Origin of the sequence: Chitinophaga fulva, from assembly GCF_012927205.1 — a bacterium.
Lineage (GTDB): Bacteria > Bacteroidota > Bacteroidia > Chitinophagales > Chitinophagaceae > Chitinophaga > Chitinophaga fulva.
On sequence record NZ_JABBGC010000003.1, the window covers coordinates 576,714 to 1,038,086 of the forward strand.

Consider the following 461,373-nt stretch of genomic DNA (forward strand, 5'->3'; position numbering starts at 1 on the left):
AAAGACAGCCTGGAGTGGCAGCAGGACCCATTAAGAAAAAGGTTCCCCAAAGGAGAACCTTCCTATACTATGAATTGGTTTATGTCAGATACTACTATCCGGAGAATTAATATACGATTGGCCAATAATCAGGCACTCACCGATTTTATCACCAGCATGAAATAAATCACAGGCAGATGATTCGGCATCCTATTTCACAGACATTCTGCGATAGCGTCTGTATCCCAGCCAGCCGAGTATTCCCATGATCACCAGCGGCCATATGTGTATAAAAAACAGGAACAGGTCACGCAGCAGGTTAGCGCCATCTACTACGGCTGTACGTACTTCTGTACCAAAGCCGGCGCGGGAAACATAATGTGGATTGATCAACGTTTCCGTGCTGGCAGCCTGCGACTGGAACAGTTCTACTGTAAAGGTGGCATAGGCTACATCATCCAGCAGCTTCAGGTTGGAGATACTTCTGTCTACTTTGGTTTCTTCCTGCTGATCTTCATATTTCGCTATGTCCAGTGTGGTGGTCTTTTTATCGGCCACCACTTTGGCGGTATGCTGACCTGTCTTTTTATTTTTCAATGCATTGGCCAGGTAGTTCAACGTATAGTCCTGGTCTGTTTTTGTCCGGTAATCAATAAACACTGCCATGGAAGTAAGTGTGCTCACCACTGAATCCAGGCTGGCCACAGGCACCCGTAATGTGAGATTGGCCGTAGGTGTGTACAACTGCATTCTTTTCAGTGAGTCCGCAGTATAAGGCAGATCATATTGTCCAGCATACTGATTCTTCATTGTGCTTTCCACTACAATGCCCTGTACGGAAGAGACTACCTGTTCCATACGGGTAGAAGCATGGAACACGTCCGTTACGCGGCAACGTACATCGGCCGTACGCACGCGTTTGCGGGAAGAGGAAGTTAACGCGGACACATCAGCGGGGAAGTCAGTGGAATCTGCCGACGCTACATATTGGCCGGCATTTTTGTCCGCCGCAGGAGCAGCAGCTTCATCGTGATAACCAGGTTTACTACAGGCTGCGAGGACAACAGCGGGAATAACTAAATAACGGATTGGTATACGCATAAGGGGCATTTTTCCGTTTATACCAACAACCGGGAAAAGGTAACCTTGCAGAAATGTTAAAAAAATCACAACCGGAAAAAACAGAGAAATAAAGTTATCTTTCATTAATGAAAAAAATTTTCAACCTTATCGCCACCAGCTTGGGTATACTGATGTTGGGCGCCTGCAGTGAACAAAAAGACTATGGGCCCTTTACAGTCATCACCAGCAAACAACGGTATAACAACTGGGATACGGGAAGTAAAAACACAGCCTACAATTACCGCATCCGTTATAAAGGACGTAATATCTCACCAGCAGACGTCACCAACCGGTCCAACGAATCCGGCTACTACATTGGGGTACAGCCGCTGGACAGCCTGCCCGGCAAGTTACTGGTACACATTGCACAAACATTCAATTTTCCGGTGTACCTGATTGAAGAACAACAAGGAAAACCACGCTACTGGTTTCTCTACAACAACGGCAACCAGGTCCCTTATCAACTGTTGCAGGGCCGGTACCTGGTGTATGAAAAAGAATTCACACCTGAAGAAGGGTATTTTCAAAATATCATTTTTGATCTGGCGGCAGACAAACAACAACCTTACCGCATGCCGGTATCTTCCGCGGCATATGATGTATCTCCCGACCAGCGTGCCATTGCGGCGATCAGTGGTTTCTTCGACAAAGACAGCTGCCGGATCAATACTATCTCACTATCAGATAACAGCATTACCAGTGAGCCGCTGCCTTTCGCACTGCAACAGCTTTTTCGCGAAAAGCTCAATGACCGTATGACTGCCACTGAGCGCAAAGCTTTATTTGACCGCTATTTCCAATGGAAAGAACAAAACGGCCAATACCGTGCTGTACGCAAACCTTAGTCAATCCGCGAAGGACTTACCCCAAAATGTTTGCTGAATTCTTTACTGAAATGCTGTACAGTCGTATATCCCGCTTCATAGGCCACCGCCGTTACCGATAACTCCTTTTTCTTCAGCAGCTGCCATGCCAGCTCCAAACGATGCTCTCTCAGATAACCGAATACACTGTTGTTAAATACTTTCCTGAAGCCTGCTTTCAGTTTAAATTCATTGAGGCCCGTTTGCCGCGCCAGTTGGCCCAGTGAAGGAGGATGATGAATATCGGTCAACAAACATTCCCGTGCTGCATGTATTTTTCGTATATCCGTTTCAGATAGTTTTATATTTGTCTTTGTCATCTGCTGCTTTAATTCCTGTTGTTCGCAACGGAGCAGCAGCAGTTCCAGTGCTTTGGTTTGCAGGTACAGGTCTTTCATCGTGCCCTGAAAGCGGCAGGTATTAATGTCGTGTAAGACGCATTGCATCTGCCGGGTAACAGGCAGATTCTCTTTATGTTCCCATTCTTTTCCGGCCACCATATTATCAGCCACCTGGTATAGTACAGGCCCTGCATGTTCCGCCAGTTGCAGGAAACGTTCAGGTGCGAATCCGATCAGCAGCAACTGCAGGTTCTGTTGTTGATAGAAAACGCTGGTTTGTGGATTATACGGATTCCGGAAGAAGTTATGCTGCCCCTGGGCGAAGCTGTGCGTAACCCGGCTGTCATGGCCTGTAGCCGCGATTTTTCCCTGCTGAACAAACACCATTCCGGGAATAGGCGCGTCCGGTCCGCTGGTGACATACAGATCTTCCCGTACGTTAATATTACAATGCGCCACGTGTATGCCGTCGTAGTAGTGCTGCTGTAAATCGATGTCCCAGAAAGGCAGCCGTAGTTGTCTTTCTGTTGTCTGCATTACTTCCGGCAGCCGCATGCTGTTCTGCTCTACATATAGTATATCTCCGGTGTTGTTCCTGAAAGTATTCGCCATAAAAAATCCGTTTAGCGTAAAAGTCTATCCGTTTGCCGCAACACGATGCTGTGTAATTGTTGTCTTTTTGTGTTGGGCAGCGGTCGTGGTACCGACACTTCAGCGGGCAGTTACCCTGCGCGGTGACGCTGCTTTAACTTTTTTTTAACCAATGAATATGAAATACAGGACATCTCCTGACGGTTTAGCGTGGTTCATTTATTTTCTGTTATACCGGGTGATGCGCTATCGCTATACGGAGGTGATACAGAATCTGTCGCGTTCCTTTCCGGAGAAATCGTATGGGGAGATCAAGCGGATAGCCGTGGATTTTTACCGGCATTTCAGCCGGCTTTTCGCAGAGATACCGGTGTTGATGATGGTGCCGCGGCGCCGTATCCGTCAGCGGTTGGTGCTGCGTAATTCCTGGCTGATCGAGGAGTATGAGGCACAGGGGCGGCCGGTAATTATTATGCTGGGACATTATGGTAATTGGGAATGTATGTCGTTGTTGCCGCCCTTGTTGCGCTGTCCGGTATATGCGGTATTCAAACCGCTGAGCAACCGCTTTTTCGACCGGCTGATGAAGCGGGTACGTTCCCGCTTTGGGCTGCGGATGTTGGCGATGGACGAGGCTCCCCGCCATTTGCTGCATCACAGCGTGCCCGGGGCTTACATCTTTATCGCCGACCAGTCTGCGCCACATAGCAAACATGTAGTGGATTTTCTGCATCAGCCTACACGGGTGATCACCGGTGCAGAGCGGCTGGCCAAAGCGGTGGATGCTGCGGTGGTATATGCCGTCATTCATAGGCGGAAAACCCGCCAGTGGGAGATCTCATTTTCTTTAATCACAGATCAACCCGCTGCCATGGCGCCTTTTGAGATCACCCGGATTTTTAACGCCCGCCTGGAAAAGGACATCCGCCAGTCGCCCGCCTACTGGCTGTGGACCCACCGGCGCTGGAAAACAAACCTACGCTCATGAATACACTATTTTTTATGCTTGCCTGCCTGGTTTTGGCAGGCCTGGCTTTTGTACTGATGCTGGCAGCATTGCTGTACCTTGTTATGATACAACATCAGGATAGCCCACAATAAAAAAGCTGCTGGCTTCCGGCGGGGGATAGTCCTCCGCTGGCAGCCAGCAGCTTTTTAAATATAATATACAGCGTTATTTTACCAGTTTCACCCGTACCGCGTTGGGGCCTTTGTGTCCCATTTCCACTTCAAAAGTGACTTTGGAATTTTCCCGCACCCGGTCCAGCAACCCATTGATATGCACGAAGATGCTTTCCTGTGTTCGCTGGTCTTTGATAAAGCCGTAACCTTTGGATTCATTGAAGAAAGTGACTGTTCCTGTACGGATCAGGCTGACAGGTTCTCCTTCTGCCTGCCGCGCCACGCCAATCTGAATGTCTTCCAGGTTGACTTCTTTCTTTCTGCTGGGGTCAGGAGGCGTAGAGGTGATGTTACCATCCTCATCGATGTAGGCCATCATGTCTTCCAGACTTTTGCCTTTTTTACTGTTCGCCTGTCTTTCCTCTTTTTTCTCCTGTTTTTCCTTCTGTTTTTGCAGTTTTCTTTTTTCTACTTCTTTTTTACTGAGATTTTCCTTTTTACCGGAGTTTTCTGATGACTTATTCATAATTTTTCATTTGCCGGTAAATGGTTTCCCGTTCAGTTTTTTAAAGGTTGCATTTACCTTCCTCGAAGATACAAAAAAATTGCATACTACCACACATCTCAAAGACGCTATCAGCAAAGGTTTCATGATAACCGTAAAATCCGGAAAAACGCATGAAATATAAACATATATATTAACCAGCCCCGGGAGACCCAAAAGCGGGTGTGTTTACATCAGGATACCCCATTCGTCGTCCCGCTCCGGATAGTCTTTGAACTTCTCCTCTCCGCCCCTGTCTTTCCAGTCGGAATCGATGACCAGCTTGGAGCTGATACCGCCGCGGGGGTTGCATACGAGGGTCAGCCGCAGCCTGTCGGGCTGATAAGCTTCCGTCATATGATCATATATAATGTTGATCAGGCGTTCGTAGGACACGATGATATCCCGGAGGTGATAAACATAATGCTTCAGCGATTTCAGTTCGATGATTTTACCTTTTGGATAGAAAGTAATGTACAGTTTAGCGAAATCCGGCTGTTCATGTACCCCGAGAAAAGTGAATTCAGGTACTTTTATTTTCATTTCATATTTCTCTTTCGATGGGTTGGGCAGCCCCTTCAGGATAGTTTTATCTATCTGCTGGTACAGTTTTTTTGTCATAATGGTTGATTAAACAATTTTTTTATAGGTTGATGATTAGATCCCCGCAAGGATGCTTTTAAATACGTCCAATTGCTCACCGCAGTCCGGGCAGCGGGCCGTGCCGAACAGGTAAGGCCAGTGGGTCTTTAGGGTGCGCATGTCCAGCTGCGAGCCGAAATGGTAGCCCCAGGCGTAACTGTTGGCGTCTGTGATGGTAACGCCATCCCAGGCCGGCGTTTGGTCCGGGTGAGGTGTAATCAGCGTACCCTCCTGTTCCTTGTGAAATACGGGGTCTTCCCGGAAAAAAACCAGCTGGTCCCCTTTGGGCCATACAAAAGTATCCGTGCCGCAGGATTCACAATGCGCCATATACTCCTCTCCTCCATAATAGCGGATAAAAACGCGGGCAAAGGCACGTTGTCCGTGAGCCACGGCCATGGCCGCGAAGAAATAGTTCCGGTCGCTTTCTTCCATATGGTCCCGGGCTTCGGGCAACAGGGCTGCACACAACGCAGGCAGCTGCTGCAGGGCCTGCAGGTAGTCATTGTAAATACCGCGTACCTGCTCCGGTGTGAGCTGGGTATTATCCCGGTATTCCGCCGGGATGGTATTCTGCAGGGGCTCATTGGCATCTTCTGCGATCAGCACCGCCAGGCTGCAGAGGATATCTGCCTGCATTTCCGGATCGGCGCCGTTGGCCACCAGCTCCAGCAGATGGGGAATAGCCGCGAAAGTATTTTCGTACAGGGTATCCTGATGGTAGATCCGCTCCCAGATAATTTCATCCAGCAACTCTTTGGAGTAGGCAGACTTTAATTCAGCAATGGCTTCGGGCAGATTTTCATCGATACCGTATGGACCGCCTAGGAACTGCCAGGCCCTGTCATCGAGTGTTAACATGGGGGCAAGATACACATCTCCCTAAAAAAGAAAAACAGGGAGAGCAACATCATTTTGTAAATACCGGCTGTTTGTATTATTTTCATACCACGCTCCTGTTATATCAACAAGACCACTTTTGGACCACGGTAATGAAAAACAATGGTTGCTCGCCGTTGCCAGCGGCGATGAACGCAGCTTCCGGCTGCTGGTACAACAATACTGGCCGCAGGTGTATGGTACCGCATTACGCCTTACCCGCTCACCCGAACAAGCCAAAGACCTCTCGCAGGATATCTTCCTGAAACTGTGGAACAACCGCCAGAAACTTTCCGAGGTAGACAATGCCGGCACCTTTATTTATGTGTGCGCCCGCAACCTGATCATGGACTTCCTGTCCAGGAAAGTGCTGCGTACCGACAACCTGGATATGCTGACCGGCCATTTGCAGGCCGACCCGCTTCCCGACGCACAGGCCCGGCTGGAATACCGGGACCTGGAGAGCATTCTCCACAAGGCGATCGAACACCTGCCCGCCAAAGTGAAGGAGGTGTTTATCCTTCACCGCTTTCAGGGGCTCAGTCATCCGCAGATTGCCCGGCAGCTGAATATCTCGGTGGTCAGCTCCCAAACCTATATCGTCAGGGCCCTGCGCAGCATCCGCGAATACCTTGAGCGCCATCCGGAGCGGATTTTCACGTTATTGGTGCTCCTGATCGCATTTTCTTAAAATATTTTTTCGTTTCACTGTCTTACCCTGTTCCTGTTTTCCGTCCTTTATCATAAGAGGGAAAACAGATGACCTTAAACCAGCATCCGCATGTCTGACACATCATTTGAAGCACTGTTCAAAGGTTATATGAACGGCACGCTCAATGCATCCGAGATACACCGTTTCCGCCAGATGGCCATGGAACGGGAGAATAAGGCCATGCTTTCCCACCTGCTGGAAGAAGCTTTCAGCAACCCTGCCTATGTTGAGGCCGCCGACTACGACCCGGCGGAAATGGCGGATGAAATACTGCTGAAAGCACGGCAGCAGGATGCACAATTGTCGATGCTCCCACCAACACGCAAACCACCTGCCTTCCGGCCCTGGTTCAAATACGCCGCGGCGGCCGCCATCTTCGGCCTCCTGTTGGCCGGTACCTGGAAATTTGCATCCCGGCATAAACACACTGCCGCTGCTTTCGCAGCCGGTAAACCGGTCAAACCCGGCACCGCACAGCCTGTGCTGATACTCGGTGACGGCTCCCGCGTATCACTCGACAGTATCGCCAACGGCACCATCGCACAACAAGGCAACGCCCGCATCGTTAAACTCGCCAACGGACAAGTAGCCTACCAGTTGGCCGAAGGCAACAGCAACAACGTCCTGTACAACACCATGCAAACACCGCATGGCTGCATGTACCAGCTCACCCTGCCCGATGGCTCACGGGTATGGCTCAACGCCGCCTCGTCCATCCGGTACCCCACCACCTTCGCAGCGAACAACCGCCATGTGGAAGTGACAGGTGAGGCCTACTTCGATATCACCAAAGATGACCGCAAACCATTTACCGTTACGGTCAACAAACTGGATATACAAGTGCTGGGCACTGCCTTCAACGTGATGGCCTACCCGGATGAAAATGCCATCCGGACCACCCTCGTACAAGGCGCTGTCAATGTCATCAACGGAACAGAGAAACGGCTGTTGCATCCCGGCGAACAAGCCACCATAGCACCTGCCGGCGGCCCGTTCCACATCAGCCAACCCAACCTGGAAGAAACCCTCAGCTGGAAAAACGGCGAGTTCTATTTCCGGGATACCAATATCCGCAGCATCATGCGGGAAGTAGCCCGCTGGTATAACGTGGAAGTCAGATATGAAGGCGATATGGACAATATCTCTCTTTCCGGGATCGTATCCAGGAATGAAGAGATCACCCAGCTGCTGAAAGCACTGGAGATGACAAAAATGGTGCGGTTTCGTGTAAACGGCAACGTTGTTTTCGTCTGCCCGGGGCCCCAGGGCTGAAGCCCTGGGCTACGATGTTGTTCAGGCTGTTGATTGGCAGGGGTTGGCCAGAAATGGAATATTTTCCCCGATTGATCAGATTGGATATCGGTGACCCAAACAGGATGTTTCTACAGGCTGGTCGGATTGGGGTATAGCCTAACAAAACGCAATATTTATTTGATAAAAAAACAATCGATTTAAATATAAAAGTGTACACCGCTAATCAACATCAAACCACTAACACAAACCAAAATCAAACAATTCGTACAAACTAAAAATCAACATTTAGACAATTAGCAACAACAACTAATAGTAAAGCCAGAACAAACACCACTCTTCTTCCGCTAAACCATTTTTAATCCAGGGCTTCGGCCCTGGTACCAAAGATTACCGGGGCCCCGGTGCGGGACAGTATTGGGTGAAACGTCCACGTTTTATGATTGCTTCATGTATAAAATCCACGAGTAAAAAAATATGAAATTCTTTGCCACGCGCATTCCCACAGCTGTGAAAAAACAGCCGGCCAGGCCGTTGTGGGCCGTACTGACCTTTGCACTACTGCTGGCAGGTACAGCCGGCTTTGCACAGAAAGTAACTGTCTCCCTGAAAAATGTACCGCTGGAGAAAGTGTTTTCGACACTGAAACAGCAAACAGGTTATTCTTTCATCTGGCGCGGTGAATCTGCTGCGTCCTATAAAAGCGTATCGCTGGAATGTAAGGACGCACCACTGGAACAAGTGCTGAAATCATTCCTCGACGGGCTATCCCTTACCTATCAGATCACAGACAAGATTGTGGTGGTGACACGCAAAGAAAGCAGTCCACCACCCGACAACCAGGCCCAGGCCGCCCGGCTGCCTGTATCAGGAAAAATTACGGACGATAAAGGTCAACCGCTGCCGGGTGTCAGTGTCCGGGTCAAGGGCACCGCTACCGGCGTCACCACTGATGCGCAGGGAAACTACACATTGTCTGTACCGGGGCACAATAGCGTACTGCTCTGCACCTCCGTCGGCTTTGAGTCGAAAGAGGTGGCGGTCAACGGCCAGCAGACACTGTACATTGTGCTGCAACAAAAAAGCAATTCCCTGAATGACCTGGTAGTGGTGGGATACGGCACCCAGCAGAAAAAGAACCTGACATCGTCCGTTTCTTCCATTAAAGGCAGCGAACTGACCGGCGTGGCCGTTACCAACCTGGATGCCGCCCTGCAGGGAAAAGCACCCGGTGTACAGGTAGTACAGAATTCAGGCGCTCCCGGCGATGAAACGTATATCCGTATCCGTGGTAACGGCTCCCTCTTCGGAGAAAACCGTCCGCTATACATCATAGACGGTGTGCCCATGAGCAACCTGCCCGCCGCACAATACGGCGTTTCCGGCGACGGGCAACGGATTACGGCCACCAACAACATCAATCCCAACGACATCCAATCGGTGGAAATACTGAAAGATGCGGCCGCCACAGCCATCTATGGCTCCAGAGGCGCTAACGGCGTTATCCTCATCACCACTAAAAGAGGCGCCGAAGGCAAGTCGCGTTTCAACTTCAGCATGTACACCGGCGTTTCTGATGTACCCAAAAGATTACCACTACTAAACGGCGATCAGTTCGTGGACCTGTTCAACGAATCCCGCACCAATGCCGGTCTTCCTTTAGACCCGGCCATCGTAAAAACCGGCCGGAATACTGACTGGCAGAACGCTATTTTCCGTTCAGCCCCGGTATCCAATTATAACCTGTCTATCTCCGGCGGTACGCCCCGTACCTCCCATTACGTGTCTGTCGGTTATCTCGACCAGACCGGCACCATCGTAGGCGTGCAGCATTTCAAACGGGTCAATGGCCGCGTGAACTTCGATTTTATGGCCACCGACAAAATAAAAATCGGTGTGAACCTCACCGGTGTGCATTCCACCAACAACCGTATGGACAACAGTTTCTCCGGACAGTCCGTCCTGGCGCTGGCGCTGATAGAGAATCCCAATGATCCGATCTATAACTCCAACGGCACCTTTTATACAGACCCTAACCGCCGCTGGACCAATCCCGTGATGATTGCCCACTCCCTGCGGTTCCAATCCGGCGTAGACAGCTACATCGGCAACCTGTATGGTGAATACACCATTATCCCCGGACTGAAATTCAGGACCAGCTTCGGTTTCGACAATCAGCAGGTGACCGACGACCGCTATCAGTCCAAACTGGTCAACAATCAATCACCTGCCACCGGCTTCGTATCAGTGTTCTCCCAGTTCCTTTGGGTAAATGAAAACACTCTCTCGTATACGCCTACACTCCGTGGCAAACACAAACTCACCGCCCTGCTTGGACAGAGTGCGCAGGAAGCCAATGTGCGCCGCATCGGTGTTTCCGGCAATACCAATTCCACCGATATCATTGAAGCCGTCACCGGCTTCACCAATCTTTTCTCTCCACTGGACTATCGCTCCAAATGGGGGCTGGTAAGTTATTTCGGCCGTGTGAGCTATAACTATGATGACCGTTACCTGCTGGAAGGCGTACTGCGCACAGACGGGTCTTCCCGGTTTGGCGCCAACAAAAAATATGGCTTCTTCCCCTCCATCTCCGCTGCATGGCGCATCATCAATGAGCAGTTCATGAAAGACCAGCGTTTCTTCAGCGACCTGAAACTGCGCGGCAGTGTAGGCGTTACCGGTAACAACGAAGGACTTGGCAGTGACTTCCCCTCACTGGCCACCTATTCTACCGGCTACAACTACGGCTCCTCCGCAGGCATTGCGCCCACCTCCCTCTCCAACCGCGACCTTAGCTGGGAAGCTACCACCGCCACCAACCTGGCGCTGGACATGAGTTTCCTCGATAGCCGCATTAATGTTACCGTAGAAGCTTACCGGAAAATCACCAACCGGCTGATCTTTAAACTGGAACTTCCCTATACCTCCGGATTTAACCGTACCAACGGCGCCAACATCGGGCAACTGATGAACAAAGGCCTCGAGATAGGCATCAACACAGAAAATATCCGTGGTAAATTCACCTGGAACACCAACTTCAACCTCTATTTCAACCGTAATAAAATTACCAGTCTGCCTGAAACCGTGGCCGGCGATCCTTCCAGCTCCGACTTCACAGAAAGTTTGCCTGGCTCCTTCTATACCAGTCAGCCTACCAGCATTTTCCGTGTAGGCGAGCCCGTTGGCTCTTTCTTCGGCTACCGCAACAAAGGCGTAGATCCCGCCACCGGCAACATGATTTATGACGACATCAATAAAGACGGCAGGATTACCGCTGCCGACCGGGTTATCCTCGGCAACGCGCTCCCGGACTTCACCGGCGGCCTTACCAACACGTTCAGTTATAAAGGCGTAGACCTCAGCTTTTTCTTCTACTGGTCTTACGGCAACAAAGTATATAACCAGACCCGCAGCATGCTGGAGCGCATGAGCAACTACAATAACGGTGACGCCAAAACGCTGAACCGCTGGACACCCACCAACACGCAAACGGATGTGCCCAAGGCCATCTTTAATGATCCTGTAACGCCGGGCAGTCTCACCAACGGCGAGGTGTCGCAGCGTTTCGTGGAAGACGGCTCCTTCATCCGCATGAAGAATATCACCATCGGCTATACGTTCCCCACCGCTTTACTGAAGCGTGTACGTATCAGCAGTGCGCGGGTATATGTGAGCGGCCAGAATCTCTTCCTGATCACCAACTATTCCGGGTATGATCCCGAGTCACAGAACCAGTCCGTCAAAAACTCACAGCTGGGCATCGACTGGGCCGTGCAGCCACAGCCCCGCACTTTTATGGCCGGATTAAACCTGAATTTCTAAAGCAGCAGACATGAAAAAAACAGGACTCATTTTAATCGCTATAGCTTTCGCCGCCTGCACCAAAGTACTGGACCAGGTGCCGGAATACACCATTGCGGAGGACAACTTCTGGCAAACCGCCAACGATGCGGAGAGCGCCGCCGTAGGTATCTATCCCGCTGTGCAGCAACTATCGCAGCAGTTCCCCGTGGCTTTTGACGCAGCTTCCGATGCCACCACGGCGTTGCTGATCAACTATGCACCTTTCAGTCAACATGGCATACCGGTAGACAATCCTATTGTAGCTGCCTACTGGCAGAACAACTATACCGGTATCGGCCGGGCCAACGATCTGCTGAAAAACCTGCCAGGCATGAAAGACAGCCTCTTTACCGGCAACCGTAAACAGGAGCTGCTGGGAGAAGCCCGTCTCCTTCGGGCCTACTTTTATTTTAACCTGGTTAAAGCTTATGGCGCGGTACCGCTGGTAACACAGCCCTACAATTCCTTTAACGCAGATTTTACCATAGAGCGTTCTCCCGTAGACGTTATCTTTCAACAGATCATTGCAGATCTCACTATCGCCGAGTCATCGCTTCCGAGCAGCTTTGCCACTGGCGCCGACACCCGTGGGCGGGCCACACAGGGTACCGCCAAAGCCTTGCTGGCCAAAGCTTATCTCAGCATGAAGAAATATGACTCCGCCGCCACCAAAGCACAGGATGTGATCAACAGCCCGGTGTATGCGCTGGTGAGCGGTAGCACTGCCTACAGTAATATGTTTACCGTTAGTGGTAAAAACAGTACAGAATCTATCTTTGAGATACAGTATGTCAGCTCTTCCGCACAGGCCAATGGGCTGTATAGTTTTTACATGCCCGTTACCGGTATCCCTGCCGGTCAACAGACAGGCAGTTACCAGATATCACCCACCAACAAGATCATCAATGCGTATGCCGCCGGCGATATCCGCAGAAGTGCCTGCCTTGGCGTTTCCACGGGTACCACGCCGGTGAATTATGTCAGCAAGTACGTACGGCTGACCAATGGTACGGAGCCGAACCTCATTGCGTTGCGGCTGGCAGATATTATCCTGGTGAGAGCCGAAGCGCTGGACAAGCTGGGTAAACATGCCGAAGCTGTAGACATGCTCAATATAATCCGTCGCCGTGCCTTCGGCCAGCCTGCCACCGCTCCTTCTGCCTATGATTTCCCTACTGCCGGCGAAACGGATGCCGATCTGACCATCGCTATCGAAAACGAACGGTTCAAGGAGCTGGCCTTTGAAGGCCATCGTTTCTATGACCTGGCACGTACCGGTCGCGCTACCGCCGTACTGGGCATCAGCGCTGACCAAACGTTATGGCCTATCCCACTGCGGGAGCTGGGCCGTAATCCCCGGCTGACACAAAACCATGGTTACTAACATTGTCTCTTTTCACCCTCAAACTCCATAGTATATGAAAAAAACATTTACCGTATTATCAGGCCTGCTGCTCGCCTATGCCAGCAGCCAGGGCCAGTATATCACCACCTGGATGGGCAACAATTTCTCTGATGTCAACAAACATGTGGGCAACTGTGCCCGCTCCATGTGGGTGTCTCCTCAGGGAGTGATATACGCCGCTTCCGGCTGGGACGAAAAAGGCCGTAACATTGGTATCTACCAGAACGGCACCACCCTGGGTTCCATGGGCGGCAATAAAGAATCGCAGGGCTGCGCCATCGGTGGCGATGCCACGTATATCTTCACCACACAGGAAACGCCCAACAACGGCAAGGTGGGACGTTACAATCGCGCCACTAAAACGCGTGACCTGTTGATTACCGTTAATACCGGCACCGGAGACGCAGTAACCGGCATCGTTGTGTCCTATGGGCGTGTATACGTGAGCGATATCGTCAACAACCTGATCAAAGTGTACACCACCGGCGGCGTAGCGATAAGGCAATGGCCGGCCGCTACACCGGGTGCGCTGGCCATCGACAGCAGCGGCCACCTGTGGGTAGCGCAGCTCAACAGTGGCACCGTGGCCAGCTTTGACACCACTGGTGTTACCGGTCCTGTTATCACACTGGGCGCCAGCGCGCGGCCTTCGGCCCTGTATGCCGATAGTGCCCGCGGCCAACTGCTGATTGGCGATCAGGGGCCGGACATGCAGATCAAGATTTATGGCAACCTAACGGGAACGCCTACACAGTCCGGTACCTTCGGCGTACAGGGTGGTTACCTGGACCAGTCCACCGCCATCCGTGGCACCGTGGGCGACAAACGTTTCACCCGCGTGGTAGGCATCGGTCGTGATGCAGCGGACAATCTCTATGTGCTCAACAATCCATGGGGAGGTACCTGGGACCTGGGCCGTAACGGCGCTACCGATATCCACTGTTACAACAGCGCCGGTAGCCTTCAATGGATGTTGCAGGCGCTCAATTTTGAAGGCAATGCCTCCGCCGATGCCGGCAGCGACGGCACCTACTTCTACAGCGGCAACATCCTCTATTCCTATACCGGTACCGATGGTGGCACTTATGTAGCCAATACCGTAGATCCCTACCGCTATCCTCAGGATGCCCGCATACAAATGACAGACCATGGCAGAGGCGAGCACTTTGGGCATTTCGCCAATGTGAACGGCCATAAAATACTCATCGCCAACAACCAGAACGCTGATGTATTTTACCGATATTACTTTAACGAGTCCACTGACGGCTATATCGCCATACCATTAGACACCATCAGCCAGGTGCGCAACGGCTTCTGTCTTGACTCCATAGGCGATGTATGGATATCACAGGATAAAACCAATGCCATTCAACATTATCCGCTGACTGGTTTCGCAGCCAATGGCAAACCCATTTATGGCCCCGTGATATCCACGCCCACACCGGCTTCCATCGCACGGCTGAACCGTATTGAATATGTTCCCGCCAGTGACATGATGGTGCTGGCCGGCGGTAATGCTGACTGGACGCTGATCGGCAACAGGATAGAAGTATACCGCGGGTGGAAAACCGGTAACCGCACGCCCAACCTGGTGATTACGTTAAGCCGTGCACAGGCCAAATCCATGTCGGCCGCCGGCAACTATCTTTTTGTGGGATACTATGCCATTCCTGACATCGATGTATTTGACCTGAGCACCGGTGCTTTGGTGCTGACGATGAACACCAGCAACCCTGCCGTGTACGTGGGCAACGACGTGGATTCACAGTATGGCATCAAAGCGTATCATCGTACCACCGGGGAATATCTTATCACCAAAGATGATTACAACGCCAATAAAATAGTGCTGTACCGCTGGACACCGGCGCCGCCTCCTCCCACGACAGACAGCACCGCCGCCACTTCAGCCATGCTTACCCGTAATGCCAACGCCGCCTTCAGGGTGTTTCCCAACCCGGTGGACAAAACACTGTACATCGACCTGAAACAAACCGCGTCAAAAGGGTTTAAGCTCGACATCTTTGATTTCTCCGGTAAAACTGTAAAAACCATACAGGCCGCCAGCGCTGGCGCCATCACCGCCGACGTGGCCAACCTGATGCCCGGCTCCTATGTGTTACGCATCACCGATGCCAGTAGCAAGGTTATAGGGCAACAGAAATTCATCAAGCTATAAAAAGAAAAAAGGAATGAAATATTTATGGATACTCGGGCTGTTGATCAGCAGCGGGTATAACGGTATGGCACAAATGAAAGCGCCTGCCGACTGGGTCCACTACGAGCAGGTGCTGGGCGTACAAAACAATCAACGGCACTACGACTACGACGTGAGCGTTGTCCGTGCCTCCTGCCCTACTAATGTATTGTGGCCCGGCGAACAACCTTCGTACACCCTGCAGGTGGTGAACCGGCTCAACGAGCCGTTGGTAGCCACCGGCAGCATTGAACTGATTCCTTACGGCACCCGTGGCCTTCCCGGCGACATATGGCTGCCGGAGATGGTCCGCCAGGGAGAAGTGACCACGGTTCCCGTGAAAGTGAATATCTCCGCCGGCGGATACGTGAACATAGAACATTTACCCAGCATACCCGCCCGCTTTGGCGGGTATGCCCTGGTGATGGACCTCGGGCGATATGGGCGTCGTATGATCACCAGCCTGGTGCGCACCTTCGCCGCCAATCCGCAACGGTTGCAATATCCCAAACAATCGCTCGACGATATGGGCGCCGGTTTCCTGCAACGTATAGGCGTGCAGGCTATCCGGATGGGCGTGGACTATACGCCTACTACCGCGCCCGACTATACGCAGAAAATGCAGGAGCTGGACGCCAAAATAAAAGAGTACCAGTCCAAAAACATCACCGTATTGCTGATGTTTGGCGCCGGCACTGCACCGCTGCCGCTTGGCATGCCGCGCTCCTTCCTAGATTCCAACCATGTAATGAAAAAGACCAAGCAGGACTTCGTCTGGGCCCCCGCTACCGACGCAGATTTCCAGTTGTTCGTCAACCGTCTTTGTGTGCAGTATGGCTGGCCGAAAGGGCCGGTTACAGCGGTATCGCTGTGGAACGAGCCCTGGGAGGGCGCTTCCATCTCCGGATGGCAGTCAGACATTCTGCGTTACCGTGAGATATATAGCGTGATGGCACAAGCCGTACTGGACGCGCGGAAGAAAGGCGCCGATATATTAGTAGGCGGCGGCGACTCCAACTCCAACGCGTGGGACAAGCTCTTTGCCGATGGTAAAATGACGTTCCTGCCTATTTTCGATTTCTGCTCTATCCACTATCAGGGTATTGAAACACCGGCCCTTTATCCGGAGTGGGTTAACCGCCAATCGCCCAGAGGCCGCGTTAAAATCTGGGATACCGAAAGCTGGGTAGGCAATACTGATGATCGTATAGGCCTTACCGTAGCCACCAACCGCTCCTCCGGCTATGACCGTTCCATGGGCATTTACGCCGGTTACATGTACACCGGCGGCCGCGGCAGCGAGCACTTCACACAGAAAGTACGCACGCCGGAAGGCATCAAAGAAATCACCCGCATACCTGACACCTGGTCACAGGCGGCCGCGTTAGGCGCAGTACAGCACCTGGTAGGAGAACGCAATTTCAACCGGCTGCTATTCACGAATGGCCTGCCCTGGATCATGGTATTTGACGGACAAGGCAATCCCGATGACGGCACCGCTGTCGTGTCCGGCGATATCGGCGAAGCTTTTGGCCCGGAAAGAGTGTTGTTCCGTGGCGTCAGAGGCTTGCCGGAAATGGCCGGCAAAGAACAAATAAGAGCGGCCCTGGCTGCCGGCAGTCCCAAAGCCGACAGCCTGCAACAGGAGCTGCAGCAATACCATCCGCTTAGCGGCGGCCGTATGTTGCTGCCCGCAGCCTCCTACATACGGCTATACGATTTTTACGGCAATCAACTATTTGCAAAGAACGGCCATCTGACGGTACCGCTTAACAGCCAGGGTTATTACCTGCGCACCGATGGTTCCAAAGGCGCATTCGCCAAACTGCTGGCAGCCTTGAAAACCGCGCGCATAGAAGGTTATGAGCCCGTAGAGATTATTGCCAAAGATATGACCGCCCGCATCTCACAATCACCGGTGATGCGATTGCAACTGACCAACATCCTCAACCGGCCGGTAAAAGGACATCTCTCCGTAGCCTTGCAGGGACTGCGCGTGGCTGCACCGGACACCGTAATGCTTGCACCGCATGAAACACGCACCGTCCCTGTACAGATCACCGGGGGCGCAGCCGCCGCCAACAACACCTATCCCCTCTCCGTGCATTTCGATGCCGGTACAGACGGGATGGCCACACACTATGAAGATATGCATGTGAATGTGATCTCCCGGTTGAACATCCGTGTAGACGGCCGGCTGGATGACTGGCAGCAGGCATTGCCGCAAACCGTCAGCAGCAAAGGCGCTGCCACCGTAAGCGTGACAGAAGCCGCCTGGTATCCGTTCAAAAATTTCGACACTAACGCCAACGGCTATGCCAACGGGTACTTTGCCTACGACGACCAGTATTTTTATTTCGCCGCCAAAGTAGCCGACAGCACACCTCATCCCGGAACATACCGTTTTGCGCAACGGCCGGATGACGAGTTCTTTTATCCCGATACCGCCTATGTGCTGGACATGCAGCAGTCGCTCATCATCAAAGAAAACAGTGTACCAGCCACCGATGCAGGCGCTTTACAACTGCCTGACAGCGATGGCCGTATTATGCATTATTGGGAAAGCAGCGACAATACCAACTCCTTCGGGCTGGACCTCCATCTGCCTAAAGCCACGCAGGTAGCGCTGTACCTGCCATCGCTGCGGGTATCTTCCGCCAGGCTGGAAGTGTATGATAACACCACCGGCAAAAACCTGTTCCGCCGTACCCTCACCAATCTCTGGGGCGGCGCCTGGGAAGTGCTGCGCCTCGAAGGCGATGTGCGCATTGTGCTGCACAGCAACGCGTGGTGGTATACCGCCAAACTGGCCGCGCTGATGTTTGACCAACCATCATCCGACAGTGTTTTTGTGAAAGAGGATTTTGACACCCGCGGCAACTGGAAAGGCGTGTATGGCACATGGGGGCATCACATCGTGGGATCAGCCGCGCGTTTACCCGCCGGCGTTACCATCACACCAGCGTTTAAGGAGATAAAAGAGCCGTTGATATGGCCGGCAGGCGTGCGGCACTACACCTATCAGAAGAATCCTGTAACGCCCGACAACTCAGGGCTTGGGTATTCGTATGACAATGTATTGCTGGCATTCAATGTTCTTCCTGAAGGGAAAGACGGTATGCTGGCCAATCCGCCAGGCACCATGCCGCGTTACACCGGCTACAAATGCACCGACTACGAATATGCGTTCAACCCAGTGGCAGCGCAATATGGCGGTGGCACCGAGATGTGGCGGCTGCTGGTACCGGGGCTTAACCGGAAACATTTCTTCCCGAGGCAGCCCAAATCTGAAAAAGAAGGAGCTGTTACCAACGGTAAACTGGCCATCCGCCGTGAAGGCAATACCGTGATCACCGAATGCGCCATTCCCTGGAGCGAGATACCCGACGTGAAAGCCGCTATGGACAAAGGAGAGCGGATAAAGCTTTCTTTCCGCGTAAATGACAATGGCGCTCCCGGCAGTTGCATGGAGTTGGCCAAAGAACGGAGCGTGTCCAAGCTCAATGCCCGTGCATTTCACCCCGACTGGAAAGTGCACTGGGCCAATGAAGTAGAGTTTGGCGTAGAAAAATAACTCAATCTTTTGCGAACCGTATAATCATATCCGTTACCTGGAAGCTGCTGCGGGCAGGCTTTTTCTCTCCAGGCACCACCAGTCTGAAAGGCCCTTTCCCGGCGGGCAGCGGTTGTCCGCCGGATTCATCCGCCAATATCACTACCCTGTCCGTGAAACTGCTGTCCAGTTCCGCCAACGAGAACAACACCTCATAACCATCAGCACACCGTACCAACAGGTATTTGCTGAGGTTCTCGCCTCTTAACGCTTTACCGGTAGTAACGCCTGCCTGTTCCAGGATTTCCTGAACAGGCACGCCGGTATAGGCGTGATCGTTACCATCGCGGTCTTTCAGGGAAACGGTGGTACGCTTCATCTGGCGCAGGTTTTCAGGATAGAGCGTCAGCGGACGGGTTACTTCTCCGGATACTTTCACCGCCGGTTTTTGTTGGGCCATGGCAGTCATTCCGGTGAGCAACAGCAGTCCTAAAAAACAGTTTCTTATCATCGACTTAATTATTATTAAAAGGATTGGAAAAGCGCGGATCAGTGACAAAGGCTGAATCCGTGAGCATATGCAGAAAAGCCAGCAGGTCATTTTTCTCCTGCTTAGTGAGGAGCAGCGGCTGCTGTAAAAAAGGGCTCAGTGTTTCATTATGGATAACGTGTTCGCTGTAATGATCGATCACACTTTCCAGGTCCGGGAAACGGCCATCATGCATATACGGCGCGGTGAGCGCGATATTACACAGCGCGGCCACCCTGAAACGGCCTTTATCATATGCCTGTCCGGTGATCTGCTGCCGGCCGGCATCAGCAGGAAGGCTGTCCAGCCCATTGTTATGAAACAGGTCACTATACGTTTTAGGACCGCCGTGACAATGCGCACAACCAGCCCCGCGCGTACCGCGCACCGGATCTGTGTTCGCATAGAACAGGGTGATGCCGTTGCTTTCAGATACAGACGGTTGGTATTTTCCCTGTAAATACTGATCATAGCGGGAGTTAGCTGAAATGAGCGTGCGTTCAAACTGTGCCAGCGCTTTCACAATGCGATCACCCGTAATACTGTCGGACCCAAAGGCGCGACGGAACAGTGCCCGGTAGCGCGGCAGCTTTTGCAGTTTAGCGGCGGATACTACCAATGACTGTCCCATTTCATGAAGAGCAGTGAGCGGCGTTACGGCCTGCTCTTCCAGGCTGCCGGCACGGCCGTCCCAGAATAATTGCCGCACCCACAGCAGGTTGGCCAGTGACATCGTATTGCGGGGTTGCAGCACACCATCGGCACCGGCACTGAAACGTTTACCATCGGTAAATGCCTTTGCCTGCTGGTGGCAGGTAGCGCAACTCATCTGATCAGTAGAAGACAGCGCCTTTTCGTAAAACAATCGCCGGCCAAGTGCTATCCCATCTTCCGTAACCGGGTTACCGGCAGGCAAAAACACCCGGTTACCAAAATAGTCCGGCCACGACAGGGTCACCGGCGCAGGTACCCGCCCGGCAGGCATCTGCGCGGTCATGATGACCATCAACAGCAGCAGTCCTGGTAATATCATTTTACGGGACAACACTTTTTTTGACGGTAAATATAACAGAAAGCGGTCAACGTTCCCCTAAAGCGTAACTTCGGGAAAAAATAACATGCTCCCTGTGGAATGTATGTCCAACCAACGTACCTTGCAGGGCATTTTATCCATTATTTCAGAAACCATATTGTTGTTATCATGAAAAAGGCAATTCTGTTACTCAGTATCTGCGCCATAGCAGGCACTACGCAGGCCCAGTTATTTGACCGTATCAAAAATAAAGTACAGCAGAAAGTCAATGAGAAGATCGACAAAACCATTGACGACGCCACTGCTCCCAAAAAGAAAGGTGACCAGGGCACTACCAACTCCGGCAACACCCCCACTACCGGAGAAAGTGATAACACCGCCCCTGCAGCCAATAACAGCGGTCCTGCTAACACGGACATCAAGTCTTATTCCCGGTTTGATTTTGTACCGGGAGAAAAAATCATCATGCACGAGAATTTCGCGCAGGACGCCGTGGGTGAATTCCCCGGGCAGTGGAACACCCGTTCCGGCGCAGAGATCGTGACGGTGAGCAACCGCCCCGGTAAATGGCTGGCCATCAAACAGGATGGTATCTTTTACCCCGAATACCTGACCAGCAATCTGCCGGACAACTTCACCCTGCAGGTGGACGTCATGGCCAGCAATGGCGTTGCGGGCATCGGTCTGCTGACCATCAGCGTGCTTAAAGCCGCCAGCACCGAAGAAAAATTTGACCTGGGCAATGACAATCATATTATGGCGCCTTCCTTTAAGGTGAGCCTGGCGCCCAAGTCATCCGGCGAGGGCCTCCTCCGCTATTCTTCCAATGTGATCGGCAACAATACCATCAATGGGCTGCCGGTATTCAACGTGCCTAAGAAAAATTACGTGCGGGTGTCCCTCTGGCGTCAGAAACAACGGGTACGCGTATACCTCGACAGTACCAAAATACTGGATCTGCCGCGTGCACTGGATGCCGGCGCCATCCTCAATACCCTGGCATTTGCAGCGTATGCCCCCGACTACGAAAAACAGGATGGTACTTTTTACATCAGTAACATCACCCTGGCAGTAGGCGCTCCCGACACCCGTAACAAACTGATAACCGAAGGCAAATTCATCTCCCATGGTATCCTGTTCGACACCAACAGCGATCAGATCAAACCGGAGTCTTATGGCGCGCTGAAAGATATCGCCAATGTGCTCTCCGAAAATGCGGCCGTTAAAGTAAAAATCGTTGGCCATACCGATGCAGACGGCAACGACAAACTGAACCTGGACTTGTCCAAACGCCGTGCTGACGCCGTGAAAGCAGCCCTCGGCAAAGATTTCGGCATCGATGTGGCCCGCCTTGAAACAGATGGTAAAGGTAAAAACCAGCCTATCGATAATAACAACACCGAAATAGGCAAGGCCAACAACCGCAGAGTGGAATTCATCAAATTATAAATAACCGGAATCCTGCACTATTTTTAGTGACATGAGAAAATTCCTGTTATGCATACTGACTTTGAGCAGTCTTGTCGCGACTGCTCAAAGTCCCCTTCCCTGGGACCTTTCCCTCCTTCGTGAGACACCCCCTACCTACCCCGCTGACTCCTGCCAAGTACCAGGTTTCCGTTCCTTCTTCTATGAAGGGCTTACCTACAAATCAAATCCCACAAGGGTTTTCGCTTATTATAAAACACCTGCCGGCACACCGCCGCCGGGAGGATGGCCTGCCGTGATATGTGTTCATGGTGGCGGCGGCACCGCCTTTCCGGCCTGGGTACAGGCATGGGTAGACCATGGTTTCGCTGCCATCGCCATGGACCTTGAAGGGCACCTGCCTTCCGGCAGTCATCCCAACAGGCCGGCGCATGCCTATGGCGGGCCACCCCGTATCACCACTTTCGGTGATATCGAACTGGCCAAAGAGGAACAATGGTTCTATCATGCTGTGGCCGATGTGAGCAAAGCGATGTCACTACTCCGGTCTTTTAAAGAAATCAATCCCCTACAGATAGGCATACACGGTATTTCCTGGGGCGGCGTGATCACCTCCACCGTCATCGGAATAGATGATCGTTTCGCCTTTGCCATTCCGGTGTATGGCTGTGGTTATCTCTACCAAACCACCAATCCCGGTTTTAAAATACATTTCGACGCCATGACGCCCAAACAGCTGGAGACCTATAAACAGCAATGGGACCCGTCGGTGTACCTGATAAAAAGGAAAGCGCCTGTTCTTTGGGTAACTGGCACCAATGACCCCGCCTTCCCACTGGATATCTGGCAGCAGACAACCATAAGAGGTGATGCCCCGCAAATGGAATTATTGACCATCACCAGTAAACACGGTCATAGGTGGGAACAGCCAGAGATATTTGCATTCGCCCAACAAGTAATAAAAGGCACCCCTGCACTGCCGAAATTTTCGATAGTGCATTGGAAAGGTGACCAGGTAACGCTCTCCCTGTCAGAAGGCTATCAGGCCGCTAAAGCCGTATTGTGCTACACCACCGATACCGGAGTTAACTGGCAGCAATACCAATGGCATACCGTGCCAGCCACGGTAGCCGGACAAAAAGTAAAAGCGGCACTACCTGCCGGTACCGCCGCTTTTTTCTTTAACATCACCTGTAAGGACTCACTGCTCTATAGTTCACATGTAAATCCGGTGTTGCATTTATAACATCATTACTATCATTTACTTTTCCATGTGTTGTTGTCCGGCGTAGCGTCCATGAACAGGTTGCCATCCAGCGTAACAGCTGCCACAGCTTTACTCACCGGCACTGTCAATTGCAGCGTACGCGGGTTTTTCTTCCATACCGCCGGTGTTTGATGTACCGTAGATTTGGTGCCATCAGCATAGTTTATCACCACATCGAAAGGGATGGCAAAACCGCCTTCGTTGCTGATGTTCAGCGTAGCGGTCTTCCCTTTATTTACCACACCTGCCAGCTTCAGATCGATGTAATTATTGCTGAAGAACCAGTTCTGCCAGAACCAGTTGAGGTCCTGTCCGGCTGCGGCGTTGAAGCAATAAAAATAATCCCACGGAATGGGGTGTTTGCCGTGCCATTTGTCCATATAGGTATGCAGGCATTTACGGAACAACGCCTCTCCCAGCAGGTCTTTCACCGCCAGGTAGGACAGCGAAGCCTTACCGTAGGAATTGACAGAGTAGCCATCACCGGTCACCTGGTTAGACATGGTAATGATAGGCTGATCTTCTTCTGCGGACGGGTCGCCGATGTAGCGGGCCACCCGGAACTTCCGGTAGAAGTCATCTGCACTGGCTTTTCCTTTTTCGTGTATGCGCACAAAATATTCGAACGTGGTAGCCCATCCTTCATCCATAAAAGCATAGCGGCTTTCATTGATGCCCATATAGAAGGGGAAATAAGTATGCGCCATTTCATGGTCCTGCAACAGCTGCGCGAAGTCGAGGTCCTGTCCCAACGAGCCGTCATTGACCATCATGGGATACTCCATGTCTGCATATCCCTGGAAGGCGGTCATGACCGGATAGGGATAAGGTACGCCCGGCCAGTGGTGCGAGAAGTAAGACAAGGCCGTGTGTGCGAAGGCCACAGATTGGCGGAAGTCATAGGCCGTATCGTTGTAAGCCGCCTGTATGCTGGAGCGGCGGCGGGTGGTACTGTCCACCATTACGCTGGCAGCATCCCATACGTAGTGGTTACTGAGGCCCAGCGTTACATCTACGATATCATTGTAACTGAATTTCCAGGTATTCCAATCCTGCTGGCGGGTTACTTTTCCGGCCAGCATCTCTTCACGGGTGGCGATGTGCATCACCGCATCGCTGCCGTAGGATGTTTTCAACCGGGACGCATAGTCCGGCTGCAATACTTCCGCAGCATTCAGCAGATTACCGGTGCCCCAGACCACGAAGTTCTTCGGCACTTTTACTGCTACTGTATAGTCACTGAAGTCGTTATAGAATTCAGCGCGGCCGAGGTGCTGCAGCATGTTCCAGCCGTTGTAGTCATCGTATACGGCTACACGCGGATAGTAGTAGGCAAGAAAATAAGTGGTGCTATCGATGATGCCTTCCCGACCGCTCTCCACTGACAGTTCATAGTGCCAGCTGATCTGCATTTGCAGGCTATCCTTCGATGCCAATGGTGATGGCAGCGATACCGTACCCACGGTACCGTTATCATTGTTGTAAGCCACCGTTTTACCATTGATCACCAGGGTATCTATTACCATACCGGCAGACAGATAATCTTTGCCCACATATCCAGAGCGGGGTGACTGCGGCTTGTGTTGATTACCAATCAGATCAAGCACAAGCGTTTCCAGTGCATCCGGACTGTTGTTGATATAGGTGATGGATTCCCTGCCATATACTACCGGAGAAGGAGGATTTACGGTAAGATGAATATCGTACCGCCCTTTGTTCTGCCAATAGTTGGGACCAGGGTTACCGCTACGGGAGCGGGTTTTGTTCTCATACGCCTTTTTGATATTACGGGGTTCGTACAATTGCTGTGCCTGTGCAGCCATGGTAGTAACAGCCAGTAATAACAGGACGTTTAAACATCTTTTCATAAGCCTGAATTGTTGCAGGCTTAAAAATAGGAAAAGTTGGCTCAAAAAAATGGTGTTGTTCAGTCTGCTCACCGGCATACAGGCATAATGATTGTGGTTTGTTTCATAAAACGACCTGCCATGAGTACCTTTCATATTGATTACCACGGGCAGCTGATCGCTGTTGCGCAGGAGTCGGCTGACAGTTTCCTGGTATCCCTTCCCAACAAGACGCTGCAGTTAGTGAGGAAACAAGACAGTGATGGCGCTGATTTCTGGTTTGAAAAAGATACTGACAATGAGACGCCTGAAACTGCAGAACTGGGCGCTGCCATAGAAGTGGTACTGGGCAGCTAACCCAACCCTCCTTGTTTTCAGGTATTTTTTTTATTCCGCATCGGCAGTTGATGTTCAACTGCGGGACTTTCTTTATCTTTACGCGTTACTTGACAAAGACCGGCTGTTTAACCCAATTTATTAGTGGATCATTTTAGATAGGAAACCTTACTTGATTACTATTCACCCGATATGAAAAACTGCTATCACCCATGATGACACATTACGATGTCACCAAACTGGAACATCTTGAAAAGAAAACCGACTGGAAAAGAAATTACGCACACTTTACTTCCGATAACAAATCGCTGCTATTGCCTACCCTGCTGATTATTGCAGGCAGTCTTACGCTTTATTTGCTGAACAAAGGCAGGCTGCTGCAAAGTGGCTACGGGCTAATGGCCGGGCTGATCACTATGGCCGGTGTTGCGCTCTTTGTTATCATCTCCGGAAAAGGAAAACAACAAGTGTTGGAAAACATCTCCCAGAAACCCGTATGTCTCGCTAAAATCATCAAATCCAATGAACAGCAACAGCTGTACTATGGTATCTTCAGCACCAGTGACACCCGTTGGGACACAACGCTGCTGCAAAACATCTCTGAGCGGGTGGGCAACATTCCATTTGACACCAACAATCCGGATGACAAAACCGTTGTGCGGCTACTACGCGCCTCGCAGGTGGGGGTTAACATGCAGACCTACTCCCTTCCCGCTTCTTTCACGGGCGGACATCAGATCTACCTGAGGTCTTTTGATTTCAGCACACTCGACAAAGTGACGTGTGACTACATACAGCACCGCAATGGTATTTTTCCGGTACTGTATGTAGACAACAGCTATGTGCCGGTAATACTGAAAGATTATATTATTGCTTAACAGGTGGCACCATCTTGTGGAACAGCGTATCCAGTCCGCCATAGAGACTGCGGTGCAGTATTGTAAGATGGTTTTCCTCCGGCATGGGCACGTAACGCGTGGAGATCAGCTGCGGGTTGGCCGCTTTCAGTATCGCTGCAAAACGGGTAGCATCGTTTTTCATGATGTCGCCTTCTTCTCCCACGGACAGGTATACACTGACCGGCTTCTTCAGGGTACTGTACAGCAGTGCCGGCGCATCTTCGAGCAATGACTCGTTGTTCCACCAGAAACTGGGGCTGATGATCGCATACTGCTCAAAGAGAGAAGGATAATGCAGCAACACTTCTGCTGCCAGCAAACCACCCAGCGACTGTCCTACCAGCGTACGGTTTTGCCGTACACGGTAATGCTGCGCGATATAAGGCTGTAAGTCTTTCTCCAGAAACGCAATAAACTTCGCAGACCCGCCCGTGGTGGGATAGGCTTTTTTGTCTCTCTCAACCGTAGTCGGGAAAGTAAAATCCCGTTTGCGGTCCACATTGGCGATGCCGACCACAATCGCCGGTGGCATAAAACGGATCATAGTCAGGTATTGTACCAGTCCCGACACATGGATAAAGTCCTCATTGGCCGATCCATCCAGCAGATAAATCACCGGATAGGTAGCGGTATCTTTGCTGTAGCCTTCCGGCAGGTAAATATTCAATGTTCTGGATTCTCCCAGCTCACGCGATGTTATTTTCTCTGTTACGCCGAGTACGAAGGGGGTTTGTTGGGCCTTTGCCGCCATGATACTGCCTAGTAACAGGCAGCCGACTAATAATTTCTTCATAAAAACAGGTCAACTTGTTGTTCGCGCCCGAAGATAACGGGTATTTGTTTATCTTTTTGCGATTTTATGTGTAAGTTACCACTGCGTTATATATTCAGTGCCGATACCGGCGCTACCCGGAATTCGCACTATATTAGTAACCAGGTCAGAAAGGGAGCGAATATGTCTATGCAGTCAGACACACTGGAACCAGCCAGTCTTTTTAAAGCCTATTATCCACGGCTGTGTTATTTTGCCTTCCAGTTTACGGGAGACAAAGATCAGGCGCGCGACATTGCACAGGAAGCATTTGTAAGCTACCTGGGACAACGCGCGCAGGTGACGCCACATCCGGTAGCCATCAAAAACTTTTTGTACACCACTGTCCGCAATGCCTGTCTGAACCTGTTGCGCCATGAAAAAGTAGTGGAAAAGTTTGCCGCCTCACAGCCTGCTCCCCCGCCCGATGACGCCACAGTGGTGTTGACCATGATCCGTTCTGAAGTATTGGGAGAAATTAATCGTGTATTACAGACGCTTCCTGAAGCCTGCCAGGAAATCATCCGCCTCGGTTATATAGAAGGCCTGAAAAACCAGGAGATTGCCCATCAGCTGAACATCAGCATCAATACCGTCAAAACACAGAAAAAGAGAGGCCTCCACCTGTTACGGCAACGATTAAACCCTGAAATTTACAGCCTTTTCTTCCTTTAATATTTTCCCCCGAAAAAAAATTCCTCCCGCTTGTCACCCTATTTCTGAGGTTGCGTTTCTTTATTACGGAAACGACCACATGGACCAATATCACGATACTTTTGATCATGCCGCGCTGATTTTGCGTTGTCTGCGCGGAGAAGCCACCAGCGCCGAACAGCAACAGCTGCAAACATGGCTGGCAGCAGATCCTCGTCATGAGGCGTTGTACCACGCCTTGCAGGACCCGGAGCAACTGGCTGCCGGTATCGCCTTCCAGGAAACGATTGATGTGCAGGCCGACTGGGAGACTGTGCTGAATCGGGTATCCGTAACGCCGTCTGCCCGTAAGCCGGTATGGACAAAGCTTGTCGTATGGACCGCCGCAGCCGCAGCCCTGCTCGCCGGCATCATATTATTGTATCCCCGGTCTGACAGGCACGAGGACAACCGTATTGTAGCAGACCAGTCGCACACCTTCCACAACGATGTGCTACCTGGCGGCAACCAGGCCGTTTTACAACTGGGTAACGGCAAAACCGTGACATTAGGCAGTCAGGGCGGCAATACCATCACAGAAGCCGATGGCACCGCCATCCGGCATGGCAACGGCAGTCTCGTATATGCTGATGCCGGCGACAGTACAGCCGCCGGTTTATACAATACGCTCACCACCAACAGGGCCGGCCAATATCAGCTGACACTGGAAGATGGTACCCGGGTATGGCTCAATGCTGCTTCTTCACTTACGTTCCCGGTTCACTTCAACGGTACTGAGCGGAAAGTCACCCTCACCGGCGAAGGATATTTTGAAGTGGCCGCCAATGCCCGGCAGCCTTTTAAGGTGACCGTCAACGGCGTAGACATACTGGTACTGGGCACACAGTTTAACATCGGAGCCTATGACCAAACCGTAAAAACCACGCTGGTCAGCGGCGCCGTTAAAGTGCAGCTGTCCGGCAAACGTTCCTGGCAGCTGGCGCCCGGCCAGCAGGCCCATGTACAGCATGAGCAGGTGTCCATTACCTATACCGACACCGAAAAGGCCATTGCCTGGAAAGAGGGCATCTTTTATTTTAAAGACGATGATTTCCGGGATATCATGGAACAGGTAGCGCGTTGGTATGATCTCGAGTTGGAGTTCGAAGGACCGTTGCCCTCCAAAAAAATCAGCGGCAACATCAGCCGGCAGGCGAGACTGTCACAAGTACTGGAGATGTTGAATTATGTAAGTGGTGCCCACTTTGATATCCGGGGCCGCAAAGTCAGTGTAAGCCTATAACAGAAACGAGCACACGCGAATTAACAATACCTGTAATGAAGAACAACAAATGAAGAACAACACCGGAATGCCAAAATTAACAGGACAGAACCGCTATTAATCTAAAATTCAAACCGATGATGAAAAGATTTATTTCCGCATGCCGGCGGGGCATGCTATTCCCTTTGCCTGTAAAAGTCCGCGCGGCCGCCAACCTGACCGCCATACTGCTGTTGCTGGCCGCACTAAGCGTGTCGGCTACCGGCTATGCGCAGAAAATCACCTTGTCCATGCAACAGGCGCCACTGGAACAGGTGTTCGCAGCCATCCGTCAGCAAACAGGTTACTATTTCCTGTATAACAACGACCTGCTGAAAAAAACCGGTAAAGTCAATGTACAGGTAAAAGATGCAGACATCACCACCGTCATGGACCAATGCCTCGCAGGACAGCCGCTTGCTTACAAGATCATTGACCGTACCATTTCCCTGAAAGAAGCACCTGTGAAGCAGCCAGCCACCCACCTGTCAGCAGACACCCTTATCACCGGTAAAGTGACCGATGAAAAAGATGTACCGCTGCCCGGAGTGACCGTTACCGTAGAAGGTTCCACCAAAGGCACCGTTACCGATGGTACCGGCAGATACAGCATACAGATGCCGGCCGGCGCCAAAGCATTGTTGTTTTCGTTCATTGGTTACGGCAAACAACGCCTCGAATCCGGCGGCAGTACCCAGCTGAACGTGAAGATGAGCGAAGGTTCCAAAGGCTTATCAGAAGTGGTGGTGACTGCGTTGGGCATCAAAAGGGAAAGCAAATCACTCGGTTATACCGTGGCAGAACTGAAAGGCGCCGATCTCTCCGAAGGCAAGGAAGTGAATGTGGCCAACGCCCTCTCCGGTAAAGTAGCCGGCGTACAGGTAAGCCGCCCTGCTTCCGGCGCCGGCGGTTCTTCCAAAATCGTTATCCGAGGCAACAACTCCCTGCAGGGCAACAGCCAGCCGCTGTACGTGGTGGACGGTGTGCCGTTGGACAACCAAAACATCGGCGCAGCCGGCAGCACCGGCGGTGTAGACTATGGCGATGGCATCTCCAACATCAACCAGGATGATATAGAAAGCATCTCTATCCTGAAAGGCCCCAACGCTGCCGCATTGTACGGCCAACGAGGCAGCAACGGCGTAGTGCTCATCACCACCAAATCCGGCAGCTCCCGCAAAGGTATCGGCATCAAATTCAGCAGTGACTATTCCATCGGCAACGCACTGGTGACACCAGACTTCCAGGATGAATATGGCCAGGGCCTCAACGGAGATTTCACCCATTTCCGCGCTACCGACGGTAAGATATATACCATGGAACAAGCCAAAGCACAAGGACTAAAAGGAATGCCCAAAATGAGCGCAGGCCGCGACCGCATCGCCCGCAGCAGCTGGGGACCTAAAATGGAAGGCCAGCAATATGAAGACCAGTGGGGCAATATTCTCCACCTCACCCCACAACCCAATACCTACAAACAATTCTTTAACCAGGAAAAACAACTCGTCAACAACATCAGCGCCGATGGCGGCAATGACAAAGTCAATTACCGTTTTTCGTACTCCAATACACACGTAGATGGTTATGTGCCTTCCAATACGCTGGACCGCCATACTTTTACCCTTCGCGCACAAGCATCCATCACACCTAAACTGCAGCTGGATGCCAAAATGAACTACATCAACCAGAAAGGAAAAAACAGGCCCACCCTCTCCGATGCATCCGACAATCCGGCTTACCTGTTCATCAGCCAGCCACGCAGCATGCCCATGTCTATCCTTGCGGATTACGCCTGGACAGCAGCGGATGTGGCCAAACAGCTCGGCTATAGCGGCGTTACGCCCGGACTGGAGAAAACCTATGCCACCAACAGTTCCACCGCCAATCCCTACTGGACCATCAACAAGACTTACAATGCCGACCAGCGCGACCGTGTATTGGGCATGCTCCGCCTGTCGTACGACTTCACCAAATGGCTGAAACTCACCGCTCGTGGCGGCACCGATTTTTACACCGAACAACGCCTGCGCTACCGCGCCAAAGGCACTTATCAAAGCCAGAACAGAAACGGCGATATCGAAGAAAGAGTGCTGCGGGTAAGGGAAGACAACTACGATGTGTTGCTCAATGCCAACCTGCCTCTCAATAAAGACTTTACGCTCGGCCTCAACGCCGGCAGCAGCCATCAGAAAAAATTCTACCGCATGACCGGCAATACCGGCAAGGAATTCATTGTCCCTGATCTGCACGTGATCAATAATACACTGACCAACTCCTACCTTTTTGATCTGCAGGAATCTGAAATCAATTCCGTGTATGGCTTCGGTCAGCTCACCTTCCGTGACTACTGGTTCCTCGATTTCTCCGCCCGCAACGACTGGTCCTCTACCCTGTCCGCGAAGAATAATTCTTTCTTCTATCCTTCCGCGAGCACCAGTGTGATCATGACGGACATGCTCAACCTGAAAAGCAACGTGCTCACTTACTGGAAAATCCGCGGCTCTGTAGCACAGGCAGGCAGCTCCGGCAATCCTTACCAGTTGACCGGTACCTACAGCCTCGACCAGTTCACCCATGGCGGTCAGCCGCTGGGCTACTTCACCGCCGTGATCCCTGATCCTAACCTGAAAAACGAACTCACCACCTCTATAGAATTCGGTACTGACCTTCGGTTACTGAATAATCGTTTAGGCATCAGCTTTACTTACTATAACGCCGCTACGAAAAATCAAATCCTGGATGTGCCGTTGCCACCGTCCAGCAAGTTTGAAGCACGCCGTATCAATGCCGGTGAAATCCGTAACCGCGGCATCGAAGTGTCCATCAGCGGCACACCAGTGAAACTGTCCAATGGCTTCACCTGGGAAAGCGCGTTTAACTTCTCCCGCAACCGCAACGAAGTGGTGTCCCTCACCACCGGCGTAGAAACCTTTGTACTGGGCAGCGACCGGGGCATCAACGTGATAGCCGCACCGGGCAAGCCTTTTGGCACCATGATCGGCACCGGCTTCGCCTGGCTGAAAGATGAAAGCGGTAACCGCCTGATAGATCCGGCTACTGGTCTGCCACTGCGTACACAAGGCCGCCAGTTGACCGAACTGGGCAACGCACTCCCCGACTGGACCGGCGGTTTCTCCAATACTTTCCGCTATAAAGGCTTTACCCTCGGTACACTGATAGACATTCGCCAGGGTGGCATGGTATATTCCCAAAGCAACCGCGAAGAGCTGATTTACGGTACCACCAAAAAGACCCTCGCCGGCCGCGATGGCAGCTATGTGGCCAGTGGCATGATCGCAGCCAAAGACAACAACGGCAACTGGGTGAGCACCGGCAAAGCTAATACCATGGCCGTAAAAGCACAGGACTACTGGAACGTAGTAGCCAGCGACAAAGAAAATGTAGTATCTGAAGAAATGATGAACGACGCCAGCTACATCGCCATGCGGGAGATCAGTCTCAGTTATCAGTTACCTTCCCGGCTGTTTACCGGTAAAATCATCAAACGTGCCGGCATCGGTATTTATGGCCGCAACCTGTTCTACTTCCAGCGTAAAACAGATGGTTTCTCACCCGAAGCATCCGGTTTCAACGTCAACAACTCCTCACTGGGCCTTGAATCTACCGCGCTGCCCATGATGCGGAACTTTGGCATCAACCTGAGCCTGGATTTATAATCAAAAAAAGAAAAGAGATGAAAACACGTAACCGTTCCATATATGCCGCCCTGTTGCTGGGAAGCCTTTCCCTCGGCAGTTGCACCAAGAACTTCAACGATCTGAACACACCGCCTACTTCTGTTACCAATATAGATGCGGCCATTCTGCTTTCCAAAGTACAGAAAGACGCCGCCTTTGCAGAAGGTACAGAAACCGCCAATATACAAGTCGGCTCCTGGGTACAATATTGGGCTGGCGGCCTTGTAGCGCCCACCTCCCGCTATATTCAGCAGCCTGATAACAATATGTGGGCCGCCCACTATACCCTATTACGTAATCTCGGCCAGATACGCAACCAGGCACTTAAAGGCAAAGAAGATGATCCCGCCGGCCGCACCAAACTGGCCATCGCCCGCATCATGGAGATCTATGTATGGCAGCGCCTCACAGACCTCTTCGGCGATGTACCGTTTTCCCGGACCACCGAAGATGCCGGCAACGTAAACAACAAACCGGTGTACGACAGCCAGGAATCCATCTATAAACAACTCATTGCCGATCTGGATGCAGCGATAGCCAGACTGAATACCGGCGACGCCTCCTATGGCAACGCCGACTTCTATTACAAAGGCAATATCGACAACTGGAAAAAATTCGGCAACTCACTCAAACTGCGTTTAGGCATGCGTCTCAAATATGCATCGCCACAACTGGCAGAAAAAACCGTGCGGGAAGCCATGGGCGGTCCACTGTTCGCTGACAATAAAGATAACGCTGCCGTACCTACGTTCAATGACGCACAGACGACCAACGCACATCCCATACTGGCGCAGTTTATCACCGGCAGCCCCGATCTGCGATACCTCGCCAGCGCTTTCGTCAATACACTGAACAACAAAAAAGATCCGCGGCTGTCTTTCATCGCCGCACCAACGGTGAACTCGAAGAACAGCGGCACCCCTGTCTATCGCGGCATTGGCGTAGCGCTTACCGACGCATTACTGGCAGGCATCATCAAAGATGATTACTCCACCGCCTCTACGACAACCTATTTCAACAGGACACTCGCCACTCCCATTCCCTGTTACGTGTTCACATATGCCGATGTGTGTTTCTTTAAAGCAGAAGCCGCACTGATGGGCTGGGGCGCAGCACCTGCCGATGCAGAAAAATTCTACCAGGATGGCATCAAAGCTGCCATGGCCATGCAGCCCTACAATATCACCACTATTCCGCAGGCTTATATCGATACAGAGTTTTCTTTCGCAGGCCTCACCACCGAACAACAACTGGAGAAAATTATGACCCAGAAATGGATACAGTTGTTCGGCCGCGACTATGAAGCATTTGCAGAATGGCGCCGCACCGGTTACCCGGTACTTACGCCCGGCCCTAACCAGGGCTCCACCAGTGGCACTATTCCCCGCAGGGCTGTATACTCCTCGCTGGAAACATTACTGAATACGGAGAATTATCAGCAGGCAGTAAAAGGGTTATTGAAAGGTGATACCTATCTCTCTAAAGTGTGGTGGGATAAAAAATAATAACATCTTACCCCCTCAAACCCACCAACCCAGGACTAAAGTCCTGGGCTAAGATGTTGGGATTAACACCGTAGCCCAGGACTTTAGTCCTGGGAAAATGGTGGGATGAAAAATAATCATCTCCCTAAAAAAACAAACCGCCGTGCTTTTAACAGGACGGCGGTTTTGTTTATAGGATATTTTATTCGCTACCATACATCTGTTTCCGGATTAAATTGCACCACGCCGGTCAACTGCAACGGCAACGTTTTCCCATTGCGCAACAGGTATACATATCGTTCGTTCTTCCGGCATAACAAGGGGTAAGTCAATACCGCCGTTTCAGCATACGGATTAACAGTCGGTGGCAACATCACTTCTCTAAACCGCTCTGATGTAACAGCGTTGCCCGCAGCGTTCAGTATGGTAAAATATGCTTCTTTCTCCGCGAGGAAACCAGTATTGTTTTTACCAACGAATATTCTGTCATAAAGAGCAGGGATTATTATCTTCCCATCCCGGCCGGCCATTCCTTTTTGGTAGGCACGGGTGTAATTATCCACGGATTTATACAAGGGCAGATAGGTGCTGTCTTCGTAATCATAGATATAGCCGTTCACGTTATAATCGTACTCCAGGGGCACCAGCAGCTTACCCGTCGTATCTGCATAACCGTATTTCCAGACATTGCCATTTTGCCTTGCCAGTAATATAACACCCTGTGGCAGTATCAGCACACCATCATAGATAACCGGCAGTACTTCCTGCCCGTTTGCATTGATGACGCCCATTTTGCCATTTTTCGTCACAGGCGCCACGCCAAAACCAAACTCCCCGATGGCAGGTGAGAGCGTAGTATCACCATAATACTTTTTCACCAACGGGAAAGGTGCTAATAGTGATTTGCCTTTCACCACATCCCAGAGGTAAGAATTACTGCTATCTGATACAACGAGTATATCCGGTATATGAGCGGGGACAACATTTCTATAGGGCAAAACAATGGTTTTACCGGTGGCCATCGAGAAGATGGCTTTCTCTGTCTCTTTCATCAACAGGTACTGATCTTTGTTCACAGGATAGATGACCTCATATATTGGCGGCACCAGTTCCTGACCGCTTAAACTATAAAGACCGTAGGTAACATCACCGGATTCATTTTCTACGGTAACGCTCAACAGCGTACTGTCTGGTGCAATCGGGTTGATGTATTTGAATTTTGCCGGAATGATCTCCTGTTGAGTATTAGCATCAAAAAGTCCGGTACCGGTGCTGGTCCTGACAGACAACAGGTGGTCTGTCAACAGCTCATAGGCATTATACTTTACCGGCAGCATCAGCGTGCCGTCTGATTTATAAAGTCCCGGTTTATTTTGATAAGTGACCTGTATCAATCCCTTGTCTCTGCCGGAAGTGATCATGTCTACCTCGTGAAATGCCGGGGCGATCACCTTTCCGTTTGCCGGATTAAAAAAACCGTACAGCGCTTTTTGTTTCAGGGCAAAAAGTGGGCTACCACCAGAAGACCTCAACGGCTCGATTTCGTTGTAATCTTCCGGCAGCAGCGATTTGCCGGTACTATCGAACACATTGTACAAGCCATTTCTTGCCGCGATAATGTAATCATCCGTGCAGGACACTTCTTCATCCAGAATGGGCGCTATCACAACACGGCCGTCCATATTTACGATACCGGTTTTATCACCTTTTCTTACCGTGAGATAAGGGCCGCTGGCGAAGTCACCATAGGGATCGGCAATATCATCATATATAAAATCAAGTACCTGTTCCCCATTACGGTTGACCAACCCGAAACGGCCGCCTTTACTGAGTATCAGCATACCATTGCCGATCACCTTCATCTGGCTGTATAACGGTTCCCCATATACTTTTTTCCGGGGGATGTTAACCACCACGTTTTTACCGTTCTGTTTGAAGCTGCATACCCATTCATCGCTGCGCATCATGAAGTGGCTATGCTCAAAGGCAAAAGGCACCAGCACTTCATTAGCAGCACTGATGATTCCCCACTTGCCGTTTTTCTTTGCATAGAGATAATCACTTTTACGTCCGCAGCCGCCGCAGTAGTCAAATTCGTCATATACCGCCGGGATGACCAGCTGCTGCCGGCGTACATCGTAAATGCCCCATTTCCCCTGCTGCTTTACATCATATCGATCATCGTCCAGTATGCCCACCTTTTCAAACTGTAGCGGCAACAACAGTTTGCCCCACGTATCCGCATAGGTCATCTTCCCCTGTTTGTATACGGCGAGGTAAACATTGAACTCCACTTCCAGCTTATCATATTCGGGTTTCAACACCCACTGCCCCTTTTCGTTGATCAGCCCTTTCCTGCCGTTGCTGCTCACAATCGCCATGCTGTGGTCTGTATTGGAAAAGATACTTTGTTCGGAAACACTGTCTACCGGATGATAAACCGCTTCTATCTTATCAAAAGCCTTTTGACCAGCCGTATCAATATACCAGCTCTTTTCCTTAGTGACAATACGGGCATATCCATTCATGAAGACGGAGCCTTGTTGGGCCAGCAGCACATGTCCTGCCAGCATCAGGCCAACGAAACCCGTCCATACTTTTTTATTCATCATAACCTTTCTTCTTTTTAGAACGCCAGGGCAAAGGTTTACCCTGTTCATCCAGATACAAATACCATTCACCTTGTTTTACCAGCACCGGGAAGCGGGAATTCGTTCCCCAGTGCTGGTTTTGTTCCAGGTAATCATAAACAGGCGGTACGATGGCGGTGCCGTCTATCGCCACCATGCCTTCTTTACCGTCCTTCGTAACATCAAAAAACTGTGTGTCTTTGTTATAGCGGATTTCATCGTAGGCCGCAGGCAGCAGCACTTTCCCTTCCGCATTCAACACACCTTTTTTCCCGTTGCGGGTTACGATGTACAACGTAGTATCATAAATTCGGTCGATATCTTCATACTCCAACCGCAGGAACACGGTACCGTCTTTGCGCAGCAGTCCCACTTTGCCGCCTTGTTTCATTTGTATCAGCTCATTATCTGCGCCAGCCATGTCATCTAACACCAACGGATATACTTCTTTTTTGTTGATGTTGATGATCCCCACACGTTTCTCCTGGTTGATGGCCACGGCCAAACCATTGCTGAAATCGCCTACATATTCGTACTGATCAAAGGCCACCAGTTTACCCGTGCTGTCCACAAACTGGTTTTCGTGAGAATAGCCTCGTACCTTCAACAGGCCGCTGTTGAACTGTAACGGCCTTGTTTTGTTGGCATCCGGCGCCAGCAGGCGGTTGTAGGTAGAAGCAGAAAATTCCCATGATTTATTTTGATATAATATCTGTCCTTGTTTATTGGTGAGCAGCGTAGTGCCGGCATCATCGGTATAACGTCTTTCCACGATGAGACTTGGGCTTACGGCATCGAAAGCACCGTATTTCGTCAGCGGACGAAGTATTTTACCGGTTTTGTCAGCGAGGCCTGAGCTATCGCCCTGCTCCAGCCGGATGATGTCAGCATTCTGCCAGCGGAGGCTGGAATATATTGCGGGGATCACCAATTGACCGGTAACGATATTGAACAGCCCCGTGCCAAATACCTCGGGTTTTTCTTCCTTCACCACGCTGATGAAATTGTTTTTCTCCGCGCCGGCCGCATCATCGTCGTAGTTGCTGCTTACAACATTATTGGTTGCCAGTCCCTCGAACTGTACCGGCATCAGGAGTTTACCGGAGAAGTCTGCCAGGCCGCATTGCTTGCCTTTTACCGGCACTACATATACTTTATCATTGATAGATAGCACGCTGATATCACTGTATTCAAAAGGCATCAGTTGTTTGCCGGTCACATCATAAAAAGCAGCAGCATCGCCTTTTTTGGCCACCACATAATAAGGTGGTGCATAAGTCAACGGCAAAGGCAATGCACCATAAATGCCGCTGCCTTTACTGTCATACACGCGGATTTCTGTATTGGCAACAGGAATCACTTCTTTGCCAGTCGTATCTGTCAGGCCGCAAAGTTTCCCTTTCCATACCAGGAAGAGAGGCCCCATGCGGGACGTTTTCGTATACTGCATGGGCACTTTCAGCTTACCGGTAGCCACTTCCAGCAGGCCAACCCTGCCCTGCTGCGTTACCGCCACGAGATTATCTGAAGGGCCTTCCGCGATATCGTCATAAACAGCAGGTGTCAGCACCTTCCCCTGACGGTCCATCAAGCCGCATTTCCCACCGGGAACGTAATAACTGAACAGTTGTCCGCTATTGTTCCAGCCCATAAAACGTTCGTACTTCGGCGGTACCAGCACGCTACCATCTTCCAGCGCCAGCCCGGTTTTGCCCTGCAGCCTGATCTGAATAACACGGTCCAGCACATACGCCGGAGATACTTCTTCATACTTTGGCTCCTGCAACACTTTGCCGGTTTTCATATCACACCAGCCATACAAACCGTTTTTCTTTACACTGAAAGTCCTGGGTGTAAGCGCTGCGATCTCGTTGTATACCGGCTGGCACAATACGTTGCCCATACTGTCCACCGCTCCCATCTTACCTTGTTGCTTGATGGTGATCAGGCAATAATTTTCTTCAGGGTTATCTTTTTCGTCTTCATCCAAAACGCGCACGGCATCATAACGGAACGGGGCAATGATATCCCCTTTCCGGTTAACGGCGCCATAGGCGCCATGCTTCACCGCCGATACAATCCGGAAGTAGCTGATCTCCTGTATCTTATCCACGACCACTTTACCGCTGCGGTGCAGCAGCTGCTCGTGTCCGTTGACCTGTATTTTAGCAAATTCCCCTTCGAAGCGGTCGAGGTAGCCGACTGTCTCCGGCGTTTGGGCAAAAGTAGTGGCAGTCAGCAGGAGCAAGCTCCCCGTGAGCCGGGTCACAAATGTTTTATGTATCATATCAACGATGGGTTCTGATCTTATTTAATGGGATTACGCAGTACCTGGAGGATTCCTTCGGCCGTCTTCACCGCCGCATGGCTTTCCGCAAAATCTGATATTACATTGTAAACAGGTGCTATCACCATTTTTCCGGTGGTGTCCACAAAGCCCCATTTGTTTTCAACCTGTACCGCCATCAGGTTTCCGAAGAAAGCGCGATGGGAATCATATATACAGTGGCCTTCGGTATCGCAGAGCAGGGCTTTGCCGGCGGGCTGTCCGGCAGTATTGTAAATCTGCAGATAGCCGTCACGGTTACCTTCCGCTTTGCCATTCACCTGCGTAAAAAACACACCGCAGGAGATAGGGTAAGGCTGGTCAGCAAATGTCGGCGCTATCAGAACATTTCCTTTTTTATCCATCAGCCCCCATTTATCGTCCTGGTAGAAGAGTGCCGCCCCGTCAACAAATTCGTCCAGTCCCTTTGCTGCCGTGGTGAAGAGCAGTTTACCGGTACTGTCGATGACCTGGGTAGTATATTCCGGTTCCCCGGCAGGTAATTTATTGTATAACTGTGCCAGCTCGCCATTGCCGGGCATACTGTCCCGTGGTATTTCTTTTCCGGCCACAACGGCCACGCCATCAGAGAATTCGCGGGCCCATGCATAGGCAGGCGGGACCACCCAATGGCCGGCAGTATCAACAAAGCCATACAGTTTCCCCTTGCGTACCAGCAGGCGGCCATTACGAAATGAAAGCGGGTGGGGTTTTATTTCATTGTACGCACCACCGTAGGTTTTATCGATGATGGTGTCTATGCGGACAAAAGCAGGTCCAAGGGCTGTTTTTCCCTGGCGGTCGATATACTCCCAGACACCTTTTTTGTTGACAGCCGCCCGTCCGTAAGAGAAATCGTGGGCATCTTCATACTGGCAGGGGATGACCAGACTGCCTTGCCGATTGATGTACCCATAATGGATATGGCCACCAAATGACTGGCCTATGATAGCCAATCCTTCGCGGAAGATACCGGCTTCCCGGAACTGCGGCTTGATGACCATGTTGCCAGTGGTATCGATATAACCGTAGTTTCCACCGGGTACCAGGGCCCAGGCGAGACCTTCTGTAAACAAGCCGATAGCACGGATATCTTTATTGGGAACAAAAGCAACAACAGGTTGTTGGGCAACAACAGCATTGACAAACAGACAACATGCAATTAACAAAATGACGTTTTTCATCCTATCAGGGTGTGGTTAAACAGCCACAAAGATGACAAACTTTGGGGATTTCCTGCAATTCTCAGGGGCTACATGACATCTACAAAGGGTTAAAAAATCTATCTACAAAAGATATACAACAACGACCAAACACTCCCTGATGGCGGATTAATCCGTCATCAGGGGCGCCAGGGCTTTTCCTAATATTCTTTGTAAGAGGCTTTTGTCGTCTGTCATAATTTCAGCTATTCCTGTAAGTACCGGTTGCCGGGGGATCTGTTTACCGGAGGTAGACAACATGCCCTGTGTAAGCTTCACTTCCACCAGGAAGCTGCTGTCTGTTTCCGCTACAGCATCGGCAGTGACGGTACCGGGGATCAGGCCATAAGTATCTGACGGGTAGGCCGTGAGGCGCAACATTACCTGTTGACCGGCTTTTACCCGCCATGCATCAGCAGCGGGGATATATCCCTGTACTATAAAGGACTGTTCCTGCGGTGTTACCCTGACCGGCATCGGCAGCACGTCCGGGTAACGGAAGAACCAGGCCCCGGTGAGGGCCAGCACCACCGCTACGGCAATCAGCGTGATACCGCTGCGGACCATCCACGGAGGCATCTTCCCCATAATTTCCTGCACCTCTTCGCTCCTCACCTCGGTGAGGGAGGAATGCAGTGCATGGCCGTTCATACGTTTTATCGGTTTGTTTTCCGGCATAACATTATCCTCCCAGTTCCAGTTGATTTTTTACCAGTTCAAAATAATTACCCTTCCGTGCGGTCAGTGTAGCATGGTTACCGGTTTCCACGATGCGGCCCCGGTCCAGCACAATGATCTGGTCTGCATGCTTTACGGTACTGAGGCGGTGGGCGATCACCACCACCGTTTTGCCACGGAAGAACTGTTCCAGGTTGTCCATGATCACGCGTTCGTTGTTGGCGTCCAGCGCACTGGTAGCCTCATCGAAGAAAAGGTAATGCGGATTTTTGTAGATAGCGCGCGCAATCTGTATCCGTTGTTTCTGGCCGGCGCTGATACCGCTGCCGGCGTTACCGATCTTGGTCTGATAGCCGAGCGGCAGGTCTTCGATAAAATGGCGAATATTCGCCATTTCGGCGGCATGTACCAATTTTTCGTTGTTGACGGTTTCATCGCTGATAGCGATGTTTTTGGCGATGCTGCCGGAGAAGATAAACCCATCCTGCATTACGTTGCCACACTGACGGCGCCACCACTTTGGCGACAGGTCCATCAGATCGTTCTCTCCTACTTTGATCTGTCCGCCGGTAGGCTCATAAAACTGCAGCAACAGTTTCATGAGCGTCGTTTTACCACTGCCGCTGGTGCCCACAATGGCAGTCACCTTACCTTCCGGCACAACGATGTTAATATCCTGCAATACAAAAGGCGACCTTGCGCCGCCGTATTGAAAAGATACATTTTCAAGCACGATATCACCTTTGCCATCAGACGACGATGGCGGAGGTATCACCAGATCGCGCTTCTCCTCTTCCGGGCGGTTGTGTATCTCACCCAATCTGTCCAGGCTCATTTTGGCGTCCTGCGCGGATTGAATAAACGTCAACAGCTGGTCCAGCGGGCTGTTCATCTGCCCGATGATATAGCTCACTGACAACATCATACCGAGGGTGAGATTTCCGTTCATCACCTCACGGGCACTGATAAACGAAATCAGGATGTTTTTCAGCTGATTAAAAAATACGGAACCGATTTGCTGGTATTGCCCCAGCGCAAGGCTTTTTACGTTGATCTTGTACAGACCCGCCTGCACATGTTCCCATTCCCAGCGCCGGGCTGTTTCACAGTTGTTCAGTTTAATTTCCTGCATGCCTGTGATAAGCTCAAAGAGGATGTTCTCGTTGTCGCTCATACGCTGAAAGCGCCGGTAGTCCAGCGCTTTACGGCGGCGCAGGAAAAAGAATATCCAGGTGATGGCCGCTGCACTGAACAGCACAAACACCAGCAATATCTTCATACTGTACACTGCCAGTACCACGGTAAACACCAGCAGGTTCACGAAAGAGAACAAGGTAGATAAGGTGGTACCGGTCAGGAAAGTCTGGATACGGGTATGGTCACCGATGCGCTGGTGGATGTCCCCGATCATCTTACTGTCGAAAAAGCGGATAGGCAGTTTCATCAGCTTAATGAGGAAATCGGAGATGATATTGATGTTGATACGGCTGTTCATATGCAGCAGTATCCAGCTTCTGATCATCTCAATGGCCGTAGAGCCGGCAAAGAGCACCAGTTGGGATACCAGTACCAGGTACACGAAGTGCACATTGTGGCGGTTGATGCCATAGTCCACCAGGCTCTGAGTCAGGAAAGGCATGATGAGTGACAGGAGGCTGGCCAGTATCAATCCGAGGAACAGCTGCACCACGTACTTTCGGTACGGGCGCAGGTAGCTGAACAGAAATCGGAAGCCGGTAGCAGCGCGTTCCGGCGCCTGTTGCCGGTGAAACTGCTCTCCCGGCTCCAGCATCAGTACCACGCCATGGTTTTGTTTGCCCTGCCAGCAGTGGAGGAATGTATCTTTATCCACCTTGACGAGGCCATGACCCGGATCAGCCACCAGTATTTTGTCTTTGGGGTTATGCCGGTTGTAGTCCTGCGGAGGCAGCACCACGAAGTGTTGCTGGTTCCAGTGCAGAATACAGGGCAGCTCCACATTTTCGTCCAGTTGTTCAAAGGTGATCTTCACAGCGTTGGTGCGGAATCCTATTTTCTCTGCGGCTTCACTGATACCGAGGAGGCTTACGCCTTCCCGGGTGATGTTGGCCAGTTCGCGCAGGTAGTCGAGCGGATATTCGCGGCCGTAGTGTTTGGCCACCATCCGCAGGCAGGTAGGCCCGCAGTCCATCGCGTCCAGTTGTCTATAAGTAGTAAAAGCCATTTATTTCAGTGTTGCTTCCATCGCCAGTTGTGATAAATAATATTTCTCCAGAAAATGATAGATCACCATTTCGTGTTTGCGTTGTTTGGCCACAAATATTCTGTTGAGGAACATATGAATATGGCTGGCCAGAATATCGAAATAGCGGTTATCGTTCTGGTAATGCTGCCGTATCTGCTGTGCCAGCGGGGCCGTGATAGCCGACCGTTGACGGAAGAAGTCTACCGCATCTGAGATTTCGTTGGCTTCGTCGTTTTCGGCGCGCAGGAAAGAGGCAATTTCCTGCTGGTGCTTACGGTATTTGTCGTTGAGCGGCTTGTGCTGCGCTTTAGCACCGCCGAATTCGGCCGCAAAACCTTCGCGAAGGCCTGCCAGCAGCTGTTTACGTTCTGTGGGCGTGAGGCCAAAATCTTCCAGCAGCATATCTGTTCCCCGCAGGGCCATCCGCCAGCGATAAGTCTCTCCTTCCGCTCCTTCCAGCATACTAACAACACCCAGCACCGCGAGACTGTCGGCGCTGAACAGCTGTTCGCTGATCTCCATGGTAGCGGCGCCGTAGCGTTCTATTTCGCGGATATAGGTATCACATTGAATTTTAGATACCTGTCCGTTGTCTACCAGCGGCTGTAATCCGTTCTGGATGCGATGCAGGATCTCATCATTATGGCCGGGGTGCTGACTGTTACGGAAGCGGAGGCGGATATGCGGCAAGGGATCGCCGTAGCGGAGGAAAAAGAACTCTTCAAACAGGCCATCTTCCTGCCATTGCGGTAGTTGCTCCGCAAACCAGGTGGCCAGCAGTTCCTCTGCCACACGGAAACCGCAATATACTTTTACGTACAGCCATTCACTGCCGGGAGCAAAACTACGCTCCGGCAGCTGCACCGGCGCTGCAGTGGCAACGACAGGGCGCGGCTTGTCGCCTGGTTTTTCAGCAACAGGCACGCTACGCATAGGAATTAACACTTCATGAGCGTAGGCTCCGTTGTCTGTATCCCGTACAATACCGCTTTCTTCCGCCAGCAGGCATTCCTTCAGTTTTACAGACGTCATCTTTTTCACGTGGTCGATGAGCAGTCCTATGGCGGCTGGTGCGGTTAGGTCTAACAGCAGCTCATTGTCTGCTTCAGCGAGCAATACCTTGTCCGGCATTTTTTGCTGTTCACGGTACTGATCGAAGAAACGCAGGTTCGCATCCGCATCATCGCCCAGATGTTCCACTTCTTTGCTGGTGAGCGTCCAGGTGGCCCTGCTGAGGATGATGTTTTTATACACTACCCGGGGGAGGCGTTTGCGGTTGGCAAACACGCCCCAGTCCCAGTGCAAAAAGGAGATCAGCGACTGATGTTGCAGATCACACAGGAACTTATAGATAGGCAAGCTGTTGTAGCCGTAGTTATGGGCAGAGCTGAGGCGTGGCAGTATGCGTTTGTTGAGCCGCTTGCTTCTGAGGATAACTTCATTCTGTCTCACAGACACCATAATATCCGCCACCGGTATACGGAATTCTTCCGACGTACCGGCCACGCCGATATAAGGTATCTCATAAGGCCGCAGGGTGGGCCGTATCAGCACGTTGGCTGCACGGGCTTCGGGGAAATGCACCACTTCCGCGATGACGAGGTCCGGGTAAGCAGCGGCTTCTTCATCGAGGATGGTTTTCACTTTTTCTGTCAGCACCTCGTCGCCGTTACAGAAGCGTCCGAGCAGGTTGGCGGCAGACGGGCCGCCCATGGAGTTGAGGGCAAAGCGGTAGTCGCCTTTGTCGGCCGTTTCGGCGGAGGATCCCAGCAGGCTGCCGAAGAGGTAGCAACTGCGGGCCATCGGTACTGTTTCAGGATCACCGAGTTTTTGCAGGTCTTCGTCAGTGATGGCCACTTCAGTAAGGTCCTGCTGCAGGAACTGTTCGTATTTATCGAGGCCAAGCTGTTGCAGCGGTGACCAGTTCACGGTTTGATTTTCACTGGCGGAAGCTCCGGCCACATCTTCCACGAAGGGAGTGTGTACTGTATTTTCGATCGCAGCGCCGTAACCGATACCTGTTTCACCGTCCAGGACCAGGTTGAGCGGCACTTCCTGTGACTCATAACGTTCCATGAAACGGGTCATGAAAGACGACATCTCCGTCTGTCCTTTCGTATAGCCGAGGCAGAGAGCCATCAGGCGGTGGATCTGTGACAATATATCGTTGACCAGCGTTTCGCTCAACTGGCATTGTTGCGCGGTTTTAAACAGGTCTATCTGCAACAGGTCTTTGGGGATGCTGACGGGGAAAGCGGTTTCGCACTGTTGATGGATGGCGGCCAGGCGAGACCGTTCAAAGTCCTGCTGCCGGAACAGCTGTTGCAGGGCAAGCAGCGCGTCGCGGAAGGTACTGGCATCGGGGATGGATAAAAGGCGGTCTGTGAGGGATTGCAGGTTGTCTTCACCTGTAATGCGTGGCTCGGTATCTGCGATGAGCAATTGGGAATCTATCAGTTCACGGACGAAGCCGGTGGCTTCTTCTTCCGTAACAGAGGGGTCTTGCTCGTGTATCACCTGTACGATCTGTGCAATCGTCAGGCCGGCGGCAGCTTCACGGATGATAGCGGTCATAAACACCGAATCTTCCACGGCAGTGAGCAGATATTTACGCCGGTTATTGTTGATGGTATATTCCGCGTAGCGGTATTTATCACCGGTTTTATAGAGGCTGTTGTTGGGGTAATAGCGTAGTGCCATGCTGATGTCCGGCTGCTGGCTGATATGATTACAGATACGGGTATAATAGTCCATATCGAGGCGCACGTACTGGTAGGCGTCTTTCATATCATTAAGCAGCAGTTGCGTATCAGCGCCGATGGTGCCGGTGGTACAGCCGGCGAAGAGGCCATAGGGTGTACTGCGGGAGCAGGCGCGCACCCAGTATTTATACAGCGATTTACGCAGCTTGTCGGTCTTCTTTTTGTTGAAGGAGGCCGGATCACTGAGGAACCTCTCCAGCTCTTTGAGCAGGTCGCCGGAGGCGATACACAGGGCATACAGGAACAGCGGGTTCTTGTCTGCCAGCTCCTGGAGGCTGCCCTCCAACACATCACGATACCGGTTCACCGGGTATAGCGGGCTTCTTAATAGGAAAAATCCTGTATGCGATAGGGCCATAGTCGTTCCTTTTGCAGATGATTAAAATAGTTTTCAGGAGAGCAGAAAACACTCGTCCCATGGCAATGGTTCGGGGTGCAGTTGTGATAACATAGACAACCCCACACCGCTACTGCCATCTAACAGGTCCCAAACATATTCCCATTGTTTGTCTTTTCCTAACCACATTTTGATCCCATGTTTACTATGATCTTCCGGGAAAACGATTTTTTCGACCGCTTTTTCCTGCCAGTGGTTGGCGCAATGCAGGAAAGCTTCGTCCTGTGTTTCAAACCAGAATTTGCGGTAGAAAGCGGCGATACCGCCGGAGCCGTGGCACAGGCAGTTGTCCATGATACCGGCGGCTTCATCGGTATCACGGCGCATATTGTAACGCATGATATGCAGTGCTTCATCTTTCCAGTGTTGCTCGTCGAACAGTTTACCACAATGCCACAGCATCATGGCCACGTTCAGGTCACCGTAACACCAGGAGAGGCGGCTTTGGGTGGACTTGCCATCCAGGATAGCCGGGTATAGGGCCTGGAGGGAATCATCGGTAACTGTATTCTTATTTTCCAGGATGAACGGAATACTTTCTGAGATCAGGCGGTGGCACAGTTCCTGTGCAATGCCGGCCTGGTATATTTTTGCTACAATAATCAGCAGGGAGCAGGAGCCATGGGCGAGGCTGAAGGAGTTACAGAAGATACCTTCCGGTTTATCATGTGTATAGAAGAAAGGCAGGCTACGGCCTTGGTCGGTCATCACGCTGTTGTTCCACAGGGTTTGTACAAAATGTTCCAGGTGGGTGGCCACATCTGGGCGGCTGGCAAATCTGACCAGGAAGTTGCACATACCGGAGCTGCCATGCAGGAAGTCATAGTTTTGGTGTTCCAGGTGGAAGTTACTTTGCAGGATAGTAGCTGTAACGAAATCGGAGGCCAGTTCATTGATGTCGAGGTCGAGGAACTCGTGGCGGGTCAGGTGTTCCAGCAGCCAGAAGGGGCCGGTATGGCCGTTACAGAAGGAGTAGTTATCTCCTTTTTCCGGTGCGTATTCAGCATATATTTCCTCCAGCAGTGCGGTGGCGTTGTCCGACTGGTCGTCGGCATACTGCTCGTAATAAAACATGAACAACAAGGCGCCCCATGGACCTTTGAACAGGCTGGTGTTATAATCGGCTCCGTATTTACGTTCCCGTAACAAGGGAATCATGTCATGATAGATGTATCTTAACTGAGTGGCGGTATTATTCATTTGGCAGCATAGATTTAATGGTGTACAACAGGGAAAGACGGGCTTTCCCTGTTGGGAAAAGAACGGAGACAGGGGTGTGCTCATGCAGGAGTGTTTCCCTGGTCATCCGGTGACCGATACCCTTTTACCATCAGGGTATCTGGCAGCAGGGTGAGTTAGGCGCCGGACGCGTAGCTCTGCAGCTGGAGATAGCACGGGTATCTTCAGTGCATACGATATCGCGTGTTACCGCACCTCCCACCAGTTGCTGCTGCTGGGATTCGTTTAATGATGCGACAGTTTCTTTGTTCAACAGCAGTTTTCTGCCGAGATCGATTTTTTTCTTTTTCATATTGGTGGATAGAAAATTTAAAGCCCTCCCCTGTCTGTAGCCATGGGGCGGATGTTCGGCTGTGAGATAATTATCTTGTCCTTACACAACCCGCAGGGCAGGTTACTTCATCAGTTTCCACGCAACAGGCGCTCCACCAGGTGATGGGAGCACCACCGGCGAGTTTCGCCTGGTCTTGCTGATTCAGTGTTACAACGGTGTCTTTTTTGAGGAGCAGTTTTTTGCTCAGTTGAAGTGTTTTCTTTTTCATGATTGTGGAGGTTTTAGATGGACACAGGTCTCCGCCGTCCGCGGATACAGAGGATAGTATGCCCGGTTTTGCAATAAATGCTAAAAGCTATTTTGTTGGTTCAGAAGTCCGGACACAGCCATCGGGGCAGGTAACTTCGCGGGTATTCTGACAGCAGGCGCTCCACCAGGTCAGCGGAACACCACCAGCGATTTTGTTTTGCTGTTGCGGATTCAGCGTCGCAACGGCATCTTTTTTTAGCAGCAGTTTTTTACTGAGTGTCAGTTTCTTTTTCATAATTGTGACGGTTTGCAGATAAGCGTATCGCTATTTTTCAGAAAAACATTAAGCACGTCCACATCCACGGGTGGTGTATACCACACAGTCATCAGGACAGGTGGCTTCATTGGTATCCACGCAACAGGCACTAAACAATGTTCTTGGCATACCACCGGCAATTTTGGCTTGCTGTTGCGGGTTCAGCGTGGCAACAGCATCTTTTTTCAGTGACAGTTTTTTGCTGAGTGTTAATTGTTTCTTTTTCATAAGAGGAAGATTACAGGAGGAACAGATACATCAGTTCCCGGTTAAAGATGAAGGATTAAGCTACCGTGCAATCAGTTACGCAGTAAGTCTCCGGAACGGTGAGGCAGCAAACCGTCCAGCAGGTTACACAGGAGTAGCCTGACTGTGCGGTCATTTGCGGTGCGCCCAACGTTACCAGCACGGCTTTCTTCAACGACAGCTTTTTACGGAGAATCGCTTTTTTCTTTTTCATAAAAACGGGACTTAGCAGAGTTCGCAGAGCGTATCCTGGGAGCAACAGGTGGTTTTCCATGTTTTGGGCATTCCGCCGCCGATACCTGCTTGTTGCAGTACATTCAATTCCACCACTGCATCTTTCTTCAGCAGCAGTTTTTTACTAAGTGTGATTTTTTTCTTTTTCATACATAGTTGATCTGAGGGAGGTTATACCCCTCTGTGCAAGAGGGGTATTTTCCGGGTTAAAAATTAAGCTTCAGGGCAGATGTAACATTGGTCCTGCCCAGGCATGTACGTGATACAGGTTTGGACTACCGTTTCTATGCAACGCGGCATAACGGTAAAAGGACCACCTCCTACAACAGCCTGTTGTTGCATCGTGAGCGTGGAAATAGCAGCCTTGTTCAGGGACAATTTCTTGCCGAGGGCAATTTTCTTTTTTCTCATAACAGGGATTTACGGGTTAAATCGGGTTTACCATCGTTGATGCCGGGTTAACAGCTATCACTACATGCAAACATTGGTAGGACGGGGATGTGACTCGCAGGTCCATTGTGGATCATAGGTATCGCAATTGGTGGAAAGCCTGCCACCGTTTAATACACCCTGTTGTTTTACAGTCAGGGAAGCTACTGTTTCTTTGGCGAGGGTAAGCTTTTTCGCCAGTGCTGCTTTTTTCTTTTTCATAACTGAATAGTTTCATAAGGCCCTCCCCTGTCTTTAACCAAGCAGTAACGCCATGGGGCGGATTTTCAGCGTATAGACCTAAAGACGATGGGAATTGGCAGATTCAGATTTATATAAGTTGAACATAGACATATAGTAACCGGCTATTTTGAGACTTTGATTTTTTGAAGATAAATAATTTATCAAGAAAAACAAATTTTAACGCGGTTTCTTTGGAATTTGGGAGATAACTGATCAATCTGCTTCCGGATAGCGTATCTTTGTGGCTCATAACCCTGTATCCGATGAACCACGCTGACATTCAACGCAAAGTGGCCTGGAAGGACCTCCGGCATCTCTCCGTCCCCGAAATGTTAATTGAAAACAACCTGACCATTCCCTGGTTGCTGGCATCCTGGGCACTGGCCTGGAAAGGATATTACCTTGCCGCCCTGCCGTTTTCCGCTTTCTTTTTCCTGACAGCATTAAGACAGGTACACAATGGCTTCCATCAGTCGCTCGGCACGCATAAACGCCTGACCTGGTTATCACTCTTTCTTAACAGCACACTGATGATGGCTTCCATGCATGCTGTAAAGTACAATCATATCCGTCACCATAAATACTGCCTGTCTGACGAAGACTATGAAGGTAAATCCGCCGGCATGAGCTGGTATGGAGCCATCCTTTACGGTCCGGTACATATGTTCCACATTCATCGCGTCACTTTTCAGACGGCCAATAAAAAATATGTACGCAACACCCTGCTGGAATTAAGCGCCATAGCGGTGTTTGCAGCTACTGTCGTTCTCCTCGATGTCCACTTCCTCCTCTACCATATAATTGTCATGCTGACCGGCGAATGCCTGATGGCCTTCTTTGCCGTATGGACGGTACATCATGATACGACCGAAGCACCGGAACTGGCGCGAACCCAACGGGGTACCTGGAAAAACAAGCTCACCTTCAGCATGTTCTTTCACCTTGAACATCACCTGTTTCCTGCTGTACCGACTATTAAATTACCGGAACTGGCGAGACGCATAGACGCCGTCCTGCCGGAACTGGAGAAGAAACAGACGTTTTAGTTGTTATCATAAACGAAAATACCGGCGCTCCTACAGGTGGTGCCGGTATTTTTTTGTCCGGTACAGGACCGTTTCTCCATAAACCGTGATGATTTCAGCGGTTTTAGTTCCCGGTTTACGAAATAACATAACCCCAAAATAGCTATCATTGCAGCTATAAAGATCCTAGCATCCTATATCTGGCCAACGACGAAGATCAAGCTCCGGACGCAACAGCCCTTTCCATTACCCTCAACATCCATCATCATGAAAAAATCTGTTTTCCTATTGGCAGCAACCATCATAGCCGCCATCGTATCCGCCGCCATGGCTTCCAAAGCGCGACTGTCCAAGGTCGTTTACATCCCCAACACCAATCCTAATGTCTGCGATTTCCCACTACACGGCAACGAAATCCTGACGGTGGCCTCGAATGGGGTTTTGGCTACCACCGTTGCCAATGCTCCCTGTTCAGGACCGTACCACCTTACAATTGTACAGGATTGAAGAAAAAATAAATCCCGATGGTGGCCATCGGGATTTACCTTATGCATAACCAGAGATTGTCATTCCTAACGGTTAGCACCAGTGGCGTATAACCTGCGGACGTGTGTCCCTACCATTAATATAAAGACAAGATAAGAAGCAAACAGGAAGCGGCCTATCAAACCGGTATACACACCCGGACCAAACTTATAATCAGCAGGCATAGACGCCATAAAAGCAATGGTCAGCAGGATGGGAATAGCAGCGGCTACTAACAGTTTCTTGCGAACAGGTCTCCACGCTACTGTTCTCCCCAGGCCAAACGCCAGCAGCAACATCGCTAAAGGGGTATAATCCAGCGATGCCCCCATATAATGCATCTTCCCGCTGAATGTTAGCTTATCCGGGCCGGTGGTAACAGGATCAGTATTAAATATCGCCGCTATGAAAATGCCGGCAGCGCCAATGGCTAAAATAATAAGCCCGATATACCCCACGATAGTTTTTACCTGCGGGAAAACAGATAGGCCACAACTCAGGCTGCTTACCACAAAAGAGAGAAAAACGATGTTCATCAACCACCCGGATTTGCCCAATGCATACTCACTGATAAAACGCCATGATGGGTCAAACCCGGGTTCCAGCAAATGCAGGAGCAGTAACAGTGACACATATAGTATTCCGGTGATTACAGAAATTTTTGACAATACCAGCTGCGTCCTTGAAGTAGGTTTTGTGATTATTAGTTTCTTTGCCATGATGCTAAAACATTGGTGGTTATTGAATTTTCTGCATGGTTGATTGATAACCGCCACCGGGATAAACCCACGCACCACTGTTGTAGTTTCCATCTTCACTGAATGTACCGCTGAAAAAAGCAGGAGAGCCTTTTTCTCCGCCCCAGATCGTGAGCGTATTACCTTCCAGCTCATACACATAGTCCAATGTGTTGCCGGCATTATCATACACCTTCGATCTGATTTGCTCATCAGCTTCCTGGCCAAATGGCTTCATATGCCCGATCACCTCAACACAAACGATATGATTTCCGAACAGCTTCATATCTACATGCTGCAGCATAAAGAAACCACCCTCCAGCCACTCGTATCTTACTGTGCCGGATGCATCTCCGCCTAATTGCCATGTACCGATAAGCAGCTCCAGTGAACGAACACCGGTATTTGAATTCGTTGCCTGGGCAACTGTCTGATCATTACTTTTCTTTTCCATAATTTTTTTGTTTTAAACTGATGGAACAAAAGTAGCGTACAACAGTAGCCCCTTATGGTTTAAATCATGGCAGGAATTGTTGATTTCATGGATGACTGTTTTCCCGGAATTCCAGAGGCGTAAGGCCCATTTGTTTTTTAAAGAAGCTGCCAAAATTCGCCGGGTCTGAAAAATTCAATTGATAGGCTATTTCTGCCATCGTGAATTTGGTATAGAGAATAAGCGATTTGGCTTCCGTTACTACCCGTTCATTGATATGCGAAAGCGCATTTTTCCCGGAAGCGGCTTTAATCACCTGTGAAAGATGATTAGGCGTGATATGCAATAGCTGCGCATATTCATCCACCGTTCTTTTTTCTACATAATTATTGTTAACTAGAGCCGTAAATTTCCTCAGCAGAAGCTGTTGCGGTGTCACCATACGTTCCTGCCATTGTGCAAATGCCATATGGTCTTTAAGCATATACAACAACACCAGCAATTTGAGACTGGCAATCCGCCGGCTGTTGTTATCAGCATGCTCATAGGCTGTAAAAACATCTTCAAAATAGGGGACCAACGTTTTATGTTTTTCGTTAGTGAGCGTTAGTATATCTGTCTGGGTGGGATGAAAGAAAGGAAACTCCTGTTGAAAGGAAGGCTTAAAATAATCAAAGCATGTTTGTTTAAAATAGATAATATACCCATGCGTTCCGGAATCCCGGTAGAAACTATACACCAGGTCTGGAGATTGCACTACCAGCATAGATTTTACATTATCGACCTTTGTATCGACATACTCGATTTTTGTGTTAGCCGCGTTGGTCATTAATGCGATGAAATAGAACCCTCTCCTAAAAGGCGGCTTGTAGACGCTTTCCGCATTTTTGATCAGCCGCAGGCAGTAAAAATCGGGATGCTGCGTTCTGTTGTCTAATGGCAAGGCTGCCAACAAATCGTTTATCTCCCGATAATACGGTATGGAGGAGTTAGTTTTGTTCATGTCATCTGAGGTTTTTCTACGTACAGTGCAGCAATTTAGCAATATTCTTTAAAAACCGTGCACTTTCTTTCGGCGCGCCAAGGCTTATCCATGGCCTGCAACCACATCTCCCGGGAAGAATTGTTTTACGGTTTCGGTTGCCAGTTTACGGAATAAGATGATGACGAAATGACTATCATTGTAACACCTTTCCCTCAAACCTGTTCCAACCCATGAAACAATACCTGGCCATCTTATTATTGCTGCTCACCATCAGCACCTACGCACAAAAGCGCCCGCTCAACGACTCCGACTTCACCACCTGGAACCTGGCCCTTAATCCGAAAATCAGCGACAACGGCCGGTATGCGTCATTTTACATCTACAATCAGCCACCCGGAAAAGCAACACAGGTCATACAGGCTATCGATCATTCGTGGAAAAAGGAACTGCTGGCATTCCAACCTATCAGCTTTACTACAGACAGCAAACTGGCGGTCACGAAACTGGCGGACAACAGCCTCCTGTTAGTGACGCTGGGTACTTCAAAAGAAGAAAGGATACCAGCGGTAAAAAAATTCTCCCTGTTTCAACAAACAGACACCGGATGGCTGGCTATTCAAAAAACAGACAACCACCTGGAAATCCGTAATCTGGCATCCGGCGCGACTTACCAGTACAACCAGGTATCAGACTATGCCACCAGCGGTAACGGGCATTTTCTCTTTCTTAAATGCAGGACGGACACCAGTACTTATACTATCCAGACGGTAGATCTCTCCCATCATGCCACCAAAGAGATTTATAGGGGAAAAGAACCAGTCAATATCATCGCGGATGAAAAAGGAACGCAGTGTATTTTTATGACGGCCAATAATGAGCAGGCGCCCACCTGCTGGTATTATCATCGCGATCAGACAGGCAAAGCTATTGTAGCCACACCACGCATGCAGGTCAACGATCAGATGATATTCAGCAATTTCGACAGGTTCAATAGTGATGGGACTTTCATCTTCTGTACGCTGACCGGCAAAAAGCCGGCGCCAGCTGCCCCCAATCCTGCTAAGCTGCATCTGCGCACCTTCCTCGACACAAAACTTAACGACAATAATGAACCGCTCCGTTGCCAGGCGATATGGTATCTCAACAGTAATACCATCATTCAAACGCAGGACAGGGATGAATCCCCCTTCTATATGGCAGCCTTCTATCCCGGCTCCTATAACCCGCGCAACAACTACCAACTACTGGACAAAACCCTTGCCCACAAAGGAGAGTGGAACTGGAATAAATCTGCCATGTCATCCCGGACACTGGTCAATCTGGCCGACGGGTCTAAAAAAATGATCACATCACCTGGTGACCGTAACAGCGCTTCGTATAGCCTCTCGCCGCAAGGCAAGTGGATTATCTATTTTGATGCCGACCAGCAAAACTATTTCAGTTATAACGTTGCCACCAGTGAACGCAAAAACATCACCGCCGGCATATCCGCCAACTGGACCACCTACGATAATGACGACATCCCTTTTGCACCTTACCTCAATCTTCCTCCCGGCGGCTTCAATAAAGACGAAACGATATTATACCTGTATGATCAATATGATATTTTCCAGATTGACCTCAACGGGAAATCGGCTCCTGTTAACCTGACCGGTGGTTATGGAAAAACAAACAACATCGTGTTCCGCTTTGCCTTTCCGCCCGGTGAACACACCGGTAAATCCATCTTGCTGACAGCCTTCAACCGCACAACGAAAGAAGATGGTTTCTATGAAATCATAAAAGGAAAGCTCCGGAAACTAAGCATGGAGCCCGCTATTATCACAGGTCCGGAGGAAAGCAAATATTTCATGCGCACCTCCCCTGTCAAAGCGAAAAATGCAGACGTATATCTTGTGCAGAAAATGGATGCCTCCAGTGCCCCAAACGTTTACGCTACAAAAGACTTTATTCATTTTGAAGCGATCAGCGATGTCCATCCGGAGCGACAGGTCAACTGGCTAACGACAGAACTGGTGGATTTTAAAACCCGGGATGGGAAACCAGCACAGGGCATTCTATACAAACCGGAGAACTTTGACCCACAAAAGAAATACCCTGTTATCTTTTATTATTACGAGAAGATAAGCGAATGCCTGCATCTCTACATCCGGCCTGAACCCAGCATGGGGCCAATGAACATTCCCTATTTCGTCAGCAACGGCTTCCTCGTTTTCACGCCCGACATCCATTTTGAAATAGGGTATCCTGGCCGCAGCTCCCTGAATACGGTAATGGGCGCTGCCGATAAGCTGATACAGCTGCCTTATGTCGATTCCACCAGGATGGGCCTTCAGGGCCACAGCTTCGGCGGCTTTCAAACCAACTATATCATCACCCATACCGGCCGCTTTGCAGCCGCCTGTTCTGCTGCGGGCTTCACCAATTTCGTCAGTGCATACGGCTCCATCATCGGCTCCGGATATTCCAGGCAGGGACAATACGAACTATACCGCGATCGTATCGGCGCCTCGTTGTGGGACAGACCAGACCTTTACCTGGAGAATTCACCCGTGTTTAACATCGATAAAATACAAACACCCTTACTACTGATGCATAATATGGACGACAATGATGTACCGGTTGGACAGGGAATTGAATTTTTCACAGGGATGAGACGGATGGGCAAAGTGGTTTATTTCCTGCAATATGAAGGACAAGGCCACAGCGTTTTCGGCCCACCGGCGCTGGACTTCAACACGCGCATGCTGGAGTTTTTCAACTACTATCTGAAGGGCGCTCCGCTTCCGGACTGGATGACCAGCAAGCAGGCCAATATCCTGAACGTCACTGGTACCAAAGCACCTCTCCGTTTACTCACGAAATAATGAATACAAAAAGAGCGAAGTCTGTACGACCTCGCTCTCTCATAAAATTTTTGTTCGCGTGCGTTATTTCCATGCATTACGTAGGAACCGTAGCCAGTTCCCATGCATGATATTCTCAATATCTGCTGCTTTATAGCCTCTTTTAGACAACATATCCGGTAGCTTCTGCAAGTCAGCGATGGTTTCCAGGTCATAAGGGCATTGCTCTTTTCCGAAAGCGCCGTCCAGGTCTGTACCGATACCAACATGCAGGGAGTTGCCCGCTATCTGGCAGATATGGTCCATATGATCGATGAGTTTTTCGAGGTTGCAGTGCATGGCCTCAGGGGTGGACTGGGCACGTACCCATCCTGGTACCATCATCCAGGCATCGAGTGCGCCACCGATGACCGCGCCTTTCTGGACAAGTATTTTGATCATGTCGTCGCTGAACTGGCGGTTGTGATCTACCAGTGCGCGGCAGTTGTTATGGCTGGCCCATACTGCTCCGTTGAAGATATCCATGGCATCCCAGAAAGCGTCGTCGCACAGATGGGTGGCGTCGAGTATCATGTTCAGCTTTTCCATCTCCCGGACCAACTGGCGTCCCTGCTCATTCAGATGGCCGGTAGCATCGGTGCCGTTGGCATACCGTCCGGGCCCGTAGTGGGCCGGTCCTACTGCACGGAGGCCATTTTGATACGCCCGGTGCAGGTGGTCCAACGTTACCAGCGAATCGGCTCCCTCAAGGCTAAGGATGTATCCAATGGGTTTGTTGTCATTAGGCGTACCATCGTTCCACAGGGCGATATGCTGTTCCAATGCGGGCAGGTCTTTGATCATCACCATTTCACCGGCATCTTCCATGGCTTTGTACCATGCCAGCTGGCCCTGTGTCTGCGCCCAGGCCTGTTCCGGCGAATGCCAGCCGGGCAAAGGATTGTCGGGCGCAACATAACGTCCTATCTGCGTGGCCACTACGAGGCCGATATTTCCTTTACGAAGCTCAGGGAAAGCTACTACGCCCCTGGCCCTGTCTGGTTTATCCTGTAGCCCCGTCTCCCGGCTGCGGATGGCCATTACCGGCTGCCGCAGGTCCCTGTTCCATTCCAGGGCGTTCATACTGAGGTCGAGGTGTGCATCAATCGTAAACATAATAAAAGTAGTTATCGTACTATCCTTCCCGAAGGGCCGTTGGCCATCAGGTCGGTCACTTCCCGTTCATTCACCAGCGCCCAGTCGCCGTGGATGCTCTGTTTGAGCGTGCCACAGGCCACGGCGAAATCGATGATACGCTGTGGCGGGTACTGGTTCATGACGCCAAACAAAACGCCTGCTGTGAAGGCATCGCCGGCGCCTATCTGGTCGGTAACCTGCGGAACAGTAAATCCTTCTGAAAAATAATACTGGTCGCCCTGTGCGAGCGCCCCGAAATACACGAGCTGGTTGCCCTGTATTTTCCGGAAGCTCATGGCCAGTGTTTTCAGCTTCGGCATATGCCGGCGCAACTGGTCATAGCACTGCTCAAATCTTTTCTCCGGTGAAAGCTGTTTATCTGCTTCAATATTGTAGTATACGTTCACTGCGTCCAGATCTGCCACGGTCATATCGCTGTGTTGCAATAACGCAGGCATCACCGCAGAGGGGTGCTGCCCGTATTTCCAGAGCGTAGCACGGTAGTTAAAATCCGACGAGATGGTAAGGCCCGCTGCCCGTGCTGCTTCCAGCGCTTCCGCACAAACAGCGGCGCTGCTGGCGGATAATGCGGCAGCTACGCCGGACCAGTGAAACACATCGATGTCTGCCAGTGCAGATGACCAGGCGATATCCCCTGGCTGCAAAGTGGCGAAGGACGAACCGGCACGGTCATAGATCACACGCCCGGGGCGTATGCCGTTGCCAGACTCGGTAAAATACAACCCCAGCCTGTCACCGCCATAAACAATCCTTCCGGTGCCTACGCCATGACCTTTCAGCTGTTGCAGTCCTGTTACAGCCAGGTCATTGTCCGGTACCCGGGTAATATACTCCGTGGATATACCCAGGCGGGACAACAGTACGCATACGTTGGCCTCCGCCCCGGCGTAATAGGGAATATATCCGTCTGACTGACCGAAACGTTTGCCGCTGTTGCTGTGAAGCCTCAGCAGAAATTCACCGAAAGCCGCCAACCTGACTGCTGTTGTTCCATCCCGCTTTTGCATGATCCAAATTTTAAGGGAAAGATAATATTTTCCCCGGCATCTGCTGCAGCCATCTTAATACAATTCAAACAAAGCTTCTATCTCCACCGGGATATTGTCTGGCAGGGAACCGAAGCCCACGGCGCTGCGTACGCCGATACCGTTTTCTTCGCCCCAAATGGCGGCAAACAGTTCGCTGCAACCATTGATGATATAAGGATGCCGTTCAAATTCAGGAGTACAGTTGACCATGCCCAACACTTTGATCACCCTTTTCACTTTCTCCAACCCTACATGTGTGTTAATGGTAGACAACATCGTCAGGCCTACCTGCCGTGCTGCCAGTTTGCCCTGCTCCATATCCATCTCACTGCCTATCCTGCCAATGATCAGCGACTTATCTTGTTGCACCGGTCCGTGACCAGACAGATAAAGATACTTGCCATCAATCAGGAAAGGTTTGTACACGCCCAGTGGCGTTGGCGCTGGTGGTAATTCCAGCCCTAGTGCTTTTAATTTTTCTGCTGCTTTGTTTTCCATATATTCTGGTTTAATAAATGCTTAATGAACGATCAGCGCGTTGAGCGCCAGTACCCCCAGCAGGCCCATGATACCCACAATAGTTTCCATCACGGACCACGACAGGAAGGTATCTTTTATGCTGATGTTAAAGTACTCTTTGAACATCCAGAAACCGGCATCGTTGACATGTGAAAACATCAGGCTACCGGCTCCTATTGACAGTACCATGAGGTTAGGGTCCACCTGTCCGGTGGCGATAAACGGCGCCATCATACCTGCGGCGGTGAGGCCGGCCACGGTGGCGGAACCGATGCTGGCGCGGATCACGGCGGCCATCAGCCAGCCCAGCACCAACACGGGGATATGCCAGGAGCTCATCGCCATGGCTATCTGCGCACTGACACCGCTACTAGCCAGTACTTCCTTTAAAGCACCAGATCCGGCTATAATCAGCATCACCATGGCAATGTCTTTCACCGATTCTGCGTATATGTTCATGATGTCTTTCAAAGGCTTGCGCTGCGCAATGCCCAGCGAAAAAGTGGCGATCAGCAAACAGCACAGCATCACCACCGATGCATCGCCGGCAAAAGAGAGCAAACCGTGCAACGGCGAATTCACCGGGGTGGTATGTAATAACCCGGTAGTAATAACGAGCAACAATACGGGCAACAAGGCTGTCAGGAAGCTGTTGAGCGCTCCGGGCAAAGCCTGTGCCTGCGTTTCCTGCGCCTGGAAAAGCGGAGAAGGCGACGCAGGTATCTTTTTCAGATAACGGGCAAACAATGGTCCCGCCACCACGATGGCCGGAACAGCTACTATCAGGCCGTATACCAGCGTCAGCCCCATATTGGCATGAAACTGTGTCACCAGCGCCACCGGCGACGGATGCGGCGGCAAAAAACCGTGGGTGACAGACAAAGCCGCCAGCGTGGGCAACCCGATATATACCGCCGGCAGCTTGTATTGGTAGACCACAGAAAATATCAAGGGAACGAGTAACACAAAGCCTACACCGTAATACAACGGAATGCCGATGATAAAACCAGCCACCAGCAATGCCCATTGGATATAACGTGTACCGAATAAACGAATCAGCGTTTGCGCGATCTGCCGCGCTGCGCCACTTTCCGCTACCAGCTTGCCCAGCATGGCGCCCAGAATGATGATGATCAACAGCCCTCCCATCGTATCACCGATGCCTTTCTGCATGGCGCCGGTAATGGATTGCAATGGCATACCAAGCCACCAGCCCGCCAGTGCAGACACTATCAGGAAAGCCACAAACACGTTGCATTTGGCGAGCGTTACCAATACCATCAGCAACAGGATGCATAAAACAACAATCAAAAATGCCATGCCGTATAAAAATGTAATGCTAACGTGGAATCAATACGCACAGCATCAGTTAACAATAATTTCGTCTGCCAGCAGCATAGCCCTGCCCCCGGCGCCATATTCACCGGCCGGGATCACGCCCTTGCTGACGGCAGTCACTTTAATATATCGCGCCCGTACCGGTTTCACGGTTAACCGCACGGCATTAATGCCATTTACCGGGAAACTATCAGCCACGGCTACACGCCCAAAGTTTTTACCATCGGCAGATACTTCAAACACCAATGAAACAGGCGCCCACATTTTCTGCCAGTGGTAGTTGAGCACATTAGCACCCACCTGCTTTATTTCCTGTACGCTGCCCAGGTCAATGAACGCATGCAGGTCGCGGGCGGAGAAGCCCAGCCACTGCCCGTCATTGAAACGGTGCGTACCAGCAATACCATTCACCAGCAACGAAGCGGCGGAATTGTATTTGGTATTCGACGGTTCCTGTAGTGTCACCTGCGCCCCGGTAGATTTGCACACTTCAAACGGCTGACGGAACAGCCGTCCTGCCGGCTTCCCTTTCACAAACAGTTGTGCCTGCAACACAGTACTGCGGGCAATGCGGATACGACCGTTATACGCCGGACTACCGGCAACGGGCACACTACCATCTGTTGTATACCGGACCACCGCGCCCGGCTGATGTGCATGCAAGGTCACATACAGGCTTCCACGGGCAAGACTGTCCAACCGGTAGTTGATCTCTTTATAGGTGGTATAACGGTCACCCGTCAACGTAGCGAGCCTTTTTGTGAACTGGTTGTAATCCTTCACGGTTGCCGGCGACCAGGCTCTTTCGGCCGTTGCCTGCAACCGGGGATAGATCATATAGTTGGCCTTTGTTTCTGTAGACAGGTATTCGCTCCAAATTCCCCCCTGGATGCCTGCGATATAAGGCAGCAACGCCGTATCACCGGCAGCGACCAGTGGCTCATAACCATATACCACTTCCAGTGGCGTATAACCAGCCGCTGCAGTCTGTTCCTCAGGATATAGTGACTGATAATGGTCAAAATACAATTCATCTTCCGGTGTCATGATCACCTGCTGCTTTTGTTTGGCAGCCATCACCGCGCCTTCTACACCGCGCCAGCTCATCACCGTAGCACCCGGCGCCAGCCCACCTTCCAGGATCTCATCCCAACCGATAATCCGACGGCCTTTGCTGTTTACATAATTGCTGATACGACGGATGAAATAACTCTGCAAGGCATCTTCATCTTCCAGGTGTTCCGCCTTCATCCGCTGCTGACAGGCAGCACATTGTTTCCATCTCACCTTGGGACATTCGTCGCCACCAATATGGATATACGAAGAAGGGAATAAGGCGATCACTTCATCCAGCACATCCTGCAAAAACAGGAAGGTGCTGTCTTTACCGGCACAGAACACATCATCAAAGATGCCCCAGAACTGGGCGGTTTTATAAGGGCCACCAGTGCAGCCCAGTGACGGATACGCCGTCATCGCGGCCAGCGCGTGGCCGGGCATTTCTATCTCCGGGATCACGTTGATATGCCGGGCAGCGGCATAGGCCACCACTTCTTTCACCTGCTCCTGTGTGTAGTAGCCGCCGTACTTTTTACCATCGAAACGATGCGGCAGTTCTTTTTTATGCCCGATCATGGTCTGGTCGCGCCAGGCGGCCACTTCCTGTAAACGGGGATATTTTTTGATCTCGATGCGCCATCCCTGGTCATCGGTAAGATGCCAGTGGAAATTGTTGAACTTGTACAGCGCCAGCTGGTCGATGAAATTTTTGATATAGTCTACCGAAAAGAAATGCCGGCCTACATCCAGGTGCATGCCGCGGTATCCAAAGCGGGGATAATCGGTGATCATCGCTCCCGGCAGTACCAGTCCCCCGCCGGCTGCTGGTTTCCACAGCTGCCGCAACGTAGCGATACCATGACCGATACCGGCTGCATCATGTGCCGTCAGCCTCACTTGCTGCGGTGTTACCTGCAACAGGTAGCCTTCCGGCTGTTTCACCGCCAGCGAGTCTATTGACAAGCTAACGGTAGCGGACATACGGCCATTTACCGGACGGTCACTAACGGCCTGCATATACGATTTCAGCAGGGCTGCGTCCTGCTCCAGGCCGGGCATGGCCTTTATTGCCGCGTGGGCGGTAATAAAAGCGCTGTCGGCTGTCCAGGAAGCCGCTACCGGCAAAGGAATCAGGGCTGCCGGAGCGGCAACCCTTTTCCCTTGTGCGAGGAGGCATGTATGAACCGTTATGAGTACAGAAAACAGGAATACTCTTTTCATGATTATTTATCCCACCACATTCTGGTTGTTAATAAATCAGGTCCTTGTCTCTTTACGGCATCGTTGTAGTTGGCCCCGTTTATACCCTGCTCTGTCTGAGAGTAAGGCAGTCTGCGCGGGATAGTGCCACCAGTCACGTTACCGGTATAGTTCACGGGCACCAGCACCGGGTATCCGGTACGACGCCAGTTAGCGTAAGCTTCCTGTTCATCGAGCAGCAGCGCTACCCAGAACTGCGTATGGATCTGCTCCATCTGCGCGTCGAAAGAACCACCAGGATTCAGGGCATTGTCTGCCACATACTGGCTGATACGTTCCGGCGCGATGGTACCGGCAGCACCAAACAGGCTCCAGTTGCGCAAGGCAGCGGTCACACCATTGGCATACAGCTGTACTTTATCACCGGAGCTCCAGCCACGCAATGCCACTTCACTGAGCAGCAGGTTCATCTCTGCGTTGGTCATCACCAGCAGCGGTGAAGCGTAGTTCAGGATAGTAGCCGGGTTAGGCTCTGAATAGGAAGCCGGGTTAGCGGGTTTCACATCAGTACCGTTGGCCATACCTTTCTGTAAAGCGGCGGTAGTATCCGGGCTGCCGTTGGTCCATACCACGGACACTACACCCAGCCGCGGATCATTATGGTTTTTCAGAAAATCAATAAACGTTTTGCTGAATTTGCCCCATTCCTGGTTGCTGGCGCCTTTGGAGGTAGGTACATAGTCCTGGTTCACCAGTTCAAAAGCAATAGGATTGTTGTTATAAGTCTGCGGACCGTTGGAATATCTTACTACTGCGTTATCTGCCGCGTCGGTGATCACACCGCCGGCTACCGCTTTCTGGGCCCAGTCTTTTGCGATCACTTTAGTGCTGGTGGCGCGGGTAGTACGCATAGCCAGTCGCAGCATCAGGGAGTAACCGAATTTTTTCCATTGGGCGATGTTGCCTTTATAGATCAGGTCTGCATTGCCAAACGTAGCTTTGGAAGCATCGAATGACTTGATCGCATCTTCTGTTTCTTTCAGCAGACCAGCATAAATATCTTCCTGCGGATCGTATTTAGGCTGGAACAGATTGGATTTACCGCGGGTAGCTTCGCTGTAGGGCACATCTCCGTACAGGTCAGTGATACGCTGCATGAGCAGCACTTTCCAGAGGCGGGCTACGGCGAGCTTGTTTACATTTTCCGGCGCCTGCGCTGCTTCGATGATCTCAGCCAGCGTAGTCATGGTATTCGTATAGATGTTCCGGTAGTAGAAGCTCTGATAGAAATCGTTTACAGAATATTTATCACCGGCGCCGGAACCGGCCATTTCTTTTGCGATGGCATAGTGCTGGATATACGTGCCGCTATGCAGGTAAGACGTGAAGAAATAAGCGCGGTCCAATGGCAGGTTACCTTTCAGCAGGCTTTGCGTGAACAGCAAATCAATATTTGGTTTTTCGGAAGCATTCGGGTTGACGTTGAGCGCTTCAAAATCTTTATCACAGGAAGCAAGCCCCAATACCGCTCCTAAGAGCAAAATGAATTTATATCTGGCAATACGTTGCATGAGCTGATCAATTTTAAGAATGAACTAAAGTTTTACCTGAAGGTTTACGCCATAGCTCCGGGTACGGGGCACGCCGAACATTTCAAAACCTTGTGCATTGGAGTTGCTGAAGGTTGATTCCGGATCGATATTGGGCGCATTCTTATACAGGATAAACAGGTTCCTCGCTACGAAAGAAACGGTAGCGCCCTGCAGTTTGGCAAAGGCAAACACTTTCGCGGGAATGTTGTAGCTGAGTACCACCTGACGCAGTTTGATAAAGCTGGCGTCATATACAAATTTCTCAGAGAGATTTTTGTAGTTGTCGTAGTACGCTTGCAGACCGGTAGCGTAGGTAAATGTTTTGGTAAACGGTTTGCCGTCCTGGTCCACGCCGGTAACGGTGAGACCGTCTTCCCTGCCGGGCAGGGTGATCTTGTTCAGACCGAAGCGGGTAGCATACAGGTTGGTAGCGGAATATACGTGGCCACCGAATTTACCGTCGATCAGGAAGCTCAGGTTAAAACGTTTGTAGGTAAAGTTGTTGGTGATACCCGCGGAGAACGGAGATACGCCGGTGCCGAGGTCGGTCAGGCCGGTACGCATTTCATAGCCGGTTGCTTTGTCGTATACCGTATTACCGCTGGCGTCTTTCAGCACTTTAAAGCCTTTGATGGTGCTATAAGATTTTCCGATTTCCGCAAAAATATAGGCGTAGCTGTTAACGCTCACGTCCAGTTGCAGGCTGCTGATGCCTTCCGTCAGTTTCAACACTTCGTTTTTGTTATACGCCATGTTGTAGCTGATGTCCCAGGAGAAGTTCTTCTGTTTGATGGGCACGCCGGTCAGCAATACTTCCACACCTTTGTTGCTCATTTCGCCTACGTTGAGGATAGCGAAGTTATACCCTGATGCCGGGGAGATGGCGGCCTGCATGATATCGTTGGTTGTTTTGCGGCTATACACCGTGATGTCGGCAGACAGGCGGTTGTTGAGCATACGCGCTTCGATACCGGCTTCAAAAGTAGTGGAGAGCAGTGGCTTCAGGTTCGGGTTGGGCGCTTGCAGCAAACCAGAGCCGCTACCCTGAGAGGTAGTCTGGGTAGGTGTTTGCAGCGGTTGACCGAGGTGGCCGCCACCGGAAAGCACGGAGTAGGTCTGACGCAGGATATAAGGCTGTGGCGTAGCACCGCCTACCTGTGCCCATGACGTACGTACTTTGGCGTAGTTGATCCAGGAAGGCATTTTCACTGCTTCAGACAGCAGGAAGCTGGCGCCTACGGAAGGATAAAAGATGTTGTTGTTTTGTGGCGACAAAGTTGAGAACCAGTCATTGCGGCCGGTAGCGGTCAGGAACAACATGTCTTTGAATGACAAATCCACGGAGCCGAACAGGGAGTTAGTGGCCTGCCGTTGGTTCACGTTGGTGGTGTTGAGGCTTACCACGTTGGACGGGTCATAGAAACCGGGTGCGAAGAAATCGGTACCGTTCAGGTTTGTTCCGTCTGAGATGGATTTACGCCTGTTACCACCAGCCATGGCAGTGATGGCGAGATCGCGGCTCAGTTTACCCTGATAGTTGATGGTCAGCTCACCATTAGTTTCAGTGGCGATGGTATTGTACTGCTGATAGAGGCCTTTCGGAGCGAAAAGCGTACCAGTAGGTACAATACCGGTGTAGTTGATGTTCAGATAATCATGGCTTACACGACCACGCACGAAGAGGTTGTCCAGCAGGTTGTATTTGATGCTGGCATTACCGATAAAGCGTTTGCGGTCATCGTTGTTACGAAAGCGGTTAGCTACAAAGTAGGGGTTGGAAGCGAAACCGGAAGGGTTCCATTCCACTTCTTTGTCGTTGGCATCATATCCCGGATCGAGGTTACGGATGTCTACCGTGTTGGCGATCATGTAGGTACCCCAGTTAACGTTGCCGGGCGCGTCGGAGACGCTGCTTCTGTTTTTGGCCTTTTCCACGTTGTACTGTGCGTAAGCTTCAATAGAGAGGCGTTTGCCCAGGTTGGAGAAAATGCTGACAGAGCCGATTTTTTTATTGAGCGTCTGACTGGGTACCAGGCTGCGGTTGTTCATATCGGAGAGGGATACACGATATTTAGTGTTTTCGTTGCCGCCGGAGAACGCCAGGGTGTTGGTGAAGGTGTTACCTGTGTTATAGAAATTTTTGATGTTGTTTTTCTGGGCCACGTAAGGGCGTTCCACCCCATCGAACTGGATCACGTTGCTGCCATCGATTTTCGGTCCCCAGGAGAGGCGGCCTGCCGCGATAGCTTCCGCTTTGGTGGTAGGTTTTTTGCCTTTCTCACCGGCGCCGTACTCATATTGCCAGTCAGGAATAATGGACGGTGTTTCCAGGGTGTAGGTCGTGTTATAGTCTACGCCGATACCTTTCTGTGCCACACCTTTTTTGGTAGTGATGAGGATAACGCCGTTGGAAGCGCGGGCGCCGTAGAGGGCAGCAGCCGGACCGCCTTTGAGCACGGTGATGGATTCGATATCGTCAGGGTTGATGCCTGCGATACCATCGCCGCGGTCATAGTTGAGACCATTGGAAGCCCCGCTGATGACGGTGCTTTGCGTGGTATTGTCGATGGGCATGCCGTTCACCACGTACAGTGGTTGGTTGTCACCGTTGAGGGAGCCGTTGCCACGGATGATCACGCGGCTGGAGCCACCGGGGCCGCTGGCGAGGCTGGAAGCATTCACGCCGGCGATTTTACCGGTGAGTGCGTCTGCCACGTTGATTTCGCGGGCCTGGGTGAATTCACTGCCTTTTACTTCAGTGACGGCGTACGCCAGTGCTTTTTTCTCTTTTTTGATACCCAGTGCGGTGACCACCAGTTCACCTAGTGCTTTGGTATTAGTTGCCAGTTGGATGTTGATGTTAGACTGTCCCCTGGAGACTTTTACCTCTTTACGGTCATAGCCCACGAAGGTGACAGCGAGGGTGATTTCACCGGTAACGGAAGAAGGTATTTTAATAGAGAACTGACCGGCTTCGTTGGTCAGGGCGCCGATGCCTTTAGCGCCGACGAGCGACACGGAGGCGCCGATGATTTTTTGTCCGTCGCCTGCACTGGTGACGGTTCCTGATACCAGATCGGACTGGGCATAGCTACAGACAGAAAATAACAGGCCCAGGAGTGGCAGGAATATCTTCGGAAAGTTGGCCACTGTTATGATATGTTTCATCATGTGGTTTGGTTGATAGTTAGTTCTTCAAATAATGCGGAAATTACAGGGATAAAAATAGGGATTCTTGCGAAAACTGCAAATTATTTGCAATGATTTTGCAGTAAACCTGCAAAAAACAATGGTAACAATAAGCTAATATCAATACAATTGATTAATTATCAACAATATAATCATTTACAAAAAGTGCAGAAAAATTATTTATCTTCCAAAAGTGCAAAATTCTGCTGGTTCTGCTATTTTTGTCTCAGACCCATGTTATGGCCATGCGAAAAAGGAGCGGTGCGTTTTTTGCATATGCCCGTTTTTTTGTCTATCATCACCCTTTGAATTTATCAGATGCTATGGATAGTATGAACACACAGGACCAGATACCCCCGGTTTCCCTCACGAAAAAGTCCAGGAAACAGCTTATCATTCAGCAGGTAAACATCCATACCCGTATTACTTACAGCGAACTGGTAAGCCTGATCAATGTTTCTGAAGACACCATCCGCCGGGATGTGAACGAGCTGGCGGAAGACGGGGAAGTCGTGAAGATCAAGGGAGGCGCCATGTCCATTGCCTATCATTATGGCCACGAGTCGGAGACCTATGCGCAGACCAACAAACTGGTCATTGCCGAAAAAGCGCTGCAACTGCTGCGCGATGACATGATCGTGCTCATCGGCGGCGGCACTACCATCCGCGAGTTCATTAAAAAGATACCACCCACGCTGCGGGCCACGTTTATTACGGTCAATGTATTGTCTGCCGTGGAACTGCTGGACAAGCCCATGATCAAAACCATCGTGATCGGTGGCCAAATCTCTGCCTACAGCCAGATGACCGTCAGCGGTGAAGTGTTTGAATACCTGTCCAATATCAAGGCCGATCTGTGTATCATCGGCACCAATGCCATTGACCCGGTCAATGGCCTCACCGACGCCGACTGGGAAACCATCCAGGTGAAGAAAGCCATGATCAAAGCTGCCGATAAAGTAGCCATCCTGGCCATATCAGAAAAACTCAACAGCTCCATGAAAATGAAGATCGCCGATCTGCAGGACATACATTACCTCATCACCGAACTGCCCGCCGGCAGCGAAGCCCTCCAGGGGTATAAAGCCAAAAATCTGGAGATATTATAAACGGCTGCGCATTTCTGTCCCAGGGCTGAAGCCCTGGGCTACGTTGTTGTTCAATTTCCTTCGAAGGTAAATGCTATCATTTAGGCGGATTACCATCGCAGGTTAAAGTCATGTTGGTTCCTGTTGACGTTGACATTATTCAATTTTAATTCCCTCGTGTTAGTTTTGCACATAACAAATTGCCGCTACAACATGAAGCAACATACCACCAGGCACAAACGAAAGAACCCATTATTTGAAAGGACCTGAATAACATCGTAGCCCAGGGCTTCAGCCCTGGGAACCCCGAACGATTCGCCCATTCCCCAAAGAATTGCCATTTTCCCCGAACGATTCATCCGTCTTTCTCCGAACGAACCGCACATTTCTCCCCGACACATCACCTACTACCCGAACTATTCAACCATTTTCCCCGAACGATTCATCCGTCTTTCTCCGAACGAATCGCACATTTCTCCCCGAGACATTACCTGCTACCCGAACTATTCAACCATCTTTCTCCGAACGAATCACGCATTCCCTCCAACGCGTCGTCCATCTCTCCTCGTTTAACCGGCGCCGTTAGCGTTGCCAATTATTTGCAACCGTGAATGTAGCCTCCACTGCATCACATGACACTTAAATGACAATATAAACATCCCAAAAAGCATTGTCAGGAAGCTTTTGTCATGTATTTTATTTTAATTATTACATTGACAATCAATATTTTAAACCAAACAAAAACCACCCACTCACCAAACAATAATCATCCATTTACACTTCTTTTTAGAAAAAATATGACAATCATAAGAATATCTGGATATTTTTTAAGAATTTAGCACCTACCTTTAAAATTATGAAAATGAGCAAAATACCCGCTACCTTATTTGACAAAGTATGGGATTCGCATGCGGTCAGGAAAATCGAAGACGGTCCTGATGTGTTGTTTATTGACCGTCACTTCATCCATGAAGTAACCAGCCCGGTAGCCTTTCTGGGACTGGAAAACAGGGGGCTGAGCGTAATGTTCCCCGAAAAAACCTTTGCTACAGCAGATCACAATACGCCCACTATCAACCAGCACCTGCCGGTACAGGACCCGCTCTCTGCCAACCAGCTGAAAGCACTGGAATCCAATACCGCTAAATATGGGATCTCCCACTGGGGACTGGGCAACCCCCGCAATGGTATTGTGCACGTGGTAGGACCGGAAAATGGTATCACCTTACCAGGCATGACCATTGTATGTGGCGACTCCCACACCTCCACCCACGGTGCTTTTGGCGCTATCGCCTTCGGTATCGGTACCTCCGAGGTGGAAATGGTGCTCTCCTCCCAGTGCATCATGCAACAGAAACCGAAGAAAATGCGTATAACCGTTACCGGTACCACCGGTAAAGGCATTACCCCTAAAGACGTGACCCTCTATATCATCTCCCAGCTCACCGCTGCCGGCGCCACCGGTTACTTCGTGGAATATGCCGGTGAAGTATTTGAGCAAATGAGCATGGAAGGCCGTATGACCGTCTGCAACATGAGCATCGAAATGGGCGCCCGCGGCGGTATCATTGCCCCGGACGACACCACCTTCGCCTACATCAAAGGCCGCGAAAAAGCCCCGCAGGGAGCTGCCTGGGATAACGCTGTCGCCTATTGGAAAACATTAAAAACAGAAGAAGGTGCCACCTTCGATAAGGAATATACCTTCAACGCTGCCGACATCGAACCGATGATCACCTACGGCACCAACCCCGGCATGGGCATGGGCATCACCCAACGCATCCCGGTGGCACAGGAAGCCGGCGGCAGCGCAGCCAGCTACGAAAAATCATTGCAATACATGGGCTTCCAGGAACAGGAACCCATGCTGGGCAAAAAAGTGGACTATGTGTTCATCGGCAGCTGTACCAACGGCCGCATTGAAGACTTCCGCGCTTTCGCCTCCATCGTAAAAGGACGCCAAAAAGCAGCCGGCGTGACCGCCTGGATCGTTCCCGGCTCACACATCGTAGAACAACAGATCCGTGAAGAAGGCATCCTCGACATCCTCACCGCTGCGGGCTTCGAGCTGCGCCAGCCCGGATGCTCCGCCTGCCTCGCCATGAACGACGACAAGGTCCCGGCCGGCAAATATGCTGTCAGCACCAGCAACCGCAACTTCGAAGGCCGCCAGGGCCCCGGCTCCCGCACGATGCTCGCCAGCCCATTGGTAGCCGCGGCTGCCGCTGTAACCGGCGTGGTAACCGACCCGCGTGAACTGATCTGATCCCTTTCTGTCATCCTTTAACAACACAAACAACAACATGGCTTACGATAAATTTACGGTACTGAAAAGCACGGCGGTGCCGATGCCGATTGAAAATGTGGACACCGACCAGATCATCCCGGCCCGCTTCCTGAAAGCAACCGAACGCAAAGGATTTGGCGACAACCTGTTCCGCGACTGGCGCTATAACGCCGACGGCTCTCCGAAAAATGACTTCGTTTTAAATAACCCGATCTACTCCGGCAAAATATTGGTCGGCGGTAAAAACTTCGGCAGCGGCTCCAGCCGCGAACACGCTGCCTGGGCTATCTACGACTACGGCTTCCGTTGCGTGGTGTCAAGCTTCTTCGCTGACATCTTCAAAAACAATTCCCTCAATATTGGTATCCTGCCGGTACAGGTAAGCCCGGAGTTTTTACATAAAATCTTCACCGCCATCGAAAGCAACCCCACAGCTGAACTGGTGGTAGACCTCCCGGCACAGACCATCACCATCTCCGCTACCGGCGAAAGCGAGACATTCGATATCAACAGCTACAAAAAACACAACATGACCAACGGTTACGACGACATCGACTACCTGCAGGCCATGAAAGAAGATATCAAAACCTTCGCCACCAAGAGTATGTATTAACGATAATTATTCAGCCTTATGCCAGTACAGCAGCGCTACATTGAAATAATGGACACCACCCTCCGCGACGGTGAACAAACCAGCGGCGTTTCCTTTTCGCCATCGGAAAAACTGACCATCGCCCAGGTCCTGCTCACAGAAGTAAAAGTGGACAGGATAGAAATCGCTTCCGCCCGCGTGTCGGAAGGCGAACTGGCAGCCGTGAAAGCCATTACCAAATGGGCGAAGACGAACGGCCTGCTCAACAAGGTGGAAGTACTCACCTTCGTTGACGGCGACGTGTCTGTACAATGGATGTTGCAGGCCGGCGCCAAAGTCATGAACCTCCTCACGAAAGGTTCACTCAACCATCTCACCCACCAACTGAAGAAAAAACCGGCAGAACACTTTGCGGACGTAGCGGAAGTCATCGCCCTCGCACGCAAAAAAGGACTGGACTGCAACGTATACCTCGAAGACTGGAGCAACGGCATGCGCCACTCCCGCGACTACGTATATCAATACCTCGATTTCCTGCAACACCAGCCCGTTAAAAGAGTGATGCTGCCGGATACCCTCGGCGTACTCACGCCCGGCGAAGTACAGGAATATATCAGCGAGATCGTACAACGGTACCCGCAAATGCATGTCGATTTCCACGCCCACAACGACTACGACCTGGGCACCGCCAACGTGCTCGAAGGCGTGAAAGCCGGCGCACATGGCATCCACCTCACCGTCAACGGGATGGGCGAAAGGGCCGGTAACGCGCCCCTCGCCAGCGCCATCGCTGTACTCAACGATTTTCTGCCCGGCGTTAAAACGGCCGTGTCTGAAAAATCGCTCTACAGCGCCAGCAAACTGGTGGAAACCTTCTCCGGTATCCGCATCCCAGCCAACAAACCAGTGGTAGGCGACAACGTGTTCACCCAAACGGCCGGCATCCATGCCGATGGCGACAAAAAGAACAAACTGTATTTCAGCGACCTGATGCCGGAACGCTTCGGACGTCAACGCCTATACGCACTCGGCAAAACCAGCGGCAAGGCTAATATCGAAAACAACCTGCACCAGCTGGGCATACAGTTGTCTGACGCCAACCTGAAAAAGGTGACCCAACGCATCATCGAACTGGGTGATAAAAAGGAAGTCGTTACACAAGCCGACCTCCCCTACATCATCTCGGATATCCTGGACAGCAGCCGGATAGAGGAAAAGGTGAAAATAGAAAACTATGTGCTCACCCATTCCAAAAACCTCCATCCTTCTGTAACGCTCAGAATATCGGTGGAAGGCGAACTTTTTGAAGAACATTCACAAGGCGACGGCCAGTACGATGCCTTTATGAATGCCCTGAAAAAAGTATACAAAAAGAAAAAACGGGAACTGCCGGCACTCACCGACTATTCCGTTCACATCCCTCCCGGTGGTAAGAGTGACGCCTTGTGCGAAACCATCATTACCTGGAGCTTCCAGAACAAAGAGTTCAAAACAAGAGGACTGGACAGTGATCAGACCGTGTCTGCCATCAAGGCCACCCAGAAAATGCTCAACTTAATCTGATATCATTATCATGGCAACCAAACATATTTTAATTGTTCCCGGCGACGGGATCGGACAGGAAGTAACGGCCGTAGGGAAAAAAGTACTCGATAAAATCGCTGCCCGCTTTGGCCATACCTTCACCTATGACGAAGCCCTCGTAGGCCATGCCGCCATAGAAGCCACCGGCAACCCGCTACCGGATGAAACACTGACCAAAATGCGCGCCTCCGACGCCATCCTGTTTGGCGCCGTAGGTCATCCTAAATATGACAACGACCCTTCCGCCAAAGTAAGGCCGGAACAAGGACTGCTGAAGATGCGCAAGGAGCTGGGCCTTTACGCCAACCTGCGCCCCATCAAACTGTTTGACGAACTGCTCGACGCTTCCAGCATCAAACCGGAAATCCTGAAAGGCGCCGACATCCTCTTCTTCCGTGAACTGACCGGCGACATCTACTTCGGCGACAAAGGCCGTAAAAACAATGGCGACACTGCCTTCGATATCGCGGAATACAGCCGCTTTGAAGTGGAGCGTATTGCCCGCAAAGCCTTTGAAGCTGCACGCACCCGCCGCAAAAAACTCTGCTCTGTTGACAAAGCCAACGTGATCGAGACCTCCCGGCTGTGGCGTGAAGTGATCCAGAAAATGGCGCCCGAATATCCTGACGTAGAAGTGGAACATCAGTTCGTAGATGCCACCGCCATGCTGCTGATAAAGGACCCGCGCCGTTTCGATGTGGTGGTGACGGCCAATCTCTTCGGTGACATCCTCACCGACGAAGCCTCCCAGATAGCCGGCTCTATGGGCATGCTGGCTTCCGCTTCCGTTGGCGATGGCACCGGCGTATATGAACCGATCCACGGTTCCGCGCATGACATCACCGGCAAAGGTGTAGCCAACCCGCTGGCATCCATCCTCTCTGCCGCCCTCCTGCTGGACATCTCCTTCGGCATGAAAGCAGAGTCCGAAGCGGTGATCAACGCGGTAGACCAGGTACTGAAAGCCGGTTTCCGCACCCGCGATATCGCCAACGCACAAACGCCCGCCGATATGATCAAAGGTACCGATGCCATCGGAGAAGAAGTACTAAACAGAATATAATCTTCTTTATACACAAAGCCCGCCAGAAGCCGCTATGGCCTTTTGGCGGGCTTTTTATTTTAACGTAACTTCAGCTATTATCATCCAAAAACATATCTTATGGGACCATTGATCATTTCGGCATCCATGCAGATGGCCAAACCGCCACAGGAAGTCTTTGACGCCATCGTTGATCCGCAGAAAATGAGCAACTATTTTATCGCCTCCGGCAGCGGCCGGATGGTAGCGGGAGAAACAGTGGTATGGCGTTTCGCCGAAGAAAATGTCAATTATGACATCCCGGTAAAGAAAATCGTGCAAGACAAAGAAATCCATTTTGAGTGGGAAGGCGCCGCTGGTCACATGACCTGGGTGAAAATAGGGCTGGCACCATCAAAGAATGGCGGCACACTCGTCACCGTCACTGAAGGTGAACTGCCACTGGATGAAAAAGGACTAAAATGGTTCTCCCAAAATACTTTCGGCTGGGCCAACTTCCTCGACTGCCTGAAAGCATACCTGGAATATGGTATCAATCTGCGTAAAGGCGCTTTTGATTTTATGCAGGCATCATAACGATATAAAATCAGACGGCGGTAAATCATCGCCCGACGTACACAAAAAAGACCGGTCCTTGCAGACCGGTCTTCTTCTATAAAATATATTGTCTTTATTCGATATCCAGTTTCCGAAGTACGTTGTTGACAACCCTGTCGCACCGGATAAGGTGGAACGGGAATACCACATCGTTTTTGTAGAAGTTGGAGATATGTTCACGCAGCATCAGTTTGGCCCTGATCTGGCGGACTTTTACATTTACCCGCGAGATATCGAGTACTTTGGCTGTTTCGGCCACATTGAGTTGTTCCAGTTCCCGCAGCACGAAAACGGCCCGGTATTTTTCCGGAATACTCAGCAGTGCTTTCTCCAGCACCTCGCCCAACTCTTTGTTAATGACGGAGTCCACAGGTGTTTTAGTTTTGGCAATATCCTGACCTTGCTCCACAGTTGAAATATCCTCGCTGGCTGCCCGCTTCGCTTTTTTCAGGTGCTGATGGCACTCATTGATCATAATCCTTTTGAGCCAGGTAGCAAAAGTCGCTTCCTGCCGGAATTTGTCCAGGTGCTGATAGGCGTTGATATAGGTCTGCTGCATCATATCCTCCGTATCCATGTCATTGTTCAGGAAAGACATCCCGATCCGGAACAGACTGGCGTTGTAACGACGCATCAGCGTTTCATATAACCGTTTCTCTCCAGCCAGCACCCTGGCGATAATTTCATTGTCAGTAAGTGTCTCAATAGGTTGAATAATACTCATTCAGATAGTTATTAGATGGTTAAAGTGAAAATAAGTTACAAAAAATGGGAACATTTTGTAACCTTTTATGAAATCGGCACTCTAATCCATATCAACAGGCTATAAAAGCCTGGCTATTAACCCGAATAACCGAAAGCGCAAACTAAAACAATGATGACAGGCCAAAAAATTCCGCAGACCGGCGTTACCCTGCCCCCTTTAACGCACCAGCGTATCCAGGAGTTGAAACAAACTCCTATGGGCCAACACATTATGCAGGAAACGTTCCAGGTCTTTCCAGAATTGGTCAAATCCCTTACCGCCGCCTTACAGGAGAAACTAACCCGTTTTGAACAAGCCCGTATAAAAGATACCGGCTCCCCGGAAGGATTGACGCTCAACATGCTGGTAGATGACTACCAGTTTTTAGAATTTGTTCAACACATAATGTTCGTGAAATGGAGAGAAGAAAAAAATAAACGGTATTACCCGGGAGATACACAGGTGAACTGACCTATTCTTTTTCAGGCATTCACTGTTCCTGTTCTTAACAGGTGGACGTCTTCATGCCCAAATTGCAGGGTTTGATATACCTCAAAACCCCTTTTAGTATACCAATTGACATTGTTTACCATAGATGTTTCCAGATAAACCGGGCGTCGTCTTTTTCCGATCGGCGAACATCGTGAGTGCGCACGCCTGCGCCTATGACAAGATAACTACCGCGTAATTTTTTTTGGAGGAAGATAATTTCCTGTTAATTTTGCCGCTATGAGATAACTCTTTCAACCTACTTCGCAGGCATCCTGCCTGTTACCGACCCGGCCCTCCTATTGCCAGGCGTCTTTTCTGTATTTATTTGTTTCAACTTTTACCTCCTGTATTCATATGCAATCTGCATATCATCCTTCCCGTTTACTATTCATCGTGCTGGTAGTAGTGATAGACACTGCCGGTTTTGGTTTGATTTTCCCGGTACTTCCTCAGCTGCTCCGCGAACTGCTTCATGCTGATATCAGTACAGCAGCCCGTTACGGCGGCTGGCTGGCTTTTGCCTATGCCTCCATGCAATTTGTGTTCGCGCCGGTGCTGGGCGGACTGAGCGACCGTTACGGCAGACGTCCGGTGCTGCTGTCTTCCCTCTTGGGGTTTTCCATTGACTGTTTGTTTCTGGCTTTTGCTCCCAATGTGACCTGGCTGTTTGTGGGCCGTGCCATTGCCGGCATCACCGGCGCCAGTTATGCCGTTGCCTCCGCCTGTGTGGCTGATATCAGCACCGACGAAAACCGTACCCGTTATTATGGGCTGATCAATGCCGCCTTCGGCCTTGGTTTCATCATCGGTCCGGTACTGGGTGGATCACTGGCGCGGTGGGGCACCCATATGCCCTTTATCGCCGCAGCGGCGCTCAGCTTCTTCAATTTTCTGCTGGGATATTCCTTTTTCCCTGAGTCTCTGCCAGTGGCACATCGCCGGGCTTTTGACTGGAAGAGGGCCAACCCACTGGGCGCCTTACGGCACCTGACACGGTTCCCGCTGGTCAAGTCACTGATACTGTCCATGTTGCTGATATCGTTCGCCACACATAGTATGGAAAGTGTATGGGCATTCTTCACCATAGAAAAATTCCAGTGGAGCAATCAGCTGGTGGGTTATTCGCTGGCGTTTGTCGGCGTATTGTCCATCCTGTCCCAAACATGGCTGGTAAGCACATTGACCACACGGCTCAGTGACCGGCAGATGGCTGTTATCGGGCTGTTATGTATGACCATTGGGTACCTGTTGTTTGCTTTTGCCGGATGGCAGTGGGTATTGCTACCTGCCCTTGTTATATACATCGCCGGCAGCATACAGGGCACTGCGATGCAAAGCATCATAGCCGGCGCCATGCCGGACAACGAGCAGGGCGAGCTGCAGGGAGCACTGGGCAGCCTCATGGGACTGACCACCTTACTGGCGCCGCCGTTGCTGACCAGCAGTTTTGCCTGGGCTACCGCACGTACTTCGCCGGTGTACTTCCCTGGTATGCCCTATCTCATAGCGGCGGTATTGACCATATGCGGGCTCGTTCTGCTGCTGAAAGGTTTTCGTAAAGCAGCGCTGTAGTTTTTACGTGTAGCCATTTCAGATAGGCACCGTAGCGGCGGTAATGTTACCGGTAACATATCCTCGTAAGGTAGTACAAAGCAAACACAACCTCAACCATTCAATAAAATTCTTGAATAGTTGAATTTTCAGTATTTTTGCAGCTTATGAAAACAGCTGCGAGAAAATTCAAAGACACTGTTTATGCGGAGCTGTCCAAAACCGCGAAAGCATTGGGCAACCCGCACCGCATGGAGATCATTGATCTGCTGGCGCAAGGCCCCTTCACGGTGGAGACTATCGCCCGCTACACGGGCATGACCATCGCCAACACCTCCCAGCACCTGCAGGTACTGAAAAATGCGCAACTGGTAGCCATCAGCCGCAAAGGCAATTACATCTACTATCAGTTGACCGGAGAAAATGTATACGCCGCCTGGACATCCCTGCGGGAGCTGGGCATGGCGCACAATACAGCGGTAAAAAAGGCGATCGACCACTACCGCAAAGGCTACCATAATGGCGATGCAGTCACCGCAGAAGAGTTGCTGGATAAAGTACAGGCCGGCGATGTGATCGTACTGGATGTAAGACCGGAAGATGAATATCACCGGGGGCACATACACCGCGCCATCTCCATTCCGCTGGACCAGTTGCAGGAACGTATCCGCGAACTGTCCAAAAAACAGGAGATCGTGGCCTACTGCCGCGGCTCCCTCTGTATGCTGGTAGAAGAGGCCGTGACCCTGCTCACGCAACAAGGCTATAAAGCCAGGAAATTTGATGACGGATACAAGGACTGGGCCCTGAGAGGGTACCCAACCGCCATGACAATGTAAGAAGATGAGTTATCTGAAAAATACTTTCCGGGAAGTAAACAACCCACACGACTTCAAACAGGAATACCTATCCAGCCCCTCGCACTCTTTCTGCGAGGCCTGCGATAATATTGCACAGCAACAGACCAGCAATTTCCTGGAGATAGCCACGTTGGAACAGCTGAAGCGCCTGCATAAAAACAAAACTTTTTCCGCCACCCGCCGGAAGTTCTACTCCATGGTGTTGCTGACAGGCGGCAGTGTGCAGGAAACCATTGGCTACAATACCTATACCTTCGAACCGGGGGTTTTGTATTTTATTCCGGAGAGCCAGCTGCATGCCATTCACCACTGGAGCGAAGACGTAACAGGTTATCACTGCATCTTCGATGCGGACTATTTCCTGCTTTGCCTGAAGAATCAGGTCAAGCTGCATCAGTACCCTTTCTTCCAGCATGATAAAAAACCTTTTATCCATCTCTCCCCTGCTGAAACAGACATGGTTGCAGGCTTGTTCAACAAGTTAAAGGAAGAACATTGCAACCGGCAGACATTCAACGATGACCTGCTGGTACGGCTATACCTCAATGTGTTACTGATAGAAACAGAACGCATATTCCTGGCGCAGCACAGTGACAGCGATCCGCACATGCCCCGTAAAGAGCAGCTGGTAGCGTCTTTTAAAAACCTGGTATCCAAACATTACCAGGATTACAAACAGGTATCAGATTATGCCAAACTGTTGTTTGTGAATCCGCATCACCTGAATGACACCGTCAAAGAAATCACGGGCCATCCGGCCAGCAGCTTTATCCACCGGCAGCTGATCACGGAAGCCAAAGCGCAGCTGATTCAGAGCAATGAGACCATTGCCGGTATTGCCGGTCATCTCAATTTTGCTGATCAGTCATATTTCTGCCGGTTCTTCAAAAAACATACAGGTATCACCCCCATGCAGTACCGCCACGGGCACCGGCATCATAACAGTTAAAAAACTGCTGTTTGTACCAAAACCCCGGCGGAACGTATCACGATTTCTCCGGCTCCCCTGCCTAATTTTGCTGGTATAAAAATGAGATGATATGAGCCAGCAACACGCAACTTTACTACAGTTCTTTGCCAACTGGTGTTATCCTTGCAAAGTACTGACGCCCATCGTCAACACGGTGGAAACAAAAATGAGCAATCAGCTCCATGTCAGCCGCATTGATATTGATCAGGAAGAAGATCTGGCAAGCCGTTTCCATATTATGGCCGTGCCTACCCTGGTGCTCATGAAAGACAACCAGGAAATATGGCGCCATACCGGCGTATTGTCTGAGAATGATTTAAAAACAGCGCTGGGATCAGCGCTGTCCGGCAAGCTATAAAATATCAATGGTTGGTTTCTGTGAACGCAGAAAGCATAAGAAAAAAAGGTGGTTATATACGGGGGAACCGATCACGGTATCCCCGTTTTTTTACCTGTACCAATGTCCATAGTGATGATGATGATAATACGGGCGGTGGTAATATCCCGGGCGGTCATGGACCACCAGGCAGCTACTTAATCCCCCCACCAACACCAGCGCTATGACGATAAACTTTAACGTCTTCATAATCATAAACTTTTGTTGTGATGCATTGGCGGTTCCCTCAAACCCTGCAGCAGTTCGGGTTCCTGGAGGTAATAATGATAAAAGCGTGCCAGAGTGGGGTGGGGAGTGTTATTTAATGTTAATGTCTGTTATTACCAATCAGTTTCATACTCCTCTACCCATGACAAGCTATCGGGGAAAGGGATAGAAAACTGTTTAAACCTTTTAGTCGTAATTAATATCTGGCAGTTGCCCACATCTGTTGTATCATAAGCAACCGGGAATTGTTTACCCTCGATACTGTCCATTCCGGAGCGATGTATTTCGGGATAGACATCAGTGCTATAATATAATTTGTCCTTTACCTTATAAGAGTACTTGACCGAACCACCGGGACCTCTGGGATTGATGTTATATTCTTGTACCGTTCCAACAGTCAGAACATAATGTTGTTTTAGCCTGTAACGCATCATACTATAACTGATACCCAGACAAATTATTGTCCCAAAAACAAGATAGGGCAGCACTTGATTTATCCTTCCTAGAATTTCCACAATTTTATTTTTCATAGACTGCACCCTACTTTCATTGAACACACTATCTTTTTCCTCCTCCACTTCGATAGATCATCTCATTCAGTACCCCTGTTATCCTTTCCAGACCGCCCTCTTCCCGCGCAACAACCAGCACTGTTTTTTTTCTGTCATAGAGCACCGCTGACAAATACCACACATTGTAAGGCACACGGACCATGGATTTTTTCTTCCTGATTGTTTGAATATCGCGGACATGAAAATGCCATTCAGCACGAAGGAACAATCTTCTCAGCGGATTGCGCTTTCGAACGGTCACCTCTTTGCTTTTCAGGTCGATTGTTACTTCACTCACCGCATCCAGATCAATCCATAACGCCCTTACAAAGAATAACAATAAGGCAGGAAAAACGAACCAAACTATTCCCACCGCTGAAGTCTGACAAATACGCCAGCTACAGAGCAACAGGAATGTTATCATGGCTGCCAACACGATTATTCTTCCGGGAGAAAATGAAGATACGATCGATAGGCGATCGGCCTCTCGAACAAGTACAGGGTTAATTGCCTTGCGTTTTTCCGTAAACGTTGATTTATCTACAGTAGTATTTTTCTTCATATAGCAAGGGGATCGCTAGCTGATTTTTATCTTCTCTAACAATCGGGCATAAAGCGCTTTCAAAACCGGGAACAGTGTTTTAGTATCTATCGTTAATTTCTCCGGTATTTTTTTACCCCAGACTGCATAGTCAGCGATAAAATCGATAAAACGTTCGATGACATTACCTTCGAACAGCATCAACAACTGCTGATCATCTGCCTGAATGGCGTAGTCCTTCAACAGTTGTAAAGTGAGATAAATAGTTGCTAAGAGATCAGTATCCGGATGCAACCCTGGTTTTTCCAGCAAATCCAGGTCCACCATAGCGTATGGTTCATTACTCCCCAATCTTGCCACGGCCCATGTCTGCATCTGTGTTTTGTCAAATGTCTCATCCATACGCAGAATTTCAGCGTACAGATCATCCGGAGAAGAAAACAACAGTATGTTGTCATCTGTATCCGTCAGCCATTTATCATCATATGATGCATCGGACGTGTCTGCACCATGAACAGTATAGTATACCTTTCCGGAGAGGCGTACCTCCAGTAAAAACTTACGGTATTTTTCAGAGATGTCCTGATGATGCATGCGGTTAATGTCTTATTTTCCCAGTTTCTCCACCGCCTGCTCTACCGTTGGCATAAAACTGATGTGCCGGCCTTTGTTGCTTTCATAAATAAAGTCGCGAATGCTCTTACCGGGATACTTTTCAAAAGCGCCGACAATACTCAGTTGCATGTGGTAATTGATAAACTTCTGCAGCACTTCGCCGGCTATACCGGTTTTCAACTCGAAGAAGTCCGGGATGATATTCTTCTCATGTATAATTACTTTGTCGAAATCCTGATAGTGAACATCAACAATTAATTGTAATGCTTCATCGGGGTTATTGATCAGTATCTCATCTGAAATCACTTCAGCAATGCGTACAGTGCCGGTTTCATGAATGGCCAGGGTCATTTCTGTTTAAATTTTAACAGATAGCAAGATAGATTTTTTTTGGAAGATGCCCGAAAATACGCCAATTTGCCCCTGTTAACCAGCGGCATAGCAGTGCCGGAAAGAAAAATAATAATTGTGTCATGTCACACCGTATCTACCTGTACAACCTGAACAACGAAGGAAACCGCCCTGCACCGGAAATTCCGGCTGACGGCTCTCTAGAGAGTATATTGCCTGTTATCGGCGGCCAGGGTGGGCACAGCATCACCCTGATGGAATGGAAATATGAATTTCCCTTCTTTCTTCACCCGTTATTTGCCAGCCAGCCACACCTGGGCACTCCCGCCTATAACGGACAAAACGGAGGCATTTATGCCGACGCGCGCGAAGGCATCGCCGCACTGAAAAGACTATACGATTTTATCGATACGCACGCGGACATATTGATCGATGACCCGGCAGCCTTCCGGACAGACAAACAAAACATCTTTGACTTTCTCGATAAAAAAATCGGGTATGACAGCTTCCACCTTGACGCGTGGGACGTGTTCAACATGAGTGACGAGCCACATGAAGCACAAGCTGCTGAACTGCTGGAACAGATCAACGGCACCAATGTCGCCATTGAAGCAGCTATTGCCGCCAATGACCCGTTGTTGCTCAACGAATGTCCCGATGTACAGCACAATCCCTATCGCTTCAAAACCTTCCGGGAATTTTTCAGTACCAGCGTGTATAGTTATGGCTGGAACGTCATCCAGTCGGGCTATTATGAGCCAAACGAGGAAGACTCCAACCAGGAAGCATTCACCGAAAACGGCCTTACCGGCCTGAAAGTAGATGGTGAAGTAGTGATTCCCGCCGAATACGACGAAGTATTTATTTTCCCGGAGGATGAAGAGTTCGCAGTCGTTAACCGGGGAGGCAAATGGGGCTATGTAAACAAACAGGGAGAACTAGTTTCCGGGCTGGTCTACGACATGGCCGATGATGTAACGGATGGCCGGGCCCTGGTAAAGTCCGGTGAACAGTTTTATCTGCTGCTGCCCGGAGCACCACTTCCCGACACAGGCTATGAAGACGTTTCCGTACTTTACGAAGATCCCTTGCTGTACGCAGCGGGCCGGGAAGGACGCTATGGTATTATCGATGCGGAAGGCAACCAGCTTCTGCCTTTTGCCTTTGCAACGGGCATAGAACCGCTCTATTATGCTGAAATGACCCTGTTCGCAGCCCGCCACCTGGACTCCAATATTAAACATCACTATACATCATCATTTATACGCATCGGCGATGACAGCATCGACGAAGTAATTCCGTTTGGCAGTTTCAACAAAGGCACCTTATTTCAGTTCATCCGCCGGAAACCACAGCAACGCTGCGGCCTCTTCACCATAGAAGGCAAAGAGCTGCTTCCCGTGATGTATGACGAATTAGAGGAGATAACCAGTGACGCTATCATTGTACGCCAGGGTAAAAACAAAGGCATCTGGTCCGTTTCCCAGGGTTGGCTGTTACCGCTCTCCCCCGTTAGCCTCGAGACTATTCTTGGATACGCCTGCATAATTTCCCAGGATGGTAAAGAAGGCATGTATATCCCAAACTACAAGGTCATACCTCCGGCTTACGATACTATTGCCCGCGAATTCACCTGGCATGACAACAGCAACTGGTATACCATCGCGGTGAATGCAGCGGGAGCCTTCTCCATCACCCATCAAGGCGAGATAAAACAGCTGACAACGGCGGATATAGCGGCCATCATCACGGATAACCGTTATCGTTATACGGAAGAACTATTGAGCGTTCTTGTCCAACTGGCCGGCGATGACATTCCCGACGACCTCCTGTATCAAAAAGGTTCCGACGCGCTGGATGCGGAGCAATACGAAGATGCCATCCGCTACTATAAAAAAGCTGCTGACAAGGGTAATAAAGACGCCATGAATGACCTGGGTTTTCTCTATGAAACCATAGACGGTTATATCGATGACATCGCGGCTTTTGACTGGTATGCCCGCGGTGTGGCTGCCGGTTCTCCCCATGCCGCCAACGGACTGGGCAACTGTTATCAACACGGTATCGGTACTTCACCAGACATCCGCAAAGCACAGGAACTTTACCTGCAAGCTGCCTCCCAGCATATACCCCATGCCCATTACAACCTCGGCATGCTGTACTATGAGGGTATCAAAGTACCGAAAGACGATCAACAGGCGCTGAAACATTTCGTATATGCGAGCAGGTTGGGTATCGATTGTTATAACTATGTGGGCACGCTCTCTGAAGTAGCGGAAGACTATAAAAATGCGGTAGATGCCTACCGCAGCGGTATTAAGAACAAAGATGGATACTGCGCCTTCAACATGGCCCGGCTTTACGAGCTGGGATTGGGCGTGAAATCCGATGCCCGCAAAGCGCTCTCCCACTACATGAAAGCGGTGGACTTCGGGATGGATGACGCGCTCCTTGAACTGCGCCGTATGTACCACTACAACGAAGACGTAAAAGACGAAGCACGGGCACGGCAGTATGAACAACAGGCGCGCGACGCCGGACTGGACATCCCCGAATAAAATATACGAAGGGGCCGCCTTATCAAGCGGCCCCTTTCATTATCATCAGATACCCCATCATGGTTTTTTCTTTGGTTCGGATTCCGGAGAATTTTCCTGCGGCTTTTCATCGGTGGTAGTGTCTTGTCCGGGCTGCTCTTCTGTAAAATCCGATTCTCCTTCCGCACCCAATAAATCGTCTTTGGAAAACGGGGGATCTGGTTGTCCGGTAACATCCTTTTCCTTGTCCATAACAACATGCTTTTATGGGTTAAAGAATCCGTATTCACCCATAAAAATCCCAAATCTGTGCCAGCAGTAGCAGGCCGGGGCATTTCTTATTATTTTATCTCCGGATAATCGATCCCTGCCTTTCGTATCAGTCCAAAGCCATACTGTATCAGCATCTCTATTACCGGCAGGGCCTCCTTTCCTTTTTCGGTTATCCGGTATTCCACCTTTGGCGGCGCCACCGGAAAAACAGTCCGCTCAATCATGCCCAGTGTCTCCAGTTCCCTCAACTGAGTGGTCAGCATCTTATGCGTGATATGTGGGATTTCATTCTTCAACTCCCCATAACGCAGCACTTTTTCCCGTAACCTCCACAGTATCGGTATCTTCCAGGTACCACCGATATGATGAAGCGCAAATTCAACAGGATTATAAAAAACTTTGTTATCAACAATAAATTCGGGCATGACAGGCTGTTTAAACAGCGATACTCACCTAAAAGTAAGTATCGCACTTAAAAGTATAACACCAATTATTACCAGCACCTGAGACACCTTTGCGTAAATTTTTTTATGCAGACATACAACAGGCAGGTCAATGCAAATGTACAGGCTTATCTGGAAAACGTACATACCCACCACCCTTCCGCACCCGCTACCATGGAGGCGTTCCGGAAAGGGTTATTGGATGTGATGCCGGGATGGAGCGGAGAAAAAACAGCACTCCCGCTGGTAGTACAACGACTGGTCAACCCGAATTTGAGCGTCACTGTTTACAGCCCGCAGCCCGGCATACAACCAGCACTGCTCTATTTCCACGGCGGCGGATGGGTACGTGGCAGCGTAGCCACGCACGACTGGTTGTGTCGTAATCTGGCCGCGCAATCCGGCGTGGCCATCGTTTCGGTGGAGTATCGGCTATCACCGGAACATGTATTCCCCGCGGCCGTGGATGATGGTTTCGATGCGTTATTATGGCTGAGGGACAATGCCGTTTCGCTGGATATCGACGTGCAACGTATAGCCATTGGCGGTGACAGCTCCGGTGGCAATATTTCCATCGCCACCCTCCTGCGCGCCAGGGAGGCCGGCATTGCCCTCGCAGCGCAATTGCTTATTTACCCTCCCATAGAAGCCCGCTTTGATACCGCCTCCTACAATACTTATGCAGAAGGTTATCACCTCACCCACCAAACGATGCAGCGATGCTGGCAGGCCTATACTGGCCAGGAAGAAAATGCCCGCCATCCACAGGCCGCCGTTATCCATAATGATTTCAGGGGATTACCACCGGCGCTGATCATTGCAGCGGAATGTGACCCACTGCGTGATGATGGCCGGCAGCTGGCAACCCGGTACCGGCAGGCGGGTGTTCCTGTTCAGTATTCTCTGTATCCCGGCACTATCCACGCTTTCTTCCTCATGCCGGCACTGTTGCCGGAAGCGCGGGAAGCACAACAGGAAGCTGCCCGCTTCTTGCGGGATACACTGCAATAAACCTCTGTGGCGGAACAGGCAGTTCCGCCGCTTTTTATTCCGGACGACGTAACACGAAATAAGCTGCTTCCTTTTGGTCACGCACAATATTATGCGGCGCCCTGCTGAAGCCGGCTTTCTCCAATACCTTCTGTGAACCGATATTATCCAGATGCGTAAGCGCCACCACATCTCTGACGGAGGTGTGCGTAAAACAATATTCCACCAACGCCTTGCTCACCGCGGTGGCAATCCCTTTGCCCCAATAGGCCTTCGCCAGCGTATAACCGATTTCCAGCTGACCGGACACTTCTACAAAAGGCCGCGCCAGACAGGTACCGATAAGTTCGTTGGTCACGGCGTCCCAAATACCCCAGCGGCTGAACAATCCTTTGCTGTAATCCTCCAGCGCTATGGCGAATAATTGTTTGTAACGCTCCGGTGTAACGGGAGGCAGGTACTGTGTCACTTCCGGGTCCTCAAACAGGGTAAGGAACAGGTCCAGTTCCTCCGGCAAAAATTCACGGACGAGAATAGTGTCGTTCTTGTATATTGTATGCATGGTCATCCATGTTATTGTTGGCAATAGTAACAATTGTTGCTTTTGGTGGTTTGCGGAAAATTCGTATATTCATCTAAGTAATGACGCAGTCAAATAACCATTAGATTAATACAGCCCTTACAGAACCAACCAATTACTACTAAAGGTACGCCATACTTTATTACCACCTTCCATGTATCAATAGCTATCAGGTCAGCATATCTGTACCGTAAGTCATCCTGATAAACCCGCTGTATGTAGCCAGTGCGGGAAACCGTGTCTATTCTTTATTTGTTCAACCTATAAAAAAACCAACATGAAATCGCGATTAAGTTTCATCCTTGCCCTGAGCATCAGTATTGCAGGATGTACCAAAAAAGCACAGGAACTTCCTGCCGACCAACCCATTGACAATGCGCAACAGGCCATTGGCCTGAAAGGCCAGAACCACCTGCTGCCCGGTGTGGACCAGTACCGGCTGCTCGTAAAGTTCAAGGCCGCCGCTATTGAGGACGTAGAAAAAAACCAACCCGTATTTGCAGCGCGACAGGCGCCGGCAGCCGCTGCAACATGGGGCCGCACCTCCGGCGACGTACAGTCGTATACGTATGAACAGGCCATCCCGCTCAGCCCCGAAGAGAAAACCGCACTGAAGCAGGGACGGCAGGCTGCACCGGCGCCCGGCCAGTTCAACCGCTACGCCTTCAGAGGACTGCTGTATGTAAAAGAAGCCCCTGGCCTGTCTCCCGCAGCAGTGCTGAAACTGGCCAATGCTTTTGAACAACTGGACATCGTAGAGTATGCGGCCATTGAGCCGGTAAACACGCCGCCGCCGCCCACACCGGATTTCACCAGTCAGCAGTACTACAAAAACGATGTTGATGCCAGTAACCCCTCCATACGCGGCATCAACGCCAACTATGCCTGGTCCATCGGCGTTACCGGCTCCGGTATCCGGATTGCTGACATCGAATGGGGTTACAACAAAAACCATGAAGACCTGACCGGAGGCCGCAATGTGGAAGTGCTGCCACCACCGGATGATCAGTTCAAAGACCATGGCACCGCAGTGACCAGCATACTGGTAGCGAAAAATAACGGCTTTGGCGTCACTGGTTTGGTGTATGGCGCAGATAGCCTCTATGTCATCTCAGAACGGGTAGCCGGAAGACCCGCCGGTATCGCTGCTGGCCTGCAACGCTTACGCCGTGGTGACGTGTTCCTCTATGAAATGCAAACCGGTGGCCAGGGTGGACAATATGTCCCTGCTGACTACAATCAGGCCGTATGGGACATTACCAAAACCGCCACTGACTCAGGGATCGTCATCGTAGCAGCGGCCGGCAACGGCAACCAGGACCTCGATGGCGCGTTTTACGCCGGTTACCGCGCCCGGGGCGACAATGGCGCTATCATCGTAGGCGCCGGTACCAAATCTGCGCAGAACAAAGCCAGTTTCTCTACCTATGGCAGCTCCGTACACATACAGGGCTGGGGCGACTGGTCAGTGACCAGCGCAGGATATGGCACGCTGTATAACGGCGGCCCCAATGCTACCTATTCCAACAACTTCTCCGGTACCTCCTCCGCCACACCGATCGCTGCATCAGCAGTGATTGCCGTACAATCGTGGTACAAAGCCCGTACCGGCACCGTACTATCGCCGCGGGCTATACGGAATTTGCTGATCAATACCGGTACACCGCAAGGTACCGGTGGGCATATCGGACCATTGCCGAACATTAAATCAGCGATTGAGTCGCTGCTGGCAACAGGCCTGTCTGCCACCGCCAAACGTTACTGATATCGTCCATAAAATCAACAACCCGCTGCAAGCAGCGGGTTGTTGGTCACTATAAAATCCATCTACATATTTATTCCGTTACATAAAACGATGCATGGTACTGCACCGTGCCCGTTGGCACCATTCCTTCAAAAGCCAATACCTGGAAGTATTCCGCGGGAGCTTCCGGATACAGCAGCCTGGCATCGGTTTTAAAACCAAACCTGCCGTAATAGGCCGGATCACCTAATACCACACAGCCTTTTGCAGGAGACTGTCCTAATGCAGTAAGTGCCGCCTTGATCAGTGCAGAGCCAATACCAGCCCCCTGTTTTTCAGGGAGGACAGATACCGGTCCCAATCCGAACCACCCCTTGTCCCCCGAAGAAATTTCCACCGGAGAAATAGCCACATGACCTATCAATGCCCCGTTTTCTTCCACCACCAGTGATACGGTTAATTGCCCGCTGGCCCGCAGTGCACGGATGATAAATTGTTCGGTACCGCTGGCATGGGCCGCAGAGAGGAACGCTGCTTTGGTAACAGCATCAATTTGTAGGATATCGGATATTGTTTCTTTTCTGATGATATAATTGTTTGTATTCATTGCCGGATAATAGTTGTCCCGATGCGCAGTTAGATCAACCACGCATAACAGGTGTGTATAAATGTTTTTCCTTAAAAAGTTTGTATGCAATTACCGGCGGAGAGCCGGTAACTACGCTATTACAATATCCAGCATTCGACAAAGGTAAGAAAAAATTACGCCCCGTATTTTGCGCCCTGTTCGGTATATTTGAAATATGATGTTCCGCCTCCTGTTTATCCTCCTGTTCCTGCCAACACCACCCGGCAAAAAAGTGATTTCCGGCCACCTCGTGGCTGATAAGCCCTGGGACTACGAGAACACTTTTTCCCAGATCATTCTGAAAAGTAAAGGGAAAATTATCGGTAGGAGCAACATTAGCGGTCAAGGCGGGTTCATCTATACTTTCCCGGACCGCGTTCCTAAACAAGTGGATATTATCTATACCGAACTCGGCATGGGCGCCGACATGTACCTTCAGCATATTGACCTGACTGACACCACAGACACCATACGGCTGACGATTCCCATTCCCGCACACGTCGGGATAGACACTGCCGGCAAAGCCATTTGCCCTAAATGTAACAGAACAGATGAGACCAGGGAGTTGGTTTATGGCATCGCACAGGTAGTCACCAAGACCAGAAAATCGGGGAAAGTCATCTATAGCCCCGCGGTGGGGAACAAATATTACATGGGGTCTTGTATGCAGCCCGCCCAGGGGCCGAAATGGCACTGCAACAGAGATAATATCTTCTTCTAAGCCGATACCTGCAATACAAATATCAACGATACGGGCGCCTGTGTTTCCGGGTGCACCGGTTCCCCCAATTGTTTCACCGCCAGGCCTGCGTCTGCAAACAACCGCGTCCAGTCTTCCAGCGTTCTGAAATACCACGGGTAGGGCTGTACGAATGCACGTTTCATCCCGTTCCAGCTTCCCTCCTTCCATCCTGAGATGTAAGGCTCCTGCCCGGCAATTACCAGCGGATGCAGGGTTTGAATAAACACCAGTCCGTTGTCCGCCACCACCCGGCGAATGTTTTTTAGCAAGGCTTCTGTATCAGCCTGGTCCAGCAACGCGAAATTGATAACCGCCGCATCGAATTTTTTATCTACCGTATAGGTCCCGGTAGCGATGTCCTGAAAGCTGGCCACCGCGTAGCTGCCGCCGCCTTTTTCACGCGCATTGTCTATCAGTGCCGCCACCGTGTCCACACCAGCGGCTTTCAGGCCTTTGTTATGCAATGCGCGCGTCAGCCACCCTTCTCCACAACCGATGTCCAGTACCGATACCAGCGGGTAGCTGGTCACCGTACGGACTATCGCCTCGTTGGTAACGAGCATCCGCGATTCAATTTCACCATGATCGATGGTAGCTATCCACTGGTCTGCATTGGCATGCCAGGAGGCAATGATACGGTTGGCCTGACTCATAACGGGTAAATTTTAGCATCCCTAAGTTAGTCTTTTTTCAAAACTGGACCACCTGCATTTATAGAATCTGGACCAGATACATCCCCCAGCAGGCCAGTACCTTTGGGTCGCAATTATGCAATTAACACAATCCGTAAATCATGGCAAAAGCAGTTTTTTATCATGCAGGTTGTCCTGTATGCGTTAGCGCAGAACAAGATATTTTAAACCTGATCCCGAAGGATACCGTAGAAGTGATTCATTTAGGCACGGACAAAGCAAAAGTTGGGCAGGCAGCAGAAGCAGGTGTAAAATCCGTTCCGGCACTGGTTTTAGCCAACGGAAACGTGCTACACATTAACTTTGGGGCGTCTATTGACGACCTGAAGTAATAAAAACTCCTGATGGTCCCGGCGCCATCAGGAGTATTTCCCAACATAAAAACTGCCTTTCGCCGCCATGAATATTTACGATCTTATTATCACGGACAAAGAAACAACCCGCCTGGATGATGTGTTCCTGCACGAAGAGAAACGGAAAGCCATCGAACAGCTGATCAAAGAACATTATTACGTGGAAGAACTTCAGCAGTTCGGTCTTCCGGTCAATAATAAAATACTGCTGCACGGCGCTTCCGGCTGCGGTAAAACCACCACCGCCAAAGCTATCGCCCATGCGCTGGGGAAACCGCTGTTCATCCTCAATCTCAGCAATATCATCTGCGCCCGCATCGGTGAAACCTCTCAAAACATTAAAGCTGTTTTTGATAAGGCAGCACGCGAAAAAGCAGTGTTGTTTTTAGATGAGTTTGACCAGATCGGCAAAGCACGCGGCAACGACGACCGGGACGTAGGAGAAATGAGACGCCTTGTCAATACGCTCATTCAGCTGATTGATTATTTCCCCGAAAAAGCCCTGCTGCTCTGTGCCACCAACCATGTGGATATTATTGACAAAGCGCTGATCAGAAGGTTCCAGCTCAACATCCCGTTTGAGATGCCTTCCACCGCAGAGTTAAACACCTATTATGACACGCTGTTGACCCGCTTCCCGGAGCACATGCGGCATATACAACGGAAAACAGGCATCTCCTTCGCCGAAGCCAAAGACGATGTTTTCACACAGGTAAAAGCCGCACTGATTGCCCACCTGGAAACAACAGCCAAAAATGTGGACGTATGAGTGAGGAAGTATTAAACAATCTCCAAAAGATAAACAACAGGATACAACAAGCCTGTATCAACAGTCAACGGAGCGCCAACAGCGTTAAACTGCTGCTGGCCACCAAAACCGTACCCGCCGAACGGATCAAAATCGCGCTGAACGCAGGCTATACGCTGATTGCAGAAAACAAGGTACAGGAACTGAAAGAAAAATACGACGCCTTAAAAGCTGTCCCGCATGAAAACCATTTCATCGGACATCTGCAAACCAACAAAATCAAAGATATCCTGAAATATGATGTTACCTGCATCCAGTCGATGGACCGCCTGGAGCTGGCTGAAAAACTGCACCAGCGGCTGCTTGCGGAAAACAAACAGCTGGACGTGCTGATACAGGTAAACACTTCCGGAGAAGAAAGCAAATTCGGTATCGCGCCCGAAGGCGCCATGCAGCTGGTGGAACAGGTATCGCGCCTGAGCACCCTGCATATAAAAGGATTGATGACCATCGGGCTGCTGAGCGCAGAAACAGCAAAAGTGCGCCAGTGTTTCCGCCTGCTGACATCACTACAGCAACAGATCATCGCCTCCGCTATCCCCCGCGTGGCCATGGGCGAGCTTTCTATGGGCATGAGCGGCGATCTGGAAACAGCTATTGAAGAAGGGGCTACCATTGTTCGTGTAGGCACGGCCGTATTCGGCCAGCGGCCTACCCCTGACGGTTACTACTGGAACGAGTCAATGGAGGTAAGATGATACATGACCGATAACTCAAACACTAAATCATAAGAAATGGTACAAATTGTCAAAGCAGGGATGGAGCATCTCGATGAATTCGCGGAGTTATTCAACAATTACCGCATCTTTTACCGCCAGCCATCAGACCTCGAAAAGGGGAAAAACTTCTTACGGGAAAGGATTACCAACGGGGAATCAGATACCTTCCTGGCCCTCGTAGATGGTAAGGCCGTAGGGTTTGCCCAGCTCTACTCCCTCTTTCATTACAAAAAGCTCGAGCGCCAGTGGCTGTTGAGCGACCTGTTTGTTGACCCCAATTACAGAGGCCGCGGTCTTTCCGTGATGATCATTGACCGTTGCAAAGCCTACTGCGATGAAACCAACGCCTGTGGCCTGCTGCTGGAAACAGAAAAAACCAACGTTATCGGCAATCAGCTGTATCCCAGAACAGGATTTGAAGTGGACAATGAACACAATTATTACAACTGGTGGAAAGCATAGTTTGATGAATATTCCGGGGTAGTACATACCCCGGAATTTTACTTTTCCTTAGCAGGTCCTGCGACTGCAAAACAACATGCTGTGTACGGGATCACAGGGATTTTCCGTCAGAGGATCAGAAATTCTGCGGCCTACCACATCCCCTGCTTGCAGCGTACTCAATCGCGCCACAATTTTTTTGCTTAAAACGAGCTTTTGCAAATGCATTTTCTTTTTCATGGCTTTTCAATTTGAGGCATTAGAGAAACAAGTGTACTATTAAAGTACATCATAATTCACAGCTATCGTATCCCGTAAAAAAGGGATTTTTCCGCTGGCCGGGATACCGTTAACTTTGGGCCTCATCTTATCTTCCATACATGCAGGAAAAGCTGAGGCAACATATAGAAAAAATAGTCCCCCTGACTGACGAAGAGTTTGCATTTGTACGCTCCCACTTCACGGTTAAAAATGCCAAAAAGAAGTCGTTCCTCTTCCAGACCGGCGAAAGTGTCCGGTATTCCTATTTTGTTGTTTCAGGGCTTTTAACACTGATATATCATGATGATACCGGGAAACAACACATTGTTTCCTTTGCGATGGAAGACTGGTGGGAAAGCGATTATGAGGCCTATTTCACGCAAACCCGGGCCGGCATGTCGCTGCAATGCTTAGAAGACACAGAAGTGTACTGCCTTACCCTGGAAAACTACCGGAAACTGTGTGCCGGTCTTCAAAAGATGGAACATTTTTTCCTGCAGAAAGCCAATGGTGGCCACATCGGTTCGCAGCGGCGTATATTGTCCTTCCTCACCTCCAACGCCAAACAACGCTACGAGCAACTGTTACAGCGATACCCGGCACTGCTGCAAAGGGTCTCTAAAACCTTGCTGGCCTCTTACCTCGGCGTATCACGCGAAACCCTCAGCAGACTTGGGCATACTTCTTAGCCTGATTTCCAGCCGTTTCAAAATAGTGAGGTTTGTCACACAAAAAGAATGATGCCCTGCCCACCTTTGCAGGGTATATTTTTTTAATCGTGGCGCCATTCAGAGGCCCATATCAAACTATTACAAAATGGAGAAACGAATCATTAATCCGTGGAAATGGCAGGATGAACGCGGCTATGTACAGGCTGTTGAAGTAAAACAGGTAACCAGCACCCTTTATTGCGCCGGGCAGGCAGCCGTGTTGCCCGACGGCACTTCATCGGCAGCAGATATGCAAACACAGCTGCATATTGCGCTGCAAAACCTGGAACAGGTAATTCATCAGGCAGGATACGCATGCAGTGGCATTGTACGCCTCACAGTTTACACAACGTCCTCTGAAACGTTTGTGAATACCTGCTTTGATGCATATAAGGAATGGGTAGCCAAACATGGGGTCCAGACAGCGCTGACGCTAACGGAGGTGAAGGCGCTTTTTGAGACGTTAAGCATAGAATTCGAAGCCACCGTAGTCATGTAGTTATTTTTCATTTAGTTATTTTTTTATTTAAAGTATGCCTGACCTACTTTAAATAAAAAAATAACCAAATGAAAAAATGATATCACCAGGTGAATTTAGTCAGGTTAACAGTCCCGCTCATATTCAGGTTATTCAGCGAGCAAAAATCAGCACTTAACTCTTTCAGTTTCCGCAGCCCATATATTTTCAATACGGTCATTGGTCTGTTTTTGTATACGCTCAACTCCTCCAGGTCTTTTAACGGCGTAGCGTTCAGCTCTTCCAGCAGATTGTTGTCCAGCCGCAGCTTCTTAATGGCGTTGGAGCCTTTGAAGCGGAAGGCGGTCATCATGTTGTCGTTCAACTGACATTCTTCCAGTAACGGGTGGCCTCCCACATCCACCACATTCAGGGTGTTATTGTTCAGTTGGAGTTCTTTGAGCTTAGGCAGGCCACTTAGGTCTATCATGGAGAGTTTATTGTACGGAGCATAGAGGGTCTCCAGGTTCGTACAGCCTTTTACGTTCAGGCTTTGCAGTTGGTTGTTAAAACCATAAACCGCCCGGAGCTTGGTCATTCCGGATAAATCGGCGTCCCTGATCTCGTTGTCATAAAAACCGAATTCCTCCAGGTTAGCGAAGCTCTTAATGCCATACAGGTTGTTTATATGGAACTTATTGACATACAGCTTCGTGACCTTCAGGGCTTCCGACACCTGGATTTCTCCATCATCGTTCAGGTCAACACCCTGTTCGATGAGTGCTTTTTTGAAATTTTCGTCCCGCATTTTGACGTTTTGGGCCGAGGCCGCCTGAGCCGCCAACAACAGGCATATAGAGAGATGGATGAAGATTTTTTTCATGATACTGTTTTATTCATTGGAAATCACGGCCGACATTTTGCCGTCACTGGTTACGTCTACGATACCGGATACTTCCTGTTCTACCGCATATTTGTGGGTGTACCAGGTGTAGGTAGGTACTGAGTATACTACGTCCCCATAACCGTTATAAGCCGTTTCCCTGCCGGTTTGCACTTTATATTCATAACTCTTCTCATAGTCTATCCAGGTCACGATATAGTATTTCCCTGGTTTCAGGTCCCGGAACTCGAAATGGCCGTTTTCGTCTATCACCCTTCCTTCGATGTGATAACTGAACACCGTATTGCTCATGGTAGCGACCTTTTTGCCTTTACGGTACTTTTTCTGCAGTTCCAGGAACTCGGTCAGGTAAGGGGTCACCGGGTACAGCTGGATGCGGTCACCCTGCCAGGGGTAGTAGGTCCGCCCTTTCTTTTTCAGTTTGGCCAATCCCTGAATAGTAGCCTTACCATCTTCCATCTGGCTGGCCACTTCTGCCTCATTAAAAGCAGCCGTAGGGTAAATGTATTCAGGTGTTTTTTGGGCAGATATCTTTGAAGCGCCGGCCACCAGGAGACCCGCCACTATAAATATCCGCCGGATACAGCAATGCATAGCTTCGTTATTTGGATTTATCAATAACCGGCGATATATCCAGAGAATATCACCCGATGATGTCAATTACAAAACTGAGCACAGTTCCGGGCTGTACCAATACCAATAAGATGTGTATTTTTTATACGGGTAAACCAGTAGGTTTTTCTCCGGTCACAGTTCATCGATCACATCTTTATACCCTCTTCCTATCGGGATGGAGACCCCATGCAGGAATATCTCTTCTGCGGTATAAGATTCAATTTTATTTACAGACACAATAAAAGAACGGTGCACCCGCTTGAAAGTACGCACGGGTAACAGTTCTTCGATCTCATTAGTGCCCATTTTGGAAATATACTCCTGTTTGGTGGTCACAATACGGATGTACTCCCGTTGGCTTTCAACATACAATATCTCCGAAAATGGTATACGTACCCTGCGTTTTTGCACGCTGACAAAAATAAAATCCCGCTCCTCTCCCGAATTTTTCTTTTGTTCCGCCCGCACTTTGTTCACCGCCGTCAGGAACCGTTCAAATTCAAAAGGTTTCAGCAGGTAGTCTGTCACGTTCAGGTTAAAACCTTCCACCGCATACTGATGATAGGCTGTAGTAACGATCACTGCGGGCGGGTCCACGAGCGTCTTCAGAAAAGCCATGCCTTTCAGTTTGGGCAGGTGAATATCCAGGAACATCAGGTCTGTTTCCTGCTGCGACAGAAACTCCGCTGCCAGCAAAGCATCTTTAAACACCTTTTGCAGTTCCAGGAAAGGCACCTGCGAAATGTAGTCTGTGAGCACTTTCGCCGCCAGCGGTTCATCTTCTATGACAATACATTTGATCTTAGACATGGCTTGAAAGATTAATTTTCAATGTGGCCGTGAATACATAATCGCCCCTTTGCACATCGAGATGATAATCCGTATAGAGCAGCTCCAGTTGCCGCCGCAGGTTGGAAAGACCGATTTGCGTATTGAAGCTGCCATCCCCTGCCGGCTCTCCCGTGGAATTTTTTACCACAAAAAACAATTGCCTGTTTTTTATGGAGAGATGGATATCTACGAAAGGGCGCTCCCTGGTTTCAGAGGCCCCATGCTTAAAGGCATTCTCCACCAGCGGGATGAGCAACAACGGAGGCAATGCTTGTTTCATATCTTCCAGGTCGTGGTTAAAATTGACCCGCAGGGAATCATCGTAACGCAGCCTTTCCAACGCGATATAATCATCGATAATTTTAAGGTCTTTTTCAACAGCTATATAAGGTTCGCTGGTTTCGTACAGCATATACCGTAACATCTTGGACAACCGTAAAATGGATTCCGGCGCCAGGTCCGACTTATCGCGCGCCAGCGAATAAATATTGTTCAGGGTATTGAATAAAAAATGAGGATTGGTCTGGGATTTCAGGTAGTTCAGTTCTGCCTGCTGGCTGACAATACGCAGCTGCTGGGCATGTTGTTTTAGTTTGATGTAGTTGTAAAGATGCCGGACGATGGCAAAGAACGCTAACGCCCCAATGCTGTAGCCGATAAGTGTGCCCAGCCGGTCCTCCATGGGAATGGGATTGCCCAGTGGGGTGAAAATATGCAGGGTAACCCCGAACGCGCGCCACAGGAAAAGTCCAATAGAATACGCGAAAAGATAGGACAACAACACAAAAAAACCGTAGACCGCCCGTTTCCAGCTCAGTTTGGGCACAGCATACTCCAACAGCCGGTAATTGATCACTGATATGTAGAGGGCCAACCAGATTTCATTGACAACCCTCAACGGAAAATTACCGGCGCCTTCCACCAGGTCCTGCAATATATTCAACAATAAAAAAACCGGTACCAGCCATCGGTACAATTCGTATCGTTGTATGCCTGACAGTCTTTTCATCTTTTTATTTAATAGGATAAATGTCGATAAATATTTCCCTATCTCCTAATTACTCACCGTGCTTGACCAAACCCCGTCGTTCGTTTACCGTAACCTGCTGTTTGTTGACACCGCACAATGGCAACGGGGCCTGGTCCCTAATTTTATATCGCCGGCAACCCAATACCCAAACATTTACCTTCAACCTTAACAAACATGAACAAGTTTATCCAATTCGGCGAAAAAGTAGATGGTTATGATATTCCGGTGTTAAATGAACGGGAGATCAGGGCCGCAGCAGGACTCTTTTTCCTGGCCACTTATACCTCCCTGATGTTTATTGCTTTTGACGGCAACTTTGTGATGCTCAAATATGTGATCTCACTTTTCCTGCTCGACCTGCTGATCAGGGTGTTTATCAACCCGCGGTTCGCCCCTTCCCTGGTCCTGGGACGGTTGATTGTCCGCAACCAGGTACCGGAATATGTAGGCGCGCCACAGAAACGGTTTGCCTGGAGCATCGGCGTAGTACTGTCGGGCACCATGTTTTACCTTTTCCTGATTGTCAACGCCTTCAGCCCTATCACTGCCCTGGTATGCTTTATATGCCTGTGTTTCCTGTTTTTTGAGGCGTCCTTCGGCATCTGCCTGGGATGTTTGGCTTATCCGCTTTTCTTTAAGAAAACCGTGCAGCATTGTCCTGGTGAAGTATGTGAACCACAGCACAGACAGGCCATCCAAAAAGTATCCGCCGGGCAACTGGCCATGCTGGCATTATTCATTGCCTTACCGATTTTGGCTTCGTTTTTCCTGCATGAGCACTTTAGCAAAGCGCCGCATGCCATGTTTAAATTCTCCAACACGGCTAAAACCAAATAGTCATGCCATCATATCCCCTGCCATGTGAAAGCGGACTGGAAGACTATTTCGCTGTTTACCGCAGCCATACTATTGGCCATCAGCAGTTTTTCCACTCCCCTTTTGGCAAAAAAAGGATCATCTATGCCGACTGGACCGCCAGCGGGCGGGCCTATGGGCCTATTGAAAACATGATCAGGCAACAGGTACTGCCCTTTGTGGGCAACACCCATACCCATACCACTATTACCGGCACCTACATGTCTGAAGCATATGAAACCGCTAAACAGATTATCAAAGGGCATGTTAACGCCACGCAGGACGATGTGCTGCTTTTCTGTGGCAGTGGCATGACGAGCGCCGTCAACAAGCTGCAGCGAATACTGGGGCTGCGGGTACCCGGCCGCGCTGCAGATTACCTGCACTGCTCCCTGCGTAATGAAACGCAGCGGCCGGTCGTATTTATCACCCATATGGAGCACCACAGCAATCACGTGAGCTGGCTGGAGACTATTGCCACCGTAGAGATCATCGGGCATGATACCGATGGCAATGTGGACCTGCAACACTTCGGCGCACTGCTGGAGCAGTATAAGGAACGTCCTGTTAAGATAGCCGCCGTAACCGCTGGCTCCAACGTGACCGGTATCCTGACGCCTTATCATGACATCGCGAAATTGGTCCATCGCTATGGTGGCTGGTGTTTTGTGGACTTTGCCTGTGCCGCCCCTTACTGCGATATCAACATGCATCCGGAAGAAGCCGGGGCCGGCCTGGACGCCATCTATTTTTCACCGCATAAGTTCCTGGGCGGGCCAGGAACGCCGGGCGTATTGATTTTCAACAAAAGTCTTTACCATAACGCCGTTCCCGATCATCCCGGTGGCGGTACGGTAGACTATACGAATCCATGGCACGAACATGATTACACTTCCGATATTGAACAACGGGAAGACGGCGGTACGCCACCGTTCCTGCAAGGTATCAAAGCTGCTATGTGTATACGGCTGAAGGAGCAGATGCAGGTAAACTATATCCGGCAGCGGGAGGAGGAACTGCTGGGCATCATCCTTCCGCGGCTGGCCCGGATACCGCAATTGCAGGTACTGGAGCCACAGGCGGCGCACCGGCTCGGCATTGTCTCGTTTATCGTAACAGGGGTGCATTACAACCTGATCGTGCGGCTGCTCAATGACCGGTTCGGCATCCAGTTGCGCGGCGGGTGTTCCTGCGCAGGCACCTATGGCCATATCCTGCTCCATGTGGACAAGGACTGGTCTCACGCTATCCGGCAATCTATCCATTCAGGGGACCTTTCCCATAAACCCGGCTGGGTGAGGTTATCCGTTCATCCTACCATGACCATCCGGGAGGTTCACTATATACTGGATGCCATAGAAGCCACTGTCTTCCATGTAAAGGAATGGAGCAGGGACTATACCTACGATCCTTCATCCAACGAATATCATTTCAAAGGAATAGCTGAAAAAGCGCCACAACAGCAGGTACTGAGCTGGTTTAACACAGAGCACTGGCATCTCCCATAAAAAAAGAAGGGTACAAAATTGTACCCTTCCAATTATAGTCCTTCAATAATGTCTATCTTATAATTCTCTTTTTCTTTTGTCACTTGTAACCTGACAGTAATTTTTGTGTTACTCTCTACTCCTCTAAAAGAAACGATATACCCTTTTTCCTTCCTGGGGTCTTTATTGACAGACAACGTCTTTACCCAGCTGCCGTCCACATCCTGTGCATTCAAAAAAGGATCTGCATCCAACTCTGTGTGTTTTATTTTGTACAACAATTTAGTGGTGCAGTACTTCTTCTTCAGCAAATCCAGCTTCTTAAAGTCCTCCGTCATTTTTGCACCTTCCGTGATATATACGGTGTAGAACTGCTTCAGCATCGTTACAGCGCTATCATTTGCCACCGGAGCCTGCGCATTGGCCCTCAAGCCGAACAGGGTGCAAGCAGCCGCCAACATGAACACACTTCGTACAGTCATTAAGTTTAATTTCATGGTATCCTGATAAATTTTAAGGGTCGAAGATAGAACAGGAAGGTATTCCGGACAAAAACTTTTCCCATCCCCTGCCGACATTATTTTCACGGGCATGTCACCTTTTCCGTTACCCGCAGGTATGTTAAATCTGATTCAATACGGGATGATGGCACAGCTCCTTTTCTCATCAGTACCAATAACCATCCAGCCGAAAATTAGCGCCCTGAACAAATTGTTTGTGGCAGGCAAACGACCGGATGCTTAAAATAGTCCCTCATTTGTTGATTTTAAAGCCTACCTTTAACAAATTACAAGGCTCCTGCCCGCAGCTTCTTCTGATTTAGTCTGGATCATTTCTTTTCTTCCTCAGTCTTCGCTTTTCCAGCTGCCATATTCCTCATATTTTAAATTTTTACACTTATGAACATTTTCGTTGGCAATTTAAGCAGCCAGACAACTGAACAGCAGTTGACTGCCCTGTTCTCCCCATTTGGTATTGTACGGAATACTAAAATAATCATCGACAGTTATAGTGGCCGCTCCAGAGGCTTCGCTTTCCTTGAGATGCCGGATAACGGCGAGGCTGAGCGTGCTATCAGCGACCTGAACGGCGCTTCCCTGGATTCACAGGCTATCGTTGTTAATGAAGCCCGGCCCAAAACTGAAAGAGAACGCTTCCCAAGGTCCAGGTACTAATCATTAGTCCTTTTCCTTTACATAAATAGATTTCGACGACAGGATAGATAAATAACCTGAAGGGGTAACTACGCAATTATGCGATTTAACTAAAACCAGTAAATTATGGGTGATTCTTTTTCCAAAAAAGAAAACAGAAATAAGAAAGCGAAAGCGAAACAAGACAAGGCGCAAAGGATGAAGGAGCGCAAGCTGAATAATGACAAAGGCAAGAGCCTGGAAGACATGCTGGCTTATGTCGATGAAAACGGGAACCTCACCGATACTCCGCCAAGAGAAACCCGAAAAACGGAAATAGATTCAAAAGATATCCTGATCGGCGCCACCCCACGGCCTCCGGAAGATCCCATCAGAACAGGGATTATTAATTTCTTCAACACCTCCAAAGGATTTGGGTTTATTACGGATGACAAGTCCAGGGAAAGTATATTCTTTCACATTAACGACGTGTCTGAACCTATAAAGGAGAGAGACAAAGTGTCTTTTATGCGGGAGAAAAACGCCAAAGGTTTCAACGCCACTGAGGTGAAAAAGGTTGGTCCCGGAACAGGAACAAAAACTACTTTCTAACCATCCGTATTTGTTGAAATAAATCCTGAGATTACCAGAAGCCAGTTAACAACATTATACCGAATTTCAATGTATAAATGTTGTTATCCGGCTTCCGTATTTTCAGGCTATCTTGGGATGATAGGTCAGCCTGATAACCTTTAAATAAGACAATAACCTGATGACATGATATACCGGGTCTACCTCAAACCAACGCTTCCCGAAGTTTACAGAAGACGGATGTTTATGATGGTTATTATGATAGGATTCCCCCAACATCAACACATCCACGAACAACAGGTTCATCGCTGTATTCCGTAATCTGAAATTGATATAACCATATTTGTGAGCAAACCAGTTAACGATTGCCCCGTGAAAAGCGCCCATTGTCACCACAATCGGCAACAACAAATACTGGTACGGACTTGTGGCAAACACAATAAAGAACAACACATAAGCTGCCACCCATAACAACCGGGAAAGCGTACTATTAGCCCAACGGTCAAACCAGCTCCACTCCGGGAGATTTTTGGTATACTTGTCCTCCACTTCCACCCTGTTATGAAGAATCTGCTGATAGGCTGTTCTCGTGCTCCACATCATCGAAAATATATTTGACGAGTATGAAGGTGAATGCGGGTCCAGCTCAGTATCTGTATGTGCATGGTGCAACCTGTGCATCACCCCATAAGCCCGGGGGCTCATATAGGACGAACCTTGTGTGATATACGTAAAGATGAAGAAAAATCGTTCCCAGCCCTTATTCATGGTAAACGCACCATGAGCAGCATATCTATGTTGGAAAAAGGTTTGCGAGAATAATGAAAGATACCAGACGGCACAGAAAAAGATGAATACCACCATATTTGAAATTTTTTAGAGCGGGAAATAAATCTCAAATATGCCGGTAGAATAGATGAAAATATAAAGCGCTATCGATGAGTAAGAGTGTAAATGTAGCCCTTTAGTTGTTAAGAAAACGGTAAATAACTATCTTCAAAAAAAACACGGTATTTACTTTTCTTTGCAGTAAAGATTAAACATATGAAACAACTAACATTGGTAATAGGGCTATGTATAGCCAGTTTGACAGGGTTCTCACAGTCATCAAACGCTATCAACGGACAATGGCTTAACCCGGAAAAAGACGGTAAAGTAGAGATCTATGAGTCTTCCGGAAAATATTATGGCAAACTGGTATGGATGAAAGACCCTTATGAAGCAGATGGGAAAACACCACGGAAAGACATCAAGAACAAGGATGCCAAACTAAGGGAACGCCAGATTATGAACCTGGTGATACTGACCGGCTTCAAATTTGAAAAAGGGAAATGGGTAGACGGCGAAATATACGATCCTAAAAGTGGCAAGACATACAGCAGCATTATGACACTGAAAGGAGATAAACTTGAACTCAGGGGATACATCGGCACGCCATTGTTAGGCAGAACAGCCATATTTACGCGGCCATAATGCACCTTTGCAATTATTAACCTCCTCTGTGCCCATTTTAACCCTTTCATCCATCATCCGTATTTGTTGTTTATTTTTAACACGCTTAAATCATCACCACGTGTTTTCAAAAGAAACTTATACCAACAGAAGAACCCGGCTGCAAGCTGATATGGGCAGCGGTATCATTTTATTGCCCGGCAACGACGACAGCGGCATGAACTACCGGGACAACATTTACCCATTCCGGCAGGACAGCTCCCTCCTGTATTTTACAGGGATTGACCGGCCCGGACTGACATTTGTGCTGGACATTGATAATAACCGGGAGATATTATTTGGTAACGAAGCCACGGTGGAGGAGATCATGTGGACAGGCCCTGTGGACTCGCTGGCATCAGCTGCTGCCCGGGCAGGATTGGCAGAGGTAAGGCCACTGTCGCAGCTGGAAGATTTTCTGGCGCAGGCCGTGCAACAACAACGCCCGGTCCACTTCCTGCCACCCTACCGGCCGGAGCATACCCTGAAGCTCTCTGCCTGGCTGGATATTCCTGCGGCAGCTGTAGCACAGCGTGTATCCGTTAAGTTGATAAAAGCGGTCATCAGCCAGCGTGCCATTAAAACGGCAGAAGAAATAGCGCAGATAGAGATCGCTGTCAATACCACCATAGACATGCAGCTCAAAGCCATGGAGCTGGCCGCTGCGGGGGTGACAGAAACGGAGATTGCCGGTCGGCTGCAGGCCGTGGCCATCGCTGCCGGCGGTAATATATCCTTTCCCGTTATTCTTACAGCCAATGGGCAGTTTCTGCACAACCATCCGCATAAAACCGCCTTCCGCGACGGCCAACTGGTACTCTGCGACTGTGGCGCTGAAAATGCCATGCGATATGCGGGCGACCTTACCCGTACACATCCTGTCAATAAAAAATTCAGCACCGCGCAACGGGAAGTCTACGATATCGTATACAACGCCTATAAAGCCGCTGCTGATGCCGTAAGGCCAGGCATCCGTTTTAAAGACGTCCACCTGCTGGCCTGCGAACAGATTGCAGCCGGACTGATCTCCCTCGGCCTCATGAAAGGCAATGCCAAAGAGGCCGTGGCAGCGGGCGCACATGCCCTCTTCTTCCCCTGTGGCCTGGGTCATATGCTCGGACTGGACATTCATGACATGGAAGGTTTAGGCGAGGAATATGTAGGCTATACAGCAGCATTAAAGAAAAGTACCGACTTCGGATTAAAATCGCTCCGCCTCGGACGTGAGCTGGAAGAAGGTTTTGTGTTCACAATAGAACCGGGTATCTACTTCAATCCCCTGCTCAATGCCGCCTGGGAGGCCGAAGGCAAACACCGGGATTTCATCTGTTATGATAAGCTGGCCGCTTACAACAACTTCGGTGGCGTACGACTGGAAGACAACTTCCTGGTAACAGCCGCCGGCAGCCGCATTCTCGGTCGCCCCTTCGCTAAAACAGCTACCGAAATCGAAGACCTGATCGCTCAATAAATGTCCGGGGGTACCCCCCGGGCTACTTTATAAATACACGCTTCTACATGAAAAACACCTTGTGGCTGCTGCCGCTTTTATTACTGTTCGCCTGTAATGCAGGCAAAGAAAAGGATACCGCCAAACAGCAACTGGACCAGCTCGCACAACAGTATGTGCGCCTCGGACTGAACATCGGTCAGTATGATCCTGATTTTGTGGACGCCTACTACGGGCCGGATTCCCTGAAACCTGCATCCAAAAAAGCAGCTTTTCCGAAAGACAGCTTCCTGGCTGAAGTAGATGCACTCAAAAAATCACTGCATGACATCGCCGGTACTACCGGCAATGATACGTTGCGTGTCCGGGCCAACTGGATCACCCAGCAGCTCACCGCTTTCGGCCGGCGTATCCGTATATTCTCCGGTGAATACAAACCATTCGACGAAGAATCCAAAGAGTTGTTTGGAGCGGTGGCGCCCGTGTATCCCGAAGAACATTACCGTTCACTCATCAATGAGCTGGACAGCCTGTTGCCCGGAAAAGGCCCCGTAGCAGCACGTTTTCAGCAACTGGCCAACCATTTCGTGATCCCGGCGGATAAACTGGACACCGTCTTTAAAACAGCCATTGCCGAAGCGCGCAAACGCACCTTGCAGCATTATGATCTCCCTTCCACAGAAAACTTTACGCTGGAATATGTCAGCGGTAAGCCCTGGATGGGTTACAACTGGTACAAAGGAAAGTACCAGAGCCTTATCCAGGTGAGCGCGGACCTCCGGATTTTTATTGAGAAAGCAATAGACCTCGGTTGCCATGAAGGTTATCCCGGTCATCATGTCTATAATATGTTGCTCGAAAAAAACCTGTATCACGATAAAGGATGGACGGAGATTTCCTTATACCCGCTCTTCAGCCCTCAGTCGCTGATTGCAGAAGGCAGCGCCAACTATGGCATTGAACTGGCTTTCCCTGGTGAAGAGAAAACCACCTACACTAAAAATGTGTTGTTACCGCTGGCAGGCCTTGACACCACCGGCATCACCACCTATTTCAAAGCGCTGGACATCAAAGGCCGCCTCAATTACGCGCGCAATGAAGTAGCCAGAGGCATGCTGAATGGCTCCATGAATGATTCCACTGCTGTACAGTGGTTGCTCAACTACACCTTGCTCAACCAGGAAGCGGCGGAAAAAGGATTACAGTTTATCCGTAAAAACCGTAGTTATGTGATCAACTATAATTACGGACAGGAGCTGATCAAAAATTATATCAATGCTAAAAGCCCTGCCGGGCAACCGGAGAAAAGATGGGATGCTTTCGGTTATTTGCTGAGCAACCAGATCACGCCGGCAGACCTGATCAAAGCAGGAGCCGCTAAATAAATTGTTTGCATTATCATATAAAACCCCTTGCAGTAACCGTCTGCAAGGGGTTTTATATGATAACTTATTTGAGTTGCAGGGTTTGGGCCAGTTGTTTGCATTCTTTCCATAAAGCAGGCTGGTCATCATTTATATACCCTAAATAGTAAACAGCAGATTTATCATTTCCCAATATCAACAAATACACATTTTGGGAAATCCCACCCAGTTCAGCTTTCATGGTGATCTCATAAGCAGGCTTCCCCCGGATGCTTATCACTTTCTCCTCCCCGGTTTTTACGACCATTTTCGCCACTATTTGCTTCGCAAGCCCCCTGGCACAATTTTTCATGTCTTCCACACGTGGCATGGCCGGCAGCTGACCCATCGTTGTCACAAAGTTATTGACTGCATCACCTTTGCCATCTACCGTATAATAAAAAATACCGGCAGCATTTTTATTCATTTTAAAAACAGAATGAGAAAAATCAAGGCTATAATTTTTTAAAGCGTCATAATCAAGCTCAACGGACTTATCAACAATAGCGGTCTTTAACGCGGTGATGATCTCATCCCTGTCAACCGTATTATTTTCAGGGATTTTACATAATGCAACCATGATAAAACTATCATCGCCTGTTACTAAGTTTATTTTCTCTTCTTTTTCTTTCCTGACTTTTCCATATATGATATTTGCCTGATATCCGTTGAGCATAAAGTTTTTCTGAAAAAAGGTCACAGCCGCACGGGATTCTTTTGGAACAGGAACCATATCTTTATTCTTATCCAGTGCCCGTCCCCGTGATTCCATTAACATTATATCCGCCCCATCTGCTTTACTGATGGTGGTCCCGGAAACAGTATAGCCTTTAGGTATCACCATAAAGATCCTTGTTCCCGGTATTTGCTGATGCTCCCTGGTTTTGGATATCCTCACTATATCTGGTATGTCGAGAGGACGGTCTAGGTTGGTACATGCGTTCAACACGAATAAAAATGCTACAAGAGATAATATTTGTTTCATAGATATATTTAGGATAGCTGTAAGATAATAAAATACAGGTTTAGCCTGTTTTTTGGAGAGAAATTTTCCATTCATTCATCTGCAAAATCATCTCTCCCAATAATAAAAGATATTTTTGACTTTTATTATTCCACAACTATCTTTGTGCCGCCGATTTCTCCCAAACACCTATTCCTTTATAAAAATAAAGGACATAAATATCTTTTATTATTTAAAGTTTATATAAGATGACGACAGAACAAAAACAGCTCGTAACCGCTACAGTACCGGTCCTCAGAGAGCATGGCGTATTACTGACCACTCATTTCTACAACCGGATGTTTACCCATAACCCGGAGTTAAAACATGTCTTCAATATGGGCAATCAGCAAAATGGGAAACAACAGACTGCGCTGGCCATGGCAGTACTGGCCTATGCAGAGCATATTGAAAATCCGGCGGTGCTGATGCCGGTGGTAGACAGCATCGGGCACAAACACACCAGCCTGGATATCCGTCCGGAACACTATGCAATTGTAGGGAAACACCTGCTGGCTTCCATCGCGGAAGTACTGGGAGATGCCGCCAAACCCGCCCTGCTGGAAGCCTGGGCCGCTGCTTATCAGCAGCTGGCAGCCATCATGAGCGGCCATGAGCAGGGCCTGTATGCTAAACAGGTCAGTAAAAACGCGGGCTGGACCGGCTGGAAGCCGTTCATCGTAAAACAGAAAGTAAAAGAATCTGTGGAAATCACCTCTTTCTATTTATATCCGGCAGATGGTGGCGCCGTGGCGGATTTTCTGCCCGGTCAATATATCAGCCTGCGTTTGTTCCTGCCGGAACTACAGCTCCTGCAACCGCGGCAGTACAGCATTTCCTGCGCACCCAACGGAAAATATTACCGTATATCCGTCAAAAAAGAAACGGGCGCCAGTCACCCCGATGGCATGATATCGAACCGGCTCCACCAACATATCCGGGAAAACGATGTCGTGGAACTATCAGCGCCGGCGGGCACTTTCACGCTCAAAGAGCATACTTCCCGGCCGCAGGTATTCATCAGTGGCGGCGTAGGCCAGACACCACTGATAGCTATGCTGGAAGCACTTACCGGCAAACAGGCAGACACCCCTATCACCTGGGTACATGGATGCCGTAACGAAGCAGTACACGCTTTCAAAGATCACCTGACACAACTGGCCGGTTCCTATCCCCTTCTTCATCATCATATCTTCTATGATCAACCTGAAGTACAGACACAACATACCGGCTGGGTGGACCTCTCCGAAATCAAGACAGCTGTATTGCAGGCAGATGCAGATTATTACATCTGCGGCCCTGCGCCTTTCATCGCCAAACACTATGGTTTTCTCGTAGAAAACGGTGTGGACACAGCTTCTATCCACTTTGAAGAATTTGGTCCGGCGTCTTTGCAATTAAACAACTAATGACAAAAGGGGCTTTGCCTTCGATAAGGCACAGCCCCTTCTGATAAAATCAGATTATGTCGCAAACAGCCCGCTAAATTGTCTTATGCTGCCTCCCTCCAAATGCAATCTTCTTAGCATCTTTGTTGTGTTGACATCAACAGCAGATAAATGGAGCAGCAACCATTCCAAAAACGGGCGGGACCGAAAAGCCAGATGAGTAGGAAACAAAAACATATCTTATGTCAAACAATACTGTTTCACTACACAGAGTCCTTAAAACAACTCCTGAGAAAGTATACCGCGCATTCACCGAGCCCCTGGCCCTCGCGTCCTGGCTGCCTCCTTACGGATATCTCTGCACGGTCCATGAAATGGATGTAAAAGTAGGTGGTAAACACAAGGCATCATTCCACAACTTCTCCACCGGCAATGGTCATTCCTTCGGTGGCACATACCTGGAACTGAAGCCCGGCGAGCTGGTGAAATACACTGATAAATTTGACGATCCTAACATGCCGGGAGAAATGACGACCACCGTATCGCTTCGGAACACAGTTGCCGGCACGGAGATAAAAATTACGCAGGAAGGAATTCCGGCTGTGATACCGGTAGAGATGTGTTATTTAGGCTGGCAGGAATCACTGGAAAAACTGGCCAGGTTAGTAGAGCCTGTGATACCGGATTGATTTTCATGGAATACTTACAATACCAAAGCCGCATCAATCCTGTGATGATGTGGCTTTCTCATTTACAACTTACCTCCGCTTCGTGTATACCCGCATGGCCCATGCATATGCCACGAACATAATGCCGAGGCACCAGGCAAGCGCCAGCCAGATCTCGCCACCAACAGGCTGTCCGGACAGCAACGCACGGATAGCTTCCACCATCGGCGTCAATGGCTGGTTCTCCGCAAATGCACGGACCGCTGCAGGCATCGTTTTGGTAGGCACAAACGCCGAGCTGACCAGCGGCAGAAAGTGAATGGGATAAGCAATGGCACTCGCGCCATCTATCGACTTGGCGGACAGTCCTGCAATGGCAGCCACCCAGGTGAGCGCCAGCGTAAACATAGCGAGAATACCGCCTACAGCCAGCCATGACAGCACGCCTGCGGGTGAACGAAAACCCATTACCAGCGCTACCAGTACGATGACTGTTACCGAAATCACATTGGATACCAACGAAGTCAGTACGTGTCCCCACAACGCCGCAGAACGCGCAATCGGCATCGAGTTGAAACGTTCGAATATGCCCCGTTGCACATCAGTAAACAACCGGAAAGACACATAGCCGATACTATTGGCAACCGCAATCAGCAGTATGCCAGGCAAGAGGTAATTCACGTAGTTATCTGTGCCAGCATTAATAGCGCCGCCTAATACATACACGAACAGCAGCATCATGGCGATAGGCATGATCGTAACCGTGATGATAGTATCCATGCTGCGGAAAACATGGCGCATGGAGCGTCCCAGCATCACACCCATGTCTGCGAGATAGTAGTTTTTTATTGCTTCCATTATACGGTGGTTTTTTGGTTAATGATGGTTAAAAAGATTTCCTCCAGCGTGGGCTGTTTTTCAATGTATTCCACTTTTGCAGGTGGGAACAGCTTCTTCAGTTCCCCGAGCGTGCCGTCTACAATGATTTTGCCCTTGTGGAGAATGGCGATCCTGTCGGCCAGCTGTTCGGCTTCCTCCAGGTATTGGGTGGTCAGGAATACCGTTGTGCCGTTATCAGCCAGCTCTTCAATGATCTTCCATACTTCGATGCGGCCCTCGGGGTCCAGCCCGGTAGTGGGCTCATCGAGGAAAATAAGCCGTGAATTGCCCACCAGGCTCATGGCAATATCCAGCCGGCGGCGCATGCCACCTGAATAGGTAGACGCCCTGCGGTCGGCCGCGTCGGTGAGGCTGAAGCGTTGCAGCAGATCGTCTACGATCGGCTGTGGATGCGGGAGATGCCGCAGCCGGGCAATCATCGTCAGGTTTTCCCGCCCGGTTAAAATCTCATCTACCGCTGCGAACTGTCCGGTCAGGCTGATCGACTGCCGCACCTCATCGGGTTGCGACACCACATCAAACCCGTTGACAGTAACCTTGCCGCTGTCCTGCCTCAGCAACGTGGCCAGTATCCGGACGATCGTCGTTTTACCGGCACCGTTAGGTCCGAGCAGCGCGAAAATACTGCCTGTCTTTACCTCAAAATCCACTCCTGTCAGCACAGGGAGATTCTTGTAGGATTTTTTTAATCCCTTTACAGAGATGGCGATTCCATTTTGAGACATGTTGATCGTTTATGCTGTTAACAATGTGATACCACTCACGTCCGCTTTCCCGTTTTTCAGGAATTCGTAGGTCATACGGTCTGCCTTACAGTCCACAAAGTGGAGTTGTTTCAGCTTCCTGCATTTAAAGAAAGTATTGATGAGCGTTGAATTTTGAAAGGTTACTTTGGAAAATGCACAGTTGTCAAAAGAGCAGTCTTCTATCGTACCCTCGAAAACCATATCCGTAATAGCGGAACTGATGAAGGCGGTCCCGTACAACACTGCATTTTCCATGGTGTTTTTCTGGAAACTGCTGGATTTGAAAGTCGCCCCGGTCAAATCCGCACCGGAGAAATTGCAGCTTTTAATATGGCTCCCTGAAAATTCCGCCGCTTTCAGTGAACATTCCTTAAATACATTGGTGTCCAGATGGGAGCTCTGGAAATGGCTGTTACCGATATCAGAACCGGAGAAGTCACAGCTGACAATATGATTGCCTCTCAGCAGCAGCCCCGACATCTCTGATCCGATGAATTTGCAACGCTGCATGTTGGAAGAACTGAATTTTTCGTGCAGGTCCTTCAGCCCTGAAAAGTCCGCATCCACCCAGCTGCCCATGGACATATCCCAATTACGCTTATTTTCGGGCTTTGCTGGCTGTTCTGCCGACGGCTCGTCCAAAAACTCCCTGGCAACAGCATCGGCGGTGACGGTGGTCGACTGGAAGCTCTCAGAAAAATAGTTCAGGTCCACCCCCAGTATTTGTGCGAGCCGGTTCATGGTAATAATGTCCGGAACAGATTCTCCCCGCTCCCATTTTCCGACAGCCTGCGGACTGATAAACAGCTGCTGAGCCAGTTGCGCCTGGGATATATTTATTGCTTTACGTGCGTTGGCGATTTTGTTGCCGATGATTTTTGTTTCCATCTGATATATTTTTTCGATACAGCAAAGGTATCTGGGTTCTTTTTCAGAATCGCTAAAACCACCACACCTGTTAGTTGTAATGGTGCTACTTACAGTTGTAATTCAACAACCACTGGTAGTATATGATTGAATTTGAGCACTTTAGAGATACCGGCCATTTCAGCGCGCTGGCCGGAAAATTTCCCGCCAGCCGTTTACCTAAGATAATTGTTACCTTTAGGGTGTGCATTTTTTGTTTCACCATTGGCCACCCACCATACGCCAGAACTTGTAAAAGCTCCCTTGGCGCGTAAGATTTAACTGTCATAGGATAACAATTTAAACCCCTACATTATGCCTAAGTATGTTATCGAACGTGAAATCCCTGGTGCGGGTAAATTATCAGGAGAACAACTGAAAGCAATTTCACAGGCTTCCTGCAATGTCCTAAGCAATATGGGACCACAAATTCAATGGGTACACAGTTATGTGACCGCCGATAAAATTTATTGTGTTTATATCGCGCCCAATGAAGAGATGGTCCGGGAGCACGCCAAGCAAGGAGGCTTTCCTGCCAATACTATCAGTGAAGTAGCGACCATTATTGATCCCACCACCGCTGAGTAACATTTACCAGCGCGCCAGGCGTCAAAAATGAGGTAACCAAATTGGTAACCCGGATAGTTGTGTTTGTTTGTCTCCGTAACCGTTAAAAGATCTCCTGCATTGAAACGGCGATGCAGTAGCTGGTTTTATTTTTACTTAAAACTACCGTGCTATGGAAACCAGGCATCTGTGCTTATAACCCTGCTATATTATCTGTACTCTTTTTATAATCCAAAATCATCATCATGCTACATCCTATCCGACTTTTCCGGACAGCCCTATGTCTGTTTCTTGTCGTATCTGTACTGGCATCCTGCAAAAAGGACAATACCCAGGACGACACCGGTAAAAAGCCCTCTAATGAATTGCTCGAAAAAATTAAAGCTGCCGGATACAGTTCGAACGGCATCGTAAAAGTTGACGGCGGCTATATTGTGGAAGGGGATATTTTCATCAGTGAAAAAGAAATCGACCGCCAGGTAACTTCTCCGCAACTGCGGATTGCCAAAAGTGAGCAATACCGTACCAACAACCTGATCAGCCTGCCCGGAGGCCAGCGTGAGATTACTATTTCCGTTACCAATCTGCCACCCGCCTATGTTGCGGCAGCAGACGAAGCCATCAGGCGCTATAATGACCTGCACCTGCGCCTTACCTTTAGAAGAGTAAGCAGCGGCGGTAATGTGGATATCCAGAACGCGAACCTCGGTGCTGGTATATTTGGCCGCTCTGCCGGTTTTCCGGACGCACAGGGTAACCCGCCCAGCCCTATCCTGCTGAATGCAGGGTATATCGGCAGCAATCCGGACCCCGGTTTCCTGGCAACGCTGTTCGCACATGAAATCGGACATACCATCGGGCTGCGGCATACCGACTATTTCAACAGAAGCTACAGCTGCGGTTTCTCCAATCCCAATAATGAAGGAGATGGTGGCGTAGGAGCCATTAACATCCCTGGTACGCCCACTGCGGAAGATCCCAACAGCTGGATGCTGGCCTGTACCTCCACTACTACCAACAGACCCTTCAATACCAACGACCAGGTTGCCCTGCAGGCGTTATATGGCACGCCTCCTGAAGTGGGCATCGGTGGATATGACCTCCAGTCACAGCGCGACCTCTCCTTTGCCTTTGACTATACCAGCAGTGGCAAGGCCGACCACCTCGTGTTGTACCGTCCTGGCGACGGCGTGTTGTACATCCTCAAAAACAACAACGGCAGCTTCACCCAGGCATTTGCCTCCAATCAGGGTATCGCCGGCTACAACCTGATGTCTGCCGATGACCGCGTCATACCATTTGACTACACCAGCAGCGGCAAAGCCGATCACCTGCTGCTTTACAGGCCTGGTCAGGGTGTCATCTATATATTGAAAAACAACAACGGCTCCTTCACCCAGGTGTATGCTTCCCATCAGGGTATCGCTGGCTATAACCTGGCGTCAGTGAAAGACCAGGTCATTGCTTTCGATTATAACCACAGCGGCAAAGCGGACCACCTCGCCCTATACCGCCCCGGCGACGGCGTATTATATATCCTCAAGAATGATAACGGTAACTTCTCCCAGGTATTTGCTTCCCACTCCGGGGTTGGCGGATACGACCTGCGGTCCAACGATGATAAGATCGTAGCATTTGACTATACCGGTACCGGTAAGGCTGACCACCTGGCGTTGTATCGTCCGGGTCAGGGTGTGTTATATATCCAGAGCAACGTCAACGGTTATTTCAGTGAGGTGTTTTCCTCCCATTCAGGCGTGGCCACTTATGACCTGCAGTCTGTTACCGACAGGCTGTTCCCATATGACTTTACCGGCAGCGGTAAACAGGACCATCTGGCATTGTATCGTCCTGGTCAGGGCGTATTGTACGTGATCAAAAATACCAATGGCGTTTTTCAGACTGTCTACGCTACCCAACAGGGATTAGGCGGTTACAACCTGCAATCCCTAGATGACAAGGTATTTCCGTTTGACTACCAGAGCAACGGTAAAAACGGTCACCTGGTATTATACCGGCCGGGAGCTGGAGTATTGTATATTCTGCAGAACAGCAGTGGAAATTTCACCAGGGTCCGTTGATAACTACCTGAAGCAAAAAATTTATCATAAGCGGTGGCAGGATGTTCCTGCCACCGTTTGTTTATCCAGGTTAACCTGAATACTCAGTTGAGTCAGACTAAAATTTTCCCTTAAATACTTTGAATTATAAAATGGGTAAATTAACTTTGTATCTCAAAGCACTTTCTACCAATCACCCAAATAAAGCCGTGCGATGATTTCAAGAACAAAATTCGTCATTGCCTTTCTCGCTTCGGCGTTTGCCTTTCAATTTATCTCTAATTCAGTATTGGGAACTGAAGTCCGGCTCTTTCCCGGAAACGGCGAGTGGTTCCCTGGAACTGGGTCTCCCATAGGCTGGAAGAGCACCTTAGCCACAATACTATACCCTGTCAAATTTGTTTTGATAGGCCCCTTGTCGTTTTTAGCTCAGGACCCGGACCCGGCGCCCCCCGTTTTGGTCCTTTCGTTTGCTTTTTACTGGACTGCCATCGCATTCGTTCTTCATTATCTCCTTAGTAAAATAATCACGCGTAAAAAAGCATGAATTTTAGCGGGACCAGCATATTCCGATAGGATATTGTAAAAGTTGGGAGTAAATCCACCAAAAAGTTCGGGTTACATCATAAATAAACCCATATGAGCAGCATTGAAGAAATATACTATCAAGCCAAGTCTGACAAATGGTTTAAGGGGTTTGCTGTGTTTTGTCGTATCGCTTTGGCAGCGAGCTTTATTCCAGCTGGCCTGGTAAAAATCATGGGAGAACGTTTCGCCGCCGGACTGCCGCCTAATAACCCTCTGGGACATTACTTCGATGCCTTATATCTAACAGGCTATTATTATACTTTTATTGGATGTGCTCAAATCGTAACAGCTATATTACTACTGATACCGAGGACGTCCCTTCTTGGTGCGCTGATGTACTTTCCGATGATCGTCAATATTTGTGTGCTGACTTATGCTACACGCTTTGCAGGTACCAGGCTCGTCACGATGATGCTATTGGCAAGCTTGTTTTTATTAATTTGGGATTATGACCGTTTAAAATACATTTTGCCGTTTAAGCAGCCCCCAACCAACTATCCTGCGCTTAAGAAAAAACTGCGTATGCGCCTTCGGATCATATTTTTTGGTGGTTCATTTGTATTATTGGCCTTTATCATAGTCGGTACTTCCTATTTATATGAGATAGGACCGGGCAACTCTGAAGCGGAGTGCAGCAATCAATGCTCTACCAGCAAAAATCCCGCAGCCTGCGAATCTTTCTGCGACTGCATTTATAGTCAGGGTCAACCGCTGGATAGTTGTTTGGCACGTTATGAAAAGGTAAAAGATATGCGCAATTCTAACGCGAAGTAGCTGGGATGTGGGTGATCATTGCAGGTAACAGGCCACAGATAATGAATCCAGCGAAAAGTTACCCATCCGCTGGATTCATTATCTGTGATGACTAACTTAGCCCTATCTTCTTTTGCGCATGATCAATATAACAGCTCCGGTTGCCAGTAACATGCCTGGCAACACCCACAACAAAAATATCTTTAGCACTTGCAGGCCATTGGGTGTTAAGGTGATCCTTTTGTCATTGGTTTCGGGGCGTGTGGCATCTATGGGATACTCGCCATAGCACAACCAGCTGAAAAGCGAGGTACTAAAATAGAAGTTGGCCGTTTTCAAATCTCCACGCTTCGCCATTAGCTCGTTGTTGGAGACGAAATCTGCATCACCGGTTACAATGATACGTTGTTCTTTACCATTCACTTTGCGGCTGAGGCTCAGGGCCAGGGGTACAGACTTTCTCTCATCACCGTTGGCAGCAGAAAAAGCGACTTCTCCGGAATCGGTCACCAGCCGGTCCTTTTTAATCCAGCTCCGGGCAGCATCGGAAATTAACAGTGGCTTTACCGTAAAACCGTTGTTGTTATTCCAGGTAAGCCCTGTTGCCCCGGGCATGGATACACGCATACTATCACCAAAGGCGTTGGCCACCGGCTTCGTAAAAGTGGCAGCGGTGCCAGTCAGGTAGGACAGGGCCAGGTCTGGCGCCAGGTCTTTACTCGGCTGTGCAATGACACCGTCCATTAGCTGTACGCCCAGGCTTTGCAGCAACGGATTGAGCACAGCTTGTTTTCCCGGCTCACCGGCTACCAGGAGGTTACCACCTTTATCAATGTATTCCCTGATCCTTGTGAGGGCGGTTTCGCTGAAGCTCGCTTTAGGATCGGCCACCACCAGGGCGGCAATATCGGCCGGGATGTCGGATGTCTGCGCAGAAACAGTATCTACGTCAAATCCCTGATTTATCAGCGCATAACGGAAAGTAGGCTCGTTGTTCAGCTTCCGATACTCCCGTTCTCCGGATTTATGAATGCTACGCTCTAATTCTCCGGTCAGGAAAACGATCCTGGGTGGCCGGGTCTGTTGCAGACGCTTAAAAGCTGCTGCCACTTCCGTTTCGTTCGGGAACAACCCTACATCATCAAAAATACGAAGGAAGGTGGCTTTACCCTTATAACGCAGCTGCAAGACAAAACGATTGAGCTCCGGTTTCAGGTCTATCTTTTTCCGGATCTCCTCCGGCGTTTTAAACATATTAATATCCAGATTCTGCCCTTTGGCTTTCTGTCTGGCTACCTCCTCCAGGTTTTTACCCTTGTAGTATTTAAGATCTTCCTTGCTGGCGTCAAACGTACTGTCATAATAGTTCACAAAGTGGAAGCTAATGTCTGGTTTAAACCTTAAATAGGATTGCCAGCCCCCAATATAGTTGTTTTGGTACTGGGGCAGGCCCAAATAGGAATACCGGTTTAACAGGTTGTTGTAAACGGTTACCTCAAGGGGGCCTTCATTCAATTCTTTAACAATGCGCTGTACATTAGGCGTAAGCGTCCTGGCTTTATAGGCGGTAGTATCGTAGTAGCCGGTAAAACGGGGGCGTGAGCTCACATACCCTATCAGCAGCACCAGCACCACTATGATAGCATACCGTGCACCTTTTACTGTCAGCGGCCTGGATTCCATACCACCCTTCAGTTTAAGATAACTGAAAGCGAGGAACATGCCGGTAACCAGCAGGAAGTAAAGAACATCACTCGTGGAGATCAGCCCTCCCTGCATATTGCGGGCCCGACCTGCCAGCGAAAGAAAATAGGTAAGGTCCCTTACAAAGCTAATATCCTGCCAGAGGGTACCAATATAGCTCAGTGCCGCAATAGTGACAAAGGTGCAGACGGCCGCTACCACCTGGTAAGTGGTAAGACAGGACATGAAAAGACCTATGGCAGCGTACGTGCATAACAACAGGTAAAAGCCCAGGGCAGCGGACAACAGGATGCCGATGTCTATTGACTGGATATTGTAAATGCCTGCCACCATAAAAATGCCGGCTATAGCTACCATGATCAGGCTATACACCATGGTAGCCGCATACTTGCCAAGAACGATCTGCCATACCTTTACCGGTGAAGAATACAGCAACCGCATGGTACCGCTGCTGGTTTCCCGGGCAACAAGCCCCATTGTCAACAATGGTATATAGAGATACAGCTTTTCCATCACCGTATCAAACAGGGCACTCCGATCTAAAAAGACACCGTGGGTGAGATTCGTCAGGAACCCGGCATCCATGCCGCCAGACTCCTGGTAATTGAGGTAGCGCTCCAGCGTGCCCATATAGGTCAGGCCACACTGTACCAGGAACGCAATCATCAGGAACCAGACTATCGGCGAATAGAAAAGCGTACGCAGTTCGGTCTTTGCAATTTTGATAATCGTTTTCATTTATGAATGATAGAAGAATTAAGATTGAGAGGATTTAATGGACAATTGTTTGAAGATGGTATCCAGCGCGGTCTTATCGAAGTTGATCTCACGAAGGCGCCATCCGTTATGGACCGCAGTAGCTGTCAGCCGTTCGGCGATTTCCTGGTCGCCACTGAAATGTACCCGCAACTGTCTTTCCGTGAGAAATTCCACCTTCTCCACACCGGCCATCTGCAGCAGTGCAGCTTCCGTCGGCGGGTTTTCGAGGTGCATGACCACGCTGCGTGGCTCTACATAATTATTGAAGGCGTCCATGGTGTCAGCAAAAACAATCCTGCCGTTCTCAATCATCCGGATCTCTTTGCAGAGCAGTTGTACTTCCGTGAGGATATGTGATGAAAAGATCACCAGGCAATCCTTCGCTATCTCCTTGATCAATGCCCTCACCTCTATGATCTGGTTAGGGTCCAGGCCATTGGTAGGTTCGTCCAGCACCACCAGGCGGGGACGGTGAATAATAGCCTGAGCGATGCCCACGCGCTGCCGGTAACCACCGGAGAGGTTGCGTAACATGCGCTTGCTGAAATGGGCAATGCTGCAACGTTCCTTTACTTCCTGTAATGCCGCCTGTATTTTGTCCTTCGGCATTTGCCGCAGACCGGCACAATAGGTCAGGTACTCGTCAACCGTCAGCTCCAGGTGCAGGGGCGCCTGCTGTGGCAGGAAGCCCACTTCTCTTTTGGCCAGTTGTGGTTGCTCCCTCATGTTGAATCCATTGATATACACCTGCCCTTCAGTTTGATTAAGCGTTCCACAGAGGATATTCATCGTGGTAGACTTCCCCGCGCCGTTAGAACCCAATAACCCTACTATGCCTGTCTGGTTAAACTCCATGTTGATATCACGGATCGCCCAGGCAGCGGAATATTTGTGAGAGAGATGTTCAATTTTTACGATACTGTTCATTATGTTGATGGCTGTTGATGCGATGATTTATGGATTGTTGGACATGCCAGGATTATATTGCATGTAATTGTACGGCAGCTGCATGACCAAACGATTGGGTTGACGTAATGTAAATACCGATGTGCTGCCGTCCTTGTTATACAGTGTATGCGTAAAAGTTATTCCGGCGAACAGCGGGTCTACAGAAAGACGGCGCATATCAAACCAGCGGTAGCCTTCCATGGCAAATTCACGGATGCGTTCTTCGATCATGAATTTGATCAGTGCAACCTGATCGTCTGCTACGGCGGCCGGTACTGCTGCGTCGGCAACCGGCATACGATGCTGACGGAGGGTTTCCACATCCGCTACAGCACCAGGCAGATCGTTGAGCCGGGCCTTGCATTCGGCACGCAACAGATATAATTCCGATAACTCCAGCCCATACCGGGTGTACTTCACACCATACTTTCTCAGGCGTCCACCGGGATTAAGGGACCCATCAGGATTCTTGTTGGTATACAGGCGCAGGCGCAGGTCGGAAGCTCCGAACAGGGCCGCCGTCTGCGGTGTCAGTACCAGCCCGTTATTTCCATACAGATTACCATTGTAGCCTGCATTATAGTAGACCTTGAAGAGCACTGACTCTGTCAGGTCGATATAACTATTCCCCGGCCCTTTGGCTGGACCGATATTGGGGTCCATGGGCAGGAAGGAGCCACCCGTCCCCAGGGTCAGGTTATAATCGTACAAGGTAGCGCCGCCAGCTCCCAGGTCGTTGAAAGCTGCATTCAGCATTGGCAAGGCATCACTATAACGGCCCATAAACAGGTATATTTTACCTAACAAACCTTCTGCTGCCGGTTTGGACATACGGGTACGGATAGCAGGAACTACCGGCAGGTCGGGCAGGGCTTCTGTAAGGTCCCTGATGATAAAATCATACATTTCCTGCACAGTGCCTCTTTTAAATATGGTAGCTGTGATATCCGTCTGCGTAATGATAGGGAAACCCGGGTCAGTGCCTGCCGTAGCAGCCTGGTATGGTTTCGCATAAAGATTGATGAGCTGGAAATTGCTCCAGGCACGGGTTGCCCGGGCTTCCGCGCGGATGCTTCTTTTTTGTTCATCTGTTCCTCCGCCGGAATTCATCACCTCATTAATGATCTTGTTCAACTGATACTGATTGGTCATAAGACCGCTCAGCAACAATGGTGGACGCTGATATGGATCATTCGGAAAGTAGATCACATCCTGCCACTGGAAAAGCCTGGTCATATGTTGGGAAACAGTACTGAACAGTGCATCTTCTGCGGCCAGGTCATCTTCCATTAATACCACTTCCTGCCATCCCCCTGCAAAACGCGACTGATAGAAATCAGGACTGTTCATCAGTTTATCATAATCGGACGTAGAAGATGCTACCTGACTGCCCAGCGGCACCACCTCCAGGAAGCTTTTGTTACAAGCGGTAAAGCCTACAGGGGTTGTGACGCAGATCAGGAGATATAGTAATTTCTTCATCATGCTGTGTAATTTAAAATCAGATTAAAGTGTTACTCTTAACCCCAGGCTATAACTGTGTTTAGACAATGGATTAAACTGAGTTCCGATAAGCGGGTCCGCATTGTATTCCGGATCAATGCCGTAATGATTGGCTTTCCATACCATAAAGTTGCTGGCCTGCGCAAAGACACTGGCACGTTGTAACCGTAAACTTTTCACTAATGCCGGCTGCAGGTCGTACGACAAGGAAATATCCCTGAGTTTTATATAGGAAGCGCTTACCACATTTATGTCTGCATAGTTAAAGTAGTCCATGTTTCTGCGGGTAAAATCAATAACCGGACTGGAAACATAGGAAGGCACGTTGGTAAATGCTTCATCGCCTGATTTTTTCCAACGGTCAAGAAAATCTGTTCTGAGATTACCACCGAAGTAGGCACGGTCAGCAAGACGACCGGAGCTTTTAAAGCTCACATTCCTGCGCATCAAATGACCCAGGTTGTAGATGAGGTTTGCAGACAGGGAAATACCTTTATAACTGAAAGTATTGGTAAGTCCTCCGCTAAATTTGGGCTGTGAAACGCCCATATATACCAGGTCGTTACCAGGTTCGATGTAAGGATTTTTGGTCACCTTATTATTGGCCAGTCTTATTTGCGGGTCACCCAAACTGTCGAGCCCTGCATACTTGTATGCGAATACCGCACTGAGTGGATAACCAGCCACCCTTGGGTAACCTATTTTAGAACTTGCTGTGTTGTACAGCGGCGAATTTACCCCCCAGGATACCAGTTTATTCTCGTTGTAACCGAATACCCATCGGGTAGCCCACCTAAAATTTTTAGTGCGGATGTTTTCTGAACTCAGCGTGATCTCTATCCCTTTGTTGTTTGCCGTTCCGAGATTACCGGTGATTTGCGTGAATCCTGTAAATGGATTTGCCGGGAGAAAACTGAGCAGGTCAACTGTTGTCTTGTTATATCCTTCAATACTACCATTGATGCGATTGTTGAACAAGGCAAAGTCGATCCCTATATTGACAACTTTCACACTTTCCCAGGAGAGTTTTCTATTGGCCGCACTGGCGATACTTAGGGCGTCTCCACCTATGCCACCGCTTGATGCCTGTGCATTGGGATTCAGTACATCATACAACGTAGCTGCCCCTACGTAAGGGGAATTCCCCAGAATTCCGTAAGTACTCCTCAGCGCGAGCGCATCGATCCATTTGACACCTGACATGAATGATTCCTTATCTATCCTCCATTTACCCCCCAGGCTCCATACCGGTTTGTTCTGTGAAGACACGTCACTACCAAAAAGGCTGCTCTGGTCTTGTCTCCAGCTCATGTCAAGACTGTACTTCTGGTTGAAAGAGTAACTTCCCAAAGCAAAGTAGGAATTAAAACGTGTGACGGTCCTGGCAACCTGGTAGAAATTACCGCTCAGATACCCTCCGCCGGTTACAGTCCCTTGTATTCCTTTGGACATGGTAAGGTAGTCCAGCACCGGATAGGTACCCAATGCCAGATCATATCCATATAGGTTGATACTGGAGTTATAGGCGTATTGTTCCTGTGCCTCCTGTCCTGCCTGCAGGGTCAATGCATCTTTTCCCTGCCGTGGCCTGGCCTCATACACCATTTGGTTACGCACGGTCCAGTTATGCTGGTCGTTGGTCATGGTGTTGAAATTGCCACCCGTCAGCGGCAGATAATACACAGGCGTGGAAGCCGCAGTAGGCGCCACGGTAAGGCTCAGCAGCATTTTTCGCATGTTGAGGTACTTGTTGTCGGTGTATATATCATAGGTACCAGGGGTTTTCTGATAGCCGTAAACGCCCTCAAACCGAAGACCTTTCCACAGCTTCACGCTCACTCTGGCATTTACATTCGCGCTCAGATTGGTCCGTTTACTATACTGGTAGTTGAGTTCATCCAGTGGGTAATAGTCCAGGTTAATACGGCTGCGGGCCTGGTAATTCTGCCGAAGCGAATCGCCATAACCTGTCATATAAGGTATGTTGATACTTCTGCCATTTGCATCCTGCCACGGCTGATAAGGCATCACATCATTTGGAATATTGATTATGCCTTTACCGGTACTGACGGTGTTGTTCAGTGCGGTGTTCAAGGTAATGGTGACACGTTTGCCTGCATTAAAATGCTGGGTGAGGTTGAGCCTGTAGCTGTTGCTCTCCTCTCCCTTCCGGATGCCCTGTATATTGACATAACCCAGTGAAAGGTAATAGGAATAAATATTGGTACCACCGGAGGCTGATATGGTATGGCTGCTAGTGACAGAAGGCCGGGTGGTAAGATGTAACACCTGTGATCTTCCATCAATGTTGGCCAGGCTATCAAGGCTTTTGTTGGCCTGCTCTGCGGAAATTAGCCCCCGATACTGGTTGTAAAGGACCATATCGTGAGGAGCTACAAAACCCGAAGAAACACTGGCCCATGGATAGCGCACCGGATCAAATACCTCCCGGGCCGCCTGTATGTATTGCCTGCTGTTAAGCATTGGATCATGCGCCCACTCCGGCCTGCTCTGAACAGTTACGGAGCCATTATAATCAATGTTCATACGCTGGTTCTTTTTACCTTCACGGGTAGTGATGACCACCACGCCATTAGCTGCCCGGGCGCCGTAGATGGCAGCTGCCGCTGCATCTTTGAGCACTGTGATATCTTCTATATCATCCTGGTTCACGGCACTGAAATCAGTGGAGACCACACCATTGATCACATACAACGGCTCCGCATCCAGCATGACGCTGTTAGTTCCCCTGATCAGGCTCTTCCGGGATACAATACCATTAGCATTAGACCTGCTCTTTACATTGTTGAGACCAGCGTTCACCGTGAGACCAGCCACCTGTCCATCCAGCCGGCCAATGATATCTGTTACATCCCGGCTGCCTACACGATTCCGGAAAGTCTCCATGTCGGGCTTAGCAAAAGAGCCGGTAGCCCTTTCCTTGCTCAGCTGCTGATAGCCGGTATTGTATACGGTTACAGCCGATAACTGTGACAACTGCTGTTTCAGCGTCACGCTCATCTGCTCACCGAATCTTACTGGCACCAGGCGTGTTTCATAGCTGATACTCCTGAATATCAGCGTATCTCCTTTCTCCGCAGGGAACATAAAAAAGCCCTTTTCATTTGTCGGAGTAGCGCGTTTGTCGCCCTTTGTCATGACGGTAATACCGGGCAGCGGGTTTCCCTGCTCATCTGTTACAATACCATGAACACGAGGCAATTCCTGCTGCGGTTGTTCCTGTTCCTGGACGGATGAATTTTTTGTGCCGGCTTTTTTCCGGATAAACACGGTCTTGCCCTGGATCACAAATTCCAGTGGCTGTCCTTCCAGGATAATGCTTAATGCTTTTTCCAGCGGCACGTCTTTTAGTTGTACCGAAACAGGTTTCATGCCGGCAAGGCCATCATTGCTATAAAAGAATTTGTAACCTGTTTGCTCCGAGAGCATGGAAAACAGTTGTGCAGGCGACGCTTTCCCTGAATAGCTGACTTTTTGCGCCTGCACCGCTGCACTAAGTTGCAGCAATAACGCCAGCAGCAATAGACTGCCGGCTTTACTGAATGGTTGGTTTTTGATTATTGTACGCTCTCTTCCCCGCATAGGAAGGATGATAGGGACATTGTCACCTTTAATTTGCATACTTTTACATCGTTTGAGTTTAATAAATGAGCAGCGGCCTATGCTGTTTCAAGTTAAACGTAATGACAAGCCGGGGGTAGGACGCCCATCTTGGACACCCGGTTTCTTTCATTTTGTTCACAAAACTTGTTTCAGGACTTTCCCTGCTGTTTGATTTTGGTTTTATTATGATACTATCCTATGGCTGTATGACAAGTTTATTTTCATGCTCAAAAGTATAATGTAGTTCATTGGAACCTAGCCCCTGCAATACCTGCGAGAGCGTGAGCGATCTTTCTATTTCGCCGCTGAAAGTGGCCTTAGGCATTGTTCCCCGGAATTCCACTTCTATATTGTACCAGCGTGCCAGTTGCCGCATCACTGTTTTAATGTCCGCATTCTCAAACCAGAAGAAACCATTTTTCCAGGCTATCACCGCTTTCAGGTTGGCTGTTGATACCGTGGTGCTTCCATCAGGCATTACAGCCGCCGCTTTGCCAGGCTGTAACAAAACACTTTCCTGCCCGGTCTTCACCTTTATGGAGCCCGATACCAGGGTGGTGCTCATATAGTTCTCTTCCGGGTAAGCATTAATATTAAAAGCAGTTCCCAGCACCTGTACGGCTGTATTATTCACTTTGACTATAAATGGCTGATGCGCATTCGCCGCTACCTCGAAATAAACTTCACCGGTTACTTCCACATTTCTTTCTTTCCCGGTAAACGCTGTTGGATAATGGATAGAGCTGGCGGCATTCAGCCAGACTTTTGTGCCGTCTGCCAATACCAGGCGGAACTGCGCCTGCCGTGGAGTACTCAACTGATTATAACCAGTAGCTGTTTCCTGTCCTTTTACTTCATATTGCAGGCTGCCGTTTTGCTGATGCACAGCCGCTGTTCCCTGTTGGATAACCTGGTTGCCGGTACTGTCAAGTGTGATATGAGAGCCGTCCGCCAGCGTTAGTATAGCCTTATTTGCACCCGGCTGAATATCGGATATCTTCGCTACAGCGTTTCCGGAAGATGCGCTGCGATGATTAATAAAATAATAGGCACCTACCGCCAGCAAGCCCGCCAGCATGGCCGCGGCCCATCCCCAGCGATGTATAAAACGGGGCTGTTTAGCAACAGGCGGCATCTCCCGTATGCTTCCTGATGGCGGTCTGTCTGCCGACAATACCATGGCCAGTTCTTCCGCAACAAGCTCCTGGTCCAGCTTTTCCGCCTGGCCAGCTTCTTCGTTCATCCACGGACTTAGCAGTTCCTGCCACTCCTGCTCATTTCCTTCCCCGGAAAAACTAAACAGCTCCTCCTGTTCAGACGCAGAGAGACGGCCAGACTTATATTGTTCCAGTAAATAACTAAAACGGGATGCATCCATAATTCGAGATTCATAGTTAAAGTGGCGTGGGGAAAACAAACGTACTAATCATCTAAAAAAAATATTTCCAAACAGGCAAGTCCATCACATCCGGCTTGAAAAAATCAGGTACAACAGTACCCAGGGCAATGGGTAACCTGCGTTTGCCAAATGCTGACGGATCTGCTTTAATGCCGTTACCAGCGTATTCTTCACGGTGTTTACAGAGAGCGATAAATGGGTGGCAATTTCGGAAGGTTTCAGCCCTTCTTCCCGGCTTAACTGATAGATACGCCGGCGTTGATCGGGCATTTGCTGAACGGCATCCCGCACCAGCTTCATTATTTCAGCCACAGTCGTGGGTTCTGCCGGCGTTATTGACTGTCCTTCGGCAAAAACATCCTCATATACCATGCTTTCACTACGGAGTGTTAGCAGGTTTTTGCGTAAAATCGCCCTGCACTGCCGGGAAGCAATACGCAGCAGCCATCCCCGCATTTGCCGGATTTCAGCGAGCTGGTCACGCTGCAGCCATACCTGCAGAAATGTTTCCTGCAGCGCTTCACGCACATCTTCATCATTAAGTGAAAATCGGCGGACCAGCGAAAATAACTGCGGGTAATAGTAAGAAAAAAAGACTCCAAAGGCTTGCTCATCGCCAGACGCTATCTGCTGAATAAGCGCATTTTCATTATTTAAAAAGTTGCTGGACAAATTTTAATGATTGATGTTCACCGGGGCTAAATTTAATGCAAAAAAATTGTCGTCCAAATAATTATCCATTTTCTATGGTGCGTCCTTCCTGAGGTAGCCCGCACTGGCAGGGGCATAAAAAAGTACAACCTGCGTTCGTCGCAGGTTGTACTTAGCAACACTTATGGTACGAGACCCGGGCCTGCTTAATGGCACATTTGAGGTCAATAAAGCATAAAAGTCATGACAGTACTACCATTTTTGCTGGTGATTTTCCCATACATATTTCCGCTGTCGAAATAATAGTCCAGCGCAAACTCATTATTCTGTAAAAATGTATCCAGTAAACTCACGTTATAGGTGGCATAACCAGGCGCTAATACGATCTTATTGCTCAGCTTGTATAACCCTGTTGTTGGATTGAAATCATAGTCATAACGAAACCTGGTCGCATAAATAGAATTCCCTTTGAACAATAGCCCTTCCATGATTATTTTTTTATTAGGAACATCCCATACCAGGTTGATCTCGCTCTTGTCGTAAGAATTCGGATAAGCTAATACCAGTAAGCTCAATTGCTTCAGGATAGTAGTGCCCGCAGGATTTGTACCCGGCAAATTAGCCAGAAACGGAAGATTCAATCCCATATAACTCAACCCTATCATCTGATTCAATGGAAGAAGGGCTGTCTGCGAACTCCTGACTTCTATCTTCTCTCCACTCTTTGTTTGTACAAAGAGTTTATTATCCTCCAGCAATATCTTTGTGATGAACGTGTTCCCAATCTGTACCCTATCCGATAATTCCATGCCATTGACAGAATAGGAAAAATTCCCGGAGGAAAGCTTGATTTCATTATTAACCACGCTCATTATCCCCACCCGTCTTGCGCCTGTATTAGGTATAATCTGGTAAGTAACGCCGCCATAGTCAAAAACAGAGACCTTGTTACTGGCAAAAACAGCCTTTACAGCCTTAATATTTGCCAGATAACCTCCATTCAAATAAGCCTCCTGTTCCTGTTTGGTTGCTTTTACCAAAATCATTTCGGTCCTGAATTTTCGGCCTGCCAGGAACATCGAATCGGGGGTAACCCTAACAAACTCAAATTCGTTGTCTCCTTTAAATCCTTGCCCTACAACGCCTCCGCTCACACCCGGATTTGGATCACTTAATAAATGGATGTAATTATAGGTCTCAAAAGAAAGAATCGGGGCATTTACCAATTTAACCCTGTATGCAGATACCTGCACCACGGTGCTGCTGGTATCATTGATATCCGACACCATGCAAACCCGGTCCTTCTTTCCGTCAAAATCAAAGTCCATATAAAAACCGAAATTACCTTTCAACAGGGTTGAATTCGTGATTTTCCAACCATATTGTGCCTGTATGAGCATCTGATTGAATTGTTGTTGCTGTTCACTCATACGCTCATCAGGCGTTTGCTTAAAAACCAGATCCACATCTGAGCGGCTACAACCTGTCACCAAAACGGAGATGACAAATAAGAGTTTATATAAATTCTTCATAATCTCATGAATTAATTTGGTTAATCATTATTCAGTTTACTTTCTCACTTTCAACAATTGAAAATTGAGATAACTGGTCCTGTCGCCTGCCTTATAAAAGCCTCCTGAGTTGAAAAAAGTTTCATCACGACGGGAGATATCCGGCTTGCTCACTGACCAGTCCACCTTGAAAGATGAGCCTGTCAGGTAACCGGAGACATTGGTCATGAAGGAAGCCATGAAAAAATTCGCATTGGTATAATTCGCCCCGGTTCCCTGGGCGGCTTTTACAAAACTGATGGAATGATTAACCGGGTCCTGGGTATAAGTGAAATTGTAGTCCGCGTAAATTACCGGGTTCGTCCCGGACCTGAAAGGTACACTAACGACCAAAGTTCCAGCGGTGGCATTAGCAGGTGTAAATATATAAGTCAAATCCTGCACTACATACTTAGCGGAGGCGCTGTACGCGTACACTGCTGCCTTAAAGTTATCTACAGCGGTCTTTACGTCAGCAGAAACAGTTGCTGTATTATAGCTTAGTTTTGTATCAAACAGCCCTTGGTTGAAAAACCAATATTCAAAAGACTGGGAACTTTTATCATTGAATTCATTATACATGGCGAAAGCAACCTCCCTTTGCAGTTTCCTGAAATCAACCCCGAATTGATCTCTGAAATAATTTACAACGGCAGTTTCTTTTTTCTTCAGAATATCATATCCTGATTTAGGTACCTTTCCGGCCTTATTGTCAAACCACAATTGTCCATATGCTAATAAAAAACCGGCCGTTTCCGCGAAATCCTCCATCACATTGGCTCTCGCGTATCGGGAAACAAAGCCCAGTGAATCATTATCCTTGTCCGGATAAAGTGTAGCATTGCGCCAGGATTCCGTATAGTCTGCCCTGGAGATATTCTCAAATTCCAGTGGCAATCGCTGGATCTGAGACAGGGTATGGGTGAATTCATGGTGCAGGGTTTTCAGCCTTGGCCGCACCGCTTCCGGGTCAGCGATATTTACTGCATTCACCTCATAGAGGGTAATATTTCTACCACCACTGGCAGTGGCTAACACGCGTGATCCATCAGATTGGATAGAATATGATCCAAATAAAACCCATTCTTTGGGAACACATTTTTTCACAAAGGTCTTGCCTCCCGCAATTTCATAAGGTTGCACATAACCACTCAAGACCATCCTCATTTGCTCTTTTACCTTGTTTTCCTGAGCAGGCACCAGGTTTTCATCAATCGCTCCTTTATAGCGGTCAAAACGGTAAACTACCTCCAGGTTATAAGGATCTGTAAAGGTTTTAGTTAACCAATTATCCAGTTCGGTGGGTGTATAGTCTAATTCTTTGTTGAACTCGAAATCTACCTTCTCTTTTTTCCTACAGCCGGTTGCAACCAGCACTAACAGGAAGGAAAGCGTGATACAAAATATTTTCATAACCAAATTTTAATGGTGTTCTATCTGGGGTTTTTAGTTAGTCCTGAAAGCGTCGCACTCTGAGGTAATTGAAAAACACGGCGTAAATCATCCTTTTTTAACACGTCATATGTTGTATCCCATTTGTTATCTAATTGCCGGTGTGAAATTTCCAATCCGTAACGATTGATATCCAGCCAACGAATCCCCTCATGCGCAAAAGCTTTTTGTTTAAAGTCCAATACTGTTTTCAACAGACCCGCCCTGATATCTGTAGTGTTATAAAAGCTTAAGACCTTTGACTCCGTAATTCCATGCAACACCACATTGTATCCATCGATCCTCACTTCCGCAAAGTCATTCAGATCTTTTAACGCTGATGCATAATCACCGGTATTGATATAGGCTTCCGCCCTGTTCATCAGTGCCTCATCCGCTGAAAACAGGCATTGAATCGTGTAATAGGTCCAGTCAGTTGCAAATGTGCTTGCTCTATAGGAGAAGGTCGGGTATTTTCCCAGTGAAAGCTTATCGGGAATTCCCCCAATCCGGGTATAATATTGGTAAAATTGTTTCCCGGCAACAGTATTTCCGCTGATCATCTGCTCAGTGGGCAACCCGGCTCCATAACGGCCGCCAGCCGCAATATTATTGAAATTGGAATAGACATTTGCCAGCAAAAGATTAAAATTCTGCTGGCTACCCGTAAATAAAGCAGGTGAATTACTACCAGCCGCTTTCAGTGCCCCGGCTATAGGCCGGAGATTCTGTTTAAAATTATTTTCCGGGAAAATAGCACTGGCATATTGAATGACTTTATCATATTCCCCCTTGAACAGGTAAAACCTTGCAGCAAAAGCATTGGCAGCCTGCTCGTTGAAATGGAATTTGGGTGATTTATAGCTTATTCCCTTAATCAGGCGCATACCTTCGAGTAAATCCTTTTCAATATGCTCATACACTGAAGCCACTGTTCCCCTATCGTAATTTTGGAAAGCATTTTTTTCCGGAACAGTAAGATATGGTACCCCTGGAGATGAGTTATCACCATTGACCTGATAAGCTTTCGAAAACAATGACACCAGCATATGGTGAGCATAAGCCCGTGTCAACAAAGCCTCTCCTTTGTATTGCCGGCCTTTTGTGCCAAAATTATTTTCATCAACGGCTTCAATAGCATGATTGGCTGCTGCGATGGCCCTATACATATCCAACCAGTAGGTATTGGGAGAATAGCTATCGGACACCTGTGAGACTTCTTTCCAAAGATAGCTGTCACGGGCAATATCATTTAGGGAGAAATCACCAGGCCCCTTATCTACGCTATTGTCTGAGGCCAATTCTGCAAACAGGAAGTAGTCAGCAGTTGGGTAGGCGGTCACTAATAACTCTCCTACTTTTTCCGGAGTATCCAACTCGGTACGCATATCCGGATTGACTTCAAAATATTTCTTACAGCTTCCCAGTAATAATGAAAGTAGTAATAAACCGATAATATGGTATATATTTTTCTTCTTCATGTTATTCAATGCTTTTGATTAAAAACCAGCTTTCAGAGAGAAGGTAAATTGTCTGGGTACCGGCAAGGCCACTCCCCCGCTTCCGAAAAATTCCGGGTCCGCTCCATTCAGCTTCTTATCTGCATAGAGTAGCAAAATATTGTTCCCCACCAGGGCCAAATCGAGATTTTTCATTTTTAACCAGGTTGCATAAGACTTTGGCAGACTATAACCCAGGGTAACATTTTTTAAGCGGATAAAATCACCTTTGGCCACCCGCTGGTCTGAAGAATTATAGGCACTATAAGCATACATGGGCGCGCTGGGCATATGTGCCTGGGCCACCAGTGGATCTACAATAGTTGGAATGGTCGTGTATTTTTCATCCCCGGGTACCATCCACCTGTTTAACCACTCTTTAGACATGCCGATATCATCACTCAACTCTGAAGTGAATACAGGCGCAAGACGTACATAGTTGCCCATACTGAAGGTAAACAGGAAGGAAAGGGATAGATTTTTATAAGCCAGTTGGTTATAGAAACCTCCTGTCAGAGTAGGGTCCACAGGTCCATGATATTTCAGGAACTCCACATCAGTACTCTGAAAATCTATCTTCATGGCATTTCTTTCTCCGGACTCGGAAATGAAGGTTGGATACCCATAGTTGGGATTCAGTCCATCAAACTGTACAGAAAACAATCCCCTTTGTGCATAGCCTTCCAACGGGCCGCCCTCAGCCCTCACCAAATTCGCCAGGGTCGGGTTAATCACCAATTTGGTGATCTTATTTTTATTATGAGCAAAATTGAAAGAACTGCGCCACCTGAAATTCTTTGTTTGAACAGGATTTCCGGCGATAGTCAATTCAAACCCTTTACCAGACATCGTTGCGTAATTGGCGATTTTCTGCACCTGGCCACCTATCCCGGATGTGACAACCGGCCCGATCAAATCAAAAATATCCCGCTTATAAAAGTCCAATGTAACATTGACTTTATTATTGAAGAAGGCCAGGTCTGTTCCCACATTTGCTTCATACAGTTTCTCCCAGGTCAGGTCTGCATTCTCCAGCGCTGAAATGTTGACATATTGCTCTTTATCTGTCTCTATAGGTCGATACGTAATACCGTTATTATAAAGCACAGACTTATTCCGGGCGTTGCCTAAGTTTGCCACCAGGCCATAGGTACCTCTTACTCTCGCACCACTGAGGAACCGGCCTTCCTGGTTAAAGAATTTTTCCTGGTCAATATCCCAGGCAGCGGAAACATTCCAGGTTGGCAGCCATCCGAGGCTTTTCCCTTTAGCCTTGGTTTTACCAAGCATATTCGACCGATCGAACCTGGTCGTAAAGTTGAAGCTGTACTTGTCGGCATATGCATATGCGCCACGAGCCATCATAGCAGCGAACCGGTCTTTGGTATACCCCATACCGTAATAAGGCAGGTTTTGATATTGCGCGTCCTGGAAGTACCTGAAGTCGGGATGCACCAAACCAGAATTGGTGTACTGATAGCCGACGCCGTCAAAATTGTCGTACTGCCTGTCAGTAGAGCGGATTTCCATGGACCCGAAAATATTCAACCGGTGTTTTGTCCTGAACTGCGCGTCGTACTCCAGGTTATGACGGAAGTAATAACTCACCAGATTATCGGTATTGACATTATAAAAACCCCCATCAGGCAAAACCACCATTGGCAACGAACCAGGCACATTGGGATCTTTAAACAGGAAGGGGTTATTTTCCATGATATAAGGATCGTTATTATGTGCTTTATAGGCGCCCACCATATTTGAGTTTTCCTTTACATAGTGCTTTCTGAAGGTGGTGGCATAACGATATGATCCATCCATAGAATAAGTAAGGCGGGGGATGATTTTATACTTGAAGCCGGCCTGAACTTTCAGCTCATTCACGCCAAGCTCGATATAATTATTTTCCAGCTCATTTAATATATTGAAGGGTGCAAAATTCCTTCTGAAGTATTCCAGATTACCATCCTTGTCATAGGGGGTCATCAACCGGCTGGTATTCATCGCGTACGAAAACGGATTGATATCAAAATCCCTGGTAAAACCGCCTGTAGACGGGTTACTTCCCCTCGTGAGGGTGCCGGGCGTACGTTGGTCTCTGATGGAGCCGTTAAACAACAACTCCCCGCTAAACCTGTCACTTAGTTTGAAGTTGGTCCTCAAATTCGCCGTATACCTTTTTACCCTATCACCCACGGTTTGCCCGCCATCGTTCATAAAGCTGGTAGATGCATAGGTCTGTGACTTTGCGTTCCCGGACGAGTAGCTTAAAGAGTGTTCCTGGAGCAGGGAGTTCCTGAACAATATATCAAACCAGTCGGTATTGGCATCTGCATAGCGTTTCAAGAACTTTTGCCTTGACGCCGGATCATTTCTTAATGCATACGAATCTGTGTCGGGATCGTAGTCATACATCAGATCATACATCTTATTAAAGATCCCCCCGTCCTTCGAGTTCTTGGAAGCGCTATGACCAAAAGAACCTTTGCGCTCCATCTCCAGCAAAACCGCCATTTGCTCAGCCGAATTCATGATATTGAATTGCTCATACCTTGGCTTCAGGTAGGTACTCAGGGTAGAACTATAATTTATCTGTGGCGCTCCGTTTGTTTGTTTTCCTTTTTTTGTAGTAACGACAATTACGCCATTCATAGCGCGCGCACCATACATGGCTGTAGCGGCCGCATCTTTGAGGATATTGAAAGATTCGATGTCATCAGGATTTAACCCCGCCACGGATGAGCCTATCAATGTATTAGGATCTCCTGTAGACAATGCCTCATTGGAGATATTCACGATATCTTCCAGGATGATCCCATCTATTACCCAAAGCGGTTTATTGTCTCCTGATATCGAGGTAGCGCCCCGCACCCTGATCTTGGGAGCCGCTCCAAATGTGCCGGAAACATTCTGGATAGACACCCCTGCCACCTGACCTTCCAGCATGCGTGATACATCAGGAACACCTGCGCGCGCTACATCTTTTGCGTCAACCTTGGTGGCAGCCCCGGTAAACAACTTGCGGTTTATATTCTGGTAGCCGGTCACCACAACACCATCCAACTTTGTTTCCATTTCCTGCAATACGATATTGAGCACTGTATTGGCAGGACTGATCTTTATTTCCCTGGGCTCAAATCCTATCATGGAACAAACCAGGGTGGTATTAGGGTGTTTGCTTTTCAATACAAAACGTCCGTCTTTGTCAGTGCTGATGCCTGTCGTAGTACCTTTAACAACGATAGACACACCATACAGGGGAGCACCGGCAGCATCAACCACCCGTCCTCTTATCTCTGTCAGCGTATCAATGGGGAGATAATCCCCTTCATAAGATGGCGGTGGATTGGATACTGGTTTAGGAGAAACCAGGATGCTTTGTCCATCTATTGAATACTGAAAAGGCTGATCTTTGAAAACCTCGTCAAGAAAGGATTTCAAGGGCATCGCTGACGCGTAAATCGTCACCGGTTTAGAAGCTTTCAGCACAGGACCGCTATATAAAAACACGAAGCTGGTCTGTCGTTCAACAGAAGCGAAAACAGATTTCAATGAAGCCTTTTCGGCTGAGAAAGAAATACTCTGTGAACTACCAGAAGCATAAATATTAAGAAAACCGACAGTTAAGAAAACAATCGTTAGCCTCATTACTAACAGGATTTTGGTGACATGGCGGTTTCTTGCACGGGCAAACCACCTACAATAAGCAACTTTTTGCATACTTTTGCATTGTTTGGTTGACGAAAAATTGTCCCAGCCGGACTGTTTTTATGGCACCCAGACGCCGGGCCAGGGATGTAGCAGCATCACTGGCCTTTTGTTTAGGCTATATTTTGTTTTTGCTTAAATAAGTGCTGTCCACATCTGTGATGTGCTATAGGCGGGCATCAGCCGTTGTTGTTCTGGTATTTAAAGGATTATTAAAGTTTTGTTTTCCATTCTGAACCGTACCCCGGACTCCCGTAAGAACTCCAACACGCTGGATAGGCTTACGTTGCGGTACATCTTACCATCTATGGTAATGCCGGAATCCTTTCCTTCATAACGCACCTTGATATCATACCATCTTTCCAATTGTCTCATCACCGTTTGGATATCAGCATTATTAAAACTGAACATCCCATTTTTCCAGGCAAGCGTTTGAGAAAGATCGACATCTGACAATACAGCTATTTTATCCGGGCCATCTGTTACCGATGTTTTCGGTTGCCGGTCAGCCGGCAAAGCCACAGCAACGATAGCTTGCTGGCCAGGCTTGAGAACAACCTTGCCTGTTCCCGCAACATCATCCCCCTGTTCGCCTGACAACGAGCTGCCGTTTGCGCCTACACGAACACTTCCCTCGAAAACAGTTGTTTTGATCGTGCCCTCGTTAACGTAAGAATTTATATTGAACCTGGTCCCTAACACTTCAACAAGCGATTTCCCGTCCACATCAACCAAAAATGGCCTGGACTTGTCTTTGCTCACTTCCAAATAAACCTCGCCGGTAATTTTTATCTGCCTTTTTCCGCCATCAAAGGCTGATGGGAAACTGATACTGGAAGCTGCATTCAGCCAGGCTTTTGAGCCATCCGGCAATATTAACTGGTACTGACCGCCGTTCGGCGTAGTGAGCATCAGCCTTTTACCGGCGACTGAAAGTTTCTCACCGTCGGTATAAGTAATCGCTTCCCCCACAGCAATGCCGGTTTTGTCAGACGCCAGATCAATTTGTTGATCATCCAGGGTCAGAACAGCCTTATCGGCTCCCGGTAAAATATCATGGACATTGCCCTCATTAACCGAAACCGTTCCGGGGCCGGTATGCTGCCGGTGGTCCGACACAACAATAGCTGTCGCAATTCCTGCTATTAATATTATAGCAGCTGCATAACGGACCCACCCGCGATGCAGGAAACGCACACGGTGCGCTACAGGCTTAGCTTTGTATCCCTGCATTCCGGCATGCAACAACAACTGCTCCCTGACGCTATTGACGTCTTGATCAGAAAATACTATGGGGGAATCATGCGCTACTTCCGCTGTAAGCGCCATTATATCCTCCTGATCCAGCAATTCTTTGTATTCCTGCGGCGCTCTTTCGATAAAAGCAAACAATTCCTCCACCTCACCGGGTGTGATTTCATTCCTGATAAATCGGGAAAGCAAGTCCTTATAATAAGTTCCTGATTTGTACATAAACTGATATAAGACTATGGGAAAAAGAAAAAAGGCTATGCGAATCCGTCTTTTTTTAAAAAATTTTTTGGAGCAGCCAAATAAGAAGAGGAGTAAGCTTGCTATGTTGCCTCAGGTAATCACGCAAAAAGGAAAGCGTGTTGGTCATATGGTTCTTTACCGTGTTGGGAGAAATATTTAACTCACGGGCCACTTCATCATAACTTTTTTTATCATTCTTGCACATCTCATATATGCGGCGACGTTGCGGTGTGAGGGAGCTTAACGCTTGTTTGAGAAGAAGCATATAAGGGGTGTCCCCCTCCTGGGACAGGGCTTCCGGCTCAATTACCGGCTCATAATAATTAACCAGTTGTTCCCGCAGGATACGGTTTTGGGCTATTTCTTTTTGCATGTCATAGGCCCGGTTATGACAAACACGGAACAGGTAACTGCGAAAACTCTTCTCCACTTCTATTTTCCCCCGCGCCTCCCAGATCTTAATAAAAACATCCTGTACCAGGTCCTTTGCCAGTTCAGGTATCTTGACAAGGGCCATCGCATAATTGAAAATTTCCCGGCAATAGCGCTCATATATCTCGGCAAAGGCTAGCGGATCATTATCCTTCAGTAGCAGGAGCAGTTTTATATCTGGATATGTGGAATACCTGTTAATGGCAAATTGGTTTATCGTAAAATTATAAATTTAAGATTCCATCGCTTAAAAATTTTCACTGTCCGGAACTACCATGACCCAGGAGAAAAATACGATATGGATAAACTTTGATACTTATCAGCGATTTTATTTAACGACCATGTCAGCCAAAGATAATTAAACCATATAAATTAACATAGGATAACCCAACTAACGTGATTACAGGTGATGCCCCATCACGTCCTTTGAACTTTACCTTCGGAATTTCGGGAAATATCGATATGTTTGCCCAATGGAATTAATTATGGTTTTTAAGGCGCTCAGTAATGAAACCAGGATAAACATACTCATTTGGCTCAAGGAGCCTCGCCTCCACTTTCCCGCTGAAGAATTGCAAGACTATGATGCAAATCTTGGTGTTTGTGTAAGCGACATTACCAAAAAGGCCGGTTTATCTCCGTCCACAACATCAGACTACCTGAGTTTACTACAAAAATGCGGGCTTATTGAAGCTACCCGGGTCGGCCAGTGGACGTACTACAAACGTAATGAAGGGGCGATTGAGACGCTAAACAACTTAATCCAAAAAGCGTTCTGATTATCCCGCCCCCCCATACACGCATCGAATTTCTAATAATAGGATTTATAGATAATCTGGTTAAATATTAAATCAGATGTTCGGCGTAATGATCTCCAAAGAGGCTCTGCCACCCTCAGTGATTGCATGGTGGGCGCATAATGCCCGCTCCAATTTTTAATGATCAGGTTACCATCCTTTAACTCCACTGTACCTGCTGACATCACCAGGTCACCCTCCCCTTCTATAGCAGCATGTTTCAATACATCGTCACCGATTTTGAGCGAATAGTCCTTAAATGAAATCGTAAACTTTATGCCTTCCCGGCCGCTACTGATCATCTCAGATATATCTTCATTCGTCTGGGCCCAGTAGCGGAGCCCCAATTGCATGGCTTCCTCACGTTCAGCGATCTCGCCCTCGAGATAGTCTTTCATGCCATTCACAAAAACGGAATTACCATAAGCATCTACCCCACACAAACTCTGATCACCCCGAAACAATGGCAAACGTGGACGTCGCGTGAAGTTCTGCAGCCGGTCGTCCTGGGTCATGCCCATGGCAATATCCCGCCGCGCCTTGTACATGGCTAATGCCTGTTCCTTACTGATGCTTCGCTGGCCAACTGCCTCCAGTAAACCCTGGGAGAATTCCTGTCCCAGTTCACCTTCCGTGGCGGCCCAGGCTTCTGCCATCGTTTCATCAAGACCTTTGTCCATCACCGCCTGCGTAGCAGCTTCCTCACCGAGGGAGAACGCCTCCAATACCGGGTCCGGTAGTTCCGCCACATCTATGATCACATCAAATAACCCCATCAGCAGATCATCTCCCAGCACATGTCCGCTTGGATCATAATTTCTAACCGGGTTATTCAGCGTGTAAGCGTAACGATTATATACATCTGTCTGATAGGGCTTACCACCAAGCCTGTCATCCGCTGTGATAAACCTGCCGGTGAAAGGATCATAATACCGGGCATTAAAATAATACAATCCGCTCTCGTCCAGCTCCATACCGGAAAACAGGTAATCGGTCGTGTCTTGCCCGCTCATCGAATGTAACGTTCCGAAGGGAGCATATTGCATGCTGCTGGTTGTGCTGCCAGTACTGTTTGTAGTTGCCTGTGTAGAGTTGATAAAGTTCCCGTGGAGATACATAGCCCCTTCCGACGATGATACAGCGGCGATCTTCTGCCCGGGAATGGTGATAAATCTTATCCCTTCTGAACCGGCACTGTTGCTGATGGTATTATAGTTTGGCGACACATACAGTTCCGTGCTGTTCGTCCGGAAGTCGCTTTTCAGCATGCGCTGCCCTTTATAATCGTATGCATACGCACTCAATGTATCCTGCCCGGAAAGGATGGCTGTCAGCTGATTAAATGCATTGTAACCATACCGCAACTGTACCCCCTTACCATTTGAATACCGGGTTTGGGCAGACATATTGCCATTGGGACCATAGGTGGCACTATACACCTGCTGACCGTCCCGGGTGCCATTCACCACCTGATAGTTGTTGTAGGTGTAAGTAATACCATCCTTTAACGTCAGGTTACCAGAAGGATTATACTGATAGTTCAGTGAACCTGTTGCTACTGTCGCTTGCTGAAGCCTTCCATTGTCGCTGTACTGAAACGATTCGTTGTTGACCGGGGTCAGGTTGTCCGTAATGGAAGAAATATTGAACAAGTTGCTCCAGTTATAAGTTTTATTGGCCAGGGTGCCACCGGGAGACTGGATCGTGTAGTTTTTCACCAGCCCGAAAGGCGCGAAGCTGGCAGCACGCTGCACCTGGTTGCCATAAAGCACCTGCGTCTGGTCCCCATAGGCATCATATTGTTGAAATGTAACGTAGGGAACCGCCGAAGCGCCTGCCTGTTCAGCAAAAGTAACCTGTTGAAGATATCCATTATTGTAATAGCTGTAATTGGCCACGCTGTTATCGGGATATATCAAGGAGGCCAACGTACCATCCGGATTAAATGCTGACTGTTCGCTGAAACTTTTACCCCCGGCGCCGATGAGCGTATTTGTAACGCGGTGATAAGCATCAAAGCTGTAAGTATGGGATATCCGGGCCTGCGGGTCGACAACCTTACATAGATTGGTCATCCCGTTTTTTACGCTATTAAGATCGTACTGGTAACTGATACTGTTCCGGGCCGTATTAACAGCGATCTTCCTTTGCAGACCATCCATCTGGCAGAAAATAGTATCTCCACCGGCCTGCACCACCGCAAAACTATTACCGGTGAAATTCCGCAGATATTGAGTATTCCCTGCTGCAGGGTTAGTTGTGGCCAACAGATCACCGGTAGAATAATAGCTGTAGGTACTGACCAACCCGCCCGGATCAGTTACCTGCTTAACGCGGGCCAACTGATCATAAGCAAACATCGTTTTAAGGCCCGATCCGTCTATCAGCTGCGTAACCTTTCGTTTCCCTTTATAATAGTCGAAGCTCCTGTGAGTGACAACAGAATCCTGTTCACCGGCTGCAAATATGATGGTAACCGTTTTATTGTTATATCCGATGATATTTCGCACGCCGGCATTCTGAGGGCCGGGCACCACTACCGAAACCGGCCGCTGGTAAGGATCATAACTGATCTTTGTGAGCTGCGGATTATCTGCCTGGAAATAAGGAAGCGAATAATTGATCAACTGGTTATTACTGTTGTACGATTTCGTTTGCACAACTTGCTGCCCGCTGATACCCTGCCACTGGTGCTGAATCGTGCGGGATAATCCATCATACACGACATAGGAAGTATCCCATGCTGTACCGGGCCAGTTGTTGCGTACTACCCGTTGCTCTACATAACCTGCCGGACTCCTCTGCAGATAAGTAAAGGCCGACAGTACCACCATTTTGCCGGTACTGTCAGGACCAGCCATAATACTGTCACGCCCAAACTGATCATATAGCGTCACGAGCGTATTGCCATTTGCATCTGTGGCGGTCGTCACTTTTCCATTCGCAGGGTCCATCTTCATCCGGTTGACCAGCTTTACGCCCCATTGGTTGGGGGGACTTGTCTGACTGACCGGAAATGAGTGAAAGGCGGAGTCCATGCCCATCAGCGTCGTATCTCCTGCAGCGTTGACCGTCAGTATCTGGTTACCGTAAGCATCATAACCGTATTGATGATATAACCAGCTGTTGTTGGAGTTGAGCCACATGCCGGACTGTGTTGGCTGCCAGGTTTGTTGGTTATACTGCCAGCTCTGTTCCTGCATCAGCGAAGCGGCAGTAGTATCCGTTGACATTTTCTGCCCCGTCTTAAACCCGATATGCCATGAATTGGTATTGTTGATGTAGGTCGTGGAAGTCAGCAGACGGTTGTTTTCGGCCGTATCGTTGAGTTGTTCTGTCAGTATGTTATTGCCAAAATCGTCTAATATATAGTTCGTTCCTATGGTATAGCTGAATTTCCCGTAGTCGTAATGATCCAGCCGGGACGCAGCGTTGAATACCTGATAACAGACAGACGGACTTGTATTAAGTGTGTCCGCAACTTTGAAATAATTGTTCCGTGTCCGTTGCAAAAGATTCCCTTTAAAGTCACCCAGGGTTGAATAGCGGGTTTGCCCCGTCAATGGGAATGTCTGCCAGTAATAGGTTGTCCTGATATTTCCGGCGCTGCTGTCTGTCTGTTGAACAGCATTAAATCCGAGCCAGCCATACGCCTGCACATCTGTCAGCGAGCCACTGTATTTGAATTGATAAGGATAAGTATTTCCCAACCCATCGCTCAGTGTATATCCCTGTAACAGGTAAGTGGCGGATTGTGTCGGAACATAAGGGTAAGCAGCAGCCTGCAGGGGCGACAACACCGAAGTGTTGTACCGGTTCTGCAGGTACAGCCCGTCCAGCAGGTTGTTACTGTTGCCTCCCGGCTGATAGACGGCCGCACTGGTCATAGGTGCATACCAAAACTGGTAAACGCCATTGATGCCATTGTTAATGTTGGTCACCAATCCCGGCACCTGGTTATTGGTATGGACGGTGTTATTCACGGCATCGCCTCCAAAAAATATAGCCGATTTGTTGGCCGCAAAAAGGTCAGCGACACCATCACCGTTAAAATCGCCGGACCAGGTATAGGCTGTCGAAAGGCTGGGGGGCGTTGTTGGCTGCGGGTAAAATTTTCCGCCATAGTTATAATACAGCGTTGCCGTGTTGCCTGTCAACGTATAGATATCCATGGTCCCGTCTCCGTTAAAATCACTGATCCAGTTGGTAGCGTTGGCAAGATTCATCCCTGATACCGGGGCTGCCGGAGCAAACCCTTTTCCGTTGGAGAGGTACAGGTTATATGTCATCGCGGTATAAGTCAGGACATCGGTAAGCCCGTCGTTATTGAAATCAGCGATCAGGTTGTTGACCGGATTACTATTAAGGCTCATCCCTGGAAGCGTTATAGGGGCGGCAAAACTCCTGGATTGAGAGAAGGCTGACAGGTACAGTGTTCCGCCTGATTGATTGGCCGTAAACAGATCCGCCTGCGCATCGCCATTAACGTCAAAGACGAAAATTTGTCCGGGTGCGAGCTTGAGGTTTGTCACCGTCTGTAACGGGTTAAAACCATGTCCGTTGGAGAGGTATACATTGGCGGTGGTGCCGGCTACAGACAGGAGGTCTGCCATGGCGTCGCCGTTCAGATCTGCTGTGAATACGCAGGTAGTGCAGGTACTGTTAAATTGTATGCCCGTCACCGTTACCGGCGTAGCATTCAATACGTAGGTCTGGCTGTTGCAGAAATAAATATTGGCGATTCCCGGTTTCAGTACCAGGAGATCAGGAAAACCGTCACCGTTATAGTCTGCTACATAAGTCTGCGCGGAAATATTGATCGAGGTATCCAGTTTGTGTGTGGTGAAGCCGCTGCCATTCGCATAATAGATGGCGGTAATACTGTTATTGGAAACAGGCAGCAGGTCTGTTTTACCATCGCCGTTGAAGTCGCCCTGGAAGCCTGCGTTCTGAACAGGGCCATTGTAAGCCGCCGGCGTGTTGACAAATCCATTCGGTCCGGCTGTCCATTGCATTGTGACGGGTGCAGCCGGAGCACCATAGGCTCCCAGCTCCGTGATGGCCACCAGCTGACTTACCGGCTGTGTGGATACACTGTCATATGCCAACCAGTATGTTTTAACCGGTACGGTATCTTTTCCGGTGGCAAGATAGGTACGGATCGCTTTCAGCCGGACAGACATGACACCATTGGAGCCTCCGGCAAAACGCAACAGCGTATCAGGGCGTGGTTCATAGCAGAACTTTACCAAACGGTTGGCGGTGTTGGAGCTGGTGATACCGTATGCGATAATGTCCGGATAAGAAGTACCATCTTTGGCGCAACCAGTCATCGGCTGGCCTTGTACATTGGATGGCGTGGCGGTATAGAAGAATTCCACTGCATTACCGGTGGGCGTGGTCATCTTCTGTACGAGCCATTTACTCACAGATCCCTGCAGGTTGCCATTATTAAAGGCTGCGCCCTGTGCCATTACCTGGCTGCCGTTTCCCGTGCCATAGGAAGCTACCGCACCGGTTTTCAGATAGACTGTAAATGATGTAGGTCCCTGGCCTGCGTTTCCATTGGCAACAATTTTTTTCCACTGCTGCAGTTCCGTATAATACGTGCTGCCCGGACTGAAGTAGCTGCCACTTTGAGATGCATTGTTCATCAGTCGCAGTCCGTCGAGGGAAAACCGGTCGTTCGCATCATAGTTAACACCGCCACGAAAGCCGTCCTGTGGTACCGAGGCGCCTGTCCGGGAAATAGATGAGAAACCAGAGAAGGCCCAACCGACGCCCAGTAGCCCATTGCCTGACTGGCTGTTATAGGAGATTTGCAGGGAAGGTGTCGCCCCCACGTTGCCGGGCGGGAGTTCCAGCGAAATACTGTAGGTAGCCGCACCGCTGGGGTTGGCCGACATCTTTCCCTGCAATATGCCGTTAAATGCGCTGCCTGTTGTTTGTTGCTGCTTGTTGTTCGTTTTTTTGCCAGGTTTAAACTGCGCCTGTATTTGTATATCAGCAAACAGCAGCAGTACCAGGCAGCAGCATTTGAACGTGATCAGTCTCATAAGAGGATGGAATTATCTGGAGTTATTATTGAGATTGAATATTAATATTGAAGGTGTAATTGAAACCACTGATGGTCGGGTTCGTAGCGCCGGAAACATAATAGCCGGCCCCCGGAACAATAGAAGGCATAGGCCCTCCGTTCAGTGCAGACAAGTTCCAGGTGATCGTCAGCGCCGGACCATTGGGCAGATTGAAGATCGCTGTACCAGAGCAGGGACTTAATGTTCGACTACCACTTACTACCTGCTGTTGAAAATAGGATTGCAGGATAGTGGCGGTGGCGCCATCTGCCAACGTGGGCAAAATGATAGGCGGAAAGCTGCCAGGCATTAATGATCCGCTTTCCAGGAAATTAAAGGTGCTGAAAGTAATATTGCCCTGGCCGGTACTGTTGGTAGCGATGACAGTTATGCTGGCTGTTGATATTCCCATATGTGTAGGTTTTTTGTTTTAAGCATTATAGTAGATGGTAAGATTTGCGGTCACCGTATCCGCATTGGGAGGATTGGTGGGGTTCATCGGATCATTTCCAATTTTCACCGTATAGTCAAGGCTAAATAAGGTGCCAGAGGAAGGTACATTGATCAACCCTGCATAAAAGAAGCAGTTGGAATAACCACCGGTACCATCCTGCTGAAAAGGACAGTTGATGGCGATGTACAGCATCGTGCCATCGTAAAGCCGGTACTGCACATTAGCGGTGGAGCCATGCATAGAGCCGGGCGTTTTATAGAAACTAAACAACTCAATATTTGTGACGTTAGGATCTATGTTCTGTGGATTCGTATGAGCACGTCCGTGCATCAGATGAAGGTCCTGAGGATTATATCCCCAGGTGGTGGTGTTGGTAAGATAGCAGATAGCGTTTCTTGTCATAGTTATTAAATTACAGGTGAATAATAGTCCGGTTGCGGACTTTAGCGCATATATGTGACACATTCAAGGCTGATGTTACGTAGGCTACAACTACTCTTTCAGTCCGGAAAGATTGAATGAAAAGGTTTTGACGGGGTGATTATCGGAATATCTGCTGAATGGCTATTTACCCAGATAGCATCTACGGAAAAAACGTGATTACGGATGTGGGGCTTTGTCAAAAACCGTAAAAACTAATACAAACAGGTGAAAGGAAACCACCGGCCACCATTTTTAGGATAGGGACCTCTAAATCGAACACATGTGTCCGTATCCGCACATTATACTTGTAAAGGCGGGCCATCACAAAGATGGAAACATGGCCACCACAGCAGACTAAGTGATATCCAGACAAATGGTATGGTAGTTGTCACGGACTACAACAATGCCTACAATAACTTTAAAACAGCTGGCGTAGCACTAAACTCAACCGTTTAAAAGTTTTTTTAAATTACCCTTATGTTCTCGAACTACCTGAAGATAGCTTTCCGTGTTCTTTGGCGCAACAAGATTTATGTAGTCCTCAACGTTGTAGGCTTAGGTTTTGCCATCGCCTGTTGTATATTGTCTTACCTCAACTACAGCTATAGAGAGAACTTCGACCGGAATCACCCTCATACTGAACATATTTACCGGCTAAACAGTACCCGCGTGGTAGATGGAAGTAAAGAGCACTGGGCAGTTGTGCCCTTACCTTTAGCGGAAGCAATGAAGAGAGAAACAGCCGGAGCAGACCGGATTGCCCGACTTAGCAGCACTGCCGTTGTGGTGAAAATCGGGCAAAATACTTTCGATGAGCATATGCACTATGCAGACAAGACCCTATTTGATTTTTTCAACTTCCCGCTAAAATACGGTAATCTGTCTGGCTTTAACCAACCGGACCTGGTAGTCATCAGCGAAAATTTTGCGGACAAATATTTTCCCAAACAGATGCCCGTTGGCCAGTCTCTGACGCTCATTGGACCAGAAGGTAAACCCAGGGTTTATACAGTTACTGCTGTAACGCAGCAAATTCCAGCCAATTCAAGTATTCAGTTCGATATTATTACTTCTTTTGAAAACGGATTTACTCATGGACATCCAGCCCCCGATGACTGGGCGAATCCAAGCCTCATTACCACATTTGTTGAATTAAAAAAAGTGGACGCCGCCCATTTTGTGACGACCAATCTGAATCCCTATGTAGCACTTCATAATCGTAATCGTAGTGATTGGCCGATAGCAGGCTTTACCCTCCAACCTTTTTCTGCGTTGGCCGCCAGCTCGGATATTGATATGCCGGGATACGTACATGGCAGCCAGTTGACGCCCAATCCCCGTGGCGTACTCGTTATATTGCCAGCCATTATGTCGCTGTTTATTTTACTGATTACCTGCTTTAATTTTACCAATATTTCAATCGCTTTTGCCAGTAGCCGGTTAAAGGAGATCGGTATCAGAAAAGTAATCGGAGGTTTCAAGCGCCAGTTAATCTGGCAATTCCTGACCGAGAACATGGTGCTTTGTTTGTTAGCAGCGGTATTAGCGCTATTGTTCGTCCACCTGCTATTACCCACTTTCAACCAGGTTACCGGCATTGACCTTTCGCCTGACTATGGCAGGGATTATACTTTTTGGTTATTCCTGCTATGCATTCCTGCTGTAAGTGCTATCTTTTCCGGGTTATATCCCGCTGTATATGTTAGTTCCTTTCAGCCATTGTTGATTCTTAAGGGCAAAACTGTCCTTGGTGCATCTAACCGTTTTACACGTTTCCTGTTGATCTCACAATTTAGTTTGTCGTGCTTCGCAATGGTAGTGGGCATTGTGATGTCCCAGAATGCTTCCTTTCAACAAAAAGTTGATTTTGGTTATTCCATCAATGAGGTAGCGGTGGTAGAAATAAACACCCCTCAGGAGTACCGTGTTTTTAGCCAGGCAGTTCAACAAAACCCAGCGATCAAAAGTGTAGCAGGATGTGTTCAACAAATTGGTGATGGTACTTACACCCAAACTGCCAAAACCGAAAATAGCGAAATACAAACGCAAGTCGCACGTGTTGGGGGCGAAGTTTACCTTAATAGTATGGGGATCCGCTTGGTGCAGGGACGTCATTTTTACAATACTGGTGCCGATGCCGATGCCTCGATTATCGTCAATCAAACTTTTCTGCAACGATTACAGATAAAACAGCCACTTGGCCAGCAAGTGACCCTGGATAGTACACACTACACCATTGTAGGCGTGGTGAACGATTACAAAGAGTATGGCCTGCATGGCCTTGTTCCCCCTTGTGTGCTACGCATCGCTAAACCTGATGAGTATAAGTTTATGGTTGTCCGCACAGATAAAGATAAATTGCCGCAGGTAACCAAATACTTACAGTCCACCTGGCATCAACTGGTACCCAACGTTCCATACCGGGGTTATCTACAATCGGATTTAATTGAAAAGGAAATCCGTATGACACAGGCATTCAAAGCAATTGCGTTTTTTCTGGCCATTATTACCTTGCTTTTATCAGCGTCAGGTTTGTTTGCACAAATTTCTTTGAACATTGATAAGCGAAGTAAAGAAATTGGTATTCGCAAAGTGCTCGGTGCATCGATACTGCAAATCATCGGCCTGGTTAACCGGGAGTTCATACGCATTCTTCTGATTGCTTTTGTGATAGGTTCAACTTTGGGCTACTTATTTACCAGCAAATTTATTTTCCAGGTTATTTATCAATATCATCCTGCTGCCGGGCCAGCGCCATACATCGGTACGTTCCTGATTGTGTTGGTTTGTTGCAGCGCAATTATCGGAACGAGAGTATTCGACGCAGCCAGGGCAAATCCAATTGATAGATTACGTGCGGAATAATATGACCCATCAAAAACCGGTATCCTGAAGGTTTTTATAGTCGAAAGTTCCGTTCTTAAACAGTAGGTATTGTACCACCGTCTATAACGTATTCTGTCCCCGTTAAGTAATTCGCTCTTGGCGAAACTAAAAAGCCAACCAGTTCGGCCACTTCTTCCGGCTGCGCCGGTCTGCCATAGGGTATTCCTCCTAAAGCATCCATGATGCTTTGCGTCGCCTGCGCTGTGTCCGTATTTGAGCTTTCTGCTATACGTTCTACCAAACGAGTAGCAGAAGTGGTCATAATCCAGCCCGGAGATACTGTTAGAACACGAACGCCTTTAGGCGAGACTTCGTTGGATAAACTTTTGCTATAATTGATTAAGCCCGCTTTTGCAGCAGCATACGGCAAAGTGGAATCGTAAAGTGGCAAGCGGCCTTGTATGGATGCAATATGAATAATCACGCCCGTCTTACGTTCTATCATCTGAGGCAAAAATCCTCTGTCCAGCCGAACAGGGGCAAGTAAGTTCGTTCTGATTGTATCTTCCCAATCTTCATCGCTTAAAACGGCAAAGCCACCGCCCGGCGTTTCGGACCCACCAAGATTGTTCACAAGAATGTCCAGCTTTTCATATTTTGTCAAAACCTCTTCCACTACTTTTTGAGTACCTGTGGGTGTGCTCAAATCAGCGGAAATAAAATGTACCTTTTTATTAGACTCTCCGGGTGCATTTCTTGCAATACTGATTACCGTTGCACCTGCTTGCAGCAACCGCTCGGCAATGGCTTTTCCCGCACCTTTTGTACCGCCTGTTACCAAAGCAATTTTACCCGACAACTCGTTGTTCAAATTAAATCCTTGTTCCATTTATAATATTTTGATTCAAAATTGCGAAGTATATTCAGTTCAAACAAGTACGGAAAAACGAATTGCATAGGGATAAATAATTCCCTATTGTATATTTTATTACATCGGAATAATTTTGTTATATGCGTGAAAAAAAGATACCATTGAACCTGAATTGTGGTCTTGACCTGATCGGTGAAGTGCTGTATGGAAAGTGGAAAATAAGATTGTTATGGTTTATCCATGAAGGATACAGGCGGCCTAGTGAACTGCAACGGAAAATTCCGGATGCTTCCAGGAGAGTGTTAAATATTCAGTTGAAAGAACTTGAGCAGCATGAATTAGTTTCCAAAATAATTTACCCGGTTGCACCTCCGAAGGTGGAGTTTAGTCTTACCGATTTCGGAATGACACTAATTCCCATCATTGCTGCTTTGGGAAATTGGGGCGATGAAAACGAAGAACGGTTAAAGAATGTGATTTTGAAAAGGTGAGGGAAACTGCCGGAATGATAGCATCAATAATCGACGGGGATTAACTGTAATAGTTCCGATTTGATCAGATCATCGGGAGATATTTTAGTCAGCTGGCGGCTATGCAACCTCTTTCTCTGCTATATCCATCTGGGCGACCACCCAGACTCAGCGAAAATACTATCAATATTAAACGTCCTGCCAATTCAACTGCTCATCTATTCATTTGATTAACAGCCTCTTACAAGGATATCTATTAGGAATCTCTTTAGTATCCTTTTAGTATCCTTTACCTATCCTCGTGGCAAGGAATATAACAATGCCTGTCAAACCGATATTATTTTATCCGGTCAAAAATTCTCCATTCCTGCATACTTTTTCTCTGACTGCGCACCTTGTGCTGCATAAGAATTTATCATCTTTGTATTGTTAACTGCGGCGTGCTCCCGACCTTCGTATGCCGTTATCACCGTTTCCGCTGGGCTTTTACTAATAGTACAAGGCTCCCCAGGAATGCAATGGCATTTAATATACTGAACCAATCACCCCACTTGTTATACAGTGTAGCATGATGCTGTATATCAATATTGCCTGATAACAACGCGGGCGTGCCTTTGTCGCAATTGGCCTCATACAAAACCCTACCGCAATAGTCGTTGATAGTCAGCCTACCTTTCCTGGCATTTCTTACCATTCCAAAACCGCCTTCCACGCATCTCATCATCGCCATCCGGCTATGTAGCCAGCCATCTCGCTCAAAGTCCCAGGCTGGCACATATAAAACATTACAATCTGCGCTGCCATACCTGCTGATGTATTGCTGAAAATCCATGTCCTTACAAATGGCCACACCTTCTGTTGTACCATTCCTGGGAAACAAACCGGGTTCCTTTCCTGGTTTCAGGCTATCCAGCAATTCTCCTGGAAACAAATGTACTTTCTGATAATCTGCCAGCAGCGCCCCATCCTCCCCGATCACCCAAGCCCTGTTTTCGTAATAGTCTCCTTTTTGCTGCGTCACGCATGCAACGATGCATACGCGATGCGCCATTGCTGTATCTTTAAACTGCTGAATAAAAGCCGAACGGTGTTTATCCCTTACGGTAAACATTTTTTCAGGAAACACCACGATCTTTGCCCCCTGCTTTGCCAATTCCCCTACCTGGTGCAGGTAAAGGTTTGCCAGGTACAAATCCCTGTCTTCTCCATTTGTATTCTCATTGTGATATGCCCGTTTATCAATGGCGACCATACCCACCTGTAATGATTTAGTAGCAGAAGATGTTTGATTCAAACGCACAACACCCCAAACCATTGCAGCCACAAGAACGCCAATGGTTACGAAGGAAAGTGTTCGGATTGATTGTTTTTGCTGATACCGATATTTGATTAATGCTATTGCCGCAGGAAAAAAAGTAACCAGGAAGGTAATCCCCTGTATGCCTGTCAAAGAAGCAACTTGTATAACCGGTAAAAAATCGCATTGCGTATAGGCAATGCTGCCTGTCGTTCCATCCGGGGTGGTGAGGAAGCTGATATACTCCATCGTAGTAACCCAAACAGGGAATACAAATACAGTGGACCAATGGCTATAAGTAAGCATTAGCTTTCTTGCAGCTATCACTTGTAACGCAAAAATCAGGGGGTATAGCAGTGTAAACAAAAACACCAGCGGCAAAGGTAAAATACTTAGTAAATAAGGTACCCAGCTAAGCCTTCCTATTAAGTACCCGGCAAAAGCTATTAAAAATGTCCATTTGCTTGTCAATCGTAAAGAAAAATACAGTATCGGGACTGGCGCCACCCATAATGGCCACCAAATGTGTGCTGATAAGCTAAAGGACAAATACCAGCAAATACCCGCAAAAAGCAGTCCTGCGGCTAAAAGTGCTTTGGAAACCGGTTTTAAATCCGACATGATATAAGTTTAGTATAATTGTCAAAGCTATACGGTTTTTCCGGCGCAGAATTGTATATTTTAGACAGACTGATGTTTTATGAGAAAATCCGCTATTTTATTATCCTCCTTTTTAAACTGACTGGGAGTGGTACCCGTAAACAACCGGAAATCGCGAATAAAATGCGCCTGGTCAAAGTAATTGCATACATGACAGACATCAGTTAGGGTATTGGTGGTCCGCATATACCTGACCGCTTTATTGAAACGAAGTATTTTATGGTAATGCTTGGGGGTATAACCGATATTTTTCAGAAAAATCCGCTCCAGCTTTTTATAGTACCAACCTGTTTGCTGGCAGATGGTGTCAATAGATATATCATCACGGCTGTCACGAAGCATATCAATGGTTTGGTTAACCACTAACAGGTTAGCTGGTGTATTTCTTAATTCGGTTTTAAGTATAGCATCCAGTAATTGTATCTGCCTATCATCATCCGAACAATCTGACAACCGCATCTCCAGGCTTTTTACTGCTTTTCCTAACAGCAGTTCTGCCGGCAATAGCATATTTAATAAATCAGAAATAGGTACGTTGGTAAATGCTGCCAGGCCACCTGGCTTAAAACGTATGCCTAGCAGCCTAATTTTACCAGTACTTTTCACATAAAAAATCTGGTTGCGCTGCCCCATAATCACTGGCTCACTCAGACGGGTGCCATGAGGATTATCAGCTGTTATCAACCAATCCGCCGGGTCGCCAAAATTAAAGATCAGTTCCGCACGGCCGCCAGGTATTAAGCGGTCAGGTACATCCACAAACCTGTCTGGTGCACGTAATACCCAATAGCATTCTATAAAGTCTGCCAGTTGAATGGACGGATAATATTGCCGGTAGTAGAGCATGTATTGATTAAAATCAGATTATCCTGCTTCCCTTTCCTCATTTTGACTCAGTCCGATCCCTGATCCAATATACAATAATCATAAAATTAACTGCGATAGAATATTCTGCGTGAAATGCTAGTTATGCGTGTTGCAGCATCGCGTATAAACTTAGCTATAGGTTATAGGGAAATCTAATGTAAAACAGGACTATAGCCGCTGGAACTTCATGCTTCGTAAATTCTTGAATGTTATGGGTTGAGCGTAGCAATGTAAATATGTGGACTTCAACGATATAATTGTCCACGAATTAATTTAAGTAAACGGAGATAAACATCCCACCCGCTGCTGAAACAACCGGAGGAGAGTTTGCTCCTATCTAAAAGCATTTTTATAAGCAAAATTTGTAATATCATTACCTCCTTTTAAATGCCATAGACATTAATTACAAAAATTACCATTTCATAGCAATTTTTGCAATTAATACCTTATATTTGCATACTCATTCAATTGCCATGCTCATAGAATTTAAATTTAGAAACTTATTATCCTTTAAAGATGAGGTTAGCTTCTTAATGACCCCAATTAAATCATTTAAGGAACTGGTGAGGAACAATATTATTAAGACCAATAAAGAGATTGACCTGTTAAAGGTTGCGGCCATTTACGGTGCCAACGGAAGTGGCAAAAGCAATTTCATTAAAGCATATAGTTTCTTTATCGATGTCATCTACAGCTCGTTCCGGGACTCACTGAATCAAGAAAGCGAACGTAGAATCCGTAACAATCACTTTAGGCTCAATACTGCTTCTGATAAGGAAAATACAATGTTTGAAGTATCTTTCTTGCATAAACAGTATATCTATCGATATGGCTATGAATTGTTTGGAAATACCATAAAAAAAGAATGGCTATACCGAAAACTGGACAGAGAGATACAATTGTTTAATCGTGAAGACCAGATATTTACCATTAACCAAGAATCTTTCAGAGAGGGCTCGAAATATGAAGAAGTAAACGAAAATGTATTGCTGCTGAGCCACCTTGCACAGTATAACCAACCTGTTACAAAAGAAGTCCTTGCGTGGTTTCAGAATACCGCTGCGATAGACGGTATCAACGAAAACCACTATTCCCACTACACAGCAAACCTATTGAGAGAAAATAGCAGTTTTAAAGAATGGGCAACAGTTGCCCTAAAGTATTTAGAGATAGCCAACATAGAAGCTGGAGAAAAGGACGGAGAAATCATTACTTATCATAGAAAATATGACGAAAATAATCTGATCGTTGAGGCTGTTCCTTTCAAAACGCGTATAGAATCTGACGGGACGCGCAAACTGATCCATATTCTAGGCCCATTGTATTACACCCTACGCTATGGTGGGGTATTGTTTATCGATGAATTCGATTGTAAACTGCATCCTAATTTGTCAAAGAAATTACTATCCCTGTTTCAAAAGTACAACAAACGGAACGCGCAGTTTATATTTTCTGCACAAGACACTAACTTATTAGATAGAAAATTACTCAGAAGAGATCAAATATGGTTCACCAACAAAGACCAATTTGGTGCATCTTCCATCTATTCCTTGTCCGATTTTAACGCCAAAACTGTTAGAAACACTTCCGACTTTGCCAAAAAATACCTGGACAACACCTTTGGAGCTGCTGATACTTTAGAGATTACTGACAAGTTAACTGATCTCTTGTATGGCGAGTAAAAAGGAAAAGAAGATCCCTGCTTATCAAAGGGAACAGGGAAATCGAGGACCACAACCACCGAAAAAGCGAAAACTAATTTTTTCTATGGAATATTTGATCGATGTACGAGAAGGTCAACACTTTAAAAAATGGGAAGAACTTGGGCATCTTGCTGACATGAGTGAAATGATGCGTCACTTAAATAAATATACCTGTGAAGAAGCCTTGCAGGACGGAAGCATTAAACAATATGGAAAATTCCCTGCACATTCTAAATTCACAGAGCCGAAACATCTGCCGCATAAAAATTGGGGATCGATGCATATCACAAAAAAGAGCAAAGAAGTTGTCGCAGGTTTCTTCGATGAAAATATTTTCTATGTCGTTTTTCTGGATAAGGATCACGAATTCTACCCAATGGCTGATAAATAATAAACATCAATGGGATCATCAACCATCCAGAAACCTCTAATTGATAGTACACATCAAGTACTGGTAAAATTAGCCGACACCGCCACTAAGGCTGACACCACAACGCACGGTGCCGTGGAGCACATGCTTAAGTACATCAACAAGACTACAGGAGTAGACGCAAATACTACATTTACCATCATTGTCACCTTTATAATCTTTGGCTTTGGGTTATTGGCTACCTGGATTGTCAGCTTTATTGGAGCTGCCAATGCGCGGAAGAGTTATAAGAAATCGGTCAACCTCCTTCTTTTCAATTTTGCTCAGGAATGCAAAAAGAACCATGACCTGATGACAAAATCATTAGAAAATGTTTCAATAGTGCAAAAACATGCAGTCGGTTTCCAATTAAAGGTGATTGCACACTTGTATTTCCTTGAAAAGATAGATTATTCCGTGTTCCTGAAGCATTATGTAAGATGTTGTAACAAATCCCTCAAAACAAAGGCTGTTACTGAAGTCTTTCAAATCATTGGCAGCATTAAGGAAATGGAAGAAGGCGCGTTAAAAAACATGGAAAATTTCACGGACTTACTTAATAAAAGACAGGAGGATTACTTAACAAGTCTTTTTGAAATTGAGCGTTTTTTTGAACGAAACTTCCTGACCTTAAAAGTCGTAGACTATGCCGTAAAGCAAGAGTGCATAACCATTTACAACAATTGGAGAACACTGCGACATGACACGTTTATAGCCAATTCGTTCAATAACTTAATTGTACCACTAAAAGTAGCACTTGATAAATTTCCTAACGAAAAAAATCTAGATTCCTTATATATAATGGTTGACAACTGCTATCGAGCTTACCCCGATCTGCAACATGTAGATAGATTGATAAAGAGTAATTTTCAACCACTAGCGCAGTTGAGCTATCATGCATACCGCAAAACCAAGGTTATCCTCAAGATATTTGGTTACAAAAAGTATAAAGCATAAGTAAAATGAGAACACTTGAAAGTTTTAGAGCCAATGAAATGCACAGGAACTGCTTTGCTCCTTATCGAGGGGTTTACTATAAAGTTGAGCAACTTAGCAATGAATATGTCACAGATGCACTTTACTTAAACTGGAACAACTTAAAGCATCTTGAACAATCTACAGATGTTTTATATCGAGGCAGGAATAATACTTCATCGGTCATCATGTGGTATATTTCCATTTCCCACTTTACCAATGAGTTGTTGGAGTTAGCTTGTATTCATACTAGAAAAAATTTCACAATATATGCATCATCAGGATTAACAGACAAGCTAAAGGAAATTGTTACACTGCTCAAACTAGACACACAGGGTCTTGCAATAACAGATTTGCTTTTAAAGTTAGAAGAATATGAAGCATTATATAACGCGCTGACCCAACAAACGAAAAGTCAGTTGCCCAAAATGCATCATACCTACTTTTCAGAAAACGCTCACTTGCTGAATCAGGCCGACAGCTTACAGGCTATGCTAATTGCCTACGAAGTATTTGAATTGTTCCGTAACTGCATTGGCGGATGGGATATTATGCCAATAATAGATTTAGCTATAAATGGCTTAAGGAAAAGCGAAAATTTGGATGTTTTAATTTTAAATGTAATTCTTCCATCTGCTATAGATTTACTTTCAAAATATCAACTTACTACGAAGTTAAACTTAAGTCCTATTTTTCAAAGTTATGCGCAATCTCCAATACTTCCTGTGGATCTTGTAGCCATGGCACAAAAAATCCGACAAGAGCCTCAATTTATTCTTACTAATGCTGCTGGGGCTACGGATATAATCAACGGGCATTTTATGGAGTATTGTAAGAAGTATCAATAAATAATGAGGCAAAGGCTGAAATGTATATCCAGAGAAAGATAAAGGAAGAGTTATATGAAAATTTGCCCGTTAGTACAATTTGGAAAAAGAAGGTTACCCTGTCCAATGCAATATTGAAAATACAAATTACTTGCTACAAAAAACGTATTTTACAAGTCAACCAGCATAAAACTAAGTAAGCCGAAACGCAAATTCGCACTTTGACAAACTAACAAATAGCCCAAAACAACAAAACCCCGCGACTAGCGCGAGGTTTGTAAGTTGTCTGTGATCCCGCTGGGACTCGAACCCAGGGCCCATACATTAAAAGTGTATTGCTCTACCAACTGAGCTACGGAATCTTAACACCCCGTTTGTTTAACGGAGTGCAAAGATAGGAATAAATGTTTTTCTTCCAAATACTTTTCTAAAATTTTTTTCTATTTGCCTGTAAACACCACCTTGTAGCGGATGAGAGGGTCATCTTTTTCCTGTTGGTCAAACACATGCAGCAGGTAATATTTACCTACTGCCCAGTCGTTCACCGCATTGTCGTAATACGGACTACCGGGGTTACCGCTTTGTCCGCCTGGATAGATACCGTATGCTTCTGTTTTATCTGACAGCTGCACCACCATACGCCAGGAGGGGCCATGGAAGCGCTTAGTAGCATTGACAATATGTTGACCGCCACCGGTATTAAGATGCAAAGCGCTGAATGCAGGGATGCCGCGGGAAAGATGGCGGATATCCGTACCACGGGCTTTACCCAGTTCCAGTTTACCAGCTTTGTTCAACTCCGCCATTTCTTTGATGATGGAAGCAAAAGAGCCTTGTACCAGGCCTGACAGTGTTTCTTTCTGTGGCGTATTGATATTGTCCACAAAATGAACTGCGCTGTCACGCAGCAGCATCAGCAAAGCGGTGGTAGCCTGCGGCATGGCCAGTACGACCGAATCATTCGGTTCCAGTTCATCACGGAAAATAGTATCCGTCAGGTTTCCCCACAGGGCATTAAAGATAGTGGCTGCTTTACTGTCCGGAGAAGCTACGCAGTCCCACTGCGATAACAACTGCCAGTAAGGGCGCTGAGCATCGGTGAGTGCGGTGGTATCTATATGTTTGCGGATGAGCGGCATCGCTGCAGCGGCAAACAGGTTTTTGTTATCATTCTGTAGCGCCATCATGTCCTGCGGCGTGATCTGGCTCATCTCACCCAGACGGCGGTTGATCCGCTCGCCACGGAACAGATCATAATCCGAGCTATATAAATTGTAAGGATACGTATTGTCAGTCGGCCGCTGATTGGCGGAACTAACAAAGTTGCGTTCAGGATTTTTGATATGTGGCAGCTCCTCATGCGGGATATATCCCTGCCAGGCGTAGGTGCTGTCGTTGCCGGGCATGATCCATTTGCCCTGGTCTTTCCAGCGCAAGGGATACTGTCCATTGTGCCAGATAGCGATATCACCGCCTTTATCGGCAAATACGAAGTTCTGTGCGGGGCAGGTATAGGTACGCAATGCCGCTACATAATCATCGTAATTACGAGCTTTATTAAGCTTGTAGAAAGTGCGCAGCTCGTTGGAGGAATCCAGTGCCTTCCAGCGCATGGCGAGGAAAGACTGTCCGGATATTTTTTCGGGGAAAGTGTTGTCGAATGTTACCGGGCCAAAGACGGTGTATGCTACGGTATCATATACGGTAGCGCCACCTCTCACCTTGATGGCTTCTACCCGCAGGTCTGCCGGGCGGTAGTTACCGTTGAACAGGTATTCTTTCTTACCATTGCGGAACTGCATCCGGTAAAAGTCTTTCACATCTTCTTCACCGTTGGTAACGCCCCATGCGATATGATCATTAAAGCCGATGATCACGCCGGGTGCGCCGGGCAGCGAGGCACCGTAAACGTTCATCCCGGGTGTATGGACCTGTATTTCATACCAGAGGGAAGGCAGGCTCAGTCCCAGATGGGGATCGCTGCAGAGGATGGGGGCGCCTGAGCGGGTTTTGCTGCCGCCTACTGCCCAGTTATTACTGCCATTGTCCGGGTCTGGCTTGTCCTGCTTAAACTTCATATACGCCGCATCGATGGCCAGCACGCTGTCCGGTGGTGCCACCGCTTTGGCAGATGCGGCCGCAAATGACGTTCCCCGCGGAATAATGGGATATAAAGTATCCTGGAAATCCGGATATAACAGGTTGAAGTCAGCCATAGAAAACAACCGGCGCGCATTGGTAAATTCCAGGTCATTACAGGACCCCGCCAGGTCGGCTGACATATACTTGAGCAGCAGGGCGGATTTGATCACGTCCCACTTTTCCGGCTTATAATCGAGGATCTTGTACTCCACCGGCAACGTGGCTGGTGTGAGCTGGGCAATGAAGGCATTCACCCCGTCGGCATACGAATGAATGGCTGTTCTGGTGGCAGGATCCGTTTCCATCACGGCTACTGACCGCTCTGCGCCATACACCATGCCATCGCGGCGCTTGCTTCTGTCGTAATTCACCATTCCCGGCCCCAATATCTCCGACAACCGGCCGGCAGCGGCGAAAGTCTGCAGCTCCATCTGCCAGAGACGGTCACGCGCGGTTACATATCCCTGCACATAATAGGCATCGGCTTCATTCTCTGCGAAGATGTGCGGCACGGCACGGTCATCATACCATACTTCTACTTTCCCGGTCAATCCAGGCAATACCATCTTCTCATGTGGCCGCTCTCCTATCACTTCTGCATTCTGCCAGAATCCTGTTTGCGGGCTTAACAATTTTCCCATCGGGGGAAGACTACCTATCTTGGTGCTGAGCGCATAGGTAAGTGATAATGTAACGACGGCGGTGATAACTGCTGGGATGATTCTCATAAATAGTAGCTCGGATGTATATACGTAAAATACGCCATTTTTTCATCAAACGAGCTAATGCAATAAGACTTTTATTAACAGGTCTGTTTCCTCCTGCGTATTAAAGCTATGTAGCACGATCCGCAACCGCTCCTCCCCCTGCGGCACCGTAGGATGCAGTATGGCCCGCACATCCAGCCCTGCCGACTGCAGCATGGCTGCAATGGTACGGGTGTTCTCATTGCCCCGTGTCAGTACCCCCTGAATAGGCGTTTCTCCGGGCAATAACGTCAACGAATGCACGCCGGCGCGGAACTGCCGGATAAGGGCCGACAGCTGTTCACGGGCTTCGTCCATATAAGGGAAAAGACTGTAGCTTGCCTGGATAGCGGCAATGGCCGCCGCCGGCAAGGCGGTGGTATAAATCAGCGACCGGGAAAAATTGATCAGGTAGTCCCGCAACGTGGCGGAACCTAACACTACAGCGCCATGACAGCCCACCGCTTTCCCGAATGTATGCACCCGCGCGAAACAGGCGTCTTCCAGCCCCAATGCCTGCACCAGCCCGGCTCCTTTAGGTCCCACCACACCGGTGGCATGGGCCTCGTCCACGATCAGGTGCGCCCCATATTCATTACACAACGACACAATGGCCTGCAAGGGCGCCATATCGCCATCCATGGAGTAAACCGACTCTACTGCCACAAAACAGTTGCCACCGGCGTTGTTGATCTTTTTACGGAGATCATCCATATCATTATGCCGGAAGGAAAAAGTCTGTGCATTGGACAAACGCATGCCGTCACGGATAGACGCATGTACCAGCTGGTCATAGACCACGGTATCACCCTTCTGCGGCACACTGGAAAACAGGCCCAGGTTGGCATCGTAACCGGAATTGTAAATCAACGCGGCATCTGCCTGATGAAAAGCCGCTAAATCAGCTTCCACATCATTGATCCATTGATAGTTGCCCGCCAGCAACCGCGACCCGGTACTGCCATGCCACACCGGCCGCTCCTGCTGCAACTCCCGTACTTTCTCCTGTAAGGCCGCACTACGCGCCAGTCCCAGGTAATCATTGGAACAGAAATCAACAAGTTGGTCCGGCAAGCGCAACTCCCGGAATGAATGATGTTCGCGCCGTTGTAACAACGGCTGTAACAAAAAGGGCTCTGGACTTCTGTGCATATACAAATGGGCTTTTAGCAAATTAACAGATTCAATACTATCTTCGCACGACAAAAATAACCAATACCAGAAAGCGAAAACATGAGCAAAGTATCCATACTTGGATTAAAATTACCTACCGACCCCCGTTGGGTGAACCTGGCAGCTATTTCCCTGCAGGACATCCTCACGGACCATGCCTACTGTGAACAGAAAGCCGCCTCCTCTGCCATCTCCCTTATCCAGCGCAATCCGGAAAGAGAAAGACTGGTACAGGAACTGGCGCCTATCGTTACGGAAGAATGGGGACATTTCCGGCAGGTACTGGCCGAGATGAAGAAAAGAGGACTCCCCCTGGGGAAACAACGGAAAGACGATTATGTGAACGCCCTCATGGACAACCGCGTCAAAGGCGGCAATGCCGATGATGCCTTCCTCGATGCCCTGCTAATCTTCGCCCTCATTGAAGCCCGCAGCTGTGAACGCTTCCGCCTGCTCAGCGAAGGACTGGAAGATGAATACCTGCGCGAATTCTACCGCCGCTTCATGATCTCCGAAGCCGGCCACTACAGGTTATTTATCGATCTGGCGAATGAATATTTCCCGGAAGAAAAAGTACGTAAAAGATGGGAGGAGTGGCTGAAAATGGAAGCTGAAATCCTGAAGAATATTGAAGTGCGCGGCGACCGCATGCACTAATTTTTTTTCATTTTGATATTTGGATATTTTACCGGCAGATGCTTATAAAATATCCAAATATCAAAATGGAAAAATCAGAAATTAAATCCGAAGTTCACATAAAACTTCAGCTTGCCTGACTGGTCACTGTACATCATGGTAGCTTCTATAGGCCCGAGACGACTGCTATAACCCGCTCCCAGTCCATACCCCGTCAATCCGCTATAAGTGCTTTGGTTCCCCAGCAAACTACTGTTGTACAAAGCAGCACCTACCCGTGGTATCGCATAAATATTACGCACTACTTCATATTGCCACGCTGCCTGTACAGCCGCCACTTTCGGAGAAATCACCTCCCCTTCGAACACCCCTATGAACGGCACCTGATTACGGACCACATCATTCATCCCGCCCACTATATAACTACTCACCACCGATTCATGATAATTAAAATTCCATCCCAGATTACCATCAAATTCCAACGCTGACTTAATACCCAGTGGTACATAATATTTTGCATTGACCACCAGCCGTTGATAATTATTGAACCGGATGCCTGCACTGTCAAGGTCCAGGGGCACCCCACCGTTGTTAACATTAATACCGGAATGCTGATTGTAAATATATCCCCCTTCAATGTTGAACAGTAGCCCGCTGGTAGGATACATCTTCCGGTTGAGCGAATTTACACCCAGAAAGGCATAGGTATTCAGTTGATTGGTGCTGCCCCTTACTTCCACAAACGGGGAATACTGTGGCTTGTATTTGATGTACTCCCAGCGCGTACCCGCACCAAAAGCGACATTACCGCCAAGGGAATATTGCAGGTTGATGTCTACATTCGCGTACTTATTGCGATAGAGCTGCATCTTGGTCAGGTCTTCATCATAAAACGTCAGTGCAGTGTTTTCGTAGTAGGCGCCCAGCCCGAAACCAAAGCTACGGCTGCGCCCCAGGTACTTGAAATACTGTGCCTTCAGCCGCGGATTTTCGCTGATGGCCATACTCACGAAGGAACGGGAGTTAGGCACAACAAAATTCCGCTGCGTAAGGTTGAGAATAGCGCTGGCGCCGGTAAGCGTATTGTAGTTGATCGCAAACTTGACGTATGTCAGCGGGTTTTCTTCCGCGGCGATCTCCATCCTGTATTGACCATATCCTTCCGGGTGCAGTTTATAGAGGATCTGTTTGAAGAAGCGGGTACCATACACCCTTTGGATAGCTTCCCGCAACTGAGCATTGGTATAACAGCCCCCAGGCTTCAGGTGCAGCCTTTGCAGGAAAAATTTCTCATCAGAATGTACCAGCCCCGACACATGAATACTGCTCAGCTCCACATCTGCCGAAAAAGGCAGCCTGTTGACGTTTGCCAGATGCGCATTCAGCGAGTCCGCCAGATGTTTGAACACCGGGTACATCTCCCGTCCTTTCCGTTTACCTATCTCGATGATAGAATCCACACTGTTGAAAGCGGCGGCTGAATAGTTCTCCAGTTCAGTATTGACCGGTATATAGATATCACACAGTTTACGGGCCTTTTCGAAATCGGCGGCATCCTTATAAAAACCCAGCTGGTACAGGATATCAAAAGGGGTCACCAGCTGGTCAGCCTTACGCAGTCCTCCGCTCACATTGGAGCCGATCACGATGTCTGCGCCCATGTCTTTGGCGGTGATCACCGGGAAGTTGCGGACAACACCGCCATCCACCAGTTTGCGGTTCCCTATTTTTACGGCCGTGAAGATAGACGGGATAGCCATACTGGCACGCATACTCGTTACTATCTCCCCCGAGTCCAGCGTGACGATCTCGCCGGTGGCCACATCCGTGGCAATGCATTTGAAGGGAATATCAAACGTTGAAAAGTCCTTTTTATCCTTCACTGGCCAACTGAGCTTCGCCAGCTCCAGCCACAGGGCCTCACCGGAAATAACACCGGAAGCCAGCTTGGGACGGCCGTATTCAAAAGGGATCTCAATAATATATTTATTGTACTCGTTTTTTTCTTCGTAGGAAATATCTGTCAATACCGGCTGATTGGTAAATAAGCTGTTCCAGTCCAGCCGCCGGGCCACGGCTTCGATGGAATCGCCGGAGTAGCCCATGGCATAGAGCGCGCCCACAATACTACCCATACTCGTTCCCGTGAGATAATCGATTTTAAGCCCCGCACTGTCAATCGCTTCCAGAATGCCGATATGCGCGAGGCCGCGGGCGCCACCGCCACTGAGCGTCAGCCCGATTTTAGGCCCGTTATGGGCAGACTGCTGCGCCTGTAAGCTTGTACAGAAAAATAACTGACCTAATAACAATACAAAAATTAGTCTACCGAAATAATATAACTGTCCCTGATTCATCTTGATTAATTGCAGCTTCCATTAAAGATAAAGCTTTATTCCGTTAAGATTCCGGTACCGGCACTTGCACCCATAATAATTATTCCCTATCTTTTCCCCTTCAACCGATAACCCAAAAACCCATCGCTTAAAATTCGCATAATGCAACAAACCGGGACTAAAACTATCTGGCAGGTGATCATGGCCTCTTCTGCTGGTACACTGATAGAATGGTATGACTTCTACATCTTCGGCAGCCTGTCGGCCATTATTTCGGAGAAATTCTTTCCGCCCAGCAATCCGGAACTGGCGTATATCGCCACACTGGCCACTTTTGCTGTTGGCTTCATCGTAAGGCCCTTTGGCGCCATCGTTTTCGGCCGGCTCGGTGACCTGGTAGGCCGTAAATACACCTTCCTCCTTACCCTGTTGATCATGGGCGGCTCTACTTTCGCCATCGGCCTGATACCCAGTTACCATACCATTGGCGTACTGGCCCCTATGCTGGTGTTGCTACTACGCTTGTTACAGGGTCTGGCACTGGGAGGTGAATACGGCGGAGCAGCCACCTATGTAGCAGAACACTCGCCCAACAACCGCCGCGGCTACTACACCAGCTTCATTCAGACCACCGCTACCCTCGGACTGTTCGTGTCACTGGCCGTGATACTGATCACCCGCACCGTGATGACACCGGCCGATTTTAACAACTACGGCTGGCGTATCCCTTTCCTGTTGTCCGTTTTGCTGGTGATCATGTCTTACTATATCCGCATCCGCTTACAGGAATCCCCTTTATTCATCCAGATGAAAAAAGAGGGCAAAACATCGGCTAACCCGATCAAAGAAAGCTTTGGTAATAAAGAAAACCTGAAACTGGTACTGATAGCCCTCTTCGGCGCCGCCATGGGACAGGGCGTGGTGTGGTACACCGGACAGTTCTACGCGCTCTCGTTTCTTCAGAAAACGATGAACATCGAATTTGTACAGTCCAACATCATCATCGCCATCGCGCTGCTGCTGGCCACACCGCTGTTTATTTACTTCGGTTCGCTGTCCGACCGTATCGGCCGGAAAAAGATTATGCTGACAGGCATGCTTATCGCAGCACTGGCCTACTATCCGATCTATAAAACGATGGATACTATCGGTGATGTGAAACAGAAGACAGAACTGACGGAGCTATATAAGATTGAAAGCAACCAGTCAAAAAATGACGCCGGACAATTTGTGCAGCATACCACCAAGGTACATACCTACTCCGATGGCAGTGTGCTCCGTATCAGCGAAGGCAAACCGGAACTAACGGTCAACAATACACGGATGGCCATGCTGGTATTCCTGATTTTCCTACAGGTGGTGTTTGTGACCATGGTATATGCGCCCATCGCAGCTTTCCTGGTGGAGATGTTCCCTACCAGGATACGGTATACCTCTATGTCGCTGCCGTATCATATCGGCAACGGCGTTTTCGGCGGACTGTTACCCACCATTTCCACTATCCTGGTAACCCAAACAGGCAACCATCTGGCCGGGCTGATTTATCCTATAGCCGTGGCCGTTATCTGTTTTCTGATAGGCCTGGTATACATTAAAGACAATAAGAATGTGGAAATTTAGACATTTTGATATTTAATTATTTGATTTACGGATTTTGGGATTTACGAATTTTGAAATTTATAGCGCGAAGATCACATAACAAACAAGTATAGATAAAATCTCGCTTGTTGGTCTTCGGATTACAAATCCCAAAATTCGTAAATCCCAAAATCCGTAAATCAAATAACCAAATAAGAAAATAACTAAATAAAAAAATCGTGGAGGTCGTTGAGGCGCAGGTACGGGTGTGCCTGCATCAGCTGTTTCACTTTCGTGGCATACGTGCGGCGGAACTGCTGGTGCTGGCTGCTCTCCGGGTTAAACGGGCGGTGTTGCGCCGCCCTGTTGATCTCCGCAATGGTATGCAACAAGGGCTGGCTGCCGCTGTGGATGGCTGATTTCACCACATGGTCCCACACATAATTGACAGCCGTTTCATTAGGGTGTACCATGTCTTCCTTATAAAAACGGTAATCGCGCAGGTCATCGATCACCAGTTCATAAGCCGGGAAATACCAGAGGCGGGAAAATTTGTTGACCATATGATGCACAGCCTGCAGCAGTACCGCTTTACTGAGATTGTTTTCCACCACGCCATCGCGGACGTAACGCACCGGACTAACAGTGAAGAGTATATTTACTTTCCGGTTGCGGAAAAACAGCCGGTGCATCATATTATCGAGGGCTGTCACGATCTCTTCCACGGTCAGCAGTCTTTTATAAAAACTGGTTGCCGGCACTTTGTGGCAGTTGCCCACCAGGTGGCTCCCTTCTTTCAGAAAATAAGCGTGGGCAGAACCCAGCGTAAGCACCAGCCAGTCGGCCTGGTCCAGCGCCTGCATAGCCGCCTGCTGTTCAGCATTGATCTTTTCCAGCACCGCTTCCGGCGTAGTACCTGAAAAGCGGCTGTGGTGGTCCCAGCTGTGCCAGGTGTCCTGATGCAGGAAGAGGTCGTCCCGGGTGTACACTTTACCATCCAGGTAGGTGGTGAGTGCCCGTGTGAGGCTCAACGGGTTAAAGAGAATACCGTGTGGATTGAGGAGGGTATTAAAACGATGCTCCTGCAGTTTGGCCCCTATCTCTTCTGCGAAACAGGAGCCCATGAGCATGATCTTGTCAGTATATTGAATGCCCGGTTCTATGGTATCTACCGGGAAACCCAGGTGAAATTGCATGTATTAGTCTTTAAACACCACGTCTGCCAGCTGCTGGGCGGCCTGCAGGGCGGTCATATCGAGAGTCAGCGGCACCTGGCGCTGCTGACAGAACCAGATCATATTTTCTGTAGCCAGGTTGCCCACCAGTTCATCTTTTGCCATCGGGCATCCGCCAATTCCTTTGATAGCGCTGTCGAACCGCCGGCATCCCTGCTCCCAGGCGGCCTGTACTTTCTCTTCCCAGTTGTGCGGGGCCGAATGGAAATGCGCGCCAAATTCTACGCGGGGGTAAGCAGGAATCAGGTGCCGGAACAGGCTGGTGATCACTTCCGGATTGGCTACCCCTACGGTATCTGCCAGTGAGATGGTGGTGATTTCCATTCTTGCCAGTTCATCTACCCAGCGCAGTACAATCTCGGGGCTGTAAGGGTCCTCATAAGGATTACCAAAGCCCATAGAGATGTACACGACCAGCTCTTTGCCATTTTTAATGCAGAGTTCCTGCATGGTCTGTACCTGTTCCAGTGACTCAGCGATGGTTTTGTTGGTATTCCTGAGCTGGAATGTTTCGGAGACGGAGAACGGGAAGCCGAGGTAGTTGATTTCCTCATGGACCACCGCTTCTTCAGCGCCCCGTACATTCGCCACAATGGCCAGCAGTTTGCTGCGGCTGGCTGACAGGTCCAGCCGGGACAACACCTCGCGGGTGTCTGCCATCTGCGGAATAGCTTTGGGAGATACAAAACTGCCAAAGTCGAGGGTATCAAAACCAACTTTGAGCAGTGCCTGCAGGTAGTTTACCTTTTCTTCCGTGCTGATCATCCTGTGCCATCCCTGCATGGCATCACGCGGACATTCGATTAGTTTCATAGTCATTAGCGGTTACCAGCTACAAATTACGAATTTTACGCCAAGCGAAATCCGTCGTTTGTTATGGCTGTACTGTCCGCTGTTTCATGGCCTCATAGAGGATAATTCCCGCTGCCACGGACACATTGAACGATTCGAAATTACCCGCCATCGGTATACGGAACAACACATCGGATGCTTTGACAAGCGCAGGATATACGCCTTTATCTTCAGAACCCATGATCACGGCCACCGGCTCGCGGAGGTCGCAGTCGTAGAGTTTGATTTCTGTTTCCATTTCACTGGAGAGGATCTTGATACCATTGAGATGCAGGGTATCGATCGCTTTCAGGAGACTGTTCACCCGGCAGATCGCTATTTTTTCGAGTGCGCCGGCGGAGGATTTCATGGCTTCCTCATTGAGGGCTGCAATGCCTTTGTCGGGGATAATGATGGCCTGTGCGCCGCAACATACCGCGCTGCGGGCGATGGCGCCGATATTGCGGACATCCGTAATACCATCGAGGATAAGAAAGAGCGGTGTTTCTCCCTGTTCAATCACATGAGAGATCACATCCTGTAAATCGAGATAGCTAACCTGGCCGGTGAGGGCAATAACGCCCTGGTGATTGGCCTGGGTGAGGCCGTTGAGTTTCTCTACCGGCACTACATTGATGGGAATATTACCAGTAAGGGCCTTTTCTTTGATCTGAGGTATAATATCGCCGGTGGCGGAGCGCAGCATGTAGATGCGTTCTATCGGCTTGCCACTGTTGAGGGCTTCCATCACCGGTTGCCGGCCAATGATCAGTGATGACTGCTTCGGACGCGGGCTGGCAGGCCTTTTGGGACCGCCTGATCTTCTTTCACCTTTGAAAGCGTTAAATTTTCTTTCCATTTGCTGCAAAGAAACGCATTTTCTGTCAATCCAGCTCCCCTTCCAGCATCATCAGCTTTATTTTCTGGATAGCGACTACGGAGATGGAATCTGTGATATCGTAGTTTTTAACCATCTGATAGACTTCCTCAAACGGTATTTTTTTTACGAACAGCTCCTCGGTATCTTCCGGTTCTGCCTCCCTTTGCTCCAGCTCCCGCGCAAGGAACACCACGCCGGTTTCATCGGTCACGGAATTGGACACCGCCAGTTCACAGATCACATCCCAGCGATTGGCCACCAGGCCTGTTTCCTCCAGCAGCTCCCGCTTAGCTGTGTCCAGCGGATATTCTCCCAGCGGGCCGCCACCTTCCGGTATCTCCCAGCTGAATTTTTTCAGCGGGAAGCGGTATTGTCCCACGAGGTAAGTGTTCTGCTGGTCATCCAGTGCGATCACGCCGATCGCCAGGTTCTTGAAATGCACTACTCCATAGATACCCGGGCCACCGGCAGGATTTAACCCTTCATGGTGAATCACCTGAATCCATTTGTTGTCATATCTTACCTCGCTGGAATGTATCGTCCAGGGATTCTTTGTAATATCCATGCTGCAAAGAAAAGGAAAATCCCTTATCAGAGCGCCAGGTAAAAATAGAAGGAGTTGGTGTCTTTTTTAAAACCTTTGGATTGATAAAGTTTCTGCGCGCCGGTATTGGCAACATAGGTCTGTAGCATTACCCAGGCGGCATCTGTTTTCCGGCCATGCTCTATGGCAGCATCCACCAGTGCACCGCCGGCGCCTATGCCCCGATGCTCTTCCAGCACATACACATCGTTGAGCAGCCATCCCCGCTTCATGCCCAGAGAAGTAAATAATGGATACAACTGGGCAAAGCCCACGATCTCATCTTTTTCAAAGGCCACAAAAATAACACTGTCTTCCTGTTTGAATCTTTCGCTGATAAAGGCCAGCGCGCCTTTGAAATCAGGCGCCTGATCAAAGTAACTGCGGTATGCATCGAATAATACGGCGACTTCGTTAGTGTGCATGGCAGATGCCTGTACGACTTCCATAAGATCTGATTTATGTTTACGGGATCACGTACATTAAATTTAGCTCATTTCAGACAAAAAAAAGATGCTCATCCGGTAAAAACCGGGGCGAGCATCGGACTTAACTTCTACCTTAAATATTTATTGCAATTGTTTTTGTTTGTTTTTATTAACGGCATTATTTACAAGATACACGCCGCCGATCGTCACCAGGCTGCACACTCCCATGAGCCATGTCAGGCTCTCCCTCAGCAACACCCATCCCAACAGCACAGCCACGATGGGGTTGATATAAGCATACACCGATGCCAGCGATGGCGGCAGGTTGTTCAGCGTGAACACGTAGGCCGAATAACTGAGAATAGACCCTATCAGTATCAGGTACAACAGGCTTTCCCACAACTCTGCGGTGAAGCTCTCTGCGGAGAACTGTTGCCCCATAAACAAAGTAGCGATCAACAGCATCACAATACCGCTGAACAACATCTGAAAACCGGCACCGAAAAGATAGTTCACCCCCAGCGCCCACTTGGCGGTCAATACGGAGCCCAATGCCCAACAGATACAGGCGAATATGGACAACATAATACCGAAGCGGAAATCCGGATTCATGAGGCTTGACAGGTAATTATAAAAGATGCCCGCCACTCCTGCAAAGCCCAGTAGCATCCCGACCAGCAGCTGTATGCTGATACGGGTCTTCTTCACCAGGAAATAGCTGAAGATGGTGATCCAGATAGGCACCGTAGCACTGATTACCGCACCCAATCCGCTGGGAATATACTGCATGGCCCAGGTCATGAGGCCGTTGCTCCCCACCAGCATCAGCAAGCCCATCACAAAGAGTTTGGACAATACCATTTTTTCAGGCAGCTTATACCCCTTCAGGAGGAAAAAACCAGTGAGCAGAAAACCGGCAGTGCCCTGCCTGATACCCGCCAGCATAATTCCGTGAATATGCCTGACGCCGATCCGTGAAGCCAGATAGGTGGTCCCCCAAAAGATACTTACAATAGCCAATGCGATATACGCATTGGTGCTTGGTTTACGCATATTTATGTAGATTCAAAACAGTAGCAACAACTTCTTTCATGGTCTGATAGGCCAGCTGTACATCGTTGGCCGTAGTACGCCAGTTCACCAGTGCGGCGCGGATGCCCGGCTGACCGGCATAAACGGTGCGTGTCATACACACTACGCCGGTAGCATTCAGCGCTTGCAGGAACCGGTTTACCACCTCTTCCTGTTCATCCGCCTGCACATTCAGCGTAAAACATACCACACACATTCTTACCGGTGCCAACAGGCGGAAGGCCGGATGTTTCTCCAACAGATCGCCCAGCTGTTGCGCCAAAGCCACGTTCTCTTCCACGATATGCCGGTAGCCATCCTTACCGTAGGCCATCAGCGAAAACCATGCTGGAAGAGCACGCAGCCGGCGCGAGTTTTCCGGTATATGATTAATGAAATTGAAATTTTCCGCAGGGTCGCCCAGGTAAGCGGCGCCCGCATTCTGAAACACTTCCACCTGTAATCCCGGATGCCGGGAGAAAATCATCGCAGCATCGTAAGGAACGTTCAGCCACTTATGTGCATCGATGGTGATGGAGTCTGCCTGTTCCCAGCCGTTCAGCAGATGCCGGTAATGATCGCTGCAAGCGGCAAATCCGCCGAAGGCAGCATCTACGTGCAACCAGAAAGGATATTGTTTTTTCAGTTCCACGATGGCGGCGATATCGTCAAAATCCACGGTGTTCACCGTCCCTGCGCTGGCCACATAAATAACCGGTTGCCCTTTGCGCGATTCCAGGTAGGTACGTAAAGCATCGATGTCCACACTTTCCCGTCCAGGCAATGCCGGTATTTTTACCACATTATCACGGCCCAGGCCCAGCATGGCCATGGATTTGGTAACACTGGAATGCGGCACACAGGAAACAACCTGTAAATCCTGTAATCCGGCCATGCCCTGTTTGCCGATATCAATACCCCGTTGTTGCCCGAGCCATTGCCGGCCCAGCGCCAGACCTGTGAAATTGGCCATGGTGGCGCCGGTGACAAAACAACCCAGGAATGCGTCCGGCAAACCAAACAGCTGTTTCAGCAAAGCAATGGTTTCTGTTTCTATGGCAAAAGCAGCAGAGCCTTTATCAGATGAATTCAAATCCATGGTAGCCGCCAGCCAGTCGCCCATCAGCGCCGCCGGAGTTACGCCCCCTGTCACAAAGCCCCAGTACCGGGGGCCCGCAGCAGCAGTGATGGCATTGCCATATTGCTGCCGGAACAGTTCCAGCGCGGCCACACCGCCTACGCCTTCTGCCGGCATCGACTGCTTCACCGGTATGTCAACCGTCTTGTCCGCCGCCAGCCGGTCCAGTGAGGATAAAAATTTACTACTGAATTCTTTGGTCAACTGTAACAGGCGGTCCGTATGTTTTAAATCTTCCTGAAGCTTCATTATATAGGCGGTTTAAACGGGAGTGGATAGATTCAACTTTTTCAAGCCTCAAAATTGCGCATAAAAAAGATCTGAAAACAGATTCAGTTTTGTGTTTTTTGAGCATATCAGATTTTGCGGGAAGGAAATGACATATATTCATACAAATAATACCCCAATGAGCCATTGTTTTACCCAATTGCACCTGCAAATTGTATTTGCAGTGAAATATCGCGTCGCACTGATTGATAACAGCATCAAGCCAGACCTGTATAAGTATATGGCAGGCGTTATTAACAACAGATCACATACCTGTCTTATTATCAATGGCATGCCTGATCATGTGCATATACTTATCCGCATAAATCCTGCAGAGTCAATTTCTTCACTCATACAGGCAATTAAAGGCAGTTCCTCACGATGGATCAATGGTCATCATTCTTCCTCCAAATCATTTCGGTGGCAAGAGGGATATGGAGTCTTTTCTTATTCTCTGTCACATATTCCGGCAGTAACCCGATATATCGAAAATCAGGAGAAGCACCATCAACAACTATCATTTCAGGACGAGTACAAAACAATGCTGGATAAATACAAGATATCTCTTGATGCTCCCGATTTATTTAGGCCATTACTTTGATTCCTGATTTGCTGGAGGTCATTCGTGATGGAACGAGGTGTGGGGAGATCCCCATTACAGGTTCCCAGGGCTGAAGCCCTGGGCTAAGATGTTATTCAGTTTCTTTCAAATGACGGGTTCATTCGTTCATATGGATGAATATCTATTTTGCACAAATAACAGCATTCCCAATTTGGATGGAATGGATTTAATCTCATCATTAGCAAGGACTGGCATCCAAAATTTCCAAGGCTAGTGTTGCAACCTACAATGTTATTCTGCATAAATGATGGCACACACCATTCGAAAGAAACTGAATAACATCTTAGCCCAGGGCTTCAGCCCTGGGTTCGGGTTCAGGTTCGATTCCGGAACGAATCATTTACATCAGCCCCGAAAACAAATCCAGCCGCTCATGTTCCAGCAGCCAGCGTTTGCGCCATAATCCGCCGGCATAGCCTACCAGCATACCATTAGCGCCGATCACACGATGACAGGGCACGATGATGGCCAGTTGATTTTTACCATTGGTGGTACCTACTGCCCGGATACTTTTAGGATTACCGATACGGTGCGCCAGTTGCAGATAGGAGATCGTTTGACCAAAAGGGATACGTGTCAGCTGTTCCCATACTGTTTGTTGAAAATCAGTACCGGGTTGCTGAATGGGTAATTCAAATACTTTGCGGTCGCCGGCAAAGTATTCATGCAGCTGCTGTGCACAGTCGAGCAACAGGTGCGGGGGCTGAGGGAAAGCGGTTTCAGGTTCTTCTGTAAAGTTAACGGCTTGTATATATTCATCGGTGCCACTAATCAGCAGCGGCCCAACGGGAGTATCTATACGAAGATGTGCTAATGCTGGTTCCATATCAAACATTTAATGGGGGTAATAAAGAGCGCCACAGATAAAAGATGGCGTATGCCGCATGTTGCTGCCAGGGCCGGGCATATTCCTCCAGCTGCGCCATCGACGGTTTTGCTGGTAACTGTAACCGTTGCCGGATAGCGTTTTGCAGTCCTACATCCTCGAGCAGTACCGCTTGCGGGAAACGGCTGTATTTCATCAGCGTATAGTTGGCTGACCAGTTGCCAATCCCTTTCAGTGCCACCAGGCGGTCACGCGCAGCGGCGTAGTCCAGCGTGGCCATCACTTGCTCCGACAATTGCCCGCTGGCCATGACTTTAGCCGTCTCAACAAGGTACAATGCTTTACTGCGGGAAAACTGCATCGGGGTCAGCGCTTCGGATGATAATGAAGCGATAACAGCAGGATGTGGGTAAAGATAATAATCTGTTCCGTCAACCACTTCATGATAACCAAAATGCTGAATAAAACGTTGCCTTAAGGTATAGGCGAAGGAGAGGTTGATCTGCTGACCGATGATAGGCCAGGTAATGGCTTCAAACAAATCGGGCATACCTACCAGTCGCAGGCCGCGGTATTCAGCCGCCAGCCCGCGCAGCAACGGGTCTGTTTGTGTGTAATCATAGAAATCACGCAGATCAGCGTCCAGATGCAGCCAACGGGTAACAAAATCCTGTATGTCTTTCTCTGGGAAAACAGTATCAACAGGCGCCAGTACAGTCGCTTCAAGATAAGCAATGTCATCACCGGGAGCAATCTCGACCACGACAGGCTCTCCCCCTGCCAGCAACATCCTGCGCAACTTTCCGTCAACGATATAATGTAAGCACTCTTTGTCGGACCTACCCAGGAAATGCAGGCATTCCTGAAAAGAGAAGTTGGCAGGGTCATTCACCGGGATCTTTATCTTTTGCATGGTCATAAACAAAAGTACATAAACAGCCAGAAGCAACAAGCCCGTTTCTTGCGGACTTTGTTAAGACGGTACAGGCGGTGAGTACCTGTACTGCCCTTGCCATTGTTCTTCCGGCCACTCGCCTTATTGTACAGGAGAGCCGGTTAAGGAGGCCAACTCGCGGTCAGCCGCATACAAAGTCATCGAATTGCCATCCAGTGCGTATCGGTCGGCGATATACAACACCTGGACAAACCGCATGTAAAAATCTCCCAGATATATGCGAGGAAAAACAACATTAAATCTGATGTTGTTCTCGCCCATAAGGTCTACAAATCCTCTTAGAGGAATGTTCATTACTGTACCCGTCAGTTCATTGGACGGTGAAATGACGAAATTGGGCATGGGGCCGCCTTCAGGATCAGCTGCCTCCGGCATGCTCTTAAGGGTCCACATAGTGTCGTAGATGACTGCCTGGGCTACTTTTGTTGCCATAAGTAACAAATTTTAAAGGTGAATAATGAAAGATGAAATACACGAGGTAATTAGGGTGTTATCCGGGTTTAGCAGTAGGGTTGTAATAAGTCCGTTCATCGGAGGGTTTAATTCCGGAGAGCTGTGTAGTTGTGCCTGTTCAATTAAGGGTTTTCGGTCGCCGGCATATTTCGGTAACCGGTCATTTCTTTAACAAGAAAAAATGGATTTTGTTGCTATCGTGAAAAAATCCAAAAAAGACGAAAACAGCTACTGCGGCAGTGTCCGGGAGGTAACGACAATACGGTTCCAGGCGTTGATCACCACAATGGCCATGGTTACAACAGCCACCTCTTCTTTTGTGAAGACAGCCGTAGCGGTGGAAAATACCTCATCCGGCACGTGCGTATCGGCTAGCAGCGTTACTGATTCTGTGAGCGCCAGCGCGGCGCGCTCCTTCTCCGTGAAGAAAGGCGCCTCCCGCCATGCATTCAGGCAATAGATGCGTTGCTCTGTTTCTCCGGCGGCACGCGCATCACGCGTATGCATATTGATACAAAATGCACAGCTGTTGATCTGAGACGCCCTTATCTTGATCAGTGCATATAATGTCTTATCGATACCGCTTTTTCTAAGTGCCTCTTCCATTCCCAGCATCGCCTGAAAGCCTGCGGGGAAAAGCTTTGAAATGTCCATTCTGGGCTCCATGCCAAATTTGATTTACGCGTGATAAAAAAACTGCTCGCGGATGACTTTACCGTCTTTCACTTCATACACGATGATCTCGTTACGAGAGCGGCGGCCAATACCTTTTACCGTCAGTTCTGAATGAAACTGTACCGCAAAGTATCCTTCAGCCACCACCGGATCAGAGATCTCCAGCAGGTGAATGATTTCGATGTTGTCAAGAAATGCCTTCTCTTTGGCCATAATGGCCGCCCGCCCCGTGGTAACACGGCCGTCGGCCTCTATGTTAAGACAGTCTTCGTGTAACAGTGTCTCCTGCGCTTCCAGGAACTTCCATTCCCGGCAAAGGGAGACCAACTGTTGAGCTAATGTGTGGATAGTAGTGTTCATAAGCAATGATTAGCACAAAATAATCACAAAAACAGATACCAGAACAGACACAGAATTGCTTACTTTTAACCATAACAGATTTTATTTCGGGAGATGAATAACAGGAAAGATTTTTTATACCAGCAGCTGGCTGACAAGATCGAAACCATGATCATCAACGGCACTTATAGTACCGGCGACAAGCTGCCGTCAGTACGCAGCCTGCATGCAGAACATGGCATCAGTATCAGTACTGCCCTGCAGGTATACGTGCACCTGGAAAGAAAAGGCTGGGTGGAAGCGCGGGAGAAATCGGGCTACTATGTCAGCTACTCCCGGCAGCAGCTGCCGCAACTGCCTGAGATATCCGCCCCATCGCGCACCGCCGCGCTGGTGAAAGTCAGCGAGCGGGTATCACTGGTACGCCATACCGTAGCGATCAAAGGCATCGTGTCCCTGATAGGCGCGTCGCCACATATCAGCCTGCTGCCGGTGGCCAAACTCAACAAAGCGTTACGACAGGCGGCCCGCGAAGAGAAAAATGCGTATATCCCTTACGGTGATATTGACGGTCACCTGCCGCTGCGCCGGCATATTGCACGGTTATCCCTGGCATGGGGCGGCAGCGTGGCAGCGGAAGACATCACCGTCACCAATGGCGCCATCGAAGCGGCCACCATCTGCCTGCGTGCCGTGGCCAAAGCCGGCGATACCATCGCCATTGAATCGCCGACGTTCGTGGGACTGCTGCAGTCCATCGAGAACCTGGGCATGAAAGCGCTCGAAATCCCCACCGACCCGGTCACCGGCATCTGCCTGGAGCAACTGGAAACAACGTTCCGGAAACGGAAAGTAGCAGCCTGCCTCATCATCAGCAACTACAACAATCCGCTGGGCAGTTGTATGCCGGACCATCACAAACAACAACTGGCGCGCCTGATAGAACAATACCAGGTACCCCTTATCGAAGATGATGCCTACGGCGATCTGCACTTCAATGCGGAGCGGCCGCGTACCATCAAAAGTTATGACCGTACCGACCTGGTACTGTACTGTTCCTCTTTCTCCAAAAGCATCGCCGCCGGCCTGCGGATAGGCTGGATCATCAACCGGCGGTACCATGAACAACTGGCACGGCTGAAATTCATGTCTTCCGCCAGTACGGGGCTGTTACCTCAACTGGTGCTGACGCGGTTCCTGGACCAGCAGCGGATGGACCTCCACCTGAAACCGCTGCGGCAGGCACTCCGTACGCAACAGGCACAGATCAGTCGCGCCATACAACAATATTTCCCCGCTGACACCCGGCTCACCCGCCCCGAAGGTGGTCTTAGCCTGTGGGTGGTGCTGCCGCCGAAAGTTGATGGCTGGGAGGTGCACCGCAGAGCCCTTCAGCAGCAAATTGCCTTTACGCCCGGCAGCCTGTTCTCCAGCCAGCAGCAGTACAACAACTGCCTGCGGCTGTCCAATGCCAATCCCTTTGATGATGACCAGCATTGGGCCATACAAACGCTCGGTAAACTGATACGTCAGCAACTGGACGGCCGCCGATAAATATCAGATTACATTTTGTACTTTTGAAGCATATCAGATTTCAGGATTATGATCAAGACTGCCGACCATCTGTATCTGCAGGTAGCAGATAAAATAGAACAGATGATAGAAAAAGACGTCATGAAAATGGGGGAAAAACTACCCTCAGTGCGCATGCTCAGCAAACAACAGGGCATCAGCCTGACGACAGCCTTTCAGGCTTACTATCACCTGGAAGGGAAGGGACTGATAGAATCACGTCCCAAATCGGGTTATTATATCTGCCGCAACGCCCGTCGCATGGCGCCGATGCCCGGCACCTGCGCGCCTGTACGAAAACCTGCCAGCGATGTGACCGTCAGTGACATGGTGATGGAGGTGTTCAGCCATATCACCAACGACAACATCCTGAAATTCTCTGTGGCCACACTGCCGGTCAGTGTGCTACCTTCCGCCAAAATGGCCAAGGCGGTGGTCCATGCGCTGCGCGAACAAGAGGCTGGCGGCATCGGGTATGAACCGTTGCAGGGCAATGAACTGCTCCGTGGCCAGATCGCCCGGCTGTCGCTCGGATGGGGCGAAGTATTCACTGCCGATGATGTGGTGACGACCCACGGCTGCATGGATGCGCTCACGCTCTGTCTCACCGCCACCACACAACCCGGCGATACCATCGCCCTGGAAAGCCCTTCTTATTATGGTGCGCTGCAACTGGCCGAAGGTCTCGGCCTCAAAGTACTGGAAGTGCCTACTAATCCCATCACCGGCGTAGACCTCGATTATCTCGACAAAGCCATTCCGCGGCATAAGATCAAAGCCTGCCTGTTCGTGACCAATTTCAACAACCCGCTCGGCTGCTGCATGCCCGATCAACACAAACAGGAACTGGTAAAAATCGTGGAGAAATACGATATCGCGCTGATTGAAGACGATATTTACGGCGATCTTTATTTTGGCAAACAACGGCCACTTACCTGCAAAACTTTCGACAAACAAGGCAACGTGCTGCTGTGCAATTCCCTGTCAAAGTCAGTGGCGCCGGGCTACCGCGTTGGCTGGACCATGCCCGGCAAATACAAGGATAAAGTGCTGCGCATGAAACATCACCATGCGATTTCCTGCACATCGCTGACACATGCGGCGGCAGGACATTTCCTGGAGATCGGCCGTTATGATTTCCATCTGCGCAACCTGCGTAAGATGTTACATACACAAAGTCTCCGTTATGCGCAGGCCATCTGTGAATATTTCCCGGAAAGCACCCGCGTAACGCGCCCGCAGGGCGGTTGTGTGTTGTGGGTGGAACTGGAAGACCACATCAATACATTTGAACTGTTCCAGCAAACACTCAAACACAAGATCGCCTTCTGCCCCGGCCGCCTCTTTTCATTGCAGAACCGGTACAACAACTGTATGCGCATCAGCTATGGAAATCCGTGGAGCAAACAGGTGGAAGAAGGATTAAAGACGATCGGTAAACTGATCCATAAAATGCAATAGGGCTAAAAAGATGCTGCCGGACACTGGTGTGAAACACTAACACAACCAGCGCCCGGCAAGCAAAATATTTGGGAATTATACATTCAATGGCAACCAAATCATTTTGTTATTTTGTTATTTAGATATTTGGGTATTTATGGACTGCCACGTAAGCAGCTATCCTAAATAACTAAATATCTAAATAACAAAATGATTAATTGATTCCCGGATGGACCATAAGGCCACCATCTATGGTATATTCTCCGCCGGTTATAAACCTTGCTTCGTCAGATACGAGGAAGGACACCAGACTGGCCACTTCTGTTGCCTCTCCCAATCTTCCCAGCGGAATACTGGCCGTCATTTTATCTCTGATAGCGCCGGCCTCTTCATGGCTGACACCAATTTTTTCGATCAGGGGCGTATCAATAGGCCCTGCATTTACTACATTGACTGTTATTTTACGAGGCGCCAGCTCTCTGGCCAGTGTTCTGGCCGTAGCGTTGAGCGCCGCTTTACTGGCTGCCAGCACCGTGGTGCCCGGCATGCCTGCGTAGGCGTTAATGGCGGATAGAAAAACTATACTGCCACCATCATTCAGCAAAGGGAGTAACTGTTGCGCAGTAAAAAAGGCCCCTTTGAAATTGATGTCGATGATTTCGTCAAACATCTCCGGAGTTACCCCTTCAAAAGGAGCAAACTTCGCGATGCCAGCGTTGATAAACAGGATGTCTACCTTGCCATAACGACTACGCGCGTACTCTGCCAGTTTCTTTGAGTCCTCCAGCTTAGACTGGTCTGCTGTTATTCCTTCCGCCGGAAAACCGAGTGCATGTACGGCCCGTTGCACCGCACCCGGATTCCGACCGGTGATCAATACCTTCGCTCCTTTCGCCAAAAATTCAGTTGCTGTTGCATATCCGATGCCACTGTTACCTCCCGTGATAATAGCGGTCTTGTTCCTAAGCTGGTCCATGCTAATGGTTCTTGTAATTGATTTATTTAAAAGTATCAATGTTTCCCGGTAAAAAAATAGAGATGCCCGTCTCTATTCATCTTATCGGATATTTATTTATTTAAAACTATCGATGTTTTAGCCGATAAAAAAAGCTGTTTTGATCAGCTTAATTGTAAAAAGAACAATGATAATTGTTTCATCATCTCCTTGTTGATCGTCAACTCCACAATACGTCCGTTTTTGATGGAGTTCAACACACCACTGTCAACCAATATCTTCACGTGATGCGAAACAGTAGGCTGCGACAAGGAACAAAGACAACAAACATCACCGCATACTATGCTGCCCTTTTGGGCTATTTCCATAATAATTGATAATCTGTGTTTATCGGCTATGGCATTTGCTGCTTTTTCTATAATTCCCACATCCATGACACAAAAGTAATGCTTTTTTTGAAACATCGAAATTTTTCAATGAATTTTTTTTTCGGGAGATGACTACATAGCTGTGCCTGCTTTTTCCGCGAGTTTGTTCCGTCGGTACATCGCCGGACTTATACCATAATATTTCCGGAACAGCCGGCTCAGGTGACTTTCATCGGTAAAACCCAGTTCATCGGCTATCTCCCCGATCGTAAGACCGCTGTTTTCTATCCGCAATTGCACCAGTTTCAGCTTATAACTGATAATAAACTGCTGGATGCTCTCCCCCGTCTGTTTCTTGAAAAACTCGCCTATATAATTTACAGACAGGTTGAACTTCGCGGCCAACGCTTCCAGTTTCAGCTGATCAGGATAATAGATATGCTGACGGATATGCGCGATCATCCGGCCGATCAGCGGCTCCGTTCCTTCTGTCCCCGCCATCTCCACTTCTTCCGACACATTGCGGGCAATGATATTCAGCAACAGCGCCACATACAATTGCAAATTGGCTTCGTAATACGGTGGCCGGTGCTGGTATTCTTGCACCATATTCCGGATCAGCGCCGTGATCATCTTGCAATCATCCGTATGCTTGATCAACACCGGCTCATGCCGGTTATGCTGAAAGAAAACATACTCCAGTTGTTTGAGCCACTCGCAGATGCGCCGGCGCTCTTCGCTGGAATGCTGTTTCTCCAAGAAGTTGCCAGAAAACCGCACCGACGTAAAACGGGTGGGTTTTGTGACTTCAAAGCCTCTGCAATCGCGGGGCGTAAACAGGATCACGCTGCCCGGCTTGTACGGAAAGCGGTTCTGGTTCACCACACGGGTGCCTTCGCCTTCCCATATATGGATGATCTCAAAAAAATAATAAACCAGCGGGCGTGATTCCCACTCGCTCATATCTGCCTCAAACAATTCAAAAGGCATATGCAGGTTTCTCTCTCCCATAGCCTCCAAAATTACAACAGAATCCCCGGATTGTACCGACGGCACCGATAAAGGCGCCGCTACTTTTGCAATAGCAAAGTAAAAAATCATGAAACTACTGGAACCAATAGCCACGCCGGTCCTTTCGCTGGCCAACCGGATTGTGATGGCCCCTATGAGCAGAAGAAGGGTGGAAAACGAAGGCGTGCCCAGCGAGCTGCTGGCCCGCTACTACGCGCAGCGCGCCAGCGCCGGCCTTATCATTGCCGAAAGCACTGTTATCAGTCGCAATGGCATGGGCATCTCCCTGCTTCCCGGCATCTACAGCAAAGAACAGGTCGCCGGCTGGAAAAGAGTCACCGATGCTGTACATCAGCAGGGCGGTAAAATATTCATACAGCTGGTGCACTCCGGCCGCATTGGCCACACGCTGAACATCCCCGGAGGATTGTCGCCGGTAGGCCCTTCCGCCATTGCCGCAGCAGGCACTATCTCCACGCCGGCAGGCACACAAACATTGCCGGTGCCGGAGGCATTGTCCGCCGAAGCGGTGGAAGAGATGTACCATCTTCATATGCAGGCTACCCGTAATGCCCTGGCAGCAGGCTTTGACGGCGTAGAGCTGCACGCAGCCCACGGTTACCTGATGGAGCAGTTTATTCATCCTGCGGCCAATCAACGCACCGACCAATACGGCGGCAGCATTGAAAACCGCTGCCGGCTGCCGTTACGCATCCTGGAAGGCATGGTGGCCATCGCCGGCGCCGACCGTGTGGGAATACGCTTTTCGCCTTTCGCTTCATTGAACGGCCTGTCGCCTTACGAAGAAGAAACCGCTACCTACTGCTACCTGGCCACCAAGCTGGATAAGCTGAAAATCCGCTTCATCCATCTCTCTGATCAGTCCACCAACGGCCACCCGCCTATACCTCCGGCGTTTACTGCTTTACTGCGTGAGCAGTTTCACCAGTGGCTCATTCTTGCCGGTGGGTATAACACTGATACCGCATTGGACGCACTGCAACAGTTCAGCGCCGACCTCATTGCCTTCGGCAGGCCGTTCATCTCCAATCCGGACCTGGTGGCCCGCATCGCGCAACAACAACCCTTTGCACCGGCAGATAAATCCACTTTCTACGAAGGTGGCGCCAAGGGGCTCATCGACTACCCTTTCATGGCTGCCTGCGCTACTACCTAGGCTGACTATAGGCTTGCGTTGCCCTTAACCGGCCACGCAAGCCTATATACCCAACCAATAACCGCTCCTATCAGACCTTAGAACAAGACATAGCCCAGCGTAAACGCCACGTACTGCCGGTGTGCCTTTAACTGGTCCTTCGTTCCCGCATTTTCCCCCAGTGGCGCAAATCCCTGTACATACCTGACTTCTGCGCTGACCCGCTTACGAAACGTATATCCGGCCCCGATAGTAAACCCCAAGTCATTTTTGGTAGCGTAACCTTTGTCCATAGTGCCGTTCCCGTAGTTATCGGAGCGCAGCAAAATGCCCATATACGGCCCCGCAAACACTTCCAGGTTGTACTTCCGGTAAGCGATGCTCACGGGAAACAAGTCCAGCCGCGATTCACTTTTCCGAATAGCCAGGAAGGCATCATGTTTTAAAGCGATAGATTTCCCCAAAGGTGACAGTGCGCTCAATCCCGCCATCCATCCGGATGTGGCGTAACCAGATATACTGTCTTTTGCAGCACCGTATACCCGTGGCAGTTGTACACCGGCTTTCACTTGCAGGGAGAAAGACGGCAGCTCCTGCGCCATTGCGCCCGACATCACCAAAAGCAACAAAAAGATACCTGCTGTTATTTTCATACAATCAGAATTGAATATCCCACACCGCAGCAGCCCTTTCCAGTTCTACCAGCGCGGAAGCGTGACGATAAATGGTTTCATAATATTGTTGTTGCACATCGTTATAGGTCCGCTGTGCATTGAGCACTTCTAGCAAAGAGGTTTCTCCCCGCTGATAGCTGTAGCGGCGGCCTTCCAGCACCTTTTTAGCTTCTTCGAGCAGCCCATTGTCAAACTGTTGCCGCTGCCGGCCGGCGCCGAGGTAGCTGAACCAGGCCGTCGTTACTTCCGTCTGCACCTGCAACAACGTTTGCCGGTACACCATTTCCTGTTGCCGTACGCCGGCATTGGCAGCGAGGAGGTCTCCCCTGTTGCGGTTAGAGAACTTCAGCGGCAGACTGACACCTGCTGATACGGTGTTCATCGATGGCGTAGGTGCGACCACGTTAGTCACTACCGCCGCGTTATTGACACCGAGGGTCAGTCCCAGGTCTATCATCCTGGCCGCCTTCGCCAGCTGCAACGTTTTCACCGATACATCTTTCTGCCGCAGCGCCGCCAGCAAGTCCGCCCTCTCCTCCTGCGCACGGGTGACCAGCTCCGGCAACGAGAAACTCCGTTCAAAGCGGCCCATGTCGCCAACAGGATTTGACAGTGTATCGCCACGGTAGGCGCCCATGAGCTCATGCAATTGCACCAGTGCCGTTTTCATTTCAGCAGCCACGCCAAACGCTTCATTGAGCAGCATCCCCGCTTCCACGCGCGACTGCCGTGCGTCTGCCTCGGGTATCAGGCCTGCTTTGAAACGGATACTGTCCGCCTGCGCCAGCTGCAGCATATACTGATACGCCTCCATCTTAATATCGTATACCCGTTGCTGTTGCATCGCGTTTAAAAACGCCAGCGTAGCATCTGCCCGCAGATTGCGGAAGTAGTCTTCCAGCAGGTAACGGGCCACCTCCTGCTCACTCTTGGCCAGGCCTATCCGTGCATGTCTTTTGCCACCCAGCTCCAGCGTATAGCCAATGCTACTGCTGAAACCATATCCCTGCTGCATCCGGCGCTGACCATTGTCAAACACGCCGGCGCTGATTTCCGGATCAGGAAAGACTTTCGCCATCAGCACATTGGCGGCCGCCACGTCCATATTGAACTTCTCTGCGGCATATCCCAGGTTGTGCTGTCTGACGCCGGACAGATAAGCGGTAAAGTCCAGCTGTTTTTCCTGCGCGGCGGCAATGCCGCTATATAAAAGCCATAAAAACAACAGCCCTCTTGTCTTCATAAAAATCAATTTGTTTCGTTAACACCTTTTCTCTCTGCCAGGTAATAAAGCGCTGGCAGAGCAAACAGCGTGATCAGCGTGGAACACAGCAGTCCATATACAATCACGGTGGCCAGCGGCCTTTGCACATCGGAACCGATGCCAGTAGCCAGTGATGCGGGCAACAGGCCCAGCATGGCCACCGTAGCAGTCATCAATACCGGCCGGAAACGGTCTTTCGCAGCCTGTATCACTGCCGCTTTCAGGGAAGGCAGCTCTCCGCGCAACTGGTTCATCTGCGATACCATCAGTACCCCGTTCTGGATAGCCACGCCAAACAACGCGATGAAACCCACTGCGGATGATACGTTGAGCGTCATGCCCCGCACGTTCAGCGCCAGCATACCACCGAATAACGCTAACGGCACTACGGTAAGGATCAACGCCGCCTGGCGGGCCACACCAAATGCGGCATACAGCCAGATAAACATCAGCCCCAGCGCTACCGGCACAATAATCGCCAGCCGGCTGTAAGCACGGTTCCTGTTCTCAAACTGTCCTCCCCACGCTATGGTGATATTGTCTTTGTTGTATTTCACCTGCTGATCTATCCGCTGTTGAGCGGCACGCAGGAAAGTGGTCAAGTCAGTACCACGTAGGTTCAGCCGCACGGTCAGGTGCCGGCGTCCCATCTCCCGTGTGATGGTACTTTCGCCGGTGGCCAGCTGTACTTTGGCCACTTGCGACAATGGTATCTTCACACCATCGCCATTGGTGAGCATCAGGTTACCAATCTTTTCTGGTGTATTACGGGCGTCTTCCTGGTAACGGCAGCTGATATCGTACACCCTGTCGCCGGAGAATATCTGCCCTACGGCTTTTCCGCCGATAGCCACTTCTATCAGTTCCGCTACATCGCTGATGTTCAATCCATAGCGGGCAATAGCGGCCCTGTCGACCTGTATCTGCAGCTGTGGCAACGGCGGTTCCTGATCAATGGCCAGGTCGGCAGCCCCCGGTACAGTGGCCAGGGCATCCATTACGGCTTCGGCTGTACGCCGTGTTTCCCGGAAATCTTTACCATATACTTTCACCACCAGTTCACTATGTGCACCGGCTATTTTGTCCATCACCCCATCAATCATCGGCTGACTGAAGCCCACTGAATATCCCGGCATGCCTGCATAGTCCGCCGCCAGCTCCTTGATCAGGTCCTGCTTGGTTTTGCCGGAAGGCCAGTCTTTGTACGGCAGCAAGCCGATGGAACATTCATAGTGCGACGGAGTGAAGGGATCGGTGCCATCATCATTGCGTCCGGTCTGCGTCATCATATAAGTCACCTCCGGATGCCGCAATGTCCGTTGCCGCAGAGTGTCGGCCATTTCGCGGGCTTTGGCCAGCGATACGCCTGGCGGCAGCTGTACCTGCAACCAGATAGAACCTTCGTCGAGCGGCGGCAGGAAGTCCTTGCCCACAGTAACACTTAGTACTACGGCGGCGGCCAATATCAGCGCCAGTGGCGCCCATATCTGCCGCGGGCGGTCCATTACTCGCTCCATCTTTTGCTGATAAAGGTTTGTTAGTTTTTCCAGCCAGCGGTTATGATACAACTTCTGCGGCTTACGGTAAAGCATATACGCCATACCCGGGATCAGCAGCAGGGCCACGGCCAGCGCGCCCAGCAACGCGTATCCTACGGTGAAAGCCATCGGGGTGAAAAGTTTCTTCTCCACCCGCTCAAAAGCAAACAAAGGCAGATAAGCGGTGATGATGATCAGCGTGGCGAAAAATACCGGTCGTGCCACCGACCGTGCCTTCTGCGCGAAACTTCTTTCCTCCAGCATCTCCATGGGATGATCTTCCCGTTGCCGTAGCATCGTTTCCGTCATCACAATGGCGCCATCCACGATGATACCAAAGTCCACCGCGCCAAGCGATAACAGGTTGGCCGGTATATGTGTAAAATGCATCAGGATAAAAGCAAACAATAAACTCAGCGGAATGGTCACTGCCACCAGTAGCGCTGCGCGCCAGCTGCCCAGGAAAACAATGAGCACCAGCAACACCAGCCCCATTCCCTCCAGCAGTGTATGCGTGACCGTATTCAGCGTTGTATTCACCAGCGCGGTACGATCAAGGAAGGTGTGGATTTTCACGCCTGGCGGCAGACCACCGTTGTTCAACTCCTCCACTGCTTTATGTACCCCATCCAGCACTTTGGAAGGGTTCTGTCCTTTGAGCAGCAGCACAATCCCTTCAATGCTTTCGCTATAGTGGCGTTGATGATCGGTAAAACCCAATACGCCTTTACGTTCGAGATTGCCATAACGCAGTTTCCCGATGTCCTGCAAAAAGAGGGGCACGCCCGGCTGCGACTGTATCACCGTTTTGCCGATATCATCCAGCGATTTCATGAGGCCGATGCCGCGCACCACATAACCCAGGTCGCCGCGTTCCAGCACACTACCGCCACTATTACTGTTATTATTGTTGATGGCTTCAGTGATGGTATGCAGTGGCAAATGGTACTGTTCCATCTTCTGCGGGTCCAGCTCCACCTGGTATTGTGTGGTGATACCACCGAAGTTGGTCACATCGGCCACACCAGTCACTTGTTTGATACGGGGAATGATGACCCAGTTTTGCAGGTCTGTCAACGTCCGCAGGTCCACCTGGTCACTTTCAATGATGTAGCGGTAAATCTCCCCAATGGGCGATGTCAGCGGGTCCAGCCCCGGCTGGGCGCCATAGGGCAGGGTTACATCGCCCAGCCGTTCTTTGATGCGCTGCCGCGCCCAGTAATCGTCCACCCCATCTTCAAAAACGATGGTGATCATAGAGAGGCCGAAGGTGGAGCGGGAGCGCATCACATGCATGCCCGGCATACCGTTGAGCGCCCGTTCCAGTGGTATCGTGATTTGTTGTTCCACTTCTTCCGCTGCCAGTCCGGGTACCTGCGTCACCACCTGGGAAGTAACATCGGCGATATCCGGATAAGCTTCCACCGACAGTTGTTGCCAGCTGTACCAGCCGCCGGCGGCGAGTAAGGCGAATAGCGTAGCCATCAGCCAACGTTTTTGTATAGCTGTATCGATCAGTTGTTTCATAAAGCCGCTTATTTTACTGCTGAGAGATAGTAGGCACCTTCGCCTATAATTTTATCGCCGGGCTGCAGGCCACTGCGGACGACCACCTGCTGACCGGCAGTTTCACCGGTAATGACTTTGCGGCGCACATAGGTCCCCGGCCGCACTTCTGCCAGTACATAACTGTAGTCGTTGTCCTGCAACACCGCCCGGGCGGGAACAGTCACCACTTTCTCCGGCGCATCTTTAAAGTTGACACTCGCATACATGCCCGGTTTCAGCTGATGCGCAGGGTTATTACATAACATCAGCACATCTGCCGCGCGGGTGTTTTCATCAATAGTACGCCCCACATGAAAGACCGTTCCGGTAAAAGTGGTATCGGGCAAAGCCGCCACCTGCATCTGTACTGCATCGCCTTCATGCATAAACCGCAGGTCTTTTTCCTTTACCTGCCCGGCTATCCATACCTGCGCCAGTTGAGCCACCACGGCCACCGGGCCTTCTTCGTTCTTCAGGAACTGGCCCATGACCAGTTTATTGCTGATCACCTCTCCCGCGATAGGAGCCCTGACAATCAGCGGTTCACCGAGTACCTGCTGTTGCGGGTTGACATTAAACACTTTCAGTGCAGCAGCCGCATTCTCCAGCTCCTGCCGTTGTACCGCCAGGTTGGTGTTAGCTTCTTCCAGATCGCGGGCAGCGCCTACACCGTGCTGGTGGAGGTCCTGCTGCCGGCGCTGTGCCAGCACCGCCTGTTGGCATAATTGATTCGCCTGGAACCAGGCTTTCTGTGCCGCATAAAAATCCGGGGAGGAAATAGCGAACAAAGGTGCGCCCGCATTCACTTTCTCACCCAAACGCACATACGATTTTACCACCCTGCCGGCAAAGGGCGCTGCTATTTCCGCGTAGTTATTAGGAATGGCTTTTACAATACCAGCCGTCAATAGTTGCAGCTGGTAAGGCTTTTCCGTTACCGTCAGCAAGTGTAGTTTGGCCGACAAAGGAGCCGTGGCGGGTACCACCACTGTATCTCCCCTGTTCTCCCATGTTACCGTTTCTTTTTCTTTCTCCGGATGATGACAGGACGCAGCCATCAATACCGCGCCGCAAGCTGCAGTAAACCTTTTCATGACGATCTGTTTTTCGTGTATCTGTTACAGTAAGCGCGGCAAAAGTACATACCGCGGGCAAAGACGGCCGTTAGAGATGGTTTAGAATGTTATTAGAAATTCATTAGATGTGGAAATGTAATGGGGGGATTTATATCCTTTAAACACGATTTTCCGCGAACCCGTGCCCCGGAACCCATGAAACCCATGGAACCCATGGAACCCAGGGCTGAAGCCCTGGGCTAAGTTGTTTGTCAGGTATCTCAATGAATAAGGTGCTAAAGTGAAGCAATAACCCTAAAGTCTTATGACCCGGGGATAATCCTGATTCACGGGACTATAGCTCCAGGCTATACTTGGGTGAATATCCCGGTTAATGAAAAGCTATGACAAAGAAATAGCCTGAATAACAACTTAGCCCAGGGCTTCAGCCCTGGGATCCTAAAATGCGTATTCCATGGAAATCCAAATGCGCAATCCCGGGACAATCCCAATATGCGTTAATTCATCATGCTAAATATGCGGCAGCTCCACCGTAAAAGTGGTGCCATGCCCAGGTTTGGACACCACGCTGATATTGCCTTTGTGCAGGCGCACAATTTTAAGGGCGAGAGACAGCCCGATACCATTGCCATCAGCATAAGGACGGTTGTCTCCCCGGTAGAAGGGAGTAAATATATGAGGCAGGTCTTCCTTCGACATACCAATACCTTCATCAGTAAAACGCAGGATAGTATGGGCTTTGAACCAGGTGACCGTGACCGTGGTCTCCGGCGGGGTGGAAAATTTACAGCCATTTTCCAGCAGGTTGATAAACGCCACTTTCAACAGGTATTCGTTGCCGTTGACAGATACCATATCATCGTCATCCGCCTCTTCGAACACGACATTGATTTTATATTCCGGATGCGCCTGTAAGATGGCGCTGCGCGCATCCATCAATACCTCGTCCAGCCGTATTTCCCGGAAATTGATCTCTGAAGGGTCGTAGCTGGCTTTGGCCAGATCGAGCAGACTGTTGGAAAGTTTTACCAGTCGCTGCGCATCAGCGATGGCATGGCGCATAGACTGCCGGTATTCTTCCGCTGGTCTGTCGCGGGAGGCGGTGATCTCCAGTTCCGCCATCATGGCGGTTAACGGCGTGCGCAGTTCATGGGAGATATTGGAAACGAATTGTTTCTGTGCGTCAAAAGATTGCTCCAGCCGGTCCAGCATGCGGTTGAATGTTTGCGCCAGCTCGGCGATCTCGTCTTTGCCTGCTGCGCCTGCGAGACGCAGGTCCAGGTTGGTGGCGGTGATTTCCTCTACCTTGTCTACCATATCAGACACGGGTTTCAGGGCCTGCCGGGAAAAAAACTGCGCTACCAGGAACACAAATACCACCGCTACCAGGAAGGTGATGGCCAGTGTACGGAAAAGATGCTGGAGTTGCCGCAGCCCGTATTCATCTTCCGCAGCGGCCGTTACAATATAGTCGGTACCGTTATGAGGATACAGGAAACCCACTACCTGTAAGCGTCCTGCATGGAAAGTGATCTCCCGGCTTTTGATGATCTCTTCGATCATCTGTTTGGTTTCTTTTACTTTATCGATGTTAACAGCATCGTGGTACAGGAGGTTAAAAGCGGTGTCATACACCGCTACTTCCTCCTGGGAGCGGGAGCCAGCGGTGTTTTTATAGATCAGTTGCAACACTTCAGGACTGACTTTCGCGTCCAGCAGGAGGTTGGCTTTCGTAACGGCTTGCTGTTGCAGGGTTTTGTAGTACTCGTCCTCCCGGTCATGGGAGTACGAAACATATACCACCCAGGCAAACAGCAGCAGCAGGGCTGCTATCATACCGGTGAACAATAAGGTGAGCCTGTTACGGATCTTCATGGTCAGCCTGCTTTAAAAATGAATCCCATACCGGGTTTGGTATGGATCAGTTTTACGTCGAACGCTTTGTCTACCTTTTTGCGGAGGTAGTTGATATATACATCGATGAAATTGGTGCCGGTATCGAAATGTGTTTCCCATACCTTCTCCGCTATTTCTGCGCGGGAGAGCACTCTTTCTTTGTTTTGCAGCATAAATTCCAGGAGGTGGAATTCTTTAGGTGTCAGGCTGATCTCCTGACCATTGCGGGTAACATTTTTCGTTTGCAGGTCCATTTCCAGGTCTGCATACCTCAGCATCGTGGATTGAGGCGTAACTGGTGCGGGAGTGCGTTTGAGCAGTGCGCGGATACGAACCAGCAGCTCCCGCAGATCGAAGGGTTTCACGAGGTAGTCGTCAGCGCCGGCATCGAAGCCTTCCACCTTATCATCGGTGGTGCCTAACGCCGTGAGCATGAGGATGGGAATGGAGGGCAGCGCCGCCCGTATAGCGCGACTCAGTTCAAGTCCGTTGATACGGGGCAACACGATATCGGTAATGACCAGATCAAAACCGCCGCCCAGCGCCAGTTTCAGTCCTGCCTCCCCGTCCCATGCCAGTGTAACGGTATAGCCTTGCTCTTCCAGACCGCGCCGGATAAGTGCTCCCACGCGTTCTTCATCTTCTATGACTAAAATCTTCATGATGCAGAAAAGCCAAAGCTATTTATTTTTTCTTTCTTAATGTACAAAATGGTCCCACGCTGCTTTCGCAATATCCGCGATGACCTTCTCCCGGGTTTCCTGGTCAGCGTAGGAGTCTTTGACGAATACGGAGATGACCATGTGCTGACCGTTGGGCAGTGTAATGATACCGGCATCATTGGTAGCGCGGGTAAGGCCGTTGTCCGTGCCGGAGGTGCCGGTCTTATGTGCCACCACGGTGCCTTTCGGCAGTTGCGCTTTCAATCTCCTTGCTCCCGGCCCGGAATTCACCAGCAGATCGAGCAGGAAATTGTAGCTGCTATCAGATAATACATGGCCCGTGTAGAATTTTTTAAACAGGGCAGTCATGGCATCGGGCGTACTCCAGTTCTGGTACTGCATCGGTTCATTGGGCACCTGTACCTGTTCCGTCAATGCGATGGCCATATCTTTAATGCCCAGGCTATGCACGTACCGATCGGCTACCTTTGTGCCACCAATAAGGCGCAGCAGCACATCACAGGCCGAGCCATCGCTTTCGGCCACGTTGTAGCGCAGCAGCTCCGCTACCGATACGTCCACATTGCCGGCAGGGTATTTATCGCGCAGCGGGCTATGGCCGGATGGGGGAATGTAGTCCGATGGTAATACTTTGACGGGTTGTTGCAGCTGAAGCTTTCCCTGGTCCACCTGCTGCAATACCGCCATGGCAATGGGGAACTTGTAGACGCTTTGCATCGGGAACTGCCGGTTATTATTCAACCCTGCCTTTTCACCATTTTCCAGCACCAGGACCGAGACGCCTACTGTGCCTTTGGATGCTTTGGCAATGGCGGCAAATTGTTGAGGAAGGGAGGGCTTTTGTTGAGCTATGGACACAAGCGGACAAATCAGCATAAAAGCCAAACGGGCAAACGGGCGCACTAACATAAAATGAGATTAAAATATAAGAAGTTATAAAGATATAGAAATACCGCTACCGTATTGCACTGATTTGACCGTTATTTATCCAGCTGTTCACATTTTTTAGCTATTAGGCTGTGTGTTTTATTTTACATTTAGAATTTCCGGGATCAGGTATTAATTTTAGCCTTTAAAACGAAAGGCTTTGAGCAAACCAATACTAGTCATAAAATTCGGCACAGCGTCTATCACGCATGCCAACGGTGATCTGGACGAAACTGTCATAGCCGGCATCGCCCGGCAGGTGGCGGAACTGCATCAGCAATATCATATTGTACTGGTGTCTTCCGGCGCGGTGGCCGCAGGCAAACAATACATGAAGGAGTACGAAGGCACCATCAGTCAGCGAAAAGCGGCTGCCGCCATCGGCAACCCGCTGCTGTTGAGTAAATACAGCCGTTATTTTGCCCCGTACAATATCGCCGTGGCGCAGAGCCTCTGCGAGCGGCAGCATTTCTCCAACAGGGACCAGTTCCTGCAGCTGAAGCGTACTTACGAAGAACTGTGGGCCAGCAATATCATCCCCATCGCCAATGAAAACGATGTGGTGAGCAGCCTGGAGCTGAAATTCTCCGACAACGATGAACTGGCCACCCTGATAGCCGTCGGTTTCGGCGCCTCCCTCCTGCTGTTCAGCACCAGCGTAGCCGGTGTACTGGACCGCGAAGGCAAGGTAGTACCGCAGATAGACGTGATCGACAAAACGGCCCTGTCGCTGGCCGACAAGGAAAAGTCAGCGCTGGGACTGGGAGGCATGGTATCCAAGCTCACCTTTGCCCGCCTGGCTACCCGCATGGGCATCCGGGTGGTGATCTTCGGTATCCGTACCGATGACGGTATCCTCAACGCCATCGCCGGTAAAACCGGCACCCTCTGTTTGCCACAGCCTTGCAGCATGCCGGCCCGCAGAAAGTGGCTCGCCAGCGGCAGCCTCGTCACCGGCAGGATATTGATCGACGCCGGCGCGCAACAGGCGCTGGAGAAGCGTCATAGCCTGCTCGCTGTGGGTGTAAAGGAAGTAATAGAAAAATTTGAATGCGGCGAAGTGATAGAAATCGTCAATGAAGAAAATATAGCCATCGCCGTAGGCAGGGCTAAAATATCATCCGATATACTGGAAACAAATCACAAAGCACAAAACACAGAAGTAGCACATGCCGATGATATTGTGCTATTATAAATAAATGTATCATGACGATCCAACCCCTTCTAGAGAGGGCCCGGCAGGCCACCATGTCTATCCGCACACTGCCCGATGCGCAGAAGCAGGCGCTCCTGCAACAGCTGTCCCGTACCCTGAATGAAAATATCCCCACTATCATGGCGGAAAACAAAAAGGACCTGGAGCTGATGCCGGATGAAGACCCCAAGAAAGACCGGCTGCTGCTCAATGCCCCGCGCATCCGCAGCCTCGCTGCCAGTCTGCTGGACATCGCAAGGCTTCCGGACCCGGCCAATCAGCTGCTGCTGGAAAACCATCTCGAAAACGGGCTCCTGATACAGAAAAAAACAGTGCCCCTCGGCGTAGTAGGCGTCATTTATGAGTCCCGCCCCAACGTTACCGTAGACGTAGCAGCCCTCTGCATCCGCTCCGGTAACGTATGTGTGCTGCGCGGCGGCTCCGACGCCATCCATACCAACACCATCCTCGTATCCCTGATACAGGAAACCCTGCGCGCATTCGATACAGATGAAAACGCCGTACAACTGCTGCCCACCGATCGCGCGCTGGTCACAGAAATGCTGACAGCCTCCCAATATATCGATATCATCATCCCGCGTGGTTCACAGCAGCTGATCGACTTTGTACGCCAGCACTCCCGCGTACCGGTGATTGAGACCGGCGCCGGCGTATGCCACACGTATGTGGAACGCTCCGCCAACCTGGAACAGGCGGCCATCATCGTTACCAACGCCAAAGTATCACGCCCTTCCGTGTGCAACGCACTCGACACCGTACTGGTAGACGAGCCCGTAGCCGCCGACTTCATCGCCCTGCTGGCGCCGCAACTGGCTGCGCACGACGTAGACATCTACGCCGAACCCGCCGCCTACGCGCTGCTGGAAGCACAACAATACCCGCATCTGCACAAGGCACAGCCGGAAGATTTCGGCCGCGAGTTCCTGTCGCTCAAATGTTCCATCAAAATTGTGCCTGATACAACAGCCGCCCTGGCTCATATACAGGAATTCTCTTCCCGTCACTCAGAAGCCATCATCTCCCGCGACCCTATTGTAAGTGAACAGTTTCTGAACACCGTAGATGCCGCAGCGGTATACGTCAACGCCTCCACCCGCTTCACCGATGGTGGCGTATTCGGACTTGGCGCTGAAATCGGCATTTCCACGCAGAAGCTGCATGCACGCGGACCTTTTGCCTTGGAGAAACTGGTAACGGAGAAATGGTTTGTGTATGGAAGTGGACAGGTGAGGTAACAGTTTAAGTGGCCCGATAATGGTTTGTGTTACCATCTTTAACGCAAAAGGCGGGATGGGTTTTCGTAGTTTCAATTTAAAGATTGGTTGTGTTTTAAGCCAGGGAATTAAACATCCTGAACTTTTTAAAATCAATAACTATGAAAAAAATTCACATCCTATTGTTCTCCACTGTGGTGGTGGCCATCACTGCTGGTACACTCGCTTCCGAAGCACGGATTTCCAGCAGAATTTACCTTGAAAATCCTCTTTTCCTGGGCACCTGTGATGTTGTGATCACAGGAAAAACGATTACAGCATCAGGTACCGATATTACCTATGCAACCTCTATCCCAGGCCCATGCGACCTGGTTTATATTACAGATGCGTGGATTAACTGAAACGCTAATACCTAACAGACTGTCCTAAAAGCATCATAGCTTCCAGGGCAGCCTGTTTGATGATATCTCAGACGACTTTTATTTTCCTACAGCTTCCGTCTCATAGGAGCATCAAGCAATCGTCACTTCTTGATTCAGGTACACATCCTGAATAGCATTCAACAAAGCGGCGCCATCTCTCATCGGCCGCTGGAAAGCTTTACGGCCGGAGATCAATCCTACGCCGCCGGCTCTTTTATTGATCACTGCCGTCCTTACAGCATCGGCGAGATCAGCATCACCTTGTGAGGCTCCGCCGGAGTTGATGAGGCCCATACGGCCCATGTAGCAGTTGGCTACCTGGTAGCGGCAAAGATCGATCGGATTATTGGAGGTCAGTTCTGTATAGATGCGTTCATCCAGTTTACCATAAGAAGATGTGCCGGTATTAAGTGCTTTGTAGCCTCCATTCACTTCCGGCAGTTTTTGTTTAATGATATCTGCCTGGATGGTCACCCCGAGATGGTTGGCCTGACCAGTGAGGTCTGCTGCCAGGTGATAGTCCACATCTTTTTTGAACGCGTCGTTGCGGAGATAACACCACAGAATGGTGGCCATTCCCAACTCATGGGCCAGTTCAAAGGCCTGTGCTACTTCCACCAGTTGCCGGTCGGCATTATCGGACCCGAAATAGATGGTAGCGCCCACTGCCGCGGCGCCGAGGTTCCACGCTTCCTGCACGGTGCCATACATTACCTGGTCAGCTTTATTCGGATAAGTGAGCAGTTCGTTATGATTGATTTTAACGATGAACGGAATACGATGCGCATAGCGGCGTGATACGGACGCCAGTACGCCAAAGGTAGAAGCGACGGCATTGCAACCGCCTTCTATAGCCAGTTTCACAATATTCTCCGGATCAAAATATGCGGGATTTTTGGCGAAGGAAGCGCCGGCGCTGTGTTCTACGCCCTGATCTACCGGCAGGATGGACATATAACCAGTGCCCGCCAAGCGGCCGGAGTTAAATAGCTGTCCGAGGCTCCGCAATACCTGCGGATTGCGGCTGGACGGCTGATAGATACGATTGATCGTGTCTGGTCCGGGCAAATGCAGCAGGTCTTTGGAGATGGTCTTGCTTTCGTGTTGTAAAAGTATATCGCTATCTTTACCTAGCAACTCACTGATATTTTCCAAGGATAACATAACAGCATCTTTTTTGGTTAGATTAAATGTAAGGATTAAATCCTGCACAAAAACATCGCCAGGAAAATTCTGTCGGACACTCGCTTCTATCATATTTTATCATCCATCTTTTAAAGTGACAACAGATGAAAACAGTATTCATGACGGGTGTCACCGGTTATATCGGCGGCGCTGTGGCAGCCCGGCTGTTGAAAGCAGGTTACCGGGTCAATGGACTGGCAAGAAATGAAAAAGATTTTCCGGCACTGACAGCCGTGGGCATTCAACCAGTGGCCGGTTCACTCGATGATGAAGCGATCATCGCGCGGGAAGCGGTAATAGCGGATGCGGTGATCAACACTGCTTCAGCAGACAATCCTTATGTGGTGGCCACTATTCTCGAAGCATTAGCCGGTACCGGCAAAAAGTTCATCCATACTTCCGGCTCCAGCATTGCCGGCGATAAAGCAAAGGGCGCCTACGCCAACATCGAACCACTTACTTTTATCCCCAAAAAACCGCGACTGGAAAAAGCTGCACGGGTAGCGATAGACAGGGCTGTATTGGCGGGTGAAGGCCACTATAGCGTAATATGCCCGACCATGATCTATGGTACCGGTACCGGCATCAAAAAAGATTCGGCACAGGTGCCTATGCTAACAGAAGCCGCGCGGGAAGCAGGTCACGGCGTATATATCGGCGCCGGTGAAAACCGCTGGTCCAACGTGCATATTGAAGACCTGGCCAATCTATACCTCCTGACGCTGGAACATGCGCCCTCCGGTAGTTTTTATTACGCAGAAAATGGTATGCTCTCCCTGAAGGAAATAGCCACAGCTATCAGCAAGTCACTGGGCTTCGGCGGGAAAACGGCATCCATCACAATAGAAGAAGCCGTACGCCGCTGGGGTATAGAGGGCGCGCAATTCGGGCTGGGGTCCAACAGTATCGTGTCAGCTGTGGCAGCACGCAGCCTGGGCTGGTTACCGGTACACAACAACCTGTTGTCAACGATCGTACAAAGCGAACGCGACTAATATCAATAAGGCCGGGGCTTCTCCCGCTCCGGTCCATCCTCCCGCTCTTCTGATACGGTTTCCGTGCCTTCAAAAGCGCCACCAGAGCCATCGTGTATAATGACCGGCTCGGCCGGCAGTGTTTCAGTATTTTCGGGCCTTGGACTATTCTCAGCGGGTATGATCATTGTTTCCATATGTCAAAAATATAAAATATCCCTGCGCTTTCCGCCTCATAAGGCTGAATTTACGGCGCTGTTATTTATCTTTGCTACCCTAAAAAAACGAGCAGACATTTATGGTGACCCGTATTGCAATTATTCGTCATGGTAGTACATCCTGGAACAAAGCCGGCCGCCTGCAGGGATATTCCGATATCCCGCTGGATGAGGAAGGCCTGGAACAGGCCCGCAAACTGGGATCACGCCTCGCCGGCGAGCCATGGGACATCGTCTGCTCCAGCCATTTGATCCGTGCACGGCAAACAGCAGCGATCCTGGCTGAACAACTGGGCATCGACACCATCTGGCAGGACACCCGCATCGGAGAAGCCGGCGGCGGACTGATAGAAGGCACCACCGAAGCAGAGCGACTGGAAAAGTGGGGGCCCGATTGGAAAATGCAGGACCTCGGCATGGAACCCAATGCCTCCGTACTGGAAAGAGGGATGTCCTTTCTGGATGAACTCATCACGACTGAAAAAGGAAAACAGATTATACTCGTCACCCATGGCAGCTTTATCCGGCAAATGCTGGCACATCTCCTGCCCCACCTGCCACCACCGCCACCCATGAAAAACACTTCCATTACCCACCTGGAATTAGTAGATGGTAAATGGGAATGCCCACTCTTCAACTGCGTGATACACCTGGAATCCGCGTCATAAAAAAGGCGCCTCATCTATTGATGAGACGCCCGGTATTGGTTGGCTAGTCAGGAACTACTTCACCACTTTCACGCTGATGCGCTCAAAACCACGGGAGATATCTATCAGATAAACACCGGATGGTAAGGAGGAAAGACTGTTCACCTGTAATCTGTTCATGCCTTTGATCACCTGCTCTCTTTGCTCTTTCACGATATGGCCATCAAGACCATATAACCTGATGATCACCGGACCATCCCAGATAGACTGGAAATACAGTTGTATGCGGTCATCAAACGGACTGGTAGCCGTGAGGACTGGTTTATCGACCATTTCTTTCATCATCATCAGGGAAGAACCGCCTGTCACTTTTACTTTGTAATCCTCTACTTCTCCCTGATAAGCGTCCACGCCACAGGGCTTCACATTGCTGCCGTAGCCCATGCGCACACGCATCAGGGTTTCGCCGGTCTTCGCATTGGCAGGCACGGTGATCGTCTGGCTAAACGGACCACTGCCGCGTTTTACATAGACTTTTTCTGTTGTGTCGTTCAGTTGTTTGTCACCGTTCCAATCTATCCATACTGCTACAGAAATGTCGGGCCAGTATTCCACGCCCAGGTTGACCTGCAACTGGTAAGATTGTCCGGTAGCCACGGTAGCGGATAACGCAGTGAAATCCTTGTAGCCGTCCCACTGCGAGCTGTTGTCCAGGTTGGCGAAGCGTACGCGTGTGATGGTATTGTAATTCAACGCCGTGCTGGCGGTGCAATAATCCGTTACATGGAAGCCGGTATCCTGCGAAGGCGCAGATGACGTTTGTCCTGCTTTGATACTACCGTGAGGCATGGTATTGTACGCATAGTCCATCAGCGTATAGGTGTTACCGCTAGCATTCACTTTGAAACGGAACCAGCCATAGAAGGTTTCCCCGCCGGCAGAGAAGGTGAATCCGGCATAGGCTGTCTGCCCCTTCCAGGTAGTGTACGATGCGCTGGTCAGGTCGTGCTCCAATGGATAAGCACCTCCCTCTACAAAGTTGGACGAATCACCTATCACCGTACCCGCCGCCAGCTTAGCAATATTTCGGGTATTACCTACTGTCACCATCGGTTTCTTATAGGTTTCGAACCGCAGCCTGCCACTATCCGCCCACAGGCCATAAGGCAAGTCGGCATTATTGTCCAGGTAGAATTTGTACCAGTTGTTGGTGAAATTGATAGTGTAGGTAGCATCATCTACGTCAACATACTTAATCTGGTAAGGATCACGGAAACTGATGTTCAGATTTTTCTGGCTGCTGTCCGGTGGTTGTTGGTTGCTGAACGCAGCCGGCAGGAAGGTGATGGTGGTGATACCACTATTCGCCACAGCGTGACTGGTAGCTTTACCGATAAAGGCAAAACGCGCCGTTGTATTAGTCAGTGCCGCGAGTTTTACGGTCATGCCAGCGGGAACATTGCTAACGGTGTAGTGTGTATTAGCGACGAAGTTACCGGAACTGATGGCAAAGGTATTGCCTAACAGACTTACCTCTGCGGTATCGGGGAGCGCACCATCGTTAGGCAGTGATTCCCGGAAAGCTGTCCTCGACCAGGCAACAGTGGGCTTACCGGCGTCACCGGCCCTGATGCTGCCATTAGGCGCATCGTTCCAGGCATAGTCCTTCATCGTAAATCTCTTGCCATCAGCATCTACTGTGACACGCATCCAGCCGTAGCGTGTTTTAGTGTTCCAGGTAAATTTCAGGCCGATATAAGCCGTTTTGCCGGCCCATTTGGTATAGGCAGCGCTGTAAACATCATGTTCATTCGGGAAAGCACCGCCTGCTACGAAGTTGGAAGTGTCACCGATGATAGTATTTTCCGCCAGCGGCGAGATATTGCGGGTAGCGCCTTCGCAGACGGCCGCTTTCTCGTAGGTCTCAAAACGGAGTTTATTGTTATCGAACCAACCGCCGAACTGAGCATCACCAAAGCCCCAATCGATGTACTGCCATGGGTAGCTGCTGGTGATGGTAGCATCGGTCATGTCTATATAATGAATTTTATACGGATCGATGAAGTGGATGCCGAAAACAAGGTAGTTACGGAGCAGTGGGCCTGCACCGCCCTGTATCGCCGCATTGAGGAAAGTAATTTTTACACTGTCCGCATTATTGGCCGCTGCGTGTTGGCTCGCTGTACCACTAAATGTAAGGACCGCTGTTTTGTTGTTGATTACCTGGATCTGCGCTGTCAGGCCGGCGGGTACGTTCTGTATGTTAAAATGTGTGCCTGCCACCAGATTGCCACTGCTAACGGCAAACTGTGCTCCACCGAGCAGTTTCAGTGTATCCGCAGTCGTGATGGTACCGGTATTGACATCATTTTCATTGAAGAGGGTAAAGTTGGCTACCAGTCTTTTTGCAGTATCAGGCAAAAGGGTAGCAGCCAGATTAGCTGCGCTCCACAGGTTGTTGCGCTGCGCGATATTACCGGTCAAAGCTGCCAGCATACGATCGCTCTGCCCTGCAGTGAACATCTTGGGGCAGGAGGAATAGTCCATATAGTTCTCTGTGTTAGCAACCACGCCACACCAGTTGGCATTGAGGTTGCAACCACCAAAGTTGGACTTGGTAGGTGGCGTATCGTCTACCTCATCACCGGGGGCAGTACATTCGTTTTCAAAAGTATGTTGCAGATTGAGGAAGTGCCCTATTTCGTGGGTCAATACCCTTTTCATATTAGGTTGAAAATTTTCTGAACTGCCCACACCGGGAGCTCCCAGATAACGCCAGTTGTACACCACACCATCGAGATGATTGGAAGCTACCCAGTTATCCGGCAGGTAAGTCCATCCGGAATTGTTATACACGCCTTTCTCTTCTACCTCGCCCACAATCCAGATATTGAGGTATTTTTCGCCAGGCCAGTAAGAGATGCTTTTTACAGCAGAACCGGTACCATCCGGCGAACGGCCATCCAGATCATTAAAATGATAGGTGACACCGTTGGTAGGATTTCCCTGCGGATCAATATCCGCTAAGCGGAAAGTGATATGCAGGTTGGCCGCCAGTCCGATAAAACGCGGATCGATAGACGAGTAATCCGCATTCAGCAGGTTATAGTCCTGGTTGAGGATATCGATGGCAGAGCGGACCTGCTCCATCGTTACCTTGTAAGGATTCACCGGATCATTAACGTGGAACACCACCGGAATGGTATACTGCACAGACCCTGCCAGCGCTGCTCTCTGTTGGCGCATACCGGCTATTATTTTCTTAATCTGTACTTCCTGGTTGATAGCAGCCTGCCGGGAAGCGGGATGTTTTTTGTACAGTTCCTGCATGGCTTTTGAGGAGGTACAATGATCCGGAAGTGGTGGCAGTCCAGGCTTTTGCTGGGCACTAGCCCCATAGCCGACTACCAGACATAACAAGAGCGTTATTATCTTTCGTGATAAAGTTGACATATAATTGGTTTAAAATGTGGACACAGAAGTACTATCCACGGCAGCACGCCGCAGCAGTATGTGTAATAGCAGTAATAGCTGCACATGGCAGCAGGAAATGGGTAGACATAGACACTGGGTGTCTTTGACAGAGGGAAAAATTCTATTTCATAAAGTGGTTTTTATGGGTTGAAAATGGCAATCAGGATAACGTGACCCGGCAATACCGGTGAGGGCCGGGCATTGGCAAACAAGAGCAGATTGATTCTATTTGGTTGATATCACAGGCGTCAGTTCTTCGATTTATGCTCTCTATATACAACGACTCTACGAATTTAACGGAGTATGGATTAACAAGGTGCCATGAAATTGATGAGTTATAGGCGGATATTAACCGGGTTAAAAAACGGGTAGTGATGTTCGTTAGGTTAATATAAATAACATGTTGGCGATGATGGTGATATTTCATATTCACAAAACGCATAAAACGCATAAAACGTATAAATCCATAAAACCCAGGGCTGAAGCCCTGGGCTACGATGTTTTTCAAGTTCTTTTGATGATAAGTCCTATCGTTTACGCGAATCCCGGGCTATGCCCGAATCCAGGTTATAGTTCCACGTGGACTAAAAAGCTGATAATATGAAAGAAACTGAACAACATCTTAGCCCAGGGCTTCAGCCCTGGGTTTTATGGATTATATGCATTCAATGCGTTTTATGGATTATACGCATTCAATCCGTTTTATGGATTATATGCATTCAATGCGTTTTACGGATTATATGCATTCAATGTGTTTTATGTGTTTTATGCGTTTTATGCGTTTTATTCATTCAATGCGTTTCATAGATTTTATGAATTTTATAGATCACTATATCATTGTGCAGTTCCGGTAAACGTAATCACGCTCGCAGGCGGCACTATCACCACAAAGCTGCCATCAGCCTGTGCTGACACCGGCGCGCTTTGTTGCCAGTGAGCAGCAGTATTATCAGCAGTCAGGTAAGAAGTGATCTGGCTGCTGGCAAATCCCGACAACTTAATGCGGGTACGGGTTTCAGCACCACCCGGATTCACCACTACCACGCTGAACTTGCCGGTAGCAGGGTCTTTCCAGGCAGAAACTTTCAGCGTGGAATTGTTGGCCAGTGCGGAGTTAAAACGATAGTAACCAGCATGTACGAACCTGGAATATTGTCCCATGACGTCGTAGGTTTTAGGATAGTCCAGTGAACCATCACCATTGGTACAGATCAATGATTCGTTGTTACGGATAGCCAGCATACCTAACCAATACACATAGGCGTTCACGTTACATTCCGCCAGGAATTTGTGCATGTTAATAGCGAGCTTCAAACCGCCGGTCATGGTAGCATCGTATACGCCACTGTCGTCGCAGGCTTCTGTTACCCAGGTAGGGCGATTGCCGGTGGCATAGTTCCATGTTTGCGGATTTGCGTTCAGCCCGCGTTTGCCGAGGATCAGGTCCCCGATCTCTACGTAGCCGTGGCCTGCGAGGATGTCCACATTGCTTTTGTCCATGCCGGACAGGAAGCTGTTGGCGGTGCCCCAGGCAGCATTTTCAGAAGAGATGATTTTCACGGAATTCAGTCCTTTGGCATTTAAAGCAGGACGGAGATTGTTGGAGATAAACTGTCCCAGGTGGGAAGCAGTCCAGTAGGAAGCGGCCCAGTCAGAGAACACATTCTCCGGTTCATTGCTAGGTGATACCGCATAAAAGTTGATCCCTTCGTTTTGATAGGCTTTGGTAAAGCCGGCCACGTAGTTGGCGAAGTCAGTAGAGCAGCAGCTGTAATTAAGGCCGTTGAAGTTTTTGGCGCTCTCCTGGGATGTGTTGTTTTTCATCGACAGCGGCGGTGTCCAGGTACTGGCAATCATAATGGGTACCTGGTAACGCTCTTTCAGTTTCTTCAGTATCCAGAGTTGCGCCAGTTGTGCTTTCTGGTTACCGTTGAGTGCCTGATAGGCGGCGCTGGAAGCATCCATATCGATGGTAGTGCCTGCCGGCTGGATCGTCACCGTGCCGGTGGTTTTGTCGAACGGATAGTGATACATCACTTCGCCACGCACGATGTTCAGCTGCAGGCCGTCGGTGCCCCAGAGCTGTTTCATGATGGTATCACGCTTGGGTGATTCAAAGAAAGGCGTAGCGCGGCCGGCAAAAGCGCCGAAGCCTTCCATGCGCTGATAGGTAGTGCCCCAGTTCAATGTAATGTTAGCAGTGTCGGTGCTGACTGCTGCAGCTACCACCTGGTTAGAGAGTTTACCGTCGGCAGCGGTTTTCAGATCGTCACGCATATTTTTGGAACATGCGGAGGCCAATACCATGGCCAATAGGGACAAGGAAATTCCTGGCAGATTTTTTTTCATTGTTATGAGGGTTTGGGTTTTATGGAAATAGGGTAAAGTGACTACAGGTTTAAAATATCTATACTTTTCCAAAAAATGTCCACTGGCGCCAACAGTCAAAACACAGGTATCTATCTGGCTCTTTCTTAAAAATACAGATTATTTAGTTAACAAAAACTATACTTTTACACAACAGGAACTCATAACAAAAATTTAATAGCCCTGATAAATGTGAACGATGAAATACATGCTTTTATTCTCGGCATTGCTGGCTGGTTTGTCGGCATGCAAAACCACCCGGCCCGCAACAGCAGTACAGCAACGCCTGTACATACAGCCTGAAGGCCGTTCCCAACAGCCATGGAAACTGGTATGGGAGGATAACTTCAACGGCTCTACGCTGGACACCACCAAATGGACGCGTATTCCGCCCAACCATGCCGACTGGGGCAAACATATGACCAGCGATGATCGTTGCTACGCCCTGGAAGACGGGAAACTATATCTCCGCGGTATCAACAATCCCGATACCACCAAAGACCCACGGCCTTTCCTTACCGGCGGCATCTGGAGCAAAGGAAAATTCGCTTTCCAGTATGGGAAAGTGGAAATCCGTGCTAAACTGGAATGCGCACAGGGCGCCTGGCCCGCCATCTGGATGCTGGCAGAAAACAATAAGTATGGTGCCTATCCCCGCAACGGAGAGATCGACATCATGGAACATCTTAACTATGACAGCATCATCTATCAAACCACCCACTCCTATTATACACTGGACCTGAAACAAACAGAAAAGCCGCCTCATGGTGGAAAGGCAACGCTGCATAATGGTGAATTCAATGTCTTCGGTATCTCCTGGACACCGGATAAAATCGTGTTCCTCGTCAATGGAAAGGAAACTTTCACCTATCCGCGTGTGGAAGGCGTAGATCCGTCACAGTGGCCGTACGATCAACCCTTTTATTTGTTGATAGACCAACAGCTGGGTGGCAACTGGGTTGGTAAAGTAAATCCGAAAGATTTGCCCGTGCAGATGATTGTGGATTGGGTGAAGGTGTATCAGTAACGCCATCAAAATGGATAATACAGGAAGGTCAGGGTAGCTCACCCTGACCTTTTTTATTTTTTAGCCTTCGGCAGATGAATAACTGTGTTTTTTATTTTTTTGGTCAATAAAAATCCCTGACTTAATTTTGTAAGGTAAACTTATTAGTTTTACTACATAAATAGCAAAACAGCATAATATGGATAATTACGCCACCGCTTCTTCTCTGCGTCTTACCATCTCTAACCTCTACAAACGGCTGCGAAAGCAGGTATACTCTACGGAAGGCCTATCTCTAAGCGAGTTATCGACACTCTCCTATCTGTTTCAAAAGGAAGCTATGTTTCCATCAGAACTGGCAGAGCTGGTAAAGGTGAAAAACCAATCTATGTCCCAGATACTCAATAACCTGGAAACAGGAGGGCTCATCACCCGCACACAATCACCGGAAGACAAACGAAAGATGAGCGTGAGCATCACCCCCAAAGCGAAAAAGATGATAGACAAAACCCGCCATGAACGGGACGAATGGCTGGCAGAAGCTATCGATCAGACATTATCCAGAGAAGAGAAAAAAATGCTGACAGCGGTATTGCCGCTGCTCAACAAAATTGCAGACTATAAATAAAAAGAAAACATGATCACCAGTATCGACAAAAACACCGCCCTTGTACTCATCGATCTTCAGAAGGGCGTTTTCAATTATCAGACTGTCCATCCGGCTAAAGACATTATTCATAACGCCGGGCAACTGGCCGCCGCATTCCGCAAAGCGGGACTGCCGGTAGTAGTCGTAAATGTAAACCCCATAGGCTCGCCCTCCATGTTAGTACGCGCCGACGTAAACAACGGCCTTCCCAGAGATACCGCGGTCCAGCAACAACAACTCGAAGCGATGAAAGCCGGTGGTTTCTTCGACATTGTGCCGGAAATCAACGTGCAACCGGAAGACATCCACATTACCAAAGGCACATGGAGTGCCTTCCCGAATACGCCACTACTGGGCATCCTGCGCGAAAAGAACATTACCAACATTGTGTTGGCCGGCGTTTCCACCAGTATCGGTGTGGAAGGCACCGCGAGGAGCGCTAATGAAAACGGATTCAACATCACCTTTGCCACCGACGCGATGACAGACCTCCAACTGGCCTGCCACGAATACAGCTTGCAATACATCCTTCCCCGTATCGGTGAAACAGGTACCACCGCAGATATCCTGCATCATCTGAGCTTACGTGAAAAATAAAGAACGTATACCCGTTGGGTTTATCACGCCACTGGTGCTGGGCACCATGATGAACCCGCTCAACTCCACCATGCTGGCTACGGCGCTGACGACCATCTGCCAGTCGTTTGGTCGCAATATCAGCGACGGCGCCTTGTTAATTACGCCACTGTACCTCACTTCCACTATCGGGCAACCACTCATGGGAAGACTGGCCGATCTATACAGCCCTAAAAAAGTAAACCAGCTGGGATTCCTGCTGGTGCTGCTAGCCGGTATTACCGGCACCGTAGCGCCTACTTTTGATTGGCTCATCGTATCCCGCGTTTTATTGGGCCTTGGCACCTCTGCCGCCTACCCTTCTGCGATTGCGCTGGTCAACAGAAAATATGCGGAAGCCGGCGAAACCGTACCAGGCGGTGTACTGGGCATCATTGCCGTATCCGGCCTGGGCAGCATGGTACTGGGCCCCGTACTGGGCGGCCTGTTGTCGCAGACGTTTGGGTGGAAAGGCATTTTCTTCATCAACATTCCATGGGTACTGGTATCACTATGGTTGGCGAGAGCACTACCAGATATGCCACCGTCAGCACCGGTCAGTTTCCGCGAACTGCCGCAGAAACTGGACATGATAGGCATTCTCCTGTTCAGCGGTATGTTGCTCAACCTGCTGTTGTTGCTGCTGCACCACGCCTTTTCGCCCGGAGGCACGTTGTTATTAGGTGTATTGTTGTTACTGCTTATCCTTTGGGAACGAAGACAAAGCAGCCCATTCATCGATGTACGTTTATTTGTGCAACAACCTTCGCTGCTGCTGGTATACTTAAGTGCAATGGCCACCAGTTACGTGATGTACCTGATGTTGTATTCCCTGCCACAGTGGATGGAGAGTGTGAAACAAATTTCGCCCGCCCGTACCGGCCTTTTGTTATTACCGATGTCATTGGTGTCTGCCGCCACCGGCTTACTCATCTCCCGGCATAACAGCCTGCTGGTAAAAAACATGGCAGGCATAGGCAGTATGATCATAGCGTGTATAGCATTGTTCTTCGTAAATGCCAGCCTTCCCATGTACCTGTTGATCGGCATCACCGTGTTAGTGGGATTGTCCACTGGCATCAACCCAATTGCCAACCAGGCATGGCTACACGAAGAGGCGCCACCGGGACGTACCGGTGTTTCGTTTGGGCTTTACCGTACTTTCAGCTATGTAGGCGCCATTGTTTCCGGTTCACAAATGAAAACGTTGTATCATCAGGGTGTTACAGACAGCAGTTTCCATACCGTAGTATGGTATACCACTGCCAGCTGCGCATTGATGGTACTGCTCCTGCTACCGTCCATTAACCGGAAAAAGGAGCTGTCTTTGCGGTAATCATTTATTTTTGTTAGTTTGGCGGCAATCAATCATTATCCTGATAAGATGAAACGAAACATTGCCCTGGTTGTTTGGTTACCCGCCATATACCTGATGATATCCACCGGTTGTCACAGTCGCCCGCAAAGCACTGTCGCTAACGATACCGCACAAACGACGACTGCCGGACCTGTTGACACCGCTAGTGTGGAACCAGCTGCGGTCATTCCTGACGGACCAACACTTTACAACGTATTTATCTGCGCCGCCACCGGCGATCTCAACAAAGATAATATCAGCGATTCCGTAGTGGTGATGCACGACACCACCTCTACGGAACAGCCCTATCGCCTCCAGGTGTTATTTGGCCGGCCCGATGGCCAATATCAACTGGTGGCGACTTCTGAAAAGGCGATACTACCTGATGGTGGCGAAGGTGCTCATGACGCCATCAACCTGGATTCTGTCCTCGTTAGCAAAGGCGTGCTTACCGTGCGGATATCATTGTTGCGCGGTACGGCGGAGTATCTTTATCGCTACCAAAATCAACGCTTTGAACTAATCGGCTACAGCCGTGATGAATCCGATGGCCAGGGCATGATCGTCAGCGAACAGTACAATCTTTCTACCGGCCGCTACATCCGCACCACTGAGGCTTACGACGGAGAAGACAGGCCCACTGAACATACGGACACTGTTATTCCCATCCGGCCGCTGCCGGTCATGGACACGCTGGTACCGTTTGAAACCTACCACGCAAAATATATCCTGTTTTAAGGTTTGACGGATTCACACCCGGTCAAAGAGGGTATTTACCTGTAAGTTTGTATCAGCATCCTCAAAAACATCACCATGAGAAAGCTGATACTTCAGATGCAGGTGAGTATAGACGGCTTTGTGGCCGATGCACACGGCGATACCAGCTGGCTGGTCAGTGACTGGGACCAGCCCCTGAAAGATTATGTACTGGCCCTTACCGCACCGGTAGACCTTATTTTGATCGGCCGCAAACTGGCCAACCAGTTCATTCCTGCGTGGACAGCCCGCGCCGGCGATCCCGATATCGCCGACGTATATACGCATCGCATAAATAATCTCGACAAAATGGTCTTCTCCCGTACACAAACAGAACACGGCTGGAAGAACACAGCGCTCGTCAACGAGGACCTGACCGAAGAAGTAGCCCGGCTAAAAAAATCCCCCGGAGGGGATATGATCACCTACGGGGGTAGTAGTTTCGCTGCCAGCCTGATACAGGAACATCTCATCGACGAATTTCATCTTTTCATTAATCCGGTGGCTATCGGCAAAGGCCTCCCTATCTTTCATCAGCTGGACCAGCAGTTGCCCGTAAAGCTGGTCAGCGCTACTTCATTTTCTTGTGGTATCGTTGCCCTGTTTTATCAGGCCCAGTACCACAGGTAGATCCTCTTCTCTGTTGGCTGTTACCATATCAGGCTGTACACCTGTCAGCTCCCAGCTGTGGTCTGTGCCCGGGAATACCGGTGCAGCAACAGACACCGACAACAGGAAGCGGTCGTTCGTTGGATAGATGTCATTCATATGCGCACCACCTGCTGAACGCTGCCCTACTATTACCGCCCGTTTCAGGTGTTGTAATTCAAAAGCAATGGCTTCCGCCGCAGACGCAGTCTGATTGTTGACCAGGATGTACAACGGCTTCTCATAAGGCTTGGTACCGCTCAGGGCTGCTGCTTTCATCAACTCATTTTTCCCATCCCTGCTTTTGACTTCCAGCAACGGCGTACCGTCTTTTACAAAATACCCTTCCACCACCATGCCGATAGCGCTGCCGCCGCCACCGTTGTCGCGCAGGTCCAGTATCAGCGCCTGTGTGTGTTGTACCAGTGTCATCGCGGCTTTCAGCATGTCCACGCTTTTAGGAGACAGATTGATTTCCGCTAAACGGATATAACCAACAGCGCCCTCCAGTATTTTCACCTCCGCGAAACCGTAGTTCGTTTTGGCGGCCCTTTCATCATCGAAAAAAGGGTCTTTTGCACTATCAGTCTTTTCCCGTTGAGTTTTCAGCTCCTTTACGAATTCCGGGTTGTAACGCAGAAATATATGCCCATCCTTCACCGTTTGGCGCAGCAGACTAGTGACGGCCTTTGCGAAGACTTTCACACTGTCCGTTCCCCGGGTCAGTTGTTTTTCCTGTTGCAGCAAAGCGGCTGCCAGTACTTTGCCCTTGTCGGGATATACATAATGTTGTTCCAGTAATTGTGCCGACTGGCGGATCACCGCTTGTTTTTCAGCGGGAGTTACCGTTTGTCCATAGGCTGTTGACAGGCACAGGCCAAAAGCCATCAGGCCATACCATTTTTTCATGTTGACATCGATTAATACCACAAAGCTACTGTTCGGCTGACAGCCAAAATTGCACAGAATTAGCGTGAGATAGAAAATTACAGCTTGCGGAAAGCACCGGGCAGATAGCCGGTGTATTGTTTGAAATTGCGGATAAAATGGCTCTGGTCGAAGAACCCGCATTGCAGGGCTATAGCGGTGAGGGATTGTTTTTTATCGCGGACCAGTGCCAGTGATTTGCCCACTTTTATTTTCCGGAGATACTCAGCCATAGTACCATGGAAGTACACCGGGAAATATTTAGAGAGTGTTACCGGATGGATACCGATTTCTTCTGCCAGGAGATGGAGCGAGAGTGGAGCATCCCACCGGTCGTGCAGTAGCTGTTGCAGTTGGGCCACCCATGCGGGCGTTCCTTTACCAGCCTTGACCGGAGCACCCCAGTGTTGCAGCAATATAGCATGTGCCAGTGTATCGTGGCCCGGCAGCAGTGTACATTCTTTATACAGGTTCAGTATGGCCAGCTGCAGCGCATGTTCCGGCAGGCTGTCCCAGCTGGATTCCGGCAGGCCGTAAGCCCTCCAGAAAGCAGGTTCCACTTCGAGATTGAGGTTACGGGAGGGGTGTAGTGTCAGCAGGTTGCGATGCTCTTCTCCTGCGGCATAGCGGACCAGTTTACCGGGCAGCACTTCCTGCTGGCTGAACCGGCGATGTTCGAGGTTGCCGCCTTCCAGTACTAAAGAACAATGAGGATTGGCGTGGTGGTGCCAGTCCTCCGACACCGCCGCATGGTATACCGTTTCCGATAATATGATACCGGAAAGGTGGTAATTGATTTTGTTTTTACCCAGAAAGGTGCCGCTGCTCAGTTGTTCCATCATACAGTTAGACCATTAACGCCTGCTGACTTCTACCGCGGCTTCTTTATTGTATTTCGTGCGGTAATCTGCCGGCAACATGCCCGTTAATTTCTTAAAGATAGCACGAAAAGCTTTACTGTCAGCATATCCTACTTCGTACATCACCTCGTTGATGTTCATCCTGCTGGATTCCAGTTTCTTTTTAGCTGCTTCCATGCGTACCCGCTGAATATATTCCAGTGGTGTATTGTCCGTTGCCTTTTTAAAGCGGCGTACAAAGTGGCGGCGGCCGATGGCGAAGCGGTCGGACAGCTCCTCTACTGAGATACGCTGGTGGATATTGGCTTCAATATATTCCTGTGCCTGGCGGATAGGGGCATCTTCGTGTCTTTTTTGTCCGCTGAACATGGTGAAGGGTGACTGGCTGGTACGGTCTATATCGAGCGCGTATACTTTCGAAGCCATGATAGCTGTTTCGCGGTCAGTGTATTTCTCTACCAGGTGCAACAGCAGGTTCCAGTAGGAGTTGGCGCCACCGCTGGAGAAGAGGCCGTCTTGTTCCGTTACGATGCGGCCATTGACCAGCTCCACTTCCGGGAACAGTTGCCTGAACAGGTTGGCCGAAGCCCAATGGCTGGAACATTCGCGGCCGTTGAGCAGGCCTGTGGCTGCCAGCATGAAAGCGCCGGAACAGAGGCTGGCCACATCTGCGCCATTTTCTTTATATTGGTGGATAATCCAGGGAATGAATTCCCTGTTTTTGTACAAAGTAGCTTCAAAATCCCCGGCGATAGCCGGGATAATAACCAGGTCTGTACGTTTTACCTCTTTCAGCATTTTATCAGTATGTACGCTGAACAGGCCATTGTACTGTTTCACCATGGGCGTAAGGCCCAGCAGTTGCAGTTTAAAGGCCGGCGACTTACCTGCATCTTCGAGAAAGCCATTTACGCCGTTGAGCATCATGTGAGGATCTACAATACTGGCCATCACGGCGTCATTGAGCACAAGGATGGAAACATGTTTCATATGACCGGGGGTGTTTATATTTAAAGTTACGGATATAAAAAGTCGCAAAGTACCCTACGAATGTCTCTATACCACCCCATCATGTAGCGGGCAGCGGGGTACCTTTGATTCAGAAGTTCACACAAAATGCAACAATTATGAAAAACGAGCAAAAAATTACACCTTTTCTCTGGTTCAATGACAATGCGGAAGATGCCATCAATTTCTACAAAGGTATTTTCAACAATGCGGAAGTTGGGGGTATCAACCGTTATCCTGCCGGCTCACCGTTGCCCGAAGGCACCCTGATGACGGCTACCTTCCGGCTGGAGGACCTGTCCTTTGTAGCGTTGAACGGAGGTCCTCATTTCACCTTTAATGAATCTATTTCCTTTGTGATTTCCACCGAAACGCAGGAAGAGACCGATCATTACTGGAACAGCCTGATCGCCGGTGGTGGCCAGGAGAGCCAGTGTGGCTGGCTGAAGGACAAATACGGCGTATCCTGGCAGGTAGTCCCTACCCTATTGGAACGTTTACTCGGAGCCCCTGAGCGGCAGAAAGCAGGCCGTGCCATGCAGGCCATGATGGGGATGAAGAAACTGGACATGCAGGGCTTACAGGATGCTTTTGACGGAAAATAACCCTTTTTCAAGTTAAATACAGCTTATATGAAACGCCTTATTCTAGCCATTATTACTGGTATGGTGGTGATCACGTTGCTGTCAGTCGGCACCGACCATATTTTCCACGTCACCCATGTGTATCCTCCTTACGGCGTGCCGATGTTCGACGCCGGTCTGTTATTACTCGCCACCGCGTACCGGTTCATTTTTCAAATACTTGGCTCCTGGCTGGCCGCCGCCATTGCGCGGTCGCGGGCATCCGCTGCCACCTGGACCATGGGTATTATTGGAGTAGTGATGTGGATAGCCGGCATGATAGCCATGAAGGGCTTCGGTCCTGCCTGGTACCCATTGCTGGGTGCAGCGTTGTCTATTCCCAGTTCATTGCTGGGCCGGCAGATCTATTATGCCCGTCATCGCCGGCAAAATAACCATCTCAATATAGTATGAGGAAAGTAATTGTATCCATGAACATTTCGCTGGACGGGTTTATGTCCGGCCGGCATCGGGATCTGGACTGGCATCTGGGCAGTTGGGGCTCCGATATGAGTGAGCGGCTTACCAGGGATTTGACCGGCGCAGACACGTTATTGCTGGGGAGGAACACCTATGAAGCCATGGCAGCTTATTGGCAGCGGATGGAGATAGATTCGTTTTTCCCGCGGGAAGACATTGCTTATGCCGTGATGCTGAATACCACGCAGAAGGTAGTGTATTCGAGGACACTGAGCGTGTTGCCGTGGAGCAACAGCCGGCAGGCGAAGGGTGACCTGCGGCGGGTAGTGGCGACGTTGAAGGAGCCGAGGCCTGGTCCGGAGAAGAACATTCTCGTATATGGGAGTGGCCAGCTCGTGGGGGCTTTAGGTGATATGGGGCTGGTGGACGAGTATCATCTGTGGGTACATCCGGTGGTGTTAGGTCAGGGTATGCCGATGTTTTCCAGTGGGCCTGACAAGGTATCGATGACGCTGGAGCAGCTGCAAACGTTCAAGTCGGGCGTAGTCTGGTTCAGGTATATTGTTAATCAAAAAGCGTCTCCTTCCACCATAGCATAACATTTATTTCTTCGAAAACCAGCCATGATGGCTGGTTTTCTCTTTCGTATCCCCCTGTACGATATAGTAAACCATTACCCCATTTTAATGAATTAACAAACGATTTACAACCACCTCATTTTTGTACACGTTCCTTGGTTATAAGTGGCACCATTTAGTTTATTCAGCCACCCCAATCATTTATTTGGATTATGACCTACCATGAATTAAGTGATAATGATCTGGTTGCCGGTTACAACAAGGGCATCGTTGAATGTTTCACAGAAATTTACAACCGTTATTGGGTGATCCTGTACCGTCATGCGTTACGGATGCTTCGTGACGAGTGTTCGTCACAGGATGTGGTACAGGAGACTTTCCATTCATTAATTCGTCATGGCAGTATCCAGGAAACGATACCGTTGCGGTTATTCCTGTATACGACGTTGCGTAATCGTATTATCAATAATTTCCGCCGGGAGAAGGTGCGGGAGAAATACCTGGCGACGTTGAAGCATCATGTGTGTGCATCGGAGTGTACAGAGATACAGGTACGGGAGCGTGAGTTGCAACGGCAGATAGAGATGGAGATTTCCCGTTTGCCGGAGCGTATGCGGCTGACATTTGAGCTGAGCCGCAAGCAGCATTTTGACTACAAGACTATTGCGGAATGTACCAGCACCTCTACCGAGACGGTGCGTAAACAGATCCACAATGCTATCAGGATATTGCGGACGAAGTTGAGTTACTTCTAAGCGATTTCTTAACGCCGTGTAAAAACAAAATGCATTAATCACAAAAAGTTAAAGATTTCATAATCTCACTCCAACTGACACGTTAGCTCTGCGTATTATATATATGAAAGGTTAACAGATTGTCCGGATCCCTTTCTTTTGAAAAGTCAATGTGAATGTATTCAAATAACTAAACCTTTGTATGAGCGACCAGGAAACCAAAGATTTATTGGACCGTGTGGAGCGAGGTGATTGCACACCGGAGGAGAAGGCGCTGGTAGAAGACTGGTACCTTGCTCTCTGCCGGCAGCAGGAACCGGTGGCGTATGATGTAGATTACGCCAGGATCAAACGGGAGATCTGGGCCAGGTTGAAGATAGGGAGGAATGGATCACCCAGTGCATGGTATCTGATGGCGGCAGCGGTAGCTTTTATGTCTGTATTGTCTTACACCGTATATATGCAGACGAACAATAGTAACCGGGTGCAGGACAAGATGATGGCTGCTATCCGTCCGGGCAGCAATAAAGCGATGCTGACCTTATCAGACGGCACACAGGTGCCACTGGGCAATACGCCGGACAGTATCCAGGCGGCGCCCGGAGTAGTGGCACAACAAAACAACCCAGGAATTTTGAACTATTTCAATACCACCAGGCAACCATTAAAACTATCGGGAGACCGGCCTGTGTACAATACCATCACTACCCCCCGAGGTGGTCAGTACCAGGTGGTCCTTCCTGATGGAAGCAGGGTTTACCTGAATGCGGAAAGTAGTATTACGTACCCTGTACCTTTTACAGGCGCTACGCGCCGGGTCCAATTAATTGGCGAAGCTTATTTTGAAGTAGCAAAGAATCAACAGCATCCTTTTATTGTCTCCAGCCTGCAACAAAGCATCAAGGTGACCGGCACGCATTTCAATGTATGCTGTTATCTCCACCAACCCGACATTACTACACTAGCAGAGGGCAGTGTGGAAATCACGCCCCTCTCCTCATCCACGACCCACCCACTAAAGCCTGGTCAGCAAGCTACCCTGATTGGTAACGACATGGAAGTAAAGGCAGTCAAAGCCGAAGACGTCACAGCATGGAAAGACGGTTTGTTTGTTTTTAACGGTACCCCTTTAAAAGAAGTTCTACAACAAATTGGAAGATGGTACGACGTTGAGTTCACCTACAACAACACCCTTACGAACAGCAGACGATTTGACGCTGAAATCCCGAGGAGCTTAAATCTCCTGCAAGTCATCAAAATCATTGAAACGGGAAGTAAACTAACATTCAGAATAGACGGTAGAAAAATCAACGTTCAGTAACAGTAACATCAACCAAACGTATTAACAACAGTCAAAAACGCTTACTAAAACGAAACCGGAAGTGCGACCAACACTCCCGGCAGGATTGAATTTCGTAAAACACTTGCGCTAACAATTTTTTCACAATTTTCAACCACACAAAGATATGGAATATAAAGTACCCACCAAGGTGGGAATGGATATTTCTTTTCGAAAAATCCCATCCCGACAGAGCCGGCACGCTCTCAAAATTATAGTGGCCATGAAACTAATCGCATTACTATTTTTATTCAACCTGCAGGTAACTGCCAGCGTTTATTCACAACGGATATCCCTTACCGCAACCAACACTCCGCTGCGGGAAGTACTCCAGACCGTCAGGAAACAAAGTGGCTACTCCTTCTTCGTGGAGTCCGATAACCTCCGCGACTCCAAGCCCGTCAACCTCTCCCTCATGGAGAACTCCGTCCCGGAAGCCCTGGACAAGATCTTCGAAAATCAGCCGTTCACCTATACTATCGAGAACAACGTTATTGTTGTTACGCGGAAACTGCGTACCAACTTGTCCGCCGCTGATTTTCTCACGTTTGATAACGGAGGTCCTGACTCTACTAAAGTGGTGTATGTACAAGGTAGTGTGCGCGATGATAAAGGTCAGCCGCTGGTGGGGGTGAGTATACGTATAAAGGGCGGTGGCACCGGGACTGTTACCAAAGCTGATGGTACCTATTCATTAAAGACAAATGCCGCCGCTACGCTGGTGTTTAGCTACATTGGATATTTGTCTCGTGAGATAAAAGCTTCGCAGGGGGAGGTAGATGTAGTGTTGAAGCAGTTGAATACGGCACTGGACCAGGTGCAGGTGATAGCGTATGGAACGACGACGAAGAGGTTTAGTACAGGGAATATTGCTACGGTGAGTGCGGAGGTTATTGAGAGGCAGCCGGTGTCGAATCCGTTATTAGCGCTGCAGGGAAGAGTGCCAGGGATGTTTATACAACAAATGACAGGTAACTCTGCAGGAAATGTAATCATAAACATCCAAGGTATTAACAGCTTAGCGCAAGGAACTTCACCTTTCTTTGTAATAGATGGCGTGCCATTTCCTCCGGTAAATTCCGATCCAACTATGATGTCAGGAGCAATCTCCGGGAATGGTGGTAGTACGCTAACATATATAAACCCTAGTGACATTGAAAGCATCACTGTTTTAAAGGACGCAGATGCAACTTCCATATACGGATCACGCGCGGCCAATGGAGCTATTTTAATTACTACCAAAAAAGGGAAACCTGGAAATACTCGTGTAGACGTAGACCTGCAAACATCATGGGGTAAAATACCCAGGCAAATTAAAATGTTAAACTCGCAAGAGTATATTGCCCTAAGAAAGGAAGCGAAGAAAAATGACAATGCGGCAATAACAGTGGCTGACTTCGACATCAATGGAGACTGGGATACCACGAGATATACCAACTGGCAAAAGGAACTTGTCGGCGGAACTTCCCATCTGACTAATATGCAAGCAGGCCTATCAGGTGGCACTGACAGAACTCAATTCCTTATAAAAGGCGGCTATTTAAAGGAAACTACCGTTTATCCGGGGGATCAATCGGCCACCAAAGAAAATGTTCATATAAGCCTAAATCATCGCTCGAGCAATCAAAAATTCTCCTTCAATTTCTCTGGCACCTATCTTCAAGATGACAATAAAATGATAAACACTGACTTGATGATCAATGCATTACTACTTGTCCCTCCTCTCTCGCCACCATTATACAACAACGACGGATCATTAAACTGGGGTTACAGCAACCGCCTCAACACATATACTTTTTCTAATCCATTAGGCCCTGTTCTCTTAAGCTATCAGGGAAATACAAATAATACGATAGCTAACGCCGACATAAGTTACCGCTTATTAGAGGGCTTAGAATTAAACACTTCGCTTGGCTACAACAAAATCCAAAACACGGAAATACTCCTTACACCTCAAAGCGCCTTTACCCCAAGAATAGTAGCAAATTTACGAAGCAGCAGTATCGCAAATAAAACAACTGCATCTTGGATAATAGAGCCAAAAATCAAATATAAAAAAGACTTTAACTCAAATCGTCTTGAAATTTTGATAGGCAGCACATTCCAACAAAATAAAAATGATGGTACCCTGGTTCGTGGGCGAGGGTTTACCAATGATGCACAGATTGTGAATATCGCCAATGCTCCAATAATCAGCGCTATTCCATACCAAATTCTCTACAGATATGAAGGGGTCTTCGGCAGAATCAATATGAACACCAAAGATAAATATATTATCACTCTTGCAGGAAGAAGGGATGGGAGCAGTCGATTTGGCTCCGCCAATAGATACATGAACTTCTATTCCGCAGCAGGATCTTGGATATTTAGTGAAGAGCCGCTCATTAAAAATTCATTCCCCGCACTCAGTATAGGAAAAATAAGGTTATCATATGGTACCGCAGGAAACGACCAAATTCCCGACTATGCCTATCTCTCGCTTTATCAAAACATACAGACAGACATTCAGTATCAATCAAGCATTGGAATGTCTCCGACAGGACATTCCAATCCCTATTTGCAATGGGAACTTACTAAGAAACTAAATCTGGGAATGGATATTGGGTTTCTAAACAATCAAATTCTATTTACTGGGAATATATATATAAATCGCTCGTCTAATCAGCTTCTCAACTATCCCCTTTCAATCATCACAGGATTCCAAGGAGTTAACAAAAACCTGGATGCAACTATCGAAAACAAAGGAATTGAGCTGCAGCTTGAAACGACACCCATAAGGCGCAAAAACTTTAGTTGGAACTTATCAACAAACATTTCCTTCAATAAAAACAAGCTTATAAAATTCACCGATCTCGACAAAAGTACGTTCTCCCAAACCTACGTAATTGGCCAGCCAACCAATATATCAAAAGTATATCCTTATATCGATGTAAGCCCGCAAACGGGACTCTATGAATATAGATCAGCTGATGGAAAACTGACATCATCCCCAAACTACCTTAAAGATCGAACAATGTTGATTGATATAAATCCGAAATACTTTGGCAGTATATCAAGTACCATAACATTTAAAGGCTTCACAATAGACCTGCTCTTCCAATTTGTGAAAAAGATGGCATTAACTAATAGGTTGCAACTTGGACTTCTCGGCTCTATGAGAGCTTATCCAGCAGTCGTTGAAGACAGATGGCACAAACCGGGTGACATTGCCACGTACCAAAAAGCGAGCATTTTAGATCCAAATGCATATACCGCTTATAACTCTATGTACTATAGCTCAGGTGCATATGAAGATGCATCGTATATAAGTCTCAGAAACCTGAGTATTTCTTATGCAATACCTCAGTCGGCACTTAAAAAATTAAAGTTGAATTCAGTGAGATTATTCGTACAGGGTCAAAACATCTTTACAATTAGTAGCTATTTCGGAATATCTCCAGAATCATCCTCGATATATGTACTTCCACCATTACGCATGATAAGTACAGGTATTCATCTGAATCTCTAGTCCCTAAAACAAAAAGTCATGAATATAATACAAAAAGCGACTATAGCAACAATAACAGTCTTTATGATTGGAGCTTATATGAGCTGCAAAAAATTTCTAGACGTTGGAACACCAATTACAAACACCAGTCAGGAAAACGTCTATGAAAATGACGCAACCGCTGCCGCAGTAATTACAGGTATATATACAAAGATGATGAACGATTTCACACAGATCGGAATCACCTCAATATCTTATGTACAAGAACTAGCAAGTGACAACCTAATCTTGAATACGCAAAATGATCAAGGTTATTTAAGCTGGTGGAGAAATCAGGTCACCTCCGACTATGCCAACACTGAAGGCATTGGAGATTTTTTTTCCAGCCTCTATCCCACTATATATATCACTAATGCTGCCATTGAAGGAATAGAAAACAGCAAACATCTAACCCCCGCCATCAAACAACGGCTGCTCGGAGAAGCCTATTTCTTAAGAGCGTTCCACTACTTCTACCTTGTAAATCTGTATGGTGACATTCCGCTAATTACTAGCACGGACTATACACAAACCAGCTTAAAAGAAAGATCACCAGTTTCACTGATCTATGAGCAGATGATCAGCGATCTACAAAAATCATCAAATTTACTGGATGACACCTATGTTGATGGGAGTATTATCAAGAAAAGTATTGAAAGAGTCAGACCCAACCGATCAGCATCCTTAGCGTTACTTGCAAGAGTTCAACTATACCAAAAAAAATATCAGGATGCTGAAAAAACAGCCAGTTTGGTTATAAACCAAACATCCCTTTATAGATTAATAGGAGTTGACTCCGTTTTCAAAAAAAATAGCTTAGAAACTATTTGGGCCCTACAACCTGTAAAGCAAGGTTTCAACACCGATGAAGGAGCTACCTTTATTCTTGACAAGGTCCCCGGCATACTTGCTCCCAAACTGTCATATATTTCTAACTCTCTACTTTCCAGCTTTGAGAATAACGACAATAGATACACTAGTTGGATCGAAAAATTTATCAGCGGAAACATCACATATCCATATGCCGCAAAGTACAAGATCGATGCTAACAATGACGTAGTATCAGAATACTGCATTGTACTTCGTTTGGCAGAACTATATCTAATACGAGCAGAAGCCCGACTGGAGAGCAATAACATAACTGGTGCGCTCGATGACATCAATTTCATTCGTAAACGAGCGGGATTACTTCCGACGCCCGCAAGCACTGTACCGGATATAAGAAAGGCCATCATAAAGGAGCGCAGAGTAGAGCTTTTTTGTGAATGGGGCCATAGATGGTTTGACATCAAACGAAGCGACTCAATGAATGAGATCATGCAAGCAGCTATGACTTTTAAAGGTGGCACATGGGCCTCATACAAAGCAATCTATCCAATCCCCAATTTTGAAATTCTGCGAGACCCCAATCTCGTACAGAATCCAGGATATTAAAATTAAAATAGAACTATTCACAATAAAACCAAAACGATAATGAGGAAAAACGCTCTTGCTCTATTTATGATCCTGAACTCCCCAACTTTATTTAGTCAGGATAAAGGAGTACACTTCCGAGATGACATTAGTTGGGAAGAAGTAAAAAAAATAGCTAAGGAAGAAAACAAAAACATTTTCGTCGACCTATACGCAACATGGTGTATTCCCTGTAAACAGATGGATAAAAAAACATACGTCAATGATACACTTGGGAGTTATATGAATTCAAGATTCATTTCAATTAAACTACAAATAGACACAGGAAAGAACGACAATAAGAATACCCAAAAGATGTACTCAACCGCAGCAGATATGGTTGCAAAATATCGAATTCAAATAGTCCCCTCATACCTTTTCTTTGACTCCAATGGAACGTTAATACATCGGGCATTGGGATTTATGACGACTGACTCTCTAATATCTATTTGTAAAGTATCCGAGAACCCCAATCAAAACTATGCCGGTCTACTCGATAGATTTCACACAGGTCGTCTAAGGGGCACAGAGCTCTTAAACTTCGCAATTCAACTAAAACTTTATAGACAAGATTCAATGTCCAAAGAGGTCGCCCTTGTGTACAAACAATTATACATAGACAAAGTACCTCCAGAGGAAATAATCAATGTAGAGTTGCTACCCATGATCGACAACTTCAAAATTCTCTTTGAAACTCGAGATCCTTTGGTAAAATACATTTACAACCACGAATCTTCTGTTGACAAAACATTAAATCGAGAAAGCTACTCTACACACCTCTTAGATTACATTATAACTAAAGACATTATCACTCCTTCAATCATCGAAGTAAAACGAAAAAACAAAGATCCATTATGGAAATTCCTACAGAAGGAAATAGCAACACAATGGGATCAAAAAATCGCCCAAAGGGTAATTCTCGACAGCAAAATAAAGTGGTATACTGATAAGCAAGACTGGAACAACGTGATAAAATACCAAATCGAGAAGTATGACAATGACACTTCAAAACCAAGTCAAATGGAGGCGCTGGTAAGAAACAACTTTGTTTGGTACGTGGTACTCAAATACAGTAGTGATAAAAAAACACTTGAAAAGGCCCGGGCTTACATGGAATCCATCACCAATTCCTATCCTAACATCCATGAACTCAGTGATACATACGCAAATGTTATATATAAACTTGGAGATACGGCATCCGCTATAGATATTGAGAAAAAGGCACTCTTAATTGCCGAATCCATAAAAAACAAAGAAGCAATTGATCTATACAGAGAGAATATACAGAAAATGAAAAAGAATATCCCTACGTGGGAGTGAAATATTTAGAAAAATTATTGTTCATTAGTAATAAGAAGACGATGTATCAGTAATGATCTGATTTATACAGCATTTTAATTGAGCTAAAACAGCGATCTGTGAATGCAGAAATGCCAAGCTTCTGTAGGCTTCCCCGAAGTTCGGCCATAAGAATTAGAGTTATGAATTGATTCATTAACTTTAATCTTGATCATGAAAAGAAAGAATTTCACAGAAAGTCAAATTGTATCCGCCCTGAAGCAACGGGAAGGCGGTATTACCGTCAAAGATATTGCCCGAGACCTTGGCATCAGTGAAGCAACCTTCTACAACTGGAAGGCAAAGTATGGAGGTATGGAAGCAAGTGACGTAAAGCGCCTTAAAGACCTTGAAGCCGAACATGCGGAGCTGAAGAAGATGTACGCAGAGTTATGCATTGAGAACCGGGCCATGAGGAACCTTATCGAAAAAAAGCTGTAACGCCCCAGGAAAAACGGGATGCAGTTGAGTACCTGGTAAAGGAAGAACAACTGAGTATCCGCAAGGCGTGTAAAATTGTAGCTATCCCACGTAGTACATATGATTACAGAGCCGCCCGCAGGAATGATGCTGCGGTTCAGGACGCATTATCGGCTTTGGTTGAAAAACATGTAGATATTGGTTTCTGGCAGTCATACTATCGGTTAAGAAACAAGGGATATACCTGGAACCATAAGAAAGTTTATCGTGTGTATACCGACCTAAAACTGAATATTCGTCGCCGGGTTAAGCGCCGTCTTCCTTCACGGATCAAAGAGGCATTGTTGATACCTGAAGCTCCCAATGAGGTCTGGAGTATCGATTTTATGTGTGATGCATTGGTGGATGGCAGGAAGTTCCGGCTGTTAAATGTAATAGACGACTTTAATCGGGAATCATTAGCTATTGAAGTAGATACATCATTGCCCTCCTTACGCGTAATCCGGTTATTGGAAAGGATTATGGAAGGCCGTAGACAGCCTCGCTGCATCAGAACAGACAATGGCCCCGAATTTATAAGCCATGTAAGTATCCCATCTAGGCAACAGTAATTAGTTGGAGTTTCTGGATTTTTGCAACTCCGTTTTCCATTCGCAAGGCGTCATGTTCATCAAGGATTCGTGCGGTCTTCTTTGGTTATATTCTTCCATCCAGGCATAGGTTAATTCCCTTACCTGATGTAAATCCTCAAAGATATAGGCATCGAGGACAGCTTCTCTGTAAAGACGATTAAATCGTTCGATATAACCATTCTGCATTGGTCGTCCTGGTTGAATGTATTGTAGCCGGATATCGTGCTGGATACACCACTGTTCAAAATACCCTGAGGTGAACTCAGGACCGTTGTCAGTCCTTATCGCGACTGGTTTACCTTTGGATCCAATAATTCTTTCCAATACCCGTACAATTCGGTATGACGATAGTGAAGTATCGACTTCTATACCCAAGACCTCCCGGGAGCCATCATCTATCACGTTAAATGTTCTGAAGCGTTTGTTTCCAATCAGACTATCACTCATGAAATCCATACTCCAGATGATATTAACATTGGTTTGCTGCTGTAATGGTTGTTTAATGCGGGCTGGCACTCTGCGTTTCAGCCTCTTTCTTTTATTCAGCTTAAGCAGCCTGTATACCCGGTATACTCTCTTATGATTCCAGTGATGACCTGCACGCCTCAAATAGGCGAAAAGCTTGCGGAAACCATAGGAAGTATGCTTAAAAGCAAGCTCCTGAAGGGCATCAATCAGTACCTGGTCATTTTTACGACTACGATAATAAAACTTTGAACGGGGAAAGGAAACTATTCGACAGGCCCTGCTCACAGAAATACCCTGATCTGCGACCAGTTCTTCTGCTACTTGTCTTTTTGTGGAAGGGCCCAGCCTTTTTTTGTGAATAGATCCTTCAGTATCTGATTGTCAAGGGATAGGTCCGCATACATTCTTTTGAGCCTGGAATTTTCTTCCTCCAGGTCTTTGAGACGCTTCACATCTGAAGCCTCCATGCCTCCATATTTGCTTTTCCAGTTGTAGAAAGTAGCTTCAGAAATGCCATGTTCGCGGCAAATGTCCTTTGTGGCAAGCCCATTTTCCTGCTGCTTCAAAATAGACACAATCTGGGTTTCTGTGAATCTGGTCTTTTTCATGATAGTAGTTCAGTTTAAATTTAGCCTTTTTTATCTAAGTTTAAACTGTTACCAGAATCGGGGTACTTACAAGTATAATCGCAATAGAGTAAGTATTGCTTTGGAATGACACCATTACAGACTTTTGATGAAACACTATCTTTGCTCAAAGAATAACAGCTGGACAACCTGTTAGATCAAATCGGAGCTATTACATATAAATATTCATTTTATTTAAAATATATATTGAAAATAAAAATAGTATACTCAATTCAAAGCTAACTGTTGAACAGCCGAAATACCGCAACCTCCAAAATCAGCCCTATCTTGAAACTGTGTGATTCAATTTTAAACTTTTTGATACCTCATCAGTCATCCAGTCAGGCAACATGCCATCTCTTAAGTAGTAGTTGAAAAAATCGAGGACACGACGACTATAATCCTTTGCCGAATCCCCAATTACGCTGTGGTCTTGACCGTCATATTGCAGCAAATAGGCAACTTTCCCCATTCTCCTTAGTCCTGTAAAAAATTCGAGCCCTTGCGCCACCGGTACATCATGGTCATCCATGTTGTGCATTAGTAAAATTGGTGTACAAATCTTATCAATTTTTAATACTGGGGAATTCTCCTGATAAAGATCCGGTCTCTCCCATAAAGTCGCACCAATTCTGTCTCGATACAACTCATACTGTCCTTGCCTAGAATATCCAGTACCAATTATGGAGCCATATGCACTAACGAAATTTGTAAATCCTGCTGCGGAACAAGCAGCAGCAAAACGACAACTATGTGTCACTATGTAGTTAGTTTGAAAACCGCCAAAACTATGTCCTTGAAGTCCCATTTTCGTAGAATCAATAAATGGAAGCTTTGTAAGTTCATTTACAGCCCCCATAACAGTATTAAATGAACTTCTACCGGGATATCCAATCTTGAAATGGATATCAGGAGTGAAAACCAAGTAGCCATTACTCACAAAATATGGTATATTGATTGAGCCATCGCCTGCCACTGGTCTTTGGAAAAAATTTAGACACTCAGTAATTTTCTCGTAGTAATAGAAAATTACGGGGTATTTCCTTTTGGGATCAAAGTTTTCCGGCTTATATAGAACTCCCTGACTTGGAGTACCATCCAGGGCTCTAAAATTAATAAGCTCAGTGGTCATCCAATTAAACCTACTTTCAGGATGAACATCACTTATTTGTTTAAATTTAATAAAATCAGTTGTGACATAAAAGTTAGGAGCGGAGGAAGCGCTCATTTTCTGAACCAAAAAAACATTTGCGTTCTTTGCTTTAATTGGCAAAATACGTGGTACATACTTACTTTCCTCCGGCCCGGTATATATTGCATCCTCCATAGTTAATTTAGTAATACTATGGGGCTTTCCAAGCTGTAACATAAAAAACCCATCTTGCTTCGTTTCTCGATCAAAAGCAGTTAACCAAATGGTGTCGCTTTTCCACCCCTCCGGAGGAAAAGCAAAGCGAAAAACTAGGCCATTTTTCTTCCCATATCCATCGGTAATATTGATTGGAGGTACTTTTCCCGAAATATCCACAGCGTATATATCGTTTTGATCATAGAGATAAATTTTCTTACCATCCAGACTGAATCCGCCGGTCCCAAGCGGCATATATTTAGCAAAAGGGATATCATCATTGTCATACGTGGTCCACTTAGTACTGATACCGGATGTCAAATTAATCCGCTTTCCCGACTTAACATCATACCGATAATAAGATTGCTCATCCGAATCGAAATATACAATAAAATCTCCATTCGGAGATAAAAAATAAGACATACTATTACGATCAGATGAGTCAGTCACCACCTTCTTCGTCCCATCTGAATAGTTAAATAACACTCGTGACGGTATGGCATTCTCATTCCAGTTCCATTCTCCCTTATTGCCAGCAACCCGATATAACAGTTGTCCGGCGTTACTGCGCGTTGAATATACCGATACTGGGTATACAGAGGTCTCATTTTCGTTTTGTATTTGAACAACCTTTTTGCTATCTAAATACAAAATGGCCCGTAGTCTTGATCCTCTACTGTTATCGTGCAAAGTTTGACTTGCCAATTTCACATCGTTATATCTCCAAATATGCAAGCCTGAGGCTTCTCTATTGAGTTTTAAGTTATCTCCTATTGATCCAACCAAAGTTAAAAAAACAGATTCACCATCTTTGTTAAATGACTCAAGTTCTTCAATTTCACTGCTGTTATCTCCAATAAGAATAGGATCAATTTTTACAGCTTCTCTACCCTTTTGTCTGTTTAGAACCCAGATAACCTTTTTTCCTCTGTCAACCGAAGAGTCACTTATAGTAATAAAGGCCACTTTCCCCCCTGAGGACTCAAGCAAGAGATTAACCGGCTCCTCCTTACCTTTATATATAATATTCTCTGTTGAATCCCCTAGTTCTATTCCTTTTAAAAAATACACACCGGATTTATTCTCTCCGCTTCCCACCATATAAAGGCTATTATCACACATCAAAAAATCCGTAATATCTGAATATTTAAATACCTTTCTCCTGTCTAATCTCTCTGTGACGAGTTCATTTCTCAGCCCGTTTTTAACATATACTAACCATTCCGATTTCCCTAGCTTTAAAACGGAAAATTTAGCTACGCCAGATTCAATTTTCCTCGGCGCAGCATTCAATTCCAATTTATACAAAGTATCATGGCTTAAATAGATAAGGGCTTTGCTATCAGAAGTAAACCGCGCGTTATAGATTGATACATTTAGTGCTTCGAAAAGCCAGGTAGTCCTAAGTGACCTAACAAATAAAGTTTGTCTCCTCTCAGCTAATTCATATTGACTAAACATAGCAAACTCCCCATCATCGCTTAGTCGAGGGGAGGTCAGATAAGTCCACTGATTGAAGTCTGAAGTGTCAACTACCTTCTTCTGCGCAAACAAACTGTTAGTATACAATACACTACAGATAAAGAACAAATACTTCATCATATGTTTCATATTCATTTAAAAGCTCAAAATGACAAACAAAATTAAGGTCTATGTTAGAAGAACAACAAAGGAGAAGATCAAAAGTGGTACTATGAAACTGAAAAATACTTCAGAAATATGTTTAAATTCGATATAGTAAAAAAAAAGGAGGGAGCTTCCGCCCCCCCCTTTCTTCAAACTAAATAATCAGTTGCTATCAGTGGTAATTAAACCATTTACGCAAGGGGCTGGTATCGGAGAAGTAGCCTTTTGATTGCCCTGGTCAGGGAGGAAAGTGCTCAATGGTTTAGCAGTACCGCAAAAACCAGCAGGATCTAACGGTCCATGAGTATATACTTTAACGCCTTGACGAGCATTAACTGCCACAGCACCAGCAATAAGAGCAACAACAGCAACTGTTGACAACAAAATTTTTACCTTTTTCATGTTTGAAAATTTTGAAGGATTTAATAAAATACCTACTATTTTATTAGGGTGTTCGGCTTATCCCTTGTCTGAATGTAAAATCGGCAAAAGGTACCATCCTCCTATTTTCCATTCAGTACGTTGCGCAACATATATAAACTTAAAATCATTTAATTGAAAATTCAGGGCATAGCTGTTAATCAATAACATCAATCAGTTTTTCCGCATCAACTCGGGCATAAAAAATCTTCTTCGCTTTCCTATTTTTCAGAAAAATACTCGTATGTGGTACACCTTCTACCGCAAAATACCTTGCATAGGTGCCTGCTGTATCGATACCAATGTGTATATTGGGGTATTTGCTAAGTTGATATTTGATCGAAAAACGATTCATGTCACTTATTGGCGCAACACCCAAAAAACAAATTTGGGTATTACCAAACTTCTGTATTTTACTTAAAATACTCTCTGTCTCTGACCTACAATACTGACAATATGGATCAAAAAAGATAAGAATAACAGGTTCTGATTTCGATAACGAATTAGTATTCAATACAGAAACACTATCCAACAACAACATATTAACGGAAGGCATAGGTCTACCTTCATTTATATCACGTTGGATAGTCATCTGCCCACAATGTACCCATGAAAGTACACATAAGAAAACAACACCTAACCGCTTCATAAGATTTATTGTTTTATGTGCTAAGAATTTATAGGAACCGGCTGTTTTGCTTGACTGAGTATAAAGTCAAGTAAAACAACATTAATTATTACACAAACTAAAAGTGGAAACATCTGGAATCTTAATGCAACAGGCGAGGCAAATACGCTAAAAAGCAAGTTACATATCCACACAAAAGTGGCAATCAACCAAAGATTACAAAGACGCCGGTCTAGTCGCCAACCGGCAAGAATAATAAAAGAGATACTCAGCATAACATAAACTGCATTCATTACTCCGCACACTACTGGATAGTAGTCCAGCATTGATACCCTGTTATCCTTAAACCTGGAATACAATTTATCCTCTTTAAATCCAAACCAAGACTTAGTTATAGGAGGTATAGTATCCATCAAAAAACCATAGTTCTCTAAAAACTCTACAGGAGGCACATAATACTTAACAAGGTTAGGCCACAAGTAATTTCTTGCAAAATCCGTGGGATAAGTCTTAATGAGAGTAGAGCCATATTCCTTGTAAAACGGAGCAATTGACGCCCATTTTTTGAAATCAGTCATGGTAGTATCTCCATTATACTTCCTCATCATATATATTCTTAGGGGAGATTCCCGTCGCCACATGTAAGCTGTGCTAATATCAAGCATTACATTAGGGTATTGTATAATCAACTTACTAGTTGTATCAAAATACCTCCTTACATCCTGATCCAGCTCTTTGAATTTTAAAGGGAGATTCTTCCGGTCTGCAGAATCAATAAATCGATAGGCATACATGCCATTATTAGCAAGTTGCCAACCTGAAAACGGAGAAAATTCAAATTTCCCCACAGCGCTTTCATACCGAAGTGAAGTCCATCCAACAAACGAAAAAACAAGAACCAGCATAATAAAGGCGGCGAATATTTTCCGCTTCAATGTATCACTACTTATCAGAAGGGTAAGTGCAGAAATTAATGGATAATACATAGCATTGTATCTAACCATAAAAGCATATGTTACAATCAATGCTTGAAAAATCATCCATCCCCAAGTGGGTCTATTTGCTATCCAAATCAAACTGATAAACCAACACACACTGACTGAAAAGAAAATACTATCGCTTGAGACATAATTTGCCATATACAAGGCAACTGGGTTAATCAAAAGCAATAGCACCAACAATACCTGCAAAACTTTTCTAACCCTGTAAAAGTAGAACACGGTATAAAACAATCCCAAAGAGCTAAGCTGAAAAAAAATATACTGAAAGAAAACCAAACTAATACTTCCGGTAAGGAAAACACTAAAGAAACGTAAAAATTTAGAATACCCAATTGGATATGTACTAATCGAAGAATTATAAAAGGCACTTTGTACGTATGAATAAGAGTCTCCACTAATGAAGGCGGGAAAGGGATAATAATATTTAAATACAAAAAACTGCAACACTGATATAAGTACAAACAAAAGAAGTATACCCCTATTTAATCTATCTTCCATAATAAACTTTAAAACCCCCCCAATAGTATCGCCACCCATCACTTCCTTATTCCAGCTGAAATAGTTGCGTTTCATACTTACCAATAGGTTTAACATTTTAAAATAGTATTTTCAATTAAAGGAATACACTTATACTTAAAATTAAATCCATATACACCTGGAGGCAGGAAAGCAAAACTCCGGAAGAGTATCTAACACAACCCATTTCTACTAAAAATCATACAAACATGTGGCTAAAGAGTCTGAGTTATCGCCTAACAAATGGGGTAAGGGCTTCACAATTCAATTCTACGGACATTAATCAACAAAAGTATCTACGATCAAGTTACACTCCTCTGATGGCAAATAACTAAGTTGTTTACTCAATGATTATTTTGTTAATGCAATTTAGGAAATATCAATAAATCACAGAACGTAAAAACAGCAACAAAAACCGTAACACACGAACGAAAAACGACACTAATAGATAGACTATAGTATACAAGAACTTACTCCATTAATCAGGATCCTCAAAGGTCGTAACACTTATGCAAGGCAAATCAAATCCTGCTGCTGCTGTAAAAGTACCTCCGGGCACCGGAGTCAGACCTTTACTATAAACAGGTATTCTGCATCTGTTGGGGGTTAAGGGATCCGGAGTAAAAATCACGTGAGCTATACGCGCCCTAGAGACTGTCTTCGCCATAAAAAATGAGCCAATAAAAACAACCATCACCAAGGACAACAATAATGACACCTTTTTCATATTACATTTTTTAACGATTAAAATACCTCAAAATCTAAAATCGTCTCTATTCTTCTTCACAACTACGACATTTAGAGAACCCATCAATATAAACCCATACAACATCATATGAACTATTGCACCTTATTCGATTTTTGCCATCACCAATTTCTAATTAAAATTCGATTCTATTTCACAAAAACTATCTCTATTTCTTATTACGACATCCTTCTCATTTTTAGTTAAGAATAGTGCGATTATTATACAACCTTAAAAAAATTTCCCTTCTTTTATTTAGATCGGAGTTATAAGATTGTTAATCGTATACTCATTTTGTATTACCATTGTAACTGATAGCAAATGTAGCTCTTGTAATCTTTCAATCTATCACATTCGTCGTAACAACCAGATCACAAGGACCAGGAACGTTGGTCGCCAGCACTCCAGACATAGTAGTATTTAATATTGCTTTCGCTGGCACTAGCACATCACACTTTCCATTAACAAAATTCCGGGTATAAATAACATGATTATTACGTGCCTTCAAAGCCAACGATGCAGAGGCAACAACAAGTACAATAAGCGATACAAAAAATACAATTAACTTTTTCATACTATAATGTTTTTTAAATTTTAAGTAAAAAGACAGGTTATATGCGCATGACAATAAACCACCGGCGTATCCATGCGACAAATTCATAAAAGTTATAAAAAAGGATTCCTCACTGCCACTTCACCTCTCCCGGCGTCTCCTGGAACACACGATGAAACGCCCGTGCGAAGCTACCAGAGGTACTATACCCTAAAGTAATAGCCACTTCTTTCACCTGATGATCTTCCTGAAGTAGTTTCTTGGCATAGTTCATAGCACGTTCAAGCTGATACTGATAAATCGTTACGTCGTAGAGCATTTTAAATCCTTTTGTTAGTTTGCTTTCACTAAGACCGGAGAAGTGGACCAGGTGCTGTATATCTATTCTTTTTGGGGGTTGTTCGTCGATGAATGCTTTGGTCTTAATAATAGCTTTCTCTTGGAACTTTGTCAGTTTCATCAATTGATGGTTATGAGGGTATTGGCAATACATCATGCGATATACGTTTTACTCTAAAGTTGCAATCGCAATTAAAAGTTAGGACTTTTTTCGCGGATTTTCAATAGGTAAGACAAGTTTTTTAAGCAACCAAAACCGGCTGCATAATAGTCGCAGCAAGGGTTACAAGAGAGAAAAAGCAGGGAGAGAGCTCCCCGCCTGCTGCTTGTTGAGTCGATAATAAGTTACTGGACTGTCCATGGTTTGTCGAAGCTCAGATACTGATCGTAGGAGATCGTTTGCCAGTTGAACAGTACGATACCGCTGTCTTCTAGCAACCGTAGCGCGCTGACGGTGGAGAGTGGATGTTGAGAGGTGACGTCTTCTATGAAATGACCGTCGCTACGCTGGTAGGTAAACCAGTAATAGTGTGTCGCGGTGTGGTCTGGGCACAACTCCGCCAGTGGCATGGGCCGGTGGATACCGTTGATCCGTAGGGGTTGTTCCAGCAGCAACGAATAGTAATGTTGCAGCTCATGTAACGACTCCATCACCAGTGGTTCGGATTGCTCATCATACACGTCTTCGACGTAGTACCCGTTACCCAAGCGCTGCAATCGCAGACCGTTACCGGATCCATACAACCCTTTCTTACCGGCGATAGGCTTAAATCCGGCCAACTGTAGCACCCTCGGTGTGAGCGGCACACCTGCAACGTCTTTGAAATGCATCCAAATGGTGTTACCACCTTCCGGCGCGTCAGCCAACAACAGTTCGTCTTTTTCCGCATTGATACTACGGACGAACATCACGCTGGCGTCTTCATGTAATGGACAATCCACTACATCTCCAATGCTAAATTGCTCTTTGTTCATAAGTTTATTTTATATCTATGAACGCAAATATAGTGGTTGGATTCATATCTCCAAACACAATATAGAAAAGCAACACAAGTGATGACACTCAAAAATGATCGAAATAAAATCATTATGATTTTGATAGAATCAATTTGTTAGGATGTCTTACAAAACAACAGCCACTAGAGTAAAAATTAAACCAGATTATCTTAGTGATCTAAAAATTATCTTTCGGATTTCTAAAAAATTTTTGAGCAAGGGGCATGCAAAGGCATAAAACAACAAAAGCCGATGAAAAAAGGGAGCAACAATGAAAACACATTCTTATCATGACAAAGTCCACTGACAGAGCACCAAAATCAACTTCCAATAAAAAAGGCGACCCCGTTATGGGATCGCCTCTAAATATCTCTTGATAACGCTTAATACGCATTATTCACCGTCAACTCATACGCCTCCCTCGCTCCGGCTATCCCTCCCAGCACTTCCAGCTTCTTCGTCAGCGTCGTAGTCGGCAGGCTCACATGAAACTTCCCGTCTTTGTCTTTGGTCACGGTAGCAGTGGCAGCGGTGCCGCCATAGGTGTACATCACTGCGCCGGTGCTGACGGCAGTGCCTACGGTGCAATTAATAACGATCGTCCTGTTGGAGGCATCAGCTGCCAGCATTTCCTCTGAACCGAGGCTATACTGCCCTTCGCCGAGGAAGCCGTGAAAAACAATGGTAAGCGCGCTACCGGAGAAGGCGCCATAGTTGCCACCGGTACCGACCGTGCTGACGGCGATGGAGGTGATTTTGCCATCGGCGGAAGATGTCTGGGCGGAAGTACCTTTTACGTAGGCGTAGGTTCCCAGTTTCCAGGTGGCATCACCCTCGGGGGAAACTTTATCGTCATTCTTTTTGCCGCAGGAAAACAGCATCGCTGAAATGATGACCAGCAGGAGAGGTAAAATGTTCTTCATGATATGATTTGGGTTAAAAAAGAAAAAAGCCCCGCTGTTTTGCAACAACAGAGCTTAAAGCTTGCGGAGAGTCAGGGATTCGAACCCCGGGACCTGTTACAGTCAACAGTTTTCAAGACTGCCGCAATCGACCGCTCTGCCAACTCTCCGTGAGACCGCAAATGTATAAAAGGGAATGATTTAAAAAAAATTTTCAGCCCGCTTTTTTTAAAAAATTTATATCCTGAAGCAACCGCCCCTGCTGCCGAACAGCGGCCAAAATGCCATCAAAACAGCCATGGCAGACACTTTCAGCACCGGTACATTTTTATCATTATATAGCACCCTGAGTGACAAGTAATTAGCCCTGCTGGCAAACATATTCATTTTCCGTAATTTTAAAGATGGACAATATATTCTTTGAAGGACCTGTCATGTGGTCTCAAATAGACGCCAACATGCACTTGCGGCACTCCGCCTATGCTGATTTTGCTGCCCAGGCCAGGCTGGCCATGCTCGATAAAGTCGGAATGAACGCCCGTCAGTTCCAGGAACTGCACATCGGCCCCATCCTCTTCCGGGAGGAAACGATCTATCTCCGGGAGGCTGGCGCCAACGATACGCTCCGTGTCACCTGCGAGCTGACCAAATGCCGCCCCGACGGCTCCCGCTGGTCGGTACGCCATGAGATATACCGGAAAGACGGCATTAAATCAGCCGTGGTGAATGTGGACGGCGCCTGGATAGACACGAAAGCACGGAAACTGACGGCCCTATCAGACGAAATGATGGAAAAATTCACGTCCCTCCCACGCAGTGAGGACTTTACTGACGCCGCTTCATAAGTTAGCCAGGATGAAAGCTACCCTACCGGCGATGCTGTCAAACGGTACTACCGCCAGCTCATACCCATTAGCGGTATAAGCCGCCTGCATGGCCTCATAAGTGGCCACAGCTGTGGCATAGTCCTGCTTGCGCTCCGTGTCGCCCTGGTAAATTTCCTCCCAGGGCGGAAAAATAAAAACACGCGGATGGTACCGCAGGGTGGCGGCATATTCCTGTAGTACCGCCGGTACCGGAAGGTTTTCCAATGCCGAATAGCCAATCAGGTCGGGAATCCCCCGGTCAAAGAATACCGGCTGCCCGTCAAGAGGCTGCTGTTCAAAATCCTGCAGGGCTGCTGCCAGCATCCTGTCGCGGAACAATACCTTGTTGGCCCAGGGCAACGCTGCTCCCCCGCTGGCTACCTGCTCCTGGATAATCTGTCTGCCGGATTCCGGCACGACCGTAAATCCTTTTGCTGCTAAGGCTGTAATCACCGATGTTTTGCCCGCACCCGGACCACCGGTAAATACATACCCGTTCTGTCTGATCATAACAATAAATAAAATGGAAAATAAAAAGATGGCAAAATGATGATGTGGCTATTCATCTTCAGAGAAAGAAGCACATAATGATACCTGATCAACAACGTAGCCCAGGGCTTCAGCCCTGGGACGAAGATAAAGGTAACAAACAACGGACGAAAGCCTAATCATCCATCAGATGACGTCTTTGGGGAACAATAATGGAAAGGGTGGGGAACAAATAACGGTGAGTTAAAAACAACAGATCACGAGTCCTTCTGCACTACATTCAGCGGTAAATATCCATCTTACCAACGTGTTACCGGCTTTGCACTGGAAAACACCTGACGATCTGATTCCAAGGCCTTGATAAAAGGCAGATCGTTTTGTAGATACGCTCTGGAAGACTGTTCCAGGTAATTGTCCATCTGGAAAAATTTAGCAGCCCTGGTGGCACCTAGTATTCTGTTCATGCGCCTGAAATAACGCATTTGCAAACGACCAAATTCAAGATCATTGTTAATGAGTTGTTTGGTCAGGCTGTTCATCTTCATTTCATCCAGACAGGAAAACTCTTGATTATACATCCGTAGTAAAGCGATTCGTTCCGCCAGCCATGGGCGTTTTTCATCTTCATACTCCAGGAATGCATCTGTAAAAGCCTTCTGTTCTACAGGGGAGATCTGTAGAAACTCGTCGTATAAGGCTCCTTTATCCTTGCCAAAAATTTTCGTTACCAGATCCGGCTCATTGTACAAATTGGCGTCGGCAGATATGGTCGTGGCTTGGGAGAAAACTTCCAGTCCCGCTGATAGCAGGACCATCAACAAACAAAGTGTTTTTTTCATGTTACCTGGGTTTTTAAAGTGTTATCGGCAGTCACTGCCCGCTCGCCGCGAAACTTTCATTTCTCAGGTTCCTTTGTTGTAACAAAATGCACATCATCTTGACAAATATCCCTGTCCTCGTTTTGAGGCTGGCTTACTCCTTTCGCTGCGACAGCAGTAGTATTTTTTTATGCTAAAGTTTTTCTTGAAGATGTTCCGACTGGCCTGTCAGTACATCTGCCCTTGAGGATGGCAATCAGTTATGAAGTAGTGAGGCGTTGGTTATGAAGTAACAAATAAAATATCTCAGGTTTACGAAGGTAAGTAGAATAACAATACAAAAACAAATTTATTTTTTAGAAAAAATGAAAAGGCGATAAGCCCGGTAATGCTGGACTTATCGCCTCTCTCCTACGGAGAAATACCTAGTTAAGTGAATGGCCGTGAGCCTTTAAAAACGAGCTGTGAGCCTCCTTTGTCCAAAGTTGGTAGTCATCCAAACTAATTCCCAATTTCTCATCTCTTACTACCTCTTTATTATCCCGACAATCCCAATATCCTTTTGCCAGCTCCTGCACACTGATCAGTGTATCCGGCGCGGTGGACTCATACTGCTCTGAATAACTCTTATAATTGCCGGTTGCCAGTTCCTGGATCTCATTCTTTACTGCTTGTACGGTTTGTTTAGCCATGGTTAAAATTTTTAGTTCGATGGCTAAAAACAAAAATGAAGCCTTTCCCGGCCAGCAACGTCGTTTTTAAGATTTCATTATCATAATATTTTGTTAAGGACTCCTACGCAACAGCCTGCTAAAAGAGGGCTGTTTTCATATAAACCTTACCCCAATTCCCCCAGTCACTCAGTGCCTTGGACATATTCTCCATCAATTCCTTCCTTGTCACCTTCTTCCCTTTCGCAGGCGGTTTCAGGCTTTCAGGCTTCACCTCGTCTACCAGCACCTTGGTGGCAAACCAGGTGATATGCTCATGAGGCAACGCCAGTCCCAATATCATCCCCGGAAGCCCGGAGAAAGACTCAGGGCCACCGGCAGTAACAATGGCATCGGTATAAAAAGCGACCACATAAATAGAGTCCATAATAATGGCATTAGCCCTCCGGCAATCAAAACCGGCTATCTTCCTGGTTTCATCTGTGATCTTCCAGCGTATGGTACGGGTGGAATCATCCTGTAGAAAAAGCCGGTCAAATACCTGCTTCTGGGCAACGCTATGTTGTGCGGCAAGATCGGTATAAACAACATTCTTTTCCGCCGGCCATTCACGTAACTGGTTATTATCCGCCAGCTGGCGCCCGGGCTTGTAGTAGGTGACATTACCATTAAACACCAGGTCAAAATAAGACGTCTTGAATTGAGGCTGCGACCTCTTCTCCAGCTCTTTCCAGCTTTGCCCTTCTCCATCTCCCCACATTTCATCGAGCAAAGCGTGTATGTTCTGTTTCTTCTCAAACTCTATACGCCCCTTGTCCAGGAAGGTAGTATGCTGCGCCTGCACACCATGGCACAGCAACAATAAAACGATATACAAAAAGATTTTTCTCATGAGATTAATTTTTAGCCACACTACCACCACCTACTTTGTTGAAATTCCATATTACACTGAGCATACCATAACGACCGATCGTGGAATACGTGTTCTGGGTAATGTAGTTACTGTTGACAGACCGGTTGAAGCCAATGTTCTGGTTCAGGATATCTTTCACAGCTGCTTTCACTTCCAGCGCGTCCTTCTTGCCGAACTTCCTCACAACAGCTGCATTCCACTGTATCACGTTATTATTGCTGGTAAACACTTCTGTCTTCTGCCGGAAATTACACACCACATCTGATTCAACCGAGAATTTCCAGGGCAGAAAATATCTTTCCGCTGCAGTAACATTGTATGTCCAGTAGTTCGTGCGGGTGGACTGTTGCACGGAGGAGCTACTGGTATTGTAAGTGGCTTCTAATGACAGGTAATGCTCATATTTCTTTTCTTTGGAGCCCATCAGATCAATACCCGCCGTGCCATTGAAGGTTTTTGTCGTATTCAGTTGATCGTTGATGTAGTTGGCATTACGGTAATAACCCCCTCTCAGGGTATACCCCAGGTTAAGATTGAGCGGCTTTATTTTCCAGCCCATATTGAGATTTAAATTAGCATTCTCGTTGCCATTGATATTGATGAACTGCGTAGTACGTTTTCCTTTGGCGTCAATAGAAGAGGCCTCTCCGAAATCATTGCTGGTAGAGGAATAACTCACACTCAGCCAGAGAGAGCGCTCCGAAAGCACTTTAAAGTCGAAATAGCTGGCATGGAAGTTATTTCTGAATGAAGGCTTCAGCGCAGGGTTACCGATCTTAACATCCTGGTCATCGTCGTTGGTACGTATGGGCTGTAGCTGATTCATGGTTGGCTGGCCGGTATTACCATTGTAGTTAATGCTCAACCGCCGCTGCTGACTGAAAGTATACCGTAAAGACGCAGCCGGGAACCAGTTCACAAAACTGCGGTCATGGTTGGTGTTCCGGTAAACATCATCCTGCTGGAAAGTAGTAAACCCAACATTATTGATTGCCTGTATCCGTACCTTTTTGCCATTGTACACATACCCCAACCCTGCTCTATGGGTAAGCATATTAAATACATAACTGTTGCTGTAGGTACTGTCCAACATATCATATTTACCGGCATCACCGGCATTAAAGGAGTTGCGGTATGATTTGCTGTTGGCTATAGCCAAACCGTAGTTGGCCACCAGGGAAGACAATTTCGATATCGGCTCTGTATAGGTGACATTACCCGAAGCATTGATGCTCTCTGTTCTGAAAACCTTGCGTTGATCAGTAAGATAAGAGGAATCCACATCTCCACTCTTTTTGAAATACTCTGTGAAGGAATGCAGCGCCCCATCACCATCGCTAAGGGTATAATTCTCCGCCACATTTACCGAAACGGTGCGTCCTTTTTTCTTCAGCTTCTTGCGCCATAACAGGTTACTGTTCAACTGACGGGTATCATCGGCAACAGAAAGCTGACGATTATTCCGGTTTACCAGCGAACTGTCGCCGTCCAGGAATTCTGAGTAGAAGTTACTGTTCGTCTTTTTATGGTCTATTCCGCCGTTCATATCCAACCGGAGGGAAGAAGAAGAATCCAGTTGTATTTCATAACGGCCATCTATACGGTTACGCAGCACGTTGTTATTAAAGCTCTCCCGCTGGTTACGGTAGCTCGTGGTATTGTTAGGCAGGATGTTTTTAGTAGTGGTGGTGCTGTTACCATCCATATAAAGTTTCATGAACTTATAATTACCACCGATATTCTGTTTATCCTGGTTCCACTTATTATTGAAATGAAGACCTCCGGTTTGTACCAATGGATAACCTTTACCACTGTATCGACCGTCCCATCCGGAAAACTCGTCATCATTCCCGCCGCCGATGAACATAATGTCGGAACCTTCCGCGCTAAAGTTATCTGCCTGGCTTTGCCCGTATTTGTCGGACTCCTGCCAGTCAAGCCCGGTTTTGCCGGTATTGGAAACGATGCCATAGGCAGCCACTTTCATTTTCTTTTTGAACATATTCAGCATGACCTGGTTGTCATGGAACCCGTTGGTACCGGCTCCCAGCTCCACTTTCCCGAAATAGCCGTTTTTCTTGTCTTCTTTTAGTTTGAGGTTGAGCGTTTTACTGGCCTGGCCATCATCTACACCGGTAAAGGCGGCCTGTTCGCTCTTTTTGTCGTAGAGCTGTACTTTATCCACCATGTCTGCACGCAGGTTTTTGGTCACCAACGTGGGATCATCACCAAAAAACTCCTCCCCGTCTACCAGCACTTTTTTGACCTTCTGCCCCTGGGCAGTGATCTGTCCTTTATTATCCACCTGGATACCGGGCAGTTTCTTCAACAGGTCTTCCACGCTGGCATTGGGTTGCGTCTGGTAACTGCCGGCATTAAATTCCGTCGTATCTCCTTTCATCTTGATGGCGGCTACTTTTTGTTGTATCACCACTTCCTGCAGGAGCCGGGACCGCAGGGTCATCATAATATGATCATAGCGGAGCACACTGGTGTCGGATAACGTGACCGGCTCAACGTAATCCGCAAAAGCCGGATAAGTGATCATCAACAGGTACTTGCCTGCCTGCAGGTTGTCAAAGACAAACCCGCCGGTTTCACCGGCACGGACATACTTGTAGAGGACAGAATCTTTTGCGTGCAGAAGGGCTACGACAGTGTTGGGAAGTTTAACGTGGTTTAACGTATCAGAAACATGACCACTGATTTTCGCGTGCTGTGCGTGACTGATACTGTAAACGGTCAAACAAAAAATGAATGACAATAGTTTTTTCATTTGTTGGCGACTACAGGTTGTTTGGTAAGATACTTATGGGAACAAATTCCACAATAAAATTTGAATTAAATATCAGGGAGATGATAAACATCTGTTAAATATAAGTCTACTTATCATGTAGGGAAACGGTAATTATATCATCGTCCCAGCGCCAAAACCCCGAGCCGCGATGTTAGCCGGGCTTCAGCCTGAAAACAAATTATCGTGTAAAATAACCGCCCTGAACTGCAATCCTGTTTCATGCTAAATTTCCCAGGGCTGAAGCCCTGGGCTAAGATGTTGTTCAGTTTCTTTAGGATGAGGAGTACTACCGTTTATGTTGAATATATCCAATCCTGGAACTAAGATGCTGTTCTGCTTACAATAACAACACCCACAATTGAAAGGAATTGAATAACATCTTAGCCCAGGGCTTCAGCCCTGGGAACGTTGGGAACGTCGGGAACGTTGGGGAATGCGGGAACGTTGGGGAATGCGGGAACGCGGAATTTTTTTTTGTATATTCAGCAACATGGAAGCATCAACCTTAAGAAGCAGCCAGTGGTTTGCCCGTGATGGCAAAGATGGCTTTATATACCGTGCATGGCTTAAAAAACAGGGCATCCCGGCCCATGAACTGGAAGGGAAACCGGTGATCGGCATCTGCAACACCTGGTCGGAGCTGACGCCCTGCAACTCCCATTTCCGGGAGCTGGCCGAATCTGTAAAACGCGGTGTCATAGAAGCGGGTGGTTACCCGTTGGAATTCCCGGTAATGTCGCTGGGAGAAACGCTGATCAAACCAACAGCGATGCTGTACCGCAACCTGGTCAGCATGGACGTGGAAGAGTCGATACGTGCCAATCCGCTGGATGGCATCGTATTACTCTGTGGCTGCGATAAAACTACGCCGGCGTTGGTCATGGGCGCCTGCAGTGTGGACCTGCCCACCATCGTGGTGTCCGGCGGCGCCATGCTCACGGGCAGGCATATGGGAAGAAGCATCGGCACCAGTGACATATGGCGGTTCAGCGAAGAGCTGCGCTCTGGTAAAATGACCAGTGAAGAGCTGGCGATGGCCGAAGCAGGCATGTGCCGCAGCGACGGCCATTGCGCTGTAATGGGCACCGCCTCCACGATGGCCTGCATGGTGGAGGCCCTGGGCCTGTCGTTGCCTCAGAATGCGGCCATCCCTGCCCCTGACGCTGCCCGTAAAGTACTGGCCCACCTGTCGGGCATGGAGATCGTCAGGATGGTACGGGAAGACCGCCGCCTGTCACACATCCTCACACGGGAGGCTTTCGAGAATGCGATTATGGTCAATGCGGCTATCGGCGGCTCTACCAATTTTGTAGTGCATCTGCTGGCCATCGCCGGCCGTATAGGCGTGGACGTAACACTGGCGGACATAGACACCTGGTCAGCGAACATACCGCTGTTGGCCAATTTACAGCCATCAGGCATGTACTTTATGGAAGATCTGTATTATGCAGGCGGACTGCCGGCGGTGATGAATGCCCTCCTCTCCCGCCTGCACAAAGACTGCCTCACCGCCAATGGCAAAATGATCGGCGATAATTACCGCCACGCCACAAGTTACAATCCCGAGGTCATCACCACCCTGGAAGCACCGTTCAATAACATATCCGGTATTGTGGTACTGAAAGGCAATATCTGCGAGGAAGGCGCTGTGATCAAACCTTCGGCGGCTACACCGCGACTGATGCGCCATACCGGTCCGGCCATTGTGTTTGAAGACATCGACGACTATAAACGCCGCATCGACGACCCGGCACTTGATGTGGACGAAAACAGCGTGCTGGTACTGAAAAACGTAGGCCCGAAAGGGTATCCCGGCATGCCGGAAGTAGGCAATATGGGACTGCCGGCCAAACTGCTGGCCAAAGGCGTCACTGATATGGTCAGGATCTCCGACGGCCGTATGAGCGGTACCGGTTTCGGGACCGTGGTGTTACATGTATCTCCCGAAGCTGCTGCCGGCGGCACGCTGGCCATCCTCCGCGATGGCGACATCATCACGCTTGATGTAGCCAACCGCAGCCTTCATGCCGACCTGGCCCCGGAAGAGATTGCCCGGCGCAAGGCCACATGGCAACCGGCATATCCGGTAGCCAACAGGGGCTACGTACAGTTATACCAGCAACATGTGGAACAGGCGCACCTGGGCGCTGACCTCGATTTTTTAAAGGGCGGTTCCGGCAGTCAGGTGACCCGGGATTCCCACTAAAAACATATTCCCGTTATGACAACAGCATCCAAAGTGGCCATCGTTACCGGCGCAGGCCAGGGCATCGGCTTCGAGATCTGCCGGCAGCTGGCGGCCAACGGCACCGCCGTTATCCTTAATGACATGGACGCCCGGCTGGCCGCTGCGGCAGCCAATACCATCACCTCGGAAAACGGCAAATGCATTGCCTTTCCCGGCGATGCCAGCGATGTAAGCTTTATTCAGAAAATGGTACATGCCGCCGTGGTACAATACGGCGGCCTCGATATTGTGATCGCCAATGCCGGCATCACGCTGTTCGGCGACTTCTTCACCTACACTCCGGCAGCCTTCAACCGCGTGATGCAGGTGAACCTGGCCGGTACTTTCTTTCTGGCACAGGCAGCGGCCAACCAGATGAAAAAACAACAACGCGGCGGCGCCATCCTCTTCACCTCTTCAGTAACGGGCCATCAGGCACACAAAGACCTCGCAGCCTATGGTATGAGTAAAGCCGCGCTGGAAATGCTCGCTAAAAACCTGGTGATTGAATTATCTCCCTATAAGATCACCGTGAATACCATTGCACCAGGCGCCACACTCACAGAAAGGACATTGTCTGAACCCGGCTACGCCGATACCTGGTCAAAGCTCACGCCTATGGGGCGTGCAGCCACGACAGCAGACATTGCGCAGGCGGCGTTGTTCCTGGTATCAGAACAGGCACGGCATATCACCGGGCAAAGCCTCGTGATTGATGGCGGCTGGACCAGCACCAGTCCTCAGCCTTAGTACCCCACTGAAATCAGGTCCATCAGTTCCTCCGCAGAGAGGCGGCCGGACTGATCACTGCCTTCCAGCAGGCGGTCGGCTAGGTCACGTTTGCTGTTATGCAGCTCGATGATTTTTTCTTCGATGGTATGTTGCGCTATCAGCCGGTAGATAGTGACCGGCCTTGTTTGTCCGATGCGGTGCGCCCTGTCGGAAGCCTGTTCCTCGATGGCCGGGTTCCACCACGGGTCCAGGTGTACCACATAGTCTGCGGCGGTCAGGTTCAGTCCTACCCCGCCGGCTTTGAGGCTGATGAGGAACAGCTGCCCTTTGCCTCCCTGGAAATCACGCACCAGCTGCTCCCGCTGCGGTATCGGCGTAGACCCGTCGAGATACAGACAGGTAATGCCCCGTTGCACCAGCGCATCTTTTACCAGCTCCAGGTGACGCACAAACTGGCTGAACACCAGTGCGCGGTGGTTGTTGGAAATCAGCTCCTGTGCTATCTCCAGGAAGACATTCAGTTTGGAAGAAGTAATACTGCTTTCGCCATCCACCAGCTGCGGATGACAGGCAGACATACGCAGGCGGCTGATTTCTGCCAGCGCCTTCATCTGCCGACGGCCCAGGTTCTCTTCCGGCACGGCCAGGTTCTCCACGGCCTTACGGCGTATCGCCTCATAAAACGACATCTCCTCATAAGACAGTTCCACCAACCGGGTGATCTCCGTTTTAGGCGGCAGTTCTTCTAATACAGCTGTCTTGGTGCGGCGTAGCAGGAAAGGCGTTAATAACCGCTTCAGGTGCTGCTTCACTGTACTCTCTGGATTTCGGACACTGGGGAATACAAATTGTTCGTTGAAATGATCGAGCGTTCCAAGCAGTCCAGGGTTCAGGAAATTAAAGAGGTTCCATATTTCCCCCATGTGATTTTGTATAGGCGTGCCCGTTAGCATCAGGCGGAAATCTGCCTGCAATGCCATGGCTGCCTTGGAGGTTTTGGTCTGATAGTTTTTGATGGTATGGGCTTCATCCAACACGGCAGTGCTCCATTGTACGCCGGCAAACAGCTGGGCTTCCTGTTGCAAAATACCATAGGTAGCTACTACCACATCGAAAGCACCAACGCCTTTGAGCTGGGCCGCGCGCTTGCCGGGTTGCAGCTGAATGATATTCAGTGATGGGGCAAAACGGCTGACTTCATTTACCCAGTTGGGCAATACAGAAGCGGGGCTGATCACCAGCGCCGGTCCTTCCTCAGCACGATGCAGCAATAACGCGATCGCCTGCACGGTTTTACCAAGGCCCATATCATCCGCCAGGCAGGCGCCGGCCCCCCAGGCGGCGAGGTGTGCCAGCCAGCGGAAACCCTCTTCCTGATAAGGACGTAAGTTAGTCTGCAATGTTACCGGCACTTCAGGATGCAGGTCCATGGCCATATCACGTTTACGAATAAACGCACGCCAGGCTTCATCTACTTCTGCCTGACCGGCTTCCTGCAACCAGTCGTCCAGCATGGAAGCAGCATACCGCGGGATACCAAGTCCCTGCGGCCCGTCTATGGCGATGCTCGCCAGTTCGTTCAGCCGTTTGCGTAAGTCGGTGGTCAGTGAAAGAAATTCGCCATTGTCCAGCGCGAGGAAACGTTTCTTGATAATACGTTTGGTGTCCAGCAGTTCCCGGAAAGTCAACACCAGGTTTTCATCCACCCGTATTTCAGCATTACAGAGGAACCAGTGTCCTTTTTCTTTCAGGGATAAAGCGACGTGGGAGAAGTTCACCTGGTCTTTTACCTGGTAACGTTCGCCTTCCGGCCATTCAGCACGCACCAGTTCGGGATAGGCGCGTATCAGGTCCAGCAGTTCGAGGCAGTCGGCCGGGTCTTCAAACACCAGCGTATCGGCCACCAGCTCCTGCGGCACAATCTGTTGTATCAGTTCCAGCAGCCGTGTTTCGTTGGCTTTCTCCAGCTCCAGCTGGCGGTTGGCCTGCCAGCGCTCTCCATTGCTGATACCAATGATATGGGCAGCGCCGGCGCCGGGCTTGCAATAAGGCGGGTCCAGCGTGAACGGCTTCACAAACAGTCCCGCTTTGATACCGGCACCGAAAGGCAGCAGCTGTATCACGATGCGGGCATCGCCTTCGCGCTTGCGGATATTGATGGTGCCGTCGCCCAGTTCGGAATGCACCGTCAGGTGGGCGCCTATGCTTTTCAGCACCTGCATCAGTTTCTCGCGTCCTTCTGCCGGCACCACCGGTACCTGCGACAGCGTTTGCAGCACTTTGCGCTGCTGCGGAGTGAGACGGATAATTTTTAACCGGGTAGGCGTCTCTTTCACAAACACCAGCTCGCTCGAATAATCATCGATGTTAGCAGTAAACGTATATCCTTTACCATTATAATTCACCATCAGCTCCGGGATGCCTTTTACAATCTCCACCGGTATGGTTGGATTTTCATCCAGGAAAAGGAAGGGATGCCCTGCCAGTTCCTCCCACACACGGTTATCGAAAGAAAAAGCTTCGCCATCGTGGTTATAGTAGTGATCTTTTTGTATGGTCATGCTGATGCGCTGGTCCTGATCGGTCATTGCTTCGGCCTTGCCATCTTTCAATTTCTTCAGTGGTACGGTGCGCCCGCTGCTCCAGGTGCCATCACCGTTGGCTGTTTGTACAACAGGCTGCAGCTTGTAGTGATTAAAATCTATCAGGTAGATCAACCGGTTTACCGGCACCGGTTTGGGCTTGCCGGCAGCATCGTCTGGCGAGAGCAGGGTGTTCAGCAACCGCTCCCAGTCGGCCGTGATCTTTATCTGCGATAATACCGGCTCATACCGTACGACGGCCCCTGCGGCGGTAAAGGCAGGTGCATAGCCGGCGTAACCGGCATCCCGGAAAAGGTACAAATATTCGTAGGTGAGTAACCGGTAGTGGTACTCCATACCACGGCGCAGCAATACATCTGCCTGCACGCGGAAAGTGATCAGCAGCTTGCTGCGCGGATGCAACAGCTGCAACGCTATCACTGACAGGTAGCTCAGTAATGGTTGTTCGTTTCTCTCCAACAACAACAGCAACAGGTTCTCCGCTTTTTCTTTTCTGCCGGCATGCAGGTACAACAGGCAGATAGCAGGCGTAACAGCAGGAAAAAGTTTTCGTTCGTAGCCTGTCAATAATTTCTGGACCACTGGATTACTCTTCTCTCCCGGCAACAGTGTCAATGTCAGCGCATAATAAAAAGCAAACAACGGTGAAACAGGCAGCGTGTTCTTTTTGTCGTACTGCCGTTGCCGTTTGATGCCCTTATCAAAAGCTGTCAACGCTGCAGCAGGCTGTCCCTGGTACAGTGTCACCAATGCTTTGCCAAACAATTCGTCGGGAGTGGCATCACCGAAAGCAGTGTGCAAATCACCCTGTAATAGTTGCAGCTCCGGGAAACTGTTGCCACTGCGTTGTTGCAGGGCCAGCAAATCTTCTATAGGCGGTAGTTGCAGCAGATGAAATTTTACGGCAAAAGCGAAGATGCTGTCCATCGCTGTTTCGGAGAACAGCTTGAGCAGCCCTTCATAGGCGGGGAAGAATAGCAGGTATGATAACCACGGCTGGTACTCGGACAGCTCCAGTTCCATTCGCCGGATAGGCGGCGACAACAAGTAGCGGTCGCCGGTAAACCATGCTACCAGTAATTGTTGAAGGTCCTGCAACCGGGCGTTGACAGAGTAAAACGCATGTATCGCGCGACCGGTGCGGTCTACCACCGGCTGATACTCCGGCCGTACAATATTGGCGGGCAACAGCTGAAAGCTCAATGCGGGCGGCAGGTTGTAATGCCCGTTGACATTCATCTGCAACAGTTCCTGTTCCCGCAGGTCGAGCAGCGTGTCTTCCAGCTCCGGCCGGGAGAAAGGAGTGAGCAGTTGCACAGCGTCAAACAAGGTATGCTTGTCTAACGGGTAAAGATATATAGAGAGCACGTCCATCACCAGCCGCACGGGGTCTGACTGGGAGTGGTACCGTTGCAAATACCAGGCGTCATTGATCATACCGCCAAATGTAGCGCATTTCAGGAAATGACGGAGACGCCTTTGGCTTTGAACTGTGCCGCTGTGGAAGTGGGCAGCTGCCGGTCTGTAATGAGGTGATCAAACATCGTGAGCGGGGCATATTTCAGGTAGCTGTCCTTTCCTATTTTGCCGGAATCGCACAATAGGTACACGATGTCAGCCTGTGCCGCCATGGCTTTGCTGATAGAAGCTTCTTTTTCACTGAAGGCTGTCAGCCCGTTTCTCAGCGACAGCCCGTCTGTGCCGATGAAGGCTTTCATGCCATGGTAACTATCGATATGTTGCAGTGCCCGCTGACCGTGCATGGCTTTTCTTTCTTTGTCTACCTCGCCGCCGATAAGGTTTACCGTTATCTGGTCACAATCCATAAAAGCCGCCACTACCGGCAGGGAATTGGTGATTACCCGCAGCGGTCCTGTTTTTCGCAGGTGCTGGCACATGGCAAATACGGTGCTGCCGCAATCGAGGAAAATGGTGTCTCCCGGTTTCACCTGCGCCGCCGCCAGTTTTCCGATATGCTGCTTCCGCTCCTGCCCTACGCCGGCTTTATCCACAAAAGCGGTAAACGGATGCAAAGCCGGTGCTTTCATGGCGCCGCCATGTGTGCGTACCAGCAGCCCTTCCTCTGCCAGCTGTTGCAGGTCACGCCGGATGGTGATCGCTGAAATACCCAATGCGTCCGCTATTTCCTGTACGTCCCTGTTATCATGCTGGTCCAGCAGTTTCAATATTTTTTGTTTTCGCTCCGGAAGTCCCATTTTTTATCTACTTTTGATCAAAACAATCAAATTCGATCAAATATAATCATTTTTATGACACCCAGAGTAAAAATCATTGAAGAAGCGGTCTTGTCCAACAATTGGTATACCTTAAAAAAAGTGACCTATGACTACCAGAAGAGTGATGGCGATTGGGAGCAGCGCTCCCGCGAAGCATACGACCGTGGCAATGGTGCCGTGATCCTGTTGTACAACAAAGCGCAGCAGACGGTCATCCTCACCCGCCAATTCCGGATGCCGACCTACATCAACGGCAACGCTGACGGTATGCTAATAGAAGCCTGTGCCGGCCTGCTCGACAAAGACAATCCGGAAGAATGTATCCGCCGGGAAGCGGAAGAAGAAACGGGCTACCGTATTACAGATGTCAGGAAGATATTCGAGGCTTACATGTCACCGGGTTCGGTTACGGAGATCCTGTATTTTTTTGTAGCGGCGTACGACAGCTCTATGAAGGTAACCGATGGCGGCGGGCTGGAACACGAGCAGGAAGAAATTGAAGTACTGGAAGTCCCCTTCAAAGAGGCGCTGCAAATGATCGCCGACGGCCGTATCTGCGACGGAAAAACGATCATGCTGCTGCAATATGCACAATTACATCAGTTGCTCTGACTTTTCTTATCTTTAGGATGCCGGCATCAAACGGCCCGTTCCATGCAATACCAGACCATCCGGCCTTCGGCCAGGTTTCGCGACATAGTGAGATTTTACTGGGTACTGGAAAGCGATCAGCCCTACACGCATCATTCCATGGCAGATATGTGCCCGGAACTGTTGTTTCATTATCATGGGCTGTTTGACGAATTGTTGCCCAACGGTACGCGGGACGCTTCGTTCTCTGCCGGCATCCACGGACAAAGCCAAACTACCCGGAAATTCCACACCAACAGCGGTTTTGGCATATTCGGCGTTTATCTTTACCCCCAGGCCATTCCGCTGCTTTTTAACATGCCGACCAGCGAACTGACCAACCAGATGCCTGATCTCAGCACGCTACTGATGGGCACCGGCAAACAGCTGGAAGAAAAGATCGCGCTGGCGATCAATCATCAACAAAGGATTCTTATACTGGAAGACTTCCTGGAGCAACGGCTGTCCAGGCAGGACAATGTGCAACCACCTGTTTTCCGCGCTATACAGACCATCATCGAAAACGAGGGCATGGTACCGGTCAAACAACTGGCGCAGGACCACTACCTGTCCACCCGCCAGTTTGAAAGGCAGTTCCGGCAATATGCGGGCTTCACTCCCAAAATGTTCTCCCGTATTGCCCGTTTTCATGCGGCCATCCGGCGATATGGCCCTGACGCGCCTTCCCTCACACAAATAGCGCTGGATTGTGGCTACTACGACCAGTCGCATTTCATCCATGATTTCAGGGAGTTCTCCGGAGAGCACCCCAAAGCCTTCTTCTCCGGCCGTTCCGGCGCCACCGCCTGGATGGATTAAAATGTCGCGTTTTTCCAATTTTCACAACACTGCTGAAACTAGCTTCGCGGTATTGTTTCACTGTTAATAACTACTATTATGAAGATTCCAGCAGGGCATCACACCGTTATTCCTTATCTCATGCTCGAAAACGCCAGCGACTTCCTGACCTTTGCACAAGAAGTGTTCCAGGCTAAACTCAGCCATGTCAGTTTACATGATGATAAACTGGTACGCCACGCGGAATTGGTGATCGGCGACAGCACCATTATGGCCTGTAATGCGCGGGACCAATGGAAGGCGCAGCCTGGCCAGCTGTTCATTTATGTGGAAGATGCCGACGCCAGCTTCCAGACTGCACTTGACCATGGAGCCCTCACTGTCATGGAATTAAGCGATCAGCCCTATGGCAGGACCTGCGGGGTCAAAGATCCTTGTGGCAATACCTGGTGGATTACCTCGGTAAAATAACGGTCTAGCATAAACGTTTTCCGAGGGCTATCACCTTTTGTATACCCTTTTCTTTACCACCTGGCTTTATGAATTTAATAGGGGCTATGTAGGTAGTCCCTGTTATTTTGAGACCACAGAAACGCAGGACCATGCTACGGAAAGCACGCACGCCGGCAGCCCTGTAGTACAAGGTGTGAAACCATATGGGTGTATCCATGGTACAGATGAGGCGGGACGTTTTGCCTTTCAGTTTCTTTTCTATCATCATGCTGTTTTCCTTGTAGCTGAAAGCAAATCCCGGCAGGAAAAGCCGGTCAAAGAACCCTTTCATGAGCGCGGGCAGGGTGCCCCACCATAACGGGAAAATCCATACAATATGTTCAGCAGCCCGGATTTTTTCCCAGGCGTCCAGTAAGTCGGGCTCCAGTTCCATCCGTTTGCGGTAACCATAGCGCAGATTAGGGTCAAACTGCAGCGAGCCGAGATGAATTTCCGTCACATCAGCGCCGGCTTGCAGTGCGCCGGATTTATAAGCTTCCTGTAATTGCGTGTTGTAGCTTTCACGGTCAGGGTGACCGTTAACGATCAATATCTTTTTCATGCCTGCAAAGCTACCGGTAGCCTTGCAGCTGGCTCTGAACAAATGTTAATTTTTCCGCAGGCGGCTGAGATGTTGTGGTGTAATACCGAGATAGGAAGCCAGGTATTGCAGCGGCACCTGTTGTATCATACGCGGATGTTTGCGCACCATTTCCTCATAACGTTCTTTGGCGGTGTATTGCTGAAAAGAACGGATGCGTTGTTCCATCATCACAAATTCCTGTTCCCCTAAAGTGCGGCCGGTATTGGCCCAGCGGATATTCCGTTCGTACAGGCTATAAAGATCGTCGCGGTCCAGCACCTGCAGCTCACAATCGGTGATGGCCTGCATGTTTTCAAAAGCAGGCTGTCCGGTGATGAGGCTGGAATAGGCCGTCACCAGCTGCCCTTCAAACATAATACAATCGGTAATTTCCTCCCCGTTGTCCTTTACGTAGAAAGAACGCAGGATGCCTTTGCTGAGAAAGGCCAGCTGCCGGCACACGCTTCCTTCACGGATAAAATAATCCTGTTTTTCCAGCTGTATGGTTTTCATGACCTGGTGAAGTTCGTCCAGATCGGCTGCTGTTAACTGTGAATGACGGAAAATATTCATCCTACAAAGTTCTGCTTTTTTGGGGGATAAAGAAGGTTACTTCTCCAGCGCCGCTTTGCGCAGCTGTTGCAGGCATTTGTATTTCTGGTTATCGGCGGTATGTTTGTTTTTCCAGCCCATTTTTTGCGCCAGCAGCGCCATCGGTTGCTGATAAAAAAAGAGGGCTTTTATTATTCGTTTACAGTTCACCGTTATACGTGCCAGCCATCCCTGCACCTGCGCAGTTGCAGGGGGTTCCGGGAAAATGTCGGGCATGCCGCCTTCTTCCGGAAGCCCCGTTGTTCCCGGCAGCAGCAGGCGATTATCGCGCAGGCGTTTGCACCAGCAGTTACGGGCAATAGCGTAAAGGAATGTTTTGAGCGAGGCTGTCAGTATAAAATCCGGGGCTTGTATTTTCTGTATCAGTACCAGCATGACTTCCTGAAAAACATCTTCCGCATCGGCAGCGTGACCATTGTTTTGTTGCACATAGGCCGCTACCATGGGAAAATACTGCCGGTAGATGACAGCCGTTGCGTGGCGGTCGCCTGCTTTCAGTTGTATGATGAGTTCCTGATCTGTGAGGGTTGTCATAAAAACGATTTAATCAACCAGTTGATACCATAAAGATTAAATGATCACCCAATAGTTTCAACTTTTTTTTGATGACGGCTTTCGTGAGCCAGCAGCCATTCTTTACGCCAGATACCGCCGCCGTAGCCAGTCAGGTCGCCATTGCCTGCCACGATGCGGTGGCAGGGCACCACGATAGAGATGCGGTTCATGCCATTAGCGTGCCCTACGGCGTGTACCGCGTAGGGGCGCTGCAGCAGCGTGGCCTGTTGTTTATAGCTCCGTACATCGCCATAAGGCACGGTGAGCAGCAGCTGCCATACCGCCTGCTGAAAGTCCGTTCCCGGCAGGTGCAAGGGCACGGAAAAAGTATGCAGGTTGCCGGCGAAGTAGGCGTCCAGCTCCTGTTGCAACAAGGAAAAATGCGGATGATTTCCCTCCTCCACAGTGGCCTTCAGCAGCCTGCGGAGCGAAGCCCATTGTGCGTCCAGGATTTTCCGTTCGGTAAACTCGAGCAGGCAGATGCCTTCGGCAGTAGCACCGGCGATCATGATGCCCAGCGGTGTTTCCAGTTGTGTTTGATATATGGTGTTATTACTTTTCTTCATGATGATTATATCGGTCAATTTACCGATAATTTGACATATCGGGCTTTTAGCCGATATCGGGAAATACCAAAAAGCCCCCCGCTGACAAGCAGCAGAGGGCATAGGTCACACATATGGATGTTCTATTCCGCTTTCATCGCGTAGGCTTTACCGTAAGTCAGTTTCCGCCATATCCACTCTACCGGGCCAAAGCGGAAGTGGTTCATCCACCAGGAACTGGCAGCGAGTTGAAGTCCCAGCACCAGCAGCCAAATGAGCAGGTACACGGGAGGGCTGGCATATGCATACAGTCCGCCGCCGAAACTGTAGTAAATCCAGATACAGGTAACAGATTGCAGGAGATAGTTAGTTGCCGCCATCCGCCCGGCGGCCTGGAAAGGCCGCAACCATTGCTGCCATTGAGCACGTTGCAGCAGGCGGGTAAGGGTGGCGATATAAAATATACCGATAAGAGGACTCGCAATGTAAGCGTCCATCATCATGATGTTGCCGCCCTGCGGCGTATTGGGCTCGGCTTTGCCAAACAGCGCCACACAAATCACCAGCGGCCAGCCCAGCAGGGCGCTCCAGGTCTGCACCTTCCGGATAAGCACCTCATGTGCGTCCGGCTGACGGAAGATCCCCCGCTTGCCGGCATAGGCGCCCAGCAGGAACATAGCCAGCATCAACGGCGTTTCAAACAGGTAACCCATGCGGGCCATCACCAGGTCGGCCCCATTCTGCTCCCATATCTGCCGGAGCGTGCCGGAGCGGTATACCTCGATAGCTTTGTTGCCGGCATCACTGTAGGCAACACCATCCTTGTAAAAATCCGGGCCGATGAGCGTACCTGCCGCCACATATAATACCACTGGTACGATCAGCAGACCTATGGCCCATTTCAGCAAAGCCGGCGGGGACATCTTCCTGAAAAAAAGCAACAGTACGCCCAGCACACTGTAAAAGCAGAGCACATCGCCAAACCAGATCAGGTGGGCGTGTATCCAGCCGATACCCAACAGTACCAGAAGACGGCGCAGGAACAGTCGTACCGGCGGCAGTCCCTTCCTTTCCGCACTTTGCAGGAAGAGTATAAACCCAAGGCCAAACAGGAAAGAGAACATAGACACAAACTTGCCTTCGGCGAAAAAGCTGATCAACTGTTCCACCACCTTATTGGACGCGCCGGGCCAATAGGCTGACGGGGTCATATAAAGGGCAGGGAAAGCGAAAAGGCCCATATTCACCAAAAGGATGCCTCCCAATGCCACGCCCCTGATAGCGTCCAGCGCGTCTATACGGCGACCGGCAGGTGATGGAAGGGTAGGTACGAACGACTGCATAAAATAATTTTGTTTTATTTGATGCTGCAAAATTGGGGAAGTGCAGGCAGTCGCCGTTTGACATATATCAAATAATTATCCCTTCGCCCGGATGCGGCTCAGGGTCTCCAGGGTAATGCCCAGATAGGAAGCGATATGGCTCAACTGCACATTCCGCACTATTTGCGGGTAGCGCTCCAACAGCAGTTCATAGCGCTCCTTAGCCGTAGCGAACTGCAGGCTGGCCAACCGTTCTTCCAGCCAGATAGCATAGGCTTCCATGCTCAGCGTCCATACTTTTTCCAGTACCGGGAACTGCGCCCGCAACTGGGTCAGCTTCTCCACAGACACCACTTCCACCAGGCTGTCTTCCAGCACTTCAAATGATTCCGGGCTGGGCGTCAGGCGGGTAGCGCTTTCCAATGACATCACCACATCGCTGGCAAAACAAAAAGAGGTGGTGATCTCCCGGCCATCTTTCAAATAAAATCCTCTGACAGCGCCGGAAAGCAGGGTATAACAGTAACGGCAGATCTGCCCCTGCTCCAGCAGCAGGTCCCCTTTTTTAAACATCTTTTCCTGCGCCGCCTCATAGTAAGCGTTGCGCAGCGTCTCATCCTGAAAAGCAGTGGTCAGCAGTTCTTCGATAATGGCTTCCTGGTATTTCATGACAGCAAGGTACGGAATGAGACACTGCGACTATCTGACGGGAAAAAATATATTTGGTTTGTAATACAAACTATATTTACTTTTGATTTAAAGTTGATGATTGCATGGAAACGACCGACAATAATATGAATCCCCTGCAAGGGCTGAAAATCATTACAGAAGCCATTTCCCAAACCCGGGAAAATGCGAGGGAGCACAGTTTCCTGTTTCTGCTCTGGGGCTGGCTCATAGCGGCGGGTTGTATCCTGTTTTTTATCCTGAAGACATTCACTTCATTTAAATTGTTTTTCCTCCCCTTCCCGATATTGGTGGCCGTAGGTATTTTCCTTTCCTTCCGACATTATCAGTCGGGCCCAAGAGCGGTCCAGACCTACCTTGGTTTTTACCTGAAGAACCTCTGGCTGGTATTGGGCATCAGCTTTATCGTATCGGTACTGATTAATGTGTTGCAACATAACCAGCCCTTTACCAGTAATATGCTGATTGGCGGGGCAGGTACGCTGGTAACCGGACTGGTATTACGTTTCCGGCCACTGATAAGCGGTGGTATATTGTTTTTTATTTTGGCAGTGGCCAGTATCTTTGTGCCGGACCAGTATGCCCCTTTGCTGCTGGGCGTAGCCGTATTAACCGGCTATCTGGCGCCGGGGTACCTGCTTAAAAAGTCAACAGTATAAACATGTTCAATGATTTAGATCCTGTTTTAAACACACCAGTGCGATTGGCCATTGTGTCTGTACTGATCAAATTAAAACAGGCAGATTTTGCTTATTTGATGGAAGCCACCAGTACCACGCAGGGTAACCTGAGCCATCAGATCAAAAAACTGAGTGAAGCAGCATATATAGAAGTGATTAAAACCTATAAGGGCAACTATCCGCATACTATCTGTAAACTTACTGCTAAAGGCCGCAAAGCTTTTGAACAGTATGTAGAAGACATCAAAAAGTACCTGCACCTGTAAGGGGTGCAGTCAACCGGTACGATGACCGGCTTTTTTTAAACCATTTTAGTTTGCAATACAAACTACATTAATAATAAGATAATCATGAAAGGTAAAACTATATTGATCACCGGCGGTACTTCGGGGCTGGGTGCCGCCGCCGCCCGTGTCTTCGCCGCCATGGAGGCACGGGTAATTTTCTGTGGCCGGCGCTTGGCTGAAGGACTACAAATGGAAACCAGCATCCGCGCGGACGGTGGCGAAGCTACCTTCGTACAGGCTGATGTGACGAACGAGCAACAAGTGGAACATCTCGTCAACGAAACATGCAGGCTGTACGGTCCGCCGGATGCTGCTTTTAACAATGCCGGCGCCAACCTGTACACCGGTCCCCTGGACCAGATGACGGGCCGGCAGTTTTCCGATACCCTGGCCGTCAACCTCACCGGCACCTTCCATTCCCTCAAATATGAAATACAGGCCATGAAATCAAACGGTGGCAGCATCATCAACACCGCCAGTACAGCAGGGGTAAAAGGTGTAGGCCAGGGCATCGCGGCCTATGTAGCCGCCAAACATGGCGTAATCGGTCTTACCAAAGCAGCGGCATTAGAACAGGCACGCAACGGCATCCGCGTCAACGCGCTGGTGGTCAGCGCCATCCAGACGGAACAGTGGCTGAAGGGCATCTCCTCCAAACCCGGGATGCAGGAAAAGATAGCCGCCGCCATGCCCACCGGCAGAATATCTACGGTGGAAGACATCATCCCCGCCATCCTGTTCCTTGCATCGGAGCAGTCCACATACATCACCGGCGCCGCTATCCCCGTCGATGGCGGTATCACCGCCGGATAAACGCCTTAAATCAACATTATGCATCTCCTTTCATTATGGACCGCCACCATCGCGGCCGCTATCGTTTTCCTTGCCGGCTCCTGGGAGCGTATCTTCCGCATGCCACACTGGTTTGCCGATCCGCCACGCTCCTTCGCATTGATCGCACCACAAACCAAACACTCCGCACGTTTTTGGATACCGCTGCAACTGACGTTCCTCGGTTCATTCATTACCGCCCTGATCACGAACTGGCCGCAGCCACAGGTAAGGCCTTACCTGCTGATGGCGCTGGTTTGTTTCATGGCAGTGACCATCCCCACCGCTACCTATTTTGTGAAGGAAATCATTGCTTTTTCCAAAATGACGGAAGACACGCCACGCACACCAGAGCTGCTGAAAAGAAGCCGGACATGGATAGTGTGGACCACCTCCCGGAACATCCTCCAGTTTATTTCGTTTCTCCTGATCGTGTGGGCTTTGTTTAACGGGTACTATTAAACGAATACCATGAAAAAATTATACATTATCACATTGACAATACTTACCTTGGCGGCCAATGCCCAAACCAACAACCGCATGGATATTCAACAAATTAGACAACAGTTCGACCAACTGGGGGACATCTACCCCGCTGATGAAACCGTGAAAATTGAAAGCACCACCATAGCAGCGGTGCCCTGTCACTGGTTTACACCCGCCAATGCCACCACAGATGAAATCATTATTCTGCTGCATGGCGGCTCTTATGCATTAGGCTCACTGCATTCACACAAGGCCATGACCAGCCACTTCGCCGCTTCGCTCCGCCGGAAAATACTGCTGGTGGAATATGCACTGGCGCCGGAACATCCGTTCCCCGCAGGCCGCAACGATGCGGAAAAAGTATACCGTCATATTGCTGCCGCCTTTCCCGCCGCCCGCATCTTCCTGCTGGGCGACAGCGCAGGCGGTGGTATCCTCGTTTCTGCCCTTCATCAGTTGACCGGCACACCGGTTAAACAGCCATCCGGCGTAGTGCTCATTTCCCCCTGGCTGGACCTTCGCTGTGAGAATGAATCGTATGAAACACGCAGGGCCGACGATCCTATCCTGAGCAAAGAAGAAATGAAACGATTTGCAGGTTACTATGCGGACGGCCAGATTGATGCTGCCAGCGCGGGCCTGTTAACCTTCGCCACATTCCCGCCGGTACTAATACTGACAGGCTCACGGGAAGTACTATACGATGATAGCAAACATTTCTACGAACGCATCCGGTCCGTGGCGCCTTTTGCAGATATGATCACGATGGATGGCCAAACACATGTATGGCCGCTGACAGCTATTCAGTCGCCCGCCACGATCAGCACGCTGGAGAAAATCAGCGCATTCATGGATATTCATGGATAATATTGGGTATCTTACCATATTATCAATATGCTCCTTATGGAAAACCAGACAGCGCTTCTTTCTGCCTCTACGTTGGTAAAGGCGCCCATCGAAAAAATATGGGACTACTGGACAGGACCGGAACACATCATGCAATGGAACAATCCTTCCACCGAATGGAAGACCACATCCGTAGAAAATGATGTCCGCTCCGGTGGCAAATTCAGCTTCGTGATGGAAACAGAAAACGGCGGCGGCTTTACCTTCGCAGGCGCTTACGACGAAGTGATACTGCACGAAAAACTGAGCTACATCCTGTCCGATGGCAGAAGGACCATCGATCTGTTCAGTGTTACACCGGAAGGCGTAACCATCACAGAGCTGTTTGATCCGGAAAAAGGCACCCCCGAAGCAGACCAGCAGGCTTTCTGTGCAGGCGTGCTCGAACACTTCCGCCGGTATGCGGAAAATCATTAAGTTTCCACCCAACAACCAATAAAAGACGGGATGGCCGCATGGCCGTCCCGTTTGTTTTATATTCCCTATCTTCGCCGCATTGATCTGTAATTGTGCGTTAACGACATGAAATACAATATCAAGGGTAAAACGTATACCTATATTGCTGACATAAAAGACAACAACCCCGTCAGACTTAGTTTTGATCAGCTTTCCGTTCAAACTTTCCACCTCAGTTTTGAGCCATGGCACCACAACGGCTATTGGGACCATACCTGTGTGCCTCATGTGCTCCTGGATGGTGATACCGTCATCGCCAATGCCACCGTCAATGTTCTCCGGGTACGCTGGCAGGAAGAAGAAAAAACCTGGCTGCAGCTGGGCACCGTCATGACCCACCCCGATTACCGCCATCAGGGCCTTTCCCGGTGGCTGATGGACAAAATCTTTGAGGAATGGGAAGGCCAGTACAACCTCATGTTCCTTTTCGCCAATGAAAGGGTGCTCGACTTTTATCCGAAATTCGGATTCGTACCAGTCAGCGAATATCAATACCATACCCGGCAACTAACGCCGCAACCAGGGAAAGTACGTCAGCTGGATATGGACAACGCAGCCGACTGCGCATTGCTCCTCCGGAAATATGCACAGTCCAACCCCTTTGCAGCGCTCACTGTCACCGACCCTGCCGGCCTGCTGATGTTCTATTGCACACAGTTTATGAAAACATGCGTGTATCATCTCGAAGAAACAGATGTCATCGCTGTGGTGGAACACAAAGAAGGTGTGATGACCTGTCATGATATTTTCGGCGAAACCCATCAATCATTGAACAATATTTTGTCTGTATTGATGGAAAAAAACACCCAACAAATAACACTGGGCTTTACGCCGAAAGACACCAGCGGCTTCACCATGCTGCCGTTGAAGACAGAAGACCTCACGCTGTTTGTGCTGGAGGAACAACAACATCTGTTCGCTGATAACCAGCTGATGATACCCACCTTAGCACATACATAATCACATATCCCAACTGAAAAAAGAATCCGTTTATTTATGAAAAAGTTTTTATTGTTTTTATTTGTTTGTATCTCCCATCAACTGTTTGCGCAGGAAGAGCCCTACTTCCGGGACATGCGCAGCTGGTCGTTGTATATGAATGGCACCGATACCATCGACCGGTATATTTTTGCCGACACCGCTTATATCAGGATATCCCCTGATACCAAACAACCTCCTGCGGACACGCTGATGGCAGGTGACAACATCACCGTGACCGGCGTTACCACCAAAAGCCTTACCATCCGCGGCATACAGGGACCGTGGCTGAAAATCGCCTATACTAAAAACGGCGAATACCGCAAAGGCTATATCTGGCAGGGACTTGTAAGTTGTGCTCCGCTGCGCCGTGGTGATCTTAAGTTTGTGTATGGCATTGAACGCAGGGCCGACAGCATCGCCGTATCCGGCAACCAAAGAGATACTTTCCCCAAATACCTGGTACGCCTGAAAGTAGTACAGAATGGCGTACTACTGGCTAAAGCCGCCCAGATAATTGGCGACGACGAATCCGCCAATTCCAGCTATGGTAAGGTCATGAGCGGCATGGGCCTCACCAACGTGCAACATATCGTCGTACTTACCTTCTCCGGAGAAGCCTGCGGCATCCCTACAGATGATTATTATTTCGCCTGGACCAAAGACGGCCAGTTGATACAACTCCCATCTAGAACCAATATCGGAGATGCCGATGCCTACTACCATTCCGAAGAATTCACTTTTCCCAATGAAAAAAACGGGCAGCCTGATATGATCGTGTGGAACATGGAAGAAGCCGAAGCCACCGACAAAGTGGATAAAGATGGGATGCACGTCATGAAAGTGACGGACAAAAAAAGCAAACGGTATATTTGGGACACTGAAAACAAAAAAGTCACCGCCACAAGATAGTATTTGTCATATCAGGCAGGACTTTTGCATGTCGTGCCTGGTATTGTCATCTGAAATTTTTTGACCATGGCCCAACACAAGCCCGCTCCCGATTTGTATGCACCCTACGTTGTATACGACAAAGCCGCCTACTTCAACAATATACACCCCGTAGAATGGCGTGCCCAGCTTCAATCTTCCACCGGTGGCCGGCTGTTCAACATAAAATATTATGGTGAGCTGTATCGCTGGGAAGTAAAACAGGAGCCCCGGTATATCGAACATCACGAAAAACACTATGGTAAAAACTTCAATGGCCTCATCACCAACACCGATGAAGCCCCTGAACTGATCTATGCCGTAGATATTCATACCGGTGAAGAAATCCTGCTGTTCGACGGTTGCCGTCAGGGCCATGACAATTACTTTTGTAACGAATGGACGCCCGAACAGCTGAACAACAGGACCACCGCACAGGTATACGCCGATGCAGCCGGCAATAGCGTGTTTGAGATTGTATTGCATGCCTGGTTCAATATTGATTACGAAGATGAACTGGACACCTTTCTGAATGAAGAAGGTGAGCTCCGGCTGATCACCGGTGAAAAAACTGATCTTGCCCACCTGCAACGCAACGGCTTCGATGCCTTCGCCATCAACGCCTATACGGAGCAGGGAGAACTTGTAGCCATCCACAGCGCCGAACTGGCCTGACACCTTAACCTGAAAAAACAAGAAATCATGTCTGATGCAAAAATTTTCTTCGCAGAAGGAGAAAGCGCCGAAATGCTCGATGCATATGCAAAAGCCCAGGCCACTTTTAAATATTTCTGGCGGGAGCTTTCCTGGGAACATCGCCGCATTATTCCCGGTCTGAATGTAGCCTGCGTAAAAGTAGCGTTCTCACAGCAGTTCCCCGGTAATGAAAAACCAACAGTGGAACACATGTGGATCAACGATATCAATTTCGATGGCGATACCATCTACGGTATCCTGATCAACGATCCGAATGAGCTGACCAATGTGAGCAATGGCGATGAAATCAGTATTCCGGTAAACCAGATCAGCGACTGGCTGTTTGCCATCAACGACCGCACCTACGGCGGTTTTACCATGCAGGCCATGCGGGCCGGTATGACCGAAGAAGAGCGGCAGGAACATGACGAAGCCTGGGGCCTCGAATTCGGCGACTATAACAATGTGCTCATTGTAAACCAACAGGAAGAGAACCCGGAGAACCTGATCGAACATCCCATGAGCAAAAACATGCAACCAAGTTTTGTGGACTTCCTGAAACAAAACCCGGGTGAGCTGAATGCCGCAGACGAAGCAGGTTTCACGCTGCTACATAAAGAATCTATCGCCGGTAACCTCAGCATAGTGGAAGTGCTGCTTGAACATGGCGCTGATACATCTAAACAAACCACCAGTGGTAAAACAGCCCTGGACTATGCCAAACAGCTGAACTGGGAACACCTGGTCCCGGTGCTGGAAGGAAAATAAATCAACAACGGCAGCAGTTACACTGCTGCCGTTGTTATCATATAAACATTGTTTTATAATCTTCCACAAACTGTTCAAAGCTGATCGCCGCATGACCTGTCACCTCCGGCACCGCATTGCTGACAACAGCCGCTTCGTTCCTGGCATAATGCGCATAGTCTTCAATTAAGCCCCCTACCTGCCATTCCGGGAATCCGGCAGCCCGCACTGCTCCTTCCATCTGCTCCGGGCTTACATCAATAAATTTCACTGGTTTCCCCAGCACTTTGGTAAATATGTCCGCCACCTGGTAGTGGGTCACCGCTTCTCCCCCGGTGATATCATAGATCTTGTTTTCATGCCCTGCTTCTGTCAGCGCACATGCCGCCACCGCTGCAATATCCCGTACATCCACCGCGCTGATGGCAGCATTTCCCACCGCTGCATAAAACTGTCCGTCTTTCTTAATGTAGTCTGCGAAAGCCAGTAGTCCCTGCATATACAGGTTGGGCCGGAGAAAGGTATAAGCCATGCCCAACTCCCTGATCTTGTTTTCCACGCGGGCGTGGTAACGCAAAAAGCGGACAAACGATTGCTCTGCTGCAGCAAACTGCGACAACTTAACGATGTGTTTTACGCCTGCGGCATGAGCAGCAGTTACAAAGTTCAGTTGCAACGCTTCCGCCTGTTCAGATGAATTGGTGAGCAGGAAAGCTTTTTCCATGCCCTGCAACGCTTTGCCGATGGCCACTTCGTCTGCCAGGTCAGCATGGATGATCTCTGCCAGGGGAAGACTTTTCAGGTATTCGTTGTTATCACCATTGCGGACAATGGCTTTAAAAGGTACCTGGGCAGCCGCCAGTTTCTTTACCAGTTGAGTTCCCACATTTCCGGTAGCGCCGGTGATCAGTATGGTAGCTTGTGTCATAAACTTATTTTTTTGTTGTTTGATGACACAAAGATGGTCCAACGCTACGGCCTGGAATTGTAAGAAAACGAAAAAGGCTCCTCAGACCGCTTATTAACAAAAAATATTTGCGAAACCGATTAGTTGCACATATATTTGCAACCGAACGGTTGCCTTATTAAAATCCAGTACATGAGAAGAGATATATTTCAGGCAGTAGCAGATCCCACCAGACGGGCCATCATGGTGCTCATCGCCATGCAGGCGCTGACACCCAACGCCATTGCGGTCCATTTTGACACCACCCGGCAGGCAGTATCAAAACACCTGAAAATCCTGACGGAATGTGAGCTGGTCACCCAGGTGCACAGAGGCCGGGAGATCTATTATCAACTAGAACTGAAAAAAATGAAAGAGATAGACATCTGGCTGGAACAATTCCGCCGCATGTGGGAAGATCGTTTCAATCAACTCGACAATCTATTATCAAACTTAAATAAGCAACCATGAGTATCCACCTGCAATTTGATTTCCTGGTAGACAAGGACAAAAACACGCTGACCATCCGCCGGGAGTTCCGGGCCAGGCGCCAACTGGTATGGGACGCCTATACGAAAAGTGAACTGCTGGACCAGTGGTTTGCCCCCAAACCTTTCACCACGAAAACCAAACACATGGACTTTCGGGAAGGTGGTTACTGGTTGTATGCCATGGTAGACCCTGAAGGCAAAGAATACTGGGGACGCACAGACTACAAAAAAATCCATCCAATTGACAACTACTCCGCGCTGGATGCCTTCTGTGATGATAACGGCGACATCAATCCGGAACTGCCACGTGCCACCTGGGACGTGCATTTTCAGGACAAAGGCGAAAATGCCCTGGTGGAAACTATCGTTACCTATGGATCGCTGACCGATCTTGAAAAGGTAATCCAGATGGGTATGCAGGAAGGATTAACGTTAACGCTCGAAAAACTGGACGAACTGTTGCTGCAAATCCAGGGCTAAAGCCCTGGGCTATGCTCATCTATAACTTAAAAAATCGATACCATATGACTAAAATCACCGTACAGACAGTGGTAGCATCCAACGCCCAAAGGGCCTGGGATTGCTACACCCAACCGGAGCACATCACCAAATGGAATTTTGCATCAGACGATTGGCATTGCCCCAGCGCCAGCAACGACTTAAGAGTTGGCGGCAAATACAACGCACGCATGGAAGCCAAAGACGGCAGCTGGGGATTTGACTTTGAGGCCATCTACAGCAACATCGACAGCGGAAAAAGCTTTACCTATGTAATGGGGGATGGCCGCGCCGCGGATGTTGTGTTTGAAGGCCAGGGAAACAATACAGCCGTTACCGTTACCTTCGATGCAGAGGACCAGAACCCGGCAGAGATGCAGAAAGCCGGCTGGCAGGCCATACTGGACAACTACAAAAAATATACGGAAGCTAATTAACGGTTGTCATGCTGTTACCACGGACTTTCCTCTCCTTCCCTGTCATTGCTGAAGTATTTACCGGTCGGACCATCAGCATCGAGTGTAGCAAAGCGAACTAATATTGCCGCGGCATTTTCCACGGTACCGGTTCCTCTATGGTCATTAAAATCTGTAGCGGTATATCCCGGGTCCACTACATTCACTTTAAACGTTGTATCGCGAAGTTCATAAGCCAGTGCGAGCGTCCAGGCATTCAGCGCTGTTTTAGACGGGCCATAAGCAGCGCCTTTGATTGGATAATACACCCATGACGGGTCACTGTGCAAAGTGAGCGAAGCAAGACCGGAAGTTACATTCACGATCCTCGGGTGAGCGGCTTGCCGCAGCAGGTCCATAAACGCCTGCGTAACATCTATTACACCGAAGAAATTGGTTTCAAAGACATTTCGTATAGTCGATATTGATACAGATGACGGGTTCTGTGGAAAATCGCCTCTGACACCTGCATTGTTGATCAGCACATCGAGTTTGTCTGTGGTACGACCTACCAGTTCACGTGCCGCGCGGATGGAGCCGGGATCGGTTACATCCAGCGGCACAACAACTACATTTTCCTTCCCGAGCTGCGCGGCGGCCTCTTCTCCTTTTGCCACATCGCGGCTGCCGATGTATACGAAATAACCTGCGTCCAGCAGTTGTCTGGCGGTTTCAAAGCCGATGCTTTTATTTGCTCCTGTAATGAGTGCTGTTTTCATGGATAATTGATTTACTTGTTACAGCACAAAATTACGGGTCTGCTTGTCACCGCAACAGTACACTTTGCGGGATCAATGGTACATTTCCCGGGCGGCCGTCCGGAAGGACAGTGGCGTCTGCTGACAACCGCGTTTAAAGAAACGGTTAAAATAAGAGGCGTCTTCAAATCCCAGCGCAAACGCGATCTCTTTGATAGATTGATCGGTATGGAAAAGCATGCGCCGGGCTTCCAGCAACAGGCGGCCATGAATATGTTCTATAGCGGACCTGCCGCTCTGCTCCCGGACAACATCTCCCAGGTGGCCGGCCGTGATGTTCATCAAGCCTGCATAAGCCGCCACTTCGTGATGGTGCGTATAATTTGATTCTATCAGGCCGAGAAATTTCTTCAGCAATTCACGGCCAGGCTGTTTCTCACTGATGGTAAACTGCCCGGTATACAAACGGCTGATATAAATCAACAACACATGCAGATACGCCTGTAGCATGGTATTATGCCAGTCAGGCCGCTGCTCATATTCATCAGCCATACGCAGCATGATGTCGCGGACATAGGTCATATCTGCCGCCTCCAGCGACAGCTCATGGCCATTGTCGGGGTTCTGAATAACAGGCAGCTGCCTGATCTGCTGGTTTGCGGCAGCAGCCAGGAACGCTTCTGTAAAATAAATCACAATGCCCTTCATGGGCTCCGGCTCTTCTTTCACATGCACCTGATGTGGCGCCGTGAAATAAAACGTATCCGGTTTCAGCGTATAGGGCTGCATATCCACCCAATGGCGGCTGCTTCCCTGCTCTACCAGCACCAGCATGTAAAAATCTTTGCGGTGCGGCGACAGTAGAATGGCTGGCATCTCCCTGTCATCGGTACCTATCCGGCGGATGTCAAAAAGATTGTTCCGTCCACCGGATTGCTCCAGGGAGTAATTGGGAATGGAGATGGAAGAAGCTCCTGTAATCATACCCTAAATGTAAGCGAACTATCGTCATTTAGGGATTTTTTGATTTACGATTTTTTGATTTCGTGGATGATAAATGGCGAAGACCGAAGCGATTTATTTATCTGCTTCGGTCTTCCTTTTTTTATTCGCTCCCTTGACTCACGAAATCAAAAAATCTCTAAATGACGGTATCGTTGCAACGCCTCCATAAAATAATAATCTGCATATACCAGCGGCACATCGATCTCGTTATTATGCGGGATACTGCCTACACTGTGCATGAGGATAAAATTGCCATTGGCCCCTTCCGGTGCGCGGTAAGCCGGGCTGCCCAGTACATGCAGCATGTCAATGGCTGCCTGACGGTACTTTGCCCCTTTGGCCGCATCTACATAACCACTCAGTTCAAACAGCGCGGAAGCCACGATAGCAGCTGCGGACACATCGCGGTATTTCGTTTTCACATTAACCGCGTTGGACCGTACACCAGGCGTGTACCCTTTTTCCTGCGCGTTAAAATCCCAATACGGCACTTTGTCTTTCGGCAGGTTTTTGCTGTTGAGGAACCAGTCAGCCATACCGGCGGCTGTTTTCAGAAAGCGGGGATCTTTTGTTTCCCGGTAGATCATGGTGAAGCCATAGATGCCCCAGGCCTGGCCACGTGCCCAGGTGGAATTATCCGCGTAGCCCTGCGCCGTTTCCCGCGCCAGCACTTTGCCATTGGCAGTATCATAACACACTACGTGATAGGAACTGTAGTCCGGACGTATTTGATTATGCATCGCGGTTTCGGCATGACTGACAGCGATATGCCGGAAGGTGGTATCACCGGTGGCCTTAGAGGCAAAGAACAACAGTTCCAGGTTCATCAGGTTATCGATAATCACCGGGTACCGGTACACCTGCTCCCCATGCCAGGATTTAAAGGCATTCCAGGACTTGATGCTTTTGGTGACCGGGTTGTAGCGGGTGCTCAGCGAACGCGCTCCCTGAACAAGTATATCGCGGTAAGCGCTGTTGCCGGTCAACCGGTAGGCATTTCCATAGCTGCAATACATCATAAATCCCAGATCGTGGTGCTGCGTAAAATGTTGCAGCGGCTCCAGTTTCTCCGTCCAGCGGACGGCCTGCCGCTGCATGGCCGGGTCCTTTGTCAGCTCATACGCATACCAGAGTGAACCGGAAAAAAAACCGGGTGTCCAGTCATACATAGAGGTGGTGGTCATCTTCCCCGACTTATCAGTAGTCCGGGGAAAAGCCAGGCTGTCGCGTGTTTCCGTTTCCCGCAACATGTGCTTCAACTGTTGCTGCGCAAAGCCGGTATTGCTACTGATAAAATCTTTTTCTGTAAAAGTGGTGTATGCCGTCAGTCCTGCGGCCACCACGAAACAAAGCCATGGTTTCATAATCTTTATGGTATCACTTTAATGATAAATTCACGGATAATGCTTTTTTCTTCGTCCAGGGTATGGTTGTAAGCGATGAAAGTCGCCCTGTATATACCGGTAGCCGGATATACGTAAGCATACTCCGCTTTGTCAGGCTCATTGATGCTTTTCACGCCTGCACTTACATCGGGGGCTATGCGGCCCACGTACAGCGGCCTGGTGATGATCCAGCTGGTATTGGTGGCAGCAGACTCGTTGCCGCCAGTGATTTTAAGATCGGTGGCAGAGGGTGTCCAGCGGCCATTGGCGGGATTCCACACATTACCATAACGTGTCCAGTAAGCCACATCTGCGGCCACGGTACTGAGTGAAATATTCCGGTCTGGCAGTACGTTGTTTACGGCGAAATCGGTGATGGTCCAGGTACGTTGAGTCGTGCCTGTTACACCGCTGTATTTGAAAGCAATAAAAAGCGAGTCACTGGCATTGCCCACCAGGTCGGTGAGGTCTGCTGTTCCGAAGGCGACCACCGTTGCGTTGGTAGCCAGTTTGCCGCGGGAACTGATATCTTTCCAGGCAGCATTTACCACCGAAGCGGAATCGAAACCGGGCAGCTTATTGGTGGCCAGCACCTGCAACGTGTTGGTCTGTGCGCCAAACTCTGATTTAGACGAAAAACTCAGCATCAGTTTTCCGAGTTGGTAGGTTGTCGAACGGCTGTTATACCGTTTACCCACCTCACCGGAATAAAAGGCGATGTTGCCTACGGTGCCGTTGAACTTAAACCGGGTGGAATCACCGAGGCGGTACACGAAAGTATCTGCCACCTGGCGGGCCGGGTCCAGGGAGACGTTGAAGTCCGGCCTGTCGACCTGCATTTTTTTAGAACAGGCGGCAGCCACCAATGCGAAGAGTATGATGAATGATTTTTTCATGTGTCTTGATTTTTGAATTACCAGCCTTCGTTCTGTACCAGTAAACGGTTAAGGTTAAGTTCATACGTCGGTTTGGGCAGTAGCACGTGGCGTTGACTTACGTTACGGATGCCCTGCAGGCCGTTGGGATTGCCAGTGGCCGTCACGCCGGCGCCGTTGCTGGTAGCCCATGCCGCGAATTCCTGCATGTCAGCTACAAAATGTCCCCAGCGTACCAGGTCGGCCTTGCGCAGGGCTTCAAAACACAGCTCCCGCATTCTTTCATCGCGGATGGCCAGCTGGAAAGCCTCTTTGCCAAGGCCCGGCGTAAGGTCGGACTCAGTGCCATTGGTAATGGTAGCTGTAGCGGTAGCAGCTGCACCGGCGTAACTAAACACCGCTCCGGTCACCGCAGCGCTGGAGGCGCCGCTGGTATGCGTTGGCGCTGTATTCGTAGAAGTCCCCGCTGTGGTCACGGTATACAGATTAGCACCATTGGTGATCTGCATACCGGCGGTATAGCTAACACCCGGCGTCCAGAAAGTGCCCACTACCACAACAGGTGCGGAAGTATAATAAGCACCCGGCGTTAGCGCACTGGGACTGGTCAGGTAGATACCGGTCACCTTTCCACTGGTCAGGATCGCGGTAGCGGTGGCACCATTGCCTCCGCCACCAGTAATGGTAACGGCCGGTGCTGCGGTATAACCAGCACCTGGATTCACGATGGCGACGGACTTCACCACATTGCCATTCAGCATACCGTAACCTCTTTTACGTACCTGGTTAATATACGTATAGGCGTTAGCGGGACCATTCACATAGTTCTCTGCTTCGGCGCGCATCAGCAATACATCGGAATAACGGATCATCGGCCAGTTGATATTGTACGTACCCCCGGTACCGTTAGTATTGCGGATAGATTGTGGCACATACTCTCTTCTGAACTTACCGGCGCACATCTGCCAGATATTAGGCCGGGCGGCTTTTACACGGGGATTGGTACCGTTGTAAATGTAATTGGCGCAGTTCCAGTCACGGCGGATATCCAGCGACGCTTTGTTGGGCGTGGCGGAGCTGTTAGGATCAACATCGTAAGCGTCAAACAGCTTTTTGGTCACCCATACCCAGGCAGCGGCATTATAAGAGGTGGAATCTGCCGCTGTAAGGGCTGACTGTATGCCTACAAAGTTGCCGATATCATTCCCGGATTTGTTGACCACACCGGCGGCAGCGCCCAGTGAGCCCAGTTCCCAGATGTTCTCTCTTACGTCGTACTGGTCTTTGGCTAAATTGATAAATATCTGCCGGTAATCGGGGTTCAATGCATGAAGGCCGGAATTGATCACTTTATCGGTATAGGTAATGACGTCCTGGTATTTGGCGGTATTGTTCTGCGGATAACCGGCCCAATAGATGTATACCCTTGCCAGCATAGCCTGTACGGCAGTCAGCGTCACCACGTCATTAAATTTCGCCTGTATCACCGTATAGTCTTTCAGCAGCGTTTCCGCTTCTTTCATGTCTTTTTCTACCTGCGCGTACACCTCCGATTGTTTGGCTGCGGCCATGTTTACCTCGTTAATCGCGAGCGGCCGCAGCACCAGCGGCACATCACCATAATTGCTGGTAAGAATAAAATAGAAAAAGCCTCTGAGAAACAGTGCCTGTCCCTTGAGGACATTACGTTTCCCCTGGTCCATCGCTGGTTTGTCGATGTTCTGTAACAACACATTGATGTTGTTGATGCCGACATAGGCGAACTTCCAGATATTGCCCACATGCACCAGCGACGCGTCATAGTTGTAACGCAGGCCGCGGGCATCGCCATCGGCGGTACGGTTGGCCATCACTTCATCGGTGGTGGACACAAAGTTGAAGCCCATCACCTGCGCATACAGCTCCGGACGCATCAGGTCACTGTATACGCCGTTCAGCGCCTGTTGCAGCTGGGCTTCGTTCTGGTAGTAGTTGTCAGGCGTATAAAAATCTGTCGGTTTGGTATCGAGGAATTTATTACAGGAAGTAAGTCCTGCTATGGCGATACATGCGAGAATGCAGATACGTTTCATGTTCATCATTTTAGAAGGTTACGTTTAAGCCGGTCACATAAGACAGTGAGTGCGGATAGGCGGCGTAATCGAAGCCGGGCGTGAGATTGCCTGGCCTGGCGCTTACTTCGGGGTCCATGCCGGAGTATTTGGTCCAGGTGTATATGTTCTGCGCGGAACCATAAATACGTACGTTTTTGATTTTAGCGCATTTCAGCCAGGCGTTGGGGAAATTATACCCGAGCGAGACGGTCCGCAGTTTCAGATAAGAACCATCTTCCACCACGCGGGACGAGTAGGCTGCATTGCCCATACCACCGGCACGGAACAACGTATTACTCGGATTGGTGGGTGTCCAGCGATCAGCATAGGTTGCAAACTGGTTCAGGTTGGGATTGTTGACGATGCCGCCTTCAAACACATAACGGTTGGCGTTAATGATGTCATTACCATAAGACCATTGCAACAGGATGTTCAAATCAAAGTTGCGGTAACGGAAATCGTTGCTGAAACCGCCGGTATGTTTCGGCAGACCGCTGCCAATAATAGTGTAGTCCTGGTTGTTCACCTGCAAGTCACCGTTCAGGTCTTTGTACCGGATATCACCCGGACGGATCGCATTCCGTGCTGCGCCATTGGTAGGCACATCAGGTTTCAGGAGATAAGTACCGTTGGGCATCACATCAAAATCAGCATACTGGTACACGCCATCGAACACCAGGCCATACATTTCACCCAGCGGCCTTCCGATCACAGAGATGTAAGGAAACAGCCCGGAGTAAGTAGTATTGAAGAATGTACCGGAACCGGAAAGGATAGACTGTTGCCCTTCTGCCAGTGATAATATTTTATTTTGATTGAAGCTGATGTTAAAGTTGCTGTTCCAGGTGAAGTCTTTTTTATCGACCACTGTGCCGGCCAGCGTGATCTCGAGGCCTCTGTTCTGCAACTTGCCGACATTCTTGAACCCCTGCGCGCTTTCAATACCGTGTGCATAAGGCAGTGCAGCTAACAACAGCAAGTCTTTGGTGGTACGCTGGTAAAGATCGACCGTGAGGCTAAGCCTGTTTTTCAGAAAAGCCAGGTCCAGGCCGATATTGGTCTGTTCATTGGTTTCCCAGCGCAGATTGGGATTAGCAGCAGATGACATCACCGCACCAATGCCTAACGGACCGTTGCCCATAGAGTACCAGTACTGCATGTTGGTCAGTGAGAGTTGCGACAGGTAGGCGAAATCGGTCACCCGGTTGTTACCGGAAGCGCCATAACCCAGCCTGATTTTGGCATCGGAAATAAAGCGGACGTTCTTCATAAACTCTTCACTGCTGAAGCGCCAGGCGGCGGATACAGCGGGGAAATAGCCCCACCTGTTGCCAGGCGCAAATTTGGAGGAACCATCCGCACGGATGGAAGCAGCGAAGAGGTATTTAGAGTTGTAGTCATAGTTCACCCGCAGCGCTCCGGAAGCCATCGTCCACCGGGAGCTAAGGGATACCAGCGAAGTGTTGGCCGGCGCGGCCAGGTCCAGCGCGTCCATCCCGAGGTCTTCGTTAGGCACCTGGTTGGCGGAGAACTTACGCCGTGACATTTTGTAGCCCTGTGCTTCAAATACGCCCAAGACGGTCAGGTTATGCACCTTGTTCCAGCGCTTACGGTAAGTCAGCGCATTTTCAGAACGCCACAGGGAAGTAGGTACGTACTCCACGCTACCGTTTACGCCGTTGGAATTCCACTTGCTGCCCGACTGTGTTTTGGAATTATTGAAGATATCAATACCGTTATTCACGGTATTGATACCACCAGCAATACGCAGGGTAAGATCTTTGGTGATGGCATATTCCGCATATGCATTGGCGATAAGATTGTTGACCCGGGTCACGGTATACTGGTTCTGTATATTCTGTAATGGATTCACCCGGTAGTCCTGGTTATTGGCGATCTCATTACCCGGATCATAAAAATCATCGATCAGGTTGGCCGCACTGTCTCTCCCCGAAATACTATTGGTAGGCCGGAAACCCCACACGGAATATAGTGTGGTGGCGGAAGCGTAGAAGTTGGTGGCAGAAACAGGGATACCATAACTTTCATTATAGGCATAGTTGGCGTTGATGCCTACTTTCAACTTGCTGCTCACGGTCTGGTCCAGCGAGAAACGGCCCTGGTAACGTTTAAACCCGCTGTTGATAATGATCCCTCTCTGGTTGTTGAAATTGCCCGATATCGAATACCGGGTTTTATCATTGCCACCACGAACAGCGATATCATGGTTCTGGTTCTGTCCTACCCGATAAATATAATCCTGCATATCGATGGCTTCCTTGTTACGGTAATCATCCAGCTTCACGCCGCCGGCGAGATAAATGGAATCATACATCGATGGATTGATATCGCCTACATACCGCACAAATTCGTAAGCATTCAGCAGCGGTATTTTCTTCGGGATCTGCTGCCAGCCATAGTAGCCGTTATAGGTCACCTGCGGCGCACCTGACTTACCTTTTTTGGTGGTGATCAGGATAACACCGTTGGAACCGCGGGCGCCATAAATAGCCGTAGCAGAGGCGTCTTTTAATACGTCGATGGATTCGATATCAGCGGGACTGATAGCATTGGCGTTGGAGCTTTCTGTCGGAAAACCATCGATCACATATAAAGGTGAGTTGTCCTGTGTGATGGAGCCGGCGCCACGGATCACGATATTGGCAATGGAGCCGGGTTGCCCGTCATTACTGGCCACCGCCACGCCCGCCACACGACCGGCCAGCGCTTCATCGAATGACTTCACCGGGGCTTTTTCAAACTCTTTCATGTTCACACTGCCCACAGAACCGGTCAGGTCTTTACGTTGCACGGAGGCATATCCTACCACCACCACATCGTTGAGCGTACCTACGCGGTCTTTCAGCTGCACATTGTACTCGGTGCGGTTATCTACCGGCAGCTCTGTTTTTTCATATCCGATAAAAGTAAATACCAGGGTAGTGCCCGGCGCGGTAGTAATCACAAAACGGCCGGCATCGTTGGTACTGGTGCCCGTTTTGTCATTCTTCACCATCACCGTCACGCCTACCAGCGGATTACCGTCTTTGTCCTTCACGATACCGGACACGGTCTTTTTTTGCTGTGCAAAAAGGGAAAGCGGTACTATCAATACCCACATTATCCCGACTAGAAAACAACTGAAGGCGAAGCGGGACATTCTTCCCTTACAGGATGATTGGCATCTCATATTCATAAGAGTGGAATTGAAAGGAATTCTGGTTGACGTACAAATATGTTGTAACGCGGTCAGATTGCAGGGGGACAATCCTAAATGAATGGGGTGAATTTTATAAATCCCCCTTCAACACACTGATTATCAAAAGACTAAAAACGTCTCCCAGGATAAAAAAGTCCCACCGGGTGAATACAATGCTTATATTAGAGCATGATTTGGCGGTGTTTCCTGTTCTTATGCCTGTTGGTCCCGGCTGTATTTTTCCAAAGCAGCGGGCAGGACATCACATTTTCACACCTCACCGTAGAAAACGGACTGTCACACAACGCAGGGTTGTCTATTATGCAGGACGAGCAGGGCTTCCTCTGGGTAGGTACCCACTATGGCCTCAACCGGTACGATGGTTTCCGCTTCAAAATATATCGTTACAATGCGGAAGACAGTACTTCCATCCCGGACAACCAGGTCATGACCCTGTACCGTGATCGCCACAATACCCTGTGGATAGGCACTACCGGAGGACTGGCCAAATACGACCCGGTACATGACCGCTTTGAGAGAATAACACTGGAACCCGCCCCCCGCCGTACCAATATCAACTGTATTTATGAAGACAGTAAAGGCCGCCGCTGGGTAGGCGCCAACAATGGGCTTTTCCTCCAGGATGGTAAACGGCTGGTGCAATTCACACCAGGAAAAATTGCCGGTTATGTGGTGAAATGCGTGTATGAAGACCGCCACGGCAATATCTGGATAGGCACCAACAAAGGCCTCACCAAAATGACCGGCGACAAAACAGCAACCTTCCGGCATGAAGACGGACAAACTTCCGGTCTCGCCATGAACTTCATCACCGCTATCACAGAAGACAGGTTCGGCAGGTTGTGGATTGCCACACAAACAGGAGGTATTAATATATATGATCCCGCTACCGGCCGTTTTTCGTTACTGGCCCAACCAGCGATCATTAATAATATTGTCAGACGGATAGTCCCCGACAAAGCCGGTAACATGTGGATAGGCACACAGGAAGGCCTCAGCATTATCGATCCGGCCAATATGAGCGGCCGCCATTACCAGCAGGAGCCACGTAATAACAACAGCCTTAGCCAGAATTCCATCCACAGTATTTATGAAGATAACAATGGTACCATCTGGATAGGCACCTACTTCGGTGGCGTGAACATGGTGCGCCCCGATGGCAGCTCGTTTAATGCCTGGCAGCAACATCCTCCCCTGGATGGCATCAGCAACAACGTGATCAGCAGCATACACGAAGATGCCCGCCATAACTACTGGATAGGCACAGAAGGCGGCGGCCTTAATTATTACGACCGTACCACCGGCCGCTTCACCTATTATAAACATGACGTTAATAATCCCGCCAGCCTCGGTTCCAACCTGGTGAAAGTAGTATATGAAGACAAAGACCACCATATCTGGACCGGCACCCACGGCGGTGGGCTGAACCTGTTGCAGAATGGTGGATTCAGGCGTTATCTCTATAACCCCAAAGATCCCGCCACCTTTTCCGGGGAAGTCACTTCTGTGCTGGAAGACAGCCGGGGACGGTTCTGGGTGGGCACCAACGTGCAACTGTACCTGTACCACCGCAAAGGCGTTGAACTGGAACCACAGGCAGACACCATCATCATGGGCATTGCCAAACGGCAGTCCGTCCGTTGTATCCTGGAAGATGCCCGCCACCGTATCCTGGTAGGCACCATCAGCGGTCTGTATGTACTGGAAGGAGATTCCGCGCGGGTATTACAGCAGGGGAATATCAATTCCATACAGGAAGATTCACAACATAATATCTGGGTTAGCATGTATTTCGGGGGACTGGTCAAATACAATGCTGAGCTGCAAAAACCAATACGCTACAGGGAAAAGGACGGATTACCGAATGACAACGTGCTGGGACTCCTGGAAGATGACCAGCATTATCTGTGGATCAGTACCCATAACGGATTGACGCGGCTGGACCCTGTCCGCAATAAGTTCCAGACATATACCGTCAGCGATGGTATCGCCGGCAACGTATTCAACTATAACTCCTTTTTGCGCGACAGTCGCGGTGAATTCCTCTTCGGCGGGTACAACGGCATCACCAGCTTTTTCCCGGAAAGGATCATCACCAACACGCATCCCTCGCCTATCCGCTTTACCGGCCTGCGTTTGTTCAACAACCCGGTGAGCATCGGCCAGAAAGACAAACTGCTGGAAAAAGACATCAGTTACACCCAGGCACTGTATTTCCGTCACAACCAGGATGTGTTCACCCTGGAATTTGCACTGCTCAACTATATCAAGAGCAACAAAAACCGCTACGCGTACCGGCTGGAAGGCGGCGACGGTAACTGGATAGAGACCGCCAATCCAGCTGTCACTTATACCAATCTGTCATCCGGCCATTATACCTTCTGGGTGAAAGGCGCCAACAACGACGGTATCTGGAGCGAACCGGCAAAAATGGAGATCAACATCCTTCCTCCTTTCTGGCGTACCTGGTGGGCATACGTCATTTACGGGCTTTGTATCATTTTGCTGATATTCCTCGTTACCCGCTTCTTTTTCCTCTGGGCGTTGCTACACAAAGAAGAAGAACTGCACCAGGTGAAACTGAATTTCTTCACCCACGTGTCCCATGAAATCAGGACGCACCTCACATTGTTGCTGGTGCCGGTAGAGAAAATGATAGACACCCTGAAAAAAGATGACCCGTTACAGGCCACGCTGTCGCAGCTCCGCAACAACGCCGACCGGCTACTGAAGCTGGTGAACGAACTGATGGATTTCCGGAAGGCGGAAACCAACCATCTGACACTGCATATACAGGAGCAGGACCTGATACCCTTCCTCGATCAGATCTACAGCAGCTTCCGGGAGCTGTCGCTTGACCGCAATATCAGTATGGCTTTCCGGCATGATGCAGACCATGCGTTGGTTTACTTCGACCGGGAACAGCTGGAGAAAGTGTTCTTCAACCTGCTGACCAACGCTTTCAAATTCACGCCCGATGGCGGCCAGATACAGCTGCACGTATCCCAGGTAAAACAAAACATGATGATCACCGTTACCGATAACGGTCGCGGTATCGCCCCTGAATACCTGGACAAACTGTTCACCAATTTCTTCCAGGTACAGGACCATGGCCTGCAAAACACCGGTTATGGTATCGGGCTGGCGTTGTCCAAAAATATCGTGGAACAGCACAAAGGCACGTTGACCGTGGATAGTGCTCCTTCCACTGCAGAGAAAGAAGGCCGTACCTGCTTCACCGTTAACCTTCCTTTGGGCTCACGGCATTTCGAGGGCACGCAACACACCGTTGGCGGAGAACCGGCCATGCCCGCTGCACCACTGAAAATGCCTTTGCCTGCGGAAGAAGCGGATACTGTTACCACAGATGCCCCGCAGCCTTTTACCATACTTATTGTAGAAGATAATCCCGAGCTGCGCGCCCTTATCCGTCAAACATTCCAGGAGCAATACAAAGTGCTGGAAAGCGAAAACGGGGCCGCTGGTTTAGCTGTCGCCACCACCCAAATCCCTGATATCGTTATCAGCGACGTGATGATGCCGGAAATGGACGGGCTGCAGTTCTGTACAGCGCTTAAAACCGATGAACGTACCAGTCACATCCCCGTGGTGCTGCTCACTGCCAAAAGTTCTCAGGCCGATCACGTGAGCGGCCTTGAAACCGGCGCCGACCTTTATCTCACCAAACCTTTCAGTACCCGGGTACTCTCGCTGAACGTACGCAACCTGATCAGCTCCCGTGAAAAGATGCGGGAACGTTACAGCCAGCAGCTGCAAACAGAAACCGTTATCCCCGACCCGCTGCCCAACAGCCTGGATAATGCCTTCCTTGAAAAAGTGATGGCGCTCGTAGAAGAACATATGGACGACCCTGACTTCGGTGTGGAGATGCTGGCCCGCAAGGTAGCGATGAGCCAGCCGGTGTTGTATAAGAAACTGAAGGCCGTTACGAATATGTCGGTGAACGACTTTGTGAAATCACTGCGCCTCAAAAAGGCCGCGGCGTTAATCCGTACCCGTCAACATACCGTCTACCAGGTTGCCTATATGGTGGGATACAACGACCGCAAATATTTCAGCCGGGAATTCAAAAAACAGTTCGGGAAAACACCTTCTGAGTTCGCGGAAACGCCGGAATTGTGAAAATTCCCCCTATTCTCTCTGAAAAACCACCCCGCCACCACCGCAGGTATCCGTAGATTTGTTACAAATCCCACTGTTATGAAGAGGAAAATTCTACTCCTTATCGGGCTGCTGTTCCATACCCTTGGTGCGACGGCCCAAACGGAATACACCACCATCATGGACCGTATCCGGGATGAATTGCTTGCGCAAGCATCCAATACCACCACGCTGGACAACAACGTTACCGCCACCCTGGCCACCCTACAGGCCAATGGCTCCTGGCCGGATGTGAGTTATGCCTACAGCTCTACCACCTACACAGCGGATACGCATATCAACCGGGTGAAGGCTTTCGCACAGGCCTATACGAAATCCGCCAGCTCCTACTACCATAGCGCCACGCTGTTTACCGCGATGGTCAATGCGCTTACCTACTGGAACACCACCGATCCCAAAAGCTGGAACTGGTACCACAACGATATCTCCAATCCACAGCGTATCGGTGAAATCCTGATCCTACTGGAAACAGCTCCCCAGAGCCTGGGGAGCCTCCGCAATGCACTGCTCACCCAAATGAGCCGGGGCAACCCTACCAAACAAACCGGGGCCAACAAGCTGGACGAAGCCACCCATTTTATGTACCGCTCCTGCCTCACCGCCAATGATTCCCTGATGCAGTACAGCGTAAACGAAGCTTTTTATCCGCTGGTACTCACCACGGCAGAAGGCATACAGCATGACTTCTCCTACCAGCAACATGGGCCGCAGCTGTATATTTACGGTTATGGCGTTGTGTTTGTAGACGGCGAAACCAAAGTCGCCTACTATCTGCAGGGCACCTCCTATGCGCTCTCCGGCAGCAAGCTGACCATCTTCAGTAACTTCGTACGCAATGGCTTCCTCAAAGCCATGCGTTCCAAATACATCGACTTCGGCACCAACGGCCGCAGTATCAGTCGTGAGAACAATCTCCAGGTAGGCGTTACCAGTCTCCTGCAAAAACTCAAAGTGCTGGACACCGCCAACGTAGCCGAGTATGACGACAACATTGCACGGCTCAATGGCACCCAGCCGCCGGGTTACCAGTTACCCGCCCTGCACACCCATTTCTGGCGCTCCGACTATACGCTGCACCATCGTACCGGCTACCTATTCGGGCTGCACCTCACCTCCACCCGCACCGCCAAACAGGAAAATGGCAACGGCGAAAACCTGAAAGGCTACTATCTCTCAGATGGGTCCACCCATATTGCTGCTAATGGCAATGATTATTACAATATTCCACCGGTATGGGACTGGAGCCGTATCCCGGGTACCACCGTGCCTTACATGACCTCTCTTCCGGTACGGTCCCCGTGGGGCGCCAATTTCGGTACTACTGCTTTTGCCGGCGGCGTATCTGATTCCCTGTATGGCGTGTCTGCGCTGCAGTTCTCTGACTACAACACACAAGCCCGCAAGGCCTGGTTCTTCTTCGACAAAGAAGTCGTTTGTCTCGGTGCCGGCATCACCTCCACCGCAGCACAGCCTGTCAATACCACTGTGAATCAGTGCCTGCTCAATGGTACTGTTTCCGCGAAAATCAACGGCGCCGTCAGCACCATCGGCAACGGTACATACAACTATAACAATACGTTGAAATGGATCACCCATAATGGTATCGGTTATTACTTCCCTGCCGGCGGCCAGCTGCAGCTGAGCATGCAATCACAGTCCGGCACCTGGAGAAGCATCAACAACGGCGGCAGCACCACCGTACAGAACATGAACGTGTTCCAGCTATGGCTCGACCATGGCAATGCGCCGGTAAACGGCAGCTACGCCTACTATGTACTTCCGGGGCAGGATATGAACACTTATGACACCACCGCCGTACGGATAGAGCAGAATACCGCCGACATACAGGCCGTATATCATGCCGGTCTGAATATCCGGCAGCTGGTGTTTTACCAGGCCGGCACGTTCCATAAAGACTCCGTTACCATTACTGTTGACCGGCCTTGCGCGCTCCTGCTGCGCGGCATTGGTTCTGGTGACGTAAAAGTATCGGTGGCAGATCCGGTGCAGTCTTCCGCACCGGTGAATATTTACCTGACACTGCCCGGTATTCCGCAGACGCGGCAGCTCGCAGCCAGCCTGCCTTCCGGGCCTTATGCCGGCTCCACTGTCAGCTATCATGTCAATAACAATACACCGGTATATACCGCCTCCACCATTACCGCCATTGCAGATGCATATGTGAGAGGCGGCACCTACAACACCACCAATTACGGCACCGGCAACCTCGTACTGAAGCAGGATGCCAGCATTAGCTATACCCGGGAAGTATTCCTGAAATTCAATGTAGGCGCCTTGCCGGCAGGGACCAACCAGGTGAAGCTGCGCATGTATGTGAACTATGCGAATACCAGCATCGCCACGGTGCCATGGATTGCCCAGTTCGTCAGCAACGACAGCTGGACAGAATCCGGTATCACCGACAGCAACAAACCCGCTGTCACCAAAGCAGTGGACACTATCATGGGACGTGCAGCAGGTAACTTCGCAGAATGGGACGTAACGGACATCGCCTTGTCCGAGCAGGCAACGGATGGCGTACTAACGCTCAAACTCGTATCCGGACTGGCAGGCGCCACTACCGATGCCATCTTCATCTCCCGCGAAGGCAGTGACACCACCCAGCGGCCGGTACTCGTTTGCAGCAATAACAACACCGCCTTTCAGGCGATGATGGCAGGACATGAAACTACCACCACGGGCATAACACTTTCCCCTAACCCCGCGAACGACTACGTCAGGGTACAGACGGCCACTCCGTGGCAACAGGCAGAACTAAGGGATGCAGCAGGCAAAGTGCTGCGGACAGAAAAGCTGAATGGGCGTCAGCAGTTTGAACTACCGCTGGCAAACGTACGTCCCGGTATGTATTGGCTGGTACTAAGCGGTCAGGGGAAACAAATAGTGAAGAAGGTCGTGAAGCTGTAATCAACTTTCTTTGGGCGGGTATTCAATGCCCGCCTCTTTAATTAAATCGTAGCCATATTTCATGATCGTTTCTATCACCGGAATGGCTTTCCTTCCTTTCTCCGTCAGACCGTACTCCACTTTCGGCGGCACCACCGGGTAAACCGTTCTGCTGACCAGGTCTTTACTCTCCAGCTCCCTCAATTGGCTGGTCAGCATTTTATCCGTAATATGCGGAATGTCTTTTTTCAGTTCACTGAACCGCAGCGGCTTCTCCTGCAAACGCCACAGTATAGGCATCTTCCACGTTCCGCCGATATGGCCCAACGCAAATTCGATCGGCGTGTAATACAGTCTTTTATCGTGAAAAAATTCAGGCATGCGGCGATTTCCCGCGAATGTACAAAACCTCTCCCGAAAGGGGATACTTACCAAATGGAAAGTGCCTCACTAAATCGTCAGTACACAGTTTTACGATAGTCACGCCCCAATTTTGCCGGAAAAATTTTCTATGCATTCTGACAAAAATCTCTGGTTGCTGGCATTGGGTGTCTTTGGTATTACCACTACTGAATTTGGGGTAATAGGGGTACTGCCGGACATTGCAGCAGCCTTTCACGTCACCATCGACAAAGCCGGGTGGCTGCTGAGTGCCTTCGCCCTGATCGTGGCTTTCTTCGGGCCTTTTATGATGATGCTTTTTTCTACAATCAACCGGAAATCATTGTTGCTTTTTTCATTGTTGATTTTTGCGGTGGCCAATGTGTTCTCTGCCTTCGCGGTCAACTTCTATCAATTGCTGATCATCAGGATGCTGCCTGCTTTCTTTCATCCTGTTTACTGGTCGATAGCATTATCTGTGGCCATCAACACCAGCGACAAACAACATACCTCCAAAGCTGTCAGCATTATTTTCTCCGGTCTTACTATCGCCACGGTGTTGGGCGTGCCTTTAGCCACGTTCATTTCCGCGATGCTCAACTGGCAGGGGGCTTTCCTGGTAACGGCTTTCATCAATGTGCTGGCCCTCATCGGCGTAAAGGTATGGCTGCCGCCGGTGGCATCAGACAGTCCTGCGGTGGCCGGGCCGCAGGCAAACATCTTCCGTAACAGCCTGCTCTGGACTAATTTACTGCTGGCCTTTTTTATCATCACAGCGATGTATTCCACCTACGGATATATGGCGGATTTTTTAAAGCAGGTATCACATATGAATGGCAGCACTATCAGTATGATGTTATTGTTATTCGGACTGGTAGGTATTGGTGGTAATTATCTCGCAGGGAGATATATGAGCAGGCAACCTTACACCACCACGCTGATATTCCTGTTGTTATTGTCAGTGGTGCATATGCTGTTATATTGGCTGGGCGGCACTTTCATGCCAATGATATTGTTGATCGCTATATGGGGACTTATTCATGCCGGCGGGTTCCTGATCAGCAATATACTGGTCACTTCCTCGGCGCCGCAGGCATCAGAACTCATCAACAGTGTCTTTACTTCCTGCGGGAATTTTGCTGTTACGGCCGGCGCATTGTTAGGCGGGCATTGGATTGCAGGATATGGTATCGCTAATGTCACCTGGTCCAGTGTTGGATGTCTGACAATAGCGATACTCCTCCTGCTTTTTAAACGCATCAAATATAGCAGCCCAGGGCTTTAGCCCTGGGAGCTGTTTATGGTTTTGCCCAGAACTGGTCCGGGTTGTTGGTGACCAAAGTGTTGAAGGAGTTCCATGTCGGGCTTTCCGACTTGGTGTTTTGTTGGTTCAATCCGTCCAGCGGCACCAGCTGTATGTAGGTCAGCCACTTGCCCTTTTTCTGTGTTTCCTGGTCATAACCACTGACTGCGGAAGACTCCATACGATAAAGGTTTTTAGCCATATAAGTCTCCAGGTACTGTTCTTTGGTGGTTGAATTTTTCCGGTTCCAGTTGGCATCAGGATTTACGATCAGGGTTTGTCCGCTGATCAGCCGTTCGCGTACTTCCTGTGGCCCCAGCACCTCACCTTTTTCGTTCATCACATAAGCGTTGAAGGTGGGGTCCATCCAAACCCATTTTTGTTTTTCTGTTGAATATATCATGTTGATAACATGGCAATCATCGAATTTCAGTTCTTTCGGCATACAGGTCAGAAACCGTGATTTGAAGCCCATAGCGAGGTAACATTCATTCAGCACCGTGGCCATCATGCGGCAATTGACGCCCCGGTTTTCCTTGTTGCATACATCAATAATACCGATGGCGTTTCTTACAGCAGGATTGTTACTATTGCCATCATGCCGGATGATATCATGTACCCAATGCATCAGGTTGATCATTTGGGAGATGTCATTGCCGTTACCTGCGATGGAATCCAGTTTTAATTCCCGGCGGATACGCTTCAGCGCCTCATCATCGGCGGACAGATAAGTGAATGCCGGCAGCTCCCTTTTATCGGCGTAGTTGTATTTTTTTGCCTGTTTCAGCATGTTCAACCGGGAAGGCTGAAACTGTACCCTCGTTAGTGCAGAGTCTTTACCATTCAGGAGGATATAAAAATCCTGCGGCTGGTCGGGTTTCACCTTGATCGTGATCGAGTCCACATCGGTGTAGAAGGTAACTTTCTTTGCTGTGGTGGTATAAATGTCCGGTTTGACGGCCGGCTCGATGTTCCAGGCGTTTTTGGAAAAATTAGGCCCGTCTTTTATGCTGACTGTTTTAGCAGTGGCCCGGATCACCGGAAGCTGTTGGGCTAATGCAGGGATGCTCAGTCCTGCCAAAAGAAGTACAGATAACAATTTCATAGTTTAGATCGATTTATAACAAATATATGTCGTACCCTAAAGACGACCGGAAACGGAAAAAGTTGCAGCGCAGTATCAACATAAATAAGAGATGCCCATAACAAAGCCTATTTCAATAACGGAACAATCTCTTTTCCAATCAGCTCAATAGAATTCATCAGTTTATCATGTGGCAGATTGGCGTTGTCCATCTGGAAGGTAAACCGGGTGATGCCGCCCAGCGCTTCGCTATGACGCCTGATTTTTTCCGCCACCTCTTGTGGGCTGCCTACCAGCAAGGCCCCCGTAGGCCCGTTCTGCGCATCAAACTGGGCGCGTGTCACCGGCCCCCATCCTCTCTCTTTCCCGATGCGGGTAAACACTTCCGCGTATCCCGGGAAAAACTCATCCCTCGCCTGTTGCGATGTTTGCGCAATATATCCCAGCGAATGCAGCCCTACCTGCAATTTCTCTTCCGGGTGCCCGGCTTTGGCGCCGGCTTCACGGTATAAGTCCACCAATGGTTTAAACCGGTGCGTTTCCCCTCCGATCACTGCCACCATTAAGGGAAGTCCGAGCATGCCTGCCCGCACAAACGACTGCGGCGTACCGCCAACACCCACCCATATAGGCAACGGCTCCTGCACCGGCCGCGGATAAATAGGCGCGTTCTGCAAGGGCGCCCTGAACTTTCCGCTCCAATCCACCCGCTCGTTGTCTCTTATCTTTAACAGCAGGTCCAGCTTTTCAGTGAACAATGCATCATAATCATCCAGATCGTACCCGAAAAGCGGGAAAGCCTCAATAAACGATCCGCGGCCTACCACCATCTCCGCTCTCCCTTTGGATATAATATCCAGGGTGGCGAAACTCTGAAACACCCGCACCGGATCGGCCGCACTCAATACCGTTACGGCGCTGGTAAGTTTGATGTTTTTTGTGCGGGCCGCCGCGGCAGCCAGTATCAGCGAAGATGCCGAGTCCAGGAACTCCCGGCGGTGATGCTCTCCCAGCCCAAACACCGCAAGACCAGCCTGGTCCGCGAGGACTATCCGCTCCAGCAGGTTGTCCATTTCCTGCATATCAGCCACGGCGTTATGACCGCTGCTTTGTGATTTGGTGGCAGCAAAGCTGTCGATACCTATTTCCATGTGGTTTGTTTTGATGTTAATAAATGCGGGCTGCATCTTTGGGCAGCTGCTGTACGTGCTGCATATAAGCCCTCACCTGAGCGTCCCAGTTCTCCGGATAGGTGTAACCCAGCTGCGCAGCTACCAACCGGGCAGTATCCCTGAAAAGGTCCATGATGGTATACACAGACTGCCAAATACTATGCAGATCGCCCTCAGTATAAGTAGCCATAAATTTGTCATACACTTCAGGCTCCAGGTAGCGCTGATAATATTTTCCGAACTTGCCCGGGTTTACCGCGAAGTGATAACGGCAACCAATATACCAATTCATCATCTGCATCAGGGCGCCACGGACCACCTGGTTGATCAGCTCTTTGGCCAATACGGCCTCTTCACGCCACAGTCCTTTAGCCAGAGCGGCATTGGTGTACCAGAACTCATTGCAGCAATCTATATACGAACGTTCTGAAGGTTTTTCCACGACATGACTGGCGTCACTGGCCGGTGGAAGCGGTTCATCCATAAACAGACCGGCTTTATCCCAGAGCACTTTGCACAAACTGTCGGCAGTAAAAGTACCCAGTTTCTCCAGCGGCGCCATCACCAGGTCAATACGGTTACCATCCTTAAACTGCAACAGATAGGAAAACGCGCCTTCCAGCTCCGGTGAAGGCGGATACAGCTCCATGTCCTCGGGCATCTGCAATATCATTGTCTCCCCGAAAACATCCACCCAGCTGTGATCTTGCAGGAATGGTGTCAGATCTTCCACCACATAGATAATATCGAAGTCCTGAAATATGTCCGGGGTCACATTGGGGTTGGACCGTGATCCATCCTGTAATACCGCTAATATCCGTGGGTCTTTCGCTGCCACGCCAAGGATCAAATCCATCATTTCCGTTTCGCTTCTGCTGGTCATATTATCATCAGTTTGCTCTAATGTAAGGATATCTCATTGAAAATTATCCAACAGGTCTCTGCGATAGGTAGTACCGATGGGCAATACCGTTCCATCGTCAAGCTCCGCCTGGCCGCCGGTTATTTTGCGAATGCGGCTCATGGCTACGATGTAGGATTTGTGAATCCTCCTGAACCGGACTTTGTCCAGCTTTTGTTCTATTTCTGTGGTGGTCATTGGACTTAGATAGGTAGATTGTTGGGTAACCACTTTCACATAGTTGCCCCAGCTACGGACGTAGATAATCTGATCGCACATCACCTTCACGACCTCTCCTTCCACTTTCAGCATCACAAAAGCAGCGGGTGCATCTGCCACTCCATTTGGCTCGTTCATGATGGCCATTCTCGGCCGGAGCCTGGAATACACGGTATCGATGGCCGCCATAAACCGTTGAAAATTGAATGGCTTCACCAGGTAATCCACTACGCGGTATTTGTATCCTTCCAGCGCATACTCCCGGTAGGCGGTCGTTAATATCACCAATGGAGGGTCAGACATCGTTTCCAACAGTTCCAGCCCGCTCAATCCGGGCATATTGATATCGAGGAAAATTAAGTCCACGCGATTGTTGTACACATAGCCCATGGCTTCCACCGCCGTATAAAACGATTCGGCCAGCTCCAGGTTGTGCAGGTTTTTAATGTACTGCTTCAATACAAGGTGCGCGCCTTCCTCGTCATCTACAATAATGCATTTCAACGTATTATCCATGTTCTATCGTATTTAGCCTTAACGTCAGGGTTGTTCTGTATTCCTGCCCGTCACTGGTATTTACCAGGCTGTATCTGTGTTTATAGAGCATTTCCAGCCGCTCTTTGATGTTGATCAACCCGATGCCGGTAGAATTACTTTTCAACGCCTCATCCGGCAACGAATTACGTACATCCACCACCAGGTCATCTTCATAACGGTAAACACTAATGTTGACATACCAGGGATGGCTGATGGTGACACTGTGTTTAAAAGCGTTTTCCACTAACGTAATTAAGATAAGCGGAGCAATCCGGTATTGGTGGAGCAGTGTATCATCTTCCGGGAAATCATAGCTTATCAGGCATCGTTTGCCAATGCGCTCCCGTTCCATGGCAATGTAGTTATCAATAAACTGCAATTCTTCGCGTATGGTCACCGTCGATTTGTTGCCGTTCTCCAGCTGATACCGCATCAGGTCGGCCAGCTTCAGGATGAGTTCCGGTGTTCGTGCCGGCTCCGTGAGGCTCACACCATACAGGTTATTGAACATATTAAAGAAGAAGTGCGGGTTCAGCTGTGCATGGAGGAATTTGATGTTCATCTCACTCAGCTTCAACTGCACCTCGCTTCTTTTCTGCAACTCCCTGGAATACTGGCGTACGAGGAACAAAGAAAGGATGGTCACGGTACTGATGATACACAGCACAAAGTCGTACGCGATGTTCATCGGGATAGACACGTCAGGTTCCTGATAGAACTGCGGGGCAATCCAGTAATAATCCAGGCCAAACAACAGCAGGGCACCCACCAGTGTGGACACCACAAACGTTAAAAAGTATAAAGCATACCTTTTAGCCAGCACCAATGGAAATATGAGGTAAAGGTTGAACTGTGCCTGTCCGTATAACAGTATAAAAAATGTCAATGCCTGAAGGACCGCCATAAAAGAGTCCAACTTCATCCACTCATGCAATATCGTCAGAACAAACATCGCAATAAATACGACCAGTTCCTGTAAAAACCTGCTCCGAAGCCAATTTGCCTTATTCTCCATTACCAGCACTTTAATTAAAACAAAGCTCACTCATTTTAATACAACCTGCAAAACCGGATGATGAACTGCGTTGGTCATCATATTCCGGGACTTGCTCATTCATTTTTTTATGTTGAAACCAAAGCGTCTTGTTTTGCAGATATTTCAACTATAAACCATGCCTTCGGTTATCAAATTACTGTTTTTATCCATTTTATGTGTGTCGGCCACTCTCACGTCCCATGCACAGCAACCTCCTTCGCCCCGGTCCGACAGCAATATCGTCAGCAGTACGAAGAACCTGAACGCCATTACCATCAGTGGGAAAAAGAAGCTGGTCGTAACGAAAGGCGACAAGCTGGTATATAACGCCTCGGCCGATATCAGCAACAAAGCCGGCTCCGCCACCGATGTGCTGCGGAAAGTTCCCCTGCTGACCGTAGGCGCCGACGGAGAAGTAAAAATGCGGGGCGACCCGAATATAAAAGTCCTGTTGAATGGGCTGCCATCCGGCATCTTCGCGAAAAACCTGAAAGAAGCGTTGAAGATGATTCCGGCCAGCAGCATTGCGTCTATTGAAGTGATCACCTCCCCTTCCGCAAAATACGAGGCAGAAGGAGCGGCAGGCATTATCAATATCATCACCAAAAAGAAAATAAAGGGCACCAGTGTGGAAACCACCTTCAGCGCCGGCAACCTGGAACAGTCTGCCAGCGCAGCCCTAAGCACTGTAAAAGGTAATGTGGAACTTAGCCTGAACATCAATGCCAGTAATCAACGGGAGCGCAGGACCTCCACCCTTAACAGGACATCTTTATTCAATGGTCAGCCGGTGGGAGAACTGCTGCAGCAGACAGAAGTCATCCAGCATGAGCGGAGCCTTTACGGCGACGCCGGCCTCACCTGGCATGTCGATTCCCTGCAAAAGATCAGCACCACGCTTACCATCTGGAACGGCTCCTGGCCCTCCCGCAGCACACTGTACAACCGTTACCAGGACGGCAAAAGCAACACCGAATACAACCAGAACAGCCGCCAGAAATACGCTTCGGGGTACTATGAGCTCTCTGCCAACTACCAAAAACGGTTCCGCCGGAAGGTGCAGGAGTTGCAGGTCCTCGGCCAGGTCAGCAACATGACCGAGCCCTCCGAATACAACACCAACCAGTATACGTTATCGGGCGTGAATTATTTTCGTGAATCCGGGCCTAACAGGAGCAAATCATGGGACTTTAGTCTCCAGGCAGACTATACCCATCCGCTGAACAAATCCGGCAGGAACGTCCTCGAAACAGGGGTTAAATTCAGCCGCACCAGCGCCTCCACTTCCTACAGCGCGTGGAACAACGAGCATAATCCCGGTGGCACCGACCTGATTGAAATACCTTCCCGTTCCGATCACATGAAATATTTCCAGAACATCTATGCAGCTTACGTCAGCCTGAAGTTTGAAACCGAAAATAAATGGCTGTTCCGGACCGGCCTTCGTTTTGAGGGAACCCGGCTGGGAAGCGAGTTTCAGCGGGCGCCGTCATCCTTCAACGCTTCGTTCAGCAACCTCGTGCCCAGCTTACTGATCGCCAAAACCCTGAACGATCAGCATGATGTGAAATTCAGCTATACGGAACGTATCCGCAGGCCATGGATATGGGACCTCAATCCATTCGTGAATGCCAGCGACCCCCGCAACCTCACGTCAGGCAACCCACTGCTGCGCCCGGAAACCACCAGGACACTCGAAGCCGGGTATAACTACAACGCCCCGTCCGGGTTCACATTAAATAACAGCGTGTATTTCAGCTCCAACAGCAACGCTATCGAAATGCTGACAACCGTAGACAGCCTGGGCATCTCCAGGACCAGTCCACGCAACGTTGCCGCCAACAAACGATTAGGCGCCAACATCAACGCCGCCATGGACCTCAGCAGCAGCCTGAGCGTCAACGGTGGAGTGGAATTGTACCAGGTGTGGTTCAAAAGTGACGCCCTCCAGGTGAAAAATGAAGCAGGCTTCTATTCCTTCAACTTAAACGTGTCCTGGTCATTACCCAAAGACTTCACCGTACAGGCATCAGGAGACTATAGCAATGGTTACGTGACGCTCCAGGGAAGAAATTCAGCGTCCTGGTCTTATAGTTTCTCCGCGCAAAAGGAGTTTCTCCATAAAAAAGCCAGTGTGATGATTGGTGTCACCAATCCATTTCAAAACAGCCTATTGCAGCGTAGCACGGCCACAGCGCCCAGTTTCCGCAGCACGGAAGTCAACAATTATTTTAACCGGGGCTTCCGCATAGCGTTTAACTGGAAATTTGGATCGTTGAAATCCAACAATAACAGTGAAGAGAAAAAGATGCCGCCGATCGGCCGGCACTAAAAACAATATATCATCCTTTCGGTTACTCCTGAACAGTATCTTTCGTTCTTATCACGAACGAGAGATACTGTTCAGGTATTTATGACTGCTGATCCCATCTTAAGCGATATCTTTGATAAATATCGCAGATATACTGAAAAATCAAAGCACATGTATGAACAACTATTAAACCTCATTGCTGCCAGCATAAAACTCAGTGACCGTGACGAAGCACTGTGCAGACAATACTTTGAGCCAGTACTCCAGCCCAAAAACCGTGTTATTGAAGAAGAGGGTAAAATTCCGAAACACCTGTATTTTATCGTTTCGGGATTTGTAAGGTTGTTCCACTACAATGATAAAGGGGATGAAGTGACAACACATATCAATTGTCCTCCCGGTTTTATTACTTCATACTTTCATTTTATTAACCAGACAATATCCAACGAAAACCTGGAATGCATAACAGACTGTGAACTGCTGAGAATTACCAAAAATGATTTGGAAACCCTTACCCGGGAAAGCCAGGCATTTAAAGACTTCAGTATTTTGGTTTTTCAGCAATCTCTGTCATATAATGAAAAGCGCTCAAAAGAGCTGGCCTCTCTTACCGCAGAACAACGGTACAAAAACCTGATGGAGGAGCACCCCGACATCCTCCACAACGTACCCTTGCAGTACATTGCCTCTTTCCTAGGGATGAATCCCAAAAGCCTGAGCCGCATCCGCAAACAGATCATTAAGTAACATTTGCGAAGCAGTATTAAATGGACAAGACTGACCTTTATCCTATCATTTAAAATCATAGGATATGGAGCAACAAAACTTAGCGCTCGTTTCGGGCGCAAACGGACATTTGGGAAACAACTTAGTCAGACTCCTTCTCAGCAAGGGTATTCCGGTGAGAGCTTCTGTACGCAATTTAAAAAACAAGGAACCTTTTGCCGGGCTGAACTGTGAAGTGGTACAGGCAGATATTACCGACAAAGCTTCATTTGTAAGGGCTTTAAAGGGAGTGGATACCTTTTACGCTGTAGGAGCATCTTTCAAATTATGGGCAAAGGACCCCAGGAAGGAAATTTACGATGTCAATATAGAAGGTACGAGAAACACGATAGAGGCCGCAGCCGAAGCTGGTGTAAAAAGGATTGTATATGTAAGCTCGATAGCGGCATTGGACTATACCCGCCTCCCTGCAAAAGAAAGCAATGGTTACAACCCAGATCGCAGGGATATGTATTACAACTCGAAAAATGATGGAGAAAAACTGGCTTTTGAATTGGCTAAAAAACATCAAATAGAATTAGTGGCCGTACTGCCCTCAGCAATGATAGGCGCCGTCGCATATGCACCACTGAATGTATCGTACAACATTATCAGTTTGATCCTAAAAAAACAAATCCCGGTTGAAACCAATATCACGTTAAACTGGATCGATGTAAAGGATGTAGCCGAAGGCTGTTATCTTGCCGCTACCAAAGGGAAAAACGGCGAAAGATACATTTTGGCCAACGAGAAATGCACTTCCATTAAAGAAACTACAAAGATCGCACAGGAATTATTCCCGGAATTGAAGTTAAAGTTGCCGGTAGCCGTTCCCAAATCTATATTATATACTGTAGCCTGGCTGATGGAAACAGGAAGTAAAATAAGCGGAAAAGCTCCTGTACTCACCACCAAAGACATTGCTATGTTTTCAGGATTGCAGCAGGACTTTGACATTTCAAAAGCCAGGACAGAATTGGGTTTCAAGCCTAAAAACAGCGTAGATGCCGTAAAAGAGGCCATGCACTATTTACGTGAAAATGGACATCGTTTGAGCTAGAAAAAGAAAGGGTTGCTTAATACAGCAACCCTTCCAATGATATTAAACAATGCACAGTTCTGGTTCCCAGGGAGGCAATCGCCATCCCTTCAAATATTTGTACAATTTGTACCAATTTTTACGTATCTTTGAATAACTAAAATATTCAGCGAAATGAAACAAAATTGCAGGTAAAAATTTTTGAGGTTAAGTCCGGCAATGAAATCTCTGCGTTAATCAGGGCAGGGACCCTCAAGGAGATGCCGTCCATACATGACGGCTGGCAATTCAATTTTGATAAAGAGCTTCAAAAATTGAAAAACGCCTCAGGGTATCTTTTAGTCACTGACGAAAATCCGCTTGTCGTCGAGGGATGCATGATATTTCAGCTCATCGATAAAAAGGCGCCGTATTTATCTATGATTGAAGTCGCGCCCCATAACCGGAACAAGGGAAAGAAGTATGATTGGGTTGCTGGTTGTCTTATCGCTTATGCTTTTATGTTGAGTGTCCGGCTTGGTCAGGACTATTATAGAGCCTACTTGCAACTTGATGTTCTGGAAGAGCATATGGAAAATGAGAAAAAACTAATGGAAGTGTATTCAACAAGATACAACGCAAAACGAATCGGTACAACCACCACCATGGTTATAGCAGATGAAGACGGCGAAAAGCTTGTAGAAAAATACCTGAAAAGAACAGAATAAATTCAAAAATTTGTGCAATGGAAAAGAAAAAACGAACCCACCACCAACCGGATGTCACCCTCAAGCCCAAAGATGGTCACGCAAGAAGTGCAAAGCACAAATCAATTGTCGATGCTTCAGCCAAAGAACATCATGCAAGCCGAAGCACCGCGCGATTAATAAGAAACGAAATGCTAGCCATTCGCTATCAAATGGAATCCTATGTTTTAGATCAAACAATCACCGCAAATGAGATGCGATCTATCCGGGATTTTGTCAACGATTTCCTGCGTATTTTGAAATTGAAAAAGGGAGAATTTGCCTATTATATCGAAATTGATCTCGCCAATTTAAATAAATACTATAAAGAAGATAGAAAATTCAATCCCGAGCTAGCTTTAAAATTTGGACATTTCTTTCATATCCCTGCTGATTTATGGCTTAGAGTCCAGTTTAAAAATGAAATGATAAAGTTTGAGCAGGAGACAAGGCTGGAAAAGAAGTATAAGAAATACGACTACGAAAAAGTCTTACAGATTGCCTAAGACGCAACCCTTTTGAGGCCAACCTGTCAGACAATCCGTTTATTCTTTTCCCGTTGCTCCCATACGCATATCCGTATGCTGCCGCTTGTAAAACTTATCTGTCTTTATCCGGAGGCTCATCACTGCTATCCGCAGAAAATAGTCCTTACCCGGCTCATTCTCTTTCCGGTTATCAAGGCAATATAGTGTTGTCTGCTTTTGCTCATCTTCCTGTTGGAAGATGACATATTTATCCTGGTTGAACTTCCTAACATTATCCGGGGTGATATCTTTCAGACCTTTGCTATCTGCCATCAGTTTCTTGTATTCGGCTTCGGTCATGTAAACAGAAAACTCCAGCTTCCTCAGTCTTTGAGACGAGTCTACATAAAAATCGACTATCTGCCCGGCGGGCAATTTCAGCGTATTAAACATAAACATCCCGGCAGTAACATGCTTCGGCAGTATCCGGTAGATATGGAACAGGGTACCGGTTTTAATGAATTGTTTAATGGTATCATTAAAATAGCCGTCATCCTCCGGCAGTTTGTAATACCGCTCAATTTTGGATAGGAGGGTGTCCGGTTGCTCAGCAAATGTAATCTTATCCAGATGGAAGGTTCCGTAGGTACCTCCAAGATACTTTGGGTTATTTTGTCCCTTGCAGGAAAGCATCGCTGGAAGCAGGAGTAACAATAAAAAATGTTTCATACAGGCTGTAAATGAACAAAGGCGGTATTAATCTTTTTACCTTTGGCGTAAAATAAAACATATACCTATGTTCAGAAAACTTTTTTTCTTTCTTCCCTTGTTTTTTATTTGCCTTAGTACTTTTTGCCAGGACACATTTATCTTCCGCGGTAATTTCGACAGCTCGCAGCGTGACGCATGTCTTGAAAATGGTGTATATAACATTAACTATATAGGGCAACACACCTCAACACTGTTCCAGTTCAACGGCCCTGGCTCTTCTACCGGCAATTTTCAGCTGGAGGCCTTCTTCTTTGGAGAACTGAAGTACCGCAACAGGATAGACAACAGGTCATGGAGCAACTGGAACCGAATATGGACTGGTACGACGAACTCCTGGAATACCGACTATGGCGGAAAAGACCGGTTATTCCTGCAAGAGAACGGATCTACGCTGGTAAAGGGATATGGAGCCAAACCTTTTGCAGTATTGGATAGTATCGGAAATTCAGTATTTAATGTAGGAAATGATGGTTATGTGGGAATAGGAACGAATGTCATACCCGGTTACAGGCTGGCGGTTGCGGGCACTATATTAGCCGAAAGAATTAAAGTAAAAGCAGGCAGTACATGGCCAGACTATGTTTTCGAAGACAGCTACAAATTACCCTCCCTGCAAAGTGTAGAACAATATATAAAAGTTCACAAACACTTACCAGACGTGCCGTCAGCGGCGGAAATAGAAAAGAACAACATCGACGTGGCTGAGATGAATGTAATCCTGCTGAAGAAAGTAGAAGAACTTACCCGCTATCTGATTGACCAGCAAAAGAAGTATGATGCGGAGATAGGTGAGTTAAAGAACCAGGTTAAAACACTGGCAGAAAAGAGGTAGGTCACTTCAAGGAACTGCGTTTAAGGCCATCATATTGACCTTTAACGCTGTTTCTCCAACAATATTTACTGACAAAATTGTTTCATCAATTTTACCTGGTCAGCTGTCGCCTTCGTTTTATCATAGGAAAGATACAAGGTATTCTCCATAGGCGACCTGCCGCTCCAAATCACCTTCTGGTCATCATCCAGCAGGTAATCCGCAGCGATGGTCAAAGCAGTGCTGTGCTTAATTGATTTTAAGATGAGGCTCATATTCGGTATGACACAGGATGGCTTTATAGCCGGACGTTTGTAGAAATTCTTTTTCCAGAATTTACGGATGATAGCAAGATCTGTAGTATACGCAAACCAGGGCTGCGCTAACAACCAGGCCTCTGCGCTTTCCCAGTCTTCCTTTTTTATATATCGATCAAATTCAGTGGTGTTTATTGTTTTACTCCCCGCGATGATAAAATGCTCCTGCCGGATAGGTTCAAAAGTAAGATTCGTGTAATCCGCCAGTTTAGTCGCCACCACAAAATCCAATGTTCCCTTGTGCAACCGGCCCAACAACTCTTTGGTCCGCCCGAAAGACAATACCAGGCTGGCATCCACGGCGGTTATATTATCTGATAACACAGCCTGAAAATACTCCTGAACAACACCCAGCCGGATTATAGACGGTTGCTTTTTTAAGCCGGCAGCACTAAACCCCTCCTCCACCTGCTCCAGCATCTCCAATGGCGCCACTACCTGCGTATAAAACAATTTACCGTAGTCTGTAGGCACAATCTTCGGCTTCCGTTCAAACAACGGTTGGCCAACATGCGCCTCCAACAAAGCGAGATGCTGGCTCACATTAGGCTGTGATATAAACAAGATCTTCGATGCGGCTGTCAGCGACCCCGTTTGATAAACAGCCTTAAATGTTCTGTACCATTCCAGATTTACCATTCCCTAAAGTTATAATTGTTTTTATGACCGCCTATAAATTAAGCTATTTTACTAAAAGATATCTACGGCGGAGATTTGCCCTAAATAATAATACAATGGAGATTTTACCACAGGTACAGGAAGTACTGACCTACATGGAGTCAGTTAAAGTTACACATATAGCAGACAGGTTACAGGCATCCAGAGAATTCTACGAAAGGCTGATACCACTTGCAGGAGAAGAGGAAGCAGTATTTGCAGTTGATAATAAAACCGTAGCATTCCCGGACCGGAAGATCAACATCAGGATTTACAGACCATCTCACCAGCAACCATTACCGGCAGTAGTATATTTTCATGGCGGCGGATTCTTTAAAGGAAGCCTCGAAAGCCATGACCGTCCTTTACGGCAACTGGCCAATTTATCAGGTGCGGTGATTATTTCAGTGGATTACAGGCTTGCTCCGGAATACCCCTTTCCACATGGCCTGAACGATTGTATCGACACAACCAGGTGGGTCATTGACCATGCAGCGGAATTGGGCATCGATAGTCATCGTATAGCCGTAGCCGGGGACAGCGCCGGAGGTACATTGGCTACGGCCGTAGCGGGAGCATTGCCAGGCATCATATGCCAGGTACTCATATACCCTGCCACGGACTCTTCTCTGGCAACGCCCTCCTGGTCAATATTTGCGGAAGGCCCTATTGTAACCCTTAAGAGCGGTATTGAACTGTGGAATTATTATACGGACGATAAAATCAAGGCGGCACCTATATACAACGATGACCTGTCAGGCATGCCTGATACCTATATTATCGCAGCAGAATACGATCCGCTGCGGGATGAGATAATCAACTATGCCCACAAGCTCCGCCAGGCAAATGTGGAAGTAACAGAACAGCTGTATCCGAAAATGATACATGGTTTCTTTCAGATGGGAGGTGTAATAGATCAGGGTAAAGAGGCCATCGCAGCGATATCGGAGTATCTCAGGAATAAACTGGTACAATAAAAAAGGCCTTCGGATGCGCATCCGAAGGCCCCTGATTTTTCGCTAAACTGTCCGGCTTTACCAGCGGAGCGTTTCATCGATAATATTTCTATTTACTTGTCGCTGCAGCCTGATGTTGCAGTTCCGCAATGCGTACCACTAAATCAGCTAAACGGTTAGAATATCCGAATTCATTATCGTACCAGCCCACAACTTTCACTAAATCGCCTACAATCGAGGTTAATAAAGCATCGAAAGTACAGGAATAAGGATTATCAATAACATCTACAGATACGATGGGAGCTTCTGTGTATTTCAACACGCCTTTCATCGAAGTCTGTGCCGCCTCTTTAAACCTGGCGTTAATTTCATTTACATCTTTGGGTTGTTTTTTCAGGATGCAGGTAAAATCGGTAAGGGAACCATTCAAAACCGGCACACGTATCCCCGCACCGCCCATTTTACCTTCCAAATGCGGAAATATGTTGGTGATTGCTTTTGCAGCACCTGTAGATGTGGGTATAATGGATGCTGATGCAGCACGCGCTCTACGAAGGTCTCTATGTGGCGCATCATGCAGGTTCTGGTCCCCGGTCATAGAATGGACGGTGGTAATATACCCATCCATGATTCCCCAATTATCATCTAAAACCTTTACCATAGGTGCCACATTATTAGTGGTGCACGACGCATTGGATAATATAGGTGATGTTAGATCTATCAGATGATCGTTAACCCCTAATACCACCGTAGGAATGTCTTTATCAGGGGATGGCGCAGATATAATAACCTGTTTGGCTCCAGCCTGCAAATGCAATCCGGCGGCGGCCCTCGTAGTAAACTTACCAGTCGATTCGATTACTAAATCGATATTCAGATCAGCCCAGGGCAACTTCAGCGGATCACGCTCATTTAAGATACGAATCGATTTCCCATCAATAATCAAAGCATCCGCAGTAGCCTCTACCTCACCTTTGTACGGTCCATGTACAGAGTCGTAACAGTAAAGATGTGCCAATGTTGGAGTATCTGCCAGATCATTTATTGCAATGACTTCAATTCCCTTTCTTTGCAGTAACATGCGTAAACATATTCTGCCAATACGTCCAAAACCATTAATAGCTATCCTCATATTTATGTAGTTATTAAGGGCAAAGTTATTTGATAACTCCCAAATAATAAAAAAGCTGCGGGGCGCGCCGAAAAATCGTTGCTCTTTATTATCTAACTTACAGGTTCATAGGTCAATTGTACCACACCCGATTTAAAAACCTGGGTCTCTGTCAGCTTTAAACCTATTCGTTCTTTTATGTCTTCAAACAATGGTTTACCGGTTCCCAAAACTACCGGGTGCACCGACACCTTATACACATCAATAAGCCCTGATTGTATAAATGTCTTGATAAGGCTTGCGCCACCATACAACCAGATATCTTTACCGTTCTGCCGCTTTATGTCAGCCACCTGGTTAACAATATCAGCGCTGATGAATGTAGCCTTTTCATCTTGCCGGCTCCGGCGCGAAAAGACATATTTCTTCTTTGAATGTATTCCTTGCCACATCTCCTTTTCCGCCGGATTGGTATTTTCATCCGGTTGGAAATTTCCCCAGGCGTCATAACTTACTCTCCCGTAGAATATTGTATCAATGCTTGATATAAAACTGCCAAATTCCATATCATCATCCATAATGCACCAATCAACTTCTCCATTGGGTCCTTCAATAAACCCATCTAAAGTAACAGCCAAATTCAAAATGATTTTTTTCATGCTAAAAGCTTTTCACAAAAATAAATACCAGCTCCCGTTACTTTTTGGAAGAATGCGACAAAATTAAAATCGTGCAGGAGTCAGTCCTGTATACCGCTTCATCTCATTCGTCAAATGTGACTGATCATAAAATCCACCTTCAAAAGCGATATCAGATAAGCGCTTCATTGGGGCATTCATCATGGGAAGAACGGACTGAAAGCGGATGATCTTTACATATTCCTTCGGTGTTAAACCGATATGCGTTTTAAACATCCGCTCCAATTGCCTGACGGTGGTAAAATTCCTTTTAGCCATATCACAGATGCTTACATTTCCGCTATGCATCTGAATATCCTTCAGAACAGACTGAAGTACCTGGTTGACACTTCTTTTCCTGTCTAAAAAATGGCGGTTGAGGTACGCATAGGGGTCTTTAATGATCTTCCCTATATCAAATGAGTAGGACTGGTCAAATTCAACGGTGTGATCAGTCAATTCATGTTGGGAAACATACTTATAGAAAGACGAAAACGCTGCTGGTTTTAAACACACACCTAACAGATGGGTATTCGTGTCAACAAAACTATCCTTAAAGGTAGTCATGGCGCCTACCACGTATGTTTTACCGTGCTCCATCATAGCCAGGCCACTATCTGTTTTGCAGGATTCTCCTAAATTGATAATGATCCCGGGGCATCCGTCAGGAAATATCCGTTCCCATTGGCTGTCGTTGTCATCGCCTTTCAGTTCCCAAAAAGAATGGATATGGTTTGTTAATGCCGGGCACGGTTTAGCTGCATGATGTTTCATTACCAGCACTAAATTGGTTAGTCATAAAGATACAAAAGAACCGGTCATATAACCTGAAAACAAAAAAGCCTCCGGAATATATCCGAAAGCTTTTATAACAACCTTAATACAATACAAAACTATCATCTTGGGGAACACCTTTTTCATCTTCGTAATAGGTATATTCTCCAATTTGTTCACCTGCTACATACAGTTTCAAATATACTTCTACTGTATACGTTTCGGTTATCATCCCAGAAAAGGCAATTTTCACTCCACTATCCATTACTAATACGGATGTCCAGGGCACCCCAAGTTCTTCGCGCAAAAATTCATTTTCCTTATCACTAATGCATGCTGAGAGGCTCTCTTTAGCCTTTGTACAAAGTGAATTTAATTTTTCCTTACTTAATTCAATTTGCATACCTGGTATTTGATGAAAACTGGCCTACACGCTGTCTCCGTCTCGGATCTACGCTCAAACTTACCAATTTTGGCTGGTATATTTAAGGACCCAGTAAATTGATGTCCTTGGCAATGTCTCGCTTAAACTTTACCAGAGGGCGAGTATCGTAGTCAGTATCATAAAGCTCGGGAAAAATCCTGAATTACTACTTTTGAGGGACCAGGTTGAAAAGTTGGGGACTGAAAAACCGTGTCCCTGCTTTCCTGTTGTGTATTTTCAAAATTTTCTAACCCTGGTTTACCCGGCTTTAACGGATATCTAATGCCTGATGAACTCCGCCTGAATATTTCCACTGCAGCCAGACCATACTATTGAATAATCTTCAGTATAGCTATCAAATGGCTTTTGCTGATAATGCTACCTTTAGCTATCATCAGTATCATTCGTTATGGCAAAACAGATTTCTCTCATCACCTTCACCGGCAGACTCGGCAACCTGATCGGTTACAGGCGCAATGGCAAACACTTCCTGCGAAGCATGCCTTCATGCGTCCGGCAGACGGCAGCTACCCGCAGGGCCGCTCAACAATTTGGCATCGCCAGCAAAAAAGGAGCGCTCATCCGCAGTGCTTTTTTGGGCAAGCTGGATGCTGGCTGTGATAGCGGGCATATCAACAGGCTGACCAGCGCACTCATTCCCGCCACCGGCAATAACATTAGGAGCATTACCGGCTTCAGGTTCAACCGGCATACGGGAACAGACAGGTTTCTCATCCATGCCCCCAGACTCTCCCATGATGGTATCCTGTACATTCCGCCACAAGCATTACCGGTATGCAAAGACATCAACAGCCTGGAAATAAAAGTGATCGCCGCCCGTATCCATTTTGCTACACACCAGGTAGTAGGTACGGAAAGCGCTGTACTCACAGTAAAAACCGGGGAAGATTTTAAAGGGGCAGCATGTAATGTGGAGGTACCGGGTAAAGGAACATTGATAGTTGTGCTACAGGTAAGAGGTATACAGGACCATGTTCCTTCCTGCGACACGAAATACTTCGCCGCTGATATTATTGCAGCAGAGCCGCCACCACCCCTGCCGGAGGCCCCACACAAACAGATCTGTCCGGAACTCCCTCGGTTAAAACTGCTGTCAGAAAAAATACCGGCCGCCGCTTCAGTGCATCTCCTCCTCCCCGTCATTCAGCGGGAATAAGCCATCTCCTGCCTGGCAACTGTATACTGATGATCCCTTTAAACTACATATTCCAACCTACTGCCCACAGGCTTAACCTGTTAGCCTGCCTTTACATGCATGTCCCGCATCTTCTCCATCCTGCCTGTTATATTTCATTGACACGATACATCCAAAGAACATTCCCGCATCAAGTCCACCTTTACCCCTGGTTTACTATAGGGATGCTGTATCTATCACAGCGACATATCCATTGTACTTCTTTCATTTTATTTATGCATCTCTGCAATTAATTGACAGATCTTAGCATCTTCAATATTCCATTCAATTTCACTGATTTTTTCTGATGACCTGCTGAAAAGGGATTCAATAAACGAACGAAGTACAACCTCAGTTTCATTGAGAACTTTTGACGCCCACTCGGCGGCTTTTTCAGGCTTAAGTAATTCATACTGGTTCTCTGGCTTAATGTCATGAATAGAGAAAAGCCAGACAGAGTAGTTCCTATTTTGGTAACTTCTGTTCGTATATTCTTTATTTCTAATTAAGGAAATTGCATCGCGGATAAATTCTATTTCAGCTTCATTTGCGACACCAAAAACAGGTTGTCCGTTCTTCATTTCTAGCGGCCATATTTGTATATGCCATCTATCCTCGCTGGAAACGGATATATAAACCTCAAATACTTTCTCATTTTTCCTATATGTAAATAACCGGAGCTGCCCATCTGTTTTAGGAAAAACTTCTTTCCAACGATCTTCTATGACTTTTTCGAGATTGCCTGGTATTTGTTCATTGATTATACGGTTATACTCCTCACTGATTTTTTTTGCTATTTCAAAGGTGGATGAAGTTTCTCTAATTTTCCTATTGATATCGTCTCTCATTTCTTTATATGTTGTTTCACCTGTTAAGAGTTTCAATAAATGAATATATTGGGCAATAGTGCCTTTAAGTATCCCATCTGTATGCTCCTGGCATTTTTCCAGCCAGGATAAAATGTCTTTCTGATAGGATACACATACATAGTCTTCTTCTCGTAAAACGCCGCCTGTACTCCATTGAGTGGCTTTCTGTCCGGTTAGTGTCAGATATAGGAGCTTAAAATTTTCAAACTCCTTTTTACCATAATTATGGTACCTTAAAAGTTGATTTCTTTGATCTGCTGCATAAATTTTATTCTCAATAATCATAGCTGATTTTGTACCCCCATCAACTATTATTAAATCAATATTGCCACCGTTTTCATAATCATCATCGATAACCCCTATTGACATCTCTTTTCTTACAATTGTTTTTTCATTTATATCAATTGGTAGCGAGATACATTCATTATTTTCATCCCGTTTAGTTGTCAATTGGGCAATAAAAAGAGAGAGGAACCTAGTGCCTTTGCCATGTGATCCATCAGGGTTCAGTAATTCTGCAATAAAGGCGCTATGCGTCCTTACTTCACGGGTACTAAGCCCCAGTATCTGGAATACATTAAAAGCGTCCCCATTTACCTTCGTTGACTCTTTATACTCGTTGAAAACTTCCTCTATCTCAGCAAATAACTTTTCAACCATTTCATAATAGTTTTTTACGTTCAATATAAAAGTAATATTTCAGGATTGAATAAGATGGGAGAACTTTATACCTGTAATGTTGTCGGCAATTTTTTTTGAACGCAACAGGAGCAATTTTGGAATTGCTACATTCCAAAACCGGGTTATTACCCAGAGGTATCGTAAATAAAGGCAAAAAGAAAGAGCCAAATGGAATACTTGATTCCATTTGGCTCTAATCGAAAAAAGCGGGGCGAAGGTTACAACTTTCGACACTTTTTGTGGAAGATTTAGGCAAAATCTGCCAATTTATCGCAAGAATTGCCAAAATCTGAGCATACTTGAGGTATAGTAAAATGTAACATGAGATAGAATTGTCCCAACAATACAGAAAATACCTCTAAATTGGGACAATCCTCTGTTTTGCTTACTTCGTCTTTTCCTTGTTCACACTTACTATTCTTTTGGGAAAGTTCAAGATTGTGGTAATAAGGTCAGATATAATAAATAATAATGTGTAATAGTTAAAAGAATACGAATTCATGCAATTTACGAAAAGAATATTTTTTTATAATGTTCGAAGTCCTTTGTAGCCTCTTTCTTCGATAGTTTCTTGTCTATAATTTCAATTTCCCTAGAAGTAATAGAACCTTTTAGCGAAGTTACTGCAGTGATAATTTGTGCTTTTCGCTCTTTAACTTTTTCTGGTGTAAATTGTGTTGTAAGGTAACCATCCCAACCAATTTTTACGAGTTTTTGTGTCGTAAAAGCTGAAAAGCCCATTGATGGGTATTTTCTTCTTGTTTCTTCCATTGCAGCTTCTATAGTTTCACCGTTATAGATTTTGTTATAGAAATGTTCGTATCCATCTACACTATCTCGAAAACTTATTTTTTCAAATGATCCAGTCACAGAATCAAATGGGCAAGGCTTGAAAGATGCTATTAATTTCACAACATTAAGACCTTCACAACTTGAAAAGCTAGTCATTACTCTTTGTTTCGTTGCTAAATAAATATCCCTAAACCTCTCTCTTAAATCTTCCCAAGCTATAAAAGAAACATTATCCGACTTATCAAATATACCAATACCATCTTCGTTCCCATGGCAAACAAAATGAATGACATACTTTTCGTTAGTCTCAGATATTTCAGCTTGTACGTTATCAAGATGTTCAAAGACTTCTATATCTGTCTCGACATCTTTAAAATCTACGGGAATTGCAGATGATAACCGACTGGAAAGCTCTTTTCCCGATTCTAAAGGGTCTATTGTTTTCAGTGATTGTATTATGAATATTTTATTGATGATTGGCATGAATTAGTGTTAGTTTTTTAATAAATCGATTTTTTGTACAATCAAATATATTCTTGGGTAATTATGCGACCGCTAGAAGATTATCTTTGTATAGGGCCTTTGTTTGCGATTATTTGTTGACTAAGAGTTAGAAGAGAATTCTCCTTTTCTTTGTAAAGTAGCTCCAGTGAAAGTTCGATTAATTCATAAGCATCGAGTAAGTCTTCTTTTGTTAGTTTATCATCATGACTAGCACTGTTCCCCAGCCATCGAATAGCCTCAAGGAAAGATTTAGTTTCTGGTTTTATGCCAGCAAATGTTTGAAGTCTACTTCCCAGGGTTATAAATTTGCCCGTGGCGTCTTGAGATTGAAGTCCAAAGCTGTCTAGTATTTTCTCTAAAGCAACCCTGATTTTGTTTCCACACGAAGCTTGGTCATACCAGAAAAGACCGAAGGACTTAATTAAATGCTTTTTTACATTATCCGGCAATGCTGTTGGAACGTCAATTAAATATGGTGCTGGATGATAGATTATCGGTGTCCATATACTAATTTCAAACCCGTTCTCATCTGTATGTCTTACATCATCTAAGCGCTCATATATAACAGTTACAACATCTTTACATTCGTCACAGCTTAGGTGCGCAGAAACCAAGAAATCACTATCAGGGGCAACTGTACCGTTATTATGATATTCATTCCTTTCCAAGGACTCTTTTGTTTCCGATAATATTGCTCTCCTACTGTCATAAGTTAACCTGCCAGAACGGCAAGTTGGACAGGGCTTGTTTTTAGTGTCGCTTAACCAGAGTTTTCTATCCATAAATTGATATTAATAGGTATAAATACGGATTTGATTTCTTCGTTAAAAATACAGTTACAGATTTTTAAAAAGCCAAAGATTATAAAATGCTATAGCCATTTTCAGTCTTGAAATTTTGGCGTTAAGAGGCCAAGGATATTGGGAAAACTGAGGAAGTAATGCCCAATGTAAGTGCTCACCTTCAATCTAAAATTAAGAAAAGGCCCAATAGGATTATAACCTACGCAATATCGTAAATAAAGGCAAAAAGAAAGAGCCAAATGGAAATACTTGATTCCATTTGGCTCTAATCGAAAAAGCGGGGCGACGGTTACAACTTTCGACACTTTTTGCAGAAGATGTGGGTAAAATTGCTCATTTTATTACAAAATATTGCCAAGATAAACCAGAATCTGAACAAAAGTGAGATTCCTTAAGTAATCGAAAATTTTTGCCATATCTGTATCGAATTGGTATATTAATGCAAGTTGTCATGTCACTTAGCAGCTTTACCCGCGAAAATGGTATAACTAGCCAAATTTAACTGCCATTTTTTCATTAAATGGTCAGTTAGGCACATTGGCATAATACATGCGACTGCCCATAACGACAAAATAGTTATTAGAACGAAAAACTTTAAAACACGAAGAGGGTTACAGTAACGGGATTTACTTACCTCGAGGGCCTTGTTCACCCTTTAAGATTAGCGAGGATTCTTCAAATAACGCAGCACAAAGATATACATCGTAATAATAAAAACAAACATTTTTTCCCGCCTGTCATTCCCCGGAAAGCTTAATCCTGATACGTGAGGTATAAAGACCAATGAGATTGTCACGTTAAAAAACTACTTTTTACAATTTATGAGATATGCATTTTGGAATAACAAAGGAGGGACGGGAAAGACAAGTTTAGCCTTTCAAACAATTACTGAGTACGCAATTCAAAATCCTAATGATAAAATCTTGGTTATTGATTTGTGCCCGCAAGCTAATCTGTCAGAGTTACTAATGGGTGGGTTAGTTGGCGGAGGAAGCTCAAACCTCAGTACTTTGTACACTGGCAGCCCTTCACGCTCAATAGGTGGCTACTTTCAAGATAGATTTTCCTATCCATTTCAAACACCTCAGATAAATCCGTCGTCTTATATTTCCATCCCTGCCGCGTTTAACAACAATATACCCACAAATATTGATTTGATAGCAGGTGATAGAATAGTCGAATTACAGTCAAATTCAATTTCGGCTCTGTCAATAACTCAGATTCCTGGTGTTAATACATACATCACCATTATAGACTGGTTGAATGATCTAATTGCCGCAGCTGAGGGAGAAAAAAAATACGATCAGATATTCATCGACACTAACCCTAGTTTTGCCATCTATACACAGATTGCATTATCCGCATCGCAGCGTTTAATAGTCCCTGTTATGGCAGACGATAGTTCTAGAAGAGCATTGACGAATGTCTTCTCCCTTGTATATGGTTTGAGTTTACCATCTTCGATCTATAACCAGTATGCTTTCAACACGAAATTGACTGGTGAAAATAGACCGCTACCCAAGATACACTTAGTTGTCAAAAACAGACAAAACCAATATATGGGGCCTTCATCAGCGTATGCATCTGTTTTATCCTCAATAGATACAGATTTAAATAGCGTTATATCCTCCAACCCTCAGTGTTTTACATTTACAAATCTTACTGACGGAATTGTAGAGGTCAGGGACTTCCAAACAGCCGGAGTAGTCGCATTTGCTAAAGCAACGCCCTTTTCTATCTTAAGCACTGGAAAGCACACCATGTTTGGCGTGGACACCACAGTAAAAGAGGAGTATTTAGATAATTGCATAACGGCAGTTAAAAGGATAGTAGCTCAATTGTAAATAAATCTACGAGTAAAATAAAAGGCAGTGCATATCAGGGCACTGCTTTTTTGTGTCCAGGGTATTTGTTATAGCTCTAGGGTGTAAGTTCCGAATGCACTTTGCAGTAGGAAGCATTAGCCCGAAACAAGGGTGTCCATCATAAGTGATCAGAGGAATATAGTAAATAAAGGCAAAAAGAAAGAGCCAAATGGAATCAAGTATTCCATTTGGCTCTAATCGAAAAAAGCGGAGAGTCAGGGATTCGAACCCCGGGACCTGTTACAGTCAACAGTTTTCAAGACTGCCGCAATCGACCGCTCTGCCAACTCTCCAGTGGAGCGCAAAGGTATATAAGTCTTTTTAAATCGCCAAAAAAAATTACAAAAAATACAGCCCAGCCGGAAAAGCTGCATGTGGGCCTGCTGCTACCGGCTGGTACTGGTATCAGTCAAAAAACTAAGCTAACCGCGCCACGGTCTCCTGCACGGCCTGTGCATGGGTCATAGGCGTATAATTAAATCGTTGATTAAACTTGGAGCTGTCGAAATAGTAGTCGCGGTCGTATTGGTACAACATCTCGAAGAGCTCGTGCATGATCTGGTTGTCCACGCCCAGCTCTTTCACCAGTGATGCGGGCAACAGGTCAAACGCATCATTTTTACCCAATGCCTGCGCAAACAGCTGTATCCATTCTTTTCCGGTAATACGTTGCTGATCTACGGGCAGGTTCCATATCTGGTTGTAAGCGTCGGCGGCGTTGCCCAGCATGACAGTACCTTTGGCCAGTTCCGGCGTATAGCCGATACTGTGAGTAATGTCGGCATTGCACAGCCAGACGGCTTTCTCGCCTCTGACCAGGTTATCATACACCAGGTGCATCAATACACTGTTTCTTTTGATGTCACCGAAAATATCCGGCGCTCTGGCGATGAGGGCCTGCAGCTGCCGCTGTGCTATGCTTTGCAGGAGGATCTCGTCTACTTCTGTTCTGACCTGGCCTTTCTGGCTCGACGGCCGGAAGGGTGTGTCTTCTGTAATATGGTTCACATGGTTCCCGCCGATGGCATAGGCGTTGTCAAAGAACACCAGTTTAGCCTGGTGTTCGAGGCAGGCGTCGATGACGTTGCGTATCAGTGCGGGCCATGCTGTTTTCCATACCCTGGTGCTATATTCGAACCCGAGTGTCAGGTAAACGATACCGCTACCGGCTACTGCCCGGAATACCTGGTCCCGGTTGGTAAGGTCTGCTTTAAACACTTCATCGGAGGCATTGACTTTTTGGGGATTCCTGCCAACAAGGCGGATGTCATGGGTGTAGGTGGTGAGTGCCCTGGCCACTTCTATGCCAACGGCACCACCGGCACCTAAAATAGTCTGTTTCATCTTGCTGATTTTTACTGTAACAAAACTGCTCTCACTGGCAACCTGAAAAGAAAAACCCCGTTCAGTATACAACTGAACGGGGCTCCCTCTTTTCTATCTGGCTTACTTTTTTGCTGTTGAGCTTTGTTCTGCTGTTGATTCTTAAATTCTTTCTGCGCGTCTTTTATTCACTATCGCCATGCTATCTTCACTAATTTCCTGTCTGTTGATGATAGCCTGTCTGTTATTTTTTTAGGTCGATGCTATTTCCATCCGCCACCGAGTGACCGGTACAGGTCTACCATAGCGCTCAGGCGCTGGCGGTCGACATCTGCCTGTCCCAGTTCTGCCTGAAGGGAGCGTGACTGGGCGGTGATCACTTCGAGATAAGTGGCCATACCGCTGCGGAACAGCATCTGTGCCTGTTGTACGGCCAGCTGGGTAGTAGCTACCTGCTCTCTTGCAATCTGCTGCTGTGTTTTCAGCTTGTCCAGTTTGATTAAGGCATCGCTTACTTCGCCAACGGCGTTAAGCGTTGCCTGGCGGAAGGAGATCACAGATTGCTCGCGCTCTATTTTGGCTACTTCCAGTTGTGTTTTCAGGGTACGACGCTGGAAGATAGGCTGGGTAATGCTACCCGCCACGGTACCAAATAAAGAGGCAGGAAGGGTAAACCAGTTGCTGGCTTTGAAGGCGTTCACACCACCGTTGGCGGTAATGTTCAGGGAAGGGTACATATTGCCCTGGGCAGCGCCTACACGTGCATTGGCGGCTACGAGGCCCAGTTCAGCAGCCCTCACGTCCGGACGACGGCTTACCATGCCGGCAGGAATACCGGTAGGTAAGGAATCTGCTACTTTAAAGTCACGCAGCTGGCTGGTCCTGCTGATCGGTGCAGGCAGTTCGCCGGTCAGGATACGGATAGCGTTTTCCTGGATGCCAATACCCTGCTCCAGTTGCGGCACCAGCAAGGCAGCGGTCTGCTTCTGGGAAATAGCCTGTTGCACGGCCAGTTCAGTTACTTCACCGGCTGTTTTCTGCAGGCGGATCATCTGTACGATGGTGTCGCTCAGCTCTACGTTGCGTTTGGCGATGGCCAGCTGGTTGTCCAGCATCAGCAGGTTAAAATAACTGCTGGCGATGGCGGCTACCAGTCCGGTCTGTACGGTACGCTGTCCTTCATATGACTGTAACAGGGTGGCCTGTGCAGCTTCCCGCTGACGGCGGATTTTACCCCATACGTCAATCTCCCAGGACATACCAACACCCAGGTTATAGTCCTCGATATGATCACCAAAGTTGAAATTACTCAGGTTCATACCGGTGAAACTATTCTTGGACGGGAAGTTGGTGTTAGCGGTGGCCGTGGCGTTGAACGCCGGCAGCCATGCGGCTTTGGCTTGTTTCAGGTAAGCCTGTGACGCTTCTACCCTTTTTACGGCCAGCTGCAGATCGTAGTTACCGGTAAGGGCTTTATCGATCAACTGCTGCAGGGTGGCGTCACTGAAGAATCTTTTCCATTCCATTTCAGCAATGCTGCTATCGGAAAGCGCTACGTTGCCGAATTGACTGGGCAGCGCCACCGGGGGCCGCTCGTAATTGCGGCCTACCCGGCAAGCTGCTAACCCTACAACTAAGGACAACAACAAAATTATGAATGTGCTATATCTGGTATTCATCTGTCTTTTTTCTGTTTCTGGTAATAGATCTGTTGACTGTTAGTGCACCAGTTCGGCCATCTCCTCTTTTTTCTCTTGCTCTGTCACAATAGGTTTGCGACTGATTTTTTCCTGCAGGAACTGGAATATCACATACAATACCGGGATGGCAAACACGCCCAACACGACACCGGTAAGCATACCGCCGGCAGCACCGGTACTGATGGAACGGTTACCCAGTGCGGAAGAACCGGTAGCGCGCATCAACGGCAACAGACCTGCGATAAAGGCGAAGGAGGTCATCAAAATAGGGCGCAGACGCAGGCGGGCCGCACGGATACCGGATGCTACCAGTCCCATGCCACTGCGTCTTCTCTGTACCGCGTATTCCACGATCAGAATGGCGTTTTTCGCCAGCAGCCCTATCAACATGATTAAACCTACCTGTACATATATATTGTTATCGATACCAAACAGGTTGATGAACGCAAACACACCGAAGATACCCAACGGTATGGAGAGGATCACCGCCAGTGGCAGGATATAACTTTCGTATTGTGCCGCCAGCAGGAAGTACACGAATATCAGACACAAAGTGAAGATGATGGTGGACTGGTTACCGGCACTGATCTCTTCTTTGGTCATACCCACCCATTCATAGGTATAACCCCTGGGCAGATACTGCGCAGCCACTTCTTCTACTGCCCTGATAGCGTCTCCACTACCGTAGCCTGGTTTAGCCTGACCGTTGATGGTAACGGCGTTGAACAGGTTGTTGCGGGTCACTGTTTCAGGACCGTATACGCGTTTCAGTGATACCACAGTATTGATAGGTACCTGTTCACCGAACTGGTTTTTTACGTATACCCCATCCAGTGAGGAAGGATCTTTACGCAGTTCTGCATCGGCCTGTACAATCACACGGTAGTATTTGCCAAAGCGGTTGAAGTCAGACGCAAACATACTACCATAATACACCTGCATAGTCTGCAAAATGTCGCTCACCGGAATGCCCAACTGCTTGGCTTTACGGTCGTCGATCTCTATTTCATATTGCGGGTGGCCATTGTTGAAAGTGGTGAACGCAAAAGCAATCTCTTTACGTTTCATCAGCTCTCCAATAAATCCATAAGCGGTACCACCCAGCTTCTCCAGTGATCCGCTACCAGTGCGGTCCTGCAATACCATTTCAAAACCGGCTACGTTACTGAAGCCCGGCACAGTAGGCATGTTGATCGCGAAAATATTAGCTTCGGGAATGGCTGCAAACTTACCCTGCAACATACCCATGATAGCGTTCATGTCCTTGATCTTGCCACGCTCCGCATGTGGTTTCAGTTTAATAAAGCCCACGCCGGAAGTGGCACTGCTGGAATTGCTGAGGAAGTTGAAGCCGGACACGCTAAGGTAAGCGTGCGTAGACTCCAGGTCTTTTACAACGTGCTCCACTTTATCTACTACCTGACGGGTACGCTCCAGTGATGAACCGGGAGGCATATTCACCACGAACACGGCAAAGCCCTGGTCTTCTGTAGGAATAAAGCCGGTAGGCGTTTTGCGCATCATCCAGAAGGTAACCCCGCCGATGATCAGCAATCCTGCAATCGTCAGCCACTTACGTTTGATAAGGAACTGCAGGCTACGCGCATACTTTTCTGTCATGGCATTGAAGCCGGTATTGAAAGCGGCAAAGAAACGTTTGCCAAAGCTTTGCTGCTGTTTTGCATGACCGTTCAGTTTACCAAGCTCTTCTCCATGGCCGCCGTGATTGTTTTTCAGGATCAGGGCGCAGAGCGCAGGACTGAGCGTCAACGCGTTCAGTGCCGAAATCAAAATGGCGATGGCCAGCGTAAAGGCAAACTGCCGGTAGAATACGCCCGCAGGACCCTCCATGAAGCCTACCGGGATAAACACGGCAGACATCACCAGCGTAATGGAAATGATGGCACCGGATATCTCCTGCATCGACGACAACGTGGCGATACGCGGGTTCGCCCCTTTCTCCATCTTCGCATGCACCGCTTCCACCACCACAATGGCGTCATCCACCACGATACCGATCGCCAGGATCAATGCGAACAAGGTGAGCAGGTTGATGGAGAAGCCAAACAACTTCATAAAGAAGAAGGTACCAATGATAGCCACTGGAACGGCTATCGCCGGAATCAATGTAGAACGGAAATCCTGCAGGAAAATAAACACCACAATAAACACAAGGATAAAAGCCTCCACCAGCGTATGTTTTACCTGATCGATAGACTCATCCAGGTATTCTTTGGTGCTGTAAATGTTAAAGTATTCGATACCGGTAGGAAAAGATTTCTCTGCCTTTTTCATCAGCTTGTTGATCGTTTCCTGTATTTCATTCGCGTTGGAACCCGCAGTCTGATTGATAGCGATACCAATACCATATTTACCGTTTACCCTGGTATCACTACCATAGGTAAATGAACCAAATTCCACACGGGCCACATCTTTCAGGCGCAGCACAGAACCATCGGCATTCGCACGCAGGATGATGTCTTCATATTGCTGGTCCTTGTTGAGCTTACCTTTGTATTTGATAATATACTCAAAAGATTCCTGGCTGCCTTCACCGAAACGGCCGGGCGCTGCTTCCAGGTTCTGGTCGCGGATAGCGCCCAGTACTTCCTGCGGAGACATATTGTATGCGGTCAGCCTGTCAGGGCGCAACCAGATACGCATAGAGTAATCTTTGGCGCCAAACACCATGGCCTGACCAACTCCTTTTACACGCTGTATCTCCGGGATGATATTGATCTTCGCATAGTTCTGCAGGAAGGTCTCGTTATACTCCGGTTTGTCACTCTGCAGGTTCACCACCATGATCATACTGTTCTGTACTTTCTGGGTGCTGATACCGGCCTGTATCACCTCTGCGGGCAACTGGCTGGTAGCTTTGGCCACGCGGTTCTGCACGTTCACCGCAGCCAGGTCCGGATCGGTGCCTAAGCGGAAGTAGACGTTGAGCGTCATGGAACCATCGTTGTTGGATTGTGAAGTCATGTAAGTCATGTTCTCCACCCCGTTCACCGCCTCTTCAATAGGCGTGGCCACGGAACGGGCCACCACTTCGGAGTTGGCGCCCGGGTAAGAGGCCGTTACGGCTACGCTGGGCGGCGCAATGTCCGGGAACTGGCTCATCGGAAGGGTCACCAGCCCCAGTATTCCCAGCAAGACCAGGAGGATGGATATAACGGTAGCCAATACTGGCCGTTCTATGAATTTTCTAAACATAATGTCAATAGTATTTAAGCATCATCCGAAAAGGACGACGGGAATGAGGGTTATCCGCAAAGCGCAACACCATTAATGGCTGGCCCCCGCTTTGCGGATGCATCACGAAACATTAGAGCGGTCTTACTTTCAGCAAACTGTCAAGTGACATCTGTTGCGGAGCGATCACCGTACCGTCATGCAGACGGTCCAGACCGGAGTAAACAATCCGTTGGCCGGACTTCAACCCTTTCTCCACAAAATAGTAGTTACCGCTTTTACCGGATATAGTAATGGGAACACCAGTCACTTTGTTGCTGTCGGCTACAACAAACACCATCACTTTGTCCTGCAGCTCATAAGTAGCTTCTGTCGGAATCACCACGGCTTCGGAGAATTGTTCAGGGATGCGGATCTTACCGGTGTTGCCGGTACGCAGCAGTCCTGCTCCGTTCGGGAAAGTGGCGCGGAAGCTGATAGCACCCATGGTCTTGTCAAACTGACCTTCCATGGTTTCTATTTTTCCTTTTTCAGTGTAGATGGTATTGTCAGCCAGTTTCAGTTCTACCTGCGGCAGCTGTTTTACTTTGTCAGCAATGCTGCTGCCGGCAGTTTCGTTTTTAAATTTCAGGAAGTCACCTTCGCTCATGGAAAAGTAAGCGTACATCTGGTTTACATCAGACAATACTGTCAGCGGCTGCGGCTCTGCACGGCCTACCAGCGCACCCACTTTGTAAGGGATTCTGCCGATATAACCACTAACAGGCGCTGTGATCAGCGTATAGCCTACATTGATGCCTGCACTGCCCAGTTGGGCCTGTGCCTGCGATACCGCTGCTTTGGCCGCCTGGTAGTTGGCCTGCGCAGTTTTCAGTTGTACTTCGCCTACCACATTGTTATTTACCAGCGGGGCAAGACGATCTACTTCCAGTTGTGCTTTTTCCAGGTTAGCTTTAGCGGCCAGCAGTGTGGCGTTCGCGTTGCTCTGTACTTCTGTGTACACACGGTCATTGATTTTAAACAATGGCTGACCGGCTTTCACGAAAGCTCCTTCATCTACATAAATCTTATCAAGTATACCTTCCACCTGCGGACGAATGTCCACATTGGTACGGCCTTCCAGCGTTGCGCTGTATTCGCGGTAAGTAGTGGCAGGCACTGCATTCAGTTTCAATACCGGTAAAGCTGCCGCCTGCTGTCCTTCCATGTGCGCTTCTGAAGCACCGCAGCCAGACAACAAGGAAAGAATCACGACACTATAGAGTAAGCCTGCCGGCAAGTTTGCAAAAACGGATCTTTTTGGTTTCATACTTGTTTTTTTAATCATACGACAATTTTTTTCCTCTCCGTTGCGAAGACAATACAACTCACATTGCTTCACAGCAGCAGTTTTAGTAACAGCATTCAAGAGGAAAGTACAGGCAGTCAAGGTTGCGGCTTCGGGCCACGTATAACGTCACAGCTGGTTATACGTAAGCACGCAACAAAATGTTACTTCTGTAAATAAAAAATAAAAGAAAGGGCATTGCAGTTGTGCTGCTAATGAATATCCATGGTTTTCAAATTTTTTAAATGATGCACGGGCAACATCATTTTCTTATTGACAACGATGCAAAATTAGTATAATAATGTTAACGGACGTTTAAATTATTACGGGTTTAATTGTACTTTTCACGGGTCGTCTTCTGGAACGAGGCTGGCGTAAGTCCTGTATGTTTTTTGAAAAAGCGGTTAAAGTAAGCATCATCCTCGAAATTCAGGCGGGCAGCAATCTGTTTTACGGAGTGTTCCCCCCAGTATAATAACCGTTTAGCCTCCATCGTCCTTTTTTCATCGATCACATATTTGGCATTTCTGCCGAGCAGGCTTTTCACTGTGTCATTTAAATGTCCGGGCGTAACGAACAACATCTCCGCATAATCAGACACCTGCGTCTTCTCATGGAAATGCTGGTCTACCAGCACTTTAAACTGACGCGCCATATTATATTGGGAATTTTCTCCGTTCAGCCATGCATTGGAAGGCTCCGAAATACGGCCGATGGTGATCACCATCGCATTCAACAGGTTACGAAGCACTGCTTCCTTACGTACTTTATCACTCTCGTACTCCTGCTTCAGCAACCGGGCATAAGCCAGCAGCTCTTCCAGCTGCTCTTCGGTCAGCGGCACCATACCGGAATTAAAAATACAATGCCAGCAGCTGATCACGCCCCGCATTTCCGGAACGAGAAAATCCGGTGTAAAAGATATATTGATCAACTCCACATCATCCCCCATCGCATGCTGATGGACCTGGTCAGGTTCCATCAGCATGATGGCGGGTGCAGTCACCTCGTATTGTTTAAAGTCAATCGCTTGCCGGATAGTTCCTTTCAGCAGTATATCGATACTGAACCCGTTGTGACGGTGCGGCGTCCCCCAGTGTTCTATCTCCTCTTCATCACAGCCATCTATCTTACCGATAAAAAAGGGCATGCCATTCACACAGTCTTCAAGACGGTACATGGGTATATCTGCTATCTTTCCTGCTTTTGTAACTTCCATGTTTGATACTTTTTTTGAAGTGATCAGTCAACGGGCTCTGTCGGCTTCTCCTGTACTACCACCAGGTCGCTCAACTTCACGTTGATCGGAATATTACCCAGCTGTACAATACCGCGTTTGTCCCGGATTTCTATCAGGCGGCCCACCTGGCGGTTGGTCAGGATTTTTACCTGGTCACCCACCTGTACATTGCGGCCCACCTCTTCAAACTTGTCCTGCACTTTTTTATTGTGCTTCTCATTAATCTGTTTCTCCCTGCGACGGAACAGCAATATCTCTGCCTGTTTCATCACTTTCTCTCTATCGTTGCTGTCGCCGGCACGTTTCCATTCTACTACGATCTGCTTCAGCTTGCGTTCCATGTCTTTCAGATAAGCCAGGTCCGTTTCCTTGATCTGGTTTTGCAGTTTCAGGAAAGTGATCTGCTGATGTTTTTTCTCTTTATCTGACAGCATTTCGTATTCACGCTTCAGCTTCTCATTTTCTTTGACCAGCTTCTGCAACTCTTTCTCTTTGCTTTCTACTATCTGGAGATCCTGTTCTGCTTTGTTCAGCAATTTATCCAGCTGGAAATGACCTTCGTCTACCAGTTTTTTGGCCCGGGCAATGAGTGCCGGGTTCAGGCCAATCCTTTCGGCAATGGAGAAAGTATAAGAGCTGCCGGGCTTACCGACCATCAGTTTATACATGGGCATCAGGGTCTGTTCATTGAATCCCATCGCCCCGTTGATGATGCCTTTTACCTTATTGGCCATCACTTTCAGGTTGAGGTAGTGGGTAGTCACCACGCCGAAGGCATGTTTCTTGGCCAGTTCCTCCATGATCACCTCAGCGAAAGCACCGCCCAGGTTAGGGTCAGAACCACTACCCAGCTCGTCGATGAAGAACAGGGTCCGGCCGTTGGCAGTCTCCATGAAATACTTCATGTTCTTCAGGTGGGAGCTATAGGTACTCAGTTCAAATTCCAGCGACTGGGTATCCCCGATGTGGATCATCAACTGTTTGAAGATGCCCAGCTGGGAAGACGGATGCACCGGTACCAACAGGCCGGACTGCAGCATGAGCTGTATCAGGCCAATGGTTTTCAGTGTCACTGTTTTACCACCGGCATTGGGACCGCTGATCACCAGTATGTGCGCGTCTTTATCAAGACTGATGCTCACCGGCACGGTAGGTTTGCTGTTTCTGCGGTTATATAATAATAACAGCGGATGGTAAGCCTGTACCAGGTGCAACTGCGCATGTGGTACCAGTGACGGGTAATTACCGTCCATGTCCAGCGCCAGTTTTGCTTTCGCCCGGATAAAATCATAGGTGCCCAGTATCTGGTGGTAGCCGTTGAGCAGCTCACTATAACCGCTCAAAGAGCTGGTCAGTGCCTTCAGGATGCGGTATACTTCCCGGCCTTCCTCTCTTTCGAGCGACTGTATATCGTTATTCAGTTCGATCGTTTCTTCGGGTTCGAGGAAAGCGGTTTTACGGGTATCGGATTCACCATGGATGATACCCTTGATCATACGTTTGTTTTCGGCGTAGATGGCCACCACCCTTCTGCCGTTGAGGAAAGCCTCTTCCTGGTCGGCCAGGTAGTTCAGCTTCTGCAGCTTCTGGAGGATGCGCTCAAACATGCGGCGCAATTCTGTTCTTTTACGGAACAGGGAGATACGGATCTTGGCCAGTTCAGGGGAAGCATTATCGCGTACCTGCCCGGTTTCATCCAGCACTTCATCAATAAGTGCCGTGATCTTTTTCTCATAATAGGTATCCTTGATCACATCAAACAGGCCTCCATACTGGATGCGGCGGTCGTGGTCAAAAAACCGGACAATGCTATGCATGCTTTCCGCCAGTTTGCGGAGAGACATTGCCTGATCGCCGGTCAGTACTGCGCCCTGGATGGACAGCAACCGTAACTCGGTATGCAGGTTCAGGACGTGATCATTGGGGAAATGCTCCTGCAACAGGATCAACTGTTTGTATTCATGCGCCTGTTGCAAAGCGGATTTTACGTAGTCTATATGCGTGTGCAAACGAAGATCAATAGCCATTTGCGTACCCAGTTCCGTTTTACAGTGGTCCTGGAGCAATGCTTGTATTTTATCGAATTCCAACTGCACCAACGCAGACTCAGGAAAATATTTCAAGTGATTATATATTTAATTGAACGGCATAAACTTACAACAACAGAAGTATGCTGCCGGTTAAAATGAAATGTGCTGCGGCTTCCGCCGGAGCCAATAAATAAACATATATGCTGCTACACTAAGCGCTGTAGCTGCCTGGGAAGAAGTATGCTGGGAAATAAATTAGTTCTTTCTCATCGGCGTTGTCATTGTACTATCAATAGTATCCGGTTTACCCGGTGTTTCTATCTATATTGCTGCTGCTGCTGACTACTTTTTTGAGGGCTTTCAGGCCCCGCTGGGTTCCTTCTGGCTAAAAAAGAATGTTAAAGTTACTAACTTGTCGCCTAACCTGTATCATTTTTTACGTAAATTATTATTGACACAGGGGATGCAAAAATAACAAAACACCCTGAAATACCGCTACAGTGCTGTATTTTACATATGTTAAAAAGACAGTATTTTTAAACAAATATTTTATGCGAAAATACTCAATATTCATCTTTTTCGTAACATTGGCCCTATTTGCCTGTGCGCAGAACAAAAAAGAAAAAGTTCCCGGAGATATGGAAATACCCAATAACACACATGTAGAAAAAGCCACTTTCGGAGGCGGCTGCTTTTGGTGTACAGAAGCCCAGTTTCAATACCTCGATGGGGTACTAAAAGTGGAATCCGGCTACGCCGGCGGCACGGTGGCCAATCCTACCTACGAACAGGTCTGCGAAGGTAATACCGGTCATGCTGAAGTTATCCAGGTCACCTACGACCCGGCTAAAATCAGCTACGATGAACTGCTGCAAGCCTTTTGGGAAAGCCACGACCCTACCCAGCTTAACCGCCAGGGCAACGACGTAGGCACCCAATACCGCTCCGTTATCTTCTATCATACGCCCGAACAAAAGGAAAAAGCTGAGTTCTATAAGAAAAAGCTACAGGATGCCGGCGCGTATGATAAACCTATCGTGACGGAAATTGCCCCGATGACCACTTTTTACAAAGCGGAAGATTACCACCAGAACTATTACAACCAGAACGGACGACAGCCCTACTGCACGTTCGTGATCAAACCTAAACTGGAAAAATTCAAAAAGGTGTTTAAAGACCACCTGAAGAAACAATAATCCTTAGAAACTAAGGAGGAAAACAACAGGCCTGATCTAATCGACAGGCCTGTTGTCTTTTTATGCGCACCAAACCCAGGGCTAAAGCCCTGGGCTACGATGTTGTTCAAATTCGTTCCAGTTAACAATCCTGTGTTACGGGGGACAGAGATGGTAGTGCAGGGCTTTAGGGGAATGAATTGGGACCCGTGGGGTTATTTCATGCGTGCTATTTGATATTGTGCTCAGGGCTTCCGCCCGGAAAGAGGAAGATCAACCGAAACCCAATACCAAAATGCTTGTACCCATGAATGATAGAATTCTTCCTTGAAAGAACTTGAATCACATCGTAGCCCAGGGCTTTAGCCCTGGGTTTATGGATGGATCCGCGTATTCCCCTGGCTAAAGCAGGAGCTGCACCCACATTAAACACCTTTCTATCCTGTAATTCGTATTTTTTTCCTATTTTAAGGGAATCCTAAAAACAATTAATGACATCAATTCCACCAACTATCTGCCCCTACTGCAGCAGCAAAGAGCTGATTCGCACTGTTCCCGAAAAAGATCCATTTAATGTAATGGTCATCTGCCATAACTGCCAGCGGGTGATTACTCCTGAACACGACGGCCCTCCCGGCAGAACCACCGTCGCTGTGCGCTCCATTGCTGAAAAAGCTATCCAGATCAGTCTCAGCCTCGGTAAATTAAACGGGATTAAATACTACTACTCAGAAATCAACAAACTGCCAGACACCAAAACCACCCTTCAACAGTCCAAAGATACCATAGAAGCCCTGCTGCAGGCCCGTGGACTGACCAGCGCGGTCAGAAAGCCCAGCCGTAACGGCTGCGTTATCGCATTGATTATCATCCTGTTGATTATTGCCAGTGTGATCTATTTCTATACCCGCCGATAACCGGCCACCTCGCCATCAGGATAAATTTTTCCTTTCCGGGCGTTTGGCGTACATTTGTACTGTAATAAATAGAATTACAGAATGAACAATGCCCGGTTTCCCATATCCTTACATATACTGACGCTCCTGGCAAGGGAGGGCGGCATATTACTGTCGTCCGACTACATCGCCGGCAGCATCAATATCAACCCGGTATTGGTGAGAAAGGAGATCAGCAACCTGCGTAACCACGGCATGATAGAAAGCAAAGAAGGCAAAAACGGGGGCGCCACCCTCGCCAGGCCGGCAGCTGATATCCTGCTGTCGGATATTTATCATGCCGTGCAGCAAACTTCACTGCTGGGCAACAGCCGTAATCTGCCTAACCCGGATTGCCCGGTAGGTAAGCAGATCAATCAGCATCTCGATGATCTGTACAAGGACGTGGAAGGGGCCTTGCTGCGAAAACTGGGAGACATCACACTGGCGGACTTCGCGAATAAATTTTGATATTTTTTCATTTTGATATTTAGCTATTTATCGGGCTTCTGTAAGCAAATACTGCTAACTGAAAGCATCAACTAAATAATTAAATGTCTAAATAATCAAATAACCCAATAGTATGGACTTACAAGGTTTTCATCATATCACCAGCGACCTGAAAACCGCTGAGAAAGCAATGCCCGTTATGTTTATCGGTCACGGTAACCCCATGAACGGTATCAGCGACAATGCTTTTACCCGCGCCCTCACACAAATGGGCCAACAAGTTCCGGATAAGCCCCGCGCCATCCTGGTCATCTCCGCACACTGGCTGACCAAAGGCACACATGTGCTGGTGGCGCCGCAACCACAAACCATCCACGACTTCGGCGGCTTCCCGGAAGCGCTGTACCAGGTGCAATATCCCGCTCCCGGTGCTCCGGCCGCAGCCCGCGAAACCAAAAACCTTATTACCTCCGCCAAAGTAGTGGAGGATGAGCAGTGGGGCCTTGATCATGGCGCCTGGACAGTGCTCAAACACATGTACCCGCTGGCGGACATTCCGGTATACCAGTTGAGCATCGACTATCACCAACCACCGGAATATCATTTTAAGCTGGCAGCGGAACTGCAAGCCCTCCGCCACAAAGGAGTGCTTATCATGGGCAGCGGCAACATCGTCCACAACCTGCGCCAGATTGTGTTCTCCGACAACGCCAAACCATTCGACTGGGCCATCTCCTTCGATCAACTCGTAAAAGAAAAACTGGAACAAAAAGCATTCAACGACCTGGTCAACTATCACACCATGGGAACAGCAGCACAGCTGTCTATCCCAACGAACGACCACTACCTCCCGATGCTATACACCCTCGGACTGGTCAATAAAAACGAAGAAATTCAATTCACCTACGAAGAAATTCAGAACGGCAGCATCAGTATGCGCTGCTTCCGGACGGCATAATCAGTCGGCCCGCAAACTCTTCACCGGGTTGGCCATCGCTGCACGCAGCGCATGGTAACTGACTGTCAGCAGCGCCACTACGGTAACGCCTACACCGGTCAGCACAAATACCCATATACTGATACCGGTGCGGTAGGCAAAGCTCTGCAACCAGCGGTCCATAATCCACCAGGACAACGGGAACGCCAGTACGGCCGCTATCAACACCAGCCGGAGGAAATCCTGCGACAACATTTTTACGATACTACCAGCAGAAGCTCCCAACGTTTTGCGCACACCGATCTCCCGCGTACGCTGCACCGCCATAAACGCCGCCAGCCCAAACAAACCAAGACAGGCAATAAACAATGCCAGCACGGTAAACATCAGAAATATTTTCTCCTGTTGCTGCTCTCCTGCATACTGTTTCGCAAAACTATCATCGAGGAACTGGTAGCTGAACGGGTGGGCCATATCAAAACGCCGATACACCTTTTCCATATGCGCCAGGGCCGCAGGGATGTTCTGCGGACTAACCCGCACGTACATATTATCTTCCATTTCCGGGAAAGGGGCCATCTGCATCACCAGTGGTGCTATTTTATGTTGCAGCGAATAAGTATGAAAATCCCGCACTACGCCGGTGATCACACGTTCCGCCCGGGTGCCTTTATTATCTATTTTGAATTGTATCCGCTTGCCAATCGGATCTTTCAGCTGAAAATTTTTCACCAGCGTTTCATTCACCAGTACCGCATGATAACGATCGGCATCGCCGGTATCGGAGAAGTTACGGCCCTGCTGCAACGTGATACCCATCGTCTTCAGGAAGTTAGCGTCTACCATGAGGCTTTGGGCCAATATCGATGATTCAGCAATACTGCCATCCTGCTCCACGAAGTAGCCACTGGTACCCAGATCATTCCGCCCTATCGGATTGCTGACCGCAGCTACTTCCCGTATCAGCGGATTGCTTAACAACTGTTGTTTCATGGCGGGGATATTCTTCCGCGCCTGCACGTCGCTGATATGGAAAGAAAGCAGCTGCTCCCTGTTAAAGCCCAGATTAGTGTGCATCACATATTGCAGCTGATCATACGCTACCAGCGTGCTCGCTGTCAACACAATGGCAATCATGAACTGGAAAGTGACCAGCCCTTTACGAAAACCGGCATGGCTGCTGCCACTCAATCGCCCTTTCAGCGCGCTGATCACCCGGAAACCAGACATGAACACGGCCGGATAAATACCGGCCATCAAACCGGTGAAAGTCACCAATAACAATAGGACGCCAATAGTACGGGCCACACCGAACTGCCACAATACCAACTGACGGTGGGCAAATTCATTGAAATACGGCAACGCCACTACGACCAATCCAAACGCTACCACGGCGGATATCAGGGTAAGCAGAAACGATTCTGCCAGGAACATACGGGCAATTTCCTCCCTGCCCGACCCCATCGTTTTACGTACGCCCACTTCCTTCACCCGGCCCACAGCACGGGCTGTGGCCAGATTCATATAATTGATACAGGCTATGATTAAAATCAACAGCCCCACAAACAGGAACACATATACGTAGAGCACATTGCCATTCGACCCTATTTCATATCCCAGGTGCGAATGCAGGTGAATAGAGGTCAACGGCTGTAGCGTCATGCGGTACTCCACTTCTCCCATATGAGGTTTTACATATCGTTCCCCGAACTGCGGCAGCTTGGCTTCCAGCGCTTTGGCATCCACGCCTTTGCGCAATAACAGGTAGGTATATACGTCAAAATTCTGCCAGCCATCTGCATTATAATTGGCGGGCATTACGCGTAGCGCGCTGAAAGAAAAGTGGGTATTGGCAGGCACATCTTCCAGGATACCGGTCACCTGGAATACAAAGGCACTGTCTTCTGTACGGATCATTTTCCCCATCGCTGTCGTCGGGTCGCCGAATATTTTCTTCGCCAGCGAGCGGGTGAGCAGCAGTCCATTGGGTTGGCTGAGGCAGGTCGCCGCATCGCCCTCCAGCAGCGGAAAAGGAAGCACTTTCAAAAATGTGCTGTCAACAAAATAGATGTCATCCACCTGCATTTTTTTCCCATGATATTCCAACAGGCTGCCACCGTCAGTTAAAGCCCGCGTCACTTCTTCTATTTCCGGATAGTCTCTTTTTAATAGTGGCGCAAAGGGAGCCGATGTGGTAGCTACGTTGAGCCGGCCACCAGTCCAGGTCACGTCATTCACCGTGCGGTATACGCGGTCTTTGTTGGGGAAAAAATTTTCATAACTGGTTTCTCCCAGCACATATAAGAGCAATAGCCAGCAGGTAGCCAGACCGATGGCCAGTCCGGCAATATTGATCAGCGTATAATACTTGTACCTGGACAGATTACGCCAGGCTATCAGCAAATAATTCCTGAACATGTGATTACAGTTTAGGGTGGACATCTCCCGCTACTCCTACCTCACACGGCCAAGGCTCTCAAAAACATGCCATGCGGCACCGGCTATAAAAAGAAAGGACATATGTATAATGAAAAATATACACATGTCCGATTCCGATACACTTGTTGTTCGTTTATACTTTCAGCAGATCGCCTTCCAGTTGCACCACGTTATTGGCGATACCGGCATCAATCGCTTTCAGGATTTCTTCTTTCATCTCTTCTGTAACACGGCTGTAGCCAAACATTTTAGCGATAAAAGGCACCGCATCTTCCCGCTGGATGGCAATGGCATCTTTCACCACTTTTTCCAACGCTACGCCTATTTCCTCTACTGAAATATAGTTGATCTTACGGGCGGCAGACGGCAACAGGCTGCGGTTACGTACCACCGGTTCAGGCAGAGCGGTATGCCACAGGAACTGTCCTTTTATTTTGATGCGTTTGCTCGCATCGGAATGTCTGACGGCATGGCGAAGTATCTCACGAATGCGGGGGCCTACCCTCGTAATACCAGCTGCTTCCACCATGCGGCGGGCCAGTTCATCGAAGTGCACCGGGCTTTCTATGTTGACGACCTGTTCTATCCAGTTACACAGACTGCCAATAGGTGCGGCATGAAACTCCTGCTCCTTGATTTCTTCCGGCAGCGTAGCTATTTCATACATCTGCGTTTCATCCGTGTCTTCCTCTACCACTTCTCTTTTCAGTACAGGCGTAGCTACTGGAGGTATTTCATCCTGCGCTTCCTGATCATCCATCGTGAGCGTGGATTTGGCAGCCTCTATGGCCGCCACCAGCCTGTCCAGCTCTTTCCCGGGATTACGGAACCAGTCGGTGCTCCAGATACGGTGCATCTTCCAACCGATGGCTTCCAGCATCTGCTGACGCAGCCGGTCGCGGTCACGGGCAGAACGGGCAGAATGATAAGCAGCGCCATCACATTCAATCCCCAGGATATAACGGCCCGGGCTATCCGGATCTACAATAGCAAGATCAATATAAAAACCACGGGAGCCTACCTGCTTCCTGACGATGTATCCTTTCTCTTCCAGTTTGGCCGCTACATTTTCCTCAAAAGGACTGTCCGCCGGCCGGCCGGTTTCCACGGTCATATTGAGCCGTCCGTGCTGCGCATAGTACAGGAAGTTCTTCAGCGACGCAATGCCGTTGCTTTGTGTGCGGTTGAGATCAATATCGTCTGCGGTAAGGTTGGTAAACACCTCACAGCGCGATTTAGCGCGGGTAATCAGTACGTTGAGCCTGCGTTCACCGCCTTCATTGTTGAGCGGACCGAAAGACATGGCCACATACCCTTCTTCCGTACGGCCGTAACCGATAGAGATGAAAATCACATCCCGTTCATCCCCCTGCACATTCTCCAGGTTTTTCACAAAGAAGGGCTCATCGGCATGTTGACGGAAAAACGACTCAAGCTCCGGGTTGTTGCGACGCCGTGTTTCCAGCGCTACGGTGATAGCTTCCCGCTGGGAAGTGCTAAACGCCACTACGCCAAGGCTCAGTCCCGGATGACGACGGGCATGTTCCATCACCGCATCAGCCACTGCTTCGGCTTCCTTGGGGTTGGAACGGGTTTTACCGCGGTCATAGGCTGTATCGGGAAGATGATGGAATACCAGGCCACGGCTGTCTTTGGAGCCGGGGCTGGGGAATATCACCAGCTTGTTTTCATAAAATTCGTGGTTCGATAAAGTGATCAGCGATTCATGGCGGCTGCGGTAATGCCAGCGCAGCATGCGTTGCGGTGCACCCTGTGCGTCACACAGGCCGAGGATACTTTGCATGTCCGCTGTAATGTTCTCTTCGTCTTCCACTTCTTTGGTCAGCGTATCGAAAAAACTGGTAGGCGGCAGCTGTTTGGTATCTCCCACCACTACCAGCTGCTTGCCACGAAGGATCGCTCCCAGCGCCTCCACAGGCCTTACCTGGCTGGCTTCGTCAAATATCACCAGGTCAAATTCCAGTGTGGCCGGCGGCAGGAAATTAGCGATGGACAAGGGGCTCATCATGAACACCGGCTTGATGGCCTGTATGGCCAGACCGGCTTCTTTCATGAGTTTGCGCACCGGCATGTGCCGGGCTTTTTTATTGAATTCTGTACGGATAATGTTCACCTGGCCACCGGCTTCCATGCGGGGCATCTGCTCCCAGTGACTGAGTGCGGCACGGGCACGGTTATACTGTAAATTCATGGCATCGAGGCGGCGGAACTGCTGCACCAGCTCTTCATGCCCGGCCCTGTCGAAACGGCGCAGCGCAGGATGTGCCTTCACAGCGGTTTCCAGCAGGTATTCGTACCATGTTTTTTGCAATACGGTCTTCAGCAAACGGGCCGCTTCCGGCCAGTCTGTCGATGGGGTGATCAGGCAGGATAAATGCTCCTGCGTGGCTGTTTCGGTGATATTATTCCAGGCAATGGTATGATGGATTTCCGGCAGCCTGTCTTTCCACGTGCCCAGCTGTTGCGCAGCGGCAGTGAAGGAGACTGGCCATGGGTAGTCCGGCATTTCCAGCTGTTGTAATACACCGGCCTGCAGACCGGCAGTTTTATCACCTGCCTGTTGTAATGCATCGCGGTCAGCCGCAGCTGTAGTAGGGTCTATGTTTTTATGCAGACAGTCCAACACAGCCTCCGGACAGGTGCCGGCGGCAATACGTTTATGCATATCCGTTATATATTCCGTGGCAGTGTCCAGCGCATCCCAGTCGGTCTGGTGTTTCTGCCAGCGTGCACCGAACAGGTCGCGCGACAGCGCGGCATGTTCCTGTAACAGGGCATCGTGCCGGCGGTATTCCATGATGCTGTCTACATATTGCAGCTTCTCTGTATTGTCTTTGGGCAACGCTCCTTTACACAGGGCTGCCAGTTGTTTGTTGCTGCGATTATAAGCGCCGATAAGGAACTTATACCACTTGGTGCCATGTGCGAGCAGGTTCTGTCGCACTTCCATCAGGTCCTGTGAAAAAGCTTCCGGTATCAGGATATCCTGGTATTCCTGGTGGATGGCCGTGAGGCGACGGCCTGCTTCCAGCCAGGAAACGATATCCTGCTGTTGCAGCAACCACGCTTTGCTGCCGGTGTTCAGGCCGCTGAGGTCGGGTTTGCGCGACAGCAGATCGCAGACATGTATCAGCTGTTTCATGGCCGTCACATCTTGCGGTATCTCCAGCCCCATCTTTCCGGCAACACCGGCGAGAGACTGCTGCAATTCCTGTAAAGCGGCGGCGGTGTCCTGCAACTGCCGCTGCAACGCTTCCTGCTGATGCGGCAACAGCACGTTCAACCGGCTGCCAAGGAACAGCAACTGCGACGGCATGCCCGCTTCGCTCAGGCAGGCCTGTATTCGTTGAGCCATGGCCGTGGCCTTGTTCATGGCCCCTGCGTCCCAGGAGGCCATATCCGGCGGCGTAATAACCGGTAGTTGTTTACCGGCAATATCTTCGTTTATACGTAGCAGGTAGCCTGTGATCTGGTGTACGGAAAGACCGCTCTGCCCTACCGGCTCATTCACCGCCTGACAGTATTCATTCAGTTCCTGCCGGTGTGTGTTGAGCAGCAATACCTCTTCGCGCAGTTTCTGCACGGAAGGCCGCCCCAGTTCCAGCACACGGCGCAACTCCTGATGCAGTTCCTTTTTATTGGCTTTGTGGCTGTGCAGCTCCAGGCAGGCTTCGCCCAGCTGGATATTATCCAGACGGCGCTTCACCACTTCCAGCGCGGCCATCTTTTCTGCTACAAACAACACCTTTTTCCCTCTGCCGACGGCATCAGCGATAATGTTGGTGATGGTCTGCGATTTACCCGTGCCCGGAGGGCCTTGTATCACGAGGTGTTTGCCTTCCTGTACGGCCAGCATCGCGTGAATCTGCGAACTGTCGGCATCTACTACCTGGAACAGCTCATCGGCGCGTGGTTCGTTATCGATAAAAGCATCTTCCGGAATACCGGGCTGGTTATCTGAAAAGCCGCCGCCAAACAGGCTATTGATCACCGGGTGGGTCAGCGGGCCGCTGTCACCCGGCCAGTTGGTGGCATCCAGGTCATTATAGATCATGAATTTCCCGAAAGAGAAAAAGCCCAGCTCAATGGCGTCAGTTTCTACTTTCCAGCCAGGCATGCCATCTACGGCTGCTGCCACAGCTTTGAAATATTCAGTGATATCGAAATCTTCTGTTTCCGGCAGTTCAGGTATGCTGATATTAAAATCAGTTTTCATCTTCGCTTCCAGCGAGATGTTGCCCTCTACTTCTTCCAGCGTGTATTTCAAGCGGAAACGTTCACGGATATCCGAACGGTCCAGTTGCACTGGCACCAGCACCAGTGGCGCCAGCCGCGGCTCTGTGCTGCCTGCTTCACACCATTGCAGCATACCGAGCGACAGGTACAGGATATTAAAACCCTGTTCCTCTAAGCTCATCCTGGCGGCATAATAGGTATTCAGCAAACGGGTGTGCAGGTTCAGTTGCGACTCATTGGTTTGCAGCCGCGTATCATGCACGGCGTCTTTACCGGCAGCAGCGGGCTGCTCCTGGTACATGACCTCAGACTGCCCGGCTTTTTTATCCGGACGGTCAAGGAACGTCAGCGTTTTATTTTCCTTTACCAGCAGCTCGTATACGGCGGCTGATACTTCGTCAACAATGTGTAACCCTTTGCTGGCAGATAACTTGTAGTTTAAAAGGGGATTCTTCAGTCCAAGGTCCAGGAGCTCTTTTCGGGAGGACTCCAGCCTGGTCAATATGGATGCAATCATAATAGCCTGGCAAATAAAAAACGTTGCAAATATACTCCTATTAACGGTGCGCAGCAGGAATTATTTGATTCCTGCAAAACATGGTACCGGCGCCCTTTTGAACAAAGATCCTGCCTATCTGTTCTTAAAAGAAAATAGCCGATGAACAAATCCCTGATCACGCTACAGATAAGTCCTGCGGCCATTGTTGAATTCCCGCTCTACGATGCTCCGCCCCGGACCATCTTCACTATCACGGATGCTATTCCCTACGGTATCTGGTTCGATAAAACCAGCCGCCTGTTATACTGGACCAACATGGGTAAGCAGACGGACCAGCACGAGGGATTTGCGGCGAAGGATGGCTCCATCCAATGTTGTGACCTGAACGGAGAACAGCACCGGATATTGATTGGCAACGGCGCTATCACTACACCCCAGCAGCTGACAGGAGACCCGGAACGCGGATTCCTTTACTGGTGCGATCGTGAAGGAATGGCCGTAATGCGCTGCCATATGGACGGCTCAGGGCTGGAAACGCTGGTCAGGCAAGGCCAAAGCGAACAGGATCGGCTGGAAGGGGAAAAACAATGTGTAGGCATCAGCCTGGATACATTGCGCCAGCATATCTACTGGACGCAGGAAGGTCCCGCCAAAGGCGGAAAAGGACGTATATTCCGGGCCGGCATCAATATCCCCGAAGGACAGACAGCAGATAACAGGACTGATATCACGCTGTTGATTGATCAATTACCGGAGCCCATCTACCTGGAATTCGCAGAAATAAGCGGCCGCCTGTACTGGACAGACCGTGGCGCGCCGCCCAACGGTAACTCTCTCAACAGCGCTACCATCACGGAAGACGGCCGGTTGCTCAATCATCACTTATTGATCACCGGCTTGCAGGAAGGCATCGGCCTGACGGTAGATGAAAAAGATAACAAAGCCTATGTGACAGACCTCGGCGGATATATCCGCGAAGTCAACCTGGCCACAGGACGACAATCTATTCTCCGCCAGCAGGGTGCCACTACAGGGATTACCCTGCTTACGGATTCTTAAAATCAATCTCAGGCTTTTGTGCATTAATCTTTTTATTATATTTTGCTGTCCCAAACCACCCCGCCAACAGCAATGGACCATAGAAGAATATTGGAAGAAGTTACCCGGACCAGCATAGAACTATTGATGCAGGAGCCTTTCTATTCCCATTTTTTTGCCGCTATCAATAAAGAAGTCACCAGTCCTGATTCCGATATTCAGACCATGGCCGTAGGCCTGCGCCAGCGAGGCCACACCCTTTATATTAACCCGGCATTCTGGGACCACTTTTTTACGGATAAGCGTCACCGTTATGGGGTGGTGAAACATGAAGTATTACACATCGTTTTTAAGCATACACTGGTGCATGAACCGGGGGCCGACCGCCTGCTGGTCAACATTGCCATGGATATTGTGGTGAACCAGTACATCGACCGGGCACATTTACCCGTGGAGTCTGTATTCATGGAAGGTTTCCCGGAACTACAGTTTGAAAAGGGCCAGACCTGGCGTTACTACTATGAGAAACTGGTACACCTGCGCGACAACATGGACACGTTATACAAAGACACCGAATGCGCGCGCATGCTATGTGCTATCTCTGAAGCGTCCCATGGCATGGACCGTCACCGCCAGTGGAAAGAAATCTTTGAACGCAGTCAGCTCGACAAAGAACTGACCAGCCTGGAAATAGACAATCTTATTGGCATAGCCCGCAACAGGACAAATGAAAAAGGCTATGGCAAATTGCCTGCGTCCCTCAGGTCCTACCTGGACTCCATTCTGCTCAAAAGCAAACCACTGGTAGACTGGCGGCGGGTGATAAAGATTTTTTCCGAAAGCAGCAGCAAAACGAAAGTACGCAGCACGCTCAAACGCCCGTCCAAACGCTTTGGTACCAATCCCGGCATCAAAATCAGGAAACAGAAAAAACTGCTGATAGCGGTAGACACCTCCGGAAGTATCGGTCGGGATGAGCTTTCCACCTTCTTTAGCGAAGTACATCATATCTGGCGGCAGGGCGCTGAAATACAGGTGCTCGAGTGTGATGCCACCGTACAACGCGTGTATACCTATAAGGGCGTTCCGCCGGAATTTATCATGGGCCGCGGTGGTACAGATTTTAATCCGCCGATCGAATACGGTAATGATAATTTCCGTCCCGACGGACTGATCTACTTTACCGATGGCGTTGCTCCTGCCCCCACTGTCATGGCTCGTTTCCCGCTGTTGTGGGTTATCAGCGACAGTGGCATCGCCGGGGATTCTGAAGAATTCCGGGGACTGCCTGGCAGAAAAGCCAAATTAACATCATCCTGAAAAATATAGACCGAGAACTGCGTAAAAACTATGGCAACAACGAAAACACCGCAATTCAACTACATCACCTACGGAACAAAAGTCAATGCCCAACAGGTGGAGAGAATGCTCGAACATGTGACCCATCAGCATTTCGATAACCCACAACATACCGGCAAACGCAGGCCTACCCCCATTTGTATCTGGGGCCTGCATGGTATCGGCAAAACAGAAATGGTACGCGATTTTGCCCTGCGCAAAGGCTACCAGTTCACCTACATTGCTCCCGCACAATTTGAGGAAATGGGCGACCTGCTGGGGATGCCCAAAATATCACAACACCTCGACAATGCCGCTACACAGTTTGTGGCGCCCGACTGGGTACCCAAACAGGCCGGTCCCGGTATTTTCCTTATAGACGACGTAAACCGCGCCGATGACCGTATCCTTCGTGGTATCATGCAACTGCTGCAGAACTATGAACTCGTCAGCTGGCGCTTCCCGGAAGGTTGGATCATCATACTCACCGCCAATCCCGACGGTGGCGATTATTCCGTTTCCACCATGGACGATGCCATGCTCACCCGTATGATGCATGTGACCATGGAGTTTGACGTAAAAACATGGGCACGCTGGGCAGAAAGCGCCGGCATCGATCCCCGTGGTATCGACTTCATCCTCACCTATCCGGAAGTGGTAACCGGTACCCGCACTACGCCCCGCTCACTGGTACAGTTTTTCCAGTCGCTCGAAACCATCACCGACCTGCGTGCTGACCTCGACCTGGTGAAAATGCTCGGCGACGGCTGCCTCGACGAAGCCACCACTTCCGCGTTCATCACCTTCGTGAACATGGACCTCGATAAGCTCATCGCTCCGCAGGATATTCTCAACGCACCTAATTTCCAGATACTGGAAGGACAGATCAAAGCGCTCGTGGATGGCCAGACCAAACGCATGGACATCCTCTCTGTGATGATGACCAGGCTGACCAACCACCTGCTCAATGCCAGAGAAGAACTCAACGATAAAGCTTTCGGCAACCTGAAAGCCTTTATCTTGCTGGGCTTCATCCCCAACGACCTGCGGCTGGCCATGGCACAGGACCTGGTAAATGCCACCAACAAAAGCCTGAAAAAACTGTACAGCATACCCGAAGTGGCCAAACTGCTGCTCGCCAAAATGTAATGTGATGCAAGACCTAAGCAAATACATCCGATATAGTGCTAAAAACCTCGATATCTGGGACGCTAACGGAGAAATCGATCAACTGCCGGACGAGATTTTTCTTGAATACCCCAATACGGAAAACGTGGCGTTGCATGTTAAAAACATGACCACGTTGCCTGGCTCTATTTATTCCCTGAAACAGTTGAAAACACTGACCATTTCAGGTACTAAAATGAAAGCCTTACCAGAAGAGCTTAACCAGCTGCAACAACTGCAGAGCATCCGCCTTAACAACGGCAATATGGATGTCAACAAAGGGCTGCCACTGCTCATACAGCTGCCGGACCTTCGCATCCTGGACCTGGGCAACTGGCGCGGGAACGCCTTTCCTGCCAACTTGTCCCAGCTAAAACAGTTGACGCAGCTGACGCTCTCCAATGACAAGATGAAAGGAAACATTCCGGAAGTCATGGCCCTGGTAGCAGCGTTACCTGACCTGAGGGAACTGCACATTACTGTCACCGGAGATGACTACTATCATTTGTTGTCCCCGGAAAATATGCCGGTGCTCGACAAACTACAGAAGATAGACATCAGCTATAATGGCCTCTGGCGTTCCGAGCCTTATAAAACACCTTTATGTGTGGCCACCACCCATAAAGTACAGATACATTACGCTTTCCGGGAAAGCCTGCCGGCATTCCGCCTGAAAGTGAAAGACAAAGCCTATAATGCGCTTCAGCTACAGCTGTTGTTTGGTATATACTTAAAAGTGATACCCGCCATCAATGTACTGCTGCCTAATCAGCTGACAAGCGCCATCGCTGCGCAACAGCATCCCAACCTGCATTTGCTGGCAAAACCCAAAGGGGAAAGCCAGAAATCCATCAATGAAAAGCTGGAACAGTACGGCATCTCCGTCAACAATAAACAGGCCGACAGCAGTACGATCGTGGTAATAGGTACTGACACCACCATGGAAGACCTAATGCCCTTGCTGGATGCCGGTTGCCAGGTCATCACCACCGATCAGCTCAATGAAGTGCTGATCAATAAAGATGACCACTGGCTGCTCCAGGATGACAACGAAGCGGCCAATACACAGTTGCTGCGTCTCTTCGCCTCCAATGACCCGGACAACTACCAGCTGGCTTTTGAGATCATCGAAACAGGCGGCGCCAACAAAATCATTCAGACATTACTGGCGGTAGTGATGCTGGCCCATCCGGATAAAACGATTCACAAAAAAGCAGAGAAGCTATATGACAAATACGGCTCACAGGCTTTCCGGCAACAGGTAAAAAACAATAAAATATCTTTGCGTGTAGGCGGCAACGTGAATTCAAAATTACAGCGGGTAGTGGCCAGCCAGGATGTGGATGAGGTGATGTTCCGCCTCATGTACCAGCTGGTGGCCGGCTCCAACAGCAATATCAGCAAAGTGCGTGTCAGCTCCTTCAGCATGAAGGGTATTGCCAATATTACGCTGCCTCCTGAAATAGCTTTCTTTACCCAGATCACCGACTGGGATTTTGAAACCTGCGAAGGCTTTAATATCGAAGCTGCCATTCCCATTCTTGCTGAGATGCCTAACGTAAAGCACCTGCGGCTCAATAGTTGTCACATTCAGATACCAGGTTCCATTGGCACGCTGACACAGCTGGAAACCTTGCAGATAGCCCACAATACGCTGGCAGTGGAGGATTCACTGCAATCATTGGTACACCTGAAATCACTGGATGTTACCGGTGTAAAATTGAAAAACTGGGACTGGTTACAATCGCTGAAAGGGCTCATGGGGCTCATGTTAAGCAACAATCAGCTGCCAGCCATTCCGGAAGCGGTGTTTGACATGCAGCAACTGATACAGCTCGAAGCCCGGAATAACAAACTGACAGCCGTACCGGAAGCGTTGACACGCCTGCCGAAACTGGACCAGCTGGACTTCAGCAACAACCAGATCACTGCCTTCCCCTATTTTCTCGGGAAATACAAATTATCCTCGCTGCTGCTGCGTTCCAATAAAATACCGGAAGTAGATATGCATCAACTGGCGACCGTTGCTGGTGGCCAACCAATTTCATGGGGAGAACTGAACCTGTCGCGCAACCAGCTGTCTTCCTTTGAAATGACAGGTTGTAGATTTGTGATGCGTGTACTCGATATCTCCCACAATCAGCTGACGGTATTACATCCGTCTATATTTGTGGCGCCGCTGAAAGATTTTTACGGTCATCACAACCAGATTGCTGAATTGCCGCCAATTGCTGCCGGTACGCGTTTTGATGACTTCTGGGTACACCACAACCGGTTGACCGAACTACCAGCACACATTGCACGCATCTTCATTCAGAATGCAGATTTCAGTAACAACCAGATCAGCACGATCCATCCTGATTTTAACCTGTATGGCGCCGACAGCTATGCCCGGTTATACTGGAAGATGCAAAACAACCCTACCCCCAAAGGTAAGATTGGCGGCATGTACCTCTAAATAAAAAGAGCGGGCACTACAACGTTGCCCGCTCTTTTCATATATACAGTACGTTTAGTAACCGATACAAGCCAGTTTCCCGTCCATGGTGCTCACCAGTACTTTTCTGTTGCCTATCGGCAATACAGCGTTTACCAGGCAGTTGGACAGTTTATGTTTCCACAATAACGTATAGTCCTTACGGTTAACCGCATACACTACGCCTGAATGTGTAGGCGTAAAGATCACACCATCGCGTTCCACCGCTGCCGCAGGATTCAGTTCATAACTCATTTCAATGGGTGACTTCCATAACAGCTGCATAGTGTCAGCTGTAGCCGATACGCCATACAGGTTGCCGTCCATCGTTTTGATGAAAGTCTGGCTGCTGTCTGCCGCCAGTCCGATGGATTCACGCATTCTTACGCCCGGCAATGTTTTACGCCAGATAACGTTGCCGGTCTGACTGTCAAATGCTGTCATGTAGCGGTCTGGCGCCACAATGAACACTTTGCCCTGCGCGCCTACAGGATAGCAGGCCGCCGGAGAAAACATGCGGTTGGAGGCGCCGTTGTTCCATTTCCATTTCAGCGCGCCGGTAGCAGCATCGAGGGCATAGAAATCGTTGCCCCAACTGCCGAAATACACGTTGCCCTGGTATATCAGTGGTTTATCTTCCACGAAGCCGTTCACGCCGGTAAATTCCCACACCAGTTTGCCCGTTGCCACATCAATAGCGCGGAAATGCCCGTCGGAAGCGCCTACATAGGCGATACCGTTAGCAATCTGGGCACTGGCCACTACCGGTTTACCAGTTTCAAAGCGCCAGCATTGTTTACCATTGGAAGCCTGAATACAATAGATGTAATGGTCTGAAGAAGCCACCACGATGTTGTCTCCTGTTACTACCGGCGTAGCATACACTTTACCGCGGGTTTTGAAAGACCATTGCTTTTTCCCGTTAGCCGTGTGCAGCGCATATACTTCGCCGGCGGTATTGGTGGAGATCACCAGGTCTTTCACCAGCGCCATACCGGAACCGATATCACTGTTGTCCTGGAAAGTCCAGAGGGCTTTTACGCGAGGAAAAGAATCGTTCATGGCGAATGACGGGCGTTCAAACGGGGCCGCATCATAGCGGGCATGGTGGCTTTTCAGTGGCTGCACTGTCCATTGCCGGTTTTTACCGATCAGTGGCGTCCGTTCTTCGAAAGTAGCCTGATGGTTGGCCACCGTGATGATGTTGTAACCGCCGATGCTGTCTTTTGCACGGAGGTTGGAGCGGCACATCACACCGGGAATATTTTCGAAATCGTATGTTTTGTTCGTATGGCCGTGGCCGCAGAGGATCAACTGAATATTGTGTTGTTTCAGGCGGTCGAGCGCTTCGTACCAGTTGTTGAGGTCTGCGTTTTGCGGATAGTGGTTGATATAAATAATCGGCGTAGTGGTATCTTTTGTTTTCAGCAAGTTATCGAGCCATACTACATTTTCGCGGGGCACCTGTCCGGGGCCCATGCGCATATTAGGGCCGCAGTTGGTACCGATGAACCAATAACCGCCATGCTTAAACGAAAATGTTTCGTTGCCGAACACGCGGCGGAAAGTATTGCCACCGCTTTCAGACCATTTGGTATCGTGGTTTCCGGGAATGATGTACCAGGGTTTATTGAGGCTGTCGAGCAGCCGTTTGGCCAGTTTCAGTTCTTCATCAGCGCCAAATTCGGTAATGTCTCCCGAGATGATCACAAAAGCGATGGAAGGGTCCTGGTTGATGTCGGCCACGCTGCGCTGTACGTCTTCAGCAGCATGATCGCTGCCTACGTGGATGTCTGTCATCAGCGCAAATTTGAACGCGTTTTGGGCCATTGTCACTGTCCGGCATAGGGTCAGCACTGTCACAGTGCTCAGCAGGAAAAAATATTTCATTACTTATTCTTTAGGTGCATAGTTTTTCGTTTTTTCCAGCCAGGAATTAAAGACAGTATAGAACACCGCCAGGATAATGGCGCCTTTGAACATGCCGGTAAATCCCCACGCGATCATGCCACCGATAACTCCGAGGAAAAGCACAAGAAACGGAAGTTTTCCGCTTTTTGCAATGAGAATCGGTTTTAATACGCTGTCCAGTATCAGCACACCGGCGCCGTAAATCGCCAGGAAGATGGCCCAACCGGTATTTCCTTGCATCGCCATCCAGATGACGAGGGGTATCCACACCCATAGCGGGCCCACCTGTATCAGCACCAGGAAATAAACGATGGCTGCCAGCGCAAGGGCGAAAGGAATGCCTGCTATCGCGAATCCGATCCAGGATACCACTGCGGCGGCAAGCGCGGTGCCCATTACGCCGATGGAAACACCTTTCACGGCCTGTGCGGTGGCCGCCAACAGGGCATAACCGTCTTTGTCCCCAAACATGTGGGTCATGGTGGCGCGTACCGGCCGCATCAGACGGTCGCCACTGACGAGAATAAAAGCGGAGACCACAATTCCCAGCACCACCTGCAAGGCCATTCCCAGGATACCCACTCCCGTTGTCACTACCTGATGAATACTATGCATGATCTGCCTTTCATAGATACCGGCCGTCTCCCTCGGCCGCAACTGTAGTTCATGCCAGAACTGCCCCACCTCCTTCCCTACCAGCGGTAAATTGGTGATCCACATCGGGAGATTCGGGATCCCCTCGTCTTTGGCCGTTTCCAGCCAGTAGCCGATTTCTTTCAGGTGGTCATTGACCGTGGAGACCGCATAGGCGAAAGGCAACGCCACCACAGCCACCAGCAGCAGGGAATAGATAACGGCCACCAGCTTACGCCGCCCCCCCATCCACACAACACCTTTTTCGTAGAGGTTAAACAGGGACACCGAAAAAATGATGGCAAACGTAAAGACACCGAAAAATATCTTCAGTACATCGTACAAGGCATACATGAGCCCCAGCAGTAGCAGCAGCACAATGATCGTTTCTATGATCCTCCGGGAGGTGGATGGAATACGGGTGCTCATAACGGAAAACCGGATTTGTTTCGGACACAATCAATTTACTAAAAGATTACCGAATAAGCAATGATTCCCGTCGGTGCTCCTGCCCACGAATATTAGTCCGAAGCCGGTAAATATTAATTCACCATCTCCCGGCATTCATTTTTTTACCATATTCGCACTTATCAGAAAACGATAAGATGACACCCTTGAAAAAACTCCTGAAATACCTCCTTATTTTCCTCGGCATCTTCCTGGTGCTGATACTGTTCGTGGCAGGATGCTTCTGGGTAAGTATGGAACAAAAACACAGACAGGCAAAAGAGGACGGTGAAAATTACAGTAAAATATGTGATAGCATCAGTACTATTACCGAGCAACCGAGCATTCATTTTTCCGGGTTCACGCAAAAAGAAATCCTGCAATTGCGCTTTAAAATCCTGAGAAACGGGCAATTTATCCGGGATACGCTGGTAAAAAGCACCTTCTCCTATATCTCGAAGGATAGTACCTTTTTCTCCATAAACATCCCCTATCCCGTCTTTCTAAAAACGGATACGATTGTGGTAACTACTGAAGGTGGCCTGCATTATTATATTTCGGGTTATCACCACTATGCGTCCCTGCATTATGGTATGTTTGGTTACGTAGGTAGCCATGATTGCCGCTTTGCAGAAGAATGTGTGATCAACAATGAACAGTGCAGCGGCACCCTGCTGAAAAACGACGGCTGGCTACATCCGGAGAAAGACAAGCTAAAACAGATGATTTCCCCCCAAACACCGGCATTTGACAGCATTTCCCGGCAAGCTGCCATCTCCTATGAAAAAGCCAAAGAGATATTTCTGCAAAACAGGCTCAACAAACATCTTTATTCAGTGATCCTCTACAGAATAGAAATTGGAGAAGAAGGTAGTTTTTATGTTTTGGGAGAAGAAGATGAGCATAAAAAGGACCAGATCGATCTTATTAAAATAAACACACAAACAGGGGAATGCATAAGGGAAAGAAAGTAATTCCGGAAACAAAAAAACCTTACAACACTGAGTTGCAAGGCTTTAGGTTTGCTGTATTTACAAATGTTATTTCTTTTCGCTGATAAGCCGGAGCACATATGCTATCTGGCTATCCTTTTGTTTCATATAATCTTCATAGTTCTGCCATACCTCATAGTCAGGCATAATCCCTCTCCCTTCCGGTTGGTTGGGTTTTACCGGCGCATCCTGTTCCACATACATGATGGAAAACTTCGTCTTGATTTTAGAGTGCGGCAGTTCATACACCAAACCCGCATGTCCATTGTGGCAATAGTATCCGCCCGTGGTTTCTACCCCTACAATAGTTGTATTTCTGGCGTATGCCCGCACCAGCGAAGCCAGGTGAGAAGCTGCAGAAGCTGTATTTTCATCAATCATCAGGTATAAGTGTCCTTTATATGCCGGTTGTTTGGGATAATACACCGGGTTATGGATACTGTCCTGGTAACTTCTCCCTTTGCTGTATGGCAGCAGATACCCTTTCAGGAACTTTCTGCCTTCCTTGATTTCTTCCGGCCCCGATTTGGCGTCAGTGCTCACTCCCCAGAAATATTGCATATAAGGGATAGTGTCCCGGTCAAAATTTGCATAGGCTGATATGTTTTCTTTAAAAGGATGATCTGTCAGATACATCATCGGTTGCTCGAAAGTAGGATCGCTGCCACCGGGATTGCTCCTGATGTCCAGGATGAGATTCGGTACAGCGTTTTTATCCAGTGCCTGGAACACGCTGTCGATAAAACGTACATATCCCGGGAACCTTGGGTCATCTGCCCCGTCGGCCATACTGAAAATACGGAAGCTGAGCAGTCCGGTGGATTTGTCCATCATCCGGAAGCTGTATTTCGGTTGTGTGTTATAATCGATGAGGCTATCCACCCCGGCACTGTAGCGGTTCTTCTGGTTTTCCTTGCGGGTGTCCAGCGTTACCGCCGGCAGGGCAACCGTCTTCACTTCTTTGCTGTATGGCGGATTAAAAGTAACGGTGAACTTGTCCTTCAGGCCATACTCGATCATATAGCGGTAATTGAAGGAACGGTGTACGCTTCCGGTCCATTTCTGGGTGGTATTAAACCCGTCGGTAGAGAAATATTTGTAGAAAGACTGCATCAGGGCGGTGTCAGCTACGCCGTTAATGCTCAATACACGGGAACCTGCGGGGATGTCCTTTGTCTGATTATTGAAAATGATGTTGCCTTCAATGTACTTCAGATCGTAAGGGAAATAACCACGCTGACGGCCGTAAAAATCCATCAGGTCCTTTCCGACTTCGGTGTAGTTATGACAGCTACCTTCGAAATCAGTCAGCCGCAATATTATCTTGAAATATTCAGTAGTGCTCAGCGGCTTCCTGGTCTCTTTGAAAGCCTCGTTATAAATACTGTCCACCTGCTTTTTGGTACGATAGCGGTATAACCCCGAATTGGCCTTTTCCCGGATATCGCGGAAGAGCTGAAGGTCTTCCTTCATCTCACGGGCTGTCAGTACTTTGTTGTAGATCTTTAGGCTGTCGCCCGTTGGTTGCGGCCCCGCGGGCATGGCAAGTATCTCCTGGGACAATGATTGTGACAGCAAAAACAATAAAAACAATTTTCTCATAAGTTATTCTCCGGTGGCAATGATGGTTGATATATTTATTGCAAAATAAAACTAATTATAATCAGTTATCTTCATGGTACTTTTTCTTATCTTCTTCTGTAAAAAAACAGTAAATCAACCCCTCTATATTATCATCCCCGATATCATTATTGATCCATTCCCTTAACTCCTCCATTTGACAGGTGTTATGGTGAAATTAAAGTTACCCGGAGATATGATGCTACTAATACGTTTATGCTGCATGAAGATACGCCACCGCACACATATTTGAAAATCGGTAACAATAAATGCCCGGAAATATCTAAATTTTGGTCCCCGTTATCATTAAAAAACAAAATCATGATACAGACACTCAAAGAAGGCTTGTGGAAACAATTTGGCGCCAGCATTGATATGGTTATTAATGCCGTTTCAGCTTATCCTGAAAGTCTTTGGAACACGGAGAAAAAGTTCTTTTACATGTCCTATCATGTAGCCATCTTCCTCGATTATTACCTGGCAATTCCCGCCGGGCCGCTCTCTTCCCCACTTCCATTCACACTTAGTGATGAGATTCCGGTTGATGGCATTGATGATATTGTGCCGAATAGGATTTACAGTAAGGAGGAAATAGAGGCCTATTTGCAGATAAGCAGAAAAAAATGCCACGATCTTATCTATAATATGACAGAGGCTGAATTCGCCCAACAATGGGTGGAAGTAGACGGCAATAAAGTGATGCCTGTCTTCGAATTATTTTTGTACAACATGCGCCATGTACAACATCACGCTGCACAGCTGAATATGCTGCTTAGGAAAGATACGGGTGATGCGCCGCGCTGGGTAAGGGCTGCGAGGTGATTATCTAAGTATGAGGTTCACAAACCCAAGGGAGAAAACCGGATATCTCATCTGAGCTGTTCTAATTTTGTCAACCATTCATTAAAATGTGTACATTCTTTTCTTAAATTATTTAAACCAATTTCCTTCAAAATTAGTACTCCATCATCTATTTTATCATAAGCATCACATAAATCCAGTATTCTCTTAGACGGAGCTGTATTTGGACCTTCATTAATGAGTTCTGGATTATTATCTGGGACAGAAGATCTGATTTTTTCAAAACAATTCTCCGGCAACTGATTATAGAGACCTAACCAATTTTGCATTACCACTGGATCCGCAAACATTAGCGCCTCATATTCATGCAATTGAATATACGGTATAAATGTATGATGGTTGATATCTACGCCTAAAAGTCTCTCCATTTCTTCAATTCTGTCATAAGCAGGGAGGTCTTTTGTTGCAATATGACCAGGAAAGTCAGTTGTAAGCCCGTATAAGTCTATCAATGTTGTGTGGTAAACATTCGGGCTTTCTCTAATCCATTGAATAACATCATTTTTAAACTTGTGATATCCTACGATACCCCCTCTCTTTCTAAGCTTTCTATTTGTAAGAACTTTTCTAACATCTGCATATATCTCAAAATTCAATAAATGTGGACGTAGGATATCAGACACAAAACGTTCCTCAGAAAATCCTTCTGCAGTTATATTTAACCTTATCATGGATTTCCTCCTATTACATTTTTATCCCACAAATCCCCTAAAGAATATTGATCTAACCAAGATTCCAGTTTCTCAGGGTCTAACCTATTGAAGATTGTTGCACCCATATTTCGATCCACCACCAGAATATTCTCCGCATCAAACTCATTGACTAAACTTACTGATTGGGTTGACACAATTACCTGAGTTCTTTTTGATGCTTTTTTTAGCAAGCCAGCAAGAATTGTTATGGCTGTAGGATGCAAACCCAATTCCGGCTCATCCAATAGAATCAACTTTGGAAGTTTTTTCTGTAAGAGCAAAGTAGCCATACAAATAAACCTTAAAGATCCGTCCGATAATTCATTGGCGGTAAATATCTTGTCTGAATACAGATCATGCCATTCCAATCTAATGTTTTCTTCATTTAATGGGTTGGGCTCCAGAACGAAGTCTTTAAAGAATGGAATTACTAATTGCACGGTCTTTACTATACGTTCATAATATTGCTCCTGCGATTTCTTTAAAATATAAAGAAATGCTGCAAGATTAGACGCATCCTCAAGCAAAAATTTATTGTTTGCAATCGCACCATATTTTTTCATCCCGGCAGTTTCACTGGTATCGTGAAAATGATAAACACGCCACTCTTGCAAAACATTGTAAACATATTCCGCTACCTTGCTACTTCTCGCAGCTTTTGACAGTGTGCTTTCCTCCTCAGATCTGGTAATCAATTCCCAATATGGTTCCTGATGGAAGCTTCCCCTATAACCACAATACTCACCGGAAACTAATAAACTATCTCCCCTTGTAGGTTGCAACCCAATTTCATAGTAGTTAGGATCAAAATCCAATGTAATTTTGATTTCTCCAGTAGTTTTACTGCCATAATACAACAAACTTTCAGCACCATTTGTAAGGGAAGTATTTTTGAGTCGTTCTTGAATTATATTCCTTAAAAAACGAAACAAGGAAATAAAGTTCGTCTTACCTGCCCCATTCTGCCCTATTAATACATTGATATCCTCAAGACCAATATTTTGATCTTCTATGGACTTATATCCCTTTATGTGAATATTATTTAACCGGTGGTAATCTGCCATTTTTTTGATAACTCTTTATAACAATACTCAACTTCAGATAACCTTACTTATGTAAGATAGCATCTTTTGTGGATTGTTTCATTTACCACCTTATCCTAATGACTAATGGAAATGTTGTCTTAATCAATTTTAAAATGGTATAGTCAATGTGAAAGGCAGATGAATAGGGTGTGAGATAGTTCTTTGGCCGGGAGGCAGACACCCATAAACAAAAAGGGGAAAATCACTTTCGTAATTTTCCCTTTCCCTTTCTTCTTGTATCCCGGATTGGATTCGAACCAATGACCTACTGCTTAGAAGGCAGTTGCTCTATCCAGCTGAGCTACCGAGACTTATACCTCATTTTTTCCGTTAATGTGAAATAAATTCCTATATTTATCTCTCATTTTGGGAGTGCAAATTTATGGAAATATTTTCCAATAAATCAAATTTAATTTAATTTTTCTAAAATATTGATTTAAAAATATGGACGTACAGATCGAAGACAGCTGGAAAGAAGTACTCAAAGATGAGTTCAACAAATCCTATTTCGCGGAGATTGTCATGCACCTGAAACACGAGAAAGCCCTGGGAAAAACCATCTATCCGGCAGGTAACAACATCTTCAACGCCTTTCAGCAAACACCTTTCGACAAGGTAAAAGTAGTGATTTTAGGCCAGGACCCGTATCATGGTCCCGGACAGGCACACGGCCTCAGTTTCTCGGTGCCGGATGGCATCAAACCGCCGCCCTCACTTGGTAATATATACAAGGAAATGAAAACCGATCTCGGCCTGGAAATACCCACCAGCGGCAATCTGACCAAATGGGCAGAACATGGCGTGCTCCTGCTCAACGCTTTCCTGACGGTGAGGGCCAGCGAACCCGCTTCCCATAGCAAAATAGGCTGGGAAAACTTCACCGATGCAGTGATCCGCAAAATATCCGACATGAAAAATGATGTGGTATTCCTGCTGTGGGGCCGCTTCGCACAGGATAAACAAATCCTGATAGACGCTACCCGCCATCATATCCTGAAAGCAGCGCACCCCTCCCCTTTCAGCGCAGCCAACGGATTCTTCGGTTGCAGACATTTTTCCAAAACAAACGAACTTTTGCTCAAAGCGGGCATTGAACCGGTTGACTGGCGCCTTTAATCATATTTACATACTATCAGTATCTTTACCATAAGCTGTCAGTTATGCTAAAAAATATACTGGGAAGAATTTACGCACTATACGCATTGTTGTTGTTTGCAACCACCATGCTGATAGTCTTTATCCCTATCTGGATTGCCTCTTTCTGGCCGGAGCCTACCCCTTCCGCCTTTTTCGTGGGCCTTGGCCGCTGGTGGATGAACATCTACCTGCCGCTGATCGGTTGCCCGGCCAAACTGAAAGGCCAGGAATATTTCGCCCCCGGCCAAACCTATGTGATCGTGTGCAACCACAACGCATTGATGGACATCCCCATTACCACCGGTTATGTGCCCGGCGCCAATAAAACGCTGGCTAAAGCATCCATGGCTAAAATTCCGCTGTTCAGCGTGCTGTACAAAATCGGCAGCATCCTGGTTGACCGCAGCAATGAAGCCAGCCGCAAACAAAGCGTAGTGGACATGAAACATGCCCTCAGTCTCGGCATTCACATGTTGCTGTACCCTGAAGGTACCCGCAACCGTACGCCTGAACCACTGAAAGCATTCTATGACGGCGCTTTCGCCCTCGCCATAGATACCCAGACACCACTGATGCCTTCCCTGCTGTTCAACACCAGGAAGATACAACCGCCCGGTAAAACATTCTTCGCCTGGCCGCATCCCATCCATTTTCACATACTTCCTCCCATTCCCACCACCGGCATGACCCGCGAAGACCTGCCAGCACTGAAAGAGAAAGTATTTAAGATCATGTGGGACTACTACACCACTAACCAGGAACTGTGATGATCATGATTATTGCTGATTCGCCTGATTAGCGGAGATTACAACGAAGATCATATCAAAGATAAAAACTAAGAACCCGTTTGATATTTATTCAAACGGGTTCTTTCGTATGGGTATAATAGGATAACATGATCTCCGCAAATCAGGGGAATCAGCAATAATCATGGCTATCACAGTTAATAAAGCGGGTTCTGTGTCATCTTCGGATTGGCCAGCAACTCATTCAGCGGAATAGGATAACGGAAATCACGCTGCACATTACAGGACCGTGTTTCTACCAGCACCGGCTGCCCGGTAGCAGGGTCCACGGCGCCATACACCTGCCCGTTCATCACGTCACCGAGTATGTCCCAGCGACGGATATCATAAAAGCGGGCGCCCTCAAACGCCAGCTCGGCAGTACGCTCCCGGCGGATCAACTGACGCAGCTTTTCCTGCGTATTGTATTTGACAACATCTACTACGGGCATGCCTGCACGCGTACGGATATCATTCAGATGTTTGATGACATCAGCATTCTGCCAGTCGCCCAACTCCATCAGTGACTCTACATAATTAAGCAGCACCTCTGCATAACGGATGATCATATAATCCAGCGAAGGACTGGCACCATTACGGTCTTTGGGATCAAGATATTTTTTTACCCAGAAACCGGTGGCAGTACTGTTGAGGATACCAATACGGTCACTGCCCTCGCTGGCAAACGGCCGCAGCGTGTCTTTCTCATATATCTGCCCCGGTACCAGCACAGACGCCACCAAACGCGGGTCACGGTTATTTTTGTAGAAAGGGTCTTTCTGATATACCGCCAGCGAATCCGGGCCCAGCTCCTGCAAAGTTCTTCCCTGCAGCGTTTCAAAACTGTTCACTACTTTCATCGTAGGTGATACCACCGTCTGCCCTCCTACGCCATAAGGCGCGAAAGTTCTCCACGCGTTAGAGCAACCGTTGTCGCGGAAAAACACCCGCTCTTTATTCAACTCCCCAGCATAAGTAAACAACTCCGCAAAACTGTTGACTTTTGTATTGGTACTGCGGTACAATGCATACACATTCTGATCTATCACCTTTTTGGCGGCTACCTTAGCTGTTTCATATTGTTTGTAAAACATTGCCAGCTTGGCGATCAGTGCCCAGCATACACCGGAAGAAATACGCCACGCTTCGTTGTTGTTATACACGTCCGGTAAATGAGGCGCACATTCAGTCAGTTCACTCACCACAAAATCATATACTTCTTTCTCGGAATTACGGGTGGTATTGCTGTTGGCCGGTTCCAGCGATTTGGTGACGATCGGGATACCGCCAAAAAACAACATCATCTCCATGTGATAGTAAGCCCGCATCGCCCGCGCTTCATATTTGTAGCGGTCTTTCAGCGAAGAATCCATGTAGCAACGGTCTACATTCTCCAGGAACCGGCAGGCACGGCGTATATCCTTGTAATCATCCTGCCATAGGCTCAACGCTACGTCCCAGCTGCTGTTCTGTAAGCCTTTGGCATACGCTTCGTAGGCGCCGCGGGTATCCTGACGGGCCACTGCCTCATCACTCAGAGCCGAGAGGAACATCAACTGCCGCCCGCTGGAACCGCCCGGCAGACCGGCATACACGGACCCCAACGCACCAGTGGCATTGGCTTCGGTCTTCCACCAATTATCATCAGTCACACTCACCGGATCATCATGAGTGAGGAACTTTTCACAACTGCTGCATGTCAGCATCACGGCTGAAAAAATGACTGCATATATCTTTTTCATACGACCATTATTAAAGTTGAACATTAATACCGGCAATAAATGCCTTCATGATACCATAGGTCCACTGATCACCCTGACTTTCCGGATCGGTAAGCTTCAATTTGCTGAAGGTGATCGGGTTCTGTGCGTTCACATAAACCCGCAGACCACGGATACCAATACGTTTCAGGCAGTCGGCCTGCGTATTATATCCCAGCTGGATATACTTCACACGCATATAAGCACCATTCTGGAACCAGAAATCTGAGGATAATTTATTATTGGTGGGCAACGTGTTCAATCGCGGGAACATCGCGTTGGTGCGTTGAGGTGTCCAGTAGTTGTCCGCATAAAAACGGGTAGGCACGCCACCGTCCTTACTGTTGTCCATCGGCAGCGCCAGCATGCCTGCCAGTACTACGTCAGACTTACCGGTACCTTGTAACAAAAATTCAAGATCAAAATTTTTATACGCTACCCGGAAATTGGCGAAGTAATTCAGCCTTGCGATAGGATTACCAATCAATGTCTGGTCAGACCCGTCAATAATTTTATTGCCGCTGATGTCCAGGTACTTGATATCACCAGGTTTGGCGCCAGGTAATACTGGTATCAGCGGATTACCGTCCTTGTCAAAGTCGCTTTCCTGCAATAGTCCTGCGGTTTTGTAACCGAAGATGCCTCCATACGGACCACCCTCTCGCTGAATAGTCGTAGAGCTTACATAAGGCCCGCTCAACAGGGACACGATCTCGTTTTTGTTATAGGTCACACCCGGACGGAAAGACACGGAAACATGTTTGCCGATATTACCATTGTAATTCACGGAAGCCTCCCAGCCGGTATTGCGCAGCTTACCAGCATTGACAGGCACTTTGCCTTCAAAGCCACCGGTATAGGATAATGGCGGACGTAGGATGATATCTTTGGTGAGTTTATTGTAATAATCCACTACGATTTCCAGTTTGTTGTTAAACAAACCAATGTCCAACCCTACGTCGGACATATTTACGGTTTCCCAACTCAGCTCCGGGTTACCATAAGTAGTCTCCAGACCGGAACCAGAGTTGATCGTGGTCTGGTACTGGTACAAGTCCACATCTGACTCATTACCCAGCTGCCCGTAGGAGGCGCGCAACTTCATGTTGCTGACTGCTTTCACGGATGACATGAATTTCTCCTTGCTGATATTCCAGCCTAACGCGACTGACGGGAAGAAACCATATTTATGTCCATTGGCGAACTTCGATGAGGCATCCATACGGCCGGTCGTTCCAGCAGATAGCGGTCCTGATAAGAGTAGTTCAGTTTGGCATAGGAAGACAACAGGGAATTGATATACAGGTAAGTACCTGCTGTGCTGGCACTCGTATTTTTTTCTTCCTGCGAATACCCTGCCATCAGGAAGAAGTGATGGTCTTTCAGGTCCAGCGTATAGTCCGCATTGGCGGCGATATAGTAGTAGGTAGTCCTTGCTTGTGTGTAAGTCCTCTGTTGCGTCCAGGTTTGCAGCAGTTGCCCGGTATAATAGTCGAAGAAGTTGTAGTTATCGCGCAGACTGCCCAACAGATCACTGTTGAGGCGGTAGCTGAACTGCCCACGGAGATTCAGTCCTGGTATCACCTCCCACTTAGGTTGCAGGTTGATGCTGGACTGTCCGTATTCATTTACAAACCGGCCGCCTTTTTCTGCATAGGCCAGCGGATTTACGATATCAACATAACGGCCGTAGATATCAGCGGTGCTGCCGTCTTTCTGCGGATACTTAGGCAGAATGGTAGGCGGCACACGAAACACGTCTTCCAGCAAGCGGGTACCATCATGCCCCAGCGTTCTGTTAGGCAGCAGGATATTACGTTTAATGGCCAGCAGGTCCATATTGATCTGGAAGTTTTTGGCCAGCGATACAGAGGTGTTGGCGCGGATGTTATACTTCCTGCTGCTGGTAAGCGGTGTCATGCCATCCTGATATTGATAGTTCGCGTTCAGCGCAAAACGGGCAAGACTGTTGCCGCCACTCACGCCCACAGAATGACTGGTAATGGGCGCTTGTTTGTTGACAATAACTTTCTGCCAATCGGTATTCGGATACTTTACCGGGTCAGTGCCGGCGATGGTTTGTTGAATATCGTCTTCGGAATACAGGGGCGTTTTACCGGAATTGGCCAATGCTTCATTGTACATGCGCATATACTGCGGTGCGTCTACCAGGGCGGGCATATTGGTGGGCGACTGTATACCATAATAGCCGTCATAGGTAACGGCGACACGACCGGGCGTACCTCTTTTGGTGGTGACAAGGATCACACCGCTGGCGGCCCTGGCGCCATAGATAGAGGCGGCGGCGGCGTCTTTCAGCACCGTCACACTTTCCACCGTAAGCGGGTCTATAAAGTTCATGTCCATCGGGATACCATCTACCAGCACCAGCGGATTGGAACCGTTGAGGGACGTGATGCCGCGTATCTTGATCGTGGCGGCATCACCGCCGGGCAGGCCCGAGGACTGGCTCACCTGCAGACCGGTTACGCCGCCCTGCAGTGATTGTGAAATGGTGGTGATGGGCTTGCCGCTCATCGCCGATTTTACATTGAGGGAAGCTACAGAACTGGCAATGTGTTTACGCTGTTGCTCTGTAATCCCCACCACCACTACTTCATCGAGGGCTGACACTTTTTCGTTCAATGCGATGGAAAGGCCGGTGTTGCTGCGCAACACATTGTATTCCGTGGCGATAAATCCAACCAGGCTGAAAACCAGCGTGGCATTTTTAGGCGCCTGGATAGTGAAGTAACCGTCTGCATCACTGGTAGTGCCACGGGATGTGCCTTTCACGGCAATAGTGACGCCTGGCAGCGCTACCGGTGGTTCGTGGGTATCGTACACACGCCCTTTAATGGTAAGCAGACTGTCTTCCCGCGCCAGTTTCAGCGGACGTACCGGCTGTTCGTCTTTCGGAACGATCGCTACCTGTGTACCTACAATCGTGTAACCGAGATTGGTACCATCGAGGGCTTTGTCCAACACCTCTACCAGCCTCTTGCCACGGAGGTGCAGCGTGATGTTTTTCTCACCACGCAACAGCTCATCTTTGTAGAAAATACGCCAGTTGCTTTGTGCCTGTATCTGGCGGAAAAGCTCCGGTAGCGGAGCATTGTTCACCCGCACATTGAGCGGGGCATTCTGTGAGTAGGTTTTACCGTAGGCGCTGACCAGCCCTACGAATAACAGGATCATGATTAGCCGCATAACATGCCATAATTTGGCTGGCACTATGCCCACAGGCAGGTAGCGCCAACAAACGTAAAATTTTTGCATACATTTGTTTGGTTTAATTAATGAAATAGTTAGCCGGGCCGCCTGTTACCGCAGGCAGTCTTCACCGGAAGATGTTACCGCATCTTCCGGTTTTTTTTGGCTTTTCGCTGATGCTTATTTGGTTTTAAAAATGATTGTGTTCCCCTGCTTTTCGTACTTCAATGAAGTGGTAGCAGCTATTATGTCAAGTACATCGTTCAGTGTTTTCTGCAGGTCAAGATTACCCGAAAATGTTTCATTGCCCGACCGCGTGTCTGTTGTTATTGGTTGATTGTAATACCTGGATAGTTTTTTAAGTATTTCATATAAAGATGTATGTTCTGCGACCATCAGACCATCTTTCCAGGATATAAACCCGGTGACGTCTACATTGTCCACTGTCATGTTGCCGTTATGGCCTGTAAATAACGCCCTGTTACCCGGCGATAACTGTACCGGTGTACTTTTCTTTCCCGGTCCTCTGAAAGCCTCCAGCTGAACGCTTCCACTGGCGAGGACCACCTGCGAGCTGGCATCTTCCCGATAGGCGGAGATATTAAATGCGGTGCCCAATACAGCTACTTTCATATCGTTGGCGTATACACTAAAAGGACGGTGTGCATCTGTCGCCACTTCAAAATAAGCCTCCCCTTCCAGGAACACTTCCCGGCGCTGCTGCCCGAATCCGGCAGGATATACCAGGCGGGAACCGGCGTTGAGCCATACCCTGGTACCGTCTTCCAGTTGCAGGGACGCTACGTTGCCATAAGGCACCAGCAGGGTATTAAACACCTGTCTGCCGGCCTCCAGCTCCTGCTTTATCTCCTGCGAATCTATCCGTACCTGCGTGCCTTTCGCCTGATAGGCGATAGCTGCATGGCTGTTGCGGATGTTCAGCAGCTGCTGGTTCCCCAGTATCATGCGGGTCACGGTGGTATCACCACGGGTGTAGCTTTGATCATTGGCGAAGGCCACCAGCGCGGGCAGCGGCTCCTGCGTGCGCTGCCACTGCCACCATCCCAGTCCGGCCGACAGCAGGAGGGTGATAGCGGCTGCCATTTTCCACCACGACTGCCACCAGATCTTTACCGGCGGTTGTGTGATATCGGCAGCGATACGCTCCCACAGCAGCGTTTTTTCTGCTACAGACAACTGCTCGTTGCCAGACGCACGTACAATGGAGATCATTTTCTCTTTGTCCCCACCAGCGTCGTTCGGTGCGTCTTCTTCCATACCATATGATGGGTTGTTGATGTCCATAGCTAATATTTGCCCCTATATAACAGAGCAGCCTGTTTCCCTTTTATAGACTCCTTTCAGAAAAAAAATTTAAAAATTTTTCAGGCAGGCGAGTAACAACATGCTGAAAGCCGGGATAGTGGTGACAGGCATCTCCTGTCTCAACTGGCGTATGGCCCTGTAGGCAAGGGTCCTGCAGGTGGGCACGGAAATCTGCATCAAACGGGCCACTTCTTCATAGGAAAGTTCACAGTTATATTTCAGATAAAGGATCTCTTTCTGCCGGGCCGGCAGTTTATTCATCTCTATGGCCAGCCTGTGCAGGGCGCCTTGTTGCTCCTCCTGTGCAATGATCAGGCTCTGTACGTCGTTGGCTTCAAAAGTGAGCTGGAAATAACTATCTGCATTGGCCATATCCCCCGGCAAGGAAAAACGTGCACTTTTCTTCAGGGAGGTATTCAGCTTACGCCGGAAAGACACAAGCAGATAAAAACGGATGTTGACCCGTTGTGCCAGATGCTCGCGCTGCATATACAGGTCAGTAAACAGGTCATGTATACAATCCCTGATCATCTCCTTATCCGGAAAATACCGTAATGCGTAAGCATACAGCATATCAGCGGAGGCTTCATACAGTACCCTGAAAGCCTGCTGATCGCCTGCTATCACGCCATTCCATAACGTTTCCTCATTGACTCCGGTTAGCTTCATCAGATCATTGGATTATTGCAGATCGATATCTGACTTTAAGTTACACAACAGGATATAAAATTAAAAATACATAGACGGGTTTAATATTATGAAATCATTATCAAGCCAGGAATACCCTAAAAGAAGAGAAAATAACACCGGAATTTTGATATTTACTCATTTGGATATTTAGACATTAAAAAAAATGCAGCGGAGATCCGCTGCATTTTCAATATCAAAATAATTAAATAAAATAATATCCAAATAGCTAGAAGTCGTAAAACTGTCGCGATCGGTTGATCCTCAAATCCCGCAGGAGGCTCGCTTTCGGGTTGATGGTGATACTGAACTGCCGGAATGTACCGAACGGTATCAGGTTAATCGACATCTGCCAACAGTGCAGGTCCCTCGATATGTACATATTCGTATAGGCGATCTGCATATTGGTAAAATCAAAACCACTGTTCAGTCCCACTTTCCATTTAGGTGTCAGGCTGAAATCGCCATTGAAACTAACGTACTGGGTTATACGTTTCACAACGCCGCCGGAATCGGGAATGACGGTATTCGTGTAGGACAAGCTGTAAGACAGGTCCACGCGCCACGGTATGTCAAAATCCACATATTCACCAGGGTTGTTACGCATCATCTGTAACTGTCGCTGTTGGGCAGCCATGGCAGCATCGGCATTGGTGATATTCTCCAGGGAGTCTATCTTTTTCTGTTTGTCTTGTCCTTTCTTGTCTTTCGACTGGAAAGAGGTGCTCAGGGAGATGCTGGCGTTGGTCAACCGGCCCAGGCTAAGTTTACCCGCCTGCCATACGTATTTGTCAACACGGTGCCCTCTACCATCGGTCTGATAAGGATCGATATTACCGCTGGCGGAGATATTCACTTTATCGAACAGGTTGGTACGGGCATAGATACTGAACGTGGAGAGCTTGAAGGAATCAGCCACCAGGTTGTAGCTGCCGTTGATACCGAAGCCGTCAAGCAACTTAACTTTCTTCTCATGGTTGCCAGATGTATCCTTCCGGGAAAAGACCTTCATCTCCAGGTTGTTGTCCAGACCGAAGTTAATACCGCCGAAGGCTCCGGGCGAAGGCACCCCGATAACAGATCCATCGAAATAAGACACCCTGGCAGAGTCTCCTGCACTGGAATATTTATATTTATAGTAATAGTTGCTGGACAGGTCCGGACGGTAGCTGGCGCTCAAGGTAGGGCGCACCACATGGCGGATAGCTTTCACCTTTGAATGTTTACTGAAGCCATACATACCATATACCGCGGTAGACAGGGACACGCTGGCACTGATATCGCGGGCTGCGAAGAAACCAGCCTGGTAGGAGGTATCCACCCCTCCGATACCACTGGGGTCTTTGGAAATAAGTTTATTGGGGTTCCAGGATTTGGTGACCTTCTTGGTATACCAGTATTCACTATAGTTGATACCCGGTGACAATGTCAGCGTTTTCAGGATCGGGATGGAGAAAGACACCGGGATGGTGTGCTGCATGCCCGTCTGCATAGCATCGAACATGGCCTTTTTACCAAATGCAGAGTCCTTGAAGCTGGCCTGGTTACGTAATACGGCGTTATAGGAGATACCGATTTTTTCGTACCATTTGGGAGTACCTACCATTTCTTTCGGCTGGAACGGATAAATGGTGTTTACCGTAAAAGTACCGTCCGGGAAAGAGATAGACACGTCGCGGGTGGCCAGGTTCTGAGAGTGGTTCAGGCCCAGGGTAAGATTATAAGGCTTGCCCTGCCATGTTTTGGAAAAGGTGATAGACGACCCGATGTTATTGTTGACACGGGTACTATAGTCAAATACGTTGAATCTGTTATAGGAGGAACTACCAAAGTTCACGCTGGCGCCGAAGTTCACCCCTGGACGGGCCTTGCTGTCCATACTGTGGTTCCAGGTAATGCGGAAGTCGCGGGACTTCGTGAACTCTGATGGTACCGCCGGATCGCCATAGCGGGTATTGGCAAAGCTCAGGTTCAGGCCACCATTGTATTTATACCGTTTCCGGTAGGTGGGACTGGCCGTGAGGCTCCAGCTGCCATAGGAATAGATGTCGCCCCGCAGGGTAAGGTCCATATGCTCCCCCATCCCGAAGTAGTAACCGCCGTTTTCGAGGCCCATCCCTTTCTGCTGGTTCACCACGTACTGGGGAGGCAGGATACCGGACCGCTGGCCCTGTGTGATCGGAAAAATGGCAAACGGAATGTATAATGGGGTGGGTATTCCCATAATTTCCAGGTTAGCCGGCCCGGAAATTACCAGTTTGTCAGGGATAACCTTTATTTTACGGGCCCTAAAGCTAAAGTGCGGCGTATCGAGGTTACAGGTAGTGTATCCGTTTTTAAAGCCGAAAATGGTATTATCCGACTCCTTTTTGGTAAGTTCACTGTGGATATAACCTTCGCCGTACTGGGAGCGGGTATTGTAGATCTTTGCTTTCTGAGAGGTAAAATTATACCGGAGCGTGTCTGACTCGAAGCTCTGGCCCCCGTCGTTCATCACGGGGCGGCCGATGATCTTGCCTGCGGTATCTTTGGCATTGGTGGCCTCCAATACGCCGGTGTTCTGATCGAAATTCATTTTTTCGGCAGATAGATCAATCGATTTATATTTGGTGCTGGCAGTACCATACAGATAAAAGCGTTTGTCGGGCACCATCAGGATAATGGAGTCCTTCGCTTTGTAGGTTACCGGCGCATCCAGCGTATCTTTGGATACCTTGGGGACAAAAACGGTATCCACGGTCACCTCTTGGGAGGTGTCCTGGTCTTTTGATACCAAATTAGTGTCCGCGCCCGGCTTGGCGATCACTTTAGGCGCTTTGGGCTTTACAGTGTCTTTCCGGGCAGGAACGGTATCTGCCAAAGTTTTGTTAAAAGTCGGAGATGCGTGTGGCCTTGCGACCCCTGATGCATCTATAATAAAGGGAACGGCGATAACCACACCTGCAAAAGCCAGGTATGTCTGCCGTAAAAACTTTTTATAATTATTTTTGTAGCTAGAGCTCATGTGTTAAGGCGGGCACAAACCTACAGGAAATTATACAAATTATTACAAAAGACAGCTTGTAAAGTTTGATGTCCGACAAGAGGAAAAAGACTGAAAACACGCATGGAGCAATGGAATTACTAATTTAACAGATAAACTTATTTTTTTATTTTTTGTGATCACAGCACCCATTAAAATGAGAATCATGCGCTGGAACCGATTTTGGATTTTAGGACTGGGAACTCTTTTCACCTGTACCTTTTTGATTCAGGCAAAAAACAATCCAGTTTCAAAGAAACAGGAAAACCCTATCCGAACTATTGTAATTGATGCCGGTCACGGCGGTGAAGACCCCGGGGCCAGAGGGAGCTACTCTACAGAAAAACAGGTAACACTGGCTGTGGCCCTGAAACTGGGCAAAATCCTCGAAGACAACCTCCCGGATGTAAAGGTAGTGTATACACGAAAATCTGACCGTTTCGACGATCCCCGCAAAAAAGCACAGATCGCCAACGACGCTAAAGGTGACCTTTTCGTGTCTATCCACTGTAACTCCACCGGCAAAATCAGAAAAATAGTCGACTATAAAACGGTCTACCGCAAAAAAGGGAAAAAGAAAATCCCGGTAAAAACACCTGTCTACGCCTATTTCCCAAGCAATGCGAAAGGCACGGAAACGTATATATGGGCCACCAGTAAGAACAACGCCAAAATGGAGTCCCTCAAACAAAACTCCGTGATCGTACTGGACGCCGATTCCGAAGAAACCAAGCAGCTCGCAGACGAGAACCCGGAAACGTTCATTCTCCTTAATACCCTGCGTAACGCCTACTTCGACCAGAGCCTCCGGCTGTCTACCCTCATCGAGGATGAATTCACCAAAGCCGGTCGTATCAGCAGAGGCGCCCGTCAGCGTAATGAAAAAGGTATCTGGGTACTTTCCGCTACCGCCATGCCCAGCGTGCTCGTAGAACTGGGCTTCATCAGCAACCCGGAAGAAGAAGAGTACCTCAACTCCGCCGGCGGTCAACAGGAACTGGCCATGGGTATCTTCAAAGCCATCAAACGGTACCGCGACGAGCTGGAACGCTTCACCAACCGCGGTTCTTCCAACACAGATGAATCTACTGCCAGCCGTCCGCAGGCCTTTAACCATGTCCGTAAACCGGCCGGTAAAGGCAAACACTCCGTTCCGCAACCGGACGACGAGTACTGCATTCAACTGATGACCACTGATAAATTATATACACCGGGAGCTTCCATTTTCAGGAAGCTCCACGGCGCTATCAGTCATGAACAGATTGTTCTTAATAAAAAAAAAATGCACCGATATACCTGGGGACACTTTAAAACAGACCGCCAGGCCTCCACGGCTGTACGAAAAGCCCGCAAACTCGGATTCAGAGATGCTTTCGTAACTTCCTGCTGATCCCCTGCTTCACCACACCCCGATACCCCGGCCACCCCTCCCCCTTTTTTTATTACCAACATTTTCTGCTACCTACGCCCCGTGCATGCTTTTTGATTATTTTTGCGGTGAACGTATACGAATCTCATGCTCAAATTATCTAATGAAACCAAGGTAGGCATACTTACCGTGCTGGGTATCACCTTACTCGTACTGGGCTTTAATGTATTGAAGGGAAAGAGCCTGTTTTCACACAACAAAACCATCTACGCTGTCTACAAACAGGTAAATGGACTGCAGCCGTCCAACGCCGTACAGGTGAACGGCCTGGTGGTAGGAAACGTTTCTGAGCTGAATGTAAAAGACAACGACCCATCCAGAATACTGGTTACCCTCACCATCACCAAAAAAGTAAACATCCCCCGCAACTCGGTAGCCCGCATCAGCAGCGATCTGCTGGGAACCAAGACGGTACAGATGGACCTCGGCAACGCTACCGAATACCTGCAAAATGGCGACACCATCTACGCTTCTGTAGACGGCTCCATGACAGATGCCATCAAAGAACAAATCACCCCGCTGGTGAAAAAACTGGAAGGCACCCTGTCTAATATAGATACCGTACTGCTGGCAGTTAGCGGTATCCTCGACACCACCGCTAAGGGTAACCTGCAGGAAACCATGCGCAACCTGAACACCACCATGCGCAATTTCTCCAATACCTCCGCCTCCCTCAACAATATGCTGGACCCGCAGAGAGGTAACGTACAGGCCACTATGAACAACCTGGCCTCTGTAACCGGCAACCTGAAAGCCAACAATGAAAAAATCGGCGGTATCCTCGACAACGCTAAAAAAGCCACCGACGCACTGGCTAACGGCAATATCGACAAAACATTACAACAGCTGCAGCAAACTACCGCCAGCCTGAACAGCACCATGGCCAAACTCAATACCACCGACGGTACGGCCGGCCTCCTGCTGAATGATAAAAAGGTATATAACAACCTGCAGGCGTCACTCGGCAGCCTCAATAAACTACTGGAAGACCTCCGTGTCAATCCCAAACGTTATGTGCATTTCTCCCTGTTCGGTAAAAAAGATAAAACGAAACCACTGCCTTCTGATACTGCAGCGGTACAATAACAGACATACATGAATCATTATATCAGATCAGTCCTTTTACTGGCAGTGATGTGCCTGGCGGCCATTTTACCCGCCCATGCCCAGATCCCGGCCCAGCCCGGGCCTAAAAAAGGGACCGTGATCGAAATCCTGGGTGCAGACACCCTGCAGCTCATCGAGAAAGACACGATCAATGTCACCCGCTTTATCGGCCATGCCCGGTTCAAACAGGGCACAACCCTGTTCTTCTGCGACAGCGCCGTTAAAAACAATAAGACCAATATCGTGGACGCATACGGCAATGTACATATCAATCAGGCCGACAGTGTCCATATCTATGGCAATTACCTCAACTACGACGGTAATACCCGTATCGCCATCCTCCGGGAAAATGCCCGCCTCACCGACGGCAAAGTCACCATCACCGGACCGGAACTGCAATACGATATGAACGCCAAAATAGGCAGCTATGTGAAAACAGGCCGCCTCGTGAACGGCAAAAGCGTACTGACCAGCGATGAAGGATACTACTACACCGAAACCAAGGAAATGCACTTCCAGCGCAACGTGGTACTGGTAGATCCGGACTATACCATGTCCACAGATGCCCTGCTGTACAATACCGAAACGAAAATCGCCAATATCATCGCGCCTACCACCATCAATGAAGGGAAACGCATCATGTACGCCACCAGCGGTTATTATGATACCGACAAAGGCTATGGCAACTTCGGTAACCGGCCCACCATCGAAGACAGCACCGGTACCCTCACCGCAGATAACATCGAAATGGACAAACTGACCGGCATGGCCTACGCCACCGGTAACATGGTGTATAAAGATACCGTCCGCAAAATGTCACTGCTGGCCAACCATGGTACGGTCAACCAGATCGCCAAAACCATCCTGGCCACCCAGAAGCCGCTGCTCATCATGGAAAAAAATAAAGATACCATGTACCTCGCAGCAGATACGCTCTTCTCCGGCATCATCAGACCTGGCGACAGCCTCTCCATCCCATCTGTGGGCGGACTGAAAAAAGAGCCGGTGAAAGAACCGCTGCGGGCAGTAAGGACCATCCGGCCACCGAAAGAACATATCCCCATCAATATCACCCTGATCAATCAGGGCGACTCCCTCGCCAAAAAACAACTGGACAGTGTGCCCGGTACCGTTATGATGTTTGTGGCCGACAGTGTGCTGGCCAAAACAAAAGACAAGCTGGACTCCAACCGGGTGAAACTGGTGAAGATAGCGCCACCGCTGTCCATCATCATGAAAGATTCTTTGCCAGGCGTCAAACACCATGCAGACAGTATCGCGTTGTCTGCACCACCTGCAAAAGATACCGCTGATCAACGGTACATCCTGGCCTATCACCATGTGCGCATGTTCTCCGATTCCCTGCAGGGCGTGGCTGACAGTGTATATTATTCTACCAAAGACTCCATCTTCCGCTTCTACCGCGACCCGGTGCTTTGGTCCAATAATGCCACCCAGCTCAGCGCAGATACCATGCTGATGTTCACCAAAAACCAGGCGGCCGATAAAGTACTGATGATCAAAAATGCTTTTATCATCAACAATGCCGGCCCTAATATGTACAACCAGGTGAAAGGCAATACCATCACCGGGTATGTGGCTGGCGAGTCGCTCGACTGGATGCATGTGGAAGGAAATGCCGAAACCATCAACTATGTAAAAGACCAGAGTGGTGCCTATATGAGCGTCAACAAGGCGCAATGCGGCATTATTAATATCTTCTTCAAAAAAGGAGACGTGGATAAAGTAGTGATGATCAAAGACCCCGAAGGCACCGTTTATCCCTTCACGCAAAGGCCCAAAGAACAGCTCCAGCTGGAAAATTTCAAATGGGACATCAAGCGCAAGCCCAAGACCAAGTATGAACTTATGCAGTAATTACGCTGTTATTTAGTTATTTTGCCATTTGGTTATTTAAAGAGAGCAAGACAATCTTTAAATAACCAAATGACAAAATATTAAAATGACAACATGATTAGAAGCGCATTCAAAACCCTCCTGTCCCCGATCCACACTTTTTTAAAAGACAGCCGTGCTGTAGGTATCATCCTGATCCTCTGCACCATCGTGTCTATGATATTGGCTAATTCATCGTGGCAGGAAAGTTATATTAACTTCTGGAATGCGCTCTTTGACCCGGCTGGCGGACATCATTATCAATACCGTGCACTGCATTTACCCAACTCCTACCTGTTATGGATAAACGACGGCATGATGGTGCTGTTCTTTTTCCTGGTAGGCATGGAAATAAAAAGAGAACTGACGGTAGGAGAACTTTCCTCCCTGCGTAAATCCATTCTGCCCGTGCTCGCGGCCATCGGCGGGATGTTATTCCCGGCACTGATCTTCAGCCTGTTCAACAGCGGTACGGAATATGCCCATGGCTGGGGCATTCCAATGGCTACCGACATCGCTTTTTCGCTGGGTATTCTCTCCCTGCTGGGCAACAGGGTACCGGTGAGCCTGAAAATTTTCCTGATGGCGCTGGCCATTATCGATGATCTCGGCGCTATCCTTACCATCGCTATATTTTATACGCCACATCTTAATCTTCAATACCTGCTGATGGCCGGCGGTGTATTGCTCATCCCCATCGCACTGAACCTGCTGAAAGTACAACGATTGATATTGTATTTCATTCCGGGCATTGTGTTGTGGTACTTTCTTTTCAACTCCGGCGTGCATGCTACCATTGCAGGTGTATTACTGGCTTTCTGCATTCCGCAGGATAAAATAGCGGACCTGGTGCATGGCCTGCATGACCCGGTCAATTTTATCATCATGCCTGTTTTCGCATTAGCCAATACGGCAATACAATTGCCTTCAGATATATTGGGCGCACTACATAATGATATCAGTTATGGTGTCATTGCAGGACTGGTGCTGGGCAAACCGATAGGTATTTTTGCCTTGTCCTTTGCCGCGGTAAAACTAAAACTGGCCAGCCTTCCCTCCAAATCAGGCTGGTTGCAGCTGATCGGTGTAGGACTGATTGCCGGTATTGGTTTCACGATGTCTATCTTTATCTCTTCGCTTGCTTATGTGGAAAGAGAATATCAGATCATCTCCATTATATCCGTGATAGCGGCCTCCCTGTTAGCCGGTATAGCCGGGTTTACCTTCCTTCGTTTATTGAAGCCTGTTATTCCGATCAAGAAAAGCAAATGATGGATTGGCACTGTTATTGTGAGGCTACCCCGAATTTTATTCAACCCGGAATATACTTTAGAGTGTATAGCCAACGTTAATAGTCGCATACATTTTTTGTATCAATAAATAAGCAACATCTATGAAAAAAGTCGTGTTATTTTTCAGCCTGTTTGCCCTGCTGGCAGTACAGGCTAACGCGCAGAAAAAGAAAAGCTATGGTAGCGGTAGTGTTGAAAACTACAACACTGCACTGGGTATCCGCCTGAACCCATGGGTAGTGGGTTTCACCATTAAACACTTCATCCAGGGCCCTCACGCCATTGAAGGATTGGTGACCACCAACCACGAACATAAATCCAACGTTACGTTCACCGCGCTGTATGAATACCATTGGAATATCGGCAGACCTGAGCTGAATATGTATGCCGGTGGCGGTGCACACCTTGGTTTCTATGACCGTCGTGATTATGATTGGGACCGTTATGTGGACAAAGGCAAAGGTACCTACGTATCTCCGGGCCTGGACGGTATCATCGGTGTTGAATGGACTTTCAAGAACATACCGTTGAACCTGAGTGCTGACCTGAAACCTTACGTTCAGTTTGTTGGCCCGACCAACTTCATCGGAGAAGAAATTGGCGGTATATCTGCACGATATACCTTTTAACATAGCGGAAACGCTAATAACCCGTAAACGGATCATGAGGCAAGCATGATCCGTTTTTTTATGTTCCTTATTTTTGAGCTACTTTTATTGTTCAACAGCAGGATATGAAAATCTTCACCGCTGCACAGGTCCGGGAGGCGGATGCCTTCACCATAGCACATGAGCCCGTGAGCAGTACCGACCTGATGGCGCGGGCTGCAGGCAAATGTGCTGACTGGCTGCTGGACCGTTTTGCCCCTTCTCATCCTTTTTTTATCTTCTGTGGTAAAGGTAATAATGGTGGCGACGGACTGGTGATTGCCCAGCGGTTGCTGGAAGAAGGTTACCAGGTAACGGCCTGCCTGTTGGAGTATGGCAATAAGGCCAGTGAGGATTATATATATTATTACCGGCGGTTGCAGCAGCAATATGCCGGCCGTATCCGTGAAATAGCCGATGTTACCGGTTTCCCTGAGCTGCCCCCTTCCACGGTGATTGTAGATGCTATTTTTGGTACCGGGCTGAACAAACCCATTGAAGGCTGGCTGGCCGGTATTATTCACAAGATCAATGATCAGCATGGCCGTCATACGATTGTAGCCATTGATATGCCCTCCGGGCTGATGGCAGACGCCAGTTGCCGCAATACGCCCGTCATACAGGCACATTACACCCTGAGCTTTGAATGCCATAAACTGGCTTTTCTGTTGCCCGAAAACGAGGCCCTCGTTGGCGAGGTACAGATACTGCCTATTGGGCTGTCGCCGGACTATATAACGCATACGCCTGCACGCTACCATCTGGCAGACAGGGAGATGATGCATACCATTTACACGCCACGCCCTTCTTTTGCGCATAAAGGCACCTTTGGACATGCCTTGCTGATTGCCGGCAGCTATGGAAAAATGGGTGCTGCCGTGCTCAGTGCCAAAGCCTGTCTCCGTGCAGGTGTGGGCCTGCTCACCTGTCATATCCCCCGTTGTGGGTATGATATTATGCAGATCAGCGAGCCAGCGGCCATGAGTGTGACAGATGAAATACAAGAGCACAGCGCGCATTTTCATGAACAGGCCGATGCCCGTTACAAAACCATCGGTATTGGGCCGGGACTGGGCACCGCTACAGCTACTGCCCGTTCTTTTGAGAAACTGCTGACCACTTACAAACGCCCGATGGTGATTGATGCAGACGCACTGAACATCCTTTCCGTATATCCGTCACTGTTATATCAGGTACCGGCGGGTTCTATCCTTACGCCGCACCCTAAAGAATTTGAGCGGCTCTTTGGCCCTTCTGCCAATGATTTCGAGCGACTGGAGCTGTTATCCAAACAGGCGGTACGGCTGCAGCTGTATATCCTGCTGAAAGGGCGTTATACCGCGATCGCCTGTCCTGACGGCGCCGTGTATTTCAACGCTACCGGCAATCCCGGCATGGCTACCGGCGGTAGCGGCGATGTGCTCACCGGCATCCTCACCGGGCTGCTGGCACAGGATTATGCACCCAAGGCCGCGGTATTGCTGGGCGCCTGGCTGCACGGCTATGCCGGCGACCTGGCCGCAGCAAAGTTGTCGCAGGAAGCGATGACCGCCGGGGACATCATCCACCACCTGGGCGCAGCTTTCCTTGAGTGTTTTTATTAATTCCCGTTTTGCACACCGCTGTAATAGATACCAGGACCGACAGGCCAAACCAACGGACATGCCGGTACGCCTGCCCGGAGAACCTGCAACCGAATGCAGCCACCAGGGCGGGCATCCCCCCGAATCTCCGTTAAAACCAGCTGCCATCCAGACTTCCCTGTTAATTCTTTTTTGCCTGCGGTATTTCCTTACCTGTAATGCTTAATTCAAAATTTTATTATCTATATTTATTGGATAACATTTAGTTAATACGCTATTTTTTCAACCGAGCAATTTAAATACGCTTCTATGAGTATCGTTTTCCTCGTTCCCTGTTTTGGATTACTGGCCTTGTTATTTACTGCAGTCCGCAGTTCCTGGGTTTCCCGCCAGGATGCGGGTAATGAAAAGATGAAAGAAATAGCGCAGCACATTGCGGAAGGCGCTATGGCATTTTTAAAAGCGGAGTATAAAGTACTGATATACTTTGTTATCATAGCTGCGCTGTTATTGGGTTACATGGGTGCTTCCCATCATACCTCCCACTGGTCGATAGGTCTCGCCTTTATCATAGGCGCTGTATTCTCTGCCACGGCCGGATTTATCGGAATGAAAATAGCGACCAAAGCCAATGTGCGTACTGCACAAGCTGCCCGTACCAGTCTCGCCAAAGCGCTGGGCGTATCTTTCACCGGCGGCTCTGTAATGGGTATGGGTGTTGCCGGCCTGGCCGTACTGGGTCTCGGCTCCCTGTTCATCATCCTCAAATCCTATTTCGGCGCGGCTGCCAATACCGGTGAAATGATCAGGACCATCGAAGTATTGACTGGTTTCTCACTGGGTGCAGAGAGCATCGCCCTCTTTGCCCGTGTAGGCGGCGGTATCTATACCAAAGCGGCCGACGTGGGCGCTGACCTGGTAGGTAAGGTAGAAGCAGGCATCCCTGAGGATGATCCGCGCAACCCTGCTACCATCGCGGACAACGTGGGTGACAACGTAGGTGACGTAGCCGGTATGGGCGCCGATCTTTTCGGTTCCTATGTGGCCACTGTACTGGCAACCATGGTATTGGGCTCTGAAACAACCTCCCAGGACGCGTTTGGAGGCATTGCGCCCATCCTGCTTCCCATGATGATTGCCGGTACCGGTATCATCTTCTCTATGATCGGTACTTTCTTCGTAAGAATCAGCGATAGCGCCGGCCTCAGTACCGGCGTAGTACAGAAAGCGCTCAACATGGGCAACTGGGGCTCTATCATCCTCACTGCCATCGCTTCCTGGTTCCTCGTTAACTGGATACTGCCCGACGGCCCGATGGTACTGCGTGGTCACGAATTCACTAAAAGCCAGGTGTTCGGCTCCATCGTGGTAGGCCTCGTTGTAGGCACCCTGATGAGCATCATCACTGAATATTATACGGCCATGGGTAAACGCCCTGTGCGCTCTATCATCCGTCAATCCGCTACCGGCGCTGCCACCAACATCATCGGCGGCTTGTCAGTGGGGATGGAATCTACAGCACTGCCCATCCTGGTCCTGGCATTTGGCATCTATGGTTCCTATGCATTCGCAGGCCTCTATGGCGTGGCTATTGCCGCTGCTGGTATGATGGCCACCACCGCTATGCAGCTGGCTATTGACGCCTTTGGCCCTATCGCCGACAATGCCGGTGGTATTGCTGAAATGAGCGAACTGCCCAAAGATGTGCGTGAAAAAACGGATATCCTCGATGCGGTAGGTAACACCACCGCTGCTACCGGTAAAGGATTTGCCATCGCTTCTGCGGCCCTGACCGCACTGGCCCTGTTTGCTGCGTTTGTAGGCGTGGCAGGCATCAAAGGCATCGATATTTATAAAGCCAACGTACTGGCTGGTCTCTTCGTTGGCGGCATGATCCCCTTCATCTTCTCCTCACTGGCGATTGCAGCGGTAGGACGCGCGGCCATGGCCATGGTGGAAGAAGTACGCCGCCAGTTCCGCGAAATACCCGGTATCATGGAAGGCACGGGTAAACCAGAATACGATAAATGCGTGGCTATCTCCACACAAGCCTCTATCCGTGAAATGATCCTGCCAGGTGCTATCGCCCTGATATCTCCGCTGTTGATCGGTTTCATCGCCGGTCCTGAAGTACTCGGCGGTTTCCTCGCCGGCGCTACCGTTACCGGCGTACTGATGGGCATCTTCCAGAACAACGCCGGCGGCGCCTGGGACAACGCAAAAAAATCTTTCGAGAAAGGCGTGGAAATCAACGGGGAAACTTTCTATAAAAAATCAGAACCGCATAAGGCCTCTGTAACCGGTGATACTGTCGGTGATCCGTTCAAAGATACCTCTGGCCCTTCTATGAACATCCTCATTAAACTGATGTCTATCGTGTCACTGGTAATTGCCCCTACCCTGTCTGAAAAATTCCATACTAAGGAAGAAGTACCGCCAGTGGCCAAGGTGAAAACCGTCACTCCGCCCGCTGCCAAAACCCAACAGGTTTATGTACTGAAATAAAATAATTCCGCCTGGCGGACGATTCTCCGGATAAGATCGCTATTGATCAATAATTCAATGATTAATAGCACTTTACCATCTTACCGGCAGTATCGTCCGCCATTTTTTTACGATTTACTGTAATTTTTTTTGTTACAGTAAAAAACTACTGTACATTTGTGCTATCAAACTGTAATAAAAAATAAAACAGTTAAACAATCGGTCAGTTGTGGCTGTAATTATATCACTACAAAAAAGCATTAAATATGAAAGTAGCTATTATCGGCGCATCAGGATTCATTGGCAGCGCCCTTTTAAACGAAGCATTGAACAGGGGTCATGAGGTAACCGCCATTGTACGTAATCCGGAGAAAATACAGGTTAAAAACGATCATCTGACCGTTAAAAAAGGCGATGTGACCAACGAAGCGGAAGTAGCTTCCCTTGTAGCGGGCAATGATGCTGTCATCAGCGCCTACAGCGCCCACGACACTGCCACCTATGTGAAGGCTATCCGCGCCATCATCGGCGGACTGAAACAGGCCGGTATTAAAAGACTGATCGCGGTAAGCGGTGCAGGCAGCCTGGAAGTAGCTCCCGGCGTACAACTGCTGGATACCCCCGAATTCCCGGCCGCCTGGAAGGAAGGCGCCAGCGCTACCCGCGAAGCCTACAAAGTGATTAAACAGGACAAAGACCTGCAATGGACCGTGTTAAGTCCTGCTGCCATGATCGCTCCCGGCGAACGCACCGGTAAATTCCGCCTCGGTGGTGACCAGCTCCTTACAGACGCTAACAACGAAAGCAAAATATCCACTGCCGACTACGCCGTCGCCCTCATCGACGAACTGGAAAAACCGGCACATATTCAACAGCGGTTTACTGTCGCATATTAATACCCAGGACTAAAGTCCTGGGCTAAGATGTTTTTCAATTTTTTTCAAATGATCACATCTATAATTACGCAGAGCAACGACATAACCCAGGGCTTTAGCTCGGGATTTGCAAACGATGGAAGGTGAAAGGAATTGAAAAACATCTTAGCCCAGGGCTTCAGCCCTGGGAATCATGAAAATCACGGGGTTACAGCTTTGATGGCGCTACACCGTACTTTTTCCTAAACGCGCTACTGAAATGCTGCGGGGAAGAATATCCCGCTTCATCGGCTATATCAGCGAGGGGTTTACCGCCAGCCAGGATCATCTCCCGGGCCATGTGGAGGCGGTGGTCATTAAAATAACCGAAGACCGTATTATCAAACACGGTTTTAAAACCGGATTTAAGTTTAAACTCATTCAGGCCGGAAAGGCGTGCAAGCTCCGCCAGTGAAGGTGGTTCCTGCAGGTCCTGCAACAGCAGGTAGCGTGCATGCTGCAGCTGCTCCAGCTCCCTTGCACTGATATTGTGACGTATGGTCCGTGCGCGGCCAAAGTCATTTTCCACCTGGTCACACTGCAATGCCAGCAGCTCCATGACCTTTGACTGAAGGAATAACTTCTTCAGTCCGCCTTTGAACTGGCACCGGCGTATTTCTCCCAGCACGGTTTTCATACGGGGCGTAATATGCGGGTTCATCTTATCGGCCAGGATCACGCCTCTCTTATTGGCAACGGCATTCGCCATTTTTCCCAATACCTGCCCGTTACTGTCGGCCAGTGCAATAAAGCGTTCCGGTGAAAAGTTCATGCCCAGCACCTGGATACCTTTCTGCTTTCTCAGCTCTGCGGTCTCCTCCCGGTGGGGAGAATACATGATATTATGCTCCAGTGAGGAAAAACGGAACTTATCCCTCATCCCTTCCACACTGGCACGTACATCCCCCTGCTCCATAAACAACATAGACACATGAGGCATAATATCTTCCGAGGCCACCGTCAGGTTCTCGTAGATCTCTGCTGTACAGATGATGAGGTGTATCCCGTCAAACTTGCATTCTTGTATGTTATAGGCGCCAAAATCAAGCTGCTGCTCTTTTTTCTCCTCCACAATGGCTCCTGGAGGCGTTAAGTCCTCAGGCGAAAAAGGAAAACCTTCCTGCAGCAATACTTCGTTCAGCTCATTTTTGATTACTACAGCCATAAAATAATCCGTTTCGTATAAGTTTTAATCCTTTTCATGTAACAGCTATACGGACAAACAGTAGCAAATTTGCACAAATATATCCCGCAAAATTCAAATCCAAACGCCATGATTGGAATATTCCGTACAAATATTAACACTGTTAAGGATAAAGACAATGTGATCGATGCCATTTCTTCCAGCTTTAGCGTAAATGCGTGTAGTGTGGACATAGAGGACTGCGACAAGGTTTTAAGAGTGATCAGCCCCCAGCAACTGGCAGAAAGAACGATTATCGAGTTCGTGAACCGCCTCGGGTTCCATTGCGACATCCTTGATTAATGCCCCTCAAAACCAGTCCTATGCTGAATATTGAGCTTGAAGCATAACCCCTGGCTTCAACCTCAATATTCTTTCTCACTTTTCCTGTTTATCTTCACCCCCTATTATTAACCAAAAAAATAATTTGACTCCTAATAGGGGTACAAATATCCCACCACGTCTTATTAGCAACGTCACAAAAACAGGAAACGTCATTTTAAAATCGAGATTTACCTTTATGAAAACTTTGGTCACCATGTTGATGGCCTTGCTGGTATTAATACTGGCAACGGGTCCAACACGCGCACAACAGCAACGTTTTACCGTTAGCGGTTATGTAAAAGACAAACAAAACGGGGAAAGCCTGGTGGGAATTTCCATAGGCAAACCTGGCACCAGCGTTGGTACAGTTACCAACCAATACGGTTTCTATTCTCTGACACTCCCCGCCGGGGAACACGAGTTACAGTTTTCGTATATGGGATATGCACCCGTTAAAACAACTGTTAGTTTACATAGTAACAAAACACTTGACATCCGTCTGGAAAGCAGCAGCAGTCAACTCAGTGAAGTCACTGTCAGCGGCCAGAAGCAGGAAAAAGCGATCAATACGCTCAACACCAGCATCAACCGCCTGGACATCGCTCAGATGAAAAAACTGCCTACTTTCATGGGTGAAGTAGATGTGATCCGTTCCATTCAGACACTTCCAGGTGTCACCACGGTAGGAGAAGGCTCTTCCGGCTTCAACGTCCGCGGCGGCAACAGCGATGAAAACCTCATCCTGCTCGACGAAGCGCCGGTATACAACTCCAGCCACATGCTCGGCTTCTTCTCTGTATTCAATCCGGATGCGGTGAAAAGCCTCAACCTGATCAAAGGCGGATTCCCTGCTGAATATGGTGGCCGTACCTCTTCTGTGCTCGATATCCGCATGAAAGACGGTAACAACCAGAACTTCAACGTGAACGGCGGTATCGGCAATATCTTCAGCCGCCTGTCTGTGGAAGGCCCGCTGGTAAAGGATAAATCTTCCTTCATCGTGGCAGCCAGAAGATCATACATCGATATCCTCATGAAACCCTTTGTGAAAGGCGACATGAAGGATACCAAACTGAACTTTTATGATCTGACAGCCAAAGCCAACTACAAATTTGATAAAAACAACACCCTCTTCGTGAGCGGCTACTTTGGCCGTGATAAATTCGGACTGGGCAAAGACGTGGACATGAACTGGGGCAATACTACCGCTACCCTGCGCTGGAACCACGTATTCACCAACCGCCTGTTCCTTAACCTGACCACCTACTACTCTAAATACGACTATAGCCTCAATTTCAGCAATGGCTCCAAAAAACAAGAGGACGAACTGCTGCAGGGCTATAAATGGACTTCCAATATTATCAACTACGGTCTGAAACCGTCTTTCACCTACTACCTGAACACCAATAACATCCTGCATTTCGGCGTACAGGGCATCTACTATACTTTCCGCCCGGGCACCGGCAGCAGTGTGGAAGGTGACAAAAACAGGTTGAAAGAACTCACCGAGAAACATGCATTGGAATCAGCCGTATACCTGGACCATGAGTGGAAACCCACTAAAAAATTCGGTATCCAGTACGGTGGCCGCTTCTCCGCCTACCAACTGTTGGGTAAAGGAACTGCCTACTACTTTAACGATACCACACCAGGTATCCGCAGAACGCTCACTGGCAGCAAAGATTACGGCGCTAATGAACTGATCAAGGGTTATTACTACTTCGAGCCACGACTCAGCGCCCGCTACGCTATCAACGATGAACATGCCGTGAAAGTAGCTTACAGCCGCACCACGCAGTTCATGCACCAGCTCTCCAATACAGCGTCTCCTACTCCGCTGGATATCTGGACACCCAGCACCAACAACATCGAGCCTAGTTTATCTGACCAGTACACCGTCGGTTATTTCTACAATTCTCCCAACGACTCGTATGAGTTCTCTGCGGAAGCTTTCTATAAAACAACCGATCATCAGCTGGATTATATCGACAATGCCAACCTGCAGCTGAACCAACTGATCGAAGCAGACCTGCTGCCTTCCCAGACCCGTGCTTTTGGTCTTGAGCTGTATGCTAAAAAGAATGTCGGTAAAACCACTGGCTGGATCAGCTATACATTGTCCCGCTCAGAAAGAAAAACACCGGGCATCAGTCTCGATGAATGGTTCCTGAACCGCTATGACCGTACGCACAACTTCAACCTTGTGCTCACGCATGAATTCACGAAGAGAACTTCCCTGTCTGCCAACTGGGTATATGCTTCCGGTACGCCCGGCACCTATGCCGACAACAGGCTGCAGTTCCAGGACTGGGATATTCCATACAACAGCACCGAAAAAAGGAATAATTACCGCCTGCCGGCATTCCACCGTCTGGACCTGTCCTTTACCCTTAAAGGCAAACAGCTGAAACGCTGGAAAGGCGAATGGGTGTTCTCCCTGTATAACGTGTATGGCCGCAGAAATGCCTACAGCATTTACTTCAAGCAGAATGACGATGATCCCAACAAACGGGAAGCAGTCCGCCTGTCTATCATCGGCTCCATCATTCCGGGCATCACGTACAACTTCAAATTTTAATCTGTCTAAAAAAGAAACTAATGAAAAAACTGTCATTATTCATCATATCAGCGTTAGCAACGCTTACTGCCTGCGAGGATAAAATAGATCTGGATATCGCCCCGGGTAAATCATACCCGGTGCTGGATGCCTGGATTACCAATGAAGCTGGTCCGCAAACGATCAAATTCACCATGTCTGTGCCTTTTACGGACAACAATCCGGCGCCCATTATCAACGATGCGTCCATTACACTCTTCGATCTGACCAACGGCAAGTCTTATCCGTTTGCGTTTAAGGAAAATGCATACACCTACGACGCCACCGGTAACCCGATCGGTATTGTGGACCATGCCTACAAACTGCATGTGGAATACAAAGGAGAGATCTTTGAAGCGTTTGATACCCTTAAACGGGTACCGCCGGTTGATTCTATCACCCTGAAATTCAAGAAAAAGGAAGAAGCCATGTCAGGTAAGGAAGGATACTATGCCACTATGCACGCAAAAGACATTGAGGGCGGCCCTATCGACTACTACTGGATTCGCTCCTACCGTACCGATACTACACGCCGGCTGCGCGATGCTTTCTCCATTGACGGTTCCTACGATGAAGGCGTGTCTGATGGCGCTATTTTCATCCTGCCTATCACGGAGAGCATCACGGATTTCAGCAAACCGTTCCAGCTCAATGAAAAAGTGATCGTGAAATTGAAATCTGTGACCAAACGAAGTCACGAGTTCCTGACACAGGTGGACCAGCAGGTGAATGCCGGCGGACTGTTTGCCAAAGTACTGGAGAATGTAAAATCAAATGTCAACAATACCACTCCTTCCGGAAAAACCAAAATCCTGGGCTGGTTTGGCACTTCAGGTGTCAGCAGGTCTGAAAAACTGGTAAAATAACAAGATAATTTTGGCTATTTAGGTAGCTGGTGATTTACAGACGATCAAAAAATCGTAAATTAAATAACCAAATACCTGAATAGCCAAATTTCTTTTTATGCCTCCTAACCTGATCATGTATGCCATTCCCGGCTTTGTTTTGCTGATGCTGCTGGAGATCATCATTACCACGATAGACCACCGGAACCTCTACGAGCCCAAAGACGCCCTCAGCAGCATTGCCATGGGGCTGGGCAAACTTTTCATAGGCCTGTTTACCAAAGGTGTCATTCTTGGCTTCTATCTTTTTGTTTATCAATACCGTCTTTTTACCCTCGGTTTTACCTGGTGGGCCTGGGTATTGTGTTTTTTTGCAGATGATTTCAGTTACTACTGGTTTCACCGCAGCAGTCATACTGTCCGCTTTTTCTGGGCTTCCCATGTCATCCATCATTCTTCCCAAAAATATACGCTCGCCACTGCATTGCGTCAGACATGGACGGGCGACCTTACCGGCACCTTCCTGTTTTGGTTCTGGATGCCTCTCGTGGGATTCCATCCCATCATGGTATTGAGCATGCAGGCCATCAGCCTGATTTATCAGTACTGGATACATACAGAGATGATCAACAAACTACCACGGCCAATAGAATTTATCTTCAATACGCCTTCCCATCACCGGGTGCATCACGGTTCTGACCTCGATTACCTGGACCGCAACCATGGCGGGATGCTCATTATCTGGGACCGTATGTTTGGCACGTTTACGCCGGAAAAGCAGCGGCCGATATATGGGCTCACCAAAAACATCCATACCTACAATCCTTTCCGGATTGCCACCCACGAATGGGTGGACATCTGGCGCGACCTGCGACGGGCACGGTCTCTGCGCGAAGCGTGGCACTACCTGCTGGATGCACCGGGCTGGAGCCCCGATGGCAGCCGGCAAACCACCAAACAACTAAGAGGCCGATAAACTCCGGCCGGGATTCATACGGGCAGCTTTGATGCTCTGAAAACTTACCGTCAGCAAAGCTACTATTAACGCCATTCCGCCTGCCAGCAGGAATACCCACCATGCAAGGCTGGTACGGTAAGCGTATTGCTGCAACCAGTAGTGCATGCTGTAATATCCCAATGGCACCGCTATCAGAACAGACAATATCATCAGGCGTACAAAATCAGCTGTCAGCAATGTCCACAAGTTCAGCTCAGAAGCGCCCAATACCTTGCGGATACCAATTTCCCTGGTGCGTTGCGAAACCACAAAAGCCGACAAGCCAAATAACCCAAGGCATGAAATAAATATGGCCAACACGGCAAACACCGCAGCCAAACGGCCCAGGCGCTGTTCGTCGGAGAATTTACGGGCATACACTTCATCCACAAATTTATATTCAAAAGGAGCTGCAGGGTTGTATTGACGAAACACTTTCCCAATCCGGTCCAGCGCATCCACCACCGGCATTTCCGGCCTGATACGGACTGTAATGAAATTGTACCATTTGTAGTCCAGCCGGAAAACCATCGGCGCCACACGCTGATAGGGCGATTCCATGATCATATCCGCAGCCACGCCTATCACGCGGCACGGCGCACCGCCATACTCCACGATCTCCCCTACCGGGTGACTAAAACCCATTAGACGCACAGCTGCTTCGTTGAGGACCAACGTACCTGTATCGGCTGGATAATCCCGTGAAAAATCTCGCCCTTCCTTGATCTTCCATCCGATCGTATGACCATAATCGTGAGAGACGGCCACAATTTTCAGTTGAGGAACGATATTAGGGTCTTTCCCCTTCCAGCTGAAGCTCTTTTCATTTTCGGGCGCCTCTGTGGTAGCTGCCGCAGCATAGGCCATATCTGCCACAGCACCCGTTTCCATGAGGTCGCGGTGCAGCGTATTGTAATTGGCCTGGTACAATTGCGGGGTGTTGACGCCAAGCGTGATAAGCCCTTCCCTGGCGTAGCCGGCCGGCCGGTTGCGTGCATGTTGCAGCTGGCGGAAAACCACCAGTGTGCCGATGATCAGCGTAACAGACACGGTAAACTGCAGCACGATCAACGTTTGACGGGGCAGCCAGGCGGCTTTGCCGGCGGCTATTGTTCCTTTCAGCACCTTTACTGGTTCAAACCGGGAGAGATAAAACGCCGGGTAACTACCGGCCAGCAGGCCCACGAACAAAGTGAATAATAATATCGCCAGCCAGAAAGGCGCGTTGCCCCAAGGCAGCACCATATGTTTATCAGCCAGGCTGTTAAAGAAAAACAGGGAACACTGCACCATCAATAAACTCAATATCATAGCCAGAAACGCGACCAGTATGGATTCTGTCAGGAACTGCCCTATCAGCTGGCTCCTGTACGAACCGATGGCTTTTCGCAGACCTACCTCCCGTGCACGCTGCTCACTACGCGCAGTAGCGAGGTTCATGAAATTAATCACTGCCAGCAGTAACACGAACAGTCCGATAGTACCCATTAGTTTCACGGTGCCGATACGTCCGCCTGTATTTACACCATCCCTGAATTCATTGTATAAATGCCATTGATTCATCGGTTGCAGGAAGATGCGCTCCTTCCCTGTGGTAATATGTGCCTGTACCAGGTTTTTGATTTTGTCTGATACTACGGCGGGCTTTGCATGTTCATTCAATTCCACGATCAGTTCCCAGTGATGGGTGGTCCAGTCTGTACTGGCCTCTAGCAGCCATACCAGCTCCCGCAGGGCTTTTCCCCATGGCAGGAGCAGTTTGGTATCGTGGAATGTAGTATTCTCGGGCATGTCTTCATATACACCAGCCACTTTCAGGTCCATGCGGTTGTCCATGCGCAGCAGCTGGTTAACGGGATCAGTATGCCCAAACAGCGCCTGTGCCAGTGATTGGGAAAGCAGCACAGAGGATGGATCGTTCAGCGCCTCCTGCCGGCCTGCGATCATACGTAAGGATAACATGGCGGGCAGATCGGGCTGTGCCCACCGGCCTATAGCGGTGACTTTCGTTTCTCCATTGGCCAGCACATGGTTATAAGTCGGGAAAACGACAGCCACCTTTTTAAAGTCCGCGCCATATTTATTCCGCAGCTCGTCCGCCAGCGGAATACACACCCCGGTACTGGTCACCAGTGCTCCGTTGTCCAACTGGGTGCTCATCACCCTCGCGATACGATTATGATGGGTGTGATAATGATTAAAGGACCACTCATCCCATATCCATAATCCAATCATCAACGCCACAGCCATTCCCGTAGCGAGGCCGATAATATTAAGCCCTGCGTACAGTTTATGCCGGGCAAAATGGCGGAAAGCAATTTTAAGATAGTTGCGGATCATGCAGTGGTGATTTGAGTACCTGCGTGGCCGCGAAGAAAATGCCAATATACCTGCATTATATATACCATATGTTTATATATTAAAAATAATGCGCTTTGTCCATTATCAGACAATTTTTGTCCGCTTTCACTGCTGACGGCGGCTCCCCCGTAACGATCGTCTCAGGATGTCCGTTCATCCGTTTTTTATCACCTTGATCACATTCTCTGATAATTTATTTTGCATTTACGAAAACAATCGTACATTAGCTACGAAGATATTCGTACAACAATAATCATCCTTGATAAAACATCATGACTGTGAAACAAATAAAGCCAACAGAAAGTGAATTGGAGATACTAAGCATTCTCTGGGAGAAAGGTCCCTGCACCGTACGGGAGGTGCATGACATCCTCTCTGCCACCAAAGATGCCGGCTATACCACTACGCTGAAGCTGATGCAGATCATGCATGACAAGGACCTGCTGGAACGTGATACCAGCAGTAAGACCCACGTGTATAAAGCGGCTGTTTCCCAGGAAAAAACCAGGCAGCAGCTGTTAAATAAAATGATAGATACCGTCTTCGGCGGATCGGCCACCAGCCTGGTCATGCAGGCATTGGGGCAGCATCGCTCCTCAGACGCGGAACTGGAGAAAATCAGGGAATATTTAGCGGAAATAGAAAAACAACAAAAGCGATAACAGGTAAAACATATACTACTATGAACTTATTACCTATTACCGGCGATCTGGTGCGCGCACTTGGCTGGAGCATACTCCACGCCTTATGGCAGTCCTTCTTCGTATACGCCTGCCTGAGAGTAGTGCTGAAACTATGGCCTATGGCCAGCGCCCGGATTAAATACAATCTGTCGTTTTTTGCACTTTCCGGTATATTCGCCTGGTTCCTCATCACTTTTTATCAGCAATGGCATACCATCTCGGCAGCGAAACAACTGCTGATACAATACAACCCTGCCGAGGCAGCGAATATGGCCGCACTGGCGCAACAACCGGTGGCGCCTTATCCGGGCCAGCTGAAAGTAGTGGAGCTGTTTCCCAGCCTGGAGCTCTGTTTCCCTATACTCGTCACCTTCTACCTGGCCGGCATGTTGCTCATGACGATCAAATTCGCGTCCGACCTGGTACAACTGCATCATATCCGTACCACCATGGTAGAGCCCATGGGCGAAGCCTGGGAAAAACACCTGCGCCAACTGATGGGCAGACTGAAATTATCCCGCCCGATAAAACTGCTGGTGTCGCGTTATGTTCAGGTACCGGTCATGCTGGGATTCCTGAAACCAGTGATACTGTTGCCCATCGCGATGGTCAACAACCTGTCGGAAGAGCAGCTGGAAGCCATTTTGCTGCATGAGCTGGCACACGTAAAACGCAATGATTATCTGTTGAATATCTTCCAATCCATTGTAGAAACGATCCTCTTCTTCAATCCTTTCGTATGGCTGATTTCCCGTATCATCCGCCTGGAAAGGGAACACTGTTGCGACGACCTCGTGATCGCAGGCACCGTCCAACCACTGCATTATGCCAAAGCACTGATGGCGCTGGAAACGTACCGGTTAACTTCCAACCCCATGGCCATGGCTGCTGCAGATGACAAACAACATCTGTTTCACCGCATCAAAAGAATTATGGAGATGAAAACAAAACATCTTAATTATAGTCAAAAATTATTAGCAGTCCTGATCATTGCCACAGCCCTGGTGTCTATCGCATGGCTCAACCCTGCCAAAGGGAAAGATGCTGGCAACAAACAGCCGGAAAGCACTACTGCCGCAGATACCAGCATCCAAACACTGCCAATGCCTCCTGCTCCGCCTCCCCCGCCACCGCCGGCGCCGAAGCCAGTCGTTGTACCGGATGCACCGCCAGCGGCAGACGAAATCCCGGATGCTCCCGAGCCTCCCCCACCACCACCGGATGCTCCTGAAATGCCCATCCCGGCTAACATACAAACGCCGCAAAATGTGATCGTGATGAATAGCAAAGGACATGTGCTGTTCTCACCGGTGGCTCCCCTGAACGCGCTGTCTGACACCTCTACGCCGAACCGCCATATACGCAGCTCCGAAGCCACTGCCAAAAAAAACCTGGAACGGGCCCAGCAAAGCGTGGAGAAAGCCATGCAACGCCTGAAAGAAGTAGATATCAAAAAGATACAGGCCGAAGCGCAGGCAGAGGTAGATAAAATCGACTGGAAAGCCATTGCCGAAGAGACACAGGCAGCCCAGGAAGCAGCCAGAGAAGCGCTGAAAAACATCGACTGGTCACAGATGCAGCAGGACATTAAAAACAGCATGAACTTCAAATTCGATTTCGATAATGAAGAGTGGAAAACAAACAGCGAGAAGTTCAAAAAGCAAAGCGAAAAACTCCGCAAGGAATGGGAGGCTAACCGGAAAAAAGCAGAAGCCGACAGAACACACCAGCTGAAGGAAATGGGCCGCACACGGGAAAAAGTGTTCGCAGCCAACAGGCAACAGATGCAAATGATGCGCGATTCCGCTTTTTCCAAACAAATGCAGATGCACAAACACATGGATGAACAACGGGACGTCATGTTCCGTGAGGCAGAAAAAGCCCGGGAACAAGCTGACAGGGCCAGGGACCAAGCTGACAGGGCCCGCGAAAAGGCCAATAACTCCTCTAAAAAATATCGCGAAATGATCAACAAAATGGCGGATGATAAACTGATAGACAACCAGCATTCCTTCACCATCGAAAAGAACGGAAACGGCCTGTATATCAACGGTGTCAAACAATCCGATAATGTTGCGGAAAAGTACAGACAATACCTGCAAAACAAACGGACTTATATCAAACAGGCTGAACCCGGTAATCTTAATATCAGCATCGAAGATTAATCACTCCTCATAAAACGGCATCAATCGTTCTTCATCATAGAAAAAGCGCAAAGAATGATACGGCTGGAGTTGCGTCAGCGGCCCGTCGTATTCTTTGCGCTTTTCTTTATTTCAGGACTACCGCTCAATAGGGAAAGCGGTAGTCCAGGCATAGGAAAAGAACACCAGAACCTGTTATTTAACCAGGTATATATAGAAGGATAGTAACCCCAAATACGAATGACGAATGCTGAACCAGGATTGATGAACTGCGGATCGGGATTTACGGCCCACATCGTATAAATCATGATGTACAAACCAGGATTCACGGATGGCGAATTCGTTTAAAGTTCAGGCAATACGGTCCAGGGAATCCAAATAAGGATTCGATGGTTTATCATTTACAACGCAAGCAATACGAATGCTCGCAATACGAGTCAGGAGTCAGGAGTCAGGAATCAGGATTCACGAATTGTGAAGCAAGATGTACGACTCATAAACTGAAATAGTGAAATGAAATGGTAAAGGCGATTAGCGAATAATAATGATGATGATATCAATGAAGGATGTTAAACCCGGAAACATGTTGCACGGGCCCCACACTGATTTCCATTTCTGTTACTTTAGCCATGGCTGGCCCTTTACGGCACCAGGACAGAAATTGCTCCATTACCGGCTCTTCTGCCTCTGCCAAAATCCACACCGCTTTATCCGGCATGTTTTTGATCTGCCCCTGCACGCCTAGCAAATCTGCCATATGTTTCGCATTAGCCCGGTAACCCACACCCTGCACCCGGCCTTTCACGATGATCTCTTTGTGTACGATTGATTTGGTTGTCATAACGTCAATGGTTATCTCAAAAATGTCTGAATCAGGATGAATACGGACCGGTATGATCCATTGGCCATATAGGTTGTATGGTCAAACGAATGTAACGATTAATCCCGGGGCGCTGAAATACATTTATCCGGCAGTAGGACACCAAACCCACCAAAGCAGATTCGATAGTGATCACCCTTCACCGGTACCACTGGAACATGCCATGACAGCAGCCACACATTTAAGGAAAGACTGAGAATGGTTAACTTGAGGGAAACAAACTACAGATGAAAACTGAAGAAACAGGGGTCACAAAATAATAGGCTGAAAGCCTTACCATTGCGGGCATTTATGATACAGTTCGTTCAATTTTCATCCAATGCATCTCCAATCCGGCTCTTCCCGATTCAGACAATGATATATAAAAAGCTCAATCTGCTAAGCAGCATAATTGAACAAAGATCCTGTCAAATGCTCAATGTCTCCAAACACAATATCTCTCACTCGTTGATATTTACCACCAGTTACCGGCCGTTTCAGCAGGGTAAAACAATGGCAGTTAAAACTCCGTACAAACAACCGTTGCGTTAAAGCCGGCAACACTTTGGCAATGGCCGTTTCATCGAGCCCGCGTGCGATCGTCATACCGGGCTTAAATGCTTGTGGCTTCAGATCAAAACACTGCATAATGCTCTTGTGCAGCTCTACCAATGGTTTGGGATTAGCAACATTCACACAGATACTCTGCCGGCCGTCTGCGTGTCTTACCGCTTCCAGTCGTGATGTATAAATCGCAAAACCTGACTGACGTTTGGCTACTTCTTCCACCATGTCAATAAAGTCGTTTTCAAAACGCGCCGGAAACTCGGACCTGAATAAAGGAATGTACACTGGTGATGTAATGCTCGCAGCATCCTCTAAAGACGTTGCGATAAACTGCCGTATACGGTTCACATCTTTTGATACCACAACATCCGGATTCACTACCAGCAAATAATCAAATAACGCTTCCGAAGTTTCATAATTCGTATTCATAACCTGATATTTTAACACTGACTGTTAGAATGACAATACAAATATACACCCTTTTTTCTGAAATACTAATTTTTTTAGCATTTTATACTAAAAAAATACGCAGTCACATCATCCAATATGTTCAAACGGAGCAGGGATAGGCCTTTCGACCTATCCCTGCTCCGTTTTTATTTTGCTAAAAAATACTAACCGAGATGTTGAATGATCGCTGCGAAATCACTTGCCACCAGGGAGGCGCCACCAATCAGGCCGCCGTCCACATCAGGATTGGCAAAGAGTTCAGCTGCATTGCCCGGCTTAGCACTGCCGCCATACAGGATGGTCAGGTGCAGCGCTGCTTCACGGCCAAATTTATTAGCAATCTGGGAACGGATGAAGGCATGCATGTCCTGCGCCTGCGCAGCGCTGGCAGTCAGTCCGGTACCAATAGCCCAAATCGGCTCATAGGCAATCACCACGTTTTTAAGTTGCTCCACGGTCAGATGGAACAGGCTTTCTTCCAGTTGTTTCGCTACGAATGCATTCTGTGTTTCAGCCTGACGGATCGCCAGCGGCTCACCGCAGCAGAAAATCGGCTTGATGCCGGCAGCCAGCGCCTGGTCTACTTTCTTCGCCAGTACCGCATTGCTTTCCTGGAAGTATTCCCTTCTTTCGGAGTGACCAATGATCACGTAATCCACTCCTACAGACTGCAGCATTTCTGCGGACACCTCGCCGGTATAGGCGCCGGATTTCTCGCTGGCGCAGTTCTGTGCCGCTACAAAAAAGCCGGGATAGTTTTTCAGCAGGGACTTAGCCTTGGTCAGATACGGGAAAGGCGTGGCCACCACTACCTCCTGCCCTTCTGCCAGTTTAAGACCAGCCTGCAGAATGTCGTTGATCAATTGCTCACCCTGCGCCAGTGTAAGGTTCATCTTCCAGTTACCTGCAACAATTTTTTTTCTCATGTACTGTGATATTAAGTTTTATGGTCGTTGTGTGTTTGTTTCCTTGAAAACGGCCTCCAGAATCCTGCGATCTGCATCTTCCAGCGGACGCCCCTTGAACCCCATCCAGGCGGCGGCATCCCGCAACGCCTCAGGCAGGCGGTAGCCAGTCATCCCTACCTGGTGCCCCCAGCTAAAGGAAGGCAGGAAGGCTGGCGGAAATCCGGCGCCGAAAATATTACAGGATACACCTACCACGGTGCCGGTGTTCAACATGGTATTAATACCGGTACGGCTGTAGTCCCCCATCATCACACCGCACTTCTGCCCTGCCGGCTCTGTGCCCTGCCTGGCCTCTATCCACACTTTCACTACCCCTGCGTTGTTTTTGACATTGGAACAGGTAGTATTCCCCCCGAGGTTACACCACTCACCAATCACCGCATCACCGACGTAACCATCATGTGATTTATTGGAATAACCGAAAAATACACTGTTTTTAATTTCTCCGCCACCGATACTATAAGGCCCCAGTGTGGTGGCTCCATATACTTTGGTCCCCATCTTTAAAACAGCTCCTTCTCCCAGCGCCAGCGGCCCTCTGATGGCACACCCCTCCATGATCAGGGCATTCCGGCCAATGTAAATGGGACCCGTGGCAGCATTGAGGATACTGCAATGTACCATGGCCCCCGGCTCCAGGAACACATTCTCCGGATGCGATACCTGGCAACCTTCCGGCAGCGCCGCCGAAGTACGCCCTTTGGTCAACAGCACAAAATCCTCCCGGACGGCACGGTCGTTCTGCAAAAAAATATCCCAGGGCCTGAAAATACCAGCCACCGGACCTGTATAGTTCTTACGGCTGGCAGCAGGCAACAGGTGGACTTCCCTACCCTGTACCACCTTGGCTACCAGGTGATTGTCCTTATATAATTCCTCATCCGGGCCTAAAGCCTTAATGGTCGCTACCAACTGCTCGTCAGGCATGATATGCCCGTTGATCAGCACGTTCATCATGACGTCGTCTCCACGGCGCAGCGGAAACTTCTCCTGCAAATGAGGTACGGTAAAATGACTGACACCTGTACCCAGCCAATGCTCCCACTTCTCCTGTATCGTAAGAATTCCTACTCTGCAGGCTGCAATGGGTCTCGTATACGTAAAGGGGTATAACAGGTTGCGTTCGGGCGTGTCGAAAAGAATGTAATGACGCTCCATAGGGGTTAAAAATAAAAAATCCCATCGATAAGCCGATGGGATTCTTTATAAAAATATTGTTGCAAACGACTATGCTTTTTTCGCGTAGCGTTTGTTGAATTTGTCGATACGTCCTGCGGTATCCACCAACACATTCTTACCAGTATAGAAAGGGTGAGAGGTATTGGAAATTTCCAACTTAATCAACGGATACTCATTGCCATCTTCCCACTTTACACTTTCTTTGGAAGGAGCAGTGGAACGGCTTAAAAAGCTGTGTCCGTTTGACATATCTTTAAATACCACAAATCTGTAATTTTCCGGATGTATTCCCTGTTTCATATCAAATATTATTGTAAATACAGGGTGCAAAGGTAACTAAATTTCTTTAACACCCAAAGTTTATTGTAAAAAAAATCAGGATTTCATATTAATATACTGCAACGGAATGCTCAGATTGGCTTCCCGGCATGCTTGTATAACATCCTGTAAATCATCTATTTTTTTGCCGGTTACCCGTACAATGTCGTCCATAATGGCAGCCTGTACCTTTAATCCGGAATCTTTGATCAGCTTCACGATCTTTTTGGCGTCTTCCTGTTTGATGCCATTTCGGATAGGAACTTCTTTCTTATATACTTTCCCGCTCTGGTAGGGCTCCTTGCTCTGATCGTAAATGGTGGCTTCCAGCCCCTGACGCATGGAACGTGAAATCAGCACGTCCAGCACCTGCCCTAGCTTCATATCACTGTCTACTTCTATATTCAGCACCAGGTCTTTTTTGTTCAGTTCAATTACCACGTGTGACCCCTTGAAATCAAACCGGTTGGTGATTTCCTTTTTCACAGTGTTAACCGCATTATCCAGTGTCTGTAAATCTACTTTGCTAACAATATCAAAGGACGGCATAACTCAATTTTTTTATCTTCGAACGACAAATATAGAAAAGAAAAAGCAGGTAGTGAACTACCTGCCCGACATATATAAATCTAAATCTAAAAAAAATTAAATTTGGCGCACGTTGCCCATACCGGAAACGGACTGGTTTACGGCCGGCGTTCCTTTATACCTTACCTTGCCCACACCGGATACACTGACATTCAATTTTTTCTCCACCGCTACTTTCGCTTCGCCGCTGCCAGAGATACCTATCTCTGCCTCCTGGGTCTGAAAATCCAATGCTTCAATATTGGCAGCACCGGAAGCCTGGTAAGCTACTTTATCGCAACTGCCCTTCAAATCAACCTTGCTCGCTCCGGACATCCCTACTTTCAGTTCCCGGGCATTCAGCTCCAGGTTCGCATGCGTGGCGCCGCTGAATTCCAGCTTCAGGTTGTCTGACTTAATGAGGCCTTTACCGGTATAGCTGCAGGCTCCGCTGGCAGACAGCTTTTTCACCTGTTGTATGGTAACACGCACAATAATCTTTTTACTGGGGTCAATATTTACACCTTTACGGGTAGTCACTTCCAGCTCGCCACCGGAAATCGTTGTTTCAATGTAGGGTAACAGGTTCTCTTCTGCTTCTACCTGGATGCTGTTGGTGTTGCCTTGTTGCAGTTCTATATTATAAACACCGCCAGTGGATATTTTGTCAAAATTACCGGCAGTCCGGGTTTCAGTTTTCATCTGGCCATTCCCTCTGATACGCTCATTACGGATGTTGGTGAAAGAGGACAGCAACACAACGAGTGCTACTAAAAAAGAGGCTGGTACATACTTGAAAAATGTCTTCATGTGGAGTTTTTTAGGAATAATTTATAATCAGGTTTTAGAATGGGCTTCGTTGTGAATACATATATCAGATGACGATCAATAAGCGTTCAGGTTGGCATCAGCACTGGTACCTTTTATCTTAATGACTGGCGATCCTTCGTTACCACCACCTGACTGTGCTTTGTAGCTCAGGGTGCTGGATGTTTTATTGGAAATTACGTTTTTCAGTTCCAGGCTGCCGGTGCTCAGATCACCTGTTACCATCACCACATCCAGTTGCAGCGGTAATTTACGTGGCAGGTTCATCTTCAGATCGGAGAAAGTCAGTATCAGATCGGCGCCTTTAAAGCCCGGCACTACCTTCTTGATGTTCAGGTCACCATAGGTGATCTTCATGGAGATATCAGATACCAGGTCACCGATGTTGGTGTCTGAAAATGCTACATGGCCGTTGACCTTTTCTACCCGCTGTATCTTATAATCATCATAATTGGCGGCCAGCTTCAGTGTTCCCAGGTTGGTAACGGTGTAGTTGCTGTAATTGGAACTCACGTCCAGCAGGTCCAGCTGCTCTGCTTTCAGGTTGGAATAGTTACCCTTCAACACTACTTTATTGGCTTTACCGATACGGCCCCTGTCGCAGTAGTTGAGTCTCAGCTGCAAGTCAGCCGCATCACGGATATCATAAGAACAATAATTGAGTGCCAGTTCTGCAGGGAAACTGAATTTATCTGCCACCACGTCCCCGAAGTTGTTCTCTACTTTCAGCCGGGAAAGGCTTTCGGGAATAAACACATCGTAGTCTATATTAACGTAGTCTTTGGAATCTTTTTTACTGCCCCAGGAAAACCAGGACCCGCCTGATTTGGAGGGGTTATAGGAGGTATTGATGGACACGTTGGCACCGCTTTGGTTGGCATCAATATTTACGCTTTCGGCGATTCCCTGTGCTTCCTGGTCATTTTTACCAAAGCCGGTAATGGTGATGGCTGCTTTGATTTCATTTTTATTCCAGATATGGAATACCACCTTGCCATATTTGTTGCTCAGGCTGAAAGCCGTGCCGGCGCTAACGGTAAATTCTTTGCGGATGGTTTTTTTATACGTTACGTCACCATTGGTGGCAAAAGTGAACAGCGGCAATACAAGGCATAACAGCAAACTAAATTTCAGCTTCATATTGTTTTTTTGTGTGAGTAGTGGGAGCTGCGTGTTTTTCATGCAACTCTTCGAGGATTTTGTCAAACAGCTCCAGTTTGAGCTGATAATAACGGATCATGGCGCCCCGGATTCTTTGGTTGCCCGGATTGTTTTTCAGCTCATTCTCCAGTGTTTTATAGGTATCGTTACGTAACTGCAATTCTTGTCGTGCGGCACTGTCAAGCCCCAGCTCATTGACCGGATAGGCATTGATGAGTTCCAGCTTTTCGTTGATCCGGTTGGAATAATACACTTTGGCATCCTGCATTTCCGGTATCACAACGGCGAGGTCCTGCTGTTGCTGTTGTTTATGCCTGGCGATATAAAACAGTACGGCGGCGTTGACCAACAATACTGCGATAACGGCGGCTTTGAACCAGTTTTTGCCCAGCAGCGAAACTACTCTGCCTTTACGGCCTCCTTCCAACTCTCTTTCCAATGCGTCCCACACCCTGGGCGAAGGTCCGGGCTCCTCAAACGCGTCCCGGTGCTGTTGGATAAAACTTTCAAAATTTTCCGGCATTAACGAATAAGATTTTGCTGTTTTACAATTTGTCTTACTTTTTCTTTAGCCCGCATGTACTGGGTTTTCACGGTAGATTCCGTAATCCCCATCATGTCGGCGATCTCACGGTGAGAGTAGTCCTCAAACAGGTAGAGATTCAGTACGGTACGGTATCCCTGCGGCAGTCCGTGAATGGCTGACTTGACAGCGGACACGGTCCAGGTGAAGGAATCCTCGTCTATACCTGCTTCTTCTGCTACTTCCACTTCTTCCACTTCTTCAAAGTACACTTTTTTCTTTCTGAGATTATTCAGGCAGTGGTTGACCACTATCCTTTTAATCCACGCTGTCACACTCGCTTCGCGCTCCAGCTTGCCGATGTTACGGTGTACCTGTATGAAGGCCTCCTGTAAGGTATCTTCCGCATCACTAACGTTACCCGTCATACGCAAACAGATGTTGTACATGGCAGCGGCATAAGCATTATACAGTTCGCGAAATGCGCGAACATCCCCTCTTTTGCAGCGGTCTATTACATTCCCGTCTAATTGCGTCTGATTCAAGTTATTGGCTGATGCTTTCATTATAAAGACAATGATTGTAAAAAAGGTTGCATGTGGTAAGGCCGTTCTTTCGAAATTTTCTACGACTGATACTAAAGCCTCGTTAAAAAATTATACTTAAATATCTAATTATAAATATTTTATATAGATATATACCTGTAATGTCTCCTTAAAAATTTTTTATAAAATTACCGGGAAGCCTGCTTTTCCTGTTTTAAAATCCACCAAACCCTGCTTTTTTGTGACGAAACACGATTTTTAGGTAACAGGCAGTAAACGCAGCCCTGACGAAAAGGGCCGCGTTTTTCCATCCTTATATATACCTAAAAAACCATCTTTAGTTCCCTCCTTTTACACGGTTTTGTTCTGCTTCCAGGCCGGTCTCACGATTGCGGGCTGCTTTCACATTGCTGTTACCGAAGCGGTAGTTGAAGGAAAGCCTTACCTGCCGTGAATCCCATCTGTTGAATATGGAGGTAGTGCGCCCAACATTCTCAAATTGGCCACGGAAATAATTCGTTCTGAACACATCGGTCACGCCCAGCTTCACGGAACCTTTGCCTTTCAATACTTTCTGCTGCACGCCCAGGTCCAGGCCATACATGGCTTTCATTCTGAACAGCCCTTCATCAGCCAGCTGCGGGGAAACATAGAAGAATACCGCCTCTGCGCTCATATCTTTCGTTATAGTGAATGTCTGTTGGGTACGTCCAAAAAAACCGAAAGAAGAAAGTTTCACGTTGTTTTTGTCTACTACGGTTTCGTACATACTATGACTAAGTGATGCCGTCGTGAAAGACGTCCACCATTTGGTGATCGGCACCGTAGCAGAGATATTCAGGTTGAAAACATCTGACTTGGCCACATTCTGATACCTGTAGCGTATGGCCGAAGTGTCCCCGCTGACAGGGTCTACTGCTGCTTCGAGGATCTTGGTCATCATATCTTTGGTATGGGTATAGGCCAATGAAGTAGTCAAAAACTCCCTAAACGTGTGCGTAACCTCAAAGTTGTTGGAATACTGCGGCTTCAGGCCCGGATTACCGGCTATCCTGGTATAACGGTCCAGGTAAAACTCAAACGGATTGAGCTCTTCATAGTCCGGACGCTGAATACGGCGGCTGTAGGTCAGGCCCAGGGTATTGTTCTTGTTCAGCTGATAACTCATAGCGGCACTGGGGAACAGGTTGAAGTAACTGGAATCGTTCCTGATTTCCTTCGCCTGCTGGTCCTGGGTGAATGCTGAGTTACCGGTGATATGGGTTTGTTCACCACGCAAGCCTATCTGCACAAATACCTTTTTGAATTGTTTGTTGATATTGATATAGGCTGCATTGATGTTTTCCTTATAAATAAAGTGGTTGGAACGCCGCTCGTCTTTAATCCAGCTGCCGGTACGCAGGGAGTCAAAGCGGGCATCGTTGTCAGTAGTCACAAAGCTGACTTTAGCACCTGCTTCCAGTTTGGCCTGGCCTTTCAGCGGATGTACATAATCAATTTTTGCAGATTTGATCTCAATGCTGGAAGGCTGGCCATTGCGGGACGTATCGCTGTTCAGCAATGCTTTATCGGCGCCATCCCGGTTGAGGGCAAAGATGGAAGAGTTCAGCTTCTGGGTAATCCGGGCATAATCCAGGTCTATGTTCAGTTCCTTGCCGGTAGAATCCAGGATACCGCGGTAGTTCAGGTTGTAAGCGCCACGCTGCCATCTGCCGCTTTCCCCGCTGTTGGTATGCAGGATAGAATCAACCAGGTTACCGTTACCAATTTTGGTGATGGCATCGCTGGACATATTACGGTCCCGGCGGCTCAGGTCGGCCATTACACCAAGTGTATGATTTTTGGAGATGAAATAATCCATTCCAATTTTACCTCCCTGGTAATCAGATTTCTGGTCTGTGCCCGTGTTTTGATCAAATACCTGGTAACGGCCTTCATTGGTCATGGTACGATATACGCCTAACTCCTGCTCTTGTCTGCGATAACTATAATTATAGGAACCAAAGATGTTCACCTTTTCGTTGCGATGGTTCAGATTCAGCGCTCCGTTAGCGCGACTTCTGACTCCCTGTGAAACGCCCAGGTTCACGTTACCGTTGGTACCGTAGCTTTTGTTCTTTTTCAGTTTCAGGTTAATGATACCGGCATTACCGGCAGCATCGTATTTGGCGGAAGGATTGGCGATCAGTTCGATCTGTTCAAGGTTGGAAGCCGGCATGCTTTTCAGCAGTTCAGCCACATCCTGTGAGGTCATATTGGTGGGCTTACCATCAATCATAATTACCACGCCACCTTTTCCTTTCATGGAGATGTTACCATCTTTATCTACGTTGATGGTAGGTGATTTTTCCAGTACTTCCATCGCGTTACCACCGGCGGCGGTGATGCTGCTTTCTACGTTCACCACCATTTTATCAGCCTTCTGTTCTATGAAAGGCTTGCGGGCGGTAACATCTACTGCTTTCAGGCTTTTGGAGGCAGCTTCCATAGCGAGGGCAGGAACAGTCACCCCGGAAGCGCCTACCTCAAAGGGTTTGCTGTAAGCCCTGTTCATTCCTACGGCTGCTGCCGCGATCAGGTACTTGCCTTGTTTTATCTGTTCAAATTCATATTTACCATTGATATCTGCAATGGCTCCTTTTACGAGAGAGGAATCGCCTGCCTTTAGCAGGGTAATGGTGGCAAATTCCACCGGCTGTTCGCCGGTACGGATTACTTTACCGGCTACTTTAGGGCCGTTTTGTGCTTGGGAAGTTAACGCGGCGCTTATCATTCCTGCTGTTAATACAAACGCTGTCAAAATTGATTTCATACGAGGGCGGATTAGAATTTTTCTGATTTTAGGTTCAAGTTACCGGGAAGCCTTCTTTTCCTGTTTTAAAATCCACCAAACTCTCCTTTTTTGTGACGAATAGCCAATTTCAGGTGGGGTAGAAAACGCAGCCCTGACGAAAAGGGCCGCGTTTTTCCATCCTTATATATACCTAAAAAACCATCTTTAGTTCCCTCCTTGTTTAACACGGTTTTGTTCTGCTTCCAGACCTGTTTCACGGGTACGGGCTGCTTTCACATTGCTGTTACCGAAGCGGTAGTTGAAGGAAAGGCGTACCTGGCGTACATCGTTTCTGCTGACCAGTGCGGTAGTCCTGCCGGCGTTGTCAAATGAACCACGGAAATATTGGGTATTGAAAACGTCTGCCACGCTCAGCTTCAGTGTTCCTTTACCTTTCAGCACTTTCTGTTGTAAGCCGAGGTCCAGGCCATACATGGACTTCATTCTGAACAACCCTTCTTCCAGTACCTGCGGCGCTACATAGAGGAAAGTAACTTCTGCGGCGGTGTTTTTAGCAAGCGTGAAAGTCTGTTGTGTGCGGCCAAAGAAACCGAAGGAAGAAAGTTTTACGTTGTTCTTATCTACCACTGTTTCATACATATTATAGGACAGAGATGCTGTTGTAAAAGAAGTCCACCATTTGGTGATAGGAATTGGCACAGACACGTTCAGGTTGAAGTTGTCGGCCTTGGCCACGTTCTGATACCGGTAACGCACCGCTGAAGTATCTCCGCTGGCAGGGTCCACAGCTGCTTCCAGTATTCTCGTCATCATATCTTTGGTATGGGTGTATCCCAGTGAAGTGATCAGGAACTCCTTGAAGGTGTGGGTAAGTTCAAAGCTATTGGAATACTGCGGCCTCAGATTCGGGTTACCAGCTTGTTTCGTATAGCGGTCCAGGTAAGACTCGAATGGATTCAGCTCTTCATAATCCGGGCGCTGGATACGACGGCTGTAGGTCAATCCAAATGTGTTGTCCTTGTTCAGCTGGTAAGTCAACGCAGCGCTGGGGAACAGGTTGAAATAGCTGGAATCATTTTTCACCACTTTCAATTGTTCCTTTTGTGTTGACTCAGAATTGCCACTGATATGTGTTTGCTCACCACGCAGCCCTATCTGAACATGCAGTTTTTTGAACTGTTTGCTGAAATTAACGTAAGCGGCATTGATGTTTTCTTTATAAATAAAGTGATTGGAACGGTTTTCATCTTTTATCCAGTTGCCCATGCGCAGGGAATCAAAACGGGCGTCGTTGTCTGTGGTCACAAAGCTGGTTTTCAGGCCGGCTTCCAGTTTGGCGCCTCCTTTCAACGGATGCACATAATCTATTTTTGCCGTTTTGATTTCAATGCTGGAAGGCTGATTGTTGCGGGATGTATCGCTGCCCAATATGCCTTTGTTAGCACCATCACGGCTAATCGCAAAGATGGAAGAAGTTTGTTTGTTCGTGTTACGGGCATAATCCACGTCGATGTTCAGTTCTTTGCCGGTTGAATCCAGGACACCGCGATAGTTCAGGTTGTAAGCACCACGCTGCCATCTGCCGTTATCAGTGGAAGTAGTATGCAGGATAGAGTCGATGATGGAACCATTTCCTATTTTGGTATTGGCTTCAGCAGGACTGTTACGGTCCCGGCGGGCCACATCTGCCATTACACCGATTGTATGATTTTTGGAGATAAAATAGTCTAACCCCAGTTTGGCTGCATGGTAGTCTGATTTGTTTATGTCAATATTATTCTGATCAAATACCTGGTAACGGCCTTCGTTAGTCATGGTGCGGTACACGTCCAGGTTTTGCTGTTGTTCGCGGTGGCTATAGTTATAAGAACCGAACAGGTTCACCTTTTCATTACGGTGGTTCAGGTTGATGCCCCCGTTGACGCGAGGCTTGAGACCCTGTGCAGCCGCCAGGCTCACGTTACCATTAGTACCGTAGTTCTTGTTCTTTTTCAGTTTCAGGTTGATGATACCCGCATTACCGGCAGCATCATATTTAGCGGAAGGATTGGCGATCAGTTCTATTTGTTCCAGGTTGGAAGCCGGCATGCTTTTCAGCAGTTCAGTCACTTCCTGGGAAGACATGTTAGTGGGTTTGCCATCGATCATGATGATAACGCCGCCTTTTCCTTTCATGGAGATGTTACCGTCTTTGTCTACATTGATGGTAGGTGATTTTTCCAATACTTCCATCGCGTTGCCACCGGCGGCGGTGATGCTACTTTCCACGTTCACCACCATTTTATCGGCTTTCTGTTCTATGAAAGGCTTGCGGGCAGTGACGTCTACTGCTTTCAGGCTTTTGGAAGCAGCTTCCATGGCGAGAGCAGGAACAGCTACACCCGCAGCGCCCACCTCAAAGGGTTTGCTGTAAGCTTTGTTCATTCCTACGGCTGCCGCCGCGATCAGGTACTTGCCTTGTTTTATCTGTTCAAATTCATATTTACCGTTGATATCTGCAATAGCTCCTTTTACGAGAGAGGAATCGCCGGCCTTCAGCAGGGTAACGGTGGCAAATTCTACAGGTTGCTCGCCGGCACGGATCACTTTACCGGCTACTTTAGGTCCGTTTTGTGCTTGGGTAGTTAACGCGGCGCTTATCATTCCTGCTGTTAATGCAAACGCTGTCAAAATTGATTTCATATAAGGGCGGATTTAGAATTTTTCTGGTTTTTTAGATTTTAGATTGTTCCCGGTTACCGTTCAGTCGGTTTTCTGATGAATCCCTTCTTAAAGAACCTTAGTTAATATACTACAGTGGTTTGTCAACTACAGTAGCTCATCAACTACATTGTAAAAATATGTACCATGCAATACATAGTACCAAATCTTTACACGAACGGTCTGTAAGTAAGGATGAACGGCAACAAGTGGCTGGAACAATAAGAAGACGACCCAAAAAAGGAAATGTTTCACCCCGGAAGCCGGGGAAGTTCCTAAGGTAATTTAGGGGTACAGGCGGTTAAAAAGGCCGGAAGAACGGTACAAATTAGCGAGCACAAGCCTAAAATAGGTCAGGAAACATCAAAAAAGCCAGGCAGGCATCCCCCGAAGGGGAAAGAAAAAAGAAGAAAAAGCCAGGAATTTCCCCCAAAAGACGAAAATATGGGGAGTTTTAGGGAGGAAATTTAATTCAGTCGCTCGTCTACACGAAAAAGCTCCTTAGGCATCTCCTTCCGGCGATGAATGTATTGCATGACATATATAAATAGTACCATTAACAGGGACACCACTATGAACAACCAGGTATTGAGCAGTCCCTGGAAGAAGTGATGGGCATCAAGGATCTCTCCCATTCTGAGCACTTTTTCAGTCCAGGCGGCCATCCGGTCGGTATGGGGATTAAAGTCCAGGTACCGTTGCCCCACCGGCAGGTGTACCCGGGCGCACATCGCTGGCATCAGTGCCTGCAATGTTTCCAGTTGGCCGCTATGCGCTACCGCAGTCAGGCACAACGCGCCGGTACGCGTAAGAATCCTCAGTTCATAATTAAGGACGGAGGCACTTTTGCCCAATTGCAGGATGCGGGCCAGGTGCAGGGTATTATTGAATTCATGGTATACAGGTGGCGATGCCCAGTACATATCGGTTACCGTATTCAGCCCCCTCTTGCTGCGCCAGTTATTATCCTGCAGCAGGTGCTGTTGCATTTTCTGCATCAGCGCACCATAATTAAGTTGCCGTGCTTCAGGTTGACTCAAGTACCCTGATTCATCCATAGAGATTTCAATACCGAAGAGAGCATTTTCCGTCCGGCTGCCAGGCTTGGGCAACAACAGGCCCAGGAAACCCGGATTTTGCGGATTTCCCCAGAGACGCTCTACCAATGTCCGGCCCTGTATCGCATTCAGAAAGCGATACCCGTTCGGCACTGACAGTACAACGCCGTTATTGAGAACAACCTTTCCCTCCTGATAAGTAAAAGATGCCGTGAGCCGGTCTTCCGGACCGAGCAAATCATACCGGTCCAGACCGTCTTCTCCAACACTGGCAAAAGCCCGGGAAATGACGACAAAACAAGTGAGTATACAATATGCAAAAACCTTTCGCATAAAACCGTTTGGATGGTTTAATGGCTCAACAAAAAATGGACATGGTAAGGTCTTGGTACGATAGGGATAAAATTACTACAGATGGCTGCCACCAAGGCGCACAGGTACAGGGTCTAATTTCCGTAATGGTAGTGCCAGTTACGGAAACTACTCATTGTTCGCATAACCAAGATATAAAAACTTTTAATTTTCCCATCGGATATTTTCCAGGATATCGGGCAGTACTTCCTGGACCAGCTCAAAAAACACTCTTTCCTCTTTTCGTATATGCGCTTCCAGGCTGACGGCTATTTTGTCCATGTCCTCTTCCAGCTGCGTACTTTCTGTAATGGCGCTGTACATACCGGAGATAAGCCGGTGTTCCCCCTGCAGTTCCGCGATGAGCGCGTCCACCCGGGGATCATGACCAGTACATTTCTCAAAGAGATATTCTTCTTTCTGAATGTGTGGTACCATCAGTTCCTGAAATACCTTCACCATATATTCAAACCGGGCCTGTGTTTCCAGCGGAAAACCTTCATAGGGCGCCGCATCTTTTTTCAGATAGCGGCATACAAATAACAGACGCTTATGCTCGTGCGATAAGGGTATTAGTGCTGAATGACGTTGCATATTCAATATCAGGAAGCTGTAGCGACAGCTGTATTTTTTTTACGGCAGTACCATATCCAGATAATGCCTCCAACCACCATCAAAAAAGAGATGATTTCCGCTTGTGTGGGATGAAAACCGAAAATATCGTATTTGGTATTGACACGGATTTTTTCGACGAAGAAACGCTCTAGGCCATTAAGCACGAGGTATACGCCAAAGATCACGCCGGGTACGATGATTTTTTTACGGATAGCCCAAAGCACGCCGGTAAGCACCAGGCAGGCCAGTATCTCATATAACGGCGTGGGATAAACGCCAACGGGCAGTACGCGGCAATAAGGGCCGTCACATCCCGGCATCGGCACTCCTTCATTTACCACATTGTGTGCATAACCGGAAGCAAAAAACCAGTCTGGCAGGAAGCTCAGCGCCGCCGGTTTGGCAAAAGCCGCGTGGGGTATATGAGCCGTATCACTGTATTGTTGTTGGAAGAATGCGATGTTCCGCTGAACAGCATTATTGAATTCAGATGGTTGTACCTGTACCACATGACCGGTAGTATCAGTGATATAGGCGCTGTTGTAAATACCCCAGTCACCATCACCGGCGAACTGGCATCCCATTCTGCCTATCGCGTAAGCCAGCATCAGCGCCGGCGCAGCACTGTCTATCAGGTGTTTGATGCTGATCTGTCTTTTACGGGCATATCGCAAAATCACGACCGTAGCTACAATCAGGCCACCATAGAAGGTAAGGCCACTGAAAGAGAGCAGGGAACCTATAGGGTCCTGTACGAAATCGTTCCAGTTTTCCAGATTGTGAAACACTTTAGCACCCAGCAATCCCGCGATGGCGGCCATCACAATAATGTCCGGCACACGCTGGTGAGGCCATATGTTCACCGTTTCTTTTTTGGCTACAGATCCTTTTTTAGCGCTGTTGTATTTCAGGAAGACCAATATTGCTGCTACGGCGAGACCACCGAGAAAACTACCTTCTGCAGAAAGAATAAAGCCCTGAAAGTTTTGGGAAACCTTATCCCAGTTGAGTATCAGCCCGAGACCTTTCCAACCCAGCAGGAATCCGAGGATGCCATTGCTGATATATTCGCTGGTAGTGGCGGGACCACCTGTCAGCACAGTTTGGGAAACAGGCTTCAGCCAGCCCAGCTGCTCACGGCGCTTCAATTCTTTTGTCAATACATAAGCCCCTGCCAGGAAAGCAACGGCCACAAAAAAGCCAAATGTTTGAAGGATTTTGAAAACAGGAATCTCTATACCAAACAGATCTCTGAAAGCGTAATATAAATTAGGATACATAGCCTAAAAAAAATTGGTGATCTGAGTTTTCCTATGAACAAAGCCGAATTAGTCAATAAGGAAAATCAAACCACCAAAATACGATGTAATTTCGAAATTCTGAATTGGAATTCCGGAATTAAAGTATTAGCAATATTGTTCAAATGCGTCAGCGAGGTTAGCAGCGATCATCTGTGCTGAACGGCCTTCGATCATGTGACGCTCGATGAAATGTACCAGCTGTCCGTCTTTAAACAGTGCGATAGACGGAGAAGATGGAGGATAAGGCAGCAGGTGGTTACGGATCTGCTGTACAGCTTCCAGGTCATAACCGGCGAAAGCGGTCGTCAGTCTGTCCGGTTTCTTTTCGCTGTGCGCTACAGCCATCAACACACCAGGACGGGCGGTGGCAGCAGAGCAGCCACATACAGAGTTTATTACTACCAGCGTGGTGCCTTCTTTCTTCAGCGCGTCTTCTACGTTGCCGGAAGTCAGCAGCTCGTCAAATCCATTATCAGTCAACTCAGCCTTTCTAGGCATAACTAATTCCGCAGGATACATATTATTATAGTTTTTTGTGTTAAGATTTTCGACAAAGTTAAAGATATAGGAGCAAAAAGTAAAAAATCGATCTCCACAAAAGACTTTTTGACACAAACCAAACAATCAAAAAGACATATTGTCAGTATCTGTAACGTTTTTACTAACAAAATAGCAGTTTTGTTGGCATGGTATCCCATTTGATCTATCCTCCTCGTTGAACAACAAAATTGATTTCACACTAAAAAAATTGATAAAAACTATGACACACGTAAAATTCAACCACAGCCCTCTTCCCAGATTAGTTGAAGACATTTTTAATGGCGGATGGAACAAATATGTAAAAGATGATTTCCTGACCAGTGATTTCTTTTCTACCCATCCTCCGGTAAACATCGTAGAAACCAAAGACGCGTTTCTGCTGGATGTAGTTGCCCCTGGCTTTGTGAAAGAAGACTTTAAGATCAATGCAGACGAAAAAGCAATCACCATCAGTGCAGAGAGAAAAGCGGAAGCTAAAACCGAAGGCGACAAACAGGTACGCCGCGAGTTCAACTTCAAATCCTTCAAACGTTCCTTCAGCATCACCGATACCGTAGACGTGAACAGGATTCAGGCAAAATATGATAATGGCATCCTGAAAGTGACCCTTTCCAAAAAGGAAAACAAACAGGAAGCTCCCAAAGAAATAGTAGTGGAATAAGGGATACAGGATGGCTTCTTCCCGGAAGCTGTCCAAAACATGGGGGTTAAAGGAGGTACCATCTGGTACCTCCTTTTTTTATATGTGTATAATTCACACAAACGTTGAATCAACTGGTGTATATTAATACGATAATTTGCTTCCTTAAGCAAGCGCTATGGCAAAGCATTTCAGGAATGCCTGGTTATTCACCAAGAGCATCTACCTCAGCTCGGAAAAAGCAGTGATCGGCAATGTATTGCAACGTACGGAAGACACCTATGAGCAGGCGAAACTCCGGCTCATCTTTGACTACCTCTTTTTTTACACGCTACTGTTGTTTCCCATCATGCTTCTGGCCATGATCAGCCAGAATGAAGTCAACATGCTCCTGATTCCCTGTCTGGTCGCAGCTTTGCTGACCGGCCTTTATCTATTGAGAAAGGGCATAGCTGCCCGTGTGGTGGGACTGGTCACGTCCTGTTGCACACTGATCATACCGATCATTTCTTCTTTTTTTAACAGCCAGGACCTTTCGCCCCGCTACGCCATCGTATGGGCCATGAGCATATTGCTGGCCTATATCACGGTCAACATCCGAACAGCACTGGTATTGTGCGGCATCCTTTGCGCCTACCTCTCCGTGGTGGCCTATGTTAAAATCAACGGTATCTCTGTTTATGTAAGCTCCGGCTATTCAAACACCTTTCAGCTGATGTCCAATCCAGTAACGGTCATCCTCTACATGCTGTTCCTGATCCGTGCGCTGGGACAGTATTATCGCAACATCATTTCCATGGAACAGCAGCGTACCGTGGAAAAACAAAAGCAACATCTGTCGCTGATCAATCAGAACCTCACCAAACAGTTCCTGCTGGTGAAAGGGTTTTCCCGCTCCGGCAAATCTGCTTTCATGAAAGGCGAAATGGAGCTGCTGGAGGCCTGTTTCACCGAAATAGAAAAACAATGTGGTACCGCTATCGGTTATCTTAATGAAGCACAGGAAGACTGATACTACACGTCTGTGTGAGATATGATATTTTTTTATTCCCTATACCCCACCTTCTCCCCACAAAAGCGACAACAGCCAATTTACTGAAAGACCGCGTAAATGTTAATGATTTGTAAATGTTATAATACTAAATTACCTCAAATCAATTCGAATATCGCATCAACAGATTATAAAAAATTACAACTTTTAGGTCTTATCCAGCGTTAACGGCTACACTATATTTGTGCTATCAAATTATTTCCTATTGTCCTTATGCTATTGGACATCATCTAACCTATGCCATGGATGGGGCTTTCAGTAATGAAAGTCCTTTTTTTTGCCCGGTACTTTTAACACATAAAAAAAGAAGCCCCCCGAAAAATCGGGGGGCTTTCAGTAGGATTACTAACCCATTTTTTTAATAACCCAAAATCTTTAACATGCTCTGGGAAGTTTGCTCTTTGGCATACAACCAGTCTTTCAGCTGTCCGTTTTTATCATATCCCACAATCACGTGTTTAGGAGATGGGATCAGGCAGTGTTTAATACCACCATATCCACTCAGCTGGTCCTGATAAGCGCCGGTATGGAAGAAACCGATATACAGCGGCTCTCCGCTTGGCTGTTGTTTCGGTAAAAATACCGCGTTAATATGTTCCTCAGATGTATAAAAGTCGTATCCATCGCAGGTAAGGCCCCCCAGGTGTACTTCCTGGTATTCCTGGTCCCACTTGTTGATAGGCAGCATCAGGAATTTCTCCCCTATGCCCCATGTATCCGGCAGCGTAGTAATGAAAGAGCTGTCAATCATATACCAGGATTCCCTGTCGTTCTGCATTTTTTCACCCACCACGCTGTAGATCACCGCACCGCTCTCACCTACTGTGAAGGAACCGAATTCTGTATAGATGTCCGGTACCGGTACTTTGTTCTTTTTACAGGTGCTTTTGATGTTGGCTACAATTTCGTTAACGATGTAATTGTAATCGTAGTCAAAGCCCAGGGAGTGTTTGATCGGGAAACCACCACCAATGTTAATGCTGTCCAGTTCAGGACAGATCTTTTTCAGCTGGCAGTACAGGTTGATCACCCTGTTAAATTGAGACCAGTAGAAGATATCATCCTTGATCCCTTTGTTCATGAAGAAGTGCAGCATTTTCAGCTCAAACTTCTCGTTCCCTTTGATCTTGTCGACATAATACTCGAGTATATCGCGGGGAGGCACGCCAAGACGGGAGGTATAGAAGTCAAAGCTGGGCTCTTCTTCCGCGGCTACGCGGATACCCAGTTTCACCTTATCTTTTATCCGGATATTGCGTTTGTAGTCTTCCAGTTCCTCTTTATTGTCCAGTACCGGGATCACATTTTTGAAGCCGCTGTTGATCAGTCTGGCGATGGCCCTGGTGTAGGCTTTTGTTTTGAAACCGTTACAGAGCACAAACGTCTCTTTGCTGATCTTCTTTTTTTCGTACAGTTTGTTTACGATATCGATATCATAAGCAAATGAAGTTTCGATGTGCACCCCGTGTTTCAGGGTTTCCTCCATAATAAAGGAGAAGTGCGAACTCTTGGTACAATAGCAGTAATAATATTTACCATCATACCTGTTCTTCTTGATGGCATCATGGAACATTTTCTTAGCCTTGTTGATCTGCATTCCGATCTTAGGAAGGTAGGTCAACTTAAAAGGCGTTCCGTACTTGTCAATCAGCGCCTTAATGTCCAAACCGTTAAACTCCAGGTAATTGTCTTTTACGTCAAAGCCCTCCTGGGGGAACTCGAAAGTCTGTTTAACGAGGTCGGTGTAGGTGTTGTTCATTTAAATCTGCAAATGAATTAGTAATAAAATAAACTACAGGATAAATGCTCCTTTTCCTCGCTGGAAACTCCTGGTTTACACACCTACGTCAGTTGAAACCCAGCAAAATTGGTTGCAAAGCTAAATATTTTGTTGATTGCTGCATTAATTTTTTTCCGGGGATCCTGCCGGGCAACAGGTCAACAACCGGGCAAATATACAAACAATTACAAATCAACAAATTAAATAAAAATATTTAATATTTATTGGCCATCATTTATGAATGCCGGAGACTGTTTTCCTTCGCAAAAAAGCAGGTCCAGAATGCTGAGGTCGGGCAGGAAACCGACACGTTCCTGGAACACCTGGGTGTATTGCGGCGCATCTTCCGGTGCCGGGGCGTTAGGCAGGATACGGTCACGGGCATCTGTCACACCAGGCACCACTTTTTGGTAGCTGTCGGTGAACCGGATAACCGGGTTAATGCCGAGCTTGTTATTCACCCATTCAAAGCAGGCCATGTTCCAATCGAGCAAAAATGAGAACGGTTTTTCAAACAGGCTCTGCATATCTTCCTCATAATATTCAAACCAGGGGGAGCGTCTATAAGCAGACACGAGCGTTTTCCAGTGCAGAGACTGCCATTTCTCTTCATTACTGATCCGGACATCCTTCATCAGGGTCCTTTGGTTTTTCCCGCGGGTCAGGGGTACGCTTAAGATCATACGGCCATTTGGGCCGGCGAGGTAACAACGGTTCCTGTAACTGAGCTTTTGGTAGTGCTCATATTTCTCAATCTGTAATATATCGTGGTTAATTAAAGTTTTATAGAAGCTAATTGGCGGAAAATACTGTGATTCAATTAATAGCACTTCACTTTTTGCATTCTCTGTCATAATGTCAAAATTTTAACCCGCCAACGCGGAAATGAATAGTTACAGCTGCTGATCTACTTACAGTTGTTTACTTAATAATTAATTTCAAGTAACTGGATAACAATTCATAGAAAAGTTATTCATATGCTAACGAAATTAGTATTTCACTGTTTGAAGTAAAATGGCAGAAAAATGCAAAAATACTAAAGATATTAGTTGCTTGCGAGATGAATTTAAGCAAGCTCAGGAAGGCTTTGAAAGATAGCAAAGAATTCTAAAGGATATATTTTTTTATATTCATTTTTTAGATTATTTAAATAACTCCCCTACCCAGCTCCACCATAACCTCCCGTTAAATGTTTCCCAATTCAGATACCGGTTTTTGATAAGTAAAACCTTTGCTGTAGGTTTGAAGATTAAAAGTTCACCGATTACAATGAAAACGATCCGTCTGTTTTTAATCATAATGGCCACCTGGGGACTGGCAAGCTCATGCGAAAAAATGAAGGACCTGGAGTTTGTCAGAATTGCCAACATGCAAATGGATGAGCTGGGTATGTCCAAAAGCACTGTACGGCTCACACTGGCATATTATAACCCAAACAATTACCGGCTGCAACTGAAAGATGCCAACTTCAACGTCTTTTTTGATGATACCGAAGTCGGCCGCTCTATCCAGGATACTATGATCAACATCCCCGCAAAAGACACTTTTTATTTTCCAGTGAAGCTGGAGGTTAACATGGGCAATGTGTTTAAAAATGCATTCAACGCTTTCTCCAGTAAGGAAGTCACCATTAAAGCCACCGGCAACTGTAAAGTAGGTAAAGGAGGTATTTTCATCCCTTTCCCGATTAAATGCGAAACCAAACAGGCGCTGAATTTCTTTTAACGCAACGGTTCCCAGGGCTGAAGCCCTGGGCTACGATGTGATTCAAGCCCGTTCTATTTATAAAACCTTTTATTTACGAAAGACAAACACTCAGCACAAGTTGAAAAGTGATTGTCTCTCCTAAATAAGAGGCTTTTTTATGCAAAAGGCTGAAGGATGGGTTTCATCAATAACAGTATGCTCAATGCCCTTGCGCACAAATGTTTGCACTCATACACAAAAGGACTATTAACTGGAAGGATTTGAACAACAATTGTAGCCCAGGGCTTCAGCCCTGGGTCACCAGGGAGATGATCTTCAGAATGTGCTGCGCGTCTTCCAGGCTGCGCACAGGTGATAGTGCCGCCATGCCCCTTACCGCATTCATATCTACCAACAGCTCTCCGGTGAGCAGTCCATTGGCGGCTGCCGCTTTATAGGCCATCGCCGTTTTCAGCGCAGCGGCTTTAATACGCAGCGAATGAGGGCTATACCGCCCGGGATGCAGATGGATATAACGCACTGCATCATCCGACAGCCGCAATATCCAGCAGGAAGTATCGGACAGTGTCACTTCCATATAGCCGTCCCGCGTCGCCACCCAGGCTGCAAACGCAGTTGGCAGGAGGATATTCTGCGCTGTCAGTTGCCCGATAACTTCTTCAAAAATTACCTCCGGCGCCAAGGCACCGGTATACATGTCCATCTGGGAAGTGCCGATCTTTTGGAGCGCAGCGGGCAGGTCAGCAGGTAATACTGTTGCCAGCATCTGCTGTAATACACCTAAATGGTGCTTGAACGGGTTAAAGAGAATACAGGAAATAGCCGAAAAATTGAAAAATTGAGCAATTTATGGGGAAAACGGGGAATTTCGGGCTTTATTAAAAAACCCGGGAAGGGCTCGGACCGCTCCCCGGGTGCAATTATAATGATGATATCAAAAGCTTAGTGCTTTTTCTTTTCCATGCCGCCGCCATCTTCCGGCTTTTTGCAGCATTTGGGCAGTTTAGCGTAACTTTCCGGATTGGCAGTTACGTTATCTGCATCATAACCGGCATTAGCGATGCCCGTCTTGACATTTTCGATGTTCGTACGATCATCCCAGTATTTTACGGTCGTCACATGTTTTTTATAATCCACTTTTACAGACTCCACGCCTTCTTCCTGGGACATGTATCTTTCAATACGGTTTTTGCAGGACTCACACTGCACGGTAGGCGTGCTGATCTTGGCAGTCAGCAGGGCCTTTTTCTTCTGCTGGGCCATGGCCACGCTTACGCTTGCCAACAGGAACAGCACTACTAATTTTACGATGCGCATAGTATAGATTTTGACAACCGAATATACAAAAAAAGTAATATACCAGGACTATTTCCCCCACTGATCAGGCGCTGTTCTCCACGCCTGCAGCGTGCTGATCTCATCTGCGGAAACAATGCCTTTCTCTTCTGCCAGTGCAATCATAGCATTGTAGTTGCTCAGCGACTTAAACGGTACACCGGCTGCTTCAAATGCTTTCACCGCCACATCAAACCCATAGTTAAAGATAGACACCATGCCTATCACCTCACCACCTGCTGCACGGATAGCCTGCACCGCTTCGAGGCTGCTTTTGCCGGTAGAGATCAGGTCTTCCACCACTACTACCTGCTGACCAGGTTGCAATACGCCCTCTATCTGATTGCCCATGCCATGCTCTTTCGGCTTGGAACGGACATAGATAAACGGCAGTTTCAGCTGATCAGCCACCAGTGCGCCATGTGGAATACCAGCGGTAGCCACGCCTGCAATCACTGCAGCATCCGGGAAAGTCTCAAATACGGTATTGCATAACTCAGATTTGATATAGTCCCGCACATACGGATAGGACAACAGCTTCCGGTTATCACAATAAATAGGGGATTTCCATCCGGAGGCCCATGTAAAAGGTTGGGCAGGGCTCAACTTTACGGCCTGCACCTGCAGCAGTTTTTCTGCAACTTGTTTTTCGCTTACTGTACTCATACAGCGCCAAAGTTAAAACATTTGATTATTTAGACATTTAGATATTTAGACATTTACGGATTTGAGTGCTTTCATTAAATCTTCAAATATCTAAACGGCTAAATAACCAAATGTCTAAATTTGCATCATGCAAGAAAACATGACGATCTACCTGAATGAGCGCCCCCTCATTATCAGCGGAAGTGAACAAAACATACCGACAGGCATCAACGGGGCAAAGGTTTACCTCAACCCGGACACGGAGAAGATAGAGAAAGTATTGCAGAAGATGGAAGAAGGTAAAAAAGAAGCTGCTGTATTTATCACAGAAGATGTGAAACAGCTGTTTAAGAAGGTGTCCCTTCATTTTACCGTACTGGTGGCGGCCGGCGGCCTGATCACCAATCCTGACGGTGAAGTATTAATGATGTTCCGCAGAGGAAAATGGGACCTGCCCAAAGGCAAACAAGACCCGGGGGAAGACCTCGAAACCTGCGCTGTCCGTGAGGTGGCGGAAGAAACCGGTCTCCATACCATCTCCCTCACGCATAAAATCACAGAAACGTTTCACTACTACCCTATGAAGGCTAAAAAGGTATTGAAACATACTCACTGGTACCGCATGCAGTTCACCGGTACTGAACTTACCGTGCCGCAGATTGAAGAAGATATCCAGGATATAGAATGGGTTAAACCGCAGAACCTCGAGAAATTCCTCAAATATTCCTACGAAAACATCCGGGAAGTATTCAAAGCAGAAGGACTTATATAATTACGAATTATGAATTGAGGGCTCGCTTATTCAATAGGTTATTAAGTAACCTTTCTATAAGCGAGCCCTCAATTCATAATCGATTATTATCTTTTGGCCAGAATAGCCATGGTAAGCCGGCTTACGCAGATCAGTTTATGCTCGTCATCTGTGATCCGGATATCCCATACATGGCTGGTAGCACCTATATGCAACGGTTTGGCGCAGGCATGTACATACCCTCCTTTGACCGCCCGCAGGTGATTGGCACTGATTTCCATACCTACACACATTTGTTTGCCCTGATCGATGATCAGTGCGGAGGCCATGCTGCCCACTGTTTCTGCCAGCGCCACAGAAGCGCCGCCATGCAACAGGCCATACGGCTGTTTGGTGCGGTGGTCTACCGGCATCATCATCTTCAGATAGTCAGGGCCTATTTCTGTAAACTCCATTCCCAGATGGGCGCCCATCGTATCTTCACTCAGTTCATTGAGCGTGTCCAGTGATACGTCCAGGGAATGCCAGATCGTTTTCATAGTATGCGCTTTAGCAGTTATCGCTTGTGTTGTTGAATACCTTCCAGCACTACTTTATGCAGGAAGGGTTGTACGTCACCGCCATGCCGGTAAATATCCCGTACCAGCGTGGAGGCCACACTGGAATATTGCGGCGTGGTGGTCAGGAAAATCGTTTCTATGTCAGGTGCAATGGTCCGGTTGACATCCGCGATGGCTTTTTCATATTCGAAATCACTCACATACCGGATACCACGCAGGATAAAGTTAGCCCCTATTTCCTTACAGAAGTTAATGGTCAGCCCCTCATAAACGGCCACTTCCACCCTCGGGTCATTTTTATAGATCTCCCGGATCCATGCCATACGCTCTTCCAGCGAAAACATCGGTGTTTTGCTGCTGTTGGTGCCGATGCCCACTACAAGACGGTCAAACAGGTCCAGCCCGCGGTCTATAATATCGGTATGGCCCAGCGTGATGGGATCAAAAGTACCCGGAAATAAACAAGTCCTCATGGGAAATTGATGAATTTAAATAACAGATCAGCGTTTCAGCTCCTCCCGGTTAATGAAAATCGAGAAGGTAGTACCGCCGTAACTCCTTTCGGAGCGATAATAACTATAATCCCGGAAATCGTTCTGCCGGGTATGTTCTATGACCAGCCAGCCTTCGGGATTGAGCAGCTGTTGCTCAAAAATGATCCCGGGCAGTTTATACATGGTCTCCATGGCATAAGGCGGGTCGGCAAAAATGAAATCGAACTTTTCGGTGCACTGCTGCAGATACTTAAAAACGTCCATCCGCACCACTTTCAGGGTGGGGATGTCCAGCAGTTGGGCTGTCTTCGTAATGAATTCTGCCATCGCGGGGTCTTTCTCCACGATGGTCATATCAGTAGCGCCTCTGGAAGCCAGCTCGTAGCTGATGCTGCCGGTACCGCCAAAAATATCAAGTGTTTTTAAAGAAGTGATATCCAGGTTGTTCTCGATAATATTAAACAGTCCGCCTTTGGCAATGTCTGTAGTAGGCCTTGTATTAGGCATTTTTGCAGGCGGTTGTATCTTTCTGCCCCCACTTTCTCCTCCGATTATACGCATAATGCTAACGCATACAAGTTATGAAAATAATAGCCCGGTATTTCCTGCATGGGCGTGATATAGTTGAATCCAGGCAATCGTTGTACCCATTCCAGGCTGGAGATGAATTTATACATCTCCTGGTAAACCACACTATCTGTGGCTACCACCCCTCCCAGTTTGACCTTTACCTTCCGCTCGTCAAGCCCCAGCTGACGAAGAGTATTCACCAGTTGATATACCACATCGAGCCCGGCCTGGTACTCGCCATCCTGCTGGATGATCAGTTTCCCGTCCACATAGATGGTCAATGTAAAAGACTGCCGCTGTACATGCACAAAGGCTATCCCTTCCGTCGCCCGGTAGTCCAGGTCCAGCGGATAAGCCTGCAGCAGGGCAGAATTAGCGTGTACTACCAGGTCTGTGGAGAATTCCTTACGCAGGAATCCCAGCAGGTCTTTGTCTACGCTGAATATATTCACCATGGGCTGTCCCGGCATCAGGTCGGCCAGAACAGCTTCCTGCATTTTTTCCGGTTGTGACAGGTGGAGGTAATCTTTTTTCAGGGAAGGCATATAGTATACCTGTGGCACCAAAACGCCTCCTCCGTTGTCGAAAGCCAGCAGTACGGACTTAAAGGCGGTGAAAAGCAGTTTGTCTGCGTCAAACACCTCTTCTATCATCTCCAGATCGGCCATGGCCATTTTCTGAGGCTGGAAATGATAGGATTTAAGCGCCAGGAATTTTTTCGCTGCGGGATCAAACACCACATAACTGAAAGTACCGCCACCTACCAGCACCAGCAGGTGACAGGCGGTAAGATCGGTCTCCAGTAAAGTTTCATCATCTACTGTAAATGCAGGATGGATGTTGTAAGCCACGGGCATATTTAACCTTTCAAATGAATTACAATAATAATCTTTTTAGTGAATTGGTGAGGCTATATCTTTGTTTTTTGACGAATATCAGAACCATTTCACGATGCAACTGGAAGTTAACAACCGGCAGATCATAAAAATTGCCGCCCCTATATGCCTGGCACTGATTATCCCTCAGTTTAACCACATGACCAACACCGCTTTCCTTGGCCGACTGGGCGAGCTGGAGCTGGCGGCCAACGGCATAGCCGGTATCTATTATCTCGTGATGTATATGATCGCCTATGGGCTCAACAACGGCCTGCAGGTACTGATCGCCCGCCGGGCCGGGCAGCAACAGTATAGCAGCATTGGTCAGCTTTTCGCCAACGGGCTGGAAGTGGGCACCTTCTTTTCGCTGGCAGCTATCCTGATCACGCTGGCGGTGGCCCCTTACTTTTTTTCCAAAACGCTTCACAATCAGGAGATCCTTGCGGCAGCAGTTTCGTTCATCCGTATCCGTATCTGGGGGCTGCCCTTCCTGATGATGCTGAGCATGGCCAACGCCTTCTACATCGGTAGCGGCAACTCCCGCGTACTGGCCATCACCTCGCTGTGTCAGGAAACGATCAATATCTTCTTTGACTATACGCTGATTTTCGGAAAGCTGGGGTTACCGGCCCTTGGCCTGAACGGAGCGGCGGTGGCTTCCATTATCGCGGAAGTCACCGGGTGTTCGGTAGCTTTCAGTATCATCTTCCTGAAAAAATACCATATCCGGTATAGCCTGTTCACTTACATACGACCCAACCGGGAAATTATCCGGAATATCCTCCATGTGTCTGCCCCGTTGATTGTGCAGTTCCTTTTCAGTATCGGCAGCTGGTTTGTCTTTTTTATTTTCATTGAACACCTCGGAGAAAGACCGCTGGCGATTTCCAATATGCTGCGCAGTATTTTCGGCTTTTTCGGCATTTTCACCTGGGCGCTGGCAGCTACCTGCAATACCATGGTGAGCAATATCATCGGGCAGGGTAAGGAACACCTGGTATTTAAAATCATCAAAAACATCGCCGCTATCAGCCTGGGTTGTGCTACTGTTGTTTGTATACTGGTGAACCTTTTCCCCTACACCATACTGCATATTTATACCAACGATGCTTCGCTGATCACTGCGGCCATCCCTTCCATCCGGATCATTACCCTCAGCACCCTGCTGATGGCCATAGCGGCGGTAGTGCTCAGCGGCGTTACCGGTACCGGTAATACACGGATGAACCTTTTTACCGAATGTACCGCGGTAGTGGGTTATCTGATCTACTGTGATATTGTGATAGAAAGGATGCGCAGCCCGTTGCACCTGGCCTGGGGCGCAGATTTTATCTATTGGATACTGATCTTCGGGCTTAGTGCCTGGTATCTGAAAAGTGGTAAATGGAAAGGGAAAGTGATCTAAAATAATTACTGGAGATCATCCAGCATTTTTTTGCAATCGGCTTTGATACTGGCGTCATCCTGATAGATGCTGCGGAGGCTCAGGGCTTTTTTCAGCACTTCGATGGCTTTATCTTGTTGGTCATCAGCTTTGTAAGCGCGGGCCAGTTCATAATAATTGAGCAGGAAAGCGGGGTCCAGCTGCCTGCATTTTTCGTAGTTGACGATAGCGTTTTTAAGGGAGCCGTCCGGCAGGCCACCGAAGAGCATTTTGGCGGCACCTCTTTCAAATACATTGAGATTGGCTACTTCGTAGTTCCATTTGCCCAGCACATGATAGGCCTGTGCGAGGTTAGGATTGAACTTAATGGCCAGTTCGGCGTACTTCTTCACATCCTTGGAGGCAGCTACTTTTTCCTTTGCGCCGGAGATGAGGGCCATACGTCCCATGGCCACTGCCATGGCCAGATTGGCATCTGCGTTGTTAGGATCAATTTTCAGGGCTGACTGGGCATAACTTTTAGCCTGATTAAAATAGTTTGTTTTAGCGCTTTTATCTTTCTGGCGATTACCGATGCGGGAGCACATCTGGCTGGCCTGATTCATGGCTCTTATTTCGCCGGGTTGTATTTTCAGTATTTCCTTGTCTTTATCCAGTGCAGTCTCTTCCTTCATCTGTAATTCCAGCTGCTTCGCCTGTTCCACCATTTCGTCTACGGATTGGGCTTTTGCAAATAATACGGAGCAGAGCAGGAATGAAATTGTCAAAATCCGTTTCATCATAGGACTGGTTTTTAACAGGATAAGAAATGCTTGATTTACTGATTTACTTGTTGCTATAAATCTACGGAAAATTACAAATAATTAGCGCGGGCAGGCGTGTATTTTAGTATTCCTTTTCCAGTGACACGAGTGAATTGCGGATACTGGCACCCATTGGCGGGTTCAGTTTCCGGAGGGTGACAGTGCTGTGCCGGATAGCGGGATAACGTGCCTTCAGGGTATCGGACAGGGCGTACACCACTTCTTCCAGCAGTGGTTTGGGTTGAGCCATGATTTCTTTTGCTATTTCATAGATTCCCTGATAGTTGACAGTATCGGTAAGCTCCTCGATGGCAACGGAGCCAGGTATACGAACAGCAATATCGAGGAGAAAATCATTGCCGATCACGGTTTCTTCCGGATACAGGCCGTGATAGGCGCGGAAAGCAGCTTGTTCGAGCGCGATTGTAAGCATCTTCGGGCAATTACGAATTACAAATTGCTGATGACGAATTGAGGTACAATTCGTCATCAGCAATTCGTAGTGGTTGTTATTGATTTTAATTACGAATGGAGGCCGGCGAATTACCGCTTAATTCGTCATTCCCAATTCGCAATTGATTATTGGTGTTCTTTAGCGGACAGGTATCTTTCAGCATCGAGGGCCGCCATACAACCGCTACCAGCTGCAGTTACAGCCTGACGGTAGATTTTGTCCTGTACGTCGCCGCAGGCGAATACGCCTTCCACGCTGGTACGGCTGCTGCCTGGAACGGTCACGATATAATCCTGTTCGTCCAGTTGCAGGTAGTCCTTAAAGATTGCGGAGTTAGGCTGGTGACCGATAGCTACGAAGAAAGCGCTTACCGGAACGTCTTTTTTCTCACCGGTTTGGTTGTTAACCACTCTCACAGCTTCCACTTTGTTTTGGCCCAGTACTTCATCCGTTTCCGTGTTCCAGTATACGATGATATTGGAAGTTTTGAGTACGCGGTCCTGCATTACTTTGGAGGCGCGCATTTCGTGCTTACGTACAAGCATATGTACGGTGGAGCACATTTTGGAGAGGTAGAGGGCTTCTTCAGCGGCGGTATCACCCGCGCCTACGATGGCTACCTCTTTACCACGGAAGAAGAAACCGTCGCATACTGCGCAGGCAGAAACGCCGGAGCCGTTGAGCCGTTGTTCAGACGGAAGTCCCAGCCACTTGGCGGAGGCTCCTGTTGCGATGATGATAGCGTCGGCGGTGATTTCCTTTTCTTCGTCGATGGTTACTTTATATGGCTGTTTGCTGAAGTCCACCGATGTGGCCATACCGTAGCGGATATCAGCGCCCATGCGGGTAGCTTGTTTTTCGAAGTCCACCATCATTTCCGGGCCCTGGATGCCTTCGGGATAGCCGGGATAGTTTTCAACTTCAGTCGTAATAGTCAGCTGGCCACCGGGTTGGATACCCTGGTACAATACTGGTTTAAGGTTGGCTCTTGAGGCATAAATTGCAGCGGTATAACCGGCGGGGCCGGAACCGATGATCAATAGATGCACATGTTCTTGTTGCTTGTTTTCCATACTTTGATTGCTCTATATAATTATTTCCTGATAATAACTGTTTTGTAGGTGACTGCATAACCGCCCCAGTAACCGATGGCGCCGGGCACATTCCCTATTATTTTAGTGGGAGATGCGAACGGGTTGCCGGTGCTGCTGTAGGCAAAATCGAGGGCCCTCCAGAAGCTGTAGGTAGCTTTATCGATGTTACAGAATTTGAGCGTCACCGTATCTCCTCTGTTAAAATACCCGTAAGTTTCCGGGTCCGTGCGTTTGCTTTTATCAACGCCGGCGTCCACAGGAATTTCAAATGTTGTGCCGTTCACCACCTGGTCATCCAGGGTAGAGTTCAACCCTGGCAGAAAGGCATCGCTGTTGGTCCGGGTGAAGTACCGGGCATAATTGCCGAGGGTAGCAGCATCCGTGATCCTGGCCCACAGGCGGGCTTTTAATGTATCGTCGCCCTGCCTTGCCCGTCGCCACCAGATGGTATCCAGGTGGAAGTTGTGTAAAGGTATAGTTGTCACTGCCTCATATGACTTATTGTCAGCAGTAATCTTTAACGTATACCGGCCGCCTGCTTTTCCTTTGAAAGCGGTGGATGGTCTGGTGGTATCAGGCACGTAGGCGAAAACGGGGCCCAGGCCTGGTATTTCCACGATTGTTTCCAGGAGTGTCATGGTGCGGACACTATCGGAGACGGTCACCATAGCTTTATGCACAAAGGAAGCAAGTAATGCAGCGGGATCTATCTGAGAGAAGTAGCCAAGGCTGTGCGTGAGCACTACCTGCGGGTACCGGTTGGTTTCAAATTTACCTTCCACCACAAGCGAAGGCTCCTGTTGTTGTAAGTTGACACTGATATCCTTCTCGCAGGCGGAGAACAATATAACTGCAGCCACGATGATCATCAGGAGGTTGCGCATATCTGCAAAAATAAGCGGTGTTCACAATATAAAAACACCGGCCATGTATTTACAAGGCCGGTGTTCTTATAGATTAAGAGGGTTTATACAGCGGTTTCTTGGGAAACCGTAAATATTATCCCAGGTAGGATTTCAGGGCACCGCTATAGCGTGCTTTCTGGAGCCTTTTAATAGCGCGTTCCTTGATTTGCCTGATTCTTTCCTTGGTCAGATCGTACTTCTGTCCGATTTGTTCGATTGTTGCGCCGTTTTCACCATCCAGACCGAAATAGGCATTCACAATTTCCGCTTCGCGGGGGCTCAGGGATTTTAATACCCGGCGTATTTCCTCACGGAGGGAATCTCTCATCACGTCATCGTCGGTAATGTCTCCACCTTCCAGCAGGTCTCCCATAGCTACGTCTTCAGCTTCATGTACTGGTGCGTCCAGTGACATATGGCGGGTGTTGCTTTGGAAAATGTTGTTGATTTCCGATTCAGACATTTCCAGGATTTCTGCGAGTTCCTCGGTAGACGGTTCACGCTCGTTTTCCTGCTCAAATGCCATGTAAGCTTTGTTCGCTTTATTATAGGTGCCAATTTTGTTTTGCGGCAGACGAACAAGACGACCTTGTTCAGCCAACGCCTGCAGGATGGACTGGCGGATCCACCAAACTGCATAAGAGATGAATTTGAAACCTTTCGTTTCATCGAAACGTTGCGCAGCTTTGATCAGGCCTAAATTACCTTCATTGATAAGGTCACTGAGGCTAAGCCCCTGGTGCTGATATTGCTTGGCAACGGAAACCACGAAACGCAAGTTTCCTGTAGTCAATCTTTCAAGAGCCTTCTGATCGCCCATTTTAATGCGCTGCGCCAAAACGGTCTCCTCCTCAGGTGTTAACAAAGGGATCTTCGAGATTTCCTGCAGGTACTTTTCTACCGCCTGCGAATCACGATTGGTGATCTGGGTGGCAATTTTAAGTTGCCTCATATGAAAAATTGTATTGGTTTATAAATAAGAATAACAGCGAAAGAAATATTTTGTTTGAATTTTTAATTTAATTAACTTACAAAATTTCCCGCACCTTATTCGTTTGTTTTAATTAGCCTGCAAAGATCGTGCTAACCCACCACTCTACCAAATCCTTCTTTTTTTCTCCTTCGCTATAACAAAGTACAGTTTTATAACGATATTTTATAGTGCTTTAGTCCTTGTTGCCACACGCTTTATGCAAATTTTAACAATTGATAAATAATCATTATTAAATTAGCATCTTAACTAATTTATTGTCAAAGTCCTTGCAAATTATTCAATCATATGATAGACTTTCGCAGCGATACTTTTACACGCCCCAGCCCCGGCATGTTACAGGCCATGTTGCAGGCTGAAACAGGGGACGATGTTTTTGGTGAAGACCCCAGCGTCAACAAACTGGAAGCCATGATGGCAGACTACTTTGGCAAAGAGGCAGCCCTTTACTGCCCTTCCGGCACAATGAGCAATCAGATCGCCATCAAGGTACATACGTTGCCCGGGGATGAAGTGGTTTGCAGTAACCTCGCCCATGTGTATATTTATGAGGGAGGCGGCATCGCTGCTACTTCAGGCGCCCAGGTACAGGCCATCACCGGCGATCGCGGCATGATCACCGCTGCCGAGGTGGAAGCAGCCATCAATAATCCCGACGATGTACACAAAGCCCGCACCAGCCTGGTATGCCTCGAAAATACTTCCAACCGCGGCGGCGGATGCTGCTATGACTGGGAAGAGGTGCTTCGCATCCGACAGGTATGCAACCGGCATAACCTTGCCCTCCATATCGACGGCGCCCGCCTCTTCAATGCCATTGTAGCCACCGGACAAGATCCCAGGACTTATGGACAGACATTCGACAGTATCTCCGTATGCCTCAACAAAGGAATGGGCTGTCCCATGGGCTCCGTGCTCCTCGGCAGCACCGCCTTCATCCGCGAAGCCCGCCGCGTACGCAAAAGACTGGGCGGTGGCCTGCGGCAGGCCGGCTATATGGCCGCTACCGGCATCTACGCCATGGAAAACAATATCCAACGCCTCGAAGAAGACCACCAACATGCCAAACAAATAGCGGCTGCCCTGTTGGAAAAAACTTTCGTTGGCCATATGCTGCCGGTGGAAACCAATATCCTCATCTTCGAAGTGACAGGCGGCGAATGGACGCCTAAAAAACTGACAGACCACTTCCGCAAAGAAGGTATCCTCACCATAGCCATCTCCCCTACACAGGTCAGAATGGTAGTCCACCTGGACATCACACCTGACATGGTCGCGAAAACCTGTCAGGTGATCGCCGAAACCATGTAACGGTACCGTCTATATATAAAGACACTTATCTCAGTCAAAAGGTGCATCCGATGATGCACTTTTTTTTTGCGCCAAAGTCGCCGGGTGCAGCCAGTACGCAGCCAATGACGGAAAAATGCGGGTACATGGGCCATCCACCATCTTCCCTGCGGCCAACGTTCCGGGCTAATATTCTGCCTCATTATTTCCTTCTCTGGTCAATCTCCGTTATTTTTGCAGACTTATATTATGAATAGCATGGAACTTTCGAAAAATTACCTGCCTGCAACGGTTGAAGACAAATGGTACCAACACTGGATGGACAAAGGCTATTTCCATTCTACGCCGGATAGCCGCCAGCCCTTTACTGTAGTGATCCCCCCGCCTAACGTCACCGGGGTCTTGCATCTTGGCCATACACTCAATGAAACTGTCCAGGACATACTGGTGCGCCGCGCCCGTATGAGCGGTTTCAATGCCTGCTGGGTACCTGGTTCCGACCACGCTTCCATCGCCACAGAAGCAAAAGTGGTAGACATGCTGAAACGGGAAAAAGGGATCGAAAAATCCCAGTTGACCCGCGAGGAATTCCTCAAACACGCCTTTGAATGGAAGGACAAATACGGTGGCATCATCTACCAACAGATCAAAAAGCTCGGCTGCTCCTGCGACTGGGACCGGGTAACCTTTACCATGGACGACCACTATTACAAAGCGGTGATCAAAGTGTTCGTGGAACTGTACAATAAAGGCCTGATCTATCGCGGCGCCCGTATGATCAACTGGGACCCCAAAGCCAAAACAGCTTTGAGCGATGAGGAAGTGGAATACAAAGACATCCAGGGCTTCCTGTATCATGTAAAATATGCCATCACCGACGCGGAAGGCAAGCCTACCGGCGAATTCATTACCATCGCCACGCAACGCCCGGAGACCATCATGGGCGATACCGCCATCTGCGTAAATCCGGATGATGAAAGATACGCGCACCTGAAAGGTCATTTTGCCATCGTTCCGCTGGTAAACCGCCCTGTGCCCATTATCTTCGATACCTACGTGGACAAAGCCTTCGGTACCGGCGCCCTGAAAGTGACGCCTGCACACGATATCAATGACTACAACCTTGGTCTGAAACATAACCTCGAGATCATCGACACCCTCAACGATGACGGCACCCTGAGCGCTGCTGCCATCGTATTTGTGGGTGAAGACCGTTTCGTGGCCCGTAAGAAAACAGTAGCTGCCCTCGCAGAGGCCGGCCAGCTCGTGAAAGAAGAAGCGTATACTACCCGTCTCGGCTACAGTCAACGTAACCCTACCACGGTAGTAGAACCACGCATCTCCACCCAGTGGTTCGTAAAAATGGCCAATATCGCCAAACCGGCGCTGGACGCAGTAGTGGACGGTGATGTAAGGATACATCCCGGTGACCGCTTCCTCGCGACCTACAAATACTGGATGGAAAATGTAAAGGACTGGTGTATCTCCCGCCAACTGTGGTGGGGACAGCAGATCCCTGCCTGGTACACTGCCGACGGTACTTTCGAAGTAGCTGCCACCGCTGAAGAAGCAGTAGCGCAGTTCGCACAGAAAGGCATCACGCTCACGGCAGCAGACCTGAAACAGGACGAAGACTGCCTGGATACCTGGTTCTCTTCCTGGCTCTGGCCCATGGAAGTGTTCAACGGTATTTCCAGTCCCGATAACGCAGACTATCAATACTACTACCCCGGCTCCGTACTGGTAACCGGTCAGGATATCATTTTCTTCTGGGTGGCCCGTATGATCATGGCCGGCCTGGAATTCAACGGACAAAAGCCTTTCAGCGACGTGTACTTTACCGGCATGGTAAGAGACAAGGAAGGCCGCAAGATGAGTAAACAGCTGGGCAACTCACCCGACCTGCTGGAGCTCATTCACAACTATGGCGCTGACGCCGTACGTTTTGGCGTAATGATCAGCTCTCCGGCCGGTAACGACCTGCTGTTCGATACTTCCAGCTGTGATCAGGGCCGTAACTTCAACAATAAAATCTGGAACGCGCTGAAACTGGTGAAAATGTGGGAGTCCCGTCAGGAAACTGACAACGTGGACGCTTCCAGCCTCTTCCCCATCAGATGGTTCCAAAGCCGCCTGAACGAAGTACAGGCCCAGGTAGCCTCCCTGCATGGCGACTTCCGCCTCAGCGAAGGCCTGAAAGCCCTTTACAGCCTTATATGGGACGATTTCTGCGGCTGGTACCTTGAATGGGTTAAGCCAGGTTTCGAACAACCGATCTCCGCTGCGGTATACGCCCAAACAGTGTCTTTCTTCGAGCAACTGATGCAGCTGCTGCACCCGTATATGCCGTTCATCACCGAAGAGATATACCAATTGCTGAAAGTACGCGACGAAGCTGATGTGCTGATGATGAAACAATTCACCACCCCTGCTGCTCCGGTACATGCCGCCCTGCTGGAAGGTGTACTGGCACAGGAAGTGATCACCGGCATCCGAGATGCCCGCGTTAAAAACCAGATCAAACCAAAAGATCCGATTGTACTGCACATCGAAACCAAACACGAGAATGCCTTCAAACAAATTGAAGACACTATCGCCAAACAGGTAAACGCGAAAGCGGTACATTACGTACAGGAAGCGGTTCCCGGCTGTATCACCCTCGTGGTACAGAAAGATAGGTTCTACCTCGGTACCGAAACTGTACTGGATACCACGGCACAGAAAGAATCCCTGCTTAAGGACCTGGAATATCAACAGGGTCTCCTGAAGATAGTTGATGGCAAATTGTCCAACGAACGTTTCGTACAAAATGCAAAACCGGAAATTGTAGAAGCGGAAAAACGCAAAAAAGCGGACACCGAAGCAAAAATCCAGGTAATAACGGAAAGTTTGAAGTCATTATAATTTTTGCAATCGCCCGGTCGTTAGTATACCGGGCGATTTTTTTATCCCGTCACTATCATGCTGAAACACCTGTCCGCATTCATTTTCCTGCTGTTGATGATCAACATGAGCACTTTTGCCCAATCCGGCAAAAAGCCTGTTCCTGCCACCAAAGCCTCGCCGGTAACCAACAAGCGGCCAACAAAGCTGCGCAGCAGCTGGGGCCTCTTCCTCAGCGACACCCTGCCCAAAAGCCAGGTGGTAAAACTGCTGGACTCCGCACTGGTGGTGCGCGATGAGAAGAACCACCTCTACCAAGTGATCTCCTTCGCTTTTACCTACGAACAACATCAACCCTACCTGAATGATACTACCGGCCAGGCGGCCATTTATAAAGACTACACCGGAGATAACTTTAAGACCTCCCGCCTTCCTGCCCTCTGGAGCTCACGCCTGAAAGAGAATTTGCAACAGGGAGATGTGTTGTACTTTGATGATATTCTGATTGAATATGCGCCTGACAAGCTTTACCGGGCGCCATCCTTACGGATAGACGTAAAGTAATTGAGGGATTTTTTGATTTACGGATTTTTTGATTTCGGGAATCATAAGAGCGAATAAATAAAAAGATCGAAGCGATTAACATTGCTTCGATCTTTTTATTTATTTCTGTTCGTTTCGATGATTCCCGAAATAAAAAATCCGTAAATCAAAAAATCCTAAAATCAATAATTGAACAGCTGCTGCAATGGCAGGATAAAGTCTACCCTGTTCTGTGCATTGTCCACCGGATCTTTATCAAACAGGTGGCTGAACCGCACCCCACAGGTAAATGGCAGCGTGTTGCCGATACGGGTATCCAGGAAAAGCTCTGCACCGGCTGATGTATAGCGGTTGTCCCGTTTGTTGATAAAATCCCGCGCTATGCTATAATCATAAAACAGGTTACCCCGGATACGGCTGAAATAAAGGACCTGCGCAAAGCCCCAGTCAGGGTATGCCAACGGCAGGTGATAGTTAGCCCCCAGCTTATATATCCGGTCGTAGAAGGGTGTATTATACCCCCTGGCATACACGAAATTATCGGTGAAGGTATAGTTGAAATCCTGATCACGTTGCCGGTAGGCGGCCTGTAATACGATGCTGTGATTTCTGGAGAATCCGGGCAGATATTGGTCTATGCGGCCATAGAGCTGCTCGGCGAACGGATTGCCCATCGAGTGATTATAGTACAACGCGATATACTGGCCAAAATGGCTGTAGATGTTCTGTTTGGCTTTGATCCTCATATTACTGAATATCAGCCGGCTGCTCAGGTATTGCAGGTTATCATTCCTGAACTTGAAATGCCCCTGCGGATAACGGTGCAGAATATTGTAGTCACCGCCTATTACCAGGCTGCGGCTATACAGGCCTGAGGACAGGTTCAGCGGCACTGACAGCCCTGCATGCCAGGTCAGCTCATTCCAGTAAATGCGGCCGATGTTAGGCGCTATTGTATTGCGGTTAAATATATAATCAACACCAGTATTGAGGTACGGGAACCATCCACCAAAAGTGAAGCTGGCGCCGATATCGGAGTATCCTTCATTCCGGTTATAGGTATATCCTATAGCGGTATTGGTGGTATTCAGCACATTTTCACCCAACAGCGAGATGCTGTAGTTGGGCTCATTAAAGGAAGGTACCCAGCTGTGGAAGTTGAACGGACGCGTAAAGCGCGCGTATTTCCTGACCGGCAGAGAGTCGTGTGGCACGATGTCCAGTATATTGGACCCTTCTTTATCAGACGGCTCCAGCCATTTGCTGTGCTGCCACTGCGCCACAGGTGTTTCCTTCCAGGCTGTTTTCAGCGGCGCGCGGTACAGGCGATAACCGGCAGTGGTGAACTCACTGAATACAAGGCTGTCCTGCTGTGGCGAAGCGGCCATGTGCAGCGCGCTATTGCCCCGGTCCGTGATTTCATATGTTTTCCGGTCAGATAACGTGAGCGCGTATACGTTATTCACATCGCGGGTAGAGGTCGTAAAGTAAACGGTGTCGCCCTGTACAGCGGGGATGCCCAGCACCACGAAGCTGAAAGGCGTAAGCGGCGTGACTTCGCCCGTTTGCAGGGACTGTTGTATAAGCGCCATTTCGCCCCGTTCATTACGGACAGCGCTGATCACCGCTTTATCATCAGCTGTAAAACGAGGGAAGGTATAGTACCAGTTATCCGGGTTAGGGAGCACTTTTTCCACCGTACTGGTAGTTGTGTTGATCAGCTGGAGGCTGTAGTGCATATCCGGCGTGATGGACGCGGCCACTACTTTTTGTCCGTCGGAGCTGATATCCGGGGAGAAGAACTTACCGCGGGGAGACACTGTTTTCGTACTGCCGCTGGTGTTGTCGTGCACGCGGATAACGGAAAAGTTTTTCCAGCCCCAGCGGGCATCAAAGCGGGCGGCGGCCCATGTGATACGCTGGTTACGGTAGCTAAAGAAATCATTATATACAATGCCAGGCCTTACCAGCAACTGTTCTGCACCGTTGCTGCCAATGCGGTAGATGCCCGGTACTTTGTTGTAGGCATCTTTCAGGACGATCCATTCACCCGGGCCGGCAGCATAGACATATTTATAGTTGGTCACTGTACGGCCGGAAGCGGTAACCGGCACCGCTGGCGTGGTATCCGGACGGGCCGCGTAGTTGTTCCACTGTGGCTGGTATTCCGCCAGCATGGCGTTATACAAAGCAGTAATGTTTTTACCGGTACGTTTTTTCAGGCTTTGGGAGAAGGGATAAAAAACGCCACGGTAGCGTACCGCATCGCTGGTAACGCCTTTCCAGAAATCGTTGCCATAGTGATTACGGCCGTAAGTCGATAACAGGTAACCCAGCGGGTAGTGGTCCGGAATGAAATCGCGGTAGGAGCCATTGCGGATTTTCATATAGCTGTAGCGCTTGTCTTCGAGCGACAGGGCGCGGAAACCATCGAAGAAAGCGGGTAGCCGGCCTCTCCCCTGCTGACTGAAAGCCGTTTCATTGATGACCGCATCACCTTCCCAAAACCAGTTGGGCACTGCGATATTGGTCGCCGCCGCCTGTCCCAGTTGTCCGCCAAGCCAGGAAAACACTTTAGACACCCCCTGCCGGAAGTTCATATTTTGCAGCACGTGGCGATATTCATGAAGCGCCAGTTGTTCTGTCCAATTAAGGGAGCCCAGGTCCTGCGATGAGGGAGACGGAGCGAGATAGAATTCAGAGCGGAAGGGGCCGAGTTGCACGTATCCGTTAGACTGCATCGTTTGGTTCTGCAGTACGATATCCACTTTCCTTTCGAGCGGGCCGATGGAGTTGCGGGTATTTTTATTCAGCCAGGTAACGATATTGGCTACACGTTCTCCTTGCTGGCCCATCCCCTTGGGGAAGATCACGCGGACCGTGTCGGTATTGATCTGTTGCCATTTCAGGGAAGGAGGGTTGCCCCCGAATTGTTGGGCGGCAGCGGAAGTTGACAAAAACAGGAGCCAGAAGTAGTGACGCATAAAAAAATACGGATTACGAATTGCGGTACTGAGCGCAAAACGAAAATATGTTTCTTTCTTAATATAAACATATTTAAAATCGTGTGCCCTGTACCGCTGTTTCCGTATTTTATATTAGCATTCGCTGAGACTGATCGGGATGTTGACAGCGAGGCCGCCATCAGATGTTTCCTTGTATTTGGAGTTCATGTCCAGGGCGGTGTCCCACATGGTTTTCACCACCGCATCGAGGGAAACCTTGGCCAGTTCAGGGTTGCTCTGAAGCGCCAGCTGGGAAGCCGTGATAGCTTTGATAGCGCCCATGGTATTTCTTTCAATGCAGGGGATCTGCACCAGTCCGCCAATAGGATCGCAGGTAAGGCCGAGGTGGTGTTCCATGGCTATTTCAGCGGCCATCAGCACCTGGCGTTGGGACCCTCCGAGGCATTCTGTCAGCGCAGCAGCGGCCATAGCAGAAGAAACGCCTATTTCCGCCTGGCATCCGCCCATGGCAGCAGAGATGGTAGAGCGTTTTTTGAAGATGCTGCCTATTTCGGAAGCTGTGAGCAGGAACTGCATGATTTTATCATCGTGCAGGCCATCGCAGAAGGCGATGTAATATTGCAGTACAGCAGGAATTACACCAGCGGCGCCATTGGTGGGCGCCGTCACTACGCGGCCGAAAGACGCATTTTCTTCATTTACGGCGAGGGCAAAACAGCTCACCCAGTCGAGCGTATAGGTGAAATGTGCGCCGCCGGCACGGATGGCTTCTATCCACGAATTATAATCGGTATAAGAGCGTCCTTTCAGGAGTTTTTTATTGAGTGCAGCGGCACGGCGGGCCACTTTGAGGCCTCCGGGCAGTTCACCCGTAGTGTGACAGCCGCGGTAGGTGCATTCCTGCATTACGCGCCAGATATTGAGTACGCCAGTGCGGGTTTCGGCTTCCGGTCTCCAGGCCAGTTCATTTTCCATCACCAGTTCGGAGATGCTGAAACCGGTTTTAATGCAAAACTGCAGCAGTTGCCGGGCCGTATCGATAGGGAAAGGCAGGTCTACCGAGGTAGTACCGCCGTTTATTTCGCCTTCCTGCACCACAAAACCGCCACCAATAGAGTAATAGGTAGCTGCGCGTTTATCGCCATCGGCAAAGGTGACGAGGAAAACGAGGGCGTTGGGATGGAATGGCAGGGATTCCTCAAAGAGGAATTCGATGTCTTCCACCGGATCAAAATCAATTTCATACTTACCGGCCAGCATCATTTTACGGCTGCGGCGCAGGTCATCTATTTTACTATTGATTTTATTAACGTCGAAAGTAACGGGGTCATCACCGCAAAGGCCCAACAGGACGGCGATATCAGTGCCGTGGCCATGGCCGGTTTTAGCGAGGGAGCCGTAGAGCAGTACCTGTAAACCGGTTACGGAAGATAGTTTCCCGGCGGCATCCAGTTCATGCAGGAAACGCTGGGCGGCCCTCCAGGGGCCTAAAGTATGGGAGCTGGACGGACCAATGCCAATCTTAAAAATGTCAAATACGGAAATACATTCGTGTGCCACTACATTATTGATTTACCTGTAAAAATAGGCCATTTTACATATTCAGCTATTTACGGATTTTGTTATTTAACGATTTATGTTTGGAAGTAGCAGGAATGTGACATAAAAAGGGCTGACCTGTTGGGGTCAGCCCGGGAGATTTATTTTTTAACGAGGTCTTTCAGTGTTACATCAAACAGCAGGACGGTGTTTGGTGCGATGCCTGGTCTTCCGCCGGGGCCGTATGCGTAGATAGAAGGCAGGAACAGTTTGATGCGTCCTCCTTTACCTATTTTGGGAATACCGATTTTCCAGCCATCGATCACGCCGTTCAGGTCGAAGCTGATGTTTTCGTTGCTGTCGAAAGATTTTCCGTCCAGGAAAGTACCGGCATATTTCACGGTCACGTTGCTGGCGACAGTAGGTTTGTTGGCCACGTCACCGCTGTCGATGATCTGCCAGAAGATACTGCGAGGATCGTGGGAAGCAGTGATATTGTTGGTTTTCAGATAATTGACAATAATAACGCTGTCAGCATCATACTGTGCTACCGCATCGTAAGCTGGCGTATTGTCCTTTTTGGAGCAGGCCGCCAGTAATGCCAGGCCTAACCCTCCCAGTAAAAAAACTTTCTTCATTCCGTTGATATTTGGATTTTATAGTTACACAAAAGTTATCTGATATCTACCAGTTCCACATCGGAGATGAGGATGGCATTGGGTGGAACGATATCCGGTACGCCAGGGGCGCCGAAACCGAGGTATGGCGGGATATACATGCGTATCCTGCCACCTTTGGAAATTTTACCCAGCCCTATCTGCCAGCCGGGGATATGATTTTTAAGTATCCTGTTATTAAAGTTGGTCACATCGAATGAGGCGTCTATAACAGTACCATCAATCAGTTTGTTGGTATAGTTGACAAAAGCAATGGAGGTTGGTTTCAGATAATGAATGCTGTCACCGGGATTATAGATGCGATAGTAAAGCCCGGAGGGGTCACGTATGGCAATTTCATTATGGGCAAAGAGATATTGTTGTATGCGGGTATCTGTTTCCGCCAGGGCCAGGGGCGGCATCTCATCTGCTTTTTTGGAGCAGGAGAGCATTGTTAATACCGGCAGGCAGGCCAGGGCTATTTTCAGCAATAACTTCATTCAGTGTTCATTAATTTAGTTACCAGGGGTATCTGTGTAACGCAATACCAGCGGTAAAGTTACAAGATAAAAAAACTCCTGCAGAAAGGTCTGCAGGAGTTTCTTTTTATGGTAATAAGACTGATTAGTAGTCCATGCCCATACCATGTCCACCACCTGGCATAGCAGGAGCAGCGGATTTAGGTTCGGGTTTGTCAGCGATTACGCATTCAGTAGTCAGCAGCATACCAGCGATGGAAGCAGCGTTTTCGAGTGCGATACGGCTAACTTTAGTTGGGTCGATAACACCGGCAGCCAGCATTTTTTCATATACTTCAGTGCGGGCGTTGAAACCAAAGTCACCTTTACCTTCTTTCACTTTCTGAACAACGATGGAACCTTCGATACCAGCGTTAGCAGTGATTTGACGGAGAGGTTCTTCGATAGCGCGTTTGATGATAGCGATACCGGTTTGTTCGTCGTTGTTTTCACCTTTCAGTTTTTCGAGAGCTTCGATAGCGCGGATATAAGCCACACCACCGCCGGGAACGATACCTTCTTCCACAGCAGCGCGGGTAGCGTGCAGGGCGTCGTCTACGCGGTCTTTTTTCTCTTTCATTTCCACTTCGGTAGCAGCACCTACGTACAGTACAGCCACACCACCGCTCAGTTTAGCGAGGCGTTCCTGCAGTTTTTCGCGGTCGTAGTCGGAAGTAGTTACTTCGATCTGCGCTTTGATCTGACCGATGCGGGCCTGGATGTCTTTTTTCTGGCCTTTACCACCTACAACGGTAGTATTGTCTTTATCGATGGTTACGGATTCAGCTTTACCCAGGTAAGTGAGGTCAGCATTTTCCAGTTTGTAACCTTGTTCTTCGCTGATAACGATACCACCGGTGAGGGTAGCGATGTCCTGCAGCATGTCTTTTCTTCTGTCGCCGAAGCCAGGAGCTTTTACAGCCGCTACTTTCAGGGTACCACGCAGTTTATTTACCACGAGGGTAGCCAGTGCTTCACCTTCCAGGTCTTCAGAGATGATCACCAGCGGAGCGCCCTGTTGAGCAACTTTTTCCAGGATGTGCAGGATATCCTTCATGGTGCTGATCTTTTTGTCGTAGATCAGGATGTAAGGGTTCTGCAGTTCAGCCTGCATTTTTTCGCTGTTGGTGATGAAGTAAGGAGACAGGTAACCGCGGTCGAACTGCATACCTTCTACTACTTCAACAGTAGTGTCGGTACCTTTCGCTTCTTCCACAGTGATCACACCGTCTTTGGTTACTTTCTTCATAGCTTCCGCGATCAGTTTACCGATTTCGGAGTCGTTGTTAGCGGAGATAGAAGCAACCTGTTCGATTTTTTTGTTGTCGTTACCAACTTTTTCGGACTGTTTTCTCAGGTTTTCAACGATAGCTTTAACAGCTTTGTCGATACCACGTTTCAGGTCCATTGGGTTAGCACCGGCAGCCACGTTTTTCAGGCCTTCGCCGATGATAGACTGTGCCAGAACGGTAGCAGTGGTAGTACCGTCACCAGCCAGGTCAGCGGTTTTGGAAGCAACTTCCTTCACCATCTGTGCGCCCATGTTTTCGATAGCGTCTTCCAGTTCAATTTCTTTCGCAACGGTAACACCGTCTTTCGTTACACCGGGAGCACCGAATTTCTTTTCGATTACCACGTTACGGCCTTTAGGACCGAGTGTTACTTTTACCGCATCAGCCAGGGTATCTACACCCTTTTTCATTCTGTTGCGAGCTTCTATATTGAAGAATAATTGTTTTGCCATAATGCTCTAGGATATTTAAAAGATTAGTTTTTACAATAACACAAACCGGCCGTTATTAAACGATGGCCAGGATATCGGATTCTCTCATGATCAGGTAATCTTCGCCATCGATCGGCAGTTCCTGACCAGAGTATTTGCCATACAATACAGTGTCACCTACTTTTACAGTCACCGGCTCGTCTTTTTTACCAGGACCGGCGGCTACCACGGTTCCTTTAACGGGTTTTTCTTTTGCAGTATCAGGGATGATGATACCACCTGCGGTTTTCTCTTCAGCGGCTGCAGGTTTTACGATGATCCTGTCAGCTAATGGTTTAATACTTAATTTCTTAGCCATAGTAGTTTTTATTTAAAGAAAGTAGTTTGAATTGTGATTGCTCATTGCCACGAGAATTATGCCAAGGCATTTTTATGGTCAAAATTGCAGATTGCAAATGTAATACAGGCTTTCATTACTGACAAATTATGACAGCCAGCAGGAAAAAATGACAGGCCGTCATTTGGATATTTAGACATTTTATTATTTTATCATCTGTTTCGTGACATTAATCTCATGTTTATCATGGGTTCCTCATCACCCAATATCCAAATGATCAATTGATCAAATATCCAAATTTTTGTCTAGTTTTGCGCCCTTATACCAGTTCTTTTTTATACGATGATCAGTAGAAGAAATATCCGGGTTAAAGTAATGCAGACACTTTACGCCCTGGAAACGATGGAGCAAAGCAATATTAAGCCGGGCACGGCCACAAGGCTTCTGAATGAGAAGCTGGACCAGACCTGCCAGATCTTTACCTACTTACTTTACTCAGTGGTACAGGTGGCACAATACGCGGAAACTGATGCTCAGACCCGTGCTTCCAAACACTTACCCTCTGCCGAGGACCTGCAGGTGAACACTAAAATCGCAGGTAATGAATTCATTTATCAGATAACAAACGACAAAGGCTTTCAGGTAAATCTGGAACAGTGGAAAATGCGCCAGCTGACAGATACTGACCTGACCAGAAAGCTTTATAATATACTGGCAGCTACCGACACCTACAAGGCCTACATTGCGGACGAAAGCCGCACCAAAGCCGGTGAAAAGGAGATGCTGGAATATATCTATAAGGAAATACTGGCCAAAAACGAACTGTTTGTCCAGCATATGGAAGATACTTTCCTGCACTGGAGCGATGACGAGGAAATGATGGGCATTCTGTTGGGCAACTATTTCAACAAACCGCACCTGTTCAACTTCCTGCAACTGATCAGCAAGGAAAAACTGGATTATGCACGGGAACTGTTACTGACGGTGATCGACAAAAAGGAATATTGCCTTGAGCTGATCAAACCCAAGTTGCAGAACTGGGACCCGGAGCGTATCGCGGCGGTAGACATGCTGCTGATGGAAATGGGCGTTTGTGAGTTCCTCTATTTCCCTACCATTCCGACCAAAGTGACCATCAACGAATACATCGATCTGGCCAAGGCGTACAGCACACCACAAAGCGGCCAGTTCATCAATGGTATCCTGGATAACATCCTGAAAGACCTTGAAAAAGAGTCGCTCGTACAAAAACAGGACCGTCCGAAAAAGTAAGTGGAAAGCAGTATTTTTAAGGCAAAACAACACCATTATGAAAACACTGCTCTGTTTCCTTACCTGTGGCACCCTCTTAATGGCTGCCTGTAATAACCAACCGGCAAAAGATAAAACCGCTGGTCAAGCTGCCGCTTCCGGCAATACTGCTGAAGCCGGTAAAGCATCAGATCTTTCTTTTGAAGAAAAGGTGCATAACTTTGGGGATATCACTCAGGGAGAAAAAGTGGAATATTCCTTTAAATTTACCAACACCGGCACCAGCCCACTGGTAATCGAGGATGCCATCTCCAGCTGTGGCTGCACAGTGCCTGAATGGCCCAAACAGCCCATCAAACCGGGAGAAACCGGCTTTATGAAGGTTATATTCGACAGTCATGGGAAATCCGGCTATACCGAAAAAGAGATATCCATCAAAACCAACCGGGAAGGTGGTTATCAGGTAGGCCCTAAGATCCAGTGTAATATCATTACAAAATAAAGCGCTGTATTAGGCAACTATTTAAATCAATTTATCGATGAACATCATGAACATTTTACTGATGGGACCGGCACAAGGTGGTGCACAAGGCGGTAGCCCAATGATCTCTATCCTGTTTTTTGGCGGTATGATCCTGATCATGTGGCTCTTTATGATCCGTCCGCAGACCAAGAAAGCCAAACAACAGAAACAATTCATTGACAACCTGAGAGAAGGTGATAAAATCGTGACCATTGCTGGCATCCACGGTAAAGTGAAAAAAATAAACGACAACAACACCCTGGTAATAGAAGTTAGTCCTGGTACCAGCTTCACCATCGAACGTTCTGCGATCAGCATGGAGTACACCTCCGCTCAACAGCAGAAACCGGCCGAAACCAAATAAGCATCAAACAAGACTGTATAAAAAATCCCGGCCATTACGTCCGGGATTTTTTTTATACTTAGCTTTCAATATTGACTCATTCATCTGGATTTTATGTTAAAGGTAGGCATCACCGGTGGTATCGGTTCCGGCAAAAGCACTGTCAGCAGAATATTTGAACTACTGGGCGTCCCGGTGTATTATGCGGACGAACGCGCCAAGGATATCCTGGTCCGCGACCAGGAGCTGGCCGCTGCCGTACGCCAGCATTTTGGCCCCGAAACCTATGATGCCAATGGTACACTCAACCGCAAATACCTTGGCAGCATTGTGTTCAACGACAAAGACAAACTGGCGTTGCTCAACTCCCTGGTGCATCCTGCCACTATCCGCGACTCTAATCTCTGGGCCAGTCAACAAAAAGCGCCCTATGTGCTGAAAGAGGCCGCGCTGTTGTTTGAATCCGAATCCTTCCATTATCTCGACAAAATCATCGGGGTATACGCTCCCCAGCCACTGCGTATCCTGCGGGTCATGAAACGCGACAACGCCACCCGGGAAGAAGTGCTGGCCCGTATCCACAAACAAATCGACGAAAAGATCAAAATGCGTTTGTCCGACTACGTTATCCAGAACGATGAACAGCAAATGGTCATCCCGCAGGTATTGGCCCTCCATGAACAGCTGCTGCAGCTGGCCGCCGCCACCTGAGGTTACCTCACGTATACCATCTCCCCTACTCCTGCGGCTTTTCCCTACCTTTGGGAAAAAATAAAAGCCCATGGCTACCACATTTACCGCCCCCCTGCAACTCACTGAAAACGCCACTGCCGTAGTAAAACAATTGCTGCAGGGCAACGTGGAAGCGCCTTATCTGCGCATTGGCGTAAAAGGCGGGGGATGCTCCGGCATGGCTTATATGCTGGGATTTGATGCCCTCGGGGAAGATGATGACCTGTTTGATATTGCCGGTATCCAGGTGATCATTAAGAAAGCACACGGCATGTACCTCGTAGGCCTGGAAGTGGATTACCAGGACCAGGACGATGTCCGGGGTTTTGTGTTCCGCAAACCGGAATAATTCGTTGCATTTCGTCCCCAGGGCTGAAGCCCTGGGCTACGATGTTCTTCAGGCGTGCTTATGCAGTAGTATTCTTATAAAAAGTGCTCCGGCGTGTTTATGCAGCATCAAACCTGCACTATATTCTCCAGACATGTCTATACAGCTTATGCTAATCACGAAAGCCTATTAATAAAAAAGCCTGCTATGTAACATAGCAGGCTTTTTTGTCAAACATATTTTTCAGCTATCGCTTACTTATTTGGTAGCAGGTGTTGCTTTCTTTTCAACAACAGCCACTGCGTCGCTTTCGTTGGACAGCTGGTTTTTCTTGTCAAAGTCAACCAGTACCGGTGCAGCCACGAAGATGGAAGAGTAGGTACCAGTGAGAACGCCGATCAGCATAGCGAAGGCGAAACCGCGGGTTACTTCACCACCGAAGATGAACAGTACCAGGATGGTCAGGAATACCGTGAGGGACGTCATAATGGTACGGCTCAGGGTATCGTTGATCGCTTTGTTGATCACGGTATCTCTGTCTCTACCATGTACGCCGGTTTTGAAGTACTCACGGATACGGTCGAACACGATCACGGTATCGTTCATGGAGAAGCCGATTACAGTGAGGATCGCCGCGATGAAGTGCTGGTCGATTTCCAGGGTGAAAGGAACGATGTCTTTACACCAGGAGAATACAGCCAGTGTGAGCAATACGTCGTGCAGCAGGGAGAAGATAGTACCGATAGAGTACTGCCATTTGCTGAAACGGATCAGGATGTACACAAAAATCACAAGGAGGGACAGTATGGTCGCTTTTACTGCACCGGCGCGCAAGTCGTCGGAGATAGTAGGCGATACCGTCTGAGAACCAACCACATAACGGGAATTGAACACGTCCTGTGTAACGCTCGCTTCGTAGTATGGTTTCAGGCCATGATACAGTTTGGTGATCACTTCCTGATCAACCGCCAGGCTCTGCTGCTCAATTTTATAAGCAGTAGTAATGCTCAGCTGATTGGTGTTACCAATAGTTTTTACGAATACTTCACCATCAAATTCTTTCTTCAGCACATCGGCCACTTCCTGCCTGTTCATTGATTTTTCAAAGCGAACAGTGAAGCTACGGCCACCGGAGAAATCAATACCGTGGTCGAAACCATGGAAGAAGGAGGTGATACCACCTACTGCCACGACAGCAGATATGATGTAAGCGTATTTACGTTTGCCAACGAAGTCGAAGGCAGCATGTTTGAAGATTTTCTTAGAGATCGGTGTGAAATACTCAAAGTGTCTTTTCTTGTTAGTCCACCAATCAGTGATCATACGGGATACGAGGATACCGCAGAACAGGGACAGGAGCAAACCGATGATCTGGGTGGTAGCAAAGCCGAGAACCGGGCCCAGACCGAAGTAGAACAGGATGCACGCCGTGAGCAGGGACGTAACGTGACCATCGAGTACAGGTGCATAAGAGCGTTTGTAACCGAGAGAGATCGCGTCCGGATAGCTCTTGCCATGCGTCAGCTCGTCCTTGATCCTTTCAAAGATAATTACGTTGGTGTCCACAGCCATACCGATGGTCAGTACCAGACCGGCGATGCCCGCCATGGTAAGGGTAGCTCCGAGGGAGGCCAGGATACCGAAGGTAAACAGCAGGTTGAGTACCAGTGCGATGTTGGCAACCCAGCCGGCGCTGTTATAATATACCAGCATCAGCACGAAGATGATCACGAAGGAGATCATGAAGGATTTAGCACCGGCGGCAATGGATTCAGCGCCGAGGGTAGGTCCTACGATCTGTTCCTGTACGATGCGTGCAGGTGCAGGCATTTTACCGGACTTCAGGATATTGGCCAGGTCATTGGCTTCTTCCATGGTAAAGCTACCGCTGATAGAAGAACGACCACCGGCGATTTCGCCCTGGATGGAAGGAGCAGAGTAAACGATATTATCGAGAACGATCGCAACGAAGTTCAGGGTGGAAGGATCTTTCGGGTTGGCAGGGGCCAGTTCGCCGGTCAGTTTTTTCCACTCGTGCGCACCTACGTTGTCCATCGTCATGCTGATTTCCGGCTGGTTGTCCGGGCCAACGTCCTGACGGGCGTCAACGATCCTTTCGCCGCCTACACGGGGTGCAGGGTTAGCAGGATTTACTTTCAGCGCGTAGATGGCCAGCGGGCCATGTTTGTCTTCCTTATTTTCCGGACCGAAAGCAAATACTGCGTCTTTAGGCAGGATAGCCTGAACAGCCGGCATCTGCAGGTAGTGGCGGAAAGTAGCGGTATCCTTAGGCAGGATACGGCCGATAGAAGAGCTGGGGACCAGGGTACCAGACTGCGGATCGAGCATCGGGATCATGATCGCGAACAGCGGATTTTGTTTGCGTTGTTCAGCGAAGAGTTGTTCCTGAGATGCTTTAGCAGAGTCTTTTACGCCTTTTCCGGTATCTTTTTTAGCCAGGTAGTCGCTCAGTTTACCTTCCTTGCTGGTATCAGCAGGGTTAGCTTTGGCATCAGCAGCGGCGGTGGCTTTAGATGAATCGGTAGTAGCAGGAGTAGCTGCTTTAGCACCGCTTTGTGCATTCCTGATGGCTTCGTTCATCGGGTTCAGCACGTTCTGGAAGAATTCAGGGCTGTTTTTGTAAACCTCACGGAATTCCAGGTTGGCGGTAGCCTGCAGGTATTTGCGTACACGTTCAGCGTTGTCCACACCGGCCAGTTCCACAGAGATCAGGCCTTTATTTTCATCGAGGCTGATGTTTGGTTGGGCCACACCGAATTTATCGATACGTTTTTGCAGTACGATATAGGTGTTTTTGATAGCGGCATGAGATTCTTTGCGGATCATGTCCAGCACCTGCTGGTTAGAAGAGTTGAAGTTGATGTCCTTCTGGTACGCGTTAGCAAAGATGGTAGCCAGACGGCCCTGAGGAGCAACTTCAGCGTATGTTTGCCCGAACAAAGTAACAAAATCAGTCTGGTTGGTATTTTTGCGTTGTTCAGCCAGTTCCAGCGCTTTGTTGAATGCGGGGTCCTTGGATTGACCGGCGAGGGCGCGGATCACATCTTCCACGCTCACTTCCAGTACTACGTTCATACCACCTACCAGGTCGAGGCCCAGATTCAGTTCTTTCTCTTTAGCCTTGGTGTAGGTAACGTACCATGGAAACCCTGCAATCTGTTTATTGCTGGTGCTGTCCACGATCTCTTGTCTTCTTTGTTTGGTGAATCCTTTCAGCGTGTCAGAATAGAAGGCCTGCAGTTCTTTGCTACCTGGATATTTCTGTTCAGGTGTAGGGAATTGTTTGGCTACATCGGTCTCGGCCTGCCGCTCTATCTTCTTCTCATAGTTCCGCACCAAAAACGTGAAGGACAGTTGATACAAAGAGATAAGGATCAGTGCGATGGCAAAAAATCTTACCAGTCCTTTTAGTTGCATGTTGTTTGTTTCGGGTTTATAATAAAAAAATTTTAAGAGTTGCAAAGATAGAATTTAAATTGATATATTAAAGCCCTTGTTAAAAGAGGCGCAAAATCAATATGCGATTGACTTTACGGGCTTTGTGACATACATTTTTCTAAATCCGCGATTCTGGTTTTTTCCTGTTTTTAGGAATATTTCTTTGCTTTACAATCAGTTAATACCGACAAATATATGCAAACCCACCATTATCCGGCAACAGATAATTTCCCTGAGGCGTTGCTAAAAAGTCGAAAAGCCGCTGTGGCCAAGGTATTCAGGGATGCCGCCGCTCACCGGCTGCAGCTTATTTACACCCGGATTGACCGGGATGCTCAGCAAAGGCCTCAATTTACTGATTTTCGCTTTGGCATAGGGCGGGGCTGGTACTGTTATCCGGCATCCACTGTAAAGCTCCCCACCGCCATCCTGGCGCTGGAGAAGCTGAATGACCTGCAGATTCCGGGGCTTGACCGGCAAACGGCCATGTTCACCCGGCCATTGCCCGGTATTAATCCGGGCGTCCAGCATGATTATTCAGCGGCCGGCAAGCTACCATCCATCTCGCATTATATCAAAAAAATTTTTCTGGTCAGCGATAACGACGCCTACAACCGGCTGTATGAGTTCCTTGGGCAGGAGCCGCTCAACCGGCGCCTGTGGGAACTGGGGTACACCGGCACCCAAATCCGGCACCGGGTGGGGCTGCCGCTGCATATGGCCGCCAATATGCATACCAACGGGGTATATTTCCGGGCCGGCCGGCAGCTGGTGTATGACCAGCCAGACCAGCGCAGCAACCTCGTGTTCCCTCTCCGACAGGACTTTGCCGGCAAACATCATATCGACCACCGGGGGCGCTTCGAAAACGGCCCGATGGACTTCTCGCACCGGAACAGGTTACCGCTCAACGAACTCCACCAGATGATGCGGCAGGTATTTTTCCCGAGAACTGTAACAAATCCATTTCGGTTCCGTTTAACGGAAAATGACTACAATTTTTTGTATCGTTGTATGTCTCAATACCCGGAAGAATCAACAAGTCCGGTGTATGATACAGGACAATACCATCCAGCATATGTGAAGTTCCTGCTTTTTGGCGGCCAGAAAGCAACCCAGATACCAGAGCATATCAGGATTTTTAACAAACCGGGATGGGCTTATGGATTTTTGACGGATACGGCTTATATCGTGGACTATGCCAATCATGTAGAGTTTCTGCTCTCTGCCAGCCTGCTGGTAAATACACATGGTCCGCTTGGTGAAGACCAGGAAGCTTTTGAAACAATCGGGAAACCATTTCTAAAAGCACTGGGAGAACTGATATATGAAGAGGAACTACAACGGAAAAAAATGTATCAACCAAACCTGGACTGTTTCAGGGTACATCAAGGAACACAAATTTTATAAACACCATACTAAAAAACTGTGAGCTAATGCTGATCAAAAAAAATCGTGTTTGGGCGGTAGCCGCCCTGCTGGGAGGAGTAATCGGATTTTCATCCTGTCTGAAACAAAGCGACCCCACGCCACAAAGGATGAACTATACCGGGGCGATCATCAACGGCGCCTGGCTCCCGTCCAGCCTGGACATCTTTAACAACGGCGTTAAAATGAACACCAGTGCGGCCTACAAGACTGCCGCCTCCGCTCCTTTCCTGGACCTGCCGGGGATACACACGTTCTCTTTCCGGAACCTGAATGGCACCGGTCTGGATTCTGTTACCCAACAGTTTGATTCCCTCAAGTACTATACCGTCATTACCTACAACGATGGCAATAAAAAATTCGTGGCTCAGCGGATCCCGGAAGATTTCTCTTCGCTGTCCAACGCGAAAGTGAATTTCCGTTTCCTGAACCTCAGCCCCAACGCAGGCCCGGTAGATCTGTACATCAATGCCAAAAAAGTACTGGACAACCAGCCTTTCCAGATCAACGGCGCATGGAATGCCGCAGATCCGTTTAACAACAGCGTTGAATATTATGTAACACTGCCTGGTCAAACCACTCCGCTGGTAAAAGGCACTTCCCGCGTGACTGCCGGTTCCACACAGGTATCGTTCCAGGCGGGATATGCTTACACTATTTACCTGGCAGGCGCTAAAGACAGCACTGGTGACAACAAACTGCAGTTGTACTACCTGTCACATACTTCCAACTACTAAAATTTTAGAATTTTTTGATTTACGGATTTTTTGATTTCGTAAACCGATATAAGAGAAGACCGAAGCAGATTGTTATCGCTTCGGTTTTTTTATTCGCTCAATCAAAAAATCCCTAAATCACGAAATCCCTGAATTTTTATGTAGGTTTGTTCCGGTCAATCCAATGTTTAGATATGAATCAACTAGCAGAAAGGCTGTCACGGATTTCCGAGCCGCAAACCATTAAAATGGCCAAACTTGGCCGAGAGCTGAGAGCACAGGGAATAGACATCGTAGACCTGAGTATTGGAGAACCTGATTTTGATACGCCGGAACACATCCGGGAAGCTGCCAAAAAGGCGATAGATGACGGCTTTACCCACTATACACCGGTAGCCGGATATGCTGAAGTAAGACAGGCAGTCGTACACAAATTGAAACGCGATAACGGTCTTGACTATACGCCAGAACAAATTGTGGTGACTACCGGGGCTAAACAAAGCCTTGCCAACGTCGTGCTGAGCATCGTCAATCCTGGTGATGAGGTGATCATCCCTACTCCTTACTGGGTTACCTATTCTGAACAGGTAGCGCTTTGCCAAGGCACCGTGGTATTTGTTCCCAGCACCATTGAGAACAACTATAAGATTACGCCCGAACAGCTGGAAGCGGCCATTACGCCTAGAACCAGGCTGTTTATGTTCTCCTCCCCCTGCAATCCCACTGGTTCTGTTTATTCAAAAGAAGAACTGGAAGGGCTTGCAGCAGTATTTGCCAAACATCCGCAGATCTTCATCATTTCTGATGAGATCTATGAATATATCAACTATGTAGGGAAACATGAGAGCATTGCGCAGTTTCCCGGCATGAAAGAACGCACCATCGTCATCAACGGCCTCAGCAAAGGTTTTGCGATGACCGGCTGGCGCCTGGGCTATCTGGCTGCTCCCCTCGAGATTGCCAAAGCCTGCGATAAAATCCAGAGCCAATTCACTTCTGCCACCTGCTCTATTACGCAACGGGCAGCTATTACAGCCCTCACCGGCGAGTTGACTACCGCCGAGGCGATGGTGGCTGAGTTCAAAAAACGCCGTGCTTATATCCATGAAGCGCTGCAAACTATTCCCGGACTGAAAGTGAATGATCCGGAAGGTGCCTTCTACATGTTCCCGGACATCAGTGCGTTTTTCAACAAGTCATTTGAAGATTCCCATATTAAGAATGCGGACGACCTCTGCATGTACCTGCTGCATAAAGCGCATGTGTCTGTAGTTACCGGCGTTGCTTTCCAGCAGCCGGACTGCATCCGCCTGTCTTATGCCACCAGCATGACCAACCTGGAGAAAGGTGTGGCGAGGCTGAAGGAATGGCTGGGCAAACTGAAATAACAATTACGAATTACGAATGGAGGGCGTCTTTTAAACAAGTCCTCCATTCGTAATTTATATAATGACGTACGTCATTGACAATTCGCAATTATTTTATATATATTTGCTGTTCAAAACGTTCCGATAAGATGAATTCCCAACAGCTCTTGTATGTGGCGCTGGCGATTGGCGTAATTGCCATTTTGTATATGACCGTCCGTGATATGTTTAAGAAGAAAACCGTGGCTCCTGCCCCGGAAGCACAGCCGCAGGCGGTAAACCCTGCTGTACTGCCTTTGCAGTTACAAGCCTATGAAAGAATGGCACTGTATGTAGACCGCATTACTCCTCAAAGCCTGATTGGCCGCATTTATCAGCCCGGCCTTACTGCGGTGGACATGCAGATTTCCATGGTGCAGAGCATCAAAGCAGAGTACGAGCACAACATCACCCAACAGATTTACGTAAGCTCTATGGCCTGGGAAGCAGTGAAAACACTGAAGGAACAGACGATCTCTGTTATCAACCAGATAGCGATGCAACTGCCACAGGATGCGCCGGCACTGGAACTGAACCGTCAGTTGCTGGAAGTATTTATGCAGGCAGGTGAATCTCCTGCTGAACTGACGGCGCAGATCATCAACGCAGAGGCTAAAAGGCTGATGCGATAACTATTTCCTGCTGATCACTTCATTCAGCAGGTATCCTCTTCCATCAAACAACATGTAAAGCGGCGGCGCCTTATACCAGGGAACGCCCGCCTGACGGACATGTGCCTGGATATGCAGGTGTGGCTCCGTGCTGAAGCCGGAGTTGCCCACACATCCGAGCGCCTGCCCTTTTTTTACGTATTGCCCTTCGTGTACTACCACGCTGTTCATTTTCAGGTGGCCGGCGAAAAAGTAACAATCGGCCCCTTCCAGCAGCACCTGGTTGGTGTTCTTCGGGCCTCTGTCCATATTGGGCGGGATATTGTCGGGGTTATCACCATATGCCCTGCGTACTATACCCTCGCAGGGAGCATATACCGTATCATTAAAAATCCAGTAGTCGTCCAGTTTACGGGAGAAAACGCTGGCGGCGCGGCAGCCGCGGTTGTCCAGCTTCACGATGTCCATCGCATAGATGGCCCCGCGGAGGCTGAAATGAAACAGGTTGGTCGGAAGTCCTTTCCCACCCTGCAATACAAAATAACGGCCTGATTTCAGCGGAAAAGCCAGGTTCACCGTACGCGGCGAGCCTGTTGTTCCGGTAAAGTAGAACAGTGTAGTCAGCAGGAACAGCCCTGTCAGCGCCAGGTTGGTAATTCTTTTCCAGGCAGGCAGCGCGGCCGTACTGCGCTTACGCCCGAAAGGCAGCCACATCACGAACAACACCAGCAGCACGCCAAAAACATATTTAGCATAAATCGACAGGTACACCCAGGTGCCATAGAGGTAAAGGAACGCTCCCAGTGACAGTCCCAGCAGCAAAGTCGTATAAGAGCGGGACAGTGGCCGGTGACCGGCCCGGAACAACAAATAGAGGCTATAGAGTGCCAATGCGAGGGTAATACATAGTAACAACCAGATGATCATAACAAAGCCGTACTTTCCTGCAAATATCAATATTTTTCCCGGCGGCGAAGTACCATAATAATTATGTAACATTGCAACGCTAGTTACAACAACCATGGAAAAGATCATTCAAACCGACTCCGGTATTACCATTGACCCGCTGTACACCCAGCCGGTACCGATGAACGAACAGCCTGGCGTTTTCCCGTTCACACGCGGTATCCATGCCACTATGTACCGCGACAAACTGTGGACCATGCGGCAGTATGCCGGTTTCAGCACTGCGGAAGAATCCAACAAAAGATACCATTACCTGTTGAGCCAGGGCGTAATGGGCCTCAGCGTAGCATTTGACCTTCCCACCCAGATCGGGTACGACTCAGACCATGCCATGTCTGAGGGTGAAGTGGGTAAAGTAGGCGTAGCCATTGACTCACTCGATGATATGGAGATTCTTTTCAAAGGTATTTCACTGGAACAAATCTCCACCTCCATGACCATCAACGCCACCGGGTTCATCCTGTTGGCGCTGTACATTGCCCTCGCTAAAAAACAGGGCGCCGATCTGAAAAAGATTTCCGGCACCATCCAGAATGATATCCTGAAGGAATATGCCGCACGCGGTACATTCATTTATCCGCCTAAGCCTTCCATGCGCCTCATCACCGATATATTCGACTATTGCAGCCGGGAAGTGCCCAAGTGGAACACCATCTCCATTTCCGGTTACCATATCCGGGAGGCCGGCGCCAATGCCGTACAGGAGCTGGCGTTTACCCTTTCTAACGGTAAAGCCTATCTGAAGGCCGCGCTGGAAAAAGGGCTCGACATCAACGTATTTGCCAAAAGACTTTCCTTCTTTTTTAATGCACATAACCATCTCTTTGAAGAAGTAGCCAAATTCCGCGCTGCGCGCAGGATGTGGGCCGCCATCACTAAAGAGCTGGGCGCTACCGATCCCAAAGCACAGATGCTGCGTTTCCATACACAGACAGGCGGCAGTACCCTCACCGCCCAACAGCCGCACAACAACATTGTGCGGGTAGCTGTGCAAACACTCGCTGCTACGATGGGCGGCACACAGTCACTTCATACCAATGGCTACGACGAAGCCCTCTCCCTCCCTACGGAAGAAGCGGCCCGTATCGCGCTGCGCACACAGCAGATCATTGGTTATGAAAGCGGCGTGGCAGACACGGTAGATCCGCTGGCAGGCTCTTATTATGTGGAAGCCCTGACCAACGAAGTAGAAAACAAAGCCTGGGACCTTATCCATAAAATAGACGCCATGGGCGGCGCTGTCAGCGCTATTGAACAGGGTTTCGTACAGGATGAAATCGCGCGAAGCGCTTATCAATATCAACAACAGGTGGAAAACAATGAAAAAGTTATTGTGGGCGTCAACAAATTTGTGGCAGCCGACAATCAACCACCGGAAGTATTCCGCATTGATGACAGTATCCGCCAGATGCAGTCAGACCGCCTGCAGGCGCTGCGTGCCCGTCGTGACAATGAAGTTGCCGCTCAATGCCTGCAACGTATCCGTGAAGCCGCGCAAACCACCGAAAACCTGATGCCGCTGGTAGTAACTGCTGTAGAGAGTTATTGTACCCTGGGAGAGATAGCCGATGCACTCCGTCAGGTATGGGGAGAATATAAAGCTTAAAGAAATTACGAATTAGATATTTATTTTTGGGGCCTAAAAAATTTGAACTTGATTTATCATCATAGCTGTCCGCTTTGTGGGTCATCTCAAATCCACGAAGCACTTACCGCTAAAGACTACACTGTATCCAAAGAAACATTTTCCATATTCCATTGTGGAGGTTGTGGTGGCCGTTTTACCCAAAATGTGCCCGACAGCCAGCATATCGGCCGATATTATCAATCACAGGAGTATATTTCGCACTCTGAAACCAAACAGGGGCTGATCAACCGTTTATACCACAGCGTACGCAAAATCACGCTGCGTTCCAAACAGAATTGGGTACGTTCTGCCGCCGGTATGAAGCAGGGCAACCTGCTGGATATTGGCTGTGGCACCGGCGCTTTCCTGCACTACATGCAAGTTGGCGGATGGACCGTTACCGGTCTGGAACCGGATGAAAATGCCCGGCACAATGCCAAAACACTGTACAACATAGATCCGCTTCCCATAGACCAGCTTTTTAAATTGCCTGCGCAACAGTATGATGCCATCACCATGTGGCATGTGCTGGAGCATGTGCATGAGCTGCATGCCTATCTGGACCGTATCCGCCACCTGCTGAAGCCAGGAGGCGCCCTACTGATAGCGGTGCCTAATTATACCTCTTCCGACGCAGACCACTATGGAAAATACTGGGCCGCCTATGATGTGCCCCGTCACCTCTACCACTTCTCTCCTGCTTCCATGGAACAGTTGCTGCAGCAGCATCAGATCAAACTGATCAAAAAACACCCGATGGTATTCGATGGTTTTTATGTGAGCCTGTTGAGCGAGAAATATAAAACCGGTAAAAGCCGCCTGTTCGCAGGTTTCTTCCATGGCTTCCGCTCTTATCGCAAAGGACTGAAAACTGTGGACCAATGCAGCTCCATCGTATATGAATGTAAGTTATAGACCTGTCAGATAAAAAAATCCCGCATTGTTAGTCACAATGCGGGATTTTTTTATGGGTAAAAGGTGATTACTTCACCAGTTTCATTTCATCTACCAGGCGGGTACAACCTGCATATTTATCAACGATAAACAACACGTACCGGATATCCACCATGATATTGCGGCAGATAGACGGATCATAGTTGATATCGCTCATGGTGCCTTCCCAGGTACGGTCGAAGTTGAGTCCAATCAGGTGACCATTGGCGTCCAGTGCAGGGCTTCCGGAATTGCCACCGGTAGTATGGTTGCTGGCAATAAAACATACCGGCATTTTACCATTCACACCATAACGGCCATAGTCTTTGTTCTTATACAGTTCAATCAGTTTTGCCGGCACATCAAATTCATAATCACCGGGCACATATTTTTCCATTACCCCGTCGAGGTAGGTATAGAAGTCGTAATGAACGGCATCGCGGGGATTGTATCCGTCCACTTTACCGTAAGTAACGCGCAGCGTACTGTTGGCATCAGGATAAAAGCGTTTTTTACCTGCCATTACATCCATCTGTGCCTGCATGTAAGTGCGCTGGAGGTTATTGATGTTGTTTTGCAGATCGTTGACCGGTTTGCTGACATTGTCCACAAAACCTTTGCGCATAGCCATGATGAGACGGGTACCCGGGTCTTTCCACATCTGGGCTACTACAGCGTTATAAGGCTGTTGTACAAATGCCTTGAGTTTCTCCGGCGACGTAAGTGCTGAGGCGGCATATACCTTATCAGCAAGCGTGCGGCTGTCGTTGTTGCTCTCTGCGCAGATCTGTGCATATTCAGCTCCGGCATATTGTTTCGGTACACCTTTCGCGTATATCTCCAGCAGTCTCACGCTCACATCGTGGTCTACCTGTGCATTGTAGTTTTTATAGAACGGCTGCATCGACTCCAGGAATTGCTGGCGCAGCGTTTCATACTGTCCCTCTCCTTTGTCGCGCACTTCCCCGAGGAAGCTGATCAGGCGGTCGCCTGCGGTGAACAGCTCCACGTTTCTCACCAGTTCGCTGTAGTAGTCGCGGGTTTGGGCGTAAGGGCGTATGCGGCGGTACATCTCATTCAGTGAATCCAATACTCCGCTGTACTGTACTTTCAGTTCCGGGTTGGCCGTATTCAGCAGTTCGCGGTAAGTAGCCTCATACTGTTCTTTTTTATCGATGCCGTGTGTTTGTTTGACACCCAGCATTTCGCCTTTCCATTTTTTCCAGGCGTTGGCGGTATTGGCATATTTGGCAGCGTACTGGATTTTGATCTGTTCATCTTTGCGCATATAGCCGTCGAGCACTTCGAGGGCAGCGTCGCGCATGCCTACCTTGGCAGGGCCCAGTGCTTCCACGGTGAGTTTTACCGCTTCAGAGGGCAGGTATTCGTTGGTACGGCCGGGGAAACCGAGTACCATGGTAAAGTCGTTTTGTTTCACGCCTTTCAGTGATACCGGCAGAAAATATTTGGGTGACAGGGGCACGTTATCCAGTGAATAAGGCGCAGGACGACCGTCTTTGCCGGCATAGATGCGGAACATGGAGAAATCACCGGTATGACGGGGCCATACCCAGTTATCCGTGTCAGAGCCAAATTTGCCGATAGCAGAGGGCGGTGTACCAACGAGGCGTACATCGTTGAACGTTTCCGTTACAAACAGGAAGTACTGGTTGCCTTCATAAAAAGGTTTGATCATGGTTTCCTGCCAGGATTCCCTACGGGCATTCTGGCGGATTTCGTGCAGGCGTTTATCGATGGCCGACTGACGCTCGCGCTCGCTCATTCCTGGTTTAACGTCCTGCAGGGCGGCTTTGGTCACATCATCGATACGGACGATGAAAGTAACGAAGAGGCCTGGGTTGGGCAGTTCTTCTGTTGCCGTTTTAGCCCAGAAGCCTTTTTCCAGAAAGTTGTTTTGCAGAGAGGAGTGTTTTTGGATGGACTCATAACCGCAGTGGTGGTTGGTGAGGATCAGTCCCTGGGAAGAGATGACCTCCGCCGTACAGAAGCCGCCGAAGCTAACGATGGCATCTTTCAGGCTTCCCTTGTTGATATTATAAATATCCGACGCAGTGATTTTCATCCCCATCCCTTTCATCTCTTTCTCATTGAGGCCGGACAGCAGTTGAGGTAACCACATCCCCTCCGTGGCATAAGTCAGCTGAGCAAACAGCAGGAGTACTGCTATCATCAGCGGCTTCACGATTCGTTGCAACATATCTGATATTCTTTTTATAGAACCGGCAATTTACTACAATTCGGGGAGGCACGGAAGGATAAACCTGCGTTTCTGCGGATTCATCGACATAAAGGCGGTATTGACAGAGATGCGGTGCGCCAAACAGGGGAATTGGCGCATATTGGAGCCAATTCCGAATATCTGTTGAGCATGTTCCGGTCAAAATTAATGGTCATAATGCTGCATATCACCGGTTGGGCGATATGTATGAGCCTTCCGTTGCTTTTTGTTCGGGGGCAATACTGGTACAATCATGTGCTGGCCGTGGTACTGTCGGTGGTATTAAGTGTGGCGATTGAAGTCACTTGTCACCGGTGGCGGTTATCAGAGCAGGCGCTGCATAGCAAGGCCCTCAAAGCGGCTGCGGAATTATCTTTCCTGAAATCACAGTTGCAACCGCACTTTCTTTTTAATACGCTCAACAACATCTATTCGCTGGCTATGTCTCAACATGAGTATACCGCCGCCAGTATTCTCAAATTATCCAACATGATGCGGTATGCCACTACTGATACCGGCCATGATTATGTTTTATTACAACGGGAAATAGAATGTATCCACGATTATATTGACCTGCAGCAGTTAAGGCTTACCTCGCGAACGAAGGTGAGGTTTTCAGTGTCCGGCAACCCGGGCATTAAATGTATAGCCCCCATGTTGTTACTACCGTTCCTGGAAAATGCCTTCGAGCGTGGTGTCAGCAATCAGGAAGCTTCCGACATTGTAGTGCATTTGCAGGCTACCGATAAATGTATCCGTTTTTATTGCAGTAACAGGCACTTTCCGGTAACAATGGATGAAGGGCCGGGAGCAGTGGACATACGTCATGCGCGGGAGCGGCTGCAACAACTGTATCCTCACCGGCATCAGTTACAGATACGGGATGACAACGGTGTGCATGTAGTAAAGCTCTCGCTGGATATTTAGTTATTGGATGGCTATACAACTGAGCGTTGCGGCCATCCAATAACTAAATATTAAAATAATCAGATGACTAGTGGTAGAGGTAATTTAAAGCAATGATATCATTGGCATTAAATGTACGGTTACCACCATTGGAGCAGGCCAGCATCCAGGAGTTTGCATCCGGACCGGAAGGAGTGCCGGGGATTTGGACTGCGCCAACGCCACCATCACCTTCGTTTATAGCAGAACCACCGCAGCTATATGCACGGTTCATATAGTCCGTGTGACGCATACCGATACAGTGACCAATTTCATGCTGGATCACAGATCCTACATAAAGAACGTTGGGGTTGGAACCATAGGCGTACTGGTTGGTGTTCATTTTAACGGTAGGGTAAGGATTACCGCCACTTGGGAAACCGGAAGAGCCGAGGGTAATGTAACCACCGCTGGGGCCCTGGTTGAAGCCCTGCAAGGTGATATTGGGCGTACCGCTGGTAATGCGCCGGAAGGTGATACGCAGACCCAGCCTGTTATAGCGGGCAATAGCCGTATCAGTACCAGCGACAAATGCAGCACCCAAACCGGTTACTTTTACAGTAATAACACGGGGTAATGCAGACACCAGGTTGTTGGTACGATATTGTTCATCATTGGCAATGCGCAAAGTAGGAGTACCGACTTTCTCCCGCAGTTGTTGTTCAGTCAACAGGATATCTCCTTCCACGAGATAACCGTCATCTGTTTTTTGTACGTTGTCAGTGCTGAAGCCACTGGCTTTGATTTGCGCCAGTACATCACTGGAAACAGGGTTGGGTTGTGACGCCTGTTGTTTGTCATTTTTGTTACACGAAGAAATCATTACACCTGCGGCCAGACAGGCAATTACGGCAAACATTTGTTTTTTCATCAGTTCGGGTTTTGGTTTAGAAAAGAAAAAAAGGGTTCCCTTCCGACTGCCTGAATGCAGTCGGTATATAAATGGTTTCACCACAAAAAAGGAGTACTTATCTGCAGCGCAATACTACCGTCGGAAGTGGGTAATGCTACTGACAAACAACAAATCTCATGGTGTTACACATCCGGAAAAAACGGGTTTTCAGTGCTCTTCTTTAGCAGACATATTACAGCACAGCCATCTCTGTTTCAGACAACGGCATGCAGTTTCAATGCCTGGTTGTCATTAGTGGTAGAGGTAATTTAAAGCAATGATATCATTAGCATTAAAGGTACGGTTGCCACCATTGGAGCAGGACAGCATCCAGGAGTTTGCATCCGGACCGGTAGGGGTACCTGGGATATATACAGCACCAACGCCGCCATCACCTTCGTTTACAGCAGAACCACCACAGCTGTATGCACGGTTCATATAGTCTGTATGGCGCATACCGATACAGTGACCAATTTCATGCTGGATCACAGATCCTACATAAAGAACGTTGGGGTTAGAACCATAAGCATACTGGTTGGTGTTCATCTTAATGGTGCCATAAGGATTACCAGAGCTGGTGGGGAAACCGGAAGAACCGAGGGTGATATAACCACCGCTGGGGCCCTGATTGAAGCCTTTAATGGTAATGGTAGGCGTTCCGGTGGTAATGCGCTGGAAGGTAATACGCAATCCCAGTCTGTTGTAACGGGCTATAGCCGTATCAGTACCTGCGATAAAAGCGGTGCCGAGATTAGTAACTTTAATTGTAATAACGCGGGGCAACGCAGAAACGAGGTTATTGGTACGATACTGTTCATCGTTGGCAATACGTAAAGTAGGAGTGCCAACTTTTTCCTTCAGCTGTTCGGAAGTCAACAGGATATCCCCTTCCACGAGATAGCCATCTTCTGTTTTTTGTACATTGTCGGTACTGAAGCCATTGGCTTTGATTTGCGCCAGGACTTCATCAGATACAGGGTTGGGTTGTGATTCCTGTTGTTTGTCGTTTTTGTTACACGAAGAAATCATTACACCTGCGGCCAGACAGGCAATTACGGCGAGCATTTGTTTTTTCATCAGTTCGGATTTTGGTTTAAAAAAGAAAAAATATTTCCCTTCCGGCTGATTTGATACAGCCGGTGTACAAATGATTTTACGACAAAAAACAACAGTGCTTATCTGCAGGGGGCAATGCTACTGGCGGAGTGGGCAGTGCTACCGACAAACAACAAATTGCATGGCGTTACACATCCGAAAAAAGCGGGCTTTCAGTGCTCTTCTTTAGCAGACATATTACAGCGGTGACGTCTTTCTTCTGACATCGGCATGCATTTTCAATGATTGGCTATGACTTAGTGGTACCGGTGTTTCCGGGGATTCAGACTTGCTCTTCAGTTAACCTTTGGTTATCGGTTCTCTCGTATGGTTTAATCAGATTTCGTTGCTCGTTTTCAATACAAGTTATCGTGTTCTCAATATTACAACTTTCGTTTAACTTAAAAAAAATATTTTACGTGTACACATAAAAAATTGCGTTGAACGATTTATTGCAGTAGTTTTAAGTAACATCGTCCAACACCAGGATCTATCGCCCGTTAGCATGAAAAAGAAAACCGTCAAAGTACTATCAGCACTCATTTTGCTGTTATCCCTTCACCCTTCTGCCATGGCGCAGCAGCGTACACGGGAAGTTGTGATGATCAAAAGATATGCTGCCGATACATTGACAGCATTCCCAACGAAGGAGCCCTTGTTTGTTAAATTCATCACCATCCCGGATGATAGAACACTGGCCCGGTGCGGCGTTATCAAAGCATTGACCAGCCGCCATTACATCTTACAGCAACTACCAGCAGACAGTACGTTGCGAAAAAAAGTACAGTACAGTTATACCGCCAGCCCTAATTACAAAGCCACTGATGCTTTGCTGGCACAGCTGGAATCATTGCAACCGATTGACAGCATCGAGGTACAGGTATCATACAGCGGTGAGCAGTTCAGTGCGGCACGCACGCAAACCGTCTATATGATTGACCGTTATCATGCGGCGGTGGTAAAGTTGCGGCAGCGCGACTGGCCCTCCCTGATTGCCATGTCCAGCGTTACGGGGGCCAACCAGGTAAGGCATGCTTCACCCGAGGTGATCATCAATACCATCAATCCGTATGTAAACCGTATCAATGTGGCCCAGCAACAGTTTCCGATGATACGGGGAAAAAGTATAACCGTTTCCGTTAAAGAAGATTTGTTTGACACTACTGATATTGATCTTTCAGGGAGATACCTGCGTTCTACCCTTCAATCGAAGACCAACAGCGCACATGCCACCATTATGGCCACGCTGCTGGCCGGCGCGGGCAACAGTGGCGCCAATGGCCTGGGCGTAGCGCCTGGCGCGAAACTGACTTCCAGCAGCTCCATCGTGCTTTTCCCGGATGCCGATGCCTACTACCGGGATTATGGTATCACCGTACAAAACCATTCCTACGGCATTCCCATTGAATATGAATACGACGCCGAAGCAGTGGCTTATGATCAACAGACCTGGGCAGCCGATACGCTGCTGCATGTTTTCTCCGCCGGTAACAGTGGTACCACCATCCCCTCCGGAGGGCGTTACCAGGGCGTGGGCACCTACGCTAACCTGACCGGCAATTTTAAACAGGCGAAAAACGTGATGGTGGTAGGCGGCACAGAAGCCAATTTCGAGGTGGCCACGCTAGCATCCAGAGGACCAGCCTATGATGGGCGCATTAAGCCCGAAATAGTGGCCTATGGGCAGGACGGCACCTCAGGCGCCGCAGCCCTTACCAGCGGCGTAGTAGCCCTGATACAGGACGCCCATCGTCAGCTGCGGGGGGTGGCTCCTTCTTCTGCGCTGGTTCGTGCACTGCTGATCAACAGTGCCGCTTTACCGGCCAGCGGCCGGCCAGCCTATACATATGGTTTTGGCAGCCTGCATGCTGCCGGCGCACTGACTACCCTCAGCGCCGGCCGTTACCGTCAGGGTACCCTTATTCCGGGCAATACCGCCTCATTTGATATTCCGGTACCGGCAGGCTTGCGGCGGGTGAAAGTCACGCTCTGCTGGAACGACCCCGCCGCCGCCCTCAAAGCGCCCAAGGCACTGGTCAACGACCTGGACATGCAGGCCGTTACCCCCGATGGGAAAACATGGCTCCCCTGGGTACTCAACCCCTTTCCGGCGGTAGATTCGCTGAAACAGGCCGCCCACCGCGGTATTGACAGCCTGAATAACACCGAACAGATCAGCATAGACCAACCGGCAGCAGGCAATCTGCACATCACGGTACAAAGCAAAAACCTCCGCACAGCCAATCAGCCGTTTTATATCGTGTATGATTTTATCCGGGAACCTTCTTTTGCATGGCAGAACCCCGTGAACGGCGCCGTACTGCCGGCCTCCCAGTCCACTCCCCTGCAATGGGAAACTACGTATAGTGGTAACGGTGACCTCTCCTACAGTATCGACAGCGGCGCCACCTGGACGACCATCGCCACCCAGGTTCCGGTACAGCAGCAGATGGCCTACTGGAACGTCCCCGACCTCTTCAACAAAGTATTTTTAAAACTAACGCTAACGGATACTTCGTTTATCAGTCCACCCTGCTATATCACGCCGCTGGTCACCTTGTTCACCGGTTTCAATTGTTCAGACACCGCCATGATATACTGGGACCGGCTGCCGGGAGCCAGCGGTTACCAGGCTTATACCTTGTCGCAGGGCGTCATGACACCCTACAAACAGTTGACCGATACGTTTCTGTTCATTCCCAAACAAAGTACTGCTTCGATGTATTACGCCATCAGTCCCATAGCTCCCGCAGGCTGGGAAGGCATGCGCAGCTATGCCAGCAATTACGCGCTGCAGGGCGTAGGTTGTTATGTCAAAGCATTGCTGGCCGACAGAACAACGGACAATCAGGTGTTGTTATCGCTTTCTCTCGGATCTACCTATCTACTTAAAAATATATACTGGGAAAGACGTTCGCCGACAGGTTGGACAAGGCTGGGCACCCAATCGGTGGGCAGTTTTACGAACTATGGTTTCATGGATAACAATCCGTATGAAGGGCTGGTACAATACCGCGCGGTACTCGAAAGGCAGGATGGGCAAATTATCTATTCCGATATCTCTTCCGTGAGCATACTGTTGCAACATGATGTGTTGATATTCCCCAATCCGGTACTCAGTCAGCTGATCATCCTTGATAAGAACTACCGGACAAGGCAGTTGGTGTTAACAGATATGAGTGGCAGGATTGTTTTACAGCGGACCATTACCGACATACAGGAATACCTTGCCGTTGACCGGCTGGCGCCGGGCGTATACAACTGTAGTATTTTCCTGGGCAGCCAACGTATATATTCCAAACAGATCGTGAAGCAGTAGGAGAACAAAAGGCATTAAATGCAAATGGCCTGCCGTGGAGGCAGGCCATTTGTGTATGATGGAGTAAGTTGATTACAGGTGAATTGCTTCGCCGTAAGCTACTTCGATCGCGTCTTTTACAGACTCGCTCATGGTTGGGTGCGGGTGGATAGAATCCAGCACTTCCTGGTAAGTAGTTTCCAGTTTGCGGGCCACTACTGTCTCAGCGATGATTTCGGTCACGTTAGCGCCGATCATGTGAGTACCCAGCCATTCGCCGTATTTAGCGTCGAAGATTACTTTTACGAAACCTTCAGTAGCACCGGCAGCAGAAGCTTTACCGGAAGCAGAGAATGGGAATTTACCCACTTTCACTTCGTAGCCTGCTTCTTTCGCAGCTTTTTCGGTGTAGCCTACAGAAGCGATTTCCGGTGCGCAGTAAGTACATCCCGGAATGTTCATGTAGTCGATAGTTTCAGGTTTGTGTGCGTATTTTTTCTCGTTGTAAGCGATAGCTTCCACGCAAATGATACCTTCTTTAGAGGCAACGTGCGCCAGTGCCTGACCAGGAACCATGTCACCGATCGCGTAAACGCCCGGAACATTGGTCTGATAGTATTTGTCTACCGTTACGCGGCCTTTATCGGTTTTAATGCCCAGTGCTTCGAGGCCCAGGTTTTCGATGTTGGCAGCGATACCTACAGCGCTCAATACCACGTCTGCTTCGAGGGTGATTTCGCCGGTTTGTGTTTTCACTTTCGCTTTCACACCGTTACCAGCTGCTTCAACCGCTTCCACAGAAGCGTTGGTCATGATTTCGATACCTTTCTTTTTGTATATTTTTTCCAGTTCTTTGGAGATGTCTTCATCTTCCACTGGTACGATACGTGGCATGAACTCAACGATGGTCACTTTAGTGCCCAGGGTAGCATAGAAGTAAGCGAACTCCACGCCGATAGCGCCGGAACCAACCACGATCATGGATTTAGGTTGTTGCGGCAATACCATTGCCTGGCGGTAACCGATCACGTTTTTACCGTCGATCTGCAGGTTGGGCAGTTCGCGGGCGCGGGCGCCAGTAGCCAGAATGACGTGTTTAGCGTCGTATACGGTCGCTTTACCATCTTTATCAGTCACTTCCACCTGGCCTTTGCTTTTCAGCTTGCCGGTACCCATGATCACATCGATCTTATTTTTCTTCATCAGGAACTGTACGCCCCTGCTCATTTTATCAGCAACGCCACGACTGCGCTTGATAACAGCATCAAAATCAACCTTCGCATCTCCGATAGTGATACCGTAGTCTTTGGAATGCTGTGTATATTCATATACCTGCGCTGTTTTTAATAACGCTTTGGTTGGAATACAGCCCCAGTTTAAACAGATACCACCCAGGCTTTCCCTTTCCACTACCGCGGTTTTAAATCCCAGCTGCGAAGCACGGATAGCAGCCACATATCCACCAGGGCCGCTACCAATTACGATTACGTCGTATGCCATATTGTTTAATTTTAATTGAAACTTGCCAAAGGTATAACAATAATTGGGAATTGCGAATTACGAAATTTGGGCGGAGATATAAGCGTAGAGGGGCCTCCCCATCATTCACTTATAACTTCGCCCAAATTCACTATTTCTGATTCGCGATTCACAATTTTATCGGAGGTCCACTACTTCTACGCCAGGATATTTTTTAGCATCAAATGTAAAGATGGCATCTGTTACATTGGCGTTAGGTGTAAAGCTGGTGATCTCGTAAGTATAGTGGTTGCCGTTTTTCTCGAACACTTTCATTTTAGCAATGCTCTGGTTCTTTTTGTCAACGGAAACGATCACCTTGAAGATATTTTTAGACTTGTCTGTCGGCGTCATTTCGATGTTCTGCAGCACCTTTCCTTTTTCGTTGGATTCACCGTCCAACCGGTACAGATAGTCTTTATCGTAGAAATTGGTAAACAGCTTGGCAGGTGTCATCGCGCCGCTGCTCTGGTCCACATTATTGATGGTCACCTCGTTCACATCTTTAGCGTATGTCCAGGAAGTTTTGTTATCACTGATGATTTCCTGTCCCGGCAGGGTTACTTTATATTTAGCCCCCTTCAGGTACACAGTCCCTTTTTTGGAGTCATTTACGCTGTTGTTGGCGCCTTCCACTTTCAATACGAAGTTGGCCACCACGGTTTTGAGGGATTTAAATTTGCTGCTGACACCGTCCAGGATCGTTTTCGCTTTTGGATCGCTGGCACCCTTGGATTGGGCCATACCACTGAAAACGATACCACTTAATAACAATCCTGTCAATACAAATTTCTTCATTGTAGATTTTTTTTGTTTTCTAACCCAGCCATGTCAAATGCCATGCCGGTATGAAAGTTTGGTCATTTAGTCGAAGGGCAAAATTCGGTTTATTTTGTCAAAATGTGTAACACATGCCCTGTCATCTTAATATATTATAACAAATCATTAAGAATTTCCTGTAATTCCGAATCTGTTTTCACCAACACATCGCGGGCTTTGGAACCCATATTGGGGCCTACAATACCGGCAGACTCCAGTTGGTCCATCAGGCGACCTGCGCGGTTATAGCCCAGTTTCATCCGTCGTTGCAGCAAAGATGTGGATCCCTGCTGGGTTTGTACGATCACCTGGGCGGCTTCTTCAAACAGCGGGTCCCTGTCTGCAAGGCTCAGCTCCTTGCCATCGGTGTCTTTATCATCCACATATTCAGGCAGCAGGAAAGCATCCGGGTAACCTTTCTGATTACCGATGAATTCTGCCACGCTTTCTACTTCCGGCGTATCCACAAAGGCGCACTGCAAACGTACCAGTTCCCCGTTGAACGACACCAGCATGTCACCCTGTCCGATCAGCTGTTCCGCACCGCCGATATCGAGGATGGTACGGGAGTCTATCTTGGAAGACACCTTAAATGCCACACGGGCCGGGAAGTTCGCTTTAATAGTACCAGTGATAATGTTTACAGACGGGCGTTGCGTAGCAATGATCAGGTGAATACCCACCGCACGGGCCAGCTGGGCCAGGCGGGCAATCGGCATCTCCACTTCTTTGCCTGCCGTCATGATCAGATCGGCGAACTCATCCACCACCAGCACGATAAACGGCAGGTAGCGGTGCCCTTTCTGCGGATTGAGGCGGCGTTGGGTGAACTTGCCGTTGTACTCCCGGATGTTACGGGTACCGGCTTCTTTCAGCAGGTCGTACCGCAGGTCCATTTCTATACAAAGCGCATTGAGCGTGTGGATCACCTTTTTTGTATCGGTAATGATAGCATCCTCTTCGCCCGGCAGTTTGGCCAGGAAGTGTTTTTCAATCAGCTTATACAGCGACAGCTCCACCTTCTTCGGGTCTACCAGTACAAACTTCAGCTGGGAAGGATGTTTTTTGTACAGCAGCGACACCAGCAGGGTGTTGATGCCCACGGATTTACCCTGACCGGTAGCACCCGCCATCAGCAGGTGAGGCATTTTAGCCAGATCGGCGATGAAGTTTTCGTTGTCGATCTTCTTACCGATAGCGATAGGCAGGTCCATGGTGCTGTTCTGGAATTTCTCCGATGCCAGCAGCGCTTTGAGTGATACGATGCTTTTCTTGACATTGGGCACTTCGATACCGATGGTGCCTTTGCCCGGGATGGGCGCAATGATACGGATACCAAGGGCCGACAGGCTCAGGGCGATATCATCTTCCAGGTTTTTGATACGGGAGATACGGACGCCGGCGGCGGGCACGATCTCATAGAGCGTTACTGTAGGTCCTACTGTAGCGCTGATTTTCTGGATAGAGATATCATAGTTTTTGAGCGTATCGATGATCTGGTTTTTGTTTTTCTCCAGTTCACCCGTATCCTGTACCACTACTTTATCTGCGTTGTGGTTTTCCAGCAGGTCGAGGCCCGGGTAGCGATAGTCGCGCAGGTCCAGTGACGGATCATATGGATCTACAGGTACCACGGGGCGCACAGTTGCCAGTTCTTCCACCTCATCTTCTTCATCTTTAAAAGTCTCCTTGATTTCAAAGGCCACTTCTTCCGGCTGATTTTTTTTCTTAGGTGGCGGTGGTGGCGGCAGTTCTTCTTCCACGTCTTCCACATACAGCAGCGGACCGGGATCTTCTTCCTCCTCCAGCTCTTCCTCTTCTTCCTCTTCCGGTGCTGGTGCAGCCACCGGAGGCGGTACCGGTGGGGCTACCGGCGGCACGTAAGCCGCGTGGGCAGCGGGGATGACGGTCACCTCATCATCTTTTTCGATCAGGGTCATGGGAATTTCTTCCTCCGGATCTTCCTCATGTGGCGGGATGACCACTACGCCGCCATCGCCTTTGAGGGCGTTGCCCTTAGCTGTTTCTGGCGCAGGGGTGGCTGCCACCGGCGTAGGAACAGCCGTGGAGGCCACCGCAGGAGTGACTGGCGCTACCGGGGCTACCGGTACGGGTTTGGGCGGCTTTACTTTTTTCTCCGGCCATTTGAAATCGAAATTGAATTTCCAGATCAGCCAGGAGAAGCCTGCCACGAGGAGCAGCAGCGCAGTGCCTGTTTTACCGATGAACCCGGAGGTCCATTTGTCGAGGGCATTGCCCAGTGCGCCGCCCCATGGGAAATCGGCCCCGTTGGTGACAAAAGCCATGGCCATACTGATAAACAGCAGGCCAAAGATCATATACTTCACATTGCGCCAAACGCGGAATACGCGCCGGCCCACAATAAAATTGACGCCAATGATAAAAAAGAAGTAACAGAACAGGTAAGCGGCGATGCCCACTCCGTTATAGAAAAAATTGTGTGACACGTAGGCACCGAGGCGGCCGAGCAGATTGTCCACTTTTACATCGCCGATCAGCAGTTCACGGGTAGTGTAACGGAACACTTTATCCTGGTCATCTTCCCAGGTAAACAGGTAGGAGGTGAAAGCAATAAAGCAATAGACAGAGAGTAGCAGGAAGAACACACCCATTACTTTGTGGGTACGTTCATCCTTTACAAGTTCCTTTACTTTTACCTCAGCCTCCTTGTCTTTCTTCAGCACATCAGGGTTGGGTGTGGGGGCTTTCGGTTTTTTGCTCTCCGGTTTTTCGTTTTTCAGTTTATTCTTGGACATAATTTAACTTCAAGTTGGGATTACCTGGGCCTTGGCGGCAACTGGAGTATCCAGTGTGCGATGAACTCCGGCACCAGTGGATCAATGGTCTGTTCCAGCTCGCCGTATTCCTCTACAGTGCAGGTTTTACAACGTTGGAACAGGTGGTTTAATCCGTCGAACTTTCGTATGGTGACAAGCATATTCCCATTCTCGCGCAAGGCGCGTTCGATGGCATTCAGGTTCGTGGTGGCGTCTACCTGTAGGTCGCGGGTGCCGTTTACAGCCATGAACGGGCACTTGATCTGCTTCAGATAGTCGAGCGGTTTATATAACAAAATTGATGACAGTTCCCGGTCGAAATGCATATCGTTGGTGAACTCTTCTTCAGACAATTGTTTTTTGATTTCGTCCGGCGAGTTACGGTAGATATCGCGCAGCACGGTTTTAGCCCTGGTGGCCGCCAGTGTATAGCTGGTGTCGCTGGACAGCGCGTCCCAGTAGGGTTTGAGCCGTTGCAGGCGGTCTTTTATTTCCTGGTCAGAAGCGCCGGACATCCGTCCGTCGAGGACCACTTTCTGGTCCACCATTTCGCGGCCGGTGACGCCCAGTCCTGCCAAAGAAACTACAAAAGCCGCTGACTTATTGTTTGCCGCAGCGATTTGTGCTACAATAGCGCCTTCGCTGTGGCCCAGCAGGCCTATCGTGTACGGATCTACGTCTTTTCGTGTTTTCAGGTATTCGAGCGCTGCTTTGGCATCGCTGGCGAAGTCGTATATATTGGAATTGGCATATACGCCGCCGGACCCGCCTACACCGCGGTCATCGAAGCGGAGGCTGGCGATACCGTTGCGGGCGAGAAAATCGGCCAGTACCAGGAAGGTTTTATGGCCGGCGTTTTCATCGTTACGGTCCTGCGGACCGGAGCCGCTCAGCAGGATCACCACCGGGTAACGGCCCCATTCTGCCGGCCGGGTGAAAGTCCCCGTCAGCGATATGTGGGCATGCGTATTGTCAAACTTCACTTCATCCGTATAATAAGGATACGGTGGTTTAGGCTCCTGTGGCCGTTTGTAGACGTCGCTTTGTTTGATCTCTTTCCGGGAGATATTAAACGTGCCTTTGACCCCGCCCCAGGAGAAGATACCTTCAAACTGTTTTTCCGAAGCGTTCCATACGCCCGTATAGGCGAACTGGATAGTGTCTATCCGGAGCAACAGTGTATCTTCGCGGTAGATAATATGATCGAGGGAGATGGCTTCATCCGCATGATCGGGGTTTTGCAGTTCCCCTTTGTAGCCCTCTCCTTCTTTTTCGAGTACCACTGTGAGGCGTTGTTTATCGCCGTAGTAGGATTTGGTTATACCGTACCATTTACCACTGATATCTTTTGTTTGTTGAGCCATGGCAACAGAGCACCAGGCGATACACATCCACAGCAACCAATATCCTTTATGCATATACGATTTGCTTTTTACGCTTTAATTTTCAGAAGCCCCAGCAGCAGAGATATCCATCCGGCGATGAACACCAGGCCTCCGATGGGGGTGATGATGCCTATTCCTCTCAATCCTACGCTGCCCGTAGCTTTCAGCATGGTCAACGCGTAGAGGGAACCGGAGAACAGGAAGATGCCGATGATAAAACATCTGCCGGCCCATTCCAGGTGGCTGCCCGGAGCATTAGCAAAGAGGATGCCGGTTGCCAGCAGCGCAAACACATGATAGAACTGGTAAGTAACGCCTGTCTGAAAAGTAGATACTGTTTCCGGGGGCACCAGTTCTTTCAGTTTATGTGCGCCGAAAGCACCTAAAATCACTGCGAGCGCGCCCAGAGCAGCAGCCCAAACTAAAAAGCCTTTATGCATGTTCGATATTTTTCGTAAAGGTATCCAATGTAATGTTATCGGATGAAATGATATGCCTGGATTGTTCGTAGAAGGGCCTGCGTTCGGCCAGTTTTTTCTCTACGAAGTCCGCCAGGTCCTGGTCATCGAGGTCCTGTATCAGGGGCCGTTTGTGTTTTTTGCGTGTCAGTCTTTCCACCATGGTCTCCAGCGGGGGGTTGATCCAGATGGTAGTACCTTTGTCATTCATGAAGTCCATATTGTCCTGAAAGCAGGGCGTACCGCCGCCGCAGGAGATAAGGAAATTTTCCTGGCGTGACAGTTCACGGAGCAGCATACTTTCCTTTTCCCGGAAATAATCCTCCCCTTTGGTCGCGAAAATGTCGCTGATGGCCATTTCTTCCGCTTCCACAATCACCTCGTCCAGGTCGTAGTAAGGCACATTCCAATGATCTGCCAGTTGCTTTCCCCAATAGGATTTTCCGGCTCCCATAAAGCCGAGCAAGAATATTTTCATAAGTCAAAATAACGCAACAGTTTAGTAAAATGCCTTTCCTCACACCGGATGGGTCCATGCCAGGCACAAACCGTTTTCCATTATATATTGCAAATATAACCGGGTATTTGAATCCGGCTTCACAAAATTAGCGGTAATAAAACCCGTTGACTGATATACAAAGGGTTGTAATACGAGATTTTCCTTAAAATCAACGCTGCCCAGTCCGTACCATTTAAACATGGCCTCTTTGGCGCTCCAGCAGATGGTTTTATGCGGCAGGGAGTGCCGGGGATCGATAAAGTCCCGCTCACTGGGGGACAGGAATTTATGGGACACCCGTTCTATTTTGTCTTTTACCTCTTCGATATCTATTCCTACCGCCGCTTTGGTGCTCACGATGGCGGCCACATGGTCACCACAGTGGGAAATGGAAAAATGAAAGCTATCGCACAGTAACAGGGGTTTACGGGAGTCGCTGACTTTTATCTTCTCCAGCGGGAATTCCGGAAAAAGGGTCACCAGCAGGTACCTCCCGGCAAAATGCTGTAACCGCTTGTGTGGATGATGGATATCGGGACTGATATTTACCCGTTCCCGGAAGAAACTTTCCTGTTCTTCTATGCTCCACACGCCCAACCTGGTTTCCGGATCAATTTGTATGGTACGTATTAATGGCATATCTTGCCAAATTAAAGCAAAAAAGCAGAAATAACAGCAAAGGTTAAAGCTTTTTAACGCTTCCCTTAAAATGCCGGAACCTTTCTTGCTACTACTAAAACACCTAACATGATCCTGTCAGACAAACGGATATTGGAAGAAATTGAAAAAGGCACCATCATTATATCGCCTTATGACCGGAAATATCTGGGTACCAATTCCTATGATGTGCATTTGGGCAAATACCTGGCTACGTATAAAGACCGTATCCTCGATGCCCGCAAACACAATGAAATAGAACATTTCGAAATTCCCGAGGAAGGCTACGTGCTGCAGCCCGGGACACTCTACCTCGGCGTTACGCAGGAGTACACCGAAACACACGCCCACGTGCCTTTCCTGGAAGGAAAATCCAGCACCGGCCGCCTGGGCATCGACATCCACGCTACCGCCGGCAAAGGTGACGTAGGCTTCTGCAACACCTGGACGCTGGAAATATCCTGCGCGCAGCCGGTAAGGGTTTATGCCGGCATGCCGATCGGCCAGCTGATCTACTTTGTGGTGGAAGGCGAAGTAGAAACCATGTACAACAAAAAAGGCAATGCCAAATACAACGGCCGCACCATCAGACCGGTGGAAAGCATGATGTGGCGAAATGATTTCTAGCAGGCATGGCGTTTTCCCACGCCTGCCCGCTGCAAAAAATAAAAGCGCGAAGAGCCCTCTGGCTTCTTCGCGCTTTTATTTCCGGGTATCTCCAAAAATCAGGAGCTCTTCGTAATCCAGCTCACAATTCTCCCAAAACCCTGATAAGATTCTTTCAATTGCAACGGGGCATTAACCGGAGGCACGGTGTATTTCTCCCAGGAGCCGCTCGTTTCAGCCGGTCCGGAAAGCTGATAAAAACCTACCACGAGCCCGTCTGAAGCGTTATTCAGCATGGTAATTTCCGCTCCCGGCTTGTCCAACATCAGTTTGGCGCTTTTCAGGGAGGGATCGTACTCATATAGTTTGCCGCCCACGCTGTAGAAAATGTACCCGTTCACCGGATCTACGGCCATCTGCGTGGCTTTCTCAATATCGGTGGCGATCATCTCATCGTAACTGTTTTGCCGCAGCACGTCAGCCGAAACGTTGACACGGGCCAGATACACTTTCTTAGTAGCCCGGTCTTGCAACAGGGCAAACAACATTCCGTTGTTATAAGTGTTCCACGTCATATACAGCATGTCCTTCGTAGGGTCCTGATAGTTAAATATTGTTCCATCCGGCATCAGGGTACATTCTGAATTAGGCGGCGAATACCGTATAAACCGGTGATTGGTTTCATCATACAGGATAATCGGGATCATATTCCGGTTATTAAAACCGATATGCCGGGATACCTTAAAATATTCTTTGCTTTGCGCAAGATAATTGACCGGGAGGTTATACCTCACCTGATACGCCTGATTGTATACATACAGGTTGCCGTCAGCGTAGCAGAGCGTGCCGCCAAAAGTGGTCAACAATCGTTGAGCCACCATGTTCTCCGGCATTTTTGACTGGAACTCATAGGAAATATTATAGGTAGGCAACCAGCCGAAGGTGTTGGTATTAAGTTTATGGGTACCTGCGGTGGTGGAAATATAATATCCCGTCGATACTACCGCCATGTCCACAGAAGCGCCGTCATGCGGCACCGTAGAGCCCAGCATTCCCAGCACATCGGTGTACATCGTATACTTCGTGGGATACTCGGACAGCATATCAAGTCTTGCCTTACCGTTAACATCGCTCAGGATGAGCAACCCCCTGGAGATCACAATAGACACCGTCAGGTTAAAAACATATTTGAAAGTAACACCGGTAGCTTTGTCCGTTACCCGGTAATACATCGCATAGTCTTTGGAAGGCGGCAGGGTAATGTTAATGTCCAGGTTACGGGTGGTAGCCAGATCGTAACGGTCGCCAATAGGGGTATTGCCCACCTTCGCTATCGCCAGCCATTCGTAGCTGTACTTGCTGGTATCTCCGCTGGCATCTTTTGTAAAAGCCAGTACCGGCTTGATCTGCAAACGGGTACCCTGTAACAGGGAATAGCTACTGTCAATACCACTGATGGTTACGGCATTCAGCTCATGGTAGGTATAGTTGCCTTTGTCTTTGTAACATCCTGCCAGTACCATGACAGACAGGATACCTAAAATATATTTATACATATTGTTATCGCAAAAGGTTAATAAAATAAAAACCGTCATCCTCCGGTAATGGCAGTACCCATCGTCATGACGCTGCCGTTATCATCCAGTACCACGTTGCCTGCTTTGGCCTGCTCATCGAGATAGCGCTGGGTCACTTTGCCGAGATAGTAGGTATCCGCGATCGGTACTTCATTGGCCAGTTTATAGGGATCGTAGCCGGTAAGCTGGCATACCAGCAGGAACTTCTTACGGCTGAAATCCCCGAATACCGCGGCAAACCAGAAATTAGGTTTCGACAATACGTCCGTCATGCGGATACGAAATATGGTACTGCTGATGTAGGTGTTATTACCAACAGACACCCTGGTCATATTCGTGGTGAAATAATCATTGGGCTTGAGTTGCAGGATGAGCGACACCGTATCTGTAAGCATATCCGGCGTACGGCGCAACCGCACGCGGATGGTGTCTACTATTCTGTTAGCACGCAGGACAAAAGAATCCGGTAGCGCATCATAATGTTTTCCCGCTACGGCAGTAGATTGTGAAGTGCTCACTGAAAAAGCGCGGTCATGGTCAACCGGTGCGCCCATAGCCTTTACCGTTATTTTCAGGACGGAATCTGTAGTGCCCGGCGGCGCGAAGATAAAGAGTACATTCAGGCTGTCTTTCAGCTTCTTGCTGATGTCCGGCACTACGCTGTTTTCAAAATAAATATCATTGGTACCTGACCAGGTTTTCAATGCTTCCTTCTGGCAGGCTGTGAGGGCATATAGCATGACAGCCCCCATTATACAGTGAATTGCTTTCATTGACGATATGCTTTTTAGTTAGTCCGCTGATTGGTTTCTGATAACGGTAACGGCACTACGTAATTAGGCGTTACATCGCTGCCGGTGGCTGCGCCATTAACCAGTTTGGGTGTCATCACCCTTTTGTAGTAGAAGAACAGTTGTCCTTCACCGAAAAATTCTTTCTTGTATTCTTTACCCAGTTCAGTGGTAATATTAGCCGTGGCGGAGAGGTTGACCAGTCCGCGCGCAAAGCGTACTGTATTCAGGTATTGCAGGGCCTGATCACGGTCAGCGGTACATTCTGCCGCGATGTAATACATTTCAGAGATCCTGAGCATAGGCTGCAGGAAACGGAAGAGTTTTTTGGTATCCAGTACATCATCATATTTCACGAAAGTGCGGTAGGTTTTGCCACCAACAGAAGGCAGTATCCAGGAAGACTTATAGCGATAATCCCCTTCCAGTCCTTCGAACACCGCTGTGAGCTTGGCCGGCGCAGGGGCCAGTATGGCCTCTGGCTGCAGTGCGGGTGCAAAGTAATCACGCTGGTTTTTGTAAAGGTCTGGGTTGTACAGGGCAAAAAGTATTTCCGGAGAGCAGGTGCGGTCGGGATTGATCAACTCGGCATTGATATCGGCCGGTTTCACCCAGGGGAACCATTTGCCGGCATTGGCGATCACGTCCTGAGCGGCGGCCAGTGCTGCGGGTTTATCATCAGCGTACAGCAGCACACGTGCCTGCAGGGCTTTGGCCGCAAAATAGTTGAACCGGGTATTCCTTCTGCGGAACCAGTTCCTTCCGTCACTTTTAAAATCTTCCACGCCTGTGGTAATCACCGGATCAGCCGCAAGGTACTGCTGTGCCGCTGACAGGTCCTCCAGAACAGCTGCTATAATGCCGGTGGCAGGCAGCAGCGGCTGAGGCGCCGCGCTGGTGGTCTTATTGTAGGGGATGGAAGTTTTACTTTTACCTATTGCGTATACGGGCCCGAACAAACGTAACATATCAAAATGTATCATGGCCCTTAACCCCATACACTCACCACGGACCAGGCTTTCTTTTTCTTTGGACAGTATGCCTTTGTGTTTATCTATGGCTTCCAGCACCTTATTGATATTAAGTACCTGTTTGTAAGCGGATGTCCATATCGCATCAAAGCGATCGCTTACATTGGACTGGCTATAGAGGTAGCCGGCAAAGTTGCTGAAGCGGTGGTCGCCGCTCACGTTAAACCGTTGCGCCATCACCTCCACAGTTGTCAGTGTCAGGTCCGCGCCATACAGGCTGTTGGCCGACATGGCCAGATAGATACCATTAAGGGCGTTGGTGAACCCGGCCTCTGTGGAATAGAGGTTATCTTCCGTAAACTTGTCTTCCGGCTTGATGTCGAGATATTTGTTACATGATACCAACAGGCAGGAAACAATTATCAGGAGGTATATCTTTCTCATGTGATCTTGTTTGAAGCATTAAAAAGAAGCACTTACGCTGAAGGCTATCGTATTGGTAAAGGGATATTCCGTGCCCCGTTCTGTGCGTACGGTAGACCATCTGAAGATATCATTGAGATAGGCGTTCAGGCGGAGGCTTTGCATGCCGGCTTTGCGCAGCCAGGGCTGCGTCAGCATTTCGTAGCCCATATTGATGGATTCACCTACAATGGCATTGTCTCTCTGTATAAAGCGGGAAGACATTTCGGTCCTGTCGGTAATGGAAATCCCTTTGAACTGCGCCACGTCGCCAGGATTTTTCCAGCGGTCGTACAACGCTCTCCTGTCCTGGTTATACGCCAGTGCGGTCCTGCCGATGTTTTCCACTTTGTTGTAGAGGGCCGTGTTGAAAAGGTCTGCTCCCCAGCGGTAGCGCAGGTTGATACCCAGGTTGAAAGGTCCGTAGGTAAAGTTACTGCTGATCACCCCTTCCATGCGTGGCCTGGAGTTGCCCACCACGGCAATATCATCGGTACTATAGTCGAAGGTGGTTTCTCCATTGGCTTTCACCAGTACTTCCCGGCCGGTGGCAGGGTCTATGCCTAGTGAAGGCACTGCCCAAATATCATCGGGGCTGCGGCCATCCCGGAAACGTACGAGGGATTTGGCATCCAGCTGCTGTTTGTTAAGGCCGTCCAGTTTGTTATCGAAACCTTCGTACCTGCTGCGTACCATACTGCCGGTATAGCCGAGTCGCCAGATGATGCGTTGTTTGGGTTTATAGATCACAGCATAGTTAGCCAGGGCTTCCACCCCACGGGTGGCCATATATCCGAGATTGGCAGGGAATCCGCCCAGTCCGGTAGATGTAGGCAACGTGAGAATAACAATCAATGGATCTGTCTTTTTATTATAAGCATTAAAAGTCAGGTTAAAACGATTGTTGAACAGCGTAACATCTGTTCCCACGTTTGTATTCAGTGTATTCTGCCACTTGAGATCGGGATTACCCATGGTGATCAGTGTGGCGCCTTGTCCGAATGGATTGATATTCTCGTAGTATTGATACAGGTCTGCGGAAGAGAAACTGCTAAAGTTTTGGTTACCGGTACTGCCGACGTCTGCCCGCAGTTTCAGGCGGTTGACCCATTTAATTTCCTTGAAGAATTTCTCCTGGTGCAGGTTCCAACCGATACCTACAGACCAGAACGGGGAGAATTTACGGTTACTGCCAAAGGCGGTGGAGCCGTCGATCCTGTAGGTAAGATCAGCCATATAACGTCCGTCATACATGTAGTTCGCGCTGGCCATAGCATTAACCCTTCTGTATTTGTCGATGGTAACGCCGGGGCGGCTGTTGGCCTGATATGAGAAGGCAAAAGCGGGGTTGCCGTTGCTGCCGTCCGGGAAGCCCTGTGCGGCGGTACGATAACCCCTGGTAGCGGATTCCTGGGCTTCTGTCCGCAGGTTGGCCGTGATGGAATGTTGCCCGAGCACCCGGGCATAAGTGAGCATCAGATTGCTCTGATAACTGAAAATGTCTGTCCGTGTATTGTTATAGGTACCTTTTTCGTAGATACTGCTGTTGTCAAACTGACTGTTGAGCGGTGACAGGAAATTCTCGCGGGTAGTGTTTTCCTTGCTCAGTTGCAGGCTTCCCTGAAGGCGGAGATAGCTGTTAAACGACCAAATCATCTGCAGGTTGTTTTGTACGCCCATGTTTTTGGTGACATCAAAACTATTGAGTGTAGCGTTATACAGCGGGTTTACCACCGCAATGGTTTTGCCGATCGTATCACCCGGGGGATTATCCAGGTATTTTGTGATGCCACCATTGTCCTGTCTTTTCGGGAAGTAAGGGCTGGCAGATGCAAAGTTGGAGAACGAACCATAGGGTGATTCGTGAGCCGTATATCCGGATACATTCAGTTTGTTGCTGATGTTAAACCTCCCTTTGCGATAGGTAAGGTCTACTGTACCGCCCCAGGCGTCCCTGCCGGAGCCTTTCATGGCGCCGCTGATTTTTTTGTAGTTGACACCCACGCCGTAACGCAGCTGCTCATCACCACCGCCAGCATATACAGAGTGGCCCTGTGTGAAACCGATTTGCACCGGTTCATTCAACCAGTAAGTATTCACGCCCTGTTCCACCAACGCACGATGGGCACTGTACATACTGTCCAGCCACAGCTGCCGCTGCGGCTGATCACTGGCCGACTTCCTGTATCTGCCTGACAGCACTTCAAACGCCAGTTTCTCCCGGGCATCCATCAGATTATAGCTGCGCAGGTCTGGTATTTCCACGCGGAAGTCACCACTGTAATACACCTGTAGTTCGCCTTGTTTGGGTTTGCGTGTTTCCACCACCACTACCCCATTGGCAGCACGGGCGCCGTACATAGCGGTAGATGCCGCGTCTTTCAGGATAGTGATAGACTCCACGCGGTTCATGTCAAGATCGATGATATTGCGCAGTTGTGTTTCAAAACCGTCGAGTATAAACAGCGGCAGGTTGGGATCTTGCCCGAACTGGTCTTTCACTTCAGAAGTGGAGAGGCTCGTTTTACCCCGTACTTCTACGTTGGGCATGGCATTAGGGTTAGCGCCAAACGAATTGTTTTCCACAATCACAAAAGAAGGGTCCAGTGTTTTGAGGCTCTGCACCACGTTCTGGTTGCCAATTGCCTTCAGTTCCGCGCCGGTAAAGGTGGCAACGGCGCCGGTAAAACTTTCGCGGTTACGGGTAACCATGCCCGTTACTACTACTTCTTTAGAGGCAGCATTCCGCTTGAGTGATACATTCAGTTCTCTTTTTTTACCAACAGCCATGGTAATAGGTTCCATGCCTACATAGGAGATGCGGAGAATAGATCCGTTGGTGACAGGGAATGTAAAAAAACCTTTTTCGTTGGTATAGGTACCGCGGTTGGTGCCTGCTTCCTGTATGGTGGCATGAGAGAGCGGCTGACCATCTTCATCAGTGATGGTACCGGTCAATGATGGTGTTTGCGGCGCCTGTACGGGTGTTTGTTCCAACGCCGGGCGATAGCGCAGCACCAGGGTGCCGTTGGTGATGTTGTAGTACACACGTTGTCCTTTGAAAGCAGCTTCCAGTACTTTGTCCAGCGGTTCGTTGCGTACTTGTAAAGTTACCGGCGGCAGTTGCATCATTTCCTCCTGGTTATAGAGGAAGCGTAGTTTAGTCTGCCGGTTCAGTTGCCGGAGGAATTCCGGTACAGCCATGTTGTTGGCTTTGAGTGTGACTTTTGGTTGAGTTTGGGCGCTTACAGCAGCCGTCCACAATACAGAGAAAAGCAGGAGCAATAATGGTTGGCCATATCTTTTCCGGAACATGGCTCCGCCATGCATGTAATTTTTTTTCATTACATTTAGGTTGATTGAATTATAATATGATGATCCAGGCCCTGTGTCTTACAGGGCTTGCTCATAAAACGAACATGCTACAACATGTTCGTTTTTTATTTGTGTTGTTTTACCATGATGGTGCGTTTTGGTTGATCTATAACAAAGTGTATATCTGCCATTTGTTCTAATAAAGTCAGCACCTGTGCAACGGAGGGGGACTTTTCAAGGTTCCCGCCCAGCCGTAGTTGTTGTAATGACATATTTTCAAAGTTCACCGTATAATCATATTCGCGGCCCAGCCGGGTCATAATATCGCCCAGGCTTTCATTGTCAAATATCAGGAGGCCTTCTTTCCAGGCAGTGAACTGCTCGGCATCCACGTGGGCGACGGTCATATTTCCCTGCCCGTAAACCGCCTGCTGGCCGGGAGACAGCTCTCTGGCGAGTGCGCCTGCGTCTACCTTCACCTTACCGGAAACAAGGGTGGTCAGCGTTTTATTCGTATAAGCGTTAATGTTAAACTCCGTACCCAGTACCGTCACTTTCACATCCCCCACTTTTACGAGGAAAGGTTTGGCGGCCATGGGTGTTGTTTCAAAGCAGGCCTCTCCCTGCAGTTCCACTTCGCGGGTATCACCGGAGAAAGCCACCGGGAAACGCAGCCGTGAATCAGCGTTGAGCCATACCCGTGTGCCATCGGCGAGCACCACTTTATAGGTATGGCCACGAGGTACCACGAGGGTGTTAAACACAGGCGTGTTGGTGGTTTGGACAGACTGATACGATGCGCTGGTGTTGCTGGCGGCGATACTGGTACCATCTGCTTCTTTGAGTTGTGTAGCAGAATCAAGTACTACCGTAGCGCCGCTGCCGGTGATCAGTTGTATCTGCTGATTGTTTCCGGCAGCCTGGGCCACTACGTTGGTGGTTGGTTTTTGATGCGGTGGTTTCAACAGGAATACCGCTCCTCCTGCAATCAACCCGGTGACAACCGCAGCGGCGGCCACTCGGAACCAATTAATGGAATATCTTTTTCTGTGTGTATGTTCTATCCTGGCGGCTACTTCCTGCCAGGCGGCTGTTGTGTCCAGTGTGGCTATTTCCTGCCAACCTTCCGCGGCATCTCTGATATCGAAATACGCTGCTTCCTCCGGTGAAAGCGGTCCTTCCTCCCGGGGCTGTTCCAGTTTGGCTGCAAGCTTCTCCCACTCCGGGGATGGTTGATTTTCTGTCATAGCTACTAATGATTAGACAGTGAGGTTTTAAAAAAGGGTAGGTACTACAGGCAGGTTTTTTCAAAAAAATATAGCAGGTTCAGTAAAACACTGATCCACAGCGGGATGAAAGCTTCATTCCGTAAAAAAACATAAGCCGCCTTAATATGAAACTTAACGGTATTAATGGAGATATTCAGCTCACGGGCTATTTCTGCATACTTTTTATTATCAGCAGCACTCATGAGAAAAACACGACGGCGCTGCTCCGGCATACAGTCAATTGCATGCGATAACCGCTGGTAAAACTGCTCCCTGTCCCCATGGTCGGTATCCGGATCGTCCGGCGACATGGCGGCAAAAAGCTGCTGGTGTTTGTCCTGTACTTCCTGCCGGGCAATATGGTTAAGGCTTCTGTTCTTTACCGCGCGGGCAGCATAGACTTCAAAAGGTCCCCTTAACTGTATGGTATGCTGTGTTTCCCAGAACTTTACAAAGAATTCCTGCACAATGTCCTTGGCAACATCTTTATCTTTTACCACACTATATGCCAGCAGGGCTAATGGTTTGAAATGTTCCTTAAACAACAATTCAAATTGCTCCAACGAAAAGGGAGTCTCCTGCATACGTTGTCAAATGGTTGGCCCAACAATTCTTATTAAACAATATGGGTAAAAAACATGGATATATCTCACAAGCGCGGGCCAAGATAATCAATCCATAATTTTTTACCCATACTATTTTTTAGCGGACCTGGTACACCACCTCATGTGCTTCCGTGAGCGAGGGTACTTCCAGTTTGCTGATCAGCCTTTCCATAGCGGCTGCCGGCACTATGTGTTCGCGCCTGCTGTTCTGTTGCAGTAACCGCGATGCCGGCACTTCTACATATACAATGGTCACAGCAGCATGATAAGTAAAGAACAAACTACTGAGCTGTTCCCGCATCTGCCGGGTGATGTTGGTAGCATTCCAAACAAAGGAACGGCCTTTACGCAGGTATTCCCGTGCCTGTTCTTTAGCCACCTGTATCACGGTGCCATTGCCACTTTTATCGGTGGGCGCTATTTTCATGGCTCTTCTGATATCATCCAGGGAGATGACCGGCCATTCTTTATAATGCTGTTGCACATAAGTGTCTTTACCTGCACCAGGAAGACCGCTCATCATCACTACCTGTGTTTGCGGCTGTTCGTACGGCACATAATCCGGTGACACGGCATCCTTCAACAGGTAGTTCATCCTTGCCTCCGCATTGGCAAAAGCCCGGGGCACGCCCCAGCATTGGTTATCACGACACAGCTCTTCAAAGCAGTCGAGCCGGTACAGCAGGTCTGCCTGGTCGTCGCAAATGCGGCCCAGCGCATCAGCGCGGGCCAACAGGGCCAGCAGACGGGTATTCACTTCCAGGCTGGCCATGATCACCGCTTTCTGCGGGTCTTTCTTGTCAAACACCCACAGCGGCAGGCCATGATACCGCACCAGTTTGGCGATCGTTTCCCGGATGTGGAAGGGAGCGGGTATGTCGCGGTATAATATCTGCCGGGCGCGCATCTCCCCTTTGCGGGCATGGCCGGCAGAAGTGATCCGCCCGTCGGGCTCGTGCACGGTAGTGGAATATTTCTCCACATCATGCAGCAGTGCCGCGGCCCACATGATTTCCTGCTCCTGTGGTGACAGTTCGCCGTAGGCGGGCAATTGTTGCAATTGTTCCAGCACCATTTGCGTATGTACGGCCACGTTACCTTCCGCATGGTGACGCGCATCCTGCGGTACGGAAGCCATCACCCGCACCCATTCAAACTGCTGTTCAAGCGCGGGCCAGTCTTTATTATCTGTAATCTGCCACATAATTACCTCCTTCGTAGTTAAGCCGGGCCCGGCGCCAGTGGCGGGTCCAGTGCTGATCGGTTTTCACATGCCCTTTACGGACATATTTAAACACGTTGTGTGAAAATTCGCTGACCGGATAACCGGCCGCATTACGGGATACGATGCCTTCCATAATGGTAGGCTCACCGGTAAATGCATCATGTGGGTCAAAGGCGCCGCGGCCACTGATCAGTGACAGCGTGTCCCGCTCGAAGTCCTGCCGTACAGCCGGCGGCGTTATAGTGCCTACTACCGGTACTACCGGCAAATCCAGCATAGCGGCATAAAAGCAGGTCTCCTCCCAGCTCAGCCAGCGGTCATGTTCCCGGACGCCAAACACATAAAAGTGATGGTCCAGTTTTTTATATTCAATAGAATGTACGGCGTACAGGTTCTCCAGAAAAATCTCCAGGTCTCCCAGGTCGTTTCTAATGGTTTGCCAGTAGCGGCGGATACTTTCGGTCCACGGTGAAGTGGTAGGCGCCACATGAGAGCGTGCAAACACGCCATGGCGGGAAAGACAGTTGTTCTCTCCATCCAGTTTTTCCGTGTGTATCAACTGCGGTATGTTTACCAGCCAGTCCCAGTAATCATGCTGAATACGGTCATCGCTGGTAGTTCCCGGTGAGAACGGATAATGATAAGTACGGCCATATTTTTGGGAAATCGCCATATCAATGAAATTACGAATTACGGATTACGAATTACGAATGAAGCCGTTGGTGTACAGGTATGCCTATGCTACTGGTATACCAGGAGTTTCCTTGTAATTGGTAACGTAATCAGGTTAGACAAAAAAATTCACAGGCCGGTCCCGGAGCGGGACGGCGAAGAAAAGCGGTTAATATGCCTGTGAAATTACATGGCGCAAGGTTTAAGCTGTTTTTACAAATGAGCCGCAAAGATAGGGAACTTTTTCATTTCTGTTTCCGTCCATCCTCTTAATCCTATTGTATATGCCATAATTCTTTATATTAGGTGCCGACAATCAACAAAATCTTCACCATCATGAGAAAGATACTTCTTTGCGCCTCGGCAGCTGCGGCCATGATTGCCTGTAACAATGGCAACAGTACCCAGGGCGGTGGTCAGGCGGACAGTGTGCTCAACAAAGCATTTCAGGCCTACCAGGAACGTTTTATCGACCAACTTTGGAAAGAAAACCCTGATTGGGCCACCAGCGTAGGTTACCATCAATACGATTCTGTACTGATAGTACCCGACAGCGCTGCAGCACAAGCCAGCCTTGCCTTTGCCCAACATCAGCTGGACTCCCTCAAAACTTACGAATTAAGCAAGTTGTCCGATGCCAACCAAACAGATTATCAC

General features: G+C 48.6%; 393 protein-coding genes, 4 tRNA genes and 1 pseudogene (2 of these 398 running past the window's edge). 167 read left to right on the forward strand and 231 right to left on the reverse strand.

Going from position 1 to position 461,373, the window contains the following annotated elements:
• On the forward strand, positions 1 to 165 hold the 3' end of the coding sequence (locus HHL17_RS25565) for a patatin-like phospholipase family protein (RefSeq protein WP_169227681.1). 2,148 nt of this gene lie to the left of the window's left edge; 165 of the gene's 2,313 nt are visible here — the last part of the coding sequence; its start codon lies beyond the left edge, outside the window; its stop codon occupies positions 163 to 165.
• 24 nt (positions 166 to 189) lie between these two features.
• On the opposite strand, the gene HHL17_RS25570 is transcribed toward HHL17_RS25565, so the two are convergent.
• Complete coding sequence (locus HHL17_RS25570; RefSeq protein ID WP_169227682.1) at positions 190 to 1,080, reverse strand: DUF4349 domain-containing protein; 891 nt, start codon at positions 1,078 to 1,080, stop codon at positions 190 to 192.
• Between the two features lie 107 nt (positions 1,081 to 1,187).
• On the opposite strand from HHL17_RS25570, the gene HHL17_RS25575 reads away from it, so the two are divergent.
• Complete coding sequence (locus tag HHL17_RS25575) at positions 1,188 to 1,946, forward strand: hypothetical protein (RefSeq protein ID WP_169227683.1); 759 nt, start codon at positions 1,188 to 1,190, stop codon at positions 1,944 to 1,946.
• On the opposite strand, the gene HHL17_RS25580 is transcribed toward HHL17_RS25575, so the two are convergent.
• On the reverse strand, positions 1,943 to 2,917 hold the full coding sequence (locus tag HHL17_RS25580; RefSeq protein ID WP_169227684.1) for a helix-turn-helix transcriptional regulator: 975 nt from the start codon (positions 2,915 to 2,917) through the stop codon (positions 1,943 to 1,945). The two genes, HHL17_RS25575 and HHL17_RS25580, sit on opposite strands and share 4 nt — an antisense overlap.
• Before the next feature lie 157 nt (positions 2,918 to 3,074).
• Here HHL17_RS25580 and HHL17_RS25585 point away from each other — a divergent pair, with 157 nt between their 5' ends.
• Entirely contained in the window at positions 3,075 to 3,884 is an 810-nt protein-coding gene (locus tag HHL17_RS25585) for a lysophospholipid acyltransferase family protein (RefSeq protein ID WP_169227685.1), read from the forward strand.
• 186 nt (positions 3,885 to 4,070) lie between these two features.
• On the opposite strand, the gene HHL17_RS25590 is transcribed toward HHL17_RS25585, so the two are convergent.
• From HHL17_RS25590 to HHL17_RS25600, 3 genes are all read right to left on the reverse strand, one after another.
• Positions 4,071 to 4,544 (reverse strand): cold-shock protein, encoded by a 474-nt coding sequence (locus HHL17_RS25590; RefSeq protein WP_169227686.1) that lies wholly within the window; start codon positions 4,542 to 4,544, stop codon positions 4,071 to 4,073.
• 207 nt (positions 4,545 to 4,751) lie between these two features.
• Positions 4,752 to 5,183, reverse strand: a complete 432-nt coding sequence (locus HHL17_RS25595) for a preQ(1) synthase (protein ID WP_169227687.1) — start codon at positions 5,181 to 5,183, stop codon at positions 4,752 to 4,754.
• A gap of 36 nt (positions 5,184 to 5,219) precedes the next feature.
• A complete protein-coding gene (locus HHL17_RS25600; RefSeq protein WP_169227688.1) occupies positions 5,220 to 6,065 on the reverse strand; it encodes a hypothetical protein in 846 nt (281 codons plus the stop codon).
• 118 nt (positions 6,066 to 6,183) lie between these two features.
• Here HHL17_RS25600 and HHL17_RS25605 point away from each other — a divergent pair, with 118 nt between their 5' ends.
• The 6 genes from HHL17_RS25605 to HHL17_RS25630 all read left to right on the forward strand — a co-directional run bounded on the left by HHL17_RS25605 (position 6,184) and on the right by HHL17_RS25630 (position 19,065).
• A complete protein-coding gene (locus HHL17_RS25605; protein ID WP_169227689.1) occupies positions 6,184 to 6,774 on the forward strand; it encodes an RNA polymerase sigma factor in 591 nt (196 codons plus the stop codon).
• 90 nt (positions 6,775 to 6,864) lie between these two features.
• The gene (locus tag HHL17_RS25610) at positions 6,865 to 8,067 is read left to right on the forward strand and encodes a FecR family protein (RefSeq protein ID WP_169227690.1); all 1,203 of its coding nucleotides are present in this window, start codon (positions 6,865 to 6,867) and stop codon (positions 8,065 to 8,067) included.
• 456 nt (positions 8,068 to 8,523) lie between these two features.
• The gene (locus HHL17_RS25615) at positions 8,524 to 11,871 is read left to right on the forward strand and encodes a TonB-dependent receptor (protein WP_169227691.1); all 3,348 of its coding nucleotides are present in this window, start codon (positions 8,524 to 8,526) and stop codon (positions 11,869 to 11,871) included.
• Positions 11,872 to 11,881: 10 nt separating this feature from the next.
• Positions 11,882 to 13,276, forward strand: coding sequence for a RagB/SusD family nutrient uptake outer membrane protein (locus HHL17_RS25620; RefSeq protein WP_169227692.1), 1,395 nt, complete (start codon positions 11,882 to 11,884; stop codon positions 13,274 to 13,276).
• 34 nt (positions 13,277 to 13,310) lie between these two features.
• The gene (locus HHL17_RS25625; protein ID WP_169227693.1) at positions 13,311 to 15,473 is read left to right on the forward strand and encodes a T9SS type A sorting domain-containing protein; all 2,163 of its coding nucleotides are present in this window, start codon (positions 13,311 to 13,313) and stop codon (positions 15,471 to 15,473) included.
• A 13-nt stretch (positions 15,474 to 15,486) separates the two neighbouring features.
• Positions 15,487 to 19,065, forward strand: coding sequence for a DOMON domain-containing protein (locus HHL17_RS25630; protein ID WP_169227694.1), 3,579 nt, complete (start codon positions 15,487 to 15,489; stop codon positions 19,063 to 19,065).
• Position 19,066: 1 nt separating this feature from the next.
• On the opposite strand, the gene HHL17_RS25635 is transcribed toward HHL17_RS25630, so the two are convergent.
• Together HHL17_RS25635 and HHL17_RS25640 are read right to left on the reverse strand one after the other, a co-directional pair.
• Positions 19,067 to 19,555 carry a molybdopterin-dependent oxidoreductase gene (locus HHL17_RS25635; protein WP_169227695.1) on the reverse strand — a complete coding sequence of 163 codons (489 nt, stop codon included), beginning with the start codon at positions 19,553 to 19,555 and terminating at the stop codon, positions 19,067 to 19,069.
• Positions 19,556 to 19,559: 4 nt separating this feature from the next.
• Positions 19,560 to 20,606 (reverse strand): cytochrome-c peroxidase, encoded by a 1,047-nt coding sequence (locus HHL17_RS25640; RefSeq protein WP_169227696.1) that lies wholly within the window; start codon positions 20,604 to 20,606, stop codon positions 19,560 to 19,562.
• Positions 20,607 to 20,774: 168 nt separating this feature from the next.
• Between HHL17_RS25640 and HHL17_RS25645 the strand changes: the two genes are divergently transcribed.
• Both HHL17_RS25645 and HHL17_RS25650 read left to right on the forward strand, forming a co-directional pair.
• The gene (locus HHL17_RS25645; protein ID WP_169227697.1) at positions 20,775 to 22,055 is read left to right on the forward strand and encodes an OmpA family protein; all 1,281 of its coding nucleotides are present in this window, start codon (positions 20,775 to 20,777) and stop codon (positions 22,053 to 22,055) included.
• Between the two features lie 31 nt (positions 22,056 to 22,086).
• The gene (locus HHL17_RS25650) at positions 22,087 to 23,280 is read left to right on the forward strand and encodes an alpha/beta hydrolase family protein (RefSeq protein ID WP_169227698.1); all 1,194 of its coding nucleotides are present in this window, start codon (positions 22,087 to 22,089) and stop codon (positions 23,278 to 23,280) included.
• Between the two features lie 11 nt (positions 23,281 to 23,291).
• Here HHL17_RS25650 and HHL17_RS25655 read toward each other — a convergent pair whose 3' ends face one another.
• Positions 23,292 to 25,169 (reverse strand): M1 family metallopeptidase, encoded by a 1,878-nt coding sequence (locus HHL17_RS25655; RefSeq protein WP_169227699.1) that lies wholly within the window; start codon positions 25,167 to 25,169, stop codon positions 23,292 to 23,294.
• A gap of 120 nt (positions 25,170 to 25,289) precedes the next feature.
• Between HHL17_RS25655 and HHL17_RS25660 the strand changes: the two genes are divergently transcribed.
• A complete protein-coding gene (locus HHL17_RS25660; protein ID WP_169227700.1) occupies positions 25,290 to 25,505 on the forward strand; it encodes a hypothetical protein in 216 nt (71 codons plus the stop codon).
• A gap of 191 nt (positions 25,506 to 25,696) precedes the next feature.
• Complete coding sequence (locus HHL17_RS25665; protein WP_169227701.1) at positions 25,697 to 26,362, forward strand: hypothetical protein; 666 nt, start codon at positions 25,697 to 25,699, stop codon at positions 26,360 to 26,362.
• On the opposite strand, the gene HHL17_RS25670 is transcribed toward HHL17_RS25665, so the two are convergent.
• Complete coding sequence (locus HHL17_RS25670; protein WP_169227702.1) at positions 26,352 to 27,176, reverse strand: alpha/beta hydrolase; 825 nt, start codon at positions 27,174 to 27,176, stop codon at positions 26,352 to 26,354. The two genes, HHL17_RS25665 and HHL17_RS25670, sit on opposite strands and share 11 nt — an antisense overlap.
• Positions 27,177 to 27,242: 66 nt before the next feature.
• Between HHL17_RS25670 and HHL17_RS25675 the strand changes: the two genes are divergently transcribed.
• The 4 genes from HHL17_RS25675 (at position 27,243) to HHL17_RS25690 (ending at position 34,351) form a co-directional block, all read left to right on the forward strand.
• Positions 27,243 to 27,869 carry an RNA polymerase sigma-70 factor gene (locus HHL17_RS25675; protein ID WP_169227703.1) on the forward strand — a complete coding sequence of 209 codons (627 nt, stop codon included), beginning with the start codon at positions 27,243 to 27,245 and terminating at the stop codon, positions 27,867 to 27,869.
• Positions 27,870 to 27,948: 79 nt separating this feature from the next.
• Complete coding sequence (locus tag HHL17_RS25680; protein ID WP_169227704.1) at positions 27,949 to 29,130, forward strand: FecR family protein; 1,182 nt, start codon at positions 27,949 to 27,951, stop codon at positions 29,128 to 29,130.
• Positions 29,131 to 29,246: 116 nt separating this feature from the next.
• Positions 29,247 to 32,825, forward strand: a complete 3,579-nt coding sequence (locus HHL17_RS25685) for a SusC/RagA family TonB-linked outer membrane protein (protein WP_206156171.1) — start codon at positions 29,247 to 29,249, stop codon at positions 32,823 to 32,825.
• Between the two features lie 17 nt (positions 32,826 to 32,842).
• Entirely contained in the window at positions 32,843 to 34,351 is a 1,509-nt protein-coding gene (locus HHL17_RS25690; protein ID WP_169227705.1) for a SusD/RagB family nutrient-binding outer membrane lipoprotein, read from the forward strand.
• A gap of 188 nt (positions 34,352 to 34,539) precedes the next feature.
• Here HHL17_RS25690 and HHL17_RS25695 read toward each other — a convergent pair whose 3' ends face one another.
• From HHL17_RS25695 to HHL17_RS25765, 15 genes are all read right to left on the reverse strand, one after another.
• The gene (locus HHL17_RS25695; protein ID WP_169227706.1) at positions 34,540 to 36,942 is read right to left on the reverse strand and encodes a WG repeat-containing protein; all 2,403 of its coding nucleotides are present in this window, start codon (positions 36,940 to 36,942) and stop codon (positions 34,540 to 34,542) included.
• On the reverse strand, positions 36,932 to 39,247 hold the full coding sequence (locus tag HHL17_RS25700) for a WG repeat-containing protein (RefSeq protein WP_169227707.1): 2,316 nt from the start codon (positions 39,245 to 39,247) through the stop codon (positions 36,932 to 36,934). Before HHL17_RS25700 ends, HHL17_RS25695 begins: the two co-directional genes overlap by 11 nt.
• 20 nt (positions 39,248 to 39,267) lie before the next feature.
• Positions 39,268 to 40,470, reverse strand: coding sequence for a WG repeat-containing protein (locus HHL17_RS25705; RefSeq protein WP_169227708.1), 1,203 nt, complete (start codon positions 40,468 to 40,470; stop codon positions 39,268 to 39,270).
• 147 nt (positions 40,471 to 40,617) lie between these two features.
• The gene (locus HHL17_RS25710; RefSeq protein WP_169227709.1) at positions 40,618 to 41,139 is read right to left on the reverse strand and encodes a putative HlyD family type I secretion protein; all 522 of its coding nucleotides are present in this window, start codon (positions 41,137 to 41,139) and stop codon (positions 40,618 to 40,620) included.
• A gap of 31 nt (positions 41,140 to 41,170) precedes the next feature.
• Positions 41,171 to 43,369: a peptidase domain-containing ABC transporter gene (locus tag HHL17_RS25715; protein WP_169227710.1), complete on the reverse strand. Its 2,199-nt coding sequence runs from the start codon at positions 43,367 to 43,369 to the stop codon at positions 41,171 to 41,173.
• A complete protein-coding gene (locus tag HHL17_RS25720) occupies positions 43,370 to 46,510 on the reverse strand; it encodes a lantibiotic dehydratase (RefSeq protein WP_169227711.1) in 3,141 nt (1,046 codons plus the stop codon).
• A 33-nt stretch (positions 46,511 to 46,543) separates the two neighbouring features.
• Positions 46,544 to 47,749 (reverse strand): lanthionine synthetase LanC family protein, encoded by a 1,206-nt coding sequence (locus HHL17_RS25725; RefSeq protein ID WP_169227712.1) that lies wholly within the window; start codon positions 47,747 to 47,749, stop codon positions 46,544 to 46,546.
• 130 nt (positions 47,750 to 47,879) lie between these two features.
• Positions 47,880 to 48,080: a class I lanthipeptide gene (locus tag HHL17_RS25730; protein WP_169227713.1), complete on the reverse strand. Its 201-nt coding sequence runs from the start codon at positions 48,078 to 48,080 to the stop codon at positions 47,880 to 47,882.
• Positions 48,081 to 48,150: 70 nt separating this feature from the next.
• Positions 48,151 to 48,330, reverse strand: coding sequence for a class I lanthipeptide (locus HHL17_RS25735; RefSeq protein ID WP_169227714.1), 180 nt, complete (start codon positions 48,328 to 48,330; stop codon positions 48,151 to 48,153).
• 87 nt (positions 48,331 to 48,417) lie between these two features.
• On the reverse strand, positions 48,418 to 48,606 hold the full coding sequence (locus tag HHL17_RS25740) for a class I lanthipeptide (RefSeq protein ID WP_169227715.1): 189 nt from the start codon (positions 48,604 to 48,606) through the stop codon (positions 48,418 to 48,420).
• Between the two features lie 48 nt (positions 48,607 to 48,654).
• The gene (locus tag HHL17_RS25745) at positions 48,655 to 48,855 is read right to left on the reverse strand and encodes a class I lanthipeptide (RefSeq protein WP_169227716.1); all 201 of its coding nucleotides are present in this window, start codon (positions 48,853 to 48,855) and stop codon (positions 48,655 to 48,657) included.
• A 55-nt stretch (positions 48,856 to 48,910) separates the two neighbouring features.
• Positions 48,911 to 49,087, reverse strand: a complete 177-nt coding sequence (locus HHL17_RS25750) for a class I lanthipeptide (RefSeq protein ID WP_169227717.1) — start codon at positions 49,085 to 49,087, stop codon at positions 48,911 to 48,913.
• Positions 49,088 to 49,098: 11 nt separating this feature from the next.
• Positions 49,099 to 49,257, reverse strand: a complete 159-nt coding sequence (locus tag HHL17_RS25755; RefSeq protein ID WP_169227718.1) for a class I lanthipeptide — start codon at positions 49,255 to 49,257, stop codon at positions 49,099 to 49,101.
• A gap of 63 nt (positions 49,258 to 49,320) precedes the next feature.
• Positions 49,321 to 49,518 carry a class I lanthipeptide gene (locus tag HHL17_RS25760; RefSeq protein ID WP_169227719.1) on the reverse strand — a complete coding sequence of 66 codons (198 nt, stop codon included), beginning with the start codon at positions 49,516 to 49,518 and terminating at the stop codon, positions 49,321 to 49,323.
• A 60-nt stretch (positions 49,519 to 49,578) separates the two neighbouring features.
• Complete coding sequence (locus tag HHL17_RS25765) at positions 49,579 to 49,758, reverse strand: class I lanthipeptide (RefSeq protein WP_169227720.1); 180 nt, start codon at positions 49,756 to 49,758, stop codon at positions 49,579 to 49,581.
• Between the two features lie 284 nt (positions 49,759 to 50,042).
• Here HHL17_RS25765 and HHL17_RS25770 point away from each other — a divergent pair, with 284 nt between their 5' ends.
• Both HHL17_RS25770 and HHL17_RS25775 read left to right on the forward strand, forming a co-directional pair.
• Complete coding sequence (locus HHL17_RS25770) at positions 50,043 to 50,825, forward strand: fatty acid desaturase family protein (RefSeq protein WP_169227721.1); 783 nt, start codon at positions 50,043 to 50,045, stop codon at positions 50,823 to 50,825.
• 246 nt (positions 50,826 to 51,071) lie between these two features.
• Entirely contained in the window at positions 51,072 to 51,311 is a 240-nt protein-coding gene (locus HHL17_RS25775) for a hypothetical protein (protein ID WP_169227722.1), read from the forward strand.
• 65 nt (positions 51,312 to 51,376) lie between these two features.
• Here the strand turns inward: HHL17_RS25775 and HHL17_RS25780 are convergent, their stop codons facing one another.
• From HHL17_RS25780 to HHL17_RS25790, 3 genes are all read right to left on the reverse strand, one after another.
• Positions 51,377 to 52,141 (reverse strand): DUF998 domain-containing protein, encoded by a 765-nt coding sequence (locus HHL17_RS25780; RefSeq protein ID WP_317166608.1) that lies wholly within the window; start codon positions 52,139 to 52,141, stop codon positions 51,377 to 51,379.
• Complete coding sequence (locus tag HHL17_RS25785; protein ID WP_169227724.1) at positions 52,068 to 52,520, reverse strand: hypothetical protein; 453 nt, start codon at positions 52,518 to 52,520, stop codon at positions 52,068 to 52,070. Before HHL17_RS25785 ends, HHL17_RS25780 begins: the two co-directional genes overlap by 74 nt.
• 85 nt (positions 52,521 to 52,605) lie before the next feature.
• A complete protein-coding gene (locus tag HHL17_RS25790; RefSeq protein ID WP_169227725.1) occupies positions 52,606 to 53,502 on the reverse strand; it encodes a helix-turn-helix domain-containing protein in 897 nt (298 codons plus the stop codon).
• Positions 53,503 to 53,714: 212 nt separating this feature from the next.
• On the opposite strand from HHL17_RS25790, the gene HHL17_RS25795 reads away from it, so the two are divergent.
• On the forward strand, positions 53,715 to 56,351 hold the full coding sequence (locus HHL17_RS25795; protein WP_169227726.1) for a S9 family peptidase: 2,637 nt from the start codon (positions 53,715 to 53,717) through the stop codon (positions 56,349 to 56,351).
• Between the two features lie 63 nt (positions 56,352 to 56,414).
• On the opposite strand, the gene HHL17_RS25800 is transcribed toward HHL17_RS25795, so the two are convergent.
• From HHL17_RS25800 to HHL17_RS25830, 7 genes are read right to left on the reverse strand one after another with little or no spacing between them, the layout of a single operon-like run.
• Positions 56,415 to 57,485, reverse strand: coding sequence for a dipeptidase (locus HHL17_RS25800; RefSeq protein ID WP_169227727.1), 1,071 nt, complete (start codon positions 57,483 to 57,485; stop codon positions 56,415 to 56,417).
• Positions 57,486 to 57,496: 11 nt separating this feature from the next.
• On the reverse strand, positions 57,497 to 58,534 hold the full coding sequence (locus HHL17_RS25805; protein WP_169227728.1) for a sugar kinase: 1,038 nt from the start codon (positions 58,532 to 58,534) through the stop codon (positions 57,497 to 57,499).
• Between the two features lie 54 nt (positions 58,535 to 58,588).
• Positions 58,589 to 59,053, reverse strand: a complete 465-nt coding sequence (locus HHL17_RS25810; RefSeq protein ID WP_168872885.1) for a RidA family protein — start codon at positions 59,051 to 59,053, stop codon at positions 58,589 to 58,591.
• Positions 59,054 to 59,074: 21 nt separating this feature from the next.
• A complete protein-coding gene (locus HHL17_RS25815) occupies positions 59,075 to 60,394 on the reverse strand; it encodes a gluconate:H+ symporter (protein ID WP_169227729.1) in 1,320 nt (439 codons plus the stop codon).
• A gap of 45 nt (positions 60,395 to 60,439) precedes the next feature.
• The gene (locus HHL17_RS25820; protein WP_169227730.1) at positions 60,440 to 62,692 is read right to left on the reverse strand and encodes a glycoside hydrolase family 20 protein; all 2,253 of its coding nucleotides are present in this window, start codon (positions 62,690 to 62,692) and stop codon (positions 60,440 to 60,442) included.
• Positions 62,693 to 62,694: 2 nt separating this feature from the next.
• Positions 62,695 to 64,242, reverse strand: a complete 1,548-nt coding sequence (locus HHL17_RS25825; protein ID WP_169227731.1) for a SusD/RagB family nutrient-binding outer membrane lipoprotein — start codon at positions 64,240 to 64,242, stop codon at positions 62,695 to 62,697.
• Between the two features lie 24 nt (positions 64,243 to 64,266).
• Positions 64,267 to 67,434: a SusC/RagA family TonB-linked outer membrane protein gene (locus tag HHL17_RS25830; RefSeq protein WP_169227732.1), complete on the reverse strand. Its 3,168-nt coding sequence runs from the start codon at positions 67,432 to 67,434 to the stop codon at positions 64,267 to 64,269.
• A gap of 341 nt (positions 67,435 to 67,775) precedes the next feature.
• Between HHL17_RS25830 and HHL17_RS25835 the strand changes: the two genes are divergently transcribed.
• The 6 genes from HHL17_RS25835 (at position 67,776) to HHL17_RS25860 (ending at position 74,621) form a co-directional block, all read left to right on the forward strand.
• On the forward strand, positions 67,776 to 68,561 hold the full coding sequence (locus HHL17_RS25835) for a DeoR/GlpR family DNA-binding transcription regulator (RefSeq protein WP_240975966.1): 786 nt from the start codon (positions 67,776 to 67,778) through the stop codon (positions 68,559 to 68,561).
• An 841-nt stretch (positions 68,562 to 69,402) separates the two neighbouring features.
• Positions 69,403 to 70,806, forward strand: coding sequence for a 3-isopropylmalate dehydratase large subunit (gene leuC / locus HHL17_RS25840; protein WP_169227733.1), 1,404 nt, complete (start codon positions 69,403 to 69,405; stop codon positions 70,804 to 70,806).
• A 37-nt stretch (positions 70,807 to 70,843) separates the two neighbouring features.
• Positions 70,844 to 71,440, forward strand: a complete 597-nt coding sequence (leuD, locus tag HHL17_RS25845) for a 3-isopropylmalate dehydratase small subunit (RefSeq protein ID WP_169227734.1) — start codon at positions 70,844 to 70,846, stop codon at positions 71,438 to 71,440.
• 18 nt (positions 71,441 to 71,458) lie between these two features.
• Complete coding sequence (locus HHL17_RS25850) at positions 71,459 to 72,982, forward strand: alpha-isopropylmalate synthase regulatory domain-containing protein (protein ID WP_206156173.1); 1,524 nt, start codon at positions 71,459 to 71,461, stop codon at positions 72,980 to 72,982.
• Positions 72,983 to 72,992: 10 nt separating this feature from the next.
• Positions 72,993 to 74,066, forward strand: coding sequence for a 3-isopropylmalate dehydrogenase (gene leuB / locus HHL17_RS25855; RefSeq protein WP_169227735.1), 1,074 nt, complete (start codon positions 72,993 to 72,995; stop codon positions 74,064 to 74,066).
• A 99-nt stretch (positions 74,067 to 74,165) separates the two neighbouring features.
• Entirely contained in the window at positions 74,166 to 74,621 is a 456-nt protein-coding gene (locus HHL17_RS25860; RefSeq protein ID WP_169227736.1) for an SRPBCC domain-containing protein, read from the forward strand.
• Positions 74,622 to 74,715: 94 nt separating this feature from the next.
• Here the strand turns inward: HHL17_RS25860 and HHL17_RS25865 are convergent, their stop codons facing one another.
• Positions 74,716 to 75,366 (reverse strand): sigma-70 family RNA polymerase sigma factor, encoded by a 651-nt coding sequence (locus tag HHL17_RS25865; RefSeq protein WP_169227737.1) that lies wholly within the window; start codon positions 75,364 to 75,366, stop codon positions 74,716 to 74,718.
• A 150-nt stretch (positions 75,367 to 75,516) separates the two neighbouring features.
• Here HHL17_RS25865 and HHL17_RS25870 point away from each other — a divergent pair, with 150 nt between their 5' ends.
• The 5 genes from HHL17_RS25870 to HHL17_RS25890 all read left to right on the forward strand — a co-directional run bounded on the left by HHL17_RS25870 (position 75,517) and on the right by HHL17_RS25890 (position 79,618).
• Positions 75,517 to 75,858 carry a hypothetical protein gene (locus tag HHL17_RS25870; RefSeq protein ID WP_169227738.1) on the forward strand — a complete coding sequence of 114 codons (342 nt, stop codon included), beginning with the start codon at positions 75,517 to 75,519 and terminating at the stop codon, positions 75,856 to 75,858.
• Positions 75,859 to 76,233: 375 nt separating this feature from the next.
• Positions 76,234 to 77,451 carry a TCR/Tet family MFS transporter gene (locus HHL17_RS25875; RefSeq protein ID WP_169227739.1) on the forward strand — a complete coding sequence of 406 codons (1,218 nt, stop codon included), beginning with the start codon at positions 76,234 to 76,236 and terminating at the stop codon, positions 77,449 to 77,451.
• Between the two features lie 146 nt (positions 77,452 to 77,597).
• Positions 77,598 to 78,269 carry an ArsR/SmtB family transcription factor gene (locus tag HHL17_RS25880; protein WP_169227740.1) on the forward strand — a complete coding sequence of 224 codons (672 nt, stop codon included), beginning with the start codon at positions 77,598 to 77,600 and terminating at the stop codon, positions 78,267 to 78,269.
• Between the two features lie 4 nt (positions 78,270 to 78,273).
• Positions 78,274 to 79,239 carry a helix-turn-helix domain-containing protein gene (locus HHL17_RS25885; RefSeq protein ID WP_169227741.1) on the forward strand — a complete coding sequence of 322 codons (966 nt, stop codon included), beginning with the start codon at positions 78,274 to 78,276 and terminating at the stop codon, positions 79,237 to 79,239.
• Positions 79,240 to 79,330: 91 nt separating this feature from the next.
• Positions 79,331 to 79,618: a thioredoxin family protein gene (locus HHL17_RS25890; RefSeq protein ID WP_169227742.1), complete on the forward strand. Its 288-nt coding sequence runs from the start codon at positions 79,331 to 79,333 to the stop codon at positions 79,616 to 79,618.
• Positions 79,619 to 79,708: 90 nt separating this feature from the next.
• Here the strand turns inward: HHL17_RS25890 and HHL17_RS25895 are convergent, their stop codons facing one another.
• From HHL17_RS25895 to HHL17_RS25915, 5 genes are all read right to left on the reverse strand, one after another.
• Positions 79,709 to 79,846, reverse strand: a complete 138-nt coding sequence (locus HHL17_RS25895; RefSeq protein WP_169227743.1) for a hypothetical protein — start codon at positions 79,844 to 79,846, stop codon at positions 79,709 to 79,711.
• A 131-nt stretch (positions 79,847 to 79,977) separates the two neighbouring features.
• Positions 79,978 to 80,394 carry a hypothetical protein gene (locus HHL17_RS25900; protein ID WP_169227744.1) on the reverse strand — a complete coding sequence of 139 codons (417 nt, stop codon included), beginning with the start codon at positions 80,392 to 80,394 and terminating at the stop codon, positions 79,978 to 79,980.
• A gap of 28 nt (positions 80,395 to 80,422) precedes the next feature.
• On the reverse strand, positions 80,423 to 80,977 hold the full coding sequence (locus tag HHL17_RS25905) for a hypothetical protein (RefSeq protein WP_169227745.1): 555 nt from the start codon (positions 80,975 to 80,977) through the stop codon (positions 80,423 to 80,425).
• A 15-nt stretch (positions 80,978 to 80,992) separates the two neighbouring features.
• Positions 80,993 to 81,550 (reverse strand): hypothetical protein, encoded by a 558-nt coding sequence (locus tag HHL17_RS25910; protein ID WP_169227746.1) that lies wholly within the window; start codon positions 81,548 to 81,550, stop codon positions 80,993 to 80,995.
• Positions 81,551 to 81,562: 12 nt separating this feature from the next.
• Positions 81,563 to 81,922: a DUF4180 domain-containing protein gene (locus HHL17_RS25915; protein WP_169227747.1), complete on the reverse strand. Its 360-nt coding sequence runs from the start codon at positions 81,920 to 81,922 to the stop codon at positions 81,563 to 81,565.
• A 122-nt stretch (positions 81,923 to 82,044) separates the two neighbouring features.
• Here HHL17_RS25915 and HHL17_RS25920 point away from each other — a divergent pair, with 122 nt between their 5' ends.
• Positions 82,045 to 84,480 (forward strand): SEL1-like repeat protein, encoded by a 2,436-nt coding sequence (locus HHL17_RS25920; protein ID WP_169227748.1) that lies wholly within the window; start codon positions 82,045 to 82,047, stop codon positions 84,478 to 84,480.
• Positions 84,481 to 84,537: 57 nt separating this feature from the next.
• Here the strand turns inward: HHL17_RS25920 and HHL17_RS25925 are convergent, their stop codons facing one another.
• Positions 84,538 to 84,711 (reverse strand): hypothetical protein, encoded by a 174-nt coding sequence (locus HHL17_RS25925; protein WP_169227749.1) that lies wholly within the window; start codon positions 84,709 to 84,711, stop codon positions 84,538 to 84,540.
• Positions 84,712 to 84,800: 89 nt separating this feature from the next.
• Complete coding sequence (locus tag HHL17_RS25930) at positions 84,801 to 85,157, reverse strand: winged helix-turn-helix transcriptional regulator (RefSeq protein WP_169227750.1); 357 nt, start codon at positions 85,155 to 85,157, stop codon at positions 84,801 to 84,803.
• 105 nt (positions 85,158 to 85,262) lie between these two features.
• Between HHL17_RS25930 and HHL17_RS25935 the strand changes: the two genes are divergently transcribed.
• Positions 85,263 to 86,186 carry an alpha/beta hydrolase gene (locus HHL17_RS25935; protein WP_169227751.1) on the forward strand — a complete coding sequence of 308 codons (924 nt, stop codon included), beginning with the start codon at positions 85,263 to 85,265 and terminating at the stop codon, positions 86,184 to 86,186.
• A 34-nt stretch (positions 86,187 to 86,220) separates the two neighbouring features.
• Here HHL17_RS25935 and HHL17_RS25940 read toward each other — a convergent pair whose 3' ends face one another.
• Complete coding sequence (locus HHL17_RS25940; RefSeq protein ID WP_169227752.1) at positions 86,221 to 86,727, reverse strand: GNAT family N-acetyltransferase; 507 nt, start codon at positions 86,725 to 86,727, stop codon at positions 86,221 to 86,223.
• A gap of 295 nt (positions 86,728 to 87,022) precedes the next feature.
• On the opposite strand from HHL17_RS25940, the gene HHL17_RS25945 reads away from it, so the two are divergent.
• On the forward strand, positions 87,023 to 88,510 hold the full coding sequence (locus tag HHL17_RS25945) for a S8 family serine peptidase (protein WP_169227753.1): 1,488 nt from the start codon (positions 87,023 to 87,025) through the stop codon (positions 88,508 to 88,510).
• A 70-nt stretch (positions 88,511 to 88,580) separates the two neighbouring features.
• Here the strand turns inward: HHL17_RS25945 and HHL17_RS25950 are convergent, their stop codons facing one another.
• Positions 88,581 to 89,096, reverse strand: a complete 516-nt coding sequence (locus HHL17_RS25950) for a GNAT family N-acetyltransferase (protein ID WP_169227754.1) — start codon at positions 89,094 to 89,096, stop codon at positions 88,581 to 88,583.
• Positions 89,097 to 89,292: 196 nt separating this feature from the next.
• Here HHL17_RS25950 and HHL17_RS25955 point away from each other — a divergent pair, with 196 nt between their 5' ends.
• On the forward strand, positions 89,293 to 89,838 hold the full coding sequence (locus HHL17_RS25955; RefSeq protein WP_169227755.1) for a hypothetical protein: 546 nt from the start codon (positions 89,293 to 89,295) through the stop codon (positions 89,836 to 89,838).
• Here the strand turns inward: HHL17_RS25955 and HHL17_RS25960 are convergent.
• On the reverse strand, positions 89,835 to 90,512 hold the full coding sequence (locus tag HHL17_RS25960; RefSeq protein WP_169227756.1) for a class I SAM-dependent methyltransferase: 678 nt from the start codon (positions 90,510 to 90,512) through the stop codon (positions 89,835 to 89,837). The two genes, HHL17_RS25955 and HHL17_RS25960, sit on opposite strands and share 4 nt — an antisense overlap.
• Before the next feature lie 140 nt (positions 90,513 to 90,652).
• On the opposite strand from HHL17_RS25960, the gene HHL17_RS25965 reads away from it, so the two are divergent.
• The 4 genes from HHL17_RS25965 (at position 90,653) to HHL17_RS25980 (ending at position 92,893) form a co-directional block, all read left to right on the forward strand.
• Complete coding sequence (locus HHL17_RS25965; protein ID WP_169227757.1) at positions 90,653 to 90,883, forward strand: thioredoxin domain-containing protein; 231 nt, start codon at positions 90,653 to 90,655, stop codon at positions 90,881 to 90,883.
• Between the two features lie 67 nt (positions 90,884 to 90,950).
• Positions 90,951 to 91,673 (forward strand): AAA family ATPase, encoded by a 723-nt coding sequence (locus HHL17_RS25970; RefSeq protein WP_169227758.1) that lies wholly within the window; start codon positions 90,951 to 90,953, stop codon positions 91,671 to 91,673.
• A complete protein-coding gene (locus HHL17_RS25975) occupies positions 91,670 to 92,410 on the forward strand; it encodes a YggS family pyridoxal phosphate-dependent enzyme (RefSeq protein WP_169227759.1) in 741 nt (246 codons plus the stop codon). Before HHL17_RS25970 ends, HHL17_RS25975 begins: the two co-directional genes overlap by 4 nt.
• 36 nt (positions 92,411 to 92,446) lie before the next feature.
• Positions 92,447 to 92,893 (forward strand): GNAT family N-acetyltransferase, encoded by a 447-nt coding sequence (locus HHL17_RS25980; RefSeq protein WP_169227760.1) that lies wholly within the window; start codon positions 92,447 to 92,449, stop codon positions 92,891 to 92,893.
• A gap of 48 nt (positions 92,894 to 92,941) precedes the next feature.
• Here the strand turns inward: HHL17_RS25980 and HHL17_RS33980 are convergent, their stop codons facing one another.
• Positions 92,942 to 93,112: a class I lanthipeptide gene (locus HHL17_RS33980; RefSeq protein WP_206156174.1), complete on the reverse strand. Its 171-nt coding sequence runs from the start codon at positions 93,110 to 93,112 to the stop codon at positions 92,942 to 92,944.
• Between the two features lie 140 nt (positions 93,113 to 93,252).
• On the opposite strand from HHL17_RS33980, the gene HHL17_RS25985 reads away from it, so the two are divergent.
• Both HHL17_RS25985 and HHL17_RS25990 read left to right on the forward strand, forming a co-directional pair.
• Positions 93,253 to 93,822 carry a Crp/Fnr family transcriptional regulator gene (locus tag HHL17_RS25985; protein ID WP_169227761.1) on the forward strand — a complete coding sequence of 190 codons (570 nt, stop codon included), beginning with the start codon at positions 93,253 to 93,255 and terminating at the stop codon, positions 93,820 to 93,822.
• 127 nt (positions 93,823 to 93,949) lie between these two features.
• Positions 93,950 to 94,342: a RidA family protein gene (locus HHL17_RS25990; RefSeq protein ID WP_169227762.1), complete on the forward strand. Its 393-nt coding sequence runs from the start codon at positions 93,950 to 93,952 to the stop codon at positions 94,340 to 94,342.
• An 82-nt stretch (positions 94,343 to 94,424) separates the two neighbouring features.
• Here the strand turns inward: HHL17_RS25990 and HHL17_RS25995 are convergent, their stop codons facing one another.
• From HHL17_RS25995 to HHL17_RS26010, 4 genes are all read right to left on the reverse strand, one after another.
• Entirely contained in the window at positions 94,425 to 95,183 is a 759-nt protein-coding gene (locus tag HHL17_RS25995; protein WP_169227763.1) for a leucine-rich repeat domain-containing protein, read from the reverse strand.
• A 9-nt stretch (positions 95,184 to 95,192) separates the two neighbouring features.
• Positions 95,193 to 95,798: a hypothetical protein gene (locus HHL17_RS26000; RefSeq protein WP_169227764.1), complete on the reverse strand. Its 606-nt coding sequence runs from the start codon at positions 95,796 to 95,798 to the stop codon at positions 95,193 to 95,195.
• A gap of 153 nt (positions 95,799 to 95,951) precedes the next feature.
• Positions 95,952 to 96,629, reverse strand: a complete 678-nt coding sequence (locus HHL17_RS26005; RefSeq protein ID WP_169227765.1) for a LytR/AlgR family response regulator transcription factor — start codon at positions 96,627 to 96,629, stop codon at positions 95,952 to 95,954.
• Positions 96,622 to 97,659: a sensor histidine kinase gene (locus tag HHL17_RS26010; protein ID WP_169227766.1), complete on the reverse strand. Its 1,038-nt coding sequence runs from the start codon at positions 97,657 to 97,659 to the stop codon at positions 96,622 to 96,624. Before HHL17_RS26010 ends, HHL17_RS26005 begins: the two co-directional genes overlap by 8 nt.
• A 195-nt stretch (positions 97,660 to 97,854) precedes the next feature.
• Here HHL17_RS26010 and HHL17_RS26015 point away from each other — a divergent pair, with 195 nt between their 5' ends.
• Both HHL17_RS26015 and HHL17_RS26020 read left to right on the forward strand, forming a co-directional pair.
• The gene (locus tag HHL17_RS26015; protein ID WP_169227767.1) at positions 97,855 to 98,517 is read left to right on the forward strand and encodes a DUF4395 domain-containing protein; all 663 of its coding nucleotides are present in this window, start codon (positions 97,855 to 97,857) and stop codon (positions 98,515 to 98,517) included.
• A 2-nt stretch (positions 98,518 to 98,519) separates the two neighbouring features.
• Positions 98,520 to 100,043, forward strand: a complete 1,524-nt coding sequence (locus HHL17_RS26020; RefSeq protein WP_169227768.1) for an aminotransferase class V-fold PLP-dependent enzyme — start codon at positions 98,520 to 98,522, stop codon at positions 100,041 to 100,043.
• 32 nt (positions 100,044 to 100,075) lie between these two features.
• Here the strand turns inward: HHL17_RS26020 and HHL17_RS26025 are convergent, their stop codons facing one another.
• Positions 100,076 to 100,519, reverse strand: a complete 444-nt coding sequence (locus HHL17_RS26025) for a DUF3828 domain-containing protein (protein WP_169227769.1) — start codon at positions 100,517 to 100,519, stop codon at positions 100,076 to 100,078.
• A gap of 402 nt (positions 100,520 to 100,921) precedes the next feature.
• Here HHL17_RS26025 and HHL17_RS26030 point away from each other — a divergent pair, with 402 nt between their 5' ends.
• Positions 100,922 to 101,197 carry an RNA recognition motif domain-containing protein gene (locus HHL17_RS26030; RefSeq protein ID WP_169227770.1) on the forward strand — a complete coding sequence of 92 codons (276 nt, stop codon included), beginning with the start codon at positions 100,922 to 100,924 and terminating at the stop codon, positions 101,195 to 101,197.
• A 105-nt stretch (positions 101,198 to 101,302) separates the two neighbouring features.
• On the forward strand, positions 101,303 to 101,767 hold the full coding sequence (locus HHL17_RS26035; protein ID WP_169227771.1) for a cold-shock protein: 465 nt from the start codon (positions 101,303 to 101,305) through the stop codon (positions 101,765 to 101,767).
• A 102-nt stretch (positions 101,768 to 101,869) separates the two neighbouring features.
• On the opposite strand, the gene HHL17_RS26040 is transcribed toward HHL17_RS26035, so the two are convergent.
• On the reverse strand, positions 101,870 to 102,610 hold the full coding sequence (locus HHL17_RS26040) for an acyl-CoA desaturase (protein ID WP_169227772.1): 741 nt from the start codon (positions 102,608 to 102,610) through the stop codon (positions 101,870 to 101,872).
• Between the two features lie 180 nt (positions 102,611 to 102,790).
• Between HHL17_RS26040 and HHL17_RS26045 the strand changes: the two genes are divergently transcribed.
• From HHL17_RS26045 to HHL17_RS26055, 3 genes are all read left to right on the forward strand, one after another.
• Entirely contained in the window at positions 102,791 to 103,219 is a 429-nt protein-coding gene (locus tag HHL17_RS26045) for a DUF2147 domain-containing protein (protein WP_169227773.1), read from the forward strand.
• Between the two features lie 100 nt (positions 103,220 to 103,319).
• Positions 103,320 to 104,708, forward strand: a complete 1,389-nt coding sequence (locus HHL17_RS26050) for an aminopeptidase P family protein (RefSeq protein ID WP_169227774.1) — start codon at positions 103,320 to 103,322, stop codon at positions 104,706 to 104,708.
• Between the two features lie 47 nt (positions 104,709 to 104,755).
• Positions 104,756 to 106,072 carry a hypothetical protein gene (locus HHL17_RS26055; protein WP_169227775.1) on the forward strand — a complete coding sequence of 439 codons (1,317 nt, stop codon included), beginning with the start codon at positions 104,756 to 104,758 and terminating at the stop codon, positions 106,070 to 106,072.
• Positions 106,073 to 106,136: 64 nt separating this feature from the next.
• On the opposite strand, the gene HHL17_RS26060 is transcribed toward HHL17_RS26055, so the two are convergent.
• The gene (locus tag HHL17_RS26060) at positions 106,137 to 107,075 is read right to left on the reverse strand and encodes a hypothetical protein (RefSeq protein ID WP_169227776.1); all 939 of its coding nucleotides are present in this window, start codon (positions 107,073 to 107,075) and stop codon (positions 106,137 to 106,139) included.
• 227 nt (positions 107,076 to 107,302) lie between these two features.
• Between HHL17_RS26060 and hmpA the strand changes: the two genes are divergently transcribed.
• On the forward strand, positions 107,303 to 108,502 hold the full coding sequence (gene hmpA, locus HHL17_RS26065; protein WP_169227777.1) for an NO-inducible flavohemoprotein: 1,200 nt from the start codon (positions 107,303 to 107,305) through the stop codon (positions 108,500 to 108,502).
• A 221-nt stretch (positions 108,503 to 108,723) separates the two neighbouring features.
• Complete coding sequence (locus tag HHL17_RS26070; RefSeq protein WP_169227778.1) at positions 108,724 to 109,170, forward strand: SRPBCC family protein; 447 nt, start codon at positions 108,724 to 108,726, stop codon at positions 109,168 to 109,170.
• Between the two features lie 69 nt (positions 109,171 to 109,239).
• Here HHL17_RS26070 and HHL17_RS26075 read toward each other — a convergent pair whose 3' ends face one another.
• From HHL17_RS26075 to HHL17_RS26085, 3 genes are read right to left on the reverse strand one after another with little or no spacing between them, the layout of a single operon-like run.
• The gene (locus HHL17_RS26075) at positions 109,240 to 110,007 is read right to left on the reverse strand and encodes an ABC transporter permease (RefSeq protein ID WP_169227779.1); all 768 of its coding nucleotides are present in this window, start codon (positions 110,005 to 110,007) and stop codon (positions 109,240 to 109,242) included.
• The gene (locus HHL17_RS26080; RefSeq protein ID WP_169227780.1) at positions 110,007 to 110,774 is read right to left on the reverse strand and encodes an ABC transporter ATP-binding protein; all 768 of its coding nucleotides are present in this window, start codon (positions 110,772 to 110,774) and stop codon (positions 110,007 to 110,009) included. Before HHL17_RS26080 ends, HHL17_RS26075 begins: the two co-directional genes overlap by 1 nt.
• Before the next feature lie 9 nt (positions 110,775 to 110,783).
• Positions 110,784 to 111,683 (reverse strand): helix-turn-helix domain-containing protein, encoded by a 900-nt coding sequence (locus HHL17_RS26085; protein WP_169227781.1) that lies wholly within the window; start codon positions 111,681 to 111,683, stop codon positions 110,784 to 110,786.
• 333 nt (positions 111,684 to 112,016) lie between these two features.
• Here HHL17_RS26085 and HHL17_RS26090 point away from each other — a divergent pair, with 333 nt between their 5' ends.
• From HHL17_RS26090 to HHL17_RS26100, 3 genes are all read left to right on the forward strand, one after another.
• Positions 112,017 to 112,289, forward strand: coding sequence for a DUF4242 domain-containing protein (locus tag HHL17_RS26090; protein WP_169227782.1), 273 nt, complete (start codon positions 112,017 to 112,019; stop codon positions 112,287 to 112,289).
• A 224-nt stretch (positions 112,290 to 112,513) separates the two neighbouring features.
• Entirely contained in the window at positions 112,514 to 114,349 is a 1,836-nt protein-coding gene (locus HHL17_RS26095; protein ID WP_169227783.1) for a M57 family metalloprotease, read from the forward strand.
• A 618-nt stretch (positions 114,350 to 114,967) separates the two neighbouring features.
• Positions 114,968 to 115,690: a DoxX family protein gene (locus HHL17_RS26100; RefSeq protein WP_169227784.1), complete on the forward strand. Its 723-nt coding sequence runs from the start codon at positions 114,968 to 114,970 to the stop codon at positions 115,688 to 115,690.
• 102 nt (positions 115,691 to 115,792) lie between these two features.
• On the opposite strand, the gene HHL17_RS26105 is transcribed toward HHL17_RS26100, so the two are convergent.
• The 12 genes from HHL17_RS26105 to HHL17_RS26160 form a co-directional block, all read right to left on the reverse strand.
• Positions 115,793 to 118,111 carry a Gldg family protein gene (locus HHL17_RS26105; protein WP_169227785.1) on the reverse strand — a complete coding sequence of 773 codons (2,319 nt, stop codon included), beginning with the start codon at positions 118,109 to 118,111 and terminating at the stop codon, positions 115,793 to 115,795.
• Positions 118,112 to 118,129: 18 nt separating this feature from the next.
• On the reverse strand, positions 118,130 to 119,059 hold the full coding sequence (locus tag HHL17_RS26110; RefSeq protein WP_206156175.1) for an ABC transporter ATP-binding protein: 930 nt from the start codon (positions 119,057 to 119,059) through the stop codon (positions 118,130 to 118,132).
• Positions 119,060 to 119,086: 27 nt separating this feature from the next.
• A complete protein-coding gene (locus tag HHL17_RS26115; RefSeq protein ID WP_240975967.1) occupies positions 119,087 to 120,565 on the reverse strand; it encodes a RagB/SusD family nutrient uptake outer membrane protein in 1,479 nt (492 codons plus the stop codon).
• A 21-nt stretch (positions 120,566 to 120,586) separates the two neighbouring features.
• On the reverse strand, positions 120,587 to 124,225 hold the full coding sequence (locus tag HHL17_RS26120) for a SusC/RagA family TonB-linked outer membrane protein (RefSeq protein WP_169227786.1): 3,639 nt from the start codon (positions 124,223 to 124,225) through the stop codon (positions 120,587 to 120,589).
• A 178-nt stretch (positions 124,226 to 124,403) separates the two neighbouring features.
• Positions 124,404 to 125,585 carry a FecR family protein gene (locus HHL17_RS26125; protein WP_169227787.1) on the reverse strand — a complete coding sequence of 394 codons (1,182 nt, stop codon included), beginning with the start codon at positions 125,583 to 125,585 and terminating at the stop codon, positions 124,404 to 124,406.
• An 84-nt stretch (positions 125,586 to 125,669) separates the two neighbouring features.
• Positions 125,670 to 126,278 carry an RNA polymerase sigma factor gene (locus tag HHL17_RS26130; protein ID WP_169227788.1) on the reverse strand — a complete coding sequence of 203 codons (609 nt, stop codon included), beginning with the start codon at positions 126,276 to 126,278 and terminating at the stop codon, positions 125,670 to 125,672.
• Between the two features lie 203 nt (positions 126,279 to 126,481).
• Positions 126,482 to 127,789 carry a DUF4302 domain-containing protein gene (locus HHL17_RS26135; protein WP_169227789.1) on the reverse strand — a complete coding sequence of 436 codons (1,308 nt, stop codon included), beginning with the start codon at positions 127,787 to 127,789 and terminating at the stop codon, positions 126,482 to 126,484.
• Between the two features lie 36 nt (positions 127,790 to 127,825).
• Positions 127,826 to 129,220 (reverse strand): substrate import-associated zinc metallohydrolase lipoprotein, encoded by a 1,395-nt coding sequence (locus HHL17_RS26140; protein WP_169227790.1) that lies wholly within the window; start codon positions 129,218 to 129,220, stop codon positions 127,826 to 127,828.
• 20 nt (positions 129,221 to 129,240) lie between these two features.
• Positions 129,241 to 130,719 (reverse strand): RagB/SusD family nutrient uptake outer membrane protein, encoded by a 1,479-nt coding sequence (locus tag HHL17_RS26145; RefSeq protein ID WP_169227791.1) that lies wholly within the window; start codon positions 130,717 to 130,719, stop codon positions 129,241 to 129,243.
• Positions 130,720 to 130,737: 18 nt separating this feature from the next.
• A complete protein-coding gene (locus HHL17_RS26150) occupies positions 130,738 to 134,223 on the reverse strand; it encodes a SusC/RagA family TonB-linked outer membrane protein (RefSeq protein WP_317166610.1) in 3,486 nt (1,161 codons plus the stop codon).
• 420 nt (positions 134,224 to 134,643) lie between these two features.
• On the reverse strand, positions 134,644 to 135,915 hold the full coding sequence (locus tag HHL17_RS26155; RefSeq protein WP_169227792.1) for a FecR family protein: 1,272 nt from the start codon (positions 135,913 to 135,915) through the stop codon (positions 134,644 to 134,646).
• 55 nt (positions 135,916 to 135,970) lie between these two features.
• Positions 135,971 to 136,600, reverse strand: a complete 630-nt coding sequence (locus HHL17_RS26160) for an RNA polymerase sigma factor (protein ID WP_169228227.1) — start codon at positions 136,598 to 136,600, stop codon at positions 135,971 to 135,973.
• A gap of 241 nt (positions 136,601 to 136,841) precedes the next feature.
• On the opposite strand from HHL17_RS26160, the gene HHL17_RS26165 reads away from it, so the two are divergent.
• Positions 136,842 to 137,147: an ArsR/SmtB family transcription factor gene (locus tag HHL17_RS26165; protein ID WP_169227793.1), complete on the forward strand. Its 306-nt coding sequence runs from the start codon at positions 136,842 to 136,844 to the stop codon at positions 137,145 to 137,147.
• A gap of 32 nt (positions 137,148 to 137,179) precedes the next feature.
• On the opposite strand, the gene HHL17_RS26170 is transcribed toward HHL17_RS26165, so the two are convergent.
• The 3 genes from HHL17_RS26170 to HHL17_RS26180 are packed head-to-tail and all read right to left on the reverse strand — an operon-like array spanning position 137,180 to position 144,098.
• Positions 137,180 to 143,221, reverse strand: a complete 6,042-nt coding sequence (locus HHL17_RS26170) for an FG-GAP-like repeat-containing protein (protein ID WP_169227794.1) — start codon at positions 143,219 to 143,221, stop codon at positions 137,180 to 137,182.
• Between the two features lie 25 nt (positions 143,222 to 143,246).
• Positions 143,247 to 143,654, reverse strand: a complete 408-nt coding sequence (locus HHL17_RS26175) for a hypothetical protein (RefSeq protein ID WP_169227795.1) — start codon at positions 143,652 to 143,654, stop codon at positions 143,247 to 143,249.
• An 18-nt stretch (positions 143,655 to 143,672) separates the two neighbouring features.
• Positions 143,673 to 144,098, reverse strand: a complete 426-nt coding sequence (locus tag HHL17_RS26180; protein WP_169227796.1) for a hypothetical protein — start codon at positions 144,096 to 144,098, stop codon at positions 143,673 to 143,675.
• A 498-nt stretch (positions 144,099 to 144,596) separates the two neighbouring features.
• Between HHL17_RS26180 and HHL17_RS26185 the strand changes: the two genes are divergently transcribed.
• Positions 144,597 to 146,984 (forward strand): ABC transporter permease, encoded by a 2,388-nt coding sequence (locus tag HHL17_RS26185; RefSeq protein ID WP_169227797.1) that lies wholly within the window; start codon positions 144,597 to 144,599, stop codon positions 146,982 to 146,984.
• Positions 146,985 to 147,039: 55 nt separating this feature from the next.
• On the opposite strand, the gene HHL17_RS26190 is transcribed toward HHL17_RS26185, so the two are convergent.
• Positions 147,040 to 147,834 (reverse strand): SDR family oxidoreductase, encoded by a 795-nt coding sequence (locus HHL17_RS26190; RefSeq protein ID WP_169227798.1) that lies wholly within the window; start codon positions 147,832 to 147,834, stop codon positions 147,040 to 147,042.
• Between the two features lie 122 nt (positions 147,835 to 147,956).
• Between HHL17_RS26190 and HHL17_RS26195 the strand changes: the two genes are divergently transcribed.
• Positions 147,957 to 148,307 (forward strand): winged helix-turn-helix transcriptional regulator, encoded by a 351-nt coding sequence (locus HHL17_RS26195; protein ID WP_169227799.1) that lies wholly within the window; start codon positions 147,957 to 147,959, stop codon positions 148,305 to 148,307.
• A 445-nt stretch (positions 148,308 to 148,752) separates the two neighbouring features.
• On the opposite strand, the gene HHL17_RS26200 is transcribed toward HHL17_RS26195, so the two are convergent.
• Positions 148,753 to 150,204, reverse strand: a complete 1,452-nt coding sequence (locus HHL17_RS26200) for a nitrilase-related carbon-nitrogen hydrolase (protein WP_169227800.1) — start codon at positions 150,202 to 150,204, stop codon at positions 148,753 to 148,755.
• Positions 150,205 to 150,264: 60 nt separating this feature from the next.
• Positions 150,265 to 151,089 (reverse strand): AraC family transcriptional regulator, encoded by an 825-nt coding sequence (locus HHL17_RS33860; RefSeq protein WP_317166612.1) that lies wholly within the window; start codon positions 151,087 to 151,089, stop codon positions 150,265 to 150,267.
• Positions 151,090 to 151,583: 494 nt separating this feature from the next.
• On the opposite strand from HHL17_RS33860, the gene HHL17_RS26210 reads away from it, so the two are divergent.
• Genes HHL17_RS26210 through HHL17_RS26225 form a run of 4 tightly spaced genes read left to right on the forward strand, consistent with a single transcriptional unit; the run spans position 151,584 to position 155,045 of the window.
• Positions 151,584 to 152,792, forward strand: a complete 1,209-nt coding sequence (locus tag HHL17_RS26210) for an AAA family ATPase (RefSeq protein WP_169227802.1) — start codon at positions 151,584 to 151,586, stop codon at positions 152,790 to 152,792.
• Positions 152,782 to 153,204: a hypothetical protein gene (locus HHL17_RS26215; RefSeq protein WP_169227803.1), complete on the forward strand. Its 423-nt coding sequence runs from the start codon at positions 152,782 to 152,784 to the stop codon at positions 153,202 to 153,204. The genes HHL17_RS26210 and HHL17_RS26215 overlap by 11 nt, the downstream gene beginning before the upstream one ends.
• 9 nt (positions 153,205 to 153,213) lie before the next feature.
• A complete protein-coding gene (locus HHL17_RS26220; protein ID WP_169227804.1) occupies positions 153,214 to 154,179 on the forward strand; it encodes a hypothetical protein in 966 nt (321 codons plus the stop codon).
• 5 nt (positions 154,180 to 154,184) lie between these two features.
• Positions 154,185 to 155,045 carry a hypothetical protein gene (locus HHL17_RS26225; protein WP_169227805.1) on the forward strand — a complete coding sequence of 287 codons (861 nt, stop codon included), beginning with the start codon at positions 154,185 to 154,187 and terminating at the stop codon, positions 155,043 to 155,045.
• A gap of 268 nt (positions 155,046 to 155,313) precedes the next feature.
• Here HHL17_RS26225 and HHL17_RS26230 read toward each other — a convergent pair.
• The 3 genes from HHL17_RS26230 to HHL17_RS26240 form a co-directional block, all read right to left on the reverse strand.
• Positions 155,314 to 155,386 (reverse strand) — tRNA-Lys (locus HHL17_RS26230).
• A gap of 78 nt (positions 155,387 to 155,464) precedes the next feature.
• Positions 155,465 to 157,894, reverse strand: coding sequence for a penicillin acylase family protein (locus HHL17_RS26235; RefSeq protein WP_169227806.1), 2,430 nt, complete (start codon positions 157,892 to 157,894; stop codon positions 155,465 to 155,467).
• Between the two features lie 54 nt (positions 157,895 to 157,948).
• Positions 157,949 to 159,064, reverse strand: coding sequence for an aminotransferase class I/II-fold pyridoxal phosphate-dependent enzyme (locus HHL17_RS26240; protein ID WP_169227807.1), 1,116 nt, complete (start codon positions 159,062 to 159,064; stop codon positions 157,949 to 157,951).
• Positions 159,065 to 159,145: 81 nt separating this feature from the next.
• On the opposite strand from HHL17_RS26240, the gene miaE reads away from it, so the two are divergent.
• Positions 159,146 to 159,742: a tRNA-(ms[2]io[6]A)-hydroxylase gene (gene miaE, locus HHL17_RS26245; RefSeq protein WP_169227808.1), complete on the forward strand. Its 597-nt coding sequence runs from the start codon at positions 159,146 to 159,148 to the stop codon at positions 159,740 to 159,742.
• A 74-nt stretch (positions 159,743 to 159,816) separates the two neighbouring features.
• Here the strand turns inward: miaE and HHL17_RS26250 are convergent, their stop codons facing one another.
• Positions 159,817 to 162,078 carry a patatin-like phospholipase family protein gene (locus HHL17_RS26250; protein ID WP_169227809.1) on the reverse strand — a complete coding sequence of 754 codons (2,262 nt, stop codon included), beginning with the start codon at positions 162,076 to 162,078 and terminating at the stop codon, positions 159,817 to 159,819.
• A gap of 141 nt (positions 162,079 to 162,219) precedes the next feature.
• Here HHL17_RS26250 and HHL17_RS26255 point away from each other — a divergent pair, with 141 nt between their 5' ends.
• Positions 162,220 to 163,677 (forward strand): MFS transporter, encoded by a 1,458-nt coding sequence (locus HHL17_RS26255; RefSeq protein ID WP_169227810.1) that lies wholly within the window; start codon positions 162,220 to 162,222, stop codon positions 163,675 to 163,677.
• Between the two features lie 182 nt (positions 163,678 to 163,859).
• On the opposite strand, the gene HHL17_RS26260 is transcribed toward HHL17_RS26255, so the two are convergent.
• The 7 genes from HHL17_RS26260 to HHL17_RS26290 all read right to left on the reverse strand — a co-directional run bounded on the left by HHL17_RS26260 (position 163,860) and on the right by HHL17_RS26290 (position 170,050).
• Positions 163,860 to 164,831, reverse strand: a complete 972-nt coding sequence (locus HHL17_RS26260; RefSeq protein ID WP_169227811.1) for a GSCFA domain-containing protein — start codon at positions 164,829 to 164,831, stop codon at positions 163,860 to 163,862.
• 3 nt (positions 164,832 to 164,834) lie between these two features.
• Positions 164,835 to 165,683, reverse strand: coding sequence for a hydroxymethylglutaryl-CoA lyase (locus HHL17_RS26265; RefSeq protein WP_169227812.1), 849 nt, complete (start codon positions 165,681 to 165,683; stop codon positions 164,835 to 164,837).
• A gap of 61 nt (positions 165,684 to 165,744) precedes the next feature.
• Positions 165,745 to 166,560, reverse strand: a complete 816-nt coding sequence (gene rlmB / locus HHL17_RS26270; RefSeq protein WP_169227813.1) for a 23S rRNA (guanosine(2251)-2'-O)-methyltransferase RlmB — start codon at positions 166,558 to 166,560, stop codon at positions 165,745 to 165,747.
• 25 nt (positions 166,561 to 166,585) lie between these two features.
• Positions 166,586 to 167,146 carry an NUDIX domain-containing protein gene (locus HHL17_RS26275; RefSeq protein WP_169227814.1) on the reverse strand — a complete coding sequence of 187 codons (561 nt, stop codon included), beginning with the start codon at positions 167,144 to 167,146 and terminating at the stop codon, positions 166,586 to 166,588.
• A 26-nt stretch (positions 167,147 to 167,172) separates the two neighbouring features.
• A complete protein-coding gene (locus tag HHL17_RS26280) occupies positions 167,173 to 167,613 on the reverse strand; it encodes a GNAT family N-acetyltransferase (RefSeq protein WP_169227815.1) in 441 nt (146 codons plus the stop codon).
• Between the two features lie 120 nt (positions 167,614 to 167,733).
• Positions 167,734 to 168,645 (reverse strand): EamA family transporter, encoded by a 912-nt coding sequence (locus HHL17_RS26285; RefSeq protein WP_169227816.1) that lies wholly within the window; start codon positions 168,643 to 168,645, stop codon positions 167,734 to 167,736.
• Positions 168,638 to 170,050, reverse strand: coding sequence for a pyridoxal phosphate-dependent decarboxylase family protein (locus HHL17_RS26290; protein ID WP_169227817.1), 1,413 nt, complete (start codon positions 170,048 to 170,050; stop codon positions 168,638 to 168,640). The genes HHL17_RS26285 and HHL17_RS26290 overlap by 8 nt, the downstream gene beginning before the upstream one ends.
• Before the next feature lie 157 nt (positions 170,051 to 170,207).
• Here HHL17_RS26290 and tnpA point away from each other — a divergent pair, with 157 nt between their 5' ends.
• Positions 170,208 to 170,669, forward strand: a complete 462-nt coding sequence (gene tnpA / locus HHL17_RS26295; protein ID WP_169227818.1) for an IS200/IS605 family transposase — start codon at positions 170,208 to 170,210, stop codon at positions 170,667 to 170,669.
• A 361-nt stretch (positions 170,670 to 171,030) separates the two neighbouring features.
• Here tnpA and HHL17_RS26300 read toward each other — a convergent pair whose 3' ends face one another.
• The 5 genes from HHL17_RS26300 to HHL17_RS26320 all read right to left on the reverse strand — a co-directional run bounded on the left by HHL17_RS26300 (position 171,031) and on the right by HHL17_RS26320 (position 173,959).
• Positions 171,031 to 171,516, reverse strand: coding sequence for a methylated-DNA--[protein]-cysteine S-methyltransferase (locus tag HHL17_RS26300; RefSeq protein WP_169227819.1), 486 nt, complete (start codon positions 171,514 to 171,516; stop codon positions 171,031 to 171,033).
• 1 nt (position 171,517) lies between these two features.
• Complete coding sequence (locus HHL17_RS26305; RefSeq protein ID WP_169227820.1) at positions 171,518 to 172,429, reverse strand: DNA-3-methyladenine glycosylase family protein; 912 nt, start codon at positions 172,427 to 172,429, stop codon at positions 171,518 to 171,520.
• A 123-nt stretch (positions 172,430 to 172,552) separates the two neighbouring features.
• Entirely contained in the window at positions 172,553 to 172,903 is a 351-nt protein-coding gene (locus HHL17_RS26310; RefSeq protein ID WP_169227821.1) for a hypothetical protein, read from the reverse strand.
• Between the two features lie 249 nt (positions 172,904 to 173,152).
• Positions 173,153 to 173,590 (reverse strand): carboxymuconolactone decarboxylase family protein, encoded by a 438-nt coding sequence (locus tag HHL17_RS26315; RefSeq protein WP_169227822.1) that lies wholly within the window; start codon positions 173,588 to 173,590, stop codon positions 173,153 to 173,155.
• A 12-nt stretch (positions 173,591 to 173,602) separates the two neighbouring features.
• Positions 173,603 to 173,959: a nuclear transport factor 2 family protein gene (locus HHL17_RS26320; protein ID WP_169227823.1), complete on the reverse strand. Its 357-nt coding sequence runs from the start codon at positions 173,957 to 173,959 to the stop codon at positions 173,603 to 173,605.
• A gap of 93 nt (positions 173,960 to 174,052) precedes the next feature.
• Here HHL17_RS26320 and HHL17_RS26325 point away from each other — a divergent pair, with 93 nt between their 5' ends.
• Entirely contained in the window at positions 174,053 to 175,492 is a 1,440-nt protein-coding gene (locus tag HHL17_RS26325; RefSeq protein ID WP_169227824.1) for an aminotransferase-like domain-containing protein, read from the forward strand.
• Between the two features lie 48 nt (positions 175,493 to 175,540).
• Positions 175,541 to 176,971 carry an aminotransferase-like domain-containing protein gene (locus tag HHL17_RS26330; RefSeq protein ID WP_169227825.1) on the forward strand — a complete coding sequence of 477 codons (1,431 nt, stop codon included), beginning with the start codon at positions 175,541 to 175,543 and terminating at the stop codon, positions 176,969 to 176,971.
• A gap of 193 nt (positions 176,972 to 177,164) precedes the next feature.
• Here the strand turns inward: HHL17_RS26330 and HHL17_RS26335 are convergent, their stop codons facing one another.
• From HHL17_RS26335 to HHL17_RS26345, 3 genes are all read right to left on the reverse strand, one after another.
• Entirely contained in the window at positions 177,165 to 177,926 is a 762-nt protein-coding gene (locus HHL17_RS26335) for an SDR family oxidoreductase (protein ID WP_169227826.1), read from the reverse strand.
• Positions 177,927 to 178,069: 143 nt separating this feature from the next.
• The gene (locus tag HHL17_RS26340) at positions 178,070 to 178,369 is read right to left on the reverse strand and encodes an ArsR/SmtB family transcription factor (RefSeq protein ID WP_317166613.1); all 300 of its coding nucleotides are present in this window, start codon (positions 178,367 to 178,369) and stop codon (positions 178,070 to 178,072) included.
• Between the two features lie 36 nt (positions 178,370 to 178,405).
• Positions 178,406 to 179,284 (reverse strand): AraC family transcriptional regulator, encoded by an 879-nt coding sequence (locus HHL17_RS26345; RefSeq protein WP_169227827.1) that lies wholly within the window; start codon positions 179,282 to 179,284, stop codon positions 178,406 to 178,408.
• An 88-nt stretch (positions 179,285 to 179,372) separates the two neighbouring features.
• Between HHL17_RS26345 and HHL17_RS26350 the strand changes: the two genes are divergently transcribed.
• On the forward strand, positions 179,373 to 180,461 hold the full coding sequence (locus HHL17_RS26350; protein ID WP_169227828.1) for an alkene reductase: 1,089 nt from the start codon (positions 179,373 to 179,375) through the stop codon (positions 180,459 to 180,461).
• A gap of 77 nt (positions 180,462 to 180,538) precedes the next feature.
• Here HHL17_RS26350 and HHL17_RS26355 read toward each other — a convergent pair whose 3' ends face one another.
• The 7 genes from HHL17_RS26355 to bla form a co-directional block, all read right to left on the reverse strand.
• Entirely contained in the window at positions 180,539 to 181,093 is a 555-nt protein-coding gene (locus HHL17_RS26355) for a porin family protein (RefSeq protein WP_169227829.1), read from the reverse strand.
• Positions 181,094 to 181,097: 4 nt separating this feature from the next.
• Entirely contained in the window at positions 181,098 to 182,357 is a 1,260-nt protein-coding gene (locus HHL17_RS26360) for a TolC family protein (RefSeq protein ID WP_169227830.1), read from the reverse strand.
• A 5-nt stretch (positions 182,358 to 182,362) separates the two neighbouring features.
• Complete coding sequence (locus HHL17_RS26365) at positions 182,363 to 185,443, reverse strand: efflux RND transporter permease subunit (RefSeq protein ID WP_169227831.1); 3,081 nt, start codon at positions 185,441 to 185,443, stop codon at positions 182,363 to 182,365.
• Positions 185,444 to 185,451: 8 nt separating this feature from the next.
• Entirely contained in the window at positions 185,452 to 186,558 is a 1,107-nt protein-coding gene (locus HHL17_RS26370) for an efflux RND transporter periplasmic adaptor subunit (protein WP_169227832.1), read from the reverse strand.
• Positions 186,559 to 187,050: 492 nt separating this feature from the next.
• Entirely contained in the window at positions 187,051 to 188,415 is a 1,365-nt protein-coding gene (locus HHL17_RS26375) for a HAMP domain-containing sensor histidine kinase (RefSeq protein WP_169227833.1), read from the reverse strand.
• Positions 188,416 to 188,417: 2 nt separating this feature from the next.
• Positions 188,418 to 189,098, reverse strand: coding sequence for a response regulator transcription factor (locus tag HHL17_RS26380; RefSeq protein ID WP_169227834.1), 681 nt, complete (start codon positions 189,096 to 189,098; stop codon positions 188,418 to 188,420).
• 36 nt (positions 189,099 to 189,134) lie between these two features.
• Complete coding sequence (bla, locus tag HHL17_RS26385) at positions 189,135 to 190,028, reverse strand: class A beta-lactamase, subclass A2 (RefSeq protein WP_206156176.1); 894 nt, start codon at positions 190,026 to 190,028, stop codon at positions 189,135 to 189,137.
• 178 nt (positions 190,029 to 190,206) lie between these two features.
• On the opposite strand from bla, the gene proB reads away from it, so the two are divergent.
• From proB to HHL17_RS26400, 3 genes are all read left to right on the forward strand, one after another.
• Positions 190,207 to 191,241: a glutamate 5-kinase gene (gene proB, locus HHL17_RS26390; RefSeq protein ID WP_169227835.1), complete on the forward strand. Its 1,035-nt coding sequence runs from the start codon at positions 190,207 to 190,209 to the stop codon at positions 191,239 to 191,241.
• An 11-nt stretch (positions 191,242 to 191,252) separates the two neighbouring features.
• Positions 191,253 to 192,497, forward strand: a complete 1,245-nt coding sequence (locus HHL17_RS26395) for a glutamate-5-semialdehyde dehydrogenase (RefSeq protein WP_206156177.1) — start codon at positions 191,253 to 191,255, stop codon at positions 192,495 to 192,497.
• A gap of 140 nt (positions 192,498 to 192,637) precedes the next feature.
• Positions 192,638 to 192,877, forward strand: coding sequence for a hypothetical protein (locus HHL17_RS26400; RefSeq protein WP_169227836.1), 240 nt, complete (start codon positions 192,638 to 192,640; stop codon positions 192,875 to 192,877).
• 111 nt (positions 192,878 to 192,988) lie between these two features.
• Here HHL17_RS26400 and HHL17_RS26405 read toward each other — a convergent pair whose 3' ends face one another.
• On the reverse strand, positions 192,989 to 194,062 hold the full coding sequence (locus HHL17_RS26405) for a class I fructose-bisphosphate aldolase (protein WP_169227837.1): 1,074 nt from the start codon (positions 194,060 to 194,062) through the stop codon (positions 192,989 to 192,991).
• 125 nt (positions 194,063 to 194,187) lie between these two features.
• On the opposite strand from HHL17_RS26405, the gene HHL17_RS26410 reads away from it, so the two are divergent.
• Positions 194,188 to 195,078 (forward strand): NAD-dependent epimerase/dehydratase family protein, encoded by an 891-nt coding sequence (locus HHL17_RS26410; RefSeq protein WP_169227838.1) that lies wholly within the window; start codon positions 194,188 to 194,190, stop codon positions 195,076 to 195,078.
• Positions 195,079 to 195,080: 2 nt separating this feature from the next.
• On the opposite strand, the gene HHL17_RS26415 is transcribed toward HHL17_RS26410, so the two are convergent.
• Positions 195,081 to 195,254, reverse strand: coding sequence for a hypothetical protein (locus HHL17_RS26415; RefSeq protein WP_169227839.1), 174 nt, complete (start codon positions 195,252 to 195,254; stop codon positions 195,081 to 195,083).
• 101 nt (positions 195,255 to 195,355) lie between these two features.
• Between HHL17_RS26415 and HHL17_RS26420 the strand changes: the two genes are divergently transcribed.
• A complete protein-coding gene (locus tag HHL17_RS26420) occupies positions 195,356 to 195,943 on the forward strand; it encodes a histidine phosphatase family protein (RefSeq protein ID WP_206156178.1) in 588 nt (195 codons plus the stop codon).
• A gap of 54 nt (positions 195,944 to 195,997) precedes the next feature.
• Here the strand turns inward: HHL17_RS26420 and HHL17_RS26425 are convergent, their stop codons facing one another.
• Entirely contained in the window at positions 195,998 to 199,375 is a 3,378-nt protein-coding gene (locus HHL17_RS26425) for a M43 family zinc metalloprotease (protein ID WP_169227840.1), read from the reverse strand.
• An 855-nt stretch (positions 199,376 to 200,230) separates the two neighbouring features.
• Entirely contained in the window at positions 200,231 to 201,745 is a 1,515-nt protein-coding gene (locus HHL17_RS26430) for a glycoside hydrolase (RefSeq protein WP_206156179.1), read from the reverse strand.
• 217 nt (positions 201,746 to 201,962) lie between these two features.
• On the opposite strand from HHL17_RS26430, the gene HHL17_RS26435 reads away from it, so the two are divergent.
• The 6 genes from HHL17_RS26435 to HHL17_RS26460 all read left to right on the forward strand — a co-directional run bounded on the left by HHL17_RS26435 (position 201,963) and on the right by HHL17_RS26460 (position 206,776).
• On the forward strand, positions 201,963 to 202,790 hold the full coding sequence (locus HHL17_RS26435; protein WP_169227841.1) for a glycoside hydrolase family 16 protein: 828 nt from the start codon (positions 201,963 to 201,965) through the stop codon (positions 202,788 to 202,790).
• A gap of 178 nt (positions 202,791 to 202,968) precedes the next feature.
• Positions 202,969 to 203,397, forward strand: a complete 429-nt coding sequence (locus tag HHL17_RS26440) for a MarR family winged helix-turn-helix transcriptional regulator (RefSeq protein ID WP_169227842.1) — start codon at positions 202,969 to 202,971, stop codon at positions 203,395 to 203,397.
• Positions 203,398 to 203,406: 9 nt separating this feature from the next.
• Complete coding sequence (locus HHL17_RS26445; RefSeq protein ID WP_169227843.1) at positions 203,407 to 204,015, forward strand: isochorismatase family protein; 609 nt, start codon at positions 203,407 to 203,409, stop codon at positions 204,013 to 204,015.
• Entirely contained in the window at positions 204,005 to 205,369 is a 1,365-nt protein-coding gene (locus tag HHL17_RS26450; protein ID WP_169227844.1) for an MFS transporter, read from the forward strand. Before HHL17_RS26445 ends, HHL17_RS26450 begins: the two co-directional genes overlap by 11 nt.
• A gap of 48 nt (positions 205,370 to 205,417) precedes the next feature.
• Positions 205,418 to 206,128, forward strand: a complete 711-nt coding sequence (locus HHL17_RS26455) for a hypothetical protein (RefSeq protein WP_169227845.1) — start codon at positions 205,418 to 205,420, stop codon at positions 206,126 to 206,128.
• A gap of 75 nt (positions 206,129 to 206,203) precedes the next feature.
• Positions 206,204 to 206,776, forward strand: a complete 573-nt coding sequence (locus HHL17_RS26460) for a dihydrofolate reductase family protein (protein WP_169227846.1) — start codon at positions 206,204 to 206,206, stop codon at positions 206,774 to 206,776.
• Here HHL17_RS26460 and HHL17_RS26465 read toward each other — a convergent pair.
• From HHL17_RS26465 to HHL17_RS26475, 3 genes are all read right to left on the reverse strand, one after another.
• Positions 206,723 to 207,703: a S41 family peptidase gene (locus HHL17_RS26465; RefSeq protein ID WP_169227847.1), complete on the reverse strand. Its 981-nt coding sequence runs from the start codon at positions 207,701 to 207,703 to the stop codon at positions 206,723 to 206,725. The two genes, HHL17_RS26460 and HHL17_RS26465, sit on opposite strands and share 54 nt — an antisense overlap.
• 77 nt (positions 207,704 to 207,780) lie before the next feature.
• Positions 207,781 to 208,563 (reverse strand): helix-turn-helix transcriptional regulator, encoded by a 783-nt coding sequence (locus HHL17_RS26470; RefSeq protein WP_169227848.1) that lies wholly within the window; start codon positions 208,561 to 208,563, stop codon positions 207,781 to 207,783.
• A gap of 12 nt (positions 208,564 to 208,575) precedes the next feature.
• Positions 208,576 to 209,571, reverse strand: coding sequence for a GlxA family transcriptional regulator (locus HHL17_RS26475; protein WP_169227849.1), 996 nt, complete (start codon positions 209,569 to 209,571; stop codon positions 208,576 to 208,578).
• 137 nt (positions 209,572 to 209,708) lie between these two features.
• Between HHL17_RS26475 and HHL17_RS26480 the strand changes: the two genes are divergently transcribed.
• The 10 genes from HHL17_RS26480 to HHL17_RS33985 all read left to right on the forward strand — a co-directional run bounded on the left by HHL17_RS26480 (position 209,709) and on the right by HHL17_RS33985 (position 220,630).
• A complete protein-coding gene (locus HHL17_RS26480) occupies positions 209,709 to 210,194 on the forward strand; it encodes a VOC family protein (protein ID WP_169227850.1) in 486 nt (161 codons plus the stop codon).
• A 27-nt stretch (positions 210,195 to 210,221) separates the two neighbouring features.
• Positions 210,222 to 210,626, forward strand: a complete 405-nt coding sequence (locus tag HHL17_RS26485; RefSeq protein WP_169227851.1) for a hypothetical protein — start codon at positions 210,222 to 210,224, stop codon at positions 210,624 to 210,626.
• On the forward strand, positions 210,623 to 211,231 hold the full coding sequence (locus HHL17_RS26490; protein ID WP_169227852.1) for a dihydrofolate reductase family protein: 609 nt from the start codon (positions 210,623 to 210,625) through the stop codon (positions 211,229 to 211,231). The genes HHL17_RS26485 and HHL17_RS26490 overlap by 4 nt, the downstream gene beginning before the upstream one ends.
• A gap of 191 nt (positions 211,232 to 211,422) precedes the next feature.
• Positions 211,423 to 211,965 carry an RNA polymerase sigma factor gene (locus HHL17_RS26495; RefSeq protein ID WP_169227853.1) on the forward strand — a complete coding sequence of 181 codons (543 nt, stop codon included), beginning with the start codon at positions 211,423 to 211,425 and terminating at the stop codon, positions 211,963 to 211,965.
• Between the two features lie 181 nt (positions 211,966 to 212,146).
• Entirely contained in the window at positions 212,147 to 213,265 is a 1,119-nt protein-coding gene (locus HHL17_RS26500; protein WP_169227854.1) for a FecR family protein, read from the forward strand.
• Positions 213,266 to 213,506: 241 nt separating this feature from the next.
• Entirely contained in the window at positions 213,507 to 216,791 is a 3,285-nt protein-coding gene (locus tag HHL17_RS26505; protein ID WP_169227855.1) for a SusC/RagA family TonB-linked outer membrane protein, read from the forward strand.
• 18 nt (positions 216,792 to 216,809) lie between these two features.
• Complete coding sequence (locus HHL17_RS26510) at positions 216,810 to 218,243, forward strand: RagB/SusD family nutrient uptake outer membrane protein (RefSeq protein ID WP_169227856.1); 1,434 nt, start codon at positions 216,810 to 216,812, stop codon at positions 218,241 to 218,243.
• 39 nt (positions 218,244 to 218,282) lie between these two features.
• The gene (locus HHL17_RS26515; RefSeq protein ID WP_169227857.1) at positions 218,283 to 219,581 is read left to right on the forward strand and encodes a thioredoxin family protein; all 1,299 of its coding nucleotides are present in this window, start codon (positions 218,283 to 218,285) and stop codon (positions 219,579 to 219,581) included.
• A gap of 192 nt (positions 219,582 to 219,773) precedes the next feature.
• Entirely contained in the window at positions 219,774 to 220,040 is a 267-nt protein-coding gene (locus HHL17_RS26520) for a transposase (RefSeq protein ID WP_169227858.1), read from the forward strand.
• Positions 220,041 to 220,288: 248 nt separating this feature from the next.
• Complete coding sequence (locus tag HHL17_RS33985) at positions 220,289 to 220,630, forward strand: DDE-type integrase/transposase/recombinase (RefSeq protein ID WP_394353304.1); 342 nt, start codon at positions 220,289 to 220,291, stop codon at positions 220,628 to 220,630.
• On the opposite strand, the gene HHL17_RS26530 is transcribed toward HHL17_RS33985, so the two are convergent.
• The 11 genes from HHL17_RS26530 to HHL17_RS26580 form a co-directional block, all read right to left on the reverse strand.
• Positions 220,631 to 221,727 (reverse strand): IS3 family transposase gene (locus HHL17_RS26530; RefSeq protein ID WP_169227860.1). Its coding sequence is split into 2 segments (ribosomal slippage): positions 220,631 to 221,481 and positions 221,481 to 221,727, totalling 1,098 coding nucleotides; the frame shifts between segments, so codons are not numbered across the junction.
• Between the two features lie 301 nt (positions 221,728 to 222,028).
• The gene (locus HHL17_RS26535) at positions 222,029 to 224,695 is read right to left on the reverse strand and encodes an alpha/beta hydrolase family protein (protein ID WP_169227861.1); all 2,667 of its coding nucleotides are present in this window, start codon (positions 224,693 to 224,695) and stop codon (positions 222,029 to 222,031) included.
• A gap of 186 nt (positions 224,696 to 224,881) precedes the next feature.
• Complete coding sequence (locus HHL17_RS26540) at positions 224,882 to 225,121, reverse strand: hypothetical protein (protein ID WP_169227862.1); 240 nt, start codon at positions 225,119 to 225,121, stop codon at positions 224,882 to 224,884.
• Positions 225,122 to 225,296: 175 nt separating this feature from the next.
• The gene (locus HHL17_RS26545) at positions 225,297 to 225,788 is read right to left on the reverse strand and encodes a peroxiredoxin family protein (RefSeq protein WP_169227863.1); all 492 of its coding nucleotides are present in this window, start codon (positions 225,786 to 225,788) and stop codon (positions 225,297 to 225,299) included.
• 20 nt (positions 225,789 to 225,808) lie between these two features.
• Entirely contained in the window at positions 225,809 to 227,341 is a 1,533-nt protein-coding gene (locus tag HHL17_RS26550; RefSeq protein WP_169227864.1) for a hypothetical protein, read from the reverse strand.
• 421 nt (positions 227,342 to 227,762) lie between these two features.
• Entirely contained in the window at positions 227,763 to 228,011 is a 249-nt protein-coding gene (locus HHL17_RS26555) for a hypothetical protein (protein WP_169227865.1), read from the reverse strand.
• 358 nt (positions 228,012 to 228,369) lie between these two features.
• Positions 228,370 to 228,603 carry a hypothetical protein gene (locus tag HHL17_RS26560; RefSeq protein ID WP_169227866.1) on the reverse strand — a complete coding sequence of 78 codons (234 nt, stop codon included), beginning with the start codon at positions 228,601 to 228,603 and terminating at the stop codon, positions 228,370 to 228,372.
• A gap of 109 nt (positions 228,604 to 228,712) precedes the next feature.
• Positions 228,713 to 229,042 carry a helix-turn-helix transcriptional regulator gene (locus HHL17_RS26565; protein WP_169227867.1) on the reverse strand — a complete coding sequence of 110 codons (330 nt, stop codon included), beginning with the start codon at positions 229,040 to 229,042 and terminating at the stop codon, positions 228,713 to 228,715.
• 224 nt (positions 229,043 to 229,266) lie between these two features.
• On the reverse strand, positions 229,267 to 229,896 hold the full coding sequence (locus HHL17_RS26570) for a hypothetical protein (protein WP_169227868.1): 630 nt from the start codon (positions 229,894 to 229,896) through the stop codon (positions 229,267 to 229,269).
• 404 nt (positions 229,897 to 230,300) lie between these two features.
• On the reverse strand, positions 230,301 to 230,840 hold the full coding sequence (locus HHL17_RS26575; RefSeq protein ID WP_169227869.1) for a hypothetical protein: 540 nt from the start codon (positions 230,838 to 230,840) through the stop codon (positions 230,301 to 230,303).
• A 64-nt stretch (positions 230,841 to 230,904) separates the two neighbouring features.
• Positions 230,905 to 230,989, reverse strand: a tRNA-Ser gene (locus HHL17_RS26580).
• 234 nt (positions 230,990 to 231,223) lie between these two features.
• Between HHL17_RS26580 and HHL17_RS26585 the strand changes: the two genes are divergently transcribed.
• Positions 231,224 to 231,664 carry an acyl-CoA thioesterase gene (locus HHL17_RS26585; RefSeq protein ID WP_206156180.1) on the forward strand — a complete coding sequence of 147 codons (441 nt, stop codon included), beginning with the start codon at positions 231,224 to 231,226 and terminating at the stop codon, positions 231,662 to 231,664.
• Here HHL17_RS26585 and HHL17_RS26590 read toward each other — a convergent pair.
• From HHL17_RS26590 to HHL17_RS26610, 5 genes are all read right to left on the reverse strand, one after another.
• A complete protein-coding gene (locus HHL17_RS26590) occupies positions 231,659 to 232,195 on the reverse strand; it encodes an AAA family ATPase (protein WP_169227870.1) in 537 nt (178 codons plus the stop codon). The genes HHL17_RS26585 and HHL17_RS26590 overlap by 6 nt on opposite strands.
• A 278-nt stretch (positions 232,196 to 232,473) precedes the next feature.
• A complete protein-coding gene (locus tag HHL17_RS26595; RefSeq protein ID WP_169227871.1) occupies positions 232,474 to 233,013 on the reverse strand; it encodes a hypothetical protein in 540 nt (179 codons plus the stop codon).
• A gap of 404 nt (positions 233,014 to 233,417) precedes the next feature.
• A complete protein-coding gene (locus HHL17_RS26600; RefSeq protein ID WP_169227872.1) occupies positions 233,418 to 233,684 on the reverse strand; it encodes a hypothetical protein in 267 nt (88 codons plus the stop codon).
• 118 nt (positions 233,685 to 233,802) lie between these two features.
• Positions 233,803 to 234,555 (reverse strand): GLPGLI family protein, encoded by a 753-nt coding sequence (locus HHL17_RS26605; protein ID WP_169227873.1) that lies wholly within the window; start codon positions 234,553 to 234,555, stop codon positions 233,803 to 233,805.
• 4 nt (positions 234,556 to 234,559) lie between these two features.
• Positions 234,560 to 237,352, reverse strand: coding sequence for a TonB-dependent receptor (locus HHL17_RS26610; protein WP_169227874.1), 2,793 nt, complete (start codon positions 237,350 to 237,352; stop codon positions 234,560 to 234,562).
• A 511-nt stretch (positions 237,353 to 237,863) separates the two neighbouring features.
• Here HHL17_RS26610 and HHL17_RS26615 point away from each other — a divergent pair.
• Both HHL17_RS26615 and HHL17_RS26620 read left to right on the forward strand, forming a co-directional pair.
• Positions 237,864 to 239,579, forward strand: coding sequence for an IlvD/Edd family dehydratase (locus HHL17_RS26615; RefSeq protein WP_169227875.1), 1,716 nt, complete (start codon positions 237,864 to 237,866; stop codon positions 239,577 to 239,579).
• A 15-nt stretch (positions 239,580 to 239,594) separates the two neighbouring features.
• Positions 239,595 to 240,350 (forward strand): SDR family NAD(P)-dependent oxidoreductase, encoded by a 756-nt coding sequence (locus tag HHL17_RS26620; protein WP_169227876.1) that lies wholly within the window; start codon positions 239,595 to 239,597, stop codon positions 240,348 to 240,350.
• On the opposite strand, the gene HHL17_RS26625 is transcribed toward HHL17_RS26620, so the two are convergent.
• Together HHL17_RS26625 and HHL17_RS26630 are read right to left on the reverse strand one after the other, a co-directional pair.
• Complete coding sequence (locus HHL17_RS26625; RefSeq protein WP_169227877.1) at positions 240,347 to 244,372, reverse strand: DEAD/DEAH box helicase; 4,026 nt, start codon at positions 244,370 to 244,372, stop codon at positions 240,347 to 240,349. The genes HHL17_RS26620 and HHL17_RS26625 overlap by 4 nt on opposite strands.
• Before the next feature lie 20 nt (positions 244,373 to 244,392).
• Positions 244,393 to 245,151 (reverse strand): DeoR/GlpR family DNA-binding transcription regulator, encoded by a 759-nt coding sequence (locus HHL17_RS26630; protein WP_169227878.1) that lies wholly within the window; start codon positions 245,149 to 245,151, stop codon positions 244,393 to 244,395.
• Between the two features lie 54 nt (positions 245,152 to 245,205).
• Here HHL17_RS26630 and nudK point away from each other — a divergent pair, with 54 nt between their 5' ends.
• From nudK to HHL17_RS26645, 3 genes are all read left to right on the forward strand, one after another.
• Complete coding sequence (gene nudK / locus HHL17_RS26635; protein ID WP_169227879.1) at positions 245,206 to 245,784, forward strand: GDP-mannose pyrophosphatase NudK; 579 nt, start codon at positions 245,206 to 245,208, stop codon at positions 245,782 to 245,784.
• 42 nt (positions 245,785 to 245,826) lie between these two features.
• The gene (locus HHL17_RS26640; RefSeq protein ID WP_169227880.1) at positions 245,827 to 246,621 is read left to right on the forward strand and encodes a helix-turn-helix domain-containing protein; all 795 of its coding nucleotides are present in this window, start codon (positions 245,827 to 245,829) and stop codon (positions 246,619 to 246,621) included.
• Positions 246,622 to 246,699: 78 nt separating this feature from the next.
• Positions 246,700 to 247,071 carry a VOC family protein gene (locus tag HHL17_RS26645; RefSeq protein WP_169227881.1) on the forward strand — a complete coding sequence of 124 codons (372 nt, stop codon included), beginning with the start codon at positions 246,700 to 246,702 and terminating at the stop codon, positions 247,069 to 247,071.
• A 4-nt stretch (positions 247,072 to 247,075) separates the two neighbouring features.
• On the opposite strand, the gene HHL17_RS26650 is transcribed toward HHL17_RS26645, so the two are convergent.
• The 6 genes from HHL17_RS26650 to HHL17_RS26675 form a co-directional block, all read right to left on the reverse strand.
• Positions 247,076 to 247,696, reverse strand: coding sequence for an NAD(P)H-dependent oxidoreductase (locus HHL17_RS26650; RefSeq protein WP_206156182.1), 621 nt, complete (start codon positions 247,694 to 247,696; stop codon positions 247,076 to 247,078).
• Positions 247,697 to 247,699: 3 nt separating this feature from the next.
• Positions 247,700 to 248,248: a Crp/Fnr family transcriptional regulator gene (locus HHL17_RS26655; RefSeq protein WP_169227882.1), complete on the reverse strand. Its 549-nt coding sequence runs from the start codon at positions 248,246 to 248,248 to the stop codon at positions 247,700 to 247,702.
• 36 nt (positions 248,249 to 248,284) lie between these two features.
• The gene (locus HHL17_RS26660) at positions 248,285 to 248,821 is read right to left on the reverse strand and encodes an RNA polymerase sigma factor (RefSeq protein ID WP_169227883.1); all 537 of its coding nucleotides are present in this window, start codon (positions 248,819 to 248,821) and stop codon (positions 248,285 to 248,287) included.
• A 44-nt stretch (positions 248,822 to 248,865) separates the two neighbouring features.
• A complete protein-coding gene (locus tag HHL17_RS26665) occupies positions 248,866 to 249,408 on the reverse strand; it encodes a methylated-DNA--[protein]-cysteine S-methyltransferase (protein WP_169227884.1) in 543 nt (180 codons plus the stop codon).
• Positions 249,409 to 249,530: 122 nt separating this feature from the next.
• Entirely contained in the window at positions 249,531 to 250,730 is a 1,200-nt protein-coding gene (locus HHL17_RS26670; RefSeq protein WP_169227885.1) for a DUF418 domain-containing protein, read from the reverse strand.
• 75 nt (positions 250,731 to 250,805) lie between these two features.
• The gene (locus HHL17_RS26675; RefSeq protein WP_169227886.1) at positions 250,806 to 251,378 is read right to left on the reverse strand and encodes a Crp/Fnr family transcriptional regulator; all 573 of its coding nucleotides are present in this window, start codon (positions 251,376 to 251,378) and stop codon (positions 250,806 to 250,808) included.
• 104 nt (positions 251,379 to 251,482) lie between these two features.
• Between HHL17_RS26675 and HHL17_RS26680 the strand changes: the two genes are divergently transcribed.
• The 10 genes from HHL17_RS26680 to HHL17_RS26725 all read left to right on the forward strand — a co-directional run bounded on the left by HHL17_RS26680 (position 251,483) and on the right by HHL17_RS26725 (position 258,414).
• Complete coding sequence (locus HHL17_RS26680; protein WP_169227887.1) at positions 251,483 to 252,055, forward strand: hypothetical protein; 573 nt, start codon at positions 251,483 to 251,485, stop codon at positions 252,053 to 252,055.
• 2 nt (positions 252,056 to 252,057) lie between these two features.
• The gene (locus HHL17_RS26685; RefSeq protein ID WP_078667993.1) at positions 252,058 to 252,342 is read left to right on the forward strand and encodes a winged helix-turn-helix domain-containing protein; all 285 of its coding nucleotides are present in this window, start codon (positions 252,058 to 252,060) and stop codon (positions 252,340 to 252,342) included.
• Between the two features lie 84 nt (positions 252,343 to 252,426).
• Complete coding sequence (locus tag HHL17_RS26690; RefSeq protein WP_169227888.1) at positions 252,427 to 253,176, forward strand: SDR family NAD(P)-dependent oxidoreductase; 750 nt, start codon at positions 252,427 to 252,429, stop codon at positions 253,174 to 253,176.
• Between the two features lie 18 nt (positions 253,177 to 253,194).
• Positions 253,195 to 253,656, forward strand: a complete 462-nt coding sequence (locus HHL17_RS26695) for a hypothetical protein (protein ID WP_169227889.1) — start codon at positions 253,195 to 253,197, stop codon at positions 253,654 to 253,656.
• A gap of 9 nt (positions 253,657 to 253,665) precedes the next feature.
• Positions 253,666 to 254,547: an alpha/beta hydrolase fold domain-containing protein gene (locus HHL17_RS26700; protein WP_169227890.1), complete on the forward strand. Its 882-nt coding sequence runs from the start codon at positions 253,666 to 253,668 to the stop codon at positions 254,545 to 254,547.
• Positions 254,548 to 254,583: 36 nt separating this feature from the next.
• The gene (locus HHL17_RS26705; RefSeq protein WP_169227891.1) at positions 254,584 to 255,003 is read left to right on the forward strand and encodes an SRPBCC domain-containing protein; all 420 of its coding nucleotides are present in this window, start codon (positions 254,584 to 254,586) and stop codon (positions 255,001 to 255,003) included.
• Between the two features lie 105 nt (positions 255,004 to 255,108).
• Positions 255,109 to 256,002: a GNAT family N-acetyltransferase gene (locus tag HHL17_RS26710; RefSeq protein ID WP_169227892.1), complete on the forward strand. Its 894-nt coding sequence runs from the start codon at positions 255,109 to 255,111 to the stop codon at positions 256,000 to 256,002.
• A 36-nt stretch (positions 256,003 to 256,038) separates the two neighbouring features.
• Positions 256,039 to 256,932, forward strand: a complete 894-nt coding sequence (locus HHL17_RS26715) for a hypothetical protein (RefSeq protein WP_169227893.1) — start codon at positions 256,039 to 256,041, stop codon at positions 256,930 to 256,932.
• A gap of 66 nt (positions 256,933 to 256,998) precedes the next feature.
• A complete protein-coding gene (locus HHL17_RS26720) occupies positions 256,999 to 257,625 on the forward strand; it encodes a hypothetical protein (RefSeq protein ID WP_169227894.1) in 627 nt (208 codons plus the stop codon).
• A gap of 27 nt (positions 257,626 to 257,652) precedes the next feature.
• Positions 257,653 to 258,414: a DUF2314 domain-containing protein gene (locus HHL17_RS26725; protein ID WP_169227895.1), complete on the forward strand. Its 762-nt coding sequence runs from the start codon at positions 257,653 to 257,655 to the stop codon at positions 258,412 to 258,414.
• A 37-nt stretch (positions 258,415 to 258,451) separates the two neighbouring features.
• Here the strand turns inward: HHL17_RS26725 and HHL17_RS26730 are convergent, their stop codons facing one another.
• Positions 258,452 to 259,321, reverse strand: coding sequence for an SDR family oxidoreductase (locus HHL17_RS26730; RefSeq protein ID WP_169227896.1), 870 nt, complete (start codon positions 259,319 to 259,321; stop codon positions 258,452 to 258,454).
• 171 nt (positions 259,322 to 259,492) lie between these two features.
• Here HHL17_RS26730 and HHL17_RS26735 point away from each other — a divergent pair, with 171 nt between their 5' ends.
• Genes HHL17_RS26735 through HHL17_RS26745 form a run of 3 tightly spaced genes read left to right on the forward strand, consistent with a single transcriptional unit; the run spans position 259,493 to position 260,765 of the window.
• Positions 259,493 to 259,810: an ArsR/SmtB family transcription factor gene (locus tag HHL17_RS26735; RefSeq protein WP_169227897.1), complete on the forward strand. Its 318-nt coding sequence runs from the start codon at positions 259,493 to 259,495 to the stop codon at positions 259,808 to 259,810.
• The gene (locus tag HHL17_RS26740) at positions 259,807 to 260,310 is read left to right on the forward strand and encodes an SRPBCC family protein (protein WP_169227898.1); all 504 of its coding nucleotides are present in this window, start codon (positions 259,807 to 259,809) and stop codon (positions 260,308 to 260,310) included. The genes HHL17_RS26735 and HHL17_RS26740 overlap by 4 nt, the downstream gene beginning before the upstream one ends.
• Before the next feature lie 44 nt (positions 260,311 to 260,354).
• Positions 260,355 to 260,765: an SRPBCC family protein gene (locus tag HHL17_RS26745; RefSeq protein WP_169227899.1), complete on the forward strand. Its 411-nt coding sequence runs from the start codon at positions 260,355 to 260,357 to the stop codon at positions 260,763 to 260,765.
• Between the two features lie 14 nt (positions 260,766 to 260,779).
• Here HHL17_RS26745 and HHL17_RS26750 read toward each other — a convergent pair whose 3' ends face one another.
• From HHL17_RS26750 to HHL17_RS26775, 6 genes are all read right to left on the reverse strand, one after another.
• Positions 260,780 to 261,502 (reverse strand): SDR family oxidoreductase, encoded by a 723-nt coding sequence (locus HHL17_RS26750; protein ID WP_169227900.1) that lies wholly within the window; start codon positions 261,500 to 261,502, stop codon positions 260,780 to 260,782.
• Positions 261,503 to 261,574: 72 nt separating this feature from the next.
• Positions 261,575 to 262,465, reverse strand: coding sequence for an AraC family transcriptional regulator (locus HHL17_RS26755; protein ID WP_169227901.1), 891 nt, complete (start codon positions 262,463 to 262,465; stop codon positions 261,575 to 261,577).
• A 146-nt stretch (positions 262,466 to 262,611) separates the two neighbouring features.
• Entirely contained in the window at positions 262,612 to 263,850 is a 1,239-nt protein-coding gene (locus HHL17_RS26760; RefSeq protein WP_169227902.1) for a glycoside hydrolase family 88 protein, read from the reverse strand.
• A gap of 5 nt (positions 263,851 to 263,855) precedes the next feature.
• Entirely contained in the window at positions 263,856 to 264,767 is a 912-nt protein-coding gene (locus HHL17_RS26765; protein ID WP_169227903.1) for a DUF5017 domain-containing protein, read from the reverse strand.
• Positions 264,768 to 264,784: 17 nt separating this feature from the next.
• Positions 264,785 to 266,818, reverse strand: a complete 2,034-nt coding sequence (locus tag HHL17_RS26770; protein WP_169227904.1) for a RagB/SusD family nutrient uptake outer membrane protein — start codon at positions 266,816 to 266,818, stop codon at positions 264,785 to 264,787.
• A gap of 10 nt (positions 266,819 to 266,828) precedes the next feature.
• Positions 266,829 to 270,035 (reverse strand): SusC/RagA family TonB-linked outer membrane protein, encoded by a 3,207-nt coding sequence (locus tag HHL17_RS26775; RefSeq protein WP_240975970.1) that lies wholly within the window; start codon positions 270,033 to 270,035, stop codon positions 266,829 to 266,831.
• Positions 270,036 to 270,227: 192 nt separating this feature from the next.
• Between HHL17_RS26775 and HHL17_RS26780 the strand changes: the two genes are divergently transcribed.
• Together HHL17_RS26780 and HHL17_RS26785 are read left to right on the forward strand one after the other, a co-directional pair.
• Positions 270,228 to 274,202: a hybrid sensor histidine kinase/response regulator transcription factor gene (locus tag HHL17_RS26780; RefSeq protein ID WP_240975971.1), complete on the forward strand. Its 3,975-nt coding sequence runs from the start codon at positions 270,228 to 270,230 to the stop codon at positions 274,200 to 274,202.
• Between the two features lie 78 nt (positions 274,203 to 274,280).
• The gene (locus HHL17_RS26785) at positions 274,281 to 277,169 is read left to right on the forward strand and encodes a polysaccharide lyase family 8 super-sandwich domain-containing protein (RefSeq protein ID WP_169227905.1); all 2,889 of its coding nucleotides are present in this window, start codon (positions 274,281 to 274,283) and stop codon (positions 277,167 to 277,169) included.
• Here HHL17_RS26785 and HHL17_RS26790 read toward each other — a convergent pair whose 3' ends face one another.
• Positions 277,170 to 277,529, reverse strand: coding sequence for a winged helix-turn-helix transcriptional regulator (locus HHL17_RS26790; protein ID WP_169227906.1), 360 nt, complete (start codon positions 277,527 to 277,529; stop codon positions 277,170 to 277,172). It lies immediately after the preceding gene.
• A 130-nt stretch (positions 277,530 to 277,659) separates the two neighbouring features.
• Here HHL17_RS26790 and HHL17_RS26795 point away from each other — a divergent pair, with 130 nt between their 5' ends.
• Positions 277,660 to 278,814 carry an MFS transporter gene (locus HHL17_RS26795; protein WP_169227907.1) on the forward strand — a complete coding sequence of 385 codons (1,155 nt, stop codon included), beginning with the start codon at positions 277,660 to 277,662 and terminating at the stop codon, positions 278,812 to 278,814.
• A 13-nt stretch (positions 278,815 to 278,827) separates the two neighbouring features.
• Here the strand turns inward: HHL17_RS26795 and HHL17_RS26800 are convergent, their stop codons facing one another.
• From HHL17_RS26800 to HHL17_RS26820, 5 genes are all read right to left on the reverse strand, one after another.
• Entirely contained in the window at positions 278,828 to 279,937 is a 1,110-nt protein-coding gene (locus HHL17_RS26800) for a transglutaminase domain-containing protein (RefSeq protein ID WP_169227908.1), read from the reverse strand.
• Positions 279,938 to 280,044: 107 nt separating this feature from the next.
• Positions 280,045 to 281,067 carry an LLM class flavin-dependent oxidoreductase gene (locus tag HHL17_RS26805; RefSeq protein ID WP_169227909.1) on the reverse strand — a complete coding sequence of 341 codons (1,023 nt, stop codon included), beginning with the start codon at positions 281,065 to 281,067 and terminating at the stop codon, positions 280,045 to 280,047.
• 16 nt (positions 281,068 to 281,083) lie between these two features.
• A complete protein-coding gene (locus HHL17_RS26810; RefSeq protein WP_169227910.1) occupies positions 281,084 to 281,971 on the reverse strand; it encodes an aminoglycoside 6-adenylyltransferase in 888 nt (295 codons plus the stop codon).
• A gap of 33 nt (positions 281,972 to 282,004) precedes the next feature.
• Positions 282,005 to 282,724, reverse strand: a complete 720-nt coding sequence (locus HHL17_RS26815; protein ID WP_169227911.1) for a LytR/AlgR family response regulator transcription factor — start codon at positions 282,722 to 282,724, stop codon at positions 282,005 to 282,007.
• Positions 282,717 to 283,760: a sensor histidine kinase gene (locus HHL17_RS26820; RefSeq protein WP_169227912.1), complete on the reverse strand. Its 1,044-nt coding sequence runs from the start codon at positions 283,758 to 283,760 to the stop codon at positions 282,717 to 282,719. The genes HHL17_RS26815 and HHL17_RS26820 overlap by 8 nt, the downstream gene beginning before the upstream one ends.
• 157 nt (positions 283,761 to 283,917) lie before the next feature.
• Between HHL17_RS26820 and HHL17_RS26825 the strand changes: the two genes are divergently transcribed.
• The 5 genes from HHL17_RS26825 to HHL17_RS26845 all read left to right on the forward strand — a co-directional run bounded on the left by HHL17_RS26825 (position 283,918) and on the right by HHL17_RS26845 (position 289,127).
• Entirely contained in the window at positions 283,918 to 286,113 is a 2,196-nt protein-coding gene (locus tag HHL17_RS26825; protein ID WP_206156183.1) for a TonB-dependent receptor domain-containing protein, read from the forward strand.
• Positions 286,114 to 286,263: 150 nt separating this feature from the next.
• Entirely contained in the window at positions 286,264 to 286,839 is a 576-nt protein-coding gene (locus tag HHL17_RS26830) for a Crp/Fnr family transcriptional regulator (RefSeq protein WP_169227914.1), read from the forward strand.
• A 64-nt stretch (positions 286,840 to 286,903) separates the two neighbouring features.
• Positions 286,904 to 287,917 carry an NAD-dependent epimerase/dehydratase family protein gene (locus HHL17_RS26835; RefSeq protein ID WP_169227915.1) on the forward strand — a complete coding sequence of 338 codons (1,014 nt, stop codon included), beginning with the start codon at positions 286,904 to 286,906 and terminating at the stop codon, positions 287,915 to 287,917.
• A gap of 164 nt (positions 287,918 to 288,081) precedes the next feature.
• Positions 288,082 to 288,603, forward strand: a complete 522-nt coding sequence (locus HHL17_RS26840; RefSeq protein WP_169227916.1) for a hypothetical protein — start codon at positions 288,082 to 288,084, stop codon at positions 288,601 to 288,603.
• 17 nt (positions 288,604 to 288,620) lie between these two features.
• A complete protein-coding gene (locus HHL17_RS26845; RefSeq protein ID WP_169227917.1) occupies positions 288,621 to 289,127 on the forward strand; it encodes a helix-turn-helix transcriptional regulator in 507 nt (168 codons plus the stop codon).
• Positions 289,128 to 289,166: 39 nt separating this feature from the next.
• On the opposite strand, the gene HHL17_RS26850 is transcribed toward HHL17_RS26845, so the two are convergent.
• On the reverse strand, positions 289,167 to 289,817 hold the full coding sequence (locus HHL17_RS26850; RefSeq protein WP_169227918.1) for a hypothetical protein: 651 nt from the start codon (positions 289,815 to 289,817) through the stop codon (positions 289,167 to 289,169).
• A 67-nt stretch (positions 289,818 to 289,884) separates the two neighbouring features.
• Between HHL17_RS26850 and HHL17_RS26855 the strand changes: the two genes are divergently transcribed.
• Positions 289,885 to 290,691, forward strand: a complete 807-nt coding sequence (locus HHL17_RS26855; RefSeq protein WP_169227919.1) for a hypothetical protein — start codon at positions 289,885 to 289,887, stop codon at positions 290,689 to 290,691.
• A gap of 65 nt (positions 290,692 to 290,756) precedes the next feature.
• Here HHL17_RS26855 and HHL17_RS26860 read toward each other — a convergent pair whose 3' ends face one another.
• Positions 290,757 to 291,626, reverse strand: coding sequence for a LysR family transcriptional regulator (locus HHL17_RS26860; protein WP_169227920.1), 870 nt, complete (start codon positions 291,624 to 291,626; stop codon positions 290,757 to 290,759).
• A 95-nt stretch (positions 291,627 to 291,721) separates the two neighbouring features.
• On the opposite strand from HHL17_RS26860, the gene HHL17_RS26865 reads away from it, so the two are divergent.
• Positions 291,722 to 292,621, forward strand: a complete 900-nt coding sequence (locus tag HHL17_RS26865) for an alpha/beta hydrolase (RefSeq protein ID WP_169227921.1) — start codon at positions 291,722 to 291,724, stop codon at positions 292,619 to 292,621.
• Positions 292,622 to 292,709: 88 nt separating this feature from the next.
• On the opposite strand, the gene gap is transcribed toward HHL17_RS26865, so the two are convergent.
• From gap to HHL17_RS26885, 4 genes are all read right to left on the reverse strand, one after another.
• Entirely contained in the window at positions 292,710 to 293,732 is a 1,023-nt protein-coding gene (gap, locus tag HHL17_RS26870) for a type I glyceraldehyde-3-phosphate dehydrogenase (protein ID WP_169227922.1), read from the reverse strand.
• Positions 293,733 to 293,824: 92 nt separating this feature from the next.
• A complete protein-coding gene (locus HHL17_RS26875) occupies positions 293,825 to 294,370 on the reverse strand; it encodes a dihydrofolate reductase family protein (RefSeq protein ID WP_169227923.1) in 546 nt (181 codons plus the stop codon).
• A gap of 63 nt (positions 294,371 to 294,433) precedes the next feature.
• Positions 294,434 to 295,162 carry a helix-turn-helix domain-containing protein gene (locus tag HHL17_RS26880; RefSeq protein ID WP_169227924.1) on the reverse strand — a complete coding sequence of 243 codons (729 nt, stop codon included), beginning with the start codon at positions 295,160 to 295,162 and terminating at the stop codon, positions 294,434 to 294,436.
• A 103-nt stretch (positions 295,163 to 295,265) separates the two neighbouring features.
• Positions 295,266 to 295,565 (reverse strand): hypothetical protein, encoded by a 300-nt coding sequence (locus HHL17_RS26885; RefSeq protein ID WP_169227925.1) that lies wholly within the window; start codon positions 295,563 to 295,565, stop codon positions 295,266 to 295,268.
• Between the two features lie 430 nt (positions 295,566 to 295,995).
• Here HHL17_RS26885 and HHL17_RS26890 point away from each other — a divergent pair, with 430 nt between their 5' ends.
• Positions 295,996 to 296,763 carry a hypothetical protein gene (locus HHL17_RS26890; protein WP_169227926.1) on the forward strand — a complete coding sequence of 256 codons (768 nt, stop codon included), beginning with the start codon at positions 295,996 to 295,998 and terminating at the stop codon, positions 296,761 to 296,763.
• A 248-nt stretch (positions 296,764 to 297,011) separates the two neighbouring features.
• Here the strand turns inward: HHL17_RS26890 and HHL17_RS26895 are convergent, their stop codons facing one another.
• The 3 genes from HHL17_RS26895 to HHL17_RS26905 all read right to left on the reverse strand — a co-directional run bounded on the left by HHL17_RS26895 (position 297,012) and on the right by HHL17_RS26905 (position 300,409).
• Positions 297,012 to 298,310, reverse strand: coding sequence for a PDDEXK-like family protein (locus HHL17_RS26895; protein ID WP_169227927.1), 1,299 nt, complete (start codon positions 298,308 to 298,310; stop codon positions 297,012 to 297,014).
• 528 nt (positions 298,311 to 298,838) lie between these two features.
• A complete protein-coding gene (locus HHL17_RS26900) occupies positions 298,839 to 299,606 on the reverse strand; it encodes a hypothetical protein (RefSeq protein WP_169227928.1) in 768 nt (255 codons plus the stop codon).
• A gap of 80 nt (positions 299,607 to 299,686) precedes the next feature.
• Positions 299,687 to 300,409, reverse strand: coding sequence for a DUF4145 domain-containing protein (locus tag HHL17_RS26905; RefSeq protein WP_169227929.1), 723 nt, complete (start codon positions 300,407 to 300,409; stop codon positions 299,687 to 299,689).
• 842 nt (positions 300,410 to 301,251) lie between these two features.
• Here HHL17_RS26905 and HHL17_RS26910 point away from each other — a divergent pair.
• The gene (locus HHL17_RS26910) at positions 301,252 to 302,274 is read left to right on the forward strand and encodes a ParA family protein (protein WP_169227930.1); all 1,023 of its coding nucleotides are present in this window, start codon (positions 301,252 to 301,254) and stop codon (positions 302,272 to 302,274) included.
• Between the two features lie 229 nt (positions 302,275 to 302,503).
• Here HHL17_RS26910 and HHL17_RS26915 read toward each other — a convergent pair.
• The 7 genes from HHL17_RS26915 to HHL17_RS26945 form a co-directional block, all read right to left on the reverse strand.
• Positions 302,504 to 302,588: transfer RNA gene (locus HHL17_RS26915), tRNA-Ser, on the reverse strand.
• Between the two features lie 124 nt (positions 302,589 to 302,712).
• Complete coding sequence (locus HHL17_RS26920; protein WP_169227931.1) at positions 302,713 to 303,639, reverse strand: NAD-dependent epimerase/dehydratase family protein; 927 nt, start codon at positions 303,637 to 303,639, stop codon at positions 302,713 to 302,715.
• A 242-nt stretch (positions 303,640 to 303,881) separates the two neighbouring features.
• The gene (locus tag HHL17_RS26925) at positions 303,882 to 305,261 is read right to left on the reverse strand and encodes an efflux transporter outer membrane subunit (RefSeq protein ID WP_240975972.1); all 1,380 of its coding nucleotides are present in this window, start codon (positions 305,259 to 305,261) and stop codon (positions 303,882 to 303,884) included.
• A gap of 75 nt (positions 305,262 to 305,336) precedes the next feature.
• A complete protein-coding gene (locus HHL17_RS26930; RefSeq protein ID WP_169227933.1) occupies positions 305,337 to 308,534 on the reverse strand; it encodes an efflux RND transporter permease subunit in 3,198 nt (1,065 codons plus the stop codon).
• Positions 308,535 to 308,646: 112 nt separating this feature from the next.
• On the reverse strand, positions 308,647 to 309,822 hold the full coding sequence (locus HHL17_RS26935; RefSeq protein ID WP_169227934.1) for an efflux RND transporter periplasmic adaptor subunit: 1,176 nt from the start codon (positions 309,820 to 309,822) through the stop codon (positions 308,647 to 308,649).
• 349 nt (positions 309,823 to 310,171) lie between these two features.
• Entirely contained in the window at positions 310,172 to 311,059 is an 888-nt protein-coding gene (locus HHL17_RS26940) for a helix-turn-helix domain-containing protein (RefSeq protein ID WP_169227935.1), read from the reverse strand.
• A 23-nt stretch (positions 311,060 to 311,082) separates the two neighbouring features.
• Complete coding sequence (locus tag HHL17_RS26945; protein WP_169227936.1) at positions 311,083 to 313,203, reverse strand: endonuclease MutS2; 2,121 nt, start codon at positions 313,201 to 313,203, stop codon at positions 311,083 to 311,085.
• A 458-nt stretch (positions 313,204 to 313,661) separates the two neighbouring features.
• Here HHL17_RS26945 and msrA point away from each other — a divergent pair, with 458 nt between their 5' ends.
• The 4 genes from msrA (at position 313,662) to ygiD (ending at position 316,628) form a co-directional block, all read left to right on the forward strand.
• Positions 313,662 to 314,306, forward strand: a complete 645-nt coding sequence (gene msrA / locus HHL17_RS26950; RefSeq protein ID WP_169227937.1) for a peptide-methionine (S)-S-oxide reductase MsrA — start codon at positions 313,662 to 313,664, stop codon at positions 314,304 to 314,306.
• Positions 314,307 to 314,776: 470 nt separating this feature from the next.
• Positions 314,777 to 315,202, forward strand: a complete 426-nt coding sequence (locus HHL17_RS26955) for an FYVE zinc finger domain-containing protein (RefSeq protein ID WP_169227938.1) — start codon at positions 314,777 to 314,779, stop codon at positions 315,200 to 315,202.
• An 81-nt stretch (positions 315,203 to 315,283) separates the two neighbouring features.
• Positions 315,284 to 315,691: an Rrf2 family transcriptional regulator gene (locus HHL17_RS26960; RefSeq protein WP_169227939.1), complete on the forward strand. Its 408-nt coding sequence runs from the start codon at positions 315,284 to 315,286 to the stop codon at positions 315,689 to 315,691.
• A gap of 112 nt (positions 315,692 to 315,803) precedes the next feature.
• Positions 315,804 to 316,628, forward strand: a complete 825-nt coding sequence (ygiD, locus tag HHL17_RS26965) for a 4,5-DOPA-extradiol-dioxygenase (RefSeq protein WP_169227940.1) — start codon at positions 315,804 to 315,806, stop codon at positions 316,626 to 316,628.
• Here ygiD and HHL17_RS26970 read toward each other — a convergent pair whose 3' ends face one another.
• The gene (locus tag HHL17_RS26970) at positions 316,629 to 319,025 is read right to left on the reverse strand and encodes an ABC transporter permease (RefSeq protein WP_169227941.1); all 2,397 of its coding nucleotides are present in this window, start codon (positions 319,023 to 319,025) and stop codon (positions 316,629 to 316,631) included.
• Between the two features lie 154 nt (positions 319,026 to 319,179).
• Positions 319,180 to 323,820, reverse strand: coding sequence for a DUF3320 domain-containing protein (locus HHL17_RS26975; RefSeq protein WP_169227942.1), 4,641 nt, complete (start codon positions 323,818 to 323,820; stop codon positions 319,180 to 319,182).
• A 141-nt stretch (positions 323,821 to 323,961) separates the two neighbouring features.
• Here HHL17_RS26975 and HHL17_RS26980 point away from each other — a divergent pair, with 141 nt between their 5' ends.
• The 4 genes from HHL17_RS26980 (at position 323,962) to HHL17_RS26995 (ending at position 329,803) form a co-directional block, all read left to right on the forward strand.
• The gene (locus HHL17_RS26980) at positions 323,962 to 324,861 is read left to right on the forward strand and encodes a hypothetical protein (protein ID WP_169227943.1); all 900 of its coding nucleotides are present in this window, start codon (positions 323,962 to 323,964) and stop codon (positions 324,859 to 324,861) included.
• 72 nt (positions 324,862 to 324,933) lie between these two features.
• The gene (locus tag HHL17_RS26985) at positions 324,934 to 326,160 is read left to right on the forward strand and encodes a vWA domain-containing protein (protein ID WP_169227944.1); all 1,227 of its coding nucleotides are present in this window, start codon (positions 324,934 to 324,936) and stop codon (positions 326,158 to 326,160) included.
• A 30-nt stretch (positions 326,161 to 326,190) separates the two neighbouring features.
• Positions 326,191 to 327,327, forward strand: coding sequence for an ATP-binding protein (locus tag HHL17_RS26990; protein WP_169227945.1), 1,137 nt, complete (start codon positions 326,191 to 326,193; stop codon positions 327,325 to 327,327).
• A gap of 4 nt (positions 327,328 to 327,331) precedes the next feature.
• Positions 327,332 to 329,803 (forward strand): leucine-rich repeat domain-containing protein, encoded by a 2,472-nt coding sequence (locus HHL17_RS26995; RefSeq protein WP_169227946.1) that lies wholly within the window; start codon positions 327,332 to 327,334, stop codon positions 329,801 to 329,803.
• 54 nt (positions 329,804 to 329,857) lie between these two features.
• On the opposite strand, the gene HHL17_RS27000 is transcribed toward HHL17_RS26995, so the two are convergent.
• Together HHL17_RS27000 and HHL17_RS27005 are read right to left on the reverse strand one after the other, a co-directional pair.
• Positions 329,858 to 331,711 carry an outer membrane protein assembly factor BamB family protein gene (locus HHL17_RS27000; RefSeq protein WP_169227947.1) on the reverse strand — a complete coding sequence of 618 codons (1,854 nt, stop codon included), beginning with the start codon at positions 331,709 to 331,711 and terminating at the stop codon, positions 329,858 to 329,860.
• 3 nt (positions 331,712 to 331,714) lie between these two features.
• Entirely contained in the window at positions 331,715 to 332,794 is a 1,080-nt protein-coding gene (locus tag HHL17_RS27005) for an AI-2E family transporter (protein ID WP_169227948.1), read from the reverse strand.
• Between the two features lie 176 nt (positions 332,795 to 332,970).
• Between HHL17_RS27005 and HHL17_RS27010 the strand changes: the two genes are divergently transcribed.
• Entirely contained in the window at positions 332,971 to 333,786 is an 816-nt protein-coding gene (locus HHL17_RS27010) for a hypothetical protein (protein WP_169227949.1), read from the forward strand.
• A 66-nt stretch (positions 333,787 to 333,852) separates the two neighbouring features.
• Here HHL17_RS27010 and HHL17_RS27015 read toward each other — a convergent pair whose 3' ends face one another.
• Complete coding sequence (locus tag HHL17_RS27015; RefSeq protein ID WP_169227950.1) at positions 333,853 to 335,406, reverse strand: S41 family peptidase; 1,554 nt, start codon at positions 335,404 to 335,406, stop codon at positions 333,853 to 333,855.
• A gap of 339 nt (positions 335,407 to 335,745) precedes the next feature.
• Here HHL17_RS27015 and HHL17_RS27020 point away from each other — a divergent pair, with 339 nt between their 5' ends.
• A complete protein-coding gene (locus HHL17_RS27020; RefSeq protein WP_206156184.1) occupies positions 335,746 to 336,246 on the forward strand; it encodes a DinB family protein in 501 nt (166 codons plus the stop codon).
• A 47-nt stretch (positions 336,247 to 336,293) separates the two neighbouring features.
• On the opposite strand, the gene HHL17_RS27025 is transcribed toward HHL17_RS27020, so the two are convergent.
• From HHL17_RS27025 to HHL17_RS27035, 3 genes are all read right to left on the reverse strand, one after another.
• On the reverse strand, positions 336,294 to 336,956 hold the full coding sequence (locus tag HHL17_RS27025; protein ID WP_169227951.1) for a DUF4276 family protein: 663 nt from the start codon (positions 336,954 to 336,956) through the stop codon (positions 336,294 to 336,296).
• Positions 336,953 to 338,041: an AAA family ATPase gene (locus HHL17_RS27030; protein ID WP_169227952.1), complete on the reverse strand. Its 1,089-nt coding sequence runs from the start codon at positions 338,039 to 338,041 to the stop codon at positions 336,953 to 336,955. The genes HHL17_RS27025 and HHL17_RS27030 overlap by 4 nt, the downstream gene beginning before the upstream one ends.
• 258 nt (positions 338,042 to 338,299) lie before the next feature.
• Positions 338,300 to 338,373 (reverse strand) — tRNA-Arg (locus HHL17_RS27035).
• Between the two features lie 133 nt (positions 338,374 to 338,506).
• Between HHL17_RS27035 and ung the strand changes: the two genes are divergently transcribed.
• Together ung and HHL17_RS27045 are read left to right on the forward strand one after the other, a co-directional pair.
• Entirely contained in the window at positions 338,507 to 339,178 is a 672-nt protein-coding gene (gene ung / locus HHL17_RS27040) for a uracil-DNA glycosylase (protein WP_169227953.1), read from the forward strand.
• 44 nt (positions 339,179 to 339,222) lie between these two features.
• Positions 339,223 to 339,966: a 1-acyl-sn-glycerol-3-phosphate acyltransferase gene (locus HHL17_RS27045; protein WP_169227954.1), complete on the forward strand. Its 744-nt coding sequence runs from the start codon at positions 339,223 to 339,225 to the stop codon at positions 339,964 to 339,966.
• 176 nt (positions 339,967 to 340,142) lie between these two features.
• Here HHL17_RS27045 and HHL17_RS27050 read toward each other — a convergent pair whose 3' ends face one another.
• The 5 genes and pseudogenes from HHL17_RS27050 to HHL17_RS27070 all read right to left on the reverse strand — a co-directional run bounded on the left by HHL17_RS27050 (position 340,143) and on the right by HHL17_RS27070 (position 349,830).
• Positions 340,143 to 341,726: a RagB/SusD family nutrient uptake outer membrane protein gene (locus HHL17_RS27050; protein WP_169227955.1), complete on the reverse strand. Its 1,584-nt coding sequence runs from the start codon at positions 341,724 to 341,726 to the stop codon at positions 340,143 to 340,145.
• A 10-nt stretch (positions 341,727 to 341,736) separates the two neighbouring features.
• Positions 341,737 to 345,023: pseudogene (locus HHL17_RS33645) on the reverse strand (TonB-dependent receptor).
• Between the two features lie 114 nt (positions 345,024 to 345,137).
• The gene (locus HHL17_RS27060; protein WP_169227956.1) at positions 345,138 to 346,262 is read right to left on the reverse strand and encodes a FecR domain-containing protein; all 1,125 of its coding nucleotides are present in this window, start codon (positions 346,260 to 346,262) and stop codon (positions 345,138 to 345,140) included.
• Between the two features lie 69 nt (positions 346,263 to 346,331).
• Positions 346,332 to 346,952 carry an RNA polymerase sigma factor gene (locus HHL17_RS27065; RefSeq protein ID WP_169227957.1) on the reverse strand — a complete coding sequence of 207 codons (621 nt, stop codon included), beginning with the start codon at positions 346,950 to 346,952 and terminating at the stop codon, positions 346,332 to 346,334.
• Between the two features lie 247 nt (positions 346,953 to 347,199).
• The gene (locus tag HHL17_RS27070; RefSeq protein ID WP_169227958.1) at positions 347,200 to 349,830 is read right to left on the reverse strand and encodes a putative LPS assembly protein LptD; all 2,631 of its coding nucleotides are present in this window, start codon (positions 349,828 to 349,830) and stop codon (positions 347,200 to 347,202) included.
• 328 nt (positions 349,831 to 350,158) lie between these two features.
• Between HHL17_RS27070 and HHL17_RS27075 the strand changes: the two genes are divergently transcribed.
• The 8 genes from HHL17_RS27075 to HHL17_RS27110 all read left to right on the forward strand — a co-directional run bounded on the left by HHL17_RS27075 (position 350,159) and on the right by HHL17_RS27110 (position 361,326).
• The gene (locus HHL17_RS27075; protein ID WP_169227959.1) at positions 350,159 to 351,382 is read left to right on the forward strand and encodes an N-acetylmuramoyl-L-alanine amidase family protein; all 1,224 of its coding nucleotides are present in this window, start codon (positions 350,159 to 350,161) and stop codon (positions 351,380 to 351,382) included.
• 126 nt (positions 351,383 to 351,508) lie between these two features.
• The gene (locus tag HHL17_RS27080) at positions 351,509 to 352,507 is read left to right on the forward strand and encodes an MlaD family protein (RefSeq protein WP_169227960.1); all 999 of its coding nucleotides are present in this window, start codon (positions 351,509 to 351,511) and stop codon (positions 352,505 to 352,507) included.
• Positions 352,508 to 352,516: 9 nt separating this feature from the next.
• Positions 352,517 to 354,406: an OstA-like protein gene (locus HHL17_RS27085; RefSeq protein ID WP_169227961.1), complete on the forward strand. Its 1,890-nt coding sequence runs from the start codon at positions 352,517 to 352,519 to the stop codon at positions 354,404 to 354,406.
• Between the two features lie 93 nt (positions 354,407 to 354,499).
• Positions 354,500 to 355,696 (forward strand): Na+/H+ antiporter NhaA, encoded by a 1,197-nt coding sequence (gene nhaA, locus HHL17_RS27090; RefSeq protein WP_169227962.1) that lies wholly within the window; start codon positions 354,500 to 354,502, stop codon positions 355,694 to 355,696.
• A gap of 121 nt (positions 355,697 to 355,817) precedes the next feature.
• Positions 355,818 to 356,345 carry a hypothetical protein gene (locus tag HHL17_RS27095; protein WP_169227963.1) on the forward strand — a complete coding sequence of 176 codons (528 nt, stop codon included), beginning with the start codon at positions 355,818 to 355,820 and terminating at the stop codon, positions 356,343 to 356,345.
• Positions 356,346 to 356,449: 104 nt separating this feature from the next.
• Entirely contained in the window at positions 356,450 to 357,967 is a 1,518-nt protein-coding gene (locus HHL17_RS27100) for an NAD(P)H-hydrate dehydratase (RefSeq protein WP_169227964.1), read from the forward strand.
• Positions 357,968 to 358,255: 288 nt separating this feature from the next.
• Complete coding sequence (locus HHL17_RS27105) at positions 358,256 to 360,451, forward strand: sodium-translocating pyrophosphatase (protein ID WP_169227965.1); 2,196 nt, start codon at positions 358,256 to 358,258, stop codon at positions 360,449 to 360,451.
• A gap of 245 nt (positions 360,452 to 360,696) precedes the next feature.
• Positions 360,697 to 361,326 carry an NAD(P)-dependent oxidoreductase gene (locus HHL17_RS27110; RefSeq protein ID WP_169227966.1) on the forward strand — a complete coding sequence of 210 codons (630 nt, stop codon included), beginning with the start codon at positions 360,697 to 360,699 and terminating at the stop codon, positions 361,324 to 361,326.
• Positions 361,327 to 361,513: 187 nt separating this feature from the next.
• On the opposite strand, the gene HHL17_RS27115 is transcribed toward HHL17_RS27110, so the two are convergent.
• Positions 361,514 to 362,509 carry a helix-turn-helix transcriptional regulator gene (locus HHL17_RS27115; protein ID WP_169227967.1) on the reverse strand — a complete coding sequence of 332 codons (996 nt, stop codon included), beginning with the start codon at positions 362,507 to 362,509 and terminating at the stop codon, positions 361,514 to 361,516.
• Positions 362,510 to 362,617: 108 nt separating this feature from the next.
• Between HHL17_RS27115 and HHL17_RS27120 the strand changes: the two genes are divergently transcribed.
• The 4 genes from HHL17_RS27120 to HHL17_RS27135 all read left to right on the forward strand — a co-directional run bounded on the left by HHL17_RS27120 (position 362,618) and on the right by HHL17_RS27135 (position 367,268).
• A complete protein-coding gene (locus HHL17_RS27120; protein WP_169227968.1) occupies positions 362,618 to 362,830 on the forward strand; it encodes a hypothetical protein in 213 nt (70 codons plus the stop codon).
• 217 nt (positions 362,831 to 363,047) lie between these two features.
• Positions 363,048 to 365,429, forward strand: a complete 2,382-nt coding sequence (locus tag HHL17_RS27125; protein ID WP_206156187.1) for a TonB-dependent receptor — start codon at positions 363,048 to 363,050, stop codon at positions 365,427 to 365,429.
• A gap of 20 nt (positions 365,430 to 365,449) precedes the next feature.
• Positions 365,450 to 366,313 (forward strand): DUF4249 domain-containing protein, encoded by an 864-nt coding sequence (locus HHL17_RS27130; protein WP_169227969.1) that lies wholly within the window; start codon positions 365,450 to 365,452, stop codon positions 366,311 to 366,313.
• A 97-nt stretch (positions 366,314 to 366,410) separates the two neighbouring features.
• On the forward strand, positions 366,411 to 367,268 hold the full coding sequence (locus HHL17_RS27135) for a sterol desaturase family protein (protein WP_169227970.1): 858 nt from the start codon (positions 366,411 to 366,413) through the stop codon (positions 367,266 to 367,268).
• Here the strand turns inward: HHL17_RS27135 and HHL17_RS27140 are convergent.
• Positions 367,254 to 369,629 carry an ABC transporter permease gene (locus HHL17_RS27140; protein WP_169227971.1) on the reverse strand — a complete coding sequence of 792 codons (2,376 nt, stop codon included), beginning with the start codon at positions 369,627 to 369,629 and terminating at the stop codon, positions 367,254 to 367,256. The genes HHL17_RS27135 and HHL17_RS27140 overlap by 15 nt on opposite strands.
• 293 nt (positions 369,630 to 369,922) lie before the next feature.
• Here HHL17_RS27140 and HHL17_RS27145 point away from each other — a divergent pair, with 293 nt between their 5' ends.
• Complete coding sequence (locus HHL17_RS27145; RefSeq protein ID WP_168872630.1) at positions 369,923 to 370,312, forward strand: BlaI/MecI/CopY family transcriptional regulator; 390 nt, start codon at positions 369,923 to 369,925, stop codon at positions 370,310 to 370,312.
• A gap of 20 nt (positions 370,313 to 370,332) precedes the next feature.
• Positions 370,333 to 372,498, forward strand: coding sequence for a M56 family metallopeptidase (locus HHL17_RS27150; RefSeq protein WP_169227972.1), 2,166 nt, complete (start codon positions 370,333 to 370,335; stop codon positions 372,496 to 372,498).
• 535 nt (positions 372,499 to 373,033) lie between these two features.
• Here HHL17_RS27150 and HHL17_RS27155 read toward each other — a convergent pair.
• From HHL17_RS27155 to HHL17_RS27230, 16 genes are all read right to left on the reverse strand, one after another.
• Positions 373,034 to 373,318, reverse strand: coding sequence for an acylphosphatase (locus HHL17_RS27155; protein ID WP_169227973.1), 285 nt, complete (start codon positions 373,316 to 373,318; stop codon positions 373,034 to 373,036).
• 417 nt (positions 373,319 to 373,735) lie between these two features.
• Entirely contained in the window at positions 373,736 to 374,332 is a 597-nt protein-coding gene (locus HHL17_RS27160) for a 2'-5' RNA ligase family protein (protein WP_169227974.1), read from the reverse strand.
• 185 nt (positions 374,333 to 374,517) lie between these two features.
• Positions 374,518 to 375,279, reverse strand: a complete 762-nt coding sequence (gene tpiA / locus HHL17_RS27165) for a triose-phosphate isomerase (RefSeq protein WP_169227975.1) — start codon at positions 375,277 to 375,279, stop codon at positions 374,518 to 374,520.
• 18 nt (positions 375,280 to 375,297) lie between these two features.
• Positions 375,298 to 376,479, reverse strand: a complete 1,182-nt coding sequence (locus tag HHL17_RS27170; RefSeq protein ID WP_169227976.1) for a putative sugar nucleotidyl transferase — start codon at positions 376,477 to 376,479, stop codon at positions 375,298 to 375,300.
• A 69-nt stretch (positions 376,480 to 376,548) separates the two neighbouring features.
• Entirely contained in the window at positions 376,549 to 376,800 is a 252-nt protein-coding gene (locus HHL17_RS27175) for a type B 50S ribosomal protein L31 (protein WP_078667903.1), read from the reverse strand.
• Between the two features lie 75 nt (positions 376,801 to 376,875).
• Positions 376,876 to 377,367 carry a YajQ family cyclic di-GMP-binding protein gene (locus HHL17_RS27180; RefSeq protein WP_169227977.1) on the reverse strand — a complete coding sequence of 164 codons (492 nt, stop codon included), beginning with the start codon at positions 377,365 to 377,367 and terminating at the stop codon, positions 376,876 to 376,878.
• A 96-nt stretch (positions 377,368 to 377,463) separates the two neighbouring features.
• Positions 377,464 to 378,195: a head GIN domain-containing protein gene (locus tag HHL17_RS27185; RefSeq protein ID WP_169227978.1), complete on the reverse strand. Its 732-nt coding sequence runs from the start codon at positions 378,193 to 378,195 to the stop codon at positions 377,464 to 377,466.
• A 75-nt stretch (positions 378,196 to 378,270) separates the two neighbouring features.
• A complete protein-coding gene (locus HHL17_RS27190) occupies positions 378,271 to 379,353 on the reverse strand; it encodes a hypothetical protein (RefSeq protein WP_169227979.1) in 1,083 nt (360 codons plus the stop codon).
• Positions 379,337 to 379,897: a hypothetical protein gene (locus tag HHL17_RS27195; protein ID WP_169227980.1), complete on the reverse strand. Its 561-nt coding sequence runs from the start codon at positions 379,895 to 379,897 to the stop codon at positions 379,337 to 379,339. Before HHL17_RS27195 ends, HHL17_RS27190 begins: the two co-directional genes overlap by 17 nt.
• Entirely contained in the window at positions 379,897 to 380,463 is a 567-nt protein-coding gene (locus HHL17_RS27200; protein WP_169227981.1) for an RNA polymerase sigma factor, read from the reverse strand. Before HHL17_RS27200 ends, HHL17_RS27195 begins: the two co-directional genes overlap by 1 nt.
• 316 nt (positions 380,464 to 380,779) lie before the next feature.
• The gene (locus HHL17_RS27205; RefSeq protein WP_169227982.1) at positions 380,780 to 383,254 is read right to left on the reverse strand and encodes an outer membrane beta-barrel family protein; all 2,475 of its coding nucleotides are present in this window, start codon (positions 383,252 to 383,254) and stop codon (positions 380,780 to 380,782) included.
• A 186-nt stretch (positions 383,255 to 383,440) separates the two neighbouring features.
• A complete protein-coding gene (locus HHL17_RS27210) occupies positions 383,441 to 385,918 on the reverse strand; it encodes a TonB-dependent receptor domain-containing protein (protein ID WP_169227983.1) in 2,478 nt (825 codons plus the stop codon).
• Between the two features lie 485 nt (positions 385,919 to 386,403).
• Entirely contained in the window at positions 386,404 to 387,327 is a 924-nt protein-coding gene (locus HHL17_RS27215; protein WP_169227984.1) for a DUF2167 domain-containing protein, read from the reverse strand.
• Positions 387,328 to 387,510: 183 nt separating this feature from the next.
• Entirely contained in the window at positions 387,511 to 387,939 is a 429-nt protein-coding gene (locus HHL17_RS27220) for a hemerythrin domain-containing protein (RefSeq protein WP_169227985.1), read from the reverse strand.
• Positions 387,940 to 387,947: 8 nt separating this feature from the next.
• A complete protein-coding gene (locus HHL17_RS27225; RefSeq protein ID WP_169227986.1) occupies positions 387,948 to 389,240 on the reverse strand; it encodes a prolipoprotein diacylglyceryl transferase in 1,293 nt (430 codons plus the stop codon).
• A gap of 126 nt (positions 389,241 to 389,366) precedes the next feature.
• Positions 389,367 to 389,780 carry a BrxA/BrxB family bacilliredoxin gene (locus HHL17_RS27230; RefSeq protein WP_169227987.1) on the reverse strand — a complete coding sequence of 138 codons (414 nt, stop codon included), beginning with the start codon at positions 389,778 to 389,780 and terminating at the stop codon, positions 389,367 to 389,369.
• A gap of 241 nt (positions 389,781 to 390,021) precedes the next feature.
• Between HHL17_RS27230 and HHL17_RS27235 the strand changes: the two genes are divergently transcribed.
• On the forward strand, positions 390,022 to 390,462 hold the full coding sequence (locus tag HHL17_RS27235; protein WP_169227988.1) for an Hsp20/alpha crystallin family protein: 441 nt from the start codon (positions 390,022 to 390,024) through the stop codon (positions 390,460 to 390,462).
• Positions 390,463 to 390,619: 157 nt separating this feature from the next.
• Positions 390,620 to 391,453 carry a hypothetical protein gene (locus HHL17_RS27240; protein ID WP_169227989.1) on the forward strand — a complete coding sequence of 278 codons (834 nt, stop codon included), beginning with the start codon at positions 390,620 to 390,622 and terminating at the stop codon, positions 391,451 to 391,453.
• Between the two features lie 397 nt (positions 391,454 to 391,850).
• Here HHL17_RS27240 and HHL17_RS27245 read toward each other — a convergent pair whose 3' ends face one another.
• Together HHL17_RS27245 and HHL17_RS27250 are read right to left on the reverse strand one after the other, a co-directional pair.
• A complete protein-coding gene (locus tag HHL17_RS27245; protein WP_078667889.1) occupies positions 391,851 to 393,251 on the reverse strand; it encodes a type III PLP-dependent enzyme domain-containing protein in 1,401 nt (466 codons plus the stop codon).
• A gap of 242 nt (positions 393,252 to 393,493) precedes the next feature.
• Positions 393,494 to 394,126, reverse strand: a complete 633-nt coding sequence (locus HHL17_RS27250) for a WbqC family protein (RefSeq protein ID WP_169227990.1) — start codon at positions 394,124 to 394,126, stop codon at positions 393,494 to 393,496.
• A gap of 415 nt (positions 394,127 to 394,541) precedes the next feature.
• Here HHL17_RS27250 and HHL17_RS27255 point away from each other — a divergent pair, with 415 nt between their 5' ends.
• The gene (locus HHL17_RS27255; protein WP_169227991.1) at positions 394,542 to 394,997 is read left to right on the forward strand and encodes an LEA type 2 family protein; all 456 of its coding nucleotides are present in this window, start codon (positions 394,542 to 394,544) and stop codon (positions 394,995 to 394,997) included.
• Between the two features lie 268 nt (positions 394,998 to 395,265).
• Here the strand turns inward: HHL17_RS27255 and HHL17_RS27260 are convergent, their stop codons facing one another.
• The 3 genes from HHL17_RS27260 to pyrE form a co-directional block, all read right to left on the reverse strand.
• On the reverse strand, positions 395,266 to 395,745 hold the full coding sequence (locus tag HHL17_RS27260; protein WP_169227992.1) for a hypothetical protein: 480 nt from the start codon (positions 395,743 to 395,745) through the stop codon (positions 395,266 to 395,268).
• 176 nt (positions 395,746 to 395,921) lie between these two features.
• Positions 395,922 to 396,296 carry a heavy-metal-associated domain-containing protein gene (locus tag HHL17_RS27265; protein WP_169227993.1) on the reverse strand — a complete coding sequence of 125 codons (375 nt, stop codon included), beginning with the start codon at positions 396,294 to 396,296 and terminating at the stop codon, positions 395,922 to 395,924.
• A gap of 48 nt (positions 396,297 to 396,344) precedes the next feature.
• Positions 396,345 to 396,980: an orotate phosphoribosyltransferase gene (pyrE, locus tag HHL17_RS27270; protein ID WP_169227994.1), complete on the reverse strand. Its 636-nt coding sequence runs from the start codon at positions 396,978 to 396,980 to the stop codon at positions 396,345 to 396,347.
• 127 nt (positions 396,981 to 397,107) lie between these two features.
• Here pyrE and HHL17_RS27275 point away from each other — a divergent pair, with 127 nt between their 5' ends.
• Positions 397,108 to 397,731 carry an NUDIX hydrolase gene (locus HHL17_RS27275; protein ID WP_169227995.1) on the forward strand — a complete coding sequence of 208 codons (624 nt, stop codon included), beginning with the start codon at positions 397,108 to 397,110 and terminating at the stop codon, positions 397,729 to 397,731.
• 86 nt (positions 397,732 to 397,817) lie between these two features.
• Here the strand turns inward: HHL17_RS27275 and HHL17_RS27280 are convergent, their stop codons facing one another.
• Genes HHL17_RS27280 through HHL17_RS27295 form a run of 4 tightly spaced genes read right to left on the reverse strand, consistent with a single transcriptional unit; the run spans position 397,818 to position 400,185 of the window.
• The gene (locus HHL17_RS27280; protein WP_169227996.1) at positions 397,818 to 398,249 is read right to left on the reverse strand and encodes a hotdog fold thioesterase; all 432 of its coding nucleotides are present in this window, start codon (positions 398,247 to 398,249) and stop codon (positions 397,818 to 397,820) included.
• Positions 398,250 to 398,266: 17 nt separating this feature from the next.
• Entirely contained in the window at positions 398,267 to 398,743 is a 477-nt protein-coding gene (gene coaD, locus HHL17_RS27285; protein WP_169227997.1) for a pantetheine-phosphate adenylyltransferase, read from the reverse strand.
• Positions 398,744 to 398,770: 27 nt separating this feature from the next.
• Complete coding sequence (locus HHL17_RS27290; protein ID WP_240975973.1) at positions 398,771 to 399,271, reverse strand: RsmD family RNA methyltransferase; 501 nt, start codon at positions 399,269 to 399,271, stop codon at positions 398,771 to 398,773.
• 44 nt (positions 399,272 to 399,315) lie between these two features.
• Entirely contained in the window at positions 399,316 to 400,185 is an 870-nt protein-coding gene (locus HHL17_RS27295; RefSeq protein WP_169227999.1) for a DUF3822 family protein, read from the reverse strand.
• Between the two features lie 100 nt (positions 400,186 to 400,285).
• On the opposite strand from HHL17_RS27295, the gene HHL17_RS27300 reads away from it, so the two are divergent.
• Positions 400,286 to 401,617 (forward strand): MATE family efflux transporter, encoded by a 1,332-nt coding sequence (locus HHL17_RS27300; protein ID WP_169228000.1) that lies wholly within the window; start codon positions 400,286 to 400,288, stop codon positions 401,615 to 401,617.
• Positions 401,618 to 401,622: 5 nt separating this feature from the next.
• Here HHL17_RS27300 and HHL17_RS27305 read toward each other — a convergent pair whose 3' ends face one another.
• The 5 genes from HHL17_RS27305 to HHL17_RS27325 form a co-directional block, all read right to left on the reverse strand.
• Complete coding sequence (locus HHL17_RS27305; RefSeq protein ID WP_169228001.1) at positions 401,623 to 402,378, reverse strand: hypothetical protein; 756 nt, start codon at positions 402,376 to 402,378, stop codon at positions 401,623 to 401,625.
• A 103-nt stretch (positions 402,379 to 402,481) separates the two neighbouring features.
• On the reverse strand, positions 402,482 to 402,832 hold the full coding sequence (locus HHL17_RS27310) for a dihydroneopterin aldolase (RefSeq protein ID WP_169228002.1): 351 nt from the start codon (positions 402,830 to 402,832) through the stop codon (positions 402,482 to 402,484).
• A 146-nt stretch (positions 402,833 to 402,978) separates the two neighbouring features.
• Entirely contained in the window at positions 402,979 to 403,926 is a 948-nt protein-coding gene (gene trxB, locus HHL17_RS27315) for a thioredoxin-disulfide reductase (protein ID WP_169228003.1), read from the reverse strand.
• 20 nt (positions 403,927 to 403,946) lie between these two features.
• Positions 403,947 to 404,831, reverse strand: coding sequence for a DUF4249 domain-containing protein (locus HHL17_RS27320; protein ID WP_169228004.1), 885 nt, complete (start codon positions 404,829 to 404,831; stop codon positions 403,947 to 403,949).
• Between the two features lie 115 nt (positions 404,832 to 404,946).
• The gene (locus HHL17_RS27325) at positions 404,947 to 405,804 is read right to left on the reverse strand and encodes a sigma-70 family RNA polymerase sigma factor (protein WP_012793808.1); all 858 of its coding nucleotides are present in this window, start codon (positions 405,802 to 405,804) and stop codon (positions 404,947 to 404,949) included.
• A gap of 327 nt (positions 405,805 to 406,131) precedes the next feature.
• Here HHL17_RS27325 and HHL17_RS27330 point away from each other — a divergent pair, with 327 nt between their 5' ends.
• From HHL17_RS27330 to HHL17_RS27340, 3 genes are all read left to right on the forward strand, one after another.
• Positions 406,132 to 407,154, forward strand: coding sequence for a threonine aldolase family protein (locus tag HHL17_RS27330; RefSeq protein WP_169228005.1), 1,023 nt, complete (start codon positions 406,132 to 406,134; stop codon positions 407,152 to 407,154).
• Between the two features lie 237 nt (positions 407,155 to 407,391).
• Positions 407,392 to 410,037, forward strand: coding sequence for a valine--tRNA ligase (locus HHL17_RS27335; RefSeq protein WP_169228006.1), 2,646 nt, complete (start codon positions 407,392 to 407,394; stop codon positions 410,035 to 410,037).
• A gap of 57 nt (positions 410,038 to 410,094) precedes the next feature.
• On the forward strand, positions 410,095 to 410,580 hold the full coding sequence (locus tag HHL17_RS27340; RefSeq protein ID WP_169228007.1) for a hypothetical protein: 486 nt from the start codon (positions 410,095 to 410,097) through the stop codon (positions 410,578 to 410,580).
• 161 nt (positions 410,581 to 410,741) lie between these two features.
• On the opposite strand, the gene HHL17_RS27345 is transcribed toward HHL17_RS27340, so the two are convergent.
• The 6 genes from HHL17_RS27345 to HHL17_RS27370 all read right to left on the reverse strand — a co-directional run bounded on the left by HHL17_RS27345 (position 410,742) and on the right by HHL17_RS27370 (position 418,319).
• Positions 410,742 to 413,543: a TolB-like translocation protein gene (locus tag HHL17_RS27345; RefSeq protein ID WP_169228008.1), complete on the reverse strand. Its 2,802-nt coding sequence runs from the start codon at positions 413,541 to 413,543 to the stop codon at positions 410,742 to 410,744.
• A gap of 114 nt (positions 413,544 to 413,657) precedes the next feature.
• On the reverse strand, positions 413,658 to 415,085 hold the full coding sequence (locus HHL17_RS27350) for an L-serine ammonia-lyase (protein ID WP_169228009.1): 1,428 nt from the start codon (positions 415,083 to 415,085) through the stop codon (positions 413,658 to 413,660).
• A gap of 140 nt (positions 415,086 to 415,225) precedes the next feature.
• Entirely contained in the window at positions 415,226 to 415,702 is a 477-nt protein-coding gene (locus HHL17_RS27355) for an FKBP-type peptidyl-prolyl cis-trans isomerase (protein WP_169228010.1), read from the reverse strand.
• A 35-nt stretch (positions 415,703 to 415,737) separates the two neighbouring features.
• Complete coding sequence (locus HHL17_RS27360; protein ID WP_169228011.1) at positions 415,738 to 416,220, reverse strand: FKBP-type peptidyl-prolyl cis-trans isomerase; 483 nt, start codon at positions 416,218 to 416,220, stop codon at positions 415,738 to 415,740.
• A gap of 124 nt (positions 416,221 to 416,344) precedes the next feature.
• A complete protein-coding gene (gene groL, locus HHL17_RS27365; protein ID WP_169228012.1) occupies positions 416,345 to 417,982 on the reverse strand; it encodes a chaperonin GroEL in 1,638 nt (545 codons plus the stop codon).
• A gap of 55 nt (positions 417,983 to 418,037) precedes the next feature.
• On the reverse strand, positions 418,038 to 418,319 hold the full coding sequence (locus HHL17_RS27370) for a co-chaperone GroES (protein WP_078667864.1): 282 nt from the start codon (positions 418,317 to 418,319) through the stop codon (positions 418,038 to 418,040).
• 354 nt (positions 418,320 to 418,673) lie between these two features.
• Between HHL17_RS27370 and nusB the strand changes: the two genes are divergently transcribed.
• From nusB to HHL17_RS27395, 5 genes are all read left to right on the forward strand, one after another.
• Positions 418,674 to 419,570: a transcription antitermination factor NusB gene (nusB, locus tag HHL17_RS27375; protein WP_240975975.1), complete on the forward strand. Its 897-nt coding sequence runs from the start codon at positions 418,674 to 418,676 to the stop codon at positions 419,568 to 419,570.
• A 37-nt stretch (positions 419,571 to 419,607) separates the two neighbouring features.
• Entirely contained in the window at positions 419,608 to 420,051 is a 444-nt protein-coding gene (locus tag HHL17_RS27380) for a DUF1573 domain-containing protein (RefSeq protein ID WP_169228014.1), read from the forward strand.
• A 37-nt stretch (positions 420,052 to 420,088) separates the two neighbouring features.
• The gene (gene yajC / locus HHL17_RS27385) at positions 420,089 to 420,436 is read left to right on the forward strand and encodes a preprotein translocase subunit YajC (RefSeq protein ID WP_240975976.1); all 348 of its coding nucleotides are present in this window, start codon (positions 420,089 to 420,091) and stop codon (positions 420,434 to 420,436) included.
• 93 nt (positions 420,437 to 420,529) lie between these two features.
• Positions 420,530 to 421,126 (forward strand): dephospho-CoA kinase, encoded by a 597-nt coding sequence (coaE, locus tag HHL17_RS27390; RefSeq protein ID WP_169228016.1) that lies wholly within the window; start codon positions 420,530 to 420,532, stop codon positions 421,124 to 421,126.
• Positions 421,127 to 421,196: 70 nt separating this feature from the next.
• On the forward strand, positions 421,197 to 421,496 hold the full coding sequence (locus tag HHL17_RS27395) for a HesB/IscA family protein (RefSeq protein WP_169228017.1): 300 nt from the start codon (positions 421,197 to 421,199) through the stop codon (positions 421,494 to 421,496).
• A 237-nt stretch (positions 421,497 to 421,733) separates the two neighbouring features.
• Here the strand turns inward: HHL17_RS27395 and secDF are convergent, their stop codons facing one another.
• Positions 421,734 to 424,913: a protein translocase subunit SecDF gene (gene secDF, locus HHL17_RS27400; protein ID WP_169228018.1), complete on the reverse strand. Its 3,180-nt coding sequence runs from the start codon at positions 424,911 to 424,913 to the stop codon at positions 421,734 to 421,736.
• 216 nt (positions 424,914 to 425,129) lie between these two features.
• Between secDF and HHL17_RS27405 the strand changes: the two genes are divergently transcribed.
• From HHL17_RS27405 to HHL17_RS27420, 4 genes are all read left to right on the forward strand, one after another.
• Positions 425,130 to 426,344 (forward strand): serine hydrolase, encoded by a 1,215-nt coding sequence (locus HHL17_RS27405; RefSeq protein WP_169228019.1) that lies wholly within the window; start codon positions 425,130 to 425,132, stop codon positions 426,342 to 426,344.
• 26 nt (positions 426,345 to 426,370) lie between these two features.
• Complete coding sequence (locus HHL17_RS27410) at positions 426,371 to 427,099, forward strand: DUF4397 domain-containing protein (RefSeq protein ID WP_169228020.1); 729 nt, start codon at positions 426,371 to 426,373, stop codon at positions 427,097 to 427,099.
• Between the two features lie 173 nt (positions 427,100 to 427,272).
• Positions 427,273 to 428,466: a pyridoxal phosphate-dependent aminotransferase gene (locus HHL17_RS27415; protein WP_169228021.1), complete on the forward strand. Its 1,194-nt coding sequence runs from the start codon at positions 427,273 to 427,275 to the stop codon at positions 428,464 to 428,466.
• A 128-nt stretch (positions 428,467 to 428,594) separates the two neighbouring features.
• The gene (locus tag HHL17_RS27420; protein ID WP_169228022.1) at positions 428,595 to 429,116 is read left to right on the forward strand and encodes a DUF7935 family protein; all 522 of its coding nucleotides are present in this window, start codon (positions 428,595 to 428,597) and stop codon (positions 429,114 to 429,116) included.
• Here the strand turns inward: HHL17_RS27420 and HHL17_RS27425 are convergent, their stop codons facing one another.
• Positions 429,117 to 430,094 (reverse strand): M23 family metallopeptidase, encoded by a 978-nt coding sequence (locus tag HHL17_RS27425; RefSeq protein WP_169228023.1) that lies wholly within the window; start codon positions 430,092 to 430,094, stop codon positions 429,117 to 429,119.
• Between the two features lie 22 nt (positions 430,095 to 430,116).
• On the opposite strand from HHL17_RS27425, the gene HHL17_RS27430 reads away from it, so the two are divergent.
• Together HHL17_RS27430 and HHL17_RS27435 are read left to right on the forward strand one after the other, a co-directional pair.
• Positions 430,117 to 431,667 carry an acyl-CoA mutase large subunit family protein gene (locus HHL17_RS27430; protein WP_169228024.1) on the forward strand — a complete coding sequence of 517 codons (1,551 nt, stop codon included), beginning with the start codon at positions 430,117 to 430,119 and terminating at the stop codon, positions 431,665 to 431,667.
• A 42-nt stretch (positions 431,668 to 431,709) separates the two neighbouring features.
• Positions 431,710 to 432,603: a class I SAM-dependent methyltransferase gene (locus HHL17_RS27435; protein WP_169228025.1), complete on the forward strand. Its 894-nt coding sequence runs from the start codon at positions 431,710 to 431,712 to the stop codon at positions 432,601 to 432,603.
• Positions 432,604 to 432,670: 67 nt separating this feature from the next.
• Here HHL17_RS27435 and HHL17_RS27440 read toward each other — a convergent pair whose 3' ends face one another.
• Entirely contained in the window at positions 432,671 to 434,839 is a 2,169-nt protein-coding gene (locus tag HHL17_RS27440; protein ID WP_240975977.1) for a S46 family peptidase, read from the reverse strand.
• Between the two features lie 198 nt (positions 434,840 to 435,037).
• On the opposite strand from HHL17_RS27440, the gene HHL17_RS27445 reads away from it, so the two are divergent.
• The gene (locus HHL17_RS27445; protein WP_169228026.1) at positions 435,038 to 435,787 is read left to right on the forward strand and encodes a sensor histidine kinase; all 750 of its coding nucleotides are present in this window, start codon (positions 435,038 to 435,040) and stop codon (positions 435,785 to 435,787) included.
• A gap of 67 nt (positions 435,788 to 435,854) precedes the next feature.
• On the opposite strand, the gene HHL17_RS27450 is transcribed toward HHL17_RS27445, so the two are convergent.
• The gene (locus HHL17_RS27450; RefSeq protein WP_169228027.1) at positions 435,855 to 436,676 is read right to left on the reverse strand and encodes a M57 family metalloprotease; all 822 of its coding nucleotides are present in this window, start codon (positions 436,674 to 436,676) and stop codon (positions 435,855 to 435,857) included.
• Between the two features lie 273 nt (positions 436,677 to 436,949).
• Positions 436,950 to 437,774: a M57 family metalloprotease gene (locus HHL17_RS27455; RefSeq protein WP_169228028.1), complete on the reverse strand. Its 825-nt coding sequence runs from the start codon at positions 437,772 to 437,774 to the stop codon at positions 436,950 to 436,952.
• A gap of 523 nt (positions 437,775 to 438,297) precedes the next feature.
• On the opposite strand from HHL17_RS27455, the gene HHL17_RS27460 reads away from it, so the two are divergent.
• Positions 438,298 to 441,111 carry a S8 family serine peptidase gene (locus HHL17_RS27460; RefSeq protein WP_169228029.1) on the forward strand — a complete coding sequence of 938 codons (2,814 nt, stop codon included), beginning with the start codon at positions 438,298 to 438,300 and terminating at the stop codon, positions 441,109 to 441,111.
• Positions 441,112 to 441,183: 72 nt separating this feature from the next.
• On the opposite strand, the gene lpdA is transcribed toward HHL17_RS27460, so the two are convergent.
• The 7 genes from lpdA to HHL17_RS27495 form a co-directional block, all read right to left on the reverse strand.
• Entirely contained in the window at positions 441,184 to 442,590 is a 1,407-nt protein-coding gene (gene lpdA, locus HHL17_RS27465) for a dihydrolipoyl dehydrogenase (protein WP_169228030.1), read from the reverse strand.
• 156 nt (positions 442,591 to 442,746) lie between these two features.
• Complete coding sequence (locus HHL17_RS27470) at positions 442,747 to 443,406, reverse strand: LolA family protein (protein WP_169228031.1); 660 nt, start codon at positions 443,404 to 443,406, stop codon at positions 442,747 to 442,749.
• A gap of 134 nt (positions 443,407 to 443,540) precedes the next feature.
• The gene (locus HHL17_RS27475; protein ID WP_169228032.1) at positions 443,541 to 446,204 is read right to left on the reverse strand and encodes an FtsK/SpoIIIE family DNA translocase; all 2,664 of its coding nucleotides are present in this window, start codon (positions 446,202 to 446,204) and stop codon (positions 443,541 to 443,543) included.
• Positions 446,205 to 446,224: 20 nt separating this feature from the next.
• Positions 446,225 to 447,643 (reverse strand): alpha/beta hydrolase family protein, encoded by a 1,419-nt coding sequence (locus HHL17_RS27480; protein ID WP_169228033.1) that lies wholly within the window; start codon positions 447,641 to 447,643, stop codon positions 446,225 to 446,227.
• A 14-nt stretch (positions 447,644 to 447,657) separates the two neighbouring features.
• Positions 447,658 to 448,050, reverse strand: a complete 393-nt coding sequence (locus HHL17_RS27485; protein WP_169228034.1) for a DUF423 domain-containing protein — start codon at positions 448,048 to 448,050, stop codon at positions 447,658 to 447,660.
• Positions 448,043 to 448,546 carry a shikimate kinase gene (locus HHL17_RS27490; RefSeq protein ID WP_169228035.1) on the reverse strand — a complete coding sequence of 168 codons (504 nt, stop codon included), beginning with the start codon at positions 448,544 to 448,546 and terminating at the stop codon, positions 448,043 to 448,045. The genes HHL17_RS27485 and HHL17_RS27490 overlap by 8 nt, the downstream gene beginning before the upstream one ends.
• Positions 448,547 to 448,585: 39 nt before the next feature.
• Positions 448,586 to 449,206, reverse strand: coding sequence for a 4'-phosphopantetheinyl transferase family protein (locus HHL17_RS27495; RefSeq protein ID WP_169228036.1), 621 nt, complete (start codon positions 449,204 to 449,206; stop codon positions 448,586 to 448,588).
• A 108-nt stretch (positions 449,207 to 449,314) separates the two neighbouring features.
• On the opposite strand from HHL17_RS27495, the gene dcd reads away from it, so the two are divergent.
• Entirely contained in the window at positions 449,315 to 449,851 is a 537-nt protein-coding gene (gene dcd / locus HHL17_RS27500; RefSeq protein WP_169228037.1) for a dCTP deaminase, read from the forward strand.
• A gap of 98 nt (positions 449,852 to 449,949) precedes the next feature.
• Here dcd and HHL17_RS27505 read toward each other — a convergent pair whose 3' ends face one another.
• The 8 genes from HHL17_RS27505 to HHL17_RS27540 form a co-directional block, all read right to left on the reverse strand.
• Entirely contained in the window at positions 449,950 to 451,386 is a 1,437-nt protein-coding gene (locus tag HHL17_RS27505; protein WP_169228038.1) for a PKD-like family lipoprotein, read from the reverse strand.
• Between the two features lie 35 nt (positions 451,387 to 451,421).
• A complete protein-coding gene (locus HHL17_RS27510; RefSeq protein WP_169228039.1) occupies positions 451,422 to 452,180 on the reverse strand; it encodes a DUF4843 domain-containing protein in 759 nt (252 codons plus the stop codon).
• 14 nt (positions 452,181 to 452,194) lie between these two features.
• Positions 452,195 to 453,613, reverse strand: a complete 1,419-nt coding sequence (locus HHL17_RS27515) for a RagB/SusD family nutrient uptake outer membrane protein (RefSeq protein WP_169228040.1) — start codon at positions 453,611 to 453,613, stop codon at positions 452,195 to 452,197.
• Between the two features lie 18 nt (positions 453,614 to 453,631).
• Positions 453,632 to 456,976: a SusC/RagA family TonB-linked outer membrane protein gene (locus HHL17_RS27520; RefSeq protein WP_169228041.1), complete on the reverse strand. Its 3,345-nt coding sequence runs from the start codon at positions 456,974 to 456,976 to the stop codon at positions 453,632 to 453,634.
• A 95-nt stretch (positions 456,977 to 457,071) separates the two neighbouring features.
• A complete protein-coding gene (locus tag HHL17_RS27525) occupies positions 457,072 to 458,193 on the reverse strand; it encodes a FecR family protein (RefSeq protein ID WP_169228042.1) in 1,122 nt (373 codons plus the stop codon).
• A gap of 44 nt (positions 458,194 to 458,237) precedes the next feature.
• Positions 458,238 to 458,798, reverse strand: coding sequence for an RNA polymerase sigma-70 factor (locus HHL17_RS27530; RefSeq protein WP_169228043.1), 561 nt, complete (start codon positions 458,796 to 458,798; stop codon positions 458,238 to 458,240).
• A gap of 118 nt (positions 458,799 to 458,916) precedes the next feature.
• Entirely contained in the window at positions 458,917 to 460,023 is a 1,107-nt protein-coding gene (locus HHL17_RS27535) for an ATP-binding protein (protein ID WP_206156188.1), read from the reverse strand.
• Complete coding sequence (locus HHL17_RS27540; RefSeq protein WP_169228044.1) at positions 460,004 to 460,717, reverse strand: RNA ligase family protein; 714 nt, start codon at positions 460,715 to 460,717, stop codon at positions 460,004 to 460,006. Before HHL17_RS27540 ends, HHL17_RS27535 begins: the two co-directional genes overlap by 20 nt.
• A gap of 335 nt (positions 460,718 to 461,052) precedes the next feature.
• Here HHL17_RS27540 and HHL17_RS27545 point away from each other — a divergent pair, with 335 nt between their 5' ends.
• Positions 461,053 to 461,373 carry the start of a DUF885 domain-containing protein gene (locus HHL17_RS27545; RefSeq protein ID WP_206156189.1) on the forward strand. The gene runs 1,431 nt beyond the window's last position, so only the first 321 of its 1,752 coding nucleotides appear in the window; the start codon lies at positions 461,053 to 461,055; its stop codon lies beyond the right edge, outside the window.

Bases quoted from the DNA above. Each gene is read 5' to 3' on its own strand.
- HHL17_RS25570 (WP_169227682.1), bottom strand. From the start codon at position 1,080: ATGCGTATACCAATCCGTTATTTAGTTATTCCCGCTGTTGTCCTCGCA.
- HHL17_RS25575 (WP_169227683.1), top strand. From the start codon at position 1,188: ATGAAAAAAATTTTCAACCTTATCGCCACCAGCTTGGGTATACTGATG.
- HHL17_RS25580 (WP_169227684.1), bottom strand. From the start codon at position 2,917: ATGGCGAATACTTTCAGGAACAACACCGGAGATATACTATATGTAGAG.
- HHL17_RS25585 (WP_169227685.1), top strand. From the start codon at position 3,075: ATGAAATACAGGACATCTCCTGACGGTTTAGCGTGGTTCATTTATTTT.
- HHL17_RS25590 (WP_169227686.1), bottom strand. From the start codon at position 4,544: ATGAATAAGTCATCAGAAAACTCCGGTAAAAAGGAAAATCTCAGTAAA.
- HHL17_RS25595 (WP_169227687.1), bottom strand. From the start codon at position 5,183: ATGACAAAAAAACTGTACCAGCAGATAGATAAAACTATCCTGAAGGGG.
- HHL17_RS25600 (WP_169227688.1), bottom strand. From the start codon at position 6,065: ATGTTAACACTCGATGACAGGGCCTGGCAGTTCCTAGGCGGTCCATAC.
- HHL17_RS25610 (WP_169227690.1), top strand. From the start codon at position 6,865: ATGTCTGACACATCATTTGAAGCACTGTTCAAAGGTTATATGAACGGC.
- HHL17_RS25615 (WP_169227691.1), top strand. From the start codon at position 8,524: ATGAAATTCTTTGCCACGCGCATTCCCACAGCTGTGAAAAAACAGCCG.
- HHL17_RS25620 (WP_169227692.1), top strand. From the start codon at position 11,882: ATGAAAAAAACAGGACTCATTTTAATCGCTATAGCTTTCGCCGCCTGC.
- HHL17_RS25625 (WP_169227693.1), top strand. From the start codon at position 13,311: ATGAAAAAAACATTTACCGTATTATCAGGCCTGCTGCTCGCCTATGCC.
- HHL17_RS25630 (WP_169227694.1), top strand. From the start codon at position 15,487: ATGAAATATTTATGGATACTCGGGCTGTTGATCAGCAGCGGGTATAAC.
- HHL17_RS25635 (WP_169227695.1), bottom strand. From the start codon at position 19,555: ATGATAAGAAACTGTTTTTTAGGACTGCTGTTGCTCACCGGAATGACT.
- HHL17_RS25640 (WP_169227696.1), bottom strand. From the start codon at position 20,606: ATGATATTACCAGGACTGCTGCTGTTGATGGTCATCATGACCGCGCAG.
- HHL17_RS25645 (WP_169227697.1), top strand. From the start codon at position 20,775: ATGAAAAAGGCAATTCTGTTACTCAGTATCTGCGCCATAGCAGGCACT.
- HHL17_RS25650 (WP_169227698.1), top strand. From the start codon at position 22,087: ATGAGAAAATTCCTGTTATGCATACTGACTTTGAGCAGTCTTGTCGCG.
- HHL17_RS25655 (WP_169227699.1), bottom strand. From the start codon at position 25,169: ATGAAAAGATGTTTAAACGTCCTGTTATTACTGGCTGTTACTACCATG.
- HHL17_RS25660 (WP_169227700.1), top strand. From the start codon at position 25,290: ATGAGTACCTTTCATATTGATTACCACGGGCAGCTGATCGCTGTTGCG.
- HHL17_RS25665 (WP_169227701.1), top strand. From the start codon at position 25,697: ATGATGACACATTACGATGTCACCAAACTGGAACATCTTGAAAAGAAA.
- HHL17_RS25670 (WP_169227702.1), bottom strand. From the start codon at position 27,176: ATGAAGAAATTATTAGTCGGCTGCCTGTTACTAGGCAGTATCATGGCG.
- HHL17_RS25675 (WP_169227703.1), top strand. From the start codon at position 27,243: ATGTGTAAGTTACCACTGCGTTATATATTCAGTGCCGATACCGGCGCT.
- HHL17_RS25680 (WP_169227704.1), top strand. From the start codon at position 27,949: ATGGACCAATATCACGATACTTTTGATCATGCCGCGCTGATTTTGCGT.
- HHL17_RS25685 (WP_206156171.1), top strand. From the start codon at position 29,247: ATGATGAAAAGATTTATTTCCGCATGCCGGCGGGGCATGCTATTCCCT.
- HHL17_RS25690 (WP_169227705.1), top strand. From the start codon at position 32,843: ATGAAAACACGTAACCGTTCCATATATGCCGCCCTGTTGCTGGGAAGC.
- HHL17_RS25695 (WP_169227706.1), bottom strand. From the start codon at position 36,942: ATGATGAATAAAAAAGTATGGACGGGTTTCGTTGGCCTGATGCTGGCA.
- HHL17_RS25700 (WP_169227707.1), bottom strand. From the start codon at position 39,247: ATGATACATAAAACATTTGTGACCCGGCTCACGGGGAGCTTGCTCCTG.
- HHL17_RS25705 (WP_169227708.1), bottom strand. From the start codon at position 40,470: ATGAAAAACGTCATTTTGTTAATTGCATGTTGTCTGTTTGTCAATGCT.
- HHL17_RS25710 (WP_169227709.1), bottom strand. From the start codon at position 41,139: ATGAACGGCCATGCACTGCATTCCTCCCTCACCGAGGTGAGGAGCGAA.
- HHL17_RS25715 (WP_169227710.1), bottom strand. From the start codon at position 43,369: ATGGCTTTTACTACTTATAGACAACTGGACGCGATGGACTGCGGGCCT.
- HHL17_RS25720 (WP_169227711.1), bottom strand. From the start codon at position 46,510: ATGGCCCTATCGCATACAGGATTTTTCCTATTAAGAAGCCCGCTATAC.
- HHL17_RS25725 (WP_169227712.1), bottom strand. From the start codon at position 47,749: ATGAATAATACCGCCACTCAGTTAAGATACATCTATCATGACATGATT.
- HHL17_RS25730 (WP_169227713.1), bottom strand. From the start codon at position 48,080: ATGAAAAAGAAAAAAATCGATCTCGGCAGAAAACTGCTGTTGAACAAA.
- HHL17_RS25735 (WP_169227714.1), bottom strand. From the start codon at position 48,330: ATGAAAAAGAAAACACTTCAACTGAGCAAAAAACTGCTCCTCAAAAAA.
- HHL17_RS25740 (WP_169227715.1), bottom strand. From the start codon at position 48,606: ATGAAAAAGAAACTGACACTCAGTAAAAAACTGCTGCTAAAAAAAGAT.
- HHL17_RS25745 (WP_169227716.1), bottom strand. From the start codon at position 48,855: ATGAAAAAGAAACAATTAACACTCAGCAAAAAACTGTCACTGAAAAAA.
- HHL17_RS25750 (WP_169227717.1), bottom strand. From the start codon at position 49,087: ATGAAAAAGAAAAAAGCGATTCTCCGTAAAAAGCTGTCGTTGAAGAAA.
- HHL17_RS25755 (WP_169227718.1), bottom strand. From the start codon at position 49,257: ATGAAAAAGAAAAAAATCACACTTAGTAAAAAACTGCTGCTGAAGAAA.
- HHL17_RS25760 (WP_169227719.1), bottom strand. From the start codon at position 49,518: ATGAGAAAAAAGAAAATTGCCCTCGGCAAGAAATTGTCCCTGAACAAG.
- HHL17_RS25765 (WP_169227720.1), bottom strand. From the start codon at position 49,758: ATGAAAAAGAAAAAAGCAGCACTGGCGAAAAAGCTTACCCTCGCCAAA.
- HHL17_RS25770 (WP_169227721.1), top strand. From the start codon at position 50,043: ATGAACCACGCTGACATTCAACGCAAAGTGGCCTGGAAGGACCTCCGG.
- HHL17_RS25775 (WP_169227722.1), top strand. From the start codon at position 51,072: ATGAAAAAATCTGTTTTCCTATTGGCAGCAACCATCATAGCCGCCATC.
- HHL17_RS25780 (WP_317166608.1), bottom strand. From the start codon at position 52,141: ATGGAAACTACAACAGTGGTGCGTGGGTTTATCCCGGTGGCGGTTATC.
- HHL17_RS25785 (WP_169227724.1), bottom strand. From the start codon at position 52,520: ATGGAAAAGAAAAGTAATGATCAGACAGTTGCCCAGGCAACGAATTCA.
- HHL17_RS25790 (WP_169227725.1), bottom strand. From the start codon at position 53,502: ATGAACAAAACTAACTCCTCCATACCGTATTATCGGGAGATAAACGAT.
- HHL17_RS25795 (WP_169227726.1), top strand. From the start codon at position 53,715: ATGAAACAATACCTGGCCATCTTATTATTGCTGCTCACCATCAGCACC.
- HHL17_RS25800 (WP_169227727.1), bottom strand. From the start codon at position 57,485: ATGTTTACGATTGATGCACACCTCGACCTCAGTATGAACGCCCTGGAA.
- HHL17_RS25805 (WP_169227728.1), bottom strand. From the start codon at position 58,534: ATGCAAAAGCGGGATGGAACAACAGCAGTCAGGTTGGCGGCTTTCGGT.
- HHL17_RS25810 (WP_168872885.1), bottom strand. From the start codon at position 59,053: ATGGAAAACAAAGCAGCAGAAAAATTAAAAGCACTAGGGCTGGAATTA.
- HHL17_RS25815 (WP_169227729.1), bottom strand. From the start codon at position 60,394: ATGGCATTTTTGATTGTTGTTTTATGCATCCTGTTGCTGATGGTATTG.
- HHL17_RS25820 (WP_169227730.1), bottom strand. From the start codon at position 62,692: ATGAAAAGAGTATTCCTGTTTTCTGTACTCATAACGGTTCATACATGC.
- HHL17_RS25825 (WP_169227731.1), bottom strand. From the start codon at position 64,242: ATGCAACGTATTGCCAGATATAAATTCATTTTGCTCTTAGGAGCGGTA.
- HHL17_RS25830 (WP_169227732.1), bottom strand. From the start codon at position 67,434: ATGATGAAACATATCATAACAGTGGCCAACTTTCCGAAGATATTCCTG.
- HHL17_RS25835 (WP_240975966.1), top strand. From the start codon at position 67,776: ATGGATAGTATGAACACACAGGACCAGATACCCCCGGTTTCCCTCACG.
- leuC (WP_169227733.1), top strand. From the start codon at position 69,403: ATGAGCAAAATACCCGCTACCTTATTTGACAAAGTATGGGATTCGCAT.
- leuD (WP_169227734.1), top strand. From the start codon at position 70,844: ATGGCTTACGATAAATTTACGGTACTGAAAAGCACGGCGGTGCCGATG.
- HHL17_RS25850 (WP_206156173.1), top strand. From the start codon at position 71,459: ATGCCAGTACAGCAGCGCTACATTGAAATAATGGACACCACCCTCCGC.
- leuB (WP_169227735.1), top strand. From the start codon at position 72,993: ATGGCAACCAAACATATTTTAATTGTTCCCGGCGACGGGATCGGACAG.
- HHL17_RS25860 (WP_169227736.1), top strand. From the start codon at position 74,166: ATGGGACCATTGATCATTTCGGCATCCATGCAGATGGCCAAACCGCCA.
- HHL17_RS25865 (WP_169227737.1), bottom strand. From the start codon at position 75,366: ATGAGTATTATTCAACCTATTGAGACACTTACTGACAATGAAATTATC.
- HHL17_RS25870 (WP_169227738.1), top strand. From the start codon at position 75,517: ATGATGACAGGCCAAAAAATTCCGCAGACCGGCGTTACCCTGCCCCCT.
- HHL17_RS25875 (WP_169227739.1), top strand. From the start codon at position 76,234: ATGCAATCTGCATATCATCCTTCCCGTTTACTATTCATCGTGCTGGTA.
- HHL17_RS25880 (WP_169227740.1), top strand. From the start codon at position 77,598: ATGAAAACAGCTGCGAGAAAATTCAAAGACACTGTTTATGCGGAGCTG.
- HHL17_RS25885 (WP_169227741.1), top strand. From the start codon at position 78,274: ATGAGTTATCTGAAAAATACTTTCCGGGAAGTAAACAACCCACACGAC.
- HHL17_RS25890 (WP_169227742.1), top strand. From the start codon at position 79,331: ATGAGCCAGCAACACGCAACTTTACTACAGTTCTTTGCCAACTGGTGT.
- HHL17_RS25895 (WP_169227743.1), bottom strand. From the start codon at position 79,846: ATGAAGACGTTAAAGTTTATCGTCATAGCGCTGGTGTTGGTGGGGGGA.
- HHL17_RS25900 (WP_169227744.1), bottom strand. From the start codon at position 80,394: ATGAAAAATAAAATTGTGGAAATTCTAGGAAGGATAAATCAAGTGCTG.
- HHL17_RS25905 (WP_169227745.1), bottom strand. From the start codon at position 80,977: ATGAAGAAAAATACTACTGTAGATAAATCAACGTTTACGGAAAAACGC.
- HHL17_RS25910 (WP_169227746.1), bottom strand. From the start codon at position 81,550: ATGCATCATCAGGACATCTCTGAAAAATACCGTAAGTTTTTACTGGAG.
- HHL17_RS25915 (WP_169227747.1), bottom strand. From the start codon at position 81,922: ATGACCCTGGCCATTCATGAAACCGGCACTGTACGCATTGCTGAAGTG.
- HHL17_RS25920 (WP_169227748.1), top strand. From the start codon at position 82,045: ATGTCACACCGTATCTACCTGTACAACCTGAACAACGAAGGAAACCGC.
- HHL17_RS25925 (WP_169227749.1), bottom strand. From the start codon at position 84,711: ATGGACAAGGAAAAGGATGTTACCGGACAACCAGATCCCCCGTTTTCC.
- HHL17_RS25930 (WP_169227750.1), bottom strand. From the start codon at position 85,157: ATGCCCGAATTTATTGTTGATAACAAAGTTTTTTATAATCCTGTTGAA.
- HHL17_RS25935 (WP_169227751.1), top strand. From the start codon at position 85,263: ATGCAGACATACAACAGGCAGGTCAATGCAAATGTACAGGCTTATCTG.
- HHL17_RS25940 (WP_169227752.1), bottom strand. From the start codon at position 86,727: ATGCATACAATATACAAGAACGACACTATTCTCGTCCGTGAATTTTTG.
- HHL17_RS25945 (WP_169227753.1), top strand. From the start codon at position 87,023: ATGAAATCGCGATTAAGTTTCATCCTTGCCCTGAGCATCAGTATTGCA.
- HHL17_RS25950 (WP_169227754.1), bottom strand. From the start codon at position 89,096: ATGAATACAAACAATTATATCATCAGAAAAGAAACAATATCCGATATC.
- HHL17_RS25955 (WP_169227755.1), top strand. From the start codon at position 89,293: ATGATGTTCCGCCTCCTGTTTATCCTCCTGTTCCTGCCAACACCACCC.
- HHL17_RS25960 (WP_169227756.1), bottom strand. From the start codon at position 90,512: ATGAGTCAGGCCAACCGTATCATTGCCTCCTGGCATGCCAATGCAGAC.
- HHL17_RS25965 (WP_169227757.1), top strand. From the start codon at position 90,653: ATGGCAAAAGCAGTTTTTTATCATGCAGGTTGTCCTGTATGCGTTAGC.
- HHL17_RS25970 (WP_169227758.1), top strand. From the start codon at position 90,951: ATGAATATTTACGATCTTATTATCACGGACAAAGAAACAACCCGCCTG.
- HHL17_RS25975 (WP_169227759.1), top strand. From the start codon at position 91,670: ATGAGTGAGGAAGTATTAAACAATCTCCAAAAGATAAACAACAGGATA.
- HHL17_RS25980 (WP_169227760.1), top strand. From the start codon at position 92,447: ATGGTACAAATTGTCAAAGCAGGGATGGAGCATCTCGATGAATTCGCG.
- HHL17_RS33980 (WP_206156174.1), bottom strand. From the start codon at position 93,112: ATGAAAAAGAAAATGCATTTGCAAAAGCTCGTTTTAAGCAAAAAAATT.
- HHL17_RS25985 (WP_169227761.1), top strand. From the start codon at position 93,253: ATGCAGGAAAAGCTGAGGCAACATATAGAAAAAATAGTCCCCCTGACT.
- HHL17_RS25990 (WP_169227762.1), top strand. From the start codon at position 93,950: ATGGAGAAACGAATCATTAATCCGTGGAAATGGCAGGATGAACGCGGC.
- HHL17_RS25995 (WP_169227763.1), bottom strand. From the start codon at position 95,183: ATGAAAAAAATCTTCATCCATCTCTCTATATGCCTGTTGTTGGCGGCT.
- HHL17_RS26000 (WP_169227764.1), bottom strand. From the start codon at position 95,798: ATGCATTGCTGTATCCGGCGGATATTTATAGTGGCGGGTCTCCTGGTG.
- HHL17_RS26005 (WP_169227765.1), bottom strand. From the start codon at position 96,629: ATGTCTAAGATCAAATGTATTGTCATAGAAGATGAACCGCTGGCGGCG.
- HHL17_RS26010 (WP_169227766.1), bottom strand. From the start codon at position 97,659: ATGAAAAGACTGTCAGGCATACAACGATACGAATTGTACCGATGGCTG.
- HHL17_RS26015 (WP_169227767.1), top strand. From the start codon at position 97,855: ATGAACAAGTTTATCCAATTCGGCGAAAAAGTAGATGGTTATGATATT.
- HHL17_RS26020 (WP_169227768.1), top strand. From the start codon at position 98,520: ATGCCATCATATCCCCTGCCATGTGAAAGCGGACTGGAAGACTATTTC.
- HHL17_RS26025 (WP_169227769.1), bottom strand. From the start codon at position 100,519: ATGAAATTAAACTTAATGACTGTACGAAGTGTGTTCATGTTGGCGGCT.
- HHL17_RS26030 (WP_169227770.1), top strand. From the start codon at position 100,922: ATGAACATTTTCGTTGGCAATTTAAGCAGCCAGACAACTGAACAGCAG.
- HHL17_RS26035 (WP_169227771.1), top strand. From the start codon at position 101,303: ATGGGTGATTCTTTTTCCAAAAAAGAAAACAGAAATAAGAAAGCGAAA.
- HHL17_RS26040 (WP_169227772.1), bottom strand. From the start codon at position 102,610: ATGGTGGTATTCATCTTTTTCTGTGCCGTCTGGTATCTTTCATTATTC.
- HHL17_RS26045 (WP_169227773.1), top strand. From the start codon at position 102,791: ATGAAACAACTAACATTGGTAATAGGGCTATGTATAGCCAGTTTGACA.
- HHL17_RS26055 (WP_169227775.1), top strand. From the start codon at position 104,756: ATGAAAAACACCTTGTGGCTGCTGCCGCTTTTATTACTGTTCGCCTGT.
- HHL17_RS26060 (WP_169227776.1), bottom strand. From the start codon at position 107,075: ATGAAACAAATATTATCTCTTGTAGCATTTTTATTCGTGTTGAACGCA.
- hmpA (WP_169227777.1), top strand. From the start codon at position 107,303: ATGACGACAGAACAAAAACAGCTCGTAACCGCTACAGTACCGGTCCTC.
- HHL17_RS26070 (WP_169227778.1), top strand. From the start codon at position 108,724: ATGTCAAACAATACTGTTTCACTACACAGAGTCCTTAAAACAACTCCT.
- HHL17_RS26075 (WP_169227779.1), bottom strand. From the start codon at position 110,007: ATGGAAGCAATAAAAAACTACTATCTCGCAGACATGGGTGTGATGCTG.
- HHL17_RS26080 (WP_169227780.1), bottom strand. From the start codon at position 110,774: ATGTCTCAAAATGGAATCGCCATCTCTGTAAAGGGATTAAAAAAATCC.
- HHL17_RS26085 (WP_169227781.1), bottom strand. From the start codon at position 111,683: ATGGAAACAAAAATCATCGGCAACAAAATCGCCAACGCACGTAAAGCA.
- HHL17_RS26090 (WP_169227782.1), top strand. From the start codon at position 112,017: ATGCCTAAGTATGTTATCGAACGTGAAATCCCTGGTGCGGGTAAATTA.
- HHL17_RS26095 (WP_169227783.1), top strand. From the start codon at position 112,514: ATGCTACATCCTATCCGACTTTTCCGGACAGCCCTATGTCTGTTTCTT.
- HHL17_RS26100 (WP_169227784.1), top strand. From the start codon at position 114,968: ATGAGCAGCATTGAAGAAATATACTATCAAGCCAAGTCTGACAAATGG.
- HHL17_RS26105 (WP_169227785.1), bottom strand. From the start codon at position 118,111: ATGAAAACGATTATCAAAATTGCAAAGACCGAACTGCGTACGCTTTTC.
- HHL17_RS26110 (WP_206156175.1), bottom strand. From the start codon at position 119,059: ATGAACAGTATCGTAAAAATTGAACATCTCTCTCACAAATATTCCGCT.
- HHL17_RS26115 (WP_240975967.1), bottom strand. From the start codon at position 120,565: ATGATGAAGAAATTACTATATCTCCTGATCTGCGTCACAACCCCTGTA.
- HHL17_RS26120 (WP_169227786.1), bottom strand. From the start codon at position 124,225: ATGCAAATTAAAGGTGACAATGTCCCTATCATCCTTCCTATGCGGGGA.
- HHL17_RS26125 (WP_169227787.1), bottom strand. From the start codon at position 125,585: ATGGATGCATCCCGTTTTAGTTATTTACTGGAACAATATAAGTCTGGC.
- HHL17_RS26135 (WP_169227789.1), bottom strand. From the start codon at position 127,789: ATGAAGAATTTATATAAACTCTTATTTGTCATCTCCGTTTTGGTGACA.
- HHL17_RS26140 (WP_169227790.1), bottom strand. From the start codon at position 129,220: ATGAAAATATTTTGTATCACGCTTTCCTTCCTGTTAGTGCTGGTTGCA.
- HHL17_RS26145 (WP_169227791.1), bottom strand. From the start codon at position 130,719: ATGAAGAAGAAAAATATATACCATATTATCGGTTTATTACTACTTTCA.
- HHL17_RS26155 (WP_169227792.1), bottom strand. From the start codon at position 135,915: ATGTACAAATCAGGAACTTATTATAAGGACTTGCTTTCCCGATTTATC.
- HHL17_RS26165 (WP_169227793.1), top strand. From the start codon at position 136,842: ATGGAATTAATTATGGTTTTTAAGGCGCTCAGTAATGAAACCAGGATA.
- HHL17_RS26170 (WP_169227794.1), bottom strand. From the start codon at position 143,221: ATGAGACTGATCACGTTCAAATGCTGCTGCCTGGTACTGCTGCTGTTT.
- HHL17_RS26175 (WP_169227795.1), bottom strand. From the start codon at position 143,654: ATGGGAATATCAACAGCCAGCATAACTGTCATCGCTACCAACAGTACC.
- HHL17_RS26180 (WP_169227796.1), bottom strand. From the start codon at position 144,098: ATGACAAGAAACGCTATCTGCTATCTTACCAACACCACCACCTGGGGA.
- HHL17_RS26185 (WP_169227797.1), top strand. From the start codon at position 144,597: ATGTTCTCGAACTACCTGAAGATAGCTTTCCGTGTTCTTTGGCGCAAC.
- HHL17_RS26190 (WP_169227798.1), bottom strand. From the start codon at position 147,834: ATGGAACAAGGATTTAATTTGAACAACGAGTTGTCGGGTAAAATTGCT.
- HHL17_RS26195 (WP_169227799.1), top strand. From the start codon at position 147,957: ATGCGTGAAAAAAAGATACCATTGAACCTGAATTGTGGTCTTGACCTG.
- HHL17_RS26200 (WP_169227800.1), bottom strand. From the start codon at position 150,204: ATGTCGGATTTAAAACCGGTTTCCAAAGCACTTTTAGCCGCAGGACTG.
- HHL17_RS33860 (WP_317166612.1), bottom strand. From the start codon at position 151,089: ATGCTCTACTACCGGCAATATTATCCGTCCATTCAACTGGCAGACTTT.
- HHL17_RS26210 (WP_169227802.1), top strand. From the start codon at position 151,584: ATGCTCATAGAATTTAAATTTAGAAACTTATTATCCTTTAAAGATGAG.
- HHL17_RS26215 (WP_169227803.1), top strand. From the start codon at position 152,782: ATGGCGAGTAAAAAGGAAAAGAAGATCCCTGCTTATCAAAGGGAACAG.
- HHL17_RS26220 (WP_169227804.1), top strand. From the start codon at position 153,214: ATGGGATCATCAACCATCCAGAAACCTCTAATTGATAGTACACATCAA.
- HHL17_RS26225 (WP_169227805.1), top strand. From the start codon at position 154,185: ATGAGAACACTTGAAAGTTTTAGAGCCAATGAAATGCACAGGAACTGC.
- HHL17_RS26235 (WP_169227806.1), bottom strand. From the start codon at position 157,894: ATGAGAATCATCCCAGCAGTTATCACCGCCGTCGTTACATTATCACTT.
- HHL17_RS26240 (WP_169227807.1), bottom strand. From the start codon at position 159,064: ATGCACAGAAGTCCAGAGCCCTTTTTGTTACAGCCGTTGTTACAACGG.
- miaE (WP_169227808.1), top strand. From the start codon at position 159,146: ATGAGCAAAGTATCCATACTTGGATTAAAATTACCTACCGACCCCCGT.
- HHL17_RS26250 (WP_169227809.1), bottom strand. From the start codon at position 162,078: ATGAATCAGGGACAGTTATATTATTTCGGTAGACTAATTTTTGTATTG.
- HHL17_RS26255 (WP_169227810.1), top strand. From the start codon at position 162,220: ATGCAACAAACCGGGACTAAAACTATCTGGCAGGTGATCATGGCCTCT.
- HHL17_RS26260 (WP_169227811.1), bottom strand. From the start codon at position 164,831: ATGCAATTTCACCTGGGTTTCCCGGTAGATACCATAGAACCGGGCATT.
- HHL17_RS26265 (WP_169227812.1), bottom strand. From the start codon at position 165,683: ATGAAACTAATCGAATGTCCGCGTGATGCCATGCAGGGATGGCACAGG.
- rlmB (WP_169227813.1), bottom strand. From the start codon at position 166,560: ATGGAAAGAAAATTTAACGCTTTCAAAGGTGAAAGAAGATCAGGCGGT.
- HHL17_RS26275 (WP_169227814.1), bottom strand. From the start codon at position 167,146: ATGGATATTACAAAGAATCCCTGGACGATACATTCCAGCGAGGTAAGA.
- HHL17_RS26280 (WP_169227815.1), bottom strand. From the start codon at position 167,613: ATGGAAGTCGTACAGGCATCTGCCATGCACACTAACGAAGTCGCCGTA.
- HHL17_RS26285 (WP_169227816.1), bottom strand. From the start codon at position 168,645: ATGCGTAAACCAAGCACCAATGCGTATATCGCATTGGCTATTGTAAGT.
- HHL17_RS26290 (WP_169227817.1), bottom strand. From the start codon at position 170,050: ATGAAGCTTCAGGAAGATTTAAAACATACGGACCGCCTGTTACAGTTG.
- tnpA (WP_169227818.1), top strand. From the start codon at position 170,208: ATGAGCCATTGTTTTACCCAATTGCACCTGCAAATTGTATTTGCAGTG.
- HHL17_RS26300 (WP_169227819.1), bottom strand. From the start codon at position 171,516: ATGGAACCAGCATTAGCACATCTTCGTATAGATACTCCCGTTGGGCCG.
- HHL17_RS26305 (WP_169227820.1), bottom strand. From the start codon at position 172,429: ATGCAAAAGATAAAGATCCCGGTGAATGACCCTGCCAACTTCTCTTTT.
- HHL17_RS26310 (WP_169227821.1), bottom strand. From the start codon at position 172,903: ATGGCAACAAAAGTAGCCCAGGCAGTCATCTACGACACTATGTGGACC.
- HHL17_RS26315 (WP_169227822.1), bottom strand. From the start codon at position 173,590: ATGGAGCCCAGAATGGACATTTCAAAGCTTTTCCCCGCAGGCTTTCAG.
- HHL17_RS26320 (WP_169227823.1), bottom strand. From the start codon at position 173,959: ATGAACACTACTATCCACACATTAGCTCAACAGTTGGTCTCCCTTTGC.
- HHL17_RS26325 (WP_169227824.1), top strand. From the start codon at position 174,053: ATGAATAACAGGAAAGATTTTTTATACCAGCAGCTGGCTGACAAGATC.
- HHL17_RS26330 (WP_169227825.1), top strand. From the start codon at position 175,541: ATGATCAAGACTGCCGACCATCTGTATCTGCAGGTAGCAGATAAAATA.
- HHL17_RS26335 (WP_169227826.1), bottom strand. From the start codon at position 177,926: ATGGACCAGCTTAGGAACAAGACCGCTATTATCACGGGAGGTAACAGT.
- HHL17_RS26340 (WP_317166613.1), bottom strand. From the start codon at position 178,369: ATGTTTCAAAAAAAGCATTACTTTTGTGTCATGGATGTGGGAATTATA.
- HHL17_RS26345 (WP_169227827.1), bottom strand. From the start codon at position 179,284: ATGGGAGAGAGAAACCTGCATATGCCTTTTGAATTGTTTGAGGCAGAT.
- HHL17_RS26350 (WP_169227828.1), top strand. From the start codon at position 179,373: ATGAAACTACTGGAACCAATAGCCACGCCGGTCCTTTCGCTGGCCAAC.
- HHL17_RS26355 (WP_169227829.1), bottom strand. From the start codon at position 181,093: ATGAAAATAACAGCAGGTATCTTTTTGTTGCTTTTGGTGATGTCGGGC.
- HHL17_RS26360 (WP_169227830.1), bottom strand. From the start codon at position 182,357: ATGAAGACAAGAGGGCTGTTGTTTTTATGGCTTTTATATAGCGGCATT.
- HHL17_RS26365 (WP_169227831.1), bottom strand. From the start codon at position 185,443: ATGAAACAACTGATCGATACAGCTATACAAAAACGTTGGCTGATGGCT.
- HHL17_RS26370 (WP_169227832.1), bottom strand. From the start codon at position 186,558: ATGAAAAGGTTTACTGCAGCTTGCGGCGCGGTATTGATGGCTGCGTCC.
- HHL17_RS26375 (WP_169227833.1), bottom strand. From the start codon at position 188,415: ATGAAGATCCGTAACAGGCTCACCTTATTGTTCACCGGTATGATAGCA.
- HHL17_RS26380 (WP_169227834.1), bottom strand. From the start codon at position 189,098: ATGAAGATTTTAGTCATAGAAGATGAAGAACGCGTGGGAGCACTTATC.
- bla (WP_206156176.1), bottom strand. From the start codon at position 190,028: ATGTTAGTGCGCCCGTTTGCCCGTTTGGCTTTTATGCTGATTTGTCCG.
- HHL17_RS26395 (WP_206156177.1), top strand. From the start codon at position 191,253: ATGACGATCCAACCCCTTCTAGAGAGGGCCCGGCAGGCCACCATGTCT.
- HHL17_RS26400 (WP_169227836.1), top strand. From the start codon at position 192,638: ATGAAAAAAATTCACATCCTATTGTTCTCCACTGTGGTGGTGGCCATC.
- HHL17_RS26405 (WP_169227837.1), bottom strand. From the start codon at position 194,062: ATGTTATCCTTGGAAAATATCAGTGAGTTGCTAGGTAAAGATAGCGAT.
- HHL17_RS26410 (WP_169227838.1), top strand. From the start codon at position 194,188: ATGAAAACAGTATTCATGACGGGTGTCACCGGTTATATCGGCGGCGCT.
- HHL17_RS26415 (WP_169227839.1), bottom strand. From the start codon at position 195,254: ATGGAAACAATGATCATACCCGCTGAGAATAGTCCAAGGCCCGAAAAT.
- HHL17_RS26420 (WP_206156178.1), top strand. From the start codon at position 195,356: ATGGTGACCCGTATTGCAATTATTCGTCATGGTAGTACATCCTGGAAC.
- HHL17_RS26425 (WP_169227840.1), bottom strand. From the start codon at position 199,375: ATGTCAACTTTATCACGAAAGATAATAACGCTCTTGTTATGTCTGGTA.
- HHL17_RS26430 (WP_206156179.1), bottom strand. From the start codon at position 201,745: ATGAAAAAAAATCTGCCAGGAATTTCCTTGTCCCTATTGGCCATGGTA.
- HHL17_RS26435 (WP_169227841.1), top strand. From the start codon at position 201,963: ATGAAATACATGCTTTTATTCTCGGCATTGCTGGCTGGTTTGTCGGCA.
- HHL17_RS26440 (WP_169227842.1), top strand. From the start codon at position 202,969: ATGGATAATTACGCCACCGCTTCTTCTCTGCGTCTTACCATCTCTAAC.
- HHL17_RS26445 (WP_169227843.1), top strand. From the start codon at position 203,407: ATGATCACCAGTATCGACAAAAACACCGCCCTTGTACTCATCGATCTT.
- HHL17_RS26455 (WP_169227845.1), top strand. From the start codon at position 205,418: ATGAAACGAAACATTGCCCTGGTTGTTTGGTTACCCGCCATATACCTG.
- HHL17_RS26460 (WP_169227846.1), top strand. From the start codon at position 206,204: ATGAGAAAGCTGATACTTCAGATGCAGGTGAGTATAGACGGCTTTGTG.
- HHL17_RS26465 (WP_169227847.1), bottom strand. From the start codon at position 207,703: ATGAAAAAATGGTATGGCCTGATGGCTTTTGGCCTGTGCCTGTCAACA.
- HHL17_RS26470 (WP_169227848.1), bottom strand. From the start codon at position 208,563: ATGATGGAACAACTGAGCAGCGGCACCTTTCTGGGTAAAAACAAAATC.
- HHL17_RS26475 (WP_169227849.1), bottom strand. From the start codon at position 209,571: ATGAAACATGTTTCCATCCTTGTGCTCAATGACGCCGTGATGGCCAGT.
- HHL17_RS26480 (WP_169227850.1), top strand. From the start codon at position 209,709: ATGAAAAACGAGCAAAAAATTACACCTTTTCTCTGGTTCAATGACAAT.
- HHL17_RS26485 (WP_169227851.1), top strand. From the start codon at position 210,222: ATGAAACGCCTTATTCTAGCCATTATTACTGGTATGGTGGTGATCACG.
- HHL17_RS26490 (WP_169227852.1), top strand. From the start codon at position 210,623: ATGAGGAAAGTAATTGTATCCATGAACATTTCGCTGGACGGGTTTATG.
- HHL17_RS26495 (WP_169227853.1), top strand. From the start codon at position 211,423: ATGACCTACCATGAATTAAGTGATAATGATCTGGTTGCCGGTTACAAC.
- HHL17_RS26500 (WP_169227854.1), top strand. From the start codon at position 212,147: ATGAGCGACCAGGAAACCAAAGATTTATTGGACCGTGTGGAGCGAGGT.
- HHL17_RS26505 (WP_169227855.1), top strand. From the start codon at position 213,507: ATGAAACTAATCGCATTACTATTTTTATTCAACCTGCAGGTAACTGCC.
- HHL17_RS26510 (WP_169227856.1), top strand. From the start codon at position 216,810: ATGAATATAATACAAAAAGCGACTATAGCAACAATAACAGTCTTTATG.
- HHL17_RS26515 (WP_169227857.1), top strand. From the start codon at position 218,283: ATGAGGAAAAACGCTCTTGCTCTATTTATGATCCTGAACTCCCCAACT.
- HHL17_RS26520 (WP_169227858.1), top strand. From the start codon at position 219,774: ATGAAAAGAAAGAATTTCACAGAAAGTCAAATTGTATCCGCCCTGAAG.
- HHL17_RS26535 (WP_169227861.1), bottom strand. From the start codon at position 224,695: ATGATGAAGTATTTGTTCTTTATCTGTAGTGTATTGTATACTAACAGT.
- HHL17_RS26540 (WP_169227862.1), bottom strand. From the start codon at position 225,121: ATGAAAAAGGTAAAAATTTTGTTGTCAACAGTTGCTGTTGTTGCTCTT.
- HHL17_RS26545 (WP_169227863.1), bottom strand. From the start codon at position 225,788: ATGAAGCGGTTAGGTGTTGTTTTCTTATGTGTACTTTCATGGGTACAT.
- HHL17_RS26550 (WP_169227864.1), bottom strand. From the start codon at position 227,341: ATGAAACGCAACTATTTCAGCTGGAATAAGGAAGTGATGGGTGGCGAT.
- HHL17_RS26555 (WP_169227865.1), bottom strand. From the start codon at position 228,011: ATGAAAAAGGTGTCATTATTGTTGTCCTTGGTGATGGTTGTTTTTATT.
- HHL17_RS26560 (WP_169227866.1), bottom strand. From the start codon at position 228,603: ATGAAAAAGTTAATTGTATTTTTTGTATCGCTTATTGTACTTGTTGTT.
- HHL17_RS26565 (WP_169227867.1), bottom strand. From the start codon at position 229,042: ATGAAACTGACAAAGTTCCAAGAGAAAGCTATTATTAAGACCAAAGCA.
- HHL17_RS26570 (WP_169227868.1), bottom strand. From the start codon at position 229,896: ATGAACAAAGAGCAATTTAGCATTGGAGATGTAGTGGATTGTCCATTA.
- HHL17_RS26575 (WP_169227869.1), bottom strand. From the start codon at position 230,840: ATGAAGAACATTTTACCTCTCCTGCTGGTCATCATTTCAGCGATGCTG.
- HHL17_RS26585 (WP_206156180.1), top strand. From the start codon at position 231,224: ATGGACAATATATTCTTTGAAGGACCTGTCATGTGGTCTCAAATAGAC.
- HHL17_RS26590 (WP_169227870.1), bottom strand. From the start codon at position 232,195: ATGATCAGACAGAACGGGTATGTATTTACCGGTGGTCCGGGTGCGGGC.
- HHL17_RS26595 (WP_169227871.1), bottom strand. From the start codon at position 233,013: ATGAAAAAAACACTTTGTTTGTTGATGGTCCTGCTATCAGCGGGACTG.
- HHL17_RS26600 (WP_169227872.1), bottom strand. From the start codon at position 233,684: ATGGCTAAACAAACCGTACAAGCAGTAAAGAATGAGATCCAGGAACTG.
- HHL17_RS26605 (WP_169227873.1), bottom strand. From the start codon at position 234,555: ATGAGAAAAATCTTTTTGTATATCGTTTTATTGTTGCTGTGCCATGGT.
- HHL17_RS26610 (WP_169227874.1), bottom strand. From the start codon at position 237,352: ATGAAAAAACTATTGTCATTCATTTTTTGTTTGACCGTTTACAGTATC.
- HHL17_RS26615 (WP_169227875.1), top strand. From the start codon at position 237,864: ATGGAAGCATCAACCTTAAGAAGCAGCCAGTGGTTTGCCCGTGATGGC.
- HHL17_RS26620 (WP_169227876.1), top strand. From the start codon at position 239,595: ATGACAACAGCATCCAAAGTGGCCATCGTTACCGGCGCAGGCCAGGGC.
- HHL17_RS26625 (WP_169227877.1), bottom strand. From the start codon at position 244,372: ATGATCAATGACGCCTGGTATTTGCAACGGTACCACTCCCAGTCAGAC.
- HHL17_RS26630 (WP_169227878.1), bottom strand. From the start codon at position 245,151: ATGGGACTTCCGGAGCGAAAACAAAAAATATTGAAACTGCTGGACCAG.
- nudK (WP_169227879.1), top strand. From the start codon at position 245,206: ATGACACCCAGAGTAAAAATCATTGAAGAAGCGGTCTTGTCCAACAAT.
- HHL17_RS26640 (WP_169227880.1), top strand. From the start codon at position 245,827: ATGCAATACCAGACCATCCGGCCTTCGGCCAGGTTTCGCGACATAGTG.
- HHL17_RS26645 (WP_169227881.1), top strand. From the start codon at position 246,700: ATGAAGATTCCAGCAGGGCATCACACCGTTATTCCTTATCTCATGCTC.
- HHL17_RS26655 (WP_169227882.1), bottom strand. From the start codon at position 248,248: ATGAATATTTTCCGTCATTCACAGTTAACAGCAGCCGATCTGGACGAA.
- HHL17_RS26660 (WP_169227883.1), bottom strand. From the start codon at position 248,821: ATGACAACCCTCACAGATCAGGAACTCATCATACAACTGAAAGCAGGC.
- HHL17_RS26665 (WP_169227884.1), bottom strand. From the start codon at position 249,408: ATGAAGAAAAGTAATAACACCATATATCAAACACAACTGGAAACACCG.
- HHL17_RS26670 (WP_169227885.1), bottom strand. From the start codon at position 250,730: ATGCAGTCGTTCGTACCTACCCTTCCATCACCTGCCGGTCGCCGTATA.
- HHL17_RS26675 (WP_169227886.1), bottom strand. From the start codon at position 251,378: ATGAAATACCAGGAAGCCATTATCGAAGAACTGCTGACCACTGCTTTT.
- HHL17_RS26680 (WP_169227887.1), top strand. From the start codon at position 251,483: ATGGAAACGACCGACAATAATATGAATCCCCTGCAAGGGCTGAAAATC.
- HHL17_RS26685 (WP_078667993.1), top strand. From the start codon at position 252,058: ATGTTCAATGATTTAGATCCTGTTTTAAACACACCAGTGCGATTGGCC.
- HHL17_RS26690 (WP_169227888.1), top strand. From the start codon at position 252,427: ATGAAAGGTAAAACTATATTGATCACCGGCGGTACTTCGGGGCTGGGT.
- HHL17_RS26695 (WP_169227889.1), top strand. From the start codon at position 253,195: ATGCATCTCCTTTCATTATGGACCGCCACCATCGCGGCCGCTATCGTT.
- HHL17_RS26700 (WP_169227890.1), top strand. From the start codon at position 253,666: ATGAAAAAATTATACATTATCACATTGACAATACTTACCTTGGCGGCC.
- HHL17_RS26705 (WP_169227891.1), top strand. From the start codon at position 254,584: ATGGAAAACCAGACAGCGCTTCTTTCTGCCTCTACGTTGGTAAAGGCG.
- HHL17_RS26710 (WP_169227892.1), top strand. From the start codon at position 255,109: ATGAAATACAATATCAAGGGTAAAACGTATACCTATATTGCTGACATA.
- HHL17_RS26715 (WP_169227893.1), top strand. From the start codon at position 256,039: ATGAAAAAGTTTTTATTGTTTTTATTTGTTTGTATCTCCCATCAACTG.
- HHL17_RS26720 (WP_169227894.1), top strand. From the start codon at position 256,999: ATGGCCCAACACAAGCCCGCTCCCGATTTGTATGCACCCTACGTTGTA.
- HHL17_RS26725 (WP_169227895.1), top strand. From the start codon at position 257,653: ATGTCTGATGCAAAAATTTTCTTCGCAGAAGGAGAAAGCGCCGAAATG.
- HHL17_RS26730 (WP_169227896.1), bottom strand. From the start codon at position 259,321: ATGACACAAGCTACCATACTGATCACCGGCGCTACCGGAAATGTGGGA.
- HHL17_RS26735 (WP_169227897.1), top strand. From the start codon at position 259,493: ATGAGAAGAGATATATTTCAGGCAGTAGCAGATCCCACCAGACGGGCC.
- HHL17_RS26740 (WP_169227898.1), top strand. From the start codon at position 259,807: ATGAGTATCCACCTGCAATTTGATTTCCTGGTAGACAAGGACAAAAAC.
- HHL17_RS26745 (WP_169227899.1), top strand. From the start codon at position 260,355: ATGACTAAAATCACCGTACAGACAGTGGTAGCATCCAACGCCCAAAGG.
- HHL17_RS26750 (WP_169227900.1), bottom strand. From the start codon at position 261,502: ATGAAAACAGCACTCATTACAGGAGCAAATAAAAGCATCGGCTTTGAA.
- HHL17_RS26755 (WP_169227901.1), bottom strand. From the start codon at position 262,465: ATGATTACAGGAGCTTCTTCCATCTCCATTCCCAATTACTCCCTGGAG.
- HHL17_RS26760 (WP_169227902.1), bottom strand. From the start codon at position 263,850: ATGAAACCATGGCTTTGTTTCGTGGTGGCCGCAGGACTGACGGCATAC.
- HHL17_RS26765 (WP_169227903.1), bottom strand. From the start codon at position 264,767: ATGAAAAAATCATTCATCATACTCTTCGCATTGGTGGCTGCCGCCTGT.
- HHL17_RS26770 (WP_169227904.1), bottom strand. From the start codon at position 266,818: ATGAAACGTATCTGCATTCTCGCATGTATCGCCATAGCAGGACTTACT.
- HHL17_RS26775 (WP_240975970.1), bottom strand. From the start codon at position 270,035: ATGAATATGAGATGCCAATCATCCTGTAAGGGAAGAATGTCCCGCTTC.
- HHL17_RS26780 (WP_240975971.1), top strand. From the start codon at position 270,228: ATGATTTGGCGGTGTTTCCTGTTCTTATGCCTGTTGGTCCCGGCTGTA.
- HHL17_RS26785 (WP_169227905.1), top strand. From the start codon at position 274,281: ATGAAGAGGAAAATTCTACTCCTTATCGGGCTGCTGTTCCATACCCTT.
- HHL17_RS26790 (WP_169227906.1), bottom strand. From the start codon at position 277,529: ATGCCTGAATTTTTTCACGATAAAAGACTGTATTACACGCCGATCGAA.
- HHL17_RS26795 (WP_169227907.1), top strand. From the start codon at position 277,660: ATGCATTCTGACAAAAATCTCTGGTTGCTGGCATTGGGTGTCTTTGGT.
- HHL17_RS26800 (WP_169227908.1), bottom strand. From the start codon at position 279,937: ATGAAATTGTTATCTGTACTTCTTTTGGCAGGACTGAGCATCCCTGCA.
- HHL17_RS26805 (WP_169227909.1), bottom strand. From the start codon at position 281,067: ATGGAAATAGGTATCGACAGCTTTGCTGCCACCAAATCACAAAGCAGC.
- HHL17_RS26810 (WP_169227910.1), bottom strand. From the start codon at position 281,971: ATGACCAGCAGAAGCGAAACGGAAATGATGGATTTGATCCTTGGCGTG.
- HHL17_RS26815 (WP_169227911.1), bottom strand. From the start codon at position 282,724: ATGGATAATACGTTGAAATGCATTATTGTAGATGACGAGGAAGGCGCG.
- HHL17_RS26820 (WP_169227912.1), bottom strand. From the start codon at position 283,760: ATGGAGAATAAGGCAAATTGGCTTCGGAGCAGGTTTTTACAGGAACTG.
- HHL17_RS26825 (WP_206156183.1), top strand. From the start codon at position 283,918: ATGCCTTCGGTTATCAAATTACTGTTTTTATCCATTTTATGTGTGTCG.
- HHL17_RS26830 (WP_169227914.1), top strand. From the start codon at position 286,264: ATGTATGAACAACTATTAAACCTCATTGCTGCCAGCATAAAACTCAGT.
- HHL17_RS26835 (WP_169227915.1), top strand. From the start codon at position 286,904: ATGGAGCAACAAAACTTAGCGCTCGTTTCGGGCGCAAACGGACATTTG.
- HHL17_RS26845 (WP_169227917.1), top strand. From the start codon at position 288,621: ATGGAAAAGAAAAAACGAACCCACCACCAACCGGATGTCACCCTCAAG.
- HHL17_RS26850 (WP_169227918.1), bottom strand. From the start codon at position 289,817: ATGAAACATTTTTTATTGTTACTCCTGCTTCCAGCGATGCTTTCCTGC.
- HHL17_RS26855 (WP_169227919.1), top strand. From the start codon at position 289,885: ATGTTCAGAAAACTTTTTTTCTTTCTTCCCTTGTTTTTTATTTGCCTT.
- HHL17_RS26860 (WP_169227920.1), bottom strand. From the start codon at position 291,626: ATGGTAAATCTGGAATGGTACAGAACATTTAAGGCTGTTTATCAAACG.
- HHL17_RS26865 (WP_169227921.1), top strand. From the start codon at position 291,722: ATGGAGATTTTACCACAGGTACAGGAAGTACTGACCTACATGGAGTCA.
- gap (WP_169227922.1), bottom strand. From the start codon at position 293,732: ATGAGGATAGCTATTAATGGTTTTGGACGTATTGGCAGAATATGTTTA.
- HHL17_RS26875 (WP_169227923.1), bottom strand. From the start codon at position 294,370: ATGAAAAAAATCATTTTGAATTTGGCTGTTACTTTAGATGGGTTTATT.
- HHL17_RS26880 (WP_169227924.1), bottom strand. From the start codon at position 295,162: ATGAAACATCATGCAGCTAAACCGTGCCCGGCATTAACAAACCATATC.
- HHL17_RS26885 (WP_169227925.1), bottom strand. From the start codon at position 295,565: ATGCAAATTGAATTAAGTAAGGAAAAATTAAATTCACTTTGTACAAAG.
- HHL17_RS26890 (WP_169227926.1), top strand. From the start codon at position 295,996: ATGGCAAAACAGATTTCTCTCATCACCTTCACCGGCAGACTCGGCAAC.
- HHL17_RS26895 (WP_169227927.1), bottom strand. From the start codon at position 298,310: ATGGTTGAAAAGTTATTTGCTGAGATAGAGGAAGTTTTCAACGAGTAT.
- HHL17_RS26900 (WP_169227928.1), bottom strand. From the start codon at position 299,606: ATGCCAATCATCAATAAAATATTCATAATACAATCACTGAAAACAATA.
- HHL17_RS26905 (WP_169227929.1), bottom strand. From the start codon at position 300,409: ATGGATAGAAAACTCTGGTTAAGCGACACTAAAAACAAGCCCTGTCCA.
- HHL17_RS26910 (WP_169227930.1), top strand. From the start codon at position 301,252: ATGAGATATGCATTTTGGAATAACAAAGGAGGGACGGGAAAGACAAGT.
- HHL17_RS26920 (WP_169227931.1), bottom strand. From the start codon at position 303,639: ATGAAACAGACTATTTTAGGTGCCGGTGGTGCCGTTGGCATAGAAGTG.
- HHL17_RS26930 (WP_169227933.1), bottom strand. From the start codon at position 308,534: ATGTTTAGAAAATTCATAGAACGGCCAGTATTGGCTACCGTTATATCC.
- HHL17_RS26935 (WP_169227934.1), bottom strand. From the start codon at position 309,822: ATGAAACCAAAAAGATCCGTTTTTGCAAACTTGCCGGCAGGCTTACTC.
- HHL17_RS26940 (WP_169227935.1), bottom strand. From the start codon at position 311,059: ATGGAAGTTACAAAAGCAGGAAAGATAGCAGATATACCCATGTACCGT.
- msrA (WP_169227937.1), top strand. From the start codon at position 313,662: ATGCGAAAATACTCAATATTCATCTTTTTCGTAACATTGGCCCTATTT.
- HHL17_RS26955 (WP_169227938.1), top strand. From the start codon at position 314,777: ATGACATCAATTCCACCAACTATCTGCCCCTACTGCAGCAGCAAAGAG.
- HHL17_RS26960 (WP_169227939.1), top strand. From the start codon at position 315,284: ATGAACAATGCCCGGTTTCCCATATCCTTACATATACTGACGCTCCTG.
- ygiD (WP_169227940.1), top strand. From the start codon at position 315,804: ATGGACTTACAAGGTTTTCATCATATCACCAGCGACCTGAAAACCGCT.
- HHL17_RS26970 (WP_169227941.1), bottom strand. From the start codon at position 319,025: ATGTTCAGGAATTATTTGCTGATAGCCTGGCGTAATCTGTCCAGGTAC.
- HHL17_RS26975 (WP_169227942.1), bottom strand. From the start codon at position 323,820: ATGATTGCATCCATATTGACCAGGCTGGAGTCCTCCCGAAAAGAGCTC.
- HHL17_RS26980 (WP_169227943.1), top strand. From the start codon at position 323,962: ATGAACAAATCCCTGATCACGCTACAGATAAGTCCTGCGGCCATTGTT.
- HHL17_RS26985 (WP_169227944.1), top strand. From the start codon at position 324,934: ATGGACCATAGAAGAATATTGGAAGAAGTTACCCGGACCAGCATAGAA.
- HHL17_RS26990 (WP_169227945.1), top strand. From the start codon at position 326,191: ATGGCAACAACGAAAACACCGCAATTCAACTACATCACCTACGGAACA.
- HHL17_RS26995 (WP_169227946.1), top strand. From the start codon at position 327,332: ATGCAAGACCTAAGCAAATACATCCGATATAGTGCTAAAAACCTCGAT.
- HHL17_RS27000 (WP_169227947.1), bottom strand. From the start codon at position 331,711: ATGAAATATTTTTTCCTGCTGAGCACTGTGACAGTGCTGACCCTATGC.
- HHL17_RS27005 (WP_169227948.1), bottom strand. From the start codon at position 332,794: ATGAGCACCCGTATTCCATCCACCTCCCGGAGGATCATAGAAACGATC.
- HHL17_RS27010 (WP_169227949.1), top strand. From the start codon at position 332,971: ATGACACCCTTGAAAAAACTCCTGAAATACCTCCTTATTTTCCTCGGC.
- HHL17_RS27015 (WP_169227950.1), bottom strand. From the start codon at position 335,406: ATGAGAAAATTGTTTTTATTGTTTTTGCTGTCACAATCATTGTCCCAG.
- HHL17_RS27020 (WP_206156184.1), top strand. From the start codon at position 335,746: ATGATACAGACACTCAAAGAAGGCTTGTGGAAACAATTTGGCGCCAGC.
- HHL17_RS27025 (WP_169227951.1), bottom strand. From the start codon at position 336,956: ATGATAAGGTTAAATATAACTGCAGAAGGATTTTCTGAGGAACGTTTT.
- HHL17_RS27030 (WP_169227952.1), bottom strand. From the start codon at position 338,041: ATGGCAGATTACCACCGGTTAAATAATATTCACATAAAGGGATATAAG.
- ung (WP_169227953.1), top strand. From the start codon at position 338,507: ATGGACGTACAGATCGAAGACAGCTGGAAAGAAGTACTCAAAGATGAG.
- HHL17_RS27045 (WP_169227954.1), top strand. From the start codon at position 339,223: ATGCTAAAAAATATACTGGGAAGAATTTACGCACTATACGCATTGTTG.
- HHL17_RS27050 (WP_169227955.1), bottom strand. From the start codon at position 341,726: ATGAAAAAGATATATGCAGTCATTTTTTCAGCCGTGATGCTGACATGC.
- HHL17_RS27060 (WP_169227956.1), bottom strand. From the start codon at position 346,262: ATGGACATCAACAACCCATCATATGGTATGGAAGAAGACGCACCGAAC.
- HHL17_RS27065 (WP_169227957.1), bottom strand. From the start codon at position 346,952: ATGAAGCTAACCGGAGTCAATGAGGAAACGTTATGGAATGGCGTGATA.
- HHL17_RS27075 (WP_169227959.1), top strand. From the start codon at position 350,159: ATGCGCTGGAACCGATTTTGGATTTTAGGACTGGGAACTCTTTTCACC.
- HHL17_RS27080 (WP_169227960.1), top strand. From the start codon at position 351,509: ATGCTCAAATTATCTAATGAAACCAAGGTAGGCATACTTACCGTGCTG.
- HHL17_RS27085 (WP_169227961.1), top strand. From the start codon at position 352,517: ATGAATCATTATATCAGATCAGTCCTTTTACTGGCAGTGATGTGCCTG.
- nhaA (WP_169227962.1), top strand. From the start codon at position 354,500: ATGATTAGAAGCGCATTCAAAACCCTCCTGTCCCCGATCCACACTTTT.
- HHL17_RS27095 (WP_169227963.1), top strand. From the start codon at position 355,818: ATGAAAAAAGTCGTGTTATTTTTCAGCCTGTTTGCCCTGCTGGCAGTA.
- HHL17_RS27100 (WP_169227964.1), top strand. From the start codon at position 356,450: ATGAAAATCTTCACCGCTGCACAGGTCCGGGAGGCGGATGCCTTCACC.
- HHL17_RS27105 (WP_169227965.1), top strand. From the start codon at position 358,256: ATGAGTATCGTTTTCCTCGTTCCCTGTTTTGGATTACTGGCCTTGTTA.
- HHL17_RS27110 (WP_169227966.1), top strand. From the start codon at position 360,697: ATGAAAGTAGCTATTATCGGCGCATCAGGATTCATTGGCAGCGCCCTT.
- HHL17_RS27115 (WP_169227967.1), bottom strand. From the start codon at position 362,509: ATGGCTGTAGTAATCAAAAATGAGCTGAACGAAGTATTGCTGCAGGAA.
- HHL17_RS27120 (WP_169227968.1), top strand. From the start codon at position 362,618: ATGATTGGAATATTCCGTACAAATATTAACACTGTTAAGGATAAAGAC.
- HHL17_RS27125 (WP_206156187.1), top strand. From the start codon at position 363,048: ATGAAAACTTTGGTCACCATGTTGATGGCCTTGCTGGTATTAATACTG.
- HHL17_RS27130 (WP_169227969.1), top strand. From the start codon at position 365,450: ATGAAAAAACTGTCATTATTCATCATATCAGCGTTAGCAACGCTTACT.
- HHL17_RS27135 (WP_169227970.1), top strand. From the start codon at position 366,411: ATGCCTCCTAACCTGATCATGTATGCCATTCCCGGCTTTGTTTTGCTG.
- HHL17_RS27140 (WP_169227971.1), bottom strand. From the start codon at position 369,629: ATGATCCGCAACTATCTTAAAATTGCTTTCCGCCATTTTGCCCGGCAT.
- HHL17_RS27145 (WP_168872630.1), top strand. From the start codon at position 369,923: ATGACTGTGAAACAAATAAAGCCAACAGAAAGTGAATTGGAGATACTA.
- HHL17_RS27150 (WP_169227972.1), top strand. From the start codon at position 370,333: ATGAACTTATTACCTATTACCGGCGATCTGGTGCGCGCACTTGGCTGG.
- HHL17_RS27155 (WP_169227973.1), bottom strand. From the start codon at position 373,318: ATGACAACCAAATCAATCGTACACAAAGAGATCATCGTGAAAGGCCGG.
- HHL17_RS27160 (WP_169227974.1), bottom strand. From the start codon at position 374,332: ATGAATACGAATTATGAAACTTCGGAAGCGTTATTTGATTATTTGCTG.
- tpiA (WP_169227975.1), bottom strand. From the start codon at position 375,279: ATGAGAAAAAAAATTGTTGCAGGTAACTGGAAGATGAACCTTACACTG.
- HHL17_RS27170 (WP_169227976.1), bottom strand. From the start codon at position 376,479: ATGGAGCGTCATTACATTCTTTTCGACACGCCCGAACGCAACCTGTTA.
- HHL17_RS27175 (WP_078667903.1), bottom strand. From the start codon at position 376,800: ATGAAACAGGGAATACATCCGGAAAATTACAGATTTGTGGTATTTAAA.
- HHL17_RS27180 (WP_169227977.1), bottom strand. From the start codon at position 377,367: ATGCCGTCCTTTGATATTGTTAGCAAAGTAGATTTACAGACACTGGAT.
- HHL17_RS27185 (WP_169227978.1), bottom strand. From the start codon at position 378,195: ATGAAGACATTTTTCAAGTATGTACCAGCCTCTTTTTTAGTAGCACTC.
- HHL17_RS27190 (WP_169227979.1), bottom strand. From the start codon at position 379,353: ATGAAGCTGAAATTTAGTTTGCTGTTATGCCTTGTATTGCCGCTGTTC.
- HHL17_RS27195 (WP_169227980.1), bottom strand. From the start codon at position 379,897: ATGCCGGAAAATTTTGAAAGTTTTATCCAACAGCACCGGGACGCGTTT.
- HHL17_RS27200 (WP_169227981.1), bottom strand. From the start codon at position 380,463: ATGAAAGCATCAGCCAATAACTTGAATCAGACGCAATTAGACGGGAAT.
- HHL17_RS27205 (WP_169227982.1), bottom strand. From the start codon at position 383,254: ATGAAATCAATTTTGACAGCGTTTGTATTAACAGCAGGAATGATAAGC.
- HHL17_RS27210 (WP_169227983.1), bottom strand. From the start codon at position 385,918: ATGAAATCAATTTTGACAGCGTTTGCATTAACAGCAGGAATGATAAGC.
- HHL17_RS27215 (WP_169227984.1), bottom strand. From the start codon at position 387,327: ATGCGAAAGGTTTTTGCATATTGTATACTCACTTGTTTTGTCGTCATT.
- HHL17_RS27220 (WP_169227985.1), bottom strand. From the start codon at position 387,939: ATGCAACGTCATTCAGCACTAATACCCTTATCGCACGAGCATAAGCGT.
- HHL17_RS27225 (WP_169227986.1), bottom strand. From the start codon at position 389,240: ATGTATCCTAATTTATATTACGCTTTCAGAGATCTGTTTGGTATAGAG.
- HHL17_RS27230 (WP_169227987.1), bottom strand. From the start codon at position 389,780: ATGTATCCTGCGGAATTAGTTATGCCTAGAAAGGCTGAGTTGACTGAT.
- HHL17_RS27235 (WP_169227988.1), top strand. From the start codon at position 390,022: ATGACACACGTAAAATTCAACCACAGCCCTCTTCCCAGATTAGTTGAA.
- HHL17_RS27240 (WP_169227989.1), top strand. From the start codon at position 390,620: ATGGCAAAGCATTTCAGGAATGCCTGGTTATTCACCAAGAGCATCTAC.
- HHL17_RS27245 (WP_078667889.1), bottom strand. From the start codon at position 393,251: ATGAACAACACCTACACCGACCTCGTTAAACAGACTTTCGAGTTCCCC.
- HHL17_RS27250 (WP_169227990.1), bottom strand. From the start codon at position 394,126: ATGACAGAGAATGCAAAAAGTGAAGTGCTATTAATTGAATCACAGTAT.
- HHL17_RS27255 (WP_169227991.1), top strand. From the start codon at position 394,542: ATGAAAACGATCCGTCTGTTTTTAATCATAATGGCCACCTGGGGACTG.
- HHL17_RS27260 (WP_169227992.1), bottom strand. From the start codon at position 395,745: ATGCTGGCAACAGTATTACCTGCTGACCTGCCCGCTGCGCTCCAAAAG.
- HHL17_RS27265 (WP_169227993.1), bottom strand. From the start codon at position 396,296: ATGCGCATCGTAAAATTAGTAGTGCTGTTCCTGTTGGCAAGCGTAAGC.
- pyrE (WP_169227994.1), bottom strand. From the start codon at position 396,980: ATGAGTACAGTAAGCGAAAAACAAGTTGCAGAAAAACTGCTGCAGGTG.
- HHL17_RS27275 (WP_169227995.1), top strand. From the start codon at position 397,108: ATGCAAGAAAACATGACGATCTACCTGAATGAGCGCCCCCTCATTATC.
- HHL17_RS27280 (WP_169227996.1), bottom strand. From the start codon at position 398,249: ATGAAAACGATCTGGCATTCCCTGGACGTATCACTGGACACGCTCAAT.
- coaD (WP_169227997.1), bottom strand. From the start codon at position 398,743: ATGAGGACTTGTTTATTTCCGGGTACTTTTGATCCCATCACGCTGGGC.
- HHL17_RS27290 (WP_240975973.1), bottom strand. From the start codon at position 399,271: ATGCCTAATACAAGGCCTACTACAGACATTGCCAAAGGCGGACTGTTT.
- HHL17_RS27300 (WP_169228000.1), top strand. From the start codon at position 400,286: ATGCAACTGGAAGTTAACAACCGGCAGATCATAAAAATTGCCGCCCCT.
- HHL17_RS27305 (WP_169228001.1), bottom strand. From the start codon at position 402,378: ATGATGAAACGGATTTTGACAATTTCATTCCTGCTCTGCTCCGTATTA.
- HHL17_RS27310 (WP_169228002.1), bottom strand. From the start codon at position 402,832: ATGCTTACAATCGCGCTCGAACAAGCTGCTTTCCGCGCCTATCACGGC.
- trxB (WP_169228003.1), bottom strand. From the start codon at position 403,926: ATGGAAAACAAGCAACAAGAACATGTGCATCTATTGATCATCGGTTCC.
- HHL17_RS27320 (WP_169228004.1), bottom strand. From the start codon at position 404,831: ATGCGCAACCTCCTGATGATCATCGTGGCTGCAGTTATATTGTTCTCC.
- HHL17_RS27325 (WP_012793808.1), bottom strand. From the start codon at position 405,804: ATGAGGCAACTTAAAATTGCCACCCAGATCACCAATCGTGATTCGCAG.
- HHL17_RS27330 (WP_169228005.1), top strand. From the start codon at position 406,132: ATGATAGACTTTCGCAGCGATACTTTTACACGCCCCAGCCCCGGCATG.
- HHL17_RS27335 (WP_169228006.1), top strand. From the start codon at position 407,392: ATGGAACTTTCGAAAAATTACCTGCCTGCAACGGTTGAAGACAAATGG.
- HHL17_RS27340 (WP_169228007.1), top strand. From the start codon at position 410,095: ATGCTGAAACACCTGTCCGCATTCATTTTCCTGCTGTTGATGATCAAC.
- HHL17_RS27345 (WP_169228008.1), bottom strand. From the start codon at position 413,543: ATGCGTCACTACTTCTGGCTCCTGTTTTTGTCAACTTCCGCTGCCGCC.
- HHL17_RS27355 (WP_169228010.1), bottom strand. From the start codon at position 415,702: ATGAAGAAAGTTTTTTTACTGGGAGGGTTAGGCCTGGCATTACTGGCG.
- HHL17_RS27360 (WP_169228011.1), bottom strand. From the start codon at position 416,220: ATGAAGTTATTGCTGAAAATAGCCCTGGCCTGCCTGCCGGTATTAACA.
- groL (WP_169228012.1), bottom strand. From the start codon at position 417,982: ATGGCAAAACAATTATTCTTCAATATAGAAGCTCGCAACAGAATGAAA.
- HHL17_RS27370 (WP_078667864.1), bottom strand. From the start codon at position 418,319: ATGGCTAAGAAATTAAGTATTAAACCATTAGCTGACAGGATCATCGTA.
- nusB (WP_240975975.1), top strand. From the start codon at position 418,674: ATGCAGACACTTTACGCCCTGGAAACGATGGAGCAAAGCAATATTAAG.
- HHL17_RS27380 (WP_169228014.1), top strand. From the start codon at position 419,608: ATGAAAACACTGCTCTGTTTCCTTACCTGTGGCACCCTCTTAATGGCT.
- yajC (WP_240975976.1), top strand. From the start codon at position 420,089: ATGAACATCATGAACATTTTACTGATGGGACCGGCACAAGGTGGTGCA.
- coaE (WP_169228016.1), top strand. From the start codon at position 420,530: ATGTTAAAGGTAGGCATCACCGGTGGTATCGGTTCCGGCAAAAGCACT.
- HHL17_RS27395 (WP_169228017.1), top strand. From the start codon at position 421,197: ATGGCTACCACATTTACCGCCCCCCTGCAACTCACTGAAAACGCCACT.
- secDF (WP_169228018.1), bottom strand. From the start codon at position 424,913: ATGCAACTAAAAGGACTGGTAAGATTTTTTGCCATCGCACTGATCCTT.
- HHL17_RS27405 (WP_169228019.1), top strand. From the start codon at position 425,130: ATGCAAACCCACCATTATCCGGCAACAGATAATTTCCCTGAGGCGTTG.
- HHL17_RS27410 (WP_169228020.1), top strand. From the start codon at position 426,371: ATGCTGATCAAAAAAAATCGTGTTTGGGCGGTAGCCGCCCTGCTGGGA.
- HHL17_RS27415 (WP_169228021.1), top strand. From the start codon at position 427,273: ATGAATCAACTAGCAGAAAGGCTGTCACGGATTTCCGAGCCGCAAACC.
- HHL17_RS27420 (WP_169228022.1), top strand. From the start codon at position 428,595: ATGAATTCCCAACAGCTCTTGTATGTGGCGCTGGCGATTGGCGTAATT.
- HHL17_RS27425 (WP_169228023.1), bottom strand. From the start codon at position 430,094: ATGTTACATAATTATTATGGTACTTCGCCGCCGGGAAAAATATTGATA.
- HHL17_RS27430 (WP_169228024.1), top strand. From the start codon at position 430,117: ATGGAAAAGATCATTCAAACCGACTCCGGTATTACCATTGACCCGCTG.
- HHL17_RS27440 (WP_240975977.1), bottom strand. From the start codon at position 434,839: ATGTTGCAACGAATCGTGAAGCCGCTGATGATAGCAGTACTCCTGCTG.
- HHL17_RS27445 (WP_169228026.1), top strand. From the start codon at position 435,038: ATGCTGCATATCACCGGTTGGGCGATATGTATGAGCCTTCCGTTGCTT.
- HHL17_RS27450 (WP_169228027.1), bottom strand. From the start codon at position 436,676: ATGAAAAAACAAATGTTTGCCGTAATTGCCTGTCTGGCCGCAGGTGTA.
- HHL17_RS27455 (WP_169228028.1), bottom strand. From the start codon at position 437,774: ATGAAAAAACAAATGCTCGCCGTAATTGCCTGTCTGGCCGCAGGTGTA.
- HHL17_RS27460 (WP_169228029.1), top strand. From the start codon at position 438,298: ATGAAAAAGAAAACCGTCAAAGTACTATCAGCACTCATTTTGCTGTTA.
- lpdA (WP_169228030.1), bottom strand. From the start codon at position 442,590: ATGGCATACGACGTAATCGTAATTGGTAGCGGCCCTGGTGGATATGTG.
- HHL17_RS27470 (WP_169228031.1), bottom strand. From the start codon at position 443,406: ATGAAGAAATTTGTATTGACAGGATTGTTATTAAGTGGTATCGTTTTC.
- HHL17_RS27475 (WP_169228032.1), bottom strand. From the start codon at position 446,204: ATGTCCAAGAATAAACTGAAAAACGAAAAACCGGAGAGCAAAAAACCG.
- HHL17_RS27480 (WP_169228033.1), bottom strand. From the start codon at position 447,643: ATGCATAAAGGATATTGGTTGCTGTGGATGTGTATCGCCTGGTGCTCT.
- HHL17_RS27485 (WP_169228034.1), bottom strand. From the start codon at position 448,050: ATGCATAAAGGCTTTTTAGTTTGGGCTGCTGCTCTGGGCGCGCTCGCA.
- HHL17_RS27490 (WP_169228035.1), bottom strand. From the start codon at position 448,546: ATGAAAATATTCTTGCTCGGCTTTATGGGAGCCGGAAAATCCTATTGG.
- HHL17_RS27495 (WP_169228036.1), bottom strand. From the start codon at position 449,206: ATGCCATTAATACGTACCATACAAATTGATCCGGAAACCAGGTTGGGC.
- dcd (WP_169228037.1), top strand. From the start codon at position 449,315: ATGATCCTGTCAGACAAACGGATATTGGAAGAAATTGAAAAAGGCACC.
- HHL17_RS27505 (WP_169228038.1), bottom strand. From the start codon at position 451,386: ATGTATAAATATATTTTAGGTATCCTGTCTGTCATGGTACTGGCAGGA.
- HHL17_RS27510 (WP_169228039.1), bottom strand. From the start codon at position 452,180: ATGAAAGCAATTCACTGTATAATGGGGGCTGTCATGCTATATGCCCTC.
- HHL17_RS27515 (WP_169228040.1), bottom strand. From the start codon at position 453,613: ATGAGAAAGATATACCTCCTGATAATTGTTTCCTGCCTGTTGGTATCA.
- HHL17_RS27520 (WP_169228041.1), bottom strand. From the start codon at position 456,976: ATGAAAAAAAATTACATGCATGGCGGAGCCATGTTCCGGAAAAGATAT.
- HHL17_RS27525 (WP_169228042.1), bottom strand. From the start codon at position 458,193: ATGACAGAAAATCAACCATCCCCGGAGTGGGAGAAGCTTGCAGCCAAA.
- HHL17_RS27530 (WP_169228043.1), bottom strand. From the start codon at position 458,798: ATGCAGGAGACTCCCTTTTCGTTGGAGCAATTTGAATTGTTGTTTAAG.
- HHL17_RS27535 (WP_206156188.1), bottom strand. From the start codon at position 460,023: ATGTGGCAGATTACAGATAATAAAGACTGGCCCGCGCTTGAACAGCAG.
- HHL17_RS27540 (WP_169228044.1), bottom strand. From the start codon at position 460,717: ATGGCGATTTCCCAAAAATATGGCCGTACTTATCATTATCCGTTCTCA.